Source organism: Maribacter sp. PR66 (assembly GCF_028464205.1).
GTDB lineage: Bacteria > Bacteroidota > Bacteroidia > Flavobacteriales > Flavobacteriaceae > Maribacter > Maribacter flavus.
In genome coordinates this window covers 519,043-980,415 of sequence record NZ_JAQPCH010000001.1, presented here as the reverse complement: position 1 = coordinate 980,415, position 461,373 = coordinate 519,043, and the positions used below count along the sequence as shown (strand labels likewise).

At 42.3% G+C, this 461,373-nt stretch carries 397 protein-coding genes, 4 tRNA genes and 1 pseudogene (1 of these 402 only partly in view); 209 read left to right on the top strand and 193 right to left on the bottom strand.

All coding sequences use genetic code 11. The features are described from left to right. A protein-coding gene (locus tag PP181_RS04275) for an ATP-binding response regulator (RefSeq protein WP_272636095.1) crosses the window boundary here: on the top strand, window positions 1-1,544 show its 3' portion. It extends 892 nt beyond the left edge of the window; 1,544 of the gene's 2,436 nt are visible here — the last part of the coding sequence; the start codon falls outside the window, past its left edge; it ends in the stop codon at window positions 1,542-1,544. Window positions 1,545-1,556: 12 nt separating this feature from the next. On the opposite strand, the gene PP181_RS04270 is transcribed toward PP181_RS04275, so the two are convergent. The 9 genes from PP181_RS04270 to PP181_RS04230 form a co-directional block, all read right to left on the bottom strand. Further along, on the bottom strand, window positions 1,557-2,918 hold the full coding sequence (locus tag PP181_RS04270; protein ID WP_272636094.1) for a sigma-54-dependent transcriptional regulator: 1,362 nt from the start codon (window positions 2,916-2,918) through the stop codon (window positions 1,557-1,559). 184 nt (window positions 2,919-3,102) lie between these two features. Then, window positions 3,103-3,405, bottom strand: coding sequence for a hypothetical protein (locus tag PP181_RS04265; RefSeq protein ID WP_272636093.1), 303 nt, complete (start codon window positions 3,403-3,405; stop codon window positions 3,103-3,105). 527 nt (window positions 3,406-3,932) lie between these two features. Beyond that, window positions 3,933-4,238 carry a hypothetical protein gene (locus PP181_RS04260; protein ID WP_272636092.1) on the bottom strand — a complete coding sequence of 102 codons (306 nt, stop codon included), beginning with the start codon at window positions 4,236-4,238 and terminating at the stop codon, window positions 3,933-3,935. A gap of 155 nt (window positions 4,239-4,393) precedes the next feature. Next, window positions 4,394-4,696 carry a hypothetical protein gene (locus tag PP181_RS04255; RefSeq protein ID WP_272636091.1) on the bottom strand — a complete coding sequence of 101 codons (303 nt, stop codon included), beginning with the start codon at window positions 4,694-4,696 and terminating at the stop codon, window positions 4,394-4,396. A 203-nt stretch (window positions 4,697-4,899) separates the two neighbouring features. Further along, a complete protein-coding gene (locus tag PP181_RS04250; protein WP_272636090.1) occupies window positions 4,900-6,438 on the bottom strand; it encodes a DUF4301 family protein in 1,539 nt (512 codons plus the stop codon). Further along, a complete protein-coding gene (locus tag PP181_RS04245; RefSeq protein WP_272636089.1) occupies window positions 6,435-6,998 on the bottom strand; it encodes an ATP-binding protein in 564 nt (187 codons plus the stop codon). Before PP181_RS04245 ends, PP181_RS04250 begins: the two co-directional genes overlap by 4 nt. Then, a complete protein-coding gene (gene pnuC, locus PP181_RS04240) occupies window positions 6,959-7,591 on the bottom strand; it encodes a nicotinamide riboside transporter PnuC (RefSeq protein ID WP_272636088.1) in 633 nt (210 codons plus the stop codon). The genes PP181_RS04245 and pnuC overlap by 40 nt, the downstream gene beginning before the upstream one ends. Then, window positions 7,575-7,835, bottom strand: a complete 261-nt coding sequence (locus PP181_RS04235) for a hypothetical protein (RefSeq protein ID WP_272636087.1) — start codon at window positions 7,833-7,835, stop codon at window positions 7,575-7,577. The genes pnuC and PP181_RS04235 overlap by 17 nt, the downstream gene beginning before the upstream one ends. Before the next feature lie 51 nt (window positions 7,836-7,886). Further along, window positions 7,887-8,519, bottom strand: a complete 633-nt coding sequence (locus PP181_RS04230) for a 4'-phosphopantetheinyl transferase family protein (protein ID WP_272636086.1) — start codon at window positions 8,517-8,519, stop codon at window positions 7,887-7,889. A gap of 80 nt (window positions 8,520-8,599) precedes the next feature. Here PP181_RS04230 and ahcY point away from each other — a divergent pair, with 80 nt between their 5' ends. The 3 genes from ahcY to PP181_RS04215 all read left to right on the top strand — a co-directional run bounded on the left by ahcY (window position 8,600) and on the right by PP181_RS04215 (window position 11,894). Further along, complete coding sequence (ahcY, locus tag PP181_RS04225; RefSeq protein WP_154917964.1) at window positions 8,600-9,916, top strand: adenosylhomocysteinase; 1,317 nt, start codon at window positions 8,600-8,602, stop codon at window positions 9,914-9,916. Window positions 9,917-10,061: 145 nt separating this feature from the next. Continuing rightward, window positions 10,062-11,357: a M20/M25/M40 family metallo-hydrolase gene (locus PP181_RS04220; RefSeq protein WP_272636085.1), complete on the top strand. Its 1,296-nt coding sequence runs from the start codon at window positions 10,062-10,064 to the stop codon at window positions 11,355-11,357. 15 nt (window positions 11,358-11,372) lie between these two features. Then, window positions 11,373-11,894 carry a 5' nucleotidase, NT5C type gene (locus tag PP181_RS04215; RefSeq protein ID WP_272636083.1) on the top strand — a complete coding sequence of 174 codons (522 nt, stop codon included), beginning with the start codon at window positions 11,373-11,375 and terminating at the stop codon, window positions 11,892-11,894. A gap of 54 nt (window positions 11,895-11,948) precedes the next feature. On the opposite strand, the gene rpmA is transcribed toward PP181_RS04215, so the two are convergent. From rpmA to PP181_RS04200, 3 genes are all read right to left on the bottom strand, one after another. Beyond that, on the bottom strand, window positions 11,949-12,209 hold the full coding sequence (gene rpmA / locus PP181_RS04210; RefSeq protein WP_099544685.1) for a 50S ribosomal protein L27: 261 nt from the start codon (window positions 12,207-12,209) through the stop codon (window positions 11,949-11,951). A 41-nt stretch (window positions 12,210-12,250) separates the two neighbouring features. Beyond that, on the bottom strand, window positions 12,251-12,922 hold the full coding sequence (gene rplU, locus PP181_RS04205; RefSeq protein ID WP_154917961.1) for a 50S ribosomal protein L21: 672 nt from the start codon (window positions 12,920-12,922) through the stop codon (window positions 12,251-12,253). 98 nt (window positions 12,923-13,020) lie between these two features. Continuing rightward, a complete protein-coding gene (locus tag PP181_RS04200) occupies window positions 13,021-13,476 on the bottom strand; it encodes a DUF4199 domain-containing protein (protein ID WP_272636082.1) in 456 nt (151 codons plus the stop codon). Between the two features lie 156 nt (window positions 13,477-13,632). Between PP181_RS04200 and PP181_RS04195 the strand changes: the two genes are divergently transcribed. From PP181_RS04195 to PP181_RS04185, 3 genes are all read left to right on the top strand, one after another. Further along, the gene (locus PP181_RS04195; RefSeq protein WP_272636081.1) at window positions 13,633-14,955 is read left to right on the top strand and encodes a M16 family metallopeptidase; all 1,323 of its coding nucleotides are present in this window, start codon (window positions 13,633-13,635) and stop codon (window positions 14,953-14,955) included. 4 nt (window positions 14,956-14,959) lie between these two features. Continuing rightward, a complete protein-coding gene (locus PP181_RS04190) occupies window positions 14,960-17,032 on the top strand; it encodes a M16 family metallopeptidase (protein ID WP_272636080.1) in 2,073 nt (690 codons plus the stop codon). A 249-nt stretch (window positions 17,033-17,281) separates the two neighbouring features. Further along, the gene (locus tag PP181_RS04185) at window positions 17,282-17,602 is read left to right on the top strand and encodes a hypothetical protein (protein WP_272636079.1); all 321 of its coding nucleotides are present in this window, start codon (window positions 17,282-17,284) and stop codon (window positions 17,600-17,602) included. Here PP181_RS04185 and PP181_RS04180 read toward each other — a convergent pair. The 6 genes from PP181_RS04180 to mutY form a co-directional block, all read right to left on the bottom strand. After that, on the bottom strand, window positions 17,599-18,738 hold the full coding sequence (locus PP181_RS04180; RefSeq protein ID WP_272636078.1) for an MBL fold metallo-hydrolase: 1,140 nt from the start codon (window positions 18,736-18,738) through the stop codon (window positions 17,599-17,601). The genes PP181_RS04185 and PP181_RS04180 overlap by 4 nt on opposite strands. Next, on the bottom strand, window positions 18,739-19,686 hold the full coding sequence (locus PP181_RS04175; RefSeq protein ID WP_272636077.1) for a pyridoxal-phosphate dependent enzyme: 948 nt from the start codon (window positions 19,684-19,686) through the stop codon (window positions 18,739-18,741). Window positions 19,687-19,698: 12 nt separating this feature from the next. Then, window positions 19,699-20,253 carry a gliding motility lipoprotein GldD gene (gldD, locus tag PP181_RS04170; RefSeq protein WP_154917955.1) on the bottom strand — a complete coding sequence of 185 codons (555 nt, stop codon included), beginning with the start codon at window positions 20,251-20,253 and terminating at the stop codon, window positions 19,699-19,701. Continuing rightward, on the bottom strand, window positions 20,243-21,571 hold the full coding sequence (locus PP181_RS04165) for a gliding motility-associated protein GldE (RefSeq protein ID WP_272636076.1): 1,329 nt from the start codon (window positions 21,569-21,571) through the stop codon (window positions 20,243-20,245). Before PP181_RS04165 ends, gldD begins: the two co-directional genes overlap by 11 nt. 22 nt (window positions 21,572-21,593) lie before the next feature. Continuing rightward, window positions 21,594-22,055 (bottom strand): single-stranded DNA-binding protein, encoded by a 462-nt coding sequence (locus PP181_RS04160; protein WP_154917953.1) that lies wholly within the window; start codon window positions 22,053-22,055, stop codon window positions 21,594-21,596. A 115-nt stretch (window positions 22,056-22,170) separates the two neighbouring features. Beyond that, window positions 22,171-23,220: an A/G-specific adenine glycosylase gene (mutY, locus tag PP181_RS04155; RefSeq protein WP_272636075.1), complete on the bottom strand. Its 1,050-nt coding sequence runs from the start codon at window positions 23,218-23,220 to the stop codon at window positions 22,171-22,173. A gap of 126 nt (window positions 23,221-23,346) precedes the next feature. Between mutY and PP181_RS04150 the strand changes: the two genes are divergently transcribed. The 4 genes from PP181_RS04150 to PP181_RS04135 all read left to right on the top strand — a co-directional run bounded on the left by PP181_RS04150 (window position 23,347) and on the right by PP181_RS04135 (window position 26,667). After that, window positions 23,347-23,637 (top strand): HU family DNA-binding protein, encoded by a 291-nt coding sequence (locus PP181_RS04150; RefSeq protein WP_038236075.1) that lies wholly within the window; start codon window positions 23,347-23,349, stop codon window positions 23,635-23,637. Between the two features lie 256 nt (window positions 23,638-23,893). Continuing rightward, complete coding sequence (locus PP181_RS04145) at window positions 23,894-25,441, top strand: Rne/Rng family ribonuclease (protein WP_138256901.1); 1,548 nt, start codon at window positions 23,894-23,896, stop codon at window positions 25,439-25,441. 177 nt (window positions 25,442-25,618) lie between these two features. Then, on the top strand, window positions 25,619-26,197 hold the full coding sequence (locus tag PP181_RS04140) for a PepSY domain-containing protein (protein ID WP_154917951.1): 579 nt from the start codon (window positions 25,619-25,621) through the stop codon (window positions 26,195-26,197). Then, on the top strand, window positions 26,197-26,667 hold the full coding sequence (locus tag PP181_RS04135; RefSeq protein WP_272636074.1) for a regulatory protein RecX: 471 nt from the start codon (window positions 26,197-26,199) through the stop codon (window positions 26,665-26,667). The genes PP181_RS04140 and PP181_RS04135 overlap by 1 nt, the downstream gene beginning before the upstream one ends. A 7-nt stretch (window positions 26,668-26,674) precedes the next feature. On the opposite strand, the gene PP181_RS04130 is transcribed toward PP181_RS04135, so the two are convergent. The 4 genes from PP181_RS04130 to bioA form a co-directional block, all read right to left on the bottom strand. After that, window positions 26,675-27,535 (bottom strand): cupin-like domain-containing protein, encoded by an 861-nt coding sequence (locus tag PP181_RS04130; RefSeq protein WP_419776357.1) that lies wholly within the window; start codon window positions 27,533-27,535, stop codon window positions 26,675-26,677. Between the two features lie 173 nt (window positions 27,536-27,708). After that, window positions 27,709-28,803: a biotin synthase BioB gene (bioB, locus tag PP181_RS04125; RefSeq protein WP_154917948.1), complete on the bottom strand. Its 1,095-nt coding sequence runs from the start codon at window positions 28,801-28,803 to the stop codon at window positions 27,709-27,711. 63 nt (window positions 28,804-28,866) lie between these two features. Beyond that, window positions 28,867-30,075 carry a beta-ketoacyl synthase N-terminal-like domain-containing protein gene (locus tag PP181_RS04120; protein WP_272636073.1) on the bottom strand — a complete coding sequence of 403 codons (1,209 nt, stop codon included), beginning with the start codon at window positions 30,073-30,075 and terminating at the stop codon, window positions 28,867-28,869. Between the two features lies 1 nt (window position 30,076). Beyond that, window positions 30,077-31,351, bottom strand: coding sequence for an adenosylmethionine--8-amino-7-oxononanoate transaminase (gene bioA, locus PP181_RS04115; RefSeq protein ID WP_272636072.1), 1,275 nt, complete (start codon window positions 31,349-31,351; stop codon window positions 30,077-30,079). Between the two features lie 156 nt (window positions 31,352-31,507). On the opposite strand from bioA, the gene PP181_RS04110 reads away from it, so the two are divergent. After that, the gene (locus tag PP181_RS04110; protein ID WP_154917945.1) at window positions 31,508-33,004 is read left to right on the top strand and encodes an ArnT family glycosyltransferase; all 1,497 of its coding nucleotides are present in this window, start codon (window positions 31,508-31,510) and stop codon (window positions 33,002-33,004) included. A gap of 219 nt (window positions 33,005-33,223) precedes the next feature. Here PP181_RS04110 and bioD read toward each other — a convergent pair whose 3' ends face one another. The 3 genes from bioD to PP181_RS04095 all read right to left on the bottom strand — a co-directional run bounded on the left by bioD (window position 33,224) and on the right by PP181_RS04095 (window position 35,450). Continuing rightward, on the bottom strand, window positions 33,224-33,841 hold the full coding sequence (gene bioD, locus PP181_RS04105; protein WP_154917944.1) for a dethiobiotin synthase: 618 nt from the start codon (window positions 33,839-33,841) through the stop codon (window positions 33,224-33,226). A gap of 100 nt (window positions 33,842-33,941) precedes the next feature. Further along, window positions 33,942-34,319 carry a putative signal transducing protein gene (locus PP181_RS04100; protein WP_154917943.1) on the bottom strand — a complete coding sequence of 126 codons (378 nt, stop codon included), beginning with the start codon at window positions 34,317-34,319 and terminating at the stop codon, window positions 33,942-33,944. A gap of 3 nt (window positions 34,320-34,322) precedes the next feature. Then, complete coding sequence (locus PP181_RS04095) at window positions 34,323-35,450, bottom strand: aminotransferase class I/II-fold pyridoxal phosphate-dependent enzyme (protein WP_246160837.1); 1,128 nt, start codon at window positions 35,448-35,450, stop codon at window positions 34,323-34,325. Between the two features lie 315 nt (window positions 35,451-35,765). Between PP181_RS04095 and PP181_RS04090 the strand changes: the two genes are divergently transcribed. The 3 genes from PP181_RS04090 to PP181_RS04080 all read left to right on the top strand — a co-directional run bounded on the left by PP181_RS04090 (window position 35,766) and on the right by PP181_RS04080 (window position 39,829). Next, window positions 35,766-37,250 carry a PAS domain S-box protein gene (locus tag PP181_RS04090; RefSeq protein ID WP_272636071.1) on the top strand — a complete coding sequence of 495 codons (1,485 nt, stop codon included), beginning with the start codon at window positions 35,766-35,768 and terminating at the stop codon, window positions 37,248-37,250. Between the two features lie 251 nt (window positions 37,251-37,501). Next, window positions 37,502-39,292, top strand: a complete 1,791-nt coding sequence (locus tag PP181_RS04085) for a M61 family metallopeptidase (protein ID WP_272636070.1) — start codon at window positions 37,502-37,504, stop codon at window positions 39,290-39,292. Continuing rightward, complete coding sequence (locus PP181_RS04080) at window positions 39,293-39,829, top strand: GNAT family N-acetyltransferase (protein ID WP_272636069.1); 537 nt, start codon at window positions 39,293-39,295, stop codon at window positions 39,827-39,829. Between the two features lie 55 nt (window positions 39,830-39,884). Here PP181_RS04080 and PP181_RS04075 read toward each other — a convergent pair whose 3' ends face one another. The 8 genes from PP181_RS04075 to PP181_RS04040 form a co-directional block, all read right to left on the bottom strand. Further along, a complete protein-coding gene (locus PP181_RS04075; protein WP_272636068.1) occupies window positions 39,885-40,505 on the bottom strand; it encodes a hypothetical protein in 621 nt (206 codons plus the stop codon). 30 nt (window positions 40,506-40,535) lie between these two features. Next, window positions 40,536-40,814 (bottom strand): F0F1 ATP synthase subunit epsilon, encoded by a 279-nt coding sequence (locus PP181_RS04070; RefSeq protein ID WP_272636067.1) that lies wholly within the window; start codon window positions 40,812-40,814, stop codon window positions 40,536-40,538. A gap of 71 nt (window positions 40,815-40,885) precedes the next feature. Beyond that, the gene (atpD, locus tag PP181_RS04065; protein WP_138256885.1) at window positions 40,886-42,394 is read right to left on the bottom strand and encodes a F0F1 ATP synthase subunit beta; all 1,509 of its coding nucleotides are present in this window, start codon (window positions 42,392-42,394) and stop codon (window positions 40,886-40,888) included. 157 nt (window positions 42,395-42,551) lie between these two features. Next, the gene (locus PP181_RS04060) at window positions 42,552-44,186 is read right to left on the bottom strand and encodes a G-D-S-L family lipolytic protein (protein WP_272636064.1); all 1,635 of its coding nucleotides are present in this window, start codon (window positions 44,184-44,186) and stop codon (window positions 42,552-42,554) included. 26 nt (window positions 44,187-44,212) lie between these two features. Continuing rightward, window positions 44,213-46,996 carry a TonB-dependent receptor gene (locus PP181_RS04055; protein ID WP_272636063.1) on the bottom strand — a complete coding sequence of 928 codons (2,784 nt, stop codon included), beginning with the start codon at window positions 46,994-46,996 and terminating at the stop codon, window positions 44,213-44,215. A 191-nt stretch (window positions 46,997-47,187) separates the two neighbouring features. After that, window positions 47,188-49,032, bottom strand: coding sequence for a glutamine--fructose-6-phosphate transaminase (isomerizing) (gene glmS, locus PP181_RS04050; protein ID WP_154917935.1), 1,845 nt, complete (start codon window positions 49,030-49,032; stop codon window positions 47,188-47,190). A gap of 140 nt (window positions 49,033-49,172) precedes the next feature. Next, a complete protein-coding gene (locus tag PP181_RS04045; protein ID WP_272636062.1) occupies window positions 49,173-51,065 on the bottom strand; it encodes a DUF4270 family protein in 1,893 nt (630 codons plus the stop codon). Window positions 51,066-51,070: 5 nt separating this feature from the next. Further along, window positions 51,071-51,880, bottom strand: coding sequence for a glycogen/starch synthase (locus tag PP181_RS04040; protein WP_154917933.1), 810 nt, complete (start codon window positions 51,878-51,880; stop codon window positions 51,071-51,073). A gap of 103 nt (window positions 51,881-51,983) precedes the next feature. On the opposite strand from PP181_RS04040, the gene panC reads away from it, so the two are divergent. The 6 genes from panC (at window position 51,984) to radA (ending at window position 57,235) form a co-directional block, all read left to right on the top strand. Continuing rightward, entirely contained in the window at window positions 51,984-52,829 is an 846-nt protein-coding gene (gene panC / locus PP181_RS04035; protein WP_138256879.1) for a pantoate--beta-alanine ligase, read from the top strand. A 13-nt stretch (window positions 52,830-52,842) separates the two neighbouring features. Beyond that, window positions 52,843-53,193 (top strand): aspartate 1-decarboxylase, encoded by a 351-nt coding sequence (gene panD / locus PP181_RS04030; protein WP_099545342.1) that lies wholly within the window; start codon window positions 52,843-52,845, stop codon window positions 53,191-53,193. An 89-nt stretch (window positions 53,194-53,282) separates the two neighbouring features. Then, a complete protein-coding gene (locus PP181_RS04025) occupies window positions 53,283-54,248 on the top strand; it encodes a lysylphosphatidylglycerol synthase transmembrane domain-containing protein (RefSeq protein WP_154917931.1) in 966 nt (321 codons plus the stop codon). A 26-nt stretch (window positions 54,249-54,274) separates the two neighbouring features. Beyond that, entirely contained in the window at window positions 54,275-55,417 is a 1,143-nt protein-coding gene (locus PP181_RS04020) for an alpha/beta hydrolase (protein WP_272636061.1), read from the top strand. Window positions 55,418-55,483: 66 nt separating this feature from the next. Next, entirely contained in the window at window positions 55,484-55,654 is a 171-nt protein-coding gene (locus tag PP181_RS04015; RefSeq protein ID WP_161598219.1) for a hypothetical protein, read from the top strand. 219 nt (window positions 55,655-55,873) lie between these two features. Continuing rightward, window positions 55,874-57,235: a DNA repair protein RadA gene (radA, locus tag PP181_RS04010; protein WP_272636060.1), complete on the top strand. Its 1,362-nt coding sequence runs from the start codon at window positions 55,874-55,876 to the stop codon at window positions 57,233-57,235. A gap of 563 nt (window positions 57,236-57,798) precedes the next feature. Here the strand turns inward: radA and PP181_RS04005 are convergent. Together PP181_RS04005 and PP181_RS04000 are read right to left on the bottom strand one after the other, a co-directional pair. After that, window positions 57,799-58,839: an aldo/keto reductase gene (locus PP181_RS04005; protein ID WP_272636059.1), complete on the bottom strand. Its 1,041-nt coding sequence runs from the start codon at window positions 58,837-58,839 to the stop codon at window positions 57,799-57,801. Window positions 58,840-58,916: 77 nt separating this feature from the next. Next, window positions 58,917-59,681 carry an exodeoxyribonuclease III gene (locus PP181_RS04000; protein WP_154918531.1) on the bottom strand — a complete coding sequence of 255 codons (765 nt, stop codon included), beginning with the start codon at window positions 59,679-59,681 and terminating at the stop codon, window positions 58,917-58,919. Window positions 59,682-59,810: 129 nt separating this feature from the next. Between PP181_RS04000 and PP181_RS03995 the strand changes: the two genes are divergently transcribed. Beyond that, entirely contained in the window at window positions 59,811-60,332 is a 522-nt protein-coding gene (locus PP181_RS03995; RefSeq protein WP_246160836.1) for a hypothetical protein, read from the top strand. A gap of 18 nt (window positions 60,333-60,350) precedes the next feature. Beyond that, the gene (locus PP181_RS03990) at window positions 60,351-62,441 is read left to right on the top strand and encodes a TonB-dependent receptor family protein (RefSeq protein ID WP_272636058.1); all 2,091 of its coding nucleotides are present in this window, start codon (window positions 60,351-60,353) and stop codon (window positions 62,439-62,441) included. Here the strand turns inward: PP181_RS03990 and PP181_RS03985 are convergent. Both PP181_RS03985 and PP181_RS03980 read right to left on the bottom strand, forming a co-directional pair. After that, entirely contained in the window at window positions 62,438-63,985 is a 1,548-nt protein-coding gene (locus tag PP181_RS03985) for a glycine--tRNA ligase (protein WP_154917926.1), read from the bottom strand. The genes PP181_RS03990 and PP181_RS03985 overlap by 4 nt on opposite strands. 37 nt (window positions 63,986-64,022) lie before the next feature. Continuing rightward, entirely contained in the window at window positions 64,023-64,934 is a 912-nt protein-coding gene (locus PP181_RS03980) for a hypothetical protein (RefSeq protein ID WP_317129161.1), read from the bottom strand. Between the two features lie 156 nt (window positions 64,935-65,090). On the opposite strand from PP181_RS03980, the gene PP181_RS03975 reads away from it, so the two are divergent. The 3 genes from PP181_RS03975 to PP181_RS03965 are packed head-to-tail and all read left to right on the top strand — an operon-like array spanning window position 65,091 to window position 68,012. After that, window positions 65,091-65,666 (top strand): ComF family protein, encoded by a 576-nt coding sequence (locus PP181_RS03975; protein WP_272636057.1) that lies wholly within the window; start codon window positions 65,091-65,093, stop codon window positions 65,664-65,666. 43 nt (window positions 65,667-65,709) lie between these two features. Then, a complete protein-coding gene (locus PP181_RS03970) occupies window positions 65,710-67,326 on the top strand; it encodes an Ig-like domain-containing protein (protein ID WP_272636056.1) in 1,617 nt (538 codons plus the stop codon). A gap of 11 nt (window positions 67,327-67,337) precedes the next feature. Next, window positions 67,338-68,012, top strand: a complete 675-nt coding sequence (locus tag PP181_RS03965; RefSeq protein ID WP_138256871.1) for a hypothetical protein — start codon at window positions 67,338-67,340, stop codon at window positions 68,010-68,012. On the opposite strand, the gene PP181_RS03960 is transcribed toward PP181_RS03965, so the two are convergent. After that, on the bottom strand, window positions 68,004-68,774 hold the full coding sequence (locus tag PP181_RS03960) for an amidohydrolase (protein WP_272636055.1): 771 nt from the start codon (window positions 68,772-68,774) through the stop codon (window positions 68,004-68,006). The two genes, PP181_RS03965 and PP181_RS03960, sit on opposite strands and share 9 nt — an antisense overlap. 47 nt (window positions 68,775-68,821) lie before the next feature. Continuing rightward, complete coding sequence (locus tag PP181_RS03955; protein WP_272636054.1) at window positions 68,822-69,289, bottom strand: ankyrin repeat domain-containing protein; 468 nt, start codon at window positions 69,287-69,289, stop codon at window positions 68,822-68,824. Window positions 69,290-69,590: 301 nt separating this feature from the next. On the opposite strand from PP181_RS03955, the gene PP181_RS03950 reads away from it, so the two are divergent. After that, window positions 69,591-69,980, top strand: coding sequence for a response regulator (locus tag PP181_RS03950; RefSeq protein WP_272636053.1), 390 nt, complete (start codon window positions 69,591-69,593; stop codon window positions 69,978-69,980). A 1-nt stretch (window position 69,981) separates the two neighbouring features. Here the strand turns inward: PP181_RS03950 and PP181_RS03945 are convergent, their stop codons facing one another. Both PP181_RS03945 and PP181_RS03940 read right to left on the bottom strand, forming a co-directional pair. Further along, window positions 69,982-71,364: a DUF5689 domain-containing protein gene (locus tag PP181_RS03945; RefSeq protein ID WP_272636208.1), complete on the bottom strand. Its 1,383-nt coding sequence runs from the start codon at window positions 71,362-71,364 to the stop codon at window positions 69,982-69,984. Continuing rightward, a complete protein-coding gene (locus PP181_RS03940; RefSeq protein ID WP_272636051.1) occupies window positions 71,364-74,066 on the bottom strand; it encodes a carboxypeptidase-like regulatory domain-containing protein in 2,703 nt (900 codons plus the stop codon). The genes PP181_RS03945 and PP181_RS03940 overlap by 1 nt, the downstream gene beginning before the upstream one ends. Window positions 74,067-74,281: 215 nt before the next feature. Between PP181_RS03940 and PP181_RS03935 the strand changes: the two genes are divergently transcribed. Then, window positions 74,282-75,319, top strand: a complete 1,038-nt coding sequence (locus tag PP181_RS03935) for an endonuclease/exonuclease/phosphatase family protein (RefSeq protein WP_154917919.1) — start codon at window positions 74,282-74,284, stop codon at window positions 75,317-75,319. Window positions 75,320-75,556: 237 nt separating this feature from the next. On the opposite strand, the gene PP181_RS03930 is transcribed toward PP181_RS03935, so the two are convergent. The 9 genes from PP181_RS03930 to uvrC all read right to left on the bottom strand — a co-directional run bounded on the left by PP181_RS03930 (window position 75,557) and on the right by uvrC (window position 89,185). Beyond that, a complete protein-coding gene (locus PP181_RS03930; RefSeq protein WP_154917918.1) occupies window positions 75,557-76,153 on the bottom strand; it encodes a 3-keto-disaccharide hydrolase in 597 nt (198 codons plus the stop codon). 11 nt (window positions 76,154-76,164) lie between these two features. Next, window positions 76,165-76,602, bottom strand: coding sequence for a hypothetical protein (locus tag PP181_RS03925; RefSeq protein ID WP_272636050.1), 438 nt, complete (start codon window positions 76,600-76,602; stop codon window positions 76,165-76,167). 88 nt (window positions 76,603-76,690) lie between these two features. Continuing rightward, window positions 76,691-79,945 carry a TonB-dependent receptor gene (locus PP181_RS03920; protein WP_272636049.1) on the bottom strand — a complete coding sequence of 1,085 codons (3,255 nt, stop codon included), beginning with the start codon at window positions 79,943-79,945 and terminating at the stop codon, window positions 76,691-76,693. 170 nt (window positions 79,946-80,115) lie between these two features. Beyond that, window positions 80,116-81,753: a glucose-6-phosphate isomerase gene (gene pgi / locus PP181_RS03915; protein ID WP_272636048.1), complete on the bottom strand. Its 1,638-nt coding sequence runs from the start codon at window positions 81,751-81,753 to the stop codon at window positions 80,116-80,118. Further along, on the bottom strand, window positions 81,740-83,026 hold the full coding sequence (locus PP181_RS03910) for a peptidoglycan DD-metalloendopeptidase family protein (protein ID WP_272636047.1): 1,287 nt from the start codon (window positions 83,024-83,026) through the stop codon (window positions 81,740-81,742). The genes pgi and PP181_RS03910 overlap by 14 nt, the downstream gene beginning before the upstream one ends. 4 nt (window positions 83,027-83,030) lie before the next feature. Then, complete coding sequence (locus tag PP181_RS03905; protein ID WP_138256860.1) at window positions 83,031-83,999, bottom strand: tryptophan 2,3-dioxygenase family protein; 969 nt, start codon at window positions 83,997-83,999, stop codon at window positions 83,031-83,033. Window positions 84,000-84,005: 6 nt separating this feature from the next. Next, window positions 84,006-84,785, bottom strand: a complete 780-nt coding sequence (locus PP181_RS03900; protein ID WP_272636046.1) for a DUF3108 domain-containing protein — start codon at window positions 84,783-84,785, stop codon at window positions 84,006-84,008. A 328-nt stretch (window positions 84,786-85,113) separates the two neighbouring features. Then, a complete protein-coding gene (locus tag PP181_RS03895; RefSeq protein WP_272636045.1) occupies window positions 85,114-87,414 on the bottom strand; it encodes a patatin-like phospholipase family protein in 2,301 nt (766 codons plus the stop codon). Then, a complete protein-coding gene (uvrC, locus tag PP181_RS03890) occupies window positions 87,398-89,185 on the bottom strand; it encodes an excinuclease ABC subunit UvrC (RefSeq protein WP_272636044.1) in 1,788 nt (595 codons plus the stop codon). The genes PP181_RS03895 and uvrC overlap by 17 nt, the downstream gene beginning before the upstream one ends. A gap of 503 nt (window positions 89,186-89,688) precedes the next feature. Between uvrC and PP181_RS03885 the strand changes: the two genes are divergently transcribed. Beyond that, window positions 89,689-90,255 carry a 5-formyltetrahydrofolate cyclo-ligase gene (locus PP181_RS03885; protein ID WP_272636043.1) on the top strand — a complete coding sequence of 189 codons (567 nt, stop codon included), beginning with the start codon at window positions 89,689-89,691 and terminating at the stop codon, window positions 90,253-90,255. Here the strand turns inward: PP181_RS03885 and PP181_RS03880 are convergent. From PP181_RS03880 to ileS, 4 genes are read right to left on the bottom strand one after another with little or no spacing between them, the layout of a single operon-like run. Beyond that, window positions 90,234-90,923, bottom strand: a complete 690-nt coding sequence (locus PP181_RS03880) for a lipoprotein signal peptidase (protein WP_272636042.1) — start codon at window positions 90,921-90,923, stop codon at window positions 90,234-90,236. The genes PP181_RS03885 and PP181_RS03880 overlap by 22 nt on opposite strands. A gap of 31 nt (window positions 90,924-90,954) precedes the next feature. Beyond that, window positions 90,955-91,572 (bottom strand): hypothetical protein, encoded by a 618-nt coding sequence (locus PP181_RS03875; protein WP_272636041.1) that lies wholly within the window; start codon window positions 91,570-91,572, stop codon window positions 90,955-90,957. Between the two features lie 37 nt (window positions 91,573-91,609). Then, on the bottom strand, window positions 91,610-91,993 hold the full coding sequence (locus PP181_RS03870; RefSeq protein WP_099544332.1) for a TraR/DksA family transcriptional regulator: 384 nt from the start codon (window positions 91,991-91,993) through the stop codon (window positions 91,610-91,612). A gap of 4 nt (window positions 91,994-91,997) precedes the next feature. Continuing rightward, window positions 91,998-95,435 (bottom strand): isoleucine--tRNA ligase, encoded by a 3,438-nt coding sequence (gene ileS, locus PP181_RS03865; protein ID WP_272636040.1) that lies wholly within the window; start codon window positions 95,433-95,435, stop codon window positions 91,998-92,000. Window positions 95,436-95,617: 182 nt separating this feature from the next. Between ileS and PP181_RS03860 the strand changes: the two genes are divergently transcribed. Then, a complete protein-coding gene (locus PP181_RS03860; RefSeq protein WP_272636039.1) occupies window positions 95,618-95,971 on the top strand; it encodes a hypothetical protein in 354 nt (117 codons plus the stop codon). A gap of 74 nt (window positions 95,972-96,045) precedes the next feature. On the opposite strand, the gene PP181_RS03855 is transcribed toward PP181_RS03860, so the two are convergent. The 7 genes from PP181_RS03855 to PP181_RS03830 all read right to left on the bottom strand — a co-directional run bounded on the left by PP181_RS03855 (window position 96,046) and on the right by PP181_RS03830 (window position 104,411). Further along, window positions 96,046-98,457 (bottom strand): TonB-dependent receptor, encoded by a 2,412-nt coding sequence (locus PP181_RS03855; RefSeq protein WP_272636038.1) that lies wholly within the window; start codon window positions 98,455-98,457, stop codon window positions 96,046-96,048. A gap of 1 nt (window position 98,458) precedes the next feature. Further along, complete coding sequence (gene recO, locus PP181_RS03850) at window positions 98,459-99,178, bottom strand: DNA repair protein RecO (protein WP_272636037.1); 720 nt, start codon at window positions 99,176-99,178, stop codon at window positions 98,459-98,461. 27 nt (window positions 99,179-99,205) lie between these two features. Next, entirely contained in the window at window positions 99,206-100,162 is a 957-nt protein-coding gene (locus tag PP181_RS03845; RefSeq protein ID WP_272636036.1) for a hypothetical protein, read from the bottom strand. Beyond that, window positions 100,163-100,993 carry an MBOAT family O-acyltransferase gene (locus tag PP181_RS17700; protein WP_330072455.1) on the bottom strand — a complete coding sequence of 277 codons (831 nt, stop codon included), beginning with the start codon at window positions 100,991-100,993 and terminating at the stop codon, window positions 100,163-100,165. Further along, a complete protein-coding gene (locus tag PP181_RS17695) occupies window positions 100,926-101,606 on the bottom strand; it encodes an MBOAT family O-acyltransferase (RefSeq protein WP_330072454.1) in 681 nt (226 codons plus the stop codon). The genes PP181_RS17700 and PP181_RS17695 overlap by 68 nt, the downstream gene beginning before the upstream one ends. A 124-nt stretch (window positions 101,607-101,730) precedes the next feature. Next, on the bottom strand, window positions 101,731-103,074 hold the full coding sequence (gene gdhA, locus PP181_RS03835; protein WP_138257328.1) for an NADP-specific glutamate dehydrogenase: 1,344 nt from the start codon (window positions 103,072-103,074) through the stop codon (window positions 101,731-101,733). A 170-nt stretch (window positions 103,075-103,244) separates the two neighbouring features. Continuing rightward, window positions 103,245-104,411: a cystathionine gamma-synthase gene (locus tag PP181_RS03830; protein ID WP_272636035.1), complete on the bottom strand. Its 1,167-nt coding sequence runs from the start codon at window positions 104,409-104,411 to the stop codon at window positions 103,245-103,247. A 177-nt stretch (window positions 104,412-104,588) separates the two neighbouring features. On the opposite strand from PP181_RS03830, the gene PP181_RS03825 reads away from it, so the two are divergent. After that, on the top strand, window positions 104,589-105,329 hold the full coding sequence (locus PP181_RS03825; protein WP_272636034.1) for a DUF3298 and DUF4163 domain-containing protein: 741 nt from the start codon (window positions 104,589-104,591) through the stop codon (window positions 105,327-105,329). Here PP181_RS03825 and PP181_RS03820 read toward each other — a convergent pair. Beyond that, the gene (locus PP181_RS03820) at window positions 105,326-105,793 is read right to left on the bottom strand and encodes a DinB family protein (protein ID WP_272636033.1); all 468 of its coding nucleotides are present in this window, start codon (window positions 105,791-105,793) and stop codon (window positions 105,326-105,328) included. The genes PP181_RS03825 and PP181_RS03820 overlap by 4 nt on opposite strands. A gap of 79 nt (window positions 105,794-105,872) precedes the next feature. Here PP181_RS03820 and PP181_RS03815 point away from each other — a divergent pair, with 79 nt between their 5' ends. Next, on the top strand, window positions 105,873-106,229 hold the full coding sequence (locus tag PP181_RS03815) for an arsenate reductase family protein (protein ID WP_272636032.1): 357 nt from the start codon (window positions 105,873-105,875) through the stop codon (window positions 106,227-106,229). Next, on the top strand, window positions 106,226-107,122 hold the full coding sequence (locus PP181_RS03810; protein WP_272636031.1) for a DMT family transporter: 897 nt from the start codon (window positions 106,226-106,228) through the stop codon (window positions 107,120-107,122). Before PP181_RS03815 ends, PP181_RS03810 begins: the two co-directional genes overlap by 4 nt. A gap of 17 nt (window positions 107,123-107,139) precedes the next feature. Here PP181_RS03810 and PP181_RS03805 read toward each other — a convergent pair whose 3' ends face one another. Together PP181_RS03805 and PP181_RS03800 are read right to left on the bottom strand one after the other, a co-directional pair. Further along, window positions 107,140-107,553 (bottom strand): GntR family transcriptional regulator, encoded by a 414-nt coding sequence (locus PP181_RS03805; RefSeq protein ID WP_161598218.1) that lies wholly within the window; start codon window positions 107,551-107,553, stop codon window positions 107,140-107,142. A gap of 286 nt (window positions 107,554-107,839) precedes the next feature. After that, entirely contained in the window at window positions 107,840-108,313 is a 474-nt protein-coding gene (locus PP181_RS03800) for an acyl-CoA thioesterase (protein ID WP_272636030.1), read from the bottom strand. Window positions 108,314-108,429: 116 nt separating this feature from the next. Here PP181_RS03800 and PP181_RS03795 point away from each other — a divergent pair, with 116 nt between their 5' ends. The 3 genes from PP181_RS03795 (at window position 108,430) to PP181_RS03785 (ending at window position 110,942) form a co-directional block, all read left to right on the top strand. After that, complete coding sequence (locus PP181_RS03795; protein ID WP_272636029.1) at window positions 108,430-109,404, top strand: NAD(P)H-dependent flavin oxidoreductase; 975 nt, start codon at window positions 108,430-108,432, stop codon at window positions 109,402-109,404. 5 nt (window positions 109,405-109,409) lie between these two features. After that, complete coding sequence (locus PP181_RS03790; protein ID WP_272636028.1) at window positions 109,410-110,372, top strand: YheT family hydrolase; 963 nt, start codon at window positions 109,410-109,412, stop codon at window positions 110,370-110,372. Window positions 110,373-110,459: 87 nt separating this feature from the next. Next, on the top strand, window positions 110,460-110,942 hold the full coding sequence (locus PP181_RS03785) for a c-type cytochrome (protein WP_138256839.1): 483 nt from the start codon (window positions 110,460-110,462) through the stop codon (window positions 110,940-110,942). A 152-nt stretch (window positions 110,943-111,094) separates the two neighbouring features. On the opposite strand, the gene PP181_RS03780 is transcribed toward PP181_RS03785, so the two are convergent. After that, on the bottom strand, window positions 111,095-111,679 hold the full coding sequence (locus PP181_RS03780; RefSeq protein ID WP_272636027.1) for a TlpA family protein disulfide reductase: 585 nt from the start codon (window positions 111,677-111,679) through the stop codon (window positions 111,095-111,097). A 159-nt stretch (window positions 111,680-111,838) separates the two neighbouring features. On the opposite strand from PP181_RS03780, the gene PP181_RS03775 reads away from it, so the two are divergent. After that, entirely contained in the window at window positions 111,839-112,066 is a 228-nt protein-coding gene (locus tag PP181_RS03775; RefSeq protein ID WP_272636026.1) for a hypothetical protein, read from the top strand. Window positions 112,067-112,073: 7 nt separating this feature from the next. On the opposite strand, the gene PP181_RS03770 is transcribed toward PP181_RS03775, so the two are convergent. Beyond that, on the bottom strand, window positions 112,074-113,651 hold the full coding sequence (locus PP181_RS03770) for a SulP family inorganic anion transporter (RefSeq protein ID WP_272636025.1): 1,578 nt from the start codon (window positions 113,649-113,651) through the stop codon (window positions 112,074-112,076). Between the two features lie 81 nt (window positions 113,652-113,732). Continuing rightward, window positions 113,733-114,707 carry a phytanoyl-CoA dioxygenase family protein gene (locus tag PP181_RS03765; RefSeq protein WP_138256835.1) on the bottom strand — a complete coding sequence of 325 codons (975 nt, stop codon included), beginning with the start codon at window positions 114,705-114,707 and terminating at the stop codon, window positions 113,733-113,735. A 166-nt stretch (window positions 114,708-114,873) separates the two neighbouring features. On the opposite strand from PP181_RS03765, the gene PP181_RS03760 reads away from it, so the two are divergent. The 4 genes from PP181_RS03760 (at window position 114,874) to PP181_RS03745 (ending at window position 117,415) form a co-directional block, all read left to right on the top strand. Further along, a complete protein-coding gene (locus PP181_RS03760; RefSeq protein ID WP_272636024.1) occupies window positions 114,874-115,725 on the top strand; it encodes an AraC family transcriptional regulator in 852 nt (283 codons plus the stop codon). Window positions 115,726-115,759: 34 nt separating this feature from the next. Next, entirely contained in the window at window positions 115,760-116,125 is a 366-nt protein-coding gene (locus PP181_RS03755; RefSeq protein WP_272636023.1) for a bleomycin resistance protein, read from the top strand. An 81-nt stretch (window positions 116,126-116,206) separates the two neighbouring features. Beyond that, window positions 116,207-116,809 carry a YkgJ family cysteine cluster protein gene (locus PP181_RS03750; protein ID WP_138256832.1) on the top strand — a complete coding sequence of 201 codons (603 nt, stop codon included), beginning with the start codon at window positions 116,207-116,209 and terminating at the stop codon, window positions 116,807-116,809. A gap of 141 nt (window positions 116,810-116,950) precedes the next feature. Continuing rightward, complete coding sequence (locus PP181_RS03745; RefSeq protein ID WP_138256831.1) at window positions 116,951-117,415, top strand: hemerythrin domain-containing protein; 465 nt, start codon at window positions 116,951-116,953, stop codon at window positions 117,413-117,415. Between the two features lie 250 nt (window positions 117,416-117,665). Here the strand turns inward: PP181_RS03745 and PP181_RS03740 are convergent, their stop codons facing one another. Next, window positions 117,666-118,580: a nicotinic acid mononucleotide adenyltransferase gene (locus PP181_RS03740; RefSeq protein WP_272636022.1), complete on the bottom strand. Its 915-nt coding sequence runs from the start codon at window positions 118,578-118,580 to the stop codon at window positions 117,666-117,668. Window positions 118,581-118,702: 122 nt separating this feature from the next. Between PP181_RS03740 and PP181_RS03735 the strand changes: the two genes are divergently transcribed. Further along, on the top strand, window positions 118,703-119,704 hold the full coding sequence (locus PP181_RS03735; RefSeq protein ID WP_272636021.1) for an NAD(P)H-dependent glycerol-3-phosphate dehydrogenase: 1,002 nt from the start codon (window positions 118,703-118,705) through the stop codon (window positions 119,702-119,704). On the opposite strand, the gene PP181_RS03730 is transcribed toward PP181_RS03735, so the two are convergent. From PP181_RS03730 to PP181_RS03715, 4 genes are all read right to left on the bottom strand, one after another. Beyond that, window positions 119,701-121,368: a glycerol-3-phosphate dehydrogenase/oxidase gene (locus PP181_RS03730; protein WP_272636020.1), complete on the bottom strand. Its 1,668-nt coding sequence runs from the start codon at window positions 121,366-121,368 to the stop codon at window positions 119,701-119,703. The genes PP181_RS03735 and PP181_RS03730 overlap by 4 nt on opposite strands. Before the next feature lie 83 nt (window positions 121,369-121,451). Further along, the gene (gene glpK / locus PP181_RS03725) at window positions 121,452-122,936 is read right to left on the bottom strand and encodes a glycerol kinase GlpK (protein ID WP_154917886.1); all 1,485 of its coding nucleotides are present in this window, start codon (window positions 122,934-122,936) and stop codon (window positions 121,452-121,454) included. Between the two features lie 100 nt (window positions 122,937-123,036). Further along, the gene (locus tag PP181_RS03720; RefSeq protein WP_154917885.1) at window positions 123,037-123,348 is read right to left on the bottom strand and encodes an antibiotic biosynthesis monooxygenase family protein; all 312 of its coding nucleotides are present in this window, start codon (window positions 123,346-123,348) and stop codon (window positions 123,037-123,039) included. Window positions 123,349-123,441: 93 nt separating this feature from the next. After that, window positions 123,442-123,798, bottom strand: a complete 357-nt coding sequence (locus PP181_RS03715) for a hypothetical protein (protein WP_138256824.1) — start codon at window positions 123,796-123,798, stop codon at window positions 123,442-123,444. 82 nt (window positions 123,799-123,880) lie between these two features. Between PP181_RS03715 and PP181_RS03710 the strand changes: the two genes are divergently transcribed. The 7 genes from PP181_RS03710 (at window position 123,881) to amaB (ending at window position 128,581) form a co-directional block, all read left to right on the top strand. Further along, window positions 123,881-124,375: a CvpA family protein gene (locus PP181_RS03710; protein WP_138256823.1), complete on the top strand. Its 495-nt coding sequence runs from the start codon at window positions 123,881-123,883 to the stop codon at window positions 124,373-124,375. A 223-nt stretch (window positions 124,376-124,598) separates the two neighbouring features. Continuing rightward, window positions 124,599-125,072 (top strand): CAP domain-containing protein, encoded by a 474-nt coding sequence (locus tag PP181_RS03705; RefSeq protein WP_272636019.1) that lies wholly within the window; start codon window positions 124,599-124,601, stop codon window positions 125,070-125,072. Window positions 125,073-125,275: 203 nt separating this feature from the next. Beyond that, on the top strand, window positions 125,276-125,770 hold the full coding sequence (locus tag PP181_RS03700) for a CAP domain-containing protein (RefSeq protein WP_154917883.1): 495 nt from the start codon (window positions 125,276-125,278) through the stop codon (window positions 125,768-125,770). Window positions 125,771-125,900: 130 nt separating this feature from the next. Further along, the gene (locus tag PP181_RS03695) at window positions 125,901-126,047 is read left to right on the top strand and encodes a hypothetical protein (protein WP_161598217.1); all 147 of its coding nucleotides are present in this window, start codon (window positions 125,901-125,903) and stop codon (window positions 126,045-126,047) included. Between the two features lie 2 nt (window positions 126,048-126,049). Next, the gene (locus PP181_RS03690) at window positions 126,050-126,592 is read left to right on the top strand and encodes a 3-hydroxyanthranilate 3,4-dioxygenase (protein WP_154917882.1); all 543 of its coding nucleotides are present in this window, start codon (window positions 126,050-126,052) and stop codon (window positions 126,590-126,592) included. Beyond that, complete coding sequence (locus tag PP181_RS03685) at window positions 126,592-126,966, top strand: DUF1304 domain-containing protein (protein WP_154917881.1); 375 nt, start codon at window positions 126,592-126,594, stop codon at window positions 126,964-126,966. Before PP181_RS03690 ends, PP181_RS03685 begins: the two co-directional genes overlap by 1 nt. A gap of 61 nt (window positions 126,967-127,027) precedes the next feature. Next, window positions 127,028-128,581 carry an L-piperidine-6-carboxylate dehydrogenase gene (gene amaB, locus PP181_RS03680; protein ID WP_272636018.1) on the top strand — a complete coding sequence of 518 codons (1,554 nt, stop codon included), beginning with the start codon at window positions 127,028-127,030 and terminating at the stop codon, window positions 128,579-128,581. Window positions 128,582-128,623: 42 nt separating this feature from the next. Here the strand turns inward: amaB and PP181_RS03675 are convergent, their stop codons facing one another. Continuing rightward, entirely contained in the window at window positions 128,624-128,749 is a 126-nt protein-coding gene (locus PP181_RS03675; RefSeq protein ID WP_272636017.1) for a hypothetical protein, read from the bottom strand. A 625-nt stretch (window positions 128,750-129,374) separates the two neighbouring features. Here PP181_RS03675 and PP181_RS03670 point away from each other — a divergent pair. Both PP181_RS03670 and PP181_RS03665 read left to right on the top strand, forming a co-directional pair. Next, complete coding sequence (locus tag PP181_RS03670; RefSeq protein ID WP_272636015.1) at window positions 129,375-130,283, top strand: OmpA family protein; 909 nt, start codon at window positions 129,375-129,377, stop codon at window positions 130,281-130,283. A gap of 28 nt (window positions 130,284-130,311) precedes the next feature. After that, complete coding sequence (locus PP181_RS03665; protein WP_272636014.1) at window positions 130,312-130,866, top strand: hypothetical protein; 555 nt, start codon at window positions 130,312-130,314, stop codon at window positions 130,864-130,866. Between the two features lie 163 nt (window positions 130,867-131,029). Here the strand turns inward: PP181_RS03665 and PP181_RS03660 are convergent, their stop codons facing one another. Genes PP181_RS03660 through PP181_RS03645 form a run of 4 tightly spaced genes read right to left on the bottom strand, consistent with a single transcriptional unit; the run spans window position 131,030 to window position 135,096 of the window. Continuing rightward, the gene (locus tag PP181_RS03660; protein WP_138256815.1) at window positions 131,030-132,028 is read right to left on the bottom strand and encodes an acyl-ACP desaturase; all 999 of its coding nucleotides are present in this window, start codon (window positions 132,026-132,028) and stop codon (window positions 131,030-131,032) included. A 57-nt stretch (window positions 132,029-132,085) separates the two neighbouring features. Continuing rightward, a complete protein-coding gene (locus tag PP181_RS03655; protein WP_272636012.1) occupies window positions 132,086-132,826 on the bottom strand; it encodes a metallophosphoesterase in 741 nt (246 codons plus the stop codon). Continuing rightward, the gene (locus PP181_RS03650) at window positions 132,823-133,905 is read right to left on the bottom strand and encodes a DNA helicase PriA (RefSeq protein ID WP_154917876.1); all 1,083 of its coding nucleotides are present in this window, start codon (window positions 133,903-133,905) and stop codon (window positions 132,823-132,825) included. The genes PP181_RS03655 and PP181_RS03650 overlap by 4 nt, the downstream gene beginning before the upstream one ends. A 54-nt stretch (window positions 133,906-133,959) precedes the next feature. Next, window positions 133,960-135,096: an SPFH domain-containing protein gene (locus PP181_RS03645; RefSeq protein ID WP_154917875.1), complete on the bottom strand. Its 1,137-nt coding sequence runs from the start codon at window positions 135,094-135,096 to the stop codon at window positions 133,960-133,962. A 317-nt stretch (window positions 135,097-135,413) separates the two neighbouring features. Here PP181_RS03645 and PP181_RS03640 point away from each other — a divergent pair, with 317 nt between their 5' ends. Both PP181_RS03640 and PP181_RS03635 read left to right on the top strand, forming a co-directional pair. Then, window positions 135,414-136,358, top strand: coding sequence for a carbohydrate kinase family protein (locus PP181_RS03640; protein ID WP_272636011.1), 945 nt, complete (start codon window positions 135,414-135,416; stop codon window positions 136,356-136,358). Window position 136,359: 1 nt separating this feature from the next. Beyond that, window positions 136,360-138,300, top strand: coding sequence for an alpha-amylase family protein (locus PP181_RS03635; protein WP_272636010.1), 1,941 nt, complete (start codon window positions 136,360-136,362; stop codon window positions 138,298-138,300). Here PP181_RS03635 and PP181_RS03630 read toward each other — a convergent pair whose 3' ends face one another. From PP181_RS03630 to PP181_RS03620, 3 genes are read right to left on the bottom strand one after another with little or no spacing between them, the layout of a single operon-like run. Further along, window positions 138,301-139,437, bottom strand: coding sequence for an ATP-binding protein (locus PP181_RS03630; protein ID WP_154917872.1), 1,137 nt, complete (start codon window positions 139,435-139,437; stop codon window positions 138,301-138,303). Then, a complete protein-coding gene (locus PP181_RS03625; RefSeq protein ID WP_272636009.1) occupies window positions 139,434-140,189 on the bottom strand; it encodes an SDR family NAD(P)-dependent oxidoreductase in 756 nt (251 codons plus the stop codon). Before PP181_RS03625 ends, PP181_RS03630 begins: the two co-directional genes overlap by 4 nt. A gap of 11 nt (window positions 140,190-140,200) precedes the next feature. After that, window positions 140,201-141,076 carry an aldo/keto reductase gene (locus tag PP181_RS03620; protein WP_272636008.1) on the bottom strand — a complete coding sequence of 292 codons (876 nt, stop codon included), beginning with the start codon at window positions 141,074-141,076 and terminating at the stop codon, window positions 140,201-140,203. Window positions 141,077-141,233: 157 nt separating this feature from the next. Here PP181_RS03620 and PP181_RS03615 point away from each other — a divergent pair, with 157 nt between their 5' ends. The 16 genes from PP181_RS03615 to PP181_RS03540 all read left to right on the top strand — a co-directional run bounded on the left by PP181_RS03615 (window position 141,234) and on the right by PP181_RS03540 (window position 157,774). Further along, window positions 141,234-142,235 (top strand): AAA family ATPase, encoded by a 1,002-nt coding sequence (locus tag PP181_RS03615; protein WP_138256806.1) that lies wholly within the window; start codon window positions 141,234-141,236, stop codon window positions 142,233-142,235. An 88-nt stretch (window positions 142,236-142,323) separates the two neighbouring features. Continuing rightward, window positions 142,324-143,190 (top strand): DUF58 domain-containing protein, encoded by an 867-nt coding sequence (locus tag PP181_RS03610; protein ID WP_272636007.1) that lies wholly within the window; start codon window positions 142,324-142,326, stop codon window positions 143,188-143,190. 3 nt (window positions 143,191-143,193) lie between these two features. Next, the gene (locus tag PP181_RS03605; RefSeq protein ID WP_272636006.1) at window positions 143,194-144,858 is read left to right on the top strand and encodes a hypothetical protein; all 1,665 of its coding nucleotides are present in this window, start codon (window positions 143,194-143,196) and stop codon (window positions 144,856-144,858) included. Beyond that, window positions 144,859-145,857, top strand: a complete 999-nt coding sequence (locus PP181_RS03600; RefSeq protein WP_154917869.1) for a vWA domain-containing protein — start codon at window positions 144,859-144,861, stop codon at window positions 145,855-145,857. Window positions 145,858-145,860: 3 nt separating this feature from the next. After that, window positions 145,861-146,907, top strand: coding sequence for a VWA domain-containing protein (locus PP181_RS03595; RefSeq protein WP_272636004.1), 1,047 nt, complete (start codon window positions 145,861-145,863; stop codon window positions 146,905-146,907). Between the two features lies 1 nt (window position 146,908). Beyond that, on the top strand, window positions 146,909-147,766 hold the full coding sequence (locus PP181_RS03590; protein WP_154917867.1) for a tetratricopeptide repeat protein: 858 nt from the start codon (window positions 146,909-146,911) through the stop codon (window positions 147,764-147,766). A gap of 10 nt (window positions 147,767-147,776) precedes the next feature. Beyond that, the gene (locus PP181_RS03585) at window positions 147,777-149,555 is read left to right on the top strand and encodes a BatD family protein (protein WP_272636003.1); all 1,779 of its coding nucleotides are present in this window, start codon (window positions 147,777-147,779) and stop codon (window positions 149,553-149,555) included. 2 nt (window positions 149,556-149,557) lie between these two features. Beyond that, window positions 149,558-150,316, top strand: a complete 759-nt coding sequence (locus PP181_RS03580; protein ID WP_272636002.1) for an SH3 domain-containing protein — start codon at window positions 149,558-149,560, stop codon at window positions 150,314-150,316. 73 nt (window positions 150,317-150,389) lie between these two features. Then, a complete protein-coding gene (locus PP181_RS03575; RefSeq protein WP_138256798.1) occupies window positions 150,390-150,686 on the top strand; it encodes a hypothetical protein in 297 nt (98 codons plus the stop codon). Window positions 150,687-150,763: 77 nt separating this feature from the next. Next, entirely contained in the window at window positions 150,764-152,356 is a 1,593-nt protein-coding gene (locus tag PP181_RS03570) for a SulP family inorganic anion transporter (protein ID WP_272636001.1), read from the top strand. 16 nt (window positions 152,357-152,372) lie between these two features. Continuing rightward, complete coding sequence (locus tag PP181_RS03565; protein WP_138256796.1) at window positions 152,373-152,999, top strand: carbonic anhydrase family protein; 627 nt, start codon at window positions 152,373-152,375, stop codon at window positions 152,997-152,999. Window positions 153,000-153,088: 89 nt separating this feature from the next. Then, entirely contained in the window at window positions 153,089-153,724 is a 636-nt protein-coding gene (locus tag PP181_RS03560; RefSeq protein WP_272636207.1) for a carbonic anhydrase, read from the top strand. A 94-nt stretch (window positions 153,725-153,818) separates the two neighbouring features. After that, entirely contained in the window at window positions 153,819-154,838 is a 1,020-nt protein-coding gene (gene pheS / locus PP181_RS03555; RefSeq protein WP_138256794.1) for a phenylalanine--tRNA ligase subunit alpha, read from the top strand. 40 nt (window positions 154,839-154,878) lie between these two features. Continuing rightward, window positions 154,879-155,274: a hypothetical protein gene (locus tag PP181_RS03550; protein ID WP_138256793.1), complete on the top strand. Its 396-nt coding sequence runs from the start codon at window positions 154,879-154,881 to the stop codon at window positions 155,272-155,274. 159 nt (window positions 155,275-155,433) lie between these two features. Beyond that, complete coding sequence (locus PP181_RS03545) at window positions 155,434-156,627, top strand: pyridoxal phosphate-dependent aminotransferase (protein ID WP_272635999.1); 1,194 nt, start codon at window positions 155,434-155,436, stop codon at window positions 156,625-156,627. 4 nt (window positions 156,628-156,631) lie between these two features. Next, window positions 156,632-157,774, top strand: coding sequence for a permease (locus PP181_RS03540; protein ID WP_272635998.1), 1,143 nt, complete (start codon window positions 156,632-156,634; stop codon window positions 157,772-157,774). Window positions 157,775-157,806: 32 nt separating this feature from the next. Here the strand turns inward: PP181_RS03540 and PP181_RS03535 are convergent, their stop codons facing one another. The 3 genes from PP181_RS03535 to PP181_RS03525 are packed head-to-tail and all read right to left on the bottom strand — an operon-like array spanning window position 157,807 to window position 159,428. Beyond that, the gene (locus tag PP181_RS03535) at window positions 157,807-158,295 is read right to left on the bottom strand and encodes a YciI family protein (protein WP_272635997.1); all 489 of its coding nucleotides are present in this window, start codon (window positions 158,293-158,295) and stop codon (window positions 157,807-157,809) included. 1 nt (window position 158,296) lies between these two features. Next, a complete protein-coding gene (locus PP181_RS03530) occupies window positions 158,297-158,764 on the bottom strand; it encodes a CYTH domain-containing protein (RefSeq protein ID WP_154917858.1) in 468 nt (155 codons plus the stop codon). After that, entirely contained in the window at window positions 158,757-159,428 is a 672-nt protein-coding gene (locus PP181_RS03525; protein WP_272635996.1) for an NAD-dependent epimerase/dehydratase family protein, read from the bottom strand. Before PP181_RS03525 ends, PP181_RS03530 begins: the two co-directional genes overlap by 8 nt. 28 nt (window positions 159,429-159,456) lie before the next feature. Here PP181_RS03525 and dinB point away from each other — a divergent pair, with 28 nt between their 5' ends. Next, complete coding sequence (dinB, locus tag PP181_RS03520) at window positions 159,457-160,560, top strand: DNA polymerase IV (RefSeq protein ID WP_272635995.1); 1,104 nt, start codon at window positions 159,457-159,459, stop codon at window positions 160,558-160,560. Window positions 160,561-160,595: 35 nt separating this feature from the next. On the opposite strand, the gene PP181_RS03515 is transcribed toward dinB, so the two are convergent. The 6 genes from PP181_RS03515 to PP181_RS03490 form a co-directional block, all read right to left on the bottom strand. After that, window positions 160,596-161,051, bottom strand: a complete 456-nt coding sequence (locus PP181_RS03515) for a COG2426 family protein (protein ID WP_154917855.1) — start codon at window positions 161,049-161,051, stop codon at window positions 160,596-160,598. A 220-nt stretch (window positions 161,052-161,271) separates the two neighbouring features. After that, a complete protein-coding gene (pyk, locus tag PP181_RS03510) occupies window positions 161,272-162,714 on the bottom strand; it encodes a pyruvate kinase (RefSeq protein ID WP_138256786.1) in 1,443 nt (480 codons plus the stop codon). Between the two features lie 2 nt (window positions 162,715-162,716). Beyond that, window positions 162,717-163,184: an IPExxxVDY family protein gene (locus tag PP181_RS03505; protein WP_272635994.1), complete on the bottom strand. Its 468-nt coding sequence runs from the start codon at window positions 163,182-163,184 to the stop codon at window positions 162,717-162,719. A 117-nt stretch (window positions 163,185-163,301) separates the two neighbouring features. Next, window positions 163,302-164,033, bottom strand: coding sequence for a ribonuclease III (gene rnc, locus PP181_RS03500; protein WP_138256784.1), 732 nt, complete (start codon window positions 164,031-164,033; stop codon window positions 163,302-163,304). Between the two features lie 7 nt (window positions 164,034-164,040). After that, on the bottom strand, window positions 164,041-165,291 hold the full coding sequence (gene fabF / locus PP181_RS03495) for a beta-ketoacyl-ACP synthase II (RefSeq protein ID WP_272635993.1): 1,251 nt from the start codon (window positions 165,289-165,291) through the stop codon (window positions 164,041-164,043). Between the two features lie 108 nt (window positions 165,292-165,399). Then, on the bottom strand, window positions 165,400-165,633 hold the full coding sequence (locus PP181_RS03490; protein WP_047247024.1) for an acyl carrier protein: 234 nt from the start codon (window positions 165,631-165,633) through the stop codon (window positions 165,400-165,402). A 260-nt stretch (window positions 165,634-165,893) separates the two neighbouring features. On the opposite strand from PP181_RS03490, the gene purN reads away from it, so the two are divergent. The 4 genes from purN (at window position 165,894) to PP181_RS03470 (ending at window position 170,106) form a co-directional block, all read left to right on the top strand. After that, window positions 165,894-166,472 carry a phosphoribosylglycinamide formyltransferase gene (purN, locus tag PP181_RS03485; protein WP_272635992.1) on the top strand — a complete coding sequence of 193 codons (579 nt, stop codon included), beginning with the start codon at window positions 165,894-165,896 and terminating at the stop codon, window positions 166,470-166,472. 42 nt (window positions 166,473-166,514) lie between these two features. Further along, window positions 166,515-167,150 (top strand): ribonuclease H family protein, encoded by a 636-nt coding sequence (locus PP181_RS03480; RefSeq protein WP_272635991.1) that lies wholly within the window; start codon window positions 166,515-166,517, stop codon window positions 167,148-167,150. Window positions 167,151-167,239: 89 nt separating this feature from the next. Then, window positions 167,240-168,166 carry a PfkB family carbohydrate kinase gene (locus PP181_RS03475; RefSeq protein WP_154917850.1) on the top strand — a complete coding sequence of 309 codons (927 nt, stop codon included), beginning with the start codon at window positions 167,240-167,242 and terminating at the stop codon, window positions 168,164-168,166. A gap of 41 nt (window positions 168,167-168,207) precedes the next feature. After that, window positions 168,208-170,106, top strand: coding sequence for an amidophosphoribosyltransferase (locus PP181_RS03470; protein WP_272635990.1), 1,899 nt, complete (start codon window positions 168,208-168,210; stop codon window positions 170,104-170,106). Window positions 170,107-170,753: 647 nt separating this feature from the next. Here PP181_RS03470 and PP181_RS03465 read toward each other — a convergent pair. Beyond that, entirely contained in the window at window positions 170,754-171,362 is a 609-nt protein-coding gene (locus PP181_RS03465) for a superoxide dismutase (RefSeq protein WP_138256778.1), read from the bottom strand. A gap of 120 nt (window positions 171,363-171,482) precedes the next feature. On the opposite strand from PP181_RS03465, the gene PP181_RS03460 reads away from it, so the two are divergent. The 4 genes from PP181_RS03460 to PP181_RS03445 all read left to right on the top strand — a co-directional run bounded on the left by PP181_RS03460 (window position 171,483) and on the right by PP181_RS03445 (window position 180,042). After that, window positions 171,483-174,578 carry a UvrD-helicase domain-containing protein gene (locus PP181_RS03460; RefSeq protein WP_272635988.1) on the top strand — a complete coding sequence of 1,032 codons (3,096 nt, stop codon included), beginning with the start codon at window positions 171,483-171,485 and terminating at the stop codon, window positions 174,576-174,578. Window position 174,579: 1 nt separating this feature from the next. Beyond that, window positions 174,580-175,773 carry a glycine C-acetyltransferase gene (gene kbl / locus PP181_RS03455; protein ID WP_154917847.1) on the top strand — a complete coding sequence of 398 codons (1,194 nt, stop codon included), beginning with the start codon at window positions 174,580-174,582 and terminating at the stop codon, window positions 175,771-175,773. Window positions 175,774-175,885: 112 nt separating this feature from the next. Continuing rightward, window positions 175,886-177,226, top strand: a complete 1,341-nt coding sequence (locus tag PP181_RS03450) for an OmpA family protein (protein ID WP_272635987.1) — start codon at window positions 175,886-175,888, stop codon at window positions 177,224-177,226. A gap of 50 nt (window positions 177,227-177,276) precedes the next feature. Then, on the top strand, window positions 177,277-180,042 hold the full coding sequence (locus tag PP181_RS03445; RefSeq protein WP_272635986.1) for a PD-(D/E)XK nuclease family protein: 2,766 nt from the start codon (window positions 177,277-177,279) through the stop codon (window positions 180,040-180,042). A 1-nt stretch (window position 180,043) separates the two neighbouring features. Here PP181_RS03445 and PP181_RS03440 read toward each other — a convergent pair whose 3' ends face one another. Then, the gene (locus PP181_RS03440) at window positions 180,044-180,751 is read right to left on the bottom strand and encodes an SDR family oxidoreductase (RefSeq protein WP_272635985.1); all 708 of its coding nucleotides are present in this window, start codon (window positions 180,749-180,751) and stop codon (window positions 180,044-180,046) included. A 110-nt stretch (window positions 180,752-180,861) separates the two neighbouring features. Here PP181_RS03440 and PP181_RS03435 point away from each other — a divergent pair, with 110 nt between their 5' ends. Further along, complete coding sequence (locus PP181_RS03435; RefSeq protein ID WP_272635984.1) at window positions 180,862-182,181, top strand: sugar porter family MFS transporter; 1,320 nt, start codon at window positions 180,862-180,864, stop codon at window positions 182,179-182,181. Between the two features lie 41 nt (window positions 182,182-182,222). Further along, window positions 182,223-183,158, top strand: coding sequence for an ion channel (locus PP181_RS03430; RefSeq protein ID WP_272635983.1), 936 nt, complete (start codon window positions 182,223-182,225; stop codon window positions 183,156-183,158). Window positions 183,159-183,200: 42 nt separating this feature from the next. Here the strand turns inward: PP181_RS03430 and PP181_RS03425 are convergent. Both PP181_RS03425 and PP181_RS03420 read right to left on the bottom strand, forming a co-directional pair. Then, window positions 183,201-183,277: transfer RNA gene (locus PP181_RS03425), tRNA-Ala, on the bottom strand. A gap of 49 nt (window positions 183,278-183,326) precedes the next feature. Next, window positions 183,327-184,124, bottom strand: coding sequence for a universal stress protein (locus PP181_RS03420; protein ID WP_138256771.1), 798 nt, complete (start codon window positions 184,122-184,124; stop codon window positions 183,327-183,329). A gap of 51 nt (window positions 184,125-184,175) precedes the next feature. Between PP181_RS03420 and PP181_RS03415 the strand changes: the two genes are divergently transcribed. From PP181_RS03415 to PP181_RS03405, 3 genes are read left to right on the top strand one after another with little or no spacing between them, the layout of a single operon-like run. Further along, the gene (locus PP181_RS03415) at window positions 184,176-184,676 is read left to right on the top strand and encodes a GNAT family N-acetyltransferase (RefSeq protein ID WP_272636206.1); all 501 of its coding nucleotides are present in this window, start codon (window positions 184,176-184,178) and stop codon (window positions 184,674-184,676) included. A gap of 7 nt (window positions 184,677-184,683) precedes the next feature. Next, entirely contained in the window at window positions 184,684-186,018 is a 1,335-nt protein-coding gene (locus tag PP181_RS03410; RefSeq protein ID WP_272635982.1) for an MATE family efflux transporter, read from the top strand. 22 nt (window positions 186,019-186,040) lie between these two features. Next, the gene (locus PP181_RS03405) at window positions 186,041-186,808 is read left to right on the top strand and encodes an enoyl-CoA hydratase/isomerase family protein (protein ID WP_272635980.1); all 768 of its coding nucleotides are present in this window, start codon (window positions 186,041-186,043) and stop codon (window positions 186,806-186,808) included. Window positions 186,809-187,152: 344 nt separating this feature from the next. Here PP181_RS03405 and PP181_RS03400 read toward each other — a convergent pair whose 3' ends face one another. Beyond that, window positions 187,153-187,800: a 2OG-Fe(II) oxygenase gene (locus PP181_RS03400; RefSeq protein ID WP_272635979.1), complete on the bottom strand. Its 648-nt coding sequence runs from the start codon at window positions 187,798-187,800 to the stop codon at window positions 187,153-187,155. Window positions 187,801-187,887: 87 nt separating this feature from the next. Between PP181_RS03400 and PP181_RS03395 the strand changes: the two genes are divergently transcribed. Then, complete coding sequence (locus PP181_RS03395; RefSeq protein ID WP_154917840.1) at window positions 187,888-188,337, top strand: 6-pyruvoyl trahydropterin synthase family protein; 450 nt, start codon at window positions 187,888-187,890, stop codon at window positions 188,335-188,337. 38 nt (window positions 188,338-188,375) lie between these two features. After that, on the top strand, window positions 188,376-189,131 hold the full coding sequence (locus PP181_RS03390) for a UDP-2,3-diacylglucosamine diphosphatase (RefSeq protein WP_154918522.1): 756 nt from the start codon (window positions 188,376-188,378) through the stop codon (window positions 189,129-189,131). A 20-nt stretch (window positions 189,132-189,151) separates the two neighbouring features. Here the strand turns inward: PP181_RS03390 and PP181_RS03385 are convergent, their stop codons facing one another. Genes PP181_RS03385 through PP181_RS03370 form a run of 4 tightly spaced genes read right to left on the bottom strand, consistent with a single transcriptional unit; the run spans window position 189,152 to window position 192,993 of the window. Continuing rightward, window positions 189,152-190,420, bottom strand: coding sequence for an MFS transporter (locus PP181_RS03385; RefSeq protein ID WP_154917839.1), 1,269 nt, complete (start codon window positions 190,418-190,420; stop codon window positions 189,152-189,154). 7 nt (window positions 190,421-190,427) lie between these two features. Further along, on the bottom strand, window positions 190,428-192,116 hold the full coding sequence (recJ, locus tag PP181_RS03380; protein WP_272635978.1) for a single-stranded-DNA-specific exonuclease RecJ: 1,689 nt from the start codon (window positions 192,114-192,116) through the stop codon (window positions 190,428-190,430). A 35-nt stretch (window positions 192,117-192,151) separates the two neighbouring features. Then, window positions 192,152-192,523, bottom strand: a complete 372-nt coding sequence (locus PP181_RS03375; RefSeq protein ID WP_272635977.1) for a four helix bundle protein — start codon at window positions 192,521-192,523, stop codon at window positions 192,152-192,154. A gap of 41 nt (window positions 192,524-192,564) precedes the next feature. Then, window positions 192,565-192,993 carry an OsmC family protein gene (locus tag PP181_RS03370; RefSeq protein WP_154917836.1) on the bottom strand — a complete coding sequence of 143 codons (429 nt, stop codon included), beginning with the start codon at window positions 192,991-192,993 and terminating at the stop codon, window positions 192,565-192,567. 58 nt (window positions 192,994-193,051) lie between these two features. Here PP181_RS03370 and PP181_RS03365 point away from each other — a divergent pair, with 58 nt between their 5' ends. Further along, window positions 193,052-193,654, top strand: a complete 603-nt coding sequence (locus PP181_RS03365; protein WP_272635976.1) for a carboxymuconolactone decarboxylase family protein — start codon at window positions 193,052-193,054, stop codon at window positions 193,652-193,654. Window positions 193,655-193,742: 88 nt separating this feature from the next. Here PP181_RS03365 and PP181_RS03360 read toward each other — a convergent pair whose 3' ends face one another. The 7 genes from PP181_RS03360 to PP181_RS03330 form a co-directional block, all read right to left on the bottom strand. Continuing rightward, complete coding sequence (locus tag PP181_RS03360) at window positions 193,743-194,870, bottom strand: DUF819 family protein (protein ID WP_154917834.1); 1,128 nt, start codon at window positions 194,868-194,870, stop codon at window positions 193,743-193,745. 26 nt (window positions 194,871-194,896) lie between these two features. Then, complete coding sequence (locus PP181_RS03355) at window positions 194,897-195,874, bottom strand: transporter (protein ID WP_154917833.1); 978 nt, start codon at window positions 195,872-195,874, stop codon at window positions 194,897-194,899. A gap of 2 nt (window positions 195,875-195,876) precedes the next feature. After that, the gene (locus PP181_RS03350; protein ID WP_272635975.1) at window positions 195,877-196,920 is read right to left on the bottom strand and encodes a cytochrome-c peroxidase; all 1,044 of its coding nucleotides are present in this window, start codon (window positions 196,918-196,920) and stop codon (window positions 195,877-195,879) included. A 52-nt stretch (window positions 196,921-196,972) separates the two neighbouring features. Next, a complete protein-coding gene (locus PP181_RS03345) occupies window positions 196,973-197,773 on the bottom strand; it encodes an MbnP family protein (protein ID WP_272635974.1) in 801 nt (266 codons plus the stop codon). 161 nt (window positions 197,774-197,934) lie between these two features. Beyond that, window positions 197,935-198,309, bottom strand: a complete 375-nt coding sequence (locus PP181_RS03340) for a hypothetical protein (protein ID WP_272635973.1) — start codon at window positions 198,307-198,309, stop codon at window positions 197,935-197,937. 111 nt (window positions 198,310-198,420) lie between these two features. After that, a complete protein-coding gene (rsmI, locus tag PP181_RS03335; RefSeq protein WP_154917829.1) occupies window positions 198,421-199,092 on the bottom strand; it encodes a 16S rRNA (cytidine(1402)-2'-O)-methyltransferase in 672 nt (223 codons plus the stop codon). A 63-nt stretch (window positions 199,093-199,155) separates the two neighbouring features. After that, complete coding sequence (locus PP181_RS03330) at window positions 199,156-199,839, bottom strand: hypothetical protein (RefSeq protein ID WP_154917828.1); 684 nt, start codon at window positions 199,837-199,839, stop codon at window positions 199,156-199,158. Between the two features lie 106 nt (window positions 199,840-199,945). On the opposite strand from PP181_RS03330, the gene PP181_RS03325 reads away from it, so the two are divergent. The 7 genes from PP181_RS03325 (at window position 199,946) to arfB (ending at window position 207,393) form a co-directional block, all read left to right on the top strand. Beyond that, window positions 199,946-200,590, top strand: a complete 645-nt coding sequence (locus tag PP181_RS03325) for a thymidine kinase (RefSeq protein ID WP_154917827.1) — start codon at window positions 199,946-199,948, stop codon at window positions 200,588-200,590. Next, window positions 200,583-201,689, top strand: a complete 1,107-nt coding sequence (alr, locus tag PP181_RS03320; RefSeq protein WP_272635972.1) for an alanine racemase — start codon at window positions 200,583-200,585, stop codon at window positions 201,687-201,689. The genes PP181_RS03325 and alr overlap by 8 nt, the downstream gene beginning before the upstream one ends. A gap of 78 nt (window positions 201,690-201,767) precedes the next feature. Then, on the top strand, window positions 201,768-202,175 hold the full coding sequence (mscL, locus tag PP181_RS03315) for a large conductance mechanosensitive channel protein MscL (protein WP_272635971.1): 408 nt from the start codon (window positions 201,768-201,770) through the stop codon (window positions 202,173-202,175). Window positions 202,176-202,461: 286 nt separating this feature from the next. Next, complete coding sequence (locus PP181_RS03310; protein ID WP_272635970.1) at window positions 202,462-203,451, top strand: aspartate-semialdehyde dehydrogenase; 990 nt, start codon at window positions 202,462-202,464, stop codon at window positions 203,449-203,451. A gap of 89 nt (window positions 203,452-203,540) precedes the next feature. Then, window positions 203,541-205,697, top strand: coding sequence for a prolyl oligopeptidase family serine peptidase (locus tag PP181_RS03305; protein ID WP_272635969.1), 2,157 nt, complete (start codon window positions 203,541-203,543; stop codon window positions 205,695-205,697). Window positions 205,698-205,780: 83 nt separating this feature from the next. Next, on the top strand, window positions 205,781-206,770 hold the full coding sequence (locus PP181_RS03300; RefSeq protein WP_272635968.1) for an ABC transporter ATP-binding protein: 990 nt from the start codon (window positions 205,781-205,783) through the stop codon (window positions 206,768-206,770). Between the two features lie 221 nt (window positions 206,771-206,991). Beyond that, complete coding sequence (arfB, locus tag PP181_RS03295; RefSeq protein WP_272635967.1) at window positions 206,992-207,393, top strand: alternative ribosome rescue aminoacyl-tRNA hydrolase ArfB; 402 nt, start codon at window positions 206,992-206,994, stop codon at window positions 207,391-207,393. 42 nt (window positions 207,394-207,435) lie between these two features. Here arfB and PP181_RS03290 read toward each other — a convergent pair whose 3' ends face one another. The 15 genes from PP181_RS03290 to pdxA form a co-directional block, all read right to left on the bottom strand. Then, window positions 207,436-208,764 (bottom strand): GntP family permease, encoded by a 1,329-nt coding sequence (locus PP181_RS03290; protein ID WP_272635966.1) that lies wholly within the window; start codon window positions 208,762-208,764, stop codon window positions 207,436-207,438. A 1-nt stretch (window position 208,765) separates the two neighbouring features. Then, window positions 208,766-210,487: an IlvD/Edd family dehydratase gene (locus PP181_RS03285; RefSeq protein ID WP_272635965.1), complete on the bottom strand. Its 1,722-nt coding sequence runs from the start codon at window positions 210,485-210,487 to the stop codon at window positions 208,766-208,768. Window positions 210,488-210,546: 59 nt separating this feature from the next. After that, window positions 210,547-210,942: a 3-oxoacyl-ACP synthase gene (locus PP181_RS03280; protein WP_154917820.1), complete on the bottom strand. Its 396-nt coding sequence runs from the start codon at window positions 210,940-210,942 to the stop codon at window positions 210,547-210,549. A 43-nt stretch (window positions 210,943-210,985) separates the two neighbouring features. Further along, window positions 210,986-211,582 (bottom strand): hypothetical protein, encoded by a 597-nt coding sequence (locus PP181_RS03275; protein ID WP_272635964.1) that lies wholly within the window; start codon window positions 211,580-211,582, stop codon window positions 210,986-210,988. 169 nt (window positions 211,583-211,751) lie between these two features. After that, entirely contained in the window at window positions 211,752-212,864 is a 1,113-nt protein-coding gene (locus tag PP181_RS03270) for an NAD(P)/FAD-dependent oxidoreductase (RefSeq protein WP_272636205.1), read from the bottom strand. Then, window positions 212,861-214,252 carry an alpha/beta hydrolase family protein gene (locus PP181_RS03265; protein ID WP_272635963.1) on the bottom strand — a complete coding sequence of 464 codons (1,392 nt, stop codon included), beginning with the start codon at window positions 214,250-214,252 and terminating at the stop codon, window positions 212,861-212,863. Before PP181_RS03265 ends, PP181_RS03270 begins: the two co-directional genes overlap by 4 nt. A 131-nt stretch (window positions 214,253-214,383) precedes the next feature. Continuing rightward, window positions 214,384-215,001, bottom strand: coding sequence for a hypothetical protein (locus PP181_RS03260; protein ID WP_154917817.1), 618 nt, complete (start codon window positions 214,999-215,001; stop codon window positions 214,384-214,386). Between the two features lie 116 nt (window positions 215,002-215,117). Continuing rightward, on the bottom strand, window positions 215,118-215,372 hold the full coding sequence (locus PP181_RS03255; protein WP_272635962.1) for a hypothetical protein: 255 nt from the start codon (window positions 215,370-215,372) through the stop codon (window positions 215,118-215,120). A 330-nt stretch (window positions 215,373-215,702) separates the two neighbouring features. Then, entirely contained in the window at window positions 215,703-217,370 is a 1,668-nt protein-coding gene (locus PP181_RS03250; RefSeq protein ID WP_154917815.1) for a hypothetical protein, read from the bottom strand. A 453-nt stretch (window positions 217,371-217,823) separates the two neighbouring features. After that, window positions 217,824-219,176 carry an acetyl-CoA carboxylase biotin carboxylase subunit gene (gene accC / locus PP181_RS03245; RefSeq protein ID WP_154917814.1) on the bottom strand — a complete coding sequence of 451 codons (1,353 nt, stop codon included), beginning with the start codon at window positions 219,174-219,176 and terminating at the stop codon, window positions 217,824-217,826. Between the two features lie 83 nt (window positions 219,177-219,259). Then, on the bottom strand, window positions 219,260-219,757 hold the full coding sequence (gene accB, locus PP181_RS03240; RefSeq protein WP_154917813.1) for an acetyl-CoA carboxylase biotin carboxyl carrier protein: 498 nt from the start codon (window positions 219,755-219,757) through the stop codon (window positions 219,260-219,262). 31 nt (window positions 219,758-219,788) lie between these two features. Continuing rightward, on the bottom strand, window positions 219,789-220,781 hold the full coding sequence (locus PP181_RS03235; protein WP_154917812.1) for a beta-ketoacyl-ACP synthase III: 993 nt from the start codon (window positions 220,779-220,781) through the stop codon (window positions 219,789-219,791). Between the two features lie 238 nt (window positions 220,782-221,019). Next, window positions 221,020-221,217 (bottom strand): 50S ribosomal protein L32, encoded by a 198-nt coding sequence (gene rpmF / locus PP181_RS03230; RefSeq protein ID WP_125221936.1) that lies wholly within the window; start codon window positions 221,215-221,217, stop codon window positions 221,020-221,022. 8 nt (window positions 221,218-221,225) lie between these two features. Continuing rightward, the gene (locus tag PP181_RS03225; RefSeq protein WP_154917811.1) at window positions 221,226-221,756 is read right to left on the bottom strand and encodes a YceD family protein; all 531 of its coding nucleotides are present in this window, start codon (window positions 221,754-221,756) and stop codon (window positions 221,226-221,228) included. Between the two features lie 119 nt (window positions 221,757-221,875). Then, the gene (gene pdxA / locus PP181_RS03220; protein WP_154918519.1) at window positions 221,876-222,928 is read right to left on the bottom strand and encodes a 4-hydroxythreonine-4-phosphate dehydrogenase PdxA; all 1,053 of its coding nucleotides are present in this window, start codon (window positions 222,926-222,928) and stop codon (window positions 221,876-221,878) included. Window positions 222,929-222,986: 58 nt separating this feature from the next. On the opposite strand from pdxA, the gene PP181_RS03215 reads away from it, so the two are divergent. Continuing rightward, entirely contained in the window at window positions 222,987-223,577 is a 591-nt protein-coding gene (locus PP181_RS03215; RefSeq protein WP_138256742.1) for a riboflavin synthase, read from the top strand. Between the two features lie 58 nt (window positions 223,578-223,635). On the opposite strand, the gene PP181_RS03210 is transcribed toward PP181_RS03215, so the two are convergent. Genes PP181_RS03210 through PP181_RS03195 form a run of 4 tightly spaced genes read right to left on the bottom strand, consistent with a single transcriptional unit; the run spans window position 223,636 to window position 227,465 of the window. Beyond that, window positions 223,636-224,010 (bottom strand): DUF2237 family protein, encoded by a 375-nt coding sequence (locus tag PP181_RS03210; protein ID WP_138256741.1) that lies wholly within the window; start codon window positions 224,008-224,010, stop codon window positions 223,636-223,638. Beyond that, complete coding sequence (locus PP181_RS03205; RefSeq protein ID WP_272635960.1) at window positions 223,995-224,564, bottom strand: hypothetical protein; 570 nt, start codon at window positions 224,562-224,564, stop codon at window positions 223,995-223,997. Before PP181_RS03205 ends, PP181_RS03210 begins: the two co-directional genes overlap by 16 nt. Next, complete coding sequence (locus PP181_RS03200; protein ID WP_154917809.1) at window positions 224,561-225,646, bottom strand: acyltransferase family protein; 1,086 nt, start codon at window positions 225,644-225,646, stop codon at window positions 224,561-224,563. Before PP181_RS03200 ends, PP181_RS03205 begins: the two co-directional genes overlap by 4 nt. Before the next feature lie 10 nt (window positions 225,647-225,656). Continuing rightward, window positions 225,657-227,465 carry a sodium:solute symporter family protein gene (locus PP181_RS03195; protein WP_154917808.1) on the bottom strand — a complete coding sequence of 603 codons (1,809 nt, stop codon included), beginning with the start codon at window positions 227,463-227,465 and terminating at the stop codon, window positions 225,657-225,659. 255 nt (window positions 227,466-227,720) lie between these two features. On the opposite strand from PP181_RS03195, the gene PP181_RS03190 reads away from it, so the two are divergent. Continuing rightward, the gene (locus PP181_RS03190; RefSeq protein WP_272635959.1) at window positions 227,721-228,458 is read left to right on the top strand and encodes a sulfite exporter TauE/SafE family protein; all 738 of its coding nucleotides are present in this window, start codon (window positions 227,721-227,723) and stop codon (window positions 228,456-228,458) included. A gap of 98 nt (window positions 228,459-228,556) precedes the next feature. On the opposite strand, the gene PP181_RS03185 is transcribed toward PP181_RS03190, so the two are convergent. The 4 genes from PP181_RS03185 to PP181_RS03170 form a co-directional block, all read right to left on the bottom strand. After that, window positions 228,557-231,172, bottom strand: a complete 2,616-nt coding sequence (locus PP181_RS03185) for a M14 family metallopeptidase (RefSeq protein WP_272635958.1) — start codon at window positions 231,170-231,172, stop codon at window positions 228,557-228,559. Between the two features lie 303 nt (window positions 231,173-231,475). After that, window positions 231,476-232,789, bottom strand: a complete 1,314-nt coding sequence (locus PP181_RS03180; RefSeq protein ID WP_272635957.1) for a Gfo/Idh/MocA family protein — start codon at window positions 232,787-232,789, stop codon at window positions 231,476-231,478. A gap of 68 nt (window positions 232,790-232,857) precedes the next feature. Then, window positions 232,858-233,157, bottom strand: coding sequence for a hypothetical protein (locus PP181_RS03175; RefSeq protein WP_272635956.1), 300 nt, complete (start codon window positions 233,155-233,157; stop codon window positions 232,858-232,860). A 47-nt stretch (window positions 233,158-233,204) separates the two neighbouring features. Next, the gene (locus PP181_RS03170) at window positions 233,205-233,780 is read right to left on the bottom strand and encodes a formylglycine-generating enzyme family protein (protein ID WP_272635955.1); all 576 of its coding nucleotides are present in this window, start codon (window positions 233,778-233,780) and stop codon (window positions 233,205-233,207) included. A gap of 189 nt (window positions 233,781-233,969) precedes the next feature. Here PP181_RS03170 and PP181_RS03165 point away from each other — a divergent pair, with 189 nt between their 5' ends. The 12 genes from PP181_RS03165 to PP181_RS03110 all read left to right on the top strand — a co-directional run bounded on the left by PP181_RS03165 (window position 233,970) and on the right by PP181_RS03110 (window position 249,457). Next, window positions 233,970-235,271 (top strand): TolC family protein, encoded by a 1,302-nt coding sequence (locus PP181_RS03165; protein WP_272635954.1) that lies wholly within the window; start codon window positions 233,970-233,972, stop codon window positions 235,269-235,271. A gap of 42 nt (window positions 235,272-235,313) precedes the next feature. Next, entirely contained in the window at window positions 235,314-236,396 is a 1,083-nt protein-coding gene (locus PP181_RS03160) for an efflux RND transporter periplasmic adaptor subunit (RefSeq protein WP_272635953.1), read from the top strand. A gap of 123 nt (window positions 236,397-236,519) precedes the next feature. After that, the gene (locus PP181_RS03155; protein ID WP_272635952.1) at window positions 236,520-239,768 is read left to right on the top strand and encodes an efflux RND transporter permease subunit; all 3,249 of its coding nucleotides are present in this window, start codon (window positions 236,520-236,522) and stop codon (window positions 239,766-239,768) included. Between the two features lie 245 nt (window positions 239,769-240,013). Further along, window positions 240,014-240,319 (top strand): hypothetical protein, encoded by a 306-nt coding sequence (locus tag PP181_RS03150; RefSeq protein WP_272635951.1) that lies wholly within the window; start codon window positions 240,014-240,016, stop codon window positions 240,317-240,319. Window positions 240,320-240,337: 18 nt separating this feature from the next. Further along, entirely contained in the window at window positions 240,338-240,544 is a 207-nt protein-coding gene (locus PP181_RS03145) for a YgaP family membrane protein (protein ID WP_154917800.1), read from the top strand. A gap of 164 nt (window positions 240,545-240,708) precedes the next feature. Further along, complete coding sequence (locus PP181_RS03140; RefSeq protein ID WP_272635950.1) at window positions 240,709-242,265, top strand: arylsulfatase; 1,557 nt, start codon at window positions 240,709-240,711, stop codon at window positions 242,263-242,265. 208 nt (window positions 242,266-242,473) lie between these two features. Next, window positions 242,474-243,277: an SH3 domain-containing protein gene (locus PP181_RS03135; RefSeq protein ID WP_272635949.1), complete on the top strand. Its 804-nt coding sequence runs from the start codon at window positions 242,474-242,476 to the stop codon at window positions 243,275-243,277. A 1,316-nt stretch (window positions 243,278-244,593) separates the two neighbouring features. Beyond that, the gene (locus PP181_RS03130; protein WP_272635948.1) at window positions 244,594-245,937 is read left to right on the top strand and encodes an AGE family epimerase/isomerase; all 1,344 of its coding nucleotides are present in this window, start codon (window positions 244,594-244,596) and stop codon (window positions 245,935-245,937) included. Between the two features lie 82 nt (window positions 245,938-246,019). Further along, the gene (locus PP181_RS03125) at window positions 246,020-246,493 is read left to right on the top strand and encodes a (2Fe-2S)-binding protein (RefSeq protein WP_272635947.1); all 474 of its coding nucleotides are present in this window, start codon (window positions 246,020-246,022) and stop codon (window positions 246,491-246,493) included. Window positions 246,494-246,497: 4 nt separating this feature from the next. After that, window positions 246,498-248,684, top strand: coding sequence for a xanthine dehydrogenase family protein molybdopterin-binding subunit (locus PP181_RS03120; RefSeq protein WP_272635946.1), 2,187 nt, complete (start codon window positions 246,498-246,500; stop codon window positions 248,682-248,684). Window positions 248,685-248,756: 72 nt separating this feature from the next. Then, the gene (locus tag PP181_RS03115) at window positions 248,757-249,068 is read left to right on the top strand and encodes a hypothetical protein (RefSeq protein WP_272635945.1); all 312 of its coding nucleotides are present in this window, start codon (window positions 248,757-248,759) and stop codon (window positions 249,066-249,068) included. 17 nt (window positions 249,069-249,085) lie between these two features. Next, window positions 249,086-249,457 carry a hypothetical protein gene (locus PP181_RS03110; RefSeq protein ID WP_154917794.1) on the top strand — a complete coding sequence of 124 codons (372 nt, stop codon included), beginning with the start codon at window positions 249,086-249,088 and terminating at the stop codon, window positions 249,455-249,457. A 368-nt stretch (window positions 249,458-249,825) separates the two neighbouring features. On the opposite strand, the gene PP181_RS03105 is transcribed toward PP181_RS03110, so the two are convergent. Then, entirely contained in the window at window positions 249,826-250,281 is a 456-nt protein-coding gene (locus tag PP181_RS03105; protein ID WP_154917793.1) for a nucleoside deaminase, read from the bottom strand. Between the two features lie 639 nt (window positions 250,282-250,920). On the opposite strand from PP181_RS03105, the gene PP181_RS03100 reads away from it, so the two are divergent. Next, the gene (locus PP181_RS03100) at window positions 250,921-252,216 is read left to right on the top strand and encodes an alpha/beta hydrolase family protein (protein WP_246160826.1); all 1,296 of its coding nucleotides are present in this window, start codon (window positions 250,921-250,923) and stop codon (window positions 252,214-252,216) included. A gap of 348 nt (window positions 252,217-252,564) precedes the next feature. On the opposite strand, the gene PP181_RS03095 is transcribed toward PP181_RS03100, so the two are convergent. Genes PP181_RS03095 through PP181_RS03085 form a run of 3 tightly spaced genes read right to left on the bottom strand, consistent with a single transcriptional unit; the run spans window position 252,565 to window position 257,807 of the window. Next, entirely contained in the window at window positions 252,565-254,004 is a 1,440-nt protein-coding gene (locus PP181_RS03095; RefSeq protein WP_154917792.1) for a c-type cytochrome domain-containing protein, read from the bottom strand. 4 nt (window positions 254,005-254,008) lie between these two features. Next, window positions 254,009-255,463 (bottom strand): DUF1501 domain-containing protein, encoded by a 1,455-nt coding sequence (locus PP181_RS03090; protein ID WP_154917791.1) that lies wholly within the window; start codon window positions 255,461-255,463, stop codon window positions 254,009-254,011. Between the two features lie 4 nt (window positions 255,464-255,467). Further along, window positions 255,468-257,807, bottom strand: coding sequence for a PSD1 and planctomycete cytochrome C domain-containing protein (locus PP181_RS03085; protein ID WP_272635944.1), 2,340 nt, complete (start codon window positions 257,805-257,807; stop codon window positions 255,468-255,470). A 137-nt stretch (window positions 257,808-257,944) separates the two neighbouring features. On the opposite strand from PP181_RS03085, the gene PP181_RS03080 reads away from it, so the two are divergent. Further along, window positions 257,945-259,192: a mechanosensitive ion channel family protein gene (locus PP181_RS03080; protein ID WP_272635943.1), complete on the top strand. Its 1,248-nt coding sequence runs from the start codon at window positions 257,945-257,947 to the stop codon at window positions 259,190-259,192. A gap of 98 nt (window positions 259,193-259,290) precedes the next feature. Here the strand turns inward: PP181_RS03080 and PP181_RS03075 are convergent. Continuing rightward, window positions 259,291-259,364, bottom strand: a tRNA-Ile gene (locus PP181_RS03075). 89 nt (window positions 259,365-259,453) lie between these two features. After that, window positions 259,454-259,855 carry a methylmalonyl-CoA epimerase gene (gene mce / locus PP181_RS03070; protein WP_154917779.1) on the bottom strand — a complete coding sequence of 134 codons (402 nt, stop codon included), beginning with the start codon at window positions 259,853-259,855 and terminating at the stop codon, window positions 259,454-259,456. 64 nt (window positions 259,856-259,919) lie between these two features. Here mce and rbfA point away from each other — a divergent pair, with 64 nt between their 5' ends. Then, the gene (rbfA, locus tag PP181_RS03065) at window positions 259,920-260,312 is read left to right on the top strand and encodes a 30S ribosome-binding factor RbfA (protein ID WP_154917778.1); all 393 of its coding nucleotides are present in this window, start codon (window positions 259,920-259,922) and stop codon (window positions 260,310-260,312) included. A gap of 3 nt (window positions 260,313-260,315) precedes the next feature. After that, entirely contained in the window at window positions 260,316-261,527 is a 1,212-nt protein-coding gene (locus PP181_RS03060) for an ABC transporter permease (RefSeq protein WP_272635942.1), read from the top strand. On the opposite strand, the gene dusB is transcribed toward PP181_RS03060, so the two are convergent. From dusB to PP181_RS03045, 3 genes are all read right to left on the bottom strand, one after another. Beyond that, window positions 261,524-262,522 carry a tRNA dihydrouridine synthase DusB gene (gene dusB, locus PP181_RS03055; RefSeq protein ID WP_272635941.1) on the bottom strand — a complete coding sequence of 333 codons (999 nt, stop codon included), beginning with the start codon at window positions 262,520-262,522 and terminating at the stop codon, window positions 261,524-261,526. The genes PP181_RS03060 and dusB overlap by 4 nt on opposite strands. A 132-nt stretch (window positions 262,523-262,654) precedes the next feature. Further along, window positions 262,655-262,954 carry a hypothetical protein gene (locus PP181_RS03050; protein ID WP_272635940.1) on the bottom strand — a complete coding sequence of 100 codons (300 nt, stop codon included), beginning with the start codon at window positions 262,952-262,954 and terminating at the stop codon, window positions 262,655-262,657. An 18-nt stretch (window positions 262,955-262,972) separates the two neighbouring features. Continuing rightward, entirely contained in the window at window positions 262,973-264,199 is a 1,227-nt protein-coding gene (locus PP181_RS03045) for a M28 family peptidase (protein WP_272635939.1), read from the bottom strand. A 32-nt stretch (window positions 264,200-264,231) separates the two neighbouring features. Between PP181_RS03045 and PP181_RS03040 the strand changes: the two genes are divergently transcribed. Genes PP181_RS03040 through PP181_RS03025 form a run of 4 tightly spaced genes read left to right on the top strand, consistent with a single transcriptional unit; the run spans window position 264,232 to window position 267,692 of the window. Beyond that, on the top strand, window positions 264,232-265,338 hold the full coding sequence (locus PP181_RS03040) for a TolB family protein (RefSeq protein WP_154917773.1): 1,107 nt from the start codon (window positions 264,232-264,234) through the stop codon (window positions 265,336-265,338). Window positions 265,339-265,355: 17 nt separating this feature from the next. Further along, window positions 265,356-266,117 carry a prolipoprotein diacylglyceryl transferase gene (locus PP181_RS03035; RefSeq protein ID WP_272635938.1) on the top strand — a complete coding sequence of 254 codons (762 nt, stop codon included), beginning with the start codon at window positions 265,356-265,358 and terminating at the stop codon, window positions 266,115-266,117. Beyond that, window positions 266,089-267,483, top strand: coding sequence for a radical SAM protein (locus PP181_RS03030; protein WP_272635937.1), 1,395 nt, complete (start codon window positions 266,089-266,091; stop codon window positions 267,481-267,483). The genes PP181_RS03035 and PP181_RS03030 overlap by 29 nt, the downstream gene beginning before the upstream one ends. Continuing rightward, window positions 267,480-267,692: a hypothetical protein gene (locus tag PP181_RS03025; RefSeq protein WP_272635936.1), complete on the top strand. Its 213-nt coding sequence runs from the start codon at window positions 267,480-267,482 to the stop codon at window positions 267,690-267,692. Before PP181_RS03030 ends, PP181_RS03025 begins: the two co-directional genes overlap by 4 nt. A gap of 1 nt (window position 267,693) precedes the next feature. Here the strand turns inward: PP181_RS03025 and PP181_RS03020 are convergent, their stop codons facing one another. Both PP181_RS03020 and PP181_RS03015 read right to left on the bottom strand, forming a co-directional pair. Continuing rightward, window positions 267,694-270,099 carry an outer membrane beta-barrel family protein gene (locus PP181_RS03020; RefSeq protein ID WP_272635935.1) on the bottom strand — a complete coding sequence of 802 codons (2,406 nt, stop codon included), beginning with the start codon at window positions 270,097-270,099 and terminating at the stop codon, window positions 267,694-267,696. Window positions 270,100-270,201: 102 nt separating this feature from the next. Continuing rightward, entirely contained in the window at window positions 270,202-272,610 is a 2,409-nt protein-coding gene (locus PP181_RS03015; RefSeq protein WP_272635934.1) for an outer membrane beta-barrel family protein, read from the bottom strand. Window positions 272,611-272,817: 207 nt separating this feature from the next. On the opposite strand from PP181_RS03015, the gene lepA reads away from it, so the two are divergent. Further along, window positions 272,818-274,614, top strand: coding sequence for a translation elongation factor 4 (gene lepA / locus PP181_RS03010; RefSeq protein ID WP_138256694.1), 1,797 nt, complete (start codon window positions 272,818-272,820; stop codon window positions 274,612-274,614). Here the strand turns inward: lepA and PP181_RS03005 are convergent. Continuing rightward, window positions 274,611-276,491: a cation:proton antiporter gene (locus PP181_RS03005; RefSeq protein ID WP_272635933.1), complete on the bottom strand. Its 1,881-nt coding sequence runs from the start codon at window positions 276,489-276,491 to the stop codon at window positions 274,611-274,613. The genes lepA and PP181_RS03005 overlap by 4 nt on opposite strands. A gap of 352 nt (window positions 276,492-276,843) precedes the next feature. Between PP181_RS03005 and PP181_RS03000 the strand changes: the two genes are divergently transcribed. The 7 genes from PP181_RS03000 to PP181_RS02970 all read left to right on the top strand — a co-directional run bounded on the left by PP181_RS03000 (window position 276,844) and on the right by PP181_RS02970 (window position 287,272). Further along, window positions 276,844-280,281 (top strand): PAS domain S-box protein, encoded by a 3,438-nt coding sequence (locus PP181_RS03000; protein WP_272635932.1) that lies wholly within the window; start codon window positions 276,844-276,846, stop codon window positions 280,279-280,281. A gap of 11 nt (window positions 280,282-280,292) precedes the next feature. Beyond that, window positions 280,293-280,673 carry a response regulator gene (locus PP181_RS02995; RefSeq protein ID WP_154917767.1) on the top strand — a complete coding sequence of 127 codons (381 nt, stop codon included), beginning with the start codon at window positions 280,293-280,295 and terminating at the stop codon, window positions 280,671-280,673. Between the two features lie 162 nt (window positions 280,674-280,835). Then, window positions 280,836-281,699 carry an MBL fold metallo-hydrolase gene (locus tag PP181_RS02990; protein WP_272635931.1) on the top strand — a complete coding sequence of 288 codons (864 nt, stop codon included), beginning with the start codon at window positions 280,836-280,838 and terminating at the stop codon, window positions 281,697-281,699. A 31-nt stretch (window positions 281,700-281,730) separates the two neighbouring features. After that, window positions 281,731-283,362, top strand: a complete 1,632-nt coding sequence (locus PP181_RS02985; protein WP_272635930.1) for a S8 family peptidase — start codon at window positions 281,731-281,733, stop codon at window positions 283,360-283,362. 17 nt (window positions 283,363-283,379) lie between these two features. Continuing rightward, window positions 283,380-285,236 carry a M1 family metallopeptidase gene (locus PP181_RS02980; protein WP_272636204.1) on the top strand — a complete coding sequence of 619 codons (1,857 nt, stop codon included), beginning with the start codon at window positions 283,380-283,382 and terminating at the stop codon, window positions 285,234-285,236. Between the two features lie 22 nt (window positions 285,237-285,258). Further along, window positions 285,259-285,657 (top strand): ribonuclease P protein component, encoded by a 399-nt coding sequence (gene rnpA, locus PP181_RS02975; protein WP_272635929.1) that lies wholly within the window; start codon window positions 285,259-285,261, stop codon window positions 285,655-285,657. Next, complete coding sequence (locus tag PP181_RS02970; RefSeq protein ID WP_272635928.1) at window positions 285,638-287,272, top strand: S41 family peptidase; 1,635 nt, start codon at window positions 285,638-285,640, stop codon at window positions 287,270-287,272. The genes rnpA and PP181_RS02970 overlap by 20 nt, the downstream gene beginning before the upstream one ends. Here the strand turns inward: PP181_RS02970 and PP181_RS02965 are convergent, their stop codons facing one another. The 3 genes from PP181_RS02965 to PP181_RS02955 are packed head-to-tail and all read right to left on the bottom strand — an operon-like array spanning window position 287,273 to window position 290,157. After that, window positions 287,273-288,175 (bottom strand): 3-keto-disaccharide hydrolase, encoded by a 903-nt coding sequence (locus PP181_RS02965; RefSeq protein WP_272635927.1) that lies wholly within the window; start codon window positions 288,173-288,175, stop codon window positions 287,273-287,275. It abuts the gene before it with no gap. 18 nt (window positions 288,176-288,193) lie between these two features. Next, window positions 288,194-289,021 (bottom strand): PIG-L deacetylase family protein, encoded by an 828-nt coding sequence (locus PP181_RS02960; RefSeq protein ID WP_272635926.1) that lies wholly within the window; start codon window positions 289,019-289,021, stop codon window positions 288,194-288,196. Between the two features lie 29 nt (window positions 289,022-289,050). Further along, window positions 289,051-290,157 (bottom strand): acyltransferase family protein, encoded by a 1,107-nt coding sequence (locus tag PP181_RS02955; RefSeq protein ID WP_272635925.1) that lies wholly within the window; start codon window positions 290,155-290,157, stop codon window positions 289,051-289,053. A 91-nt stretch (window positions 290,158-290,248) separates the two neighbouring features. On the opposite strand from PP181_RS02955, the gene PP181_RS02950 reads away from it, so the two are divergent. From PP181_RS02950 to PP181_RS02930, 5 genes are read left to right on the top strand one after another with little or no spacing between them, the layout of a single operon-like run. Further along, window positions 290,249-291,751, top strand: coding sequence for a S10 family peptidase (locus tag PP181_RS02950; RefSeq protein WP_272635924.1), 1,503 nt, complete (start codon window positions 290,249-290,251; stop codon window positions 291,749-291,751). A gap of 4 nt (window positions 291,752-291,755) precedes the next feature. After that, a complete protein-coding gene (locus PP181_RS02945) occupies window positions 291,756-292,412 on the top strand; it encodes an MBL fold metallo-hydrolase (RefSeq protein WP_272635923.1) in 657 nt (218 codons plus the stop codon). 39 nt (window positions 292,413-292,451) lie between these two features. Next, window positions 292,452-292,709, top strand: coding sequence for a hypothetical protein (locus PP181_RS02940; RefSeq protein WP_272635922.1), 258 nt, complete (start codon window positions 292,452-292,454; stop codon window positions 292,707-292,709). 6 nt (window positions 292,710-292,715) lie between these two features. Further along, complete coding sequence (locus tag PP181_RS02935) at window positions 292,716-293,579, top strand: fructosamine kinase family protein (RefSeq protein ID WP_272635921.1); 864 nt, start codon at window positions 292,716-292,718, stop codon at window positions 293,577-293,579. A 33-nt stretch (window positions 293,580-293,612) separates the two neighbouring features. Then, on the top strand, window positions 293,613-295,736 hold the full coding sequence (locus tag PP181_RS02930; protein ID WP_272635920.1) for an outer membrane protein assembly factor BamB family protein: 2,124 nt from the start codon (window positions 293,613-293,615) through the stop codon (window positions 295,734-295,736). A gap of 160 nt (window positions 295,737-295,896) precedes the next feature. On the opposite strand, the gene PP181_RS02925 is transcribed toward PP181_RS02930, so the two are convergent. Continuing rightward, complete coding sequence (locus tag PP181_RS02925; RefSeq protein ID WP_272635919.1) at window positions 295,897-297,120, bottom strand: tRNA modification GTPase; 1,224 nt, start codon at window positions 297,118-297,120, stop codon at window positions 295,897-295,899. A gap of 765 nt (window positions 297,121-297,885) precedes the next feature. Here PP181_RS02925 and PP181_RS02920 point away from each other — a divergent pair. Continuing rightward, the gene (locus tag PP181_RS02920) at window positions 297,886-299,373 is read left to right on the top strand and encodes an acyl-CoA synthetase (protein WP_272635917.1); all 1,488 of its coding nucleotides are present in this window, start codon (window positions 297,886-297,888) and stop codon (window positions 299,371-299,373) included. A gap of 126 nt (window positions 299,374-299,499) precedes the next feature. After that, a complete protein-coding gene (locus PP181_RS02915; RefSeq protein ID WP_272635916.1) occupies window positions 299,500-301,020 on the top strand; it encodes a sodium:solute symporter family protein in 1,521 nt (506 codons plus the stop codon). Window positions 301,021-301,182: 162 nt separating this feature from the next. Here PP181_RS02915 and PP181_RS02910 read toward each other — a convergent pair whose 3' ends face one another. Together PP181_RS02910 and PP181_RS02905 are read right to left on the bottom strand one after the other, a co-directional pair. Continuing rightward, on the bottom strand, window positions 301,183-302,724 hold the full coding sequence (locus PP181_RS02910) for a sulfatase family protein (RefSeq protein WP_272635915.1): 1,542 nt from the start codon (window positions 302,722-302,724) through the stop codon (window positions 301,183-301,185). Window positions 302,725-302,882: 158 nt separating this feature from the next. Next, the gene (locus tag PP181_RS02905; RefSeq protein WP_272635914.1) at window positions 302,883-304,067 is read right to left on the bottom strand and encodes an SH3 domain-containing C40 family peptidase; all 1,185 of its coding nucleotides are present in this window, start codon (window positions 304,065-304,067) and stop codon (window positions 302,883-302,885) included. Between the two features lie 143 nt (window positions 304,068-304,210). Here PP181_RS02905 and dcm point away from each other — a divergent pair, with 143 nt between their 5' ends. The 3 genes from dcm to PP181_RS02890 all read left to right on the top strand — a co-directional run bounded on the left by dcm (window position 304,211) and on the right by PP181_RS02890 (window position 306,499). Continuing rightward, on the top strand, window positions 304,211-305,437 hold the full coding sequence (dcm, locus tag PP181_RS02900; protein WP_272635913.1) for a DNA (cytosine-5-)-methyltransferase: 1,227 nt from the start codon (window positions 304,211-304,213) through the stop codon (window positions 305,435-305,437). Window positions 305,438-305,446: 9 nt separating this feature from the next. Beyond that, window positions 305,447-306,055, top strand: coding sequence for a hypothetical protein (locus tag PP181_RS02895; RefSeq protein WP_272635912.1), 609 nt, complete (start codon window positions 305,447-305,449; stop codon window positions 306,053-306,055). Between the two features lie 69 nt (window positions 306,056-306,124). Further along, entirely contained in the window at window positions 306,125-306,499 is a 375-nt protein-coding gene (locus PP181_RS02890) for a hypothetical protein (protein ID WP_154917749.1), read from the top strand. 211 nt (window positions 306,500-306,710) lie between these two features. Here the strand turns inward: PP181_RS02890 and PP181_RS02885 are convergent, their stop codons facing one another. From PP181_RS02885 to rpiB, 6 genes are all read right to left on the bottom strand, one after another. Continuing rightward, complete coding sequence (locus PP181_RS02885; protein ID WP_272635911.1) at window positions 306,711-307,589, bottom strand: GIY-YIG nuclease family protein; 879 nt, start codon at window positions 307,587-307,589, stop codon at window positions 306,711-306,713. Further along, complete coding sequence (locus tag PP181_RS02880) at window positions 307,589-308,290, bottom strand: endonuclease/exonuclease/phosphatase family protein (protein ID WP_272635910.1); 702 nt, start codon at window positions 308,288-308,290, stop codon at window positions 307,589-307,591. The genes PP181_RS02885 and PP181_RS02880 overlap by 1 nt, the downstream gene beginning before the upstream one ends. A gap of 94 nt (window positions 308,291-308,384) precedes the next feature. Continuing rightward, complete coding sequence (locus PP181_RS02875) at window positions 308,385-308,828, bottom strand: GNAT family N-acetyltransferase (RefSeq protein WP_154917746.1); 444 nt, start codon at window positions 308,826-308,828, stop codon at window positions 308,385-308,387. Further along, a complete protein-coding gene (locus tag PP181_RS02870) occupies window positions 308,825-309,250 on the bottom strand; it encodes a PH domain-containing protein (protein WP_272635909.1) in 426 nt (141 codons plus the stop codon). Before PP181_RS02870 ends, PP181_RS02875 begins: the two co-directional genes overlap by 4 nt. Before the next feature lie 140 nt (window positions 309,251-309,390). Further along, the gene (locus tag PP181_RS02865; RefSeq protein ID WP_272635908.1) at window positions 309,391-310,311 is read right to left on the bottom strand and encodes a cation diffusion facilitator family transporter; all 921 of its coding nucleotides are present in this window, start codon (window positions 310,309-310,311) and stop codon (window positions 309,391-309,393) included. A gap of 12 nt (window positions 310,312-310,323) precedes the next feature. After that, entirely contained in the window at window positions 310,324-310,755 is a 432-nt protein-coding gene (gene rpiB, locus PP181_RS02860) for a ribose 5-phosphate isomerase B (protein WP_154917744.1), read from the bottom strand. A 710-nt stretch (window positions 310,756-311,465) separates the two neighbouring features. On the opposite strand from rpiB, the gene rnr reads away from it, so the two are divergent. From rnr to PP181_RS02845, 3 genes are all read left to right on the top strand, one after another. Next, window positions 311,466-313,655: a ribonuclease R gene (rnr, locus tag PP181_RS02855; protein WP_272635907.1), complete on the top strand. Its 2,190-nt coding sequence runs from the start codon at window positions 311,466-311,468 to the stop codon at window positions 313,653-313,655. Between the two features lie 73 nt (window positions 313,656-313,728). Beyond that, on the top strand, window positions 313,729-314,406 hold the full coding sequence (locus PP181_RS02850) for a head GIN domain-containing protein (protein WP_272635906.1): 678 nt from the start codon (window positions 313,729-313,731) through the stop codon (window positions 314,404-314,406). Window positions 314,407-314,413: 7 nt separating this feature from the next. Beyond that, window positions 314,414-315,082 (top strand): LysE family translocator, encoded by a 669-nt coding sequence (locus tag PP181_RS02845; protein ID WP_272635905.1) that lies wholly within the window; start codon window positions 314,414-314,416, stop codon window positions 315,080-315,082. Between the two features lie 44 nt (window positions 315,083-315,126). On the opposite strand, the gene PP181_RS02840 is transcribed toward PP181_RS02845, so the two are convergent. The 5 genes from PP181_RS02840 to PP181_RS02820 all read right to left on the bottom strand — a co-directional run bounded on the left by PP181_RS02840 (window position 315,127) and on the right by PP181_RS02820 (window position 322,485). Then, window positions 315,127-315,633 carry an OmpH family outer membrane protein gene (locus PP181_RS02840; RefSeq protein ID WP_138256665.1) on the bottom strand — a complete coding sequence of 169 codons (507 nt, stop codon included), beginning with the start codon at window positions 315,631-315,633 and terminating at the stop codon, window positions 315,127-315,129. 201 nt (window positions 315,634-315,834) lie between these two features. Next, window positions 315,835-316,665 (bottom strand): class I SAM-dependent methyltransferase, encoded by an 831-nt coding sequence (locus PP181_RS02835; RefSeq protein WP_272635904.1) that lies wholly within the window; start codon window positions 316,663-316,665, stop codon window positions 315,835-315,837. 48 nt (window positions 316,666-316,713) lie between these two features. Next, window positions 316,714-318,582: a tRNA uridine-5-carboxymethylaminomethyl(34) synthesis enzyme MnmG gene (gene mnmG, locus PP181_RS02830; protein ID WP_272635903.1), complete on the bottom strand. Its 1,869-nt coding sequence runs from the start codon at window positions 318,580-318,582 to the stop codon at window positions 316,714-316,716. A 5-nt stretch (window positions 318,583-318,587) separates the two neighbouring features. After that, a complete protein-coding gene (ybeY, locus tag PP181_RS02825; RefSeq protein ID WP_154917737.1) occupies window positions 318,588-319,007 on the bottom strand; it encodes an rRNA maturation RNase YbeY in 420 nt (139 codons plus the stop codon). Further along, window positions 319,000-322,485, bottom strand: a complete 3,486-nt coding sequence (locus PP181_RS02820) for a DUF4175 family protein (RefSeq protein WP_272635902.1) — start codon at window positions 322,483-322,485, stop codon at window positions 319,000-319,002. The genes ybeY and PP181_RS02820 overlap by 8 nt, the downstream gene beginning before the upstream one ends. Before the next feature lie 182 nt (window positions 322,486-322,667). On the opposite strand from PP181_RS02820, the gene gltX reads away from it, so the two are divergent. Further along, complete coding sequence (gltX, locus tag PP181_RS02815) at window positions 322,668-324,191, top strand: glutamate--tRNA ligase (RefSeq protein WP_272635900.1); 1,524 nt, start codon at window positions 322,668-322,670, stop codon at window positions 324,189-324,191. 12 nt (window positions 324,192-324,203) lie between these two features. On the opposite strand, the gene PP181_RS02810 is transcribed toward gltX, so the two are convergent. The 4 genes from PP181_RS02810 to PP181_RS02795 all read right to left on the bottom strand — a co-directional run bounded on the left by PP181_RS02810 (window position 324,204) and on the right by PP181_RS02795 (window position 327,612). After that, window positions 324,204-325,481: an alkaline phosphatase family protein gene (locus PP181_RS02810; protein ID WP_272635899.1), complete on the bottom strand. Its 1,278-nt coding sequence runs from the start codon at window positions 325,479-325,481 to the stop codon at window positions 324,204-324,206. A gap of 83 nt (window positions 325,482-325,564) precedes the next feature. Continuing rightward, window positions 325,565-326,302, bottom strand: coding sequence for a sulfite exporter TauE/SafE family protein (locus PP181_RS02805; RefSeq protein WP_272635897.1), 738 nt, complete (start codon window positions 326,300-326,302; stop codon window positions 325,565-325,567). Between the two features lie 91 nt (window positions 326,303-326,393). Then, window positions 326,394-327,020, bottom strand: coding sequence for a DUF1801 domain-containing protein (locus PP181_RS02800; protein ID WP_272635896.1), 627 nt, complete (start codon window positions 327,018-327,020; stop codon window positions 326,394-326,396). A 76-nt stretch (window positions 327,021-327,096) separates the two neighbouring features. After that, window positions 327,097-327,612 carry a hypothetical protein gene (locus PP181_RS02795; RefSeq protein ID WP_272635895.1) on the bottom strand — a complete coding sequence of 172 codons (516 nt, stop codon included), beginning with the start codon at window positions 327,610-327,612 and terminating at the stop codon, window positions 327,097-327,099. A gap of 524 nt (window positions 327,613-328,136) precedes the next feature. Here PP181_RS02795 and PP181_RS02790 point away from each other — a divergent pair. After that, window positions 328,137-329,084 carry an SPFH domain-containing protein gene (locus PP181_RS02790; protein ID WP_154917731.1) on the top strand — a complete coding sequence of 316 codons (948 nt, stop codon included), beginning with the start codon at window positions 328,137-328,139 and terminating at the stop codon, window positions 329,082-329,084. A gap of 152 nt (window positions 329,085-329,236) precedes the next feature. Here the strand turns inward: PP181_RS02790 and PP181_RS02785 are convergent, their stop codons facing one another. Then, entirely contained in the window at window positions 329,237-330,925 is a 1,689-nt protein-coding gene (locus PP181_RS02785; protein ID WP_272635894.1) for a glutamine--tRNA ligase/YqeY domain fusion protein, read from the bottom strand. A gap of 222 nt (window positions 330,926-331,147) precedes the next feature. On the opposite strand from PP181_RS02785, the gene PP181_RS02780 reads away from it, so the two are divergent. From PP181_RS02780 to PP181_RS02750, 7 genes are all read left to right on the top strand, one after another. Then, window positions 331,148-333,394, top strand: a complete 2,247-nt coding sequence (locus PP181_RS02780; protein WP_272635893.1) for a gliding motility-associated C-terminal domain-containing protein — start codon at window positions 331,148-331,150, stop codon at window positions 333,392-333,394. Between the two features lie 8 nt (window positions 333,395-333,402). Continuing rightward, on the top strand, window positions 333,403-335,625 hold the full coding sequence (locus PP181_RS02775) for a PorP/SprF family type IX secretion system membrane protein (protein ID WP_272635892.1): 2,223 nt from the start codon (window positions 333,403-333,405) through the stop codon (window positions 335,623-335,625). A 403-nt stretch (window positions 335,626-336,028) separates the two neighbouring features. Beyond that, entirely contained in the window at window positions 336,029-350,584 is a 14,556-nt protein-coding gene (locus tag PP181_RS02770) for a T9SS type B sorting domain-containing protein (protein WP_272635891.1), read from the top strand. A 17-nt stretch (window positions 350,585-350,601) separates the two neighbouring features. After that, a complete protein-coding gene (locus PP181_RS02765) occupies window positions 350,602-351,558 on the top strand; it encodes a PorP/SprF family type IX secretion system membrane protein (protein ID WP_154917726.1) in 957 nt (318 codons plus the stop codon). Between the two features lie 47 nt (window positions 351,559-351,605). Beyond that, the gene (gene folB / locus PP181_RS02760; protein ID WP_272635890.1) at window positions 351,606-351,968 is read left to right on the top strand and encodes a dihydroneopterin aldolase; all 363 of its coding nucleotides are present in this window, start codon (window positions 351,606-351,608) and stop codon (window positions 351,966-351,968) included. 6 nt (window positions 351,969-351,974) lie between these two features. Further along, a tRNA-Cys gene (locus tag PP181_RS02755) sits at window positions 351,975-352,045 on the top strand. 125 nt (window positions 352,046-352,170) lie between these two features. Next, window positions 352,171-352,244 (top strand) — tRNA-Cys (locus PP181_RS02750). A 27-nt stretch (window positions 352,245-352,271) separates the two neighbouring features. Here PP181_RS02750 and PP181_RS02745 read toward each other — a convergent pair. Together PP181_RS02745 and PP181_RS02740 are read right to left on the bottom strand one after the other, a co-directional pair. Further along, window positions 352,272-352,670 (bottom strand): DoxX family protein, encoded by a 399-nt coding sequence (locus PP181_RS02745; RefSeq protein ID WP_272635889.1) that lies wholly within the window; start codon window positions 352,668-352,670, stop codon window positions 352,272-352,274. Further along, complete coding sequence (locus PP181_RS02740; protein ID WP_272635888.1) at window positions 352,670-353,833, bottom strand: DNA polymerase III subunit; 1,164 nt, start codon at window positions 353,831-353,833, stop codon at window positions 352,670-352,672. The genes PP181_RS02745 and PP181_RS02740 overlap by 1 nt, the downstream gene beginning before the upstream one ends. 114 nt (window positions 353,834-353,947) lie before the next feature. Between PP181_RS02740 and PP181_RS02735 the strand changes: the two genes are divergently transcribed. The 3 genes from PP181_RS02735 to PP181_RS02725 all read left to right on the top strand — a co-directional run bounded on the left by PP181_RS02735 (window position 353,948) and on the right by PP181_RS02725 (window position 357,889). Beyond that, the gene (locus PP181_RS02735; RefSeq protein WP_272635887.1) at window positions 353,948-355,138 is read left to right on the top strand and encodes a phosphoglycerate kinase; all 1,191 of its coding nucleotides are present in this window, start codon (window positions 353,948-353,950) and stop codon (window positions 355,136-355,138) included. Window positions 355,139-355,256: 118 nt separating this feature from the next. Then, window positions 355,257-356,888 (top strand): LysM peptidoglycan-binding domain-containing protein, encoded by a 1,632-nt coding sequence (locus PP181_RS02730; RefSeq protein ID WP_272635886.1) that lies wholly within the window; start codon window positions 355,257-355,259, stop codon window positions 356,886-356,888. Window positions 356,889-356,902: 14 nt separating this feature from the next. Further along, entirely contained in the window at window positions 356,903-357,889 is a 987-nt protein-coding gene (locus PP181_RS02725) for a DUF4837 family protein (RefSeq protein WP_138256645.1), read from the top strand. A 71-nt stretch (window positions 357,890-357,960) separates the two neighbouring features. Here the strand turns inward: PP181_RS02725 and PP181_RS02720 are convergent, their stop codons facing one another. The 3 genes from PP181_RS02720 to tatA all read right to left on the bottom strand — a co-directional run bounded on the left by PP181_RS02720 (window position 357,961) and on the right by tatA (window position 361,579). Continuing rightward, window positions 357,961-358,137 carry a DUF6747 family protein gene (locus PP181_RS02720; RefSeq protein WP_162850204.1) on the bottom strand — a complete coding sequence of 59 codons (177 nt, stop codon included), beginning with the start codon at window positions 358,135-358,137 and terminating at the stop codon, window positions 357,961-357,963. Between the two features lie 240 nt (window positions 358,138-358,377). Next, window positions 358,378-361,134 (bottom strand): OmpA family protein, encoded by a 2,757-nt coding sequence (locus tag PP181_RS02715; RefSeq protein WP_272635885.1) that lies wholly within the window; start codon window positions 361,132-361,134, stop codon window positions 358,378-358,380. 259 nt (window positions 361,135-361,393) lie between these two features. Then, window positions 361,394-361,579 carry a twin-arginine translocase TatA/TatE family subunit gene (tatA, locus tag PP181_RS02710; protein WP_138256644.1) on the bottom strand — a complete coding sequence of 62 codons (186 nt, stop codon included), beginning with the start codon at window positions 361,577-361,579 and terminating at the stop codon, window positions 361,394-361,396. A 188-nt stretch (window positions 361,580-361,767) separates the two neighbouring features. Between tatA and PP181_RS02705 the strand changes: the two genes are divergently transcribed. The 12 genes from PP181_RS02705 to PP181_RS02650 all read left to right on the top strand — a co-directional run bounded on the left by PP181_RS02705 (window position 361,768) and on the right by PP181_RS02650 (window position 373,521). Next, window positions 361,768-362,637: a M23 family metallopeptidase gene (locus tag PP181_RS02705; RefSeq protein ID WP_154917721.1), complete on the top strand. Its 870-nt coding sequence runs from the start codon at window positions 361,768-361,770 to the stop codon at window positions 362,635-362,637. A 5-nt stretch (window positions 362,638-362,642) separates the two neighbouring features. Next, window positions 362,643-364,139: a GH3 auxin-responsive promoter family protein gene (locus PP181_RS02700; protein WP_154917720.1), complete on the top strand. Its 1,497-nt coding sequence runs from the start codon at window positions 362,643-362,645 to the stop codon at window positions 364,137-364,139. A gap of 54 nt (window positions 364,140-364,193) precedes the next feature. Then, entirely contained in the window at window positions 364,194-365,873 is a 1,680-nt protein-coding gene (locus tag PP181_RS02695) for a DUF6909 family protein (protein WP_154917719.1), read from the top strand. Between the two features lie 19 nt (window positions 365,874-365,892). Then, window positions 365,893-366,873: a hypothetical protein gene (locus tag PP181_RS02690; protein ID WP_246160820.1), complete on the top strand. Its 981-nt coding sequence runs from the start codon at window positions 365,893-365,895 to the stop codon at window positions 366,871-366,873. Window position 366,874: 1 nt separating this feature from the next. After that, entirely contained in the window at window positions 366,875-367,945 is a 1,071-nt protein-coding gene (gene rfbB, locus PP181_RS02685) for a dTDP-glucose 4,6-dehydratase (protein WP_154917717.1), read from the top strand. A 9-nt stretch (window positions 367,946-367,954) separates the two neighbouring features. Further along, complete coding sequence (rfbA, locus tag PP181_RS02680) at window positions 367,955-368,815, top strand: glucose-1-phosphate thymidylyltransferase RfbA (RefSeq protein WP_272635884.1); 861 nt, start codon at window positions 367,955-367,957, stop codon at window positions 368,813-368,815. Window positions 368,816-369,139: 324 nt separating this feature from the next. Further along, window positions 369,140-369,808: an acylneuraminate cytidylyltransferase family protein gene (locus tag PP181_RS02675; RefSeq protein WP_272635882.1), complete on the top strand. Its 669-nt coding sequence runs from the start codon at window positions 369,140-369,142 to the stop codon at window positions 369,806-369,808. Continuing rightward, window positions 369,805-370,272 (top strand): YhcH/YjgK/YiaL family protein, encoded by a 468-nt coding sequence (locus tag PP181_RS02670; protein WP_272635881.1) that lies wholly within the window; start codon window positions 369,805-369,807, stop codon window positions 370,270-370,272. Before PP181_RS02675 ends, PP181_RS02670 begins: the two co-directional genes overlap by 4 nt. Continuing rightward, the gene (locus PP181_RS02665; protein ID WP_138256635.1) at window positions 370,250-371,035 is read left to right on the top strand and encodes an HpcH/HpaI aldolase family protein; all 786 of its coding nucleotides are present in this window, start codon (window positions 370,250-370,252) and stop codon (window positions 371,033-371,035) included. The genes PP181_RS02670 and PP181_RS02665 overlap by 23 nt, the downstream gene beginning before the upstream one ends. Before the next feature lies 1 nt (window position 371,036). Next, window positions 371,037-371,912, top strand: coding sequence for an NAD-dependent epimerase/dehydratase family protein (locus PP181_RS02660; RefSeq protein WP_272635880.1), 876 nt, complete (start codon window positions 371,037-371,039; stop codon window positions 371,910-371,912). A gap of 5 nt (window positions 371,913-371,917) precedes the next feature. Continuing rightward, window positions 371,918-372,574 (top strand): HAD family hydrolase, encoded by a 657-nt coding sequence (locus PP181_RS02655; RefSeq protein WP_272635878.1) that lies wholly within the window; start codon window positions 371,918-371,920, stop codon window positions 372,572-372,574. Window positions 372,575-372,576: 2 nt separating this feature from the next. Continuing rightward, window positions 372,577-373,521 carry a phosphoglycerate dehydrogenase gene (locus PP181_RS02650; protein ID WP_272635877.1) on the top strand — a complete coding sequence of 315 codons (945 nt, stop codon included), beginning with the start codon at window positions 372,577-372,579 and terminating at the stop codon, window positions 373,519-373,521. Here PP181_RS02650 and PP181_RS02645 read toward each other — a convergent pair. Together PP181_RS02645 and PP181_RS02640 are read right to left on the bottom strand one after the other, a co-directional pair. Next, window positions 373,518-374,090 (bottom strand): hypothetical protein, encoded by a 573-nt coding sequence (locus PP181_RS02645; protein ID WP_272635876.1) that lies wholly within the window; start codon window positions 374,088-374,090, stop codon window positions 373,518-373,520. The genes PP181_RS02650 and PP181_RS02645 overlap by 4 nt on opposite strands. Window positions 374,091-374,243: 153 nt before the next feature. Then, window positions 374,244-375,269 carry a glycosyl hydrolase family 28-related protein gene (locus tag PP181_RS02640; protein WP_272635875.1) on the bottom strand — a complete coding sequence of 342 codons (1,026 nt, stop codon included), beginning with the start codon at window positions 375,267-375,269 and terminating at the stop codon, window positions 374,244-374,246. A gap of 250 nt (window positions 375,270-375,519) precedes the next feature. Between PP181_RS02640 and PP181_RS02635 the strand changes: the two genes are divergently transcribed. From PP181_RS02635 to purD, 8 genes are all read left to right on the top strand, one after another. Continuing rightward, entirely contained in the window at window positions 375,520-376,842 is a 1,323-nt protein-coding gene (locus PP181_RS02635) for a hypothetical protein (protein WP_272635874.1), read from the top strand. Continuing rightward, window positions 376,839-377,978: a hypothetical protein gene (locus tag PP181_RS02630; RefSeq protein ID WP_272635873.1), complete on the top strand. Its 1,140-nt coding sequence runs from the start codon at window positions 376,839-376,841 to the stop codon at window positions 377,976-377,978. The genes PP181_RS02635 and PP181_RS02630 overlap by 4 nt, the downstream gene beginning before the upstream one ends. 5 nt (window positions 377,979-377,983) lie before the next feature. Continuing rightward, complete coding sequence (locus PP181_RS02625) at window positions 377,984-379,066, top strand: EpsG family protein (protein ID WP_272635872.1); 1,083 nt, start codon at window positions 377,984-377,986, stop codon at window positions 379,064-379,066. A 2-nt stretch (window positions 379,067-379,068) separates the two neighbouring features. Beyond that, a complete protein-coding gene (locus PP181_RS02620) occupies window positions 379,069-379,935 on the top strand; it encodes a hypothetical protein (protein WP_272635871.1) in 867 nt (288 codons plus the stop codon). A 28-nt stretch (window positions 379,936-379,963) separates the two neighbouring features. Next, window positions 379,964-381,265 (top strand): O-antigen ligase family protein, encoded by a 1,302-nt coding sequence (locus PP181_RS02615; protein WP_272635870.1) that lies wholly within the window; start codon window positions 379,964-379,966, stop codon window positions 381,263-381,265. A 129-nt stretch (window positions 381,266-381,394) separates the two neighbouring features. Next, a complete protein-coding gene (locus PP181_RS02610; protein WP_272635869.1) occupies window positions 381,395-382,762 on the top strand; it encodes a sugar transferase in 1,368 nt (455 codons plus the stop codon). Between the two features lie 9 nt (window positions 382,763-382,771). After that, window positions 382,772-383,749, top strand: coding sequence for a UDP-glucuronic acid decarboxylase family protein (locus PP181_RS02605; protein ID WP_154917704.1), 978 nt, complete (start codon window positions 382,772-382,774; stop codon window positions 383,747-383,749). Window positions 383,750-383,791: 42 nt separating this feature from the next. Then, on the top strand, window positions 383,792-385,063 hold the full coding sequence (gene purD, locus PP181_RS02600) for a phosphoribosylamine--glycine ligase (RefSeq protein WP_154917703.1): 1,272 nt from the start codon (window positions 383,792-383,794) through the stop codon (window positions 385,061-385,063). A 53-nt stretch (window positions 385,064-385,116) separates the two neighbouring features. On the opposite strand, the gene PP181_RS02595 is transcribed toward purD, so the two are convergent. Next, window positions 385,117-385,338 (bottom strand): DUF6341 family protein, encoded by a 222-nt coding sequence (locus tag PP181_RS02595; RefSeq protein ID WP_125221827.1) that lies wholly within the window; start codon window positions 385,336-385,338, stop codon window positions 385,117-385,119. Window positions 385,339-385,379: 41 nt separating this feature from the next. Between PP181_RS02595 and PP181_RS02590 the strand changes: the two genes are divergently transcribed. From PP181_RS02590 to PP181_RS02580, 3 genes are read left to right on the top strand one after another with little or no spacing between them, the layout of a single operon-like run. Next, the gene (locus tag PP181_RS02590; protein WP_154917701.1) at window positions 385,380-386,318 is read left to right on the top strand and encodes a DUF6427 family protein; all 939 of its coding nucleotides are present in this window, start codon (window positions 385,380-385,382) and stop codon (window positions 386,316-386,318) included. A gap of 29 nt (window positions 386,319-386,347) precedes the next feature. Beyond that, window positions 386,348-386,950 (top strand): DUF4254 domain-containing protein, encoded by a 603-nt coding sequence (locus PP181_RS02585; RefSeq protein WP_272635868.1) that lies wholly within the window; start codon window positions 386,348-386,350, stop codon window positions 386,948-386,950. Beyond that, window positions 386,937-387,986, top strand: a complete 1,050-nt coding sequence (locus PP181_RS02580) for a glycosyltransferase family 9 protein (RefSeq protein WP_272635867.1) — start codon at window positions 386,937-386,939, stop codon at window positions 387,984-387,986. The genes PP181_RS02585 and PP181_RS02580 overlap by 14 nt, the downstream gene beginning before the upstream one ends. On the opposite strand, the gene PP181_RS02575 is transcribed toward PP181_RS02580, so the two are convergent. The 8 genes and pseudogenes from PP181_RS02575 to PP181_RS02540 form a co-directional block, all read right to left on the bottom strand. Further along, window positions 387,983-388,600, bottom strand: coding sequence for a TetR/AcrR family transcriptional regulator (locus tag PP181_RS02575; protein ID WP_154917699.1), 618 nt, complete (start codon window positions 388,598-388,600; stop codon window positions 387,983-387,985). The two genes, PP181_RS02580 and PP181_RS02575, sit on opposite strands and share 4 nt — an antisense overlap. A gap of 273 nt (window positions 388,601-388,873) precedes the next feature. Next, on the bottom strand, window positions 388,874-389,929 hold the full coding sequence (gene arsS, locus PP181_RS02570) for an arsenosugar biosynthesis radical SAM (seleno)protein ArsS (protein ID WP_154917698.1): 1,056 nt from the start codon (window positions 389,927-389,929) through the stop codon (window positions 388,874-388,876). A gap of 122 nt (window positions 389,930-390,051) precedes the next feature. Continuing rightward, window positions 390,052-390,387, bottom strand: coding sequence for an arsenosugar biosynthesis-associated peroxidase-like protein (locus PP181_RS02565; RefSeq protein ID WP_094999161.1), 336 nt, complete (start codon window positions 390,385-390,387; stop codon window positions 390,052-390,054). Window positions 390,388-390,651: 264 nt separating this feature from the next. Beyond that, window positions 390,652-391,260 (bottom strand): annotated as a pseudogene (locus PP181_RS02560) (metallophosphoesterase family protein); the annotation flags it as partial. Further along, window positions 391,245-392,585, bottom strand: coding sequence for a sodium:solute symporter family transporter (locus PP181_RS02555; protein WP_272635866.1), 1,341 nt, complete (start codon window positions 392,583-392,585; stop codon window positions 391,245-391,247). The gene PP181_RS02555 and the pseudogene PP181_RS02560, both read right to left, overlap by 16 nt. A 6-nt stretch (window positions 392,586-392,591) precedes the next feature. Next, window positions 392,592-394,022 (bottom strand): SusD/RagB family nutrient-binding outer membrane lipoprotein, encoded by a 1,431-nt coding sequence (locus tag PP181_RS02550; protein WP_272635865.1) that lies wholly within the window; start codon window positions 394,020-394,022, stop codon window positions 392,592-392,594. A gap of 154 nt (window positions 394,023-394,176) precedes the next feature. After that, complete coding sequence (locus PP181_RS02545; protein ID WP_272635864.1) at window positions 394,177-397,380, bottom strand: SusC/RagA family TonB-linked outer membrane protein; 3,204 nt, start codon at window positions 397,378-397,380, stop codon at window positions 394,177-394,179. Between the two features lie 59 nt (window positions 397,381-397,439). After that, entirely contained in the window at window positions 397,440-398,141 is a 702-nt protein-coding gene (locus PP181_RS02540; protein WP_272635863.1) for a TIGR04282 family arsenosugar biosynthesis glycosyltransferase, read from the bottom strand. 353 nt (window positions 398,142-398,494) lie between these two features. Between PP181_RS02540 and PP181_RS02535 the strand changes: the two genes are divergently transcribed. Both PP181_RS02535 and PP181_RS02530 read left to right on the top strand, forming a co-directional pair. Beyond that, window positions 398,495-400,009: a Do family serine endopeptidase gene (locus PP181_RS02535; RefSeq protein ID WP_272635862.1), complete on the top strand. Its 1,515-nt coding sequence runs from the start codon at window positions 398,495-398,497 to the stop codon at window positions 400,007-400,009. Window positions 400,010-400,080: 71 nt separating this feature from the next. After that, window positions 400,081-400,854, top strand: coding sequence for a patatin-like phospholipase family protein (locus tag PP181_RS02530; protein ID WP_272635861.1), 774 nt, complete (start codon window positions 400,081-400,083; stop codon window positions 400,852-400,854). Window positions 400,855-400,859: 5 nt separating this feature from the next. On the opposite strand, the gene PP181_RS02525 is transcribed toward PP181_RS02530, so the two are convergent. Both PP181_RS02525 and PP181_RS02520 read right to left on the bottom strand, forming a co-directional pair. Beyond that, on the bottom strand, window positions 400,860-402,701 hold the full coding sequence (locus PP181_RS02525) for an SLC13 family permease (protein WP_272635860.1): 1,842 nt from the start codon (window positions 402,699-402,701) through the stop codon (window positions 400,860-400,862). Between the two features lie 299 nt (window positions 402,702-403,000). Next, on the bottom strand, window positions 403,001-404,050 hold the full coding sequence (locus PP181_RS02520) for a ferredoxin--NADP reductase (RefSeq protein WP_272635859.1): 1,050 nt from the start codon (window positions 404,048-404,050) through the stop codon (window positions 403,001-403,003). A gap of 629 nt (window positions 404,051-404,679) precedes the next feature. Between PP181_RS02520 and PP181_RS02515 the strand changes: the two genes are divergently transcribed. After that, entirely contained in the window at window positions 404,680-404,853 is a 174-nt protein-coding gene (locus PP181_RS02515; RefSeq protein ID WP_272635858.1) for a hypothetical protein, read from the top strand. Between the two features lie 51 nt (window positions 404,854-404,904). Here the strand turns inward: PP181_RS02515 and PP181_RS02510 are convergent, their stop codons facing one another. Continuing rightward, entirely contained in the window at window positions 404,905-405,366 is a 462-nt protein-coding gene (locus PP181_RS02510) for a CBS domain-containing protein (protein WP_272635857.1), read from the bottom strand. 252 nt (window positions 405,367-405,618) lie between these two features. Here PP181_RS02510 and PP181_RS02505 point away from each other — a divergent pair, with 252 nt between their 5' ends. The 21 genes from PP181_RS02505 (at window position 405,619) to PP181_RS02410 (ending at window position 425,903) form a co-directional block, all read left to right on the top strand. Continuing rightward, a complete protein-coding gene (locus PP181_RS02505; RefSeq protein WP_272635856.1) occupies window positions 405,619-407,088 on the top strand; it encodes a DUF5687 family protein in 1,470 nt (489 codons plus the stop codon). An 89-nt stretch (window positions 407,089-407,177) separates the two neighbouring features. Continuing rightward, complete coding sequence (locus PP181_RS02500) at window positions 407,178-407,873, top strand: ABC transporter ATP-binding protein (RefSeq protein ID WP_272635855.1); 696 nt, start codon at window positions 407,178-407,180, stop codon at window positions 407,871-407,873. 295 nt (window positions 407,874-408,168) lie between these two features. After that, on the top strand, window positions 408,169-410,724 hold the full coding sequence (porW, locus tag PP181_RS02495; RefSeq protein WP_442915268.1) for a type IX secretion system periplasmic lipoprotein PorW/SprE: 2,556 nt from the start codon (window positions 408,169-408,171) through the stop codon (window positions 410,722-410,724). A 3-nt stretch (window positions 410,725-410,727) separates the two neighbouring features. Continuing rightward, entirely contained in the window at window positions 410,728-411,162 is a 435-nt protein-coding gene (locus PP181_RS02490) for a bactofilin family protein (RefSeq protein WP_138256604.1), read from the top strand. Then, window positions 411,140-411,364 (top strand): AtpZ/AtpI family protein, encoded by a 225-nt coding sequence (locus tag PP181_RS02485; protein WP_138256603.1) that lies wholly within the window; start codon window positions 411,140-411,142, stop codon window positions 411,362-411,364. Before PP181_RS02490 ends, PP181_RS02485 begins: the two co-directional genes overlap by 23 nt. A gap of 4 nt (window positions 411,365-411,368) precedes the next feature. Next, window positions 411,369-411,752, top strand: coding sequence for a DUF6168 family protein (locus PP181_RS02480; protein ID WP_272635853.1), 384 nt, complete (start codon window positions 411,369-411,371; stop codon window positions 411,750-411,752). Window positions 411,753-411,846: 94 nt separating this feature from the next. Continuing rightward, window positions 411,847-413,025: a F0F1 ATP synthase subunit A gene (gene atpB, locus PP181_RS02475; RefSeq protein WP_272635852.1), complete on the top strand. Its 1,179-nt coding sequence runs from the start codon at window positions 411,847-411,849 to the stop codon at window positions 413,023-413,025. A gap of 35 nt (window positions 413,026-413,060) precedes the next feature. Then, window positions 413,061-413,249: an ATP synthase F0 subunit C gene (atpE, locus tag PP181_RS02470; RefSeq protein WP_013993139.1), complete on the top strand. Its 189-nt coding sequence runs from the start codon at window positions 413,061-413,063 to the stop codon at window positions 413,247-413,249. Between the two features lie 87 nt (window positions 413,250-413,336). Next, window positions 413,337-413,837, top strand: a complete 501-nt coding sequence (locus tag PP181_RS02465) for a F0F1 ATP synthase subunit B (RefSeq protein ID WP_154917682.1) — start codon at window positions 413,337-413,339, stop codon at window positions 413,835-413,837. A gap of 1 nt (window position 413,838) precedes the next feature. Continuing rightward, entirely contained in the window at window positions 413,839-414,378 is a 540-nt protein-coding gene (atpH, locus tag PP181_RS02460; protein WP_272635849.1) for an ATP synthase F1 subunit delta, read from the top strand. Between the two features lie 65 nt (window positions 414,379-414,443). Continuing rightward, complete coding sequence (gene atpA, locus PP181_RS02455; protein WP_138256598.1) at window positions 414,444-416,024, top strand: F0F1 ATP synthase subunit alpha; 1,581 nt, start codon at window positions 414,444-414,446, stop codon at window positions 416,022-416,024. 91 nt (window positions 416,025-416,115) lie between these two features. Continuing rightward, on the top strand, window positions 416,116-416,976 hold the full coding sequence (gene atpG, locus PP181_RS02450; protein ID WP_154917680.1) for an ATP synthase F1 subunit gamma: 861 nt from the start codon (window positions 416,116-416,118) through the stop codon (window positions 416,974-416,976). 94 nt (window positions 416,977-417,070) lie between these two features. Continuing rightward, window positions 417,071-418,315 carry a TCR/Tet family MFS transporter gene (locus PP181_RS02445; protein WP_272635848.1) on the top strand — a complete coding sequence of 415 codons (1,245 nt, stop codon included), beginning with the start codon at window positions 417,071-417,073 and terminating at the stop codon, window positions 418,313-418,315. An 80-nt stretch (window positions 418,316-418,395) separates the two neighbouring features. Further along, on the top strand, window positions 418,396-419,853 hold the full coding sequence (locus PP181_RS02440) for a lipopolysaccharide biosynthesis protein (protein ID WP_272635847.1): 1,458 nt from the start codon (window positions 418,396-418,398) through the stop codon (window positions 419,851-419,853). 18 nt (window positions 419,854-419,871) lie between these two features. Further along, on the top strand, window positions 419,872-420,306 hold the full coding sequence (dut, locus tag PP181_RS02435; protein ID WP_154917677.1) for a dUTP diphosphatase: 435 nt from the start codon (window positions 419,872-419,874) through the stop codon (window positions 420,304-420,306). Window positions 420,307-420,332: 26 nt separating this feature from the next. After that, window positions 420,333-421,253 (top strand): tetratricopeptide repeat protein, encoded by a 921-nt coding sequence (locus tag PP181_RS02430; RefSeq protein ID WP_272635846.1) that lies wholly within the window; start codon window positions 420,333-420,335, stop codon window positions 421,251-421,253. After that, window positions 421,253-422,041, top strand: coding sequence for a DUF4292 domain-containing protein (locus PP181_RS02425; protein WP_272635845.1), 789 nt, complete (start codon window positions 421,253-421,255; stop codon window positions 422,039-422,041). Before PP181_RS02430 ends, PP181_RS02425 begins: the two co-directional genes overlap by 1 nt. A gap of 4 nt (window positions 422,042-422,045) precedes the next feature. Next, on the top strand, window positions 422,046-422,741 hold the full coding sequence (locus PP181_RS17690) for a murein hydrolase activator EnvC family protein (RefSeq protein WP_330072450.1): 696 nt from the start codon (window positions 422,046-422,048) through the stop codon (window positions 422,739-422,741). Then, a complete protein-coding gene (locus PP181_RS17685; protein WP_330072449.1) occupies window positions 422,666-423,271 on the top strand; it encodes a murein hydrolase activator EnvC family protein in 606 nt (201 codons plus the stop codon). Before PP181_RS17690 ends, PP181_RS17685 begins: the two co-directional genes overlap by 76 nt. A gap of 276 nt (window positions 423,272-423,547) precedes the next feature. Next, on the top strand, window positions 423,548-424,381 hold the full coding sequence (locus PP181_RS02415) for an aldo/keto reductase (RefSeq protein WP_272635844.1): 834 nt from the start codon (window positions 423,548-423,550) through the stop codon (window positions 424,379-424,381). A gap of 241 nt (window positions 424,382-424,622) precedes the next feature. After that, window positions 424,623-425,903, top strand: a complete 1,281-nt coding sequence (locus PP181_RS02410; RefSeq protein ID WP_272635843.1) for a metal-dependent hydrolase family protein — start codon at window positions 424,623-424,625, stop codon at window positions 425,901-425,903. A gap of 37 nt (window positions 425,904-425,940) precedes the next feature. On the opposite strand, the gene PP181_RS02405 is transcribed toward PP181_RS02410, so the two are convergent. The 3 genes from PP181_RS02405 to PP181_RS02395 all read right to left on the bottom strand — a co-directional run bounded on the left by PP181_RS02405 (window position 425,941) and on the right by PP181_RS02395 (window position 428,299). After that, window positions 425,941-426,114, bottom strand: coding sequence for a hypothetical protein (locus PP181_RS02405; protein ID WP_272635842.1), 174 nt, complete (start codon window positions 426,112-426,114; stop codon window positions 425,941-425,943). 2 nt (window positions 426,115-426,116) lie between these two features. Then, window positions 426,117-426,887, bottom strand: coding sequence for an exodeoxyribonuclease III (locus PP181_RS02400; RefSeq protein WP_272635841.1), 771 nt, complete (start codon window positions 426,885-426,887; stop codon window positions 426,117-426,119). Between the two features lie 113 nt (window positions 426,888-427,000). Next, window positions 427,001-428,299, bottom strand: coding sequence for an aminopeptidase P family protein (locus PP181_RS02395; protein ID WP_272635840.1), 1,299 nt, complete (start codon window positions 428,297-428,299; stop codon window positions 427,001-427,003). Between the two features lie 150 nt (window positions 428,300-428,449). On the opposite strand from PP181_RS02395, the gene PP181_RS02390 reads away from it, so the two are divergent. The 8 genes from PP181_RS02390 to PP181_RS02355 all read left to right on the top strand — a co-directional run bounded on the left by PP181_RS02390 (window position 428,450) and on the right by PP181_RS02355 (window position 440,811). After that, a complete protein-coding gene (locus PP181_RS02390; RefSeq protein WP_272635839.1) occupies window positions 428,450-431,611 on the top strand; it encodes a WD40/YVTN/BNR-like repeat-containing protein in 3,162 nt (1,053 codons plus the stop codon). 22 nt (window positions 431,612-431,633) lie between these two features. Beyond that, complete coding sequence (locus PP181_RS02385) at window positions 431,634-433,085, top strand: M20/M25/M40 family metallo-hydrolase (protein WP_272635838.1); 1,452 nt, start codon at window positions 431,634-431,636, stop codon at window positions 433,083-433,085. A 95-nt stretch (window positions 433,086-433,180) separates the two neighbouring features. Further along, window positions 433,181-434,737: a sulfatase family protein gene (locus tag PP181_RS02380; protein WP_419776355.1), complete on the top strand. Its 1,557-nt coding sequence runs from the start codon at window positions 433,181-433,183 to the stop codon at window positions 434,735-434,737. Window positions 434,738-434,749: 12 nt separating this feature from the next. Next, a complete protein-coding gene (locus tag PP181_RS02375) occupies window positions 434,750-436,486 on the top strand; it encodes a M28 family peptidase (RefSeq protein WP_272635837.1) in 1,737 nt (578 codons plus the stop codon). 75 nt (window positions 436,487-436,561) lie between these two features. Continuing rightward, window positions 436,562-439,408: an exo-alpha-sialidase gene (locus PP181_RS02370; protein ID WP_272635836.1), complete on the top strand. Its 2,847-nt coding sequence runs from the start codon at window positions 436,562-436,564 to the stop codon at window positions 439,406-439,408. A 19-nt stretch (window positions 439,409-439,427) separates the two neighbouring features. Continuing rightward, window positions 439,428-439,766 (top strand): cupin domain-containing protein, encoded by a 339-nt coding sequence (locus PP181_RS02365; protein ID WP_272635835.1) that lies wholly within the window; start codon window positions 439,428-439,430, stop codon window positions 439,764-439,766. 13 nt (window positions 439,767-439,779) lie between these two features. Beyond that, window positions 439,780-440,169 (top strand): DUF2721 domain-containing protein, encoded by a 390-nt coding sequence (locus PP181_RS02360; protein ID WP_272635834.1) that lies wholly within the window; start codon window positions 439,780-439,782, stop codon window positions 440,167-440,169. A 213-nt stretch (window positions 440,170-440,382) separates the two neighbouring features. After that, window positions 440,383-440,811, top strand: a complete 429-nt coding sequence (locus PP181_RS02355; RefSeq protein WP_138256580.1) for a hypothetical protein — start codon at window positions 440,383-440,385, stop codon at window positions 440,809-440,811. A gap of 57 nt (window positions 440,812-440,868) precedes the next feature. On the opposite strand, the gene PP181_RS02350 is transcribed toward PP181_RS02355, so the two are convergent. After that, complete coding sequence (locus PP181_RS02350) at window positions 440,869-444,714, bottom strand: Ig-like domain-containing protein (RefSeq protein WP_272635833.1); 3,846 nt, start codon at window positions 444,712-444,714, stop codon at window positions 440,869-440,871. 442 nt (window positions 444,715-445,156) lie between these two features. On the opposite strand from PP181_RS02350, the gene PP181_RS02345 reads away from it, so the two are divergent. The 6 genes from PP181_RS02345 (at window position 445,157) to PP181_RS02320 (ending at window position 451,039) form a co-directional block, all read left to right on the top strand. Continuing rightward, window positions 445,157-445,834 carry a succinate dehydrogenase cytochrome b subunit gene (locus PP181_RS02345; RefSeq protein WP_272635832.1) on the top strand — a complete coding sequence of 226 codons (678 nt, stop codon included), beginning with the start codon at window positions 445,157-445,159 and terminating at the stop codon, window positions 445,832-445,834. 11 nt (window positions 445,835-445,845) lie between these two features. Then, window positions 445,846-447,843, top strand: a complete 1,998-nt coding sequence (locus PP181_RS02340; protein WP_154917662.1) for a fumarate reductase/succinate dehydrogenase flavoprotein subunit — start codon at window positions 445,846-445,848, stop codon at window positions 447,841-447,843. Between the two features lie 9 nt (window positions 447,844-447,852). Then, entirely contained in the window at window positions 447,853-448,599 is a 747-nt protein-coding gene (locus PP181_RS02335) for a succinate dehydrogenase/fumarate reductase iron-sulfur subunit (protein WP_154917661.1), read from the top strand. A 65-nt stretch (window positions 448,600-448,664) separates the two neighbouring features. After that, the gene (locus PP181_RS02330) at window positions 448,665-449,135 is read left to right on the top strand and encodes a very short patch repair endonuclease (RefSeq protein ID WP_154917660.1); all 471 of its coding nucleotides are present in this window, start codon (window positions 448,665-448,667) and stop codon (window positions 449,133-449,135) included. A gap of 135 nt (window positions 449,136-449,270) precedes the next feature. Beyond that, window positions 449,271-449,816 (top strand): type 1 glutamine amidotransferase domain-containing protein, encoded by a 546-nt coding sequence (locus tag PP181_RS02325; RefSeq protein WP_154917659.1) that lies wholly within the window; start codon window positions 449,271-449,273, stop codon window positions 449,814-449,816. A gap of 68 nt (window positions 449,817-449,884) precedes the next feature. Further along, window positions 449,885-451,039: a methionine aminotransferase gene (locus tag PP181_RS02320; RefSeq protein ID WP_272635830.1), complete on the top strand. Its 1,155-nt coding sequence runs from the start codon at window positions 449,885-449,887 to the stop codon at window positions 451,037-451,039. On the opposite strand, the gene PP181_RS02315 is transcribed toward PP181_RS02320, so the two are convergent. The 8 genes from PP181_RS02315 to PP181_RS02280 form a co-directional block, all read right to left on the bottom strand. Continuing rightward, window positions 451,036-452,187, bottom strand: coding sequence for a serine hydrolase domain-containing protein (locus PP181_RS02315; protein WP_272635829.1), 1,152 nt, complete (start codon window positions 452,185-452,187; stop codon window positions 451,036-451,038). The genes PP181_RS02320 and PP181_RS02315 overlap by 4 nt on opposite strands. Before the next feature lie 284 nt (window positions 452,188-452,471). Then, window positions 452,472-452,972: a GNAT family N-acetyltransferase gene (locus PP181_RS02310; RefSeq protein ID WP_246160815.1), complete on the bottom strand. Its 501-nt coding sequence runs from the start codon at window positions 452,970-452,972 to the stop codon at window positions 452,472-452,474. A gap of 29 nt (window positions 452,973-453,001) precedes the next feature. Beyond that, window positions 453,002-455,374, bottom strand: a complete 2,373-nt coding sequence (locus PP181_RS02305; protein ID WP_272635828.1) for a S9 family peptidase — start codon at window positions 455,372-455,374, stop codon at window positions 453,002-453,004. A 494-nt stretch (window positions 455,375-455,868) separates the two neighbouring features. Further along, entirely contained in the window at window positions 455,869-456,525 is a 657-nt protein-coding gene (locus PP181_RS02300; protein WP_272636202.1) for a CoA transferase subunit B, read from the bottom strand. Between the two features lies 1 nt (window position 456,526). Then, window positions 456,527-457,228, bottom strand: a complete 702-nt coding sequence (locus tag PP181_RS02295; RefSeq protein ID WP_272635827.1) for a CoA transferase subunit A — start codon at window positions 457,226-457,228, stop codon at window positions 456,527-456,529. A gap of 112 nt (window positions 457,229-457,340) precedes the next feature. Next, window positions 457,341-459,683: a penicillin-binding protein 1A gene (locus PP181_RS02290; RefSeq protein ID WP_272635826.1), complete on the bottom strand. Its 2,343-nt coding sequence runs from the start codon at window positions 459,681-459,683 to the stop codon at window positions 457,341-457,343. A gap of 4 nt (window positions 459,684-459,687) precedes the next feature. Continuing rightward, window positions 459,688-460,173, bottom strand: a complete 486-nt coding sequence (locus tag PP181_RS02285) for a gliding motility lipoprotein GldH (RefSeq protein WP_272635825.1) — start codon at window positions 460,171-460,173, stop codon at window positions 459,688-459,690. Further along, window positions 460,166-461,347, bottom strand: coding sequence for a PSP1 domain-containing protein (locus PP181_RS02280; protein ID WP_272635824.1), 1,182 nt, complete (start codon window positions 461,345-461,347; stop codon window positions 460,166-460,168). The genes PP181_RS02285 and PP181_RS02280 overlap by 8 nt, the downstream gene beginning before the upstream one ends. Between the last annotated feature and the right edge of the window lie 26 nt (window positions 461,348-461,373).

Below are 461,373 nucleotides of genomic sequence, written 5' to 3'. Positions count from 1 at the left end.
GGAAAGCAAGCCTGTACCGAAAGAAATTGGAACAGGAGAAAAAGTACTCAGAAGCCCTTTTGAAAAGTAGAGAGCAACTAATAGGAACCGTTAGTCATGACCTAAGAACACCCATCAATGCCATCATAGGATATACCCAATTATTGGAGGATTCAAAAGTGACAGAATCGCAGTTGCGATATCTACGTCAAATCAAATCGGCATCGGACTATGTCAACAACTTAGTAAACGACCTATTGGATTTTTCCCAACTGGAAGCCGGAAAAATGACGCCAGAGAAAACGGCCTTCTCGTTGTATGAATTATTACTGGAGATTGTAGATGATTTTAAATCGACCCAGAAAGAAAAAGGATTAAAGACGGAGGTCTATATCGATGCCGAATTGCATAAACCGATAATCAACGATCCATTGAGAATCAGGCAGATTGTTTCAAACCTATTGGGCAACGCTTACAAGTTTACTGACCAAGGAAAGATTGGTTTAAAAGCAGTACTTGACCAAAAGCGAAAGAACGTAAAAATTATCGTTTCCGATACGGGAATTGGAATTTCATTACATGAACAGCAGCAAATTTTTAACGAATTCACACAGATTAAAGACACAGACCTAAAAAAGTACGGGGGCTACGGTTTAGGACTCACCATCTCGAAAAAATTAACGGAGCTGCTGGAAGGAAACATAGGCCTGAAGAGCGATTTGGGCCAGGGCAGCACCTTTACCTTGGAATTACCGGTAAAATTCACCAAGGAAAAGAAACTAAAGGACTCTAAGGAAGTTCAAAAAATACCCCTTAAAGACGTTGAAATACTCATTATAGACGACGATGCATCCTTTCTACAAATGTTGGGCGAAATGTTGGAAAGCGAAGACATAAAAACGCATCGTTATGCCGGGTTACATCAAATAGATGAGGACGGTCCTTTGACCTATGATGTTGTATTAACGGATATTGAAATGCCACAAGCCACGGGTTTTGATGTAGTTCGAAGTTTTAAAACCGGGGCGTTCCGTCATTATTCAGGTCAACCAATAATAGCCATGACGGGCAGAAGGGATATGAAAAAAAGTCAATTTACGGAACATGGATTTAGCGATTTCCTTATAAAGCCCTTTACGAAAAACGAGCTTTTACGGACAATTAAAGTCCTAAAACCTGGAAGGGAGATGGAGGAAGACAGCTCTACGGAAACTGGCAAAGGCAACTTTAAAAATTTGTTCGATCTTACATATCTGAAAACATTTCTTGGCGATGACGAAGAATCCGTGCGGGATATACTAAGTACGTTTCAAAAGGACACCTCAGCCAATCTACAAGAACTGGAGCTGGCATTCAAGGACAAGGACCGTGAAACACTGGGAAAAACGGCCCATCGAATGCTTCCAATGTTCCGTCAGTTGAAAATTACGGCCTGTATCCCAGATCTTGAAAAGTTGGAGAAAAACGAAAGAGAGGAAGGTTTAGAAGAACTTGAAGCAGCCCTATACACTCTAAAAAACAATGTTTTGACACTACTTGAACAACTGGGCAAAGCATCTGTTTAGGGCATGCTACTACTAAACGTCCAAGTTGTAATGGTGAATTCTATTGTACAGTGTCTTTCTGGTGACATGTAACAATTTTGCCGCTTTTGATTTATTATAATTTGTACGTTTTAAGGCACTTAAAATCTGTTCCTTCTCAAAATCCTCCTTGGTCATATTTGTGGAATCGGCGGTAAGTTTCGCCGGGGCAAACATCTCGGAGGGGAGGACCTCTTCCATTATTTCATTACCTTCAGTAAGCAATACGGCCCTTTTTATAATGTTTTGGAGCTCCCGTATGTTCCCTGGCCAGTGGTACGCCCTAAAAATTTCCCACACCTCCTTCGAAAAATCCTGTATTTCCTTTCCGAGTTTTTTGTTGGACAGTTTTAGGAAATGATAGGCCAAAACTGACAGATCTTCCAATCTATCAACTAAGGAAGGAACTTGCAAGGAAAATTCGTTCAGTCTATGGTACAGGTCCTCCCTAAAATCCCCATCACTCACAGCCTGTTTTAAATCCTCATTGGTAGCGGAAATTATGCGTACATCCACATCTATCTCCTTGTTACTTCCAATGCGCTTTATTTTTCTTTCCTGTAGTGCCCTTAATAATTGAATTTGGTTCTGATAGGACAGGTTGCCTACCTCGTCAAGAAATAAGGTACCTCCGTTCGCCGCCTCAAAACTTCCTTCCTTGTCCGAAACCGCGCCCGTAAAACTTCCCTTCAGATGTCCAAAAAATTCACTGGCGGCAAGTTCCTTGGGTATTGCGCCACAATCCAGCGCTACAAAAGGTTTATCGCATCTTTTGCTAGAATTATGAATTGATTTGGCGGTGACCTCCTTGCCTGCTCCACTTTTCCCAATGATAAGGACGGACATATCTGTTGGGGAAACTAGGGAAATATATTGATTTAGTTTTTCCGATGCGGAACTAATAAATTCCAGCTCCATCCGATCATTGTCCAAATCTTTCTTCGAAGTCCCTACCTGTCTAAATTCATTAATATCCCTATCATTATCGGATTTGGGAGCTTGCCCTTTATAGGTTAGGGCTTTTTCAATGGTCGCCAAAATTTGATCCGGTGTAAAGGGCTTGGAAACATAATCAAAGGCGCCTTTCTTCATAGCTTCCACGGCCGTTTGGACCTCAGCGTACCCGGTCATGACAATTACAGGTATACTTTTATTCGTTGATGTAAGGAGTTGGATTCCATCCAAATCCGGAAGTCGCAAATCGGTCAATATCAAATCGATTTTATTTTCCTTGATTTGTTTTGATCCATCGGCCCCAGTTGAACTCAGTAAAACTTCATAACCATTTTTATCTAAAAACCGTTGTAACATTTTTGCGAACGAAGTATCGTCCTCTATGATAAGAATCCTTGGCATTTTGGTAATTCATTTTTTGGGGTTTTATAAATTTAATGGAAGCTGCCAAGTATATCATTTAAAATTATCATAAAGATTCATTGCAGTACGGATAGGGTCAAAAAAAAAGGAAAGACAGTATTTTACTGCCTTTCCTTAACCAAACCAACTTGATACAAACAAATTAAAGTTTTGTATTTGTCAATTACATATCCAACCAATTTCCTTGTTCGTCGGCATAAAGTATACCGGCCGTCCCATCTTCCAAAGAAACTTCAAGTTTATACTGCTTCTTATCGTTTACATACGCTTTGTTTATGGTAGCAGTTGGATAACTATTATTGACCGCATTCGTTACGGCATCCGGAAGTTCCGAAGTTGCGATTTCCGAAAAATCACCTACAGTAGTGACCATTTCGGCGGCATCTGCTTGTGCTATATCGGCTTCTTGAGCCATTATTGGTAAACTTCCTATTGCCAATGCTCCCATTAAAATTAACTTTTTCATGATTTCTGGATTTTTTAATTAATAATCATTTTCATTTACACTTAATAGTGTAACAAAATGGTGCCAGTATCGTACATTAAATTTACTATTCTGATTATCAGTATTTTAAAAAATTCATTACACATTTAAATTGGGTAATTATGTAGTATTGCACTGCTACAGTGTGTATTAATTACACAGTGATACAATTTGGCAATCAAGTTATACGTGTTCTGGTTTAGGAATGGGCCAAAATTTACGCCGTTGCTCTTTCTGTGCCAAAGGCGTGGAGATTGAAAATAGCATGGTCTCTTTGCAATTTCTTCAATGAAGGCAGAGGAAAAATGGGCAAGTAAATTGGCTCATTTTTAAATTGGAAATGGTATTGAACTGGTTACGATTTATCATCATAAAAAAAGACCGCTGAGCGGTCTTTTAAAATCCTTTTATGAAAACCTCATAGAGGGATTTCTTTTGTTAAATTAAATACTTTTAAAAAATTAAGTATTTATAAATCAAACTATTAAATCAATTTTAACTGCCTGAAATTATTTTTTATTGGTAATCCAATTTCCATAGGGATTAATGTATACCGTTCTTCTCGTTCCACTTTTTAGCACCATGACCAGCTTAAATATTCCCTTGGAATTTCTATAGGCCGCTCCCAATTTGGAGGTAGGATACTCCTTTAATATTTCCTCAACTACCGCAGGTGTCAATTCACTTGATGGTATTTTTTCGAAATCGTCAGAAATTGATACATTCTGAACGTCCATGTTATTTTGAATGGGCATGGCCTGTGTATTCCCTAACAACCCAACTGTGATAAAACATAGTATTAAGTACTTTTTCATTTTAAGAATCTTTACCTGTTAGTATTTTACTTTCATTCTTATGTACGGAGCAATTTGTTCGTTGGATGCCCTGCACTCCATATTTATAATTTTTTAACGCACAAAAAAGACTGCCTAAGCAGCCTTTCCTGAATAAACAAGCTATAGAGAACAATTTACATTTCAAGCCAGTTCCCATCGGAGTCGGCATAAAGTTCCATAGAACTACCATCTTGGGTAGTAACTTCTAATTTATAGGTACTTTCCTCATTTACATGTGCCTTGTTGATTGTGGCTCCCGGATAATCCGTCTCCAACGCCATTGTTACGGCCTCGGGAACTTCGGATACCGAAATTTCCTCAAAACCTTGAACAATTACCTCTTCCATGATACCATCGTGAAATATGATGGGGGTAGCTGCAGTACCCATGGTCAAACTTCCTATTGCAAGTGCTGTGGCAAATACTATCTTTTTCATCTTTATCTATTTTAGTTAAACATCTTTGATATTTCTGTTGAAAAAATGGTGCCAATAGAAAATCACCCCCCTTTTTTCATATTTAAGATTTTGTTAATCAGTTGTTTACTTCAAAAAATGAATTGAAGCTAGGTGTATAATAATGTGCAGAAACAAAAAAAGTGTGTAACGACTACACACTTTTTATACCATGAGGTAATTTTTTAAGCCTGATGCGAATCCTTTAAAAGATCCAAAACCGTCTTCACAGGATTAAAGGTTACCAATGGAACTTCTACGAAAATGGTATTCCAATGCGCCATGGCACCGTTCCACAACCCCGGAAGCTCTAGTGCCTTTAATTCCTTTCCGTTCATTGTTTTCTCGGTGATGAAGCCCTGCTTGGCGTCCACAAAATCCAAGAGATTGTATTTGTTCCCTTTATAGTCCCGAACACCACAGACCAAGTCCACCGGATTGAAGTGGGTCGAATTTTGTAGAATGTCCACTTGCTTTGGGTTATCCATATCGATTTGGGCAGATTCTATTATCTGTAATGAAACCTCACCATCGGCATTCTTAATCCAAAACGGACCGCCACCCGGTTCGCCTTCGTTTTTCACCATACCACAAATGCGGATGGGCCTGTTGATTTTGGATTTTAAAACATGCGTCTTTTCCGTATTGGATAGACTATCGAAATCCATCGAAAATTTTACATTCAGTTCTTCGGATAAAAAAGCACTTATCATATCCAGTTCTTTTTCGGAGACACTTCCCTCATCCAGCATTTTAGCATATTCAAAAGCTTTTTTCTGGACTTTCAGCAGGACACCTGCCAAGGTCTTTTTGCTGTCCGCGACCGCTTTTGCATCCTGCATTACCGCCACGTTATCGATATTCTTGATGAAAATTACGTCGGCATCCTGTTCATTTAAATTCTCTATCAAAGCACCGTGCCCCCCAGGTCTGAACAACACGGTACCATCTGGATTCCGAAAGGGTTCATTGTGCATGTCCACCGCAATGGTATCCGTGGATGGTTTTTGAAAGGAGTAACCCACAGAATACACTATACCTGTATCCTTGGAAACGCGTTCCCCAACCGCGTCCAATTCCGCCTGGAACATTTCCTCATGCTGCTCGGATATCGTAAAGTGCAGTTTACTGCCGTTGGAGGAACTTGCATACAGCGCACCTTCCTTTAGGTGTTCCTCAAAAGGTGTCGCCGTATTTTCTTCATATTTATGAAATGGCAATAATCCTTTGGGATAAAATCCATAATTCAACGCATCCTCGCCTAATAGTTCCTTTACGAACAAATAGACCTTTTCCCCTTCAGAATTAAAACTATTGGGAAGCCTGTCCATGACCTTTCTATAAAAGGGCATTTGTTCCAAACCTTCGGAAAGCTTTTTGATATCCCTATCACCCGTACGTTCCAAATAGGTCTCTAAGGATTCCTTGCCGGGATCATAAGCGTCCAAATAGGAAAAAAGTGCCTTGAACATTCTGGAGGCGGCACCGGAGGCCGGCACGAACTTAAGTATATCCAAGTCCCTAACATTGGATTCGTAATAATCGATCAACTCCCTTTCTTCCCCCTCCGTGAAACGAAGAATCCCGTTACCAACAACGGCGGCACTTTGCAAATCCACAAAGGGAATTCCTTCCTTAAATGTGTTGATTTGGTCCTCCACTTTTTCCTTGGCAATCCCCTTGTTTGCCATTTGTTTCATATCCTGTTCCGATAGTGCTATCATTTTCTGCGTAAATTATCTATGAGTTCAACTGCACGCTTTAGGCGCTCTTTTTTATTCCCTTTTAAGATACTAAAATTGCGTTTATACTTTTCCAAGGTAGCCTTAAAATATTCGAACATTTGTTCCCTCTCGTTGGGTTTGTCCCTAAGGTCGTCCGCTTCCCATGGTGTATCTATATAGGTGAGCAAATAAAGGTCGTAGGTGTTTTCCAAGGCAAACTTTTCCAATAAAGGGTCACAATCCCCAACGTAATAGGCCTCTGAATATACTTTGGTTTCCAAGAGATCCGTATCGCAAATAAGAATTTCCGTTGCTTTTTTGGTAAGCTCGTTTTCAAGTCGCATCTGACCTTCGGCGATAGGTAACAAATCTTCTGGTTCACAGGTCTTGCGTTCGTTGTTCCATTTGTTCTGCAGGTACTCCCGCGCATATTCCGGCACCCAAACCGTATTATAATGTTTGGCCAATTGTTGGGACAAAGTCGTCTTTCCCGTGGATTCAGGACCAAAAAGCACTACTTTTAGGATGCTTGAAGGTTGTTGTCTATACTTTTCTTCCATTCAAAATAGCCTTGGATAGCCAAGATGGTAAATATAAGATATTGCAAGGAAAGCATTCCCCAACCCCTGTAGGCATAAAGTGGAACGGTAATGACATCCGCCAAAATCCAGAGCGTCCAATTCTCCAGTTTTTTAAGTGCCATATACCACATTCCAGTGAAGAAAATGCCCGATGTGATAATATCGATATAGTTCGACGGACCCACCTCCACATCAAAAATTCGATATACGATATAGGTAACGACCATGGTGAGCAGAAAAAGTCCAAAACCGATGCTCTTTTCCCTGGCATTGGTCCTTGAAATCTGGACAATCTTTTTATCGTTCTTGGTCCTGGCCCAATTCCACCAACCGTAAACGCTCATGACCGAAAAATAGAAGTTCATCATCATATCGCCCAGCAATCGGTCCCTATATAAAAGATACACAGTGAGGACCGTAGCGACCAAACCCGTTGGGTACACCCAAATATTTTCCTTCTTCGCGTACCAAACACTTAAAATGCCGGTTACGAAGACAATGGCTTCAATGATAATTATGAAGGTCTCCTTATCCCGATAGGGCCCAAGGAAAAAATCAAAAATGGGGCTCATAGGCGCTTCTGTCGGACTTTACCAATTTCATGTACATCAAGCCCTTGTCCATGAGTTCAAAGGCAATTTTTACCTCGGTCTTCAGCACATCCATAACGGTATCATAGGGTCCGAAAACCTGCGTACTTAAGGGATTTTCCAAAACGACCAATCCGGAATTTCTAAGTTTTTTGATAAAATTGATGATATGTTCCTCAAAATCGTCCTGTAATGGGGAAAAGGTAAGTTCTACGGATATGTCCATATAAATGTTTTTGGTAAAGATATTTGATTATGGGTGCAAAAACTACTCCATTTACCTCTTAATGGCATATACGAGGGTAAAACCCTCAAACTCCAAAAAGTTTACGTCATAGTGGGACACATCCCCTTGGTATAGGATTTCGGCCGTAGTTTGGTTTTGGGCAAAAGAGAAATCGGCCACATTGATATGATGTAAAAAACTGATGCCCTGTTGGCCGTAAATTTTGTAAAGCGATTCCTTGGCCCCCCAAACAATGGTCAATTTCCGAATGATGGCTTCGGTATTCGCCAAGGTCCTGTACTCCTCAAAAGGGGTAAACTTATGCGCTATCCTGAGAATTTTTTCCCTGTTCTTTTCTATATCGATTCCTACTTCTTCTTTCTTACTGATAATGATGGCCGTAAAATGGTGGGAGTGGGTGATGGAAATATAGTTCCCGTCCTTCAAATGGGGTTTTCCAAACTCGTTGTAATATAAATCGGTGTCCTCATAACCGTAAAGTGCCAATAAGTGCCTGATGCTTAAAAAGGCCCTTCGGTGCAATTCAGATTTCATACCATTGAATCGAGATTGACAATGGTCCGTCAATTGGATTCCCGTTCCCAAAAAAACTTCCGTCTCCTCTACCTTCCAAATGGCTATGGAAGTACTCAAATTTACTGTTATAGTTTTGTAAAGAGGCATTGATTTTTCGGGTATTTTGTACCTTTGAGGCTACTAAAAAAGTAAGTTGCATTTTAACGAAAGTAAAAAGAAAAAAACATATGAGCACTACAACCATTCCCTACGTTCCTTTTAAGGTAAAAGATATGAGTCTTGCAGCGTGGGGAAGAAAAGAAATTGAATTGGCTGAGGCCGAAATGCCCGGTCTAATGTCCTTACGTGAAGAGTACAAAAATGAGCAACCTCTGAAAGGGGCGCGTATTGCAGGTTGTTTGCACATGACCATTCAAACGGCGGTATTGATAGAAACGCTCGTTGCTTTGGGAGCAGAGGTGACCTGGAGCTCCTGTAATATTTTTTCTACTCAGGATCAGGCGGCAGCAGCCATTGCAGAGGCCGGTATTCCCGTGTACGCTTGGAAAGGAATGAACGAAAAGGAGTTTGACTGGTGTATTGAACAGACCCTTTTCTTTGGGGAGGACAGAAAACCATTGAACATGATTTTGGACGATGGTGGGGACCTTACCAACATGGTATTGGACAGATATCCCGAATTGGCCAGTGGTATAAAAGGCTTGTCCGAAGAAACGACTACCGGGGTACATCGCTTGTACGAGCGAGTTAAAAAGGGAACCTTGCCCATGCCTGCTATCAACGTGAACGATTCCGTAACCAAATCCAAGTTCGATAACAAATACGGTTGCAGGGAAAGTGCCGTGGATGCCATAAGAAGGGCTACTGATACCATGCTCGCCGGAAAAAGGGTGGTCGTAGCTGGTTATGGTGATGTAGGTAAAGGTACCGCTGCTTCTTTCAAAGGAGCCGGCTCTATCGTTACCGTTACGGAAATAGACCCTATTTGTGCGCTTCAAGCGTGTATGGACGGTTTTGAAGTGAAGAAATTGGAAACGGTGATTGGTACTTCCGATATCGTTATAACGACTACCGGAAACAAGGATATCATTAGAGGCGAGCATTTTAAGGCTATGAAGGATAAAGCCATCGTTTGTAACATTGGCCACTTTGACAACGAAATCGATATGGCATGGTTGAACAAAAACTATGGCGATACCAAGGACGAAATCAAGCCACAGGTGGATAAATACACCATCAATGGCAAGGATGTGATCGTCCTTGCGGAAGGAAGATTGGTGAACTTAGGATGTGCCACCGGCCACCCAAGTTTTGTAATGAGCAATTCCTTTACAAACCAGACCTTGGCGCAAATAGAACTTTGGAACAACAGTGAGAATTATGAAAACCAAGTGTATATGCTGCCCAAGCATTTGGACGAAAAAGTGGCAAAACTACATTTGGAACGCCTTGGTGCCGAATTAACGGAACTTAATGAAGAACAAGCCGAATATATTGGGGTTACGGTAGAAGGACCGTTCAAACCTGATTATTACAGATACTAAACCGAATACTTTCAAAATAAAGCCCTTACCAAAAATAAGGGCTTTATTTTTTATCCTAATGGTTTTTCTTTATTGGATTATCCGTTAAATTCACATTCCATAATCTAAAAGCCGCATAGCGGTGCTACGCAAAAAAAAGAAGCTAATGAACAAAATTATTTTGGTTGCCTTGATAGTCTTTTGGTCCCTTCAAAATTCAAGGGCCCAGGAAGCAGTCTCCATCGATAAAAAATTTACAAAGGAAATTGAACGGCTTGCCAAGGATAAAAAGGTTGCATCGGCATTTAAATTCATAGAGCAACAAAGGGAACAGACCACTCAGGACCACATTGCACTCACTGAAATTCTCGCAGCACCTTTTAAGGAAGACAAAAGGGGTGACGCCTTTGCCAAGCTGCTCGAAGAAGCAGGCGTGGACAGTCTTTGGACGGACAAGGTGGGCAATGTCATCGGTCTTAGAAAAGGTACGAGCGGGGAATCTGGCTATGTGGGGATCGATGCCCACTTGGATGTTGTTTTTCCAGAAGGTACGGACGTTACCGTAAAAAAGGTTGGCGATACCTTGAAAGCCCCGGGAATTGGGGATGATACAAGGGCTTTGGCAAATCTTATTTCCATGCTTAAGGGAATGAACAAAGCTGGAGTCAAAACCGATAAGGATATTCTTATTGTTGGCTCTGTGGGTGAGGAAGGATTGGGCGATCTCCGAGGCATGAAGTACATATTCAACGAATCCGGCATGGACATTGATTCCTGGATTGCCATTGATGGGGGCAGTATGGGAAGGATCAGTAACGCAGGATTGGGCTCCAAACGATATAAACTACTTGTAAATGGAAAGGGCGGGCATTCATGGGGCGCTTTCGGACTTGCAAATCCACATCACGCCCTTGGCAAGGCCATCGATATTTTTTCAAAAGCGGCTTGGGAATATACTTCGGGAGATATCTCCAAGACGAGCTTCAATGTAGGTAGAATTGGTGGCGGGACTTCCGTCAACTCGATACCGTTTGAATCCTGGATGGAAGTGGACATGCGGGCCATCAGCCCTAAAAACTTGGATGAAATCGAAGAAATCTTTAAGCAATCAGTAGAAAGGGCGATAAACGAATACAATTCCAGCGGTATAGAGGGCGAAGTAACCTATAATCTCATCAAGATTGGTGACAGGCCTTCGGGTGAACTGTCCGCTGATATCCCCTTGGTTCAAAGGAGCATGGCCGCTACCGAATATTTTGGGGGTACGCCCTCATTGGGCAGGGGCTCCACCAATATCAACATTCCCATTTCCAAGGGCATACCGGCCGTATGTATCGGCAGGGGCGGATCTGGAGGTGGAGCGCATTCATTGCACGAATGGTATGTGAACGACGAGCCATCCGAAGAATCGATAAAACTGGCCCTCTTGATCACATTGGCGCAAGCAGGATTGGACAAATAATATAATTTTTATTTTATGACGATATATGTGGATATGGACGAAGTCATAGCAGATACATATGGCGCCCATATTGAGATTTATAATGAAGAATTCAATGCCATGCTCACCGAGGAGCATTGTATGGGTAGCGAAGTCTGGCATAAGGTTCCCGAAGCCCATCAGGACAGTGTACGGAACCATGCGCGACGCCGCGGTTTCTTCAGAAATTTAAAACCTATAGCCGACAGTAAGGAGGTCCTGAACGAACTGGCTAAAAAATATGAGGTATATATAGCCTCCGCGGCCATGCAATTTCCCAATTCACTGGAAGAGAAAAGCGATTGGTTGGATGAACATTTTCCTTTTATACCTTGGCAAAATAGAATCCTCTGTGGACATAAGCATATTTTAAAAGGCGATGTTCTGATCGATGACCGAAGTTATAACCTAACCCATTTTGCTGGTAGACCGTTACTTTTCACATCACCCCATAACATCCATACCACGGGAATAGAACGGGTGAATTCTTGGAAAGAGGTGGCAGACAAATTACTGTAGAACAGCATAAAAAAACCCTCACAATGTGAGGGTTTTTTTATAGAGAACTATTTCTTAAGCTTCAAACGGCTCAATGGAAACATAGGATTTCCCGCCTGCTTTTTTCTCGAATTTTACAAGTCCGTCAACACGGGCATGCAATGTATGATCTTTACCAGCATACACATTCTCACCTGGATTGTGTTTTGTACCTCGCTGTCTAACGATTATGTTACCGGCAATAGCAGCCTGGCCACCAAAAATCTTAACGCCCAAACGTTTCGATTCTGATTCCCTACCGTTTTTTGAACTACCTACACCTTTTTTATGTGCCATAATTTTAAGGTTTTATATTGTTATACTTAGAAAATAAAGAATTAGGATTCTTTACCTCCGTCTAATTCATCTTGCCACTTCTTCAACTCATCCCATTTACCCTCAGCGGCCAATTTGGCTTGCGCTGGCCAAGTATCGGTTACGTGGTTACCACGAACGTCTGCGATGATTTCAGAAATTTTCTCCGGAGTGGACTTTGCCAGTTCTGCGAAGGTTGTGATGCCAGCGGCATTCAAGGTCTCTGCAATCTTAGGTCCAATTCCTTCTACCTTTTTAAGGTCATCGGTTGCTGCTTTTGCTTTGGCGGCCTTTGGTTTTGATGCAACCGACTTGGCTACGGGAGTTTCCTGCTTAGCGGCTGGCTTCTCCTCTTTTTTGGCCGGTTCGGCTTTTTTAGCACCTTTGGCTACGATGGATTCGATTACAATCTCCGTAAGGGATTGTCTGTGTCCATTTTTCTTTTTGTAGCCTTTACGTCTTTTCTTGTGAAAAACGATTACTTTATCACCTCTAAGGTGCTTAATGACTTTGGCCTCAACAGCGGCTCCGTCTATAGCTGGGGCGCCAACGGTAACGTTCTTACCATCATCCAAAAGAAGTACATTATCAAAAGTTACCTTTTTACCTTCTTCTGTCTGTAAACGGTGAACGTACACTTTTTGGTCTTTCGCAACTTTAAATTGCTGCCCTGCCATCTCTACAATTGCGTACATATCGTTAAAAATGTATTGTTAAAACCTACTGGATTTTTTCCAAAGGCGGGTGCAAATATACTGCTTATTACGTAACCTACAAGGGTTTTTTAATGATTTTATCCCTTTCCTTGCTTTAGGTTATTGGAGGGTTTAAAAAGCTGCATAAAGGAAAGCGTAAGTACCAAGGAGGTAACAAAACCCATGGTGGCGACCACCAAAAAAACGATGGCCTCAAAATTTTCGTACTCCTTTGCCCATTTCGTGGAAAGCTCTTCCAAAAATCCAGGAGACAATTCTGTTGAATAAAAAGCAAAAAACAACGTAAAAATAAGTGTGGCGACCCCGCCCGTTACAAGCCCGGCAACAAAACCGGCACTATACCCAAAAGTCTCTGGACTCTTCACTTTCAGGTATTTAATGGTTTCGTAAACACCAAAGCCAGTTATTATCATATTAAACAGACTATAAAAAACATTGGTGTGTAGGCCCAAGAGCGCCAAAATCAAAAAATAGGCGATAAGACAGGCGCTAGTTACAATTCCGAATCTAATAGGGAGCGTATAATTTTTCATCTGTTTATTTTTCCACATAAGTTAATGAATCTTTATCTAAATCGTAACTCAAAACGATACTCTTTATGAAGATTAGCACAACATAAAACGTATTTTAGTGTAACAAACTCCAAAAATCCATACCAATGGTTTGGAAGAACACTAAACATTAAAAAAATGAAGAAAAAGCTATTTGCGGTTTGCACCCTTTTATTTTCATGCACATTATTGCTTGCCCAAGAAGTCCAATATGAGGAATATGACCTTGACAATGGCCTGCACGTCATCCTTCATCAGGACAATTCCGCGCCCGTGGTCACAACTTCGGTCATGTACCATGTTGGGGGAAAGGATCGTACCGAAGGTAGGACAGGTTTTGCCCACCTCTTTGAGCACCTGTTGTTTGAAGGTACCAAGAACATAGAAAAAGGAAAATGGTTTGAGATCGTATCCTCGAACGGAGGTACCAACAACGCGAACACTACGCAGGACAGAACCTATTATTACGAAGTTTTTCCATCCAACAATTTGGAACTGGGCCTTTGGTTGGAGTCGGAAAGAATGCTTCATCCCGTTATAAATCAGGATGGAGTGGATACGCAAATCGAAGTCGTAAAAGAGGAAAAGAGGCTACGGTATGATAACTCACCTTATGGTCAATTGCTTCCGGTCTTAGGGGAAAACCTTTTTGAAAAGCACCCCTATAAGGACCCCAACATAGGGTATATGAAGGATTTGGAGGCCGCTACCTTGGAGGATGTTAAGGCGTACAATGAAAAATACTACGTACCCAACAATGCAGTCCTGGTAGTAGCAGGAGACATCGATATAGAAAAAACGAAAGGTCTGGTACAGGATTACTTTGGGCCGATTCCAAAAGGTGCCGATGTTTCCCGGAACTATCCAAAAGAAACTCCGATCACCACGGAAAAAAGGGTGCAATTCTACGACCCTAATATACAGATACCCGCTGCCGGATTGGCCTACAGAACACCCGGATTTAAGGAACGGGATGCCTATGTTTTGGATATGATATCGACCTATTTAAGTGATGGCCCTACTTCCAAACTTTACAAAAAAATGGTGGACGATAAAAAACAGGCCTTGCAGGTGGGGGCTTTCAATATTCCACAGGAGGATTATAGCATGTATTTTGTCTTTGCCCTACCCGTTGGGGAGACTTCCTTGGATACCTTGATTTCCGAAATGGAAGAAGAAATTTCCAAGGTCCGTACAGAACCCATTTCAGAAAGGGATTACCAAAAACTTCAAAATAAGTTTGAAAATCAATATGTAAACTCAAACTCCAGTGTAGAGGGCATCGCCAATTCCTTGGCCAGAAACTACATGCTCTATGGTGATACGGAATTGATCAATAAGGAAATCGAGATATATCGTTCCGTAACCCGAGATGAAATCATGGAAGTGGCCTCTAAGTATTTAAAGCCTAATCAACGCGTGATCATCGACTATTTACCTGAAGAAAAACCTTCAAACTAAAAAAATGAAAAAGCTATATACCCTATTATTCAGCATAGTAGTGGCGACTGCCACACAGGCGCAGGTGGACAGAACCACGATGCCCAAACCCGGACCCGCTCCGGAGATAAACCTGGAAGAACCCCAAAGTTTTAGCCTAAACAATGGGTTAAAGGTTATGGTGGTTGAAAACCATAAGCTTCCAACGGTTTCCATTCAACTGACCATAGACAACCCGCCCATTTTGGAGGGCGATAAAGCCGGCGTTTCCAGTTTAACAGGATCGTTGATGGGGCAGGGCACAAAGAACATTCCCAAGGACGAATTCAATGAGGAGGTCGATTTTCTTGGGGCCCGACTTAGTTTTGGGGCACAAAGCGCCTTTGCCAGTTCACTTTCCAAGTATTTTCCAAGAATGATGGAGTTGATGGCCGATGCCGCCATAAACCCCAATTTCACTCAGGAGGAATTCGACAAGGAAAAGGACATTTTAATTACTGCATTAAAGGCCGAAGAAAAAGATGTTTCCGCAATCAGTGGAAGGGTTCAACGTGCACTTGCCTATGGAAAAGACCATCCTTACGGGGAATTTACGACCATTGAAACGGTCAACAATGTAAAATTGGAGGATGTGAAAACCTTCTACCGGGATTATTTCGTACCGGCGAACGCCTACTTGGTAGTAGTTGGCGACGTAAATTTTGATGAAGTGAAGGAATTGACCGAAAAGTATTTTACATCATGGACCAAAGCGGTTCCCCCATCGTTCACTTATAGCAAGCCTAAAGATGTCTACAATACACAGATCAGTTTTGTGGATATGCCAAACGCCGTACAATCTGAAATTACGGTTCAGAACATTGTAAACTTGAAGATGAAAGATCCCGATTATCTGCCGGCCTTACTAGCCAACCAAATATTGGGAGGCGGTGGTGAAGCCAGATTGTTCCTGAACCTACGTGAGGATAAAGGGTATACCTACGGATCTTATTCCGCCATAGGCGACGACAAATATGAACCATCCAGGTTTAGGGCCACGGCCAGTGTACGAAATGCCGTAACCGATAGCTCAGTTGTTGAGATTCTAAAGGAAATCGATAGGATCATCACCGAACCGGTATCGGAAAAAGAATTAAAAAACACCAAAGCCAAATATGCTGGTAGGTTCGTTATGGCGCTGGAGCAACCCCAGACCATTGCCAATTACGCCTTGAACATAGAAAAAGAAGGGCTGCCAAAGGATTTTTACAAGACCTATTTGGAAAGACTGGAAAAGATAACCGTTGAAGATGTCCAAAAAGCGGCACAAAAATATTTTAGCTCCTCGAATGCGCGCGTGGTTGTGACAGGGAAGGGAAGTGAGGTCTTGGAGAATCTTGAAAAAGTGGAGTTCAAAGGAAAAACTCTACCCGTCCTATTTTATTCAAAAACGGCGGAACGTACTGAAAAGCCAGATTACAATGCCGCATCTCCGGAAGGATTGACAGCGGAAACCGTGATTGAAAACTACCTAAAGGCCATAGGCGGTAAGGAAACTTTGGAAAGTGTATATTCCTATTCGATGACCGCAGAAGCGGAAATGCAGGGAATGAAACTGAATTTGGAACTAAAGAAAACATCCAAGGACCAGTTCATGCAGGATATCCAGATGATGGGGAACTCCCTGAGCAAGCAGGTTTTGGACGGTGATACCGGCTATATGGTGGCACAGGGACAGCGCAAGGATTTTTCCGAAGAAGAAATCACGAAAATCAAAGAAGAATCGGCACCCTTCCCGGAATTGAACTATTTGGCCGCCGGGGGTCTTACCTTGGAAGGAACCGATATGGTTGGTGATACAAAAGCTTACAAGGTAAAGGTTACGGACAACAAGACCGTTTTTTACGACACTGAAACCGGACTAAAATTGCAGGAAGTAAATGTCATCGACATGCAAGGACAGACCATGCAACAGACCATGATGCTGGAGGATTATAGGGAAGTATCGGGCATCCTATTTCCGTACAAGCTCATACAAAGTATGGGTCCACAGAATATTGAGTTCATTGTATCGGAAATTAAGGTCAATGAAGGGGTTACCCCAGCTGATTTTGAGTAACCTTTCCAAATAATTAAAAAGCCCGCTCCAAAAAGGAGCGGGCTTTTATTATTTTAAATCTTACAACTGGAGTTTTAGTATCTATAGATAATAACTCTATTTGGTATCTTTGCAACTTAAATGACTTTTCGCTTTAATACGAATATCTTCATGAAAAAATATTTTATCCGAATCTTAAGTTGCTTCTTGCTTTTTATCTCATGCAAAGAAGAAAAAAAGGAAACGTCACCCTCCCAAATGGAACAAGTTATGGCAATTCATGACGAGGTTATGCCCAAAATGGGCCAATTAGGTAAACTGGTGGGTCAGTTAAAACCCATGGCGGATTCCTTAGGAAAAGACTCTCCCCAGGCCAAAGCGATGCGCGATTTACAGGATGCCAACAAATCCATGATGGATTGGATGCAAGGTTTTGGAGACAGGTTCGAGCCCGAAGAAATCATGGATGGCAAGGAACTGAGCGAGGAAAAAAAGCAATGGTTGAAAGAGGAGGAAGAGAAGGTCAAGGAAGTGAAGGAAAAAATAAATTCCAGTATTGCCAATGCCGAAGCGCTTTTGGGCAACAATTAATCGACATTCTTCCACCAAACTCCACCATTGGAAGTAGGTTCCGCCAAATAAATGAATTCACCAATTTTAGGTGTAACAATCGGTAGATTTAATTCCTTTGCCTTATCGCTTACCCGTATGACAGGGTCGGTCCAAGGATGCATGGCCAATTTAAAGGCGCCCCAATGAATGGGCATGATTACCTTGGCCTTCACATCTACTCCTGCCTGGGCGGTTTCCTCAGGCATCATGTGGATTTCATGCCATAGTTTGTTATACTGTCCGCATTCCAACATGGCAAAGTCAAAAGGGCCATACTTCTCTCCAATTTCGGTAAAGTGGCCTCCATAACCGCTGTCGCCGCTAAAAAATACATTGGCACCATCGTTCTTGATTACCCACCCACTCCACAAGGTCTTGCCCCTATCCGAAAGGCCACGGCCAGAAAAGTGTTGCGCCGGAACGCATTTTATGGAAAAGCCTTCAAAGGAAGTTACGTCCCACCAATCCATTTCCTTGATCCTATCTTCGGCTACACCCCATTCCACCAAATGTGCCCCTACCCCCAAGGGTGTAAAGAACATCTGTACCTTATCCTTCAATTTTAAGATAGATCCGTAATCCAGGTGGTCATAATGGTCATGGGACAAAACCACAAAATCAATTTGCGGCAGTTGTTCAATGGCTATGGGAAGTTCTTCGCTAAATCTTTTGCCTCCTAAAAGAGGATGGGGGGCAGGAACCGGTCCCAACATGGGGTCTATCAAAATATTCCTTCCATAGGACTGATATAAAAAAGTGGAATGCCCAAACCACACCATCCTTGCAGGTCCTTTATAATTGGCCAGTTCCAAAGCGTCCAATCCGTTAACAGGAACGGCTCCCTTTGGCCTTGTATTCATTTGCGGACCAAAAAAGCCTTTCAATCCCTTTACATAATCGCCAAATCCCATGGACATGGTAACACCGCCCAAGTTCTCAAAAACACCGTCCTTGTAGTGTTCAGATTTTGAAAATTGTTCCTTTTGCGAATCCGAAATGGTACCACCAAACTCCGGACTCAAATTTATGAAAAGTGCCCCCCAGACAATAAGTACAATGATGATGGAAAGAATGGCAATGAACATTCGTTTTAGTATCCGCTTTAGTGTTTGCATTTAAAATGGCAGCTGATTCAGATCTACATTACCGCCGGAGATAATAATGCCTACTTTTTTGTTTTGATAGTCCGACGGAATTTCTTGGCAATCCCTAATTAGGGCCGCCAATGTAACGGCACTTGAAGGTTCAATGATGATTTTCATTCGCTCCCAGACCAGGCGCATGGCCACTATTATTTCCTCCTCCGTAACCCGAACGATTTTTGAGACATTTTTCTTGATTATCGGGAAGTTGATATCTCCCAAGGTGGTTCGTAAACCATCGGCGATGGTATTGACCGTCTCATTTCCCTCAATCTTTCCAGAAATCAAGGAACGGTAGGCATCATCGGCCTCAAAAGGCTCGCCACCTACAACCTTACAATCCTTTCCGAAATATTTGGCGGACAAGGAGGAACCGGCAATGAGGCCTCCCCCGCCTACTGGACAGAAAATAAAGTTCAAATCGGGTTGCTCAGCAAGCAATTCCAGAGCAGCGGTTCCCTGTCCGATGATCACGTTCAGATCATTGGAAGGATGTAAAAACACCGCACCTGTTTCGGCAGCGATTTTATCGGCCATGGCCTGCCTGGCCTCAACGGTAGGTTCACATTCGTAGATTTGTCCACCATAGGCAACAACTCCTTCCTTTTTAACTTTAGGTGCCGTAGTGGGCATCACAATATGTGCAGGAACCCCCAAACTCCTGGAGGCCAAGGAAACGGCCTGCGCAAAATTTCCTGAAGAATGGGTAACCACACCGTTTCTACGTTGAGCATCGCCCAGATTCAAAATGGCATTGGTGGCGCCCCTTATTTTGTAGGCCCCCGCCCTTTGAAAATTTTCACATTTGAAAAACACCTTACATCCCAAACGTTCATTGATCAAGGTCGATTTAAGCACAGGGGTATTATGTATGAAAGGAGCGATTCTTTTGTGGCAATCCGTTAGTATAGTCTTGTTCATCCCTTTATTGAATTACTTCCATTCCAAGGTTTCTATGATCCTTCGAATATCGTTCTGCAGATAAGCGGCCGCAGGCAATATGGAATCATAATTGGGCTTTACGTAAAAATAAACGGAACCCGTCAAAAAATGTTCCGTACTATCGGTCACAAAGAATTGTGATTGGGAGGCAGCGTTCCCCTGCACTTCAAACAAGGCCCCATAAACTTGTTTATCCGGGTTTACATAGGGCTGCTCAACAATATTGTCGGCCTTTACGGCATGCTCGTAACTAAGTCGCTTGGCGTCTACGATCAGTTTTTCCAGATTGCCATCTATCTTTTTATAACTTAAGAAAATAGCGCCCTTCATCTCTGGATATTCCAAGGAAAATGCGGTTTCCGAATCCAGATTGGGCGTTGCCAATTCGTTGTAATCGAACCTGAAATTTTCGGTTTCCAAGGGTGAAGAGGCTCCTTGCGGATATTCCAAGCGCATTTGGGCCTTTGGCTTGGGAATGGGTTGGTCATTACACGAGCCTAAAAGAACAATAAAGACAAAAAGGAGAACAGAAATCTTACATCTCATGGGGCAATGTCACTTTTATTTGTTTCAACCTCTTTTTATCAAAACTCTCCACGACAAATTTATAATCCTGAAAAACGACTTCCTCGCCTCTTTTTGGAAAACTTCCGGCCATTTCCAGTACAAAACCGGCGATGGTTTCGGACTCACCTTTGTTTTCTTCAAAAATATCCTCGTCAGACAATTTTATGACCCTGTAGAAATCCTTCAAGGTGGTTTTCCCCTCAAAGACATAATTGTAATCGTCCAATTTGGAGAAGACCAGGTCCTCATCATCAAACTCATCGCTAATATCCCCCACTATTTCCTCTATGATATCCTCCAAGGTCACAATGCCCGAAGTACCTCCATATTCGTCCACTACCACGGCCAGATGGTTCTTTTTCGCCTGAAAATCGGCCAAAAGGTCATCCAATTTTTTGTTCTCTGGTACAAAATAAGGTTCTCGTATCAAGGTCATCCAATTAAAGGACTTCCGGTCAAGATAGGGTAACAAATCCTTAACATACAATACCCCTAGGACATTATCTATATTTTCCGAAAAAACGGGAATCCTCGAATAGCCGTTCTTTTTGATTTCCTCCAAAACTTCGGGAAACTTCATTTGATCGTTCAAGGCAAAAATGTCTATCCTGGGTCTCATGACCTGTTTGGTATCGGTATTTCCAAAAGTTACGATACCTTGTAAAATCTTTTGCTCCTCCTTGGTGGTATCACCCTCTGAGGTAAGTTCCAATGCCTGGGATAGGTGATCTACACCAAAACTGGATTTCTCCTTTCCCAGCTTATTGTATAAAAAAATTGTTCCGGAGCGCATGGGAAGGCTTAACGGGGAAAAAATAAAATCCAAGACACGCAGGGGATAGGCCATGAAGTTGGAGAAGCTCAATCGATTTCTATTTGCATAAACTTTTGGCAGTATCTCCCCAAACATTAGAATCATAAATGTGGCTACCACCACCTCCAGCAGAAACCTCAGCGAGACGATATTGAAAAGCACCGCGTTTATTTCGGAAAAAAGGGTGTCGCCTATCAAATTGAAGATCAAGACCACCCCAATATTGATGGCGTTGTTGGCAATAAGGATCGTGGCCAATAATTTCTTGGGACGTTCCAATAACCGAATAAGAATAGTGCTTTTTTCCGTTTTCTGGTCCTTTATTTCGTTTATTTCGGTAACCGAAAGTCCGAACATGGCCACTTCTGCCCCAGATATAAGCGCGGAACAGATCAGCAGTATGACCAACATGGCAATATTAAGCGCAAAGGCACTATCCATCACCAGAAAATGCAAGGCCAGCGGTAAAGGGTCTGGGTCCACTTACTATAAATTAATTTCCAAATTAAAATGGTAAATCGTCTTCATCGTCCTGACTTAATGGTGCGGGAGATTTGGGCAGTGTCCTGTCGTCGTGCCCTTCCTGTTGCGGCTGGGAGGACTGTCCGGAACTATTCGCCATACTTTCCTGTTTTGTTGTCAAAAAGGTAAAGTCCTGCACATGGACTTCCGTCGTGTATCTGGTATTACCATCTTCCCCCTGCCATTGGCGGTTCTTTAAACGTCCTTCAACATAGACTTTATCCCCTTTGCTCAAGTACTTTTCGCAAACTTCGGCGGCCTTGTTCCGTACTACGATATTGTGCCAATCCGTATTGGTGACGCGCTCGCCCGTCTGCTTATTGGTATAGGTCTCGTTGGTGGCCAAAGGAAAACGCCCAATGCATCCTCCGCCCTCAAAATAGTGCATCTTCACTTCGTCTCCCAAATGCCCGATCAGCATTACCTTATTTAATGTACCACTCATATTTTTTTACCTTTATATGTATGCAAACTGCCTGAAATTAAAGGTCTCCCTTTGGAATAATCAGGTAGTTAGACTTGCTGATTCCCATACTACGGAAATCCATAGTTCAAAAGTACTAAAATTTAAATGTTTTCATGAATTCCGCTATCAATACGGGAACCGGATAATTTTCAAGATTGGATACGGGTATGGTATTGGTCCGATAAAAGGGTCCTTCCAATATCCAAAACCTGGTATGCAAATGCTGGTGTGAAAGCTTGTGGACGATGGAATCCGAATTAAAAAGGCTGATTTCAGGCGGTCTTTTGAACTTTAGTACCTCGGAATGCCGAATTTCAATGTCCTCCAAACCGATTTCCCGTTCCGTTTCCAATAAGGGAAATTCCCAGAGATTTTGCCAAATGCCCTTTCCTTTACGCTGTCTCAATTGAGTGAGGGTCTCATCGCTTTTCCTATGCTCCAAGGGTACCAAATAGTTAAAGAAGCGCTTTTTGATTTTCGTCTTTCCAAGTTTGACGGGCAAATCCTTTACGGTGCCCATTTCCAAGGCCACACAACCATCGGCCAGCGGACAGGAAGAACAATTGGGGCTTTGGGGCGTGCATTGGACCGCACCAAATTCCATGATGCCCTGGTTGTAATCCCTAATATTGGTGGGATGCAAGACCTCAAGGGCCAACTTTTTAAAGGATTTAATCCCTTCCGTGCTATTGATCGGTATATTCACACCAAAATATCTTGACAATACCCTATAAACGTTTCCATCGACGACCGCCTGCCGTTCGTTATAACAAATGGAGGAAATGGCGCTCGCCGTATAGTCCCCAACGCCCTTTAGCTTTAGCAAACCGGTATAGGTTTTGGGGAAGGTCCCATTGAATTCCCCAACGACCATTTTTGCGGCTGCGTGCAGATTTCGGGCCCTTGAATAATAGCCCAGTCCTTGCCAAAGTTTAAGGACCTTTTCCTCATTGGCTATGGCCAAATGTTCAACCTTGGGAAAGGCTTCGATAAACCTATGGTAATACGGTATGCCCTGGGCAACACGGGTCTGTTGCAAAATGATTTCCGACAACCAAATTTTATAAGGGTCCAAGGTGTCGCGCCAGGGCAAATCGCGCTTGTTTTCAAGGTACCATGTCAAAATTTTATCGGAAAAAGACATTCGCAAAAATACTAAGCGGCAAAAGTATCAGTTTAAATACTTAAAATTAGATTATTAGAAAGAAAGATTGAATTTAATTTATATATTTGCAACCCGAAAAAAATACAGAAAATCTAATATTGTAAGATGACGAAAGCGGAAATTGTATCGAAGATCTCAGATAAACTGGGAATTGAAAAAGGAGATGTACAAGCGACAGTTGAATCCTTTATGGAAGAAGTAAAATCTTCTTTGGAGAGTGGAGATAATGTGTACCTAAGAGGTTTTGGAAGTTTTATCATCAAGACCAGGGCAGAGAAGACCGGAAGGAACATCTCTAAGAATACAACCATCAAAATCCCCGCCCACAACATTCCTGCATTTAAGCCGGCAAAGGTTTTTGTAGAAGGTGTAAAAAGCAACGTACAAGTAAAATAATAATCTAAAAGAAGAACTTTATGCCGAGCGGTAAGAAAAGAAAAAGACATAAGGTAGCTACCCACAAGCGTAAGAAGCGCAGAAGAGCTAACCGACACAAGAAAAAGTAGTTTTAGAAACTACTTTTTCGCTTTAATACCTACGTTCCTTGACATAGAGATTCCAAAGCGAGTCTCGGCAGATTTTATAAATCTGTTTCCAGCATTGTTTAATCCATCTATCCTATTTTCTTTGGGATAGATACAAATACATTCAGGTGAATAGAGAATTAATCGTAAGATCTAGTTCCAATGCCGTTGATTTTGCCTTGCTAAAAGACGGAAAACTCACTGAGCTCCACAAGGAGGAAGACAATAACAATTTTTCGGTCGGGGATATATTCTTGGCCAAAATTCGTAAGCCCGTTACGGGCCTAAATGCCGCATTTGTTAATGTTGGCTACGAAAAAGACGCGTTCCTACATTACCATGATCTGGGACCACAACTGTCTTCCATGTTGAAGTTCGTTAAACAAGTGAGTACGGGAAAGCTAAAGGATTATTCCTTAAAAAACTTTCCCTTCGAAAAAGATATTGACAAAGATGGCGTCATTACCGATGCCATAAAGGCCAATCAATCCCTTTTAGTTCAAATTGTAAAAGAACCCATTTCCACCAAAGGACCCAGAATAAGTTCAGAGCTTTCCATAGCAGGACGTTATTTGGTCATGGTGCCCTTTTCAGATCGTGTCTCCGTATCGCAGAAAATTGCGAGCAAGGAGGAAAAAGACAGGTTGAAAAGGCTTGTAAAAAGTATAAAGCCAAAAGGCTTTGGGGTAATCATCAGAACGGTCGCAGAAGGCAAAAAAGTTGCGGAACTGGACAAAGACCTAGCAAATTTGTTGAACAAATGGTCAGCAATGTGCAAAAAATTATACAAGGCGCAGACGCCTTCAAAAGTATTAGTGGAGCTCAATAGGGCTTCCTCCATCCTTAGGGATGTCTTTAACGATAGCTTTACCGGAATTTATGTTGACGATTCCACATTATACGGAGAAATCAAGGACTATGTTGCCGAGATCGCCCCGGAAAAGGAATCCATAGTGAAACACTACAATACCAATGTCCCAATATTCGAAAAATTTGGAATAGACAGACAGATCAAGACTTCCTTTGGTCGTACCGCGACCATGAGCAAGGGTGCTTACCTTATCATTGAACATACCGAGGCGTTACATGTAATAGACGTCAATAGCGGGAACCGTTCCAACAAGGCTAAGAACCAAGAAGACACTGCGCTTGAGGTAAACCTGTTGGCCGCCTCAGAGATTGCAAGACAACTTCGCTTACGGGATATGGGCGGTATCATTGTAGTCGATTTTATCGATATGGTAAAATCCCAACATAGAAAGAAACTTTTTGACCATCTTAGGGATGAGATGAAGGACGACCGGGCAAAGCATAAGATTTTACCTCCCAGTAAATTTGGCCTCATACAGATTACAAGACAGCGTGTTAGGCCAGAAATGAACATTAAAACAACCGAAGAGAATCCAAACAAAAACGGACAGGAGATCGAAGCTCCCATCGTTTTGATAAACAAAATCAACGTGGATCTGGAGCGACTCTTAAAAGGACCTGCCAAGGACAATAACATAACCTTGAACATACATCCTTTCATTGCCGCTTACATCACAAAAGGATTCCCATCCATCCGTACCAAGTGGTTCTTGGAACACAAACGATGGATAAAAATTCAACCCAGGGATGCGTATACGTATCTCGAATACCGTTTTAAGAATAAGGACGGCAAAACAATATATTAAATAAGAAAAGCGACTTCCAAAAGGGGTCGCTTTTTTTGTTTGTACCAAGGATATTGGAATCTGATTGGAATACCTTGTCCGCCCCGGCAAAGACCCGTTTTTCTAAATAATTCTTAAAGTGTTTTAAGACATCCCAGCTTAACTTACCTTTAGGGCCTATTTTAAAGTAAACCCTTAATGACAAAAAACAATAGAAGACAACAACAGGCGAAAGTTATCCGTATTTTTAGAAAAATACATCGTACCACCGGAGCCCTTCTATTCTTTTTTTTTCTATTTATATCCATTACCGGCCTTCTTTTAGGCTGGAAAAAAAACAGCAACGGACTCATTCTGGCAAAAACGGAAAAAGGCACCTCAACGGAACTAATGGATTGGCTTCCTTTGGAAACTCTAAAACAAAATGCCCAGAAAATATTTAGGGATTCCATTTCCACCGAACTTTCTCCTGAAATTGATAGGATCGATGTACGCCCGGATAAGGGTATCCTAAAGTTTAAGTTTGTGGACAACTATTACGGAATCCAATTGGATGGTGCTACCGGAAACTTGTTAAAAATAGAAAGAAGGCGGTCAGACTTTATAGAACAAGTGCATGATGGTTCCATTTTGGACCGATACTTAGGAACATCGGACGGTCAAATCAAGCTTTTTTACACCACTGTAATGGGACTGGCACTGTTGGTATTTACCATAACGGGATTTTGGCTCTGGTACGGGCCCAAGAGAATGAAAAGAATAGCAAAGAATTCCTGATGCCCAAAGAATCATTCACCCTAGAGGAAGCTACCCGAAAATTGGAAGGATACTGCGCCTACCAAGAGCGATGCCATCAAGAGGTAGTCACGAAACTACAGGGCATGGGAATGATTCCTCTGGCCATTGATACCATTGTATCTCACTTAATCAAGGAAAACTATTTGAACGAAGAACGGTTCGCCAAGAGTTTTGCCAGGGGCAAGTTCAATATAAAAAAGTGGGGAAAAAAAAGAATCGTTGCGGAATTGAAGGTTCGGGACATTTCCAAATACAATATTCAATCTGCCCTAAATGAAATCGATGACAATCAGTATTTGAAAACTTTCGAAGCACTGGCCAAAAAAAGACTGGAACAAATCAAGGACAAGGACATACAGAAGAAAAAGAAAAAACTAGCCGATTACCTCCTTTATCGAGGTTGGGAACCCAATTTAGTTTATGATAAGGTCAATGAACTCATTTCCTGATACTTTTTTAACCTGCTTTTAAAAGATTGGTTCTGGAAATCGCTTTTTCGTTCTTTTGATCAATCCATTTCTGCCCTTTAATCTTCCGCATCAACACATCAAAATGTCGCATGACAAGGACATTGTAGAGCGCTTTCGCCAAATTTTTAGGATTTCGTGCGATGGCCCTTAAACTCATGGAAAAACCGGGGGTAATGTATTTCATGTAATGCCAATATCCTTCCGGCATATACAAAACCTCTCCATGCCTTAAGCTCGTCCTATAACCGTTTGCCTGTTTTAAGACCGGCCACCTGTCATAATCGGGGTTTGAAAAGTCGATACTCTCATGGGTTATCAAAGAGTGCGGAACTTTGTATAAATACTTGGTTTCTGATTGTGGAAAAAGGATACACTCCTTCTCCCCTTCAAAATGAAAGTGAAAAATATTGCCCAAGTCGATATCGTAATGCATGAAGGTATGTGAATCCGTACCTCCAAAAAACAGCATGGGCAGCCCTTTCATGAGTTTGATGCCAAAATCCGGAAAGGAGAAATCCTTCTGTAATTCAGGTACCTCCTTTAAAATGTTCCAAAGAAATATCCGGTATTTTGTAGGCTTGGCCTTGAGCAAATCAATATATTCTGATAACTGCATCCTGGCATGGGGCTCATTAAAACCGTCCTTATGCTGTACGGGCCGATCGTCGTACAGCGGCACGAACTTGTCTCCCGCAATACCCTTGATATAGTCCAAATTCCATTTTTCAAATGCAGGCCAATTCTCAATAAACCGCTCTATGACCACAGGTTTTTGCGGCTTGAAATAATGGGTTAGAAAGTCCTCCTTGGTAATGGTTTCTACCCTTGGAATTTCAGTTAACTTCAACGTAATTTGGGTTTTAGTAAACTACCTCAGGGCAAGCCCACGAGGCATTCTTAGAAAACGAACTTTTAATTTCAAGGCAAGCCTCCGAGTATTAAATCCTTTGGCGGTGCCAATAGACCGCAAATTTAGGCAACACAAGCAAAATACGATATTAAAATTTTGATAATGTAGGACTAGTCCGTCATTTTCGCCTTTTGTTTTGCAGCTTCGTTTCGCTCAATTTTATGTCCGGGTCGGGACCATTTGGGCTTTTCGTTCAAGGGTTTAAATTGCGAATCAGACGCTTCCACGGTAGTAGGCTGGGAAATCTTTGTGAACGGTTTTTGTGGGTTAAGTCCCAAAAGCCTGAACATGTCCATATCCTCGTTTACATCTGGGTTTGGTGTAGTTAACAGTTTGTCCCCTGCAAATATGGAATTGGCACCTGCAAAAAAACACATGGCCTGGCCCTCCCTACTCATCTGTGTGCGACCGGCGGAAAGTCTAACCTGGGTTTCGGGCATTACGATTCTCGTGGTAGCGACCATACGTATCATGTCCCAAATGGCAATAGGTTCTATATCTTCCATGGGGGTTCCTTCCACAGCGACCAAGGCATTGATGGGAACCGACTCTGGTTGAGGGTTCAAAGAGGCCAACGCGACCAACATTCCGGCCCTGTCCTCCAATTTTTCCCCCATCCCAATGATACCTCCGCTACAAACGGTCACATTACTCTTGCGAACATTTTCTATAGTGTCCAAGCGGTCCTGAAAAGTACGGGTTGAAATTACGTCCTTGTAATAATCCTCAGACGTGTCCAAGTTATGATTATAGGCATACAATCCCGCTTCCGCCAATCGCTTGGCCTGATTTTCCGTAAGCATGCCCAAGGTACAGCACACCTCCATATCCAGTTTATTGATGGTCCTGACCATTTCAAGGACTTGGTCAAATTCCGGTCCGTCCTTTACATTTCGCCATGCAGCGCCCATACAGACCCTGGAGCTTCCAGAAGCCTTGGCCCGCAACGCTTGGGCCTTTACCTGGGATACGGACATCAAATCGTTGCCTTCTATATTGGTATGGTAGCGCGCGGCCTGGGGGCAGTATCCGCAGTCCTCCGGGCAACCTCCCGTTTTTATGGAAAGTAAGGTGGAAACTTGGACCGTATTGGGGTCGTGGTGCATCCTATGTACCGTAGCCGCCTCATATAAAAGTTCCATTAGTGGTCTATTGTAAATGGCTAAAATTTCCTCCTTGGTCCAATCATGTCTTACTTCGCTCATAAAATCATAGTTATATGTAGAATTCAAAAATAGCGGAATAAGTTCAGAAAATATAATTGGATTCTAAACTTTGGAAAGTAATATGCTTACCGCATTCCCGCCGAACCCTACGGCATTGACCAAAACCTTTTTTATCGATTTAGGTTTGGATTCACTTTGGTGAAAAGGAACCGCAATAACCTTCTGATGCTGTAACATAAGCAGGGCCATTTCAATATTCAACATTCCGGATGCGCCAAAGGAGTGTCCTATTTTCCATTTATTGGTAGTCAAAAAAGGAAGATGGTTACAGAATACTTTTTGTATCGCGTTCATTTCCGATGCATCACCCTTTAGCGTGCCCGGTGCATGCATAACAATAACATCTACCTCTTCCTTGCGAGTATCCTTTAAGGCCATTTCCATGGATTTTTGGAAGCATTTGGCATTGGTAGAAATGGATACGTTGTGTTCCAAAAGCTCCGTCGCATAGCCAATTCCCTCGATTACCGCCAAAGCCCCATTTGAAATACCCTTTTCCAAACAGGCCACGGAAGCTCCTTCTCCCATTACCATGCTATTCCTTTTTTTGTCCAAATCCAGCGCCCTACAAGGATAGCTTCGACTACGCTCAGCTACCAAGGAATTTTCAGAATCGACCGAAGAAGCATATATTTTTAAAGCTTTCATCTGTGCAATGGTAAAAGGCGTCAAAGGCGCCTCACTCCCGCCTACCAAAAACCGATCGGCCATACCGCCTTGCAACCAGGCTACGCCATTCAACAGGGCATGCAGCGCTGTAGAACAGGTAATGGAGTGGGAAAATTCCGGGCCTCGGCTTCCCAGATCGTGGGCCACCCATGAGGAGATATTGCCCAAGGTAGTCGTAGGCGAAGCCAAGGAACTTAGTTTACCGTGCTTCAAAAAATCTTCATGGTAATGCTCAAAGAGATCTGTAGCGCCTCGGGAAGACCCGATATTGATTCCAAACTTTAAGGTTTCACCTATTTTGGACCATCCGGCAGATGCCACTGCCTTTCTTGATGCATAAAGGGCATACAAAACGCTTTTGTCCAAATGTTGGTACTTGGAATCCGAGTGTCGTAATTCCTCGATTTTTTGCGAAATAGTTTCGGGCAACCGACCTACCCAAGTGCCATTCCCTTCAAAATTGGCAAGAGTGAGCAAATGGACATTGTTTTGATAGTTTTGCCAAGCATCGTCCATGGTTTCGCCCAAGGGAGAAATAGAGGCTATTGCGGTTATAGATATTTTATCGGTCGTTAATCCCATGTTAAAAGCTATCCAACAGTTCATAAATCATCTCATAAATCCGTTGCAATTGGTCATTGGTAATTACATAGGGAGGCAACATATAGATGGTATTCCCCAACGGCCTTAAAAGGACCCCTCGGGCCATGAAAAAATTGTACAATCGGTCCCGTAGATTGCCATACCGTTCCGTTTCAAGATTTAAATCGATGGCAAAAATCACCCCTATGGAACGGGCATTACGTACGTTTGGATGGTTCTCAACCTTGGCAACGAAGGTTTTATTTGCCGATGCAATGTAGTTCCTGCGCTCCAAAATTTCTGAAGAATTCAGCAGTTGGAGTCCCGCAAGGGCAGCGGCACAACCCAGTGGATGGGCACTATACGTATGGGCATGGAAAAACCCTTTTGCAACCTCGTCGCTCAAAAAGGCATCGAACACTTTTTGGGTACAACTGGTAATGCTAAGGGGAAACATCCCGGCAGTGAGGGCCTTGCTTAGGCACAGGATATCGGGCTTATTTTGTAGGTTATCCGAAGCAAAGTTTTTCCCGGTTTTGCCAAAACCCGTCATGACCTCATCGGCTATACATAGAACATCGTGTTCCTGACATTTTTCAATGAGCCTGTCCAAGCCTTCGGCAGAATGAAACTTCATGCCCGCAGCACCTTGGACCAAGGGTTCGAATACGAAGGCAGCACATTTCTCATTAGCAAGTATGGTCTCCAATTGCGCCATCACCTCCTCCATATTTTCCTTTTGGGGTACCGGAACCCGCTTTACCTTCAATAAAAAATCCTCAAAAGGACCGTTATAGGACGATAGCCCGGAAGCACTCATCGCCCCAAAGGTGTCACCATGAAAACCGTCCTCGAAAGCGACCAGGGTGTCCCTTATGTCGTTCCGGTTGTGATGGTACTGCAAGGCCATTTTTATGGCCGCCTCCACGGCCGTGGAGCCGTTATCGTTAAAAAATATCTTGGCCTGATTGCTGGGTAAAATGGCCATAAGTTTTTCGGAGAGTTTTACGGCAGGCTCATGCGTAAAGCCACTGAACATGACAAAGTCCAATTGGCTCATTTGTTCCGATATGGCCTTTGTAATATGTTTATTACCATGACCATACATGGCCGTATACCAGGAGGCAATACCATCAATATAAGAATTGCCCCTCTCGTCCCAAAACAAGGCACCCTCGGCCTTCACAATACCAATTCGAGCTACCGCCGTTTGGTGCTGTGTCAACGGATGCCAAAGGTATTTTTTATCCCGTTCCGATAGATTTTCCCCGTTCATAGAATTTAAGAATCCACAATTTATCTATCTTGCAAAGATGGGATGTAAACTACTACGGGGCAAGCCCTCGAGGTAATTACATAAAACCAATGATAAATTTCGAGGTAAACCCAAGGGTATAATCCCCTGGGAGGAGCCAATAAAGTCAAATTTTTGATGAATCCAAGCATCCTAAAGGAATCCTTATTGGGCAATTCCCAGCTAAAAAGTAAAACCGTATTTCTTCTATTGACAGGGATTACATTTTTCATTCGGTTTCCTTTTTTCTTTAGGGATTATATAGATCGGGACGAGAGTACCTTTATTCTCTTGGGACAGTCCTGGGTAGACGGCTATTTACCCTACACACAACTTTGGGATTTAAAACCCCCTTTGACTTTTGCATTCTTTGCGTCTATTATCTTCCTATTTGGAAAAAGCTTTGTAGCCATAAGGCTTCTAGGCGCGTTACTGGTTGCCACAACCGCATTTTTTACTTATAAAATCACTTCGAAAATGACCACTACTCAGGTAGCTCTATGGTGTGGGATATTTTGTATTGTATTGCTTAGTCTTTTCGGAAGCTTACAAGGGGTAATGTCTGAACACCTATGTATGGCATTTTTTGTTCCTTCAATGTACCTAATTATATCGAAAAAAGGCCCCATATGGTTGCTACTGGCAGGTCTGCTTATGGGGATTGCGGTTATGGTGAAATTGAACATGGCCTACCCCGTACTTTTATTGGGCCTCTTTTTGGTCATAGAACTTTTCAATAAGCAAAAAAAAAGCACCCTTTGGAACGTCTTGGCTTTTGGCACAGGCGTTTTACTTGTAATCCTTTTGACGATTCTCCCTTACTACATGAGCGGTCAATTGGAGGTTTGGTGGAAGTCCGTTATCTTGGCCCCCTTGGAATACAGTGAAGCAAGAAGATTTTCACTCTTAAAATTGGCCCCGACCTTTATTGTAATCGGTGTTTTTCTCTTCTATTGTTGGAAGAATGCCATCATTTCGGTCAAGGACAGGACTTCACTAATCCTGTTCATGGCCATCTGCGGTGTACTTTTCTCCTTCTTTAAAGGAGGAAGAATCAATGGTCATTATCTGATTCAAATACACCCAATGCTGGTCATATTCCTCGGAATCTTCTTAAATCGTTTGTTCCTTCGAAACCGACTAAAAATATCCCGCAAACTCCTCTTCTTATTACTTTTGATACCGGCGGAAAGTTACATGGAATACGTAAATATCGTAAAGAACAAAATAGAGCGGGGCACATTTTTCAACGGTGAAGGGTTTACGGTTCCGAAATACATTTTGGAAAACAAACTGGAAACCGATACCATTTTTTTCCTAGGGTACCATATTGGGTATTGGAACCTTGGAGTTTTGCCCCCAACTTTGGCCGCCACACATCCCAGCAATATCTGTAGGGATGAACTTTATCCGTTCTTTGATAATCCGCGAAAAAATTCTTTGGAAGAACTCAAATATATCATGGAAGAAATCAAACCGAAAACCGTGGTGGTACGAAAGGGCCGACTTGTTTTTGACAGGGATGAATTTGAGGAGAATGAATATATAGACGCCTATTTGGCCAAACATTATACCGTAGCGGCTACCGTGGAAAAGGCAGAGATACTTCAGAGAAAGGAAATCAGTAAACAGTGATCAGTTGGCGGTTAACAGTTTTCAGATACCAGAAAACAGGGAGCAATTAGCGTTCAGCCTTTAGCCTTTAGCCTTTAGCCTTTAGCCTTTAGCCTTTAGCCAAATTAGAAACTGATAACAAAAATGAATCAGTTGACTGGTGAAAAAGTTAGTTAGTTGGATAGTGGGATAGTTGTTGAACTAGAACCATTAACGAACAACCAAAAACCATGAACAATCTTATAGGCTCTCCAAAATGTGCTTGAACGCTCCGGCATAGCGAGCTATAACAGTTTTGTCCAGTCTGGGCTCCTCATCGATTCTACCGATCAAAGGAACTCCTGTCTTATGAAGTATGATTCTTTCCGTTTGGGGATTCTCCTTTCCATTGAACAATACAGAAACATCATAGCCTTTGTTCTGTAACCAACCTATCGTTAATAGGGTATGGTTGATACTTCCCAAATAATGTTTGGAAACCACCACGACCTTATACTCTGGCATGATGATGTCGAACATGGTATCTTCATCGTTTAGCGGAACCAAAAGTCCGCCAGCACCTTCTATTACCAAATTGTTGTCCGTCTTAGGTTCGTTGATGTGGAAACGATCTATTTTCACCCCGTCTATTTCGGCAGCGGCATGCGGACTCATGGCGGCTGTAAGCTCATAGCTGCTTGGCAAAATACGTGTCTTGTCGTTCGATATTAGATTTTTTACCGTATCGCTATCCGTGTGGTCCAGATCACCGGACTGTATGGGCTTCCAATAATCGGCCATTAGGGCTTCGGTTATGATGGCCGAAGCCACCGTTTTACCTACTCCCGTAGAAATACCTGTAACAAAAATCTTTTGCATACCTTATAACTTTGTCTTGCTACCTTAATGAAGGTTCACTGTGTTTTTTAAAACGCTATGTCAGATAACCCGAAAGCTATTCGCAATGGAATAATTGTAATTATCGAGTAATCATGCCACAATTTAGGCACTTATATTTTCTTTTCTCAAAAAAAGGAAAAAGTTTATAAAAAATCCCCTTCCTGTTATAATATACTTCAGATTTTCTAGCCTTGCAATTGGGACAGGTTACCGGATTGCCAAAATCGTCCAAAGCGTATGCCCTAACTTCATTGTAAATTTCCAAGGCCTGCTCCTTATCTTGGGCATAGACTAGCAACTTTACCCCTCCAATGGCATTACTTATCAGAGGATCGGAATTCAAGGTGTTCTCATCCCTCAGAAAAACCGGAATATCTTCTGATTCCAATTTTCCTTTTAAAATTTGCACATCGGCCACATATTCAAAAGAAGCAACATGATAAAATTTGTCCGTCATGCATTAAATATAATTTGACAATAATTGCAGCACCAAACCAATCTCTTCTTTAGAGTTGAAACTATGTAGGCAAAACCGTAACCGCTCTTTCCCTTCGGGAACCGTAGGAGAAAGTATGGCCTTCACATCAAAACCGTCGTCGTTCAATTTTTTGGAAATCTTCCGGATTTTTTCATTGCCCGGAATTATAACGGATTGAATAGCCGTATCACTGCCGATTAGATTACTGGACCACTTCTGCTTCCTCGCTTGACTCTTGAAATAGGAAATATTTTCAATAAGCTGGTCGCGCTGCGTCCCTCCCTCAAAAGTAAGAAATTCATAGGAAGATAAAATACCGACGATATGATGTGGAGGCAATGCCGTAGTATATATAAAACTCCGTGAAAAATTTATGAGAAAGTCCCTAAGGGCATTGCTGCCAAGTATGGCCGCACCATGGGTGCCCAAGGCTTTTCCAAACGTAACGATCCTTGCGAAGAGGGCCTTTTCCAATCCCAACTCCTGTACCAACCCAAGACCTTTTTTACCCATAACGCCAACGGCATGCGCCTCGTCCACGATCAGATGATATCCTTCCGAGGTACAAAAACTGGCCAATTGTTTTAGATCTGGAGAATCACCATCCATGGAGAATACGGATTCCGTGACCACATAAACATCGGAATCACCATTGTCAGAAATAGTCTTTTTTATTTTTTCCTTTAAATCCGACAGATCGTTATGCCCATATTTATAGCTCTTGGCATGGCTCAGTTGTAATCCGTCCCGGATACTGGCGTGAATAAGTTCATCGTAAAAAACAAAGTCGCCCCGTTGTGGAACACATCCAAAAAAACCGATGTTGGCATCGTACCCCGAGTTAAACACCAGTGCATTTTCAACATTATGGGTCTGCGCCAATACGGATTCCAATTCCTGGAACAGGACATGGTTCCCGGTCAATAACCTGGAGCCTGTAGCTCCGTTCTCACTGATATTATGCTTTAACAATAACTGAAAAGTCTTGGAGAAAAGGCTTTCGCTCTTGGCAAAACCCAAATAATCGTTTGATGAGAGATCAATGGAACCATTTAAGGATGGTAGCGTCCTAAAGGTATGCTCCTTTTTTCTCTTTTCTAATAGACTCATAAGATTTGCAGGAAATTCAGTCATATGGTAAAAATAGCTTTATCCTATTATAGACGCATAATTACAGAATTTGTTATTGATTTTCACTAAAAAGTGCAAATCATTTAAGAAACGCTCACCAGACATACCCATTTTACACCAATTTAATGTAAAAAACTGATTTTTAATTACTTAATTAAATGTCAAAAATCATAAACTTAAATTAAAATTTAGCTTTAAATATACTTTTATAAAGAATAAACTTACTTTTGCCGCCTTTTTTATGAAGAATTTTCATAAGCTTAATTAAAGGTAATTCGATATTAAATTCATGGTATGAAGTCCAGCGAAAGAATTTATAATAGATTGGAGATTTTGGAGGCGCTAGAAATTATGGGTTCCGATCCAGAAAAAATATACGATGACATTACCGCCCTAGCGGCATCAATATGTAACTCAGAAATTAGCTTAATATCCTTATTAGACGATAAAAAACAATTTTTTAAATCACGTCATAGGGTAGATATTAAAGAAACACAATTAGAGGTTTCCTTTTGTAAATATTTAATTACTGAAGATGTTGATCAATTGATAGTTGAGGACGCAAAAAAGGACGCGAGGTTTTCAAACAATCCTCTCGTTGTAAATAGTCCCTATATTTCATTCTATGCAGGAATTTCCCTTAAATGGTCCAATGGTACGCGATTAGGTTCTTTATGCGTTTTGGACCCAGAACCCAAAAAACTGAGCGATCAACAAATAAAAGGATTGGAAACCTTGGCCCAGCAGGTTATCCATTTATTGGAATTGCGCCAAGCAAAGAAGGACGTTGACAAGAAAAAAGGAGAGCTTGAGAAAATTCTGAATTCGTCCTTGGATATTATATGCACCATCGACAGAAATGGCACTTTTTTAAGTGTTAACAATGCTTCTAAAAATATTTGGGGATATTGTCCTAGTGAACTAATTGGAAGAAATTACATGGATTTTGTTTATGAGAAGGATAGACAGAAAACAGAAATATCTTCTAAAGCAACCTTTTCCGGGAAGGAGACCTTAAATTTTGAAAACAGATATGTGCATAAGAATGGCTCATTGGTGTCCGTATTATGGTCTGCAAACTGGGACGAGCAGGACAAAACCATGTACTGCATCGCAAGGGATATAACGGAAAAGAAAAAGGTAAGTGAACATCTTGAACATAGTGAGCGTAGATTCAAGACCTTGGTTCAGGAAGGAAGCGACCTAATTGCAATCCTGGACAATGAAGCTAATTATAAATATGTAAGTCCAACTTCCACAAAAATCCTACAAATTACTCCTGAGGAATTTATCGGAAAAAATGCCTTTGATTTCATTCATCCAGATGACCAAGCCTCTGTTTACAATAGGTTCAAAGAAATTTTAGAAAAATCTCAAGTCACTATTGACCCCTTTCGTTTTAAAAATAAGAATAATGAGTGGCGATGGGTTGAGACTATAGCTACCAATCAAATGGACGAGCCCGCCTTAAATGGGATTGTGGCAAATTCAAGGGATGTAACGGAACGTGTCTTATATCTAAAGGCCATAGAGGAACAGAATAAGCGGTTAAAGGAAATTGCATGGACGCAATCACATATTTTTAGGGCCCCAGTGGCAAGAATAATGGGGTTGATAGAATTAATAAAAGACCATGATCTTACTTTAAAGGAGAAGGAGGAGATTCTGGATTTCATTGTTAAGTCTGCACAAGAAATTGATTCCATAATTAAGGATATAGTTGAGAATTCGTTCTATAATATCAAATCGAATAATTCCATAACAAAAGATGATTATTAAGTAAATTCCCACTAATTTTCTTTGGTCCTTGGCAAACCTCATACTAAAAATTGTCTTGGAAATTTTAGTTTCGGATAGATCAAAAGTCAATTCTTCCTCAGATTCATTTAAAGCCTAAGAAGGCCATTTAAATACAAAAACTATTTAAAGTATATATAGTGTTGTATTCTAATAAGGTCAGAATTTAAACATTTTATTATCGGGCAAAATAGATAAGGGTTAGCTTCAGTATATTAGCTGAAAAGATATCTATGCGCAATCCAATTTTACTTCTGCTTTCAATTTTTTGTCTGATTGAATTAAATTCCCAGACCAATCGCTATACCATTTCTTTTGAGAACGCCGTGCACCATGAAGCCTTCATAACGGCCACTTTTCCAAACATCACTACAGATACCCTCACGGTGCGTATGAGTAGAACTTCCCCGGGTAGATATGCCTTGCATGAGTTTGCCAAGAATATCTATGGGTTTAAGGCGTATGACGGTAAAGGAAATTTGCTCAAAGCACATAGACCGGATCCATATCAGTGGCAAGTTATGGGTCATAACGGTACCGTTAAAATCGAGTATTTATTATTCGCCAATCGTGGGGACGGCACGTATTCCCAAGTGGATGAAACCCATGCCCATTTGAATATTCCGGCCACATTCATGTATGCGCCAAGCTTGGAACTTCGGGACATTGAAGTAAGCTTTATTATAAGAAAAGACCTGAATTGGAAGGTGGCTACGCAATTGCCCTTGGTGTCCGGTACAACCTATGCCGCACCCAACGTACAGTATTTTATGGACAGCCCTGTGGAAATCAGCAATTTTGGTTTAAAGGAATTTCAGGTCGATGGGCAAACCATACAATTGGCACTACACCATAATGGCACCGAGGAAGAGCTCGAGACCTATTTTGAAAAAGTCAAGAAAGTAGTCCTTGCCGAGAAAGAAGTCTATGGGGAATTGCCTGATTTCGATTACGGCCGATATACCTTTCTTGCCTGTTACATTCCAAATGCTTCGGGCGATGGCATGGAGCATCGAAATTCGACCATTCTAACCAGCACAAGAGGATTGGCCAACGGTGGTATGGAAGGCAACATTGGAACCGTTTCCCACGAGTTTTTCCATGCTTGGAACGTGGAAAGGATTCGGCCCCGATCGCTGGAACCCTTTGATTTTGAAGAAGCGAATATGAGCGGGGCCCTTTGGTTTGCCGAAGGTTTTACCAGCTATTACACGAATCTTATATTGTGCCGGGCCGGATTGATTTCGCCAAAGGAATATATAGAAGGTTTAACGGGAACCTTTAACTACGTTTGGAAATCGCCCGCCACCCAATTCTTCAATCCCATTGAAATGAGCTATCAGGCTCCGTTTGTGGACGCTGCTACTTCAGTAGACCCCGTAAATAGGGAAAACACGTTTATTTCTTACTACTCGTACGGAAGCGTTCTTGGATTGGCTCTGGATCTATCGCTTCGGGAAAGAGGGCTGAACCTGGATGATTTTATGAAGCTTGTCTGGAATAAATATGGCAAGACACAAACACAGTATACAATTGAAGACTTACAGAATACATTAAACGAATATGCCGGAAAGGAGTTTGGGGAAGCCTTTTTTGGTTCCTATATCTATAAGAGTGAAATGCCGGATTACGAATCCCTTTTTGACAGGGTTGGGGTTGATCTTACCACTAATCCCAATATCCCATACCTGGGTATCTCGGCACGATTGAACGGAGATGGAAATGGCGAGATTACCACAAACCCCAAAATGGGAAGTCCCGCTTACGAAGCCGGTTTGGACAAAGGGGATGTCATTATGGCCATCAACGGGGAAAAATTCCCCGATGGCATGCAGTTCGATGCCTTTATATCACAGTTCAAGCCTGAAGACGTTCTAAAAGTTGATTTTGAAAGATTTGGCCTTCCAAAAAGTACAAATGTAACCTTGCGACCAAGTTCCATGTACACGATAGTTGCCAAGGAAGACGAAGCACTTACCAAAAAACAAAGCAATGCTAGAAAAGAATGGTTGAAACTGCCATAAATGGATATAAATTACTGTCGTGCCACTGCGGACGAGGAATTGTGGGGCATATTATTGCTTCAACAGAAAAATGCTTTGGATTCACTAACCGATGAGGAAAAGCAACAAGAGGGCTTTGTAACCGTCATCCATACGTTTGATTTGTTAAAGCGGATGAATACGGATTGTCCACATATCATTGCAAAAGTCAATGATAAAGTCATAGGTTACGCCTTATGCATGACACGGAACTTCGGTACCGATATTCTGCTACTGGCCCCGATGTTCGAAACGGCGGATACACTCTTACCCGGAAAAAAGTATTTGGCCATGGGACAAATCTGTGTTGCTAAGGAATATAGGGCACAAGGGGTTTTTAGGGGTATGTATACCTATTACCGCCAAGCACTTGAGAAAGACTACGATGGCCTCCTTACCGAGGTGGCCACGAACAACAAACGTTCCTTGAACGCCCATTTGAGTGTAGGCTTTGAAATTTTACAAACCCATGTATCCGAAGATATTTCCTGGGAATTGGTCTATTGGGATTGGAGGTGAATAAAGGGAATCCAGATGTTGCAAAAAAAACAATTAGCCAGGTATCTTTCTAATCTTAAAGGCCTTCCGTCAAGACCTTCCTCTTATCATGCGGGTCAGATGCATCCCAAAGATCCACTTTTAAAAATTTTGCGATTTCAACGCACATATTTAATGCAACCTCATCATCATAGCTAAAATAGACACGTTTTCGGCCTCCTCTTTGTAACCATAAATTCACTTCATATCTTACAGGAACCTTCCTGTCAAAGTTGATGGAACGTGTTTTATGCGCTTTAAAAACAGAAATATAGTCAACAGGGGGCAATTCCTCCCATTTTCCAAATCCAAACCGACCTATATGCCGACGCGTTTGAAGCCTTTTGTTTGCTTTATCCAAAACTATGCTGGTACTTTTACTTAAAAGTACACCCATTCCGGCCATAACTATAGCCATGTACAAATTCCCTACCTGAAATTTTTGATAAACAAATCCAGGTCGTAACAAATTATGTCCCTTTATAAAAATACTTAGGAAAAAAATTAAAAGGCTAAAGGCCAAAGCACCCATGATCAATTGTAATACAGGTGGCCTGCCTTCACTTATTTCCAGTTTGTCCTTGTTAGTCAGAATTAAACAATTTAATATCGCAATATAAAAAAACCAACTCTTTCGAGTTGGTTTTTTTATTTCCAATTCCCCTCCTTTGGAGGGGTTAGGGGAGGATTAATCCGCCAATACGATTACTTTATTGTCCTTAAGTTCTACGGTACCACTGGAAATTTCCAAAACCGTATTCCCGTCTTGGTCCTTTGCGAACTTGGAAGCATAGTCCTCCTCGATATGCATAGTGCCCTTTACCTTTACTTTTCCCTCTTGTAAAAGGGAAACAATGGGTGCGTGGTTCTGCAACATCTGAAATTCACCGTTTATTCCTGGAACGGTAACGGATATTACTTCTCCGGAAAATAAGGTTGCTTCGGGCGATACTATTTCTAAATACATTTTTTATAGTTGTTCGTTGTTTGTTGTTCGTTGTTGGTTACCTAGAACCACCAACAAAGAACAAATAACCATTAGGCTTCAGCTAACATTTTTTCTCCTGCTTCAATAGCATCCTCGATAGTTCCCTTCAAGTTAAATGCCGATTCTGGCAAGTGATCCAATTCACCATCCATTATCATATTAAAACCTTTGATAGCATCCTTTATATCTACCAAAACTCCTGGGATACCCGTAAACTGTTCCGCCACATGGAACGGCTGGGAAAGGAAACGCTGTACACGTCTGGCCCTACCTACGGCCAATTTATCCTCTTCGGACAATTCCTCCATACCCAAAATGGCGATGATATCCTGTAATTCCTTATAACGCTGTAACAACTCTTTAACACGTTGCGCACATGCATAATGATCCTTACCCAAAATTTCAGGTGTCAAAATCCTGGACGTAGAATCCAAGGGATCCACCGCAGGGTAGATACCCAACTCCGCAATTTTTCTGGAAAGTACAGTATTGGCGTCCAAGTGGGCAAAGGTTGTTGCTGGCGCGGGATCCGTTAAGTCATCCGCAGGTACGTATACCGCCTGAACGGAAGTAATGGAACCTCTTTTGGTTGAAGTAATACGCTCTTGCATAGCACCCATCTCGGTGGCCAAAGTTGGTTGGTAACCTACCGCTGAAGGCATACGGCCTAATAGTGCAGATACCTCAGAACCAGCTTGTGTAAATCGGAAGATATTATCTACAAAGAACAATACATCTTTCCCTTGTCCTTCCCCTGAACCATCTCGGAAATATTCGGCAATGGTCAAACCAGAAAGCGCCACACGTGCACGTGCTCCCGGTGGTTCGTTCATCTGACCGAAAACAAACGTTGCTTTGGAATCCTTCATGGCCTTCTTATCCACTTTGGACAAGTCCCATCCACCATCTTCCATGGAGTGCATGAAGTCCTCACCATATTTGATAATGCCTGATTCCAGCATCTCACGAAGCAAATCATTTCCTTCACGGGTTCTTTCACCAACTCCAGCGAACACGGAAAGCCCACCGTGTCCCTTTGCGATATTGTTTATCAATTCCTGGATCAAAACGGTTTTACCTACACCGGCACCTCCAAAAAGACCAATTTTACCACCTTTCGCATAAGGTTCGATCAAGTCGATTACCTTAATACCCGTGAACAAAACCTCTGTAGAGGTTGAAAGGTCTTCAAATTTTGGTGCTTCCCTGTGAATGGGAAGACCATTTTTTCCTTCTTTTGGCAAATTGCCCAAACCATCAATAGCATCTCCAATAACATTGAACAGACGTCCGTAAACATCGTCCCCAATGGGCATTTGAATCGCGGCTCCTGTTGCAACCACCTCAGTCCCCCTGCTAAGTCCATCGGTAGAATCCATGGAAATTGTCCTAACGGTGTTTTCCCCAACATGTGATTGAACTTCCAAAACCAATTTTGAATTGTCCTTATTGGTTATCTCCAAGGAATCGTAGATTTTAGGAAGATCTTCTCCCGACTGAAATTCTACATCCACCACGGGCCCAATGATTTGCGAAACTTTGCCTGTAACTTTTGACATTACTAATCTGTTTATATATTACTTAAAAAATGCTCTGATTTTCAGGCTGCAAAGATATGTCTTTCAATTTTAAACAAAAATTGTTTTTTTGGGTTTTTTACAAAACAAAAAAGATGCACTTAAATGCATCTTTTTGTTACTTTTTTAAACCCAATACTTATTGAAGCGTAGGCGAAAAATTGGTAGGATACTCCCCAACATTTACCAAGTTTCCTGAATCCTCAAAGTTGGAACCATAGGTAGCATCAATGGCCTTCATAAACTCATTGGCGATCAAGGCATATCCCCTGGCCGTTGGATGGATACCATCCAAGGAAAACGCGCCTCCAGTTACCAAACTTGCGGTCAAGGTATATTGCCCGCTCGTGATGCCTCCATTTGCCAGTTGGTTCAACAAAGCATTGGCATCCACGAATGCCAAGCCTGCCTGACTGGCCGCTGCCGATATAATCGCGTTAAAAGCGTCGGTCGCATTCGCAATTTCAGTCTGTTCCTCCGGAGTCAACACCCATTTATCCGCCAAAGGCAAACTTACTCCCTCAACGGAGAACTGGCCGGCCAAAGTAGCCGATAGACCCTGGGCCACCAAGGCACCTGCCGCCTCCATGTTGACCGTTCCAATAACCGTACTGCTGGGCAGCACAAAGAGATCATCCGCAGTGGCCTGCCTCGCCTGACCATAGGTAGTACCCAACAGACCTGCAACCAGAGGAGCCGCCTGTGCAGGCAAGCCAAACTGTTGTACGAAAATAGGGAAACCTGGGTTGGCATTTAAAGCCCCTGTTATCTGGGCCGAAAAATCGGTAAGGCTTTCATCCCGTATTACCACGGCATTTGCCTCTGTTGTAGAGAAGGCTATAATCCTTTCCGTAGCTCCCAAAGCTGTAAAAATCTGATTTAAGGCACCAAAAATGGTGTTCAATGTCGGGATTTGAGCGGCGAAATCAGGATTGGATGGATCTAATGCGTTGAACGGTACCGTAGTAAAATGAGGTATACTTGTAACATCTGGAATATTTGCAACCACACCTTGAGCGCCAGTAGCTGCCAATGTTTGGATCAGGGCGCCATAGGTATTTGCAAAACCAACCCCCGGTGGGCCATCGATCGGGGTTATTGGGTCAGTGCCATCACCTCCCGTAGTGGCATAGCCAAGAACGTCATTGTTCCCGATCCATAAGGAAAAGAATGTTGGGGACTGACTTGCCGCCATTTCCAAAACACTGATATTTGGATTTGAACCGGTCATCCTCACAAAGTAAGGATTGGCAAGTTCAAGGGATACATTGCCCAAATTCCCATATCCGGGAGCCAACAAATGAAAACTTTTTGCCCCAGGTACACCTAGATTATTGAAAGGCCCGGTTGGATTGTTCAATGCTATATCAGTCCCTACGGTAACAGGACCAATAACCGACTCCAGCGGTACAGGTCCGGCCCCACCAAACACCAATCTTGGTCCTTGAATTCGATTACCGCCTGCGGCCAACCCACCAAAGTTATCGCTGGTTAGTGGCTGTACAAAATCACCACCACCTACCATGGCAAACTTTTGGGATAGAATATTGGGCGTTGAGAAATTTTGGCCTGCTTGGAACAAGGCTCCATCCGTAAAACCGGCCGTTAGGGAATTTCCCAAAGAAACATAATTTGAAAAATCAGCTGAGCCTGCCGTAAGTTCCGGTTTGGCTTCAGGTTCAATAATTGGGTCCAGATCTACATCCTCCGGGTCGTTACAATTGGTAAAGACCAATAGAAGGGAGTATAAAAATATATAGGTTATTCTTTTCATTTCTAAACGGAATTTAAATTTCATTTTTAGTTGTTGATTGTCCATGACAGATAATACATAGACCCGATAAATCCGGTTCCGAAGGCCGTAAAGTATTCATCGCCCAACAAGTTGTTACCACCAATCTTAAAGGTAGATTTTATGCTAGGTATAGTGTAATTGATCTGTGCATCCACCACATGGAATTCCGGTACGACCCCATTACCAAAAGTTGCTTCCCAATAGTAATCATCGCTGAACCTGTAATTGATATTGAAACCAAAATTCTTGAACAGCTCTGCATTACCAAAAGAAGCCTTGAACTGATGTTCTGGCGTATTGAAGCCCACCTGAAAATCAGGATTGGCAACCCTGTCGAAATCCAACTTGGCATAAGTATAACTTCCGCTTAGGTCAAAATCACCCAATACTTTGGCGGTAAGTCCTAAAGACGCTCCATAGGAATTGATGTCCACATCTGAATTGGTATAGGCCTGATAGGTCTGAAAGTCACCATTAGAAATAGCGGCTACGGACAACGCGCCATCACCTACGGTACCGTAATAAGGTGCGATAACATTTTCTGGTGCCAAGAAGTTACTGTAGCTATTGTAATAAGCACTAAAATCTATAACCAATTTTTTTACCTTGCCTCGATATCCTATTTCTACCGAGGTAACTTGTTCGGGCTGTACCACATCAGGATTGGCTATTTCCAAAACCGCAGGATTTCCAGTTTCGGACAATCTTATAACCGATTCCGCTGAATATGAATTTTCATAAGCGGCCCTACCAGTTTGGACGATACTTGATGGCTGGCCCAACAATTGTCCACCTCCACTTACTTCAAAAGTTCTTTGATACCTGTCCAAATTATCAGGTGCGGCACCCACCAAAATGGCTCTACCAGCATCCAAGCCAATAAAAAGGTCTTGGGTCGTTGGGTTTCTGAAACCTGTTTGGATAGAAGCCCTAATGTTATGGTCTCTATTTAAGGAATAACCCGCAGAAAACCTAGGCGAGAAAAATCCATCAAAGAATTCGTTCTTATCATATCGGACGGAGGCAGTCAATTTTAGGCTTTTTTCATTGGCCATTTCAATTTTCTTTTGAACTTGGGTGTACAAACCAAATTCCGAATAATCGATGGGGCCATCAGCGTCCGTATAAATAGTTCCAAAAGAATTTAAACTGTATTGCCTGTATGAACCACCGATTTGAACTTCTGCCCAGTCCCATAAATGACCAAAGTTATAGTTCGCATCTGAGTGATAGTACTTTGAGGCGTCCCTAAACTGAGAACCTCTGGAAAGATCAGGATTTCTTATTACTCGATCAAAGGCCGCTTGAAATTCTGGGGTACCGGGTAAATATCTCCCGGATTCTGCCTGTGCCCTTGCGGCGGCATGGGCCTGTTCCTCGGTGGCACCGGCTAAGGTCGCTTGGACAAAAGTACCTGTATATTCGCCAAACCATGTGTTGTCATCCTTCCAAGATCGGTTTATGTTGATTCCTGTAAAAACCATATCATAGGAATCGCCAGCTTTATCCGAAACTAAATAACCTCTAAGGAAGAAATTATCGTTTCTAAGTTCCAACTTGTGCTGCTCCTGGAAAAAGTTCGCAATATTATATCGGTTGGTACCTTGGTATATGGTATTTCCCGTGCCAATTTTACCAACATAGGAAAGTTCCAGGTTGTTGCCCTCTATCGGCCTATAATAAAGTCCCCAATCGGATTTAATACTTCGGGCAGTATAGTTTGTCAAATCGCTTTCGTTATACCCTGTACGGCTTACCTCCACGGAAGGCACCAAGGCGTTCGCACCGTTAGGAAGAATTCCCAATCCCTCCAAGGTTACGGCCACGTCCTTTATATCCGTAGAAACCTCATCCCCATATACGTTGATACCGTCATAATTTAAGGCATCCCTTGTACGGCCCGGAACAAACTTGTCGACCGTACTGGTCGCTGCCCAGTCGGTACCGTCCAAATACCCAAAATTCCATTTAATGGCAAACTTATCGCTAAACTTATGGGCGGCACGTACCCCAACATCCGTGTAGGAGTTTGTTCCAGCGGCTTCCTGGGAAGTGACCCCTTGTTTTACCGATACGCTAATCCCTTGATAATCAAAGGGACTTTTACTTCTCATAAAGAGAATCCCATTGAAAGCATTGGCTCCATATAAAGCCGATGCAGCTCCTGGCAATAGTTCCACACTTAACACATCGGTCTCAATCATACCCACCAAGTTTCCAATAGGAAAGTTCAAGGCGGGCGTGGAATTGTCCATTCCATCCACCAACTGCATAAAACGGGTGTTGGCGAATGTTGCGAAACCTCTAGTGTTGACCGATTTAAATGTTAAACTATTGGTGTTCACGTCTACACCCTTTAGGTTTTCAAGCCCACTGTAAAAATCGGCCGAAGCCGTATTTTTTATGGTTTCGATACCCATTCTTTCTACGGTTACCGGAGATTCAAAAATCCGTTCCGGGGTTCGCGAAGCGGAAATTACCACCTCGTCCAAAAACGTCTGTGCTTCGGAAAGAACTACCCGAAGTGTTTGATTGTTGGAAGTAATGTTTTCGAGTCCATCAGTATAACCAATACTGGTAATACTTAACTGAAAGGGGGGCTCTTCTGATGTCTGCAATATAAAATTACCATCAAAATCGGTTGTGGTCCCAATTGCCTTGCCTACAATTACGATATTGGCACCTGGAATCGGTTCGCCGTTTTGGTCAACGACATTTCCATTGATCGTTGTTTGTGCATAGCCTGATGCCCCAAACAAAACCAATGCTAACAGTAGTATTGTTCTCATTCTTAATTTGAGTTAGAATTTTAGTGTGATGAAGATACAGATAATTTTATATGAAAAATAGGAATTTGAAAAAAATTATGCATGCATAGTATTATTTTGATAATTTACGATGCCGATTTTGATGGTTTTAGTATTCCACCAATAAAAAAAGGACGCAAAATTGCGTCCTTTAGATTTTATTAAATTCGATTTTACTCTACAGTAACCGACTTGGCCAAGTTTCTTGGTTGGTCTACATTACAACCTCGCATGACCGCTATATGGTATGAAAGTAATTGTAAGGGTATGGTAGTCAATAAGGGTGAAAGACTTTCCAAGGTTTCTGGAACCTCAATAACATGGTCCGCCAATTCCTTTACTTGCTCATCACCTTCGGTAACGATCGCTATGATTTTTCCCTTTCTGGATTTTATTTCCTGGATGTTACTGACCACTTTTTCATAATGTCCCTTTTTTGTTGCAATAACAAAAACGGGCATTTGTTCGTCTATCAAGGCAATAGGACCGTGCTTCATTTCTGCAGCAGGATAGCCTTCCGCGTGAATATAGCTGATTTCCTTAAGTTTCAAAGCACCTTCCAAGGCAACCGGAAAATTGTACCCCCTACCTAAATAAAGACAATTGGAAGAGTCCTTATATACATCTGAAATAACCTCGATCAAAGGATTCGCCTCCAGTGCTTTTTCAACCTTATTAGGGATGGTCTCGAGCTCGGTAAGGAATTCGTGGAACTTTGTTTCCGAAAAAGTTCCTTTCTCCTTGGCCAGTTTTAGGGCCAACAAAGTCAATACCGTAATCTGGGTAGTAAAGGCTTTTGTGGATGCCACCCCGATTTCTGGACCGGCATGCGTATAGGCTCCGGCATCTGATTCGCGCGCTATGGAGGAACCTACAACGTTACATACCCCAAAAACAAAGGCTCCTTTCTCCTTGGCCAACTTTATGGCTGCCAAGGTATCTGCAGTTTCACCGGATTGGGAAATGGCAATTAACACATCCTTTTCCGTAATAACAGGATTTCGGTATCTAAATTCCGAAGCGTACTCTACTTCAACGGGAATCCTGGCCAAATCCTCAAAAATATATTCTGCCACAAGACCGGCATGCCAAGAGGTACCGCAGGCTACAATAATGATTCTATTGGCATTCATGAACTTTTCCAAGTTCTGGTCGATTCCTGCCATGCGGATGATTCCTTGATCGGCCAAGAGTCTTCCCCTATAGGTATCCTTTATGGCCCTTGGCTGTTCATATATTTCCTTCAACATGAAATGATCGTAGCCTCCTTTTTCAATTTCCTCCAAATTCATTTGAAGTTCTAAAATCCGTGGATAGGCAACGGCATCATTTTTGATCTTTCTAAGTTTTATCTCCTTACCGAGTCGTACTATGGCCATCTCTTCATCTTCCAAATAGACGGCGTTATTTGTGAATTCGATAAAAGGGGACGCATCGGAAGCTATAAAGAATTCATTCTCCCCTATTCCGATAGCCAAAGGACTTCCCAATTTCGCAACTACGATTTCATCTGGCTTCCTTCTATCGAAAACTGCGATGGCATATGCCCCAACTACTTGGTTCAAAGCTATTTGGACGGCCTGGCCCAATTTGACATCCTCTGTTTTCTTCACTTCCTCAATAAGATTTACCAAAACCTCCGTATCCGTATCCGAGGCAAAAGTATATCCCCTTTTGGTCAACTCCTTTTTAATGGATTCATAGTTCTCGATAATTCCATTGTGTATGATGACCAAATCACCGGAATTGGAGTAGTGTGGATGGGAATTCACGTCGTTGGGTACCCCATGCGTTGCCCATCTTGTATGACCGATACCTATAGAACCTTCTTGGGAAATACTGTTAGCCTTCTGCTTTAAATCCTCGACCTTGCCCTTAGTCTTTACCAAATTGATTTGACTGCCATCAAATAAGGCAATCCCAGCACTATCATATCCCCGATACTCCAAGCGCTGTAATCCTTTTATGATTATTGGGAAGGCATCCCTATGTCCAATGTAGCCGACTATTCCGCACATATTATATTATTAAATTATAAAAGTAGTTCAAATTTAATCCAACGAACAAAAGTTCAATAAGTTATCAGTTTATTGAACGAATAAATCCTTTAAAGTGTATACATTAAATGAAAAAAATCTGATAGGCTCTTATAAAGTACCTACTCCGTTCTAGTATAACTTATTTCCAACCTTAATCTTTTATCATAATTTGGGTCGGATTCCGGGATATTACTCCCGAACAAAACAGTACCTAAGGGTGTTAGATTGGAGGTCACGGGAATATCCTCTTCAACACCATTGGCAAAAATGGCATTTGTGACATTTGATATTTGAATATTCGTAGTAAGCGTTAAACCCAATGTACTATTTACAGAATCCCTAACGATAAGGTTATTTATATGGTCCGTGATTCTAACCGTATATTTTACCCCAAGGCCATTTTCCTCCACAAGGACCCCATCATAATTTGGGTATGTTGCAAGTGGATTTAGGGAACTTGGTAGTGGTTCTGTGTTCACATTGTACAAAGGACTATTAGTTTCTGAATTATACAAATAGAGACGGGGTGGTTCTGCAGGTTCAGCACCCATACCTGGATAACTCCTATCCACATAAAATACAAGATTGGCTTCGTTAATTATCCAATTGTTGGCCCGTATTTGCTCCAATATATTTTCGGCGTTGTCTGGCTCAAAAAGTTCTATTTCAGACGTGATACCTGCACCCCCCTTCAAGAATATTCTGGATGCATTCATGTTGGTATCAAAGGAATCTAAAACATCTTGTGGATAATTTTCGTTCATAAAAGTATTCACGGCATTTCCTGAAAAACCAGCTGCAGCAGTGCCCGTCAATAGGTTTAAGGTAAATGTGCCCTCACGTTCTTCCGCCTCGCCCAGTTCAGAGTCGTAAGCTAGATAAGAGTAGTTGATGGTAATATTGGCTTGTGTCAAGTCCAACAGCAATAGTGTTGGATCGCCAATCGATTCCAATAATGATAAATGGATACCTCTAATAAATTCCGAAAAATTCGACTGACTCAAAAGCTCAGGCTTACCTTCCATATCCAAAATGTTATCCTGAAAAAATTCGGTATCCAAAGGCACGCGAATACCAGGGTCCAATTTCGTAAAGATTAAAGACTCATCCGTATCTTCCGTATCTTCATCATCCTCGCCAGGTATTAATATTTCCCTGTTATCTACAGTAATTTCTCCATCCATATCCGAGTCGTACAATACGTCTGAAACGAAGGTTGGTGCAAATTGTTGGCTAGAATAATATTGTTGCGCTTCTTGAAAATTGGTGTTAGGATCCAAATCCCTTAGAAAATATGTAGAACGCTGAACTTTTAAACCTATGGCTACAGGTTTGACCACATCATCATAATTCTTTGCATTCACATAAATGCTGTCCAAATCTACCGTAGTGGGAAAATTATTTGCAAATATTTGGGAATCATCAGTGTCGTTGAGTCCATCCAAATCCAAATCCACACTTTGGTCATCCAAGGGATCTGTATTGGCCGTTCTTTCTTCAGCATTTGTGGCTCCATCACCATCACTATCATTCGTTGGATCCTCAGGAAGATCATCAAACTCATCGGCTACACCATCATTATCAGTGTCCCTTGAAATCGCCTTGGTTAAATACGGGATATAAAGGTAGACTTCCTTCACGGTTTCCTGTTCATTAATGGTAGTCGCCGAGTCGTCATTTTCAGCATCATCCTCGATTCTTTGGGAAAGCACCCCAAATGTGGGGTTGGTAGTTGGTAAATTTAGCTGCGATGTAATAGTAGCTGTTGTCTTGCCATAAACGGGATCATTGTAGATTCCAAGTTGGTAAATCGGCAGTTTATTTGTTCTTACCGCTTCAATATTGCGGTTATATGCAAAGACATCGTACACCTCTTTTCCTGTTGAAAATGGGTTTTCACCTGTTACTCCTGCACCTATGGTAGTGAGGTCTTGTTCGCAGGAAAAAAATATCGTACATATTATGAAAACCCCAAATAATAGGGGTAAAGCCCGCTTATGAAAAATGTTCATTCAGATTATTTTAAAACTTCCGTGTTGTAAAAATTAGCATATGCTTCCTCAAATTCTTGGATTGGAACATATTCTAACACAGGTTTTTCTTGATTGGAAATATGTGTTGTTAGGTCTTCTGGAATTTCTTCCGAGGCTAAAATAATGGCATCGGAATAATCGACGGCAACTTTTAACAAATTATTATAGGAGGGGCTTTCCAAGGAGGCGATTTCTTCCTCTGGAATTCCATCAAAAGCAATTCTCTTGATCATGTCCTTATCCAGCTCACCTTCAAAAGTCTTACCATAAACGGAGAGTACGATTTTACTATCCGCGAAAAGAGGCTCATCCGCATAATACTTTTTAAGATAAAGCGGCAACAAACTAGCCATCCATCCATGCACGTGAATGATATCTGGAGACCAATTCAGTTTTTTAACAGTTTCCATCACTCCTTTTGCAAAAAATATGGCCCGCTGATCATTATCCGGAAACAACTCGCCCTTTTTATCGGCAAAGGTTGCCTTTCTTTTAAAATATTCCTCGTTATCTATGAAATACACCTGTATGCGCTCCCTAGGTATGGAAGCTACCTTAATTATCAATGGCATGTCCATATCGTTTATGACCAGGTTCATGCCGGACAATCTGATAACTTCGTGTAATTGATGCCTTCTTTCGTTAATGTTACCGTACCTGGGCATAAAAATCCTAATTTGGCCCCCGTTACTGTTTACCATTCTGGGTGCCTCATAGGACATATGTGAAACTTCATTTTCGGGGAGGTAAGGGACTAATTCAGAAGATACAAACAATACCTTTTTACCATTCATAAAAACTATATTTTATTTTTCACGGAAACGCAGGTGCAAAATTACAAAAAATATAGAGATTACCAGTATTTATAGTAAGTTTGCTCGCTAATCACGATTTCGCATGCGCCCTATCGAGACAAAAAAGGAACTTGATAAAATTTTAAATCGCACCCCTTCTTCAAACACATTGGGACTTGTTCCTACCATGGGTGCACTACATAAAGGTCATCTTGCCCTGGTCAAAAAGGCCGTACAGGAAAATGACCGGGTAGTAGTTAGTATTTTTGTCAACCCAACACAATTCAATAATAAGGAAGACCTTGTAAAATATCCCAAAGACCTCTCCAAGGACCTAGAACTTATAGAAAGTGTTGATCCGGATATTATCGTCTTTGCTCCATCGGTGGAAGAAATCTATGCGCAATCCGTTAGGCCTAAAAAATATGATTTCCAAGGATTGGACAACGTGATGGAAGGGGAATTTAGAGACGACCATTTTAATGGTGTGGGCACCATCGTGGAACAGTTGTTCAGTTTGATCCAACCAAACAATGCCTATTTTGGCGAGAAGGACTTTCAACAACTCCGCATCATTAAAAAACTCGTGGAAATACAGAAAATACCCGTGAATATTATCCCCTGTCCAATTGTAAGAGAAGACCACGGTTTGGCCATGAGTTCTAGAAATGAAAGGTTAAGCGAAAACATACGACTAAAGGCCGGGTTCATCTTTAAGACATTGCAAACTGCCAAGGAAAAATTTGGCACGAAAAGTGCTTTAAAAGTGAAGGAATGGGTAAAAAACCAGTTTCTTAAAGAGGAGGATTTTGAAATGGAATATTTTGAGATTGCCGATGTGGAAACACTGAGCCCGTTAAAAAGAAAAGTAAAGAATAAAAAATATAGGGCGTTTATTGCCGTTTATGCCGAAGATATAAGGCTAATTGACAATATAGCACTCAATTGACTAATTTTGTCCCATGCAAGTACAAGTAGTAAAGTCCAAGATTCATCGTGTAAAGGTAACCGGAGCCGACCTAAATTATATAGGGAGCATTACCATTGACGAAGACTTGATGGATGCTGCCAATATTATACAAGGAGAAAAAGTTCAGATCGTAAACAACGACAACGGGGAGCGTTTGGAAACCTACGTCATACCTGGACCCAGAAACAGTGGCGAAATTACTTTGAACGGAGCCGCGGCCAGAAAAGTAGCGGTTGGGGACGTCTTAATTCTGATTACCTATGCCTGGATGCCCTTAGAGGAAGCCAAAACCTTTAATCCTAGCCTTGTATTCCCGGATGAAAAGACCAACCTTTTAAAATAGGTTTGCCAGCACCATTTTCTACATTTTTAGTTCAAGTGTCATTTCAATGAAGAATACTTGCTTACTTTAGACGTCCATACCCAAACATTGTGAACCCATCCTTGAAAAAGACCCTTAAACTGATCGTGCCTATACTTATTGGGGTGTTTTTAGTACTGTATTGGTATTTAAAGACTTCACCGGAAAACAGGGAGCAGATTCTTTTTTACATCAAGGAAGCCGATGTTTTCTGGGTTTCCATTTCATTGCTTTTGGGTATCATAGGTCATGTTTCAAGGGCCATTCGATGGAACTATTTGTTGGAACCTTTGGGTTACAGACCAAAGTTGATCAACAATATTTTAATGATCTTTATGGCCTATCTGGCCAATTTAGGGGTGCCGCGCACGGGTGAAATTTTAAGGGCAACGGCCTTAACCACTTATGAAGGCGTTCCCTTTGAAAAAGGCTTTGGAACCATCGTTACGGAACGTGTTATCGATTTGATCATGCTATTGATCGTGGTCATAATCACGCTCTTTTTACAGACTGATATTATCATCACCTTTTTTGAACAACGCGGATTCAATGCCAGCGGACTGATAATCCTTGGAATTGCAGGATTCGCGGCAGTCCTGATTTTCTTTTTGTTCATCAAAAAATCAAAAAACGCAATCGCCAAAAAAATCAAGATGTTTATAAAAGGATTGTTGGATGGTGTCTTCAGCATTTTTAAAATGAGGAAAAAATGGGCTTTCGTTTTTCATACTATCCTCATTTGGGCGTGCTACATTGGTATGATGTGGGTCATAAAATTTACAGTGCCGGAAACCGCCCATCTGTCCCTTAATGAAATCATGGTCGCCTTTGTCTTTGGAGCTTTCGCCATGGCTACCACAAATGGCGGTGTGGGTCTTTTCCCCATATTGGTGAGCAAGGCTTTGGGGCTCTTTGGAATAAGCTCCGTATCCGGGGACGCCTTTGGGTGGATTATGTGGATCGCACAAACCCTCATGAACATCGTCTTTGGTGCAATATCTTTTATCCTATTACCGTTATTGAACAGAAATAAATAACCAAATCTTCTGTCCAATAACCTATTATGCGTCATTTTATTACTACTCTGACACTTCTATTGGTGTCTTTTGCCCAGGCCCAAACCACCCAAGAAATTTTTGAATCCTTCAAACTTCAGGAAAGAAGGGATGTTCAATACTACTTTCCTCCAAATATGGATGAAAACAAGAAATATCCTTTAATTGTCGTCTTGGATGCCAATTACCTGTTTGATCAGGTAGTGGCCACTTCAAAATATTACAGTCGGTTTCACGGCATGCCAGAAAGTATCGTTGTTGGCGTAAACCAAAGTGAAAACGGCATCCGTTTGGAGGATTGTGCCTTTGATCCAGAAAACGGACTTCCCAGCGAAAAAGGAAAAAAATTCTATGAGTTCATAGGAATGGAGCTGATTCCCTATTTGGATTTAAATTACAGCACCGCGCCTTTTAAAATGATATTCGGGTACGATATTTCAGCAAACTTTCAGAATTATTGGCTTTTCAAGGACAACTCGGTCTTTGATGCCTATGTAAGCATCTCCCCTACCTTGGCCCCAGAAATGGAAAGCAGGGTGCCATCGCGTTTAAACACCTTTGATAAACAAATGTTCTATCAATTGATCGTTGAAGGCGAGCAAACTGACGATACTCAAAAAATTATGGCATTGGATACCGGGATAAGGGCCTTGAACAAGGAAACCCTCCATTATTTCTTTGACAAATACGATAAAGCAGACCATATTTCCGTCGCTACCTACGGCATTGGAAAGGCCTTCGATAATGTATTTGGCATGTTCAAGCCGATAAGCCCAAAGGAATATAAAACCCAAATTTTGACTTCGGATGAACCCGTATACCAATATCTTGAAAACAAGTATCAGGGCATTGTGGATTTGTTCGGCTTTAGTAAGCCGGTGGAACTGAACGACATCATGGCCATCTATGCCGCCACCCGAAAGAAAGAAGATTTGGAATCCTTAAAATCGCTTTCGGAATTATGCAAAAAGGAATATCCAGATACCATGTTGGGCTTTTATTTTGAAGGAGAATATTACGAGCAATTGGGAGAGCCCAAAAAAGCATTGAAGACCTTTGAAAAGGCTTTTCAGATGGATGAAATCGATTTTTTAACTAAAGAAATGGCATTGGAAAAAATGGACGCATTAAAAGCGGATTTTGGTTTCTAACCTACACCAAAAACCGCAAACCCAAATATAAACTTAGATCCCAAATCTAACCTACAACCTACAATTATGTTTAAAGGCATCTTTAAATACTACGCCTGTGCTGGCGTGTATTTTACTTACTATGGCCTTAAAGGCGATAAACTATTGGTGTTGAGCATTCTTTCCCTATTCTTGGCATGGGCCTCCTTTTTTATGGCCATCTGGGAATTCAAGAAAAAACAATCCGAAGAGGAATAACGGATTCTCCTTTTTAAACTTCACATACCAATTGTTGTTGAGGAATGTGCCAAAATTTACGCGGTTGCTATTTTCATTGCCGAAGCCATGGATATTGCTAATAGCCAAGGTTCTTTGCAATTTTCACAATGAAGGCATAGGGAAAATGAAAAAGTAAATTGGCTCATTTTTAAATTGGAAATGGTATTGGTACCTTAGCGCGAATCAAGGAAGTTACCAATGGCCAAAACTAAAACCGCTTTCTTTTGTCAGAATTGCGGCACGCAATATGCAAAATGGGTGGGACAGTGTTCCGCTTGCAAGGAATGGAATACGGTCGTTGAGGAAGTGGTTCAAAAAGATGAGAAAACCAGTTGGAAACCTAGCAATTCCACAGCCAAAAGGGCCTCCAAACCCTTGTTGGTACATGAAATAAGTGTTGAAAAGGAACTCCGACTCAACACGTTCGACCAAGAATTCAACAGAGTGCTTGGGGGTGGTCTCGTACCAGGGGCCTTGGTACTTTTGGGCGGAGAACCGGGCGTGGGAAAAAGTACGCTCCTTTTACAGATTGCCCTGAAACTGCCGTACAGAACCCTGTATGTTTCCGGTGAGGAAAGCCAGAAACAGATCAAGATGCGGGCGGATCGCATCCATCCCAATAGCGAAACCTGTTATATCCTCAAGGAAACCAAGACCCAGAATATCTTTAAGCAAATTGAGGCTACGGAACCCGATATTGTGGTCGTCGATTCCATTCAGACCTTACATTCGGATTATATTGAATCGGCCGCGGGGAGTATTTCGCAGATCAGGGAATGTACAGCGGAGCTTATCAAGTTTGCCAAGGAAACCAATACACCGGTGATACTGATAGGTCATATCACAAAAGACGGTTCCATTGCGGGACCCAAGATTTTGGAACACATGGTAGATACCGTCCTGCAGTTTGAAGGCGACCGAAACTACGTCTACCGAATCCTTCGTTCCCTAAAAAACCGATTCGGATCTACGGCGGAATTGGGCATTTATGAAATGCAGGGCAGCGGACTAAGAGAAGTAAACAACCCCTCCGAAGTATTGGTCTCCAAGAACGATGAAGACCTGAGCGGAACCGCCATTGCCTCTACGGTGGAAGGTATGCGGCCTTTGTTGATAGAAATACAGGCATTGGTAAGTACGGCAGTGTATGGTACGCCCCAACGTTCCACCACCGGATACAATGCCAAACGCTTGAACATGCTTTTGGCCGTGTTGGAAAAAAGGGCCGGATTTAAATTGGGTGCCAAAGATGTTTTCCTGAACATTACCGGGGGAATTTCCGTAGACGACCCCGCCATTGACCTTGCGGTAATTGCCGCTATATTATCCAGCAACGAGGACATTCCCATTGAAAAGGGCATCTGTTTTGCCGCGGAAGTGGGACTGGCCGGGGAAATCCGACCCGTACAACGGGTGGAGCAGCGTATTCTGGAAGCCGAAAAACTGGGCTACACCACCATCTTCGTTTCCAAAAACAATAAAATTGGATTAAAAAACACCAAAATCAAGGTGCAGCTGGCCGCCAAGATTGAGGATGTGGTAAGTAGCTTGTTTGGATAATATTGGAACGATAGCGCTATAATTGGTGACCCCTATCAGGTCAATGCTTTTTGGTCATTGATTATAACGCGTGTTGGGCGTAGTTTTATAAGAGTATGAATCAATTAAAATTTTATCAATAGTAGAATCTGAATAGTCTTCTGTTTTGATACTGTAAATAATCAATACAACTCCAGTAATAATAAGTCACTAAATTTCAATATTGGTTTCCATTCTGTAACTATAGTCATGTTTGGTTTCCATTTCAGTTATATCTTTTTTGTTTTCCTTATTTAGTTTATGTAACAACCAAACAATGCCTATACCGAGTAATAATACGCCAGTAGCAAAAACCAGAAGGCTTTTAGGGATATAACTATTCCATTCTGTAGTCACGTTTTTTTAAGTCATTTTCAAAATTATTACCAACAAATGTATATAGTTTCAAGTTGTTATATTTCTATTTTAAATATACTACCTCCTATCCCTCATAATCCTAGATAAGGTCAAAATGATTATAATGACCACAATGATCAAGGCTACTTGCCAAAAGCCAACTCTTAGAAAAACCAATAGATCCATCATTACGGTGCAGGATTAGGATGTTCGTTATGAATTTTTTCGATGTCCTCCATGATTTCAGGAGTCAGGGTTATATCGATACTTCCAATATTTTCCTGTAGCTGTTTCATGGTGGTGGAGCCAATAATATTACTGGTCAGAAAGGGTCTAGTGTTCACGTAGGCCAGAGCCATTTGGGCCAAGGAAATATTATGTTCCTGTGCCAGTTCATAATATTTCTGGGTAGCTTTTACCGCAGTATCGGAGCTGTATCTTTTGTAGTTGGGAAATAAGGCGATACGGGAACCTTCCGGCAATCTATTACCCAAATACTTTCCGCTCAATACACCAAAGCCCAAGGGGGAATAGGCCAATAGGCCAATGTTCTCCCGCATGGAAATTTCGGCCATGCCAACTTCGAACAACCGGTTGAGCAAACTATAGGGGTTTTGAATGGTAATCATTCTAGGTAATGAGGCGTGAACCTTGCTTTCCTCCAAAAAACGCATGGTACCCCAAGGCGTTTCATTGGAAATACCTACGTGGCGTATTTTCCCCTCGCGCATCAAATCCTGTAGGGTTTCTAAAACTTGGTGAATATTGTCCTCCCAATAGTCGGTTACCTGGTGGGTATAGCCCCGTTGACCAAAATAGTTGGTATTGCGCTCCGGCCAATGCAATTGATATAGGTCTATATAATCGGTCTGTAACCGTTTTAAACTTCCCTCCAAAGCTTCTATGATGGATGCACGGGTAAATCCGGTGGTTCTGATAAACTTCGTAAAATCGGCCTTGCCGGCAATCTTACTCGCCAAAACGACCTTGTCCCTGTTGCCATTTTTCTTAAACCAAGTACCGATTATTTTTTCGGTCAGGGAGTGTCTATCCGGATGTGCCGGAATGGGGTACAGTTCCGCCGTATCAAAAAAATTGATGCCCTGGTCCAAGGCATAATCCATTTGTTCATGCCCTTCGGCTTCGGTATTTTGGTTGCCCCAGGTCATGGTTCCTAGGCATATTTTACTGACTTCAACATCGGTATGGGGAAGGTGGGTATATTTCATATTAAATGCGGCAGATTATCAATTTAAAATCTTAAAATTACGAAATAGGAACGGTACTCGCCTTGAAGTTGTTTAAATCAAACGTTAAGTTCCAGTAAAATGGGACAATGATCGCTGTGTTTGGCTTCGGATAAAATAACGGAACGTTCTAATTTTTCGGTTAGGGGTTCAGAAACCATTCCGTAGTCCAAACGCCATCCCTTGTTATTATTTCTGGCGTTCGCCCTGTAGCTCCACCAAGTATAATTTTCAGGTTCCTTATTGAAATGCCTAAAACTGTCTATAAAACCGCTCTTGATAAAATTTCCAATCCATTCCCTTTCCACCGGCAAAAAACCCGACACGTTCTGGAGACCCACAGGATTATGAATATCGATGGCCTTGTGGCAAATGTTGTAATCCCCCAAAACAATAAAATTTGGATGTTTTTTCCGAAACTCGTCCGCAAACTTTTGAAAGTCTGACATATAGGTCAGTTTGTGTTCCAGACGGGCTAAGTTGGTACCCGATGGCAGGTACATGCTCATTACGGCAACATCCCCAAAATGGGCGGTAATATTTCGGCCCTCAAAATCCATATAGTCTATACCCGTACCGTAGAGCACTTCATCCGGTTTTTGTTTGGACAGGATGGCAACCCCGCTATAGCCCTTTTTCTGTGCACTGAACCAATAATGGTACGGATATCCGGCCAATTCAAAAAGCGATAAATCCAACTGTTCCTTGTTCGCCTTTGTTTCCTGAAGACAGACCACATCTGGATCCACCGCTTTCAACCACGGTAAAAAATCCTTTCGCAATGCCGCCCTGATACCATTTACATTGTAGGAAACGATCTTCATCATAAGTGCCTTTGGGCCAAAAATAGAAAAGCCTACCCAAATATTCCCAAGTATGGCTACCTAAATCCTAACTTTGTCCTCTTTGGAACGACCTTTGATTACCACTCTAAGAATTAGAAAACATACGTCATGAGATATTTTTTATGCCTGATTATGAGTCTAGGTTTTACCAGCTCTATAATGGCACAGGCCTATCCCAGATTTGAAAAGAATCACGAAATAAAATTCAATATTGGTCAATTTTTGGCCACCTCCACGGTGGAAGGTTCGTATGAATATTTTTTTACCGAGGATACGAGTATTGGGGGAACCCTTTATTTTAATGGCGATGCGACCGATTACAACGGTAACTTTGGCATTGGACCTAACCTTCGCGCTTATTTTGGCTATATACCCCGAAGCGGTTTTTTTGCCGAAGTATTTGGACTGTATTACACCGGTAAAAATGATGTGGATAGTACAACCTTGGGAGCTAGAAACAACGACTATGGCACTACCGCCCTAGGTCTAGGAATAGGTAATAAGTGGGTCACCCGAAGCGACCGTTTTACCTTGGAAATCCATGGAGGTATGGGCCGAAATATAAACCCGGAAGATTTTCAAAATGCATTTATGTTTAGGGGCGGACTCTCTATTGGTTTTAGATTTTAAACCATAACTTCGCATTTTATGCGAAGATTGATGAAATACCTACCCTTCTTAGTTCTATTAACCACACTGTTTGCAAAGGCCCAAGATCCCATAAACAAGGACAGTATCACCCAACTGGAAGAAGTGATCCTTATTGATGCTTTGAAGAACAATAAGGTGATGGGTATTACGCCATCGGAAGTAATATCGGCCAAAACCTTTCAAAATTATAGTCCGGTAGACATTGTATCCTCCATGAACCAAATCCCCGGGGTCTATGTACTTTCCGGTGCCTTGAACACCAACAGGATTACCATTAGGGGCATAGGCGCCAGAACGTTGTTCGGCACGAATAAACTCAGGCTTTACTACAACGAGATTCCCGTGACCAACGGAACGGGTTCGTCCACCATTGAGGCTTATGACCTGGAGAATTTGGGCCAAATAGAAGTAGTGAAAGGACCTAAGGGAACGGAATTTGGGACCAATCTTGGGGGTGCCATTATCCTCACTCCAAAGGAAGCTTTGGGAAGGTCCACGAATTTTAGTAACAACTTTACCCTAGGTTCCTTTAACCTTTTAAAAAATAATCTGGCCTTTAACCATTTCGATGGGAAACTTCGTTTGAACCTGCAATACGGCCATTTGGAAACCGATGGATACCGCGAAAACAACAACTTTGAGCGCGACGGATTCCTCCTTAATACATCCTATCAACTGAATCCCAAAAACAAGCTCTCACTATTGGTGAACCATATCGACTACACGGCCCAAATACCTAGTTCCTTGGGAATTACGGCATTCAACGAAGACCCTACGCAGGCCACGTTTACCTGGAGGACCTCCCGCGGTTACGAAACGAACAACCAGACACTTTTGGGGGTATCCCTAAACCATGAATTTTCGGCCCGATTTAATAATACCACCAGTTTCTTTTACAGTTATTTGGATAAGACAGAAGCGCGACCTTTTGGCATCTTGGAGGAAATTACCAATGGATTTGGGTTTAGAACCCTGTTTTCAGGGGATTTAACCCTCTTTGAAAAAAATGCCGATTTTTCCTTTGGAGCGGAACTTTACAAGGATGAATATGATTGGGACGAGTTTGAAAATCTATATCAGGAAAACGATGGGAACGGCAGTTTAAAAGGCGCGCAGTTTGCCCGAAATAAGGAATTTAGGGGACAATGGAACGTTTTTACTTCATTACAATATCCATTTACAAATGCATTCTCGGCGCAATTGGGCCTCAACCTCAACAAAACGGCCTTCGATCTTCAGGACAGGTTCAATGTTGGGAACGCAAACAATAGTGGAAGCAGGGATTTTGACCCTATCCTGCTACCGAGTCTAACCCTAAACTATTCCTTAGGCACTAATCAGGAATTGTATGCCAACATTAGTAGGGGTTTTACGAATCCTAGCCTTGAACGTACCTTGACCCCGGAAGGCATCATCAATCCAGATATCAAACAGGAAACCGGCACAAACTACGAAATTGGAACCAATCTTCTTTTTGATCAAAACCGACTGCGTATCAACCTGACCCTCTATCAAATGGATATCAATAATTTATTGATCAGGGAACAGGTAGGGGACGACCAATTTATTGAAAAAAATGCCGGGTCGTCCAAGCACCAAGGCGTGGAGCTTGGAGTGGACTACTCGCTTTTTTCATCCACCTCTGTAGTTCAGATAAATCCGTTTGTCAACTACAATCTAAACCACCATAGGTTCACGGATTTTGTGGACGGCGGCATTGACTATTCCCGTAACGAGTTGACCGGTGTGCCAAAACATCGGTTGACCATGGGCCTCCAAAATCGCTTCTTTACCCATTTTTACCTCAACCTTATCTACCAACACGTAGGTAGTATTCCCTTAACGGATGCCAACGATGTTTATAGCGATGCCTTCAATTTGGTGAATTTCCGAGCCGGATATCGGAAAAAACTAACGCCAAAATTCACCTTGGGCGTGGACTTTGGCGTCAATAATGCATTCGATGTACTCTATGCACGTTCGGTGCTGATAAACACACAGGGATTTGGCGGTGCGGAACCTCGCTATTATTATCCGGGAGACGGCCGGAACTATTACGGCGCACTTAATGTGGCCTACGCCCTTTAGGCCTCCATTTTTTGAAGCCAGGTACGCATATCCACGGCCTCGTGAATGATCCCTTTCAATGCTGAAATGGCAACGCGTTCCTGATCCATGGAATCCCTATGACGAATGGTAACCGTTTGGTCTTCCAAAGTCTGATGGTCCACAGTGATACAAAATGGGGTGCCATTCGCATCCTGCCTTCTGTAGCGTCTGCCCACGGCATCTTTTTCATCGTACGTTACATTGAAGTCCCATTTAAGTTCATCCATAATCTGTTGCGCTACCTTCGGTAATCCATCCTTTTTTACCAACGGCAAAATAGCGGCTTTGGTAGGTGCCAGAACTGCCGGAAGTTTTAAAACGGTCCTAGAAGTACCGTTTTCCAATTCCTCCTCTTGAAGCGAATTGGAGAAGACCGCCAAGAACATTCGATCTAGACCAATGGACGTTTCCAGTACGTATGGAACATAGTTTCGATTGGTCTCATGGTCAAAGTACTGTAGTTTCTTTCCTGAGTATTTTTCATGGCTTCCCAAATCGAAATCGGTTCTGGAATGGATACCTTCCAATTCCTTGAACCCAAAAGGGAAACGGAATTCAATATCCGCAGCCGCATCCGCATAGTGGGCTAATTTTTCATGGTCATGGAACCTATAGTTGTCTTCTCCCATACCTAGGGAAAGGTGCCATTTCATTCGATGTTCCTTCCAATGTTCGTACCATTCCTGTTGGGTTCCGGGTTGTATAAAGAACTGCATTTCCATCTGCTCGAACTCCCGCATACGGAAGATAAACTGTCTTGCGACAATCTCGTTCCTAAAGGCCTTTCCTGTTTGGGCAATTCCAAACGGAATCTTCATTCTTCCCGCCTTTTGTACGTTCAAAAAGTTTACAAAAATTCCTTGGGCCGTTTCAGGTCGCAAGTATAGGTCCATGGCATTTTCCGCACTAGCGCCCAACTTGGTCCCGAACATGAGGTTGAACTGTTTTACGTCCGTCCAATTCTTGGATCCAGACATTGGGCATGCAATATCCAATTCCTCGATCAAGGCCTTAACATCGGCCAAATCTTCTTTCTCCAGGGACTTTGCCATTCGGCTTAAGATACTTTTCCCCTGTTCCAAATATTCGACTACCCTAGGGTTGGTCTCCAAAAATTTCTGTTTGTTGAAGTTTTCACCAAAACGTTTTTCGGCCTTGGCGACCTCCTTTTCTATTTTAGCATCGATTTTACCTACGTAATCCTCAATGAGGACATCTGCCCGGTATCGTTTTTTGGAGTCCTTATTGTCTATCAACGGGTCATTAAAGGCATCTACGTGCCCAGATGCCTTCCATGTAGTTGGGTGCATGAATATGGCTGCATCGATGCCCACAATATTCTCGTTCAATTGAACCATGGCCTTCCACCAATACTGACGTATATTGTTCTTAAGCTCTACACCGTTATGGCCATAGTCGTATACGGCGCTTAAACCATCATAAATTTCACTGGATTGGAATACATAACCATATTCCTTTGCATGGGAAATTACCTTCTTAAAAATATCTTCTTGATTTGCCATGCGGCAAAAATAGAATATTAGCCAAAAAGAAGGGAATTTATTTTAATTGAAATTCTGAGGAGGTAATTAGGCGTTCGTCCTCAAAAACGTTTAATGTGTAGGTTCCTTCCTTTAAGGAGCCTTCCGGAACGGTTACGTAATCACAGATGGAGGTTTCTTCTCCAAAATATTGAAATTCAACCCTTTTACTATAAACATTACCATTTACCGTAATCGTATTGGCATTGTCCTCTACAATCTGTTTGTTAGGATCCAAGAATTGGAGATAGATAACTTTCTCGGATCGGGCTACGTCCGGATCTGCCAACACGGTAACACAACCACGAAGTTTTTCAATGGTAGATGCCTTATTGGTACCAACGGGACGGGACCCCCTCAACCTGAAACCGCTACCTTCTGAATAGTCCATGTTTAGGTAGTTCTTGACCTTTAGCTGCTGATTGAGTTCCATGATTTTTCTTCGCTGTAGGGCCTCTGCCTCTGCCAGACTGTTGCTGTTCGCCTGCAAAAGCTCAATTTGCTTTCTGGCCTCGTCGTATTTGTCCGTCAACAGCAAATTGTTATACCTAAGAAAATTGTTCTTAAGCTTTAGACTATCGTTTTTGGCTTCCAGTCTTCGTAGTTCCGACTTAAATTCCCTAAGCCTGTCGATAGTAAAATTTAGCCTCCCTACTGAATCCTTAAGTTGTTGCACTTGGAACTTCGCATCTTGAAGCTCTATATCGTTCATTTCGTTCAACGCAGAAAGTCGGTCCAAGTCGGCCTTCATCAATGTAAGGTCCTTCACCAGAACATCCTTTTGTTGTTCCAGGAAACTTATTTCAGATTTGGATTGTGCATGACTGTAGTAAAAGGCAATTAGGATACCAATTATAACAGCGGCCATAGCGGCAAGTATTATTTTATAATTGAATTTAGTATCTTGATTGTCCATCCAATAAATGGGCATTTAGTAGGTTAAATAATGAAGCAAGAAATGTTTCTCGCCAAGCTGTCAAATATAGCAAATGATATAAACACCCTCCTATTCCCTCACCCATGTTTTGGATGTAATGACAGATTAATTAGAGGAGAGAAGCTATTGTGTACCGTTTGTCGACACCAATTGCCACTCACCGATTACACCTTTAACGAAGAAAATCCTGTAGATCGTATCTTTTATGGTAGAATTAACATAAAAAAAGCGAGTTCCTTCCTTCATTTTTCGGATTATGGCATCGTAAAAAACCTTATTCATAACCTAAAATATAAAAATCAAGAGCACATTGGGGCGTTTTTGGGCGATTGGTACGGACAACTCCTAAAGGAAAACGACTACCTTCCAAAAATAGATTTTGTAATCCCTGTTCCCTTACACAGGAAAAGACTTAAAAAAAGAAGCTATAACCAAACGGCCTTATTCGCAAAACGATTGGCAGCACATATTGGATCTGAATATTTAGACCAAGTTCTGACCAAAACTGCAAACACAAGGACACAGACCAAGAAAAACAGATTGGCCAGATGGTACGACAATAAATCCCTTTACACCGTAACCGATACCGAAATTTTAAAGAACAAGACCATTTTATTGGTCGATGATGTGATTACCACAGGAGCTACCATGGAACTATGTGGTGAAGCGCTATTAAAAATAGAAGGTACCACCCTATTTATAGCGAGCATTGCGGTCGTGGAGTAATATCTGGGGAATATATTGTTTCTTTGTCCTATAATTTTGTTCCATGTTCCGTAGAATCCTAGGCTACATATTCATTTTACTTTCAATTACGGCATTCTATCAATGTGCAAGAAAAGGAACGCCCACAGGTGGGCCAAAAGATGTTACTCCCCCTGTTCTATTACGTGCCGAACCTGAGAACATGAGTACCAACTTTGAAGGAAAAAAAATACGTCTCTATTTTGATGAGCTTGTAAAATTGGAGAAAGTACAGGAGCAATTGATTGTTTCACCTCCCTTAAAATATCAGCCATTGTTAAGCCCTCAGGGTGGTGCCAACAAATTTGTTGAAATTGTCATACAGGATACATTAAAGGAAAATACGACCTATACCATAAATTTTGGGCAAAGTATCGTAGACAATAACGAAGGAAATCCAAACCCATTCTTATCCTATGTTTTTTCCACGGGCGACTACATTGACTCCTTGGAACTACAAGGTGTTGTGAAGGACGCTTTCAACAAAGAGGCCGATGATTTTATCAGTGTAATGCTTTACAGTATCGATTCCAGTTATACAGATTCTACCGTTTACAAAAGACCTCCCAATTACATTACCAACACCTTGGACAGTACGATCATCTTTAATTTGAAAAACTTAAAGGAAGGAACCTATGCCCTTTTTGCGATAAAGGACCAGACCAAAAACAACGTTTTTGACCAGAATACGGATAAAATCGGCTTTATTAAGGATACCGTCCGGCTACCAACGGATTCCATTTACCTTCTAAATCTTTTTAGGGAAGTCCCGGACTACGGTATTGCCGTTCCCACTTATGCGGCAAAAAATAAAATCAGCTTTGGATATTACGGGGATGGGAAGGATATAGAACTGAATACCATTTCCCCTATTCCGGATACCGTGAAAACAAAAATCCTAAAAGAAAGGGATAAGGATACCCTGAACTTTTGGTTTACACCGTATGATATGGATTCCCTGTTGTTTACAGTGAAGAACGAGCACCTAAAACTTATAGATACGTTTAAGGTGAAAAGTAGGAAGGTAGGCATTGATTCCCTTAAATTGACTCCCAGCCGTACGGGTACATTGAACTTTGGGGAACGCTTTTCACTACTGGCGAACACGCCCATAGAATCCTTAGACACTACAAAAATTGAGGTGTTCAAGCAGGATACTTTACAAGTAATCCACACCGCGGTCCTGGACTCTTTGGAAAATCAGGTTAATATTGAGTTCAAGGTGGATGCGAATGAAAAATATAAAGTTCAGATGATTCCTGGTGCTATTGTGGACTTTTTCGGTACAACAAACGATTCCATCAATTTTAACCTGAACACCAAGAGTTATGCGGACTACGGAAACCTATCTGTTAATTTAACTGGTGAATCTATAGAATACCCAGTAATACTTGAACTGACCAACGAAAAAGGCGAGGTGCAAAGGACGCAGATTGCAACAGAACCTAAGGTTTTTGAATTTAATCATATAAGTCCCGGAAAATATTTGATCCGAGCCATTTTCGATACAAACAATAATGGACAATGGGATACGGGAAACTACCTCAAAAGAATTCAGCCAGAAAAGGTGTCCTATTACCCTACTACCATTGAGATGCGCGCCAACTGGATAGAGAACATTACTTTTACAATTCTTAATTAATTACTTATCAAATGAATAGAATTTTCTTTTTAATCCATTTTTTATTTACCATTGTCTCTACATGGTCGCAACCTAATTTAGTAAATGAAGAAGGAGGAACCTTTCAAACAGGAAATTTAGACGTTCCTTTTTTAAGAGTTTCTGAAATAAGCGGTAATAAGATTGTGGGTAGTATCTACATAAGTGAAGAATGGGAACAAGCTACCATTATAGATTTATCAAATAAAAAAAGAATAAAAATACTAGCGCGCTTTAATGTCTATCACGGTGAAATAGAAATTTTAAAGGATAAGGAAATTTCGGCGTTGTATCCCACAAAAGGAATAAAAGTTCAGTTAAATGGAAAGAATTTAGTCCCCCTTCACTTAGGAAAAAGAAATAAGCCAATTTTTGCTGAAATCCTTGCTCAAGGAAAATACAATCTTTATAAGGTTTTCGATATTAAGATTAACAAAGCGCCATCAGACGCCAAACTTTTAAATATTGAAAGTGTAGATAAAGTCGAAATAGTTCATCAATTCTATTTTAATAGAGAGGAAGGACAGGTGGCAGAACTACCCACAAACAAACGAACCATGAAATCAGAGTTGCCTTCCAGCATTATGGAAATTCTTAAAAAAGAAAAATTATCCGCTAGAAAAGAGGAAGACTTGATTAAGTTATTTTCAATACTTAACTCACAGTAGACGGAACATATCCCTGTCCTGAAGGAATTTTAAATTGTCCCTGGTTTTGGATATGTGTCTTTTATCAATTGTCACTTGAAGAATTTCTTCCTTCTCCGAAAAAACCAATTGTTGACCAAGTGCATCATAGGCCGCTGAATGTCCAACATACTCCAATCCCTTTTCATCGCTACCTATCCTATTCACCCCTATACAATAGCTCATATTCTCAATAGCTCTTGCCTTTAACAAGGTATCCCAGGCTTCAATCCGCGGTTTGGGCCAATTCGCTACATACAATAGAACATCGTAATCCAACGTATTTCTACTCCAAACAGGAAACCTTAGATCGTAACAGATCATAAAGTTCAATTTGAAACCTTTATAGTTAATAATCAAATGTTGCTTACCGGCCTGATATTTTTCATTTTCTCCTGCCAATGTAAAGGTGTGTCGTTTATCATACTGCCAAACCTCACCCTTTGGGGTAACAAAAAAAAGTCGGTTATAATGAAGTCCGTTTTCAGTATAAACGATGCTACCTACAATGGCGGCCTTTGTTTTTTTGGCCATTTCCTTCATCCAATTTACCGTGATTCCTCCTTCTTCAACATCCAAATTTTCGGGTGACATGGTAAATCCGGTAGTAAACATTTCTGGAAGAACGATTAGATCCACACCATTTATAGTATCGATCTTGGCGGCAAATGAATTCCTGTTCAAGGCAGGCTGCTCCCAAATAATGGGAGATTGTATTAGGGTAATCCTAAGTTCGTTTTTCATGTTGTATCAAGTCTTCACACTATACTTTAAGGAAGTTGCCCATTCAATTACCCTTGCAGTAAATCGATTAATTTAGGGTTGCCTTTTGTTTTCGCATGGTTCAATGCCGTATTACCTCTCTGATCCTTTGTACTTTGGTCGGCACCATTTATAACTAAAAGCTTGGCAATCTCATATTTATCGAACATGGCTGCATAAACAAGAGCCGTGGCCCCCATGGTGTTCTGTACATCCAATTTTGCCCCGTTATCGATCAGAAGTTTGGCAATTTCCAAATATCCTTTAAAACAGACCCCCATTAATGGGGTGTTTCCGGTAGCATCCTGCGCATTAATATCCGCCCCGTAATCAAGTAACAATTTGGTTATTTCTAAACGGTCGTAATAGGTAGCCAATAACAGCGGAGTGGAGCCCCTTTCATCTTTGGAGCTAACAAGCCCTGGATTATCGTTTAAAGCATCTTGTACACCTTCCAAATTTCCGTTCCTGATATAATTGTAAATATTGTGTTCCATTAGTATGGTAAAAAATAGGGTTTTGTCAAAAAATACTTTTTAATATATTAATTATAAACGCTGATTTAAAGCTCATATATTCAAATATCATATTAAAATTAACAAGTCGCCTACTTTATTCTATAATCTAGGCTTATGATTTTTGTCAATTTAACTAAAAGCATTCAAAACCTGATTTTTATCAGTGAAGGTGTGGTTATAATTCTTAGTTTTACGCCAATTTTTAGAACAAAACAAACCATACTTTAATAGGGATAATTTTTCCCTGATATGGTTCCTTGGATTTTGAGTTTCGTTTTTCATGAGTAGGATTGATAGCTGTTGTATAATTGATGATGATGAGTTTTTTGCCTTCAACACAAAAAAACTCATGAAGCAAATAGGGTTTTGTGAAAACGTTCTCTGGTATGCAGATGGACAGGAAGCCATAGATAGTCTCGTGGGGCTTTTGATCGAAAACATTCCCTTACCGGAAATTATCTTTTTAGACCTTAATATGCCCAACAAAGATGGATGGGCCTTTTTGGAAGAGTTTCAAAACATTCCCAAACACCAACGAGAAAATGTAAAGGTCTATATTGTAAGTTCCTTTGTAAGCCCTGAGAATATGGCAAAGGCACATAACTATGCTTCCGTAACTGCCTATTTGGTCAAACCCTTAACGGCCGAATCCTTAGAGAAGGTAGCGTAAGTTAGCGTATTCCTGGTGAAAAATCGTCTGGGGCCAGTTGAGGCAAATTGACCGTACCCGCCTCTCCAGAATCATTGTATATCTCCCATTCTGAAAACTCATACAAAGGACTCCCTTGGGTTACTTTCAATCTTCTTTGGGCTCGACCATCTTCAAACTCATGATCCGTTCCCGTACCATCCTCTCCTATTACGCCAAAAATATCTATTACCGTTCCAAAGGGATCCATCAAAACAAGGTTGTCGTCCCCATTGGAATCCGCGGGTGAGTTTGTCCCAGCATCCACATCGGGGAGGAATCCATAAACCTGTTCAAAAACCAATGGATTGGACGATATCAATAGGGTACTTTCCCCATTTATGGTATATCCTGATAAATCCGTTGAAGAACTTTCGGTTTCACTATCATTGGTATACCGAAGGATTTGCCAACCTTTTAAGGATAAAGGGACGGTATCCGAATTATATATTTCCACAAATCTGGCTTCCGGATTGTTATCCGGGTCCGCCAATTCCGAAAAGAAAATAGTGTTGGAAGTAAATTCGTCCACGAAATCCTCGCACCTTTCTTGGTCAAATTCAATATCGGTCAAATCCCTTATAACCAACTTAAAGTCACTTCCGTCCTTAACGAGGACCCCGGTGATACTTCCACGACCTTCGGGAAGCAAAATGGATTGAAAATCCGCAAAACCACTATTTAACAAAATCAACTCATTATCCTCACAATCTACAAGTAGACGTTCCGTTTCGGCCTCCGTTTCGGCAAATAAGTTGCCCAATTCCGCTGCTGAAAACTCCAAATTTTGAAATTGGACCAACGTGCCTGCATTGTTATCCTGCAAGTCCGGAATTGTGAGTACATCCGGTTGCAAAATGGCTCCTTCACCACAGGCTACAAAGATATGCTCAAAGATTTGGTTGTAAGGCAATCGCCCAACGGAAACATTCCCAAAGGAGGTAAATACTCCGCCAATTTTAAACTGATTTCTAGTACGTCCCAAGTACAATCCTTTCAGCTTGATCAAAATCTTGTTCCCAACCTCAAAAAATAGATGGGAATCCCGCATTTCTATTTCTATCTGAAGTCCATCGGTGGGGTTATTGGTGCTGTTCTGAAAATACAGTACGCTGAAAAAGTTGTTTTGGGCATCGGAAGAAATCACATATCCTTCGATGACCCAATCCTCCTGGATTTGAAGCGTTTCGTCCTGATAGTATTCCTTAAGTTCCTCGATACTGATGTTCGCGACCAGATTTGATTCACAGGCAGGCTCCAATTGCTCAAAATCCTTGTTCTTTACGCAGGCAAAAAGCATACCTACCATAAGTAAAAATATGGTCTTTACAATGAGCCGGTAGTATGTTTTAGAAAGATGTGTCATCAAAAACTTAGGGCTATGTTTAAAAAGAAGGTCCTTCCGTAGCCATACCAATATTTTGGGGCAAAAGAAGGGGTACCGCTCAAATTGTCCTGTCGTAACTGACCAAAGTTGCCATTGCGGCTTTGTTCATAGCCACCGGTTCTAAAAGTGGTATCGAACACATTGTTCAAACTGGCGAAAACACCTAGGTACTTCCCGTTTTTCAACCACGATTTTCCTCCCACAAGATTCAAAAGATAAAAGTTGTCCAAGGATTTCTGTTCCAAAAGCGCGTCCACATTTTCTTCTGTTGCATCGGGAAAACGTTGCCCCGTCTCAGGGTTCAAAACAAAGCTATCCGTTCTCGTTATTGTGGAAATATTGGCATAGTTATTCGCAAGGTAATTGGCGGTGACACCTACCCACCAGTACTTGGGATCTCTATATTCCATACCGAAGGCAAAGGCCTGTTGTGGTCCCTGACCCAATTTATAGCCCTTTAGCTTTGCAGGCCCCAAATCCTGGAATCCCTGGACATTGATCAGTTCTTCCTCCGCCGATGCCGTGTCAAAATTAATGGTCACCAAAGGATCACTGGCATACACATATTTTCCGATGGAGGAAACCAATGACAGTTTTACCGTTGAGGATACCTGGTATTCCAGCCCCAATTCCGTTCCAAGGTGCAATTTGTCCAAACCCGTCAAAACCTCTTGGACAAAATCCGATCCAACACCCGAGTCCACAAAGAAAAAGTTGATATCGGTAATGTTTTGAAATCGGGTGTAATAACCGGTTATCCGACCGGTAAGATTGGGCAAACGAAGGAAATAGTTGATATCCAAAGTGGAAACGGTTTCCGTCCGCATGTTGGGTACCAAGGCATTGGACTCCCTTGGGTTCACGAAAACATTTTGAAGCAACGGTGCCCTTTTGATGAAAGCCCCTTGCATGGAGACCCAATGTCTTCCGGTTATTGCGTGGGTAAGACCTCCTTTGATCCCTAAATTTGAAAAAGTTATGTTCCTGCTTGCGCCCAAAGAATTTTCCAGAAACCGTTCATTCTGAAATTTACCTGTTCTTTGATATGCTTTCCGATTGAATTGTCCGGCCAAAAAGAACTTCCACTTGTTCAAGTCGGCCGAAATCTGCGAATAGGCCCTAAGTTCATTAGCCTGAAATTCGTAATTATACCCAAAGAAATCCCCTTCCCTTTTTTCCAAATTGGAATCGATGTCATTTCTGGTATTGGAAAAAGGGTCGATATCCCTGTGAAATTCGGCCCCCAACAGATCATCCACTTCGGCGAAGTTTTTGGATTTTAAATATCGGTTCATGATACCAAAATCGACCTTTATGTTTGGGTCCCATTGGAAATTACCGTTCAAATTGGCCGTAAACTGGGCATCAGAAACCACATCGTCATAGAGTACATAAACAGCTTCGCCGCCCAGGGACGAGTTCGCATTGGCGCTGTATACGTTTTGCCAATCCAATTGCGGATCTTTTAGAAAACTATTCTTGGCCATTTCTGCACTAATGAAGTTCGCACCAATAGGACTGTTGACATAAAAGCTGGGCAGGTACCTGTAGTATGTTGGGTCTGGATTTGGGGCATTGTAATACCCCAGCCTGCTTCGTTTATGGGTTCCATTTTGGTAGACCAACCCAAGGGATAGGTCCAGTTTATCGGCATTATAAAAATAATTGAACAACACCATAGGTTCTGAAATGAAGCGTTCCCGAGAGTTCCTTATTTTACCATCCTGTAGCCCCCAATACGGATTGTATTTGTTACCCATCAAACTGAACACCTCTTCCGTAATGGCGGACGAACGGCCCCTTCTATTACTTGTAAATATGCCGGATAAGAGAAAACTGTGGTTGTCATCGAGCTCATATTCCAACTGACCGCTTAATGAATAAGCATCGTACAGGGTTCCGTCAATGAAGCCTTCTTTCGCCCATCTTCTGGAACCGGACAGTACATAGGCAAATCCATTTTCCTTCATTCCGGAATTATACGTCGCCATCAATCTTCCCGCGTAGGTTCTATTGGAGGCCGATGTTGAAATACGTGTTCCCGGTCGTAATCCGGAGGGTCTCAAATCGATATTGGTATTGCCCAAAATACCCCCAAAGGTATAGTCCGAAGCATCCAGCCCATTCGAGTATTCCTGGTTCCTGGTAATATCGTTCAGCCCGCCCCAATTATTCCACTGGGGGCGACCATCGAACAATTTGTTCATGGGGACACCGTTCAACAGCACCTCCCCTTCTTGGGCATCGTACCCTCGAACCCTAAAAAAAGCCTGACCAAAATCAAATGCGGCCCTACTTAGAAAAACATCCCGGGTTGCCTGCAATAGTCCTAAAGTGTTGGATGTGGATTCATCGTCCAGCAGTTCTGCATCGGTAAGGGTGATTAGATTGTCCTGTTGTTCAACAGAAATATCCCTTTTAAGGAGTATGCTGCCAAGATTAAGCAACTTTCCGTCAAGCACTATTGGGATTCGTTTGGATTCGTAATCCTGAAAGGTAATTCTTAGAATATAATCGCCCATAAGGTCCGTCTCAAGGGCGAACTGTCCATCCACATTGGTCCTAACTTCTATGGATTTCCCCTCAATACGGATGCTTGCGCCTTCAATTGCCACATTGTTATAAGAAGTAAGGACGGTTCCAGACACGGAATAATTGGTTTGTCCGAAAACAGTATTCATAAAGACAAAAATCGGTATAAGAAATATGCCCTTGTACATTATGGTTGGTTAGTGCAAACCCTAATATATTTAAAAACAATTGCTTAAGTCGATTTTTTGTATAAAAACCATATATTTCGGTACTAATGACACCTTATTGAGGCATTTATTATCGTAACCTAAATACCTTACTTTGAAATTTTTAAAACTTGATTGAATAAATTAGTAAGAAACTCATGAAGAAGGTCGGCTTACTTTTAACCCTCTTGTACACTTTGTTCAGCTTCGGACAAATGCAAAAGAATTATCAATTACGAACCATTGCCTTCTACAATCTAGAAAACCTGTTCGACACCATAAATGACAGTTTGGTGTATGACGATGATAGAACACCCACGGGAAAGGATAATTGGACCGAAGAGCGCTATTGGAAAAAGATTGAAAATCTTTCCAAGGTCATATTCGATATTGGTTCCGATAATAACCCATCGGGTCCCGATATACTTGGTGTCTGCGAGGCGGAAAATCGAAAGGTACTCGAGGATTTGATCAACCATCCAGCCCTTCAAAAAAAGCAATATGGAATAGTACATTTTGATTCCCCCGATGAACGCGGAATAGATGTAGGGCTTCTCTATACGAAGTCCTCTTTTATCCCTATATCCTTTGTAAGCAGAAGATTGCTTTTGACTAATGAAGAAGGCTTTAGGGACTATACCCGGGACCAATTGGTAGTAGAAGGGCTTTTGGACAATGAAAAAATCTATGTAATCGTAAACCATTGGCCCTCTAGAAGTGGCGGAGAACTTAGAAGCAGGCCTTATCGATTGAAGGCCGCTGAATTGAACAAGAGAATTATAGATTCTCTGCGATATTTGGATTCCAATGCAAAAATTGTAAGTATGGGAGATTTTAATGACGACCCTATAAGTCCCAGCTTTAAAAAAATATTGAAAGTAAAGGGAAAGGAGAAACAATTGGATTCAACGGGCCTCTTTGGGCCCATGGAAAATTTATTCAAAAAAGGCATCGGTTCGTTGGCCTATAGGGACAAATGGAACCTTTTTGATCAAATATACCTGACCGCCAACTTGCTCAACAACCCAAAAGGATACCGGTTTTGGAAGGCCGATGTTTTCAATCCACCTTACTTGATCGACCCAAAAGGAATCTACAAGGACTATCCTTTACGTACCTACGCTGGCGGAAGTTATATTGGGGGATATAGTGACCATTTTCCTGTATATGTGCATTTGATACGGAAAGTCAAATAAATATGAGTTCAAAACTATAATTCCTTTATTTGTAGGTGGATGTAAATAGGACATTTAATGCCTCTATAAATGTAATCGAGAAATTCTTATAAAAACCGTAAGGCTCAAGTAGGTCTCGCATCTCGTCTCCGCTCAATGTGACAGCAAGACCTGAAATTTACCCAAAAATCATGAATGTAGAATAGATGACGATTCCTATAGTAAACTCAAGTTAAATAAGCATCCTGATAAAATCTATTAATCCAAAGGCGTCAATTCAATATTTTTCCATTTCACCTTGATACCCCCTCCATCGTGAATTTGAAGAAGAACGGAACCTTCCCCTTTACCAATTATTCGGTCCTTAAAGGAAACCATTTCCGTACCGTTGAGCCACGAGGTTATTTGTTTGCCATCTACCTTGATAGTCATGTGGTTCCAGTCTCCAAATTTTAAGGCCACATCCTTTTCAGGCTTTGGTTTCTTCAACCATTGCCTTCCATAGGACTCGTAAACACCACCCGTAAATTTGCCCGGTGGTGCGACCTCCACTTGCCAACCACTGACAGTAGTTCCTTCAACACTGGATCTGATAAAGACACCGCTGTTGCCATCGGCTTCCTGTTTAAAGTCCAGATCGAGAATGAAGTTTTTATATTCCTTTTCAGTGCCCAAATATCCATAGCCTGCATCCGGACCGCTTTCGCAAATCAAAAGCCCGTCTTCCACATACCATTTTTCGGTTCCAAAAACTTCCCAGCCATCCAAATTTTCACCGTTGAACAAGGAAATACTTTGGGCTTTAAGGAGACTGCCACAAAAAATCAATAAAACGATAGCCACTAATTTCTTCATGCCCCTAATTCTTAAAACCATTGACTCCATGGAATCCTACTTAAAATCAATATCAGACCTATTCCATAAAAAATGGCTATACTCTTGAACTTTTTATCGCCCTCAACAAATTTCTTGTGCCTGGACCATCCTATGGTTATGGCGGCAATGGCCAGTATGTTTATAAAGGGATGTTCAACGGCCAATAATCTAGCCGCGGAGGTTAGTCCGCCCATACCAAACTCCTGGATGGCGTTCAATCCGCTAGGGGATATAAAGTACAGAATAAGGCCTACCAATAATTGAATGTGGCAGATTATCAAAGTGAAGAGACATAAGCGTAAATCTTTATTCATGGTGAAAACTCGTTTGCTAACTAATCCGCTTATGGCATTGACTACGGCAATTAATAAAATTGCCAACGCTACATAGGCCAGATAAGAATGCAGCATTTGAATGGTTTCGTACATACTGTTGGTTTAAATGAATTTTAAAAATAGTGATTTTTGGGCATAAAAAACCCCGCATAAAGCGGGGTTTTAATTAACTTATTAAAGACTAGTTGAAAAGGTAACGGATTCCAACCTGAAGTCTCCATGTATCTCCCAAACTGGTGGAAGGTCTAAAACTTTCCCTAGGTAATTCTGAAGTTCCAGAAACGGTATTCAATCTATAAATAGGCTCATTGGAAGCATTTCTACCACGGTAGTTCAAAATGTTGTTTTGTAAAGCGAACTGAGGAACGCCCCAATCGGAATTGAACATATTGCCAATATTCAAAAAGTCCATTGACAATTGAATCTTGTTTTTATTGTCTTTGGTCAGATTTATATCTTCCGTGATTCTTAAATCATAACGATTAACCCATGGTAATTTAGCACCATTTCTTACGGCAACAGTTCCACGGTTTTCGCTTAAATATTCATCCTGTGCAATATAATTGTTCAATGCGTTAATTTGAGCTTGTTCTGTAATCAAAACTCCACCAGCCGTATATTCTTCAAAGTTCAACTCAGAAGCATCATTAGGAATGTAGATTAGCCTATTAGAGTTATCCCCAAAGTTGCCGGAGTAAGTATAACTATACCTTCCATTTTCACCACCTTGCCAAAATAATGCTATGGTAGTGTTATCTGTTTGATAATTCAAATTGGCAATAAAACGGTTGGGTTGGTCAAAAGAGGCAAACCCTAATCTTGGATTATTTCTATCTTCCTGAACGGTAGCCGTCCATAATGAACCAGCCTGTGAACCTCCCGAAGCATCCAAATCCCTAGCTCTTGAAGCGGTATACGCTATCATAGCATAAAAACCATTATCGAATTGCTTTTGAAGTTGCGCAGTAAACGAATAATAATCTGCCTTTTCATCTGCATTTGTCAACAAGAAAACATTACGGAAGTCATCATCGTTAGAGTACCCTCCATCCCAATAAGGACGTTGGTCGGGACCGGCTAGATTTCCATCAGGCTCCCTTAGTACAGGATTGTATACAATAGGTGTAGAAACATCCCTTGAATAAATGAAATCCAAGGTACCTGTGATTCCCCAAGGCAATTGATGGTCTACCCCAATGTTGGTACGCCATACCTGTGGCAACTTAAATTCACGGTCTGTCAAATTTAACTCATTAGACAAAGTCTGTCCCGGGTTGGTAGGGTTTCCAAATGTTACATCTGGGTTGAAAACATAATTTGGTCCCAGAAAGTCGATCACTTCATCTCCTTCAAAACCTAATCCTCCACGAACAACACCGGATCCATTTACCTGATTGCTCAACCATACGAAAGGTATACGGCCAGAGAAAATACCCGTTCCTCCACGCACCTGTGTCTTACCTTCACCGTTTACGTCCCAGTTGAAGCCGACTCTAGGAGACCATAGGGGCCTAACTTTAGGAAACTGACTTACATCTGGGGTGAACGTATTTCCATCTCCGTCCGTAAAGGTTTTGTTCAAATCGTCCAGAAGGGTGTTTCTTGGAATATCGGTGGCATAGAATGGAAAATCAACACGTAAACCACCTGTTAACTTGAAGTTGTCGTTCACTTGAAATTCATCCTGGAAATAAATACCAAACTGGCCAAAATTGGTCTCATCTACCGGTGGTGTTGTTGAACCGTCCAACGCAAAACTTTTAGCAAAGGCATCTGGATAGGCACCTGGGGTTTGATTGATAACCGTTTCTACGAAACTATCGTATGTAGTAAACCTGTAGAATCCATTGAAAACAGGGTTAAAGGCATTTTTAAATGTCATATACTCAAAGTTTGCACCTATAGTATAAGTATGGTCTCCTGAGTAGATTGAGAAGTTATTCGTTACGTTGAAGACATTGTTCTCTAAAAGATTACCAACGGTAAACAGTTCATTACCCAAGGCAGTGTAATACAATAAGTTGCCAGAAGGGTCTGGTTCCAAAACTTCGATAAACGGAAACGCCTGTCCTCCAGGAATTCCTCTTTTGGGGTCGCTGATGGCCGTGTAACCAATATTCAACTGATTGGACATGTTATCAGAAACTTTGGAATTCCATTCACCTACCAAAGATTCAACCAAACGATCGTTGGTATAATTGGCATTGGCAAAAGTAATTGCTTCTATACCAAAACGATCAGTGTTTCTATATCGAGTTGGCAAAAAGCGATTGGAGTTACCATTAATAGAAACATCTTCTGCAGAATTATATCTATTATAACGAAGTGAGAATTTATTATTTTGGTTCAAGTTATAATCCAACCGTGCATTAAACCTTGTCTGCTCTGAGGCAAATGGATAGTTTTCATAAGGTCCTGTTTCGTAACCATATAGGTTCTGCATGCTCTCACGAATGAAGTCCAATTCTGAAGCGGGAACTCTGGAAATAGTTAAACCATCAGGAGTTAATCCTCCTCTTGCCGCTTGTCTTGTAAAGCCTGGTACTGCTTCTTGTTCTTCTTCATAGCTTGCAAAGAAAAAGAGTTTATCCTTTAAAATAGGACCTCCAAGACTGACCCCTTTTATATCATTTTGAGCGTCTCCTCTGTTAAGTTCTAGGTCTCGTAATTTATTACCCTGCATCTGATCATTTCTCAAATAATAATAAACCGAACCCTTAAATTCATTTGTACCTGATTTAGTAACAGCATTTACCGATGCGCCTGTAAAACCAGCTAATCGAACATCAAATGGAGCTAGATTTACCTGTACTTCCTCTATAGCGTCTAAAGAAATTGGGTTTGACCCAGCAAATTGACCTGAACCTAGCCCAAAGTTGTTGTTATAGATATTACCGTCGATCGTGTAATTATTGAAACGACTTGAGGTACCGGCAAAAGAAGTACCATTAGATTGTGGGGTAAGCCTTGTAAAATCATTGATACTTCTACTTATTGTTGGCAACGCATCAATCTTTTCCCTTGAAAGGTTTGTAGTTGGCCCTGTCCTATCCGGGTCAATAATCTCCCCTCTTTGAGAAGTTACGACAACCTCCTCTAGTTCAACACCTTCGGATAAGGTAACCTTTAAGTTATAACTTTGTCCCAAACCAAGGGTAATCCCTTCAAAAGTCTTATCCTGAAAACCAACATAGGTTACTTTTACTGTGTATGGCCCCCCTACACGTATGTTTGGCAGGTAAAACCTTCCCTCTTCATTTGATATGGCACCATATACGGTTCCAGAAGGAGTATGGGTCGCAACGATGTTCGCACCAAATAATGACTCACCTGACTCATCTGAGACAGTACCTTGCATACTCGAGGTAGTTACCCCTTGTGAAAACGCAGTCACGGTCAATAGAAATGCCGCAATTGCAAAGTAGATTTTTTTCATTTTTCTAGTATTTGTTAGTTTTATTAACCGGTGCAAAAGTCTTCCATTTTTAGACTTCCAACGTTAAGACAACGTTAAATCACCTCCATAAACTTACATCAAAAAAAATAAAAAAATAGCTGATTATGAAGAAGTTACAAAGTAATATCTTTAAATATGATTTATGTAGGTTAACTCTTAAAATATTGCAATAATCGCAATGTGGAGCTATCGTGGGAGGTGATTCCATCACCCTCTATATCCTTTAAAATAGTACCGGCCAGTTGTTTTCCCAATTCAACACCCCACTGGTCGTAACTAAAGATATTCCAGATGATTCCCTGTACAAAGATCTTATGCTCGTATAAGGCAATCAAAGCACCCAGACTTTTTGGGGTCAATTTGTTTATTAAAATGGTATTCGTGGGCTTATTGCCTTCAAACACCTTGAATGGCGCCAATTGTTCAATTTCTTTTTCAGGCACTCCTTTATCCTTCAGTTCCGATATTGCTTCTTGAAGGGTCTTCCCATTCATCAAGGCTTCCGTTTGGGCAAAAAAATTAGCCATCAATTTATTATGGTGATTGGTATCTCCATATAAAGAATGCTTGAAGCCGATAAAATCGGTTGGTATCAATTTGGTCCCCTGATGGATCAACTGAAAGAAAGCGTGCTGGGAATTGGTTCCCGGCTCCCCCCAGATAATGGTCCCCGTCCCATACCCGACACGCTTTCCATTTCTTCCCACACTCTTACCATTGCTTTCCATAATTCCCTGTTGCAGATAGGCGGAGAATCTGCTTAAATACTGCGTATATGGAATTATGGCTTCTGTTTCTGCTTGATGGAAATTATTGTACCAAACACTTAAAAGTGCCATTATAACCGGTAAGTTTTCCCTGAATTCCGCTTCCCTGAAATGAACATCCATTTCGTTGGCTCCAAGTAACATGGAATCAAAGTTTTCGTATCCAACCGCCAGGGCGATGGAAAGACCTACGGCGCTCCATAACGAGAATCTACCTCCAACCCAGTCCCACATAGGAAAAACATTCGCTTCTGAAATTCCAAATTCCGCAATTTTTTCGGTATTGGTAGAAACGGCGGCAAAATGTTTTGCAATATCCTCTTGGGTAGCGTGCTGCAAAAACCACTTCTTAATGGTAGTGGCGTTGCTTAATGTTTCCTGTGTGGTGAAGGTTTTGGAAACCACTACAAATAAGGTGGTTTCAGGATGTAAAGTTTTCAAAATTTCATGAACGTGATCTCCATCTACATTGCTAACAAAATGTACGTTCAAGTGATTTTTATAGAATTTCAAGGCTTCGGTCACCATCGCCGGTCCTAGATCCGAACCTCCTATACCAATATTTACCACATCGGTAAAATTCTTTCCCGTGTAACCTTTACTGGTACCGTTTATTATGGACTCCGTAAATTCCTTGATATGTTGCTTCACTTCGAATACTTCGGGAACCACATTGACACCATCCACGTAGACAGCATCGGTTTTCTTGGCTCTCAAAGCTGTATGCAATACGGCCCTTCCTTCGGTTTGATTGATTTCGTCTCCGTTGAAATACTTGGCCATGGCGTCTTTTAATTCTACCTCATCTGCCAAATCCAAAAGCAACTGTAACGTTTCTGTAGTTATTAGGTTCTTGGAAAAATCCAAGAGAAAATCGTTCCAGCGTACGCTTAATCGCTCGGCACGACTTTCATCCCCACCGAACAGTTCCTTCATATGAAGGTTATTCGAAGTTTTATAATGTTCTTTTAGTTTGTTCCAAGCATTGGTGGTAGTTGGGTCAATGTTATTTAGTGCCATTTAGTTCATTAAGTGTTAACAAATCATCTTCTTCAATCCTCTCTGGGTAGACTATACAGTCCAGTTGTTCCTTTATCGGTTCTATATGGGCGAAATAATCCGGTCGAAGGGAATCGGCCAACGGTTCCGCCAATGGAAGTTCTTCCTGCAAGGGGTCTACTTGCCTCTCGTTTTTCCAGAAGCGATAGCAAACATGGGGGCCTCCGGTATTACCGGTCATGCCCACCCAGCCAATTACATCGCCCTGACGTACAAACTGACCCTTTTTCACGTTCTGATTTTTCATGTGAAGATATTGGGTCGAATAGGTCTCGTTATGCCTGATTTTCACATATTTCCCGTTACCGCCCCTCCTGGTGGATTCCGTTACGGTACCGTCAGCGGTGGCAAGGATGGGAGTTCCAATAGGAGCGGCATAATCCGTTCCCTTATGTGGCCTTACCTTATAACCATAGTAGCGAATTCTTCGTTTAAGATTGTATCTGGATGATAATCTCCCAAATTCAACGGGCATTTTAAGAAATGCCCTTCTAAGGTTATTTGCCTCATGGTCATAATAATCCAACTGATTTTTCAAGGTGTCACCTTCATATGAAAAAGCATATAGAGGAATCCCATTGTGTTCAAAATAGGCAGCTACCAAGGGTTCTGAACCAGCGTATACGGTATCATTGATATATTTCTCCTTAAATATAATTTTGAACCTATCGTACTTTTGAAGCCTTGAAAAGTCAATCGTCCAGGCAAATACATTGGCAAGATTATGTGTAACGCTGTAATCGATACCTTGAGCCAAAATAGCCTCGGACAAATTTGTCTCTATGATGCCCGAAACTTCCCTTTCTACATACTTGACCCTCTTCTTCCCTTTATACACTTGCACACTGTCCCTAAAGTCCACTACCGTATAATCAATGGGGTTGTTTTGGTATATGAAGACCTGTGCCTGCTCTGAAGTGTCCTTAGCTTTCAGTATTAAATACGGTTTACCAACACGTATCTTACGAACATCGAAGGTATCCCGAAATTTTTCCGAGATCGTTGCTATTTTAGGATACTCCACCTTATTTTTTAGCATCAGCTCCCCAAAACTATCACCGTATTTAATGGTATCCAAATGCACGTTAAATTCCTCGAAATTAAATCCGAACCTGGTGACAATTGGGTCTTCAACAGGACTGATTTTTAATTCATCATGGCTTACGACCACTTTTTCTTCTTGACATGCCCCTAACAAAGCCAACGTAAATAGTATGCCCCAATATTTTCGCATGAATCTATGTATTTATTTTGTTGGGGTTGTAAATATGGTCGACCCATTGCTTGCCCCAGTCATTTAATTCCTCTTCTGTATAGATGTCCGGAAAGAATACGATTTTTTGAAAACTTGGCGGAAGGTAGTCCTTCCAATTGGTTCCACCTGTGGCACTTATATCCCCTGATTCCTTTCCTAAATATCGATGGGCGGAGCCCATGTGCATCAACGGCCAATTTACATTGGCGTTTAGGTCCATCGTCTTTAAAGCCTCCAAAAGCTCCTTATTTTTTTTAACTTCTGATGGCAAAGCTACGTATTTATGATATATGGTGTTGTTCAATAATTGCTTGGCCGTTCGCACCAATCTTGGTGTATATCTATATTCAAATTGTTTTAAGGTCAGTGTTTTTTCTCCTGTTGAAATGTCCGTTGCACCTTTCTTCCAATAAATATTTTCATAAAGCTCCTCAATGGAATTATTGGAGGAGAATTGGTCCCGTTGCGACTCGTGTACCAAATTTTCTAGAGGCGTGGCATAGATTTCTATCATCCTAAATTGGGCGGATTGAAAACCGCTTGCGGGCAAAAGGGCCATCCTGTACTGGAGGAACTGTTCCCGCTCCATACCTTTTATCATAATGCTGAAGGAGGATATGAGGGCGGTGTAATAACTATTGATGCGTCGAAGTCTTTCCACAAAAAAGTCAAGATTCTGCGATTTGTCGTCCACCAATTGCTTTTGCTCATGTAAAATGAGCTTAAAGTACAACTCGGTAATCTGATGGTACATGATGAAGATTTCCTCATCGGGGAAATGCGTTCGGGGCACTTGAAGACTTAGAAGGGTATCCAAGTGGATGTAGTCCCAATAGGTTAAATATCGCTGATATAATAAGCCGTCCAAATAAGAGCTTAAATCCTGACCAGAGTCCCTATACTTTTCCTCAAGTTTTGAAATCTGGGATTTGACCCGCTCCTTATCGTCCATTCTTAACTAATCCATTATTATCTTAAATTGATGCTTAAGACCATTATAGCCATCTAAATCCGCCTTAATGGCACCAACCGCTAAATCCGCTTTTATTCGTATTGGAATTCGATTATCGTCATTGGAAACCCAGAGCGATAAACTTTCCTGTTCTTTGAAGACCCTACCGGATTGCACCAAGGGCCTAAACTTGAGACATTCTACCTTTCCGTATTTGGTGTTGAGAATCTCCTTTCCCAGGTACTTCAACTTAAAATTGAAAATACCGTCATCATCGTACAACATTTTCAAGTCAATGGCCTCGCCTTGTACCAAGTCACTGGGATCATAATTATTCCTCAAATAATAAAATGCAGAAATTAAATCCTGTATGCTATCTTGGAGATCAAAATTAAACTTTTTATTGTTTTTTTTGTCATTGAGGACCGCTTTGTCATTCACATGGTCAAAGTTGATTTCAACATCCTTGGTATAGCCACCTTCATTTATCTTTCTAATGAATCTGTAGGGCTTCCCATCCTTTCTATCAAAATAGCTTTCGTAGGTATCGTCAACTTTAAAAAACAGGCTTGCAAAACCGGTGGTCTCCCCATGACCTACGACATGATACACCGGCACGGAATCGATAATTGCATTCTTTACATGTAGTGTGGCATAACTGGCATTTAGAAAGCCGTAATGCATCCTAAACTTAAGCCACTCACCAGATTTAAAGGCAGATTGCTGTCCTTGCGCGAACATCTTGCCCATGCCCATACATAGAAGTATGACCAAAACCTTTTTCATATGATTACTTTTATGTAAAAATACTATACCGTTCCTCATAATTAATGTTCTTACAATAACTTAAACAAAATTTATTCCAAAGTATTGCACAAAAAAAGCCCAGTCTTGAAACTGGGCTTTTCCTAAATAACCAACCAAACTTTAAATTATGAAAAACCAATACTTAAAGTTGTAAGGGAACCACCCCTTACTGATGTAAAATTAAAATATCCTTTGCTTCTGGTATACGATTTAACTTACTTTAACTTTCAACTTAACAGTAATTCACATTTGAAAGCCTGATTTGTGAATCCCTTAAGAAAATAGAAGTTTGTATTGAAGAAATAGATTAAAACCAGTAGCCTATACTGAAGAAAAAATTGGAGTTTTTACCTTCTGGGGACCATGAGTAAAGCACTTGAATTGGCCCAATAAACGACTCCCAACCATATCCAATTCCATAGCCAGAAAAATCCGGGGATGAAAACCATTCCCCTGTTCTAAATAAATCATCTTCCACATTGGCGTAATTAGCGGAAAACAGTAAATGATTTTTGGCATAGAACTCATAATCCAAACGTCCATAGGCCTTAACAAAACTATTGCCAGGGAGGCTTAAAAAATCATAGCCATAAAAAGGAACGAAATTGTTAATCAAATCCGTACCGAATCCTCCAAGAACAAAATCGAATGTGGTAACACCGGAAGTGCCCAATTTAAAACCTCCTTCTGTCTCAATGTTCATTGAAAGATTTTTAAAAATTGGGAAAGCTGCACCCATTCTTGCCTTGGAAATGGAAAAATCCTTGAAATTTTGATTAAAATCAGATGAAAGAATATAATAATGCATGTCCCCGTCAAAGTATAGACCCTTCGTTGGGAAATATCTGTCATCATAGGTGTCCAATTTTAAATTTCCAAAAACGCTAAAAAAGCTTCCGTTTTCAAAATAAAGACGATCATCAGATGCCGAACCTACAAGATTTTCCTCCACTCCTGAAAAAGGTTCAATGGTGCGAGTACTATATTTCAAATACTTATATTCCGCACCCAAGGTAAAGGCGAATTCCTCCCTAAGAACCGTTTGAATGTAGAGTTGATTGGTAAAGTCGGATACATCCAGGTTCAAGTTGTTTAGGTTGGTACCAAAGGGAACCTCAAAATTTTGACGGATCAGGTCAAAATTTATGTCCTGGGAGAAGGCACTGAACCTCGAGTTGAGCCCAAAACTCCAATACGTACCCTTATCTACATAATATTGAAAATTGTACCTCACATTGTCGCCAAGAATAAGGTCAAAGGAGGCTACGTCATCCTGTAAGACCAAATTTTTTTTTGTAAAATTAATAATAGCTGCACTTTTATATAAATCGTCATAATGTGCTCCCAACCGAATGAAAGAAGTATTGGGCGTTTCATCCAATCGTAATATCAAATCCTCGCCGGTACCGTTCGAAACCAATTTATACCTATTGGTAGTAAAATTGCCCGTAGCGGTCAAGTTGCTAATTCCTTGCTGTAATTTTTTAAACGTTATGGGTTCTGCCAAATTAAATCGGAGCTTTCCTTTTACATAACCTCTTGTGTGTTGATTGTTACCGTTAATGATCAATCTATTGATGGTTATGGAGTCTCTCAATGTTTTATACTTTATAAGATCTTTATCAATTTTTGAGTTACTCCCAATCTCACTTAGGGCATTGAGCTTTTCACGTGCTGCAATCATACCTTTTTCAATGATTTCGGCAGCCTTGTCAAATTGAATTACTGAAAAAGCTGCAATATCCGGTCTTATATAGATGTCCGTTTTTTTAGACTTTTGCACCATGTCCCTCACAGTTCTGTAATTGTTAATCTGAGAAAGTATTTCAGTTGCGGACATTAGTGCGTCCCTCTTGGATAGGTCATGTTGTACGTCAATACCAATTATGATATCGGCACCCATATTCCTAACCTTGTCGATGGGATAATTGTTGACTACTCCACCATCTATTAGAATACGGTTGTCAATACTTGAGGGCTCGAATAAGGATGGCAGCGTTCCACTTGCCATAATCGCTTGGGGCAGGTATCCTGAATCCAAAACAACTTCCTCCCCGGTCTCAATATCGGTAGCTATGCATACAAAAGGAATTGGGAGTTTGTAAAAATCGTTTACGTCCTTCACATGATACAACAATCTAACGAGCTCGTTATAAATGTTTTGCCCACCTGAAAATGCGGTAGGTACGGTAATCTTGAAATTATCAAAGGGAAGCGTTAATGCGTATCGTTCAGAATCTTCCTTCTCGTAAAAGGTTTTTGCATTTCTAGGGAGGTTATCTTGAATCAAATTTATGAAATCCGTCGCCCTGAAAATAGAATCCAATTGATCGGCCGTGTAGCCTGCTGCATACAAGGCTCCCACTATGGGCCCCATACTGGTTCCACCAACATAATCGATTTCTACGCCTGCTTCCTCAATTACCTTTAGTGCACCAATGTGTGCCATTCCCTTCGCACCTCCACCACTGAGTACCAGCCCCACCTTTGGTCTCTTATGGTTATCCTGTTGGGAGTAACTTTGTAGTGATACCTGAAATAACAGAGAAAGTAGTATAATTCTCAGCATCCAGCTTTGCGATATTTCCAAATCAATGAAACGACCCATATATTTTTTGTGCTTTGGAAGTACCTACAACTTCTGCCAAATGATCAAAAGATGCCTCCTTTATTCGCTTAACGGACTTAAATTTTTTCAACAAGTCCCTTGCTGTTTTCTCTCCCACACCTTCAATATTTTCCAGTTCAGAATTGATGGCGCTCTTGCTCCTTTTATTTCTATGAAAAGTTATGCCAAATCTATGGGCTTCGTTCCTTAAATGTTGGATAATCTTTAAACTTTCAGATTTTTTATCCAGATAGAGTGGTATGGAGTCCCCAGGGAAATAAATTTCCTCGAGCCGCTTTGCAATTCCTACAATAGCTATTTTACCTCTGAGACCCAAAATGTCCAGACTTTTTAAAGCAGAAGAAAGTTGTCCCTTACCTCCGTCTATGATAATTAATTGTGGCAATGGTTCCTCCTCTTCCAAAAGCCTTTTATATCTTCTAAACACCACTTCCTCCATGGAAGCAAAATCGTCCGGTCCCGAAACGGTCTTGATATTAAAATGCCTATAGTCCTTCTTGCTGGGTTTGCCATCCTTAAAAACGACACATGCCGCAACGGGATTGGTACCCTGTATATTACTGTTGTCAAAACATTCGATATGCCTTGGTTCTTCGGACAATCTCAAGTCCTTTTTCATTTGGGCCATAATGCGATTGGTATGGCGATCCGGATCAATGATCTTGATTTGGTTGAAACGTTCTTGTCTATAAAACTTCGCATTACGTTCCGATAGTTCCAAAAGACGTTTCTTGTCTCCAAGCTTTGGAACGGATATGATCAAGGATTCATCCAGTTCCACGGGAAAAGGAAGATAGAGTTCCTTGGATTGCGAATGAAATCGTTGCCTTATTTCCACAATAGCCAATTGTAGCAATTCTTCATCGGACTCATCCAATTTCTTTTTGATTTCCATGGTGTGCGACCTTATGATGGAACCATGTGACAATTGTAAAAAATTCACATAGGCCATGGCGTTGTCGGCCACAATCGTAAACACATCCACATTGCTGATCTTAGGATTTACGATGGTCGATTTTACCTGATAGTTTTCCAACACTTCGATTTTATCCTTTATGCGCTGGGCCTCCTCATATCGCATCTCCGCTGCAAAGGATTTCATTTGTCCTTTAAAATAATGAAGCGAAGATTTAAAATTTCCTTTGATTATTTCCTTTATGTCTGCAATTTGTCGGTCATATTCCTCAGAACTTTGAAGGCCTTCACAAGGGCCTTTACAATTGCCCAAATGGTATTCCAAACAGACCTTGTACTTACCGCCCTTGATTTTTTCTTCGGATAGATCGTAGTTGCAGGTCCGTAATGGATACACACTTTTAATCAAGTCCAAAAGCGTCCTAACCGTCTTCATACTGGTGTAGGGACCGTAATATTCAGAACCGTCCTTTATGACCCTTCTGGTAGGAAACAGTCTCGGAAAACGCTCATTTTTTAAACACAACCAAGGGTAGGACTTATCATCCTTGAGCATTACATTATATCTGGGCTTGTATTCCTTTATTAAATTGTTCTCCAGCAAAAGTGCATCTGATTCCGTAGGAACCACAATATGCTTGATCCTCTTTATTTTTTTAACAAGTACTCTGGTCTTTCCATATTCATGATTCTTGTTAAAATAAGAGGAGACCCGCTTTTTAAGATTTTTTGCCTTACCTACATACAGTATTTTATCGTCCTTGTCATAAAATTGATAAACGCCGGGGCCATTGGGCAGTGCACTTAATTGAACGTCAATGGGAATTTGGGACATAAAGCTTTGGTACGGGTTCTTATATCGTTGGATTTGAATTTACACGCTTTTCTTGAAACAACTTAAATTTTCTAATCATTTTAACGCATTTAAAGCAGAAAAATAGAACGGGTAAAGGCTAAACAGTTTTTAGAATGGTTCAATAAATTAATGTAGGATTCACACTAAAATGTGTTAAAGCACCAAATTTTTAATTTTCAACACAATTAATTGATTATCAGCATCTTAATCTCGTTATTGAATTATCTATATTCCCGTTTATGTTAATTTTCATATAAAAATGTGCTTTTTAACGATAAAATTGTGCTTTTCAAGGAGATTTAATGATTTTTTTACTTACATTTAAAACAATCAAAACCTCGAATACTTTTTGTTTAATATATGGAAAGCTACATAATAACACTTGGAACCTACCTCATACTAATGTTATTTTTCAAAGTTTTCTTTGCGGTCGCAGGAAAAGAATAATCATTGCCTAAGGTACATCAAATCATTTTTCAATCATGTTGAAGAAAGATTTGCGTCTAAAATATTCAGCTTTTAGAAAACAGCTTTCTCTAGAACAGATTGCGGCAAAAAGTCTTGATATATCAAATAAGGCTTTGGAACTTCCTATTTGGTCCAAAAAGTATTACCATATATTTCTTCCCATTACCTCAAAACAGGAAATTGATACGATTAATTTATTATCCATTCTTCAAGGCAAGGACAAGTATGTAATCGTACCAAAGGTTCAGCAGGATACCCTTGAGCATTATTTATTGACCGATTCTACCAAATTCAAGAACAATTCCTGGGGGGTACCGGAACCCGTCGACGGTATACAGATTGACCCAAATATGATCGATGTTGTTTTCATTCCACTATTGGCATTTGATACAATAGGTCATAGGGTTGGTTATGGCAAAGGATATTACGATACATTTTTAGCGAGCTGCAGACCTGATGTTTTAAAAGTTGGTCTCAGTTTTTTTGATGCGGAGGAATTGATTACAGACGTCTTTCCGGGGGACATTCCTTTGGATTACTGTGTTACCCCACAAAAAAACTATTCATTTGATGGTTCTTGAGATTGTTCAAAGGTTTCAGAAGTTTCCACGCCCACTTCATCGGTATTTTCCTCATCGTTCTTCCCAAAAGCCCTTTTGTTAAAAACCAATAAAATCCCTACACCTGTGCTTATGGCCGTATCGGCTATATTAAAAACGGGCTCAAAAAATCGAAAATTCTTACCTCCCACAAAGGGCATCCAATCCGGCCAAGTAGTATCCACCAATGGAAAATAGAGCATATCCACTACTTTACCATAAAATGCCTTCCCATAAGGCTCGTCCGAGAATAAAGTTGCAACGTGATTGTAACTGTCATCAAAGATAAGGCCATAAAAAACAGAGTCCAGGATATTCCCCAAGGCACCTGCGAATATCAAGGAAACGGCCACTATCAAGGTTTTGGATGATTTTTTCCTGACCACATCGTGCAACCAATAGCCAATGCCAAAAATGGCGAACAACCTAAAAATGGTCAATACCAATTTTCCTGTGGCATCAGAAATTGGGAGTACATCACTAAGCTTGGCACCCCATGCAGCACCCTCGTTTTCGATAAACAGAATCTTGAACCAATTGAAAACATCCACTGATTCGCCCAAAACGAAGTGCGTTTTGATATATATCTTGCTCCATTGATCAATTAGGAGAATCACTACAATTAATAAAATGGACTTCTTTAGGTTCATGATCTTGTTTGACCGGGCAAAAATAGAAATATTATTCGGTTTTGTTCAGTACGATATTCCCGGTTACGGAATTTAAATGGTACTGATTATCACCATTTGGGATAGGGTTTTTTGGATACAAGCCATATTTGGTTTCCGCCATTATATTTGCACTGTCCGCATAGACTATTATATTGCCACTTTGGGTCCTTACATTGACTTCCCCACCAATCTTATGGAGTTCACAGGTTCCATCAGAAAGGGTAACATCCAGACGGGAGTAATCCCCAAATGCCACGATCCTAGCGCTCTTTCCGTAAACCTCTACATTTTTGTAAGCGGGCACTTTAATTTTTAAGGCAATGGATACCACTTTGTGCGCGCTTAATTTGTCATTTGGATTTATAAAACTTGGTTGAAAACCGGCGCCAAACACCAATGTATTTCCCTCTTCCGAAACATTCATTTGCAGGTCCTCGCTATATTCCCCATCCATTTGTGCATCCACTTCTACCGCTTTGCCCTCAACAGTTTCCAAAATGACCTCATAACAATTTTCGGCATTGACCTGGATAAGGTTGACGGATTCGCCCAACAAGACCTTATGCACCTTCTTTTGTGCGAAACCCTGCGCTGCAATTACCAAAAAGACGAACGGGAACAATTTCACAACGGACCATTAAAAAACGCCCCGAGAGGCGTTTTGATTATTTTTGCATATTCTTGGCTTCGATACTCAAGGTAGCATGCGGTACCAATTTCAAACGCTCTTTATTGATGAGTTTCCCCGTTATCCGGCAAATGCCGTAGGTTTTATTCTCTATTCTAAGCAAGGCATTTTTTAAGTCCCTAATGAACTTTTCCTGCCGAATGGCCAATTGGGTATTCGCTTCCTTGCTCATGGTCTCGGAACCTTCCTCAAAGGCCTTGAAGGTTGGGGAAGTATCATCTGTACCATTATTCCCATCGTTCATATAAGAACTTTTAAGAAGTTCCAAATGACTTTTAGCTTTCTCTATTTTTTCCTCTATCAATTCCTTGAACTCCGCCAAATCCTTGTCCGAGTATCTTACTTTTAAATCTTCTGCCATCTCGTTAATGTTTTGCAATAAACAATTTAGTGTTCACTTCATCGAAGGCAATTTCAGTGCCATTCTCTAAATATTCCTCAAAATTCAACTCCGCTGTCAAAGTTTCCGCTTTAATATAATTAAGATTACTAGTCACCGCCTGTTCTACCAAACCGTCCTTTTGCATCCTAATGTCGATTCTATCGGTCACTTCAAAACCAGATTCCTTTCTTAAATTTTGGATTCTGTTGACAAGTTCCCTTGCGATACCCTCTTTCTTTAGATCCTCATTGATGGTGATATCCAATGCGACCGTTGTTTTGCCCGATGAGGCCACCAACCAACCTTCAATATCCTGGGAGCTTATCTCTACATCCTGAAACTGTAAAATAATACTTTTATTTTCTATTTGAAGTGATAATTCGCCTTCTTGCTCAATTTTTTGGATATCTTCCTGATTTAGAGTACTTATAGCGTTCGCAATTTGCTTCATTTCCTTGCCGAACTTTGGCCCCAAAGTCTTGAAATTGGGTTTTATTCGTTTGACCAGCACTCCAGATGCATCGTCCAAAAGTTCAATTTCCTTTACATTTACTTCCGATTTTATCAAATCCGATACGGCCAAAATATCGGTTCTGTCCTGCTCGTCCAAAATAGGAATCATGATTTTTTGGAGCGGTTGCCGCACCTTTATCTTTTCCTTTTGCCGTATCGATAAAACCAAGGACGATATCGTTTGGGCCTTTTGCATCTTTTGTTCCAAGGCCGAATCGATCATATTTTTATCCGACGTTGGGAAATCTGCCAAATGGACACTTTCAAAGGGTTCCAAATGGGTTGTTGCTATCAGGTCCTTGTAGAGTCTATCCATAAAAAATGGTGCTACCGGTGCTGAAAGTTTGGCTACTGTTACCAAACAGGTATAGAGTGTTTGATAGGCAGCGATCTTGTCCTTTTGGTAATCCCCTTTCCAAAACCTTCTTCTGCACAGGCGAACGTACCAATTGCTTAGGTTTTCCTGTACGAAATCTGAAATCGCCCTCGTAGCCTTGGTAGGTTCATAATCTGCATAGGCATCATCTACAAAAGCGATCAATGAATTGAGTTCGGATAAAATCCATCGGTCTATTTCCGGTCTTTCCTCCACGGGTATATTTTCCTCGGAAAAGCTAAAGGCATCGATATTTGCGTACAGCGCGAAAAAGGAATAGGTATTGTAAAGTGTCCCGAAGAATTTTCGCTTCACTTCAACAATGCCCTCCGGGTCAAATTTTAGGTTGTCCCATGGGTTCGCATTGCTGATCATATACCAGCGAGTCGCGTCCGCACCATGCTCCTTCATCGTATCAAAGGGGTCTACGGCGTTGCCCAGTCTTTTGGACATTTTTTTCCCTTCCTTGTCCAGCACAAGTCCGTTGGAAACCACGTTTTTATAAGCCACGGAATCGAACACCATGGTGCCTATGGCATGTAGCGTGTAAAACCATCCCCTCGTCTGGTCAACACCTTCCGCGATAAAATCAGCCGGAAAGGTCTTGCCCGTGTCGATAAGTTCCTTGTTTTCAAATGGATAATGCCACTGAGCGTAGGGCATGGAACCACTATCGAACCAAACATCTATGAGGTCGCTTTCCCGCTTCATGGGTTTACCGGACGGAGAAACCAAGGTTATCTGATCTACGATGTTCTTGTGCAGGTCTACCCTTTCATAGTTTGCTTCGGACATGTCACCAACCACAAAGTCCTCAAAAATATCCTTCTCCAACACGCCGGCTTCCAAGGCCTTTTGCATTTCGGACTTCAAATCGGCAACAGAACCAATGATCAATTCCTCCTTGCCGTCACTGGTCCTCCAAATAGGCAAGGGAATCCCCCAATACCGTGATCTGGACAAATTCCAATCGTTTGCGTTGGCCAACCAATTTCCAAAACGTCCCTCACCGGTTGCTTTGGGTTTCCAATTGATAGATTGGTTCAGCTCGAACATCCTGTCCTTAATATCGGTTACCTTGATGAACCAGGAATCGAGCGGATAATACAATATAGGCTTATCCGTACGCCAACAATTGGGGTAGCTGTGAACGTACTTTTCAACCTTGAAAGCCTTGTTTTCCTCTTTAAGTTTTATGGCAATTTCTACATCTACGGAACGCTCCGGGGCCTCCCCGTCCTCATAATATTCATTTTTCACGTACTTTCCGCCCAGCTCCTTCAATTCCGGTCTAAATTTCCCCTGTAAATCTACCAAAGGGACAGGATTGGCATTTTCGTCCAAGACCAACATAGGCGGTATTTCCGGTACGGCCTGCTTTGCCACGAAGGCATCATCCGCACCAAAAGTAGGGGCAGTGTGTACGATTCCCGTACCGTCTTCCGTGGTAACGAAATCCCCGGATATAACCCGAAATGCATTTTCCGCATTTTCGTAAGGAAGTACATAGGGCAACAATTGTTCGTACTTGATGCCGACCAAATTTTCACCTTTTGTTTCCGATAAAATCTGATAGGGTATCTTTTTGTCACCCGCGTTGTAAGCAATTAGATCTGATGCTTGGGATACTTCAACATATTTTCCCACAAATTGCTTTCCGACCAAATTCTTGGCCAAAACAACATACATGGGTTCAAAAGTATATTGATTGAAAGACCTTACCAATACATAATCGATCTTAGGGCCCACGGTCAAAGCCGTATTGGAAGGAAGTGTCCATGGCGTCGTCGTCCAAGCCAGGAAAAAAGCCTCTCCAGGTCCCTCCAAAGGTGGGGTGACTCCAAATGCCTTGAAGATATCCTTTTCCGTTCCCCCTTTAGGTGTTAGGGGGCTTTTAAATTGGGCCGTTACTGTGGTATCCGTAACATCTTGGTACGTTCCCGGTTGGTTCAATTCATGGGAACTCAATCCCGTTCCCGCCTTAGGCGAATAGGGCTGAATGGTATATCCCTTATAAATAAGGCCTTTATCATAAATCTGTTTCAATAACCACCAAACAGATTCCATGTATTTCGACTTGTAGGTAATGTAAGGGTCGTCCATATCCACCCAATACCCTACTTGTTCCGTCATGGCGTTCCAAACATCGGTATAGCGCATTACCGCCTTTTTACAAGCGGCGTTATAATCCTCCACCGATATTTTTAACCCAATATCTTCCTTGGTTATGCCAAGTTCCTTTTCCACACCCAATTCAATGGGTAGTCCGTGGGTATCCCAGCCAGCCTTTCGTTTCACCTGAAAGCCTTTCATGGTCTTGTACCTGGGAAAGATATCCTTGATGGTACGAGCCATGACATGGTGAATACCTGGCATTCCGTTGGCAGATGGCGGGCCTTCAAAAAAGACATAACTTTCCTTACCCTCCCTAGAAGAAATACTTTTGTCAAAAATATTGGCTGTCTTCCAGTAGTTTAAAACTTCTTCTGCAACTTTGGGCAAGTCCAATCCCTTATATTCTGCGAACTTCATACGAAATGCTTATGGTTCTGGGTTTTAAGCCTGCAAAATTAATTAATTTAGTTGGAACTGTTGTTCTACCAAACAATGAAATGGATTTAATAAGAAAATCCCTGAATAGCGAAAACATACACTTTAATCCAAAATGAGCTTCACTCCGTATATAGGTATACAAACACTAAAAATTTAACACCATGAAAAAATTAGTAGTAAGCACAATTTTAGTTTTGGCCTTAAGCATGTCTTTTGTGTCCTGCAGGGAAACGGCCGAAAAAGCAAAAGATGCCGCTGGCCAAGCGGAGGAAGCCCTTCAAGAAACCGGAAATGATCTAAAAGAAGCTGGTGAAGACGCTATGGACAAAGCCAAGGAAGCAGGTGAAAGTATGAAAGAAGCTGGGGAAAAAGCTATTGATTCCGCCAAGGAAGCCGGAGAGGATGCTCTTGACTCCGCAAAGGAAGCTGGAGAAGAAGCTATGGACAAAGCCAAAAAAATTGGTGAGGACGTAAAGGACGTAACCAAGGAAGCTGCAGATAAAATTTCACAATAATAAACCTGTACTTTCCTTAAATAGGAAACGTAGGAATTCTGAACAAAAAGGCCCGATTGAAGGGCTTTTTTATTTTAAAAGTGGTACCCAATTCCCAATATCAAATTACTTCCAGGTGCCACAATCCCGGAGGAATACGTTCTATATCGCTGATTTGTAATATTCTCCAAGCTTAGGGTCGCGTTCAAATTGTTCGCAATTGCATATTGGGAGCGAAAGTTCAAGGTATACCAGGATGGTGAAAATGGATCGCCGTTTTCGTCTGTAGCATACATATAATCCTTGGACTGTTCGGATATAGCCAGGTCATCATTGGATACCTCTCCATTATAGTTGAGGAAAAAGTCGGTCGAAATCCTTTCCCGCTTCCATTTTACATGAAAATCGCCAAAAGTGGGAGGCGCATGCCTTGCCGGAGAATCCGTTCCGTCCTCCTCTTCTTCGATTCCCTCGGTAATGGTAAAATTGGAAGCGAGGGACCAATGGTCCGTCAAATAGGCATCCAGACCAAACTCAAATCCATATACATAGGCTTTTGCGGCATTCTGGATGGCCTGTACATTGCTCAACTCTCCTCCATATTCAATTTGGGAAACACCATTAAAGGTAAAATCCCTTCGGACCAAGGCATCTACCAAGTACGTGTAAAAGGTGGCCCCTTTGAGTACAAGCTTATCCCCAAAGTTCTTTTGTATCCCCAACTCCAAATTATATGCGTATTCCGATTCCAAATCCGGATTTGGAACGACAACCGATCCAGGTTCCGAATCAAATATTTTTCCAATATCGTCTACATTGGGAGCCCTAAAACCTGTGGACCCATTAAACGTAATTTGTAGGTTCTGTCTTGGAAACCAACTGAAACCCAAACTCCCGGTTAATGCGCCCGTACTTACATCGGCATTCTCAAAAGGAAAGGCATAAAAGGTACGGTCAAACAATGCATCTATCCAAACATGGCTATACCGTAAACCGGACATGATAATAAAATTGGGCTTGGCCTTGTATTCTCCGTTTAAATATCCCGCCAGACTTTTCCAAGTGGCTCCGTCCGGATATCTGGAAGCTGCCGCTGTACTTTCCCCGGTAGCGATATTGGTGTCCAAACCTGTTGACCCAACATTGTTAAAAATAAATTCCCCGCCATAATACAGTTTGAAATTCCCGATTTTCTTGTTTTCAAAATCCAGATTCAGGTTCAGTGCATCCACTTTTTCCTTTGTGGTATTTAAAATGGAACCTCCAAAATCCCGATTGCTCCTACTTTCTTCAAAAAACTGGTAGGCTGCAGTCAATTTCAATCCATCGTACAGTTTTCCGTTGCCCTTCTTTTTTAATTGCATATTTCCCATGAACCATTTTTGGGGGCCGTAATACCACTCGGCCGACCTTAACCCCAAGCCATCCCTTGAAGGTCTAATGAGCCTGTCATATCTGGAATAGTCCGATGTTTCTGAATAATGGATTCCTAGATTCAAGTCCCAGTTAACATGGGGTCTGAATAGGAATTTCTGCAAAAAATTCCTTTGATCGTAACCCGTGGGAACTTGCTTTCTTGGATTATTGTTTGGCACAAGTACATCTTCCCCATTTCGGGACGTGACAAAGTTGTTTCTCAGGTAGGAATCGGGGCCATGGCTTCCCATGGTCAAATTCTGAAAACTGTTAAAGGAAAAACTGGATAAGGAAGCCCATTTCTCCTTTCCTATGTTTACATCGGCGTGAACCGTATTTTCCATATTTACCGAAGAAAATCGGTAGTTGGCATTCCCTGAAAATTCGGTCGTTTCCTTTTGGCTTAGCATGGGCTGCTTAGTGTAGAAGTTCATAACACCACCTATTGCATCGCTTCCATAAATAACGGAACCCGGGCCAAAGATAATTTCCGTATTTCGGATGTTGAAGGGGTCGATGGAGATGACATTCTGCAAATTGCCTCCCCTAAATATGGCATTGTTCATACGCACCCCATCCACTGAAAGCACCAATCTGTTAGTGGCAAAACCCCTGATCATAGGGCTCCCCCCGCCCAGCTGACTTTTTTGCACAAAAACCTTTCCGCTACTTTGTAGCAAATCCGCAGAGGTCTGTGGCGTATTCAAGGCTATGGTCTGGGCGTCTATGGATACAATTTTGTTGGGAACTTCCTTTTTTTGTTGTTCCCATTTGGAAACCGACATGACCACCTCATCCAAGCGTTCAGGTCTCATTTGTAAATAAATCTTGTATCCATTCTTGACTATCTGGAGTCGGGTAACTTTTTTGGTTTCATAACTAAGATGTCGCAGCGTTAACCTTTCCACATTCAAAAAAGGGGCGAAATCAAAATTTCCGTCAAAATCCGTTACACTGATTATGGTCTTATCCGGATTGAAAACTGCCACGTTTGGTATAGGTTCGCGCGTATCGCTATCCAAAACGGTCACCTGTTGTGACCATCCTACATAGTAGTATAGAAAAAAAATAAGGGGTAAAAATCGCTTCATATTAACCAAAGACCTCATTAAGAACCGCCAACGACTTGGGTTTTCTAAAACCTTGTAAGTGCAACTCGTAATACAACACCAAGGATTGGAGCAGTTCTTGCCTGTTATTCTTTCTCATTTTTATCGTGTTAATTGTATCAAAATTTATGCCTAAAAATGATTTGAAAAATAAAAGATTTTTTCCCGATAAAATAGGGTTTAAGGATGTAGTAGCTACAAATTCGCCCTCCAACAAGTCAAAATAGGAAGCATCCATATTGTTCACATCTGGGTAAAACCCTAAGTATTTGGTCAGTAGGATTAAAAAGTAGAGATGAAAATTGGAGGTTTCCGTATGGATATCCAACCATTGCAAGGCCGCTTCCAAAAAATGGAAAAGTTCTGGGTTTGCCTCTTCCTCATGGATGCTATTGGCCAGCATTTCCGCCAAAAATAGTGCCATGGCGTTTTTCACGATGTTGGTATGCAAATCTTGATAATGGTAATACAGCTTTGCCTCCTTAACACTTTCCAAAGACCCCTTATTTCTGTGTGTGGCAACAAGTTCCAATTGTGTCAGAGGCTGAAACAGGGCCTTTTTTACCTTTCCTTTTTTAGTGGCCAATATTCCGCGAAGTAGGTACGATTTTAGACCATCGGACTCCGTAAAAATCCGTACGATCAAACTGGTATCCCCATATTTAATGGAAGTTAGAACGATGCCTTTGGTGGTTACCTGCATTCAAAAAGGTTTTTACAAAGATATTCTTTACTGCCCTATGGAATCGTTGGCCCAATTTTTGGGATATTCCTGTAAAATAACGTTTCCAATATTTTGGGTATAGTGGTGCTTATCCAACCAATAACAGGGACTCATTAACATTAATTTGGCACCATAAGGCCTAAAAAGCTTAAAACCCTTGTTTTCCAATGTTTTCAAAAGGTATTCGAACTGCATCCTTCTTTCGGTGGAGCTTACATAATTTTCAAAGGAGCTGGGATGTACCAAAAATGTCAACTGGATACCCTTTTGCCAGCATAAGTATCTAATTTTTTCAAGGATTTCAATCTGTGAAGAAAAATCCAGCGGCTGTATGGGTGCTGCATGCGGGAAATCCACAAGTTCCAGGTTTTCATGGGAAATACAATCGGCTTCATTGGCATTGTGTGCGTAATAATTGCCATCGGTATATATATCATGCTCAATATACTTTTTACTCAGATCTGCCCCCAGAATTTTTTTGATGGAGATGGGCAAGAACAGAAACTCCCATTGGATTTTATCCTGTTGTAAGTTCACGAACTTACAAGAGGCGTCGTTCTCATGCGAGCTAGTCCTTTCATAAATAACCCCTTCGTCCATCCCTAAAATAATGTTATTTACTTGAACACCGTTTTCAAGCAGCAATAGCAGGCTATTGTAGAATTCCTCTGGAGTTCCCAAGGAATAGGTCATATTGTACCATGAATCTTCTGAATTATTTAATTGGTTCACATGAAGTACGCCTCCCTTGGAATTGGAAAATAAAAAGCTGTTGAACTTTTGAGGGTTTTGAAGGACAAAATTCGTTTTTAAACTATGCTCATTGGGCCTTATAGCCCTGAATTCCCTTCTATTTCCAAAAATTCCATAGGGGTCAATAGTGAAATTATAGATGCTCGTGGTCGAGAAATATGTTAGCACCGTCAAACCAAAAAAAGCCGCCTTTTTGAGAAATGCCTTCATCTAAAATTGAAAATAAATGAATTGACTGGAACTTGTATTCAAACTTATAAGATAGACCGATACTATTATGACCGATACCTCTATGGCCCACACCCATTTTTTATCCATACCCTTTAAAAAGGTGAAATTAAGGCGTTCATCCTTTCTAAAGATCCAATCCAAAAACAATAGGGAACCCACACTATACAGTCCGTTTTTGTAAATAAGCGGAAAATCGAAATTTGTAAACATAAAGCTTATATATTCCAAAGCCGATGTCAAGGATGCACTCCTGAAAAATACCCATGCCAGTATCACCAAGAAAAATGTACGTAAAATTTGACCCAGTTCCTTCAGTGTTGGAAACCAAGAATTTTCCGCGACGATATCCCTGGTATATGTTCTGTTTCGCCCCATGATATAGCTGGGCACGAACAGCAGGGCATGGACACAGCCCCACACCACAAAAGTCCAATTAGCACCGTGCCATAAACCACTGACTAAGAAGATGATACATACGTTCCTGAGCGATTTTAATTTACCTCTACGGGAACCGCCCAGGGGAATATAGAGGTAATCCCTAAACCAGGTGGATAGGGATATGTGCCATCTGCGCCAAAATTCCCCAACGTTTCGAGAAAAATAGGGGAACTTGAAATTGGACATCAATTCTATTCCGAACAATTTGGATACCCCTATCGCAATGTCTGAATATCCACTATAATCGCAATAAATCTGAATGGCAAAATAAACCGCTCCCAACCAGAGAACGCCGCCCCCAAAATCATGGTAATTTTGAAAAATGTCGTCTACCTTGAGGGCCAAAACATCCGCAATTACAACCTTTTTCACCAAACCCCACAAAATAAGCCGCAGTCCATTTTATACCATTTTCATAGGAAAAAGTCCTTTTCCCCAATATCTGTGGAAGCAAATTGGAGGCCCGTTCAATAGGTCCAGCAACCAACTTGGGAAAGAAGGAAACAAAGGCCGCGAAAGAAATGAAGTCCTTGGTATGCACTAGTTTGTTTCTGTACACATCAATGGTGTAGGACATGGTCTGGAAGGTATAGAAGGAAATCCCCACGGGAAGTATGATGTTGAGCGACCGTGAATTTTGTGTCTGATACCCCACACTGTTCAATAGTTCGATCCATGAATCCACAAAAAAATTGAAGTATTTAAAGAACGCCAATAGCCCAATATTAAAGGCCATACTAATCCCAAGTAAGACTTTTTTGCGGGAAGCCTTTGTTGTTCCATGAATTTGCAAGCCCACCAAATAATCAACGAGGGTAGATAAAATTATAAGGGACAGAAACCTGTAGTCCCACCATCCATAAAAGATGTAGGAAGCCAACAGCAACAATATATTCTGATGCCTGATCTTTTTGTTGAAAACGAACCAATACAGCAAGAAAACAACAATCAGAAAAACCAAAAATTCAAAAGAATTAAATAGCAAGCCCTTGTTTTAAGGGTCAAAAATAGGCTAAAATATGATGCTACTTATCCAAACTGATTCTAAGCCATAACAAAAAAGGCCTATCCAAAAAAAGGATAGGCCTTATGATAAAATATTATTTTTTTTAGATCACCCCTTGGGCCAACATGGCATCCGCAACTTTCACGAAACCGGCTATGTTGGCACCTTTTACATAATTACAATAGCCATTTTCCTCCATACCGTATTCGATACAAGAGTCGTGTATATCTGACATAATTCCCTTCAAACGCTCATCGACCTCTTCACGGGTCCAGCTAATACGCAGGGAGTTTTGGGACATTTCGAGGCCGGAAGTGGCAACACCACCTGCATTGGAAGCCTTTCCTGGGGCAAAAAGGATTTTTGCATCGTGGAAGGCATGTACGGCATCAGCAGTACAGGGCATATTGGCCCCTTCAGCAACGCAGATACAACCGTTTTCCAAGAGTTTTTTGGCATCCTCTTTATTCAACTCGTTCTGGGTGGCGCAGGGCAGGGCAATATCGCATTTAACGTCCCATGGGGTTTTACCATCATGATATTTGGCATTAGGGTATTTCTTTACATACTCAGAAATACGTCCCCTTTTGTTGTTCTTTAGATCCATTACGAACTTCAGTTTGTCCGTATCGATTCCATCGGAATCATAAATGTATCCACCTGAATCCGATAGGGTTACGACCTTACCGCCCAATTGGATTACCTTTTCGGCAGCAAACTGCGCTACGTTACCAGATCCGGAAATCACGACGGTTTTACCGTCAAGATTTTCGTTTTTGGTTTTCAACATGTTTTCGGCAAAATAAACGGTACCATAACCGGTAGCCTCAGGACGAATTTTGGAACCGCCCCATGAAAGTCCTTTCCCAGTCAATACCCCGGTAAACTCGTTCCTAATTTTCTTGTACATCCCAAACAAGTATCCAATTTCCCGGGCGCCAACGCCAATATCACCTGCCGGTACATCCGTATTGGGTCCAATATGCCTATTAAGTTCCAACATAAAGGCATGGCAGAAACGCATTACCTCATCGTCAGATTTTCCCTTGGGGTCAAAATCGGATCCCCCTTTACCGCCCCCCATGGGAAGGGTGGTCAAACTATTTTTAAATACCTGTTCAAAAGCCAAAAATTTAAGGATACTGGCATTTACCGTTGGGTGAAAACGCAGGCCTCCCTTGTACGGACCAATAGCGGAATTCATTTGAATCCTATATCCCCTATTTACATGGATTTCACCTTCATCGTCAACCCATGCCACCCTAAAGGAAACCAATCGTTCCGGTTCCACCATTCTCAAAAGAATGTTCTTTCCGTTGTAAATTTCCTGTTCGGCAATATAAGGTATAACGGTATCTGCTACTTCCTGAACGGCCTGGATGAATTCCGGTTCGTGCCCGTTTCGGGCCTTCACCTCATCCATGAATGCATCTATTTTTGCTTGTATTGAGCTCATTAATGTCGTTTTAAATTATTGAATTCAAAATATATCGGCAAAATTATGTTATTATTATAATTATAAACCTAAATATTTCATAATACGCTAAAAATTATGGTATTTACGACAAACATTTAATATCCCTGAAAAATAAATAGGGTTTCCCTACAAATACTACATTAAATGAGCGATTCATCCAAAGCTTGCGATAAATCCTCAATTAGGTCGTCAACATCCTCAATTCCAACACTCAGACGTATCAAAGCATCTGCTATACCAGCCTTATCGCGTTCCTGTTTGGACATACTTCCATGGCTCATGCTTGCGGGATGCCCTACCAAACTCTCCACGCCGCCCAAAGATTCCGCCAACGTGAATATTTTTAGCCTTTCCACAAATTGTAGGGTCACTTTATAATCACTTCCTTTTGGTACAAAGGATAGCATCCCACCAAAGTTCACCATCTGCTTTTTAGCGATGTCGTGATTGGGATGTTCCTCAAATCCGGGCCAATACACCGTATCTACCTTGGGATGCTTTCGCAGAAAATGTGCGATGGCCTCCGCATTCTCACAATGCCTTTGCATGCGGACATGTAAGGTCTTAATGCCCCGTAACACCAAAAAACTGTCCATGGGTCCGGATACGGCACCGCTGGCATTTTGGATAAAATACAATCTCTTGGCCAGTTCTTCGTCCTTTACCACCAAGGCCCCCAAAACCACATCACTATGGCCTCCCAAATATTTGGTGGCCGAGTGCATAACGATATCGGCACCAAGGTCCAAGGGCTTTTGCAGATAGGGCGTGGCAAAGGTGTTGTCAACCGCCAACAATAGTCCGTTTGCCGTTGCTAATTGGGAAACCGCTTCAATATCGATAATGTTCATTAAGGGATTTGTTGGTGTTTCCAACCAAATCATTTTTGTTCTCTCATTTATTTGATCCTGAACAAGGGAAACTTCTTCCATATCCATAAAATGAAAAACGATGCCATAATTTTCAAAAACTTTCTTGAACAAGCGATAGCTGCCCCCATAAAGGTCGGTGGTGGAAATGACCTCGTCACCCGGATTTAATAACTTTAATACGGCATCGATCGCTGCCAAGCCACTGGCAAAGGCCAGTCCGTAATTTCCATTTTCTATACTGGCCATTGCGTTCTCCAAGGCCATTCTGGTAGGGTTCGCACTTCTTGAATACTGAAATCCCCTGTGGTTACCTGGAGAAGTTTGGGCAAAGGTCGATGTTTGATAAATAGGCGGCATCACGGCACCATAGGCCTTATCGGGTTCTTGACCTCCATGAATCACCTTACTGTTGAATCTCATTTTATTGGCAGCCATTCTTATTATTATTCCTACAAATGTATCGTTATCTTTTTTGGATTACAATGAAGCTTTACATTTGTCGTAGTTAGAACTACAAGCATGAAATCCTCATAGAGGGAACTTTTATGTTAAACTACATACTTCTACCTAAGGAACTATTTAAAATCAAGCTATGAACCTACTATTAAACGCATGAAACGACTACTTTCCTTATTCCTATTTAGCCTGATATTCATGGGTTGTAAAAATGACAACAGCCTCGTTTTTGAACCTTCCAATTTTGGGAACGAGCCCTGCGCCAACTGTGCCTCGGTAAGCATTTCCATACCAAAGGCCATAGGCAACAAGAAATTAGACGAAACAATCAACACTGCCCTAAGGGAAGAAATTATTTTTATCCTAAAATATGACGATGCAGTGAATGCCAGTTCCATCGATATGGCGATAAAATCGTTCCAGAACGAGTTTGCCAAATTGAAGGAAAAGTTTCCCGAGGAGTCCACGCAATGGGAAGCGTCCATCAATGGGGAGGTAACCTTTGAAAATGAACGGATGTTGACCATCCGCTTAGATTACTACCTATTTACGGGTGGAGCCCATGGCTATGGCAGTATCCGCTTTTTGAACTTTGACAAAGCAAAGGCAACGGAACTTAACAATGAGGAGCTTTTTAAGGACATATTGGATTTTGAAGGTTATGCCGAAGCTAAATTCCGGGAGCAAGAAGGTATTTCATCCACAGCATCCATTAACAGCACGGGTTTCATGTTCGAAGAGGATATGTTTTACCTACCCGAGAACATGGGCTTTACCAACGAAGGCCTACAATTGTTTTACGAACAATATGAAGTGGCCTCCTATGCGGATGGCCCCATTATATTGACCTTTCCCTTTGAGGAAATCCAAAAGTTCCTTACGCTACAGACATTTTAGGAACTTTGTTTCAATAGTCTTCTTTGGGTCATGATGGTCGCCATGTGCAAACCTTCATGAAACAGGTTAAAATTGATGGCATCCTGGAGGGTATCCAACTGAAAGCCGGCACTTGTGGTATATGGTTTGTACTCTTTGAACAAACCTTCTTCCAAATCCTGTTTGGTCCAAGTAATGGTGGAGATCAGAAAATCGGCAACAATCTTAATTTCCTCATCGGTCGCGTTCCCGTCCGGGGCGGTACCCTTCATAAATTTTTCTACAAGAGCATCTGGGACCCGCATTTGGAGTCCGCTGAACTTATATACCAATATCTGTTGCGTAACGACAACATGGGCGATGTTCCACCAGATGTTGTTTCTAAAGCCGTTGGGAATCTTCAACAAATCCGCTTTTGGGGTCTGTGTTAGAACCTGGTGCAAATGTTTTCTATTTTGTAAGGTAATCGCTAATTGACTTTGCAAATCGATTGTATTTAAATGATGCCTAAAAATAGCACATTTAATCAGATTTGGGTTTCTTTGTGTTTCAATTCTATACAAGATGGGAAAAAAAATATACCACCTAAGCACCTGTAATACCTGCCAAAAAATTCTGAAGGAACTGGAACCCTTGGATGGATTTGAACTCCAGGATATAAAGTCGGCACCTATTACCGAAGCACAACTGGAAGAAATGCATTCCCTATCCCATAGTTACGAAGCGCTGTTCAGTAAGAGGGCCATGCTCTTTAGGCAAAGAGGCCTGCACGAACAGGAACTTGGGGAAACGGATTATAAAAACCTGATTTTGGACCATTACACCTTTTTAAAGAGACCTGTCATCGTTGTGGACAATGAAATTTTCATTGGCAACAGTAAAAAGACCGTAGAATCGGCCAAAGAAGCCATTCATTCGTGAGCCGAAGAACGCTGGCCCTACTGGCCGCATTGGGAGCCACCACCATTTACGCCCTCAACCACACCATTGCCAAAGGGGTAATGCCCAATTATGTGCAGCCCTTTGGGTTTATAATGCTTCGGGTGACCGGTGCGGCCGTATTGTTCTGGGTTTTCTCCGTACTGGGCCCTAAGGAAAAAATTGCGAAAAGGGATTGGGGCCGACTCGCAATCTGTTCCATTTTTGGAATGGTCATCAACATGTTGGCCTTTTTCAAGGGACTTCAGTTGTCCACGCCCATAAACAGTTCCGTTTTGGTGACCATCACCCCAATTATCGTTGTGATTCTGTCAGCTGTATGGATACAGGAAAAAATAACATGGCAAAAAGCGTGCGGTATCCTCATGGGTTTTGTAGGAGCTATTTTACTAATCTTAATGGGAGCTGAAAGTCGACAGGACGCCCCAAATATTCCGTTAGGAAACATCCTTTTAATCGTAAATGCCACTGCTTACGGTACGTATCTCATTCTAGTTAAAAAACTCATAGAAAAATACCATCCCTTAACTTTGATGAAATGGCTTTTTACCATTGCGGTCATTGTCAATTTCCCCATTACGTTTACCGAGGTGGCCGCCATAAAATGGTCTTCAATACCTCCGGAAATTTATGCATCAATTGCATTTGTTGTAATTGGCACCACTTTTTTAACTTATTTATTCAATGTTTTTGCGTTGACACAGTTAAAGGCATCATCTGTAAGTGCCTTTACCTACCTTCAACCTTTAATAGGTATTTTATTTGCCCTAGGAACGGGAAAGGACAGCTTGAGCGCGATAAAAATGGCGGCCGCACTTCTTGTTCTTGCAGGAGTCTATCTAGCCAGTAGAAAACCAATTAGTGCCAAAGCCTAATTAAAATCGGAAAATTATTAAAGAACGGATAATCTACAATGCTCAAAGTGTTCTTGCATGAGTTCCGCAGCTTTGTTGGCATCCCTGTTATGCACGGCAGAGACTAAGTCCAAATGTTCCTGTAATATTTCCATAAGTGGACGCGTAAATCCTATAAGCTCCAAGGTAGGCCAGAAGTTAGATTGATTGAAGAGTTTTATTAACAAATCGTTACCACAGTTGATTACGATAAGCTCATGGAATATTCGATAAATTTTATGGAAAACATAACCGTTCTGGGGTCCCTTTTCAAAAGGTACCATCAAGTTTCGTAAATCGTCTATCCTCGCCTGTGGCGCCCTCAATGTAAAGAGCTTAATTGCTTTTGTTTCCAACGCAATTCTACAATCCAAAATATCTATAATCTCTTTTGTACTAACTTCCCTGATCATAATATTCTTGCTTGAATTGAGGGTGACAAATGACTCTTTGCAAAGTTTATTAACAGCCTCATTTAAGCAATCGATATTTGTATTTAAGAGTTGTGAAAGTTTGATTTGACAAATAGGTTCACCGGGAAGTATCCCTTTTGTTACAATTAGTTTACGGAACTTTGTGTAAACTATTTCGGAACACTTGACTGCCTGTTCTATCATTAGATAAATTATTAAATTAAATCCTACTAAAACAAACTGCCATTCCGGGGGAAGAATGTAGCTAAATTCTTAAAAGATAAATCTATAAATTTTTGGGAGTTTTGGAAAATTTACGGGTATCTTCCTTGGACAAAATTCGAAAGCCCTCGCCCTTTTCCACATTCTTGAAAGTAACTAGAAAATCCTCCGAAAGTCCCGTTAGATTTCGAGTTTTTAAATCCATCCAGGCACCCATCATTTCACAATGAGCAAAGTTTTCCCCTTTATGGTTGTAAAAGTTGTGATGAAATTCAAAAAACTTGGCATCCTCGCTCATACCCATAATTTCCATAGACACTTTAATGGGCTTTCCAGGAAAGGCTTCCTTGAAGTAATAGATATGCTCGTAAAATACAACGGGTCCTATTTCATGTTTTGCCAAGGTGCTATGGTCAAAACCAATTTCCATCAAAAAGGCCATACGGGTGTGGCTCATATAATTTAGGTACGCCGAGTTTGCCAAATGTCGATTGGCATCCACATCGCTCCACCGTATCTCAAAATCTTTCAAGTACATTCCGAATCGTTTTTTGTTATGCATGCATAATACCTCATAAAAATACCATAGTTTTGGTTAAACAAACTAGATTCGTTCCGCTTTTTTACTTAAATTTTGAAATCAACAAAAATATTATGGCATCAAAAGCACCTTTTATCCAAAATCTGTCCTTACCCGTAATCGCCGCCCCCATGTTCCTCATTTCCGGGCCACAACTGGTCATAGAATGTTGTAAAAATGGGATCGTTGGCACTTTTCCGGCATTGAACCAGCGTACTAGTGAAGGATTCGAAGCATGGTTGATAGAAATAAAATCAGCCTTACAGGAATATGAGGAAGAAACCGGAAAAAAAGCGGCTCCCTTTGGCGTAAACCTCATTGTCCATCAAACCAATCCAAGGTTGGAGGCAGATCTAAAACTATGTATCAAACATAAGGTACCATTGATCATTACCTCCTTGGGTGCGGTATCCCAGGTTGTGGATGCCATACACAGTTATGGCGGATTGGTATTTCACGATGTCATTAAAAAAAGACATGCCGAAAAGGCCGCGGAAGCAGGGGTGGACGGACTTATTTTAGTGGCGGCCGGGGCAGGGGGCCATGCGGGCACCATCAATCCTATGACCCTGATATCGGAAATTAAAAAATTCTATACCAAAACCATTATCCTCTCCGGATGCATAAGTACCGGGAGGGATATTGCATCGGCCCTTCAAATGGGTGCGGATTTGGCCTACATGGGTACCCGATTTATCAATACCGAAGAAAGTAAGGCAACTCCAGAATATCGGGAAATGATCATAAATGCGGGCGCGAGCGATGTTATCTATACAGCGGCGATATCCGGTGTGCATGCCAATTTTTTAGGCGCAAGTCTAAAGGCAGCAGGGATTACCGAGGAAGATTTAAAAAAAGATACCAAAATAGACTTTGGGAAGGAATTGGATACAGAGGCCAAGGCCTGGAAAACCATTTGGTCCGCCGGTCAAGGGGTAGCCACGATCGAGGACACGCTACCCGTCTCCAAATTGGTGGCCAATTTAAAATCAGTATTCAAAAAGGCGATTGAGGAACAGATCAAAGTGTTGGAAATATTTCCGAAGTAATCAATATGCCCCTAATTTCTTCAAAGTATAATCCTCCATTACTGTTCAGGCACAGTCACTTTTCCACCATTTATAACGGACTTTTCAGGAAGGTAACGGGTTTAACCCAAGTCCGGGAACGGATCCTGCTTTCGGACGGTGATTTTTTGGATTTGGATTGGAGTTATGCCACCATCCCTTCAAAAAAGGTCTGTATCATTCTCCACGGTTTGGAAGGGGATGCCCAAAGGGCCTATGTGCAAGGTGCGGCCAAGATTTTAAGCGATAACACTTTTGATGTCTGCGCCATAAATCTCAGGGGGTGCAGCGGCGTACCCAATGAACGTTATCGCTCCTACCACTCCGGGGCCACGGAAGACCTCCAAGATGTTATTGACCATATTTTGAGGATGGACAGGTTTACACAAATATATCTTTACGGGTTTAGCCTGGGTGCTAACCTGCTTTTAAAATATTTGGGCGAAAATGACGATGTTCCAAAGGAAATTAAGGGCGCGGCGGCCATTTCGGTGCCTTGTCAATTGGCAGATTCGCTCGCACAATTGTTGCAGTTTAAAAATGTCTTGTATGCCAAGCGATTTAAAGGGAACCTCATCGAAAAATTAAAAATCAAGGAGGAATTATTTCCGGATAAAATTGCCAAAAGGGATATTAAGCGCGTAAAAACCCTGAAGGATTTTGACGATATTTATACCAGTAGAGCCCATGGATTTAAGGATGCCATGGATTATTACGCAAAATGTAGCTGTCTTCAATTTCTACCTTCCATTACCGTTAGCACTCTAATCGTGAATGCCGCCAACGACTCCTTTTTGGGCAAAGCCTGTTACCCAGTGAAAGAAGCGGAACATAATAAAAACATTCATTTTGAGATACCTAAATACGGGGGACATGTGGGTTTTTATGGGGACAGGAACATTACGTATACGGAACAGCGCTCCTTGGATTTTTTTAATACGTTAGTTTGATCGGGGCTTATTAAAAAACTCCCCTAACAAATAAAAATTCATATCTTAGTCCTTCCAACAATTATTAAGATTAAAATCATAAAAGAAATGCGAAAATTATTCACCTTATTGGCCCTTGGCGCCTTGGTAGTAAGCTGTGGCGAAAAGAAAGAAGAAAAGAAGGATGGTTTTGAAATGAACCGTACCAAGAAAGAGGAAATTAAGGCTACGGAAACCAGCGGTGGTGTCCCCGTGGATATGGACAACAAAGGTGTAGGGCCCATAACCAGTGTCGAGTTTGGCGATGAAATCGATGCCGACCTTGCCGCAGCGGGCGAGGAGAAATTCCAGGCCATTTGTACCGCTTGCCACATGGCGGAACAACGTATGATCGGTCCTGCCTTGAAAGGGGTGTATGAAAGAAGGAGTCCGGAGTGGGTAATGAACATGATCTTGAACCCAGATGGGATGCTCAAGGAAGATCCTATTGCCAAAGCATTATTGAAAGAGTACAACAACGCCATCATGCTGAACCAAAACCTTACGGAAGATGAGGCAAGGAGCGTAGCCGAATATCTTCGTACCTTATAATTAAGGCTGAACCTATAAACAGAAACCCTTTCTAATTTTTGGAAAGGGTTTTTTTTTTTTTGGCTCTGCCAAAGGGTTTAATACATAGGGCTAATCTCGAAATTGAAAACTTGATTATAACGAAATCCTCCTGGGCTTGCCCAGTGAGGTAGTTATTTTGCCGATGCTTCACGTTCCGCAATTAGCGCATCCAATAGGTTTCTGACTTTTTCGCTGTTCCAGTTGGATGCTCCTTTTTCCTTGACAACAATTTTTCCCGTGTGGTCGATGATATAATTGGTAGGTATGGTCTTTTTATAAAGGTCCTTTGGAGGATTCATTTTGGAAACCACGGCAGGTACCGAAAAATTCCTCTTCTCCAAAAACAGTTTTATTTTCTCAGGGTGTTCATCCGAAATCATCAGAAAATCGATCTTGTCCCCATAATCCCCATACAAGGCATCGATACTGGGAAGTTCTGCGATACAGGGCGGGCACCAGGTTGCCCAATAACTTATAAACGTTATGTTCCCATCACCCACTTTAGTATTGACCGATTCCCCTTCCAAATTTTCAACTTCATAAATAAAGTGCTCCAATTGTATTTGTCCCTTTTCCGATACTACACCTGGTGAAAACAGTTCTACCTTTAACCTGTTGACCATGACCATTATGGGAGTCCTTGTTTGGGGAATAATCAGCAATACAATGAACACGCCGAATAGTACATCACCAATTTTAATCGTTAGTTTTTTCAACTCTTCACTTTTTAAACGTACAGTCCCGATAATTAGACGAGGCCTTAAAAAGAAATTACACCTGTAACAAAAGTCGTGAAATCGTCACCAATAAAGAAAGTATTAATTATGGGTTCCGCAAGTCAACCAATGTTAGTGATAAAAGCCAACAGGGCACTCTTGAAAAAAAGACGAACCTTCAAGGATATCCGTGCGGAATATGAGGACCTGACAAGTAAGACCGAATTAAAATTCAAGGAGCTTACCCCATTTCAGCAGCAAGTGATAAAGGATAGGATACGAAATCAGGCTAAAAAAGATAATTTGTACAACCTTAGGGTAACAGTCATAAGTATTCTGATCATACTTTCAATTATCGCATTTCTCTATGTAAGATTTATGATATAATTGCTTGCTAGAATTTATCGGCCACTACCTTATATGTGGGATCTTCCATCACGTTAACATCAATGATCTCATCGGCATTTTTAAGCAGACGGATACAGTCCTTGCTCAAATGTCTTAAATGCACCTTCTTGCCTATCTTGGCATATCGCTCCGTAATCTTGTTCAGAGCCTCGATACCGGACATATCGGCAACCCGACTTTCCCTAAAATCGATAATGACCTCGTCCGGGTCATTGGGCACATCAAACTTTTCGGCAAATAGCGTCGTAGAACCAAAAAACAGGGGGCCATATATTTCATAATGCTTCACCCCGTTGTCATCTACATATTTCCGGGCACGGATACGTTTGGCGTTCTCCCAAGAATAGGCCAATGCCGAGATTATAACTCCTAAGAGAACGGCCACGGCCAAATTGTGGGTGATTGCGGTAATCAAGGTAACCAGGACCATCACCACGACATCGGATTTTGGCATTTTCCCAAACGTTTTAAAACTGGCCCACTCAAACGTTCCGATCGCCACCATGAACATCAAGCCCACCAAAGCGGCCATGGGCAAACGCTCTATCAAACTGGAACCGAACATAATAAAAACCAACAACATAACGGCAGCGGTAATTCCGGACAATCGGGCCCTGGCCCCAGCCGAGGTATTTATCAAACTCTGTCCGATCATGGCACATCCTCCCATACCTGAAAGGAAACCGGACATAATATTGGCCGTTCCCTGCGCCACGCATTCCCTGTTTCCGCTACCACGGGTTTCCGTTATCTCATCGATGATGTTCAAGGTCAAAAGAGTTTCGATCAGACCTACACCGGCAACAATGGCCGCATAGGGAACAATGATCTTGAATGTCTCCAGCGTAAAAGGTAACTGGGGAATGGAAAGCGGTGGAAAGCCTCCTTTGATACTCTCGCCTTCGGCCATGATATCCGCCACTTGCATGGTATCGATACCAAAACCTAAGACGATGGCTGAAACTACTAAAATGGCCACCAAGGAAGATGGAACGGCCTTGGTCAATTTGGGTAGGCCCCAAATGATGAGCATCGTTAAAAGCGTCAAACCCAACATAATGTACATAGGACTTCCGCTCAGCAAATTACCTGTAGTCTTATCATAAAAATTGGGGAACTGGGCCATGAAAATTATTATGGCCAAGCCGTTCACGAAACCGAACATCACCGGGTGTGGTACCAATCGGATAAACTTACCCAATCTTAAAAGGCCGGCACCAATCTGTAAAACCCCGGCTAGGATAACGGTTGCAAAGACATAATTCAAAATGGTCTCTGGCTCGATTCCCGGAAAGTTGCGTTTCAGCTCCAAAATCAGCCCCACAAAAACAACGGCTACGGCTCCGGTAGCCCCAGAAATCATGCCCGGTCTACCACCAAGAATTGAGGTGACCAAGGCCAATACAAAGGCGGCGTAAAGTCCGGTCAAGGGAGAAAACCCCGGAATCAGGGCAAAAGCAATGGCCTCTGGCACCAAGGCCAGGGCCACTGTGAGTCCGGAGAGGATTTCCGTTTTATAATCTACCTTCTGCTTAAAATCGAATAAATTCAAATACTTGCGCACGCCTTTTTATTTTAAGGGCGCAAAAATACCATTATTTGTGGGATACCCTAGAAACCGAATGATTATTAACGATTTGGCAATCTACCAAGCCTTCAGTCCCAATAATTTTTCCCCTAGCGGCGTTAATTTGGCGGTTTCGTATTTGGTCTGTTCCCAGTTTCTGGGATCCCCGGGAAAGGCATAGCCTTCGGGTGCCACCCTATTTTTCCAAGAGTTTATCCGCCAATTTTTCAAGGCTTCGTTATCCTCCTCGGCAGGCATCATGGAAATATACTGTGCAATACGCACTTTATCCCCTGAACGATTGGGCCTGATTCCATGCGGCTCCGTGCTATTGAATATCAAAAGGTCTCCCGCCTCCATTTTTACTTTTACAATTTTATCCTCGATCCCGGTTATGTCCGGTTGGAAACGGTCACGGTCCTCAGGTTGGGTCAGTTTCCAGGTGTCATAATTTCGGTATAACCAAGGAATGCATTGAAAACCGCCCATGTTTTCATCGGTTTGGTCAGCCAAAGCAAGGACGCCTTGCACATTTTGGGGCCTGGTCTCCGGGTCGTAATCCCAATGAATAAAACCTTTTTTGTGTTCCCCTTCGCGCTGCGGAAAATTAAGGTTGGCCCGATCTATGGTCACCCAAAGTTTTTCGGTACCCCAAACATCCACAAAGGCATCATAAACCCTTTGGGTCTGGCGGTTATCCCAAAGGTATTGGTGGTTATATACTTCAACCATGCCCGTTCCGGTAAGTTCCTTCATTTTCATTTCGGCCCGTGGAGGCGCATACCAGGTGCTTTTATCGTTGGGGTCCTTCTCATCGAACTCCCAGAGAAAAGCGGCCGTCCTCTGGGCCTGTTCCTTGGGAACGGCATTCTTAATGACTATATAGCCGTTGTGTATCCAGAACTTCCAATCTTCTTCAGATAAAACTCGTAAGGGTTTTCCGTTGGAGCGGTCGTTCAATTGTTGCTTGCTGCTGGTAGCGGTGGATGGATTCCCAGGGATATCCTGATGCGCCATGTTGCCCATGGCTACCTTTTCCTTAGACTGTTGCATATGATTTCTATTTAATTGATTGTTAATTACTGGGATAAAACTAGTGGGAATTAACTTTGGATACCACCGTAATATTGACGATGATTTGAACTATTTTAACTATAAAAAAGAATTAAAACTATTAGAATATCAATTTCGTTTATATTTAACCCCCAATTGATGTGAAATGAAAGTCCAACTAGAAAGTATAAATCCCAATTCCAAGAGTCCGTTCCGGTTGTTGCACGATCCCAAACTGAGTCATCTCTTTTATTGGCATTTTCACCCGGAACTGGAACTGGTTTATATTGAAGGAGCCGATGCCAAGCGACATGTAGGCAACCATATTTCCAACTTTACCGGTAGCGACCTAGTGCTTATTGGTTCCAATATTCCCCATTTGAATTTTGACCATGGTGTTACAACATCGTACCAAAAAGAGGTACTTCATATAAAACCCAGTTTTAAGGAAAACGTATTGAACGACTACCCGGAGCTCAAACAATTGGACCGACTATTAGATCTTTCCCGTTATGGTGTAGCTTTCTCAGGAAAGACCAAGGAGGAAGTGGGCGGGCTTATGAAAACCCTTCATGAACAGGAACCCTTTGACTTTTTTATGTCCGTGATGCACATCTTGAAACGTCTTTCGCAGAGTACCGAATTTCAACTATTACATAAAACACCCTATGTTAACCCCTTCAAAAACAAGGAACAAAAACGGATGCGAAAGATATATGCCCTTATTGACGAACGATATCAAGAAAAGATAACCTTGGAGGAGGTTGCCGATGTTTGCGGACTGACCAAACCTGCTTTTTGCCGTTATTTCAAAAAGACCACAGGAAGCACCTTTGTTTCCTTTTTGAACCAGTACCGCATCAGTCAGGCAAAACGATTGTTGTTGATGGGGAAAAATGTGGGCGAAGCCTGTTTTGAATGTGGCTTTGAAAGCCTCTCCTATTTTAACCGAAGCTTTAAGAAAATTACGGGCGAAAATCCATCGATGTTTAAAAAGGGGTATAATCTTGACAGCTGAATGACATATCTTAACTAATGGAAAAATAAATACTATGCTCAGCGACATCCATCCAAAGCTCCCCATGCGGGACAAGTCCATAACGGGTGAATATTATATCGAAAAATTGGGTTTTGAAAATTTAGGTACTTCCAATTACCCAGATTATTTGATGTTGGTCAAGGACAACATTCAAATCCATTTCTTTCTTTTCAAGAATCTGAATCCTTTGGAAAACTACGGTCAGGTCTATATAAGATGTAATAATATAGATGGATTTTACCAATCGTTATTGGACCAGAAAGTGGCCATCCATCCCAACGGAAAATTGCAGGCAAAACCATGGGGGCAAAAAGAGTTTTCCCTTTTGGATCCAGACAATAACCTGTTGATGTTTGGAGAGACCATTCGATTCTTTTAAACAACTGTTTTTCAGTAATTTAAAATTGAAACAAAAAATCGCAACGGATCAATTTTAAATCTACCTTCGCGCGAAAAATCGATGACCTTACCGCAAAAAGTGAGCTTGGTGGAAAATTTGTTCCACCAACTTGATCAGGAAACGGCTGCTTTTCAAAATACGACAGCAATCAGATGTCTTTCCGGTTGTGGCAGATGTTGCACATATCCTGATATTGAGGCCTCTCCCTTAGAGTTTCTACCATGGGCATTCCACCTGTTTTTGACCGGCGAGGCCGATAAAATGTTACAAACCCTTCGAGAACTTCAAACAACCATATGTGTAAATTATAAACCACTTTCAATTATAGACCAAGGGCATTGTAAGACCTACCGATATCGTGGACTTATTTGTCGTCTGTTTGGCTATGGCGCCAATACGGACAAATATGGCAAACTGCGCCTTGCCACGTGCAAGGTCATCAAAGAAGGACAGGCCGAAAACTTTGCTTCCGCCTCCGAAAAAATAACACAAGGTTTGTCAGTTCCCATCTTTACGGAATACTACATGCAACTCAACCAAATAGATTTCCGTCTGGGTAATATTATAGTGCCTGTCAATAAAGCACTACGCCTGGCCTTGGAAGAAGTAATGCAATACTTTGCCTATAGACCCTTGCCATTGTCCGACAAAGAATGCGTATAAACTCAATAGAATTAATCTTTGCTTTTATGGAGGTAAGCATAAGGATAAATTTAATTTACCTTGTCTCTATATTAATCCGGACACCAATTTTTTCCTCTTTTTATTTGTGAACAACGTTGGAGTCCCCAAAAAGATTTAGAAATGAACATTTATAAAGCCATCAAGGACGACCATGATATCCAACGAGAATTATGCTCCAAAATACTCAAGACTTCGGGAGATTCTGAGGAAAGAAGGGATATCTGGGAGGAATTGAAGAAGGAATTGGAAGTACATGAAGTCGCGGAAGAGCGATATTTTTATTCTCCATTGATAGATTCCGATAAGATGCAGGAAGATGCCAGGCACGGCATGGCAGAACACCATGAAATGGACGAGCTCATTGAAGAACTGGACGATACCGATATGAGTTCCCCTCATTGGCTGGCCACCATGCAAAAGTTAGCGGATAAGGTAGAGCACCATTTAAAGGATGAAGAAGAGGATTTCTTCAAGAAAGCAAAGGACATATACTCCACAGAAGAATCGGAGTCCCTCGCCAAAAGTTATGGGGATACTGTATCCCAATATAGAAAATCTTGGCCCGAAGCCATACCGGGAAAATAGAAGGTTAGTTGTTGTTTGTATAGAAAAAACCGCCAGAGATTTGAATCCTTCCGGCGGTTTTATACCATTTCTAGTTTAGGAATGAACCAAAATTTGCACTGTTAATTATTTCTGTGCCAAAGCCGTGGAAATTACAAATAGCCAGGGTTCTTTGCAATTTTCACAAAGAATGAAGGCATAGGGGAAATAAACAAGTAAATTGGCTCATTTTTAAATTGGAAATGGTATTTAACAACTAACCAACCTAAATCTATTTTGTTCGCTTCCTCACCACATCCATGGTAGGATTGGAGGTCTTTGTTCTTTTCTTGGCGACGGCACCTTTACCCGTCTTTAAATACTGCTGATAGCCCCTGCCCTTAAATTCATAAATGGTTCCGCTATCTGGATGGTATAATTCTATGGTGCCATCATTTATTACATAAAGCTCAAAATAATCGTTACCGATAAAATCATAATCCAGAGTCAGGGTCTTTAGGGAAGTATCGTTGGCAACGTCATATACCTGATAATTCCCTTCATAATCCCATTGCAGACTGCCCAAGGCCGTTCCCGGTGCATCGACCGATGAACGAAACATGTTAGGTAGAAATTGAAGAAAGTTCTCATCATCAAAATCGTTCAGTTCACCCTCCACACTTGTATAGGATTTTTCCCAAGCATCGTATTCCTGTATTAAGTAATCGATGTTGTCATAAAATAACTGGTCATAATCAAAATTACGAATTTGATAACCTCTAAGTATGTAAGATGTATCTGTTACTGGGCTATAAAACTCTAAGGTACTACTGTTTACGGCATACACCTCCATCAGCCAAAGTCCGTCTACATCATGGTCTATTTCAACCACGCCCCTATAGGTGTCATAAAAACCGATATCGATTCCAAATCCGTTTCCGGTCTTTCCAAGCCCTACGATATTGTTGTTGGCGTAAAAAGTACCGCGGTCAAAACTTACGGTAAAGGCACGCTGAAGAAAAGGTACTTCCCCGTTCCCTCGCGTTTGATTGATATCCACGTACCAAAGATCATAAGCCTGTAAAACCTGATCCGTATTAAAGGCCGATTCTTCAATATAGGCATCCTCTACAATGACATCCGCATAACAGGAAACCAACAGGGTGGCCATAAATGTATATCCAAAAAGTAGTTTTATCGTTCTCATAAGCTTGCCTTTTAATAATACCTTTAAGAAAACAAGCACCGTGCCAAATTGACAAACCCTTTGATATACAGGGTCAAAAGCCTATTTATAATTTGGTAAATTAGCGACGTTAAATTCAGGGTATGAAGAAAGATGTAAAATTTGCGGTATTGGGCGGGGGTAGTTGGGCAACGGCCATCGTAAAGATGCTGACCGCGAATCAGGAAATGGTGGGCTGGTATATGCGGAACTCCGATGCCATTGGCTACCTAAAAATCCAGAAACACAATCCCAACTATCTTACTTCCGTTGAGTTTAAGACGGAACAGTTGTTTTTGACCGATGACATCAATGAAATTGTTAGCTATGCCGATGTGCTCATTTTTGCCATTCCTTCCGCATTTTTGATGCAGGAATTGGAGAAAATTAGCAAGCCCTTAGTGGACAAAATCATTTTTTCCGCCATAAAAGGTATTGTTCCGGAAACCGGTAAAATCGTTGGGGAACACTTTCATGACTTCCATGACATCCCCTTTGAAAATATTGGGGTGATTACGGGACCCTGCCATGCCGAGGAGGTGGCCATGGAACGACTTTCGTATCTGACCATTGCCTGTGCCGATGCCAAAAAGGCCAAAATGGTGGCCAAAAACCTGTCCAGCAACTTCATAAAAACTAAAATAACCAAGGATATTATTGGTACGGAATACGCCGCCATGCTCAAAAACATTTATGCCATAGCAGCGGGTATTGCCCACGGTTTAGGTTATGGTGACAACTTTCAAAGTGTATTGATGAGCAATGCCATCCGGGAAATGAAACGGTATACCAAACGCATCCATAAAATTGACCGAAACATAAACCAATCTGCCTATTTGGGAGACCTCTTAGTTACTGGATATTCCACATTTAGTAGAAACCGAATGTTTGGGAACATGATCGGGAAAGGCTATACCGTAAAGAGCGCCCAAATGGAAATGAGTATGGTCGCCGAAGGGTATTACGCCACCAAAAGTGCCTACCAAATCAAGAACGATTTTAAGAAAAAGGTAAAGACTCCAATTATAGACGCAGTTTACGAGGTTCTCTACGAAAATAAAAATGCCAAAAAGGTTTTTGCCTCCTTGACTGATAAGTTGGATTAGGTTCTATTCAAAGAAAAATCTGAATGCTCCTTAATCTCGCTTTCCAAGATTTCCCTCCAGGTATTTAATTGGACATCGTCCGTTTTGAAAATCCTTTTGAATTCCTTAAGCACCGGGTCCATATATTGGGTTATACTCTCTATGTCAAAATAGAGCCTTCCCGTGCGTCTAATGAAGAAATCCATAGGGTTCAATATCATTTCGTTATGGATGCCAAACTCCAACTCGGCCAAAATAAGCTTAGTGGGGTTGTCTTTTTCCGAGCGTTTTTCATACCGTTCCAAAATGGATTCCGTTTGTTCCCCATAATTCGTTACCAAAAACCAGGCGTCGTGTTTTGAAAAACCATCGGGCTTGATACGTTCATATACAGAATCAATATACCTTTTTACGTGCTTGAATTTTTTGAAACTTTCATTTCCGCAGAGCGAAATCTTATCCGTATAGCATTTCTTGGTTTCGGTATTGTGTTCCTGTTTCAGTTTCTCCACAACCCTGTCAACGACGCGTTCCGCCATTTTACGGTAACCCGTCAATTTACCTCCGGCAATACTGATAAGTCCGGTATCGGATACAAATATTTCATCCTTTCTTGAAAGTTCGGAGGCCGATTTTCCTTCTTCATGAATCAAAGGACGGAGTCCGGCCCAAGAGGACACGATATCGTCCAATTCCAGATTGATGTCCGGGAACATATTGTTCACTGCGGAAATAAGGTAGATGGCATCGGCAATATCCGTATGCACTTTGTCCTTGTTGTCATTATAATTGGTATCCGTAGTACCTACATACGTAATTTTACCTCGGGGGATAGCAAACATCATTCGGCCATCGGGGATATCAAAATAAACGGATTGCTTCACGGGCAATTTCTCGTAGGGAAATACCAAATGGACCCCTTTGGTCAGATGCAATTGCTTTCCTTTTTTGGAATTGTTGAGCACCCTGAGGTCGTCTACCCATGGGCCCGCAGCGCTGATTACGTATTTGGACTTGATTTCGAAGTCGGTCGCGCTTATCTCATCCCGTACTTTTACACCGGCAACCTTTTCATTTTTATACAAAAAATCGGTCACCGAAGCGTAGTTAAGTGCCTGTGCCCCGAACATAAGGCTGGTCTTGATATTTTCGATGGTGAGCCTGGCATCGTCCGTTCTATATTCGGCATAATAACCAGCCCCATTCAATATCTTTTTAGGCAAAAGGGGCTCCAATTTTAGGGCCTCCTTTTTCTCCAACATTTGCCGTTTGTCGTCCCCGGTCACCTGGGCCAAAATATCGTAGACCTTTAGTCCTATGGACGTCAACCACTTACCATAAGAGCCATTCTCGATCAAGGGCAAAAGCATCTTTTCCGGTAATACCAAATGGGGTGCCAATTTATGGACGATGGCACGTTCAGATCCCACTTCCTTGACCAGCCAAAAATCGAACTGTTTTAAATAGCGTAAACCCCCATGAATCAGTTTGGTTGATTTGCTACTGGTACCTGATGCGAAATCGTTTTTCTCCAACAGGGCCACCTTCAAACCCCTGGAGGCGGCATCCAAGGCTATACCGGCCCCGGTAATCCCTCCTCCGATAATTACCAAATCAAAAGATTCCGTTTTTAACCGTTCAATATATTTCTCACGGTTTAAATTGGAAAACTGTATATGCTGCATAACTTTCTTTCTTCCTTAAAGATACTATGTAAGGCACCCGTATGTACGGCCTTACTTCTTAATTTAATGATAAATTAACAGGCCTATTCCTCTTCCCAAGCCTTGGATCGATCCACGGCCTTTTTCCATTGGGCATATAATCGTCTTCTTTTTGCCCGATCAAATTGAGGTTTGAAGATTCTGTTCATGGGCCTACTCTCATCGATATCGGACTGGGACCAAAGTCCCACCTGAATGCCCGCAAGAAAGGCGGCACCCATAGCAGTGGACTCTATCACTTCGGGGCGATGTACCTCGGTATCCAAAATATCGGCCTGAAACTGCATCAGATAGTTGTTGGCGCAGGCACCACCATCCACCCGTAAGTTCTTCAACTGTAGATCTGAGTCGTCCTCCATGGCCTTTAAAATATCCTTTGTCTGATAGGCAAGTGACTCCAAGGTCGCTTTGGCCAAGTGGGCCTTGCCCGTATCCCTCGTAAGTCCGAAAATCGCACCACGGGCATACATGTCCCAATGAGGTGCTCCAAGGCCGGCAAAGGCCGGTACCACGTACACCGAACTTTCCCCTTCAACAGATTTGGCAAGTGCCTCGGTTTCCTTGGCATCGGATATCAATTCCAAACCGTCACGCAGCCATTGTATGGCAGCCCCTGCAATGAAAATACTCCCCTCCAACGCGTAGTTCACCTTACCGTCCAAACCATAGGCAATGGTGGTCAACAATCCATTTTTGGAAAATTGGGGTTCCTCGCCAGTGTTCATCAGCATAAAACAGCCAGTCCCATAGGTGTTTTTTGCGGTTCCCTTTTTAAAACATCCCTGTCCGAACAAGGCTGCCTGTTGGTCCCCGGCAATCCCCGCTATGGGGATTTTAACTCCGTCGATTTCAAAATCCCCAAAATGGAATGCCGAGGGTTTTACTTCAGGCAACATGCTTTTTGGAATATTCATGGCACTTAATAGCCGATCGTCCCATTGTAGATTTACAATATCATACAAGAGGGTTCTTGATGCGTTGGTATAGTCCGTGAAATGGTTTTTGGTCGTGGTCATATTCCAGACCAGCCAGGAGTCGATTGTGCCGAACAACAAATCACCATTTTCCGCTTTCTTTTTGGCACCTTCCACATTGTCCAAAATCCATTTGACCTTAGTGCCCGAAAAATAAGAATCTATGACCAAGCCCGTAGTTTTTCTTACATGTTCGGTAAGTCCTTCTTTTTTTAGATGTTCGCAAATACCCGCCGTTCTTTTGTCCTGCCAAACTATGGCGTTGTAAACGGGTTTGCCCGTATTTTTGTCCCATACCACGGCAGTTTCACGTTGGTTGGTTATACCGATGGCCTTCACATCGCCCAAATCGACCTTATTATTGGAAATCAGCTCCTTTAAAACGCCCAACTGGGTTTCCAGAATTTCAATGGCATCGTGCTCCACCCAGCCCGATTTAGGAAAAATCTGTTTGAACTCTTTCTGAACCATCCCCTGGATCCTCCCTTGCTCATCTACCAACAAAGCACGAGAACTCGTCGTTCCCTGATCTAACGATATTATATAAGCTCCCATAAAATCAATTGAATTTAATTATGGCCTCTTCGGCATGTTTGGAGAAAGATACTAGGATTTGGCCAGTTTTCAAAGGAAGGTAAAAAAGCGGTTTCTTTCACTAGACGGATTTCTCCCAGGAATATTCGCGTTCCACCTTACAAATTCGAACCGTGTAGTTTTGGTACCAGTCTTTTATTCCTTTGGATTGAGCAAGTACGTGTTCAGAATTTTTTCTCCAATTGGCAATGGCTTCCAGACTTTCCCAGTAGCTAACGGTTATGCCAATTTCCTCCCTAGCACTCTCTATGCCCAAATATCCGGGTTGGGTCTTGGCCAGGTCTTCCATGGTTTTTGCCATTTCAGAATAACCATGATCCCCTTCAGTGCGGATGGAAGTAAAGATAACGGCGTAATAGCTGGGTTTTTTCACATGTCTTAAATGGGATTAAAAGATTAATTTTAACCATTTACTGTTGTACAGGTATTTAACATACAACAACAAATCCCTCGATGAGGGTTTCATTTAGTGGATAAATTCCTTCTCCAAAAAATAATCGACAATAGCTTCCTTCATCAAAACGGCCTGTTCCCCGGCTTTTAAGGGAGGAAGACTCTCCTTGATCTTGTAATGGGGCCATCCGTCGTCATCAAAAAAATCAAATTCGTAATATCCATAGGGCTCCAATAACCTGCAGATGGCGATATGCATCAAATCTAGTTTATCATCCTTCTTATACTTTCTGTGATATTGCCCCAGCTCCTGTACACCTACAAGGTAAATGATGGCATCCAGTTCCAATGGGTCTCCATCAGAAAATCTATTGGACAATTTCTGTACCAATAGTTCCCATCGTTCCTTCAACAAAGTGTCCCTGGCCATATTATTTTTTATAAGATTCCTCTTGTAAATCAAAGTCATAAAGGTACTAATCTAAAGTTTTATATTTGTTCAAATTGCTGAAATGAATTTTTTGGACATTGTATTGGGTCTATTGCTTTTATGGGGTCTTTGGAAAGGTCTCAGCAATGGACTTTTATTAGAGATTGCCGCTATTCTGGCCCTTATTGCCGGTATTTATGGAGCTATCCATTTTTCGTATATCGCAGGTGATTATTTATCCCAAAGGATGGACTGGGATGAAAAGTTCATCAATATCGCATCCTTGATCATCACCTTTATCATCATCGTGCTGGTCGTGCATGTGCTAGGAAAAATTCTGACTAAAATTGTCGATATAGCCATGTTGGGCATCTTGAATAAACTGGCAGGAGCCCTTTTTGGTATACTAAAAGTAGCCGTAATCTTAGGAGCGCTTCTGGTTTTCATAGAGCGACTTAACGGCAATTTTGAATTGCCTAGCCAAGAAATGAAGACCAATTCCGTTCTGTACGTCCCTTTAATAGAGATTGGTACCTTCCTTTTTGATAATGTACTGCAAAGTAACATGACTGAATAACTCCCCTTTATCGACCAAAAACAACATACTCCCGACCAAATACATTTTCTCCCAAATTCTAGGCATTTGGTCGAAAAACAGATAGATTTTAACATGACCGAAATCTATTTTAATTAATATTACATTGTTGATTTCCCCAATCAACACGAGAACAGAACCCCTATCTTACTTTCCTACAAAGCTATCCTGAACGGCCTGCTTGCAAAGAGAACACTATATGAAAATGCGATCGCTATTAGCTATCCCAGTGTTGTTTGTTTTGCTTTTTTCGTGTACGGCGGAGCCATTACAGGACGACACCATCATTGAGGAAGCTGAAAACAACGTAATCCTGGAACAGGAGGTTCTGGCCGTTGTCAACGAACATAGGGCCTCGTTGGGCCTTAACCAACTCGAGTTCAGCGAAATCGCCTACAAGTATGCAAACAAGCATACGGACTATATGATCTCAAAAGGTAGTTTAAGCCATGACAATTTTAGCGCCAGGGCATCCAGTATTAATTCTGAAATAACTGTAAAGATGGTCGCCGAAAATGTGGCCAAGGAATATGATACGGCCATGGAAGCCTTTGAGGGATGGTATCAAAGTAGCAGCCATAAAAAAACTATGGAGGGCGAATTTAGCCATACGGCGGTCAGTGTTAAAAGGAATGCCCAAGGTGAATACTACTACACACAGCTTTTCTACCAGGAATAGCTGCCTTCCAAAATCCTATAAACACGATACGTTGACCGGTAAAGGCTATGTATGATCGGCAAAAAAAATATGTAATTGGTCGATAATCGTCGATTCTGCAAACTTTGTCGTATAATCGAATTTGTTGTTCAGCATACAGATAAAATAAGGTTTTAAGATTCCTTTGAGGATACCTTTGTCCCATTGAATACAAAACCCCCGGAATGAGAACAATTACAATAATATGCTATACATTGGGCCTAGTGGTATTTCAATCCTGTTCAAAGGACGCATATGTAGGAAAGGAAGAACAAAGTAATTTGAGCATATCCGTTGCCTCCAATATACAAACGGCACAGGAAAACGAGCTTTTTGATTTGGTGAACGAACACAGATTATCTTTAGGTCTGAACGAACTTCAATTTGAAAGTGTTACCTACTATTATGCCAAAGAGCATACAAAGTACATGATCGATAAAGGACAGACAAGCCATGCGCACTTTGGACAAAGGGCCAAGAGCATATCCGATAAAACTGGGGCAAGCGATGTTTCTGAAAATGTAGCCAAGGATTATGACACGGTTATGGAAGCTTTTGAGGCTTGGTTGGACAGCCCAAACCATAGAAAAAATTTGGAAGGGGATTACACCCATTCCGCTTTGAGTATCCTCCCTGACGAAGAAGGGGAGCTATACTTCACACAAATTTTTGTTAGATAAGGTTATTATTGATTTGATTTTTCCATGGAACCCTTGCTCGTGCAAGGGTTTTTTATGCCGAACCGGATTAACCCGTAACATGCATTAGGTAAGCGTCGTGAAGGTGAAAAGCTCAATAAAATAAAGTGGTTTGAAAATTTTAGCATGGCACCGCTATGGTAAAATTGAAAACACAGCGCAGTGTTTTATTTTGAAGCGATTTTTAGCTGTAACAGCTTTTCTAATGCATATTCCGGGATTAAGTACGCCACTTTTTTTACCTTTAGAAAAACAATGATCATGGGTATAAAACCTCCTTTTAACCTTAATCAATGGATCGAGGAAAATAGACAAAACTTAAAACCCCCGGTGGGCAATAAAAATCTTTACAAGGATGCAGGTGATTACATTGTCATGGTAGTGGCGGGCCCAAATGCCAGAAAGGATTACCACTACAATGAAACCGAGGAGCTTTTTTATCAGTTAGAAGGACATATTGAAGTCCATATACAGGAGGATGGTCAGAAAAAGACCATGAAACTAGGTCCTGGCGACATGTATCTACATCCGGCCAAGATTCCACATTCGCCTGTTAGGCATGAGAATTCCATTGGACTCGTTATAGAACGAAAACGGGCGCATATGAACGTTGATGACGGTTTATTGTGGTTTTGTGATAATTGCAACCATAAACTCTATGAAGCCTATTTTACCTTGCATGACATAGAGAAAGACTTTTTGGCCCACTTTAAGCATTTCTATAGTTCCGAAGCGTTAAGAACTTGTGATAAGTGCGGTACCGTAATGCCCGTGGATGAACGATTTATGGCCAAGGAAGAGTAATGGTATTGGTTGCCCAAATAGTCACCTTTCTAGTGGCGCTTTTGCACTGTTACTTTCTTTGGCTGGAAATGTTCGCTTGGACGACCAAGGCCAGAAAGGTCTTCAGGAATTTTCCTTCGGATTTGTTCGAACCCACAAAAAGTATGGCGGCAAATCAGGGTTTGTACAATGGCTTCCTGGCCGCTGGCCTATTTTGGTCCTTGATCATAACCTCTCCAATTTGGTCCGTCAATGTCGCTCTCTTCTTTTTGGCCTGTGTGCTAATCGCCGGGCTATATGGGGCCCTCACCGTTTCCAAAAAAATATTTTATGTTCAGGGACTTCCGGCCTTGTTGGGAATTATCGTATGGTGCCTGGTGAAGTTTGATTTGTAAAGAGCAAACTATTCTTTGTACTTTTGCTTAAATATAACAATAGAGGTTAAAAAAGTTATAAATGTCAGAAATAGCGAAACAATTTGGTATAGACGATGCCCTATCTGCTTTAGGTATCAAAGAGATTAACGACGGCACATCCACGGGTTTGGAAAATTTTGCTTCGGGAAGTGAAATAGCATCTTATTCACCTGTTGACGGGTCATTGATAGCCAAGGTTACCTCAACATCCAAAGAGGACTATGAAAAGGTCATGGAAAAGGCAACGGAGGCGTTTAAATTTTGGAGAAAAATGCCCGCACCGCAGCGTGGGGAAATTGTACGTCAATTTGGCAACAAACTTCGGGAATTGAAGGAGCCCTTAGGAAAACTGGTTTCCTATGAAATGGGTAAGAGCTACCAAGAAGGTTTGGGCGAAGTTCAAGAGATGATAGACATCTGTGATTTTGCGGTAGGCCTCTCCAGACAGCTACACGGTCTTACAATGCATTCGGAGAGACCCGGTCATAGAATGTACGAACAGTATCACGCCCTTGGGGTAGTGGGTATAATTTCAGCCTTCAATTTTCCTGTAGCGGTTTGGTCTTGGAACACGGCACTGGCGTGGGTCTGTGGTGATGTGTGCGTATGGAAACCATCGGAAAAAACACCTTTATGCGGGATTGCCTGTCAGAATATAGCTGCTTCGGTCTTTAAGGAAAATAAGCTCCCTGAAGGTATTTCTTGCCTCATCAATGGGGATTATAAAGTGGGAGAGTATATGACCCATGATCAAAGAATACCTTTGGTATCTGCAACCGGTTCTATCCGAATGGGGAAAATAGTGGCCCAAGCAGTGGCCGCCAGATTGGGTAAATCCCTCTTGGAATTGGGTGGAAACAATGCTATTATCGTAACACCCGATGCCGATATCAAGATGACGGTAATAGGGGCTGTTTTTGGGGCCGTAGGTACCGCTGGTCAGCGCTGTACCTCCACACGAAGATTGATCATCCATGAATCCATATATGATACCGTAAAAGATGCCTTGGTCTCTGCGTACAAACAATTGCGCATAGGCAACCCCTTGGATGAAAACAACCATGTAGGTCCGCTTATCGATACGGATGCCGTGGCCCTTTATTCCAAAGCTTTGGACAAGGTGGTGCAAGAAGGTGGCAAGGTCATTGTGGAAGGTGGCGTTCTTGAAGGCAAGGGATATGAAAGTGGTTGTTATGTAAGGCCGGCCATCGCCGAAGCCAAAAACGATTTTGAAATCGTGCAACATGAAACGTTCGCGCCCGTACTGTATTTGCTGAAATATAACGGGGATGTTGAAAACGCGATAGCACTACAGAATGGTGTCGTCCAAGGCCTTTCGTCGGCCATAATGACCAATAATTTACGGGAAGCGGAGAAATTCCTGTCCGTTGCAGGTAGCGATTGCGGTATCGCCAACGTAAATATTGGAACCTCCGGTGCCGAAATTGGCGGCGCCTTTGGTGGGGAAAAAGAAACCGGGGGCGGCAGGGAAAGCGGTTCCGATGCCTGGAAAATCTACATGAGAAGACAGACCAATACTATTAATTATACCACGGAACTACCACTTGCCCAAGGCATAAAATTTGATTTGTAGTTCATTCCACTACAATAACAGCGGCCTACGATTTGAACAAATTTAGGCCGCTTTTTGGTTAGGGCCATTTGATGACCAACTGCCTTGAAGTATGGTCTGCATTCCCAACACCACGAACATACACAGGAATTTAAGAACTTCAATCATTCCCTTTTTTAACCTTTTCATGTGTTTAAAATAAAGTTAATAGCTTGATAATTAAATACTTTATGTAGTATGGGTATTTAACTTATCATTATCAATCCCTCGATGAGGGTTTCATTTTTTTGTTTTATAGTTTCTCATAGGTCAATATAATTCGCCCTACCGATGACTATCAGGACATCTTAGTCAGTATCAGGACTTGTTATGGCTCATTTCATACTATTCTATTTATTCATCTTAAAATAATGGATTTAGCCCTGGACAGGAAGGAGCATTGTATCATTGGAATTATATCGTGTATGATTCGAAAGTCAGACCATAATTCAGATAAAAAAAGCCCCAAAACTATTAAAAGAATGGGGCCTTTTACTTAAACCAACTAACTCAAATATTGAAACTGACTATTACAATGCCAAAACCTTGTTGGGAGTAATAGCGACCATATTATTTGTACTTGTAAGTTCTTGAAAAAAGATTTTTGGTGAAAACCGATTTATACCAATGTATACCCCAAGTGTACAAATGGGAAAAATACCTGTGTAAATGGAAATCCGCTTATTGTTGATTACTAGGCATTAAGGATTAAAAAACCCATAAAAATTAAGATTTTTTTAATACATTGGTACCAAACACTAAACTATCATGAACTATGAGTAAAACGACAACCAACCTATTGTTGATGTTGATTACCATTATTGCCGGCACCTATTTCTATATTAATTATTGTAGTGAATGTGGGACCACAGCAGTAGAGGAACCGCCTATTGAAACGGCTATTCCAAAAGAAGTGGCATCAACATCCTATCCTTTTGCCTTTAGCGACGGCAATTTTTCCTATGAAATCAACGACAATTACAATTTCAATGTTTCCTCACCAAGTATTTTGATGCCGTTGGCCAATGGGATTGGAACGGGAATTGGCCAGTTGCAGAATTATTTTTCTGAGAATACCGGTAAGGTCATCAATGTGATTGGCTATTATTCGAGTGAAGAGGAGAACAACACGGCATATCCTAATTTAGGCCTGGCCAGGGCGAATACAGTTAAAAACCATTTGGTGGACCAAGGTATTCCATCAGTACATATCAATACCCAAAGTGAATTGAGGGGTGAAATGGTTCCCAAAGACGGCATTTTTTATGGGCCTGTCGCCTATACTATAGACATGAAATCTGAGACGGCTGATGAAGAACTTTCGGCTTTATTCGATAAAATCAATGCCGATCCCTTGATCCTGTATTTCAATACAGCCGAAGCCTCCATCAGCCTGGATGCGGAACAGCGTCAAAAAGTAGCCGATATTTCCAGGTATATCGATAAAGTACCCGAAGCCACCGTAAGCATTACCGGACACACCGATAATACCGGATTGGCCGCGACCAACATGAAACTTGGACTGGACCGGGCTAATTTTGCCAAAGTCTATTTGATTGATAATGGCATATCGGCAGAAAAAATAAGGACCTCCTCCAAAGGACAAACGGAACCCATTACCGATAATTCCACCGAAGAAGGAAAGGCCAAAAACCGAAGAACGGTAGTAACCCTAAACAAATAAACTAACTAACTATTAATACTTTAAAAAAATGAATTTTGATACTATGAATATCTGGTGCTGGCTCATACCTTTGTTGGTAGGCGCAATCTGTGGAGTATTGGGATACCTAATTGGTAAATCCGGAAATACAACTATAGATAATTCCGCGGAGATAAAAATCCTTGAGGATAAAAATGCAATATTAAGAGCCGAACTCGAAGCTTGTAATAAAAAAGCTGCATCGGCCACCAATTTAGGGGCCTCTGCCTCCTCCTTCGCTGCAGGTGCCGCGGTAGCTTCCATACCTTTTGATGCCGATGCTGCCAGGGCGATTTTTAGGAAACCTATCAAACAGGACGACCTCAAAGTGGTGGAAGGAATAGGGCCCAAAATTGAGGGCATGTTCAAGGATGCGGGCATTAAAACATGGAAGGCCCTCTCCGAATCTTCCGTGGCCGATTGTCAAAAAGTGTTGGACGGTGGCGGAAAACGCTATCAGGTACATGACCCGGCTTCTTGGCCCATGCAAGCTAAGATGTGCTATGAAGGTAAGTGGAAGGAGCTTTTCAAGTGGCAGGAAGAGCACAAACATGGTAAATTGTAATAACCAAACCAACCTAGATAAAAACCCCAACCGAATCGGTTGGGGTTTTTTAATTCGCACCGCCAAAGGGCTTAATACTCAGAGGCTTTCCTCGAAATTTAAATGTCGTTTCCTACGAATGACTCGTGGGCTTGCCCCTAGGTAGTTTACTTTTTATTATCCATTATAAAGCTCCATTTGCCTCTACCCACTTAAAGTGGTATTGGTCCTGAGGAAATTTCATGCGTTCCGCAATACGCTCCAAACGGGCAGGTAGGCTTATAAGATAGTCCCTTGCCTTTTCGGCCTCTTCATTTAGGGAACGAACCGATTCTAATTCCCAAAATGCGTTTAATTTTCTGAGGATATCCACGTAATCCTGGGCCGTATAAACACCCAAACGCTGGGCACAATTGGAAAAATTCTCGAACGCCGTACCAATAGTTCCGCCAGATTCCCTCAAAAAATGGGCAGGCATTACTATTTTTTTCTTCATCATATCAGCAAAAGCCAACATCATTCCAGAGGGGTCCTCGCCAAAAATCGCCTTCACAAATTCCCTGTAGGCCAAATGGTGCCGCATCTCATCCCCTGCAATAATGGTACACATCTTTCCCAATAAGGCGTTTCCCTGCTTTTTAGCCATTTGCCCTACTCGCTTGTGGGAAATATTGGTGGCCAATTCCTGAAAGGATGTATACACAAAGTTCTTATACGGATCCCTATCCGTCCCAATGTCAAAGCCATCGGTCAATAGATGCTGCGTGGTGATTTCTATTTCCCGCATATTTACCCTTCCGGATAAATACAAGTATTTATTCAATACATCGCCATGTCTATTTTCCTCTCCCGTCCATGCGCGCACCCATTTGGCCCAGCCATTGGTCTTAAAATCCCCATGTTGGTCAATGCCCACTACGTCCATCAACCAAGATTCATAGGTAGGCAGCGCTTCCTCCGTAATCGTATCTGCCACCATGGTTACCCAAAAGTCATATCCCAATTCCTTCGATTCCTCCCTAATCTCCTTGACTTTCTCCAAAAATCCTTCTTCTTCGGAATCAGGCAAAAAATCACTGGGTTGCCATATCTTTTCAATAGGAACTAGAAAAGTGTCCATAAAACCAGCGACTTTAGGCTCCAATGCCTGCATTACTTCCAATCGTATATTTTTCTCCGCCATGTTTTATTTTTTATCAAATTTCGTCAATAATATAATGATTTACCGTTAAAATCAAATTCATTTTCCGTTTCGACCCTTTTCGCCCGGATAATAGGTATGGACAGGATCGCTCTGCCAAAATTCCTTTGTATGGATATCCAGCGCTGTCAACGGTCCTTTGAAGGCGGCGCCTGTATCTATATTCCAAACATTTGCTCCATTCTGAGGTGTGGTCTTGCCCATTCTGGTCACAGGCGTATGACCGATATAAATTTCCTCATAATGAACGAGCCTTTGCGGGTAACGCTCGTGATTTTTGTCCAAATCAGGATTCAGGGAAAGGGCTAATTCCCATAGGGTCCGGTCCCAATAAAAAGATTTGGTAAAGTATTCATGGTCGATACCCTTTAAGTGGGTAAAGCCTGCATGAAGAAAAAGTTTGTTGTCCTCGTTTAAATGATAGTTCTTCAAACTTTCGTAGAACGAAATATGTGTTTTTTTGGTCCGGTCATCCGCTTTGGCATAAGACTCCGCAGTAGCCCTACCCCCGTGCATGAACCAGGTTGGGTTATCCCTTCCCTCCGTAAGCCATTCATAACAGAGTTCGTCATGATTTCCTCGGAGAAAAATGCAGTTATGTGTTTTTCTTAATTCCAATAAAAAATCAACGGTAGCGACGGCATCGCTCCACGCATCTATATAATCGCCCAAAAAAATCAAGGTGTCTTCCCGAGTGACCTTTGCCCTGACCAATAAATCCTTTAACGCCCTTAATCCAGAATGGATATCCCCAATAACGAGGGTTCTTTGTAATGTCATTTTGCAAAAATCGCAAATACTGCAATCAACACAAGGATAAAGAGCACTAAAAAGAAAATTTTCCAAAAGGAATACGGCCTGCTTCCACTCACCGTGCCGGTTTGCCCATTGATATAAAAATTGTACTCGGTACCTGAATAACGATATGAACTGATGTAAATAGGTAATAATACATGTTTGAAAGTTTCTTTCGAAAGCTTGATATCCGCATGGGCAATGCGTTGTGTATCCCCTCCAATATCCCTTCTAATCCAATTATAGGCGATGTTTTTGGCTTCTTGAAAGGATTGATGGTGTCCTTCCTTGAGGGATACCGAATATTTTTCGGTTACAAATCCCGATAAATACTTGGTATTGAAAACGACCAGGTCCTTCAAGTTCCAAAAGGCTACTTTTTGGGGAATATCCTTTCTTTTCCGTTGGGATGCATTGATCAGAATATCGTCCACAAAACCATTCACCGTGCCCGAGGCATAGGTCCAGCGGGTCTTTCGTACCTGACGCGTCCGCTTTCCCTTATCGCTATTATAGGTTTGGGTCTCATAATAATAATCGCCCCGTTGCCCTTGGTAAGAGGCATACAGGTTGGCATCAAAGGTCCAGTAAGGAACATACAATCCATGTAAACCCTCCGGATCCAACGCTGCCTTTTTGAGTTTATTGGGCGCAAACCAAAGACTACCCACCCATGTCCTAAAGATACTTCGGGCCTTTTTTGCGTCCAGTTGAAAGGGAACCAAGGCTCCTGGAGTAATCCACCCCTCCACTTCAACATCCTCCCGGATCAAGGGTTCCCCGCAATAGACACAGTCAAGCGATTTATAATTTTCTTCCACATGCTGATTGGCCCCACAATTTTTGCAATGAAGCAGTTCAATGGTCTCTGTATAGGCATTTTCCCCAACAACTTTTAGGTAATGGGCCAATTCCAGTTCCTCAAAACTACTTTTGGATTGTTCTATGAACTCCTCGTAACCACAATATTCACAGGTCAGCTGGTGGGAACCTGGCTTAAATTTAAGTTCCGCACCACAGTTGGCGCATGCCTTTTTGAGTTCTGACCGTTGAATATCTTCCATAGCAATAGTGTCACTTATTTAACCAAGTGAAACCGTACGAATTTAATTGGGACTTTAAGCCGATGGTAGAGGCGGTGGTGTATTTCCTCCTAAAAAGGATTTGAGCTCTTCTATCTCCTTTAACGAAGCCCAATTGTCCATACCCTGTTTCCAAACAAGGGTGTCCCTATTGATGGTCCTGCCGGCAAAGAGTTCCTTTAATCTATCAAAGGTAACCGGCCCTGCCTGTTGCCCGTTCAATGCATAGAAATAATTAGTTTGGGCAGGGATCGGTGGTGGTCCGGAAGGTGCCTGTTGTACCTGACCTCCCATAGGTTGCCCCATGTTCTGACCCATCATGTTACCCATTTGTTGAGCCAAAACAAAGCCCATTCCCATACCCATTCCGGCACCGGCCGTTCCGCCTTCGTTCTTCGCTGCCGCTTCCATGGCCTTAGCGGCCTTGAACTGTGAGAGTTTGGCCATATCCAATTTATCCAATCGGCTGTATTCAAAGATTTCCTTTTTAAGCTCTTCCGGCATGGAAACATTCTCAATATAGAACCTTTCCAATTCAATTCCCACCCTATTGAATTCAGGCTGCATGACCTCTTGGCAAGTTTCGGATAGTTCGCTGGTATTAGCGGCATAGAGTTCTATGGGAAGATTGGCCTCGCCAACGGTATCCGTAAACCGCGTAACGATAAGGCTCTTTAGGTGTTCGTTCACCTCATAATTGGTGAAATTGCCATCGGTTCCTACAACATCCACCACGAACTTTCCGGGGTCGTTAATTCGGAAACTGTACGTTCCAAAAGCCCTGATTTCAACCAAACCAAAACGATCGTCACTGAGCATGAAAGGGTTTTTGGTGCCCCATTTTTCATCGGTGAACAATCGGGTATTTACAAAATATACCTCGGCCTTGAAAGGGCTATCAAAACCATATTTCCATCCTTTTAGGGTGGTCAAAATGGGAAGGTTTTTAGTATTCAGCGTATATGTGCCCGGGGTAAAGACGTCTGCCAACTGACCCTCGTTGACAAATACAGCGGTCTGGCCTTCCCTAACGATCAACTGGGCATTGTTCTTTATTTCATTCTGATAGCGTTCAAATCTATGGACAATGGTGTCGTTACCGGAATCCAGCCATTCCACAATATCTATGAACTCATGGCTCAGTTTCTTCTTTATCTCATCGAATAGTCCCATTTTCTTAGGTTTTTAATTGCCGTAAAAAGGTAGGGATTAAATGGAATCCCCGCAAAAAATAGTATCCTTCTAACCAGTGATTCCCCAGAAAAAATTGGTTTTATTTGGTGAACAAACCTTCCATATTCAATTATTCACAATAAAATATACTTGAAGCTATTTTTTCTGATTACCTTAGAAATCCAAATTTCCAAACCACGATGACGTTTTGTAATAGTAGCAGACCTGAATACTTGAAGAGTGAACTATGAAAAGGCCCTTGGTTAAAAAGGAATTTAATGCTTTGTGCAATGAACGTCCATCAATACAATGAATAAATGAAGAAAGTATTTTGCATCGGTGAACTACTCATAGATTTTGTGGCCGAAAACCAAGGCAAAAACTTATCGGTAGCTAAGGAATTTACAAAAAAGGCGGGCGGTGCCCCGGCCAATGTGGCCTGTGCCATTAGCAAATTGGAAGGCAAAAGTGTGTTCGTAGGCTGTGTGGGGGATGATCCCTTTGGGGATTTTTTGTTGAACATTCTCGAAGAGAACAAAGTGGATACCTCCATGGCCCAGAAATCCGAAGTCTTTACCACCTTGGCCTTTGTATCCATCGATGAGGATGGTGAACGCGATTTTGTTTTTAGCCGAGGTGCGGACAAGGAGTTGAAATACGACTCTTCCCTAAAAAAGGATTTCAAGAACAACATGGTCCATTTTGGGGCGGCTACGGCCATGCTGGGCGGAAATTTGGAAGAAGCCTATAGCCGCTATTTTTTTGATGCCCTTACCAAAGACTCCTTCATAAGTTTTGACCCCAATTACCGGGAAGATCTTTGGAAGAACAAAGAGGAGGCCTTTATAAAAAAATGCATGCCCTTTATACAAAAATCACATCTTGGCAAATTCAGTCTGGAAGAGGCACGGTTACTTACGGGGAAAAGGGAAATGGACGAAGCCTGCGCCTTTCTCCATGACACCGGAGTGGCCATCATAGTAGTGACCTTGGGCAAAGAAGGCACTTTGTTGAGCACCAAACACTTTCGAAAAACGATCCCAAGCATTGAGGTGACCCCTGTGGACACGACCGGAGCAGGGGATGCCTTTATAGGTTGTATGTTGAAACAGATTTCGGAACACGATAGTTTGGAGACCTTACTGGAAAGTGAGGAAGAACTTACCCAAATAGTGTCAAAGGCCAACAAGGCCGGTGCCATTACAACGACCAATTTTGGCGCGATCGAATCCCTACCAACCCAAAAACAATTAGATTTTTAGCATGAACCAGGCTGCCTTGCACCAATTATTGGCCTCCAAAAAGGTACTTGGAGAGGCCAAGAAAACACCCACCGAATTATTCCATCAAAGGTTCCATACCAATCTCACATATATTAAGGACTTATTTTTTTCGCTTTATCCAGCGTCTGATACCTCATATTTCTCGAAAAAGCTTCCCGAAAAATTGGAGCTGCTCTTTAAAGAACGCCCTGAAGCATTGAAAAAACAGGACTTGGAGCGATTGCAGGAGGGAAATTGGTACCAAAGCGAGAAACTCGTGGGCATGCAATTGTATGTGGATCGTTTTAGCAAGGACTTAAAGGGCTTACAGGACAGGTTGCCCTATTTCCAGGATTTGGGGGTGAACTTTCTCCATTTAATGCCCATTACAACGAGGCCCAATGGAGAGAACGATGGAGGCTATGCCGTAAATAGCTATCATGAAATAGACCCAAGATATGGCACCCGGGAAGACTTTATGGAACTTTCCCAAAAAGCCCGAGAAAAGAATATCTTCTTGATGTTGGACTTTGTGGTCAACCATACTTCGGATGAATTTGAATGGGCCAAGAAAGCCAAAAAGGGGCATAAAAAATACCAGGATTATTATTACACTTTTGACGACAGGTCTATTCCCGATGAATACGAAAAAAACTTACCGGAAATCTTTCCGGAATCGGCTCCCGGTAACTTTACCTATATCCCGGAGATGGAAAAATGGGTAATGACCGTTTTCAATAAGTATCAATGGGACCTCAACTATAGAAACCCGGAAGTTTTTTTGGAAATGCTGGGGAATCTCATGGCCCTTGCGAACATGGGAGTGGATGTCATACGATTTGATGCCCTGGCCTTTTTATGGAAAAAACTGGGTACCATTTCCCAGAACCTGCCCGAAGCACACACCCTGATCTCACTCTTTAGAATGTGCCTACAGGTAATCGCTCCCGGAGTCATTCTTTTGGCAGAAGCCATTGTTGCACCGCGCAATATCCTAAAATACTTCGGTGAGAACCAGTTTGAAGGAAACGAGTGTGAAATAGCTTACAATGCTTCCTTAATGGCACTTTTATGGAACTCCATCGCAACCAAGAAAAGTTCCTTGATGATCCGTAGCCTAAATGGAGTACCCAATAAGCCCATTGATTGTACTTGGATCAATTACATCCGTTGCCATGATGATATTGGATTGGGCTATGACGACGATTTTGTACGTGAAATGGGTTGGGAACCGTTTCCCCACAAACAGTTTATCCTCAATTACTATTGTGGCAGGTTGGAGTGGTCGCCCGCAAAAGGCCTTATGTTCATGTATAACCCAAAAAATGGGGACGGGCGTATCACGGGAAGTGCCGCATCACTCTTGGGTCTGGAATCCGCCCTTGAACAAAAAAACGAAATAAGCGTCTCCTATGCCGTGGATAAAATTATAATGATGCATGGCATCATTTTGTCGTTTGGCGGCATTCCGCTGATTTATGCCGGAGACGAAATCGCGACCTTGAACGACTATTCGTTCCTGGAGGATGAAGATTTCAAAAACGATAGCCGATGGGTCAATAGACCTAAACAGGATTGGGAGGTCGTCAAAAAACTTGATACGTCCAATGGACCTGCCAGTATTGTTTACAAAACATTACGAAAAATGATCGCTATACGTAAGGACCAAGAAGTCTTTGCGGACCATAATAATACCGTCATCCATGACACCCCCAATCCTCACATTTTTGTTTTTGAACGAAAAGATGCAGGAAAATCGATTTGGGTGATTTCAAACTTTGACGAAGTTTCACAGTCCCTAGATGTTTCTTGGCTGCTTTCAAATGGTATTCTTACCGGGGAGGCATCTGTAGACCTGCTTACAGGTAATCCAATGACCCTGAACGGGAACAAGGACTTTTATTTAAAGCCCTTTGGCCATTATTGGATAACGAACGTTTAATTAATTGTATTTCACCTTTCTCAGGATTCTCAAAGCCTCCTTTAAGGAAGTGTACGTTTTTGGGTACTTGTTTTTTACCAAGTTCTTGGCCAGGTCCATTTGATCACGGGCTTCCTCAAAACCGTTCAAATAACAAATTAGGAAAGTATCGGCCAAATAATTAAGGTCTTCGTTTTCCATAGAATTCAGGGGCGTGTCGTTCTTTATCTTTGAAATAAGGGACTTGCTGCTGTTATAGACATGGAACAAGGTTTTTTTATCATATTGAGGCGGTTCGAACAATAATTTCGACTCGATTTTATAGGTGCCGTTATCATTAAAACGAATCACCACCTTTTCCAAGGGATAATATTTTTGTTTGGAACCCAATCCTAAATGCACATACTCCATGGTGGAGAATGAATTGTCGTCATAATCGATGGTTACTTCATCCAAATCTGAATAAAACAACTTTACCTGCTCGTTAATCAATTCGATATCCACCCTGTAATAATAGGTTTGGCCTTTTACCACTTTTGTATTTCCTGCCCAACATACCACAAATTGTTCCTTAAAAACTTTATAGTCACTTTCCAGGTCCTTGTGCCGATTGTTCAAAAAATCGATGACCCCGTCCAAGGTGAGTTCTATGTTGTTTCTGGCATGTTGTTCTATGGTTGCAACGGTTTTGGAATTTATGTCCTTTAGTTCTACGCCATAGGCTTTGGGCAAACTTATGCTGCCCTCCCTAAAAAACACGGAACCCCCGTAATACTTCCATATATTCTTGCGCAGGGCACATACCTTCCCTATGGACCTGATGGTCACCAGACCAACAACCTTTCCCTCCTTTAAATGGGGAAAGGGAATGTTCTCATAGGAAATAATGGGCGGGTTTTCTAGGTAGGCGTTTACTAAGTTTTGAATCTTGCTATCATCGAAAAAATCCACCCCCACAATGGTGTTGTCCTCATCCTCGACACCCACAACAATGAAAGAATTATTTTTTGGATTGCTGTTTGCCAAGGCGCAAACATGCTTCAGGAATTTGGCCTTTCCCTCCTTTTCCCCAATGGCAATAAAACGCTTTTTGTCGTAAAAACTATTTTCATCGTTGTGGGCGAGCAAGTTTTTTACAAGTAGGCGTTTATTGATCATACCTGCTTATTGACTATGGTGGAAGATGCCTGGGCGGTAGGCATTACCACGAGATCTGCAATATTTACGTGATAAGGTCTTGTTACCACAAAGTGAATAATATCGGCGATGTCTTCAGGAGTTAAAGGCTGGAAACCTTTGTAGACATTGTGCGCACGTTCTTCGTCGCCCTTGAACCTAACATTGCTGAATTCGGTTTCTACTAGTCCGGGATTTACGGCTCCTACTCGAATACCGTATTGGTTCAAGTCGATGCGCATTCCCTGATTGATGGCATCTACCGCATGCTTGCTGGCACAATAGACATTTCCTTTGGGATACACTTCCTTACCGGCCGTAGAACCTATATTGATAATATGACCTTCTTTTCTCTCGATCATTTGCGGTAAAATGGCCTTGGAAACATAAAGGAGGCCCTTCACGTTGATATCCATCATGGCATCCCAATCGTCCAAAGAGCCTTCCTCAATGGGGTCCAGGCCATGGGCGTTCCCCGCGTTGTTGATTAGAATATCAATTTTTGAAAAAGCATCGGGCAGGGACGCTACCGCATTTTTCACGGATTCCTTATCCCTTACATCAAAACAGAGTGTGTGCACTTTCACCTTCATCGAAAGTTCTTCCTGAAGGCCTTTTAGCCGATTATCGCGCCTTCCACAAAGGATCAGATTTATACCGTTATTCGCAAAATGCATTGCCGTTGCCTTTCCAATGCCACTGGTCGCCCCAGTAATAAATGCTGTTTTTCCCATTATATTTAATTTTATGCTACTTCACTGCCATTGCTCGCTTCCAATAAAAGAAACCAATCCTCCAATTCCATTTGGATTTCCAAGGCCTTGATCGCCAGGGCAAGTCGGACTTCGTTGGCCGTTCCTACCACGGGGCGGATGCCGGCCGGATGTCGTAATACCCAGGCAAGCAACAATTGGTCTTCAGTGGCATTATATTTTGGCACCAATTGGTCGATTATCTTTTGGATGCGATTGGTACGGTCAGATGATTTTCTGAAATACGTGCCCAACGGACTCCATGCCATGACCATACGGCCTTTAATGATACAATCATCAAGGGTGCCGTTATCCATAACATCGTTGCTGGTAAGGGAGCATTCCACTTGATTCCCTTCAACCTTCACTTTGGTTTCCAATAATTTTATTTGTGATGGGCTAAAATTGGAAACCCCAAATTGCTTGATTTTTCCCTCCTGTTTTAGTTTGGATATAGCAAGTGAAATCTCCTCCGGATCCATAAGGGGACTCGGTCTATGCAATAATAGCAGGTCCAGATACTCCGTGTTCAGTTTCTGTAAGGATTGCTCCACGGACCAAATGATATATTCACTGTCGTAATCATAGTGCTTTACCTTATTGCTCCTGGATTCAACCTTGAACTGGATTCCGCATTTACTGATAAATTGAACGTTTTCCCTTTGTATGCCGCTTTTTGAAAAGGCCGCGCCAAAATCCGCCTCGGTGGTATAATCTCCATAGATATCCGCATGGTCAAATGTGGTTATACCAAGATCCATGCAATGGTTCATCAAGCGTACCATTTCATCGGTTGTAAGTCTTTTCCCCCATTTGCCCCAGGTCATGGTACCGGCAATAATTTTGGAATATTCCGTAGTGCTGTTCATTAAGAAGTTAAATTAAAAAGAAATACCATAAATACTTCACAAAAATAGGGCCTTCTACCATTTTTTAACCAATCGTTAACAGCTACTCAACCAATTAATTTTCAATTTGCACAACTGTTAAATTTTTAGCTAAATTTCGCGAAATAGTATCTGATACATGGAAGAAAATACAACTGTAGACATAAGTGCGGTCAATGAGAAAATAGCACAGGAAAGCGCATTTATTGATTTACTTGTTCTTGAAATGAACAAAGTCATCGTTGGTCAGAAACACATGGTTGAGCGCCTGCTGATTGGCCTGTTGGGGCAGGGGCATATCCTTTTGGAAGGTGTTCCCGGTCTGGCAAAGACTTTGGCGATCAACACCTTGGCCAAGGCAGTAAAGGGAAGTTTCAGTAGGATCCAGTTTACCCCAGATCTACTTCCCGCAGACGTTGTGGGTACACTCATCTACAATATAAAAGAGAACGATTTCTCCATAAAAAAAGGTCCCATTTTTGCCAATTTTGTCTTGGCCGATGAAATCAACAGGGCTCCCGCAAAGGTACAATCCGCCCTATTGGAGGCCATGCAGGAAAAACAGGTGACCATAGGTGACGAAACCTTTATTCTGGACAAACCTTTTCTAGTTATGGCCACGCAAAACCCGGTTGAACAGGAAGGAACCTATCCCTTGCCCGAAGCACAGGTTGACCGTTTTATGCTGAAAACAGTTATCGACTACCCCAAAATGAACGAGGAACAGTTGATTATGCGCCAGAATCTTTTAGGTGGATTTGAAAGCGTAAAACCCGTGGTTTCCTTAAATCAGATCTTGAGTGCCCAAAAGGCCGTTAGGGAAGTATACATGGACGAAAAAATTGAAAAATACATTCTCGACATTATTTTCGCTACCCGTTACCCTGAAAAATATAACCTTGAAAAATTGAAGCCCCTTATCAGTTTTGGTGCCTCGCCCAGGGGAAGTATCAACTTAGGCGTAGCGGCAAAATGTTATGCCTTTATTAAACGCAGGGGCTATGTTGTTCCGGAAGATGTTAGGGCCGTAGTCCACGATGTTCTAAGGCATAGAATAGGCATTACCTATGAGGCAGAGGCCGAAAACATTACTTCTGAGGAAATCATCAACAAAATCGTAAACGAGATAGAAGTACCTTAAAAGTGGGCGGTTGGCAGATGCGGTTGGCAGTACACAATATTGTGTTCCCTACTGAATACTGCTTGCTGAAAACTGTTTACTAGACCAAATGGATACCAAGGAATTACTCAAAAAAGTACGTAAGATTGAAATCAAGACACGCCGTCTGTCCGACCATATTTTTGGTGGGGAATACCATTCTACGTTCAAGGGAAGGGGTATGACTTTTAGCGAGGTACGGCAGTATCAATTTGGGGACGATGTTAGAAGTATCGATTGGAACGTGACCGCGCGGTATAATGAGCCTTTTGTAAAGGTATTTGAGGAAGAACGGGAACTTACCATGATGCTCATGGTGGATGTGAGCGGTTCGGAATTTTTTGGCACCAAAAATCAGTTCAAAAACGAAATAGTTACGGAAATATCGGCCACATTGGCCTTTAGTGCCTTACAGAATAACGATAAAGTGGGGGTACTTTTATTTTCGGACCAAGTGGAACTTTTCATCCCACCAAAAAAGGGGAAGACCCATGTATTGCGAATCATACGGGAGCTATTAGAATTTACCCCTAAAAGCAACAGAACGGATATCGGCGAAGCCCTAAAATACCTTACCAATGTAATGAAGAAAAAGGCGATCGTTTTTGTATTGTCGGATTTTATTGCGGACGACTATGAGAAGACCTTAAAAATTACGGGCAACAAACATGACGTGACGGGAATACGGGTATATGACGAACGCGAGGAAGAAATTCCAAACCTAGGATTGGTCCAAATGATGGATGCGGAGACCGGTGCATTGCAATTGATCAATACCCAATCCAAGAAAGTGCGCAATTCCTATGCGGAATACTACAGGGATCGGGTCAATTATTTCAAGGAAACCTTTACAAAATCGGGTTGCGGGGTTTTGGATTGCAGGGTAGACGAAAGCTATGTAAAAAAGCTATTGGGCTATTTTAAAAGAAGAGGATAAAAAATGCGGATTATTTCAACCACACATTTTCCAGTAATGCGAATGGCAAGGTTCCTGGCGTTTGTGTGCCTTATTTTGTCCCTTTCAACCGTAAAGGCCCAAGAAAATCGGAATATCAGGACATCCGTAGACACTACGTATATTAAAATTGGGGAACAGGTCCAATGGAAGGTTACTGTGGAAGTGGATACTACAGACCAGGTCATCTTTCCGGAAGGTCAGACCTTTTCCCCGCTGGAAACAGTAGAGGCGTTCGCAACGGATACCACACGAAAAAACGACAGGCTTACCCTCCAAAAAATATATGCACTTACACAATTCGATTCCGGTTCCTATAAACTGCCCACCCAACGCATTGAAATCAATGGCATAGGCTATTTTACGGATAGCACAATGATCCATGTAGAAACGGTTCCGGTGGATACCATTGCCCAGAAGATGTACGACATTAAACCCCTCATCAATGTAGAGAAAAGTTATATGGGATGGTGGAAGTACGTGGTTATTGGGCTATTGGTACTATTGGTACTATTGGTACTTGGCGGACTTTTTTATTGGTTCGTACTACGGAAAAAGCCTTTGACCCAAGAAGAAAAAGAAGCCTTGTTACCTCCCTACGACAGGGCGCTTTTGGAGTTGAAGCGACTTGAAAATTCCAAATACTTAATCCAGGATGAGTTCAAGGAATACTATTCGGAATTAACGACGATCGTTCGTGCCTATTTGGAAGAAGAGGCACATGTAGCCGCTCTGGAAAGTACTACGGGCCAGTTAATAGAACGCTTGGAACTCTTGAGCGATTCCGGGGAATTGCAGTTGGACAAGGATACCATCCAACAGTTTAGGAACATACTTCAGACGGCGGATCTGGTAAAGTTCGCCAGGACCAAACCTTCCACCTCCGTAGCGGAGCAGGACCGAAAATTGGTGGAGCAGATCGTGGTCAAAACCCACGAAGCCCTGCCTGAACCAACGGAAGAAGAATTGATGCAACAAGCGGAATATTTGGAGGAACTGGGCCGAAGAAAACAGAAAAGAAAGCTCATTATTGGACTTTCTACCTTGGCAGGAGTCATCGTTCTGGGAGTGTTGATTGCTGGGTTCAAATTCGGGTTTACCTATTTAAAGGATACGGTCCTTGGCCACCCCACCAAGGAATTATTGGAAGGGGAATGGATTTCCAGCTCCTATGGTTTTCCCCCTATTATTTTGGAAACCCCAAAAGTCTTGGTGCGGCAAGAAGTGAAACTGCCTCCGGAGGCAAAGGCCAACATTCAGGATATTCAGGCATTTTCATACCATAGCCCCATCGGACTTTTTACCGTGGGGACGACTTCCGTGACCATGAACCCAGAAATGGAAGCTCCCTTTGAGCAGACCATTGAACAGATCATTCAGGGTTTTGAAAGTCAAGGTACCAAGAACATTATTACAAAGCAGGAGGAGTTCACTACCATTAGCGGTGTAAAAGGTATCAAAGTATTTGGTAGCGGCGATTTTCCCGTCCCAAATTCCAAAGAATTGGTAAAGGGCGAGTACACCGTACTACTCTTTGGGGGCAAGGGATTCCAACAGAACGTAATCCTTACCTGGTTGGAAGATGACACCTACGCACAGGATATTGTGGATAGGATTCTTTCCACTGTAGAAGTAAAAACAGATGTTTAAATGTTAGATAATATATCATTTGCAAATCCGGAATTCTTTTGGCTTTTTTTAGCACTGCCATTGGCGTTGGTATGGTATATATTCAAACGTAAGGAAGAAACCGCAGCCCTCAAAATAGCCACGATCAAGAGTTTTCAGTACAAAAGTATTCTCCCAAAGTTAAAACCGGGGCTTTTTGTCCTAAGGCTTTTGGCCCTAAGTGCGATTATTATTGCCATGGCCAGGCCTCAAACGGAAGATATATCCACACGTACCAAAACTACAAGGGGTATCGACATTGTTATGGCCATAGACGTCTCTTCCAGTATGTTGGCACGGGACCTTAAACCAAATCGCCTATCCGCCCTTAAGGAAGTCGCTGCGGATTTTATCAAAAAAAGGCCCAATGACCGTATTGGTTTGGTGGCCTATGCGGGTGAAGGGTATACGAAAACACCCATTACCACGGACAAAAACATCGTGCTCAATGCACTGAACGAAATAACCTATGGGCAACTGGAGGATGGCACGGCCATTGGAATGGGTCTGGCCACATCCGTAAACAGGTTGAAGGAAAGCAAGGCAAAAAGTAAGATCATTATTCTACTGACCGACGGGGTGAACAATTCCGGGTTTATCGAACCTCAGACCGCGGCAGATCTTGCCATAGAGTTCGATATTAAAACCTACACTATTGGTCTGGGAACCAATGGGAATGCCCTATCCCCCATAGCATATAATGCCGATGGTTCCTTTAGGTATGGGATGCGACAAGTAGAAATCGATGAGGAGCTTTTGAAAAACATTGCCGAGGTTACGGGCGGAAAATATTTTAGGGCAACGGACAATGAGACCTTGGAAGAAATCTATGAGGAGATTAATAAACTGGAAAAAACGGATATTGAAGAATTCAAATATTACCGATACGAGGAGAAATTTAGACCTTTGGTATTGCTTGCAGGTGCCCTGTTACTTTTGGAATGGGTTTTGAGAAATACGGTATTTAGAAGCTTTATTTAAAAAATGATTCAGTTAGACGAAAAAATATATTTTTATCTATTGTTCATCATACCGGTGATCATAGTCATCTTTCTATTGCTTTTGATTTGGAAAAAAAGGACCCAAAAAAAGTTTGCGGATTCCAAATTATTAAAGCGATTGACGCCTAGCAGATCCTATTACAAAGGCACCTTAAAGCTTATATTCTTTCTTTTGGGGCTTTCGGCCCTGATAATGGGTCTTGTAAATCCAAAAATTGGCACCAAGCTGGAGACTGTTAAAAGAGAAGGTGTGGACATCGTTTTTGCCGTGGACGTCTCAAAAAGTATGTTGGCGGAAGACATCGCACCAAACAGGTTGGAAAAAGCAAAACGACTGGTGTCGGAAATTATAAACCAATTGGCCAGTGACAGGATCGGGATAATAGCGTATGCAGGTCAGGCCTTTCCGCAATTGCCTATTACAACGGATTATGGGGCCGCCAAAATGTTTCTACAAAGCATGAACACAGACATGCTCACGTCGCAAGGAACGGCCATCAACGAGGCGATAGAATTGGCCACTACGTTTTACGATGACGAGGAACAGACCAACAGGGTCCTTTTCATAATTTCGGATGGGGAAGACCATTCGGAAGATTCCACCATGAGTGCCGTTGAGGAGGCCGTAGATGAGGGAATCACCATCTATACCATAGGTGTGGGGTCTGAAAAGGGTTCTGTCATCCCCATAAAAAGAAATGGCGTTATGGAATCCCTCAAGAAGGATGCGCAAGGCTTAGTGGTAATTACCAAACTGAACGAGGAAGTGTTGACCGAAATATCCAATGAGGGCAATGGCGCCTACATTGACGGTTCCAATACGGATGCCGCTGTAGAGTTCATCAAGGAAGAATTGCTGCAAATGGATAAAAAAGAGTTTGAGGCCAAACAATTTGCGGAATACAAGGACCAATTTCAATGGTTTCTGGCGGCTGGATTATTGTTCCTGTTTTTGGAAATTTTTATCTTGGACCGCAAGACAAAATGGTTGAAGAAACTCAATTTGTTTAACGAAAAACATCCGGAATAAAATGGGAAAATTGATCTATACATTTTTGCTCCTTTTCATTTCCGTTTCCGTTTTTTCACAGGAAGAGGATGCAAAGGAAAAGGAGAGGGCCTTAAGGACCTCTACCAACCTAACATGGGATGGGAACAAGAACCTTTCCGAAAATAATTTTGTGCAGGCCGAAGTAGATTACAGACAGGCCATTGCCAAAAGCCCCGAAAATGTGGCCGCTCCTTATAATTTAGGAACTGCCTATTACAATAACGAAACCTATAGCGAAGCCTTTGGAAGGTTTAAGGAAGCAGGGGAGGTCGCCACATCAAAAAAGGATAAACACAAGGCCTATCACAACATGGGCAACGTGTTCATGAAACGTAAGGATTACTCCAAAGCCGTGGAAGCCTATAAGGAAGCCCTTAGAAACGACCCTACGGACGATGAAACCCGATACAATCTTGCCCTGGCCAAGGAAATGCAAAAAAAGGAGGAAGAGGAAAACAAGGACAAGAACGACGAGAACAAGGACCAGCAGGACCAAGAGGACAAAAAGGACCAGGATCAAAATAAGGACGGGGACAATAAGGAGGACCAAAACCAGGACAACAAAGATCAGGGAGAAAATGGCAATGAGGGAGATAAGGGCGACGAAAAGAAGGATGAGAACAAAGAAGGTGATGGTGACCAAAAAGAGGAGCAGAACAAGAAACCAGAGCAAGGCGACCAACCCCAGGACCAACCGCAACGAAAACCTAACCAGCTCTCAAAGCAACAGGTAGAGAACCTTTTAAGGGCGATGCAAAACGCTGAAAAGCAGGTTCAGGAGAAAATAGATGCCAAAAAGGTAAAAGGTGCAAAAGTGAAGAACGAAAAAGACTGGTAGGCAAGAGTCCATGATCAAGAAGCTAATTATACTAATTCCTTTTTTCTTTCTCTCCTTTTTAGTGAAGGCGCAGGATGCCGACGCCGTTACCTTTGAAATACAGCTGAGCAAACCAAAATTGGGATTGAACGAGCGACTTCGTGTAGATTTTACCATGAACAAGGACGGGGACAATTTCAATCCCCCGGATTTTAATGGGTTCCGGGTCTTAATGGGCCCTTCCCAATCCATAAGTTCATCCTGGATCAATGGTGTAAGAAGCTATTCCAAAACCTATTCCTATACCTTGGCTCCCATCGCCAAAGGAAAGTTTACTATTGAACAGGCGACCATCGTTATTGCCGGTAAAACCTATAAATCTCTCCCAAAGGAAATAGAAGTGACGGCCGCTGTGGACAAGCCCAGTGATCAGATGACGGCAGAGGATGTAGCCGATGAAAACCTGCATCTCGTGGCCGAGGTTTCCAAAACAAATCCATACCTCAACGAAGCCATAAGTGTGGTATATAAACTCTATGTGAGCCCAAATATCAGTGTTTCCAATTATCAGCCTCTGGATAATCCTACTTATAATAACTTTTGGAGTCAGGATATCAAAGTTTCTAGGCTAACGGCACAAAATGGTACCTATCAAGGCAAACCTTACAGGTATGTTGTTCTAAAAAGAGTGGTGCTCTATCCGCAAAAAACTGGGAAATTGGAAATTGAACCCTTGTCCTTGGACGTCACCGTGGACGTTCCAACCAGTAGAAGGGACTTTTTTGGGGGCAGGATCTATTCCCAAACCAATAAAACCGTTTCGGCCGGCAACAGGGTAATAAACGTAAAAAGCCTTCCTACCGCCAATCAACCGGCAAATTTCACCGGAGCTGTGGGTGAATTCGATTTTTCGGTCAATACAACAAAAACGGAACTAAATGCGACGGAATCCCTACAGGCTACCGTTGAAGTTAGCGGTAAAGGAAATTTAAAGCTTTTCAAACTTCCAGAACCGGAACTTCCAAGCTCATTGGAAGTATATGAACCGGAGTTTACCGAAGATGTACGCACGAACCTCAGCGGCATGCAGGGAAAAGTGAGCAATAGTTATACGATCGTACCTTCTTTTAGGGGCAAGTATCCCATCCCTTCTATATCCTTTAGCTTTTTTAATCCGAAGACGGAACGATACGAGACCTTAAATTCGGACGAAATCATCATCAATGTACTTGAGGGGCCCAATAATAGTGGAAGCCTCTCCAACTCGGCCATTGGTCAAACGAACAAACAGCAGGTGGTGACTACGGGGAGCCAATTCAATTTTATAAAGCTTTCCCCCAATCTTACGAATATGGGAACCTCTTATTTCTTTGGGTCCACACGGTATTATTTATGGCTCCTTCTACCCTTACTGTTAATTCCCTTAGCGATAATCCTACGGAAGAAAAGGGATGCCATCGCGGAAGATGTAGTGGGAAATAAGATAAAGCGCGCCAATAAATTGGCCAGAAAATATCTTTCCGCAGCCCGAAAGGAACTTGGCAACAAAGATGCGTTCTATATAGCTTTGGAACGTGCCCTGCACAATTACCTGAAAGCCAAGCTAAAAATAGAAACCTCTGAATTCAGTAAGGATAAAATTTCCCAACTTTTGAACAAAAAGGGTATAGAGGAAACAACTATATACGAATTCATTGGACTGCTACAGAATTGTGAGGCGGCCAGATATAGCCCATTCTCCAATGTAGAAATGCAAAGGGACTACGACAAGGCAAGTGAGGTAATTTCTTTAATGGATAAACAATTGTAGGTATGATCAAAAAATTATCCATATTAATGCTACTAATGGGATTCCTTGGGAACTCACAAGGTACCAACTTGTTTGATCAGGCTACCGAAGCCTATAACAACGGTGAGTATGAAAAAGCTATTGAGGCGTACGATAAAATTTTGGAAAACAATCAGCACTCCGCAGCTTTGTATTATAACCTTGGGAACGCCTACTACAAGTTAAACCAAATACCGGAGAGTATTTATTATTACGAGAAATCACTTTTGTTGAATCCGGACGACCAAGAAGTACGAACCAATCTGACCTATGCCCAGAATATGACCTTGGATGCCATAGAAACGCTGCCCCAGACCGGACTTTCGCGCATTTATAAGACTATAACCTCCCGGTTAACCTTTGACCAATGGGCCTACGCAAGCATTTTTTGCATGATTTTGTTCGTGCTCCTTTATATTGCCTTTTATTACAATCAATATTCCACTAGAAAAAGGTTCGCCTTTATTGGAAGTTTAATCGCATTGTTCCTTTGTATCGTATTCATAGTATTTGCTTCCGTGGAGTTCAGTTCCTATCAGGCGGATAATCCCGCCATTATTTTTGCCGATGAGGTGAACGTACGTTCGGAGCCCAATACTTCTAGTGAGGATATATTTACCTTGCACTCCGGAACCAAGGTAAACGTTTTGGACAGTCTCAACGACTACCGAAAAATTAGGCTGGCCGACGGCAAAACGGGTTGGATACCTGCCAGTGATCTTAAGGTCTTAAAGGATTTTTAAAATCAATTAAACCTGACATACAGATATACCTTCAGTAGATATTCAGTATATTCGTCAAAACAGACCAATAAATTTGAAATCACTCGTAGTTTACTTTTTGTCATTTTCTTTATTGATTGCCATATTAGCTCCGTCCATTGGCACATTGATGGAGCTATTTGATGGTGAACAGATTGTAATGGATTTTAATGAAGAAGAGGAAAATTATGAAACCACGATAGAGTTTGCCGAAAAGCATTTTGTAAACAACAACCTTCAAAATGATATGTCCTTTTTAGCATTTGGGAAATTACATTCTTTCTCCAAAGATGATACATGTTTAATCCTTTCCAATTTTAAAGAAGTATTCTTACCTCCTCCAAAAGTGTAAATTTTCTTTCCGTTAAATAACGATTTAAAAATTCACTTGACCACCTATTTGGTCTACTTTAAAAGATTTCAAAAAACATGTTCAAACATTTAAAAAGCGATATACCCGCGAGTATCGTGGTATTCTTTGTAGCACTTCCCCTTTGTTTGGGAATTGCCCTGGCAAGTGGCGCACCCTTATTCTCGGGCCTGATTGCGGGAATTATTGGCGGGATTGTAGTAGGCGCCCTAAGCGGTTCCAATATTGGTGTTAGCGGACCGGCGGCGGGTCTGGCGGCCATTGTATTAACGGCGATAGGAGCGCTCGGCGGATATCAGAACTTTTTGGTAGCCGTTGTCATTGGCGGTGTCATTCAATTGATTTTTGGCCTCTTGAAGGCCGGTATCATCGGATATTATTTTCCTTCCTCCGTAATCAAGGGAATGTTGACGGGTATCGGTATCATCATCATCTTGAAACAAATACCGCATTTTTTTGGATATGATCCAGACCCAATGGGGGATATGGCATTTATTCAAGCCGATGGCAATAATACCTTTACCGAAATTATCGATACTATCGACCACATAAGTCCTGGAGCTACCCTGATTGCGATTATAGGATTGGCCATATTAATCTTATGGGACAAAGTTCTTTCTAAAAAGGGGAAAATATTCGCTCTGATACAAGGTCCTCTGGTGGCCGTTGCCCTTGGTATTATATTTTATCTACTTACAAAAAATGACGAATTTCTATCCATTTCCCAGAAACATTTGGTGACTGTTCCAGTTCCCGAGGATGCTGCATCCTTTTTCGCTCAATTTAGTTTTCCAAATTTTTCCGCAATTACAAATCCCCAAATTTGGGTGACAGGTTTTACCATTGCATTAGTAGCTAGTTTGGAAACCTTACTTTGCGTGGAAGCTACCGATAAACTAGATCCCTATAAAAATGTAACCCCAACGAACAGGGAGCTTTTGGCCCAAGGAATGGGTAATATTTTTTCAGGATTAATTGGGGGCTTACCTATTACCCAAGTGATCGTAAGGAGTTCCGCCAATATACAATCAGGAGGTCGAACAAAACTTTCTGCCATCATTCACGGTTTCTTCCTCTTGTTCTCGGTAATTCTTATTCCGAAACTCCTAAACATGATACCCCTTTCTGTGTTAGCGGCCATCCTAATCATAGTAGGTTATAAATTGGCCAAACCGGCCCTGTTTAAAAAAATGTATAGTTTGGGTTGGAAACAGTCAGTACCTTTTTTTATTACAATCCTAGGAATCATTTTTACTGATTTGTTAATCGGAATTGCTCTAGGTTTATGTGTAGGTATTTTTGTAATTCTTCTGAAAAGCTACCAAAATTCCCATTTTTTGCAAAAAGAGAAAAATAAGGATGGGAAAAATATAATCAAACTGACACTTGCTGAAGAGGTCACCTTTTTCAACAAAGGAGCCATTTTAAAGGAATTGGAAAGTATCCCGGAAAACACTTTCTTGGAAATAGATAAATTAAAGACCCGCTATCTGGATTATGATATTATTGAAATATTGGAAGACTTTAGATTGAAAGCCAAGGAACGGAATATTGACATAAAGCTTTATTCTAAAAGGGGTACTATTGAAAATCCGCCAAGTTTTATCGAATTTTTTAAAAGTGATCCAAAGTCGGGTTACAATGTTACCTAATAAAAATTAAAAAGATATGAAAGCCCATACCAAAGAAACACAAGCAACAATGACCCCACAAAAGTCATTGCAATTTTTAAAGGAAGGCAATCAGCGTTTTCAGAATAACCTAAAAGCGAACCGCAATCTTTTGGAGCAGGTCAACGATACCAGCGAAGGACAATTTCCCTTTGCTACGATTTTAAGCTGTATCGACTCCAGGGTGTCCGCAGAACTGGTCTTTGATCAAGGATTGGGAGATATTTTCAGTGTGAGGATCGCCGGAAATTTTGTAAACGAGGATATTCTGGGGAGTATGGAGTTCGCCTGCAAATTGGCTGGGACAAAACTAATTGTCGTTTTAGGGCATACAAGTTGCGGTGCCATAAAAGGGGCTTGCGATCATGCCAGATTGGGGAACCTAACGGCTTTGATCAATAAGATAGAACCTGCAGTGGCTGCCGTTAAGGAACCGGTGGACGAAAGCAAAAGAAATTCCAAAAATTTGGAATTTGTGGATGCTGTAGCCGCAAAAAACGTTGAAATTACGATAGAAAATATCAGACAGCGTAGCAGGGTCCTCGCGGAAATGGAGGAACATGGCGAAATAATGATCGTAGGGGCCATGTACGATATATCTTCCGGATCCGTAGAATTTTACTGAAAAATAGCGCTTTTAAAGAAGGCCAAGACTAAGATTTGAGGCCGATACATGTAAGAATAGGTTATCTTTCCAAAGAACAATTGATTTCTATGGCCTCCAACTATTTAGACAGGATATTCGAGAACAATAGAAAGTGGATTCAGGACAAACTGTCCTTGCAGCCCAATTACTTCAATGAACTGGGCAAAGGCCAGAATCCTGAGTTTTTATATATAGGTTGTGCCGATAGCCGGGTTACCGCAGAGGAACTTATGGGGCTCAATCCCGGTGAAGTTTTCGTTCATAGGAATATTGCCAATATGGTCATTAACATAGACCTGAATACCATGTCCGTGGTGGAATACGCCGTAGAGCATCTCAAGGTAAGCCACCTTGTAGTCTGTGGTCATTACGCGTGTGGCGGCGTAAAAGCCGCTATGCAATCAGCCGATCTGGGCATACTAAATCCATGGTTGCGATGCATTCGAGATGTGTATAGAATCCATAAGGATGAACTGAACACCATAGAGGATGAAGAAAAAAAATACGACCGACTTGTAGAGCTGAATGTTCAGGAACAGTGTGTGAACCTTATAAAAACGGCGGTGGTACAAAAAGCATATAGGCAAAGGGAACTTACGGTGCACGGCTGGGTATTTAATGTACACTCCGGGGAACTCATTGACCTGAATATCGATTTTGAGGGGATTCTAAAGGAAATTATGGAAATATATCATTTGGATTGACCCCTTTCAATTTACCTTGGTTGCATATCTTAATCCCCAAAAACACATTCCACCTTTTTTAAAAGTTTTAAATTTGCGGCTTTAATCAAGCATTATGATTGATAAAATCAAGGAACAAATTGCAGAAGTATCCTCTTTCACCACTGACAATCTGGATGCCGTAGAGGCATTTAGAATAAAATATTTGGGCAAGAAAGGGGTCTTGAACGATTTTTTTGCAGAGTTCAAGAATGTTCCTAACGAGCAAAAAAAGGAATTTGGCCAAACCATCAACCAATTAAAACAGGCCGCTACGGAAAAGGTGGAGCTCTTGAAACAGGCCTTGGAGCAAAACGCATCCGAAGAAAAACTTTTTGGCGATCTTACGCGACCCGGTAACCCCACCGAATTGGGCGCAAGACATCCCATTTCCATTGTCAAGAACAAGATTATAGATATTTTTTCAAGAATAGGGTTCAATGTTTCGGAAGGACCTGAAATTGAGGATGATTGGCACAATTTTACGGCCCTGAACCTACCGGAGTATCATCCTGCACGCGATATGCAGGACACCTTTTTCGTACAAACTAATCCGGATATTCTACTCAGGACTCATACCTCCTCGGTTCAAGTGCGGTATATGGAAAACAACAAACCGCCCATTAGAACGATTTCCCCTGGAAGGGTTTATAGGAACGAGGCAATATCGGCGAGGTCCCATTGTTTTTTTCATCAGGTGGAAGGGCTATATATTGATAAGGATGTCTCGTTTGCCGATTTAAAACAGACGCTACAGTACTTCACCACGGAACTTTTTGGAAAGTCCAAGATTCGGTTACGCCCCTCCTATTTTCCATTTACCGAACCCAGTGCGGAAGTTGACGTTTATTGGGGGCTGGAAACCGAAACCGATTATAAAATGACCAAAGGTACCGGATGGTTGGAGATTATGGGCTGTGGGATGGTAGACCCAAACGTCCTTAAAAACTGCAATATTGACCCGGAAATCTATTCCGGCTTCGCCTTTGGTATGGGTATAGATAGGATTGCCCTTTTGCTGCATCAAATCAGTGACATACGTTTGTTGAGTGAAAACGATATTCGGTTTTTGGAACAATTCAAAAGTTCCCTATAAGCATTGGATGTAAAATTCTTCGGATAAATAACGGATATTTTTGAAAAAAGACATCGAAATACCTATTGCCAAAGACGTGTATATTGCCCTTGTTTACGAGTGGAACGATGAATTCCTGTCCAAGGATTGGAACGCTTACATTATTAATAATAGGAAAACGCCCATTGAAATGGCCCTGATCGTTTCAAAGGGATATGACGAAAAGGTAAAAACCTCCACCATGCGGCATGCCATTGGGGTCGTAGCTGCCAAATCCTTTGAAAAAGTGGAGCTTGTACAGGAAGAAGTGCTGCGCCTTAACAATGAGTTTTTTGTTACCTATTATGCGGATAACAAGCTTTATGAAAAGAAGTTCCTCTTTGAAAAGGGTTCCGTCAACGAACAGAACCTTACCCATGTTCCTTTGATTGAAAAGGATGGGATATTCGCAAAATAGCCCTGTTTTTTGACCCATTAATTGTCATATTGATAGTTTTATGAGTCTATTATTATTCATGTAAAATTTTAACTGCCTGATTTTTACATTATTAAGATAGGATTTGGACCTGCCTAGTTTTAAATTAGTCTCTATAGCTAATTAAACCCTATAGAACTAATGGAAACAGGAAAATTAAATCGTAGAAACTGGCTAAAGACAGGATTGCTCACAGCGGGAGGCATTACGCTATTTCCCCACTTAGGTATTTCTGAAGTGCCTAAAACTTATATTCCTTTGGATGCCAAAGGCAACGCCCTATATAGTCCCTTTTTTAAGGAATTCATCCCCAAGGAATTTCCTGAAGAAACCAAACTTTTGGCAAAGCTGAACGCCAACGAAAATCCTTATGGGCCATCGCCAAAAGCGGTGGAAGCGCTCAAAAATGTAGCTACCAAAGGAAACCGATACGCCTGGCGGGAACTGTTCGACTTAATCGATAAAATCGCCGCGGAAGAAGGGGTAAGTCCAAAAAATATCATGATGGGACCTGGATCTTCAGATCTTCTGGAAAAAACGGGTATGGTGCTGTTCTTGAACGGAGGCAATGTCGTATCCGCGGACCCGTCCTATATGTCCTTGATGCAAGTAGCCCAAGCCACGGGTGCAAGTTGGAAGCCCGTTCCATTGAAAGATGACTGGTCGCACGATTTAAAGACCATGGAAGAAGCCATCGACTCTGAAACGAAGCTTGTGTACATCTGCAACCCAAACAATCCTACCGGTAGTATTACGGATAGTACAGAATTGTTGGATTTCTGTTCCAGGGTTTCTGAAAAAGTACCTGTTTTCGTCGATGAGGCCTACTTGGCATTCCTGGAGGACGGCGCCAAACAAAGTATGGTCAGCCTCATAAACGAAGGAAAGGATGTAATCATCGCGAGGACCTTCTCAAAAATCCATGGCATGGCAGGGCTTCGGGTTGGTTATATCGTGGCACAGGAATCCACCTTGGAAAAAATTCAGAAAATCACCAGAGGCGGCATGGGAATATCCTATACATCCATCTTTGCCGCTTTAGCGAGTATGGACGACAAAGAGTTCCAAAATATGTCCCGAGAAAAAAATGCGGCGGCTAGGGAGTATGTATACAAAAGCCTAACAAAATTGGGCTATGACTACGTGCCTTCCCATACAAGTTTTATCATTTTCCCCATAGAGATGAACGGAAAACTATTCCTCGATAAGATGCTTGAAAAACAGGTAGGGGTCAGGGCCTTTGAATTTATGGGTAAAAATTGGTGCCGTGTGAGCATGGGCACCATGGACGAAATGAAAATATTTACGGCGGCGCTTACGGACGTATTAGCATAAAAACATGGATTATACTTTACAAAAGACGTTTACCTTTTTGTTATTTATTGGCATTGGTCTGCTCCTAAAGCTCAAATTTGGTTCCAAGGAGGAATTGACCGGTATCAAGAAAATAATTTTAAACCTTGCCTTGCCCGCTACTATTTTTATTGCCCTATTGGGCGTTCAAATTGACGCGGCGCTTCTTTCTTTGCCATTTTTGGCACTTGCCTTAAACATCCTATTGTTTTTGTTGTTCCCCTACCTTATGCTCCTTACCGGGATAAAGAGGGACACCCCGGAATACCGTACGGCAAGGTTGTTGGTTCCTTCCTTGGCACCTGGACTTTCCTGCTTTCCATTTGTTTTGGAATTTTTGGGCGAGGCCTATTTGGCAAAGGCGGCAATGGCAGACCTGGGCAATAAAGTCTTTGTACTGATAATCCTCTACTTGGTGGCCATGAATTGGTATTATAGCAAACGAGCGATTACAGACCAATCACGAGCTGCAAAATTGAAGTCTTTGACAATGGCAATGATCTCCGAACCCGTAAATATCTTTATAGTCATTGCCTTGATTTTGGTATTTTTTGGTTTTAAAATGGAGTCGTTGCCATTTTTCATTAGCGATACGTTGACCCGGCTTAGCGTAATCATGACACCGTTGGTACTATTGTTCATAGGCTTGGCGGTGAAAATAAAAAAAGAGCAGATTTATAAGATTTTTTCGCTTCTGTTTTTAAGGGCCGGCTTTGTTGGCATCCTTTCCGGAGTATTTATTTTGATAGCCAAGGTAGAGGTTCAACAGGATATTTTGGTCCTGCTTTCATTTGGACTAAGTGCCTGTAGCTTTTGGCCCTTTTCGCACATTGCCGTAGTGGGTTCCCAAGAAATGGACATAAAAAAGAAGCACAAAACTTTTAATGCCACTTTTGGCGTTAACATCCTGGCGTTATCCTTTCCTTTGTCCACGGTTTTAATCCTGGGGATTTTATCCAGTGGAAACCTTTTCTCAAATGGATATTCCGTGTTGGTTTTAGGCTTGATTTTTTCCTTTGTAGGCGCTGTCCCCTATTTGGTAAAACAGCTATTCAAAACCAGAAAAAAGGTAGGTCAAAAAAAGGCCGATTGGGTTATATACAAAACCACCCGTACGGAAACGACTTAATTTTTTATGCAAAGAATACTTTAAACAACGTCCTATCGTAAGGGAAATCCCTTGGCCGCCCACCAAGGGTGCATTTCAATAATCAGCCTGCCTGCCTTTACCATAGGGTCCATATTGGCCAGACTATCGGCCATTTCAAAGGTGGGTGTATTGTAAATGGTAATGCCCCTAATGTCCCCATCATCCCCAAATGGCCCGGAGATATCGGCATAACCCAGTTCGTACATTCGGCCTAAATGTGCCAAATGTAAGGACTGAAGACTATCCGCTTCTTCCTTTGTTTGGCTCCTGTTAGGTCCTGATTTTAAGAACGCTATAAAATATTGCTGCATCAACACGGTATCTTTGGTATCCTCATCTACATAATCGAAGATTTCATAGCCTTTATCCGTCAATTCCTTTTTTATTTCTGCGCTGGTTTTGGTTGGTTCTTCCAAGGCGCTATTCATTTCCAGCTGCTGTCTTGGATTTCCACAGGAACAGATGAACGTCAGTACCAATAATTTAAGAACATTCCTCATATTACCAGGTATTAAAAGGTTGTTTGCTTAATTGCGAATTGTAATATTTAATATCTCCGGTGACTTCCTCCCCCAACCAATGGGGCTTTTGGAATAGTTCACTTTCAGTGGTGAGTTCGATTTCTGCCAAAATAAGACCCTTGTTCTCCCCATCGAATACGTCGACTTCAAAATTGTGACCCTCAAAAGGCACTAAATACCTTGTCTTCTCCAAAACGCCCTTCTCACATAGTTGGAGCAACTTTTGGGCATCGATATGCGCTATTTCAGTCTCCCATTCAAAACGGGTGGTCCCGGTTTCGTTCGATTTTCCCTTAACCGTCAAAAAACCCTTCTCCTCTTTTATGCGTATCCTCACGGTCCTTTCAGGGTGTGTGTTCAAAAATCCCTGAATGATTTTGGTACTTGAAACCGCATTGTCCACAAAATGCATGGACTTGACCAAGAATTTACGTTCAATCTCAATCATGATTTGCGATTATTTTTATTTCATCCGAAGTAATTCTTCCGCTTGCTTCTTCCCCATTGGCCAATTTCAGCATACATATCGCTATTTCCTTGGGATGAATGGACCGATATTTTCTCAATGGCCCCACCATAAATACATTTAAAACCTTAAATAATTGCTTTGCCAGCCACTCGCCAGGACGTCGTTCTTCCCGTGGTCCGGAAATTAAGGAAGGCTGTAAAATATAGGTCTTCGATATCCCTATTTTTAATACCGCTTCTTCCATTTCTCCCTTTACCCTGTTGTAGAAAATGGAACTATTCGGATCGGCACCCAAAGCGGAAATGACCAAAAGTTTTTCGATACCCTGTTTGCTGCATATTTGTGCGGCGGAAACAGGAATTCCATAATCTATTTTATGGTACAGTTCCTTGTCCGGGGTTTTGGAATTTGTCGTGCCTATGCAACAAAATACCTCGTCTGCCTTAAATTTAGGATTAAAACCTTCCAAGTTTAGGACATCCTCAATATGTTCCTCGATCTTATCCGATACAATATTTACACGATTTCTGGAGAACAGTTTTATTCTATCGTATCGGTCATCCTCCAGCAAAAGCTGTAAAAGTATACCGCCGGTAAGACCGGTAGCCCCAAGAATAATTGCAGTTTTTTTGTTTTGGTACATCAAATTAAATATACCTTAATTTTACAGGATGTCCAATGATTTTCCTTTACGAAAGATTATCCACGTGGATATGGACGCATTTTATGCCTCCGTAGAACAGTTGGACAATCCTGATCTTAGGCAAAAGCCCGTAGCCGTGGGTGGCAATGAGCTGCGCGGCGTTGTTTCGGCGGCAAGCTATGAGGCTAGAAGATTTGGGGTACGCAGTGCCATGAGCGGTATATTGGCCAAGAAAAAATGTCCGGACCTCATCTTCGTAAAACCTCGCTTTGACCGTTACAAGGAAATTTCCAAACAGATTAGGTCCATATTTTATGATTATACGGATTTGGTAGAGCCCTTATCGTTGGACGAAGCGTATCTGGATGTTACTGTGAACAAAAAAGGGAATCCTTCAGCCACGCTGATCGCCAAGGAAATTAGGGATAGAATCCTGAAGGAAACAGGGCTAAATGCATCGGCAGGTATTTCCATAAATAAGTTCATTGCCAAGGTGGCCAGTGATGTAAACAAGCCAAACGGACAAAAAACGGTAAACCCGGAGGAGGTACAAAGGTTCTTGGAAGAATTGGAAATACGGAAGTTTTATGGTGTTGGAAAGGTTACGGCCGACAAGATGTACGGCCTTGGTATTTTTACCGGTAAGGACCTAAAGGGAAAATCGCTTGCCTTTTTGGAGGAACATTTTGGTAAAAGCGGAAGCTATTATTTCCAAGTGGTACGAGGCATTCACAACAGCCCCGTGAAACCCCATAGAATACCAAAATCCGTAGGTGCGGAACGTACCTTTAACGAAAATTTGAGCAGTGAAATATTTATGTTGGAACGCTTGGAACACATTGCCAGTGAACTGGAAAAACGACTTCAAAAATCCAAAATAGCGGGAAAAACGGTAACGTTGAAAATAAAATACAGCGATTTTACCTTAAACTCCCGTAGTAAAACCTTACCTTATTTTATATCGGACAAAAAACTGATACTTGAGACGGCAAAAGAGTTGTTGTACCAAGAAAGGTTACAGAACTCTGTAAGGCTTTTAGGGATTTCACTATCCAATTTAAATACGGAAAAAAAGGAGCAGCCCAAAAAAGAGAATGAGACCGTTTCCTATCAGCTTAAGTTTGATTTTTAGTTTTCTTTTAAAGACCCTTTATTTAAAGGATCTAACTAAATTACCTGCATGGAGGCAAGGGTAGCCAACCATACAATGACCGAGGACAAAAAGATACCAATAGCATTGGCCCAAAAAGCCTTTTGCCTCTCAATTTTGAATAGATAAGTAGCTATGCTACCTGCATAAACACCAGTACCTGGGAGTGGTATCATTACGAAGAAAATCAACCCAAAAAAGCCAAATTTTTTGATTTTATCGCCAGAACCCATTTTTGCCCTTCTTGCAACGAATAAAGCCGATTTTTTATAGAAGTGCCAACGTGTAAAATAAACATTGATTTTATCTAAAAAGAACATCATCATGGGAAAGACAAGGACATTTGCCAAAAAGCAAAAAATAAATACAGCGTAGATGTCCAACCCTTTAAGCACACCGTATGGTATCCCTACCTTGGCCTCTCCAAAAGGGGAAAAACTCCACAATATTGCCAAAAGAAAATCAAATATCACAAACAGGTTAATTTAGGTCTACGAAGCTAGTCATCCTTCTGATTAAGGCACCTGTTCCAATTCATAAAAAAGAACTAAAGTTAAGGGTCGATACAAATTCAACGATTCTCCGAAGATTGTGTCAAAAGGATAATTATTCTATTAGAACATGAAATACCTATAATAAAAAAAAGACCTGATGAATTCATCAGGTCTATAAAACGGTATTATTTTTTGCTCTTTAAAAATTACAGGTCTCTATTTCCGTGACCCTTAGTGTATTTACCATTCCTTTTGCCTTTATGGGCATGGCCGCCAAACTTACCAGCATATCGCCAACTTCCAAATAGCCTTTTTTACAGGCAATTCCGTTAACATCCTCAATGGTCTGGTCCGTAGATACAAACTTATCATAATAGAACGCCTTTACGCCCCACAAAAGATTCAACTGCGTAAGGATTCTTTTATTGGAAGTGAATACCAGTATGTGTGCACTTGGTCTCCACGCCGATATCTGAAATGCCGTATAGCCACTATTGGTCAATGTGGAAATGGCCTTGGCCTTAATTTCATTGGCCATGAGAGCTGCGTGAAAACATATCGATTTTGTGATATATCTATTAGTCCTAACGTGTGGTGGCTCATGAGGGACCTTAATTAATTCCGATGATTCCACACTCCTAAGGATACTGGCCATTTTTTCGATTACCTGCACCGGATAGTTTCCAACGGAAGTTTCACCGGATAGCATTACGGCATCCGCACCATCCATGACCGAGTTGGCAACGTCGTTCACCTCTGCTCTGGTAGGGGTCAAACTGGTAATCATCGTCTCCATCATCTGGGTGGCAATAATTACGGGAATTCGTGCCTTTTTGGCCCTAAGCACCAATTTCTTTTGAATCAAAGGTACCTCTTGTGCCGGTACTTCAACACCTAAATCTCCCCTGGCAACCATTAAACCATCACAATACGCGACAATCTTATCAATATTCTCAACAGCCTCCGGCTTTTCTATTTTTGCAATTATTGGGATTTTATGAGCGGAGTGTTGCTTAATTATGTTCTGAAGGTCAATCAAATCCTGGCTGAATCTTACAAAGGATAATGCAATCCAATCCACTTCCAGAGAAATCGCAAATTCCGCATCCTTGATATCCTTTTTGGTAAGGGCCGGTAGGGAAATGTTCGTGTTTGGAAGGTTCACCCCTTTCTTAGACTTTAGTGGCCCTCCTTGAATCACTTTTGCCCTAACTTCAGATTCCCCGTTCGTTGATACGACCTCGAATATCAGCTTTCCGTCGTCCAAAAGGATACGTTCACCGGGTTTTACGTCCCTAGGGAATTCCTTATAGTTCATGTATACCCTTTCTGCCGTACCTTCAAAGGGTTCGCCTGTTACGAAGGTAAGTTCGTCGCCAGGGCTCACAACAACTTCACCAGACATTACACCAACTCTAAGTTTAGGTCCTTGCAAATCGGCCAAAATAGCCGTATTGGTTTCCAACTCTTCATTGAGCTCACGTATAAGGTCTACCCGTTCCTTAACATCTTTATAGTCGGCATGGGAAAAATTTATCCTAAAGACATCTACTCCTGCCAGCATCATGCTTCTAAGCACATCTTTCTTACTTGTAGCAGGGCCTAGGGTTGCTACGATCTTTGTCTTCTTGTTGCTTGACATTATTAAAAAATTAAATTATTTCTAGATTTTAGTTTGTTTATATCTACCTCGTAGGCGGCCATTATCTTAGGAATGCCCAAAAGGGTTTTTATTATTTTACTGCTATCCACTGTATCCTCATCTCCCTCTATTTTCAGGAAATAATCCACCTCTTTAAGCTCCGGGATCAAACGGGGAGTGGAATAGGTTGTTTCGTACTGAAACAGGTCATTGTTGGTTACCAACTCTTTTTTCGCGCTTTGATTGGAAACGAGCACCCAATACCTGTAATTTAACTCATCTTCCCAATCATAATACGGGAAGGACCTATTTTCCGATAAATCAAAATCCGCCTTGCCCCTAATAAAATTCGATTTTAGTATACTGTTTAATCCGTAGGCAATGGCATAATCCTCCAAAGTGCTATGCAAAGCGACTAAAAGAAAGGATTCATCAAAAAAATCATCTTTTATTTTATACACTGCCGACATACACACTCAAAAACGGTAAATATAGAACTATTAAAGAATAAAGCCTAACGGCTAAATAAGTTTAAGATGTGGTTTTGATTACGAAAACGTTAGCGTTTTGTTGTAATTCTAACGATTCTATTTCATTCTATCCTGTAGTGCAAAAAATGCCCTTTTGGATGCTCTTTCCTCAGCTTTCTTTTTAGAGGTAGCCCTAGCCTTGGCCACTACGTTATCATTTATGGAAAGCTTTACGGCAAAATGCTTTAACGAATCGTTCCCTGTGTCCTCGTAAACATTAAAATTAAATGATTTTTTTTGCTTTTGGCACCACTCTATAATCAGACTTTTATAACTTATAACCTTTCCTTCCAACTGTTCGATATCCACATACGGCTCTATGACCCTAGTATTTATGAACTTTTCACAGTATTTATAGCCCCTATCCAAATAAATAGCGCCAATCAATGCCTCGAATACGTTTCCATGTATATTTTCCCCAAAATGCGATTTTGGAATCCTACTTTCTACATACTTGATCAGGTCCAAATCCTTACCCAATTCGTTCAGGTGTTCCCTACTGACGATTTTGGATCGCATTTTGGTCAAATACCCTTCATCACCTTCCGGGACTTCATTGTATAAATGTTTGGAGATAATGGTTCCAAGCATGGAATCCCCCAAAAACTCCAATCGTTCATAGTTCATTGGATTTCCATTTTCATCCTTTTGGTTCATTGATCGGTGCAAAAAGGCCTTTTTATAATAAACCAAATGCTTTGGTTTAAATCCCAAAATCCTTTTTAGTCCTAAAAAAAAATCCCCATCCTGTTTAGAATGGGAATTGAATATATTTTTAGGAAAGGTCATAAAGGTTTTAGTCTATTTTTTTAAAGACAACACAGGCATTATGCCCCCCAAATCCAAAGGTGTTACTCATGGCAACCCTAACATCTCTTTTTTGGGCCTTGTTGAGCGTTAGGTTTAGACTAGGATCTATGTTTTCGTCTACTGTTGTATGATTGATAGTCGGCGGAACCATGCCATGTTCCATAGCCAGAATGGAGGCAATGGCCTCTATGGCACCCGCGGCACCCAACAAATGCCCAGTCATGGACTTTGTAGAATTGATATTTATATTTTTGGCATGTTTCCCAAATACTTCCGATATGGCCTTCAACTCGGCGACATCCCCTAAGGGTGTAGAAGTACCATGGGTATTAATGGCATCCACTTCCTCGATGCCAATACCAGCATCGCGAAGGCAGTTTTCCATTACCTTAACCACACCGATACCATCTGGATGTGGAGCGGTCATATGATAGGCATCACTGGATAGTCCCCCTCCTACAACTTCGGCATATATTTTTGCCCCTCTTGCCTTGGCATGCTCATACTCCTCAAGTATCAATGCTCCTGCGCCTTCTCCTAAGACAAAACCGTCCCTAGTAGCATCGAAGGGTCTTGAGGCCGTTTCCGGACTATCGTTTCGTGTAGAAAGTGCGTGCATGGCACCAAAACCGCCCATACCTGCAATGGTTACGGCAGCCTCGCTACCTCCAGATACGATGACATCACAATGGCCCAGACGTATGTAGTTGAGAGCGTCTATCAAAGCATTTGCAGAGGATGCACATGCTGAAACCGTTGTATAATTTGGTCCCATAAAACCATGCTTTATGGAAATATGTCCGGGAGCAATATCCGCGATCATTTTGGGTATAAAGAAAGGGTTAAACCTTGGTGTTCCGTCCCCTTGGGCAAAATTCATCACCTCATTTTGAAAGGTCTCCAAACCACCTATGCCGGCACCCCAAATGACCCCGGTGCGGAATTTGTCCAGTTTGTCCAGATCCAATCCGGAATCCTTTATGGCCTCATCCGAAGAAATAAGCGCATACTGTGCAAATCTGTCCAGTTTACGTCCTTCCTTACGATCAAAATAATCCTCTGTATTGTAGTTTTTTAGTTCGCAGGCGAATTTTACCTTAAATTTTTCAGTGTCATAATATGTTATGGGTGCGGACCCACTTTTACCATTTACAAGACCGTTCCAATACTCCTCAATATTGTTACCAATTGGGGTAAGAGCACCCAATCCAGTAACGACAACTCGCTTTAATTGCATTGAACTTTTTTTTAGTTTAGAAATAAACTGAAGGTAAATTAAAAAAAATTATCCATGCGGAGCATTTACCACATGGATAATTTAAATTCTGTTTAAGAAATCATCAAATTACTTTGCTTCTTCTATATAGCTAATGGCTTGGCCAACTGTTGCGATGTTCTCAGCTTGATCATCAGGGATTTGAATATCGAATTCCTTTTCGAACTCCATAATCAACTCAACAGTATCCAATGAATCTGCCCCTAAATCGTTCGTAAAGCTAGCTTCTGATACCACCTCGTTTTCGTCAACTCCTAATTTATCAACAATGATAGCCTTAACTCTTGATGCAATGTCTGACATAATAATATTGGTTTTAAAAATTTAAATTGAAGGCAAAAATATAAAACTTTGGATTAATTACACTAATTGTCGTTAAAATGTAAGGTAATTTAAGAAAATAAAAATCATACTTCCCTACATGAAACCATAAATTTTTCTTCCGAAAACGATGTGCCCTCTAACGTCATTTATGAACAAAACCTTGGTGCTTACTTTATTTCTGTTTTCTTTTGCCCTTAAATTCTCAGAATTCTTCCATCCTAACCTTAAAACAAGAACCATTGGACGTTAAAAAAATAGTACTATTTGCATCGGGTTCCGGCTCCAATGTGGAAAATATTGTCCGTTATTTTGATAAGAATGACAACGTACAGATTGAGGCGGTATTTACGAATAAACGGAATGCCCAAGTATTGGACAGGTGTAACAGGCTGAACGTTAACGCTATATACTTTAATAGACATTCTTTCCTTGGGGGTGATTTTGTATTGAACATCCTAAAGGGAATACAACCGGACCTAATCGTTCTTGCTGGTTTTCTTTGGAAGATTCCTGAGGACATGGTTGATGCCTTTCCCAATAAAATCATAAACATCCACCCCGCCCTATTGCCCAAATACGGGGGTAAGGGAATGTATGGCATGAACGTACATACTGCGGTAAAGGAAAATAAGGAAACAGAAACCGGCATAACGATTCATTATGTAAATGCCCAATACGATGAAGGTGCGGTCATAAAACAAGTAAAAACCGTAATTTTTGCGAATGATAGCCCAGCGAATATAGCGGAAAAAGTGCACCATTTGGAGTATGAACATTTTCCAAAGGTGATTGAAGATATCTTAAAAACACAGAACTGATTCAGATTTCCGCCTTCGCGGAAATGAAAAAACAGGTTTCCTATGGGTAAAAAACAAAAGTTCTACGTGGTTTGGAAGGGCAAACGACCCGGAATCTATGAGACTTGGGAAGATTGCAAGGCTGCCATCAACGGGGCAAAAGGGGCGGAATACAAATCATTTGAAACGTTTGATTTGGCAAAAAAAGCCTTCAACGGAAATTTTGCTGATTTTAAAGGGAATAAAAAAGGTGCAACTGAGCTGTCCCCGGCCGAACTTCTTAAAATAGGCCAGCCCAATTATCATTCCATTTCCGTAGATGCCGCATCCAGTGGAAATCCCGGAATCATGGAGTATCAGGGTGTGGATACCAAGTCCAAAAAAAAGTTATTTAAGCAAGGACCTTTTGAAGAAGGCACTAATAATATCGGCGAGTTTTTGGCCATTGTTCATGGCCTGGCCTTTCTAAAGGAACGGAATAGTGACAGAATAATCTATACCGATTCCCGTACAGCGATGAGTTGGGTACGAAAGAAAAAATGCAATACAAATTTGTCCCAAAACCCTAAAAACAAAGCCTTGTTCGACCTGATACGAAGGGCGGAAAATTGGTTGAAGACAAACTCGTACAAAACGCCGATTGTAAAATGGGAAACCAAGGCATGGGGCGAAATTCCTGCAGATTTTGGACGAAAGTAACTTTTGATAACTATTCAAAATTGTGCTTGCCTTTAAACCACAATTCAGTTGGCAAATCCGTATATTTGCACTTCATTTTTAACTACGGTATGGGCAAGCTTTTAATAGTAGGTACGGTCGCATTCGATGCCATTGAAACACCTTTTGGCAAAACGGACAAAATTTTGGGAGGAGCCGCTACTTTTATTGGTCTTGCAGCTTCACAATTCGATGTGGATGCTGCCATCGTTTCTGTAGTTGGGGAAGACTTTCCCAAGGAGTATCTGGACCTATTGGAAGAAAGGAACATAGACATTTCGGCTCTTGAGGTAGTCAAGGGAGGTAAAACTTTTTTTTGGAAAGGCAAGTACCACAACGACCTTAATTCTAGGGATACTTTGGTAACGGAACTCAATGTTTTGGCCGATTTCAATCCTATTGTCCCAGATGGTTTCAAAGACTCCGATGTGGTTATGCTGGGAAATCTACACCCAAATATCCAAATGGGTGTAATTAATCAGATGGAAAAACGACCAAAGCTCATCATTTTGGATACCATGAATTTTTGGATGGACCATACTTTGCCAGAATTGACCGAAGTAATCAAAAAAATAGATGTGCTGACCATCAACGATGAGGAAGCAAGACAGCTAACCGGTGAATATTCTTTGGTTAAGGCCGCACAGAAAATCTTTGAAATGGGTCCAGATTATGTTGTCATTAAAAAGGGTGAACACGGAGCTTTGCTTTTTCACGAGGAACAAGTGTTCTTTGCCCCGGCTTTACCGCTCGAAGATGTTTTTGACCCCACGGGTGCCGGTGACACCTTTGCCGGAGGATTTTCGGGTTACTTAGCGGCATCGGAAGATTTTACCTTTGAAAATTTGAAAAAAGCCGTAATCCATGGTTCTAACTTAGCCTCCTTTTCTGTTGAAAAATTTGGTACGGAACGGATGTTGGACCTAGAAAGGGATGAAGTAATTATAAGGTTACATCAATTTAAGGCACTAACACAGTTTGAAATTGAATTGCACTAACCCCACGCCCCTCTCTTGGGGTTTTTTTAATACTAAAACCAATGAGTGACGCTATTAAGCACGAGTGTGGCATCTCGGTCATAAGACTACTCAAGCCGCTTGAATATTATAAGGAAAAATATGGGTCCGCCTTTTATGGGGTAAACAAGATGTACCTCATGATGGAAAAGCAGCATAACCGTGGCCAGGACGGTGCGGGTTTTGCCAGCATAAAGTTGGATGTGGAAGCGGGTCAACGATATATGAGTAGGGTGCGTTCCTGTCAACAACAACCTATCCAGGATATTTTTGCCCAAATAAACGAACGAATCAATAAGGAACTTAAGGAAAATCCAGAATATGAAAATGATGTTGCACTACAAAAAAAGAACATTCCATATATAGGAGAACTATTATTGGGGCATGTTCGCTATGGCACTTTTGGAAAGAACAGTATAGAAAGTGTACATCCTTTTTTGAGGCAAAACAACTGGATGCATCGAAACCTCATCGTTGCCGGAAACTTTAACCTCACCAACGTACACGAGCTGTTCAACAATTTGGTACAATTGGGCCAACACCCAAAGGAAATGGCGGACACGGTTACCGTCATGGAAAAGATAGGCCACTTTTTGGACGATGCCGTTGCCAAACTTTACAAACAAATAAAAAAGGAAGGTTACAGCAAGCAGGAAGCGTCCCCTATCATAGCAGAAAGGCTAAAGGTTTCGAAAATATTAAAAAGGGCCGCCAAGAATTTTGACGGTGGTTTTGCCATGGCAGGTCTTCTGGGCCATGGAGATGCTTTTGTTCTAAGAGATCCCGCCGGAATTAGGCCAGCCTATTATTATAAGGACGATGAGATTGTGGTGGTTGCTTCGGAGAGACCGGCCATACAAACGGTCTTTAACGTTCCATTTGAAGAGGTTAAGGAATTGGAGCCGGGCAATGCCATTATCGTAAAAAAGAACGGCACCACAAGAATCAAACAAATCTTGGAACCAAGGGAAAGAAAGGCATGCTCCTTTGAACGGATTTACTTTTCCAGGGGAAGTGACAAGGAAATCTATCAGGAGCGAAAAATGTTGGGCAAACTGGTATTCCCCCAAATCCTCAAGGCCATAGACCACGACCTCAAGAATACCGTTTTTTCCTATATCCCAAATACGGCGGAAACTTCGTTCTTTGGAATGGTAAAAGAGGCCCAAAACTATCTAAATAAGAAAAAGGAAGAGCAAATTCTTGCCATCGGTGCAAAAATCACCAGTGAGGAGCTACATGAAATTCTTGAGGTAAGGCCCAGAATTGAGAAGGTTGCCATCAAGGATGCCAAACTTAGGACGTTTATAACCCAGGATGACAGTAGGGATGACTTGGTTGCCCATGTCTATGACATTTCCTATGGCTCCGTAAAAGAAGGGGACAACCTAGTGATTATAGACGACAGTATTGTGAGAGGTACTACTTTGAAGAAAAGTATCTTAAAGATTTTGGATAGGCTGTCTCCAAAGAAAATCATTGTTGTTTCTTCAGCCCCCCAAATTAGGTATCCCGACTGTTACGGAATCGATATGGCGAAACTTGAGGATTTTATAGCCTTTAGGGCGGCACTTGCTTTGCATGAGGAGAATAACACCATGCATGTGATTAAGGAGGTCTATCAAAAATGTATTGACCAAGTGAAGTCAAAAGACAGTGATATCATAAATTATGTGAAGGAGATTTATGCCCCTTTTAGTGCCGAACAAATATCCCATAAGATTGGACAGCTATTAAGCCCGATTGATATAAAGGCCGAAGTTCAAATAATCTATCAAGGAATATCCGGTCTCCATGAAGCGTGTCCTAAAAATCTGGGAGATTGGTACTTTACTGGAAAATATCCTACACCTGGGGGAAACAGAGTCGTAAACAGGGCTTTCATCAATTTTTATGAGGGTAGAAACGAAAGAGCCTATTAAAAAACAAAACCGTTTAACCTGAAACCTATGCGTTACATCGACAAAATGTGCATTTCGTCGATGTAATAGTTTTTCGGGTAGGACTAAACTTAATTTTAAACTTGCCATAGCATAAGTAGGTTAAGTTCATGGTAAGATTTGGGGCAAAAAAGGTGGAGACTCTCCACCTTTTTTATTTTCTTTCATTTACATACGTACATCTTTCCCTTACTGTAGGATAATAACACAGCTGAGGTATTTCAACTAAGGTTTACGCCGTTCAACCAATTCCTTTTATTTCCGCGTTTCTTGCTTATATCTTTGGAGAACCATAGCATAAGTAGGTTAAGTTCATGGTAAGATTTGGGGAAAAAAGGTGGAGCTTTGCTCCGCCTTTTTTATTTCATAAAATTGGAAGATGCATACCCCACAAGAAATCAGGCTCCTATAAAAAGAAAATAAATTTTTTTAACAATTCTTTTTTTATTTCCCACAATACCAGTAATTTAGTTTTGCCATAGCATAAGTAGGTTAAGTTTATGGTAAGATTTGGGACGAAAAGGGTGGAGGCTTCTCCGCCCTTTTCTATTATTGAAAGCATAAAAAAACCGCTTTGGAACTATTTCCATAGCGGTTTTTAAAGTTTTAATAAATTGAAAGGTACCTAGTTATTTATTCTTGGAATACAATTTTGAAACCTCGTCCCAATTTATGATGTTAAAAAACGCGTCAATGTACTCAGGGCGTTTGTTCTGATAGTTTAAATAATAGGCGTGTTCCCAAACATCCAAACCTAAGATTGGATATCCTCCACAACCTACACCCGGCATTATTGGGTTGTCCTGATTGGGGGTCGAGCAGATTTCGAGCTTTCCACCTTTATGCACACAGAGCCAAGCCCAACCGGACCCAAACCTAGTTCCTGCGGCATCGCTGAATTTTTCCTTAAAGGTATCGAAGGAGCCAAAGGCATCGTCTATGGCCTTGGCCAAATCCCCGGATGGGGTTCCTCCACCCTTTGGGGACAGAATGGTCCAAAACAAAGCATGGTTGTAAAAACCTCCCCCATTATTTCGAACCGCCATGTTGTTCATATCCAAATTGGTCAAAATATCCTCAATAGATTTGCTGCTCAAATCGGTACCCTCAATGGCCGCATTAAGCTTGGAGGTATATCCGTTATGATGTTTTGTATGATGTATTTCCATTGTCCTAGCATCTATATGTGGTTCTAAAGCCTCATAAGCATAGGGCAAGTTCGGTAATTGAAAAGCCATAATTTTTTGTTTTTAGATTAATAATTGTAGTTCTTCAAAATTAAGGATTTTAACATTTATATTAACCCAATTATTTGTTAAGAACTGTGCCATAATCCTTATTTTGCAAGTAAAAATTAGGTGCAGGAAAGTACGTTCAAGATATATAACGCTTCGGCAGGTTCAGGCAAGACCTATGCTCTTTCAAAAGCCTACCTAAAAATAGTTCTTTCAAGTCCGTATAGTTTCAAAAGAATTCTGGCCATTACCTTCACCAACAAGGCGGTGAATGAAATGAAGTTCAGAATTCTGGATAGCCTCTATTCTTTTTCAAAAATCCATTCTTTGAAGGATTCGCCCCCGCTCTTTCTTGAACTTATGGATGCCCTACAATTGAGCGTTGAAGGTTTAAGGGATTTATGTAGACTCCGTTTAAAGGAAATTTTACATAACTACGCCTTTTTTGATATTTCAACCATAGACAAATTTACACACAGGGTCATAAGAACCTTTGCACGAGACCTAAAACTACCGCAAAACTTTGAAGTGGTTTTGGATATGGACTTGCTATTATCTGAGGCCGTGGCAAGGGTCTTGGCAAAAGCAGGCGAAGACCAAGAGCTTACCAAAATCCTGATGGACTTTGCCATGGAAAAAATTGATGATGACAAAAGTTGGGATATAGGCTACGACCTACTAAAAATTGGCAAACTACTACAGGACGAAACGAATACATTCCATATACAAGGTTTTGGGAATAAGAGCCTATCTGATTTTTTAAGTTTACAAAAACATTTAAAATCACTCATAAGGCTAACGGAAATGGATATCAATGATTTGGCCGAAGAAACACTTGCCTATATAGGCTCAAGTGGGGTTGAAGAATCAGATTTTCCCAGACAAACGCTTCCAAACCACTTCAGGAAGATTTTGGACGGTACCCTAAGTCCTTTCCTACTCTATAACAACAATCTTGAGGGTAATCTCGTGGAAGGCAAAATCCTAAAGGTAGGTGTTGAGAATCCATCGGAGGATTTTGCCCAAACTATCTTACGGAATTATTTGACCATCAAGGAGAAAATTTACCAGCGAGGGTTTTTATTCAATTTATACGGCAACCTGGTTCCCCTAACACTTTTGAATTCCATAGAAAACGAAATAAAGAATATACAAAGGGAAAAGGAACAGCTTTCCATTTCAGAATTCAACCGGATAATCTCCGAGGAAATAAAGAATCAGCCCGCTCCGTTCATTTATGAACGGTTGGGCGAAAAGTACCGCCATTATTTTATAGACGAGTTTCAGGATACCTCAGAAATGCAATGGAACAACCTGGTTCCATTGATTGCCAACGCCTTGGAAGGAAAGGATGATCAGGGAAGGTCCGGGTCACTTTTCTTGGTAGGGGATGCTAAACAGGCGATTTACCGATGGCGTGGTGGTCACGCCGAGCAATTCTTGGATTTGGCTACCAAGAAAAACAATCCGTTCTCCATTACAGGAGAAACCCACCAACTACCAAGAAATTATAGGAGCCAGGACGAAATCGTTAAATTCAACAATACATTTTTCCAGCATGTTGGTACGCTATTGGAAAATGATGTATACCGGGATTTTTTTATAGCTGGAAATAAGCAGGAATCCAACGATAATCCGGGAGGATATGTCAAAATAAGTTTCTTGCAGGAAGAGGATGACACTGCCTATGCGGATAAGGTTATGGAAGCTATTGACCAATCCCTTCAAGCGGGATTCAACTATGGTGATATTTGTGTCTTGGTCCGAAAAAAGAAGCACGGGGTAATACTAACCGACTTCCTAATGTCCAAATCCGTTCCCGTAATTTCTTCGGATTCCCTTTTGGTGTCAAGCAGTCCAAAAGTTCAGTTCCTGGTTTCATTGGTCAAGTTCATGTTGATGACCGATGACCTTGAAAACAATTATTCGATTCTTGAATATTTGTCCGATTCAAAAGAAGACACCCATGATTTCATCCATCTGCATTTGAACGACCTTTCGTTCTATCTAACTACAGAACATAATTTTGATGTCGATATCCTTAGGGGCAGGTCGCTTATGGATTCCATGGAGCATGCCATAAAGGTTTTTGACCTGGTGCCAACTTCTGACGCACACCTGCTGGCATTTATGGATTTTGTCTTTGAGATGGAACAGAAACATGGCACGGATGCCCAAGCTTTCTTGAACAATTGGGAGGTCAAATCCAATTCGCTGAGCATCAGCACGCCAGAGGATTCCATGGCCGTGCAGGTTATGACCATCCACAAATCCAAGGGACTGGAGTTTCCTGTGGTCATTTTTCCGTATGCGAACACCAATATATTTGAGGAAATAGACCCAAAACTTTGGATTCCCGTAGATCGGGATGTTTTTATGGGTTTTGAAGAGCTGCTCATCAGCAAAAAACAGGAAATTAAAAATTATGGGAAACTAGGTGCCAAGCTTTTTGATGAAGAACATCAAAGAATACAATTGGATGCTTTTAACCTATTGTATGTGGTCCTTACAAGAGCGGTTAATTCCTTGTATGTCATAAGCTGTAAGGATTTGAGAAAGGATGGCAGTTATAAAACCGAGTATTTTTCAGGACTGTTCCTAAAGTATCTATCCGATTTGGGTATTTGGAAGGAGGACTTATTGGAATATGAATTCGGGGAGCTCTGGAAGACTAAAAAATTAAAAATTGGGCAAGGAAATAAATGGACGGTTCCCTACCTTTACACGTACAAAAATCGCGAAGCCTTTAAAATACATACCAAAGCAGGCATGCTTTGGGACACCGATAGGGAGATTGCATTGGAACAAGGAAACGTATACCATCACATTCTTGAAAATGTAATAACTACGGAAGATTTGGAACCTGCCTTGAAAAGTGCCTTGAACAAAGGAGTTCTTAGTGATTCCACATTTGAAAAGGTACGTGAAACCCTGATAAAATTGATACATCATCCCGTACTAGGCAAGTTTTACTCGGAAGGCTCTACCATTTATAATGAAAAGGAGCTACTCATTTCCAACGGTACCATATTAATTCCGGATCGGGTTGTACTGAAAGGGAACTCGGTAGATATTATTGATTATAAAACAGGAAGAAAAAACAATAAATACAAGGAGCAATTGGAATCCTATTCCAAGGCTTACCAAGAGATGGGATATACCGTTCAAAATAAAATCATTGCTTATATTAACGAGGAGATAATTGTAGACTATATATAATATGTACGGAAAAATAAGAGAACATTTACAGGCAGAATTAAACCAGATAAGGGAAGATGGCCTTTTCAAAAAGGAACGGATCATCGTTTCCCCGCAGGACGCGGTTATCAAAATTTCGACCGGGGAAGAGGTAATAAATTTTTGCGCCAATAATTATTTGGGGCTGTCCTCGCATCCAGACGTCATAAAGGCGGCCAAGGATACGTTGGACACACATGGTTTTGGAATGTCATCCGTGAGATTCATTTGCGGAACCCAGGACATTCATAAGGAATTGGAGCGTAAAATCGCTGAATTCTATGGTACAGAAGATACAATTTTATATGCCGCGGCTTTCGACGCCAATGGCGGGGTATTTGAACCGCTCCTAGGACCCGAAGATGCCATAATATCGGATTCCCTTAACCATGCCTCCATTATTGATGGGGTGCGATTGTGCAAAGCACAGCGGTACAGGTATGCCAATAGCGATATGGAAGATCTTGAAGAACAGCTCAAAAAGGCCAATGAAAATGGCGCCCGATTTAAAATCATTGTTACCGATGGTGTTTTTTCCATGGACGGCCTAGTAGCACCATTGTATAAAATTTGCGATCTGGCCGATGCCTATGATGCCATGGTCATGATAGACGAATGCCACGCCGCAGGTTTCATCGGTCCCAAGGGTATTGGAACCTTGGAAGAAAAAAATGTAATGGGTAGAATCGATATTATCACCGGAACCTTGGGCAAGGCTTTGGGTGGAGCCATGGGCGGATACACCACCGGGAAAAAAGAGATCATAGAGATTTTAAGACAGCGTTCAAGGCCTTATCTTTTTTCAAATTCCTTGGCACCAGCCATTGTAGGCGCTTCCATTAAAGTCTTCGACATGTTGGCCAAGGATACCTCCTTGAGGGATAAACTCCAATCCAATACCGATTATTTCAAGAGCGGAATGAAAAAAGCGGGCTTTGACATTATTGACGGGGATTCCGCCATTGTTCCTGTCATGTTATATGATGCCAAGCTTTCACAGCAAATGGCCGAAAAACTTCTGGAAGAAGGTATTTACGTTATTGGCTTCTTTTATCCAGTGGTCCCTAGAGGAAAGGCACGAATAAGGGTGCAATTATCCGCAGCTCATGAAAAGGAACATCTGGATAAGGCAATCAATGCCTTTATCAAGGTAGGCAAGGCGCTGAATGTCGTTTAAATGCGCATTTTATACTATTAAATGAGTTAAAAAAACAAGAAATTGATTTTGTTAATAATATTTAACAACTTACATTTGCAGCTAATAAACACTTAAACTTAAAAATTTGAACATGAAACATCTTAGCAAATTATTAGTTGTTGTCCTACTTGTTGTAGGTTTTAACAACATACAAGCGCAAGACGAGAATAATCCTTGGCAAGTGCAATTCGGGGCAAACGCCATCGATGTATATCCAACTGGTGACGTTAGCTCTTTTGGTAATGAATTCTTTAATGTAAACGACCATTGGAACATTCTTCCTTCTATTTCTTACATAGGGGTGTCTAAAAGTATTGGTGATGGTTTTTCTATTGGAGCTAGAGGTTCCTTAAACAAAATCAGCAAATTAGGTGATGTAAGCGTTGATGATCTTTCTCACTATGCTATAGATGGTACAATAAAATATAATTTTACCAAAGAAACTGTTATCCAACCTTTTATTGAAGTTGGTGGTGGTTACACTTGGGTTGATGAGATTGGTGCCGGTACTGTGAATGGTGGTTTGGGACTTAATTTCTGGTTTACTGAAAACCTAGGCCTTACCTTGCAGTCTACTTACAAGCATGCCTTCGAGGATTATGGCGTTAAACATTTTCAACACTTAGCTGGTATCTCCGTTAAATTTGGTGGAACTGATACCGATGGCGATGGTGTGTACGACAAAGATGATGCCTGTCCAGAAGTTGCTGGTTTAGAAGCTTTCAACGGTTGTCCGGATTCTGACGGTGACGGAATCGAGGATAGCAAAGATAGCTGCCCTAACGAGGCTGGTTCTAAAGAAATGAATGGATGTCCTGATGCTGACGGAGATGGTGTAGCCGATAAAGATGATGCTTGTCCTAACGAAGCCGGTTTAGCGTCTTTGGCTGGTTGTCCTGATGCTGACGGAGATGGTGTAGCCGATAAAGATGACGAGTGTCCTAACGAAGCTGGTCCATCTGAGAACAATGGATGTCCATGGCCAGATACAGACGGTGATAGTGTTCTTGACAAAGACGATCAGTGTCCAGAAGTGGCAGGTACTGTAGCAAACGCTGGATGTCCAGAAGTTACTGAAGAAGTACAAAAACAATTGAACGACTACGCTAGAACTGTTTTGTTCGATACTGGTAAGTCTTCCATCAAAGCTGAGTCTACTTCTGTAATGGTTGATATCATTCAAATTTTGAACGAATACCCAACTGCTAAATTTACAGTTGAAGGTCACACTGACAGTGTTGGTAGTGCTAAATTGAACCAAAGTCTTTCTGAGTCCAGAGCTCTTTCCGTAAAAGAATTCTTGGTTGACAAAGGAATTGAAGAGTTCAGATTATCGGCTGTTGGATATGGTGAGGACAAGCCAATCGCTACTAATAATACTGCTGCTGGTAGAGCTCAAAACAGAAGGGTTGAAATTAACTTAGTAAAATAAGTTATCCCATATAAACATTAAGTGTTTTAATACATGAAAAGCTCCGCATAATGCGGAGCTTTTTTATTTTTACATCTATGGTAAGCTTTTTGGAAGAAGTAATTGAAGAACTATGCAATGATCAGGTTGCAATAGAAAAATGCATCTATATACTTCCAAGCAAAAGAGCGGGTACCTTTCTAAAAAAAATAATATCTAGGAAGGTAGGCAAAACCATAATTTCGCCGGACATATTCAGTATAGAAGGATTCATTGAAAAAATAGCTAGTCTGTCCTATGCTTCTCAGACAGAACAACTTTTCGAATTATATAAGGCCTACTTAGAAGTTGGATCGTATGAAAAGGAAAGCTTCGAGTCCTATTTAAATTGGGCACAAACGTTATTACAAGATATTAATGAAATCGATAGGTATCTTATTGATACTTCGTCTCTCTTTTCTGGATTGGCGGCAATACTAGAGGTGAATCACTGGTCCCTTGATAAAGAGCAGACTTCCCTAATGAAAAGTTACCTGCATTTTTGGAATCAGCTTCATGGCATTTACAAAGCATTTAATTCGAACTTACTGGCCAAACAAATAGGGCATCAAGGGCTTGTATACCGAAAAGCTTCGGAGATGACTTCCCAATATGCCCTAAATGAAAAAAGACCACACATTTTTCTTGGCTTTAATGCCTTAAACACGGCCGAAAGTAGCATCATTCAGGAAATTCTAAATGACCCTAATTCCAAAATCTTCTGGGACCTTGACGAGTACTTTCTTAAGGACAAATTGCATGACGCCGGACATTTCATAAGAAAACATGTAACGGACTGGAAATATTTAAGTGCAAACCACCTCAGGGGCATTAGCAATCACTATCTGAAAAATAAAAAAATATCTGTAGTGGGAACGCCTAAGAACATAGCACAGACAAAACTTGTAGGGGAATTAGTAAATCAAATAGCAAGTGAAAATCCAGATCAATTAAAGAAGTCTGCAGTTGTTCTGGGTGATGAATCCCTCTTAAATCCACTACTGAATAGTATACCGGAATCCATCAGTGCCGTGAATATTACAATGGGACAAAAATTGGAGTTATCTGGGTTAGCCTCCTTTTTCCTGAACCTTATAGATTTTCACCTCTTAAGATCAAAAAAAGGTTGGTTCTACAAGGATTTCACTTCATTCCTAAACAACCCCTTTACCGCAATAGTTTTAGAAAAGTACAATATTAAAATAGGGGAATTGACCACTCATATCCATAAAAAAAATTGGATATACATTACTGAAAATGATTTCGCGAAATTCCCGAAAGTAGATGAACAAAAACTCTCAAAACTATTTTTCCAGTATGAATCCCCCACTCAATTTGTTCATCAATGCAACTTACTCATTCACGATTTCAAGTGGGTTTTTGACAACAAGAACGACTATTTGGGATTGGAACAATTGTACAAATTACACACGCTGTTCAATCAAATAATGGAACTGATACAGGAGTATGCCTACCTGAATTCATTAAAAAGTATAAAAAGTCTATTCAGGCAATTACTTGCCTCAGAAACCTTGGATTTTCAGGGTGACCCTTTAGATGGCCTTCAAATTATGGGGATGCTGGAGAGTAGAAATTTGGATTTTGAAACGGTAATCCTGACCTCCGTAAATGAAGGCATTCTTCCTTCGGGCAAATCCAATAATTCATTCATTCCCTTTGATCTGAAAATTGAATTCGGTCTGCCAACCTATAAGGAAAAGGATGCGGTATACACCTATCACTTTTATCGGTTATTGCAACGGGCTAAAAACGTTTATTTGTTATACAACACGGAGCCCGATGTACTGGAAGGAGGTGAAAAAAGTAGGTTGATAACGCAAATACTAACGGATGGAAATAGACAGGATGTAATAGAAAAAATAGCATCTCCCAATATTGGGGAAATTACCGTACCACCAAAAATGGTCCGTAAGACACCTAGCCTTATGGATTTATTGCAAAGTTATGCCCAAAAGGGATTTTCTCCCAGTTCATTAAGTAATTATATTAGAAATCCAATAGATTTTTATAAACAGAATCTATTAGGCATTCAGGATAATGAAGAGGTAGAAGAGAATATAGCTGCGAACACCATGGGTACCATCATCCACGACACGCTTGAAGAACTCTATACACCTTTCCTAGACAAAGAAATAGACCGCGAACAACTTATCAAGTCAAAGGATTCCATAGAATCCATCGTGCATAAAAACTTTCAGAAATCCTATATGGATGGCGCCTATGACAGTGGAAAAAATCTAATTGCCTATAATGTAGTGGTCCGGTATATAGAGAATTTCCTGGACCATGAAATTGAAGCGCTTGCATCGCACAGGATTAAAATTATAGGGTTGGAACGAAAACTATATCTGGAAATTATCCTTCCCAACTCCAACCAGAAAGTAGTACTCAAGGGAAAACTTGACAGAATAGATTTATGCGACGGCGTGACCCGTATTATCGACTACAAAACAGGAAAGGTAGAAAAGCGCCATATTGAGATAATCGATTGGCAAAATCTCACCGAATCCTATGACTGCGCCAAGGCATTTCAACTACTCTGTTATTCGTATATGTTTCTGGCCGAAAACCCCCTGGAGAATATACATGCGGGCATATACAGCATCAAAAATCTAAAGGACGGCCTGATGCTCTTTTACAAAAAATCATCTACCCGAGATTCAAAAAAGAATCCTAATATAGGCAAAGAGGTCATCCTTGAATTTGAAAAATTGTTGTTTCAATTGATAGAAGAAATCCTGAACCCTGATATCCCGTTTTTGGAAAAAGTAGTGTAATTTACCTTTTATCGGGCCTTGTAGGTCTTACCTCTATTTTGCTAGGCAATGTTCTTGGATGCATTTTCAAAAGGTCCAGAACCAATTGGCCTATATCCTCCGGTTGAATTTTCCAGGCATCGGAATCATCGGGAACATTATTATTAAAATGAGTTGCCACGGAGCCCGGCATAATAGTAGTTACTTTTATTTCGTATTTTCGTAAATCCAGCATGGCAGCCTGGGTAAACCCGACTACACCAAATTTGGAAGCATTGTACCCAGCACCATTGGCAAAAAAATTGGTTCCCGCCAAACTGGCCAAGGTCATGTAGTATCCCTTTGACCTTTTCAATGCGTCAACGGAAGCTTTTAATGTATGAAAGACCCCATTCAAATTAGTGTCGATCATTTGGTGCCATTGTTCATCTGTCATTTCATCGATTGCGGCAAAATTTCCCACACCGGCATTTGCAAGTACAATATCTAGCTGTCCCCATTTTTCAAGGATGCCGTTAACGGCTTTTTGTTCATCAGCTATTTTGCAAACATCGGAAACAATACCTAAAACCCTATCACTCTTTAAGATTTTGAGACCTTGCTCTACACTTTCATCCGATCGGCCGCTAATGGCTACCCGCATTCCTGCATTCAGCAGCGTTTTGGCAACGCCCAAACCTATTCCTTTTGTACCTCCTGTAATGTACGCTACTTTGTCCTTCAAATCCATAATAAAAATTTTTTACAAAGCTATCAATCAATTTGGGTTAAAGTAGCGGATATGGGTAAACATTTAACGATTTCGATTTATTATATTTAACGGATTCAAAAAATAAATAGATGGGCAAAATTGTACGTTGGTCAATTACCGCTGCGTTAGCGGGCTTTTTATTCGGGTTTGATACCGTAGTTATTTCAGGGGCCGATAAAAAATTACAGGCACTTTGGGATAGTTCCGATTCATTTCATGGATGGGTAGTAATTTCCAGTGCTCTTTGGGGTACTGTATTGGGTGCCATCTTCGCAGGTATTCCTACGGATAAATGGGGTAGAAAAAATACCCTTATTGCCATTGGATTATTGTACAGTATTTCTGCCATTGGATCGGCCTTGGCCAATGACCCGATAACCTTTGCCTTCTTTAGGTTCATTGGTGGCGTGGGTGTGGGTGTATCCACGATTGCCGCTCCCGCCTATATTTCGGAAATCTCTCCTGCGGATAAAAGGGGAAAACTGGTAGGCTTTTATCAGTTCAGTCTAGTATTTGGAATTCTGATCGCGTTTTTGTCGAACTTCCTTTTAAGTGGAATTGGAGATAATGATTGGCGATGGATGGTGGGCGTAGAGGCATTTCCAGCCATCATATATACATTATTTATCTTATCTGTGCCCAAAAGCCCACGGTGGTTATTGATCAACGGAAAACCCGAAGAGGCGGGCAAAATACTTCAGTTAATCAATCCAAATAGAAACGTGGACGAAATGATCCAAGAAATTCAAAAAAATAATGCAATGCCAGAAAGTCATGAACACATATTCATGAAAAAGTATCGGTTCCCCTTGATCCTAGCTTTCCTAATCGCTTTTTTTAATCAGACTTCGGGAATCAACGCGTTCCTATATTACGCACCCAGGATTTTTGAAGAGGCCGGACTTGGGGAGAGCACGGCACTTTTGAGTAGTGTGGGCATTGGGGTGACCAATATGATTTTCACGTTGATAGGCATCAACTTGATCGACCGTTTGGGAAGAAGGCAATTAATGTATATAGGTTCTATTGGTTATATAATATCCCTCTCGTTAGTAGCCTGTGCTTTCTTCCTAGGGTGGGATGGAATGGCGGTTCCTATCTTCCTGTTCATTTTTATTGCAGCGCATGCCATTGGTCAAGGAACCATTATTTGGGTATTTATTTCTGAGATATTCCCCAACCACCTTAGAGGAAGTGGTCAATCTTTTGGCTCATCAGTTCATTGGGTCTTGGCAGCGGCTATCCCCGCCGCAGTGCCGTTTCTTTTTTCCAGTATCGGAGCGGGAATGGTATTTGCTTTCTTTGCTTTTATGATGGTTTTACAGCTTTTATTCGTAAAATTCATGATGCCCGAAACAAAAGGGATAACCTTGGAAGAATTGAGCAATATTCTTATAGGTAAAAAATAAGAAGCGCTAAAAAAATACCAAGAAGGAAAAATCAAGGAAGTTTGAAACTATATAATAAGGAAAAATACAACGATCTTGGTCTGGATACCAAAGCTCCTTCAAGTGGTTACAGAGCCCTTAATAAGGATGGTACGTTTAACGTTCATAAAGAAAATGTTTCCTTTTTTGAGGGAATGAATATTTTTTATTCCCTGGTTTCCATGTCATGGCTTCAATTTTTATTGGTTCTTGCCCTAGGATATTTTACGATTAATCTGGTTTTTGCATCCCTTTATTTATTAATTGGAACGGAGCACTTGACCGGGATATATGGCACGACCAAATTGGATCAATTCATTGAAGCTTTCTTTTTTAGTGCCCAGACCATTACCACCTTGGGATATGGCCAAATAGCACCTTTAAACCTAGCCGCTAACATTGTCGCCGCTTCAGAATCGCTTTTGGGCCTGTTGCTGTTTGCCTTGGCCACCGGACTTATGTATGGAAGGTTTTCAAAACCCGTAGCCAGCATTAAATACAGTTCCATTGCCGTAATTGCTCCATATAAAGAGATAAATGGCTTTATGTTCCGGGTAGTGAATCCCAAAAAGAACCAATTATTGGAGGTAGAAGTGAACGTAAACCTTTCCTTAAAAAGAGCGAATTCAGATTTACGCGATTTCTACTCCTTGGAACTGGAGCGTTCCAAGGTAGTCTTCTTTCCCACCATGTGGACCATTGTGCACCCTGTTTCCAGTGAAAGTCCAATTTATGGATTTAATCAACAAATTCTTATTGAAAAGGAAGCCGAGTTCATTGTTGTCATAAAAGCATTTGACGAGTCATTTTCACAATCCGTCTATTCTCGATCATCCTACAAGGCCAATGAAATAAAATGGGGAGCCAAGTTCACATATCTTGCCAAGAGGGATGATACAGGCCTATCCATTGATGTGGGAAGAATTGATGACACCTTTGAAATAGACCTGAACCAATAATCAGACTCCTAAAAACAAAAAAGCCACACTTTCGTGTGGCTCTGGTGGAGAATACCGGATTCGAACCGGTGGCCTCTTGCCTGCCAGGCAAGCGCTCTAGCCAACTGAGCTAATCCCCCATTTTGCGTGGCAAAGGAAATACTTTTTCAGAACGTATCAAAATCCATCCTAATCTTTCTTTGTACTCAATATCAATACAGGGATGGGGACTGAGAACTCAGATTTTAAAATAGTACTCTTCTCCCAAAGCTTTTTAAAGAAGCCCCGCTTTCTTCTAAAGACACACAATAGTTCCGGGTGTTTGGATTGAAAATGCTCCAATACGCCCAAATAGGTAGTCGCATTTTCAGTGATTGTCAACTGGGAGCTTATGTCCATCAAGGCCGTATTTATCTTTAAATCTTCATCTGAATATCCCGGGGTCTTCACCAATAATAAATTAACCTTGGATCGATGCTTTTCAGAAATGGTAATCAAGGGATTTAAGATTCTTTTCCTTTTTAGGATACCAGATCTAAAGGCGACCAATATATTATGAAATGGCTTGTACTGGGTTCCTTTGGGTACGACTAAGGTTGGGATATTTGTCTGTTTTACGATTTTACCAGATGTTGGACCCAAATAGACTTCCTCCCGTATGTCATTGCTTCTAGGAGCTAGAATGATCAAATCTATACCAAGTTCCTTATCGATTTCCACAAGTCCATCTACCAATTCCCCATTATAAGAAGCAATTTTTATATCGATTTGTTTTGCATCGATCTGTGCGATTACTCCCTTTAAACGCTCCTTTCCACTTTCGGCAACTTTTTCCGAAACATTGGCCAAGGTTCCTGTTTTGGAAGTAACGTTAAAGACTTCCATTACATAAACCTGGGCACCAAAATCGGTTGCAAAGTCTACGGCATATTGTAAGGTTTCGCTGGCATCGGGAGATGTGCCAATGGGAACAAGGATATTCTTCATGGTGGTTTTGTTGTTAATTCCTCTAAATTTACAATTTTAATACATCGGATGGTGATTCAGCCTGCAAAGATATCGGAAATTCCAGAAATTCTATCCATGACAAGGGCCTGTAGAGTGCACATGGAATCCAAGAATATTTTTCAATGGACGACAGAATATCCATCCGAGGAAAAATTCCTTTCAGATATAGAAAGGCAGGAATTATATGTCCTGAAGAAAGAGGAACATATTATTGGGTGTATTGTCATCTCTACGCTCATGGACGAAGAATATAAGGAGGTCGCCTGGTTATCGCCCAATTCCAAAAACCTGTACGTTCATAGATTGGCGGTACATCCAGAGAATCAGGGAAAGGGTTATGCCCAACAACTGATGGACTTTGCAGAGAACTATGCCCGGGAAAACGATTTTAAATCTATCCGGTTGGACACTTTTAGTCGGAACAAAAGGAATCAGCGATTTTATGAGGCAAGGGGTTATAAAAAATTGAAGGATATTTACTTTCCAGAACAGAGTACCTACCCCTTTCATTGTTATGAACTTGTAGTGTAAAGCCATTTTGAAATCCACTGTCACCTTAAAAAGAATTAATAGCCTGGCCATACCGGCCACGGTTGCTGGAATTGCAGAACCCCTGCTTTCCATTACCGATACGGCGATTGTTGGTAATATTCCCGTAGACGGGCTGGAATCACTTGCGGCGGCCGGAATCGTAGGATCCTTTTTATCTATGCTTATTTGGGTGTTGGGTCAGACCCGAAGTGCCATTTCGGCCATCATCTCCCAATACCTGGGAGCGGGAAAACTCGAAGAGGTAAAGACCTTGCCCGCACAGGCCATTTACTTAAATATAGCCCTGAGTGTGCTCATTTTGTTGTCCACCGTATTTGTAATCCGTGAGATTTTTGAGCTATTGAACGCCTCCGGTAAAATTCTGGAATATTGCATCAGTTACTACTCCATTCGGGTTTGGGGCTTTCCCCTTACCCTTTTCGTATTTGCCGTCATGGGTATTTTTAGAGGGCTGCAAAATACCTATTGGCCCATGGTCATCGCGATTACGGGAGCGGTACTCAACGTGATACTGGATTTTCTTTTGGTCTATGGGGTAGATGGAATTATTGCCCCCATGTATTTGGACGGAGCGGCATGGGCGAGCCTTATCGCACAATCCGTTATGGCCATTATGGCACTATGGCTCCTATGGAAAAAGACCGAAATAAGTCTCGTACTGAAATTTCCGATACATCCAGAATTGGGACGCTTGGTGATAATGAGCCTAAACCTTTTTGTAAGGGCCCTGGCATTGAACACCGCCCTTATTCTGGCGGTACGGGAGGCGACCGCCTTGGGCGATAAATTCATAGGTGCACATACCATTGCCATCAATCTTTGGCTTTTTTCGGCATTTTTTATCGATGGCTATGGAGCCGCTGGAAACATTATGGGGGGAAGGCTTTTGGGAGAAAAGAACTATGCCGATTTATGGCTTTTGGCAAAGAAAATTGTGAAATATGGAATCTATGTAAGCTTGGTCCTTATGGCGGTATCCTTTCTGTTTTATAAACCAATAGGCCGACTCTTCTCTAACGAGGAGCTGGTTTTGAACGCTTTTTATGGTGTATTTTACATTATCATAATAGGCTTACCGATAAATACCATCGCCTTTGTTCTTGACGGAGTCTTTAAGGGTCTTGGCGAAATGAAATACCTGCGAAACACATTGCTCATCGCTACGTTTTTAGGATTTATACCCGTGCTTTTCTTAGGGAGGTATTTAGGTTGGGGGCTTGCGGGCATTTGGGTAGCGTTTACGCTGTGGATGTTGATACGGGGCGGTGCCTTGGTTCTTAAATTCCGAAGAAAGTTTCGACCCCTGTTACAAAACCATTAATTTTGGTGAAAACCTTTTGATTATGGGTACCGATAGGGAAAACGGCAGTCTTTACACCAGTATGAACGGCAATGTGGCGACCATAGAGTTTGGGCATCACGCCAGTAATTCCTTCGTGGCGGTTCTGTTGGACCGGCTGGCCAAGGAATTTGACAAACTATCAGAAAACAAGGATATACATGTAATCATTTTAAAATCCGAAGGGGAAAAGGCCTTCTGTGCCGGGGCCTCCTTTAACGAATTGATGGCCGTATCCAACTTGGAAGAAGGCAAGGAGTTTTTCAGTGGGTTTGCCCATGTCATCAACGCCATGCGAACCTGTAAAAAAATGATCGTGGGCCGCGTACAGGGAAAAACCGTTGGCGGTGGTGTTGGATTGGCAGCCGCGTGTGATTATGTATTTGCACATGAAAATGCCGCCATAAAACTATCGGAATTGAGTATTGGAATCGCGCCCTTGGTCATTGAACCGGCCGTGGAACGTAAAATAGGAACTGGCGGGTTGTCAGAGTTGTCACTGGCACCAACCGAGTGGAAATCGGCCTATTGGGCCCAGGAAAAGGGACTGTTTTCCAGGGTATTCGATTCCTTTTCAGAGATGGACAAGGAACTCGACTTTTTCACCCAAAAATTGGCCTCCTACAATCCAGATGGACTAACGGAATGGAAAAAGGTCTTGTGGAAGGGGACCGATCATTGGGGCCAATTATTGATTGAGCGAGCTGCCATTACCGGCACCTTGGTACTTTCAGATTCTACCCGAAATGCGCTTTCAAAATTCAAACAATAGGCAATATGACAAAGTTTATACCGTTGTTGTACGTAACAATTTAACTCCATGGAAATTCTGCAGTTTTTGAACGGGGATCTCATTTTTCCCTTGCTCGCCCTCTTTGTCGTAGTTGTATATTTTGTGAACAGAATACGTACAAGGCGTAAGTTCAAACGCTAGCCTTAGCCATTCCTCAACTTCCAAAATTCAGAGGAAATTCCAAATTAACAGGGATTAGGTCCGCGGTTTTAACCAGACACTGGACATAATCAAGTTTGAACTTGTGCTTGATATTTGTGCTTGAACTTGTATTTGTACTTGATATTTGAGTTTGTATTTGAATTTGAAACTTGAACTTGATCTTATGAACGTGTCTTCAACCAGCCCGTGATACTCAATCGTTGGCGGTTGGCCGGTTTTACCTCGTGTTCAATTTTTTGGCTTTCAAATATGACCGTCCTACCGGGCATTGGAAAAACCCGCTTGGCATATTCCTTTCCATTTTCATCGTTTAGGTAAAGTAACAACTCTCCCCCGTGTTCGGGTAACCAATCGTTCTCGTTCAAATAACACACGACGGAAAGTCTGCGCCCGTCATCATTTTGAAAGGTATCCAAATGCCGTTTGTAAAACTTGCCTTCTGGATATACCGCATAATGAAATTCCTTTTTTAGGATTCCCAAAAAACAGGTCTTGTTGAGATAATCGGAAAGTTCGTTAATCCGATTAAAAAATACGGATTGTACGGAGTTAAGCTTGGCCTCGTCCATCCATAGAATGAAATCGCCCCGTATTTCGGTTTTAATGATTTCATTGGTCCGGTTCCCAATAGCCGCTTTTTTAAAATAGTCCTCTTCATATTTGTGGAGCAGGTCGGCACGTAAACCGTTAATGGTTTCCTCGGGAAAAAACGTATCCAGGATACTGTAACCGTCCCTAAGGATATCCTCGATCAATCGCTCAAAAAGCGGATTCACCTCAAAGTCAAGTTGTTCTACCAATCCGGCCATTACGATTTTTTTAAAAAGCCGACAAATGTAATTCTAAAACAGATTGGTTTTACAAATTGAATACCTTTGTACAATCAATGAATTCTTATGGGAACTATTAGGATCACCAAACAGTTCAATTTTGAGACCGGCCATGCGCTGTATGGCTACGACGGCAAATGCCGAAACGTACATGGGCATAGCTATAAACTTTCGGTTACCGTAATTGGAAAACCCATTACGGATACCTCCCATGTAAAACTGGGAATGGTCATTGATTTTGGCGACTTAAAAAAAATTGTCAAAGAGGAAATCGTGGACAAATTTGACCACGCCACGGTATTCAACAAAAATACGCCCCATGTGGATCTTGCCAAAGAGCTTACGGAAAGAGGACATAACGTAATTTTGGCGGACTATCAGCCTACGAGCGAAAATATGGTCATAGACTTTGCCAAAAAAATCAAGGCGAGACTTCCTAAAAATATTGAATTGTTTTCCCTAAAACTACAGGAAACGGAAACCTCCTTTGCGGAATGGTATGCCAGTGATAATTAAGGCACAAACATTTCCTATCTTTATCCATCATGACCACTATACATCTTCCCGAGGGCAAAAAGGTATACTTTGCAAGCGATAATCATTTGGGTGCGCCCAATGCGGGTTCGAGTTTCCCCAGGGAACAAAAATTCGTAAGGTGGTTGGATGAAATCAAAGCCGATGCGGGATCCATTTTTCTTTTGGGCGACCTCTTCGATTTTTGGTTCGAATATAAAACCGTAGTGCCCAGGGGGTTTACCAGAACCTTGGGAAAACTGGCCGAGCTATCGGATGCTGGAATTCCCATTTATTATTTTGTAGGCAATCATGACCTATGGATGAACGGCTATTTTGAGGAAGAACTGAATATTCCAGTGTATCATGCACCCAAACAATACCAGATAAACGAGGTTTCATTTTTTATAGGACATGGTGATGGCCTAGGCCCTCATGACAAAGGGTACAAACGCATGAAAAAGGTGTTTACCAATCCAGTGGCCAAATGGTTCTTTAGATGGCTCCATCCCGATTTGGGCGTGAAGGTCGCGCAGTACTTTTCCGTCAAGAACAAATTGATATCGGGAGATGATGATGCCAAATTTTTAGGGGAGGATACGGAATGGCTGGTACAGTATGCCAAACGTAAACTAGAGAATCAGCACTACGACCATTTTATATTCGGACATCGGCATTTACCTTTGGAAATCGACCTCAACGAAAAATCAAAATATACCAATATTGGGGATTGGGTTACCTATTTTACCTATGCCGTTTTTGATGGGAAGAAACTAGAATTAAAAAAATACTCTTAACCTTTTTAAAAGGATCAACTTCATTCCTTTTCATGATCTTCGATATCCTTGGAAAGGTCCAATCTTCTAAAGGATGGCCATGCCAGAGCTGTTAGCCCAACGGTTAGGATAGTCATACTTCCACCAAAAATAACGGCCGTAACCGTTCCCATAAGTTTTGCCGTAACACCACTTTCAAAAGCGCCCAATTCGTTGGAAGAGCCCACGAACATAGAGTTTACCGATGCAACCCTACCCCGCATATTGTCCGGTGTCTTTAATTGTAGGATGGTCTGGCGAATGATCATGGACACTCCGTCAACGGCACCGCTCACAAATAGTGCTAGGACCGATAGCCAAAAATACGTGGACATACCAAAAACGATGATACAGACCCCAAACCCAAAAACGGCCCAAAGCAGTTTTTTTCCTGCATTTTTATGCAAAGGAAAGCGGGTAGACCCCAACATGGTAATGGACGCGCCAACGGCTGGGGCGGCCCTGAGAATCCCAAAACCTTCAGAACCTACGTGTAAAATATCCTGGGCAAAAACAGGTAAAAGGGCAACGGCCCCTCCAAAGAGTACCGCGATCATATCCAAGGTAAGGGCGCCCAAAATAGCCTTGGTATCGAACACGAACTTTAAACCCTCCTTTAAGCTTTGAAAGACCGGTTCCCCAATTTTGGGGTTCATGATCGGTTTTCGTGGTATTTGGAACAAGGTAATCAATGCCAATACCGAAAATCCAAAAATGACGCACATGGACCAATGTACCCCAATAAAACTAATGGAAAATCCTGCCAGTGCCGGACCTAAAACCGAAGCCAATTGCCAGGTAGAGCTGCTCCACGTGGCCGCATTCGGATAAATTTTCTTGGGCACGATAAGCGCGATTAAGGAAAAAATCGTAGGTCCCAAAAAAGCCCGTACCAGACCTCCCAAAAAAACAAGGGCGTAGATTCCATACAAAATGGTCTTTGTTTCCCAAGTGTCTTCCAAACCGGGCCAACTCAACAAAAATAGACCGAAACTAATCACCGAAAAGCCCAAAATACATCTCACCAAAAGGTTCCGTTTTTCTTTCTGGTCCACGATATGTCCCGCAAAAAGGGCCATCCCCACGGCCGGGATGACCTCCATCAAACCAATGATTCCCAAGGACAATGGGTCCTTTGTTAAGGTATACACTTGCCATTCGATTACGATGAACTGCATGGACCAAGCAAAGACCATGGCAAAGCGCACCAATAAAAAAATATTGAATTCCCTAAATCGCAGGGCCGCGTACGGATCAATCTTTTTGGTCATGCATTCGCTATTTTATATCCCTGATTTTTAGCTGAAGACTGATGTTTCCCTGCCACTCATTTTCATCGATTGAGAATACGGCATCAAAGGGATTCCTACTGGTAACCCTGCCAAGTTTATTCCCAAGATTGAACCCAATGCCGTCAATCCTGTGGCTATCCTCCTGGGTAACTGATACCTTTAAATGGGCATCTTCCTGCCCTACGGTTCTGGCATAGCCCGTATCCACTAGATTTTGGGCCATAAAAACCGGAGCCATATTACCCGGTCCAAAAGGTGCGAATTGGCGGATAATCCGTAATAATTTTGGGGTAATGTCCTTAAGTTCGATTATGCAGTCGACCAGGATTTCAGGAGTTAAGAGGGCAGGATCTATGGTTTCTTTGACCACCTTTTCAAACTGCTCCTTGAATGCCTGATACTGTTCCTCCAATAAGGTGAGTCCGGCGGCATATTTATGGCCACCGAATTGCTCGATACAATCCGAACAACGTTCCAAGGCATTATACACATCAAAACCCTTTACCGATCGGGCGGAAGCAGCCAATTTATCCCCGCTTTTGGTAAAGACAAGCGTTGGTCTATAATAGGTTTCCGTCAATCTGGAGGCCACGATACCAATAACACCCTTATGCCAGTGCTCTTGAAACACAACCGATGTGAATCGGTCCTCCTCCTTGTTGTCCTGAATCTGAAGAAGGGCTTCCTGGGTAATTTCCTGGTCCAATCCTTTTCTATCGGAATTATATTTCTCTATTTCCGAAGCAAACCTCATAGCTTTGGAAATATCCGTTTCGGTGAGTAGGTTTACGGCATGTTGGCCGTGTTCCATTCTACCGGCGGCATTGATGCGGGGCGCGATGATAAACACAACATCGGTGATGGTCAGGGTCGATTTTTTAAGTTGTTGTATGATGGCCCTGAACCCGGCCCTAGGATTCTGGTTGATAACCTGTAGGCCAAAAAATGCCAAGATTCGATTCTCTCCGGTTATCGGAACGATATCGGCCGCAATGGCAGTTGCCACTAAATCAAGGTAGTACAACAAATCATCTATAGTTTCACCTCGTCGAGAACCTAAAGCATGAACCAGCTTAAACCCCACACCACAACCGCAGAGTTCATCATAGGGATAGTTACAATCCTCCCGCTTGGGGTCCAGAACGGCAACGGCAGCGGGCAAAACCGAATCCGGACGGTGGTGGTCACAGATAATAAAATCGATTCCCTTATCCTTGGCGTACCCAACTTTCTCCACTGCCTTGATACCACAGTCCAAGGCGATGATAAGGCTAAACCCATTGTCCTCGGCAAAGTCGATTCCCTTGTAGGACACCCCATAACCCTCATCATATCTATCTGGGATATAGGTGGCCACATTGGGATAATACGAAAGTAAATAGGAAGATACTAGGGCTACGGCCGTGGTTCCATCCACATCGTAATCGCCATAAACCAGGATATTTTCATTTTCGGCTATGGCCATTTCGATTCGGGCTACCGCCAAATCCATGTCCTTCATCAAAAAAGGATTGTGCAATTCCTCCAATTGTGGCCGAAAGAATTTTTTGGCCTCCTCAAAGGTCGAAATATCCCGCTGAAGCAGTAAATGGGCCACGATTTTTTCCACACCCAAGGCATTGGCCAATCGCTCAATCTCAACTTGTTCCGGTCTAGGTTTTATCGTCCAGCGCATTTTCTAAAGCTCAAGTTCAAACTCAAATATCAAGTTCAAAGGGTATCTTGTCCTTGTTTTTTGTTCTTGATAATAGTAGCAATAATTCTTACAAGTTGTTCTACTTCGTTCAACAATTTATTTGGCATAGAGCTGTCCACATAGTTCACCCGGTCCAAGATTTTTAAATTTACCCTGGATTCTTTTAATTCTTTTAGAGTAATCGAGACCTTGTTGATATAATCTTTATCTGAGTTTGCGCCCTGTGCTTCGCCAAAATTCAATGCAGAACTACCACCAGATCTCAACAGTTGGTTACCATAATAATGACCTGTCATATCTGAGGGCATATCTCTGCAGAAGAAAACGATATCCGCTGCAAAATTTACAAGTCTTTCTTCTAAATCAAATTTCCTCTCGGGATTCATCGCTATTCCTTTGAACTTGAACTTGACGCTTGAATTTGAATTTAACTATTGTGAAATATAGTTTTAATATCCAATACAGCAAATCTTCTAAACATCTCCATTACCCCGCAATATTTCTCTACCGATAGATCTACGGCGCGTTGTAGCTTTTTTTCATCAAGATTGGGGCCGTGAAAATGGTATTCAATAACGACCTTGTCATAGTATTTGGGATGTTCGTCCGTAAGGTTGGCGATGGTTTCGATATGAAAATCGGTTACCTCCAGTTTCATTTTTTTGATAAGCGCGGCAACATCCAAGCCCGAACATCCCGCCAATCCGGATAGCATCAACGCTTTGGGTCTTACACCGCTGCCGTCGCCACCGTCTTCCTTGGCGATGTCAATCCGTATCGTTTGCCCTGAAGGATTATTGCTCTCAAAGGCCATGTTACCCAACCATTTGGTGGTAATGTGATTTGTTGTACCCATAATTTTTTGTTTCTTGTGGACTACAAAAATACCATAATTAACCTCCAAAAAATAGCCTATGGCACTTGTAAATCCTTTGGACCCCAGCCACGACCCCGAAACAAAAAAATTGGCCGAATTCTTCAACGAGACTTTGGGCTTTTGCCCTAATTCCGTATTGACCATGCAGCACCGGCCTGCCATATCCAAAGCCTTTATCAATCTCAACAAAGCTGTCATGGCCAATGAGGGAAGGGTCACTTCGGCATTAAAAAGAATGATTGCCTGGGTAAGTAGTAACGCTACGGGATGCCGCTATTGCCAGGCCCATGCCATTCGGGCCGCCGAACGTTATGGCGCAGAACAGGAGCAACTGGACAATATTTGGGAATACCGTACCCATCCAGCTTTCTCCGATGCGGAAAGGGCCGCATTGGATTTTTCACTGCAAGCCTCCCAAGTACCCAATGCCGTGGATGCCGAAATAAAAGCACGACTGTACAACTATTGGGACGAAGGCGAAATTGTGGAAATGCTAGGGGTAATTTCCCTATTCGGTTACCTAAACCGATGGAACGACTCCATGGGAACTTCCATTGAGGATGGAGCGGTACAAAGTGCCGACCAATATTTAGGCAAACATGGTTGGGAGAAAGGGAAGCATGATGGCTCTCTGTATTAGTTAAAAGTTTATGGTTGTTGGTAAAAAAGTGATTTTTCTGTCACTTCGAGCGCAGTCGAGAAGTAATTTGTTTTTAAAACCTGCTCATTTACACCACAAAAGCCCTAAACAACCAAATCGTCAACATTCCCCAAAAGGTACCGGTTGCCATACTTAAAATGGCCAACACTATGGCATGGGGCATCCACTTGAGGTTATAGGCCGCCGTAACCGCCGGAGCCGTGGCAATTCCGCCTACATTGGCCATACTGGCGATAGGCACCCAGGCCATGTTTACGTTCAGCAATTTGGCCACCAAGACCATAAAAATAAAATGTCCCAAAAGCCACACGCATAAAAACCCGAAAAAAGGTAGGTTGAAGCCCAACGTGGCAATCTGCAATTTCAATCCCAAAACCGCCATCACCACAATAATTAAGATTCCCCCTGCCTTTAGGGCGAATCCAAAGTTCCATTTCGGTATAAAATTGCTCAATCCCAACCCTACAAACGAAAGTAGCACCACTTTTACAATGAAGCTGTCAATAAGGTAATTGCTAAAAACCACAATGATCAAAAGCACCAAGGCACATAACCATGGATTCCATTTGCTTCCCTTTTCCAAACGGATATCCTCTGGAATGGCAACATCCGATACCCTAAACCACTTATTTAATATTTCACTCTTTTTGATGGTCTGGAACATCAAAATCGTCCAGACATTCACCAAAATATTGTCCATCACCAAAACCGTCAAAAAGATATTCTCCGGGCATTCCACCAACTCCTTTAATACGAGCTGACTCGTACTTCCCCCGATCCAACTGCCCACAATGGGCGGAATGCCCATCCAATAGTTTTCCGTTACCAAGGTCTTTGAAATCAACTCGGATTCTGAAAAAAGTAGCATAAGGACTATCGGGAAAACCGCTATAAAAAAAGAGCCCGCCAGAAAAACCAATATCGGCTTATACCCTATGGACTTCAACTGACCCAAGGACAAACTACTCATCACGGCGATAATGGCCAAGGGAATAAAGTAATCCCGGCTGAAATTATGGATTTCGGCCTGGGAATAGTCTACGTTGAAAACATACGAAATAAGGGCAGGGATAATATAGGCCAACAAAATGGCCGGTACCCAATCGAACAAAGATTTTATATGCCTATTTTCCCATCGGTCCAAAAAATAAACCGCAATCACGGTAAAACCGGAAATAACCCATGGTACCCACATGGGTTCAATTTAAGCTAAATTTTATTTCAAATGTTAAAATTGAGATATAGCATTACCCGATTTTTCACTTCTACCTTCCCATTGTTCAAATTTTGGGCTATGGGCAGCATACTTGAAATTCCCAAGGCAAACCTATTGTAATTGGCCTCGAGCCCCAATCGGCCAAAGTAAACGTCCCCGCCCGTATCGTTAACCAAAAGTCCAAATTCCTTGTTTTTTTCAAAAAATTCAGCCCCAAGACCCAATTGTGGTGTAAACGACCAACTATCCGATAGGTAATAGGTCTTAAAAGTATTAACGGCCAGGTTCCATTGATTCCCAAATAGGTATGAGACACTATTTTCCGTTTTTATGGTATAGTTTACAAGCGCGGAAATTCCCCAATTTCTGTGGGTAAGCCCATAGTTGGCCGCTAAAATATAGTCCCAGCTACCTGTTCCCAACTGAAAACTAGGATTAACACTGCCCTCCAAATTTTCTTCCTTAAAACTTCCCGTGGGTGCTTTGACCCCTCCTCCCAATTGCAATATATGCTTGGGCTTAATGGAAATTATACTATCAGGAAGGGGGGCGATCAATTGGTAGTAGGCAAGTACGGTTGCATCGCCGATACCGCTGATTGTTTGTTCCGAGTTATCCGAAAACCTTCGGTTGTGCGAATGAAAGGGAATCAACGTATTGACCAAAACCCTCTTTCCTATGGGGAAATTCCCCCAGACCTGCACGGTGTTGAAATTTTCGTTTATCCAAGGTGAATTGGCAAAAATACCATCGCGCGACCGATATTTCTGACCAATGTACCGTAACCCTATAAAGTTATTGTTCAACCCGGTCCCAAACCCCATACTACCACCATTACCGCCACATCCACAGGTGTCACAAAAATCCTCGAACATGGTACCTGCCCAGATACATGGATCGGTATTGGTACCGTTTATTGATTCGTTGGCCCGCAAAAAGGAAGCAACGACCAAGAACAAAAGAAAGCTTATGTATTTTTTCATTATCAATATTCAGAAAATCGTTTATCGTTGATAAAAGTGTCGTCCGTTAAAGTTTGTAAGAAGGCCAAGAGTCCTTCCTTTTCCTCATCATCCAATGGAATACCCAGTTCTTCCCCATTTCTCAAAGTCTCGTCCAAGGTTGGGGAATCTACCATGCCCCGGGTATAAAAATTAAGAACGGATTCCAAGCTGCCAAACCTACCATCGTGCATATAGGGCGCCGTTAGGGCAACATTCCTGAGGCTAGGAACCTTAAACTTGTAATTGTCACTTGCCTTGCCACTGACCTCCGCCCTTCCCAAATCGTTCAAGGAAGGATTTGGGGGCAGACCGTTGTTCCTAAAACTACTATCGGTGAATAAATCCGTGGCGTGGCACGATGCACATTTTTCATTAAATACATCCAAACCATACGCCTCTTTTTCAGTGAACTGTACACCATCTTCCCCTCTTATGTATTTATCATATTTGGAATTGGAAGAAATCATCATGACCATAAATTGGGACAGCGCCTTTAATAAATTCTCGGTACTAACGCCACCCTCCTCAAAGGCGGCCTCAAAGGCCCTTTGATATTCACGGTCGGCTTGAATCTTTGTCATGACCCCAGTCATGGTCTCGCCCATTTCAACTTCATTGGTAATAGGGATAATGGGAAAGAGGTCCAAGTGGGACGTGGCACCGTCCCAAGAAAACTCATTCAAAAAGGCCATGTTCGCTACTGAAGGTGTATTCCTTGTGCCCGATAAATCGTTCACCCCGTGACTAAACTGATGCCCGTGATGGGTAAAGGCAAAACGTTGTTCATGGCAAAATCCGCAGGAAATAAATCCGTTGGAGGAAAGTTTGCCATCATAAAACAATTTTTTACCCAGTTCAAAACCGAATTTTGTTGGCGGGTTGCTTTCAATGTCGTAGACCATTTCCGGAAAGTTTTTGGGAACAGTGAACGCCAATAGTTCGTTTTCTGCAAAGCTGGCATATTCGTCATCATTGGAGCAGGACATAAAAACGCCCAGCATCAAAATGCTATATAAAAATTTCATCCTTACTTTTTTAGTGAAGAAAGTTGGGCTGCCGAAACAGCCCAATTCCATATTAGTGTGTGTCACCAGTACCATTATGCACATGGTCCACCGTAAACATGCCCGACACATTCGCCGCCACTTTTGGGGATTTTTCCTCACTTACCATGATAACGGCCTGTTCGGAGAGGGAAAGTTTATTGGCCCCGTCCAAAATGGCATTCGCATCTGCCACCAAATGGATTATTGGGGTCATTTCATCACTTACCAAAGCTTCCGTTCCCAAATTCAAGGTAACTTCCTTGTAGTTGTCCAAACTTGAGCCATGACTGCCCATATGCACCTTGAAATTAGTTGGCTCAGTTACGGATTGGGAAGTAAAGGTTCCTTCAAAGTTCAAGAATTTATATCCTGCCTGCCACGCCCACATCATATTGGTCTCCTCGGCTTTGGCCAGGAATGTCCCTTGACCATCGGCACCTTGAAGGTATTTCTCTTGGTCCACACCTATCCCAAACGTTACGGAGACATATCTGCCGGCGGGTACATTGGTCAAAGAGATTTCGGTCTCACCCGTTTCCTCGCTAGTAATAAAATAACTGTCGTCCTTGGGGTATGTAAATGTTTCCCCCATATCATTGGTCAATGTAAAATTGCTTACAATGTAATTGAGTCTTGAAATAGTCAAAACTTCATTTTGTGAATTCGTATAGGAGGAAGTCCCTAACAACAGATCATCAGAACCAACGCTGTTGTCGAATGTTAGTTTAACGGTTCCTTCTCCGCTCAGTTCTTCCATATTATCGTCATCGTTACAAGCCATGAATAGGCACAATGAAAAAACCGCGGGTAAAAGTTTATATATAGATTTCATACTAGTTTAAATAATGGGTATACACTATCCCTGCAGTGTTCATACCCTTGTGAATTGAATATATTTATTGATTTCCCAAATCGTATAATCGATAGGGATAGACGTACATAACATTACACTTTCACTATTAAATGAAAATGTACGTTGTAGTTAATTCTTATTTAAACTATAGTATTTGGTGGGTGGAAAATGGAAGCGTTGTGTTTACCTTGATAAAGGTTCTTCCAGGAAATAATAGTTTTTTTGGAATTTATATTTGTAACGAAGCCGTACTCAAGAATATCAACGAAACCGATTGGATACTCCCTTAAGTCTACCGAAGGAACATCTTGGTGTTGCTTTTCCTTCTGCTGTTCCTTGATCATTTTGGCCAAGTAACATTTACCATCACAATTAAGCATGGGCTTGTCCTTGTTGATACAAAGAACCTCGGCAATATAATCTTGGTTATATAGATACTCCAATACGGGCATTACCGGCTTTACCATGGCCATAAAGTATAGTAAGGTAAAAAGTAATGACAGATTTTTTCTCATTTCTGAATTTCGCCGCCAAGATACACAGTCCTACTGGAAAATTATAGCTTATGGCAAGAATTAACAATCACGAAATGATATCGCTTCATTCAAATGTTAAGAAGGAAATACTTACTTTTTCCCCCCAACCACAATCACTATCTCTCCTTTTGGAGGCTTTTCGGTGTAATGCTTTAGTACTTCCTCGGCGGTGCCACGGATGGTTTCCTCGTACATTTTGGTAAGTTCCCTAGAAACGGAAACGGGCCTGTCCACACCAAAATATTCCACAAAATTGGCCAAGGTCTTTAGCAGTTTATGCGGGGATTCGTAAAAAATCATCGTTCTGGTTTCTTCGGACAAAAAAGTCAGTCGGGTCTGTCTTCCTTTTTTAACTGGCAAAAAACCTTCAAAAACAAATTTATCATTGGGCAGGCCACTGTTAACCAAGGCGGGTACAAAGGCCGTGGCCCCGGGCAGGCATTCCACTTCCACACCCGCTTCCACACAGGCGCGGGTCAATAAAAACCCAGGATCGGAAATGGCGGGCGTCCCCGCATCTGAAATCAAGGCAATTGTAGTACCTGCCTGGATGCGATCCACAAGTCCGGATACGGTTTTATGTTCATTATGCATATGATGGCTCTGCATGGGCGTAGATACCTCCAAATGTTGTAAAAGCTTTCCACTGGTACGGGTATCTTCGGCCAAAATCAAATCGGCCTCCTTTAAGACCCGAATGGCCCTTAAGGTGATATCCTCCAAATTGCCAATGGGCGTAGGCACAATATATAGTTTTCCCATGGTTACAAAAGTAAAGACCCAACACCAAGTGCTGGGCCTTATTGCTATAAAAATACCGTCGCTTTATAAAAATCTACGTTCTATGAGTTCCATAAACCGCATCTCATACTCTTCCTTTCCTTCCCAATTATCATAATCCGGTTTTACCATATTCTTAATGAATGATACGGAACGCTCATGGCTGTCGATGGTACTCAATTGGGACAATACCCTATTGTAATCCTCTGCACTGCCGTTAAAAAGATGTTTTATAAAACCGAGCCTGTTGTTAAGATCTACTTGAAGTTCCCTTGTTGCCAATCGCTCGTTCAAGGATTTAGGGGTCTCCTGTTTTTTGGAAGTTGGCGGGGGCATGAACAACTCCTTGTCGTTCTTCATCAAATCCGGTTTGGACATGAACTCCGTCAAGACTTCTTCCAAATTTTCAGAATTGGGCATTTCTGAAACCATATCCTTTATGGTTTCCATACCCGGTGTCATGATATCCTCCTCATGTGGATTGCTTTCGGGAACAGAGGTATTGGCGCGCATCACGGCATTCGCCATTTTCTCGAACTTTTCGGCAATGATGTTTTTGGAAACGTCCACCTGAATGTCGTTCAGTTCCTCTTCTATAAACTTGAGTACCGCAATCTTCTCGTAAAGTTTCTTGGCAGCTTCGTACAAGTCCGTAATATCATTTATCTCCCTGGAAGTAATGATGTCCGTGGACATTTTAATCAAATCTGCCCTTAATTTTTCCTTCATAACTACAAATTAGTTTATTCCGCGCGAAAGCCGCTCCTTTTTTTAATAACTTTAAGATTCTATAAATAGAACGGAAAAACCCCATATTTTCGTTTAAAAATACAAAATGTTTCTCGAAAATACCGTTAATCACCAGGAACAATTCGGCTGGATAGAAGTCATTGCCGGGTCCATGTTTTCGGGCAAGACCGAGGAATTGATACGCAGGCTAAAACGGGCACAGTTCGCCAAACTCAAAGTGGAGATCTTTAAGCCCATGGTGGATACCCGATACGATGACGATATGGTGGTTTCCCATGATGCTAACGAAATACGCTCCACGCCGGTACCGGCAGCCGCGAACATTCGTATTTTGGCCGACACTTGCGATGTTATTGGCATAGACGAGGCACAGTTTTTTGATGATGAAATCGTTACCGTTTGCAACGACCTTGCCAATAAAGGGGTTCGGGTAATCGTTGCTGGGTTGGACATGGACTTCAAGGGCAACCCATTTGGACCAATGCCGGCGCTTATGGCCACGGCAGAATATGTGACCAAAGTACATGCCATCTGTACGAGAACCGGGAATTTGGCCAATTACAGCTTTCGAAAATCCAACAACGACAAGCTTGTCCTGTTAGGTGAAACGAACGAATATGAACCCCTAAGCCGTGGTGCCTTTTACAAGGCCATGTTAAAGGAAAAAGTGAAGCATATGAAGGTAGATTCTGTGGAAATCGAAAATCCCAATAGAAAACCAAATGCCTAAGGCCCTGGAGACCGTTCTGGAAATAGACTTGAAGTCCCTGGAACATAATTATCGTTTTCTTCGGTCCAAATTAAATCCGGGCACCAAATTTCTTTCGGTCGTCAAGGCCTTTGCCTATGGTAGCGATGCGGACCAAATTGCCTTGAAACTACAGGAACTGGGAACCGACTATTTTGCCGTGGCCTATGTAAAAGAAGGCGTTGCCCTGCGTAAAGCTGGGATTACGAAACCCATTTTGGTACTCCATCCCCAACCCGTTAATTTAGAAACCCTCATCGAGTTCCAGTTGGAACCCAGTATGTATTCCTTTGGGATCCTGAACCAATTCACTGCGTTATTGAATCGGAAAAAAATCAATCGATATCCGGTACATATCAAGTTCAATACCGGATTGAACCGATTGGGATTTGCGGAAAAAGACGTTGAATCCCTTTTGGAGCTATTGGGAAATAAGGATACTTTGAAAATTGTTTCCCTATTTTCCCATTTAGCCGCCACCGAAGACCCTAAGGAAGAAGCGTTCACCAGAAAGCAGATTGCCAAATTTGAAAAAATAAGTGTTGAAGTAACCAATCGGTTAAAAATTCAACCCATAAGGCATATTCTCAACACTTCTGGAATCCTGAATTATCAGGAAGCACAATACGATATGGTACGAAGCGGAATAGGCTTGTACGGTTATGGAAATGAAGCTAAATATGACGCGGAACTGAAACCCATCGCAACCCTAAAAACCATCATTTCCCAAATCCATCACCTAAATCCCAATGATACCGTAGGCTACAATAGGGCCTATGTTTCAGGGTCGTCCAGGGTCTCTGCCACTCTGCCCATTGGCCATGCAGATGGTATTGGAAGACAATATGGCAAGGGCAAAACCTTTGTGTTGGTCAACGGTCAAATGGCGCCAATTATTGGAAACGTCTGTATGGATATGATCATGATCGATATTACGGATATCCCCAGTAAGGAAGGGGATGAGGTGATTCTATATGGCCCTGAGCTATCCGCCCATGAAGTGGCAAAAACCGCGAACACCATTTCCTATGAGTTGATTACAGGGATTTCACAACGGGTAAGAAGAATATATTCCAGTTAAAATTTGATTTATTTCACATTTTATTAAGAATTATTTTTTCTTACATTGCATCCCTATAAACCAATAAAACACTAAATCATGCTAAAAGAATTTAAGAATTTTATTATGACCGGAAATGTCATTGACCTGGCAGTTGCGGTAATTCTGGCCGGGGCCGTTGGTCTGGTAGTTAATGGATTTGTTTCCGATATAATGATGCCGATTGTAGGACACTTTGCCGGTGGTCTGGACTTTGCCGATATGAAAATCGTATTGGACGAAGCCGTTGTAGGTACCGATGGAGAGGTTACAAAACCAGAAAATGCCATTATGTACGGAAAATGGGTCAACGCCATCATCAACTTGATTACCGTAGGCTTTGTACTGTTCATGATTGTTAAGGCTTATAACAAGACCAAAAAGAAAGAGGAGCCCGCTCCAGAAGCACCAAAAGGCCCAACAGCCGAGGAGTTGCTTATGGAAATTAGGGACGCCTTGAAAAAGTAAATTATCCCTTTACAGGATAAACCGCTGCACCGCAGTCTAACTTTAAAAACCGCCAACATTGCTTCGCTAGCAGTTTGGCGGTATTTTTTTATCCGATAGTCAGATTTAAAAACACTCTAAAAGCTAGGGAGACAATCAAATTAGGATTTTACAAGGTTGGATTATAGGTTTTGCACAAAATGTTGTTTTTATAACTTTTTGTTATATTTTAATTATTAATTCCGAATTCCCTTGTCCAAGTTAGGGTAATACCTATTTTTGCGCGAGAATTTTAAAATTTAGAATTATGAAGGTAGCTGTAGTTGGCGCCACGGGCATGGTAGGTGAGGTGATGTTGAAGGTATTGGCCGAACGCAATTTTCCCATTAGTGAACTTTTGTTGGTCGCCTCGGAACGATCTGTAGGCAAAAAAATGCCCTATAAAGGTGAGGAATACTCCATTGTTGGATTGGCTGATGCCGTGGCGGCCAAGCCGCACATCGCCATTTTCTCCGCAGGTGGGGATACCTCATTGGAATGGGCACCAAAATTCGCGGAAGCTGGAACGACCGTTGTTGACAACTCATCCGCTTGGCGTATGGACCCGGATAAAAAATTAGTGGTTCCGGAAATCAATGCCAATGTTTTAACTAGCAATGACAAAATAATTGCCAACCCCAACTGTTCTACCATACAATTGGTCATGGCACTGGCACCGCTTCACAAAAAATATAAAATGAGACGGGTCATCGTTTCTACCTATCAATCGGTTTCCGGTACGGGGGTGAAAGCCGTCCGACAATTGGAGAACGAAATCGCAGGGGTTACCGGCGAAATGGCGTACCCGTATCCCATTGGAAGAAATGCCCTTCCCCATTGTGATGTATTCCTAGAAAACGGGTATACCAAAGAGGAAATGAAGTTGGCCAGAGAGCCGCAGAAAATATTGGATGACAGAACCTTTTCGGTTACTGCGACCGCCGTACGGATTCCAACTTCCGGAGGACATTCAGAATCCGTCAATGTGGAGTTCCACAATGATTTCGATTTGAACGAAGTCCGACAAATCCTAAACGACACGCCAGGCGTTACGGTCCAGGACAACCCGGACACCAACACCTACCCCATGCCCATCTACGCACATGATAAGGACGAGGTTTTCGTGGGAAGGATTCGTAGGGACGAAACAAATCCCAACACTTTAAACATGTGGATCGTTGCGGACAACCTTAGAAAGGGAGCGGCCACGAATGCGGTCCAAATTGCGGAATATTTGGTGGAGAAAGGTTTGGTTTAAACCCACCCTAAAGAATGTTAAAACCTTCAAAACACGCCTGTTTTGGAGGTTTTTTTGTGGTATTTTTAATCCGACTAATTTTAAAAACCATGCGAAAGATCCTTTTCTTTTCCTGCGCTGCCCTAGCTTTGCAAGCCTGCAGGACAGAAACAAAAAAAGAACCGATTGTTGTGAACTATCCTGAAACTGCCAAAGTCGACACCGTAGACACCTATTTTGGAACCGAGGTTAAAGACCCGTTCCGTTGGTTGGAGGATGACCGAAGTCCGGAAACCGAAGCTTGGGTCAAAAAACAGAACGAGACCACCTTTGGGTATTTGGAAAACATCCCTTACAGAAACGACCTAAAAAAACGGTTGGAAAAACTTTGGAACTATGAAAAAGTAAGTGCCCCATTTAGGGAAGGCGACTATACGTACTTCTATAAAAATAATGGGCTACAGAACCAATATGTGGTCTATAGGAAAAAAGGGGATGCCGAAGCCGAGGTGTTCCTGGATCCCAATACCTTTTCGGAGGACGGTACCACCTCCTTGGCCGGACTGGAGTTTACCAAGGACGGATCCCTGGCAGCCTACCTTATCTCGGAAGGGGGAAGTGATTGGCGCAAGGCCATCGTGCTGCGTACGGAAACCAAGGAGGTTGTTGAGGATACTTTGGTCGATATCAAGTTCAGCGGAATTTCATGGAAAGGAAATGATGGATTTTATTATTCCAGTTACGATAAGCCCGAAGGCAGTGAGCTTTCCGCCAAAACGGACCAACACAAGGTCTACTACCATAAATTGGGAACCCCACAATCGCAGGACGAACTGATTTATGGCGGTATCCCTACGGAAAAACACCGCTATGTTGGGGCCAGTGTTACCGAAGACGAAAAATACCTGGTCATTTCAGCATCTATTTCCACCTCCGGAAACAAATTGTTCATTCGCGATTTACAGGACCCCAACGGACTCCTGATCCCCATTGTGGATGATACGGATTCTGACAATTACATCATTGAGAATGTAGGTTCCAAACTCTACATCGTAACCAATAGAAATGCACCCAATCAAAAAATCGTTACCGTGGATGCCAAAAATCCTTCCCCGGAGAATTGGGAGGATTTTATTCCCGAAACGGAAAATGTATTGAGTCCCAATACGGGAGGCGGCTACTTCTTTGCCGAGTATATGGTAGATGCCATATCCAAAGTATTTCAGTACGATTACGAGGGAAATTTGGTGCGAGAGGTACAGCTTCCGGGTGTGGGAAGCGCCAGTGGTTTTGGCGGGAAAAAAGACGAAAAGGAATTCTATTTTTCCTTTACCAATTATAACACTCCCGGTTCGTCCTATAAATACAATGTAGACACCGGGGAGTACGAGCAATATTGGAAACCGGAAATCGATTTCGATCCAGATGATTATGAATCCAAACAAGTTTTCTACGCTTCCAAGGACGGGACCAAAATCCCTATGATCATCACCCATAAAAAAGGCATCGAATTGAACGGAAAAAACCCCGCCATTCTTTACGGCTATGGCGGTTTTAATGTAAGTCTTACCCCATCGTTCAGTATCGTAAATGCCGTTTGGATGGAACAGGGCGGTGTGTATGCCGTTCCCAACTTACGAGGTGGTGGGGAATATGGCAAGAAATGGCACAATGCGGGTATCAAGACCAAAAAACAAAATGTGTTTGACGACTTCATCGCCGCTGCGGAATACCTCATCGAAAACCAATATACCTCCAAGGAATATCTGGCCATCCGCGGGGGTTCCAATGGCGGACTTTTAGTAGGTGCCACCATGACCCAGCGTCCTGATTTGATGCAAGTGGCCCTGCCTGCCGTAGGTGTCATGGATATGCTTCGCTATCACACGTTTACCGCCGGAGCCGGTTGGGCCTATGACTATGGTACTTCGGAGGAAAGTGAGGAAATGTTCAACTATCTCAAGGGCTACTCCCCCGTTCATAATGTAAAGGAAGGAACGGCGTATCCTGCAACCTTGGTCACTACGGGCGACCATGATGACCGCGTGGTGCCTGCCCACAGCTTTAAGTTTGCCGCGGAGCTACAGGAAAAACAGGCCGGGGACAATCCAACCTTGATTAGAATCGAGACCAATGCCGGCCACGGTGCGGGAACTCCTGTGAGTAAGACCATAGAACAATATGCCGATATTTTTGGGTTTACCCTTTTCAATATGGGCTTTGAGGAACTGCCCAACCAATCCGTATTGAAGGAATTCAAGGAATAAGGGTTTAAATCAATAATTAAATGGAAAATCCGTTCTTATTTTAGGAACGGATTTTTTGTGCCCAACAGAACAGCACACTGGTTATGCTACGAATAGAAAATGTTTCTTTTGGTTATAATGCCGATACCGTACTGGAAAACATAGACCTTAGGGTCCAGCGCAGGGAACATGTGGCCCTCATAGGCGAAAGTGGCTGTGGAAAAAGTACGCTATTAAAAATCATCTATGGCCTGATGGATTTGGAACAGGGCCAGATCTTTTGGGAGGACGAACCTGTTCTGGGGCCGGCCTACAATTTGGTGCCGGGTGCCCCGTATATGAAATACTTGTCCCAGGATTTTGACCTGATGCCCTTTACGAACGTATCGGAAAATATCAGTCAATATCTTTCCGTTTTCTATCCGAAGGAATTAAAGGAGCGTACCCAGGAACTTTTGGAAATGATCGAGCTTACCGATTTTGCCGATACCAAAGTGAAAAACCTTAGCGGGGGGCAGCAACAGAGGGTAGCACTGGCGCGTGTATTGGCCCAAAAACCGGAAATTCTTCTCTTGGACGAACCTTTTAGCCATATAGACAACTTCTTGAAAAACAGCTTACGAAGAAACATTTTTAAATATTTAAGGGACCATGGTATTACCTGTATTGTGGCTACGCATGATTATCAGGATGTGCTCCCTTTTACGGACAGGGTAGTGGTACTAAAGGACAAGACCGTTTTGGCCAAAGGAAAACCCATGGACCTGTATACAAACCCTAAAAGCCTATATATTGCCTCCCTGTTTGGCGAGGCCAACAGTATTTCTATCGATGTGCTAAAATCCTACGCCAACACCAAGCGAAAAATCATCGTCTATGCCCATGAGTTCAGGATTTCTGAAAATTCCGGCATCACTGTTTTCGCCAAAGAATCGTATCCTATGGGCCCTTATTATTTGATCGAAGGAGCATCCGAAGAAGGGGATACCCTATTCTTTCACTCCCCCTATCCCTTGGAACCGGAACAGAAAGTGTATCTCAACGTTTCCATCGAAACCATAAATCAACGATTGCAAGGAGGAACGACAGTTTAACGATAAAATAGGGAAATGGGCCAATTCTCAGCAAAATTTTGCCCTTCCATAAACTAATCCGCACTTTGGACCGTTATTGGGTTCATTTACAATTAATACGAATTATGAAAAGAGTACATCTTATCCTGACCCTAGTCGTTTTTACCTTACTACTAGCGCCCCTTTTTATCAACTAAGAACGCACTCCCAGGTAGTTTCTTACCTTTGTTCAAAACAACTGATTGGACAAGGAAGGAATTTTAAAGGAACTACAATTCAAGGCCATCCGCAGTAGCGGGCCAGGCGGACAACATGCCAATAAGGTGTCCTCCAAGGTGGAGCTGACCTTTGATGTAGTAAATTCATCGGTTCTTTCCGAAACCGAGAAAACACGTATTTCCAAAAAATTGGCTTCCAAATTGACGAATGAAGGGGCCTTGTTATTGCAATGTGACGAATCCCGCAGTCAGCATAAGAACAAGGATCTGGCCGTTGAGCGGTTTTTTGCACTTTTGGAAGCCGCACTTAAAGTTCCCAAAAAACGAAAAGCCAGTAAGCCCTCCAAATCGGCCATAGAAAAGCGGTTGAAGTCCAAGAAAGCCAATGCCGAAAAAAAAGCGAATCGGTCCAAACCGGAATTATAGAAGAACAGCTCTCTTCCTTTGAAGGAGCGGTCTTATTGGATGTTACGCAAACAGCGTATACAAAACAAAAACGGCCAACGCCCCGGTTAAGCCAAGTATACCGCTTCCCAAGCTAAACAATCGATAGCCATTTTTTACGTTCATCCCGCTCATTTGGGTAACCACCCAGAAAAAACTGTCGTTGGCATGGGAGACCACGGCCGACCCGGCACCAATAACGATCACCACCAGAGCCTTCTGTATTTCCGTTTCAAAACCTAGGGACGACATCATGGGAAAAATAATCGAGGCCGAGGTCACCAATGCCACGGTTGAGGAGCCCTGCGCCGATTTTATGGCAGCGGCAATGACAAAGGGCAGAAAAATACCCAGATTATATCCGCTGAGCAAATCGCCCAAGGTTTCGGCAATACCGGAATTTTGAAGAATCTTTCCAAAAATACCGCCCGCTCCTGTTATCAAGATGATAGATGCCGCATCCATAATGGCCTTACCGATCCATCCCGAGGAGGAGACCATATCGTACTCCAGTTTTTTCGGCAATAGTAAACACAGAAAAACACCTATAAGCAAAGCAATAACCGGCTCCCCGACAAAATTCAGGAAGTCGACAAAACCATTATCGATTCCTGTTCGTTCCGGGTTCAATATCGATCGTAAAACGATCAGTAAAATGGGTATAATGATGGGAATGGACGATTTCAAGGCACTTGGCTGTTCCTTGTATATCCTTTCAGAATCCGCACCCCCGATCAAGTCGGGTTCAATATAGGTTTTGGAGGCATACTTCGATGCAAATACGAGCCCTGCAATCAAAGCAATGATACTCACCGGAAAGCCAAAGGCAATGACCAAGCCCAAATCGGCCCCCAAAATACCTGCCGCCGCTATGGGACCCGGTGTTGGTGGCACCATGGTATGCGATGCCATAAGTCCCAATCCCAAGGCAATGGCCGGACCTGCAATGGAAATTTTTGCTTTTTTGGAAAGACTTTTGGATAATGGGTGCAACAATAGAAATCCACTATCCGCGAAAACGGGAATGGAAACAATATAGCCCAAGACACCCATGGCCGTGATGATTCTTTTTTTGCCGATGAACTTTAAGACCTTTTCGGCAATGGCAAAGGCCCCTCCAGTATTTTCCAAAAAAGCTCCGATGATCACGCCTAGGACAATGATCAGTCCAATTTTCCCCAGCGTGCCCCCAAAACCATCGTTTATGGACATAATGATATCTGAATAGGACATGCCAGAAAATAGACCGTAGGCCAAGGAAACTATTAAGAGGGCCATAAAGGCATGGACCTTCAATCGGGTCGTTAGGAAAATGATGGCCACAATGGCCAAAAGCAAATAAATCAGTACCATATCAGTGTAAATCCCGTTCTACCTTGGATCCTGAGCCACCTACCAAAAAGTCCAAATCGGCACCCAAATCGGCCTGCTCAACATGGTCAATATATAGTTTCACGTACCCCCTATCTGCCACAGGTTTTGGTGGAATCCATGCTTTCTTCCGTTTCGCTAATTCGGCATCGTCAATATCCAAATGCAAGGTTCTTTTGTGTACATCCAGTTCTATCCAATCCCCGTTCTGTACCACGGCCAACGTTCCTCCCACCGTTGATTCCGGTGAAACATGAAGTACGACGGTTCCGGCTGCAGTACCGCTCATGCGTCCATCGGAAATACGGACCATGTCCGTAATGCCCTTGGCTAACAATTTTTTAGGAAGGTCCACATTCCCTACTTCGGGCATGCCGGGATAGCCTTTGGGGCCCACTCCTTTCAAAACAATGACGCTGTTCTCGTCGATATCCAAATTAGGGTCATCGATACGTTCGTGGTAATCTTCCATCGTTTCAAAGACCACGGCCTTCCCCCTATGCTTCATCAGTTTGGGCGAAGCAGCCGAAGGTTTGATCACCGCGCCATTCTCACAAAGATTTCCTTTGAGTACGGCAATGCCCGATTTCTCCTGAAAAGGTTTTTCAAGCTTCGCAATAACATCGGTATCATAACAAATGGCGTCTTCATAATTTTTCGTCAGTGTTTTTCCGTTGACCGTAACCGTCTCCGGATGTAACAATGGCGTCAATTCCTTCATTACCACGGGGAGACCTCCGGCATAATAGAAATCCTCCATCAAGTATTTCCCGGAAGGTTTCATATTCACCAATAGTGGAATCTTGCTTCCAATGGAATCAAAATCCTCCAATTTTAAATCGACACCGATCCTGCGGGCTATGGCGGTAAGGTGAATTATCAAGTTAGTGGATCCTCCAACCGCTGCGTTCACAATGATGGCGTTTTCAAAGGCATTGCGCGTCAAGACTTTGGATAGGGTCAAATCCTCTTTTACCATCTCCACGATCCTGCGGCCAGAAAGTTGTGCATACGTTTTCTTTCTGGAATCCGCTGCGGGAATAGAGGAATACCCCGGAAGGGTCAATCCCAAGGCTTCGGTCATAGTGGCCATCGTTGATGCGGTACCCATCGTGTTACAGTGACCGATGCTTCGGGCCACACAGACTTCGGCTTCGCGAATATCGGCAGCTGAATATCCTTGGTTTTCCTGCCGTTCCTTAATCATCCAGTTCATTGATCCGGAACCTACCTTTTCTCCTCTAAAACGACCGCTTAACATGGGGCCGCCGGGTACTACAAGCGTGGGAAGATCCACACTGCAGGCTCCCATTATGGTGGACGGGGTGGTCTTGTCACAACCCGTCAACAGCACGATGCCATCCAAGGGATTGGCCCGGATGGATTCCTCTGTATCCATACTTGCCAAGTTGCGAAAGAGCATGGTTGTAGGTTTCATAATCGTTTCCCCTAGGGACATCACGGGAAACTCCATAGGCACGCCCCCAGCTTCCAAAATTCCCTTTTTGACCACTTCGGCGAAATCACGAAGGTGTCCATTACAAGGAGTTAATTCCGACCAGGTATTGCAAATACCAATGACGGGCCTACCCTCAAAATAATCATCGGGATATCCTTGGTTTCGCAACCAAGAACGGTGTACAAAACCCATTTTACCGTCATCCCCGAACCATTCAGAACTTCGAAGCTTTTTCTTTTTATCCATAGGAAAGTCGCAACAAATATTAATTTGTTGTCAAGATAGGCAAAAAATCCACGGATTATTTAGGATATCGATAAAACGGAAAAAGCGTTCCCGTTAAATAAAAAACTCTCCCCGGTAGTTTTTCCCAATAACAATTTGCCGATGGGTGTCGCCGGGGAAATACAGTAAATAGGAAGGCCTTCGGTAGTAATCGCCCCTGCGGAAATTGCAATAAAGTAATACCGATCTTCCGTTTCTACCAAGGCCCCTAAGCCTCCCATGGAGTTCAGGGAATCTGGCTGTACCCTATGGAGCAGTTCCTGCATTTTTTCACATTCGGCCAGTTGATTGCCCAGTTTTTCCCGTTCCAACTGCAACATGGCCCTTCCGGTTTCATGCTTGTCCCCGGCACTACTTTTGGTCTCAGAAGTCAAGGATTCCTGAACTTCCTGAATTTGCTTGGATATTCTGGACATACGATTGGATACAAATTCCTTGCAGTGTTCGTAGGCCCGTTTTTTAATTTCCCGATGCTTCTTCAACGTGATATAAATCGGCTAATTTATAAATCAGGAAGTTAATCATTTGGTCCGAACCTTTGCCCTCCTGCATCATTTCTTGGATGGCTTCCCTGTTTTCCCTTTTAAAATAATCCAAATCCCCGGATCGGTCGTCACTGAAGATATTCCAGGACCGTAAACCACTCAGCATGGCCCTGTGTGCCTGAAACTTGCGCTCAACCTCCTCCCTTTCCTTCTTTGAAAAATTTTCGGGGTTGTTCTGTATCTGTTTATATTCGGCAGTAATACGGGTGTCCAATTTCTCTGCTTCGGTAATGATTTTAAAGTAGGCCCTTGAAACAAGGGATTGATATTGGCTCTCGAAAGCCATTTCGTAATTTGTAGTAGATTCGTCCAAGACTTCCTCGTCATCCAAACTCGCGTAAAGTCCCACTGCAGGATCAACATCCTTGCCCTTTAGCGATTCCATCCAGGCCTGGGATTGTATCATCTCCCGCCAAACCTCATTATATCTGCGCTGATATTTGGTCTGGTTCACCGCACAGGACGAAAGCAGACAAACAAAAATTAATGCAATAAGGAAACTTCTTCCCATATAACGGAGTTCTCTTTTAAACATAAAAAAGCAAAAAGGTAGGAAGACATTATAAAGGCTTGGGGCACTTTATTCCCAGAAACGGGAACATGCAATATAGGAAGAAAATAGCATCTGCAATAGGGTGAGGGATAAGATGGATTAAAAATAGGTGTACGGTATATTTTTCTTAAAACAGGTCGCCCAATTGCCTTCCTACAGAGGTTCCAATGGCGATGCCCATACCTCCTAGGCGTACGCCACAGGCCACGTTTTCAGAAAGTGGTTTGATGATAGGCCGTTTTTGGGAACCTACGCCCATGATGCCGCTCCAACCATAATCGATCTCAACCTCTTGATGAGGCAAAATCACCGTTTGTAAGAGGTCTTTCAATTTATCCTGAACGACTTGTGTGGAACCGAATTCCGTTGTTTCCTCCATATTGAAATCGAGGTTTCTTCCGCCACCAAAGAGGATTCGGTTATCGATGTTACGGAAGTAATAATAGCCCTCATCAAAATGGAAGGTACCCTTGATGGCCAGACCTGGAATAGGCTTGGTGATGATTACTTGGGCTCGGGCGGGTTGTACTTCTTCGCGCAACAATTGTTGGGCAAAGCCGTTCGTGGCAGTCAAAAGTTTATTTGTTTTAAAGTCAAAATGTGCACAAGAAACCAAAACCGATCTTCCCAAATCTTCGATTTTTTTAACCTCGGTAGCATTCAAAATCTGTATTCCCGTTGTTTGTACTTTCTGAAGCAGGGACCGCATCATATTCCCCGTATTTATTTGCCCTTCCAGCCGATGGGTGATATAGTTCTCCTGGACACCTTTGAAACGAAACCTATTGTCCGAAACCTCAAAAGGAGCTTGTTTAAAAATAGGCCTCAGCAAGGCATTGATATACTCCAATTTATCCAAGCATTGTTCGTATAAGTCGGCATCCTTTTCCAAAAAAACTTCATGCCCCCCATACTTGAAATACCCGATGTTATCATCGCCCAAAAGTTCCCGAAGGGATTGGATACCCCAATAGCGCTGTTCCACCAAGGACAATAGTTCCTCCTCGGAATGGGATTTTAGGTCGGACAGGATTTCCGAAATACTTCCAAAACAAGCAAAACCGGCATTTTTGGTGCTGGCGCCCTGGGGCAAAACGCCCCGTTCCAAAACCAAAATGTTCGCTTTAGGATGTTTTTCGCGAAGTCGTAACGCGCAGGTCAGCCCTACGATTCCACTACCGATGATGGTGAAATCTACCTCGGACAGCCACGATTTTCGTTCCCAATAGCTCAGGTTCATGGCCGTACCTGTTTTTGGATCCATAACAGCATCGTATCAAGTGCTTCCGGGGCCAGGGTCTGGGAAATCTGCCCATATTCGGTTGGAGAACCCGTAGTACTTTCCTGGAACAAATGGTTCAGCGTTGGGAGTTCCTTGATGGTCACCTGCGTATTTCCTCCACCTTCCAAGGCTTCTTGGATAGCGGTCAGATTTTCCCGTGGGGGCACCTGTACGTCCATTTCCCCGTTAATGGCCAGTACAGGACATGCCACTTCCCCTAACGTACCCGCCGGGTCATAACGGATAAAATGCAGCCACCATGGATTCAGCAACTGATCTACCCGTAATTGGGCATACGTATCTACATCAACCCCTGGGGGTTTGCTTGGTCCCGGATGTTCTTTAAAGTATTTGGTAAGGTCCGCACTTAATTGCGTCAGGTCCGAGGATTCCTTGATCATGGAAAAGACGGTTCTATTGCCAGTTTCAATATCCATCAATAGGGTCTCGCTGAGGCCCGAAACCTTTCCCACAGCCCGCTGCTGTAACAACAGCAATTCGTCCCCGGGAATCCCTACGCCCGCCATGAGCACGATAAAGGCGATGTCCTTATCCCGACTCGCCACCATGGGCGCGATCATACCCCCTTCACTGTGGCCAATAAGTCCGATGTTATTTTTATCGATTTCCGTTCGGGTTCGTAAATAGGCCACGGCGGCTTCCACGTCTTCTGAAAAATCCTCACTGGTGGCCGATTCAAAATTCCCGGTGGAGAGGGCCGTACCACGGTCGTCATAGCGGAGGACGGCAATGCCGTTGCGGGTGAGGTAATCTGCCAAGACCAAAAAAGGCCGGTGCCCAAACAATTCCTCGTCCCTGTTTTGGGGTCCGCTCCCACTGATCAAGACCACCACGGGAAAAACACCTTCTTGTTTTGGCAGGCTCAAGGTCCCGGCCAGCTCTATATCCGCCTTTTCGTTTCTAAAGGTGACTTCTTCCGTGTAATAGGGATAAGGCTTTACAGGTTCTTGGGGGCGCAAAACCGTTTCTTTTTTTGCAGCTTCCCTGCTCAGTTCCAAGGGTAGGATTTGCCCAAATTGGTTAAAATCTCCCGTTATAGTGCCGGCCTCGTTTAAAGTACCTTCGTAGACAATCCCCAGATTGGGCATGTTTATTTTTAATACTTGATTTTCAAAAGACGTGGAAGTCACCGGAATATCCTTGGCTCCCTGATCCGGACTGTCCATAGTAGCGGTATAGCCCTCGCCTTCCTCCTGAATATGAAACACCACCCGTAATTGGATACCCTGAACTTGTAACCCCCCATGCCAATCTCCGGTGATGTCCTGCGCAGTTACCGTGAAGGCCGAAAGGAATAAAATAAGGACTGTGGGGAGGGTTTTCATATAGGAATGGACTTCTTGTTTAAAGATAATTAATTGCAAGGACTTCAAAATGGAAATTCTAAAGACAATAAATATTAAACGATACTAGCAATAGTTATTTAATTCTTCCAGTATTCTCCACTAACATTGTTTCATTCTACTACAACCTCCTCGATTTTAGTTATTTGCTTGGCTTCTATTTTTTTGATTATGTTCGGATATTCAGATAAGAATCTTTTAAGGCTTTTATTTTTATGGAGTGGTTTAGAATTTAATTTCTCAACAATATCCTTAAAGGGTGTCTCTCCCGCTCTTCTTGTAAAAGACAAGGTAATAACATTATTATTCTTGTCTTTTAGGTATTTATAGCGATATTCATTATTCAAGACTTTTGGTAATACACCGTCCATATCTAATAGTCCAGGAAAAACTTCAGTGGCCTCATTTCTATAATAAAGAGTCATATTCGGGCCTAGGATAATTCGTTTGGCCAAGACAAAAAGTTTAGAGTTTATAATTAATGTTTCAAAGAATTCTTTACCCCTTTCATAGCTCTTAATACTATCCACTGCAACTTTTTTTTCATTTCCTTCATTATCTAGGTAAATAATTTTATTAAAACTCCTAAACCTATTTTGTACTTTAATCTGCCCCTTCAACGTGTCTCCTTTTCTTGTGATAATTTTTCCGTCTAAAAATTCGGATTCTTGACTTGCGAGATTAATACAGAAGAATACGACTAAATAGGTAGAAGTGATGAACTCTCTCATAATTATTATTCAACGTTGTATGTATGATTAGTGCGAGTTTTTAGAACGGAAATATTCATTTGATATTTCCGAAAATCCACCTGGAATTGATTTTACATTTTTTTAGCAAACGTTTTCTAACTGCTCATTTTATGCATTCCAACTACGGCCATTCCTAAACCAAGAGCCGGACCATAGGCTAATATAAATTGGTCACCAAGATCTAGAATTCCGAGATAGGTGGTTGTAGTCCCCAGTATACCGCAGGCCATAATAGCCAATCCACCGTAGAACATTTGTTTTCCCTTGCTTCTTGTAATATCGGCAGCAGCCATGTGACTCAAATCACGGTCCACTCGCTTCATAATAATTTCTATGTCCTCAGAATCCATTATTCTCAATTGCAATTCCTTCCGAAAATTGGAATATTCCAAGTGCCCGGACCTAATTTTATCACAATATTCAGTAACATATTCTTTCCTAGATTTTCCCGTTCAATGTCTAGTCCTGAAATATGGCTACAGGTTAAAAATAGATTTACGCTGTTAATTTATATACCATATTAGGTGTTTTGTATTCTAAAGATAATTGATTGCAGGAATTTCCAGTTGGAAATTCCGGCCACAATTAATTATACACCGCTTAAGTTTGCTTCTGAATTTTATTATTGTATAATTAAATGAAGAGAAAAATCTATCAATAAATTCTTCAAACAAAAGAAATCAGTAAAAGAACTTATCACTTTCTATTACCCATTGATTTCCCCTCCTGTTTATAAATTTGGCTTCAACCTTAGGAGTAACTTTTAAAATATTTTCATTCGTTTTTATGACCTTATCCAAATAATCAGGATAACTTGAGATACCATCATAGCTATTAAGTAGTACCCTTTCTATTAAAAGGCTGTTAGAGCTATGTAAACTCCCAAACTCTGAATTCTTTAGATCATCTGGTAATTCTGGTAAGATTATCTTTTCAGTATTCTGGCTATCAAAGAGGTAACTCCAATTGTAAATGGTTCTTTTTCCATTTATAATGGCTTCATCATTTAAATTATTTAAAAAAATCTTGCCAGAAGTATGGCCATCTCCGTTTTTAATAATATCTATTTCTTTTCCATTTTGAATATATTCAAATGACCATACCGGGATATTATAAGATTCTAATGGCACCCCTATTCTATTTGTATAATAGTCTTCCCATTGGTAAATATGACTATATGTTTCAAAAGTTGTGTTTAAAAAATACGGTATAGTATTGACTGTGGGGAATGAGGCATCTATTGCATGGTTTCTTTGCCATAGATAATGAAAAATACCATCCTGAAAATCTTGGGAATTATTATAGCCCAATATGGTCAAATAGCCAAATCTACCATCTCCTTTGCCATCATTGTAAGAAGCATCGAAAATTCTTGACTCTATACCGTCCCTAAGTAAATTATTGAAGTCCAATACAAAATCTGATGATAGTTCTTGTTTATTAAGCCAGATATAAGCGTAATCGTTTTGAGATAAGTTATGATAGGGAACATAGTAATTTGTTATATCTCTATCTTCAAAATTCATTTCAATATTGTCCACAACGAAGGTTTTCGTGTTAGAATAATACCCTACATCATATCCGTAACTTGGAAAAACTGTACCGATATTGATTACATCATCATCTGGGAATCCATTAGTGCTATATTCACTTCTTGACGAAGCACCGTAATATAATATCCCTTTGGGTGAAAATAAAGGTAAATTATTCCTGGTGAGGTCTTTAATTGTAAATAGATTGGTTAATGTATACGTATTATTTATATCTCTAGCTATAGCCGCATAGGTAAGCGAATAAGGCGTCTCTGGAGAAATATCGATTGGTGTTGTTAATTTGAAATTTTGGGATATGGGGTCAATTTTTATTGATGCCAATAATGATCCATCTATAGCTGATGCGAAAAAATAAAAATCGACAAATTGGGGTGGTAAGAAAAAGTTTTCTTTTAAATCCAATTCCAATAGAACTCTATGAAAGCTTATAGGATAATTGTGTTGGGTAATATTACCGTTTGCATCTGTGATTATTAAGGTTAAGATAGTGTCTCCTGCGGGAAAATTATCAGGGTTCAAGTTTATCCCCAATTCTTTGCCATCTTCTACTTGAGCAACAATTTCATCAGCAATTTGAGCTTCTATTTTCGATATTCCAAGCTCATTGTTTTTAATAGATAAGGTGAAATTCACGCTCTCATATATAATGGGATTTTCCAATATATAAGAAATGTCAATGTCTTCATTTTCTAAAACTTCATCTATTATATCTATTTGCTTTTCCGTAGAGGTTTGTTCTTTTTCACAACCTATTATTAGTATGATTAGTGTTAAAAGGTAATATTGTCGCCTCATAATTTTTTATGCTAAAACGGAAATATATATTTAAAATGATTATTAATGTATAATCTTTCTTGTGTTTCAATATTACTGGCAACAATTACATATAATCATTTGATCATATACCCACTGTGCGCCTAAGATAATTAAATCCTTGTTAGGAAAAGTATTACAGGTTTGTGGTTGGTCCGTTTTTGATGATGGTTTGACACAAATCTATTATTGATAATTCTTTAGGAGGTTGGCATTTCGTCTCCCTTCGACTATCCTTCGCTTCCGTTCGACTCTCCCTCGACTCCCTTCGACTCCGCTCAGGGTATACGCTCAGGACAGGCTACTCTGGGAATACGCTTGGGGACAAGCAATCTTCTCAATGCCCGAATGGACTTATTTGGGTCACTGAGCGGAGTCGAAGTGACCAGTTCGCAACAAAAAAAAACTCCAACATTGCTGTTGGAGTTTTACATTTTAATTTTCCTTTGGGGGGTCCATCTTAAAATCATTCATAAAGGCGGTGGTATAGTTCCCCGCCAAATAATCCGGATGGTCCATCAATTGCCTATGGAAGGGTATCGTGGTCTTTATGCCCTCGATCACAAACTCGTCCAAGGCCCTTTTCATCTTATTGATCGCTTCTTCCCGTGTCTGTGCGGTGGTAATCAACTTGGCGATCATGGAATCGTAGTTGGGCGGTATGCTATAGCCACTGTATACGTGCGTATCCATACGAACGCCATGGCCTCCGGGTATGTGCAAGGTAGTAATCTTGCCCGGCGATGGCCTAAAGTTGTTGTAAGGATCCTCCGCATTGATTCTACATTCTATGGAGTGCAGTTTTGGAAAATAGTTCTTTCCGGAAATAGGTACCCCGGCAGCAACCAAAATCTGTTCACGGATCAAATCGTAATCGATGACCTGCTCCGTAATGGGATGCTCTACCTGGATACGGGTGTTCATCTCCATAAAGTAGAATTTACGGTGTTTGTCCACCAAAAACTCTACCGTACCGGCCCCTTCGTATTTGATATATTCCGCTGCCTTTACGGCGGCTTTTCCCATTTCGTCCCGGAGTTTGTCCGTCATAAAAGGGGATGGGGTTTCCTCCGTTAATTTTTGATGGCGACGCTGTACTGAACAGTCACGTTCGGACAGGTGACAGGCCTTGCCATATTGGTCGCCCACCACTTGGATTTCAATATGCCTAGGCTCCTCGATCAGCTTTTCCATATACATCCCTCCGTTCCCAAAGGCCGCCTTGGCCTCTTTTACGGCACTTTCAAAGTGGGCCTCCATTTCGTCCTCGCTCCAAACGGCCCGCATTCCCTTACCACCACCTCCGGCAGTGGCCTTGATCATAACGGGATAGCCCATTTTCTTGGCGGTCTTCTTGGCATCGGCCAGATCCTTCAAGAGTCCGTCCGATCCAGGTACACAGGGTACGCCGGCCGCCTTCATGGTCGCCTTGGCCGTGGCCTTATCGCCCATACGGTCTATTTGTTCCGCAGAGGCCCCAATGAACTTGATATCGTGCTCCGCACATATCTTGGAGAACTTGGAGTTTTCCGAAAGGAAACCATAACCGGGATGAATCGCGTCCGCATTAGTGATTTCTGCCGCCGCAATGATATTCGGTATTTTCAAATAGGATTCGCTACTGGGTGCAGGTCCTATACAAACGGCCTCATCCGCAAAACGCACATGAAGGCTTTCCTCATCGGCCTTGCTGTACACCGCTACCGTTTTTATACCCATTTCCTTACAGGTACGGATAACGCGCAGCGCAATTTCTCCCCTATTTGCAATCAGTATTTTTTTAAACATAACAGTTTCGAATTCCAAACTTCAAATTCCAAATTCCAAAATAGCATTTTTGGTATTTGGCACTCGATGCTTGCGGTTTAACCTTATGATGGATCTACTAAGAACAATGGTTGATCAAACTCCACTGGTGAGGAGTCATCTACCAATACCTTAACAATGGTACCTGCCACTTCAGACTCGATATCGTTGAACAACTTCATGGCCTCGATAACGCAAAGAACGTCACCGGCAGCAATCTTGTCCCCAACTTCCACAAAGGCGGGTTTGTCCGGAGATGGTTTTCTGTAAAAAGTTCCAATAATAGGCGATTTGATCGTAATGTATTTGGAATCGTCCTCTTTCTTTTCCGTTTCCTTGGCAGGGGCCGCAGGAGTAGCAGGTGCTTCTGGCTGCGTTTGTGGGGCAGCGGTAGGTGCTACGGGCGCTTGGGCCATAGGAATGGATTGTACAAATGTAGTTTCGCCACTGCCTGGGCTTCCGGTACGGATGGTGATCTTGATGTCATCCGTCTCCAATTTCACTTCACTAGCTCCCGATTTAGCTACGAATTTAATAAGGCTTTGAATTTCTTTAATATCCATAGTTGTAATTAAATGTTAGTTGGTCTCCCAATTAATAGGCCCACTTTAAATAAATGGATCCCCATGTAAATCCACCACCAAAGGCGGCAAAAACTAAATTATCTCCTTTTTTTAATTTATCCTCGTAATCACTTAACAGCAAAGGAAGGGTTGCCGATGTGGTATTGCCGTACCGTTGTATGTTCATCAATACCTTGGATTGGTCCAGCCCCATTCTATTGGCCGTGGCATCGATGATGCGTTTATTCGCCTGATGCGGTACCAACCAGGATACATCGGTATCCGTAAGGTTGTTACGTTTCATGATGCGCTCCGCTACATCTGCCATATTGGAGACCGCAAACTTGAATACGGTCTTCCCGTCCTGAAATATAAAATGTTTTTTGTCCTTTACGGTCTGTTCCGTTGCGGGCATTAAGGAGCCTCCCCCTTCCATGCCCAAAAACTGACGACCAGAGCCATCGGCCCTAAGATATTCGTCCTTTAGTCCCAATCCCTCCTCATTGGGTTCGAACAGTACGGCACCCGCACCATCCCCAAAGATGATACAAGTCGTACGATCGGTGTAATCTATGATGGAGGACATTTTATCGGCCCCGATCAACAATACTTTTTTATATCGGCCAGATTCTATATACCTGGCGGCAGTGGACATCCCGAACAAAAAGCTGGAACATGCCGCCAAAAGATCATAGGCAAAAGCGTTCTTCGCACCAATTTCCGATGCTACAAAGGCCGCAGTAGAGGCGACCATACTATCCGGTGTGGCGGTGGCCACGATGACCAAATCTATTTCCGCCGGGTCCAGGTTTTTCTTTTGAAGGATCTGTTTAGCCGCCTGGATGGCCAAATAGGAAGAACCTTCCCCTTCCTCTTTTTTTAATATGCGTCGTTCCTTGATTCCCGTTCTGGTAGTAATCCACTCATCATTGGTTTCTACCATTTCTTCCAACATTTTATTGGTGAGGATAAATTGGGGAACATAGCCTCCCACAGCGGTTATGGCTGCTGTAATTTTGGTCATATTTTAATTGCTTTCGTGTGAAAAACTTTCAAAAACACGTCAAAAGTTGTGAAAATTAGTGATTTTCGCCGACTTTTTGTGGCAAAACAACCTGTTTTTGAAAAAATTAATGTGTTTAATACCGATGCACTCTTAAAAAGCCTAAAGCGGATTATTTCGGTAAACATTTGGATTATGGCTAAAAAAAACTCCCGCTTCATATGAAGTGGGAGTCGATAGTCCGTTTATAAAAGGCGCATTATGCCTCTACTTCCTCTGCTTTGTCAATCAAAACCTGGCCTCTGTAGTACAATTTACCCTCGTGCCAGTGGGCCCTATGGTACAAATGCATTTCTCCAGTGGTAGAATCTGTAGCCAATGTAGGTGCAACCGCTTTGTAATGTGTTCTTCTTTTGTCTCTCCTGGTTTTGGATGTCTTTCTTTTAGGATGTGCCATTTGTAACCTTATTTATCCGTTAATAGTTTTTTTAATTCGTCCCAACGGGGATCACTTGCCTCGTTTTCGTTTTTCTTGTCTTTTGGCTGAAGTTCCTGGAGTCGCTCCAAGGCTTCGGATTTCAGCGTACCGTCCTCAATACCTGGATGCACCCTTTTTTGGGGTACGGCCAAGATAATCATCTCATAGATATACTGTGCAACGTTCACCTGATGCTCTCCGTGCGGTAAAATGAGGATTTCGTCGTCTTCATCGTCGTATTCCTCACCAAATTTTACCACGAGCTCCAAGCTCCCTTCTATAGGCTGATCGTAGGGTTCGCTGGTCATATCACAGTCAACGTTCACCGTTCCCGTCGCTTCAAAATCAAGTTCCAACATGGTACTTGTTTTGTTCAGAACAATCGTGAGGTCAACAGCTACTTCATTAAATTCGTCGTAACCAAAAGATTCAAAGAACTTGTTGTCGATTTCATACTTAAAGTCGTGTTTTCCCTGTTTCAACCCTGAAAAAGGAATAGTATACTCCTTTTGCTTCATCACGTACAACTCTTAATATTAAATCCTTACCTTAAAAGGCGGGTGCAAAGATACTATTATTTTGATAACGGGCAATAGTTATCAACTATTTATCTTCATAACTTTTTGGGTGCCAAAAACTAACGTTCACGCTTGAGGCGCTGCTTTTTCAAAACGTTTTCCGTAAGCTTCAAATACTCTGTTCTGTTCCTAAAAATCTTGATGGCCATAAATACGGCTTCCTTGAAGGAACTATGGTCTGCCTGTCCTTTGCCGGCAATTTCATACGCTGTACCGTGATCCGGAGAAGTGCGCACCTTATTGAGTCCAGCCGTAAAATTAACGCCCCTTCCAAAGGAAAGGGTCTTAAAGGGAATCAGTCCCTGGTCGTGATAGGCCGCCAATACGGCATCAAAATTCTTGTAATTATCCGAACCGAAAAAGCTGTCCGCGGAGTAGGGCCCAAAGACCAAATGTCCGTTATTGGCCATTTCTTTTATAACGGGTTTCAATACCTCCTCGTCTTCATTGCCTATCACCCCGTTGTCCCCACTATGCGGATTGATGCCCAAAAGCGCGATTTTGGGTTTCTGGATACCAAAATCCATTTTCAGGGATTTCTCGATCGTATTTACCTTATCCCGAATCAATCTGGGTATAATGGCCGATGCCACATCCTTAACAGCTACATGGTCCGTCAACAGCCCTATCTTGAGGTCGTCCGTAACCATGAACATCAAACTTTCCCCTTCCAGCTCCTGCGCGAGATAATCAGTATGACCGGGAAACTTAAAATCCTCCGCCTGAATGTTGTTCTTGTTGATGGGCGCCGTAACCAGGACATCGATATCGCCATTTTTTAAGGCGGCCACAGCGGCCTTTAGGGACTGGAGGGCGAAATCACCCCCTTCCTTGGTAGCCTGGCCAAATTGTATCTCAGGAACTTGTTTCCATACATTGACAATGTTCAGTTTTCCGTCCACGGCCTTGGAAGCCTCATGAACCCCGTTAAAGGGAATGGAAATGTTCAAAGCCTTTTGCTGGCCCGAAATGGTTTTGTTGGATGCAAAAATGATGGGAGTACAAAAATCGAGCATACGGCTGTCCTCAAAAGTCTTTAGGACCACCTCGCAGCCAATTCCGTTTAAATCCCCAATGGATATCCCCAACTTAATGTTCCCGTTTTCCTCCATTATATCTGTATCTTTGTGAGCTGATTTAGACTTCAAAATTACTTAAATTAAACGACACATGTTTACCGGAATCATTGAAACATTGGGAACAGTAACACATTTGGAATCCAAGGGTGGAAACCTTGATATCACGGTATCTTCCGGCATTACCTCTGAATTAAAAATAGACCAAAGTGTGGCGCATAATGGCGTTTGTTTGACCGTTGTGGAAATATCAGGCAATGCATATAGGGTAACCGCCATTGCAGAGACCTTGAAAAAGACCAATTTAGGCGATTTAAAGGTAGGCGACAGAGTGAATATGGAACGTGCCATGATCATGGGTTCCAGATTGGACGGGCATATCGTCCAGGGACATGTGGACCAAACTGGCGTTTGCACAAACATCCAAGAAGAAAACGGAAGTTGGATATTCTCCTTTGAATATGACCCGGCCACCGGAAACCCTACCATAGAAAAAGGATCCATTACTATTGATGGCACAAGTCTGACAGTAGTGAATTCAGGAACAAACACTTTTAATGTGGCGATAATTCCCTACACCTACGAGCATACGAGATTCAATACCTATAAAGTGGGCACGGTAGTTAATCTTGAATTTGATGTTATAGGGAAGTACGTGGCCAAGTTGATGGGGCAATCGAAGTAACAGGAATCAATTTAGGCAAATTGAAGGAAAACCTATTCAATTGGAAAACTTCATTTCGTTATTGACTTTCTACGGCGTATGCACTAAGAATTTCAAGCGAGGTAAATTTTAGTGCCTTAATATGTGTGGCTTCCAATAGTACCTTGGGTGCCTTTCCTACTTTCTCCGCCTGTAGCCAACGAGAAATGCACAGGCACCATTTATCACCTTCTTGAAGTCCGGGAAAATTCCATTGGGGAATTGGTGTAGATAGATCATTGCCCATGGACTTCGTATATTCCAAAAATTCCTTGGACATTATGGCACAAACCACATGGGTACCCACGTCCTCAACACCTGTTTTACAGAATCCGTCCCTGTAAAAACCGGTCTTGGGTTTATGGCAACAGGCAATCAGTGTTGTACCCAAAACATTTTTTAGCGAGCTTTCCATTCGTTATAAAAATTTACTACCTGATAGGGGAATTTAAATTCCTTGCTTCGGATTTTGTCGGCCAAAGGTGGACAATCGCTAAAAAATTGAATCAACAGGTTCCGTTTTAATCCTAAGAGTCCTTGGTCTGCCCTTACCAATGTAGGGTTATCCCGCTTTTTTAGATACGCGATATCCATTACCATCCCTTCACCTTGTTCCTGCAATTCAAACTTATACAGAGAAACTACTCCCTCTACTTCCAAACGAAGAAACCTGTCCTCTCCGTCCAAATTAAACGATCTGTAAATGGAATCGCCTTTTCTATAGGATTGGATGTTATCTGCTGAATATCGCTTCTTACGCCCGTTGCCCTTAAATTTGATTTTAGCATGAATACCTCCAAACGGACCCATTTTTCGGTCACTAACATTGCCGATTAAAGTGTCTCCTTTCAAGGTGACAACATAACCAGGGAGATACACTTCCTGCGCCTGGATTTCATTTATATTAACTGAAAAAATGAACAGAAACGATAAAAAGTAAGTTTGTCGAACCGGAAGCCGTGAAATCATACTTTGAAAAAAATCTTCCGTTGGTACAACACATATCCCAAAAAGGCGTAAAAGGCCAGAACGGTAAGTCCATATAACAAGGAAGACATTTCCATCGAAATAGCATCATGCACATAGATTTTCTGGAACAACCAACCATGTAGGGACGTGTCGCCCACCTGAATTTGACCCATCACTTTCGCAATGAAGCTGGACAGAAAATAGATGATAATGGCATTGGCCCCGGCATATCTAAAAATACTCCCAAACTTGATTTGTTTAACATCGGTCAAATAATAAATCAAGGCCAAAATCAAATTGGCCCAACCTGCGGTAACCAACACAAAACTACTGGTCCATAAGGCCTTGTTGATAGGAAATACTAAATCCCATAAGTGCCCGATGATCAAAAGACTGCCTCCAATACCCATTAAGAGCGTTGCTTTCTTCTCCTGCTTGGAAACCAGTATCAATCCGGTAAAAATCCCCAGTAGGGAACTGACTATGGAAGGGATGGTGCTCAAAAGTCCTTCGGGGTCATAATCCGGCTTGTAATTATGCGACCCGAATACTTTAACATCCAACCAATTGGCAAAATTGTTAGGAGCCCTTTCCAAGGTTGAGGCAACGCCGTCCACAGACACCAAGGTCATTAACAACCAATATCCTACCAAAAGTCCAATAGCGATACCAACCAAAGTTTTCCATTTAAAATTGATGAAAAGAATAGACGCGAAAAAGAAAACCACACCGATCCGTTGCAATACCCCTGGAAAACGAATATTCTCCCAAGCTTTAAAAAAAGGAAACTCGATGATAAAGGCTCCCAGAAATAGCCCCAAACCTATAAGTTTAAGGGTCCGAACGATAATTTTTTTATAGGTGTTGGAATTCACCTCTTTGTTCCGATATGAAAACACAATGCTTGTTCCCACAATAAACAAAAAGAAGGGAAATACCAGATCGGTTGGGGTATACCCGTGCCACTCGGCATGTCTAAAGGGGGCATATACGTTCGTCCAAGTACCTGGTGTGTTTACTAGAACCATTAACAAGATGGTCGCACCCCTAAAAATATCAACGGAAAGAATTCTGTTTTGCATAAGACTAAAATTAAAGGATGTTATCTTTCATTCTATTCCAAGCCTTTACCAACAGAAAGCCCGTAACCAAGGCAATACCCGTTAAGATGAGGGCACTTGTACTCCTCCCATAAATCCAATAGCCCGTTGCGAACATGATGGAATAGATAAGGACGCAACCTAAAAGCATTGCCGTAATTCCTTGGGGTACGCTCCATTTTTCGTCCTTCGCGATTTGGACTCCGTCCGTTTCTGCTTCCTGGACAATTTTTGCCCAGCCCGGACCCCCAGGCTGAATTTTCTTATAAAAAGAGCGTAGCGTTTCCTTGGATTCCGGTTTGGTCATAAATGTAGTGGCAAGCCAAATGGCCGTGGTAAGCAGTACTACAAATACATACTCGCTCCAACTTGGAAAAACTCCCGTTTCTTCGGCAAAAAGAAATGGTCCGATAGCGGTTGTCTTTAAAAGAATGGAAATAATTCCAGAGGCGAACATGGCGGCGATTTCGCTCCATGCATTGATACGCCACCAAAACCATCGTAATATGAATATGAGCCCGGTCCCGGCACCAAATGTCAAAAGGATGTCAAAAATCTGAAGGGCGTTTTCAAGAGCAAGTGCCAAGGCGGCGCTCAATACCATTAAGATGACCGTTGAAATTCGGCCCACGGCCACCATTTGTTTTTCGGTGGCGTTGGGATTCAATTGTTGTTTGTAAAAATCAAAAACGATGTAGGAAGAACCCCAGTTCAATTGGGTGGAAATGGTACTCATGTACGCGGCGATCAAGGAGGCCAAAACGACCCCCAAAAGACCACTTGGCAACTTCGTCAACATGGCCGAATAGGCCAAATCCTGTCCCAATTTACCTTCATCGATATTGGGAAAGGCCTCTTGGATGCTTGCAATGTCCGGGAAAACGACTAAAGAAGCCAAGGCGACCAAAATCCAAGGCCAAGGTCGTAAGGCATAGTGCATAATGTTAAAGAAGAACGTAGCTCCTATCGCATGATTCTCGTTCTTGGAAGCCAACATTCGTTGTGCGATATACCCGCCTCCACCAGGTTCGGCCCCGGGATACCAGGCGCTCCACCATTGCACCGCCAAGGGTATGATGAGCAACATTATGAGCGCTTTTTTATCGCTAAAATTCGGGAGAATATCAAGTTTCGTTTTTACCAAGTCGTTTGCCATTAAGGCCTCCACACCACCTACTTCGGGGATGTTTACCAAATAATACGCCGCTCCAATGGCACCGGACATGGCAACGAAAAACAAAAGGAAATCGGTATACACTACACCCTTAAAACCCCCAAGTGCACTAAAGGTCACGGTAATCAAGCCCGCTCCCACAACGGTTTCCCATGGTTCAAGTCCCAACATTATACCTCCAATTTTAATGGCGGCCAAGGTAACGGAGGCCATAGTAATAATGTTGAACAAGGCCCCTAAATATACCGCCCTGAATTTGCGCAGGAAGCTTGCCGGTTTACCTCCATACCGCATTTCATAGAACTCCAAGTCCGTATTTACATTGGAACGTCTCCATAATTTGGCATACACAAAGACCGTAAGCAAACCGGTTAATAAGAAGGCCCACCATACCCAGTTTCCTGAAACACCATTGGTACGTACGATATCGGTCACGAGGTTCGGCGTATCGGTTGAAAACGTCGTGGCTACCATGGAAAGCCCAAGTAACCACCAAGGCATGGTACGCCCTGAAAGGAAAAATTCCGAAGAGTCCTTCCCTGATTTTTTGGAGACATAAATCCCTATACCTAGGACAATCGAGAAAAAGACCACTATAAAACTGTAGTCGAGGGTGCTTAATTCCATAGTTTGGTTTTTATACCATTTCAAATTTAAAAATGCACCAATTTACTTGTTCATTTTTCCTATGCCTTCATTTTGGAAATTGCAAAGAACCCGGGCTATTTACAATCTCCAAGGCTTCGGCACAGAAAAAAGCAACGGCGTAAATTTTGGTACATTCCTAAACCAGAAATGGTATTAGTTAGCTACTAAAGATAAAATAATTTAAGATACTTTTGTGATTTGCCCCATAAACCGTTCGGTAATTACTTTCGTACCATGGAAATTTCTTTAACGTCCTGGATTTTGGCCACGCTGGCTGCCTTTGTAATTGGGATGTCCAAAGCCGGAATTAAGGGTATTGCGGTCATTAATGTCACCTTTATGGCCTTGGCCTTTGGTGCCAAGGAATCGACCGGTATGGTGGTTCCCTTACTGATTTTGGCCGATATTTTCGCGGTCATTTATTACAACAGGCATACGCAATGGAGCTACGTATTCAAGGTACTTCCTTGGATGGTATTCGGGTTGATTTTAGGCGTATTCATTGGGAAAGACCTGCCGGAAAGTCTTTTTAGGATCGGGATGGCCGTAATCATCATCATTACCGTATTTATGATGTATTGGTGGGATCGAAAAAAGGTGAAGACCGTTCCCACGCATTGGACGTTTTCGGGTGCCATTGGTACCTTGGCGGGTATCACTACGATGGTTGGAAATTTGGCAGGTGCCTTTTCCAATATTTATTTTTTGGCCATGCGTTTGCCCAAAAATCATTTCATAGGCACGGCAGCTTGGCTGTTTTTGATCGTCAATGTATTAAAGTTGCCATTTCATTTCTTTGTCTGGAAGACCATCACTTGGGAATCCTTGATGCTCAACGTAAAGCTGCTACCAGGAATTTTCTTGGGTTTCTTTGTGGGCATCCGCATCATTAAATTGATAAACGAGGAATTCTTTCGGAAAATGATCTTGGTGCTTACCGCTTTGGGTGCCCTTTTGATTATGGTGGGATAACTACAAAACACCAAATTTCAAGTACAAAATTTAGTGCCCTGATATAAAAAAAGCCTATCATTACATTGACAGGCCTTTACCGTTCTCGTTTGTTTTAACTATTCCGATGCTCCCTCGTACAGCGCATTGAAAATCAGTTTATAAGTGCCCCTGGGCTGTGCCCTGAATTGGGGCCTGAACGCAAACAGGATAACGTCGCCCTCGCCATAGGCCACTTTGACCATGGCGGGTTTTTTAGCGATGTATTTTTCCTCGCCCATGGCCCAGCCACTCATCAACAAGTTTTTTGCGGCATAATTAGCGATTACCTCAACGTCCGGCGCAGGGGCATCGGCAATTTTCTCCTCTCCACCTTCGCCTTTCTTACTTTGTTTGTCGATTGTGAATGCCCGACTCCTATTGAAGGAAACCGCAACGGTATCCTGCATGCCAAATGCCAATGGGTGTTTGGTGTCGATTCCCGTTTTAATCAACGATCCAGGAATGAAGAAATCCTTACTGTCCGCACCTTCTGTGGCATCCTTAAGCGGTAGCCCAAATTGTTCGATGACATAGTTACTGGCTTCGTCAAAAGCCAACAAGGTGCCTCCGTTCTTTACGTATTTACTAAGGGCGACCGTACCTTCCAAACCGATACCTCCCGTAAAATTTTCGGGCATTTCCAAATTGGAATGGCCGTGTAAAATAGAACCGGGTCTTTGCGAAGGAATGATCAGCGCGTCGTATTGAGATAGGTCGACCGTTTGGATATCCCTATCGTGTAAGGTATCCATTGCGAATTCATATTCATCCATGACAAAGCGGGTCCAGCCCTCATCCATATTGGACACCCATGATTTGTAAAGTCCCACTTTGGGCAAGTGGATCTTTGTCAGCCTGATTTCCGGTCTATCCGCAATTCCGATAACTTCCAAACCGTACTGGCCTGCCAATTCGGCAACGGATGCACTGCCCCCAGTAACGATATAGGAACCTGCGGGCAAGGTCGCTTTACCAATCTTCATTTCTTCCTTTGTCCTATAGGCCGTTCCGCCGGCTTTTAAAATTTTGTTGGTGACCAAAACTGACGCATTTGTATTGGCACTCAGGGCAAAACCAAAAGAACCCTTGCCATCCACATCGCCCTCCTTGTAAGTTGCCGCATCCGTGACCTTCTCGGTGCTGGCGTCAAAAGAATCCTTTATTTTATCCACGGTCACGCCCATCTGCATGGGAAGGGTCCAACCGGCCAAATCGTAGGGAGTATCCGGCGGACCCCCTGGGTATTGGAAACGGGTAGGATAGTTCTGTTTTTCCATCAGGTCCAATAAATAAGGCCTAAAGGCCTGTCCGCCATAAATGACATAGGATCCCTTCTCGTATTTCTTATCGCCAACGGTAAAACTCTTGGTCGCCTTTTCAATTTCGATACCGCCTTTAAGGAGCACGTTCACCAAGTTGACCGCTTCAAAATGGTCCCATTGGTCGGTCCCGATGACATAGGCAAATGGTCCTTCGGTTTTGGCCTTTTCAATAGCCGAAGCGCCCATTTTGTAGATGTTGTATAGGTAATTGCTTTTTCTATCGGCAGCAAGGTCCAAAGTCGCCCAGGTAGCCGTTAACATATAATCTACGGCATCCCTAAAATGGGATTCCCCACCTTTCCATGGATCGGGATACATGATATCAGTTCCATCGGTCGGAGTTGTTCCTGCTACGGTTTTGGGCAGTTTTTCAGGATCATAGAAACGTGGGGTGGGGGTGGTGTGACCCGTTTCGGTCAGGATACCGATCATATTGTGGTAGTAGGGTACGGTTCTTCCACCGCCGTTCCAGAACATGGTATAGAAGTTATCCGCAATGGCTCCGGGCATGTTTTCCAAGGAAAAGCGCTTGGACATGGCGGAGCCGACCTCGCTCACCGCGGCGGTAACCGCTGGGTGTATTTTTGGGTTAACCGGATCTGCATAGGGAGGAATGGAGATCTTTGTCCATGAGGGAGAGGATTGGTGGTGATTGTACACAATCTGTGGGTACCATTCATTGTATAAAATTTTGGTCACGTTATAGGTTTCCGGCATGGTGTTCATGAACCAATCCCTGTTATTGTCGTGTCCCATGTAATAGTGGTATAAAATAGGGGGTCGCGAAGTTTCATAGGGTGTTCCCAAATTCTTCTTGTACCAATCCACAACAATGTCCAGCCCATCCGGATTCATTACGGGCATTAAAATGGTGATGACGTTCTCCCTGATCTTTTTCATTTCCGTGGTTTCGGAAGTGGCAAGGGTATAGGCAAGTTCAGAAGTCATTTGTCCATGGGCCAACTCCGTGGAGTGCATGCCTCCATCAACCCATACAATAGCTTTACCTTCTTCGGATAACTGTAAGGCTTCTTCATCAGAAACGCTTACTCGGGCCAGTTTCGCACTGATATCCTTCCACTTGTCCAGGGAAGCCAGGTTCTCTTCGCTCGAAATAAAAAGGATGTACATTTTTCTGCCCAATACGGTGGTGCCGATCTCCTGCATTTTCACCCTATTGGAGGTAGCCGCCAATTTCCCCAGATAATCCTCTATTTGGGCATAATCTGCCAATTTATAATCGTCGCCGACCCTAAAACCGTAAACATCCTTGGGGGAGGGAACATTTTGTGCCATGGTCTGGAAAAAACATGACAGTAACACTACTGCGGTCATAATCATGACCTTGTATCCTGTTGCTTTTGAACTCATTTTTTGAATTAGTTTGATTTTGAGTCAGGAATTTAAGCATTCCTCTGGAAGTATTAAAACCGAAACGCTTGGTTTGCCCTTGTTCTTCCTACTTTTTCCAAATTGGCAATTAATCATTGCGGTTTTTATCGATTTATATATAAAGAAAAGAGGCTGACTAAAAAGTCATTTCTGCTGTCAATTCGAGCGGAGTCGAGAATTATAACTTTCTGGTTTTTAACGCATCTCGACTGCGCTCGATGTGACATATGAATGGAATTGTGACTTTTTGGACAGCCTCTTTGCAAAAAGCTTTTTAATTGATTATAAAACCTTTGTCTTGCCTGGTGTCGGGATTTCGTAGAATCCGTCCGCCTTGGGCATTACCGGTGGTGGGGTATCCCAGGTCATATCATCCGGCACCAATTGGAGCGTGGATTGCATGGCATCCTCCCACTTTATGACTTCCCCACTGTAGGTGGCCATACGGCCCATAATGGCCGTTAAGGTACTTTTGGCACCGTATTCTGCATTATTAAGATCGGTATTTTCGCGAATCGCCTTGAACAACCGGTTATGCTCTTCCTGGTAGGGATTATGCCCGGCAGAATTTTCAAACTTCCCTATTTCGTTCCCTTCCAGATCATATAAGAAGGCCGCAGCGGCATCATTGGTACTAACAAATCCTTTGGTTCCCTGAAATTGTTCCGCTACCCTATTGTACGTACCTGGCTGATGCCTGCACTGACTGGATATGACAGCACCGCTAGGATAGGTGAACTCTACGAAGTGATGGTCAAAAATCTCCCCATGGTCCTTGCCAGTGCGTACCTGTCTTCCTCCCATACCCTGTGCCGAAACGGGAAATTCATCCAAAAACCAGTTGGCCACATCGATATTGTGAATGTGCTGCTCCAAAATATGATCCCCACAGAGCCAATTAAAGTAGTACCAGTTGCGCATTTGATATTCCAGCTCCGTATATTCCGGTAATCTTGGCCGTACCCAAACCCCGGCACTGTTCCAATACACCTGTCCGCCTACCAATTTGCCAACCGCGCCTTTTTTAATTTCCTCCAACGCGGCCAAATAGTTTTCCTGATACCTGCGCTGCAGCCCTACTACCACTTTTAGGTTTTTGTCCTTGGCTTCCCGGGCATACTTTAGTACCTTTTGAATGCCGGGAACATCAGTGGCCACCGGTTTTTCCATAAATACATGCTTTCCATTTTCTACGGAATAAGCGAAATGGGCGGGCCTAAATCCCGGAGGTGTTGCCAAAATGACGACATCCGCAAGGTCAATGGCTCTTTTATAGCCATCAAATCCTACAAATTTGTTTTTCTCCTTTACGCTGAACTTACCGGTATCCTTGTACTTCTCATACAAGTTGTTGTAACTTTCGGTGAGTCTGTCCTCAAAAGCATCGGCCATGGCCACCAGCTCAATATTATCATCTGCCTGAAGTGCTTGGTTCGCTGCACCGGAACCCCTGCCGCCACAACCTACCAGGGCTACTTTCAGTTTCTTTTCGTTAAAAATGTTGAACATTCCTCGTGTTTCCAGTGAAGGTGTCAATACCAATCCCGCGGAGGCCATGGTACTCCTTTTTACAAAATCTCTTCGTGTGTTTTGCATTTTGTTTTGTTGTTTTTATTGATGGTTCTGTTGTTACTTTATCGTGTTATACTTTGGATATGTAAAAATCAGTTGGCTTTTATCCAAAACGTATTGTCCTCTTCTATTTCGGGAACATTCATTGGTCTTACAATTCTAAACCCGACAAAGGCGGCATCCGTATTCCACCATTTGCTTTGGGGAAACTGGGGGTCGCGTACCTTCCATACCAAATCAGACCCCATACGGACCGTTGAACCTACTTCTTCGGCCGTATCCTTAAATGACCCTCCTCGAACCACAGTAGGATACGGTTTTGTAATAGGATGAAATACCTGGTCCTTCGTATAGGCATCCTCAACATATTGGTCCAAGGTCCACTCGGCCACATTGCCATACATGTCATAGAGGCCCCATGGGTTGGGTTTCTTTTGTCCTACTTCGTGATAGCTCTCTCCACTATTTCATCGAACCATGCGTACTCCTCTAGATTTCCGTCATCCTCAAAAAAATAGGGTCCAGCACTTCCGGCCCTTGCAGCATATTCCCATTCGGCCTCTGTAGGCAATCGGTAATATACCCCGGTCAAAGCGGTAAGCCATTTACAGAACTGTGATGCGCCTAGCACGGTTACATTTGCCACTGGCAAGGAACCTTCGGAACCCATGCCCAACCCCATATCCACATAGGGGATGGTTGCTCCGGTAACGGCATCGATTTCAATAGTTTCGTTCTTCATGGCAGCGCCATCCAATTCCCGTTTTAAGAACTCGCGGTAAAGCTCCCAGGTAACCTCCTTGGAGGACATCCAAAAACCATCTACAGAAATCTTCCTTTGTGGATACGCATTTTTGTCTTCCGGATCGGTACTTCCCATTTGGAACGAACCGGAGGGAATCGCAACCATTTCAATTTCCAAATCGCTTCCAGGCAGCTTCTGCGTATAGGCTTTTGGTTCCTGATGTACGTATACCAGCAGCATCATGGTGATTATAAGGGTAGTGATTTTCATATTTGAAATTCCATATGACGTTGGTGCCTAGTAAATATATGAAATCATACTAATTCTTGATTACCAAAGAAATGTCCCATTTAGAAAACGAACAATCAACATCCATTTTCCTGCCATAGGGGTTCGGTAACAAATGTTACTGCACAGCTTGTTTCCCCAATCTAATTTTGTCCAAAATATATTACAACAATGAAATACCTACTAGGATATATTATTCTTTTCTCCTGCTATTTTGGGATAGGTCAAAATACCACGCCCATTACGAAGGAAGAAGTGATGACAAGAGTAAAAGAGGGCAATAACACCCTTAAAATTACCGCGCAAGATGCCCTTGCCGCCAAAGGGGATTACCTACAGACGAATGCGGTTTTATTGCCAAACATAAGTGTTTCCCATACGGGAATCGCCACTACAAATCCCCTGATGGCCTTTGGTTCCAAATTGAACCAGCAGATCCTTACGGCGGCCGACTTCGACCCAACCTTATTGAACGATCCCAGGCAAATAGAGGATTATGCCACTAGGGTAGAAGTACAACAGCCCTTGATTAACTTGGACGGTATGTTTCAACGAAAGGCTGCCAAGGCGAAGTGGACGGCAACCGAACTACAATCGGAACGCACCGGCGACTACATGGCCCTTGAAGTTGAAAAAGCCTATATGCAATTACAACTTGCCTATAAAACGGTGGACGTACTGGAAAAAGCGAAGGAAACGGCTTTGGAAAACCAGCGTATTGCGGAAAACAGCTTTGCCCAAGGATTTTTGCAAAAGTCGGATCTATTGGCCGTTCAGGTACGGGTCACGGAAATAGACAACCAATTGCACTATGCCCAAAGCAATATCCTCAATGCCAGCAACTATTTGTCGGTTCTCATGAACGAGACCGGTACTGCGGTGCTGAAACCGACGGACTCCCTCTCCGTGTCCTATTCGGACATCGATGCAGTATCGCTTTCCGAAAACCGTAAGGATATTTTGGCTATGGATTCCGCTACCGAGGCCTACAAACAAATGCACAAGGCGGATCAAATGTCCTTTCTCCCCAGATTGAATGCCTTTGGCACCTATGAAATGCATGACGATGAAGTCTTTCAGGGCGATGCTGATGGATATTTGTTCGGGGCAGAACTCAAATGGAACCTTTTTGAAGGAAGCAAGCGGTTTGGTAAATCACAGAAAAGCAAGGCCGAATACGACAAGGCCAAACTACAATTGGAGCAATACAAATCTGAAAGTGCGCTGGAACTGAACAGGGCAAAACGAAACTTGGAGAACGCCCAGAATAAGTTAAGGCTTACCCAATTGGCCTTGGAACAGTCCCAAGAATCCCTACGGATCCGTACGAACCGATTTGAGCAGGGCCTGGAAAAAACGACCGACCTGTTATTGGCCGAAACCCAATATTCCCAAAAAACTCTGGAATACTATAGGACCATTTTTGAACACAACTATGCCTTGGCATATGTACAGTTCCTGACAAAAATTTAATAATCAATACAGGTTAATGTAAGACCGAATACAAGAAGAAACATGAAAAATAATCTTTATATATCAGTAATGGCTTTGGCGGCACTCACCATATTTGCCAGTTGTGGAAACGACCAAAAAACAGCTGTGGCAACCAAAGGTGCTGCCATTTCGGTTACCACAAGTACCGTTACACAAAACAGCAATGACCCGTTCCTTACCGTAAGCGGCAAGGTGGAAGCGGCCAGAAGTGCGAACATCAGTACGCGTATGATGGGGTATGTGGATAAAATATACGTACAGGTTGGTGAAAAAGTGACCAACGGGCAGCTCTTGTTGAGCGTGAACAATGCGGATGTATCCGCCAAGTTGGCCCAAGTGAATGCCGGTATTGCCGAGGCAACCGCCGCTTATACCAATGCCGAAAAGGATTATAACCGGTTTACCGCCCTTTTTAAGGAGAACAGTGCTTCCCAAAAGGAACTGGATGACGTTACGGCGCATTATACTATGGCCAAGGCCCGATTGGAGTCGGCCAAACAAATGAAGAACGAGGTCAATGCGCAAATGGGCTATGCCAACATTCGCGCTCCCTTTAGCGGCGTGGTGACCAATAAATTTATCAATACCGGGGATATGGCAAACCCTGGGATGCCCTTATTGGAAGTAGAAGCACCAGGCACCTATCAGGTATTGGCCATGGTACCGGAATCCGAGATTTCCGAAGTAAAGAATGATACCCACGTAACCGTCCTGATTAAGTCCTTGGAGAAAATTGTTAAAGGGACCGTAACCGAGGTAAGTACCTCCTCTAAAAACACGGGAGGCCAGTATATGGTAAAGGTGGTTTTGGAAAAAACGGACATCCCGATGCTATCCGGAATGTATGCCACGGTACAGTTCCCCGTATCCAAAAAGGCATCAAAGGCGGCAGTTATGGTTCCTATCGATGTACTGGTGAAGAACGGTAGCCTCACTGGCATCTATACCGTAAGCGAAAGCAATACCGCCTTGTTGCGATGGTTACGATTGGGAAGGACTTTGGGTGACAAGGTAGAGGTTCTCTCCGGCCTTGCGCACGATGAGGAGTATATTGTTTCTTCCGAAGGAAAACTGTACAACGGAGCAAAATTGGCCATACAATAAAAGGAAACGCGTTAGGGATTGCAGTGGTTACCCCGCACCTGCCTTGGCAGGGAGGAGTAAAAACGGAAAGCCCGCCCGCCTGCCCCATTGGCAGGTGAAAACGCCCAACTAATAAAAAATGAAATGAAGGAAGGTTTAGCTGGCAAGATTGCCAAACTATTTATAGGCAGTAAGTTAACGGTGCTACTGATGATCGTATTTATGGTCATTGGGGTCTATAGCTCCTTTTTGATTCCACGGGAGGAAGAACCGCAGATCGATGTGCCCATGGCCGATATTTTTGTGGGATACCCTGGGGCAAGCCCAACCGAAGTAGAGTCCAGGGTTATAAAACCCTTGGAACAACTCATCAGTAACATTAAGGGGGTGGAATATGTGTATTCCACGTCCATGAAGGAACAAGGGATGGTCATCGTACAATTCTATGTGGGCGAGGATATTGAGCGCTCTTTCGTAAAACTATACAACGAGATCAACAAGCACATGGACCAGATGCCACAGGGGGTGACTTTTCCCTTGGTAAAGACCCGTGCCATTGATGACGTGCCCATGTTGGGGTTGACCCTTTGGAGCGAAAACTATAGCGGCTATCAATTGGGGCAAATGGCCCAGGAGCTGGAAGCGGAAATCAAAAAAGTCAACGATGTGGCGGTGACCCATAAAATTGGGGGGCAAAACCGACAATTACGCGTGGTTCTGGACAAGGATAAATTGGCCGCCAGTGGGCTGGATTTCCTAAGTGTTTCCGAAATGATAAAAGGCAACAACGCCCAACTGAATTCGGGTAGTTTTGACCGAAACGATACCGAATTTTTAGTGAGTACCGGAAAGTTTTTGGAATCGGTAACCGATGTGGAAAATTTGGTCGTGGGCGTACAACAGAATAGACCGGTCTACCTCAAACAGGTGGCAGAAATCATCGATGGTCCGGAGATACCCCAAAATTACGTGAGCCTGGGCTTTGGCCAGGCCAGTGAAAAAGCTTCGGAATATCCATCTGAATATCCTGCCGTGACCCTATCCGTAGCCAAAAGGAAAGGAGCGGATGCCATGAAAATTGCGGAAGTGATCGTGGATAAGGTGGACCACCTGAGGACCACCCTAATTCCCGATGATGTGCATGTGGAAATCACCCGAAACTACGGGGAAACGGCTTCCCATAAGGTGTCTGAACTTCTCTTGCACCTTATCGGATCCATCATTGCCGTGACCTTTGTGGTCATGCTGGCCATGGGATGGCGCGGTGGCTTGGTGGTTTTTCTATCGGTGCCCATTACTTTCGCCTTGACCTTATTGAGCTACTACATGCTGGATTATACATTGAACCGAATCACCCTTTTCGCCTTGGTGTTCGTAACAGGTATCGTGGTGGACGACTCCATCATCATAGCGGAGAATATGCACCGCCACTTCAAGATGAAACGGCTGCCTTTTAAACAGGCCGCGCTCTATGCCATAAACGAAGTGGGCAACCCTACCATTTTGGCTACGTTCACCGTAATCGCATCCGTATTGCCCATGGCATTTGTGTCTGGATTGATGGGCCCTTATATGGCCCCAATGCCCATTGGTGCATCCATTGCCATGATCTTGTCGCTCTTTGTGGCCTTGACCATCACCCCATATTTGGGATATATTTTCTTGCGGGAAAAGGAGAAAAAGGAAACCGTGGAGAAAAAGGAAAAACCGTTGGAGGACACGTTGATCTATAAGTTCTATGACAAGTTTGAGCGTCCGTTGATAGAGAACAAGGGGAAACGTTGGATGTTCCTTGGTTTCACCTTCTTCTTGCTTATCGGGACCATGTTGCTGTTCTTTACAAAATCGGTAGCGGTTAAAATGTTGCCTTTTGATAACAAGAATGAATTTCAGGTTGTCATCGATATGCCAGAAGGTACCACATTGGAACGTACCGGAGTCGTAGCCCAGGAAATTTCCCAATACCTGGCCACCAGGCCAGAAGTGGTAAACTATCAAAATTATGTAGGTACTTCCGCCCCCATTACCTTCAACGGTTTGGTACGGCACTACGATCTTCGTGGCGGTAGCAATATGGCAGACATTCAGGTAAACCTCATCGACAAGGGCGAACGAAGTGCCCAAAGCCATGATATTGCCAAATTGCTTCGACCTGAAATACAACGCATCGCCTCAAAATACAATGCCAATGTAAAGGTGGTAGAGGTACCACCAGGACCCCCTGTACTTTCAACCATCGTGGCGGAAGTATACGGTCCGGACTACGATACCCAAATGCAAATTGCGGATAATGTTCAGGATATCTTGAAAAACACTCAAGATGTGGTAGATATCGATTGGATGGTAGAATCGGATCAAACAGAGTATCAGTTTGTCATAGATCGGGAAAAAGCCATGTTGTATGGGGTGGCCCCACAACAGATAGCCTATACCATGAATATGGCATTGAGCAATAGACCTATTGCGAATCTATATGATGAGAACGCCGTTCAGCAGGTGGGATTGGTATTGGCCTTGGATGAAAAGGAGAAATCTACCATAACGGACATTGCCCAGTTGAAGTTAAAGTCCCAACAAGGGAATATGGTCCCCATTGGCGATCTGGTCGATATACAGCCCGTCACCAGCGCAAAGAGTATCTACCGAAAGAACCAGAAACGCGTGGTGTATGTAATGGCGGATATGGCCGGCGAGTTAGAGAGTCCAGCCTACGCTATTTTGGGTATGGAAGAGAAGTTGAAAGAAATACCGCTACCACAAGGCTATGAAATGAACGAGATGTACTTGGGACAGCCTGAATATGAAGATGATTTTACCGTGAAATGGGACGGTGAGTGGCAGATTACTTTGGAAGTATTTCGCGATTTGGGCATTGCCTTTATGGGGGCCATTATTCTCATCTATATTTTGATCGTGGGATGGTTCCAGAACTTTAAAGCGCCCGTGGTCATGATGGTAGCGATACCCTTATCCTTGATCGGGATTATCCTAGGGCATTGGTTAATGGGTGCCTTCTTTACCGCGACTTCTTTTATTGGGATGATTGCCTTGGCAGGTATCATGGTACGGAACTCGGTCTTGTTAATCGATTTTATCAACCTGCGTTTGGCTGAGGGAGTGTCCTTAAAACAGGCGGCCATTGAAGCTGGGGCCGTACGTACTACGCCCATCCTATTGACAGCAGGAACGGTGGTTATCGGGGCATTTGTCATCCTTTTTGACCCTATTTTCCAAGGCCTGGCCATCTCCCTCATGGGAGGAACCATTGTCTCTACCGTATTGACATTACTGGTAGTCCCCTTGGTATATTACATGATCGAAAAGAAGAATTATCCGGAAAGCTCCCTTACCCCCGAAGGAGGAACAACGGATGATGAGATTGACAGTATTTGATTTTCAGGGATTGGATGGTGCTTCAACTTCCAGAACGAGTGAAACCATGTAGCTGATATTAATTGGTTATAGGAAGCTGAAATGAAAACAATTGGACTTGAACTTGACATTTGAGCTTGAACTTGAAATTTGAATTTGAACTTGAATTTTAACCGTATGAAATGAGCCATAACAAGTCTTGATACCAACCTTGATGGTTATTGGCGAATTGCATCTGACCTTTTATTAATATTAAATATAAACAGATGAAACTATTGATCGTCACCGTAGTGGAGGAGTTCGATACCGAAATCCTTCAAATGTTTAAAAAAGCACATATCGATAGCTATAGCGGCTCCGATATTGACGGCTATAAAAATGTTGCGCCCATGGTACGAACCGCCAGTTGGTTCCCCAGCAAAAAAGGCGGTGTGGAGTCCAGCCTTTTCTTCTCCTTTACGGAGGATGAAAATATCGACCAGCTTTTCGGCCTCATTAAGGAATTCAACAGTAAGATGGAAACCAATAACCCAATTAAAGCTGTTGTGGTCCCCATTGAAAAATCAATTTAAAAACTAAATCCAAAAACTATGATCAACAGATATATTCGTGCAATTGCCGGTACTTTTATCATCATTAGCGTACTATTGGCTCTCTATGTTAACATTAATTGGTTATGGTTCACCGTATTCGTTGGAGCCAACTTGTTGCAATCCTCTTTTACCAAATGGTGCTTGATGGAAGATATCCTTAGAAAAATTGGTGTCAAGGATACCGATAAAGGATGTGAGGCCTAAACTAAATAGTTGCCAACTAACTTCTTCTACACAAAAAAAGCTCCCCACCCGGTTCTGGGAGGGGCGTTCCGGAAGAGAGGAACGGGGAGGGTCGTACGGCATTAATCTCCATCCAAAACAAATACGCCAATTTTTAGTAGCTTGTAGGAAGAAAATCGAACACCATGAAACCGACCTTTTCCCTGCTTTTATGCTCCCTTTTGATACTTGGCTGTAAAGAGGAACAAATAACCGAAGCTCCCAAACTACAAAAACCAAACATAATTTACATTCTTGCCGATGACCTAGGGTACGGTGAACTAGGCGTCTATGGACAGGAAAAAATAGAAACTCCCAACATTGTTGCCCTCGCCAAAAGTGGGATGTTGTTTACCCAACACTACACCAGTGCGCCGGTCTGTGCCCCGGCCCGATATATGTTATTGACCGGCAAACATTCCGGGCATGCCTATATAAGAGGCAATGATGAGTGGGGCGTACGGGGCGATGTTTGGGACTATCGGGCTATGGCCAAAGATTCTACGCTAGAAGGGCAGCGGCCCATACCTTCCAATACCGTGTTATTGCCCCAAAAACTAAAGGAACAAGGCTATGCCACGGGCATGGTAGGGAAATGGGGCTTGGGAGCCCCACATACGGAGTCCATTCCCACGAAAATGGGGTTCGACTTTTTCTTTGGCTATAATTGCCAACGGCAGGCGCACACCTACTATCCATTACACCTCTATCACAATGAAAATAGGGTACATCTGCAGAACGATACCATTGCACCGTCCACCAGATTTCCAGAAGGAACGGACCCCAATGACCCCTCAAGCTATACAGATTATACCCTAAAGGACTACGCCCCTGATTTGATGTTCGACCAAATGATCAATTTTATTTCTAATCAGAAAAAGGACCCAATTTTTTTCTATTGGGCCACGCCCATACCCCATAATGCAATTCAAGCACCGCAACGTTGGGTGGACTATTACAAGAAAAAGTTTGGTCCGGAAGAACCCTATTTGGGCGACAAGGGGTATTTTCCCCACCAAAATCCACGGGCAGGCTATGCCGCCATGATTTCATACTTGGACGAGAATGTGGGCAAACTAATCGCCCACCTTAAGAAAGAAGGTCTTTATGAGAATACGCTGATTATTTTTAGTTCCGATAATGGAGTCACCTTCACCGGAGGAACCGATGGGGAATTTTTCAATAGCTCCGGACCTTTTGGGGAGGAACGCGGTAAAGGCAAGGGGTTTGTTTATGAAGGCGGTATCCGGGTTCCCATGATTGCGAGTTGGCCGGGCCATATTCAAGCAGGTTCCAAGACGGACCATATTTCGGTACAGTATGATGTCATGGCTACGCTGTCCGATTTAATCGGCTATGAAAAACCTTCGGACACGGATGGTATCAGTTTTTTACCCACGTTGTTACAGCATGAAGGACAGGAGGAGCATGAATTCCTTTTTTGGGAATTCCCGGAATACGGGGGTCAGGTCGCCATACGTATGGGCGATTGGAAAGTGGTCCGTCAACATTTAAAGGATGAAGAAAGTCCCACTTTGGAACTTTATAATCTACAAACGGACCCCGCCGAAACCGAAAATGTCGCCACCCAGCACCCCGAAATTTTGGAAAAGGCCGCTGCCATTTTTGCTAGGGAACATACCAATGCGGAAACGGAACGGTTTCGGATTCCATTGATAGAATCGGGATTATTGGGTTCTTGATCTTGAGGGATGTGTTCATTATTTGGCCATTATCTACCCTAAAATCACTGTTAAGGGTTTAATAAATCCCGTAGTTCATCCACAAAACAACACTTTTCATCGATATTGTCGGCTCCTATCATTTAGCAAAACGTAAGTATAAGGAACCGGGTTCATACAGACCATTAGCTAGGTCAACGTTCTTTATTTACTATTAAATTTCTTTACGATGAAAGCAAAACAGATATTGTCCGTCCTTACCATACTAACCATCTGTTTGTCTACCAAGGCCCAAGAAAAAGTGCACTGTATCTATGAAGATTGTAGCTTTGAACCTGGGCAGACCGTGTACCTATTTGGCGACCAGGTACAACTACGGGAAGCGCCTACCACAAATTCCAAAGTGCTGAAAACCCTTTCCATAGGTTCGCCTTTGGTTATCCAAGAAAAGCACGAAAACTCTTGGCCCTACAAAGGCGTTGACCACCCATTTTACAGGGTAACCTATAAGGGCATAGCGGGCTATGTGCTTGGCGGATTGATTGCCTTGGAAAAAAAGGTGATCAATGATGTAGTACATTTTTTCGGGCGGAGCAAAACGGGCGATGAGGATTATCTCTTGATCCGTTCCTTAAAGAACGATGGCAGTTTTACCGAAAAATCGACCCGGTTGGCCAATGGCCAGTTCTATTTAAGTGCTTTGGGAAATAAGGGTCTCCCGAATATTGAGGGAATCCTATTTATAGATTATCTGGCTGAAGCCTGTGGGGTCGAAGGCGGTGGCATTTACCTTTTTCAACAGGAAGGCGCCCTGCACCAAGTGGCCCGACTTTCCCAAATTTCCGATGCAGGGGTCTATTATTACTGGGAGGAATTCATTTTCCCCGAAGACCAATATGGCGTACCTGGAAAAATCCGCTATAAAAAGGAAATAGGGGAAAACTATAATGAAGCGGCCGAGTGGGAAAAGATGAGCAAAGAGACCAAAATACTGGTCTGGAACAATCTTAATCTGGAGCTGGCACAGCGATAATAGCAATGATTTCGATCTAAACCTGTCATCAAGAGTGACAGGTTTTTGTTTTGTAATACCACGGTCTGTTCGTCACTTCGAGTGAATTTTTGAGGTACGAGAAAATTCGTATCGAGAAGCATTTGGGTATAGAAGGAGCCTGCCCAGAGCGAAGCCGAAGGGTTCTCGATACAACGTCTCTTTCAGGACGCCACTCGAACTGACATTTGATTTTTTAACGGCAGATTTACTCCTATTAATTTGTACCTCCTTTCCGTCACTTCGAGTGAATTTTTGAGGTACGAGAAAATTCGTATCGAGAAGCTCTCGGACCCAAAAAGAGCCTATGCTGAGCAAAGGCAATGGGTTCTCGATACAACGTCTCTTTCAGGAAGCCACTCGAACCGAAAATCGTAGAAACACCCTTCAATAATAAGAGAAGAAGGCTCTTGTGGATTTATCATCGTCCCGATGGGCATCGGGGACTCTGTCGAAATGACTCAAATGAACCAAATGTCATTTTAAACCGACTGATAAGGAGCGTGAGAAATCTAAAATTCCAACCAACATTTTTGAAACCTTTTTTCGGCGATGGAAAAAGTGTCGAATTCCAACCCTCCCCATTTCACTAAAGCGAAAGACCCCTCCCTACTCAGGGAGGGGAGCTTTTTCTGGGTAAAAAATATGGGCATTTCCAACTTGGGAAAAGCAGTTTGGAAAAATGACGGACAATGACCAAATACCGAATTTTTGATTCCCTTTCCAGAAGAATACATAGAGAAAGCTCGGAAAGGTACCTGTTCCGTGCAACGGAACGGCCGAGTTTCGAGATGGGTTTTACGAAGTAAAAATTCCTACTGGAAAGTGCACTTTCTTTTGCTTCGTTTTCTTTAGGCAAGTAAAGAAAATGAAAAATAATTGTGTTCATTTTTTGGCTTCCCGAGGGGAATAGGGATTCCGTCGAAATGACTAAACAAACACAGAATGTCATTTCGAACCGAAACAGAGTGGAACGTGAGAAATCTAAGCTTATGAAATGAGATTTCTCAGTCGCAAGCTTCTTCGAAATGACCAAACAGAAACAGAAAGTCATTTCGAACCTGTCAGACTGAGCGGCTCGCCCTGAGCGCAGCCGAAGGGAGTCTAAGTAGACTGAATGGAGTAAATGTGAGAAATCAATCGAAAAAAACCATTCATTGTCCTCTTAAAAGCTACGCCCTAATTCTTTGAAAATTAATCAGTAGCTTTAGCTAGTATCATTCTTCGCCCGACATATGGTTTTAAAAAACACTTTATTTCTACGTAGTTCCTATGGATTTCTGATTATATTCTTTTCATTGCTTTGCCTTTCCTGTAAAGAACTACCAAGTGAGAACAATGACACTAAAAAACAACTCCTCAGGGCATTAGAAGCTTCATTGGATACCCTTTCCAACGTTTGGTACCCAAGGACCATTGATAGTATCCACGGTGGTTTCTGGTCGGACTTTGATTATAAATGGGATAAGGTTGGAAAGCAAAACAAAATGTTGGTGAGTCAAGCACGGCATGTTTGGACCGCCTCCACCTTGGCCTTGTTTTACAATGACCCTAAATATCAGCAAATTGCCAAACACGGATATCATTTCTTAAGAGATCATATGTGGGATTCCCAGCACGGTGGTTTCCATACCCTGTTAGGTGTAGAAGGGGATTCCCTGAAGCTATTATCCACTGGGAAAAGCGCCTATGGAAATTCCTTTTCTATTTACGGACTGGCCACATATTACAAGGTCTCAAAGGATACAACAGCCTTGAATTTGGCCAAAAAAACCTTCTATTGGTTGGAGGAACATGCCCATGATCCAGAATATGGAGGCTATTTTGATGTGTTGCAAATGGATGGTTCCTGGATATTGGATGTTACCGAAAATGACCGTAATTATGACAATTATATCCGGAAGGACTGGAAGGATCAAAACTCGTCCATACATCTGTTGGAGAGTTTTACAGCTTTATATGAGGTATGGCCCGATGCCTTGGTAAAAGAACGATTGGAGGAGCTTTTGGTCTTGATTAGGGATACCATCACCACGAAAAAAGGCTATCTCACCCTGCACTTGCAACGGGATTGGACTCCCGTTTCCTATAAAGATTCTACGGAAAGTGTCCGTAAAGAATACTTCTTCTTGGACCATGTTTCCTTCGGTCATGATGTGGAAACCGCCTTTTTACTCTTGGAGGCCTCCCATGTGCTGGGCAAGAAAAACGATACGCTTACCATGAGGAGGGCAAAAACCATGGTAGACCATGCCTTGGATTGGGGCTGGGACACCTCAAAAGGTGGGTTTTACGAAGGGGGTTACTATTGGGAAGAAACCAATACAAGAACTATTGAAGACACCCGAAAGGTATGGTGGACGCAAGCAGAATGTCTGAACACACTGTTGCTCATGTCCAAACTATATCCGGAAGAACCGCGTTATTACGAGTTGTTTGAGAAACAATGGCACTATATTAACACCTATCTGATAGACCATACCTATAACGGTTGGTTTGACGCTGGTTTAGATAAAAGTCCAGAAGCGGAAAAAAAGGCCAAGGCCCAGATTTGGAAGGTAAACTATCACAATGTCAGGTCGTTGATGAACGTCATAAAAATGATGAAGGGCGAATTTGAATTGATCGATTCCCACCAATAAATGCTTTTGGAATCCTTAAAGTTTCCAGCTACCGGCCAAACGGCTTTTCTTTTTTTGCTAACTTAACGGAAACTAAATGATTATGGCTACCTATTCACTGAATATTAATGGAACCTCATATGAGGTCGATGTAGCCCAAGGCACTTCTTTACTTTGGGTATTGCGGGAACACTTGGGACTTACGGGTACTAAATATAGTTGCGGTATCGCGCAATGTGGTAGTTGCACCATCCATTTGGATGGGAATCCGGTCAGGGCCTGTGTCCTTCAAGTGGACAATGTGGCCAATGGACAGAAAATCAAGACTATAGAAGGTCTGTCTGAAAATGGTGACCATCCCTTGCAAAAGGCGTGGGTAAAAGCGCAGGCACCTCAATGTGGCTACTGCCAATCGGGGCAAATCATGCAGGCGGCCACACTCTTGGAAAAAAATCCGAATCCGTCACGAGAAGAAATCAAAAGCCATATGAACGGGGTGCTTTGCCGTTGTGGCACCTATTTACGCATCCTAGAGGCCATAGAAATGGCCAAGGAACAAACCACTACAACTTCCTAAGGCCATGAAAAATATCAGCAAAAAAACAATAGCACCGGTAGGCCGCAGGCAGTTCCTAAAATCCTCTGGAGGAGCGGCCCTTTTTATTGGAGTTTCGGGACTATTGCCCAATTTAATCTCCTGTTCGGACGCCAAAGGCATGCAGGGCCAATTCGCAAAACACGACGTCACGGCTTGGGTACGAATCACCGAAGATGGCCAGATAACCATATACAATCCCGCCGCAGAAATGGGCCAGGGATCTATGACGTCACTTCCGGTCATTTTTGCCGAAGAAATGGATGCGGATTGGTCCAAAGTGGATGTAGAATTTTCTCCCCAGGAATCGGACATTTACGGTTCCCAGGGATGGCAACCCGGCACCAAGCTTATGTTCACTGTGGGCAGCCGCACCACGAATAGCTATTATACCGTAATGCGCAAAGCGGGGGCTCAGGCCCGTTATGTGTTGCTACATTCCGCGGCAACTCATTGGAAGGTGCCCATCGAAGAATTGACTACGGGTTCCAGTACGATCATTCACGAAAAAAGCGGGCAAAAAATATCCTATGGTGACTTGGTATCCTATTTGACCATGCCCGAAACCTTGCCCGATTTTAATGATGGGGGATTAAAGAATCCTAAAGATTTTAAATTAATCGGAAGTCTAATTCCCCGTACGGAAATCCCACAGAAAGTGGACGGGAGTGCCCAATTTGCCATCGACCTTCGTTTGCCCGATATGGTCTATGGTGTTTTAGAACGGGGTGCCTTACATGGGGCCAAACCCACCCTGAACAACGAATCGGAAATCCTGGCCATGGATGGTGTTTTAAAAGTTGTGCCTTTTAACTATGCTATTGGTATTGTAGCAAGTACTTTGGAGGCTGCCTTGGCAGCTAAAAAAGTTCTTGACATCACATGGAGCGATGCGCAGGCCTCCGGATTCAACTCACAGGAAATTTACGATGTGTATGCCCAAATGGCCAGTGCCCCAAAAAAAGGAAATACCGTTAATGAAGTGGGGGATGTGGACCAAGCGTTTCGGACCGCGGCCAAAACCTATGAAGCCGACTTCAAGAACGACTATGTCTACCATGCCCAAATGGAACCTCTGAATGCGGTGGTTCAAGTAGCCGCTGATGGCCAAAGTGCCGAAGTCTGGGTAGGTAGCCAGCAAGGTCCGGATACCAAATTGGGGATTCCCGATCTCTTGGGCATTTCCCACGAAGCCGTCAATGTACACCTGCAGTATTTAGGCGGTGGCTTTGGACGGCGCAGTATGAACGATTTTGTTCTGGAATGTGGCCGCCTGGCACAGGAAATGGCACCCAGGCCCGTAAAGTTGCTATGGACCCGGGAGGATGATGTCCGCTATGGTGCTTATAGGCCACTCACACTACAAAGACTCAAAGTAAGTACCGATGACCAGGGCAACCTCAGCGGTTTCTCGCACTGTGTGGTGGGCGATGGTGGCAATCTGGTGGCCGGTGGGACCCGAAACGATTATTATGCCATCCCTAACCAGTGGGTGGAGTGGCGGGAAGCCGCGCATGGGGTACGTCTAAAACATTGGCGTTCCGTAGGGCACGGGCCCAATAAATTTGCCATCGAGGCGATGTTGGACGAAGTGGCCCAGGACCAAGGTATAGATCCCGTTGCTTTTCGAAGAAAACTGATGGCCGATTCCCCACGTGCCTTGGCTACCTTGGAAAAAGTGGCCGAAATTTCAGCTTGGGAAGCTCCTTCCCCTGAAGGTCGGGCCAAAGGCGTTGCCTTTGTAGAACATGGTTCCTTGGGAACCGGCGTATGTGAAATTTCGGTGGACCGCAACACGGGAAAAATCAACGTGCACCATTTTTGGATCGCCCTGGATGCCGGTGTGGTGGTACAACCGGACAATGTAAAAGCCCAGATGGAAGGGGGCATTATTATGGGCATCAGCTCCGTGCTCAAAGAACAGATTACCTTGGTGGATGGCCAAGTACAACAAAGCAACTACGACAATTATCCACTCTTGCGCATGCAGGAAGTACCCGATAGTATTGAAACGGTGATTATACCCTCAGCGGAACATCCGGAAGGAGTGGGTGAAACGGCAACGCCTATGGTGGCTGGGGCCATTGCCAATGCCTTTTTAAAATTGACGGGCAAACGCTTGCGGCACCTACCTTTTACCCCAGACCGGGTTTTGGAGGTCTTGATTGGTTAGAACGATGGTTGAGAATATCAATAAAAGAATCCCGAAGTCAATACATATAAACTCGAAAACAATTAATAATAAATGTCCGTAGACACCTATAGAACCTGTCAAAATTGTGGAACCGAAAATTTAAATCGGGATTATTGTAAAAACTGTGGGGAAATAATCAATATTAATTTAAAAAGAAAGCTTGAACGCCAGCAAAAGGCAAAGGAAAAGAGAGCAATCCAAAAGGTAAAGAAAAAAAATAAAATAACCCTCTTTTTTGAAGACGCAAAGCAACATGAGAATATAGTCATCCGGTATACCGCCCGATTTTTTTACTCGATTTGGATTGTGGTACTGGCCATAGGTTCTTTTTTAGCGTTGGTTTTTGGATATATTGCGGCTTAGGATTTGAAACCATTCCGATGAAGCAGGTCTTTCTAACATTTCAAAAACACTATTTTCAGGTATTTTCACTCTTTGCGGTGTTGATCTATTTGGCGCAACGCTTGGAGATATCCCTTCCAGCGCTAGCAAATAATTATCTGAACGATTTCTTGTGTATGCCCATTGTGCTGAAAATTTGTTTGGAAGTGGCGCGATTTATAAAATCGGACAATAGATTGCAATTGCCCCCTATGTTGTGCTTCACAGTCACCTTGCTATTCGCTGGCTACTTCGAAGGATATCTGCCCATTATAAATGCGCGCTATACACAAGACCCTTGGGACTTACTTTGCTACGCCGCAGGAATGTGCTTGTTTTTTTGGTTAGAGCGAAGAATACGTACAGAATGATCATCATTTTGTAGACCATAGCTTGCAGGTGTCGAACGGTTACCTGATTCACAAATTGACCAATATGTCATTTCGAATCGAGTATAGAAATCCAAAAAATATCGAATAAACATTCTGTCACTTCGAGTGTTTTCAAACGAACGGTAGTGAAGTCGAAAATGTATCGAGAAGCTTTCTAGTCAAAAAAACTGCCTTGAGCGGCCAGTCCACAGCTTGTTCACTGAGCTGAGTCAAAATGACCCAATCACTCCCGATGTCATTTCGAACTGAATATAATGAACGTGAGAAATCTAAAATTCCATCCTATCGTTTTTGAAACCTTTATCGGCGATGGAAAAAGTATCGAATTCTGACCCTTCCCATTTCACTTAACGAGAAACACCCTTTTCCTCCCAAACCGATATGGCCTCCTTAGCCAATAGCTGCGTCATTCTAAATTCCTTGTGCCGCTGGTCGCTATCCATTTCGTAGTAACAATTGGAATACACATATCCATAATCCTTGGCATCCTGCGCAGAGGCCCCAAAATAAACGGCTTTAAACTGCGCCCAATAACAGGCTCCCAAGCACATCATACAAGGTTCGCAACTGGTATATAGCACACAATCCTTTAATCGATGCTTGCCCAGTTTTTTAGCAGCAATTTGAATGGCGTGTAGCTCCGCATGTTGGGTAATGTCCTGTTCCTTTTTTACTTGATTGTGCACGGCGCACACTACTTCATCGTTTAAAACGATAACTGCCCCAAAAGCACCTCCGGTAGAAGCGCTTTTCCCCTCTTTGGCCTTTGTGATGGCCATTTGCATATAGGTCTCGTGTGTCATGGTGTTTTGTTGTTAAAGATAAGTCGATTGATTGCGACTACCGTGCTCGTTCACCCAAACATGGGATATAATCTTTATTTGGAACTATCTTTCTCAGTTGATGACCAATACCTTTTTTAAGGTTTATAGAAAATATCATTTCGAATGGAAGCTGAGCCAAAAACAGGAAAGTGTGAAAAATATTAAAATATGCCGTGGGATTTCTGATTTGTCAATATTTTCAATTCTTAAGCATTTGCCTATAATGTTAAACTTTACTTCTTATATCCAACGAAAATATCCCCATAATTGGGTATTTTTTAGTTTGATTCCGCATCCTTTCTTTGTTCCCGTAAAAATAGGCCCATTTCTGGATAGCAGCAATAACATATTTCGGGGGAACATTGAAATTGCGAACAGGGTGGGCCTTTACAAGATACGTGATTATCCTATAATATACCAAAGTACTTTCCTGAAGGCATCGAACCTACTAGGCCCAACATTCAAAAGCGCATCCTAAAAGCGTGCGGCTATACCGGCCATTTTAACGAAATAGCCTTATGGAATATCGTAATGTCCCAAATGCCTTGTAAATTTTGACTTGGCTGTTAGGAAACAATCAAAATTAAGTATCTTGATTACCTAACGTAAAACGCGATCATGAAAGGTAAAAAAATCTGCTCCATGCCATTTTTGGCCATATTCTTTCTTGCACTGTGTGCTGGAAAAACGCTTAACGCCCAACAAGAATTTCTATACGGTGATCTCTTACCGGATGCACCGAAACTTGCCGCACGGGGCAAACACACCGTAGGGGTCCAAACCATGGAGCTCTTCCATAAAGATCAAATTGACATCCTAAATTCTAAAGGAGGAAAGGACGTGCTTTACGATCGACCTCTGACCGTTGAAGTTTGGTATCCTGCAGCAGTAGCATCAGCCAACAACGTATTGACGACATACGAAGAAGTAATGGGCACGCGTGGGGATAGCCTGCGCCCATTGATTCCCTTTACTTTTAAAGGCAGGGCCGTTCGAGACGCAGCACCAAAAACAACGGAAGGTGCTTTTCCCTTGGTAATAGTTTCGCATGGCTATGTAGGTTCGCGCTATTTGATGACCTATCTCACAGAAAATTTAGCATCCAAAGGGTATGTAGTTGTTGCCATTGACCATACCGATTCTACTTTTAGGGACGCCAATGCGTTTTACAGTACCTTGCTGAACAGGGCCAAGGACATCACATTTGTTTTAAATGAAATGGCTGCTTTGACCAATACCCCCTTTGGGAAAATTACGGATATAGACCGTACGGGCATAATTGGTTATTCCATGGGCGGCTATGGTGTTTTAAATGTGGGTGGTGCGGGTTATAGTGATGGTGCTGCTGGTTTCTTCAGACAAATGACAGGGGGCAGCACGGCTATCCAATCCCTTGTAGCTAGCAATCCCGATTATCAAGAATCCATTGATCCACGCATAAAGGCGATCGTAGCCTTTGCCCCTTGGGGTATGGCGCGGGGGGTTTGGGATGCTGAAGGGTTAAAAGGGTTAAAAAAACCCACTTTTTTCATTGCCGGCAGTCAGGATGATATATCCGGCTATGAAAATGGTATCAAGGCCCTATATGAAGGAGCTATCAATGCAGACCGATACCTGCTTACCTATATGAATGCAAGGCATAATGTGGCCCCAAATCCACCACCGACCGAATCCTTGGCGCCCGGACTCCACATGGATGAATATTATCGCTATGCAGATTCCTCATGGGACCAGCGTAAAATAAATAATGTTAATCAACACTTTGTCACCGCATTTCTGGGTATCCATCTAAAGGGAGAGGACCATTCCCTACTCTTGGACATTCCTAAAAACTCCAATGAGAAGGATTGGCCCGGTTTTAAACCACGCTCATCCACCGGCATGGAATTGTTACATGCACAGGGAATGGAATAGAAAAAATAGATAGTTCAATCTGATGCAATTTATAAGGTCTTGGTTTGGCTTTTTGGTCCAAGACCATTCAAGACAGTGTTCTTTACAGGTCCATTTATTGACCTAAAGTTTTGCTTAAGGGCATTTATCGCTAAAGTCGTTGATGTACCTTGACAAATAATACTCATTTTGATAAACAAAAAGAGGCTAGTTAAAGATAGGTAGACCACCTCACTTGGTGCAACAACAAAAACCTACCCTTGGTTAGCATTTTTGTTTGGTGGACTCTTCTCTTGACCAATGGCATTTGTGATGGAACATTAAAACGGGAAAGCATTTTGGTAAACAGTTTCTTATTAAAGGGCAAACTTATTGGAGACTGCTGGTATCCGTGGAATCGGTCGTTACAAAAAAGTCCTTGGTCTTGGGGTCTATGCCCTTGTATACCTGAAGTGCGGGACGCTCTTTTTGAAGGGCTTCCAGAGCCGCATCGGAGATATTCGTATCCCAAACATAGAGTTTGGAGAGCTTCGGCAACTGTTTGAAAACTTCTACGCTCCGATCCGTTATTCCCGTTTGGTATACCTTGAGGAGGGTCAGGTTCTGCAAATTCGTAAGCGATTGTAACTCTTTGTCCGTCAATGGGGTTCCATCAATTTCCAACCATTCCAGATTCGTACAGGAGGCGATTGTGGCCATCTCCTCAGTGCCAACCGGCAGGCCGCTCACATCCAATTCCACGAGGTTGTCCGCTACCCGTTTTAAATCCGTTATCGGTTTGGGGTCATAGTTTGGTGGCGCATAGACGTCCACACTAAGGGCGTTGGAGTTGGCCACCATTCTTTCAATGGTGAGATAGTCCGAGGACAGGTTCTGCAAGGTACTATCCGCAACCGTGGCAAAACTCCTCCATTTTTCTTCGTGGTCCGGCGTCCTCATTTCCTGTATGAGCCCTACCAGCGGTTCCGAGGGTTCTAGCTGGTCGAGTCGTACCGTATCGGGAGCGCCCAGGGCAATCCAACGTTCCAAGATATTGATTTCGAGTTCGCTCAAAGGGGTCTTTCCCTCCGGTGGCATATGGTCCTCGTCCTCTTTGGGCAGCCGTACACGCCGTACCAACAAACTCTTTTCCAAATCCCCGGGTACCACGGCCGGGCCGTGTTCTCCCCCTTTAAAAAGTTGGTCAAGGTTTGTCATCAAGAGTTCGCCTTTTTGTTTGTTGGGGTTGTGGCAGGATAGGCAGGTATTGTCCAAAATACGCATCACGACATCCGAATAAATATTCGGGTTTTCGGGTATTTTATCTAGTCTTTTGCTTTGTGGAAAGGCCAAAAAATCCGGTCCATGGGTGACCATTCCCCCATAGTGGCCCGTAAACCCAATAAGTCCTATGAGTACGACCTGGATTACTTGTTGGTAGCGTATTTGGGATGGAAACATATTTACGAAGGCATACCATACTGCCGATAGCAAGGCCAGGGCCCCGCCCAACCATTGGTGCCAAACGAGCAGGTCTCCTTTTACCAAGGTGTCCTTCCCTAGAAAAAATCCTGATATGGCCGTAACCAAGGCCGATACAACCGCAACTATTAGCAACCTTTTCGGCACATTTTTACCCGTTAGGCTCAAGAAAATTGCTATAAGCAGCAGCACAATGGGGAAATGCAGCACCAAGGGATGCCACCGTCCCAACCAGGACACCCACGCCGGTAATTCCATGTAGGATTCAAACAGCAGGCAAAAGACCAAAAAGACGGAAAGCCCCAAAATGAGGTAGTCCACCCAGCGTTTTTGCGTAGACTTTGTCATCGGGTTATGCTAAAAGATCTTTGATAACGTTCCCGGCCACGTCCGTCAATCGAAAACGACGCCCCTGATACTTATATGTGAGCTGTTCATGGTCCAGTCCCAAGGCATACATCAAGGTTGCATGAAAATCGTTGATATGCACCGGATTTTCAATGACGTTGTACCCAAATTCATCGGTCTGACCGTAATTCAAGCCTTGCTTTATGCCCCCACCGGCCATCCAGATACTAAAGGCCCTGGGGTGGTGGTCCCTGCCGTAATTGGCCGGGTCGAACTTTCCTTGGCAGTAATTGCCCCTTCCGAATTCTCCTCCCCAGATTACCAAGGTATCCTCCAACATGCCCCGTTGTTTCAGATCCAAAACCAAAGCGGCCGAGGCTTGGTCAACATCCTTCGCCTGACCCGCCATTTCGTTGGGCAGATTGCCGTGCTGGTCCCAGCCCTGATGGTATAATTGTATGAACCTCACCCCGTTCTCCGCCAATCTTCTTGCTTGAAGCGCATTGGCCGCATAGGTTCCGGGTACCTGGCAATCCTCGCCATATAGGTCGATAATGGATTTGGGTTCCTTGGAAATGTCCATGACATCGGGAACCGACATCTGCATGCGATACGCCATTTCATATTGGGCAATACGCGATTCTATCTCGTCATCGCCCGTCTCCACATGGTGTAACTTGTTCAATACGGATACCTCGTTCAAGAGGTCTCGTTTTTCCGATCGGGAAATACCCTCCGGGTCATTGAGATAGAGTACGGGGTCCTTTCCGGAACGCAACAGCACCCCTTGGTGCTTGGAATCCAAAAACCCGCTGGACCAAAGTTTTGAATAGAGCCCTTGGCTATTGCCATCTCCCCTAGAGGTCAGAACCACAAAAGAAGGCAGGTTCTTATTTTCGCTGCCCAGGCCATAACTCATCCAAGAACCCATACTGGGCCTACCGGATATCTGGCTCCCGGTCTGAAAAAAGGTGATGGCGGGATCGTGGTTGATTGCTTCGGTATGCATACTGCGGATGACCGTGATCTCATCGGCAATTTTAGCCGTATACGGAAAAAAATCACTGATCCAGGTACCACTTTGTCCATGTTGCCTGAAATTGACGGCCGGCGGCATCAACGGAAACTTTTCCTGATTCGCCGTCATGCCCGTTAACCGTTGCCCGTTTCGGATGGATTCCGGCAAATCTTCACCCATGCGCTTGCGCAACATCGGTTTATAATCAAAGGTTTCCAATTGCGAGGGCGCCCCGGCCTGAAACAGATAGATGACCCGTTTTGCCTTGGGGGCAAAATGGGGGATGCCCAAAGGTTGTTGGGCCAACTCTTTGGAGCCGTTCTTGAACAGATCGGGAATTAAAAGGGATCCTAAGGCCAAGGAACCTATGCCCACGCTCAACTGTGAAAAAAAGTGGCGCCTATTGACCTTTAAAGGGTTTTCGTTTTTATGTTCTTCCATACGCTTACTCTTTGGTGATGGTTTCGTCCAAATTATAGATTACCTGTGAGGTGAGCATGAGTGCGGCCGTCTTTGCGGCATCGGTTTCCAGCCTGGGATATTCCCCTGCCGCAATCAATTTTTCCGCCTCTGCCTGTCGCTCCCTATATCCTTTTAAGGCATCCTGGTAATAATTGGTGAGTGCCGCCAATTCCTGCGCTTTGGGAGACCGGACTAGGATGCGCCTGAAGACATCGGTCACATATTCTTTTCCATTTGGGTCTTCATAGACCAAGTTTTGGGCCAATACCCGGGCCGCTTCCAAGATCTGCACATCGTTCTGGAGCACCAAGGCCTGTAAAGGGGTATTGGTCTTTTGCCGTCGAACTTCCGAAAAATCGCGGGTGGGCGCATCAAAAATGGTCATGTTGGGCGGTGGCAGGGTCCTTTTCCAAAAGGTGTACAGGGAGCGTCTGTAGAGGTCGGCACCCTCGTCCTGAATATAATTTGTTAGGACACCCCTGTTTCCGCCGGCGTTCGTTTCCTCCCAAAGACCGGGAGGTTGGTAGGGCTTTACGCTGGGTCCCCCAATTTCCTGATTTAATAGTCCACTGGTGGCAAGGATGTAATCGCGAATCATTTCCCCGCTCATTCGAAACCTAGGGGCTCGTGCCCACCATATATTTTCGGGGTCCGAAAGTTTCAAGTCGGGCCTTAACTCCGATTTTTGTTGGTAGGTAGCCGAAAGCATTATTTTTTTGAGCAGGTACTTGATGTCCCAACCGTTTTCCATGAAATCCACTGCCAGCCAGTCCAATAGTTCCGGATGCGTAGGTAGGCTCCCCTGAACCCCAAAATCCTCTACGGTTTCCACAAGGCCCTTTCCAAAAAGCATGGCCCAGATGCGGTTCACGAATACCCTGGCCGTTAATGGATGTTTTTGGTCCGTGAGCCATTGTGCGAGTCCCAGGCGGTTTTTGGGAAGATTATCGGGAAAAGCGAATATTGATTTTGGCGTGTTTGGAAGGACGGAATCTGTAGGTTGGTCGTATTCCCCACGATTCAAAATATAGGTGGTCTTGGGTGCGGAATCGTTCATGACCATTACGTTTATCTTGGGGGTATCCTTCATGTTGATAAAGGAAAGTACGCCATTGGTCTCCGCTGCCGAAATCTGGATAAACGGGGGGTCGGCAAAAAAAGCTTGGTTCTTGGCCTGCACGGCATCCATCTGAAGCCCCTTCTCATCCACCTGGTTGAAAAAGGCGAACATTTCAAAATAGTCCTTTTGGGAAATGGCATCGTATTTATGGTCATGGCAACGTGCACATTCCAGGGTAAGCCCTAAAATCCCTTTCCCCAAGGTGTTGGTACGGTCCAGCACGTAATTGACCCTATATTCCTCCTGTATTACCCCTCCCTCTTGGGTTATGGGATGATTTCTGTTGAATCCCGTGGCCAAGATCTGTTCCTTGGTGGGATTGGGCAGGAGGTCGCCCGCCAACTGCCAGGTTAAAAAGATGTCGTACGGTAGGTTCTCGTTGAATGCATGTATGACCCAATCGCGCCACGGCCACATGGTACGGTAACTATCGTCCTGATAGCCGTGGGAATCCGCATAACGCGCCACGTCCAACCAGGATTGGGTCATACGCTCGCCATAGGCCGGGGAGGCCAAAAAAGTATCGATGATATGCGCTATGGTATCCTGGGAAGCCGGGGCCAAAAGCTGGGCAACGGATTCTGGATCAGGGGGAAGTCCCGTGAGGTCCAAACTGATTCTTCGTATCAAGGTCTCATTGGATGCTTTGTCAGAGGGAACCAAGTTGTGCTCTTCCAATTTTTTGAGAACAAAGGCATCGATTTCATTATTGCCCCAAGTGCTTTTGGTTTGGGGAAGGGACGTTTTTTCAGGCGGGATGTACGCCCAATGTTTTTCAAATGGAGCCCCTTGCTCGATCCATTTTTTGATGAGTTTTTTCTCATAGGCCGATAGGGACAATTTGGAATCGGCCGGAGGCATTTGAGTCGTGGGGTCCTCCGATAGTATAGCCTGATAGACCTTGCTCTCCCGAAGGTTTTTTGGTACAATGGCGAAGTGACCAGGAGATTCCGGTAGTTCCGATAATGTGGATTCCTGAACGTCCAAGCGCAGTCCGGCCTTACGCTTATTGGCATCGGGACCGTGACAGGTATAGCAATTATCGGAGAGAATCGGTTTTATATGAAAATTATAATCTACCGTTTCCGGTAACGACAGGCTGGTGTATTCTTCGTTTTCGAATTCAAAAAGACCCGCTTTATAGGCATACAATCCGCCAATAATAGCTGCCAAAACCAGTGCCGTTGTGATTTTGTAATTCATTTGGAATGGGTTGAAATCCGGTCGCCCTCTAAATGTAATCAATTTACCCTTAATTTCAATTACTTAGCAACCCTCCAACAAAGGTATCGATAGTTGATGCCAAAAAAAATAATAGGAATAATTGATACTTTTGCAGCATGGAAAAAGAAACATCCAGGCTACTTTACGACTACTTGATAAAGACCGGAATCAGCGAAACGCTTGCCGCATATTTAAACCTGACCATCCTGATGGCCGCGGTACTCGTTTTGGCATGGATTCTGGACTGGGTCATTTGGAAGTTTTTAAGGGCCTTTTCCATAAGGATTGCCAGGCAATCAAAGACCAATTTCGATAATTTTTTGGTTGCCAATAGGGTGCCTAGGTACTTTGCCCATCTGGCACCTATGTTTCTCCTGTTCAAAACGATGCCCGTCGCTTTTATCGATTTTGACTTCGCCCGCGGCATTGCCATGAAAACCCTGCAAGTAATGTTGGTACTCTTGGCCTTGTCAATCATCAAACGTGTATTCAGGAGTATCAATGATTACCTAAAAACCAAACCAAGGTTTAGGGACAAGCCCCTGGATAGCTACATACAGGTATTTATGATTTTTGGCTGGTCCGTAGGTATTTTGGCCATTCTGGCCATAGTGACCAACGTACAGGTCTGGAAATTCTTTACGGCCTTGGGTGCTGGGTCGGCCATAATTCTTTTGATATTCAAGGATTCCATTTTGGGTCTTGTGGCAAGTATCCAAGTAAGCGCCAATGATATGGTACGCATAGGCGACTGGATCACCTTTGATAAATATGGGGCGGACGGGGATGTAATTGAGATCAATCTCGCCACGGTCAAGGTGCAAAATTTTGATAAGACCATTACCACCATTCCCACCTATGCCTTGATATCCGACTCCTTCAAAAACTGGAGGGGCATGCAGGAATCGGGAGGGAGACGGATCAAAAGGGCCTTGAACATCAGTCAAAAAAGTATTCGTTTTCTCTCCGATAAGGATGTGGAAGCGCTCAAAAAAATCCAATTGATACAACCGTATTTATCCGACAGAAACGAAAAAATAAAGGCCTTCAATATAGAAAATGGACGGAACAAGGAACTGGCGATCAACGGTAGAAACCTCACCAACATAGGCGTCTTTCGCAAGTATATTACGGACTATTTGGAAAACCACTCTGCCGTGAATAAGGGCATGACCCTGATGGTTAGACAACTGGCTCCTACCCCGCAAGGTATTCCTTTGGAAATCTATGCCTTTAGTGCGGACAAACGCTGGGAAAACTATGAATATGTGATGGCGGACATCTTCGATCACCTAATGGCGGCCCTTCCCTTTTTCGATTTAAAGGTTTTTGAGCTCCCGGTGGATTTTGGACAAAACGTTTAAGAATCTTAACGAATTGAAGTCCCAATAATACCATTCTCGCCCAAAGTTCATTCCACAAAAAAAGTCCTAGCTTACGCTAAGACTTTTTGACCACTCCGTGGTCCCACCTGGGCTCGAACCAGGGACCCCCTGATTATGAGTCAGGTGCTCTAACCAGCTGAGCTATAGGACCCGCAAATTGCGGATGCAATATTACCACTTATTTTTATATGCCACAACATTTTAGGTTGCCAATTCAACCGGTCCGCAATGACCAATTGCCTATTTGATTTCTTGGCATAATTCTATCAATATACCGTTCGTGGACTTAGGATGCACAAAGACCACCCATTTATTATCGGCGCCTCTTTTTGGTTCATCACCCAAGACTTCAAAACCCTCTTGTTTTAAACGCGCTATTTCGGAACGAATATCGGCTACTTCAAAAGCAACATGGTGAATACCCTCGCCCTTTTTTGCCAAAAACGTGGCAATGGGGCCGTTATCGTTCAAGGACTCCAAAAGCTCTATTTTGTTGGGGCCATTTTTAAAAAAAGAAGTTCTAACACCTTCAGAGGCAACCACCTCTTCCTTATAAGGTGCCTCTCCCAACAATTTTTCGAACAGCGCATTTGAATCTTCCAAATTTTTTACGGCAACTCCCAAATGTTCAATTTTTTTCATCACTTACAGTATCTGTGCCCTATAGAATAATAACAAGATACATTATTCTATGTATTTTTGCCGTATGGAAACACAAAGACAACGAAAAATCGCCGGGGTCATTCAAAAGGATATTGTAGCTATCCTTCAAAAAGCCGCCATAGAAGGTGGACTTAGGGGTACCTTGATTTCCGTTTCCAAGGTTTCCGTCACGACCGACCTTTCCATAGCCAAGGTCTACATCAGTATATTTCCAACAGAACAGGCCAAGGAATTGTTGGAAGGCATTAAATCCAACCAGCCCTTGATCAAGCACGAACTGGCCCAACGTACCCGAAACCAATTGCGCAGGGTTCCGGAATTGTTGTTCTATTTGGACGACTCGCTCGATTATATAGAAAAAATAGAAAAGTCCTTGAAAGGGGAGGAAAACCCTATTGAGAACAGGGACTTGTTGCCAAGAAGAAAAAAGTCCTGATTCTTGAACTTTCCGCTCTATATCGCCAAAAGATATGTGCGCTCCAAGAGCTCACAAAATGCGGTAAACATCATTAATTTTATCACTTTTCTTGTCATCGTCATTGGTTCAGCGGCGCTTTTCATAGTACTTTCCGGCTTCGCGGGACTTAAAACTTTCAGCCTTTCCTTCACCAATTCCTTTGACCCGGAGCTGAAGGCACAACCCACATTCGGAAAATTCTTTTCCATTACCCCAGAACAAGAACAACGCTTGGCCGGTATCAGTGGCCTGGCCTACTATTCCAAGGAAATTGAGGAAAAGGTATACCTGGAACATAAGGGAAAAAATCACATTGCCTACATCAAGGGCATCGATTCCAACTATACCAAGGTGGTAAATACAGATAGCATATTGTATTTAGGAAACTGGACCATCAACGACCAACAGGTGGTTTCGGGGATAGGTATTGCGAATATCCTTAGCGTTACCATCAATCAATTTCGAAGCCCTATGCAGATCTATGCCTTTAAGCCAGGCAAGGGATCCCTTTCCCAAGGAGGCGTTGGTGTGAGTGCTTTGTATAACCGACTTCCCGTCATCATTGGAGGTGTATATGCCGTAGAGGCCGATTTGGACAATAAATACGTTTTTGCCGACCTTTCCCTGACCCAAGCCTTATTGGAAAAAACCGAAAACGATATTTCCGGTATCAATTTTAAATTGAAGGATGGTACGGATGAGCAAACCGTCCGTTCCGAAATCGAGGAGGTTTTAGGGGATTCTGTCATGGTAAGGAATCGGCAGGAATTGAATAGCACCCTCTATAAAATGCTGAATACCGAAAATATGGCCACCTACCTCATCTTTACGCTGGTGTTGATCATTGCACTGTTCAATGTGGTGGGGGCAATTATCATGATGATCTTGGACAAACAACAGAATTCCAAAACCTTGTACAGTTTGGGAACTACCATAAAGGAATTGCGCAACATTTATTTTGTTCAAGGAATCTTGGTTACAGGATTTGGGGGATTGATAGGGGTATTGCTGGGGTCGCTATTGGTATGGTCCCAGATTTTCTTTGGGTGGCTTAAGATTACACCCTCTTTGGCCTATCCGGTTGAATTTCAATTGATCAATGTTTTGACCGTGTTAGCGACTATTCTGGTATTAGGCTTTATCGCTTCCAAAATTGCCAGCAGCCGAATCAATAAAAAGTTGATTGCAGCTTAAACTTGCTCGAACTGATAGTCTCCAAATTTTTCAAGCACCTCATCAAAGGCATCAAAAACATCCACGGCATCATCGCTGGTGACCATTTTCATACGGTATTCCTTAAAATTGGGAATCCCTTTGAAATAATTGGTATAATGTCTTCTGGTTTCAAAAACGCCTAGTTTCTCCCCCTTCCAGTCTATGGACATCTGTAAATGCCTTCTTGCGGCGTGCACGCGTTCTTGCATGGTTGGAAGGGCAAGATGTTCACCGGTCTTAAAATAGTGTTTTACTTCCCTAAAAAACCAAGGATATCCAATACTGGCCCTTCCGATCATGGCACCGTCAAGTCCGTATTCATCGCGCATTTTCATAGCGGCCTCGGGAGTGTCCACATCCCCATTTCCAAAAACGGGTATATGCATCCGGGGATTGTTCTTTACTTCCGCAATAGGTTCCCATTTTGCGTAGCCCTTATACATTTGGGCACGGGTACGCCCATGAATGGAAATGGCCTTGCAGCCAACATCCTGTAAACGTTCCGCAACCTCAACGATTTTTATGGAATCCTCGTCCCAGCCCAAACGGGTCTTCACCGTAATGGGGAGTTTGGTATGTTTTACCATGGCATCCGTAAGGGAAACCATCAAGTCGATATCCTTCAAAATACCAGCGCCTGCACCCTTGGATACTACTTTTTTGACCGGGCAACCAAAATTGATATCTATGATGTCCGGGTTTGATTTTTCCACAATCTCCACGGATTGCAACATACTATCCAAGTTGGCCCCAAAAATCTGAATGCCCACAGGACGTTCCTTTTCGTAAATGTCCAACTTCATAACACTTTTGGCAGCGTCTCGAATTAGGCCCTCTGAAGAAATGAACTCGGTAAAGACCACATCGGCTCCCTGCTCCTTGCATAAAGCACGAAAGGGTGGATCACTCACATCCTCCATAGGAGCCAGTAGCAACGGAAAATCAGGTAGTTCTATATCACCGATTTTGGGCATAACCAAATCATTTGAGGTGCAAAAATAGTAAAAAACGGTCTTTACAAAGGATGCTAATTCAACCCTCCCCATTCCTTTTTCATGGAAGCACCCCTCCATAATTAGGGAGGGGAGCTTTTTTGGGTTTTAAATTCAGCAGGTAACATAAATGAATTTTAGGGAGTAAACCGGCCTATTTTGGGATACGTAGTAAATCCGGGAGTCCTTGGAATTGGCCAAAGGAAATCGCCCACAGAGTATTCCGATGCAATCGGAAACGGCCTGGGCGATGCGGGCCAAAGACTTCTTGGATTTCAAGTATCCCAGAATCAGCCTAGCCTTTTTGGATACTTTTTCGGCGATGGAAAAAGTATCAGAAGAAAAACCCGGACCCTCCGCGTTCCATTTTCGCGAAACACCCATCCCTAATAAGGAAAAGAAACTTTGAAGCAAAGACCTTTTTATTTCAACCTAAAACGAAATAGTTGCTTTGATTTTCTCGCCATTGCGATTAACGATAACTTCCGTGGCATCGCCCTCCTCAAAAATGGAAAGTGCGCGCATGTAGCTCATCATATCCGTTACGGTACTGTCGCCCAATTGAATGACCACGTCCCCCTTTTGGAGTCCGGCCGCGGCTGCAGGCCTACCGTCGGTAACGCCGTCTATGCGCATCCCATTTCCATCAAATAAATAATCGGGCATTACACCCAGGGCTACTTTAAATCGTGGGGTTTCCTCACTTTCGTTTTTCGTTTTTCTAAAGGCCAGCTTTGCGTCGTCGTCCAAATCATAGATGACGGAAAGGATGTAATCCGTGATCATTTCCATCCCTTCATAATTCAGTTTGTCGAAATCGTCCGAAGGCTTATGGTAATCCTCGTGTTGCCCCGTGAAAAAATGCAGTACGGGAATATCCTGTAAATAAAAAGAGGTATGGTCGCTGGGTCCCACACCAGATTCGCTCAACACCAATTTGAATCCGGGGTTGTTACTGTTCAATACCTGACTCCAAATGGGAGCCGTTCCGGTGCCGCTAATGGAAAGGGTCTTATCCTCGCGCATGCGCCCTACCATATCCATGTTGAGCATGTAATTCGCCTTTGACAAATCGATCGTGGGGTTTTTTGAGAAATAATTACTCCCCAAAAGGCCCATTTCCTCTCCGGAAAAGGCCATGATAAGGTAGTTGTGCCGTGTTATCGTATCCATGAGTTTAGCCGCCAATTGCAACAATACGGCCACACCGCTGGCATTATCGTCCGCCCCATTGTGAATGGCCTCGCCATCGGCATACAAAGAGCCTTCTCCCCCCATCCCCAAATGGTCGTAATGGGCGCCAATGATAACGGTCTTATCGGCCTTATTGTCAATATACCCTATGACATTGGTTCCGGTAATGGTGCTATCGCCATCCACAAATTGTACTTCGGCATGCGGGTCATTTTTCGGCTTGAAACTAAAGGTCTGGAAATAGGTGCCTGAGTTCCCTTTGGGCAACAATCCAATACTCCGCATACGTTCTTCCAAATACCGGGCCGCCTCTTTTTCGTACGGAGTACCTGTTTCACGCCCTCGTAGGCTGTCGTTCGCCAAAAAGGCTACATCTTCCCGTAGGGTGACCTTCTTTTGTACTTCTTGTTTGCAGGAGGTCAATACAATAAAAAATACGGACAAAAGTATTAGATTGCGCGGCATAGCTTTTATTTTTGACAAAAATACGCATCTCCATGAGAATTTTATTCCTTTTAGGGCTTATCTGCCTTGTTTTCAGCTGTAAAAACGAAACCAAAAAGACCGAAACAACTCCCGAGCCAACCACCTCCTTAATGGCGGGAGAGGACACCTTAATCTATCCGGAAGAAAAGTATTTTAAAAGCATCCGGCAGATCACTTTTGGCGGGGACAATGCGGAAGCTTATTGGAGTTGGGACGACAAACAGATGATCTTTCAATCCAACAATACGAACTGGGGCCTTAATTGCGATCAAATGTTCTTGATGAACGTGGCCGATGGTATTACGGATTCCATTCCTCCCATGGTCAGCACTGGGTACGGACGTACCACCTGTGCCTATTTTTTACCGGACAACAAACATTTTGTATACGGTTCCACCCATTTGGCGGATAAGGAATGTCCTGAAGTACCGCTTCGCAAAAATGGGAACTACGTCTGGCCCGTCTATGATTCCTTTGATATTTTTGTGGCGGACCTGGAGGGAAATATCACGGCGCAATTGACGGATGAGCCCGGATATGATGCCGAGGCGACCGTTTCCCCAAAAGGCGATAAAATCGTATTTACTTCCACCCGAAGCGGCGATTTGGAACTATACACCATGAACCTGGACGGAACGGACGTAAAACAGATTACCAACGAACTGGGCTATGACGGTGGGGCTTTTTTCTCCCCGGACGGTACCAAGCTTATTTTTAGGGCATCCAGACCCAAAACCCCCGAGGCCATAAAAAAGTATAAGGATTTATTGGCCGAAGGCTTGGTAGAACCAACGGAAATGGAGCTCTTTATATGTAATGCCGATGGAAGCGATTTGAAACAATTGACCTTTTTGGGAAATGCCAACTGGAGCCCGTTCTTTCATCCTTCGGGGAAAAAGGTATTGTTCTCCAGTAACTTTGAGGCCGAAAAGGGATTTCCTTTTAACCTCTATTTCATCGATATAGACGGTAAGAATTTGGAACGAGTAACCCATGGGGAAACGTTTGATGCCTTCCCTGTTTTTTCCAACGACGGTAAATACTTGGCCTTTTCCAGCAACCGAAATAATGGTGGCACCAGGGATACGAATCTCTTTATTGCGGAGTGGCAAGAGTAGCATTTTATTGCTTTTAAATGACCATCCCCTTTGAGCCCGTCATTTTTGGTATACATCTGAACATGCACCTCATATTGGAGTATGTTGCCTTCTTTGTAGGATTTCGTTATTATCTTTTCCTAAGGAAAAATTCCACGGACAATATATCCTCCAACAACCGACTTTCCATTATTATCGGAGCCATTTTTGGCGCCCTTTTTTTCTCACGAGTGGTCGCCTTTTTGGAAAACCCCTTTCTACATTGGGAACAAGGGTGGGTTGCTATTTTGAACAATAAAACCATTATGGGCGGACTTTTTGGGGGGTTGATTGGGGTGGAACTGTCCAAAAAAATAATCGGGGAAAAACAGTCATCCGGAAATCTATTTACCCTCCCCATTATTTTAGGAATCATTATTGGTAGGATAGGCTGTTTTGTATCGGGTATCAAGGAGTTTACCTATGGGAAGGAAACCTCATTTTTTCTAGGAATGGATTTGGGCGATGGTGTCTATAGACATCCCATAGCCCTGTATGAAATCGTATTCCTAACAGTCCTTTTTATACTCATAAAAAAGTTCCGGAAACGACGGGAGCAATTTGAAAGTGGCATGCATTTCAAGATTTTTATGATTTGTTATTTTTCTTTTCGCTTCGGCATCGAATTTTTTAAACCGAACACCTTTTTGGTTTTGGGGTTGAGCAGCATCCAAATTTTATGTCTAATTTGCCTGTTATATTACTGGAAGACTATCCGCCAATTCTTCACTCATGCCCGAAGCAAAATACACCTATTATGACTATACGATAAGCCTTTGTCCAGACTGTCTACGCAGGATCGATGCTAAAATCGTCTTTGAGGATGAAAAGGTGTATATGTTGAAAAACTGTCCGGAGCATGGGCGTTCCAAGGTGTTGATTGCCGATGACATTCCCTATTATAAGAATATAAGGAACTACAATAAAGCTTCGGAGTATCCTAAGACTTTCAATACAAAGACCCTTTACGGATGCCCCTATGATTGTGGGCTTTGTCCTGATCACGAACAACACTCCTGCTTAACGGTCATTGAGGTAACGGACCGATGCAACCTAACTTGCCCCACCTGTTACGCGGGCTCTTCCCCTACCTATGGCAGGCACAGGACCTTGGACGAGGTTAAAGCTATGTTGGACGCGATTGTAAAAAACGAAGGGGAACCGGATGTGGTTCAGCTTAGTGGCGGCGAACCTACCTTACATCCTCAGTTTTTTGAGATTTTGGACTATGCAAAGTCCTTGCCCATTCGGCATTTAATGGTCAACACAAACGGCATACGCATCGCCAAGGAATTTGATTTTGCGGAGCGACTTGCCACCTACATGCCGGATTTTGAAATCTACCTACAGTTCGATTCCCTGGACAATCACGTTTTACGAACTTTGAGAGGGGCAGACCTGGCGGATATCCGCCTTAAGGTATTGGAACATTTGAACCAAATCAACCTATCGACCACTTTGGTTGTTACCCTTCAAAAGGGGTTGAACGACCACGAAATGGGAAAGACCATAGATTTTGCCCTACAACAAAAATGTGTGCGCGGGATAACCTTTCAACCCACACAGATAGCTGGGCGGTTGGAAAATTTTGAGGTGGACGAAAACAGGATTACGCTTACGGAGGTTCGTAGAAAGATTTTGGAACAATCCCCTATTTTTGAGCCGGACGATCTTATCCCGGTTCCCTGCAACCCAGATGCTTTGGTCATGGCCTATGCCTTAAAAATTGACGGGGAAGTGAGTCCCTTGACCCGCTATGTAAATCCGGACGATTTATTGAACGAAGGAAAAAACACCATCATTTATGAACAGGACGAACAGCTCCATGGAAAGATGATCGAACTTTTCAGTACCGGAAATTCTGTGGAAAAGGCATCGGAGAACCTAAAAAGCATCATGTGCTGCCTCCCGGAAATCGATGCGCCGGAACTTGGTTATGACAACCTTTTCAGGATAATCATCATGCAATTCATAGATGCCCATAACTTTGACGTAAGGGCCATAAAAAAATCCTGTGTGCATATTGTGAACAAGGACAATAAAATAATCCCCTTTGAAACGATGAATCTTTTCTATAGGGATGATAAAATAAATCGGTTACAAGAATTACAAAAAGAAATAGTATGAGTTTAATTCCAATGGAGGTAGGGAATTTGGATGGTTTGTTCGTGCTGATACTTCTCATCATGTTTGGTCCGGCCGTACTTTTGGGAATCATTGGCGTTGTTTTGATTGGTAAAAACAAAAAGAAGGGAGGCAAGATCTTTATGATTCTGGCAGGTGTCTACATGCTGATTAGCCTTGGAGTGTGTGGGTCGATGATTATAGGGCTGTAATTTAAATCCTATCCCCCTCGTCCGTACTTTTTCGTTTTTGGTTGTCCCGTATTTTGTTGTTCCCAAACCTATATCTGAACCCAATATAAAACAATCGCGTTTCCCTTCTGGAAAAAGTGCTGTTGTCCTGATTGAGATAGTTACGGGTATAGAAGAAGTTGCCATCGTTGAAGACATCATCAAAGGAAAAGGACAATGCCGCCCTTCGCTGCCAAAACGTCTTGCTAAGTGAAAGTATAAGTTGGCTTGTGGATTCCCTTCTGGAATTACCAAGTACCATTGGCGAGGAGTACCTGAAAAGAACATCCGCATATAGGGAACGATTCTTTAAGAGCGTAAAATAATTGTTGAACCTAACGTTTCCCGTCCATAAACCATTGCTTAAGATCGCTCCGCTATCGATATCCCTAAAACTAGTCTGTTTATTGTAATAGGTAAGTAACAGGTAGGTATCCCAAAAACCCGTCCAACGCTTATTCATTCTAAACTCGGCACCATAAGTGACATTGGATTCCAAATTGACGCTCAAAAAACGGAGCAAATTGCTTTCATTGTCTTGGACCACTTGCTCAAAGAAATCATTGTTATCATTAAAATAATAGACTTCCAATGAATAATCCCTTTTGATGCCGTACTCCAAGGAAACATAGTTCCTAATGGCGGGCCTTAGATTTGGGTTGCCCTCTACCACCGTATTGTTGCTCTGAAAAAATTGGAATGGGTTTAAATCACTATATCTAGGCCTCGTAATCCTTCTGTAGTACCGCAAGGCCAAATTGTGCTTGTTTTTGAAATCATGTTGGGCTGAAACAGAGGGAAAAAGCTCCAAATAGGAATTTTTAATAGGCTCACTTGCCGTGTCCAGGTCTCCTGTAGTCTCCGTGTATTCAGACCTAAGCCCCATGTTCAATTGCCAAGTGTCCCAATTGTTGTTGAGACTTGCATAGCCCGCCATAATCTTCTCGTCATAGTCAAAAACACCCGCCTCTGTTGGGTCAATACCCGGTTGGGTCCTATCAAAACCTGTTTGGCCAATGGTCGATTGGGAGTTAATACCGGAATACCGCATACCTGTTTCCAAGGTGGTGGTTTTTTTTATGGGGTTGTTGTAATCTACTTGGGCACTGTAGATGGCCGTCTTTTGGTTGGATTGTGTGGTGAAATCATTATCCCCGGTAAGAATCCCGTCGCTGTCAAAAAAATCAGTATCCAAATCCTGTCCCCTGTTATATTGATAATAGGTATAATTGGAGGCCAGGGAAATTTGTTCGCCTTTCTTATTGAACTTATGGGTCCAGTCCAGATAATATGCCGAGTTAAGGGCGTCATAATCGGAATCGTTTACTGTTAGAAAACTGGATAGTAAATCACCTGAAGTATCTTCAATGAGGGTGCTGGAATCGATAAACCTATTGGCGGGAGCCGTAAACGAATTGATCGTAGAAAAACTAAGGCTGTTTTTGTCATTGACCTGATAATCGAAAAACCCATTAATGTTATGTTCATTGCTCCTGGTAACGGTCCTTTGTTCGGTCGTCCATACGTCCGTAATAGCTCCGGAGTCGAAAAAATTGGTAATGTCCGTAAACCTTCTTAAATCCTTGCTTTTTCTAAAACTGTAGGAAAGTGAAAAATCGGTTTTCTTGCCCTTAAAAAAGTGATCGGTACCGATTATATGTTTTGGGAATACCGCCTGTGTGTATCTATTGTAGACGGACCCATTATATCCGGCAATGAGGTTTTTCTTCATTTTTATGTCTAACAAAAGTCCGCCCTCAGCACTGTATTTGGCCGGAGGATTCAAGATTACCTCCACGGATTCCACATTGTCGCCGGAACTACCCGAAAGCAGATTGACTATATCGGCTTGCGGGATGTTCACCAACCTGCCATTGATCATGACCCCAATATTGGAACTCCCTTTGATGTTGATCTTATCGTTCACGATGATAACACCCGGGGTCTGTTTTAAAATGTCCCAGATATTCCCTTGGGACAAGGAAGTATTTTCAACGTTAAAAATGAGTCGGTCCGCCAATTGCTCTATAGTAGGTTTTTTATACACGACCTCAACCTCATCCAATTGGGTCTCGGTCTGTAGAATGATCAAATCCTCTGTTCTCAAATCCGTGGAAACCTGTATGGAACGGGTTTCACTTGTATTGTCTAAATAACTCGCAGATATTAGATAGATTCCTTTCTCAACGTTGTTCAGGATAAATAGGCCCGACTCGTCCGTAGCGGCACCTTGAATCAATATCGAATCCTGATTCTTCAATAAAACGTTTGCAAAGACTAGGGGGTCTCCGTTTTGGTCTTTTACACTACCCGAAATTTCAAACTCTTGGCCCTTTATTGATATGGAAATAAGTAAAATGAAGAAAAGGAGTGGAAGGGCTGGCTTCATTGGCTAATGGTAGTCGCAAGCGAATATAAAAAAGTTATTCGGAAATATCTTACAGCAAATGTTTCTATGTAAGAATATTGTATGAACAGTTGATTTTGGCACTTATTCGGAGCCAATTCGGTCCCTTTCCGCTTTTTCTATTTGGCGCTGATTATCCTCTAGACGGAAGTTTCCAAAATTATAGATGAAAGATAGACGTACGTTTTGGGTTTCCTCTACCGCGATGTATGAATTGTCCTGATTTAAATATTTTGAGGAAAACCATGGGTTTGCCTTGCCCAGGATATCGTTGAAGTTGAGACTAAGTTCCGCCCTTCTGTTCCATAGGGATTTTTGGAGGCCCATGGTAAGGTTTGTTGTTTCGGACATGGTATAGGAACCTGCTAAAAATCCAGATAAATAGGCCAGTCCCAATTCACCCTTAAAAGTACCGTCCTTGGAAAGGGTCAAATAATTGGTTACATCTATATAATAACCGTTTATTTCATTGGTGGCAGAGAAAGCATCGCTCTCCAAGGCCAAGAAGGTTTCATCCTCATGAAAGATTGATAGATAGCTGTACACGTACCAGTTGTTGGTAATGGATTTGCCGTAATTAAAATCCAACCCGTAGGAAGTGCTTTCCAATACGTTCTGTGTGATATCCCTAAGTACTTGGTTTTCATTGTCTTGAAAGGAAAGTGTGGAGATATAATTGCCATTGTCCCGGTAATAAAGATCAAAGAAAAACTCCTGGTTCAAGGTATAGTTCAGGTTAAAGTTATTGCTGAAGTTGGGAACAAGAGTGGGGTTTCCTTCGTAAAAAATATTTTCATTGATGAAGGTTCGAAAGGGGTTCAAATCCTCATACCTGGGCCTTTGCAGTTTTCGGGAATAATCAAGGGCCACGCTATGGTTTTCGTTAATGGTATGAAGCATATAGACCGACGGAAAAAGTTCAAAATACTCTAATTCGTTTACCGTGGAAAGTGCCAGGGAGTTTCCGGAACTTTGGGTATGTTCCGCCCTAAGTCCTGCCTTGAGGCTCCACTTTTCCCAATCCTTGGAAGCGCTTACGTATGCGGCATATACATTCTCATCGTACAGAAAATTGTCAGAAAGGTTTGGAACAAAAACCCGGCCGTTATTTTCCGTGAAGAACTGTAAGCGACTTTCAGAATTGATCATGGAAAGCTTCGCCCCGGTTTCAAAACTCACCGTACCCAAAAGAGTACTGTAATCCAATTGGGCCGTTATGATTTCGATATCCTGATCGGCATCGGTAAAGAAGCTATAGTTTCTTATAAAATCGCCAGTGGGCAGAAAATAGTCGGAACTAGCACGTTGTGTTCGGCTTAAATCAAAAGTAGTGTAATGTGCGTTCACCTGTAAACTTCCGTTTTCCTTAAAAGTATGCTTGTAGGTTACATCCCCGGAAATATTGTTCTTGGTCTCGTCCAAAAAACTGGCCGTGGTAAAGGTCGAATCCAAAATACCAATTCCATTGGTTATAACGGTGCTCTGAAAATTGTCGTATTCCCTTTTGGGGGAAAGTTGCATATTGGAGGTTAGGTTGATTTCGTTGCGGTCGTCGATCGTATAATCCAACGTTAGCCCTCCTATGTGGGTTTCAAATCTATTGGTCTTGTCAAAATCCGTATCCCAGCGGGAAAATACACCCGTATCGTTGATAAAATTGGTCCTGTTTTGCACATCCTTAAAATCCTTCCGTGGGGCATAGGCGTAGGAAGCATTTATATTTAGCTTGTTGGTCTTGTAAAAATGAGAGGTGCCAAAATTGTATTTGGGAAAGATTCCTTGGGTGTAATTTGAACTAAAATTGCCTTTATAGCCCAAAGAAATATTTTTATTGGTAATAATGTTCAAAACCGCACCTCCCTCCGCATCGTACCGGGCCGGGGGATTATTGATGACCTCTACGGATTTAATGTGCTGCCCTTGATAATTTTCGAGCAGGCTTCTTACTTCAGATGGTGATAATTGGACTTTCCGGTCGTTGATGTAAACCACGGCGGGCTGGTTTCGAATCTGTAGCTCGTCCTGCATGAGTATTACGCCTGGGGTCTGTTTTAGGATGTCCCAGGAATTGCTTTGGGACAATACGGTATTTTCCACATTAAAAACCAACCGGTCCACTTTTCGCTCTACCCGGGGCCGTGCCGATACAACGACAACCTCATCCAATTGCTCTGCTTGTTGTGGAATAATCAAAGCGCCAATTTTGATGTCGGACCGAATGTCCAGGGGAAGCCCTTCCGAACTTTTTCCAATATAGGAACACTGCACGATATAAAGTCCCGGGGTGATATCAGAAATCAAGAAAATGCCCGTCTCATCTGCCGATGTTCCTTTGACCATCGTAGAGTCAGAAGCCTGTAACAAAAAAACTGAAGCAAAAGGGATGGTTTCGCCCAGCTCGTCCTTTACCGTTCCGGTGAGTTGGTGGGTCTGGCTTTGCGCCGCTTGGGAACCTCCTAGTAGCGCCAGGAAAAATAGCAGTAGCGGTCTCAATATTAGTTTGGGTTGAACATCAAATCTAACAAAATAATACTGTATATTTTTACGATTGGCTCTTTCCGCTTTGTTTTTAGCACAATATTGCCTATTTATTTAGTCGAAGCTTCCTAAAATCTAGATGCTATTTAGACTATATTTGCAATTGCTTTTTAAACGGGTAGATTCCAAAGTTTAAAAGGAGCTATTTTTTCAATTGACGCTATGAAAAACATTCGAAATTTCTGCATCATTGCCCATATTGACCACGGTAAAAGTACCTTGGCGGACCGTCTTTTGGATTTCACAGGTTCCGTCACCGAAAGGGAAAAAAAGGAACAGCTGTTGGACAACATGGATTTGGAGCGTGAGCGTGGAATTACCATAAAAAGCCATGCCATTCAAATGGACTATGTATACAATGGTGAAAAATATGTTTTGAACCTCATAGACACCCCTGGGCATGTAGATTTCTCCTATGAAGTTTCAAGATCCATTGCGGCCTGTGAAGGCGCGCTTTTGGTGGTAGATGCCGCACAGAGCATTCAGGCCCAGACCATATCGAACCTGTATCTGGCCCTGGAAAACGATTTGGAAATCATACCGGTTTTAAACAAGGTGGACCTTCCCAGCGCAAATCCAGAAGAGGTTACGGACGATATTGTGGACCTCTTGGGCTGCGATGCGGAGGACGTAATCCCTGCCAGTGCCAAAACGGGAATTGGTATCGAGGAAATTCTAAAGGCCATCATAGAACGTATTCCGGCGCCAAAAGGAAATCCGGACGAGCCCCTTCAGGCCTTGGTTTTTGATTCTGTCTACAATCCGTTTAGGGGGGTGGAAACCTATTTTAGGATTATCAACGGGACTATCCGAAAAAATCAGAAGATAAAATTCGTGGCAACCGGTAAAAGTTATGATGCCGATGAAATTGGCACCTTAAAACTGACCCAGCATCCAAAACCCATGATAAGCGCCGGTGACGTGGGATATTTGATTACAGGTATAAAAGATGCCAGAGAGGTAAAGGTAGGCGATACGATTACCGATGCCGCTACACCCACTAAAAATGCAATTGCCGGTTTTGAGGATGTAAAGCCTATGGTTTTTGCCGGAATTTATCCGGTAGATACGGAGGATTTTGAAGAACTGCGTTCCTCCATGGAAAAGCTGCAGCTGAACGATGCATCCCTAGTTTTTACGCCGGAAAGTAGTGCGGCCCTGGGTTTTGGTTTTAGATGTGGTTTCTTGGGGATGCTTCATATGGAGATCATTCAGGAGCGACTTGAACGGGAATTTGACATGACCGTCATTACCACCGTGCCAAACGTTAGTTACCATGCCTATACCCGTAAGGACCCGGAAACCGCCATCATCGTTAACAATCCCAGTGACCTTCCCGATCCCTCTACCATAGACCGTGTGGAGGAACCTTATATTAAGGCAACCATCATTACAAAGGCGGATTTCGTAGGCAACGTAATGTCCCTCTGCATTGAAAAACGAGGCCAGATTACCAACCAGACCTATTTGACGACGGAACGGGTGGAACTGAACTTCGATATGCCCTTGGCGGAAATTGTTTTCGACTTCTATGATCGTCTAAAAACGGTTTCCAAGGGATATGCCTCCTTTGATTATGCCCCCATTGGAATGCGTGCATCAAAACTGGTCCGCGTAGATATCTTATTAAACGCCCAACCGGTAGATGCCTTGTCCGCTTTGATTCATTTTGACAATGCCGCCAACATTGGTAAAAAAATGTGCGAAAAGTTGAAGGAACTTATTCCTAGACAACAATTTGACATTCCTATTCAAGCGGCCATAGGTTCCAAGATTATTTCCAGGGAAACGATCAAGGCCCTTCGTAAGGACGTAACTGCAAAATGTTATGGTGGGGATATTTCCAGAAAACGAAAGCTGTTGGAAAAACAGAAAAAGGGCAAAAAACGGATGCGCCAAGTTGGAAACGTAGAAATACCGCAGCAAGCATTTATGGCCGTACTGAAACTGAACGATTAAGTTTTTATTTGTTTGTTAGGTGAATTCATTTCTTCCTCTTTTTGAAGCTCCTCTTCAACAGGAAGGGCTTTTCCAAGATATACCAGTTTTGAGCCTTCCTCGATATCCGTAAAATCTTTACTGAACGAGGAGATTATTTTGATATCGTCATCCGGAGTTTTTAGGAATAAAGGAATTATGTCAGGATCGGCCTTGGTAATTTCAATAAGTCCTTCATAATGCTCCGTGTCCTTTAATTCTATTTCGCGAATGGTTGGGTTTTTTCGAGCGGTTTCGGTCAGTTTGATGAAATCGTCCGTATGGGAAAAGAGGCCTTCCTTAGGGTTGTTTTCAGGGTCGTTCATTTCTTCCGAATCGACCAAGCGGAAGGAGCCATTTTCGCCAAATTCTCCCTTAAACTTGTCTATGGCATATTTATTAATGTCCGAGTTTCCCGTTAGGGCCATTAGGTAACCAACGTCATTAAGTTCAATGTAATCTCCCAAGGAGTCTGAATAAATATTGGCACTAAAAGCCTCTAATCCCGCCTTACGCGCCTTGGCAACGTTCGTATCGTTATTGTCCACCAAAACCACATGCCTGTTGTTCTTCTGTAGATACTCCGCTATAAGCCTGGAAACCCGTGAGGCGCCAATGACCAAAATGCCTTCTGATTTGTATAGGAATACACCTACCAACTTGGCAAATAATCTGGCGGTAGTCGCATTCAATAAGACCGTTCCCAAAACGATCATGAACACCAATGGCGTAATATATTCTGAGCCAGGTTCCCCTTTGGCGAGAAGCTTTGATCCAAATAAAGACGCGATACCTGCAGCCACGATACCCCTAGGACCTACCCAACTAACAAAGAGTTTTTCGTTGAACTTAAGGTTGGAACCCATGGCACTTAGGAACACCCCTAAGGGCCTGATTATAAAGACTATGGTCGCAAACAAAATCACGGTATTCCAGTTATAAATCAATTCCATATCTGAAATATTAATATTGGCAGCCAAAAGAATAAAAAGGATGGAAATTAGAAGTACACTGAGCGATTCCTTAAAATATAATAGTTCTTTTATGTTGGGCAGATTCATGTTTCCCATGACCATCCCCATGACCACTACTGCCAATAGACCGGATTCATGTGCGAACAGATCGGACTCCACAAAGACCAGCAGAACTACGGAAAGCGACACCACGTTCAATAGGTAATGTGGTATGAAATTCTTTTTTATGGCAAATGCCAAACCATGGGCAAAGGTAAACCCAAAGGTAAAGCCAAAGAGCAAAATCTTACCGAATTCCACGAGTGCGGTCAATGTATAGGCCTGACCCTCGCCTACACTAATAAACTCAAACACCAAAACGGCCGCAAGCGCACCAATGGGGTCGATCAATATCCCCTCCCATTTTAAAACAGCGCTAACATCCTTTTTTAACGGTATATTTCTTAAAATAGGGGTGATTACCGTAGGGCCAGTAACAATGATCAAAGCCGCAAAGAGAAAAGAAATCTGCCAGCTAAGGTCAAAGATAAAATGGGCCGCCAAAGCACCCACGAAAAAGGTTACCAAACTTCCCAAGGTGATTAGCTTTGTAATAACTGGAGCCGTATTTCGTATTTCTGACCGCCTTAGCGTTAACCCTCCTTCAAATAAGATGATACTTATTGCCAAGGACACAAAGTAATAAAGCCCCTCCCCTGGGAACAACCCCTTCTGCCCATTCCAAATAGGTTCTATAAGCTTGGACCCATCTTCCGTATATAAAGTTGATAACGGGCCCACTATCAAACCGATCAAAATTAGGGGAAGAATAGCCGGTAATTTGAAGCGCCATGCTACCCACTGCGCTATAATGCCTAAGATGATAATACCTGCAAGTTCTAGCATGGAATACTTTTTTGTTAAAAATAAGAATTAAACGGCAGTTGTAACAAAATGAAAATCCAATACCACAATTAAAAAAACTCAAATTTTGTTACATGAAGATATTTTTCCAAAACAAGGTAATGTATCCTTTTCGCGCAAGGAAAAAATCTTTTTGTAACATTTTACTTACGTTTTTTGATTGAAAATACAAGAATTGGAAAATGCTTTTCTATTTTTGTCCCATTGCCCCTCCCCAAAAATGATGAAAGTTCGTAAAGACCATCCCTAAATCTTACCCTTGGCCGCCTTACCTTCGCAAAGTGAATCTGTGTAAAGTTATAATTAGTTGATGATACGTAAGTAATAGGTGCAAATGAAGTTGATATTAAAACCCTTAAAAAATATTAAACTAGGGATGTCCCAGTTTTCTGGGATTTTGGTATTTGTTTTTGTTTTTGGACTCAGCACTTATTTGAGCTATCAAAGGTATCTTATTCTAAAAAGCTCCGAAGAGAATGAATTGAGAAGACAGGCTTCCCAAGTTGAAAATGAAATAAAAAGGGTATTGGAACAAGGTTTTTCAAGCACTCAAAATTTGGCATTTTTAACTGAAAACTATGGAGTTCCAGAAGATTTTCCAAAAGTTGCAAAATTAATTCTTGGTACAAATAGTAACATAGATGCGCTTGAGCTGGTTGACAGTACCGGTCTTATTACCAATGTTTATCCTTTTGAAGGAAACGAAGTTTTGGGATTTAATATTTTAAAGGACTCCATAGGTAAAGAAGGCGCTTTAAAAACAATGGAAAAAGGGGGGTACTATGTTACCGGGCCCATTAATTTAAAGCAGGGAGGTTCAGGTTTTGTTTGCCGTACCCCTATTTATGTCGAAAACCAATTTGCCGGTTTTGCCGCAGCCGTAATTAAACTTGAGTCTTTGTTGTCGGAAATTTCCTTGAAATCTTTAGAAAATAATCCGTTTTCATATCAACTTTATAAAACTAATACGGACGGTTCCGAACAAATATTTTATGCCACAAAAGAAGTGTTTTCAAATAACGCAATGAAACACTTCATAAGTGATTACAATGGTGAATGGAAGCTATATGTGATTTCTGAAAAAAAACTGGCACTATATGGTTTTTATGTTTTAGGGGGACTTGGCCTTATTCTTTCTATTATTGCCGGCGTTTTTACCACATTTCTACTGGAGCAGCCTAGAACTTTACGAAAAATGGTTAATGAAAAAACCCACTTGCTTAAAGAAAATGAACAGAAACTTAGGGCTTTTATAGCGCAAGCTTCAGATGGTATATTTTTGGCTGATTTCCATGGAAATCTTTTGGAAGCCAACATTAAGGGCGTGGAATTATTTGGTTATCCAAAAGAGGAGCTACTTACTAAAAACCTTGTTGAATTAGCAACAAAATCCGACTTAAAAAAGACTCCCTTGAGATTCAAAGAAATAAACAAAGGACATTCCGTTCTTACCGAAAGAAAGCTTCTTAGAAAGGACGGATCCAGTTTCTATGGAGAAGTAAGTGCAAAAAAATTGAATGATGGCACCATATTGGGCATCGTTAGGGACGTTACGGCCAGAAAAAAATTAGAGTATGCCGCAAATGAAAACCTCAAAAAATTTCAAAAAGCATTTAATAGTCAAACCATAGGCATGGCCATCTTTGATAATGAATTAAAATTTGCCGATGCCAATCAGTACTTTTTGGAATTGCTAGATTTTCAGTTGAAAGAAGTAATTGGTAAAAAATTCGAAGAACTAGGAATCATAATCGATGAGGAATCAAAGCGAAAGGAAGCCCTAGAGTCACTAAATAGTAGTGGAAAAGTATTATCAATGGAACTCATAGCCCGGCCAAAGGGAAAGGAGAAAATTTTTATTACAGCTTCAGCGGAAACGTACGAAGTAAATAAAAAAAAGTACATTCTAGCAACCTATGTGGACAGGACTGATGAAAGGAAGGCACAGAAAAAAATTGTTGCAAGTGAAAAAAAATATCGAGAGTTGACCGAGCGAATTTCTGATGCGTTCATTTCCATTGATAATCATTGGAACCTAACCTATGTTAATGCTAAGGCACAAGAGTTAATTCAAAAAAAGAAAGAGGAGCTTATAGGCAAAAATATATGGGATGTTTTTAAAAACACTATAAGTTCAAGTACGAGGGGCAAAATTGAGGGCGCTTTAAAAAAGCAGGAATATGTTCATTTGGAGCAGTTCCATCCCAGAAACAATATTTGGATTGAAAGCCATGTATATCCTTCTCCAGAGGGTCTTACTGTCTATTTTAGAGACATTACGCAACGAAAGGTTAGTGAAGAGGAAAATCAAAAACTATTGGCAGTAATTGAAAAAAGCCCTGGTTTTATAGGGTTGTCCGGTATGGATGGTGGTGGTATCTATCTTAATGAATCCGGAAGGGAACTTGTGGGCCTATCCAATGAAGACGCAATTTCCAATTATTCCATTTTGGATTTTTTTCCTGAGGACTCAAGACAGGTAATCAAAGAGGAGTACATGCCTATAATTTTCAAAAATGGTTCTTGGAGCGGGGAAGGTTACCTTAAAAGCTTTAAGGAAAACAGGAATATTCCAGCAGCACTTTCTGCCTTTCTCATTAACGACAAAAATAATAACAAGCCAATAGGCATAGGTTCCGTGGCCTTTGATCTTACAGATCAAAAGAAAACGGAACGGGAAATTCTTGAGCTCCAAAATAAAATGAACGCTGCCATTCGCATTGGAAAGATTGGGTATTGGGACTGGAATTTTGAAAAGGATATTATCGATTGGTCTGAGAGGATGTACGAAATATATGATGTTGAACCCGGAAGAAAAATAGATGTTGCCTTTACTAAAACATTAATACATCCAGATGACCTTGTCATGCATGATACAATTATTGACACCAAAATTTCGCAAAGGGACAATAGTTCTTTCTCCTACAGAATAATACATAGGGATAAATCCATAAAATATGTAAAAGTCCAAATGGAAGTGACAACGGACGCTAGTGGCAAAGTTATAGCTTCTCAAGGAACCGCGGTGGACATTACTGAGGCCAAGGAATTCGAAAAAAGGCTTGAAAACCAAAATGCAGAACTGAAAAAGACCAACTCTGAGTTGGATAGTTTTGTCTATAGTGCCTCACATGAACTTCGTGCTCCTCTCGCTTCCTTAATGGGCCTACTGGACATAATGAAAAAAGAAAAGGGGGAACCGGAAACAATTAATAGATTGGAGATGATGGAGAACTCCGTAATGCGTCTAGACGCGTTTATTGAAGATATAATTTCCTATTCCAGAAATAAACATATGTCATTGAAATGTGAAAAAGTGAATTTTAAGGAAATTATTGACAAAGCTTTGCAAGATTTATGGTATCTTAAAAACACTAAAAAAATTCACATATCTACCAATTTAAAGACTGATTGTGAGTTTTTTTCAGACCGTAGAAGTATAGCCGTATTGATCAGTAATTTCTTGTCGAATGCCATAAAGTACAATGACAAAACAAAAACCACACCGTCTATTTGGATTGACGTGAATACTAACGAAGAAAAGGCGGTAATTGAAATTAAGGATAACGGGATAGGTATAAAGAAAAAGAGCCAAGAAAAAATATATGATATGTTTTACAGGGACTCAACCGATGAAATGGGCTCGGGAATAGGGCTATTCATTGTAAAGGAAATTATAAACAAGTTGGATGGAACCATTGAACTGGATTCCAAACCTAAGATTGGAACGACTTTCACCCTTACCTTGCCAAATACATATCCTAATAACTAAATTCTACCGCCATGAAGGTATTATTGATAGATGATTCTGAAATAGACAACTACATAAACAAGGCCATTATTTCAAAATCCAAGTTTATAAACGAAGTTATAGTCAAAACCTCTGGGTTAAAGGCATTAAATTATTTAAGAGAATTGGAAGAAAGTCCGGAGGACTTTCCGGATGTAATTTTTCTAGACATTAGAATGCCGGAAATGGATGGTTTTGAATTCATCGAACAATATAAAAACCTACCCGTGGAAACCAAGGGTAAATGCCGTGTATTCATGTTAAGTTCGTCCATAAATCCCAAGGATTTGGAAAAATCGGAGAGTTATAAAGAGATTGAAAAGCACTTGGCCAAACCTTTGGCGCACCATTCCCTAGAGGAATTGTTGCTTTGATTTGCCTTCCAATAAGTTAAATGATAATCACATTTAGTATCCGATAATTACTTTCCCAAAACCCAAATCCAAAGTGGGCTTGCGTTAAAAACTCTTAAACAGCCTGTTTTTCCTATCCTTTTTAATTAATTTTCCGGATTTATACTGTTACCCGGTAGGTTCATGAATCTATACCCCGTTGAAACTGGAAATTTTAAATTGGATGGTGGCGCCATGTTTGGAGTAGTTCCCAAGTCCCTTTGGCAGAGAACGAACCCTGCTGATGGCAACAATCTCATCGATATGGCCGCAAGAAGCCTCCTGATTCAAAATGAGGACCGACTCATTCTTATCGATTCCGGGCTTGGCAACAAACAATCCGAGAAATTTTTTGGCCACTACCACCTTTGGGGCGATTTTACCTTGGATAAATCGCTACATACTATTGGTCTTTCCAAAGAGGATATTACCGATGTTTTCCTAACCCATTTGCATTTTGACCATTGTGGCGGTTGTATTCAATGGAACAAGGACAGGACAGGGTATGAACCGGCATTTAAGCACGCCAAGTTTTGGACCAATAAGGAACATTGGGAGTGGGCCGTAAAGCCAAATTCCCGGGAAAAGGCATCTTTTTTAGCCGAAAACCTGTTGCCCATGGAAGAAAGCGGGCAATTGAACTACGTAGAAACCTCAAGGGATTCGGTCTTTCGAGAGAATTCAGAATTAGGTTTTGGCATCTATTTTGTAGATGGGCACACGGAAAAACAAATGTTGCCAAAAATCGACTATAAAGAAAAGACAATCGTGTTTGTGGCCGATTTACTGCCTACCATAGGCCATATCCCTTTGCCCTATGTTATGGGTTATGATACAAGACCTTTGCTTACACTCACCGAAAAAGAAAAATTCCTCAACGAGGCGGCGGAAAAAAACTATTTTCTTTTCTTTGAACACGATGCGCATAACCAGCTTTGTACGGTCAAAAAGACCGAAAAAGGCGTTAGGCTGGATCAAACCTTTACTTTCAATGAAATTTTCAATTAAAGAACCAAAATTTAATTAACTACTATTTTATATGATACGTACAATCACTAAATCGCTCTTGGTATTTTCTTTTGTCGCACTATTGGGTTGCGGTGGTACGGGAGGCCTTATTTTAACTCCCGTGGAGAACATTGATGCGGTTCCCTTAAAGATTTCGGAACTGACGGAAACGGAGAAGAAAAACTGGGGCCATTTGGACCTTGCAAGTGATACCATTCCCGGGATGAGCGTAGACAAGGCGTATACTGAAATCATCAAGAACAAAAAAGGGAAAAAAATCATAGTGGCCGTTCTGGACTCTGGAATCGATTTGGATCATGAAGACCTGGATGGGGTGCTATGGACAAATTCCGATGAAAAACCCGGCAACAACAAGGACGATGACAACAATGGATATGTGGACGATATCCACGGTTATAATTTCTTGGGTGAATCCTACAATGAGCAATTGGAATATGTACGGATGTTGCGCCTGAACATTGGCGACCAAGCAACATTGGCCAAGGCAAAAGCCAAATTGGACGAGGAGTACACCTCCGCACAACAGAACAAGGAACGATACGAACAAATCCTTCAAGCCGTTAAAAATGCGGACACGGAGGTTAAGGCCTTTTTAGGCAAGGAAACCTATACAAAAGAGGATGTTATGGGTATGGAAGCATCCACGGAGGCCATGCAACGTAATAAATCCATTTTGTTGCAAATGTACTCCTTCAAGGATTCCATTCCAGAAGTCATTGAAGAGCTGGGAGATGGCATCACCTATTTTACGGAGCAATTGAACTATAACCTCAACAAGGATTTTAACGGAAGGGAAGTTGTAGGTGACGACCCCTATGATTACAATGACACGGATTATGGAAATGGAAATCCCAACAATCGTGTAGACGATGAAAGCCATGGCACCCATGTAGCTGGAATAATAGCCGCGGAAAGAAACAATGGCCTTGGTGCGAACGGAGTGGCCAATAACGTGGAAATAATGAGTATTAGGGCCGTTCCCAATGGGGATGAGTATGACAAGGATATTGCAAGGGGCATACGTTATGCCGTGGATAACGGGGCCAAGATTATCAATGGAAGTTTTGGAAAATCCTTCTCACCAAATGCACAATGGGTCTATGACGCCATTAAATATGCTGCGGACAACGATGTGCTTTTCGTACACGCCGCAGGAAACGATGGGGCCAACTTGGACGATCCCGCCAATCCAAACTATCCCAACGATCAGATAAACAATGGGGCGGAATTTGCCGATAACGTGATTACGGTAGGCGCCTTGGACCCTGAATATGGGTCGGAATTGGTAGCTTCCTACTCCAACTATGGTAAAATCAACGTGGATGTCTTTGCCCCAGGTACGGATGTCTATTCTACCTATCCTAACAACGAATACGAGTATTCACCAGGCACCTCCATGGCGGCACCAGCGGTTTCGGGAGTAGCGGCCTTGGTCTGGTCACAATATCCCGATCTAAGCGCAAAACAGGTGAAGAAAATTATTTTAAATTCCGGGCTTCCTGTAAAGACCAAAGTTGTTCTAGGGGGAGACAACACCAAAAGTGCCAGTTTGGCGGAGATATCCACTTCGGGTAAAATGGTGAACGCCTATAATGCGCTGATTATGGCAAGTAAGGTGAGTAATGGTCAACTACAATTATAATATTGAATCTTAAAATGATGAAGAAAATACTTCTAGCTACTTTATTGTTTGGTTTTGTAAGCATCGCCTTAGCCCAAAACCAGAACGGGTATTGGCAGCAACATGTGGACTATACCATGGACGTGAACATGGATGTTGAGAACTATCAATATACGGGAACACAAAAACTCGTGTATACGAACAATTCCCCGGATGTATTGAGCCGTGTCTATTACCATTTGTATTTCAATGCGTTCCAGCCTGGAAGCGAAATGGATTTACGACTTCAAAACATCCAAGACCCGGATAGAAGAATGATTACGGAGGACAAGAAAAGTCGGATTGCGGGTCTTTCCGAAAGTGAAATTGGGTACCTACATGTAGAATCCTTGACCCAAGATGGGGCGAACGCAAGCTTCCAGGAAGAAGGTACCGTACTGGTCGTGGACTTGGCAAAGCCGATTCCCTCTGGAGGTAAAACGACGTTCGAAATGACATTTAAAGGTCAGGTTCCCGTTCAGATTAGAAGGTCTGGCCGCAATAATGCCGATGGAGTAGCCCTTTCCATGAGCCAATGGTATCCCAAATTAGCGGAATACGATTTTGAAGGATGGCACGCGGATCCATATATCGCTAGGGAGTTCCACGGTGTTTGGGGCGATTTTGATGTAAAGCTCACTTTGGACAAGGACTATGTAGTAGGGGGAACCGGATATTTGCAAAATCCGCAAGAAATAGGACATGGCTATGAAGCTCCGGGAACAACTGTAAAAAAACAAAAGGGAAAGACCCTTACTTGGCACTTTAAGGCGCCCATGGTCCATGATTTTATGTGGGCGGCAGATCCGGAGTATGTGCATGACACATTACAAATGGAGGATGGCCCAACCCTTCACTTTTTCTATAAAAACGATCCTAAGTATTTGGAGACATGGAAAGCGGTACAGCCTATGACCGAAAAGGCGATGAACTTCTTCAGCCGTAATATCGGAGCATATCCTTACAAACAATATTCTGTCATCCAAGGTGGGGATGGAGGCATGGAATATGCCATGGCCACTTTGATTACGGGTGGCGATAAACCCGGAAGTGTCATTGGCACCATGATCCACGAATTGGCCCATTCCTGGTTTCAGCATGTGTTGGCCACCAACGAGGCAAAGCATGAATGGATGGATGAAGGGTTTACTTCATTTATATCGGCATTATGCAGCAACGAGATCAGGGAGCAAAACAAGGAAAACCCTTTTGAAAACTCCTATAAAAGCTATTATAATTTGGCCCTTTCCGGAAAGGAACAGCCCATGAGCACGCATGCCGATAGGTATGATCTTAATTTCGCCTATGGGATATCGGCATATAGCAAAGGTGCCGTTTTTCTTGCCCAGTTGGGGTACGTTATGGGTCAGGATAAGTTAATGGAAACACTCCGGAAATATTATGAGGATTTCAAATTCAAGCACCCAGTGCCCAATGACATCAAAAGAACCGCGGAGAAGGTGTCCGGAATGGAGTTGGATTGGTATTTGACTGATTGGACACAGACCACCAACACGATAGATTACGGTATAAAATCGGTAGAACCAGAAGGTGAAGGCACTAAAATAACCATGGAAAGAATTGGTTTGATGCCAATGCCCATCGACATATTGTTGGTATATCAAGACGGCAGCCGGGAAACATTCTATGCGCCCTTGCGGATGATGCGCGGCGAAAAGGAAAATCCGTATCCGCAAATTGAAAGAACCGTGTTGCCAGATTGGCCTTGGGCATATTCAAACTATGACTTTACTATCAACAGGCCTATTTCGGACATTCAGGCGGTGGTAATCGATCCCTCCCAACTCATGGCGGATATCAACGAGGAAAACAATGTATGGCAAGCCGAAGAATAAGGCTTGGTGTTAAAAAATGGACGTGCCCGAACAAAAAAAAGACGTTTCCTTCGGTAAGAAAGAGAAGCTAAAAAGCCAAAAAAGTATTGGCCAACTCTTTACCGAAGGAAAAAGTCTTTCCATTTTTCCCCTCAAACTTATCTATTTGGAAACCGCTCAGCAAGAGGTTCGCATAAAAGCCGCGGTGACCGTTCCAAAAAAAAACTTCAAACGTGCCGTTCATCGAAATAGAATCAAAAGACTGTTACGCGAGTCCTACCGATTGAACAAAGGCCTTGTTTTTAACAATACACAAGGAAACTTTGCGTTTTTATTTTTATACCTTGGAAAGGAAATGCCTGCTTTTGTGGATATAGAGTCCAAAATGAAGCTGCTTTTAGAGAAATTTAATGCCCGGATTCATGAAAAAACTAGTGCATAAAAGAGTTGTTGTTCCCGTTCTAGCCCTTACTTTTCTCATTGTTGGAAGTAGTTTTAAAAGCGATTTTTTTGAAATAGCGAAGCAAATAGAAATTTTTACGACGCTTTTCAAGGAACTTAATATGAACTATGTGGACGAGACCAATCCTGCGGAACTTATGGATACAGCCATTAAGAACATGCTGGAGGATTTGGACCCCTATACCAAATTTTTAAACGAACAGGACGTAGAATCGTACCGAATAAACAATGCGGGTGAATATTCCGGTATTGGAGCGTTGGTACGCACCTACAAGGATAGGCTGTTGATTGTTGAACCGCATCAGGGATATCCTGCGGATAAGGCCGGTCTAAAGGCGGGCGATCAGATTATCCAAATTGGGGATATCAAGGTGGCGGATTTTGAGGACAACGCCAGCGAGCTTCTTAAAGGTTCCGAAGGTTCCACCGTAGATATCATTTACAAGCGACAAGGGAGGATAAACAGTACTACCATTGAACGGGGAGGAATTGAAGTGGATGCCGTGCCCTTCTACAAAATGATAGACGAGAAAACCGGGTATATTGTTTTGTCAAAATTTAATGCCAAGGCCACGGAGCAAACAAAAAGTGCCTTGCTCGACCTCAAAGGAAAAGGGGCCGAAAAAATAGTACTGGACTTGCGCGACAATCCGGGAGGGTTGCTGTCAGAAGCCATAAACGTCACAAACTTATTTGTTCCCAAAGGCGAATTGGTGGTGACCACAAAATCCAAAGTAAAGAAATTCAATAGGGAATACCGCACAAGCAACCAACCCGTGGATACGGAAATTCCTTTGGTGGTCTTGGTAAATGGGAGCAGTGCCTCTGCCAGTGAGATCGTCTCGGGCAGTTTACAGGACTTGGATCGGGCAGTCATTATGGGGGCCCGTAGTTTTGGAAAGGGCTTGGTGCAAAGACCCTTAAAATTGACCTATGGTACGCAGTTAAAGGTGACCATTTCCAGGTATTACACGGCATCCGGACGTTGTATCCAGGCCTTGGATTACTGGAACCGGGATGAAAATGGCAATGCCATCAGAAATACCCAATTCAATGATTTTACCACCAGGAACGGAAGAAAGGTTCAGGATGGCGGGGGCGTCTTGCCCGATATTGAAATCGCCGCGGTCAAAACGAACGATCTAACCATGGCCCTACTGCAAAACAATGTCATCTTCGACTATGCTACGGATTACTACTTTAGCAATAAAGTAGCCGATGTAGACGATTTTCAGTTTTCAAATTCTGATTTTAACGACTTTAAGGCCTTTGTAAGGGAAAGCGATTTTTCCTTTGAGACCAAAGCGGAAAAGGCAATTACCGAAGCACTTTCCGGTCCAGAAAACGATTTCTTGGGTCAAGAAGTAAAGGATAGTTATAAGACCTTGTTGGCCAATATTCAAAAAGGCAAGATCAATGCCTTGGACAAGTATCAAAAAGAAATCCAGAAAAATTTAGAGGACGAAATTATCAAGCGCTATTTTTATCGTGATGGGCTTTATCAATACTACCTATCCCATGACGATGCTATTTTAGCGGCATCGGAACTATTGGAAAATTCCTCAAAATACAACAGTATCCTAGGCAATAGATAATTATCGGAATTCACAACTATTCGGGTCCGGCTCAATATAGTACGGCTTATAGTTGACGGCCTGAGGGTCCATACAGCCCTTTAAGTTCCTTATTTTTATGTTGCGGAAATCTATCGGCTGACCCTCACTTTGTAAGGCTATAAAACCTTCCTTCAAGGGTGTACCCGGTGTAAAGATGTTTGGATCGTACCCATTGACGACGCCACCACCCATTTGCGGTTTTGTATATTCCAATACCGTTTTACCGTTGATGATATGCTGTACCAAGGAATCCCCGTACACGATAAGCTCCGCTTTTACCCATTGGTCGCCAAAATAGGTGTCGGAAATCGAATTGACACAATGGTTTGGATCAAGTTTTCCCATGTAAAAAATATCCGTTCCGGGGGAGCACATATTCCCTGTGGGCCGTTCTTTTCCTTCCTCCACACCCGCCAAGAATTGCATCTCGACGGAAATGGGCCAATCCTGTTCCTTAAGAATCGTTCTAGGGTCTTGGGAGTGGAACATGACCCCACTGTTCAAAAGGGTATAGTCCGGAGCACCCGGAAATAGGTCGCCTACAAAACGATATTCCATGGATAGGTGAAAATAGGAATACGGTTGGTCGTAATATAGATGTCCAAAGCGATCATTGAACAAGCCCTCATATTGGTCATATCTGACCTTTATGATGCTATCCTCCACCCTAAAAGTATCCCCATAGTTGTCAAAAACATCATAATGGTGGATTTTGGCGGTCCATCCGGTCAAGTCTTTTCCATTAAAAAGAGAGGTCCAACCGGTGTCGGTAGTTTCTTGTGAAATAACACCGGTATTAACTGTCATAAAAATGACCAAAACCAGTTTCCTTTTCCGGTCTATAAAATAAGTAAACAACCGTTCTATCTTGGAAAGATGCATTTCATGGTTTTTGGTATGTTATTCAAAAACCGAATCGGAATCGGATTTTGGGGCTTCAAACTTTCGTAGGTAAACGAACTTCCCATTTTTTGACTTACGGTCCATAAAATCGGCTTCCGTTAGCATGGGGTCGATTTGGCTGTAGTGGCATCGGTAGGATTTAGCGGCCATTTCCAGGTCTTCATCGGTATAGGGAACTTTCGTTCTTAAATATTTGCTTGCCTGCCCTCTCAAGACTTTTCCATCGGCATCATCGATGTTGTCCAACGGTGTTCCATAAAAGTATAGGGACATGGGCTTTTGCCAATCCTTACTTAAATAAACCTGTGTAATAGAAGCGCCTACAAGCCTGTGGTCCATGTGTGTGGAACCGCCATCAGGGCCCCATGTGATGATGGCGTCGGGCTTGGTTTTTTCTACAATATCGTTTAATTGTTTCACCATTTCCCTGGCGTGGGGAACATGGCCGTCATAGCCCTCTGCTGCCCTAAGTTGATCATGAAAATTCAAGTGCGTCAGTTCAACGCCCAACAATTCTGCTGCGCACCTCATCTCTTCCCTTCGTGTAACCACCAGTTCGTCCCCCGCCTTATGGTCATGGAAATCGTTGGTACCATACCTGCCGTCCGTTACGACCACCAAGTGCACCTTGGCGCCTTCCCTGGCATATTTCGCCAATATGGGGGATATGGTACTTTCATCGTCAGGGTGGGCAAAAACCGCCAAAAGGGTCTTTCCTTCATAAGGTTTTTGGGCCCAAGAACTGGACCCTGCCAGAAAAATGACAAGCAACGCAAATAGCCCTTGTCTTAGCATTTGATTTATGGATCGTTGATGTTTTTGCATGATAGATGTTTTTTGGTTCCAGCCCGTTTCTAGACTTTGAAATAAATCCTTCGCTTGTCCAAATAATACGTTATATACCATAAAAATAGGAGAATTAACAATGATTCCAAAACCAATATCCAATCCTTATACGCCTCTAGGGCATGAAAAAGACCTGTGTTCCAAAGAATGTCAAACTCCCTGAATATCAAATGACCAAAAGTCTCGGCGAACAGATAGATGAAAATGGAGTTGGTGCCAACGACCGCAAAAAATTGAAGCCATTTTTTCTTATGCCTTTTCACGTCGATTATCCAATAAAAAAAGGCAAGCGCTAAAATTGAAATTCCGCCAGATGCCAAGGTAAACGATGAGGTCGCAATACGTTTGATGATCGGTGTAATTTCAAAAAAGTCGAGTCCAAAACCTAGAACGGTGGCCAACATTCCCCAAAGAAGAAAGTTCCTGACTTTCTTGGTTTCGGCAGTAGGGTTCAGTAATAATTGACCACATACAACGCCCCAGATGGTATGGGCGGCAGTTGGAAGAAAATTTATGAATACCCAATATCCGCCGTTTACCTTCCCCATCACCAATAGGTCGACCCAAGAGCCAAAGGTTTCATGCCCTTGGGCAAAGGGAGCATTTGGGTTATAAGATCTGTATAAAATTTCCGTCAGCACCAATAGAAAAATTGAAAACCCTATTTGAAAGGTGGCGCTTTTACGCATAATGGCGTAGGCAATCAGGATTGTGAATGCCAACTGTACCAATACATTCCATAGTTCCCATACCGGGCCATGGCTGTAGACACAGTGCAACAAAACCCCAAAGAGGAACAACTTTAGGCATCGCATGGCGATGTGCCTATTTAATTCGGAACGGTTTCCGGATGCCAATCGCTTTTTAAAGGAAAATGGCATGGCCACCCCAACGATGAACATAAAAAAAGGCTGTATAAGGTCCCAAAAACGAAGCCCGTTCCAAGGATGATGCTGTAATTGAAGGGCTAAAGGATACAAGGAGGACCCCTCAGTTAAACCAGCAAAACTTTCATGAAAACCCGCAGCTTCGGCAATCAAAAGAAACATAATAAGCCCCCTGAAAACATCCAAGGAGTACAGGCGCTGAGACAAAGGTTTGGCGAATTGCGACATACAATTCAGTGGTTAGGTTTAGCCTGGAAATGTACAACAATTTTTAAATGAAATGATTACCTTTCAAATACCATTTAATAGTCCGACATTTATGCATAAAATAGTACTTTTTTTCTTGTTTTTTATACCAGGTCTAACCCTTCATTCCCAATCCGATGCCCAGGAACAAGACCAAAAACCCATTCCCTGTGCCAAGAGTTTTGAAACCCTCCATCAAGGGGTGTTTGGAGGAAAGACCATCAATTATACCGCAACGGCCAAAGAAACCTTTTTGACCAACAAAGCAGGCGACTCCATAGCCACATTTTGGTCGGTAGCCTACACCAAAAACCCAATTGGTGATGTAACAAAGAGGCCGGTTACCTTTATCTTCAATGGCGGGCCGGGTTCCGCTTCCTTATGGCTACACATGGGGCTTTTTGGGCCCAAAATCATAAAAGTGGATTCAGAAGCCAAGAAAGACGACGGCGCCGCGCCCTACAATCTTGTGGCCAATGAACATGGCCTTTTAGACCTTACCGATCTTGTATTTATAGATCCAGTAGGGACGGGGTATAGCAGGTTGGTAGGCAATGGCAAGGGTAAGGACTTTTACGGACTTAACGAGGATGTTGCCTCATTTGCACAATTTATACGAAAATGGGTCACAGATAACGGGCGCTGGTTCTCTCCCAAATATTTGGCAGGTGAAAGTTACGGTACCACAAGGGCCGCCTATTTGGGAAAGGCCTTGGAGGGCTCGGGTCAAAATATGGCGCTCAACGGTATGATCCTTATTTCCCAGGCTTTGGATTATGCCGGTTCTACTTCTATCCATTATAACATTACTTCCTACATCACTTATCTGCCGAGTATGGCCGCCACGGCTTGGTACCATAAAAAAGCAGGGGAAGGAAAAACACTGGAAGTCTTTGTAAAAGAGTGCAGGGAGTTTACCTATGGTGATTATACCAAGGCCCTGTATAAGGGTAACCTTTTGAACAATGCCGAAAAGGATGAAATTGCCGAGAAGCTCAGTTATTTTATTGGTTTGGACAAAGACTACATCCTTAGGTCCAACCTGCGCGTTCTTGTGGAACGATTTCAGAAAAAACTTTTGGAGGGTCAAGGTTTGGCGATTGGACGTTTGGACGGAAGATTCATGGGCGACGAGGCAGATGATGTAGCCGAAAGTCCCCACTTGGGAGATCCGGCAAGCTATCAAATTGGTGCGGCCTATACCGCTGGGATGAACCATTATTTTGCGACCGATTTAAAAGTTATCATGGACCGGCCCTACATCACCTCCGGAGGTGGCGAGGGATGGCGATGGCGCACCACGCCCGATGATGCCTATTGGGAGCCAATGCCCGTGAACACGGCCCCCTTTCTTGGAGAAACCATGAGGCGAAACCCAGAAATGAAGGTGATGGTGGCCAACGGCTATTACGATCTTATAACGCCTTTTTTTGATGCCGAATATACCTTTGCCAGAAATGGCATTGTCACCGAAAGGGTAACCATGAACTATTATGAGGCCGGCCACATGATGTACACCCATGAACCGGATCTAAAAAAACTGTCGGAGGATATTCGGGCATTTTTAACTCAATAATAGATTGAGATTTAGTTGCTTAAATATTGCTCTTCTTTTCCTTCTGCCCCACCTGGACGTTGCGCAGGCTTCACTTGTCACCAATGACAAGGAAGGCGTGAAAGTGTTCGTTTTGGGAACGGTCCAGGACGGGGGAAGTCCGCACATAGGCTGTGAAAAAGAATGTTGTGCGCACCTTTTTGAAAAAGGTGACCATTCAAGAAAGGTCGTTTCCCTGGGTATCGTCGATTTTAAAAACAACAAAACGATTCTTGTCGAGGCCACTCCAGACCTGCCGACCCAAATGAGGGCATTGCGCGAAATGGTGCCATTTAAGCAAAATGATTACCCAGACGGTATCTTTCTGACCCATGCCCATATTGGGCATTACGGCGGTCTTATGTATTTGGGCAAGGAAGCTGCAAACACCAAAAATGTTCCGGTATATACCATGCCCAGAATGCATCGGTTTTTGACGGAAAATGGGCCTTGGGGACAGTTGGTGGCAACTAAAAATATCAGGCTTGTTCCATCAGAAAACGAAAAATCGGTTCAAATATCGGAGCAATTGGCCATCGTTCCTTTTGTCGTTCCGCATCGGGACGAGTATTCAGAGACCGTGGGATATAAGGTTATCGGTCCCAACAAAACCTTGTTGTTTATTCCGGATATAGACAAATGAGAAAAGTGGGAAAAGGACATTCGGGAAGAAATCAAAACTGTGGACTATGCCTTTGTGGACGCCACATTTTTTGATGCCGAAGAAATCGATTACAGGGACATCTCAGAAATTCCCCATCCCTTTGTCATTGAAAGCATGGAAACGTTCAAGGATTTTTCCCGGTCCGAGAGAAACAAGGTCTATTTCATACATTTCAACCATACGAACCCTTTGTTGAGTCCCGATGCTCCCCAAACAAAAAAAGTGTTGCAGGCAGGATTTCAAATAGCAAGAAAGGGCATGGCCATTAAATTATAAACGGTTTTGGACAAAGAATTGATTGCATATCTAAATTACTTGCTTTGCACAAAAATAGAGCGTGTTTCCCCGATTTCCGGAGGGGACATCTCTAGGGCCTACCTTTTGGAATCCACAACCGAAAAATTCTTCTGCAAAATCAACGGGCAAAACAAGGCCCTTGCAATGTTCCATGCCGAGAAAAAAGGGCTCCAGGAGCTCTTGAAAACCAATACGATCGCAGCCCCACGTTCCTTTCAGGTAGCCGCCTATGAAGCAGGTGCTTTTTTCTTAATGGAATATGTGGAAACTAAAAGACCTTGTTTGGAGGATATGTCCGTTTTTGGCCGCCAACTGGCCCAATTACATCAATTATCCAATAGCCAGACATTTGGGTGGGAGGAAGACAATTTCATAGGTAGTTTGAATCAATCCAATAGAAGACATGTGGATTGGACTTCGTTTTACGTGCAGGAAAGACTCCTTCCTCAGCTATATTTGGCATTTGAGAAGGGACTCTTGGCGAAAACCGATATCCCTCCAGGAGAAAAAATGGATACAGTGTGCAACAACTTGTTTCCCAAAGTAAAACCCTCTTTGTTACATGGCGATTTGTGGAGTGGTAATTTTTTGATTTCAAAAGATGGTGTTTCCTTTTTGATAGATCCGGCTATCTATTATGGCCATCATGAGGTGGATATAGCCATGACCCGTCTTTTTGGCGGTTTTGGGGATTCCTTTTATAAAGCATACCGAGAAATCATTCCTCCCGAACCAGGTGAAGAAGAACGAAAGGATATTTATCAGCTGTACTATCTCCTTGTCCACCTCAACCTTTTTGGGGCTTCCTATAAGCCTCCTGTTAAAAGAATTTTGTCCGCCTATTTTTAGGATTTGGCTACCTTTAAAGCAAACATTTGTTTTATGAAGTCGCTCAAAATAATCGGTCTATTGCTTCTGATATTAGGAATAGGTTCCTGTGAAGAAAATAAAAAGGAAGCACCTGCTCAAAAAGAGTATACTACTTGGTCCTCCTATTTGGGAGATCCAGGAAGGACCCATTTTTCTACTTTGTCCCAGATTACCAAAGAAAATGTTGCGTCCCTCAAAGTGGCTTGGACCTATGAATCTGAAGATTGGGGGCAAATGCAGATGAATCCTATCGTTGTGGATTCCATGTTCTATGGGGTTACGGCCGCACTTCGGGTAGTGGCGCTCCATGCCGGGACGGGAGAAGAAATCTGGCAGTTTGGGGATTCCGTTAAAGTTTGGCATTCTACGAGTCGTGGCGTTTCTTATTGGTCCAAAGGAGAAGACAAAAGGATTCTTTGTACCCGTGGTGCCTATCTCTATGCCCTGGATGCCTTAAGCGGTAAGCCCCTAGCATCCTTTGGCGAGAATGGTAGAATAGATTTGCGTTCAGGCATGGATGAAAGTGCCCAAAACAAGTTTGTCATCTCCAATACCCCGGGCACTGTTTTTAAGGACTTGATCGTAATGCCGCTTCGGGTGTCGGAAGGAGTGGGAGCGGCTCCAGGGGATATAATGGCTTTCAACATCATTACCGGCAAGTTGGAATGGTCCTTTCACACTATACCCCGTCCCGGTGAATTTGGCTATGAGACCTGGGAAGATTCCACTGCCTATAAAAGCCCCCTTGTGGGAGCTGCCAATAATTGGGCCGGCATGGCCGTAGATGAGGACGCTGAAATCATTTATGTGCCCACTGGCTCCGCTGCGCCCGACTTTTACGGAGGTGTCCGGCTTGGAAAGAACTTGTTTTCCAACTCGCTCTTGGCCTTAAATGCAAATACGGGAGAACGGCTTTGGCATTTTCAGTTTACCCATCATGATATTTGGGACCGTGACCCGCCCGCTCCGCCCAACCTGTTGGTGGTGGAAAGGGAGGGTAAAAAAATACCCGCAGTGGCCCAAGTAACCAAGCAGGGATATGTATTTGTGTTCAATCGATTGACCGGAGAACCCTTGTTCGATATTGAGGAAGTACCAATGCCAAAATCAGTGTTGGAAGGGGAAGAGACCTGGCCCACCCAACCCATACCGGCACGTCCAAAACCCTTTGCACGGCAATCCCAAGACCTAACGGATACGGACATCAGTCCTTTTGCCGAAAACAAGGAGGAGTTGGCATCAAAATTTAAATCTGCAAACAAAAGTCTGTATGCCCCTCCAAATACAGAACCCGTTTTATTATTGCCCGGTTACGATGGGGCGGCGGAATGGGGCGGGGCCTCCGTGGATCCCGAAGAGGGAATTCTTTATGTAAATTCCAATGAAATGGCTTGGATGCTAGGTGTTATTGAAAACAATGAAGAAGCTCATGACGGTCCCTTGGGCGAAAGTACCTATCAAAAATACTGTGTTACCTGTCACCAACCCGACAGAAAAGGATATGCCGCAAGTGGTTTTCCCAGTTTGCTCGACCTGCAGCTCCGAAAAAACAAAAACGAAGTGGCCGAGATAATTACCAACGGAAAGGGCATGATGACAGGTTTTCCCCAGCTTTCAAAACAGGAAATGGAGGCCCTGCTAACCTTTTTATTCGATGAGGAAATAAAACATTCCGTTGCTTCGGAAAATGTACCCCAAGACACCGTTCAGGAACGTTACAAACATGCCGGATACACCAAGTTTTTGGACAGCAAGGGGCTGCCTGGCATATCTCCTCCTTGGGGTACGATGCATGCCATCGATTTGAATACCGGAAACTTTAAATGGTCCATTCCCTTTGGCAATACCCCGGAGTTGGGAGATAAGGGAATCGGTACGGGAACGGAAAATTATGGCGGTGCCGTGGTGACCGAAAACGGATTGCTGTTCATTGCGGCCACTCGGGATGGTTATTTTAGGGTATTTGACAAGGAAAATGGTAGCCTTATTTGGGAATATGAGCTGCCTGCTCCCGCTTTCGCTACTCCCGCCATGTATGAGTTTAATGGAAAACAGTATATTGCCATCGCCTGTGGCGGGGAAAAACTAGGTGCCAAAAAAGGGAATAAAATCATTGCTTTTGCCTTGAACCCGTAGCTAGTCTGTTATATAAATATAAGATTGGCCATTCATCCCTTGTTTTTACCATAACAAGTCTTGGTTCAATAAAAAAGAATAGTTTGGCGCTGGCTGTTTCGGATAGCTAAGATGAAACCTATTGTTTTGATTTAAATTCTCTGGAATTAATAAACATCTATTAAAAGACAGTATACCCTAAAATCATAGAAAAGGCATTATACTGAGAGTCCCAGGCAAAAAAGTCACTTATAATGTCTCTATTGGTAAAATACCGAGCCTCTAAACTGAATCTGTCTACTTTAAGGCCTATGCCAAATGCCCAATTGGTTGAACTTTTGCCTGTCAATGTGGTTATCGTAGGGTTATCTGTTCTTTGAATAATTAAAGTAGTTTCAGAATTAATGTCGTATACATAGGAAGCATTTATAAACAATTTGGATTTTTCTTTAAGAAAAAAATAATGCCGAAGCCCCACTGGTAGTTCAATAGAACTATATGATAAACTAGCTATTGAATTAGCCCCCGAACCATCATTTATACCGGTTGTTTTTGTTTCTTTAAAGCCCATATGGTAAGTTGGCTCAATTATTAGTCCCCATTTGTTCTTTTGAAAAGGCAAAACAAACTCTGTTTCAATACCAAAACCTAATCCAGTTTTACTCCCAAAATCTGCATATTTTGACCCTCCAAAAAAATTCGAAACAACCAATGATGATCTATTTATGCGAGGCCTAACTGTAAAATTGAAGAAGTCATATTTAGATTTCGTGCCGAAAACCTTAAATTGTTGGCCACTACACTCGTTGAATTTTATAAAATAATTGGTAAGACTGTTTTTTGTATAGGTCAATTTCTCTAACTGTTCCTTTTTTATTCCTGCACAACTTAATTCATTCCATAATTGTTGTTTAAATCGGTTATTTGTTCCCTTTTTGTCTTTATCAATCAAGTAATACTTGAAAACTAATGGCTCAATCTGGTTTGCGTCTATCGAATAAAAGTATCGTTTTAAGCCTCCGTTGCGATATTGGTATAAACTCGCATATCCTTTTGTCAATACTTCCAGGAAAACATTTTCCTTTTCAAAAATAGGGTTTCTATCCTTTCCCATTCTATTGAGGTCCTCACTAGACTTGTCAATATTTACTGTTGCTCGAACAAACTTAACAGAAGTTCCTATCCCAAACTCTTTAATGTAAATAAGAGAAGTTCTTTTGGGTTTGCCTTCTTTTGAAAGTTTATACTCAAAATCAACTGGGTTGTCTTTCCAATCCACATTCCTAATAAAGCAATCAAAAATTTGTCCGGAATTATCTATGAAATACCCCTTCTCAAAAGATATTTGTGCAAAACCTTTAAAACTAATAATTAGAAAGGAGGATAGTAATAGGCATTTTTTCATATTTGTCATTAGTTTGTCTAGAAATAAAATTATCAAAACAATTGAGAGGGAAACTATATTAATTTGATTTCAAAGTGTTTTTGAAATATTTCGATGGGTAACAAGCGTCTTCTGATTTTTGATTAAGAGCAACCTATTTTTTGGTTTTCAATTATCCATAATTGACATTCTTTAGGGGTGATATATCCTATCAAAAGCCATTCCGTGTTTTCTTTCCTTGGAATAAACTGTTTCAACCCAATACGTAACGTGAATAATGCTCTTTTATTTGACAATTTTTGATTAAGATTTCAAAGCCAGATGGGCCTGTTTAATTTTTTGCTACGATTATATATTTTTGTTAAGTCTGGTCTTTTCATATAAGAAATCTAAAATGTTTTACTTTTTTGTGCAACTTCAGTAATATTGTCTAAAACCTGAATTCTGTTTTGTCTCCTTTCTAAATGGTCATATTGATTTTATAAAAACCCTTTTTCAAGTCCATAAATGTTGTTTCAAAATAAGTGTCGAGCTAAATTGATGGCTTCAATCGAGGTCAAAAAAGAGAGGTCTTTAATAATGCTTATTGGTTGTATTTAGCAACCAATTAATTCATCTGAGGAGAAATACTAATTAAAATGGGTGGTATTTCAATATTTTTTCGAATTTAATGGAAAGCAGTATATTGCCATCGCCTGTGGCGGAGAGAAACTGGGCACCAAAATAGGGAATAAAATAATTGCCTTTGACTTGAACCCGTAGCGACAGCAACCTAACCGACCCATAATGTTAAAACTATTTGACCGCGCCAAGGTTTTTAGCACCAGAAAAGCCCTTGTTTCAAACAAAACGGAATATACCTATAACGAACTTATAGCATCGGCAGAAGCCGTAGCCGCCAATTTATTGTCCGGTTCTAAAGACCTTGAAGAGGCACGGATCACGTTTTTGGTGCCTCCTTCTTTTGAATATACCGCCATTCAATGGGGAATCTGGAAAGCGGGCGGCATCGCGGTACCCCTATGCGTATTACATCCTTTGCCCTCCATTCAATATGTGCTGGAGGATACCCAGGCGGAAATAGTCATTGCCCACAAGGATTATGTGGACTTTTTAAGGCCCTTGGAGGCAATTTTGGGTGTTTCCGTGGTTCCCATGGAAGATGTTTTGGTGGCTGGAAAAGCAACCCTTCCAAATTTTTCCCCAGACAGAAGGGCCATGATCTTATACACCAGCGGCACTACCAGTAAGCCCAAGGGCGTAGTAACTACTCACACCAATATTGAAGCACAGATTACGGCTTTAGTAAATGCCTGGGAATGGGAAAAAGACGATTATATTTTGAACATTCTACCCTTACATCACGTCCATGGGATTATCAATGTGATGAGCTGTGCGTTATGGAGTGGCGCCTGTTGTGAATTTTTGCCGAAGTTCAACGATGAAAAAGTCTGGGAAATCATTACTTCGGGTAGGCTTACACTCTTTATGGCGGTGCCGACGATTTATTACAAACTGATTGCCTTTTGGGATAATGAAAGCGAAGAAGAAAAGAAAAAAATGTCCGAAGCGGCCTCCAAACTACGACTGATGGTCTCTGGATCTGCCGCCTTACCGGTGCCCGTACTTGAAAAATGGCGCACCATTTCGGGGCAAACCCTTTTGGAACGTTATGGTATGACGGAAATTGGCATGGGCCTATCCAATTCCTACCGAGGAGAACGCAGGCCTGGCCATGTTGGTTTGCCCCTGCCAACGGTAGAAATGCGCCTGGTAGACCAAGAGAACAATCCTGTTGGGGCCAACGAACCGGGAGAATTCCAGATTAAGGGGCCCAGTGTGTTCAAGGAATATTGGCAAAAACCCGATGCAACGGCAAAAGCCTTTACCAAAGACGGTTGGTTCATTACGGGCGATATTGGTATGCTGAACCACGGACTTTACAAGATTTTGGGCAGGGACAGTGTGGACATTGTCAAGTCCGGTGGATATAAAATATCGGCCTTGGAAATTGAGGATGTCCTTAGAAAACATGAACATATTGCCGATTGTGCCGTAGTTGGCCTGCCCGATGAAGAGTGGGGCGAGGTCATTGCCGCATGCCTGGTTCCGTCCGGCGAAGCCTTAAAAACGGAAGCATTGAATACTTGGCTAAAGACCCAAATGCCCGGATATAAAATTCCCAGGAAATACATAATACAACGGGAGCTGCCAAGAAACGTCCTGGGCAAGGTTACCAAAAACGAGGTAAAAAAACTATTCCAAACCAAATAACCAAACTATGGATTTTTTAACCTGGATTCCCTATGTGGGAATCTTGATTCTAGTCATCATCAACGCAGCGTTGGTCCTTAAAAGGGATATTCACGTGGAGGAAAACGACCATAATCCGGAGCACTGATGGACTACTTCTACGAGCACTACGTAACCCTTATTTTAACGGCCCTTTATGTAGGCGGTTGTCTTTACATCGGGTGGTTTTTTAAAAAGAAAGCATCGGAAGGTGTTGAAGGTTTTTATGTGGCCAAAAGGGAAATCCCGGGATGGGTGATTTCCTTGGCCTTTTTTTCCACATCGGCCAGTACGAACACCTATATTGGCCAGGCTGGAAAATCCTTTGAACTGGGGCTTTCCTGGGCTTGGATGGGTTTTATTTGGACCTTTTTTTGTGTCGTCTCCTGGCAATTACTGGGGCCCAAAATGCGGTTCCAGACCGCACGGTTAAAGTCGTTCACCATCCCAGATTATTTTCATCTGCGATATAAGAGTTCCTTGGCACAGACGATCAGGGTGCTTTCCGCCGTTATCATTCTCTTTGCAACGCTTTGGTACATGGTAGGCATCGCCAAAGGATGCGCCCACGTGCTTACGTCCGTGTTGGATATTCCCTATGAATATGGATCTTTTGCCATTATTGCCGTAACCTGCGCCTATACCATTTGGGGCGGCATGTACAGCGTGCTTTGGACCGATGCCATACAAGGTATCATCATGTTCGGGGTGGCCATTTTGATGTTGGCCATTCCTTTTATGTACGTGGGTGGCGTGGACAATCTTTTCGAAGTGGTATCGAACACGGACCATTTGTCCAAAGCGGGCACCCCTATAAATTCTGGATTGGTGACTTTTGGGGAGTTGGTTTCGTTTCTGTACATCTTGGGAATTGGGCTCTCCGTAGGTATGAAACAGATTTCGGAACCCAAGAACCTCATCCGTTTTTACTCGGTCAACAACACCAAAAGCATGCGGTTCGCCATGATATGGACGCCTGTTTTCTTAGGAATTTCCTTGGTGTGTGTCATGGGTCTGGGCGCATTGGTACACGGTATGGCAACCCCGGAAGAGGCCAATTATCTCATAAACCATACGGATGAAGTTATTGGATTTATGTTGGATAAGTTCGATAATAAACTGGTAAGCGGTATTTGTGTGGCAGGTCTTTTTGCCGCAGGAATGTCCTCCTTGGCTTCCGTCATCATCATCATAGGAACCGCTTTCGTCAAGGACATTTGGCATGTGGCCAAGCCGATGCAAGAATCCAAGATAATTCCCAGGACCAAATGGTTCATGGCCATTTACTGTTTGTTCGTTTTCTTGTTGACGCTTTACCCGATAGCAGGTATTGTGGAGCTAACCGCCTTTGCTGGCGCCGTATTTGCGGCAAGCTTTTTTCCGGCCATTTTTGGGGGACTCTATTTAAAATGGGGCACGGATATGGGCGCTTTAAGCTCTATGGTCGTGGGAATGTTAACGAATATTGTTTGGCGTTTTGTCTTTAGGTTCAATTATGAGTCCTTAAAGGACGTACACGAAATAATACCTGCTTTTCTGTTGTCGATGCTTACCTATGTGGTTGTAAGTCTTATGACCAAAAATCGCAAACCGGATAAGGCCCATTTAGACCATGTTTTTGGTCGCTGATACGGGTGGTTATGGAAAATAGGTGAAAGAACCTCGCACAAGAGAATGTTCAAAATAGCAAACAATCTCAAGAAGTTGGCTGGGCAACGTTAATTCAGCGTCATTTCATGAAATACGCTGTGTAGCCTCCAATATATCCTTGTGTTGCTGGCGCCTCCTTTTTTATGGGTCAAGGCATTGGACCTCCTTAAAACCACCACCGTCTCGAACGAGTTGTTTGTACGCTTGGATTTCTACGGATATGTCCTTGTTTTCCATTTGATAGGTTGGGGTATAGAGGACCTCGTCCCAATAATTGGTCCTTAGTTCCTTGGCGCGTAGGTCTCCCGTGTTTTCCATCCATCCTGTCAAATGTTTTCGCAGGAGGTTCAGTACCGAGGCATACTTTGGGTTATTGGCTTCGTTCCTTAGATTGTAAGGGTCGTTTTCAAGAATGTAGAGCTCTTCTTCGGGTCGTTTCCCAAAAGCCAATTCATAATAAGCTTCCTTTTCTGAGTTCCCTTTGCCTTGCATGATCAGATATTTGGTGATGGAATTGTCCACGTCGCCATACTGCCCTACGGATTGATGCACCGTTGGGTCCCCGGCCGGCCATCGGTCCGGTTCAAAATTCCGAATATATAGATATTCATGGGTGCGCACGGCTCTCGACGGATAACTTAGATTGCCTTTGCGCACATTGGCATGGCGCTCCCGTTCCAAGAAAACCATGTCTCGGCCAGCCTTCGCAGCTTCCGTATCAAATAGCGGCAACAGTGAATTCCCGCTAAATTCGGCTTGCCGTGGCAACCCTGCGGCCTCTACAAAGGTAGGCGCAAAATCTACGAAGTTGACAAACTCCGTAATGCGCAACCCGCCCTCTATGTGCCCTTTCCAGTACATGGCCAAGGGCATACGGGAGCCAAAATCGTACAGGTTGGCCTTGGCCCTGGGAAACGGCATGCCGTTATCGCTGGTCATGACAATAAGAGTGTTTTCCAGAAGCCCCTCTCGTTGGAGTTTGGCGAGTATATTGCCACACTCCCTATCAAAGCGCTCCACTTCGTAGTAATAGTCCAATATGTCGTTCCGTACGCAGGAAACATCCGGTAAAAATTCGGGGACGGGCACCCTGTTTACATCCATCCCTGTTTTTACCCCCGCATTGGTTTCATAGTCCCGGTGCGGGTCTTGGCTCCCGAACCAATAGGCAAAGGGCCGATCCTTACCTCTAGCTTCCAAAAACACATCAAAATCTTCATAATCCTTGCCCGCAGGGTTATGGGTATAGCCTCCTGCTTCAAAATCACCCGGGCCCCACCCTTTTCTGCTTTTCCCAGTATGATACCCATAATCTTCCAACAAACGCATCCAGTTGGTGAACTTGGACGGTATCACCGACCAGAGATTTCCGGCACTTTCCAGTTGGTGCGGATATTTTCCCAACAAAATGCTTGCCCGCGATGGGGAGCAGGAAGGTGCGGCGCAATAGGCATTTTCAAAAACGGCCCCGTTTTTTGCCAAACCATCAAAGGTGGGGGTACGCACCAAGGCATCCCCATAAGCCCCAGCATGGGGATAGGACCAATCATCGGCAATCATAAAGACAATATTGGGCGGTTTGGCCTCTTGAGGTTTTTGGGAATATCCCCAAAAAAGCGTAAAAAACAAGATTGCGGTCAGAAAGGGAAAATACCTTTTGGGTGTTATATGTAAATGGTTCATCGGCGGAAGGTTTTCAATGGTTATCGGTTTACCAAACAATCTGGAATAAGACCTAGGAAATTATGCTCTTTGGCGATACCAATAAATATACAAAAACCAAGGGCCTATTTGAAAATCATGTCTTTTGGGTCAAAAAATCAAATCGATACTTTTAAATTTCAATCCTTGAACACGGGCGTTTGGGCCAAATCTATCAATAGGGCGTCCTGTTCCTTAAAAACACGTTTCGTTCGTAGATACCTGTTTAAATTGTATTCGTCATAGTTTTCGGCGTCCCTGTCCATACTGCTGATCCGTATTCTGTCCGAAGCATGGATAAATTCATTATTGCCGATCCACATGCCTACATGTACCACTTTTTCGGCGGTGGAATCCGTGGCTTTTCGTCCAAAGAACAACAAATCCCCTTTTTGAAGCTTGTCAAAGCTCTTGGTCGAATCAACGGGGATTCCGGCATCAACCTGCTGAGAGGCATCCCGCGGGATAATCACCCCGTTCAAAAAATAGATGGTTTTGGTAAAGCCGCTGCAATCCATGCCCTTGGTGGAGGTGCCTCCCCAAAGATAAGGTACGCCCATGAGGGTTTTGGAAGTGGCCAAAAGGGATTCCTGGCTCCTGTCCAAACCTTCCAACCAAGTATCATACAATGATGCCTCTTCCTTCTTTACAAAACCTTCCCGGCCATCGGGGAAACGAACCGTATAAAAATCCACACCTTCCCCGGTGGTTTCCAAAATGCTGCCTGCGACCAGATCAGAAACGCGTGTTTGGGCGTCGATTCCAGAAAATGCATGTCCATAGGTGTTCGTGTAGATGATTTTTTTGAGGTTCATCCAGCTGGCCAATTCCGTATCGGTCATTACCGTAATCTCGCCGGCATTTACCCAGGAAAGGTACTTGTCCGGTGTCTGGATATAATACCATCCTCCCTCCTTTTTCCAAACTTTCAAAGGTGTTCCCAAGGTTGCCTGTGTGGCAAGCTCTGCCGAGTGTTTGGGCTCGCTTCGTAAGTTGGCGACGGAATTCGTAACCAAGGCAACGTGTTTGCCCTCCAAACTAGGGTCCGGTAGGATTTTAATGCTATCGGTATATACCACATCAGCTTCGTTCAATATCTTCTTTAGGGCAAGGACCGCATCGGGAAGGGTGCTTTCGCCAAGAAGGGTCCAGCCGTTCGCAGAATGCTTGCCTTCTATATTGAAAAGGGCAACCCTTTTATCGGGTGCATGTTCCTTTTTTATCGCTTCAATGTAAGCGTCCAAATTTTCGTTTACGACTTCTTTGGTGTTGCACCCAAGGACCAAAAGAAAAAGAAGTATCAAGATCTTGGTGAAATATTGCATGTGGTTTTTTTGTAAAAGTAAAGAATCCACTTCTTTTTACTTGAATTGGTATTTGGATCTCATTGTATAATTTGGTTACATTAGCCCCAAAGAAACCCTGAAAGAGGGTTTTTAAATTTAAACGTTGGGTTAAAAGTAACGGTGTGAACAAATTACGTGTAATAGAACTTTTTGCCGGGGTAGGCGGATTTCGTCTGGGGTTGGAGCAAACCGGGAATTTTGAAGTGGTTTGGAGCAATCAATGGGAACCTAGCACCAAGACCCAGCATGCCTCCTTGGTATATGAGGCACGTTTTGGACCTGAAAACCACGTGAATTCGGATATTTCCGAAGTGCCAACGGATTCCATTCCAGATGCCGATGTATTGGTGGGCGGATTCCCTTGCCAAGACTATTCGGTGGCCACCACCCTACAAAATTCGAGGGGATTGATCGGAAAAAAAGGGGTGTTGTGGTGGAGCATCCACAGGATTTTATCCGAAAAAAAACGCCCGCCCAAATACCTTTTTTTAGAAAATGTGGACCGCTTGCTGAAATCTCCTTCCAACCAACGGGGACGTGATTTTGCCATCATGCTCAAGAGTTTGGAGGAACTTGGCTATGCCGTGGAATGGCGCGTTATCAATGCGGCGGATTATGGGATGCCCCAGCGGCGAAGGCGCATTTTTTTTCTGGGCTATCACAAAAGCACGGAGATATATAAAAAACTGAAAAAATCGGGTGCCGAAACATGGATGCTTCAGGAAGGTATTTTGGCCGGTGCCTTTCCAGTTGATGGAAACACTTCGGCTATTCGAGAGTTTGCTATAGAGGGAGATTTGGTCTCCCTCTCGGACAACTTCAACAAAGGCCAAAAACTGTCGCCTTTTGAAAATACAGGGGTCTTTGTGGAAGGGAAAGTCACCACCTTAAAGACCAAGGCGGATTACGATGGTGTAAAAATGGTCCTTGGGGATGTGCTTCAAAAAGACGCTGTTCCAAGGGAATATTACATTGATGAACAAGATGTGGCAAAATGGGAGTATTTAAAAGGGGCAAAAAAAGAGGTGCGAACCGCAAAAAATGGTTTTAGTTATAATTACAGCGAGGGCGCCATGGTTTTCCCCGATGCCTTGGACAATGCCTCCAGAACCATCATTACCGGAGAGGGAGGAAAAAGTCCGTCCCGATTTAAACATGTAGTACAGACCCCAAAAGGTCTTCGCCGCTTGACCCCTATAGAATTGGAACGTTTGAACATGTTCCCGGACAATCATACCCAATTGAAGGGCATTAGCGATACAAAACGTGCCTTTTTTATGGGAAATGCCTTGGTGGTTGGGATTGTCTCCAAAATAGGAGCGGCCCTTTTTGAAAAAATCAATCCGTAAATCCTTGTTTTGAAGAGTACTTTTACATCGGACCTTGGAAAGGAAAAAAGACTCTCAGAATTGTTGGACACCTATTATTCAAAATGGTTGAAACATTACGATTTTGAAAGGGTCCAAAGCCTACAGGACCAATTGCGGGGTGTTGATGTAATCTTTAAGCATAGAAAAACCCAAGAAACCTTTCTGGTAGATGAAAAGGCCCAGTTGGATTATATCAACGAGGACCTGCCCACCTTTGCCTTTGAACTCCATTATCTGAAAAACGGTGTGCTTAAGGAGGGGTGGCTTTTTGATTCGGCCAAAAAAACCGATTTCTATGCTTTGGTAACCGCCATCTACGAAGACGAACCCGCCAAGTATACCTCATGCAAGGTCACTTTTGTAAACCGGAGCAAATTGGTGTCCTTTTTAGAAGCTAAAGGTGTAAGCAAAAATTCGTTGATGAATTATTATCAAAATGGTTCGGTTCCACATGGAAAGCTGGAGGTACAGGAATTAGACCCAAGAACGGCCGGTTATTTGTACCATTCCAAAAACAACAAGGCGGAGCAACCCTTCAATCTGGTCTTAAAATTGGACTTCCTAGTAACCAATAGAATTGCCAAAGTATTGGTGTGATTAAGTTAAAAACCTGTTAATCAGGGTTTAATTCTTGGATTTCTCCTGTTTTTTGTTATTTTATAGGGTATGATAAAATTAGACAAGTCAGAAAACACGGAATTTTTAGAAAAATCGATACATCATTTGGAAGCTACGGGCTTCGAGAATATCAAGGCAGATCTGGAAGGCTACGAAAAGCCTAAATCCTACAGTAGAAAGGGAGCCGACGAAAAAATTACCCCGGACATCGTTGCCGTTAAAAACGGGCGAAAGTACTTTTTCGATATCAGCCTAAAATCCGAAAAGCCCCGTCTGTTAAAAACCAAATGGTTGTTCCTGGATACCTTGAGCAGGATGAAGTCCAACCGATTTAGAATCATTACTACCCGTGGACATTATAAGTTTACGGACACCATGTTGGAGGATATCAACCTAAGTAATAAAGAACCGATCAAGATTTAATTATCAAAATACGGTACTTAGAAAATATTGGCATGCGTTTGCGTGCCTTTTTGTTTTCCGTTCTATTCCAATCTTTTAGTTTAAAAGCCTGTTTTATCAAAAGAAAGGAATTCCTAGGACTGCCTTTGTGTTTTGTCATACTGAGCGAAGCGAAGTATCTATTTTACCACAAGAAATGATTCTTGCGACGGCTACCATAGCAAGGTTGATATTAGCTGTTTATTTTTTCTTGCACTTCCTTAAATGTCAATCCATCTTTATTTACCCATTCTGAAAAACCATTTGAGTTGCGGCCTAAAATCATATTAGATGCCGCACTTGGACTGTTAAATACTGCGTCTTCGGCGAAGATTAATTTATCCCCATCTTCAACCATGATTTTTGTCTCAAGTAGCTTCCTTCGCATATTTCGATAAGTCTCAGTACAAGAGTTTGATAGCGATTTCTTCGCTTCACTTCCTTTAGTAACAATATATCCTTGGTCTGTTTCCATCATTTTCGCACTAAAAGTCCTTGTCTTAATAAAGTATGTCTCGTGGATTTCTGACTTATGTCGATTAAGTTGCAAGTCTTTTGGGGTTACAGTTGACGAAATCAAAAAATTGAAGCCCATTACAGGTAGGATGAGCTTTATTTGTTCCAAGAAATACTCCATATCTGAAATATCCGCTTCGTGTAGAGTTGGCAAACTTGGCGAATTTCCGTTGTCTATCTGGGCGGTCCTCGCTTCTATAGCAAGTTGAACTAATCTTGACTCTAAATATCTAATTTGCGTTTTTGTTAATAATTCGTCCTTACTGACAAAAAATATAAACTCCTTAAAGTCTTTGTTTGGATCGCTTAAGTGTTGCTTTAGTCTTACTTTGATGTTTTCTGCTTCTCCAATGTAAATTTTCTCGTCAAAGGCCTCGTGTGTCGGGTCTCCCTTTAGACAGTAAACCCCCGGGTTTTCAAACTCTGTTCTGTCCATAATTTTATTTACAGATGATCGCGGACTATAAATAGCTTTTCCAACCCAATTCCCAATTTCGCTCAATCTAGGTCCATAGGCAGTGCCATCAATCATGTATACAGTTAACTTTTTACCCATTATAATTCAAGTATTAGTGGAACATGATCGCTGAATTCAATCCAGTTAGATCGTTCCCCAATTTTAAATGATTTTGGTTTTTGAAATTCCTTACTTAAAAAGACATAGTCAATATGATATGGCTTTGCTGCATTTTTTTGAAGCCAAAATGTTGGTGTAGTTTCACATCCTTGTTCTTCACCCGAAATAATATGATATATACTTTCAATTTGCTTCTGCTTTAGTATTTGAACTACATCTGAATGATTCCACCATCTATCCCATTGATCCCAAATAGCATTGCTATTAAAATCTCCAGCTATTATTGGGTTCTCGAAATATTTCAAATTTGTTTCCAGATATTTCCAAAACTGACCCATATAGCCAAAATTTGGTGAGTTATTACGATGTGTCCAGACACCCAATAGTTGGAATTTATTATCCACTAAACAAGGTAAAAAATACTTTACAGAATGGTCTCTAAAATTATTAGACCAAACAAGATGTTCTAGTTTAATATCTGATTTAGCGAAAATGCCAAGACCTTTGTTTTTAGAATCCCCTATCCATAAGTGGTTATTACTCCAATCTATATATCTTCTGTCACGTGTTCTACTAGGATCTTCACATTCTTGGATAACATAAATATCCGCATCTAAACTTGAAATAATATCAAATTTCTTTCTAAATGCGCCATTACAATTCCATGAAATGATTTTCACTTTTTTTTAAATGCCAACGAATGAATATAAATAAAACAGTCTATGTTCCAATTGCGTACAAAATTAAAATTAACAAACCCCTTATTGAAGCTTTTTATTTTCCCCGCACCATAGAAACATGCGGAATGCCATCTTCCAAATACTCGGGTCCTTCCGCTTTAAAGCCCAATGAATTGTAAAATTTCAACAAGTAGGTCTGTGCAGAAATTCGAATGGTTTTTGTGCCCAATTCTTCCTCAACCGCCTTTATGGATGCTTCCATTATCACCTTGCCATACCCATATTTCCGTTGACTTTGTTTGACCACTACCCTACCAATACTGGCCTCGGCAAAGTAATCGCCCGGTGCGAACACACGGGTGTAGGCAACGATTTCTCCAGCCTTTTTTCCAATAACGTGTAGGGCCTTTGCATCCTTACCGTCCAAATCCTGGTATACACAGCTTTGTTCAACCACAAATACCTCACTGCGCAGCTGTAATATTGCATAGAGTTCAGACGTATCCAATTCGTTGAATCTTTTTATGGATGTGTTCATGGGTTTACGTAGTCTTTTATAGTGGGATTTATTACTACCAAATCTTTTACGAAATTTTCCTTTTCCTTGGGAGATAGCACTAAAACTCCAAATTTATCATAGGTAAGTTGTATTCTATCCAAAGATGCCGCAGGGGCGGAAAAAATGTTTTTTGTCTTTTTTACAGATGTTATTCTTGAAATATCCAGGTGCTTTCTATACACGAAAACGCTTTTTACATACAATATATCGGCATCAATGGCATATTCCGTATGCAGCAGCAGATACGAAATAAACAGGCATACAGCGAGAAAGATACCGGAAGTCGTCAGTATGCCGGACGTATCTTCGCCCTTCACGATCATGGATACTATAATACCTAGAAAAAGGAGCATCGGAACAGCTAAAAGCCCCCAGCTAATTTTGGATTTATAGATTTTCATTAAAAAGAAAGTTTATAGTAAACCATTGTACAAACCTATAAAAATCAGAAAATTACTCTTTAAATTCTTAAAAATAGCTGATTTAAGTAAGTCAAGGATAATTAAACACATTGACAATGCCAATATCCCAAATTATCGAGTCAATCCTGAACAATCACATGTTTGGAATCGCACTTACCAAATTCCGGTTGAATGTTGATATGGTTGATGCCGTGGGTATGGTAGAGCTCCTCCTCTATCTCCTCTAAAATCGCGTCGAATTCCGATAATTTTATATCTTCCAAAAAATCGATATGTGCTTCCAGATGTACTTCATCTTCGTTCAACTGCCATATATGCACGTGGTGCACGTTTTTTACGGGCTTAATTTTCAATATGGTATCCACAATATGTTGCACCTGTATGGTATTGGGTGTGAACAACATCAATACCCGGGTAGAATCCTTTAAAAGGTCAAAGCCCATAAATATGAGATAAACGGCGATGATAAACGTCAAGAAGGGGTCCACCCAATAGATTTCGTAGAACTTCATCAACAGACCACCGATCAACACGGCTACGGAAGCCAACATATCCGTAAGCAAATGCAAATAGGCAGATTTCATGTTCATATTTTTATCCGAATCCTTTTTTATGAGCAGCACACTGAAACCATTGGCGGCGATACCCAACAAAGACAGCCAAATGACCAGACTGGATTCCACTTCTTCCGGATGTATAAATCGCTCGATAGCTTCCTTTATCAACAGAACCGCAACAACGATCAATGTGGCGGAGTTAACAAAAGCGGCAATGATTTCGGCCCTTTTATAACCAAATGTCTTCGTGGTCGATGCCTTTCTTTTGGAAAGAACGTTCGCTATATAACTAACGATGAGCGATAAGACATCACTAAAGTTGTGCAGCGCATCGGATAATAAAGCAAGACTTCCAGATATGATCCCCCCTACCACTTGTGAAGCGGTAATGAGAATATTCAGTAAAATTGAAATTATGAGGTTCCTGCCTTCCACCTTTGGATGGGAATGTCCGTGTGCGTGATGATGGTGACCGTGGCCCATACAAGTAAGCTACTAAATACAAGGAATCTTTTCGATTCTCCTTTCGTGACGACCACCGGCGAAAGGCGTTTTTAGAAAAACTTCCACCATTTCCAAGGCTTGTTGTAAGGCTATATACCGTGCCGGTAGGCTTAAGATGTTCGCATTATTATGTTCCCTGGCCAATTCCACAATTTCCTTGTTCCAGCACAACGCGGCCCTGACCTTTTGATGTTTGTTCGCGGTCATGGAAGCCCCGTTGCCACTACCGCAGATAATAATTCCATAATCCACGTTGCCATCTTCCACCTCCTGGGCGACCGGATGTACGAAATCTGGATAATCTACGCTATCGGAACCATCGGTTCCAAAATTGACGACTTCAATATCCATTGAACGCAGTAGACCTATGACGGCAAGTTTATAATCGGTACCTGCATGGTCGTTTCCTATAGCTATTTTCATGTGTTTATAATTAGGTTAATAGCTTGATTTTTAAAAATTTACCTTGGAAGAGGTATTTAACTTACCATAAAAAATCCCTAGATGAGGGTTTCGCGTGTAAGTCTTATATGTTTTTAAGCGTTGGGGGAACGTTAAAACGCTTCTAAAGGTACAACTTCCACATGGTGACCACAAAAAATGATCCGTTTACAACATAGATTTTCAAAAATTGTCAGAAGGGTGTTCATTCGTGTGTATATTTCACAATTTAGACACTCATAAGTTGTTGAAAAAAAAGCAAATTAAAATTTGTATGGAATTTTAATAATGCACAATACAATCATTCCTAAGAAAACGCGAAAAAAACTATTAGAAAGTATTCCCCGTTTTTCAAAACTATCCGTCTTGTAATTAACATTAAATTTACATTAACTTATTAAAAAATGAATGTTGAAATGGGTTATAAACTCATTTTAATAACTTTTTTAATAGCCTGATTTTTAGATTTCTTGAGTACTCATTATATGTCAATAACTATTCGTATCTAATAAAGTCAAGTATTTTTAAAAATAGTTTTACCCCTTATTAACACCCTATCATAATCATCATTTTATTTTTAAAAGATTAAAGAAAAAGATAATTATATACTTAATGTTGATAACAACTATGATTGTGATATAACACGTGCTAGTGGATTATAATTCGTAATTTTCCAACAAACAGAAACTTTAATGTCGAAAAAAAATAAGAAGAGTAGAAATCACAGGAAGAACGAAATTACCAAAGGGATTTTTACTGTTTTGGAGAAGGAACCAAGCAAAAGTTTCAACTACAAACAAATTGCCGCAAAAATAGGAATTACCGATGCCCATGATAGGAATACATTGATTCAGAGATTAGCCCAATTAAAGGAAAAAAAACGCATTCGGGAAGTTGCTAGGGGTAGTTATCAAGTATTGGAAGATGTTAAGACCTATCATACAGGTACCGTGGATGTAACCGGACGAGGGAACGCCTATATTGTTGTGGAAGGGATGGACGACGATGTTTTTGTCCCTTTTAATAAGTTGAACAAGGCTTTTCATAAAGATGTGGTGGAAGTGTATATCTATCCAAGGAAGAAAAGCAAAAAACTGGAAGGTGAGATCGTTCGTGTTTTGGAGCGTCATAAAAGCACCTTTGTAGGTGTGGTGGACATGCAAAAAACCTTTGCCTTTGTGCGTCCCTCCGATTTTAGAATGTATACGGATATCTTCATTACCAAAGAAAATCTTAATGGATCCAAGGATGGGGAGAAGGTAATTGTGGAACTTTTGGATTGGCCTGATGGTGTGGATTCTCCCTATGGTAAGATTACCGAAATTTTGGGGATTCCCGGTGAGCACAATACGGAAATACATTCCATCTTGGCGGAATACGGGCTACCCTATGAATTTCCTATAGAGGTACAACGTTTTGCCGATGGACTGGATACTACCATCAAAAAAGAGGAGATTACCAAACGAAGGGATATGCGAGACGTATTGACCTTTACGATAGACCCTAAGGATGCCAAAGATTTTGATGACGCACTTTCTTTTACCGTTTTGGAAAACGGGAACTATGAAATTGGGATTCATATAGCCGATGTTTCTCATTACCTGGAGGTGGATACTATTCTTGATGATGAGGCATATGATAGGGCCACTTCGGTCTACTTGGTGGATCGAGTGGTGCCTATGTTGCCTGAGGTGCTCTCCAATAATGCCTGTTCGTTGCGTCCCAATGAGGAAAAATATACGTTTTCTGCAATTTTTGAATTGGATAATACTGCTGTTATCAAAAATCAATGGTTTGGCCGTACCGTAATCAATTCGAACGAACGTTTTGCGTACGAGGAAGCCCAACATATTATTGAAAGCGGTTCAGGACACATTCCAGAACATGTGTCAATTCGTGGTAAGGCCTATCAGGTTGGTGAGGATGTGGTTGAGGCTACGTTGACCATGGACAAACTGGCAAAGATCATGCGAAAGAAGCGCATGAAACAAGGGGCCATTTCTTTTGATAAGGTAGAGGTTCGCTTTAATTTGAATGAAAATAATGAACCTATTGGGGTATATTTTAAGGAAGCCAAGGATGCCAATAAACTCATTGAGGAATTTATGTTATTGGCAAATAGAAAGGTAGCGGAGTTCATTGGAAAACAGAAACCCAAGAAAACATTTGTGTATAGGGTACATGATGACCCGGATGAGGACAAGCTGATCGCGTTGAACGGTATTATCTCCAGGTTTGGTCATAAGCTAAATTTTAAGGATAAGAAATCCATTAGTGCTTCGTTGAACCAATTATTGGAAGATGTAAAAGGTCAAAAGGAGCAGAATTTAGTCGATACACTTGCTATTCGTAGCATGAGTAAAGCGGTTTATACGGTTGATAATATAGGACATTACGGATTGGCCTTTGATTATTATACCCATTTTACCTCACCTATCAGAAGATATCCGGATGTTATGGTGCACCGCTTATTGCAGCATTATTTGGATGGAGGGAATACGGTTAAGGCTGATATATATGAGCAGAAGTGTAAACATTCTTCCGATATGGAGGCACTGGCGGCCAATGCAGAAAGGGATTCCATAAAGTACATGCAGATCAAGTTCATGGAAGACCATAAGGACCAAGAATTTTTAGGTGTCATCAGTGGTGTGACGGAGTGGGGAATTTATGTGGAGATTATCGAGAACAAATGTGAAGGTATGGTGCGCATCAGGGACATAAAAGGAGATTATTATATCTTTGATGAGAAGCAATATGCCATAATTGGAGAACGGACCAAGAAAATGTATCAATTGGGAGACGAGGTCGTGGTTATGGTAAAGAGTACCGATTTGATTAAGAGACACTTGGATTTTTCTTTATTAGGGAAGAATGGATAGCTTTTTGGAATGAATTTTGTTTCATGGAATTGCTTAAAATCAATTTCCGTTTATCGGATATGAAACCTTAAAAATGAAGCAGTTAGTTTTAATCTTAAGTATTTTTCTGGGTAACGCCTTAGGGGCACAGGATAGCAAGGTATCTGTTGGCCTGGGTAAGTTCGCCGAGGTGAAGGGTTTTGACGGGATTTCTATTAAGCTTATTCGGTCTTCTGAAAACAAGGCCGTTATTTCAGGTGAGAATACGGATAAAGTAGCTATTGTAAATAATGATGGTATTCTGAAGATTCGCATGCAGATTACCAAGTTCTTTAGTGGTTATAAGACTTTTGTCGATTTGTATTACACAGAAGATATTATGGTCATCGATGTCAACGAGGATGCTAGGATTATTTCAGAGGGTACGATTGTTCAGGATGTTTTGGAATTGAAGTCCCAAGAAGGAGGAGAGGTGAATGTTTCAACAGAGGTGGAGCAACTTTTGATAAAATCGGTTTCAGGAGGTATTGTCAAAGCAACAGGTGTTGCAAATTTGCAGGATGTTCAAATTAACACAGGAGGCGTTTACGAAGGTAAAGCTCTTAAGACCAAATTCTCTACTGTCAATGTGAATGCAGGTTCTAGAGCAGAAATTTATGCGAGCGATTATGTTAAGGCTGCTGTGAAGGCTGGCGGCGAAGTACTCGTATATGGGAATCCACCTAAATTGGAAGAGAAAACTGTTTTTGGTGGAAGTATAAAAAGGATGTAATATTTATATGTGGGAAGATATACAGGCAGCTATTCCATTGGGCTTTATTTTAAGCTTTATGATTGGACCTGTATTCTTTGTACTGCTTGAGACAAGTGCCATCAAGGGCTTCCGTGCTGCTCTGGTATTCGATTTGGGAGTAATAATAGCGGACATTCTTTTCATCACCATAGCCTATTTCAGTAGTTACCAATTGCTTGAGAATCTAAGCAATCAACCAGGTCTTTACGTTTTTGGCGGTGTTATCCTTTTGGTATATGGGATAACTATTTTTTTTAAACACGGTTCAAGGAATAGTTCGAAAATTCCGATTAAATCTAAGCGAAGTGACTATCTAGGTCTCATTGTGAAAGGCTTTCTTTTAAATTTTATAAATATTGGTGTACTTGTATTTTGGTTGGGAGTTATAATAATTGTGGGACCAAGCTTGGATAATGAACCTTCCCGAATTAGAGTATTTTTTACCACAATGATACTTTCCTATTTCATTACGGATTTGTTTAAAATTTTGTTGGCCAAGCAGTTAAAGAAGAAATTAACGGGTACACGTATTCGCTTGATAAAGAAGGGTATTGGAATTATACTTATCGTTTGCGGAATCGTATTGATAATAAAGGGTTTCCTTCCAAACGATAGATTTAATATTGAATCAAGGATAGAGAATATTAGCTATTAAAAAGGCCACATATTAGTGGCCTTTTTAATTGGTTTTCTAATAAATTATTTTTTGTACTTGTTATTTAGGATGGTTATGATTTCAGTTGTGATGTCATGGGTTTCTTTTCCATAGAGAACACTACCCCCTTCTCCGCCTCCTAGTATATAGCTGTAACCATTTGCTTTACCATAAGCCTGTATTTCCTTTTTTACTTTGGAAACAATGCTATCCATTTCTGTTTGTCCCTGAATTTGTAATTGTTGGTCTTCCATTTGGAGTTGTTGTCCCATTTGTTGACCTCTTTGTTGAAATTGGGCATATTCTTGTTGTGCAGCGTTTTGTGTCATGCTTTGGGCTCTTGTTTGAAATTCCGTAGCTTCTGCTTGAAATTTTTGGGATATACTATCACGCTTTTTACCAAGAGCTTCTGCTTTTTCTTTGTATTTTGTTTCTATATCAATTTTTTCTTGATATTCATTCATAAGTTTTACGTTGTCTACAAACGCAATTTTTTCTTGTGTACATGAAAGGATGGTAAGTAGTGTTATTCCAAGGATTAATTTTTTCATTTTTGTTTTTATTAATTTGTGGCAAAAGTAAGAAAGCTTTGTTAATATATAGAGTATAGTTATTTCTTATGAAAATCTTATTTTTTATTGGTTTATATTATTGTATACACCACATTTTAAGCCATTTTAAGACCTTTTTTAATATAGGGTATGGTATATCCTTATTTACTTTTATTTCTTCTTGTGCGAATCGCTATTTAGTTATTTAGCTTTTTTAAGAATATATATATGGGAAGAATATTCTTTACTTAGTAAACCTTTGATGTTTGATATCAATCCTATTAAAAAAGCCATTAAATAATTATTATTACCGCTTTTGTACTTTTCGGAAAGTAGGGATACATAAAAGGAATCGAAAAGCATTGGTTTCGTTTGAACTAGTTTCAGTTTGTATGGTTTAAAAAGTCTTTTTATTGATTCCTTGGAGAAGTGCCATAAATGTCGTGGGGTGTCGTAAGCAGCCCAGAATTGTTTGTAGTGTTTTGCGTCATAGGATTTGTAATTTGGTACCGCTATAACTAAGTATCCGTTCAGTTTTAGTTTATTTTGAATATTTTTTATTTCGCTTTCCAAATCTGGAATGTGTTCAAGTACATGCCATAATGTGATAACATCAAATTTGTCCTCTGGTATATCCGCTAGTGATTCCTTTAGGGTTATTTCTTTTGTGAGTGCTTTTATTCTTGCTTGATGGTTTGGTTCTACCCCGTGGATTTGCCAACCATCTTTTTGGGCGTATTTTAAAAAGTCGCCTGTACCTGCTCCAATATCTAGAATTGTTTTTTCAGTAGTTCTTAGTTTTTTGATTAGTCGAACTTTCTTATTTAAATTATAAGTTTTTATAAATTGATAGATTTTATCTATATATTTTTTATTTTGGTCTGTATGTGAAATATAGTCTGGGTGATCGTAATATGTTTCTAGATTTTTGGGTACTGGATACGTTTTCAGCATATCTAGTTCGGTTATGTATTCTAGATGAAATTCCTCCTGGGTATTAAAGTAATCCTTTGTAGTGAGATATCTTGACATATATTTATTAAGGATTTGTTGGATCGTTCCACGTGGAACAATGTGACTTTACCTACCAAGGTATACTAGTAGAACACTAATATCACTCGGTGTAACACCACTGATTCTGGATGCTTGAGATATAGTGACTGGCTTTATTGCTGACAGTTTTTCGCGCGCTTCAAAGGATAAGGATTTCAATTTCTTATAATCAAAATTATCAGGAATTTTTAAAGATTCAAGTCGGTTTAGTTTATCGGCATTTACTTTTTCCTTTTCAATATAACCCGAGTATTTAACTTGAATTTCTGCCTGCTCGAGTACTTCATTATCCAAGCTATTGAAACTAACAAATTCGGATACAGATTCAAGTGTAAGCATATGTTCCATGGTAACTTTTGGTCTTGAGAACAATTTGAACATTTTATCTGATTGTTTTATTGGGGCCGATTGCACCTCCTCAAGAATTGGATTCATTTGCTCTGGCAGTACACTTGTATTTTTAAAAAATCTAACAAAGGCTGCCGATTTCTCTAGTTTTTCTTCCATTCTTTTTAACCTACCTTCTTTTGCCAATCCTAATTTATATCCTTTAGGGGTCAGTCTTAAATCGGCATTATCTTGTCTCAATAGGGTCCTATATTCGGCTCGGGAAGTGAACATTCTATAAGGCTCTTCCGTTCCCTTGGTGATAAGATCGTCTATCAATACCCCTATGTACGCTTCATCGCGTTGTAGTGTAAAAGCTTCTTTTTCATTTATTTTTAAATGTGCATTGATGCCTGCCATTAGCCCTTGGGAGGCAGCTTCTTCATAACCTGTAGTTCCATTGATTTGACCAGCAAAATATAGGTTCTTTATCAATTTTGTTTCCAAGGTGTGCTTTAATTGGGTTGGTGGAAAATAATCATATTCTATGGCATAACCTGGACGGAAGAATTTGACATTTTCAAAACCTTTGACGGACCGTAATGCTTTAAATTGTACATCTTCCGGTAATGAGGTTGAAAATCCATTTACATATATTTCAACAGTGTCCCATCCTTCAGGCTCTATAAACATTTGATGTGAATCCTTATCGGCAAATCTATTTATCTTATCCTCTATGGACGGACAGTATCTCGGGCCAATACTCTTTATCCTACCATTGAACATGGGAGATCTATCAAAACCTTCACGTAGCAAGTCGTGAACTAGGGCACTGGTATGGGTCATGTGACAGTCTCTTTGTTTTTTTAATACAGGTGTGTTTAAATAGGAGAACTTTTCGGGTTTGTCGTCACCGGGTTGGGGAATCATTTTTGAATAGTCCAAGGACCTTCCATCTACTCTTGGAGGGGTACCGGTCTTCATGCGCCCGCTGTCAAATCCCAAATCGACCAATTGTTCGGTAATTCCTGTTGCAGCCTTTTCTCCGGCCCTTCCACCTCCAAATTGTTTTTCTCCAATATGGATTAAACCGTTTAAAAAAGTACCATTTGTAAGTATGACGGATTTTCCCCATATTTCAATACCAAGGGATGTTTTAACTCCCATAACTTTGTTTTTTTCCAAAAGAAGCCCCGTCACCATTTCTTGATAAAAATCTACATTGGGTGTTCTTTCAAGTGCTAGGCGCCACTCTTCTGCAAATCGCATCCGGTCACTTTGGGCCCGAGGACTCCACATGGCCGGTCCTTTGGATTTGTTCAACATTTTAAACTGAATAGCAGATTTATCCGTTATAATTCCGGAATAACCTCCCAAGGCATCTATTTCACGAACGATTTGTCCTTTGGCAATTCCGCCCATGGCAGGGTTGCAGGACATTTGTCCAATTGTTTGTAGGTTCATCGTAACCAAGAGTGTTTTTGATCCCATATTGGCCGCAGCGGCTGTTGCCTCCGCCCCTGCATGGCCTCCTCCTACTACAATAACATCATAAATTTCTCCAAACATAATTTCTACTGTTCCACGTGGAACATTTTTATTTTTTCATCTTCTTTTATGCGCATTTCTTTTTTGTGCTCCTCTTCCTTGTCCTTGTACCCAGCTAAATGAAGTATACCATGGGACATTACCCGTAAAAGTTCGTTTTCAAAAGTTGCTTGGTAGCTTACAGCATTTTCCCGGACACGTTCTGTGGATATGTATATGTCTGCCGACATTGTTTTCCCTGTGGTATAATCAAAGGTTATAATATCGGTAAGGGTGTCGTGCCGTAAATATTTTTGATTGATTTCCAACAAATAGCTATCGTCGCAAAAAATGTAATTCAGTTCGCCTATAGTATACCCTTCAGTCGTAACAATCTTTGAAACCCAGCTCCTGTATTTTTCTGTATTGGAAATTTTAACCTCCGTCTCAAAATAAAATTCAATCATTGCCTTTGAAGTACTCTTTTACCTTGTTTTGAAAATTTTGGCGCAAAGGTAAGGCTTGTCTATTTAAAATTTCTATCTCGTTACGATAATTATCTAGTAATGAGGGTTTGGTGGTTATGGGATTGATGAAGTCCTTTTTGTTGCTGTTACTTTCCCGCTCTGTTTTTTTTCCTTGTTTTAAAGAAGCGTTTTCTAGTTTCAACAATTCGTATTGTATGGTGTTGGCCTTGCTTAATGTCCGTTGCGTAATACCATTTTCAAGGAGGTCGTTCTGAAAATCTTCCATTTGGCGAATAAGCTTTTCCCCCAATTTGCGATCACCTTCATTAATGAGGTTTTCCAACTGCCTTTCCAACTCTTGTTTGATGCGTTGCTGCTCCTGATAAATTTCATAGATTTCTTGCAGCTCGCTTTCGCTCAAACCATCGCTACCTTGAGAATTTCCGGATCCTTGGTTTTGCCTATTAGTACCGTTTTCACCCTCCCCGGATTGACCACCTTCTCCTTGCCCACTTCCCTCGTTTCCATTATTCCCTTGTTCTCCTTGCTCTCCATTTTGTCCCTGAATGCCCTGTTCTCCTCCTTGGTTTCCTTCCTTACCTTGATTACCCTGTTGATTCCCTTCCTGTCCTGATTGACCCTGGCTACCAGACTCCCCCATTTTTTCCCCAAGGGACTGTTGTTGTTTAATGATGTCCGGAAGCTGAAATCCTCCCTGGCTTTGACCGCTTCCCTGGCCCATTTGCATGCTTTGCTGCATGTTTTCAAGCACATGTGCCAAAAAATCAGCGAGACTGTTCGATGCTGTAAGCACGTATTTCTGATAGGATACTCCTTGGTATATTTGTCCTTCCGCGACGCTTTCCAAGGACTTGTCAATGTTGTAATAGACCTCTGTAATTTGCTCGTTCACAAATTCCGAAAGCTCTGCTTGGCGCAACGAAAGCGCAAACAAACTATCATCCACATGTTCAAAAAGACTGCGTAGCTCGTTTTGGCTACGAACAGTTTCGGAATAATGGGAAATATCTTCCCTGTCCTGTTCGCTCAGTTTATCATAGAGACTTTCCTGTTTGAACGAGAAAATGATGAGGTTGTCCAAAATCTGACGCAGCATTTCAGCATCCTCTGCCACGGAATCACTGCCGGAAGACCCACTCATGGATAACTGTCCGAGCTCTTCACTCATTTCCTTCATTTTTTGTGCGGCCGATTTTTGATTTTGCTTGGTTTTATTGGCACTTTGTTCCATGCCTTCGTTATCCGACTTTTCTTTCGACTCTTCGTGGTTTTGAATTTCCTCCAACGCGTTATCTTGGTTTTCTTGGATTCCCGCCTGCTTCGCCTTGTCGATACTTAAGTCCATAGGTTTTTTTAGATCCGCATTGTCTTTTTTCAGTTCATCCAAATCTTTTGCGATTCTATCAAATTCCCCGTTCAATTTTTCCTGTTCTTGTTTTGAGGATTCCGTGGCAATTTCTTCTGCGGCAAGCGCTTGCTGTTTTTCTGAAAGTTTTTCCAGATCGCTTGCCAACTGTGCGGCCTTTTCGGTAACGTAATACCGTTTGGTCAGCTCCACCAATTGTTCAAGGCTACGCTCGGAGTTTTGCTGTTTTTTGCCCAGTTCCTCCAAACGTTGTGTCAGTTCCTCTTTGTTGATTTTATCGGCAATCTTATTGAGTTCTTCCAGAAGTTTTTGGTTCTTCTTGGCCTCCATTTCCTGCCGCTCCAAACGCTCTTGCAATAACTGGTTCAATTTGTCGTCCTTCACCCCTTTTTCCAGATTTTCCTTTAGTTCCCGGCTGAATTTCTCCATCAATTGCTCCTGTCGCTCCTGTTTTTCTAAAAAATCGGATACCTGACGTTGGTCATTAAAATCCAATCGGTTTTTTTCTTTCTGTAAAGTGTTGATTTCCTTAAGGTTATCACGTTGCTCGGCAGCCTTTTCCAAGGATTTGTCCAAGTTGTTAATCAGCAACTGTTGAGACTCCAACTCTTTGTTTTTCAATTGGTTATTGTCTAAAATTTGTTGGGAGAACACGGTGCTTTTAACCGATTTTCCACCATGGATGGCATCATTGTCCGTAACCTTAAAATAGAAGGCATATTTTTTGCCTTCTTCCAATTTCAGCCCAGAGGGAAACGTATAGTAGAATGGATGAAAATTGGATTTTGGTCGGCTCAGCTCAATAATGTTCTCATCTTGCTCGCTTCCTTGTTCAAAATAGACCAGTTCAATCTTTTTAAGTCCATAATCATCCGTGGCCTCCCCTGAGTAATAGGAAATATTCGGTTCAAGGGAGTCCAAGACTTGCTCCACCTTCACCGTTGGATACGCATCCTTGATTACCTGAAACGAATAATTTAGGGTCTCATATTCCCGTATGTTGGCATTGGATGTGGCCAGTTGATAGTCCCAATTCGCATAGATTCTTTTGGAAAGGCTGAAATCGTCCCCGTTATTGTTAAACAGCAAAGACGTATCCTTTGCAACTAGTTTAATTTCCTCGGTGTCCTGGCCTTTTATCTCCCAGGTTATTTTGGTTCCTTCGGGTATTAAGGCGTTTCCGGTACTTTTTATGACCTCTGGAAGTTTATTGATATATGCAGGATACTCCAATCGCATGTTAAAATCCGATATGGCGGGCGCCTTCAAGGCAACCAGCCCATATTCCCTGGACTCTATCCCACTACCTTTGAACATGAATCGCCCCGATGTGATGGGCGGTGACAAGGTATACTGAAATACTCCATTTTCCTCTTGTAGCAAGATTTCCTTATCCTGAAAAACAACGTACACATTATCCGGTTTTAGCGAACCTTCCGTTGCCACTTGGAAGGTGAAGGGCTTACTTTCTATTACCTGTAATTGTGTATTCAACAATTCGAACCTAAAAGGCGCGGGAGGTTCATAGGCCATATTGTAATTGACTACACGGGAATAACTTCCAAAAAAGGAACTCCAATTGCCGGAAATCCACAACAGCCCAATAATCATCAAGGGCAACAAGGCAAACTTCACATATTTTAAAGGTTCCTTGGTGTTAATTGCCCTTTTAAAAGGAATCGTTTTCAGATGTTCAGAGCGCTGTTCGATACTTGCCAGCAACAGTTCTGATTTTTCCGTATTATCGGCCAAATCCAAAAGGTTGTACAATTTGTCGCCAACTTCCGGGAAATGTTTTCCGATCATGAGGGAGGCGTCCTTTGGCGTGATGCCCTTTTTTAGTTTGAAAAGATAGAACAGAGGAATTCCAATATATCGGTATAAAAGGAAAAGCTCTACGGCCAAAAAGATAAGAAACAATGTGAGCCGCCAGGTTGAATTCAACCACAGGGCAAACTCAACACCTACTACCGCTAAAAAAAACAGCAGCCCAAGAGCAAAAAAGAGGATAACCCCCTTGATCAATTTTTGGGTGTAATGGGCTTTAATGAAGTCGTTTAATTTTCCTAATATGAGATTGTAAAACTGCAATGGCAAAGGATTTTTATACCAAGATATACCCTTTTGGTTTTTAAGGACAGAAAAAATTTGTTAAAAGGCACTTAATCCGAGACTTAACGATACTAAATCGAGAACCGGAAGCCTCCATAAAATTATTTCCACCATCAAAATGAGCCCTTTCCCTTCAGCATCGCTTTTTATACCTTTGTCAAATGACACAGAAAGTTAGAGTACGATTTGCGCCAAGTCCCACGGGACCTTTGCATATAGGCGGTGTTAGGACCGCTTTGTTCAATTACCTATTCGCCAAAAAACACAAGGGTGATTTTATCCTCCGTATTGAGGACACGGACCAGAACAGGTTCGTAGAAGGTGCGGAGCAATATATTGTAGATTCGCTGAACTGGTGCGGCATTCCCTTTGACGAGGGACCGTCCTCCCCAACCGCTAAGGGCAATACCTTAGGGAAATATGGTCCATACAGGCAGAGCGAACGGAAACATTTATACAAAAAATTCGCTCTGGACCTCATTGAAAAGGGCAAGGCATATTATGCCTTTGACACGGCCAAAAAGTTGGATTTTCACCGAAATGACCACGAAAAAAAAGGCAAGACCTTTATCTACAATTGGCATAACCGACTCAAACTGGACAACTCCCTCTCCATGACCCCCGAAGAGGTACAACGAAGAATAGATGCCGGGGAAGAGTACGTCATACGCTTTTTAACCCCGCCCGATGAGAAACTACATTTGAAGGATATCATACGTGGTGATATTGAAATCGACACAAACACCCTTGACGATAAGGTGCTTTTTAAAAGCGATGGGATGCCTACCTACCATTTGGCCAATATTGTAGACGACCATCTCATGGAGATCAGCCATGTGATACGGGGCGAGGAATGGCTGCCCTCTTTGGCGCTGCACCAACAATTGTACGATGCTTTTGGCTGGCAGGCGCCTCAATTTGCGCATTTGCCTCTGATCATGAAACCTGTTGGAAAGGGCAAATTGAGCAAGCGGGATGGTGAAAAGGGAGGTTTTCCTGTTTTTCCATTATCTTGGAACGAATCCGTGGGATACAGGGAGGCGGGCTATTTTCCGGAAGCCGTGGTGAACTTTTTGGCCTTACTGGGCTGGAACCCGGGAACGGAACAGGAGTTGTTTACTTTGGAAGAATTGGTGGATTCCTTCTCCTTGGAAAGGGTAAACAAATCGGGAGCACGGTTCGACCCGGATAAAACCAGGTGGTATAATCAGCAGTATATGCATCAAAAAGACGATGCAACATTGGCCGAAGCCTTTCAGTTACATTTAAAAGAAAAGGGAATCACATCAACATCCAATGATTATGTCCAGAAAGTAGTTTCCCTGATCAAGGATCGCGCCACGTTTGTTTCGGATTTTTGGGAATTGGGCGATTACTTTTTCGTAGCACCTACCAAGTACCAGGAAAAAGCGGTTAAAAAGCAATGGAAGGACGATACCCAAGAAATCATGCAAAACTTGGCAAGTTTTATAGACGGCATAGCCGACTTTTCTTCAGAGAATGTGGAATTGGAGGTGAAAAAATGGATTTCTGAAAAGGAACTGTCTTTTGGTAAGGTCATGCCCCCATTACGTCTGGTTTTGGTCGGTGACATGAAAGGCCCGCATATTTTCGATATCATGGCGTTGATCGGCAAAGAAGAAAGTTTAGAGCGGATAAACAAGGCGATTTCGGCACTCGCCTAGCCTATTTTTAAGCTATTTAAGAACCTCCTGAACTGCAGTTAGGTTTCCGTCTATATCTTTAGGAACGGGCAAACCAAGGATTTTACATACCAAGGGGTATATATGAATGTTCTTAAAAGAAGCGATTTCCAAACCGCTTTTAAAACTAGGGCCTTGGGCATAGAATATCCCGTGCATTTCCTTATGTGCAGGGTCGTAGCCATGTACTCCAAAGGACGTTTTGGGTTTGGAAATGACGTTGTCTATTTTTTCCCGTTTCGCAAAATAATAGCCAAAATTGGGCACAACCTGAATTTCTCCCCAATCGGGATTTTTGGGAACATATTCAAACCCCGGGGTTTCCGTTGTTTTGTACACCTTAAAATGGTTTTCTTTCTGGCGCAGATTCGCTAGTGTATTTTCAAGATTGTTGGGGTCTTTCAGATGAAGATTGACAATGGCCCCGTTATCCACCACCGTGTATAGGGAATCGTTTATAATTGGGTCTATTGGAATGTATCGCTCTTTGGGCACTTCCGCCATACCATGGTCGGACACGATGATTAGGTCCACGGGCAGACCCGTTGCTTTAATGCCTTCATAAAGCTTGCGTAGGTTTAAATCCAAGGCCATCAAGACAGGTTCCAGTTCAGCATCGGCATTGGGTCCAAACGAATGGCCCACATCGTCCATATCGGAAAAATACATCGTGATCATGTGGGGCCGTTGGGCATCGGGCAAGGAGAGCCAATCAAGCACTTGGGATACTCGCTCCTCGTTTTTTATGGAGGCGTCGTACTTTTTGTAGTACGTAGGCCAGATACCTTGTATATTGGCTTCCGAACCCACAAAAAAATAGCTGGCGGAAACTATTCCTGATTTTGCCGCCTGTACCCAAAGTGGTGTGCCATTATAAAACGACCCGTCTTCCACAAATTCCCGTTTGCCAATGCGGTAGGTTTTGTCCTTTTTATGGCTATAGAAGGAATTTCCCAGCAGCCCGTGCTTATCGGGGTACATCCCTGTGGCTATCGTATAATGGTTTGGGAAAGTCTTCGTAGGAAATGAGGGAATCAACGAAGAGGCCTTGACACCATTTTCTATGAATTTATGTAAGAACGGAGGGCGAAATCGTTCCACATAGTCCCACCGAAAACCATCCAGGGAAGCCAGGACCACATAGGGCCGTTCCCCGGATGAACCGGAATTTTCCGTTGGTGCCGATATAGTTTTTGAACCGCTTTTACAAGCGGACAACAATAAAAGACCAAGGCAAAGCAGGAGGCTCAGAATCCGTTTTATTTGGGACATACGCGCAAGATTAAAGATATGCTTGCCCTAAAATAGTCCATCCGCAAAGCGGGACAAAAGAAAAACGTTTTTGTTTTTAACGATTAGGTCGTTTTAATCAAAACGTTCCCCAAGGTAACCACACCTATCAACAAGATAAGGAGCAAGGAAATGGTCTTGAACTTATCCTGTTCTATAAAATGAAGGATGCGTTTTCCCACATACGTGCCCAATATCCCAACGACCAACAAGAAAGGCAGGTAAATGAGATGTTCCTTGTGAATGTAGCCATTGTTGAAGTAGACAAAGGTTCTTGTAAAATCGATAAAAAAATCAATGAATGCAGAGGTCGCTATAAAGACACTTTTTTCCAGATTGAAAGTCGCCATGGTAAGCCCCCTGATGGCGCCCCCGGTTCCCAATAGCCCGGCCGAAAATCCGGATAGAACACCGCCGGTAATGGCATTTTTCCTGTTCGGATTGATTACCAAATCCTTTTTGACCAGAAACAAAAGGCTCAAACCAACCAGGAAAAGGGCGAGTACAATTTCCAAGATGAAACTATCCACTATTTTGGTCATGTAGCCACCAATAATGACAAAGATTACCGATGGAACCCCTATGTTTATCAGCAGTTTTTTGTCAAGACCCTTTTTGAACAGCACGATTTTACTAACGTTACTGAACAAATGGAACAGGGCCGTGAGCCCCAGCACAAAATGAAAATCGAAAAAGAAATTGCCCATGGGCACAAAAAAGACGGAAGACCCAAAGCCACCAATGGTGCCCACAATTTCGGCGACTAGGGCCAGGAGCAAAAAGAGATAGTCTAATTTATTCACGACTAAGACTGCGGGTTCCTACAAAACCCTACAATTTAATGGATTATGTAGAATATCTAATAAGAAGCGAAACAACTTTTTCTCAAAGATACTAATGTGACCCATCACAGGAAGGCATTTTTTTGGAATGGCCGCAAATACAATCGTGCAGGCCCTTACCATCAAAGATGCGCGAACGGTATTTTTCGATTCTCGACGCCCTGGTGGCCGATTGCTTTGCGCCTGAAAAGAACAACAAATATCCCTTTTGCCTGCCGGGAGTGAGGCTTTGAAAGGCATTTTGGAATTCTGCATCCTGTTGAAAGGCGACTTCCAATTCGTCGGGAAGCTCCAGTTCGTCGGGGGTGTTGAATTCGACCTTTTGTCCCGACTTTTCAACTTCGATCGCCTCAAAAACATAGGCTTTTAGAACGGGTTTTAACCGATGGATTTTGGCCGTATCGGTAAACGGAACTATTCTCCCGGATTGCGTGTTTTCGCCTTGTTGTTTCAAAATACCCTCGGAATCTTTGAGGAGAACGCCCTTGAAAAAACTCAAACAACAAAAGTCCTTTAACGCACCCAGAATAACTACATTTTTGCCCTCAAAGGTATAGCAGGGTGAACGCCACTTAAAGGTTTCTTCAAGACCACAGGAAAGCACGATTTCCCGTAATAATTGAAGTTCATGGGACCATTTTTCTTGTTTTGAAATAAATTCAGAAACGTTGTTATCCAAAATATTAAAAGCTTAAAGGCATGTACAAATAGTTCTGGTTACGGTTGCAAACCTTATTGAAAGTACAAAATTTAGATTACTCTACCTGCGAAGACGCCAATTCCCGGTACAATTTCCATTCTCCGTTAACCTTTTTCAGAAGTACCAGAAAGGTATCGCCCATTTCATGAACGGTACCGGTTTCATCCGTGTAAAAAGTTCGGCTAACCCCAAAATCATAGGCCATGGTATCGGATAGGATGACGGTTTCCTTTGGGCTCATGATGATACTGTCATAACGGAACTTGTTACCGTGTTGTTCCCTGAGTTTTCTATAGGCGTTCCAATCTTCACTCCCCGGCCCTATGGAAATAAGGTCCTTGGTTACGAAACTTCCTAGATCGCCATAGCGTTTTTCTCGTACGGTCTTTTGAAAGGAATCCCGCATTTCCTCTATCTTATCAAGTTCGGCTTGTACATCGATTTTAGTAACGGCTTGATCCGTTTCCGCGGTAGTTGAAGTACCGTCCTTACAAGACGCTAAGAGAATAAAAACGGTGGTTAACAGAAGAAGGAACACAGCGAGTGGGGCGTGAAACGGGTAATTTTTCATTTTGGCGGTTTTTAGATACTTAATAAGATAAGAAAACAAGAATAATATGAATAGAATACTTTACAAACCGCCGGGATTTTTGTGTAAACGGCTTGGAAACATGACACACCGCAAGGGGTTTTTTGGCGTAGTAGTGATAATCACAATCAACTTTAGAGAAGTCAATTTGAAAACATAAAGTTGAATGTATGGTTTCCTTTCCAGAAGAATACATCGAGAAAGCTCGGGATGGAACCTGTTCCGTGAAGCGGAACGGCCGAGTTTCGAGATGGGTTTTACGAAGTAAAAATTCCTGCTGGAAAGTCTCCTTTCTTTTGCTTCCTTTTCTATGGAGAGGCAAAGAAAAGGAAGGGAAATAGTATCGGAATTACAATTTTACACAGCTTTTTGGCTATTGATGCGGTTAATGCCAGCCCACCAAAAAAGTACTACCTTATGAAATTTGTAACAAAACGAACACAAAGCGTACTAATAAAAAGGTACGATTTCGTACATTCATCCAAATTAACTTTAAACAAGGAATCATGGGAAACTTTATTTTAATACCGATTGTAATTATTTTAGGGCTGGTACTTATGTCCTTTGTTTTTATCGTAAAACAGCAAACGGCCGCGGTTATTGAAACCTTTGGAAGGTTTAGCAGCATTAGGCATTCTGGGTTACAATTTAAAATACCCTTCGTGCAGCGCATTGCCGGAAGATTAAGCTTAAAAATCCAGCAATTGGACGTTATCATTGAAACAAAAACCTTAGACGACGTTTTTGTACGGCTAAAGGTTTCCGTGCAATACATGGTCATTAAGGACAAGGTGTATGACGCATTTTACAAATTGGATTACCCGCACGAACAGATAACTTCCTATGTTTTTGATGTGGTACGTGCCGAAGTGCCCAAAATGAAACTGGACGATGTCTTTGTAAAAAAGGACGATATAGCACTTGCGGTAAAGGCAGAACTTAACGACGCCATGCTTGAATATGGATTTGACATCATAAAGACTTTGGTAACGGATATTGACCCAGACCCACAGGTGAAAGCGGCCATGAACCGAATCAACGCTTCCGAAAGGGAAAAAATCGCAGCCCAATTTGAGGGTGATGCCGCCCGAATCCTTATCGTTGAAAAGGCCAAGGCAGAAGCGGAAAGCAAGCGATTACAAGGGCAGGGTATTGCAGACCAGCGACGTGAAATTGCACGGGGTCTAGAGGAATCCGTAGAGGTGTTGAACAAGGTGGGCATCAACTCCCAAGAAGCCTCCGCTTTGATCGTTGTCACCCAACACTACGATACATTACAAAGCATCGGTGAAGAAACGAATACCAATTTGATCTTATTGCCAAATTCGCCTCAAGCTGGTAGCGATATGCTGAACAATATGGTCGCTTCCTTTACGGCCAGTAATATGATCGGGGAGCAAATGAAAAAAAGTAAGGACGCCAAGTCAATTGATAAGGGGAGAGCAAAAGAATAAATCAAAAAGGCGCGGAAGTTTAATCACCGCGCCTTTTAATTTAAATATACCACTTGGTTTAACCTTATTCATATACGCTTTGGACCAGTATTGGAATTATGGGTGCACTGGATTTGGAATTTTTAATTCTTACGTGTTTGTGTTTGGTTGATTTACTCCGCTTTCTGCTGGATCTTGGCCCAAGAATCCCGAAGCCCAACGGTCTTGTTAAACACAAGTTCTTCTTCAGTAGAATCTTTATCCACACAGAAGTAGCCCATGCGCTGAAACTGAATGCGGTCACCAATCTTCGTCTCTTTCAAACTTGGCTCTACATACCCGGTGATGACCTCCAGGGAGTTTGGATTTATAAATTCCATAAAATCCTTGTCCTTTTGGGTATCCGGACTTTCATGTGTAAACAAGCGGTCATACAATCGTATTTCAGAAGGAACGGCATGCTGTATGGACACCCAATGCAAGGTTCCCTTGACCTTTCTTAGGCTTTCGGGGTTACCGCTTCCGCTTTTGCTTTTGGGGTCATACGTACATTGTACCTCAATAATATTCCCATCGGTATCTTTGGTGCAACTTTCGGCCTTGACAATATAGGCGTTTTTTAGACGAACCTCTCCGCCCAACTTCAAGCGGAAAAACTTTTTGTTGGCCTCCTCCTTAAAGTCGTCCTTCTCAATATATAATTCCCTTGAAAAAGGAACTTGCCTAAAGCCTAACGATTCGTCCTCGGGACTGTTTTCTGCCTCCAGCCATTCTTCGTGGCCCTCTGGATAATTGGTGATGACCACCTTTAAGGGGTCTAGTACACCCATGACCCTGGGGGTCGTTCTGTTAAGGTCTTCTCGCACATGGAATTCCAAGAGGGAAACATCGATTAGGTTGTCCCTTTTTGCGATTCCTATGGTATCGGCAAAATTACGGATGGACTCCGGCGTATACCCCCTTCTTCGCATTCCTGAGATGGTGGGCATTCTGGGGTCGTCCCATCCGGTGACTACTTTTTCGGCCACCAACTGTGCCAGTTTTCGTTTGCTTACAACGGTATGGCTCAAATTTCTTCGGGCGAATTCACGCTGTTTTGGTCGTAACATTTTGGGATCGTACACTTGGTCCAAAAACCAATCATATAGCTCTCTATGGGGCAAAAATTCCAAGGTGCAAAGGGAATGGGAAACTTGCTCAATGTAGTCGCTTTCACCATGCGTCCAGTCATACATGGGATAAATACACCAATCGGTATTCGTTCTGTGGTGCGCTCTGTGCAGGATTCTGTACATGATTGGATCTCGCATAAGCATATTGGTATGGGCCATATCGATTTTCGCCCTCAGCACATGCGAACCCTCCTTGTGTGCCCCGCTTTTCATCTCTTCAAACAGGGATAGGTTTTCGGCAACGCTTCTGTTTCGAAAGGGACTATTTGTTCCGGGTTGTGTTGGGGTGCCCTTTTGCACGGCCATTTCTTCAGAAGTCTGACTGTCCACATAGGCCTTGCCATCCTTGATGAGCTGAACCGCCCAATCATACAACTGCTGGAAATAATCGGAAGCATACCGCTCGGTATCCCACTTGAAACCAAGCCAGGAAACATCTTTTTTGATGGCGTCCACGAACTCCTGCTCCTCCTTGGCCGGATTGGTATCGTCAAACCTAAGATTTACAGGGGATTGATACCGAAGGCCTAAACCAAAATTTAGACAAATGGAACTCGCGTGGCCTATGTGTAGGTAGCCATTGGGTTCGGGAGGAAACCGAAAGCGTAAATCGCTCTTGGAATAACCATTTTCCAGATCTTCCTCTATGATCTGTTCAATAAAATTCAAAGACTTGGATGTCTCGCTCATGTTGTATTTTTTCAAGCTACAAAAGTAGCAAAATTGCCGCAAAACCTAAGATTAAAAAAGGTTCACCTTGTACAAAATGCGTTTCACAACAAAAATGAATCGGCCTACAACAATAAATACCCTACGCGCGTTATTTGTGTCATATTTGTTTTGAGTACCAAAGGTTTAAAGTGTTTGACCTACAACATCACTATCATTTGGGGCACAAAACCACACATCACTATGAAACAAAATTACAAATCTTACTACTTGACCACCCTCCTTGTGTTCTTGGGTTTCCTACAGCTTTCTGCCCAGGCCATTATCATCAATGCACCTGAACCTGCGGATAATCCCAATCTTGCCGGTAACTCCGTTTGGGGGTATATCTGCGCGGGTAATGGGGGCTTTAACGAATACTTTGTGAACGTTACTTGGGCCGGTACGGTCAATGCCGGTAACGAATTTATTTTGGAACTATCCGATGCCAACGGTAGCTTTTCGGCGCCTACTGAATTGGTTACGGTAACAGATAAAAATACCGTGAACGACTTTGATGTAAGTTTTTCCATTCCAACGGACACTCGAGGTCTTAACTACAAAATGCGGGTACGAAGTACTGACCCGGTAAAGATTGGAACGGAATCCCCCACGTACAACATGTACTACATGGACATCACCAATAACCTGAACATTAGCGAACTAGGGGACGGTGTACCCCCGGGAAGTGTTTGTGCTACAGGGCCAATTACTCTTCTGGTGGATAACATTCCCAATCCTGAAACCTATCAGTATATTTGGTATAGAAGCGGAACCCTGCTTACAGGCCAGACTGGGCACACATTGAACGTCACCCAAAGTGGTATGTACAATGCCTACGTGGATTATGGCCCCAATTGTACGGGTTCCGGAAATACGGATTCCAACATTGTGGATGTTACCATTGGCGGTACAGGTTCTGGTATTGCAATTAATCCACCAAGCAAAACGGTACTCTGTCCAACGGATTCCGAAATATTGTCCATTGACCAAACCGATGCGACTTGGAGCTATCAGTGGTATAAGAACGATGTTGCCATTATGGGCGCCATCGGAACTACCTATACCGTTAATGGAGGTGTTGCGGGATTTGAAGGGGATTATGCGGTTGAGATTTCAGGGACAGGTATCTGTACCGAGCGTTCCGCTCCTGTTACTATGAGCAATCCGGGCTCATATTCCGTTACTAGGGTCAACCCGGAAAACGTGGTCTTGCTTCCAACGATACCTCAGACCTTATCCGTCGCTACCGATGCAAATTCCCCAACCTACAAATGGTTTAAAAACGGTGGAGAAATCGCGGGTGAAACTACCAGCACATTGAACGTTACCGAGGCAGGCAACTACTATGCCCAGGTTACCGAAACAGGGGGAAGTTGTGGCAGCACTAGCAAAAACTCGGAAACTACGGTGGTGGTTACACCGGCGTCTTTTGAATTGGTATTGGATTATGCAGGAAATTATACTTCCTGTGTTTCTACAAGTATAGTGCTGGAGGTCGCGACGATTAATGCGGTTGCTTCGGATGGAACCAAAACCAACGTCACGGAAGATCTTAAGAATGCCTTTGCCTATCAGTGGCAAAAGGATGGGTCTATCATATCCGGTCAAACAGGAAACTCCATCAGCATTGCCTCCAACTTGGAAAATGGAAGTTATACAGTGAACGCAACTATCGATACATACAACGAAACATCAAATGCCTTAGCCGTGCAATTATTGACCGGTGATACAGTTACTATTAGTAGTACAGGCACGGTCTATTGTAGCGCTAGTGATTTGATAACCTTAAGTGCTTCCTTGGATTTGGCCACTGAATCGTTTGAATGGCAATTGGACGGGAGTATGATAAGCACTACGGATACGGACCTAAATATTAGCGCAACGGGAACATACCGTTTGATTTTGAATCGTGACGGATGTGAATTGATTTCTAATGAAGTTACGATATCTCCTTTGGACGAAAACCTAATCAGTTTGGAGCCGGCCGGTAACATGGTCATTCCAGAGGGAACTACCAGGACGATTACTGCTTCCGGCGGAACAGCCTATAGATGGATGGATCCCAACAACACGGAAATTAGTACTTCGGACAGCGCTGCCATTACCGAACCGGGAACGTATACGCTGATTGCAAGTATTGGGAATTGTGATATTGTTAGGCAGTTTGAAGTGTCCATATTGGATACGTTCAAAGTACCCAATGTCATTACCGTAAACGGTGACGGAATCAATGACCAATGGGTAATACCCAATTCCTACTCCAACAGGCCCGATGTAAACGTAATCATTTACAATGGCAAAGGAGAAGAGGTGTTAAATGAGTTTGACTATAAAAATAATTGGCCCCAGACCTCAACGGCATTTACCAAGCAGAACATGGTGTTTTATTATAAGATTCGAAATGCCAACGAGGTGCTGAAACAGGGCACAATCACTGTAATACGCTAAAACCAAACATGCTACCTAAAACACGTATACTACTATTATTTGTACTTCTTGCCCTTGGGTTTTCTAAGGCCCAAGCGCAGGAAGACAATCCTTATTTTGGGTACGAGGTACCTTCCCAAAACCTGTTGAAATACAATCGGTTTTTGATAAACCCAACATTTTCTACGGTACGGGAAGACAAATCGTACATCAATTTATTGCACAGGAACCAATCGGTACAATTTGACGATAACAACCAAAACTATTTCTTGAGTTATAGTGGTAGAATCAGCGACCGTACCGGTTTGGGATTGAGTTTGTATACCCAGCGTTTGGGGGCTTTAAGTAATTATGGTGTTTTGGCAAACTACGCTTACGGAGTAAAACTGAGCGATAAAAGCAATTTTACCTTTGGGGCCAATCTTTCCTATTACAATAGTGGTTTTGACGAAGGCCGTGCAACAACGGTAGAGGAAGATCCATTTTTGGCGGGATTCCAGGACCAGAACCTTTTATCCTTTCAACCGGGATTTAACCTATCCTACGGAAATTTTGATATTGGTGCCTTTGCAGAAAACCTATTCGATTATAATTTAAAAACAAGTGAATCCCTTACGGATTTTAGTGAGAAAACCTATTCCGGACACCTGCAATATACCCATCAGTTTAAAAATAGTTCCGGAATTCTGGAAGCGGGGCGTTTGATGCCGTTGGCAAGGGTTCGAATGGATGGAGAAGAGGATAAGATCACCTTAGGGGGAAGCTTAATTTTTGACCTTCCAAAAATAGGTTGGATCCAAGGTGGTTATGATAGTTTTTATGGAGCTGCCGCCGGGGTAGGGTTTAATCTAAACCAACGGATTTCCTTGGGGTATACCATGGAAAAAGGCTTGTCAAACAACTTTGACAATTTTGGACTTACCCACGAAATTTCCTTTGCCTATTCTTTCACACCGAATCTGACCGAGGACAGGGTGATGTTGGAAGATGATTTTGAAGACGAATTGGTGAAAAATGATTTAGAACCGGAGAACATTGCTACGAATGATGAGATTGAGGAGCTGAAAAGGAAATTGGCTGAAAACGACGCAATTATAGAAGAGCTGATGTTTCGGCAGGATTCCTTGGAGGCCAATAGACAGGCAGACCTGGAACGAAGGTTCAATATGGTCATGAAAATGGTTAGGAACGAAACCAATGGCGAACGTCCCGATTTGGAACGCAGGGCCGAAGAAATCTTCAGGGGTGACGAATCCGATGTAAAATTGGCATCGGCACAAAATACTCGGGAGCGAGAAATAAAACCAGCAGAAAATACCAATCGGAATACATCGGCCCAAGACGCCTTGGCCACCAATGTAAATGCCGCTTCAAAAGCCATGGATGATGTGACACAAAGCAACAATTCGTTCGAAGAGAAAGGTACATCCAATGCCATAGTGAATACCGAGGTGTCCAGAACGAACCGACCAAAGCAGGAAATCAGTCGGGAAGAAACCAAAAAAGACGTGCTGGCATATACCCCTCCACAAAGAAATAGGGTAAACCAGGAACAGGAAAAAACAGTGGTTCAGGAACGGGTGAAAAGTAGAAAGTTCAATGACCTGCCCAATGTAACCGATGGCTACTATGTGGTGGCAAATGTCTACAAAGGCGGCCAGTATCTGGACAAATTCTTAAATAGTTTGGATGCCAAAGGAATTCAAGCCGATTATATTGACAACCCCAACAATGGATTGAAATACGTGTATTTGCAGCGATACGACACTTTCGAGGAAGCTGTTGCTGCCCACGATTCAAATTTCAACGGAGCCTATGATGGCAAGACTTGGATCATGAACGTTGAGAACCGGTATACCAACGAAGCCTATGTGAACAATGTAAACAAGTTAAAGGAAAAATCTTCCAAATACGATACGGACGTTCTCCGTAAAAATGTAGTACAACAGGATAGATTGGCCGCCAACGGTACGGAACCTGAAAACTACGAAATTGATGGTATCGGGTCCGGTTACTATATCATCGCCAATGTTTTTGCAAACCCAAAAAACGCCAATAGATTTGTGGCGCTCTTAAATTCCTACGGACTCAGCGCCAGCTATTTTATCAATCCCAAAAATAATTGGAGGTATGTTTACTTAAAAAAACATGACTCCTGGACAAATGCCCTAATATCCTATTATTCTAAATTGAACGATGCCTATGATGAAAAAATGTGGATTATGAGGGTTACCCCCGGGCAAGTGGCATAGTTAAAAGAAAAACACAATTAAATGGACCAAGAAATTTTTCTTGGTCTTTTTTTTGGAACAAAATTTAGCGGCGAAAGCCATCTGTTTTCAGTTAAGGAGAATTCTTAATCGGAAGGATTTAAACCATTCCTAAACTAAGAATAGTTTTTTTTCTATACCCACCAAAGAGACCTCGTTTAAACCTGATTTTTCTTAAAATTTCTAGATGTTCCATGGGTCATAAATACCATAAAACAGGGAGATCTCATTTCACATACCCTCTGCAAACCACTTTTCACAACATATAGCTTTCAGACCACAACAATAAATTTCAAACCTTCCTAGTATGGACAATCTTTGTTATTGGCATATTCTGTAGTGATTTGTAATCGAATCCCTCGAAGTGCTTTTAGAACATAGTGCTATGACCAAACAAACTACCTTTTTGGAGTTTACCGTTCCAAATATTAATATTAGAATTTCTTTATTGAGGGTTTCATTGTTTCTGATTTTTTTGGTAATCGGAACTTTTTCAACTTTTGCACAGGTAAAGAACAATTTTGAGGTAAGGTATTCTGCTGATATAAGGGGGGAACTAACTTTTGCTGGCAACAATATTGTCAATAGACAAACCCAAGAGGAAACAAGACAGGAGTGGCAATTCATTAATGGAAGATGGAGAAGGGTAACGGTTACGATACCCGCTACTTCCCCAAACGACCCGTATAATTTGACTGGTAGTTCGTCTGAGTACAATGATAACTTAGACATGCAATACATTGACGTGGATAGCGACCCTAGTACCTTCAGTTCTAGTAGTGCTATTTTAACCGTTCCAGACCCAACTTGTTCTTTGATACGATATGCAGGTTTATATTGGTCCGCTGTATATGTAAATCCAGATCGTAGTAATATAGACCAAATAAGGTTTAGGGTACCGGGCGGTGCTTACCAAGACATTACCGCCGATGAAATTTTATTCGACGGGAACGGTGATGCAGACTTTGGATATTATAGCCCATATGCTGCATATACGGACGTAACGAGTATTCTTACGGCATTACCGGACCCAAACGGAGAATATACGGTGGCAAACATTAGGGCAAGTTCTGGAAGTAATATTTCCGGTGGTATTTCCGGTGGTTGGAAGTTGGTAGTCGTGTATGAAAATCCTAATCTTCCCGGTAGTAGATATATCACAACCTTTGATGGATATGCAGGAATTGCATCGGGTCAGACCGTGGATATCCCTATTAGCGGTTTTACCAGTTTGCCTGCTCCTTTTCCGGTTAACGCCCGAATTGGAGTAGCAGCTCTGGAAGGGGACAATAGAATAACAGGAGATGGGTTGGCCATCGATGCTTTTGGTGGAGGTGTGTTTACCCCATTATCGAACACATTGAACCCAGCCAATAACTTTTTCAATTCGAATATCACCAGGTATGATGTATTGGTAACGGATAGAACGCCTAATAGTGCAAATACCTTGGGTTGGGACGTTGATCTTTTTGAGATTAACAACCAATTCAACAATGTCATTCCAAATGACGCAACAAGTGCGGTACTCAGGGCAAGTTCCTCTCAGGACAAATATGATATCTTTTTTACTTCTTTTGATATAGAAATTATAGCTCCCAATATAGTCTTGGAAAAACGAGTAAACACCCCAGGCGGTGTGGACATTACCGGTCAGGGAGTTAACTTGGGCCAGGTTTTGGATTATGTGCTGTCCTTTCAAAACATTGGAAATGATGATGCGGACAATTATACCATTCGAGATGTCCTACCAATCAATGTTTCTCCGCCTGACGGCAGAACAGACTTTATACCATCTGATTTTGCGTTACCTCCAGGGGTAACTTACGTATATACACCTGCTTCAAGAGAAGTTATTTTTTCGATTCCAAATAATCTGGTAGAAGAGGATGGACCTGAATATTCTATTAGAATGCGGGTTCAGGTTGCAGAAAACTGTTTCGATTTTATTGATGCATGTTCGGATTTGATTCAGAATTTGGCCTACTCCTCATATCAAGGAGTTGAAAATACCGCTATGGTTACAGATGACCCCAGTGTAACGGACTTCAATGCTTGTGGTTTTGTGGTTCCTGGGGCCACAAACTTCCTATTGGATGACCTTTCGGACTGTAATTTTCAACGTACAGTAGAACTATGTGGAAGTTCGGCCATATTGAATGCCGGAGATGGCTTTGACGAATATATATGGGTAAGGGACGATAACGGAAACAATCAATTTGACGCGACCGATACGGTCATTACCGATGGTGACCCGGATAATGACCCAAGCACCATCGTTGTTACGCAGGTGGGTACTTATATTGTCGATAAGATTGTCGCAGACCCCTGTAAGGGATTTAAGGAAATCATAACGGTCACTCCTTATGGAGCCGGTTTGATACCCAACCCTATCATTGAGTTGATGAACGCCGTCAATAATGATACGGATCCTTACAACGATATCGCCGGTGAAATTGTTCAATGCAGTGTGGACAATGCCATGTTGCCCAAGTTGTTTCTGTGTGGAGCTGCCGATACAAAGGAGCTACAAATAAACATTATAGATGCGCAGTCCATTGTTTGGGAACAGTTGGATGAAGGCAGCTGTAGCCCATCTGGGGACGATTGTGCCAACAGGGCATTGACCTGTACCTGGAACCAAGTGGCAACCGGCAATGCCTATACGGCAAATACGGAAGGGCAGTTCCGTTTATCCGTTACATACCAAAATGGCTGTACCAGTCGCTTCTACTTCAACGTATTTAGAAACAACTTGGATATCCAGTATACCAAGGAAGACATCATTTGTGCCAATCCCGGAAATATTACCATCACCAATTTAGGAAATGGCTATGGATATCAATTGGTAGATGACGACACGGATACCGTCGTAATTCCATTTAGTGCGAACAATGGCCCTAGTTTTGATTTTAACGCGGGCGAAAATGGCAGTTATGTGGTAGAGGTTACCCAGTTGGATCTTAATGGCGACCCTATTGATAACGCCTGTATTTTTAGGACTCCGGTCATTGGGGTTTTGGACAGGGACGTAACTTTTGATGTAACCCATACGGACCCCAATTGTATCTCACTGGGAAGCATAAATATTCAAATTAACAATGCCGAACCCAATTACGAATATGAACTCCGTTTGGACGATGGTTCCAACGGTGGTCAAGGGACCTTGATTGATGACGAAACCGCACAGACAGACAATGATTTTACGTTCTCTGGCCTGAATGCAGGAAACTATATTGTAATAGCCCGTACCCAAGATGGTTGTACCCATTCAGAGCAGGTAACTTTGGTTGATGGTAACGATTTGGAAATAGAGGCGCGGGTCTCACAACACATCACCTGTAGGGAGGGAAATATCCTTATGAGCTCCTCTGGGGGTCAAACGCCCCATAGATATGCTATTTGGTCCTTTGAGGACGAAACGGGTACTATGGTAACATCCTACCCAACACCCCAGGATATTCCTGCAACTGAATTCCAGTCCAGCCAAATCTTTGATATCTACAATCCGGGCAATTATACTTTTGTGGTTGTGGACCGTAATAATTGCTTTGCATTTTCCAATACGGTGCCCATAGAGTTTAGACCTGCGGCCGAGTTTTCAGGTGCGACCATAGAAGACCAAGCCTGTTTTGGCGACGCTTCGGGATCCATACAGATGAACCTTTTGGACGATAACGGGTATCAGTTAACGTATTATCTATTCGATATTGACATTCCACAAATTGATGTAATTAACGATAACTTTGATATAAACGATGCAATAGCTGCAAATGCTTCGGGCTATTTTGGAAACCTGATACCTGGCGACTATACCATTGTGGTCAATATGCGTAGAGGAAGTGCCGACTGTAACTATCCATACTACCATACTATAGATGGCCCTGCGAACGCCTTATTTGCGGAATCAGCACTAGTTCAGGATTATTCCTGTTTGCAGGATGGTATTATTGAGGCCCAAAATGTATCAGGAGGCACCGCCCCGTACAGTTATAGTATTGATGGCATAAACTTTATTCCTGATACTACACCAAATGCCCACAGGTTCGAAAACCTATCTGCAGGTACTTTTACGTTATCGGTTAGGGATGCCGCGGGATGTGTATTTGCCACGACACCTATAGTCCTCGACCCAACGGATCCTCCCACAGATTTAACGGTTGTGGAATCACAAATTACCTGTCCTGACGGTACCGTGGATCTACAGGTTACCTCGGTAGGGGGAACGGCTCCATTGACCTTCCAGATAATTGCTCCTTCTATTATAGCACCGAATACTACTTCCGGGAATACCGCGGATTTTAACGATTTGGCACCGGACACCTATACCATTAGGGTAACGGATGCCGATGGCTGTTTTTATGAAGAAAACCATACCATAGCACCTATTGTACCTATTACGATGAGCGGTATCACGATAACTCCTGTTTCGTGTTTTGGCGCTACCGATGGCACGGTACAGTTCAACGTCAATTATCAAACTGGACAAAATTTCACCTATACCGTAACCGGACCTTCAGGAACTGTTGCTACGGGAGGGGTTCAGGCCACAATAAGCCTTCCTAACCTAGGCGCGGGAAATTACACCTTGGACATTGTGGATACAGATACCAATTGTACCTATACCACAACCTATAATTTAGAAGGCCCCCCATCGGCCTTAACGGTCACGGCACCCAATGTAACACAACCGACTTGTTTGGATGACGGAAGTGTTATCATATCTGCCACTGGAGGATGGGGAAGCTATGAATATACCCTTTTAAATCCTGACACTTCGGTATTTGGCACCAATACCAATGGCTCATTTAACAATCTAACACTGGGAGGTACATATACAGGAACCGTTACGGATGCCAACAATTGTGTGGTACCCTTTACTTTTGATATAAACCCGGCAACCGCTCCGGTATTGGTATTAACGCCCAATGATTTCTGTTATGACGATGTGGTTGGATTGACGATAACGGCCAATGTTACATCAGGAGGCGATGGTAATTTTGAATATAATATCAATGGAGGTGCGTATACTTCCTCAAATACCTTTACTGGTCTTGCCCCCGGAACCTACACTATAAATGTTAGGGACGGAAATAGCTGTACGGATACCCAAACGATAACAATCGATCCAGAACTAAGTGTGATCGCAAGCGCAGGGAATATTGCTGCTTGTGCTACGGACACAGAAATTGATATTACGGCCGCCGGGGGCGACGGAAATTATGTATATGCCGTTGTTGTTGATGGGGTAACCCCAACTGACGGAGATTTCGCAGCTACAAATCCTGTAACAGTAAATGCACCAGGGGATTATGATGTGTATGTTCGAGATAACAACGGAAACAGTGGATACTGCGAGGCTAGGTATGACATTAACATTGTTCAGGATGCACCTTTGGCCATTTCAGTGTCCAATACACCAATTCTTTGTAGTGGGGAAAACCAAGCAACCATAACCATTTTGGCAAGTGGCGGGGAATCTCCATATAGATATAGTATAAATAACGGAGCAACCTATCAAACATCCAACACCTTTAATAACCTTGGTACAGGCAATTACAATATCAGGGTAAGGGATGCAAGCAATTGTGAAGTAAGCCAACTACACTCCATAACAGAACCGTTCACATTGTCGGCATCCGCTGCGGTTACCCAGCTGATCGAATGTAACCCAAGTACCGGTGCTGAGGTAAGGATTACCAATGTACTAGGAGGAACGGCACCATATTCCTACAGTTTTGACGGAGGATTGTCCTATGGGGCGAATGCCATTGATTATTTATTGGCAGGTACACATACGCTATACTTGCAAGATGCCAACGGTTGTACTTACCCAATGTCCGTAACAATTGATCCGGCACCAACACCTCCCAATGTTACCTTGACCCCAACGGTCGATTACTCCTGTGATGGAACGGGTATCGTAACCATAGGAACGGACGATTCTAGCTTGGATTACACGTATAGCTTGAATGGGACGCCAAACACACCTGCAGATTCGAATATTTTCACCAATGTTCCTGTAGGCACCCATACGATTTCGGTAGATTATATCAGTAATGTGGCTCCTTCTCCGAGTGTTTTATTACGTGAGGATTTTGGTGTTGGTGCGCCAACCAGCATTACGGAAATAGACCCATTATTCTGTTTTGAACCTCAAGACGGAAGCCCAAGTAGTTGTCCTAGCTTTGGTACGGACACCCATATACAGGACGGGGAGTATTCTGTGGCAAATACCATTGTGAACCCTTATACATGGTTGGTACCCAACGAACAATCCGGAAACCCAAATGGTAGATACCTTGCTATAAATATTGGTGGGGTCGCCGGTGTAAATGGTATTGTTTATGCCAAAAGGGGAATCGAAGTGGTTCCAAATAGGGACATTACCATTTCCATTGATGTTTTTAATCTCAAATTTGTTGGTTCTACAGGGGCTGATGCCAATCTGGATGTTCAACTGGTAAACTCATCGGGCACGGTCATAGCAAGCATACCCACAGGTAATATTCCAAAGAGTACGGATCCTGATATCTGGGAAAATTACAACATCACATTAAATCCAGGTGCGGAGACAAATTTGGATATAGTAATAAGGACCATTGGAACTGCAACTGCAGGAAACGATGTTGTTATCGATAATATCGTCGCGACACAACTTCCGGAACAATGCCCACAAACGGTAACCATAGATGTAACTGTTGAACCGGGCAACGCATTTGAGGCCTCCATTGTTTCTGCCATGGATGTTACCTGTAATGGAGATACGGATGGCTCCATTTCTTTTGACGTAGATAATTTTGGTGCTGGTGGTTTTGAATATAGTTTGGATAACTTCACTACGATATTGGGAAGCTCCACAACCTCTCCACAGACCATTTCTGGTCTTTCCGCGGGGAATTATACAATTTCTATCAGGGATGTGGACAACCCCATTGCAGGTTGTACGGTTATTTTAAATCAGACTATCAACGAACCAACCCCAGTGATAGCTTCGGCAACGATCAATAGTCAGGCTACTTGTACGGATGGTGGCGTGATTATCGCATCGGCTACGGGTGGCACTCCAAACTATAGGTATCAACTGGAAGATGGAGTCGGAGGCATTATTGCAGGTTTTGATTTTGCCACCAATGGCAGCAATACCACTTTCAGCGGACTTATCCCGGGCGATTATTTGGTGCGTGTGCGTGAAATAAACAATTGCGAGGATGTAATCGATGCCCCACTCACCATAAACCCAACAGACCCAATTGTGTTTACGGCAGTACCCACAACCTGTTATAGCGGAAACAACGATGGTGAAATAGTTGTGAACGTCACCAGTGGAAATGGCGGATATCAGTTTAGGATAAACGGCGGCCCCTGGTTGGCTCCAACACCAACGACAGCCACTACATATACTTTTGGCAATCTTTCCGCAGGTTCTTATGATATTGAAGTAAGGGATGCCCTAGGATGTCCTTTGGCACCCAATACCCAAACGATAACGATAAACCCCCAATTAACCGCGAATGCGGTCCTAACGAACGATTTAACATGTTTGGTGGATGCATCCGTTACAATCAATGCCAACGGAGGTTCCGGAACATACACGTATGAATGGTCCAATGATGGGGGAACTACTTTTTCAAATACGAACTTTACAGGGAACGTATTCACGACGAACCTATTTGGGAACTTTGTGTTTAGGGTTACGGATACCTCTACACCCGTAAATTGCGTGGTGGTAACCAATCCTATTACGATTACGGAAGCCCAAACTCCCGTAATTGCCAATGTAGTTCCTACGGATATTCTTTGTAATGGAGAAAGTACGGGTTCCTTGGATGTTCAAATAGATACTTCCGTAGGCGTACCTCCTTATGTAGTCAATGTAGTGGAAACTTCCGGACCTACCAATTATGGAACCCAGACCGCTGGGTTACCTGCAGGCAATTATGAGGTGACCATTACCGATAGTAAAGGTTGCGTTTCCGCCCCTTTTCCGGTAACCATTTCGGGACCTAGCCCTATTGTTTATACTACCTCAGACGTGCCAATAACCTGTGATGCTGGATTGGGAACCACAAATCCCGGTGAAATTTCCATTTCTGGGGTTTCAGGCGGAACGGCCGAGTATACCTATATTTTAACGGGTAACAACGGGATTCCAACCCAAACCCATACCACCACACCGTCTACGCGTGACCATACGTTTACGGTATTGGAATTCGGTATTTATCAAATTGATATAGTGGATGCCAACGGTTGTGCTTCCTACACGACCGAAATCATAGCCTCACCACCCAATGACCTGGATATTGATGTATCTACGGCCACGGTTGATTGTGTGGTAGGGGGAACGGCCGTTGTATCTGTTGGCGCTGCGGTAGGAAGTGGAAATTATGAGTTTGCTATTTTGGAAACGTATTCGGCTCCTTATTCCAGTAGCTATCAGGCACCGGATGTCCTTGGAGGCTTTACCTCAACGTTTACGGGACTTACACCAGGAATTACGTATACTTTTGTGGTGTTCGATTTGACCACCAATTGTTATTATTTTGAGGAGGCCGCTGCACCCATCAACACGCCATCATCCATGGTGGCTACGCTCGATGCCGTGAACAATGTAAGTTGTACAGGATCTGCGGACGGTAATATCTCCTTTACTTTTTCTGGGTTTGATGTTGCTGCTACCGATGTTCAATATGAGATTTTCAATAGGCAATCCAACGTTACTACCGGGTATATGGGTACCTCCAGTGTAAACCCACCCAGTTCCGTTACGGTAAACAATTTTGCGACCTTGCCTCCGGGAGAATACTATTTATTGTTAACCGAAGTGGGCGGACCCAACAACGGTTGTTCCGTAGATGGAGGTACTTTTACGATACGTGAATCCGCATTTGCACTGGATTTGGATGTGGCTTCACCACAAAACGACAATTGTAATCCAAATGCAGGTGTTATTACAGCTGCAGGTAGAAATGGAACGGCTCCTTACGAATATCAATATTTACCGGATACCGCCCCTGCTCCTTTAGCAACTGATGTGGGATGGATAAATAACACCACAGCAAATGTAGAAGCTGGTGATTATATCGTGTATGTTAAGGATGCTTATGGTTGTATTTTCCAAAGGCCTATCACGGTATTGGAAGATCCAAGTCCAATAATCAGTTTGAGTATTGTTGATGAATGTGCCGATGAGGGAATGTTCCAAGTAAGTGTAACCTTGGATAACCCATTGGTCGCTTTGGCACCGTTCCAAATTAGGGTAAACGGAAATGCGTTCCAAAACTTTACCTTTGATGGCAGCAACCAATACTTGGTAACAGGCCTTAGCTCTGGTTTGGCACAAACTATGGAGGTTAGGGATGTAAACGGATGTTCAGTTACTGAAACATTTGATATTCAACCACCTTTGCAGTTCAATGCTACGTTGACAACCTTATTGGATTGTGAGGTAGCTCCTGCCAACAATGCCGAAATCACGATCAATGTGACCGCGGGATCAGGCTCCTACGATTATGAAATTGATGGCCCTGGAGCAGTGGACCAAGCAAGAACAGCAATGGGCGGTTCAACTATCACATGGACAGGTGCCAGTATTGACGGCAACTATACTGTAACGGTATATGACACCAGTACGGCGATACCCAATTGTTTGGGCAGCATCGTGGTCAATGTTCCGCCAGCGGTACTACCAAACATTAGTGTTTCCAGTTTTACGGATGTTACTTGTAACGGGGCCGATGACGGATCCATCACCGTAACGAGTACGGATGTGGGTACTGGACCTTATTCCTATGAGATAATTTCTGGCCCTGGAAGCAGTGCCACATTCCCTATTGCACCAACGACCAGTACGGCCACAAGGGCCACGTTCCAAGGGTTGGAAGGTTTGATTGCTCCAGGAATCACCTACACCATTAGGGTTACTGCAGCCAATGGTTGTTCCATGGACATCACTCAGGCAATTACAGAGCCTGAAATCATCACCAATGTGAATGCATCGGTGGTTGAATTTGCCTGTACGGTTGGAAACAACGAAAACAACGCAACGATTACCATAGACACTTCGGCAATTACAGGTGGTTCAGGAACTTATGTGAGATATGAATTTATAGAAGAGGACGACCCGAACACGGCACCCGTGGAGGCTCCGGTGGTCGTTCAATCTGGAACGAATCCCGTGTACACTGAAACCGATTTTGCCGGTGGAAGCTATACCATCAATGTGTACGATAGCAACGGCTGTTTAGGCTCCACGACTGCTATCATAGATCCGTTTGACGAATTGATATCCGCTTCGGCGGCAATTACCCAAACAGTTACCTGTAACCCGGGCAACGATGGGGAATTGACCATGAGCGTGGTATCTACTTTGGGCGACCCATCTAGATTTGAATATAGTATTGACAATGGTTCCAATTATCAAGTATCCAATGTATTCCCAGGGCTGGCGGCTGGACCATATACCATTTTGGCAAGGCACATCGATACAGGCTGTATCATCTCGGCCTCCGAAACCTTGTTGGAACCGAACACCTTCACCATCAATGTGACCAATGTAAGCGATGTGGAATGTTATGGAACATCAACAGGTGCGGTCAATTTCGAATTGGTAGATGCTATTTATCCCGGAGGATTTACATGGACGATTTATGACACCAATGGCACATTGGCAAATACCGCTGATGATACTATTGTCACTTCAAACACGGAGGCTACCAATGGTCCAACTGCAGACATTAATCTACCAGCAGGTAGTTATTATGTCTCTATTTCACAGGATAACAATCCATTCTGTGTAAACACTGAAGCGTTCACCATTGCCGGGCCAAGTATGGGAACATCAGGAGGTATCGATACAACGGATATAACCTGCGTCCCTGGAAATGATGGGATTATAGAAATCATCAATGTTGCCGGTGGATGGGGAGGTTACGAGTATTATATTGGAGTTGCTTTACCAACGGCCTTGGATTATACTTCATCACCCACACGGGGAGGTCTTTCTGCAGGAACGTATCAAGCATGGGTAAGGGATGCCCAAGGTTGTGAGCAATTGATAGACAATAATATCGTGTTGGCGGACCCAACCCCAATAACCGCTACCTTACAGGTAAATCAGGAGAACTGTACCAATTTGGAAGGTGAAATTGAAGTTTTGGCATCAGGAGGTCAAAATTTAAACTTTACCTATCAGTTGGTATTGAACGGTTCTAATTTCCGTGCTCCTCAGAATACGCCTATATTCTCTGGATTGGGCGCTGGACAATATGAGGTGGTAGTTACCGACCAATGGGGATGTAGCGCAACAACCCCGGCTGTTTTGTTGGAAGAAGAAATGAACTTGACCACCACAGTGGACAAGGTAATCGATTGTACGGTAATTCCGGGAGGTCAAATTACGGTGAATGTTTCTGGAGGTTCTACAAACCTTGAATTCACGATCACTTATCCAGATGGTACAACAACGGTAACGAACACAACGGGGGTATTTGCGAACCTTGTTCAGGTAGGTATTTACAATTTCCTAGTTCGTGACTTGGACACAAGCAACCCAATTTGTGAAAAGACCATTTCACAAGCATTGGAGGCTCCAATTTTACCTGTGTTGTTGGATGCCACAATTGTGGATGTAAGTTGTGCGGGGGGAAGTGATGGCAGTATTACGGCAAATTTAGATCCGGCTACGGATGGAAACCCAGATTACCTTTATGAGTTATACGATATTTCCGACTTGGTAAATCCGATTGTTGGTCCACAGACCAGCCCAATATTCGATAATTTGGCCGCTGGGGATTATCAGATAAGGGTGATTTCCGGTCTAGGTTGTGACGACAGAAAGAACGAAAGTATTTCGGAACCCGATGCCTTGATAGTTAGCGCGACGGCTACAACTTTCGATTGTGCCCCTGACAATAGTATCAATACGGCCGTTGTAACGGTAACTGTTGACAATGGGGTGACGCCACCAATAGGTCCATCGGGAACGGCACCTTATCTATATAGCTTGGATAATGTAACCTACCAATCTGCCAATACGTTCAATATCGCTGACAACGGGGCTGTACAAAATATCACGGTCTATGTTAGGGATGCCAATGGATGTATCGCAACGGATACCGTCATCATTCAGCCGATCAATAGGTTTACGGCATCGGTCGCAACGGATGTGGATATCACGTGTACAAATGATGAAACGGTTACCATCACGGTATCGGACAACGGTCTGCCCCACAATTACACCTACGAGCTGTTGCCAATCGGCAATACAAATGCGGTACAAACTGGGTCTACGGCCACGACCGCAACTTTTGATCTATTGACTACTGGCTCCTACACGTTCAGGGTAACAGATGTGGATACAGGATGTTATTTTGATACGCCTGCCTATAATGTAGAACCGTATGATTTCATTGGAGCTACCGCGACAGCCATAACCCCAGTTACGTGTTTTGGGGACACAAATGGAGAGTTAGAAATCAACATTACGGGGTATTCAGGCAATTATGATTATCAAATATTCGATGCCGCCGGTAATCCCGTAGGAGGAGTGGTAAGCACGGATACCTCCGTAAACCCAAGAGTTGTTGGAGGACTTTCAGGTGGTAATTACTTTGTTACCATAACTGAAACGGACATTCCTTTCTGTTCCGAAGACACCAACATGGTTACCATCGCTTCTCCAGATATGGCCCTTACGGCTACGGTGGACATTCTAGCACAGCCAACATGTACCAACGATAGGGGCGAAATTCGTGTAGTTCCCCAAGGTGGATTTGCACCATATACCATTTCCATCACCAATGGAACCGATACGTTTACCGAAAATAATGTGTATGCCAATGTTTTTAGTGGACTTTCCGCAGGCACCTATGACATCACCGTTACGGACCAGGCAGGTTGTCCTTACACGGACACTGTGGTACTTGACCCAGCGACACCCATAGTTGCAAACGCAACTCCTTTAGTGACCAACTTGGCATGTTATGGCGATATGGGCGCTACGATAACCGCAAACATAACGGTTGCCGGAGGAAGCGGTTCTTATGAGTATATCTTGAACTATATAGATGCGGACGGTACAACGATTCTTTTCACTACGGCATCGCAACTAAGCCCAAATTTCAATGACTTGGGAGCTGGAATATATAGCATTACGGTCACGGACGGATGGGATTGTGACGTGACTACCAACACTGTCGAGATTATTGAACCCACTCCGGTCAGTGCGCAATTGATTCGAACCGATCCCTTGACCTGTGCAACCGGTGTTGAGTTTGAGCTTACGGCAACAGGGGGCAGTGGCACCTATGAATATAGTATCGATGGTATCAACTTTTTGCCAATGACCAGCAATCCAATGGGATTACCTGCAACTGGAACACTGGGTGCAGGAACTTATCAATACTTTGTAAGGGACGCTATCAACGGTTGTGATGCGGTTCAGTCAAATGCGATTACGGAAGACATGATCGACCCCTTGGTGTTATTTGTGGACCAATCGGCAGCATACATCAATTGTACGGGTGAAAGTACCGCCATTATCTATGCCGATGCATTTGGAGGACTTGGTAATTATCAGTTCGAATTGTTTACCGATGCTTCCTTAAGCGTTGCCGCAAGAATTGCCGGTCCAACATCCATTGGCGAATTTAGAAACCTGCCTGCCGGAACATATTATGTATCGGTAACAAGTGAGGATTGTACCACATTGCCAGAGGAGGTTATCATTTCGGAACCTGCACCATTGACCTATGTTGATGAGGTAATCAATGTAACCTGTGAAGGGGAAGGAAATGGTAGTATTACCGTTACACTTTCTGGTGGTTCTGGAGGATATCAATATGCCATTTCCCCCAACCTGAACCAGTTCGATACCGTAAACACGTTTACGGATCTGGAACCGGGAGATTACATCATCATCGCCCAAGATCAGAATGGATGCTTCGAATATTTGGAGTATACCATTACCGAACCTGAGATGCTAATGGTTGATGCCACTACTACCCCAGAAATTTGCGTGGATAGTCAGGACGGAACGATTTCATTGAACATCACGGGAGGTACGGCTCCGTATAGTACGGCGTTGAATTCCAATGATGATGCTGACTTTGTGCAGGACAGGACCTCTTTTGTTGATATGGCCGCCGGCAACTATTTGATTTTCGTTAGGGATGCCAATGGCTGTGAGACCAATGTGGTCGTGGATATAGAACCAGGTGTAAATCTTAACGCCACGGTTGAACCTGTTTATGTGTGTACGGGAGACCTTCCGGACAATTACGTGAACATCACCTTGGAGGATGAAAGCCTCATTGGGGATGTGATGTACGCATTGGATAGTACGGATGCTTCTGCGCTGCAACTCAATCCAGACTTTAGGAACATTGCTCCAGGAAATCACTATATCACCATCGCGCATTCAAATGGCTGTTTGGTTACGGTAGACTTCACCATTGAAAGTTTCGACCCGTTGATCCTGCTTCCTGAACAGCGAAGCTTAAACGAGATAACGGCCATTGCCGAGGGAGGTAGTCCAGAATACACCTATTATTTTGATGGTGTTGACAATGGAAACGACAATACGTTCTACATTATGAGGACGGGCACCTATGAGGTTAGGGTAGTGGACCAAAACGGATGTGAGATGATTGCCAGCATCTTTATGGAATTCATTGATGTGGATATTCCTAACTTCTTTACCCCGGATGGTGATGGCGAAAACGACTTCTGGATACCAAAAAATATTCAGCAATTCCCAGATATACTAATAAAGATTTATGACCGTTATGGTAGAGTGGTTTCAAGACAGGCCCATGATGCCAAGGGATGGGATGGAAGATACGAAGGCAAGGAATTGCCAACCGGAGATTACTGGTACGTTATTCAATTGAACGGGGAGGAAGATAGTAGGGAATTTGTTGGCCATTTCACTTTATATAGATAAAACTTAACCTAAATACTATGTTTAAGAGATTATTGACCTTAGCACTTATCACAAGCGCCTTCTTCGTAAGAGGTCAAGAACTTAATTCCCCACAGCTCTCCCAGTATCTGGCGGATAACCCGTTTGTATTGGCCCCCACCTATGCAGGGATTGGAGACCATGTTAAGATACGGCTCAATGGTTTGGCACAATGGGTAGGCATAAAGGATGCTCCCAGGACACAATCCTTGGCCGCTGATATGCGGATTGGGGAAAAATCCGGGGTGGGCGTGTTTCTATATAACGATTCAAACGGATATACCAAACAAAGGGGCGCCAGGGTTTCTTTTGCCCATCACCTAACTTTGGACAGGTATGAGGACGAGTTTTTATCCTTTGGCCTTTCCTATAATTTTAACCAGTTCAATATCGACATTGATCAGTTCAATCTTATCGACTTTCCCGATAATGGAATCGTAAACAACAGGCAAACGACTAACCACAATTTTGATGTGGGCGTTTTGTATCGATATGACAAGTTTTACTTTGCGGCGAATGCCTCCAACCTATTGGACAAGGATCCAAGAGACCTTACCTTTGATATAGACGAGCCCAATGAATTGAGAAACTATTATGTGTATACAGGCTACAGATATACCAAAAGTAGGACAAGTAATTTGGAAATTGAGCCCTCTATGTTGTTCAAGATTTTTGAAAGTGATGGCAGGTCCGAAACGGATTTGAACGTAAAGTTCAGATGGTACGATTTTGAGGATTACTACTACGCAGGGGTTACATACAGGTTCTTGAACGACCAGATAGGAAACCCGCTCTATATAGCCCCGATACTAGGGTTAAAGAAAAGCAACTTTTATTTTGGATACTCCTATCAGATAATCTTGAACGAGATTTTGGGCTATAGTACAGGTACCCATGTCGTTACCATAGGTGTGGATCTATTCCAAGGTATCAGCAATTGCAGGTGTACCTATTGATTTACCCATCTTTGTTTTAAGTTTGTGATCTAATCAATAATTGGATCATGGGGATTATTAGGGTAGATAACATTAGAGTGTATTCATACCATGGATGTCTTTCGGAAGAAACAAAAATCGGAAGTGATTATTTGGTAAATGTTGAGGTCAAGGCAGACCTTTCCAAAGCCATCGTATCCGATGCACTGAAGGACACCGTGGATTACGTTCATATAAACCGTATAGTGGTGGAGGAAATGGGCATTCCCTCCAAACTTCTGGAACATGTGGCCAAAAGAATAGGGGACCGTATTTTTAAGGAACTCCCAATGGTCAAAAAATCGAGAATTTCAGTTGCCAAGGTAAACCCGCCCATAAACGGCGATGTGCAAAAGGTGCTGGTAGAATTATCGCTCAAGAGAGGAAAATAGGATAATGGCATTGTGGCCGAACGGGAAGGCGAAACTCCTGCAAGGGTTTTATAGTGGTTCGAATCCATTCGATGCCTCAAAAGCTGAATAAATTCTGATAGATCCATGATAGAGCGGCCATGGATCTATTATTTCAAACAAACTTCGTTTCCTTTAAAACAAAAGGATTATTTTTTACTAAATTTGCAATCATTTTAAAAAGGGCATCGTGGCCGAGTGGCTAGGCAGAGCTCTGCAAAAGCTTGTACAGCGGTTCGAATCCGCTCGATGCCTCCAAAACCTCCTATTCTTGGGAGGTTTTTTTTAGTTCTGGAGCAGAAACAACAGAAAAACGGTGGGCATGAGATATATCACTATCGTCCTGGCACCGTCATAGTCCTTTGCTACCCTTTGCCCTAACAGCAGCATCAAAAGGGTGATACAGCCCAAAAGAGCCCCCCAAAAAGCCATGGATGTATTTTGGGAACTTAGGATTCCATAAATGCCCATTAATGAGGCAATCCCCGTAATTAGTTCCAGCGCTAGGATAATCCCCACTAGTAAAGGAACGGAATTCCTGAACGGCGTTTTTAAAAAGTGACCTTTTAACCATCCTATATTGCCCTTCCAATCGAATATTTTATCGGACCCGCTTTGTAAAAAGGTCAAGGCCAAAAAAATAAGCAAAATGAGCTCAGAAGCGTATTCCTGTATCGTTTCCATCAAGAAGGTATTTTAGTCGGTTTTTTATGAAGTAGCCTTGTAAGGCGAATGGATAGGTCCGTAAATATAATCTTCGCATTGCCATTTCTTTCCACGTGAAATATGGCATCTTCCAGTTCTTTGGTTATTTCCAGGATATTGTTTTCATGCACAAAGGGCGCGAATTTTTCCAACTGGAAGCCATCTGCATGAATCTTCATATAGGCCAGTTCGTGCACCCCGTAATTCAAGAGCATCGCCTGGCGCATTACCATAATGCAATAGTGTAGGAACTTTTTTTGGGTCTCCCTTCCGGTTTTTGCCAATTCATCGCTCCATAACAGTAGTTCGTGTATGGCAGCTTTGTTCCCTTTGGCCTTAAAGGCACTTCGGACCCATTGCACGAACCACTTTTCGAACACCAGATCTTCCGAGTCCTTGTTCAAAAGGTCAAGTGCCTTGTTGAAGTTTCCATTGGCTTCGTGGGCGATTTGCATCGCCTCTTGTTGGGATGCCCCTTTTTTGAGAAGCGCATCGGCGATAACGTCCTCTGCCAAAGGCGGAAAATGCAAAATCTGGCACCTGGAACGTATGGTCTGTAGAATTTGCTCCTCATCCTGGCAAAGCAACAGAAAGACCGTTTTTTCCGGTGGTTCCTCTATCAACTTCAAAAGTTTGTTCGATGCGGCGGTGTTCAATTTTTCGGCCATCCAAACGATCATGACCTTAAAACCGCCTTCATAGGATTTGAGGGATAGCTTTTTTACGATTTCCTTGGCCTCGTCCACCCCGATCTGGCCCTGCTTTTTTTCAATATCTATCAATCGGTACCAATCAAATAGGTTTCCATAGGGTTGCTCGGCCAAAAACTCCCGCCACTCCTTGCTAAAACTGTCACTTACGGCATGTTTTTTGGCCTGTTCCGTATTGGCAACCGGATAGGCGAAATGTACATCTGGGTGGGCAAAGGATTTGAACTTTAGATTGCAGGCGGCGTTGCCGCCCTCATTTTCGCCATTTTGGTTGCCACATATCAAATATTGGGCATAGGCCAAAGCCATGGGCAAGGTGCCGGACCCCTCGGGGCCTACGAACAATTGCGCATGGGGAATCCTTCCGGCATCAGCACTAGATGTGAGATGGTTCTTTATATGGGGGAGCCCTAAAACGTCCTTGAATAGCATGGCTCCAAATATAGTTGTTTTTGGAGCAGGAAAGAATAGCCATAATTTCTTGGGGAAGGTTTTAACAAGACCTATTAATGGTTACATTTGCCTTTTATTTTAAAGTACCATTCCATGAAAGTATTAGACGACCACAATTTTGAGAATAAAAAGGCCTTGATCAGGGTTGACTTTAATGTACCCTTGAACGAAAAGTTTGAAGTAACGGATGCCAACAGGATCGAAGCGGCCAAGCCAACCATCATTAAGGTATTGGAAGATGGAGGCAGCGCGATTCTTATGAGCCATCTTGGTCGGCCCGATGGCAAAAGAAATCCGGATCTGTCCTTGAAGCATATTTGTGCCAAGGTTTCCGAAGTAATTGGTGTTTCGGTCAAGTTTGTGGAAGACTGTATTGGGGAAAAAGCGGAAAGGGCCGCCCAAGATCTAAAAAGCGGAGAGGTGCTGTTGTTGGAGAACCTCAGGTATTACAGTGAAGAGGAGAAGGGTGACGAGGCTTTTGCGGAAAAACTTTCTAAATTGGGGGATGTCTACATAAACGATGCCTTTGGTACTGCCCACAGGGCACACGCCTCAACAACGATTGTTGCCAAGTTCTTTCCAGGGGCAAAATGTTTTGGGTACTTATTGGCCAAGGAAATCGACGCTATCGAAAAAGTAATGCAGACGGGTGAAAAGCCTGTATTGGCGATTTTGGGAGGGGCCAAGGTTTCGTCCAAAATTACGATCATTGAGAATATATTGGATAAGGTGGATGACCTTATCATAGGTGGGGGTATGACCTATACCTTTGTTAAGGCACAAGGGGGCAGCGTTGGCGATTCCATTTGCGAGGACGATAAAATGGACCTGGCCATGGATATCCTAAAGCAGGCGAAGGAAAAGGGCGTAAACGTGCATTTGCCTGTAGACGTAATCGCTGCGGATGATTTCAGTCCAAACGCGAAAACCAAGGTTCTGGATGTAGACAACATACCCAATGGTTGGCAAGGTTTGGATGCCGGTCCCAAAACGCTGGAAAACTTCAAAAAAGTGATTTTGGGCGCTAAAACGATTCTATGGAACGGTCCCGTAGGTGTTTTTGAAATGGATGCCTTTGCCAAGGGAACCATAGCTGTTGGAAATTTCATTGATGAGGCTACCCAAAATGGTGCATTTTCACTTGTGGGAGGGGGCGATTCCGTTGCCGCAGTCAAGCAATTTGGCTTTGAGGAAAAGGTAAGCTATGTTTCCACGGGAGGAGGGGCCATGTTGGAAAGCCTGGAAGGAAGGACATTGCCAGGAATCGCTGCAATAAACGAGTAGACAGGGCGTTATCGATTAACGGAGTTTAACGGGTTAATCTACATTTTAAGAAAGAAAATTTTATTCTAAAGGAAAAATGTACGATTTTCGTTAGTCCCGCTAAGAAAATTTTCGCTCTATGAACAAGTCGCACATCCGTAGTTTTTTTCTAGTTGGTTTTTTTGCGTTTCCGATGTTTTTATCGGCACAGCAAAAAGATTCCGTAAACCTTCAAAACAAGAAGGCAATTGTCACAAACGAGATTGAAAATGATTCCGCCACGTTACAGGCGGAACAGGTTATAGACCTTTCGGCCGTGGATTCCATCCCGGATAATGACTTTATCTTGGTGAAGTCAGACCAAACCCAGAAGTATGACCTCAAGGACCACTCCCAGGCAGCAAAGTACGACAGTCTTTGGATGAAGGAACTTATTGCCAATGCTCCGCTGTTTGAGGCTATCTATGAGGACGTAACGACTTTGGAGCCGGATTCGACCTATGTGCTGGATTTGAATACGGATACATTAAAACTCAGGTTGGAAAAATTAAACCAAAAAACCCCTTTTAATGTTGCTTACAATCCCTCCCTTGAAAATGTAATCAAATCATTTTTGACAAGAAGAAGAGGGCTTATGCAGCGAATGTTGACCGCGAGCCAGTTTTACTTTCCCTTATTCGAGCAAGAAATGGACAATCACAATATTCCTTTGGAAATGAAGTATTTGTCCATTGTTGAATCTGCCTTGAACCCAAAAGCAAGGTCCAGGGTGGGTGCCACGGGTTTATGGCAATTTATGTACGGAACGGGAAAAATGTACAATTTGGACGTAACAAGTTATGTAGATGAACGCAGTGACCCTATTAAATCTACTAAGGCAGCTTGTCAATATTTGTCCAAACTCTATGAAATTTTTCAGGATTGGGATTTGGCGCTCGCCGCCTATAATTCGGGACCAGGGAATGTCAACAAGGCCATAAGAAGATCTGGCGGATATAAGAATTATTGGAACATTCGAAGCTATTTGCCCAGGGAGACAGCGGGCTATGTGCCGGCATTCTTGGCCACCATGTATATTTTTGAATATGCGGAAGAGCATGGTCTAAAGGGGCAAAAGGTGGACAGGCCGTATTTTGAGACCGACACAGTACACGTAAAAAGCCTCATTACGTTCGACCAGATAGCTGAGTTGGTAGGTATTGACAAAGAAGAACTAAAGATTTTAAATCCGTCCTATAAATTGAATGCCATTCCTTATGTGGAAGGAAAGAACTACACCCTTCGTTTGCCCAGAAGCCATATGGGCAAGTTTGTGGCCAATGAGGAGGCTATTTATGCCCATGTGGAAAAGGAGCTTAACAGCAAGGAAAGTCCATTGCAGGAGCTTGTAAAGCAGGCCGAGGAGGGAGAAGTGGTCTATAGGGTACGGAGTGGTGATTATCTTGGTAAGATCGCGGAGCGTTATGGCGTTGGTGTGAGCCAAATAAAAAGATGGAACGGCTTAAGGAGCAATAATCTTAGGATTGGCCAGCGATTGACCATTTTTCCCAAAAAACAGCCCGTTGCCGCTGTAAAACCAAAGAACACCCCTTCAAAAGGTTCAATATCGAGCAACATAAAAGTACACGAAGTTCGCAGTGGGGATTCCCTATGGACGATTTCCAAAAAATATCCTGGAGTTAGTATCGAAAATTTACGAGAATGGAACGGTATTAGTGGTAATAATCTAAAACCGGGCACAAAATTGAAACTGTGCGATTGTTCATCGTAAATTAGATATGTAAAATGAAGAAAATCAGAACACTATTTTTATTGACCATCTTGATCTTTGCTTCCTGCAAGGAGAATAAGCAACAAGATTATTTACCGGAATCCATTGGTGCCTATAATACCCTTACGGTCGTAATCAATAACGATCTTTGGAAAAGTGAGGTAGGGGACAATATCAGAAGACATTTTGCCGCTCCAGCATTGGGCTTATCTTGGGACGAAGCCCAATTCAGCATCACACAAATACCCCATCAGATATTCTCGGGTTCTGTACGGAACACAAGGTCCGTTTTATATGTCATGGAAGACTCCCTGGACCTTGCCCACATGAAGAGTAACATGTATGCCAAACCGCAGTTGATTGGTGTGGTCAAAGGAAGAAACCACCAAGAGATCATTGATAATTTAAATGAAAAGGCCCCCGAATTTATAACCGATTATAAAGCGTTGGAAATAGCGGAAGCACAAAAGAAATTTTTGAAGTCCTTAAGCAAGGAAAAGGCCTTGCAGGAAAAGTTGGGCATCAACTTGAATGTACCCTCCGTTTATAAAGTTGGAAGGGAAGAGGAGAATTTTGTATGGATCGATAGGCAAATTCAAAAAGGGAACATGAACATTATTGCCTACAGTGTTCCCTGGGATACATTTTCAAACGACTCGACCTTTGTCCAGGACATTGTACGCATGCGCGATTCCATTGGAAACCTGTTTATTCCAGGTGAGGATATCCCCGGAAAAAACAATCATATGATTACGGAAAAGGCGTTTTCACCCTATGTTTTTCCCGCGGAAGTCGCCGGAAGGAAAGCCGCAGAGGTTAGGGGGAGGTGGGAAATGTCCGCATATCCTATGGCAGGCCCGTTCCTGACCTATATCATAAACGACAAGCCAAACAACAGAAAACTGGTATTGGAAGGCTTTACCTTTGCCCCGGCGACCGAAAAACGGGATTATATGTTCGAGCTGGAGGCGATTTTAAAGACCGTAAAATTCAATGAGTAGAATACTTTCTTGATGCATAAAAAAGGGCCCACATTTTGTGGGCCCTTTTTTGCTTAAATATTTATTCTCACTTAAAGATTACTAAAAGAAAAACCTGTAGATATTCTAAATATCAATGCATACAACGCCAATGCAATTAGGATAAAACATGCCCAAGAAAACACCTTAAAATAGTGTTCCAGAATATAACTTTTCCAGTTTCTAAAGGCTTCAATATAAATTTCCTTGATAAGTAAAAGATTCCCCATAATCATGGTTTTTTAAGTTACAGAGCTAAAGTTCTAAAACCGTAGGCATATTTCTAAAAAGATCAGACTAAGGGATAAAAAAGTCTGCAAACAAAAAGGGATATTTTAAAAAACCTATGAATTACCTGTATTATCGTTCAATTGAAATGTATTCGTTTGAGGTAGCAATACGCTTCGGCACATTAAAAAAGGCAGAAACCCTCAGGTTTCTGCCTTTTTTATTCTTTATATAAATGGATTTTACAAATCTACAATGATGAATTCAGATCTACGGTTCAAGTAGTGCCTTTCTTCCGTACAACGGACACTGCCGTTACATTCGTTCAACAGTCTTTCCTCGCCGTACCCTATGGCACTTTGGATTCTTTCCGGAGCAATACCTTTGGATATGATATATTCCCGCGTGGATTTGGCCCTCCTATCCGATAGGTACTTGTTGTAGACATCGCTACCCCTTGAGTCGGTATGTGATTCTATCTTGATGATCATTTGGGGATACTCGTTCATCACGCTAACAAGCTTGTCCAGTTCTTTGGCGGCATCGGGGCGTATGTAAGATTTGTCAAAATCAAAATGGATCATTTCCGTCTTAAGTTTTCGAATACCGTCCTCAACGGCAATCATTTCCTTAAGTTTTCTCATTTGGATATCGACATTTATGGTGTCGTTATCCGCCGTGGCAACTTCCCTTTCATCATAAAAATAGGAATTGCGCGTGGTCTTGAGGGTGTATTTGGTGTTGGCATCCAAATCCTCGAACATAAAACTCCCATCCTCGCCGGCCTCAACCTCCTTCAGTTTCATATTGTTCTCGTCCAGTAATTCTACCAACGCCCTAGGCATAACATCGCCGGTTACGAGTTCTGTCACTACTCCGGCGATGGCATTTTTCACCACGGGAACCTCCTCTATTTTTAGAGTCTTAAAGGAATAGATGTCGTCAAATCCTTTGCCTCCGTCCCTATTGGATGCAAAATAACCCATTTGTTTTTCCTCATTTACGATAAACGAGAAGTCGTCCTTATTACTGTTGATGGGTTTGCCCAAGTTCTTGACTTCCTCAAATCCACCATCCTCGTTAAAAGCCGCCTCATATACATCCAAACCGCCCATTCCTACATAGCCATCTGAAGAAAAATATAGTTTTTCCCCGTTCACGAAGGGGAACATCTCCTTTTTTGCCGTATTAATGCCAGGACCTAAGTTTCTAGGTTCCGAGAAGGAACCGTCCTCCAAGAGGTCCGCTACGAATATATCCGTTTCACCAATGCTTCCGGGCATATCGGAAACGAAGTACATTTTCCTGCCATCCGGACTAAGCACGGGGTGTCCTGTTGAATAGGAGTCGCTGTTGAAAGGTACTTCGGTAGCTTCGGCCCATTGACCATCGACCTTAACCGATTTATAGATTTTTAAGTGGTTGATTCCCTTACTGTCTCTACGCAGCTTTTTGCCATAATTGTTCCTCGTAAAGAACATGGTGTTGTTATCTGGGGTAAAGGTAACTGCCGCCTCATGGTATTTGGTGTTGATTTTCTTGTTGAACTTTATGGCATCACGAAGTTCTTGCGTTTCCTCGTTCAATTTGGCGGTATAGAGGTCCAAATAGGGTTGGTTGTCCCATTTATACCGTCTGGTCGTAAATACGGACGAATCCTTTGCAGAGGCGAATACAACCTTGTCCTGCTCTAAAAATGCAGGGGAGAAGTCGCTATACTCAGAATTGATGCCAAGGTTCTTTATATCAAATTTTGGTTCAGCATTTATTAGTCGGTCCAAAATTTGCTCCCTTTGGTTAGCTGAAACGGTGGCTTTGCCAAGTTGGGCCTCATATTTTTTATTGTAAAGTCGCATCAATCTTTTGGACCTGGCATAGTTTCCGGTACCTTTTAGGGAGTGTGCATACCTAAAAATATTATCGGCGGACATTTGATCCCCATAAGTCTCATACATGGTATTGTACCATTTGTAGGCCTGCTCCATATTTGTGTTGAAATAATGGGCATCTGCAATCTTCTGAAGTACCTCGTAAGATTGCTCGGCTTTATTGTTTTCGAGAGCCGTTTCGTAGAGTTTGGCAGCTTCGGCATACCACATTTTATCGAAATAGGCATCGGCCCTTTTTATGATCATGCTTTTATTAGGGTCCGATTCAATGGATTTGGAGCCGGGGTTGTCCTGGAATTCCTCTTCCATGACGGCCAAATCGGATTTCGTAGCCTGTTCCTGTATCATATCATAGGTCACGTCTTCCGGTTCAAGGGGTCTCACCAAAATCTCCTTCTTAGATTCCCTTAATTGAGAAGTGTTCGTTTTGGATTGGTTGGTATTGGTCTCGGCACTTGCAACACTGCTTTCCTGCAATCCAGAAACGGCTTCTTTATACTCGTCAATTTTATCCTGATTGGTATAATACACGGTAGCTGTTTTAGTCGCTGCTCTGTTGGAGCTAAAAGCATCGGAGTAAATGATGTTACCGCCCTCTGGCAACCTATTTTCCAAAAGTTCTTTTTCACTCGCAATGACGCTATTGTCAAAGGAGTTATCGATTACCATGTTAAGTATCCAAACATCATCGTCGTATTTTCCGTCAAAATCCGACTTACAATCGGCAATCGCTTTTTGCCAGGAGCTATAATGATTTAGGTATAAATAGTAAAGCTTGTTTTTGGGATTTTTGATATAGCCGGCAGTGAATCCCTGTTTATTAAGTTTCTTTACCTGTTTGTCCAATTTGTTATCCTTGCTGAAAACACCTGAAATCACATAATAGCCATTCGAGAATCCATCGATATCCGTCAGGGTTCTTTGAGGAATATTGTTTGCCCTTGCGGCATTGAAAAACCTCTCATCGTCAGTTCTGTCTATCGTATAGAATTTTTGATCTGTAGTATTGTTTGAAGCCCCGGTATTGGATGATGCCAGTCCTGTCTGAAAGTCCTGTGCTCCCATAGATAGGGAAAATAGAAATACACAAATGGATAAAATATATTTCATGCTTTAAAAATCATTTTCGAAAATCGTTCACAAACTAGTTGTCTAATAACAAGTTTTGGACGGATTTATTTTCGAAAATACCTTTAAAGGCAATAATGGATTATTTTTTGTTGTGAAAGGGGTGTTTTTTGTCGTGTAGCCTAAATAAATGCGTGGGTCCAAAGAAGTTTCAACAACATATTTAATGATTAAAGATCCAACAAAAAAAGGGCGTTAACCGCAATTGGATAACGCCCTTTCAGTGTATTCGAATGTATGTTTATTCCTTTTTTTCTTTTTCAGGGGACTCGTCCTCTTTGGAAGCATCCTTAAATTCCTTGATTCCGCTGCCAAGGCCACGCATGAGCTCGGGAATTTTTTTACCACCGAAAAGCAAAAGAACTACCAAAACAACTATTGCTATCTGCCATGGGCCTATTGCCAAGAATATATTCGCTACTGTCATAATACAAAGTCTTTAATGGATAACAAATGTAGTAAAAACTAGTTTACCTAACTAGAATATTAACGTTAAGCAATGAAAGGTTGAAATCAGTATCAAATAATCTTACGGAAATTGCATAGCGACTTTAGGCGTTGCTTATTTTTAGGTTTAACGTACTAGTTTACATTTCTAAGTTTATCTTTGTTCAGATGGCCAAAAAAGTAAAAAGAAGAAAGGAAATAAAGCGCAAGCTGCTCCACAAGTACCGTTTGGTAATACTGAACGAAAGTACTTTTGAGGAAAAAATATCTTTCAAGTTGAGCCGATTGAACGTTTTTGTAACGGCATCACTCTTCATGATTGCCCTTATTGGCCTTACCATCCTCCTCATTGCATTTACCCCTTTAAGGGAATATATACCAGGATACTCCTCCACCGCCCTAAAAAGACAGGCCACAGAGCTTACCTATAAGACTGACTCCCTTGTAAGAACCCTTAATTATACCAATAGGTATTTAGATAATATCCGTATGGTTTTGAAGGGCGATATTGAGAACAATGAAATCAACAGGGATTCCTTGTTCGAACAATTTAAGCTGGACCCCGCATCCGTTGACCTATCGCCCATTAAGGAGGATTCCCTTTTAAGGGCTGAAGTTGCCCTTGAAGACAAATACAATCTATTTGAACGGGACACCAATAGGAAAAATCTAGTCCTTTTTCCTCCTGTTACAGGAACCGTCTCCATGGGATATGATTTGGAAAGTAAGCATTACGCCGTGGATATTGTCGCACCCATTGATACCCCTGTAAAGGCCGTGGCCAATGGCACCGTTATATTTTCGGAATGGACGGCGGATACGGGTTATGTTATAATCCTGGAACACCAGGATGGTCTTTTGAGCGTTTATAAGCACAATGGATCGCTGGCTAAATTCCAAGGAACGGTAGTGCGCGGAGGTGAGGTAATCGCATCTGTTGGGAATACGGGTGAATTGACCACGGGTCCACATTTGCATTTTGAGCTTTGGGATGACGGAAATCCTGTTGACCCACAGAATTTTTTAGACTTCAATTAGTTATCATGTCCTTAAAAGCCTTTGCCGCCAAGATTTTCGCCAAAAGAATTGTGGCCAAGACCCAAAAATGGGTTCAAAATCCGCACAAAACCCAGCAAAGGGTCTTTAAGGAGTTGGTGGCCAAAGGGTCCGGTACAAAATTTGGGGAGGACCATGATTTTAATGGTATCCAGACGCATCAGGACTTTGTTGAAAGGGTGCCCGTTAGGGACTATGAAGAACTAAAATCCTATGTGCATAGGGTGGTGGATGGAGAGCCGGACATTTTATGGCCAGGGAAACCCATTTATTTCGCGAAGACTTCGGGAACCACTTCTGGCGCTAAATACATCCCCATCACCAAAGAATCCATAAAGCACCAAGTAGAAGCATCCAGAAATGCCATTCTCAGTTATATCCATGAAACGGGCAGGGCCGATTTTGTAGACGGAAAAATGATTTTCTTACAGGGAAGTCCGGAGCTTACCGAAAAGAACGGCATCAAATTGGGCAGGCTTTCCGGGATTTCCGCACATTATGTCCCCAATTATCTTCAGAAAAACCGATTACCAAGCTGGGAGACTAACTGCATCGAGGATTGGGAGACCAAAGTAAATACCATAGTTGAAGAAACAAAGGACGAGGATATGACCGTAATTGCGGGTATTCCTTCCTGGGTACAAATGTATTTTGAGAAGTTGAAGGAAAAAACCAATCGGAATATTGGAGATCTGTTTCCCAATTTTGAGCTTTTCATTTATGGCGGGGTCAATTACGAACCCTACAGAAAAAAGTTTGAGGAGCTCATTGGCAGGAAGGTGGCCAGTATAGAATTGTTTCCTGCCAGTGAAGGTTTTTTTGCCTATCAGGACTCCCAAATGGAAAAGGGCATGTTGTTGCTCCTGAATTCCGGGATATTATATGAGTTCATCAGGATTGATGATTTTCATAAAGAGGAGGGCCAACGATTGACCATAGAACAAGTTGAAAAAGATGTGGATTATGTAATGATTATATCCACCAATGCAGGGCTTTGGGCATACAACCTTGGAGATACCGTTCGGTTTGTTTCATTGGAGCCCTATAAGGTCGTTGTTTCCGGAAGGGTCAAGCATTTTATTTCGGCCTTTGGGGAACATGTTATCGCAAAGGAGGTTGAGGAAGCGATGCAAACGGCAATGAATGCTACGGATGCCAAAATGAACGAGTTCACGGTTGCTCCCCAAATTACTCCGGAGAACGAAGAGCTGCCCTATCATGAATGGTTCGTGGAATTCGAAAAGGAACCTTCGGACATGAATACCTTCAAGAGAATTCTGGACGAATCCTTACAGCAACAGAACAGCTATTACTTTGATTTGATAGAAGGTAAGGTCTTACAACCCCTTAAAATTACTCGTATACGACATAACGGATTCAAGGAATACATGAAATCCATGGGGAAACTAGGAGGTCAGAACAAGGTACAACGTTTGGCGAACGACCGAAGCGTAGCCGATAAATTGAAAGAATTCATGGCCTAAAAATACGGCGATATCAATACCAAATAATAATTGTAGTTTTGCGGGAAATCTCTTATGAGCAGAACAGTCACAACAACCAGGGCGCAGGAATCCACCAATGCCATAGAGCGCATGTACATCACTATGCGCCATCTTTTTAACAGGGGCTTTTATAAACCAACGGGTATTTCGGGCGAAGCCTTAAAAAATGCTCTTCTGCTCCTACGACCAGAAATTTATGGCTCCTTAGGGGAGGAAAAGGCGGAACTCAACGGACTTCTGTACGTTCTGGAAAGACTTCCCGAAGGAATTGAACAATGTAGGTTCATAAATCTCACCTCGGACGAAGGTTATGGTATATCCCACATAGACCCAATAATCCCCCCAAAAAGAAGGCGAAACTGCTACCGAATAGACGATGAGCAGATGAATATTGAGATTACCCGGGGCAGATCGGATATCTACGACATTCTTACCCATTTAACTTTTTTGTTCATTGAGTCCGAAAAAATATGCAAGAAGGTCCTGATACCGGAATCCAATAAGACCATCAGGGATTGGTCAAAACTGGAAGCTTTTCTTAAAAAGGAAACGTTGGAACAATCTGAAAAGGAGATTGCCCTGATACATACCGCCAATATTTTGGGAAGGTCCTTTGGAGAAGTATTGCATGTTTACAATAAACTGACAACAGAAACCGACCCAGAACGATTTTTGCGCATTGTATATTGGTTGGGAAAATTGGCCATAGAGGAGGAAATTACGGGAGAGAAGCGTTCCATAACCTTTAGCGCCCTACTGAGGGAGCGATTGGGACACCACATCCACGGTGAACGATGGGCCAACCACATTAAAGGGATCCTGGAAGAACATGGTCTCTTGGAAAGGCCGATACATATTATTTCCGCCAACATGCATAGTGTCATGAACTCCTTCTTCGCGACCAACGCCCTTAAAGAGGAGTTTCCCAATACTAGCAAACTGGAAATTTTTGAAGCCTTGAGCGCTTCGGGCAACGAGGTCCTACGCTTGAAGGTACGTGAATTTGCAGAGGCCAATGGCATGATATCCATTGCGGATTCCTCTGGTACCAATATTGACGTCCAAATATTTGATACGGGAATGTTCAATAAGAACGTCTGCTGCTATAATTTTCCAAGTACAGGTGAAGAAGAAAAACCTGTTATATTTGTGATGGACTATGCCTTTGGAGAACAGGCTTTTGAAACCATAGATGAGTTTCTTAAACCTTATGAAATGGATGAGAAGGAAGTTTTTTTGAATGTGGTTTCCGTCTCCATCATGGGTAAGGCCGGGATTTTGGAAGGGGGCAAGGGCGATATCATGATACCTTCTGCACATATTTTTGAAGGAACGGCTGACAATTATCCTTTTAATAATGAATTGTGTAGCGAGGATTTTAAAGGAAACGGTCTGAAGGTATATGAAGGGGCCATGGTAACCGTTTTAGGGACTTCGCTCCAGAACAAGGACATCCTGAAGTTTTTTCATGAGTCCACTTGGAACGTTATAGGATTGGAAATGGAAGGAGTACATTATCAAAAAGCAATACAATCGGCCTCGAAAATTAGAAAGAGCATACGGGAAGATGTAAAGGTGCGCTATGCCTATTATGCTTCGGACAATCCTTTGGAGACAGGAAGTACCTTGGCTTCGGGCGGATTGGGAACGACCGGTGTAAAGCCTACCTATTTGATTACAGATCGTATTTTAAAGCAAATATTCAACACATAACATGGCGGAAAATCAATCAATGAAAAATCAGAACAGTTCCGATGAAATCGACTTGGGACAGTTATTCCAGCTTATAGGAAAAGGGTTTGATTCTTTATTTAAATTTATTCTACGGGTATTTGTCTATTTAAAAAGAAATATTTTTATACTGATTGGTTTAGCTGCTATAGGTTTTGCGGTTGGATATGGACTGAACCAAATAGTAACCAAAAGGCAGAAAACCGATGTTATCGTAAAACCACAGTTGGAAAGTAAAAATTATCTATATGATGTCATTGATGAAATACAAGCAAATATAGATGCAAAGGATAGCAGTTTTTTTGAGTCAATAGGAATCGAAGAAGTTGATTTTGCAGGATTGGAGATTACCGTGAATAGGGTTATTGAAGAGGGCACTTCTGATAGGGACATGCAATATCTTGAACTATTGCAAAGTTTTGAAAATACCGACGCCATTGCCGATATCGTTAGGGCAGAACTGGAAAATAAAAGTTCATTTAACCATCGAATAACCTTTTATTACAAAAACAAAGAGTTAGGGATTCAATTTGCAAAAAAAGTGATGGAATATATTAATTCCAGCACATATTTTGATGAGGTTCTTATGATATCCAGAAATAATGCTAGAGGAAGGATAGAACAGAATGAACTTTTGTTGGACCAGGTTGATAAAATCATTACAAATTATACCAATAACTTGGCGTCAAGGAACAATGCTGTTTCCAGTGAACGCATAATTTTGGACAATCAGGAACAAGTAAATATTGCTGATCTTTTTGAATACAAGAATCTTTTAATAAGGGATATTGAAATCAAAAAGTTGGAATTAGCAGAACAGACGGAACCTATAAGTATTATCAATTTTGGAAAATCCCATGAGGTTCAAAAATCCTTTTTCGGAAAAAATCTTGTCCTCATTCCTTCAATTCTGATCGTTGTCTTCCTTTTTGTTTCATTCTTAGTTTACCTGAACCAGAAATCAAAAACCTTAATTTTATGAAATGCCTATAAGCCATGGACAAAATCACACTGTTTTAATTACGGGGGGGGCAGGTTTTATTGGTTCCCACGTTGTAAGAAAAATGGTTATGGCTTATCCTGGCTACCTGATTGTCAATTTGGATAAGTTAACGTATGCAGGCAATCTTGAAAACCTAAAGGATGTTGAAAACTATCCCAATTATAGATTTATCAAGGGAGATATAGCTGATGGGTACTTTATTAATGACCTTTTCTCAAATTGGAATTTTGACGGGGTTATTCACCTTGCGGCAGAATCTCATGTGGATAGGTCTATAGAAGAACCATTGGAATTTGTAAAAACAAATGTTCTTGGGACCGTAAATCTTTTGAATGCGTCCAAACAGAATTGGAAAAAAAATTATGAAAGAAAACGATTTTATCATATCAGCACTGATGAAGTATACGGATCATTAGGTGATACTGGATTTTTCTCTGAAAAAACCTCATATAAACCTAATTCTCCCTACTCGGCTTCTAAAGCAAGTTCTGATCATTTTGTAAGATCATATGGGGAAACCTATGGGCTGCCATATGTAATTTCAAATTGTTCCAATAATTACGGACCTTATCAATTTCCCGAAAAACTGATACCACTTTTTATTAATAACATTATCCAAAACAAACCTTTGCCAGTCTACGGAAATGGAAAAAACACAAGGGATTGGCTTTTCGTAGAAGACCATGCAAACGCTATTGACCTGGTATACCACAAGGGAATAAATAAAGAATCTTACAACATTGGAGGTTTTAATGAACGGCAAAATATAGATTTGGTAAAATTGCTTTGCAGTTTGATGGACAAAAGACTTTTTAGAAATGAAGGGGAGTCTGAAAAATTAATAACTTTTGTAAAGGATAGGCCGGGGCATGATTTGAGATATGCAATTGATGCAACAAAAATCAATAAAAAATTGGGCTGGAAATCCTCCGTAACATTGGAAGAAGGACTAGAAATGACTATAGATTGGTATTTGGCAAATGATGATTGGCTTAATCATGTAAACTCTGGAGAATACCAAGATTACTACAAAATGCGCTATAAGCAATAGAAAGTTGCAATGAAAGGAATTATTTTAGCAGGTGGTTCAGGTACAAGACTTTATCCTTTGACTTTGTCCGTTAGCAAGCAATTGATGCCTGTGTACAACAAACCCATGATTTATTATCCTCTTTCAACCTTGATTAGTTCTGGTATTAGGGAAATACTGATTATTACGACCCATAAAGATTTACATCTGTTCCAAAACTTGTTGGGTAACGGTTCTAATCTTGGTTGTTCTTTTAAATATGCAGTTCAAGAGAAACCCAATGGAATAGCCGAGGCATTCATATTAGGGGCTGATTTTATAGGGAATGAAAAGGTAGCGCTTATTTTGGGGGACAATATTTTTTATGGCACAGGATTATCAACTCTTCTCAAAGCAAATAACAATCCCGAAGGAGGTATTATTTTCGCGTATCAGGTGGGCGATCCAGAACGATACGGGGTAATCGAATTCGACATAGAAGGAAAAGCTATAAGTATTGAGGAAAAGCCAAACAAACCTAAATCAAATTATGCGGTTCCTGGAATTTATTTTTATGATAATGAGGTTGTTAAAATTGCTAAAAGTGTTACACCAAGCAATAGGGGGGAGTTGGAGATTACAGATATAAATAAGGAATATCTAAAAAAAGGGAGGTTACATGTGATTGTCATGGACCGAGGCACGGCATGGTTGGACACCGGGACCTTTACATCTTTAATGCAGGCTTCACAGTTTGTTCAGGTGATTGAAAATAGACAGGGTTTAAAAATAGGGTGTATCGAGGAGGAAGCTTATAAACAAGGTTTTATTAGTGCGGAACAATTGAAAAAATTAGCAATACCTCTGCTTAAAAGCGGATACGGTCAATATTTAATGAGTTTGATACCATAATGTATTAAAAAAATACTACAAAGTGTATTTTCAATGTTTTCGCAAGATTTTCATGGAATTTGGTATTAAAGCATAGGAATTTAAGTCACCATAGTATCAAAAATAAGTCGTTTAAGTGTTTATAATAGGCAATCCTTGTAATTGATATTTCATTTCTGAAACCCTCAACTATTTTAATTTTCATCATACATAAAACAATATGATTAAGAACTTTATGAATCCCCAAATTTTAATATGGATATTAAAAGGGCCAAGATGTTGATAAGATAAGCCTATGAAATAAAGAATAATAGTATTTTTGAACAAAGCTAATACTAATAAGAAATGAAAGTAGTCGCATTATTGCCAATGAAAGGAAACTCTGAAAGGGTTCCCAACAAAAACCTCAAAAATTTTAGCGGAGCTCCATTATACCACAAAATACTTAATAGCTTATTAGCTTCCAATTATATTGAGCGAGTTGTGATAAATACGGACAGTGAGGATATCAAAAAGGATATTGAATACAATTATTCGAACAAAGTATTGGTGCTGGATAGGCCAAAAGAGCTTATTGGAGATATGGTTTCGATGAACAAGATAATTGAGTATGATATTAATAAGGTAGATGCTGATTATTACCTACAGACTCACAGTACCAACCCATTATTAAAGACTGAGACAATTGATGATGCCATCGAGACTATGATGAGAAGGAAAGATGGATTCGATTCTATTTTTTCCGTCACAAGGATACAAACAAGGCTTTATGGTTCTGATGGAACACCATTGAACCACGACCCAGTGGAATTAATTAGAACACAAGATTTGCCGCCTATATATGAAGAAAATTCCAATATGTATATTTTTTCAAAGGAATCTTTTGAAAATGCAGGAGGGAAGCGTATTGGTAAATCCCCTATTATGTTCGAAATTGATAAGATAGAGGCAATTGATATTGATGAACTACATGATTTTATCATGGCAGAAACCTTATATAAAACACTTAGATGATTTTTGGAAACATTGAGGACTGGAGGTATTATTTTGGAAAATCCGAAGTTTTTAATGAGATTTTCCAAGAATTACCAAAAATATCAACAAGTACGGGTAATGGGGAATATAGACTAAATAACCAAATCTATTACAAAGTCATGAGTTATGACACGCATGTGAGCCCATCCGTTATAGAATCGCATAAGAGGGAAGTGGATGTTCAGATAATACTAAAGGGCAAGGAGCGTATCAAAGTCTTTGATGAAGATGCCGTTAAAGTAACGGTACCCTATAAGGAGGAAAACGACTGTCAGTTTTACTCCATTGAAAAACAGTCTTTTACTGAGTTTGACTTAGTGCCTGGAAAAATGGCTGTCTTTTTCCCGAAAGACATCCATGCATGCCAATTTGCGGTGGAAGATAAGGTTGAAACTATAAAGAAAATCGTATTCAAAGTAGATGAAGAACTTTTTACACACTAAGAGTAATTTAAAGGAAAAACTTAAAAAAAGGCAGGTTTCATTTGGTTCATGGCTTACCATACCACACCCTTCCATAGTGGAAATCATGTCATCTGCGGGTTTTGAATGGCTTACTATAGACATTGAACATTCTGCTATTGACATCTCCACATTGCAAAATTTAGTCGCCCATGTCCAGGCTAATAAAATGGAAGCTTTGGTTAGGGTCAGCAAGAATGAGGAGGTTATTATTAAACGGGTTATGGATGCGGGTGCAAATGGGGTAATTGTGCCTATGGTAAAAAATGCTGAAGAGGCAAGACAAGCAGTTTCTTGGGTAAAATACCCACCCTTGGGGTCTCGTGGAGTAGGACTTTCAAGGGCACAGCATTATGGACTTGCTTTTAATGAATACAATAAGTGGGTACAGGAGGAAGCTGTAGTAATAGCTCAAATAGAACATATTGAGGGTGTTAATAATCTTTCAGAAATTCTAGATGTGGAAGGAATAGATGGGATAATTGTTGGGCCATATGATTTGTCTGCGTCTATGGGTAAACCTGGAATGTTCTACGATGATGACGTCAAAGAGGTCCTTGCCAGAATAGACAAGATAACCTTGGAAAAATCGCGGAGTCTTGGTTTCCATGTTATCGAATCCGATTATAAAAAGGTAATGGATAAAATAAAGATGCAATATAACTTTCTTGCCTTTAGTCTTGATTTCTTTTTTCTTGGCGACAAGGCTAGGGAACAAATGGATTTATTAAGGGATAAATTATAGAATGAAAGAAATTCTTGTTTTTGGCGGGTTTGGGTTTCTTGGTCACTACTTGGTCAAAGAACTTTTAAGGAGACAGTATAGTGTTACGGTCGCGGATATTGCTGAAAATGAAGAATTAATTGATCAGGTTACGCATCATTACTGTGATATTTCAGACCGGAACCAAGTTTCCAGTATTTTTAAAGGGCAGCAATTCGATATTGTTTACAACTTGGCCGGTTTTGCCAATCTAGACAATGCTATAAAGCACCCAATCAAAACAATGAATCTTAATGTACTTGGAAATATGTACATATTGGAGGAGTGTGTTAAACAGAAAGTAGACAGATTTATTTACGCAAGTAGTGCGTATGCCATGAGCAATAAGGGGTCATTCTATGGAGTTAGTAAATTGGCATCGGAAAAAATAATAGAGGAATACCATAAGAAATACAATTTGCCTTTTGTCATATTACGTTACGGTTCCGTGTATTCGGAGCGGCCGTATGATAATAATTATATATACAATTTGGTCAAAAAGGCAGTTAAGGAAAAACGCATAGACCACCATGGAGACGGTAATGAAATAAGGGAATACATTCATGCAGCTGATGCCGCTAAACTATCAGTGGACGTTATTGAATCCGATTCCTTTTCAAACCTACATGTAATTCTTACTGGAACGGAACGCATGAAGCGTTTGGAACTTTTTCAAATGATCAATGAAATTCTAAATAACCAAGTAGAGGTGAATTGTAGCGACTCCGGTTATCAAAATCACTACAAATTTACTCCGTACTCCTTTGAACCCAGTGTTAGTAAAAAGCTTACTGCCAATCCTCACATTGACATGGGCCAGGGCCTATTGGAATGTATAAGGGCGGTTCACAATGAATAGGGAAAATGGCGCTTAAGAATATTTTTTTTGATTTTGATGGAGTACTTGCAGAGTCAGTTGGTGCCAAAACAGAAGCTTTTAAGGAAATGTATTTGCCGTACGGTGAGGATATTGCCAACATGGTAGTCGATTATCACATACATCATGGTGGTATTTCCAGGTTTGAAAAGTTCAAGTACTGGGAAAAGACTTTTTTCGGAAAAGAACTTAGTGAAGAAGATGTCCATAAAATGGCCCAAAAATTCTCAAGTTTGGTTTTGGAAAAGGTGGTCATGTCCAAACCGGTTCAGGATTCTATTTGGTTTTTGGAGAAATACTACCAAAAATTAAGCTTTTGGGTAATTACAGGCACTCCTTCAAATGAAATCGAAATTATCGCATCAAGAAGGAATATGTTACATTTTTTTGAAGGATTGCATGGGTCTCCAGAAAACAAAAGACATTGGACGGAATATTTAATTAAAGAACACGGGCTAAACAGAGAAGAGACCCTTTTCTTGGGCGATGCAACTACGGATTTGGATGCGGCCCAATATTCCAAGCTTCACTTTGCTCTGAGGGACAATGAAGAAAACGAAGGCATGTTCAAGGATTATAACGGGCCTCGTTTTAGTAACTTTAGGGAATTGGAACAACTTTTGGTAGATAAAAATTTGTTGTAAGAATGAAAGTACTGCTTACCTCCACATCATTTCAGGATACTCCTGGAAAGCATCAGGAACTATTGAAAGAACAAGGTTATGATTTGGATATCCTGCGAGGACCTATTTCAGAAGGGCAATTGTTGCCCATCATAGGTAATTACGATGCCGTGATATGTGGGGACGATGAGTATACCGAGGCTGTCATTAAAAAAGGGGTGGAGGGAAACCTAAAATATATTTCAAAGTATGGGGTTGGACTTGACCGAATAGATTTGGAAGCGGCAAAGAAATATGGTATTCCGGTTACCAATTGTCCCGGTGTGAATCAAGTTTCCGTGTCGGAGCATGTATTGGCACTCCTTTTTACATTCGAGAAAAATGTGCATTTACAATATAATTCTACCAATACAGGTAGCTGGAAGCGTTGGGTTGGTCATGAAATCCAGGGCAAGACCATAGGGGTCGTAGGTCTGGGCGCCATTGGCAAGGAACTCTCGAAAAAGGCGAATGCCTTGGGAATAAAAGTCATGGCATGTGATCTTTATAGAAATCAGGAGTTTTTAGATCAAAATCCGTACATCTCCTTTGAAAAGGATATCAACGAAATTTATAAAAATGCGGATATCATCAGTCTTCATTTGCCGCATACCCCACAATCGGAACACCTTATTAGCGAAGAAGTCGTTCAGAACAAATTTAAAAGAAAACCGATATTGATTAATACCTCTAGAGGAATGTTGGTAGATTCAAAGGCGATTCTAAAGGGCTTAAAAGAAGGCAAATTGAGAGGATACCTCACTGATGTATTGGCACACGAACCTATGTTGGAAAACGAGATTTTAAAAGGGGCCGAAAATGTAATAATAACTCCTCACGTAGGGTCCAGAACCTTTCAAAGCGTGGAAAGGCAGGGAACGATGGCCGTTGAAAACCTGAAGAAATTAATCAATTTAGGTAAGGATTAGTTTCCTGTTGGAGTATATTTTGATATGATTTGCCATTGCGCCCCGTCATAAAGAAGGGTAACCGTTTCTCCATCCTTCAAATTCAGGACTTTTTTATTTTCAATGTTAGAGGTGCTGGAACTTACTTCCAATAAATTATTAGCGGTACCGGAATTTTTGATTAGCAGTTCTCTCCTAATTTCTTCCTCGGAAGGGCTTATTGTAACCAAACGTTTACCATCATTAGTATTTATAATAATATTCCTGGATTTTTTGTCAGTTTTTACATTCGAGGAGGTTATAGTTGTACCAAATTTTATTCCTGAGATTTCCGTAATACCATTAGGAGCTGAAATATGGTCTCCAATTTTTGGATTTGTTGTCATACTGTAGGAACTCCCGTTACCAAAACCTTGAATACTGGGCTTTCCGTTAAATGTTCCAATACCAATTTTCCCCTCTTTAAGGTTGCCAAATATGCCTTGGTAACTTTCCATGTAATGCCTATTGTTGGTTTTTCCACTTTCTGACCCCAATCCTAAAAATTGCCTGCCATAACCTCTACCTTCCCTTAACTTAGGGTCCAGCACCAAGTTGGTGGCCGGATCTTCAACAATGAAATTTTGTTTGACCCCGCTATATTTGGAATTTAAAATCTCCGCATTGATAACATTTTTTCCAACTTTTATACCGGTAAGTATTCTGTCGTTCGCACGAATAAAGCTTTCGTTGAAAATGAAGGTTTAGGTGTTTTCAACTTCTACAGCATTTTGATCTTTATGTGCACTATGCCCTCCCGTGATAAAGGGACTGTAGAAGGCGATAATATCATTGTCGAACTTTTCATTTAAGTCACTTGTTATTTTTATTTGTGGCTTGTCCTCATTTCTTCCATTTCCCTCTAGAAAAGTGGAAAAGGAGGTAAAATTGGTCAAGTCTTCCAAGATAAGCCCTTCGTCATAGCACCCCTGGATGACTCCACCAAAAAATTTCAACCCCGTAGATGAATTTATATCGCTATTGGTAAACTTGGCGCCCACCTTACAGTTCTCGACCTTAAAATTTCTGAAGTCCGTGTTTGTGGCATTCCTGCCCAAGATTCCAAATTTAGAGGCATTGTAAATAAAAAAGGAGTCAAAACTTGGGGTATAGCAATTAAGAAGACTCAACCCTATTCCGCCTCCTTCAATAATGATGTTTGAAATACCGCTATTTCGATTTACCTGATTTAAATGGATAGCAGTAGCCTCTGAATGAAATTGATTGATGAAAAGATCTTTGATCTTTAGGTCAAATTTTTCATTTTCAGACCCAAAATCCATGAATGTCCCACTTCCTATAAAGTCTAAATAGGTTTTTCCTACGCCGTCCCCAATAATTTCCACGCCTATATCGGAGGATATACCCCGCTCAAATCTCCAATGTCCCGCAGGAATATAGACCTTGCCAACATAGATATCCCATTTATCATCAGTCCTTAATTCCGTACTGGTGACAATGGCGGCATCTATAGCAGCCTGGAGCGCATTTGAGTTATCATCAGACTCCAAAGAAGCCCCAAAGTCTTCAATATTAAATATGGCGGGCCTAATAAGGTCTTTGTGCTCCTGTGACGTGCTGTTTATCTTTTCATAAGGGATGCTGCTTAGACCTAGGGCTCTTTTTATACTTTCGTACCGAAAAACAAAAAACGCCAATAAAAAACCTACGATTACCGAAAACAGGATTAGAGCACCATATTTACCAAACTTACCAGACATTATTGCCATATAAAATTCATTTTAAAAACGGGGAAAGTACGAAAATTAGGATTAATTAATCGTCTGAACCTTAGTTTGAGGATTGGGTTTTTCTATATCTTTGAAATCAATTTAAAACAAAAAACTTATATCGATTTCAAAGAAGTTTTATAACAGACTTTGAAATCGATATTGATTTTAAGTTGGTAATAATTCTTATCCAAATTACAATAATTATCACCCAACAGAAGGTAAAAATTCTTTTCTAACAGTATATCCAATGTCCAATGTTGCCTATTCCTCAAAAAAAGTCTTCAAAAAGGCACTCTTTAACATTGGTTTTCAAGTAGTTCCAATTGCGGCTGCACTAATATTGACCCCCTATTTGATTGAAAACATGGGTAAGGACTTTTGGGCGAAGTATTCAACTGGAATTAGTCTTGTCTTCTTGTCCAATTATTTTTCTTTTGGTATAGGCCCTACATTGAATAGACGGGTTTCCCAGATTATTGGGTTGAAACAAAACCATAGAATTCAGGCAGAACTAAGGGAATGCGTGTCCTTTTCATACCTTCTTGGACTAGCCTTTTTCATACTGCTTCAAGCTGTTTTGTATGCCTCCTATATTTCTGAAAGCTTTAGCATTTTAAGATCTCACCAGGATTACGTTTTTTATAGTATCGTACTTTGTGTATTTTTTCTTTCCTTTCTTATTATACCCTATAAATCCTTGTTGGAGTCGTTCAGTGATTTTTATTTTTTGGCGATAGCAAGGGCCATCACTGCTGCGATGTTGTTCCTAGTACCTTTCTTCTACATTTCTTTGTTTGATGTTTCTCTTACAGGTATTTCTACCACCCTGCTTTTCATTTATGTCATTCTGTATCTACTCTATTTTGTAAGGGCCAAAAGTTATGAAGGCAAACTCTCGTTTAAAATGATATCCCCGGTAAACTGGGAAATAGCCAAAGGTTTATTTAGGTTTGAGCTAGGCTTTCTTAAAGAGACCATCTGGTTCAGTATTTTTTTTGCAACCTCAGCCATAGTCCTTTTTTTTGACAGGTTTTATTACCCCTTATTTTTTGATACCCGTACGATTTCTGACCATGTTACCTTACTGGACCTTTTCAATAGGGTTGCGATAGTAACGGGGACCATTTCACTGGTTTATTTTTCGGCAATTTCGGTCTGGTATCAAGAAAATAATTTGCGTAGGGTCACAGCGAACTTAAAGTTACAGTTAATAGGGGTAGGGCTGCTATTTTTTGGAATTGCCTTGGTTTCTTATTTCTTTTTGGATACAATTCTGCTTTGGTGGCTGAAATCTAGTTATTCAAATTTCATTGAATCCAATGGTTTCCATTTACTTATTGGGACATTACTTGTAAACTATACCATATTGCTGATAAGGCCTTTGCAGGCAATAGGTGAAATAAAGCTGGTTAGTGTCTGGCTAATGCGCTCAACCCTTTTGTATTTAATAATAGTTTTGTATTTGGGCGCTTTTTATTTGATAGATTATCATTTCGTGGCATTCATTACCAAGGCTTTGATAGATGTAATTATTCTTGTAACATTGTTGAGGAGAAAAAAGATATTATGAAGGACAAGGCATTTATCTATGAAGTCCATTATTCCAATTTCAACAGATATGTTATTCCATTAGCGGAATACCTGGTTAATAATTCCATAGCCAAGGAAGTCATATTGGTATATGATACGTTTACCAAAAGCGAAAAGATTCAAATATCACAGGATACAAGAATCAGCCTTTCACCAGTTAAAAATGTTTACAGGGAGAATAAGGGTAAGGATAACACCAACACCTTTTTTTTCAACTATAGTTATAGGATAACCGACCTTTATTGGACTTATAAATTCAAGAAAATAGGAGTTTGTACGTATCAGTTGCAACATGGTATGTATGCTGAATTTCTGGAGCGAAGCTTTCTGGGGTACTTCTCGGCAATCAACAGAAAAATGACCTATTTGCGATATCTTTTTAGTTTTTTGGTCAAAGGAAGATTTTCCATTTTTCTGTATTTGTTCAATAAGGACTTCACAAAGTCTTTTAAAATCAATGATTATATTGAAAACAAAAAGAGAAACAAGATAAGCCCCTTGTTATCAGACCATGTTTTTGTGTGGGGCGATTATTGGAAGGAGTGGTTTATTAAGAATCACTATTATGTGGCCCTTGACAGTTTTACCACTGTTGGAAACCCTGATTTCCATACCTTTATAAAAGGAAAAAATCAAACAAATCAACCGGAAAGAATCTGCTATATCGCCCAAACTTTTGTGGAGGACGGGCGTATGGAAAAATCTGTCTATAAGGGAATTATAGACAAACTTTCCAATGCGGTGAAAGATAGATTGATAATAAAGTTGCACCCAAGGTCCGATAGGACTATTTTCGAAACGGTGGTGCGCAATAAAGGTGTTTTAACCTATGATTTTCCTATTACTGGATTTTATGTAGGACACTATTCCTCCCTATTGGCCTTGGCCATCAATGAGGACAGCAAAGTATACCTGTTGGAGGTTAATGGAGAAGAAATACCCCATTATTTTAGGAATACCGTGGATCGTGTTTTTACCTCCATGGAGGACTTGTCCCGTGCAATTCTTGAAAATAATAAAAGCGAAAGGACTTCAAACATCTCATATTACTTTAAGAATATGGAAGAGCATCCATTTTCCATAATTGGGAACAAGCTGACCGAAAGAGTTAAATAGTTTCTATGGAAATATATAAACCTATAGTATTACAATCTATTTCGTTATTGTGCCTATTGGTTTTTTTGCTTTTTTCTAAGCTTAAGCGCTCAACCTCTTTAAAAGCCATTTCGCTTCTTTTAATTTTACTCTGTGTTTTGGCGATCTTTATAAATAGGGATTACGGAGCAAATATAGATTTGCCTCTATACATGGATTTTTATAAATATAATGTCGTTTTTGCGGACATTTTTATTTCTAAAACAGCATGGAAGGGAGATTTCCTCTTTTTTGCATTGATGCCCATATCACATTTGATGGGGTTTTCCAAGGAAGATTACATTACATTTCAGCTCCTATTGAGCATAGGACTTACGTTTTTGGCCTATTTTTATTTTTTTAAGGATACCAGGGCTATGATGTTTTTGGCACTTTTCTTTATGCTCAATAGTTCCTCCTTTTATTTGATTCAGGGAAATGTAATTAGACAGGGCCTATCTTCTTCCCTACTTCTTTTAAGTCTTTGCGCGCTACCCGGTATTCGAACAAACCTTTTTAAGGTTATGGCATTTTTTAGCCATAAAGGAAGCGTGTTTTCCTTTCTGACAGGTTTTTTGAATTTTAAAACTAATATTAGGGCAGTTATTTTGATTATTGGGGTGTTGGCTGGCTATTTTTCCATTTTTGTTCATCTCTTGAAGTTGTTTCCCTTGCCACAATTTGTAATTACAAAACTGGAGTTTTATTCCACATTTGAAAGGGCCTCTTCAAATTCTATGATTAAACTCGGTTTACTATTACTATTTAATATTTTGTTTTTATTCTTTAGGAATAGGAAAGGGAATTATGAAAAAGCATATACACTTTTTTTTTCCTTTTCATTGGCTGCATTATTGCTCTTTCGGTTTGACGGTATGTTCTCAAGGTTAATACTTTATACTGACATTTTTGTGCCGATCTTAACGGTTGGGGTAATCCAAAGATTCAGTACCAAAAAAAACAGAGCCATGGCAACAGTAATTTGTATTATATTAAGTCTGGCGTACTCCGTTTATGTATTCAACCACGAATCCATTCTTTTTAACATAGGTAAATACTTTTCGGTGTAAATATGATGAGAAAAAAAATTTCACAAATAGTGTTCCTAGTAATGGTATTTGGATTCTTCATTGGTTGCCAACGGAGGATGGATTCAAAAAATAAATTCATAAACGATTTCTTAATAGAAAACGGGAAACAACTATATAAGAGCGAAATGAAGAGAACCAAGTTGGACTATTTGCCATCATCTCAACAACTCGTTTATAGTTTTTGGAAAAAAGAGGTTTTTGAGGATAATGGCGAGTTATTTCTTCATCTATACCCAGAGGACTCGCTATCTCTGCCAGAGAGCAGAAATAAATATGGTTTTTTGAATATCGGAATAGGGGAAGGGGATATTCAAAATGTGGATTCGGCTTATTTCTATATTTTAAAGGACCTTTCCGTATATGGCAAAATTAATAGGGTGGTAACGGGCCAATATATTGGAAATAAAAGAACGTGGGAGGCAGATGAAATAATCAATTTAAATAGTTCGAACAATAGTTTAGAACTGAATGGAATAAAAAGCCCAAAGGTTGAAAATTCAGGTTCTGGATTCATGGAAAGATTATTAATCGAAAACTCCTTTATTCGGCATGTGGACAGCGAGACAAAAGTAAATTGTTACATAAGCTCCAACAAAAACATACTCTATTTGAGTAACTTGAATCCTAGTTTTTTAGAAGGTAATTTTGAATTTAGGTTCTATAGGTTCGATAGGGCTGTTGAAAACATAGTGGACAAGAAAAGTGTAAGCAAAATCAGAACATATTGTCCTGAAAAAATGCCATGCTTTGCTTCCTTAACACTTCCAAAAAACATAGACAGAATAAGTTTTGTCAGTTTGGAAAATATTGAAAGCAAGGCACTATTCAGTATGGTTTTAGAACAATAAAACATTTAAATCACCACAAAGTTTTTAAATGGTCAACGATCTGGGTCATATCAAGAAAATAGATATACATAGTTTTGCTATAGGACTTTGTATAGGCATACTGCCTTGGAGCGAAAAATGGAATACTGTATCCATTATTCTCTTAGCCTTACTGTTGTTTTTCAATCATTTTTGGTCAAAGAAAAAAGTCAACTTTAATATCAGGAAATTTTTAGCGGCAAGTGCACTTTTCTGGATTTCTTTGATCTGGCTACTTAATACCGATGATAATATTACCGGATGGAAGTATATGGAACGGATATCCTCATCCTTGGTTTTTCCAGTGGTTTTTTCATTGACCCTAGCGGGATTAAAAATTGGACTTCGTAGAGTATTGTTCATCTTTATGGGGTCATGTATGTTACGATACTTATTTTTCTTGGCCCAATTTATAGATTGGGAATTGGTTTATATATTGGATTATTGGAAAGAAGTCCTTATTCAGTTCAACCAAATTGCTTTGACCGAAGCACTTCATCCTTCATATTTCACCTTGTATTTGGGTTTTTGCGTGCTTGCCTCCTTTTATTTCCTAAGCAAGGCACCAAGTTTCAAAAGGCGCACAGGGTGGTTCATTCTTCTATTGATTTATTTTTTGATGGTTGTGTCATTAGGGGCCAAAATGCCTTTAGTGGCCTGTGTTTTCGCAATTTTGACCGGAGTATTGTACAATTTGTATCGAATTAAAAGCGGGCGGATCAAGTATGTGGCACTGGTGTTCTCAAGCTTATTGATAGTGGCTCTCTTTCTGCTAAAAGTGCCCAATGGCATCCTACAGGATGTGGACAACTATTACAGGTTCTACAAAGGAGAAGAAATGGACAGGACATTGGATTATGAACAATATGGCACAAGCTACTCCTTTGAGACTTGGTCCAAGACCAATAGAATATATATTTGGAAGTCTTCAGCAGAGTTATTCAAAAACAATTTTTTGTTTGGGGTGGGGACCGGGGATATTCAGAATGAACTGAACAATCAATATTTGATGGACGGACAGGAGTATTTGGCAAAACGAAATACCAATACACATAATCAGTTTTTAGATTTTTTGATCAAGTTTGGAATTTTGGGTTTTTTGGGGGTTATAATTTTCTTATGGTATTTTATAAAATATGCTTTGTCAGGTACGGACGGTTTTTACCTTATGTTTCTCGTTTTTGTTTTATTGTGTATGCTCACGGAAAACATTCTTAATAGGCAACTTGGAATCGTTTTTTTCTTTTTCTTCAACAGTCTTTTTTTGTTCAGGAAGGAAAATCCTGTATGCATTTCCAATCCAAAAAACTGAAGTGGCTTTTTGGGATTTTAATATACTTGGATTACCTGTTTGGAAACCATTTAAAAGTTCTAAAAATAGGCTTAACTTTGAGCAGGTTACCAAATAGGGGGGACAAAGACTAGAAAGTAAGGTACAACCATGCCAAAGCCACTTATATTTAATACCAAGGAAAGGAAAACTATCCTTGTTTTAGGGGATTTTTTTATCATTGGTTCGGCATTGAACGTTTTCATAAACGATGCCCTTGATATCAAGGTGGAAAATATTTTTTTCAGGATAATTTTTTATGTTTCGGGCACTCTGTTTTTCTTTTTGTTGTCCTATGTGTTAAACTTCTATAATCTTGAACGGCCCTTCAAGACAAGATTGATTCTATCCCAATCTTTTTTCATAGTAGGCTCTTTTGTCTTAACAATATTTATAGGGACCGTTCTTTTTTTTGATGCGAGCTTTTGGAGGATTCCCTTGATAATATTTCTATTCCTCACCCCTTTGGAAATATTTTTGTGGAGGTATTTCTTCGGGAATTTATTCAAGGTAATTCCCGCTATTAGGAATGTCATGTACGTATTTGATAAAGAAATCGATGATGACCATCAGAAATACATTGATCAGATAGATGGTGACGGAATGGAAAGCTATTATAAAACCAGGCTTACCTATTCCATAGACAACGTAACTATTTTAGAAAGAAAGAAGTTTATGGATGCCATGGACAAGATAGACTCTTTTATTCTTAATATTCCTAGCTATGATCAGCTATCACCGAGGTTTGAAAAAATGTTGATTGAGGCTATATTAAAAGGCAAGGAAGTGCTATCATTTACAACCTTTTATGAGAATATTTACGAAGCGCTACCCTTAAAATCTCATAATGATAGCTTTTATGAGTTACTTCAATTGAAAAACGGTAAGATAAGATACCTTGAAGCCCTGTTCACCTTTATAGTGAATTGGCTATTTATACTCGTAGTAGGAGCAATTTTCATATTCTTTCTTCCTATTGTATTTGTACTTAATCTCTTTTTTAATCGGGGACCTTTATTCTACACACAAAAGAGAGTAGGCCAATACGGAAAGGAATTCAGTATATTCAAGTTTCGGTCTATGGTGGTAGATGCCGAATCTACCGGTGCTAAGATGGCTGCCAAAAATGATGCAAGAATTACTCCTTTCGGAAAGATTTTAAGAATGTTCAGGATAGACGAATTACCACAACTAATTTCTATTATAAAGGGTGACATGCAATTAATAGGCCCTAGGCCTGAGCGTAAAATTTTTGTTGATAAACTCAATGAGATTAAGCCATTTTATAGTGCTAGGCACCTCATAAAGCCTGGTATTACTGGTTGGGCCCAAGTAAAATACAAGTATGGAGAAAATTTGGAAGATTCAATAAGAAAACTAGAATACGACATGTATTATATTAAAAACAAGTCAATAACTCTGGACATCAGGATAATTTTTAAAACGATCACTACAGTATTGTTTTCAAGAGGTATTTAATAGCTTTCAATGAATAAAATCCTAATAACGGGCGCGGCCGGATTTCTTGGTTCACATTTATGTGACAGATTTATTAATGAAGGTTTTCATGTAATTGGCATGGATAACCTCATTACGGGAGATCTGGATAATATAAAGCACTTATTCCCATTGGAGAATTTTGAGTTTCATCATCATGATGTGACCAAGTTTGTGCATGTTTCGGGCAAATTGGATTATATTTTGCATTTTGCCTCTCCTGCCAGTCCTATCGACTATCTTAAAATCCCAATCAAAACCTTAAAGGTAGGTTCCTTGGGTACGCTGAACCTATTGGGCCTTGCCAAGGAGAAAGGGGCAAGGATATTGGTGGCTTCCACTTCTGAGGTGTACGGAGATCCACTGGTACATCCTCAAACCGAGGAATACAACGGCAATGTGAGTCCGGTAGGCCCTAGGGGAGTTTACGATGAGGCCAAGCGCTTCATGGAGTCCATTACCATGGCTTACCACAGACACCACGGATTGGAAACAAGGATTGTCCGTATTTTTAATACCTACGGTTCCAGAATGCGGTTGAATGATGGTAGGGTGGTACCGGCATTTATGGGTCAGGCCTTGCGAGGGGAAGATTTGACCGTATTTGGTGATGGTTCGCAAACTCGGTCCTTCTGTTATATCGATGATCAGGTTGAAGGAATATACCGATTGTTATTCAGCGATTATCCGGATCCTGTCAATATTGGAAATCCGCATGAAACTACGATTAAAGAGTTTGCAGAGGAGATAATTGCCCTGACCGGGACAAATCAGAAAATTGTTTATAAACCGCTTCCCAAGGACGATCCCACCCAACGCCAACCTGATATCACAAAAGCAAAAGAGATTTTGGGTTGGGAGCCTAAGGTAAGTCGGTCTGAAGGCCTAAAAATCGTATACGATTATTTCAAATCTCTTTCTCCTGAGGAGTTGCAGAAAAAGGAACATCGGGATTTTTCTTCCAAATAGTTTATTTACGTATCAAAGCTTACTTTTGCCAAAAGCATACTCATGAACATTTTAATTCTTGGATCTGGGGGCCGCGAACATGCATTCGCTTGGAAGTTGTCCCAAAGCGATCATTTATCAAAGCTCTACATTGCCCCTGGAAATGCGGGTACCTCCAATTTAGGTGTAAACATACCAATTGGTGTAAACAATTTTGAAAAAATCAAGGAAGTCGTGCTGGAGAAGGAAATCGACTTGGTGGTTGTTGGACCGGAAGACCCTTTGGTAAATGGGGTCCATGATTACTTTTTGGAGGATTACCAATTGAGAGATATTCCCGTTATCGGGCCACAAAAAATGGCAGCCCAACTTGAGGGTAGTAAAGAGTTTGCCAAGGAGTTTATGATGCGTCATAACATTCCAACGGCCAAATACCAAAGTTTTACTACAGAGACCTTGAACGAGGGCTATGAATTTTTGGAGCGACTAGCCCCTCCGTATGTTTTAAAGGCCGATGGTCTCGCTGCGGGAAAGGGAGTGGTCATTCTTAAGGATTTGAGAGAAGCAAAATTGGAATTGAAATCCATGTTGGTCGATGCCAAATTTGGAAGCGCCAGCACCACCGTTGTCATAGAGGAGTTCTTGGACGGTATAGAATTAAGTGTTTTTGTGCTTACAGATGGTACTAACTACAAGGTGCTGCCCACGGCCAAGGATTATAAAAGAATCGGTGAGGGCGATACCGGACTCAATACGGGCGGCATGGGTGCAATTTCCCCCGTTCCTTTCGCCGATGATTCTTTTATGGATAAAATACACGACCAAATTGTTAAACCTACCGTAGAAGGCCTTAAAATGGACAAGCTTCCTTACAAGGGTTTTATTTTTATCGGTTTGATAAAAGTTGGCGATGATCCCAAGGTAATCGAATACAACGTTCGTATGGGTGATCCGGAAACCGAAGTTGTATTGCCTCGAATCCAAAATGATTTTGTGGAGTTGATGGATGCCGTGGCAAAAGGAAAATTAAACGATGTAGCGCTTAAAATCGATGCACGTGCCGCCACTACGGTGATGACGGTTTCGGGCGGATATCCTGGTGCTTACGAAAAAGGAAAAGAGATAAGCGGGATTGACGCGATTGAGGAATCCATTGTTTTCCATGCGGGCACCACCCTTAAAGAGGGTAAAATACTAACAAATGGCGGAAGGGTCTTGGCGGTAACTTCCTATGGAGAGTCGTTTAAGGAGGCTTTGGCGATTTCCTACAAAAACGTTCAAAAGATACAATTTGAGGGAATGAATTACCGGCGGGATATAGGGTTTGACCTATAAAAAAATCGGCGTTTTCCAAATTGGAAAACGCCGATTTTTTTTAGTGTTGATCTTTATAGGTACGAGTGGGAAGAAATCGATTTATCCTCTTCACCGTTATCGTTGAACTTTTTCAGCTCCAACATCCAATACACAAATGCTACAAAACCTATTAACATAAATATCCAGTTCAAAATATTGGATAGTGTCCAGCTTTCCATAAATCGCAAAGCATCCAATGGTGCAAAAAGTACATTGACGAACAAATCCTCGATACCGTAAAAAAATGACTTCATCTTATTCCTATATTTACAAGGCAAAAGTATAAAAATCATCCATGATTTCAAGCATTTTTGGTAAAACAAAACCGGTAAACTTTGTCATTCTGTTCAGTTTTATCTTTTTGTTGTATCCTATTACGCTATTTTTTATACTAAATCGGGATATAGCCACCTTACAACCGATTAAGGAAATTATCGTATTGGCCGTCTTGATATTCAGCGTTTTCATTATAGATTTCATAGTAAAACGCAACAAGCTAACGAAGAACAATTCGTATGCCATCCTGTTTTTTACCTTATTGCTAATGCTCTTCCCCAATACCCTAGGGGATTCAAACGCCATATTTTGCAACTTTTTTTTGCTTTTGGCCATGCGTCGAATCCTTAGCATAAAATCCCTTAAGAACATTAAACTGAAGATTTTTGATGCAAGTTTATGGATATTGATCGGTAGTCTTTTTTATGAATGGGCTATAGTCTATTTGGCCCTGGTGCTTTCGGCCATATTTATCTATGAGCCTAAAAACCTAAGAAACTGGCTCGTAATTCTTTCCTCGGTAGTTTGTTTCGTTTTAATACTGGGTGGTTTTTTATCGGTTTTTGAACGCTTGGATTGGCTTCAGGAACATTATAGATTTCATATAGACTTTAAGAACATGTTTGCTTTTGATTTAGGGTCAAGCGTAAAAATCGGTTTGTACATTTTAACGAATTTGGTACTCGTTATTTGGGCCTTCTTAAAATTGGGAAAGGCGGGAGTTGGACGGATCATCATGATCAGGTTGGTAGTACAATCCTTCGTGTTGGGTTTGTTGGTAAATCTTTTGGTCCTTTCAAAGGACAACTATGCTTTGTTAATTACGTTCTTCCCATCGGTTATTTTGATTACAAATTATGTGCAATCCATTAAGCGCGAAAAATTCAGGGAGATCTTTCTTATAGCCAGCTTCTTAATTCCTATTTCATTTTTTTTGGGTAGGCTTCTGATTTCCTGATATAAGGTATCTTTGTCAAAAATTCAATTATGTTCAGTGACTTTGCCATAAAGGTATTCGAGGAAAGTATTGAGAAGTATCATGAAAAGGACGATGTGTATCAGGTCTTTGAAAATCCCTATCCAAAAAACGATATAGCACATTTGCTGTACCGAAAGAATTGGATCGATACCGTACAATGGCATTATGAGGATATCATCCGTAACCCACAAATAGAACCGCCCCAAGCTTTGGATCTAAAGCGAAAAATCGATGCCAGCAATCAGGACAGAACGGACCTTGTTGAATACATTGACAGTTATTTCCTAGATAAATACCGCTCAGTAGAAATTAAGCAAAACGCCACGATCAATACAGAAAGTCCTGCTTGGGCCGTGGACAGGCTCTCCATTCTCGCCTTGAAAATTTACCACATGCAGGAGGAGGTGAACAGGAAGGATGCATCCCAGGAACATCTAAAAAAGTGTCAGGAGAAATTGGACATTCTTTTGGAGCAGCGCAGAGATCTTTCCACGGCCATAGACCAGTTATTGAAAGATATAGAGGAAGGCAACAAATACATGAAAGTGTACAAGCAGATGAAGATGTACAATGATGAGGAACTAAATCCCATCCTACGTGGCCAAAAGTAAGATACGTCATATGCAGGTGATCAGGCTATCAGCCATGGGTGATGTAGCCATGACGGTTCCTGTACTTCTTGCTTTGACCGAAAAATACCCCGATGTAAAAATCACCTTCCTTACCAAACCATTTTTTGCGCCCATTGTTTCTGAAATTCCCAATATAAAAGTTTTCATTGCCGATGTGAAAGGAGCACACAAAGGAGTTTTAGGACTCTGGAAACTTTTTAAACAATTAAAAAGTTTGGATGTGGATGCCGTGGCCGATATACACAATGTCCTGCGGAGTAATGTACTAAAAGTTTTTTTTAGGTTTTCTGGAATACCATTTGAGCAGCTGGATAAGGGTAGAAAGGAGAAAAGGGAATTGACATCGGGAAAAAACAAGGAATTAAAGCCCCTAAAACCGATGTATCAACGCTATCAATCGGTTTTTGAGAGGCTCGGCTTTCACTTCCCCATAAACAATGACCATGTTCTAAAGAGCCGAAACATTACCACTGAATTTGCCTGTGATGTTTTTTCCGATGCAAAAAAGGTAATCGGTATCGCACCCTTTGCCGCATTCCCGGGTAAAATCTATCCGCTCGATTTTATGGAGACCTTAATAGCCGATTTAAGTGCCATTGAGGATGTAAAAATTGTCCTTTTTGGAGGCGGTCAAAACGAACGGACAATTTTGGAGGGTTGGGAAGGAAAATTTGCCAATTGTATTTCCGCCGCAGGAAAAATATCATTTAAAGAAGAGCTGGAACTCATCAGTAACTTGGATGTAATGATTTCCATGGACAGCGGTAACGGGCATCTGGCTGCCATGTATGGGGTTCCCGTTATTACACTCTGGGGGGTAACACACCCTGTCGCAGGTTTTGTGCCCTTTGGCCAACCGGAAGAAAATCAAATCACTTCAGATAGAAAAAAATATCCGTTGATACCTACCTCCGTGTATGGAAATAAAATCCCGCCAGGCTACGAACTGGTAATGGAAACACTAGTACCTGAACAAATAGTTACGAGAGCCCTACAAATACTTGAAAAGGTCTAAACCGCTACCTTCTTAGGCTCCAATGTTTTTAAGTACATTTTCAATTGACTCATAAAACGGTATTTTCTGGCACTAGGTGCTGCGCCTACCATTAATGTTCTTATACCAAAATAAGAACTCATCAAATACGTAGCTGCGGCTTCACAATCCACATGCCGGTCAATATGACCGTTGAACTTTCCTTTTTGAAGGGTAGAGACCAAATTTACCTCCCATATGGATAGGATTTCGTTTAAATGCTTCATAATTACCTCGTTCCTACCGCGAAATTCCGTAAGGAAGTTATTGAGGACGCAGCCAAAGTCCATCTCATTGTGAACGGCCGTTTCAAGAGCTTCTTCAAAACATGAATTGATGGATTGCAGTGGGTTGCTAAAACCTTCTATGGGCTCTATAAGGCAACTATATACTTTTCTAGAAAGTAAATTCTGTATGATTTGAACAAAAAAGTCCTCTTTGGATTCAAAATGATAATAAAAGGCCCCTTTGGAAAGCGAGAGTTTATTTAAGATGTCGTCAACACTGGTAGCATAATATCCATTTGCATAAAAAAGTTCTAATCCAGCAGTTTGCATTCGGTGCATGGTAGCCATGCGTTTTAATGTTTTGTCCATGATTTCAAGATTTGGGTTCATCCGACCGTTTGGTCTGTACAAAGAACCGATCGATACTTGGAGAAATTCGATTCTTTGGATATGATGAAGAAAAAAATCGGCGAAAGTTCAAAATCCCGATGAATTACTACTTTTCTGAAAATGAAAACCGACCACTTGGTCGGTTTATGTGAACACTTTTAAGGATTAACAACGTGTGCCATGACATAGTTCATGTCTGATACCACCAAAGTAGAATAAAAATTCCCCTCCTTTGGAGGGGTTAGGGGAGGCTTAAGCCACAGTTCCCTGACAGCTACTACCGGCACCGGCCGTACAGCCATAACAGTGTTGGGAAATGATGATGTTTCTATCGTTAAGAATATCTTCATTATAGTCCTTAATGTGTTTGATTTTACTGGCTACCTTTAAATCCAACATTTGGTTAAAATCGCAGTCATACAACCAACCGTCCCAACTTACGGATATGGTGTTCCTACACATAACATTGGTCACCGCAACGGGATTGTAAGCCTCCACAAGGGCGTACATATAATCCTCATAGTTTTCCGAAGCAATCAAATAATCCAAAAATCGGGCGATAGGAAGATTGGTGATAGCAAATAGATTATGGAACTGAATACCAAAGTCCTCTTTCAGCGCCTTCTTAAAATCTTTTTCCATGGCGGCCTGGTCCCCTGGCAGGTAGGCTCCGGATGGATTATAGACCAAGTCCAAGCGCAAGTCACTATCTGGCATCCCATAACCGCGTTCGTTCAACTCCTGAAGGGCTTTTATCGATTTATCAAAAACACCGTCCCCGCGTTGTTTATCCGTTTTTCCGCGGGTCCAGTGCGGCATGGAGGAAATGACGTGTACATTGTGCTTTTTAAAGAAATCGGGCAGGTCATGATATTTTTTGTTGGCCCTAATAATCGTCAAATTGGAACGTACAATAAAATCCTTGATTCCTGCTTTTGCGGCCTCCTCTACAAACCACCTGAAATCAGGATTCATTTCAGGCGCGCCACCTGTTAAATCCAACGTATGTGCCCCCGTATTTTTAATCACTTCCAAACATTGTTGCATGGTCTCGCGTGTCATGATTTCCTTGCGGTCCGGACCTGCATCCACATGGCAGTGCTCACAGACCTGGTTACACATATATCCAACATTGATCTGCAGTATTTCCAATTTCTTGGGGCGTAGAGGAAACTGACCAATTTGATCGATTTTATCCTTAAAATAGGGGAGTTCCCCATCGGCAAAAATACCTCCGTTAAGGATTTCCAGTTGGCGATTGTTCTGCGCCAGTTCGTTTCCTGTAGCTTTTAATGATTTTGTAGCCATTTCTTTAGAAATTAGTATTTAGTATCAAGTATTCAGGATTGTCCACATAATAATGCTCAATCCCAAATAAGTATTTTTTAGTAGGTTTTGTATCAATACTTCCCCCTTTGGTGGACAGGGGATTACATCGACAACTTGTTGTATTTGTTCATCATTTGCACTCCATGCACCAAGGTAGCACCACTTTCTATAGCTGCTCCAACATGTACGGCTTCCATCATCTCTTCTTTGGTAATTCCTTTTTGAAGGCCATCCTTGGTATAGGCATCTATACAATAGGGACATTTTACGACATGGGAAACGGCCAAGGCAATCAGGGATTTTTCCCTGGCGCTCAAGGCCCCTTCTTCAAATACCTTTCCATAGTAATCAAAGAACTTGGTTCCTAGTTCTTCGCTCCATTCGGTTATTTTACCAAACTTTCTTAAATCTTTCGGGTCATAATACGAGTCTGCCATTTTATGCTTTGTTTTGGATTGAATGTTTTGTTTATTTAAATCGATAGTAAATGAAATGGGAATTCCTTGTCCCATTTTCTCTATTTCCGGAAGAATTTCCATATTATCCCATATTCCGGATGCTAAGGTGTCCGCATATTCCTCTGGCAAATGGTTTTGATACATAAGCCGTTGAGCGGTCTGGAAATCATATTCAAAGGATTCATGGGAGAAAGACATAGTACCATCAATATCCTCCATAAGAACATACCAAACCCTTGGGGTGCCATCATTCGCGGGCATCCCTATAACCCCGGGATTAATCCATAATTTTCCTTTTATGCTTTGATAAAAAGGAAGCCCACAATGTCCTGCAATTATCACTTGACTGTTGGTGGCTTCAAAACACCTTTCCTTACTTTCCTGTGCGTTGGATTTAAATATGAATTCTGAAACATCGCCATAATTGCCGTGGACTACCGTTACTTTTTTACCCGCATATTCAAAGCTAATATTTTCGGGTATCGTGCCGATCCATTTCAGGGATTCTTCGGACAACTTCATTTTTGTATATGGAAACCACATTTTGGAAAAACTGTCACAGCGTCCACCTGCCTTAAAATCGCAACCGCAGTCCTCACTGTCGTTGGCCAGTTGTAGTTCTACATTACCGGCAATACTCAAAGCCCCCCAATTTTTGAAGGCTTGTACCGTTTCTTCGGGTTGGGCACAGTATCCCGTAATGTCACCCGTACATATACAGTTCTGTGGGGGTATACCTTCTTTTTTGGCTATTGAAATTAGCTTTTCCAAGGCTTGTAGGTTGCTATAAACGCCGCCAAACAGCAGTAGTTTACCTTCCTTATTTCCTATGTCCCTTATTTTTTGATCCATGAGGGTATAAAATATAAAAATGTACAACAAAGAATGCCCCAGACGTTGATCCAAAGCAAATCGGCATAGTTCCCTTCCGTTAAAATTAATTGCTCAGGAAAGCGTTGAAAAACAAGCAATAAACCAAAAAGCAATCCGCAGATAACGCTCAGGTGAAAACTAATTTTAGGGGCCTTTCCTTTCCAAAAGATAAATACGGGCGTCAATCCTATGACCATGGTGCCGCTTATGGTGGTAGCCGATAAAATTTCGGCATCCAAAAAAACGGGTATCGTACCCAAAAAGGCGATAAAAACCATTGACCACCTTCCTATACTAAGCGTTTTTCCGAGTTTTAGGTCTACGGCAATCAGTTTTGAGAAGGAAGAAAAGGTAGAATCCAAGGTGGAGGCAGCTGAGGTAATCATAATGAAATTGATGATTAATAGTGTTACAATACCAAAGGCCTTTCCAACCTCAACGGCAGCTTGCCCTACAATTCCTTGGGACTGGGCATAAACACCAATAACGCTAAACAGCACAATGCATATAGCACCGGTTACACTGGCCCCTAAAAAGCTTTTCAAGGTAGTTTTAGGGCTACTTATAAACCCCCTGTCCGTGAGCACGGGATCGTGAAAGGGATAACTAAAGGATTGAATTATAGCGGCGAACAATAGGTTTAGTCCCGTTTCAAAGGACCATATACCTGAACTGACAGTGTCCTTTACCGTAAAATCGGTCTTAGGTCCGTATACGGTAAGAAGTATTATCCCTAGTAATAGGGTGAACAAGGCCATTTGTACGACATCGGTAAAAATGGAACTGCTCATGCCACCCTTAATTACATAAGCCAATGTTAGCAAGGTAAAAATCAGGATACTCCAGTAATACGGACTCGACCCAGCTTCCCCAAAATAAGACCCAATGACCATGGTATTGCTCCAAACTTCATTGAACAATCGAATAGCGATCAACATAGAAAACAGGGACACCGCCCTTTTTCCAAATTTGGAGGTCAAGAAATGATGGATACTGGTATAATTTGCTTTTACCCTCATTTGGTATATTACGAAACCTGCAACGGCAAAGGACACATAGTAACCCGCATAGGCAATCCCACCAACGATACCAAATTCCAAACCTAGGTTAGCGGCATTGGTTATGCTTTTGGCAAAAATCCATGAGATAATCAAACTGCCCATAAGGACAAAGGTATTGGGCGTGCCCCTTTTTTGAACCGCATTAAAAAACTGATTGGTATCTTTTGCGTATGGGGAAAGAAGAAACAGTACCAAACTAGATACTAGAATCAATCCCCACTGCCAAAATACTAGGTCGCTCATTTTAGATTATTCTTGGTCCCACCACACATTTACATTGATACTATTGCCATCCGTGTTGTTGGCGGCCGTGGTATAATTTTGGTTATTCAACGCCTCTTCCTCTGCCGGGTAGGGCATTCTTACGGGAATTAGGTCATCGTTTAAACTGGCCGATATCGTTTTGAGTTGGGGAAAACCGGTTCTTCTATATTCGATCCAACCCTCATAGCCGTTGACCATATTGGCGATCCATTTTTGGGTGATGATATTCTCCAAGGGGTCGCCATTTTCCATTGCCCCGGTTCCTGAAAGATAATCGCTTGGCAACTCCACCTGCCAATAGTCGAATGCTTGGGACACACCAATTTCATACAGGTTCTGGGCATCGGCAGAAATTAAACCCTTTTGTGCCGCTTCCGCCAAAAGGAAATACGTTTCCATACTGGTCATAAAATTGGCATCCAATAAGCCTGTATTTTCCCGGAATATGGTACCCGCCAAAGAGTAATCGGCCAAGGTAACCGTAGTGGAGGACGCATCAATACCATTCAATAGACCATTATATTCATTACCCGTTTCACTACTGGTAAAGGGTCTGAACAGCCTTGATATACGAGCATCTTCCAAATCGATAAGGATTTCCTCCATGGTTTCGGACATGACAAAATTGTTGAAGTCGCCAATTCGCAACCTTGCCAACCTAAAATTGTTGGGTTCCCCATCGGTAAAACTAAAAATGGCATTTAGGCTATTTTCGCTGATGAAATTTCCTTCGGAAAACAGGGTTTGTAATTCGTTTGAAACATCCATTTTTGAGGAGACGCGCATGAGATATTTAATCTTTAGTGAATTGGCAAAACGCACCCAGCTATCCAAGTCTCCGCTGAACAGGATATCACCCTCCAGAGCGATATTTCCATCATACGCCTGGATAGCCGCTATTCCCTTGGTTAGATTATCGAAAATTCCATTTTCCGCCATATAAATATCCTGCTGTGCATCGTAGACGGGCGTGACGGTACCTTGATTTCCCTTAAAAGCTTCAGAATAAGGAACATCCCCAAAAAAATCTGTCAAGGCAGCGGCCATGTAGGCCTTCATGATACGTGCCGGCCCTTCGTAAACCCTAAAGGAAGGATTTTCAAGGGAGTGGTTTAAAATCAGTTCATTATCCCTTAGGTTTTGATAGAATATGGGCCAGGGATTACCCCCTAGTTGGGGCGATTTTAAGTTATGCCTATCAAAAAGGTTAAAATCCAAGGCCGTGGTATATTGCCCTAAAAGATTGCCCGCCGTAAAGCCTTCATAGGACATTTGCTCCCCGTAATCATAAATAACCTGTCTTAGCAAAAGACTTGGTTGTACGCTTACCGGAGCATTGGGATTGGTGTTGATATCCTCAAAATCTTGGGTACAGGAGGTGGTTCCCAAAAGCACAAGTACAAATACACCTATCAAGTTTAAGAAAAAACCCCGACTGTTCCTTTTTTTGTCAACTTTGCTTGAATTAAAAGGAAGGGAAATAGCCTTATTTTTTGTCAAAACGTCGAAAAGTATGACATGAAGGCTAAGTACAGTGTTTACTAGTATGTTAAATATAATTTTCATTTTTTTAAAAATTGAATCCTGCTTTTATTCCAATACTTCTTGAAGTGGCATAGGACATATCCTCTACACCGCTGATAAATCCCTGTCCCTGTACGGCAAATTGCTCTGGGTCGAAGTGCGGATTCTCCGTTAGGGCAAAAAGGTTACGGCCAATTAAGGAAAGGTTTAAGGTCGCGTTTTGGTTAAAAAGGGAAAGATCGGTAAATGTATAGCCTAAGGAAAACTGCCTTAGTTTTAGAAAAGAGGCATCATAGGTATTGTTTTCCTCGTGGTTTCGGTCGTAAAATTGGCGATAGTAACTCTCCGCCGAAACCGCTACCGTATTGGGTTCATAGACAGGGTTTTCAGACGTTCCAATATTTACGACCCCCAGGGGCACGATTCCTTCCTCTGGCCGAAAGGCGGTCTCTGCCAATTGACCTCCCACATTTCCCAGGGCCCTGGTTCTCGATACGATAATACCACCCTGGCGCCAGTCGAATAGAAAGCCAAGGTTCCAATTTTTGTATTGGAACTGGTTATTAAACCCTAGCATGAAATCCGGATTATAGTTTCCCAGTTTTTGAAGTTCATTATCAGGGATGTAACGTCCTTCATCCGTAAGAATAAAATCTCCGTTTTCATTTTTTAAATAACCGGTACCATAAAGGTCCCCAATGCGTCCCCCTTCTTCAACCTGTAAAAATACCGTTTGGTTTTGACTGTCATAGATTCTTGAGTAGGCCAATGTCAAACGCCCTTCATCTTGGGGCAAGTCCTCTACAATGGCGCGGTTGGTGCTGAAATTCAAAGTGCTGTTCCACTTGAAATTATTGGATAGGACGGGTGAAATCCCCACGATAATTTCCACCCCAGTGGACCGAACACTTCCCGCATTTACAACCTGTTGTGTATATCCAGAGGATATGCCAATAGGCAAGGAAAGAATTTGGTCTTCGGTTAAGGCATTGTAGTAAGATATATCCATACTTAGCCGATCACCAAAAAATCGAATATCGGCACCAACCTCCCAAGAAGAGGTACGTTCCGGTTGTAGATTGGGATTGGCAATTGTATTTTGATCGCTAAAGGTAGGTTGACCATTGAAAGGCGTCTGGGCAACGAAGGCCCCAGTCGTTTGATAGGGGTTTGTGTCATTACCTACTTGGGCCCAACTGGCCCTCAATTTTGCAAAGGATACTAAATTGGGCAGTTGCACTACTTCAGAAATAATAAAACTGGAAGATACGGAAGGATAGAAAAACGAGGTGTTGTCTACCGAAAATGGAGTGGCCAAGGCACTGGACCAGTCGTTTCTTCCGGTGAAGTCAAAAAAGAGGAAATCCCTATACCCCAACTTCATCAAGCCATAAAAACTGTTAATTCGCTTGTTCGATTCAAACTCAAAGACTTCTACTGGGGAGGCCGCGTTCGATAGCCTAAAAATTCCCGGTTGCGCCAAACTAGTGGTCTGTGATTGAGAAGTAAAGGCCTTTTGGTCCAACCGGTTTCCACCTACACTAACATCAAGGATTACATCTTTAAAACGATTGGTATAATTTAAAAGAAAATCAGTGTTTATCTCCCTAAACAACACATCGTGTTCTGCATACCCACCATTTTGAAATCGGTTAGAGCTAAAGGCACGTCGTAACTGTCTTAGTTCGCTTGAATAATCCATGCCCGAACGAATTGAAGCGGTCAAATGCTCCGTGATATCATAACTTGCCGAAATATTCCCGAACACTCGGTCTCTATTGAAAGAGTTTCTATTTTCGAACATGGTAAAAAATGGATTATCAAAATAGGTATAGTTGAAAGAGTATTGCTGAATGTCTTCTAATCCGGGTTGCCAATAATTTCGTAAGCTATCCATGTTCAGGGATCTTGGCCCCCAACCTACCAAGGAATAATTTACGTTTTCGGAACCGTAACCATTTGATGGTCGGTTATCACTTTTAGAATTCACATAATTGATGGTCGAGTTAACCCTTATTTTATCCGTAGGTCTAAATGTCAAACGCGTATTTATTGTCTGCCTATCCAAGTTTACCCCAGGAATAATCGATTCACTACGTAAATCGGTAAAGGAAAGTCGGTAGCTACCTTTTTGAAAGGTTGAACCAACCGCTATGTTATTGATAAAGGTAGTTCCCGTTCTGTAAAAATCCTTAAGGTTATCTGGATGTGAAACAAATGGGGTAGGCGTAATAGGCAGACCACTATAAAGTGCAGTGTCGCCACCTCGCACCACGGTTCCATCAGGCAAAGTAACTGGGCTATCAAATTGGGGAATAAGGTTGCCTACGTCCAAACGAGGCCCCCAACTATAGGATATTAAATCATTGGTGCCACCTCCAAGTCCATCTACAAAGGCAAATTGCCCCGCATTGCCCTGTCCATACTCATTTTGAAAATCGGGCAATTGAAAGGCTGTATCCACGAAAAAGCTGGTATTATAGCTAATACCAAGACCTGTACTGATTCTACCTCTTTTGGTTTCTATGACAATGACCCCATTGGAAGCCCGGGTGCCATATAATGCAGCTGCACTCGGACCCTTCAGCACGGATACTTCTGCAATATCGTCTGGATTGACTTCCATGGCACCATTTCCAAAATCGATTTCCTGAAAGCCCGCAGCCGCTTCGTTGGTAAAGTTAAAAACCGAGTTATTGTTAATGGGTACTCCGTCTACGATGAAAAGTGGGTTGTTATTGGAGAAGGAAGCTTCTCCCCGTATGGTAATTTTTGAGGTGGAACCTACTCCTGTAGGTCCTTGGCTAATGGTAACTCCTGCCAATTTACCTGTAAGGTTATCAAAAAAATTGACCGATTTAACTTCGGTAACGCCCTGAGCGTCCAAACTTTGGACCACATAACCCAATTCCTTGGTCTCTCTTTTTAATCCAAGTGCCGTTAGGACCACTTCGTCCAATTGTTCGGAGGATTCCAATAAGGCAATATCAATGACCAAGGCACCATCTATGGGAACTATTTGCGTTTCATATCCAATAGCTGAAAATTCCAGGATGGCATTTTCGTTCAATTTGGAAAGTTCGTAGAAACCTTTTTCATTTGTCGTAGTTCCTTTGTTGGTACCAGATATCAGGACATTCACATAAGGAATGGGTACTCCTGACACATCAGATACAGTGCCCGATACGCTCTCCTGGGCAAAATTTATGGTGGTCATGAAAAATAGCGCGACCCACAATACATACTTCATGTTTTTTTGGTGGTGTTAGTTTAACTTTTCACAAAGGTTTTAGACCTTTCGTGTACATATTATTGGATATGCACTAACACTGGGGACCCCTTGTTATATGGGTTTTGGAGTAAGACCGAGACATAACAATTTTCCGCTAGAAGTAAAAATTGTTGTTTGACCGAAAGACAAAGGGCAAAAAGTTTTTGTATCGAAACGGAGATGGACCTGATGTAGTTGACCAAGGAAAGAACATCCTTAGCGGTATCGATGTCCCTAAAGGTCGGTAATTGAAGTATGGGACAATAGCTTTCCTGTAGGGTGTCCAAAAGCGACTTTAGTAGGTTGCATTTTTGCCAGGGCAAATTCTGGAACTTCTCCTTGTTAAAATCCGCCTTATGGATACCCATTAGATAGAAACCGCCGTCCAAGGAAGGACCAATTACGGTCTTGCCATCGGCCAAGGCCTTGGCCGTGGTCGTAATGTGTGCCGTTTGTAGATGGGGAGTATCGTTTCCTACCGTAATTACCTTGTCAAACCCTTTGTCAAAGATATTTTGAACCGCGGTGGAAAATCGTTCCCCAAATGAAAAGCCCTTTTGATGTTTTTCCGATATATGGAAGTAGGTCAATTTTGATTGCTTCACTTTCTTGATAACCGAATTGGTCAAGGAGTCGAACAGTACCTCGCCCCTTTGAAGGGGTTTGTATCGCATTTCTTCCTGGGAAGAGTTGGTAAAAATAAGAACGGCGGTACTGCGCATTAAGGATTCGGTTATCATTCTTTTTTAAACATACGACAAAAAAATCCAAGGGTTTTGTTTTGTCTAACATTTTACTGCAAATTAAATCAAGTCAAAATGTCAGATACCGACCCTTTAGTCGGTAATAACCAATTTACAACTCAATTTGGAATAGATGGCAGCCTTCAAACTTTAATAAAGAGTCGACGAAAAGTACGTTCCTTTCAATTTTTTTGATGCTTTTTCCTAAAATCAGACTAAACAGTCTAAAAAAGAACTTAAAAGGCATTCAAATTTTAAAAATTTTTTAGCAATCACAGGGTTTTAAATGGCACGGGAATTGAACATATAGGGACGTACTAAAAAATAATATAATTATAATCAGAAATAATATGGATACAAACAAATCAAACAAAGGCAGTTTAAAAGTATACCTCTTTTCTGCCGCTATCGCCTTGGCAGTGAGCCTAGGTGTTATAGGAATCAACAAGTTAAATGACAAAGAGGAAATTAAGGGTGTGACTACGGTAGAAACGGTACAAGGAAAGCATGTGCTTTATACCGCTGACGACGAAGGCAACATTAAACCGTTGGATTTTACGGATACTTCCAAAAAAGTATTGGATGCGGTAGTGCACATCAAATCCACCCAATCCTCTCCTAGTTATGGAAATCAAGGCAGGGAACTTCCAGATCCCTTTAAGGAATTTTTCGGCGATATGTTCAAAGGACAAAGTCCCGAAGGGATGCGCTCCCAACCTAGAATCGGTACCGGATCTGGAGTTATCATAAACGATCAAGGCTATATCATTACAAATAACCATGTAATCGATAATGCCGATGAGGTTGAGGTTACCCTTTATAATAATGAATCCTATAAGGCAACGGTTATTGGCACTGATCCAACTACAGATTTGGCCTTGTTACAGATCGATGCCGATAATTTAAGCACCATGTCTTTGGTAAATTCCGATGATGTTGAGGTAGGTGAATGGGTTTTGGCCGTTGGTAACCCAATGGGTCTTAATTCTACCGTAACTGCCGGTATCGTTAGTGCCAAGGCAAGAAGTATCAATATCAATCAAGACAAGTTTGCCGTAGAAAGTTTTATCCAGACCGATGCTGCCATCAACCCTGGAAACAGTGGTGGGGCCTTGGTAAATCTAGATGGTAATCTTGTTGGGATAAATACGGCAATCGCCAGTAGAACCGGAACCTATACCGGATATGGTTTTGCAGTACCTAGTAATATTGTCACAAAAGTAGTGGAGGACCTTTTGAAATATGGAGCGGTGCAACGAGGTATGTTGGGCGTGACCATACGGACTATGGATAGCAACCTGGCCAAGGAAAAGAAGGTGGACTTCACTAAAGGGATATGGATTGAGCAGGTTGGTGAGAACAGTGCCGCGGATAAGGCCGGAATCGAGTCAGGTGACATTATTCTTGAAGTGAACGGGGAGGAAACTACTACATCCCCCAGATTGCAGGAAATCATTGCCAGTAAAAGACCAGGAGATGAAGTAAATCTACTTGTCAATAGAGATGGTACCGAAAAGGAATTCAAAGTAATCCTTGAAAATGTCAACGGAACAACCAAGCTTGTGAAAAAGGAGAAAAAGGAAATATTGAACCTCCTTGGAGCCGATTTTGAAAACTTGGATAAGGATTTGGCCGAGAAACTCGACTTGGAGGGTGGTGTTCAGGTAAATAAGTTATATCCAGGAAAAATCAAGAAGGAAACCCAAATGCGGGAAGGTTTTATAATAACCCATATAGATGGCAAACGTGTTCGCAATGTTGAAGATGTTGCCGAAATTTTGGAAAACAAAAAAGGCGGGGTAATGATTGAAGGCGTCTATGAAGATGGAAGTAAATATTATTATGCCTTTGGATTGGATTCGTAAACTAGTGGTATTTGGTTAACTTTAATGCCGTATGATACAATTTGCTTCATACGGCATTTTTTTGAAATAATATGAAATCCCTTTCAACGAAGAAAATTGGTTTGGTGCTCTCTGGCGGTGGGGTACGGGGAATGGCCCATATTGGTGTCATTAAGGCCATGCAGGAGTTTGGTCTGGAGGCCCAATTGGTAGCGGGAAGTAGTGTAGGGGCCCTAGTAGGCGCCCTATATGCCAATGGAACCCCTATTATGGACATGTTGCGTTTCTTTAAGGAAACTCCGCTGTTCAAATATAACTTTATTTCTATAGGTAAACCGGGCCTATTGGATACCGATAGGTATGAATCCGTTTTTAAGACCTATTTTCCGCACAATACCTTTGAAGGGCTGAAAAAGGAGTTGCACGTAGTGGCCACCAACCTGGAAAAAGGAGAGGAACTTTTTATTAGTCACGGGGAACTGATCAAGCCTTTGTTGGCTTCGGCGGCTTTGCCACCCGTTTTTAGTCCGGTGTCCTATAATGGAAGTTTGTATGCAGATGGAGGCATTATGAACAATTTTCCCTTGGAACCGGTTCGGGATAAGGTAGATTTTGTCATAGGTAGCAATGTATCCATCGTAGCGGAGCTGAATAAGAAGAATCTCACCAATTCCTTGCAATTGACGGGTAGGGTCACCGGATTGATGATCTATGCCATCAATCGGGAGAAAATAAAAAAATGCGACCTGGTAATCGAACCGAAATCCTTGGAACATATAGGTATTCTGGACCGTAAAGGAATCGAAAAGGCCTATGCCATAGGATATGAAAGTGCTTGTAAACAATTGGAAACCCTTGGTTCTTAAACCACTTACAGCATAGCACTTAAGAGCAAGGTGCCCAGGACAAGTAGCACCAAGGAAATGATCCCTCCCAGAATTAGAAAGTGCTTAAACTTATAAATTCCCATGCTATAGATCAAGGCGTTGGTTTGATACCCTAAAGGCGTAAAAAAGCTAAAATTAGCTGCAAACATCACACAAAGAATAAAGGGTTTTACATCCAGTTCCAGTCCCTTGGCCAAGGAAATGGCAATGGGGGCCATTATAATGGCCGTGGCATTGTTGGAGACTACGCCGCTCAACAACATGGTTGTCAAAAACAACATTCCTATAATTATCATTGGCCTTTGTCCTTCCATTAACCCCAGGAGGCCTTCGGTCAACCATGCATCCGCCCCGGAGTTGGTCATTGCAATTCCTAAGGGAATCATACCTGCCAATAGAAAGATTATCTGCCAATTTATTTTTTCATAAATTTTATTCAATTCAATGCATTTGAATAGAAGCATTGCGATGGTGCCGGCTATAACACTGGTCATGATCTCGAATGCGCCTGTTGCAGCCAGGATTATAGTAATAATTAATATAAAGAGCGAGAGATTCCGTTTAAGGGGCGTGGAAGGGATACCTCCATCAAACTGATTTAAGACTGCAAGATTATTGCTGTTTTCAAAATTTTGGATGTAGGATGCATCGGTTTGAATCAATAATCGGTCACCAACCTTGAGCTTTGTAATCGTTTTGTTACTAAGATGCAGCTTATTTTTAAGATTCGTAAGGGATTTTCTTTTGTTCACGGCGATGGGGATGGCTCTTGGAAAGATCATTTTTTTAAGTGATTCAAGAGTATTGCCCAAAAATCGTGAGCCCGGTAGCAGCAGCAATTCCAGCAAGACGGTATTGGAGACTTTCTCTTCAGGATCTTGTTTTTGATCATCGACCTTTTCTATGGACGTCCCTTTTGAGAAGCTACTCGTTAGGTTTTCATCGACTTCCAGGTCAAAATAGCCTTCGCCCCGCATCTTTTGGAGATTCTCCAAACTGCAATGCAACAAAATCACATCCCCTTGCTGAATCTCAAATTTGGGATTGGAAAGGTTCATTTCATAATTGTTCCTGGATACCCGAAGCACCGTAATTTCTGGCTCCTTGTACATAAAGGATTCTTTTAATGGAGTGCCTATAAGCGGTGAATCCGTATCCACTTTTAGGGTGAGCAGGTATTTGTTGAGATTAAATTTTTGGGAAAGTCCATCTTTTTCCCCTTCGGGTAGAAAGGAATAAAAAAGGACGATAATGCCGATCGATGTGCCCAAAAAAATGAGGCCAATCTTGGAAAACTCAAAAAAACCCAAGGTTTCGCCCGTATAGCGCATAAAGATGTTGTTGACGATTAGGTTTGTGGAAGTCCCCATGAGCGTACAGCTTCCACCAAGAATACTTGCGAAGGAAATAGGCAAAAGCAATTTGCCCGGCATTAACCCGTACTTGTCCTTTAGTTCGGCGACTATTTTAATGAAAACGATGACCACGGCCGTTGAGCTTATAAAGGCCGATACGCCGCCAGATAATATCATGATGACTATCAACACGAGCAAGGCCGGCCAGTTTTTTAAAACTTTTAGTCCTTTGGCAAACCAAGAAATGACCGCATTCTCCTCTAGACCTATGGCCAATATCATAAGACAAAGAATGGTGATTACCGCTTTGTTAGAAAATCCGCTGACCGCCTCCTCCGGACTCACCAAACCTGATAACAAAAGCGCCCCAATGATAAAAAAGGAGATTTTATCCATGGGGAAAACCTCAAGGGCAAAGAGAATGATCAATGCACCTATAATTACAAATACCGTAATGATTTCCCAAGTCATATTTAAAGGTAGAAATTGATTAAAGGTAACGCAAGGGTACGTGCAAATTAGCTCGAACCATAGTATTACGAATTCAATTGAAAAAAAATAGAAAGAGAAACTGGATTATAGAAAACAAATTTTGGGCTACCTAGGTATTTTGCATCGAAAGGAATTCATTATACATAGGGTATTCATTGCGATTTGGAAACTGCTCAACTACTGCCTAAAGGCAGATCTAGATACTATTGAAATAGATAATTGACCTAAACGGGGAGTACTGTTTTTATTCTCTTACTTTGTGTAGCTAGTTAAGGCTCCTACACATCATCATAATCTACCTTAAGAGTAGGTGTGGTAGGATGTGCCTGACAGGTAAGTATAAACCCTTCGGCAATTTCACTGTCCGTTAAAATTTGGTTCATGGCCATTTCTGCTTTACCCTCTTTGATTTTGGCGATGCAACTGCTGCAGACGCCCCCTTGACAGGAATAGGGAGCATCGATGTTTTCCTTTAGGACCGCATCTAAAACGGTCATTTTTTTGTCCATTGTAAGTTGAAATTCCTCATCATCCAAGGTAACTGTCAACGCGGTTTGCCCATCGGGAAGACTGGGCAGTTCCTCCTTTATTTCCGTTGCCGTAAATAGCTCAAAGTGGATTTTCTCATTTGGGATATCATTGTCCAACAAGGTATCCTTTACGTTCTCGATCATTTCATGCGGTCCACATAGATAGTAGCCGTCGAAATCCAAATTGGCGTGTTTGTTTTTAAGGGCATAATTGACCGTGGAGGTATCGATTCGTCCAAAAAGCGCCCTATCCTCGCGGGTCTGACTGTTGATAAAATATACAAAAAACCGATTGGAATAATCCAATTGGAGCTTTACCAAATCCGTGTAAAACATGGTTTCCTCGTAGGATTTATTACCATATACCAATACAAAATTGTTTTTTGGGTTTCCGTCCAAAACCATTTTTGCAATGCTCATGATAGGGGTAATACCACTACCCGCGGCAAAGGCCGCCACATTTTGAGGATTTCCGGAAGGTTTATAGGAAAACCTACCTTCGGGCGGCATGACTTCCAAGGTGTCGCCTACCTTTAATTTCGTATTGGCATAATGTGAAAAACCGCCATTATCCACCTTTTTTATACCGATGGTAATATGGTCCTTCTTTGGGGAGGAACTTATGGAATAGGCCCTGCGCAGCTCCTTGCCCTTAATTTCTTTTTTTATGGTGATGTACTGCCCGGCCGTAAACAAAAAGGTCTGCACCAAATCCTTTGGGATCTCAAATGTGACCGCCACGGAATTAGGGGTTAGTTTTTTAATGTTTTTAACGGTCAATGCGTAAAAATCTGCCATAATTATCCAATCTAGAAATAGAATGCAAAATTAAGGAAAGAGGAGGCGATATAAAATGGGAAAGGGAAAAAATCAATATGATTTGTAAGAAGCATGTTCAAAGCAATATTCTAGTTTGAAGGAATCATCCTCTCCAGACCCTCCCCGTTTAGCTGTCGCAAAACACCTCTCCCTGACTAGGTAGGGGAGCTTTTTTAGGTAATTGAATTAATCATTCCCAACTTTGCAACAGGCAAATTGAATACCCAAAGTTGAATGTGTGGTCCCCTTTCCAGAAGAATACATCGAGAAAGCTCGGGATGGAACCTGTTCCGCGAAGCGGAACGGCCGAGTTTCTAGATGGGTTTTACGAAGTAAAAATTCCTGCTGGAAAGTGCACTTTCTTTTGCTTCGTTTTCTTTAGGCACGTAAAGAAAATGAAGGGAGAAATCATTTCCCTTTCCCCGACCCACCCCGTTCCGCTGTTGCGAAACACTCCTCCCTACTCAGGGAGGGTAGCTTTTTTTATGGTTAAAAAAGGTGAGGTAACATAAGTTTTGTTTAGGGATATAGCGGCCTATTTTGGGATGCGTAGTAAATCCAGGAGTCCTTGGAATTGGCCAAAGGGAAATCGCCCAAAAAGTATTCCGATGCAATCGGAAACGGCCTTGGCGATGCGGGCCAAGGACTGCTTGGATTTCAAGTATCCCACAATCAGCCTAGCCTTTTTGGATACTTTTTCGGCGATGGAAAAAGTATCGGAAACAATACCTACACGGATATATTTCCAACAAGAAATGACCCAAGCCGGAAATTTGGCTTAAATCAAACAAAATAGGGACTAAAACCCAAAAAGACCCTGGTTGGGTTGGAATCTATTTCCAGTTCTGGGATTTTAATTGCACGGTCGCTTTTAAAATATCCTTCTGTGATATTTGACCAACCAATTTGCCCTTATCAATAATTGGAAAGCGTCGCCTTTTTGCTTCAAGGAATTTTTTGGCCGCATCAAATATGTTCATGTTACCATCTATGGTTTCCACATTTTTCACCATGCAATGTGATACACTGTTGGAATCAGCAGGCATATTATAATACCTACTGTCGCAAATGTACTTTATACAATCGCCCTCTGAAATAATGCCAATCAATTCGTTTCCTTCATTAACCACTGGTCCACCTGATATCTTATTCTTGATCAGTATTTCAATGACTTCCTCCACAGCTTGGTCAGGGTCAAAAGTTATTAGCTCACGCGTCATATAATCACTTACCCTAAGCGGTACTTCGTCCGGTTTCGGTTCTGCCCTTGGCCCTTCATAACTCTTAATCCCCATAACTATTTACTTTAATCCGTGTTGTAGTACTATAAAATATACTGAATTTCAACAACTTAACCATAATAAATAGACAATAAATACCGATTAAACCCGATATTTCCCCAAATACTACAAGAGTGCCGGCTTATCAATTCTTCAAAAGCCATTGGGTTTTTGGCCAAAACCTATCCGCAGTATAAAATTTTCTGGATTTTGTAACATTTTCCATTTTTGGTTTACTTATGGACCAAACAACAACATCCAACCCTTATGTTTAAACGATTTGCTTCCCTGCAATGGAAATCCTTTTTTAGGTCGGCCAACTTTGGCAAAAGCCTTGCCGTAAAAATAATCATGGGTTTCTTTGGGGTGTATATGCTCGTAGTGCTAGCCGCCATGGGTGCCGGTATCTATTTCATCTTACGAAAGTCAGTTCCCGATCAAAGTCCTATGTGGACCTTGAGTCAGTATCTGATTTACTGGGTCTTGATCGAGCTGTTTTTGCGGTATTTTATGCAGAAGTTACCGGTAATGGACATTAAACCCTTCCTGATTACCCCGGTTAGGAAGAGTTCCATAGCCCACTATATTTTGGGTAGGTCCGCGGCATCCGTATATAACCTATTGGCACTTTTTTTCTTTGTGCCTTTGTGTATTGTGCTCTTGGTCCAGGGTTATGCGGCACTCAATGTGTTCTTATGGTTGGTTTCCATGATGGCCATTGTCCTGGCCATTAATTACCTGAACCTGCTGATCAATAAAAGCAATGTGGCTTTGAGTATCCTTGCCGCTATCCTAGTTATTTCCTATGCCTTGGATTATTTCGGGATTTTCTCTGTGAAGGAGGTGTTTGGCCCTGTTTTCCACGCCTTGTATGCCTATCCAATAACCGTTCTGGTACCGTTGGTCCTAATGGTCGTCATGTACTATATCAACTTCAACTATTTGAAAGACAAATTGTATCTGGACGCTAAACTCAGGGCCAAAAAGGCGCAAGCCAATACCAGTGATTTGGCCTGGACAAAACGCTTTGGCGACTTGGGTACTTTTTTGCAATTGGATCTTAAAATGATTTGGCGGAACAAACGAACAAAATCCCAGGTTTGGATATCCCTTTTGTTTGTGTTTTATGGCCTCATATTCTATACCCAGGAAATTTATGCCAACATGATGCCAATGAAAGCCTTTTTGGGCGTTTTTATGACCGGTATTTTCCTAAGTAACTTCGGACAGTTTATACCTGCATGGGACAGTAGTTATTATAGCATGATGATGTCCCAAAATATTCCGCTGCGAAAGTACTTGGAATCGAAGGCATTGTTGATTTCGGTCAGTGTGATTTTTATGTTCCTGCTTACCATACCTTATGTCTATTTTGGGTGGGAGACCTTGGCCATCAATTTTGGCTGTGCTTTGTATAATTTGGGAGTAAATATCCCTGTCATTTTATTTTTTGGATCGTTCAATAAAAAAAGAATCGAACTGGATCAGAGTCCGTTTGGGAACATGCAAGGGACGAGTGCCAACCAATTTTTGATCATGGTTCCCGTGCTTATCGTTCCTATACTCATATTCAGTCTTTTCTATTACCTCTTTTCGGTGACGGTAGGGGTAATCGTCCTGTGCGTTTTAGGGCTTATTGGATTGGTCTTAAAGAATACTTTGATGAACACGGTCACGGAGCAGTATCGGAAAAAGAAATATGGCATGATTGCCGGATTTAAGGAGAAAAATAGTTAGTCTTTTAGACGCTAGACGCTAGACGCTAGACGCTAGACGCTAGACGCTAGACGTTGGATGTGAAACCTGAAACTTGAAACAAAAAACCCATGATAACAGTACAAAATTTAAGCAAGAAATACGGCATTCAGACCGTTTTGAACATAGAAAATCTCGAAATCCCAACAGGACAAAGCTTTGGTTTGGTGGGAAACAACGGAGCCGGTAAAACCACCTTTTTTAGTTTGTTGTTGGATTTGATCCAACCGAGTTCCGGGCATATTGAAAACAATGGGATTCAGGTGAATACAAGCGAAGCATGGAAGCCCATCACTTCTTCTTTTATCGATGAAACATTTTTAATAGGTTATTTGACACCGGAGGAATACTTTTATTTCATTGGTGATTTACGCGGACAGAACAAGGCCGATGTGGATGCATTGTTGGCACAGTTTTCCGACTTTTTCCATGGGGAGATTTTGGGACAAAAGAAATACTTACGAGATCTTTCAAAGGGAAACCAAAAAAAGGCGGGCATTGTCGCCTCCTTTATTGGAAATCCAAAGGTGGTGATATTGGACGAGCCTTTTGCCAATCTCGATCCAACCACGCAGATCCGTTTAAAAGGCATCATCAAGGACTTGGCGGCCAAGGAGGATGTTACGGTCTTGGTATCTAGCCATGATTTGATTCATGTGACCGAAGTCTGCGAGCGTATTGTGGTATTGAACAAGGGCCAAGTGGTCAAGGACATCAAAACCTCTACAGAAACCTTAAGGGAATTGGAGGCGTTTTTTGCGGGATAATCTAAACCTGACAGGTCTAAAGAGTAAAACCGACGCTTCAGTCGGTTTTTTGTTTTTATCGAGTCCCTATTCTTGAAACGGATTCCGATATTGTTCCAAATAGCATCGGCAAAAGACCTTTTTTCCTTTTAAAATCGGTATAAAACTCTAAGAAACAAACTGGATAGTCGGTAAATCATCGGCCCCTGAAATAAATATCGGCCCATAATCTCCAAAACAAAGTGGCCATTTGTCGATGAAGCGTATAATAATATGGATGTTTTTCAGTTATGCATACATACGTAGACCGTCTATTTTGAACTACAGAAACAAACTTTTTTTATCGCTTATTCTAGGAACCGTACTCTTCAATGCCTGTTCCACGAAAAAGGACGCCTTTATAAATCGCAATTGGCACGCCTTGAATACCAAGTACAATACTCTGTACAACGGCAATATCGCTTTTGAAGAGGGTAGGGCCACGTTGAACGATTCCTACAAGGACGATTATTGGGAAATACTGCCCATAGAGCGTTTGGAGGTATCGGGAGAGGTTAAATTGGATTCGGAGGATAACAACCCAAACTTTATTATTGCCGAGGAAAAGGCGACCAAGGCCATCCAGAAGCATAGCATGGACATCAAGGACGAGGAACGCAATCCGCAGACCGATGAGGCCTTTTTGTTGTTGGGCAAGGCCCGCTATTTTGATGAACGTTACATCCCGGCATTGGAATCCTTTAATTATATCCTCAACAAATACACGGAAAGCAATAAGCTGAACGAAGCCAGTATTTGGCGGGAAAAGGTAAATATCAGGCTCGAAAATGAGGAGCTGGCCATCAAGAACCTAAAGCGGTTGATGAAGTTTGAGACCCTAAAGGACCAGGAATATGCGGATGCCCGGGCCATGCTCGCACAGGCCTACATCAACCTGAACGCGCCGGATACGGCCATTCAACAATTAAAGGTGGCCTCCTATTACACCAAAAAGAATCCGGAGAAAGGCCGATATTATTATATCATTGGGCAATTGTACAATCAGTTGGGCTATAAGGACAGTGCCAATTATGCCTTTGATAAGGTGATCGACCTCAATAGAAAATCGCCCAGGGTGTATATGATCAATGCCGAAATCCAAAAAATAAGGAATACGGCCATCACTTCCGAAAATCAGGAGGAAATGCTGGAGTACCTGACGGAGTTGGAGGAGAACAGGGAAAATAGGCCCTTCTTGGACAAAATTTATAGGCAAATAGCCGAATTCCATTTGGGACAAGGCTCCGATAGTCTGGCGTTGGCCTATTTCAATAAATCGCTACGGGCCACGCAGAACGAGCCAAAACTGAACGCCCTCAATTATGAAAATCTGGCTGAATACAATTTCGACGAAAATCAGTACAAAAATGCCGGAGCCTACTATGATAGTGTGCTTGTGAATTTGGATGAAAACACCAAAAAGTACCGTACCATCAAAAAGAAATTGGACAATCTTGAGGACGTGATAAAATATGAGGATATTGTTCAGTATACCGATAGTGTCATAACCATCTACGAAATGCCCATAGACGACCGGATTGCCTATTTTGAAAAGCATATAGCCGATTTGCAAGCGGCCAAGGAAGCGGCACAGAAAAAGGAACGGGACAAGTTGACCGATGGTTTTGCGGCCTTCGCCAAATCCAAGGGAGGCAAGGAGAACCAAGGTAAATTCTACTTTTACAATATTACCAGCCTGGGATACGGACAGAACGATTTTAAGAACCGATGGGGCAATAGGGAACTGGCCGATGACTGGCGTTGGTCCAACAAAGCGGTTTCCAATATATCCGAAGCTACGGGAGAGGCCATAGCGGCAAATAACAATCCGGATGCTGCGGTTACAGAGGATGAAAAGTTCTCTTTGGACTTTTATATGGATAGGGTTCCTAAGGAGGAAACCGTAATAGATAGCCTTAAAACGGAACGAAATTTTGCCAATTATCAGTTGGGCCTTATTTATAAGGAAAAGTTCAATGAAAACTTGTTGGCTGCAGAAAAGCTTGAAAATGTGCTGGCGTCCAATCCGGAAGAGCGTTTGATCCTTCCCTCCAAATACAATCTGTATAAAATTTACGAGGCGGAAAACAGTCCGTTGATGGCTTCCATGAAGGCGGATATCATTGCAAACCATGCCGGTTCCCGTTATGCGGAGATTTTATTGAACCCACAGGCAGAGCTTGCCGATGATAGTGACAGTCCGGAAAACAGGTACCAACTTTTGTTCAAGAAATTTCAGGACCAGCAGTTTTTACAGGTTATCACGGGTTCGGAGGAAAATATAAATCGGTTTACTGGAGACCCCATCGTGCCAAAGTTCGAAATGTTGAAGGCCAATGCCATTGGTAGGTTGCAGGGATTTGAAGAATTTAAGGAAGCCCTCAACTATGTGGCGCTTACCTATCCAAACAGCCCCGAAGGCAAAAAGGCGGAACAGATGGTGGCGGAGCAACTTCCCAAACTGGAACCCACGGAATTTTCGCCTGAAACGGGCTCCACGGGAACATCGAACTGGAAAGTGGTCTTTCCGTTCAAGAGGAGCAATAATGACAAGGCGTTGAAATTGATGGAGCTCTTGGAAAAGTCCATTGTAGATTTAAAATACAAGAACATCGTATCCAAGGACATATACAATCTGGAAGACCAATTTGTGGTGGTCCACGGTTTCAAATCCAAGGACTTTGCATTGGGCTATTCGGAACTTTTAAAAAACAATAAGGATTACCGGGTGGCTGATGAGAATTTCGTAATTTTATCGGACAACTATAAAATAATCCAAGTACATAAGAATTTAGAGGCATACAGAAATACACTTTTAACCCCAAAACCTTGAACAATGTTTTCAGATAAACAAAAACCTAGAACTATGAGCGAAATAGGAGGACAACCAAACAGAATCGAAAAGAATACGAAAATAAAAGGGGATATCATCTCCGAAGCGGATTTCCGGATTGACGGCAAGCTGGATGGCAATGTGAAGACTTCCGGCAAGGTGGTCATTGGAAAGGATGGGTATATCCATGGTAAGGTGGAATGTGTAAATGCCGATATAGAAGGCAGTTTCAATGGGGAGCTTTTGGTGTCCGACCTACTTTCCCTAAAATCTTCCGCAGTAATTGAAGGAACGGTATCCGTTTCCAAATTGGCCGTAGAGCCCGGGGCTACTTTCAACGCTTCCTGTACCATGGGCGGAGGAAAGGCCGGAGCTAGCAATTCTGGAAGTTTTAAACCTTCCATGAACACAAAAAATGAGCCAGCAAAAGCCTCGTAACGATTCCAATTTATTGCGCACCGCGGCAAGTCTTTCCGGGATTGCCATACAAATGGGCGCAACCATATATTTGGGGAATTTATTGGGCGCCTGGCTGGATGAAAAATTTCAAAAAACCTTTTTAGAGGATACCATTACCTTACTTGCCGTATTTTTGTCCATATATCTGGTCATTAAAAAGGTGATGTCCTTAAATAAATAGGCAATTGTTCAGAAAGATTCTTTTATATACGATCGTGTTCACAATGGTGGGCACGATTTCTTTTTTGGGCCAAACGTTTTTGATGGACCTGGAAACTGACTTTTTACACTTGTTGGAACAGTCCTATATATTCCATTTTTTCTTCTCTTTACTGTTGGTAATTGCCTTTCAAATCCTTTCAAAAAATCAAAAAGTCTTTGAACAATTGGGTTTTTTGTATATCGGGATGTTAGTTTTCAAGATTGTGGTTTTTACCGCTATGTTCTTTCCGCAACTCATGGGAGATCAACCACTTCCCCATTTTTACAGGGCTATGATGCTACTTCCTACTATTATATTCTTGACTTTGGAAGTGATTTTTGTTTCAAAAATCATGCGTGAAAAATAAGGTCGAATTTTAAGCCTTTAAAATTCTTTGTATTACATCTAGATTGACTACTTTTGCGCAAATTTTCAGGAGCATAATTTTTGATAAAGAAATAATGAAGGAAGTTTCCAAAGTGATAAGAAATCTAGTATTGTTTACGGCAATAGTAAGTTCACTCCAAAGTTTTGCGTTCTCCGAAGGTCAAGATGAAGGTGCTGTTGACACGAAAGAGGAAGTATCGGAATATATAAATCACCACATCAAGGACTCCCACGACTTCCATTTGTTCTCCTATACAAACGATGAAGGCGAAAGAAAACACGTAGGTTTTCCGTTACCCGTAATCGTTTGGTCCAGTAATGGCTTGGCTACTTTTATGTCCTCTGAATTTCATCACGATGACAATGGCGAGGTAATCGTGGAAAAAAACGGTTCCAAATTTGTAAAACTGCACAGTAAAATTTACGAGTTGGAAGCTGGTGCCACATCGGTAAACCTGGATGAGAGCCATCACGCGACCAATGCACACAAGGTGTTGGATTTTTCCATTACTAAAAGTGTTGTTGGAATTCTATTGGTTGGGTTGTTCATGTTGTGGGCCTTCTCCTCTTTGGCTAGACAGTATAAAAACAAAAGCGTACCCACAGGTTTTGGCCGTGTATTGGAACCTTTGGTCATTTATGTTAGGGACGAGATCGCCAAGCCAAACATCGGTGAAAAAAAATACAGACAGTTTACGGGGTATCTACTTACCGTATTCTTTTTTATATGGATATTGAACCTATTGGGGCTTACGCCTTTTGGGTTTAATGTTACGGGACAGTTGGCAGTTACTGCAGCTTTGGCTATTCTCACGTTAATAATATATACATTTAGTGGAAACAAGGACTACTGGATGCACATGTTATGGATGCCCGGGGTACCCGTTTTGATCAGACCGGTCTTGGCCATCATCGAATTGGCGGGTGCCTTTTTGATCAAACCTTTTTCGTTATTGGTCCGATTGTTTGCGAATATATCTGCGGGGCACATTGTGGTAATGAGCTTGATCGCCATTATGTTCACCCTTAAGGATAGTTTGGGAGTGGCAGGAGCTACCGGACTTTCATTGATATTGTCGTTTTTCATAACCCTTATCGAGGTATTGGTCGCCTTTTTACAGGCCTATATTTTTACGATGCTTTCAGCATTGTTCATTGGGATGGCGGTGGCCGAACATGATCATGAACACCATCACGATTCCGAAGGCCATGAAATTCCGGACGAGGAAGATGTAAGGGCGGATTTTATTTAAGAGTGTTTTTAATTTAATATATAAATCAGTTTACTATGTACAATTTAATTGGAGCAGGTTTGATCGTAATTGGAGCAGGTATTGGACTTGGTCAGATTGGTGGTAAGGCAATGGAAGGTATTGCCCGTCAACCAGAAGCGACCGGTAAAATCCAAACTGCGATGATCATCATCGCTGCACTTTTGGAAGGTTTGGCATTCGGTGCCTTGTTCTTAGGAAAATAAGAACGTTAAGCCAAAAAGCATTTTCCTGCAACGGTTGGTTGCAGGAAGTGTTTTTTAATCATTGATTCGTATAAAAATTCAAAATAAATGGAAACATTAATAAACGATTTTTCACCAGGTCTATTTGTTGTACAGATCATTTTATTGTTAGGACTGATTTTCCTATTGGTGAAATTTGCTTGGAAACCTATTCTAAACTCACTTGACGAAAGGGAGACTGGTATCCAAGAAGCATTGGCTGCTGCAGAAAGAGCAAAGGCGGAGATGCAAAACCTTCAGGCTGATAACGATAGAATGCTACAGGAGGCCCGTGCTGAGCGTGAGGCGATGTTGAAGGAGGCCCGTGAGATAAAGGAAAAAATGATCGCGGATTCCAAGGAGCAGGCGAAGATAGAGGGCGATAAAATGATCAAGCAGGCGCAGGAGACCATTGAAAGTGAAAAGAAGGCGGCAGTGGCGGAGTTAAAAAGTCAGGTGGCTGAACTTTCGGTTTCCATAGCGGAAAAAGTAATCAAGGAGGAGCTGTCCGGTAAGGATAAGCAATTGCAGTTGGTGGAGAAGATGTTGGGTGACATCAAATTGAATTAAAATGAGTGATTCTAGAGCGGCGGTACGATACGCCAAGGCCATATTGGATTTAGCGGTTGAGAACAAGGCTACGGATGCCGTGGAAAAGGACATGCGTTCCGTGGTAAGCACTGTTTCCGATAGTAAAGAGCTTCGGGATATGCTTTCCAATCCGGTGATTTCCGGTTCGGCCAAAAAGGACGTTCTCAAGGAAGTTTTCAAAGGTTCCCATGCCATTTCCGAAGGGCTGATGAACATGTTGGTGGAGAACAAAAGGGTTTCCTTGTTGAACGAAGTCGCATTAAAGTATATCATTCTAAACGAATCGCTGAAAGGAAAGGACGTGGCCTATGTAACCACGGCGGTTCCCATGACGGCAGATTTGGAAAAGCAGTTGTTGAAACAGGTGGCGTCCATTACAGGAAAGGAAGTGACCTTAGAAAATAAAATCGATGAGAGTATCATTGGTGGTTTTATTTTAAGGGTAGGGGATTTGCAATACGACGCAAGCGTTTCCAACAAACTGAACAATCTAAAAAGAGAATTTACAAACAGTCTATAATTATATTCCAGCAATGGAATTTACCCGGAGTCTAGTCGACGGGATTATCTTAAACAGGAACAAAAATGGCAGGAGTAAAAGCCGCTGAAGTATCGGCAATTTTAAAGAAACAATTATCAGGATTTGATGCAACCGCTACTTTGGACGAAGTAGGAACCGTATTGCAAGTTGGTGATGGTATCGCTAGGGTCTATGGTTTGGCAAACGCCCAATATGGTGAGTTGGTGGAGTTTGAAGGCGGTTTGGAAGGAATCGTTCTGAACTTGGAAGAGGATAATGTGGGTGTTGTATTGCTAGGACCTTCCAAAGCCGTAGGTGAAGGAGCGACCGTAAAGAGAACACAACGTATCGCCTCCATCAATGTAGGTGAAGGTATTGTAGGCCGTGTGGTGGATACCTTAGGTAACCCGATCGATGGTAAGGGACCGATTTCAGGAGAAACCTATGAAATGCCATTGGAGCGTAAGGCACCCGGGGTTATCTATAGGGAGCCCGTAACGGAACCGATGCAATCCGGTATCAAGGCCATCGACGCGATGATTCCAGTGGGTAGAGGTCAGCGTGAGTTGGTAATCGGTGACCGTCAGACCGGTAAGACTACGGTTTGTATCGATACCATTTTGAACCAGAAAGAGTTTTACGACGCTGGTGAGCCTGTTTATTGTATCTACGTAGCTGTGGGCCAAAAAGCTTCTACTGTAGCTGGAATTGCCCAGACATTGGAGGATAGAGGTGCCATGGCGTATACTACGATTGTTGCCGCGAATGCATCAGATCCTGCACCTATGCAGGTATATGCTCCCTTTGCAGGTGCATCCATCGGGGAATATTTTAGGGATACAGGTCGTCCTGCTTTGATTATTTATGATGATTTGTCCAAGCAAGCTGTCGCCTATCGTGAAGTTTCCTTGTTGTTGAGAAGACCACCGGGACGTGAGGCCTATCCAGGGGACGTTTTCTACCTGCACTCAAGGTTGCTGGAGCGTGCCGCTAAGATTATAAATGACGATAGCATTGCCAAGAATATGAACGATTTACCGGAGGTATTAAAGCCGATGGTAAAGGGAGGTGGTTCTTTAACGGCCTTACCGATTATCGAAACACAGGCGGGTGACGTATCGGCCTATATTCCAACCAACGTAATTTCCATTACGGACGGACAGATATTCTTGGAGCAGGATTTGTTCAACCAAGGGGTTAGACCAGCGATCAACGTGGGTATTTCCGTATCGCGTGTGGGTGGTAACGCACAGATTAAATCCATGAAAAAAGTGGCCGGTACCTTGAAATTGGACCAGGCACAGTTCCGTGAATTGGAAGCGTTTGCCAAGTTTGGTTCCGATTTGGATGCGGCTACGTTGAACGTAATCGAAAAAGGACGTAGGAACGTTGAGATATTGAAGCAAGCCCAGAACGATCCTTTTACCGTTGAAGATCAAATTGCGATTATTTACGCCGGTTCCAAGAACTTGCTACGCGATGTTCCCGTTGATAAGGTAAAGGAGTTTGAGCGTGACTATTTGGAGTTCTTGAACGCCAAGCATAGGGACGTATTGGATACCTTAAAAGCAGGTAAACTGACCGATGAGGTTACGGATACGCTTGCAACGGTTTGTAAAGAGCTTTCAGCGAAATATAAGAAGTAAATTAAGAATGCTGAATGGTGAGTAAATACGAATTTTGGTTGCAATAGTCAAAAACTCATAACTCTGAATTCAGAATTTAGAACTTTAAGGAATGGCCAATTTAAAGGAAATACGTAACAGGATTACATCGGTGTCATCGACCATGCAGATAACCAGTGCCATGAAAATGGTATCTGCCGCAAAGTTGAAAAAGGCACAGGATGCAATTACCGCCATGAGACCCTATGCGGATAAACTAACGGAGCTGCTTCAGAATCTTAGTGCTAGCTTGGAAGGTGACTCTGGTAGTGTATATGCGAGCAATAGGGCGGTCAATAAGGTCTTGGTGGTTTCCATTACATCCAACCGTGGTCTTTGTGGTGCCTTTAACTCGAATATCTTAAAACAGAGCGTTAATCTTGTAGAAAACGTTTATACTGGTAAGCAAGTCGACTTTGTTGCAATCGGAAAAAAGGCGAATGATTATCTAAAAAAGCGTTACAATGTGATTTCAAATCACAATGGGATATTTGACGATTTGACCTTTGATAATGTTTCGGAAATCGCCGAGGATTTAATGGAAAAGTTTGCCAAAGGGGAGTATGACCGCATCGATATCGTGTACAACAAATTCAAGAATGCGGCTACCCAGTTGGTCATGACGGAACAATTCTTACCGATTATTCCTGCGGAAGGTGAGGAAGGAAGTAATTCAGACTATATGTTTGAACCTTCCAAAGCTGAAATCGTGGAGCAATTGATTCCTAAATCCCTGAAAACACAGTTGTACAAAGCTATTAGGGATTCCTTTGCCAGTGAGCATGGAGCACGAATGACGGCCATGCACAAGGCGACCGACAATGCCAAGGAATTGCGGGATCAGTTGAAACTGACCTATAACAAGGCAAGACAAGCGGCTATTACCAATGAAATCCTCGAAATTGTAGGAGGCGCCGAGGCTTTGAATAATTAATCAATTTAAAAAGTTTGAATAAAGACCCCCTTCGGAAACGTAGGGGTTTTTATTTGCACATGAGAAGACTTTTTTTCCGACTTTTGTCCCTTCCATGAAATCAAGAAAATCGGCCCTACTCTTTATTTTCGTCACCATTTTGGTCGATGTTATTGGAATTGGCATCATTCTCCCCATTATCCCAGATTTGATCATGGAACTAACCGGCGAGGGTACGGCCATGGCCGTAATCTATGGGATGTGGTTGACCACGGCATTCGCGGGAATGCAATTTTTGTTCTCGCCCGTTTTAGGGGAGATTTCGGACAAGTTTGGAAGGCGTCCCATTCTTTTGCTGGCATTGCTGGGTTTAAGTATCGATTACCTGATCCATGCCTGGGCACCAAGTATTACCTGGTTGTTCTTGGGAAGGTTTTTGGCCGGTATTACCGGTGCTAGTTTTACGGTGGCATCGGCCTATATTGCCGATGTCAGTACCAAGGAGAACAAGGCAAAGAACTTTGGATTGATCGGTGCCGCTTTTGGTCTGGGTTTTATCATTGGTCCGGGCGTGGGCGGGTTTTTCGGGGAGATCGACATCCGCCTACCCTTTTACATCGCCGCGGGACTGACCTTTGCGAATTTCCTATTCGGATTGTTTTTTGTGCCCGAATCCCTAACACCGGAAAATAGAAGGGCTATCAATCTTACAAAGATGATTCCCGGGGTCTCCTTATTTGCCCTCCGGAAGTATAAAGGAGTACTTCTGCTAATTTTTGCTTTCTTTCTGGCGAATTTGGCCGGTCAGGCCTTGCCCTCCACATGGTCTTACTACGGAATTGAACGCTATAATTGGAGTCCCAAGGAAATAGGGGTATCCTTGATGGTAGTAGGGCTTTTGGTAGCCATCGTTCAAGGTGTATTGGTAGGTGTCCTGGTCAAAAAGTTTGGAAAGCGAATTGTGGTCACGGTCGGTTTTTTACTGTGGACCGTAGGCATGTTCTTCTTTTCCCTGGCCTCGGAACCATGGATGTTATATGCCTTTTTAATCCCGTATGCCTTGGGCGGGGTTGCCGGTCCAACGGTACAAGGAATCATTTCCAACCAAGTTTCCGAAAAGGAACAGGGAAACCTCCAGGGTTCCATCACAGGTCTTGTGAGCATTACCGCCATCCTTGGTCAGTTGGTTTTCTCGCCGGTATTCTACTTTTTTATACGTCCCGGCGGAGGAATCTACTATCCTGGTGCGCCCTATACATTGGCCGCCTTTTTCTTGTTGGTGGCGTTTTTAATGGCATTTATTGCCATGAAACGATTGGAACTCTCGGATGAGCAGGCCCCGGTTCAAGTTGAAGATTGAACAAATGTGTTGATTGGGGGGAAATCCAACTTTGTATAACGAAGGTAAATAGGTACATTTAACACTTCAATCTAAGTTGCTTGAATCCGCTTAAAAAACTTTTTAAACAAACGGCGATTTATGGCTTGGCAACCGTGCTCCCGCGGATGTTGTCCTTCCTTTTGGTTCCCATTTATACCTCGGTCATGCCACCGGGAACGTATGGAGAAGTGACCCTTATTTTTACTTGGTTTGCCATCTTCAATATTTTCTTGGCCTATGGTATGGAAACCGCTTTTTTTAGGTTTTACAAGGATTCGGAGAACAAAAAGAAGGTAGTCTCCACGTCCTTACTATCGTTGGGGGGTTCCTCGTTCTTATTTCTTTTTATCGGTCTGTTATTTAAAAAGACAATTACCGCTGCCATCAATATAGAGGCCCAGTACATGAACTATGTGCTATGTATCCTAGTATTGGATGCCCTGGTAATTATTCCCTTTGCTTGGTTGAGGGCGAATGAAAAACCCATGAGATATGCCATGGTAAAGACGCTTAACGTAGCGCTGAACTTGGGTTTAAATCTGTTTTTTCTTTTAGTTCTCCCATCGTTGGCAGTTGAGGATGGGGCCGGTTTCTTTAACAAATTGTACGTGCCGGATTATGAGATATCCTACATACTGATTTCCAATCTACTTGCCAGCGCCGTTACACTGTTGCTTATGATACGGGTATACCTTAGAAGGCCGTATATTTTTGATGTGGATTTATGGAAACGGATGTTGACCTATGCGATGCCGGTAATGGTCGCAGGTATTGCCTTTACAATAAATGAAGTTTTTGATAAGTATTTGTTATCGGAATTATTACCGCCCGATATTGCCAAAATTGAAATGGGAAAATATGCGGCCTGCTATAAATTGGCCTTGTTCATGACGCTTTTTGCTACCGCATTTCGATTAGGAATCGAGCCTTTTTTCTTTAGCCATTCGGACACTAAAAATCCGCAGAAGGCCTATGCACAGATTACCAACTACTTTGTGGTATTGGGGAGTATAATTCTGTTGACCGTAGTTGTATTTGCCGATGTTTTAAAGCAACTCTTTATCCAGGACACTTCGTATTGGGATGCCATGTCCGTAGTGCCGATTATAATCCTGGCCAGTTTTTTCTTGGGTATTTACCACAACCTCTCTGTCTGGTACAAAGTAACGGATCGAACCAAGTTTGGGGCCTATATTTCAATGATCGGAGCCGTCCTCACCATCATCATTAATGTCGCCTTGATACAATACTTTAGCTATGTGGCCTCGGCCGTGGCTACTTTGGTTGCCTATGGCTCAATGATGTTAATGTCCTTCTATTTTGGGCGTATGTACTATCCCATACCCTATAATTTCAGAAAAATTATATTTTACTTAGGAGTTTCCATACTGTTTTCAATAATATCCTTCTATATCTTTGATAGAAATTTATTTGTAGGGATTCCTTTATTGTTGATTTTCTTGGGATTGGTGTACAAAATGGAAATCGAGAATTTGAAAAAGGTATTTGTCAAATAAGACTAGCGAACAATAAAAATGAAGATTAGGATAATCAACAAATCGGAACATGAGCTGCCCCATTACGAAACCGATGCTTCGGCCGGAATGGATTTGCGAGCGAACATTGAAGAACCAATTACCCTAAAACCGTTGGAGAGGGCCATTATTAAAACGGGCCTCTATATGGAGTTGCCTATAGGATTTGAGGCCCAAGTACGTCCTAGAAGCGGTTTGGCGGCCAAAAAGGGAATTACGGTGTTGAATGCACCTGGCACGATAGATGCGGATTATAGGGGGGAAGTCGGTGTTATTTTGGTGAATTTATCAAATTCCGATTTTACCATTGAAAATGGGGAGCGTATTGCCCAGATGGTGATCGCCAAACATGAGCGCGCCGAATGGGAGGTAGTAGAAGAACTATCCGAAACCCTTAGGGGAGCCGGTGGCTTTGGCAGTACCGGAGTAAAATAGATCTACGAATGACAAAAACAGTCCCAATGCTACTACTTATTTTAGGAGCAACGCTTGCCCCGGGGATTGTTTTGTCCCAAGAGGAAGGTCCCATCACCGAGGATGAGAGTGCGGAAGTATCTTTTGAGGAGTATTCAGATGAATTTCAGCAATATTTTTTTGAAGGTCTAAAACAAAAGGGTATTCAAAATTACGATAAGGCCATAAACGCATTTTTAAAGTGCAAGAATTTGGAACCTGAAAAGGAAGTGGTTTCCTTTGAACTCGCCAAATCCTATTTGTTGGACAAGCAGTATATCAATGCCCAGGAATATGCGCAGGAAGCCGTTTTGGAGGATCCGGAAAATTATTGGTATGCAAACACCTTGGCAGAGAGTTTGCAGGCCCAAAACACTACCGTGAGCACCATAAAAGGACAGATTCCTTGGAATAATCGGGAATTAAAATCGAACCTGGCCACTATTTATTATGAACTGGGAAACTATCAAGAAGCCAAGAGCATATTGATGGAATTGGAGAAAACGGTAAAAACCGAGTACCTTCAATCCAAAATAAACGATTCCATTGCAAAGCAGCGGACTATAACGAACAAGATTGACATATCTGAAAACAAGAGCGGGGATGCCGGTGATTTGGGTGCGTTTGAAAAGCGGATACAGGACTTGATAAACGCATCCAGGGATGCAAAAACACTGCTAGAGCTTACTGAGGAGGCTCTTGAAAAGTATCCCCTACAGCCCTTTTTATACTATGCGAATGGAGTCGCCCTTAAAATGGGCAACACCCTCAACGAGGCAAAGGAGGCCTTGGAGACAGCCTTGGATTATCTAATAGACGACCCGGTATTGGAGAATAAAATCTACAAGGAGCTTTCAGAGGTGTACGGTGCCATGGGGAATACGGAAAAGGCAAACGAATATTTGAACAAGGTGAAACCCGGATTTTAATGATGCAATTGAGTTTACGAACATATTTAAGAATAGCTACGGTATGTAGTTTCGCGCTTTTTGTCTTTTCCTGTAAAAGTGCCAAGGTAATTTCCGATGGTTCCATGGATGATCGGCTATCGGCAAAGTCCGTCGTAAAGGCCCACTACCAAAATAAGTTGGAATTCAAGACACTTACGGGAAGGGTCAAAATCGATTATTCCGATGGGGAGGATGAACAAAGCGTATCCGTAAGTCTACGGATGGAAAAGGATAAGGGCATATGGATCAGCGCTCCTTTAGGAATCGTAAAGGCATATATCACTCCGGATAGGGTATCCTTTTACAACAAAATGGACAATGAATATTTTGATGGTGATTTCTCCTATTTGAGCAAGCTTTTGGGAACCGAGGTGGATTACTCCATCCTTCAAAACATGTTGTTGGGACAGGCCCTTTTTGACTTAAGAAATGACAAGTTTGACCTTTCAATAGGTAAGGATAACTATCGATTGACCCCAAAAACTGCCGGTGCGCTTTACAAGACCCTGTTCCAAATCGAGCCCAAGAACTTTAAGATGGACCTACAGCAATTGTCACAGCCCCTGAAAAAGCGCTTGTTGGAAATCAAATATGAAAATTACCAACTTGTGGGGAAGGAAGCCATACCCAATGAGGTATCCATTTTGGCGATAGAAGAAAACAACGAGAACCGGATTCTTTTGGAATATAGAAACATAGAATTGAATCGTGACGTCAATTTTCCTTATAATATACCGAAAGGTTTTAAAGAAATCGTCTTGGAGTAGCGTAATGGTAGCAAAACAACATTGCAGTATCTTTTTTCTTCTTTTGCTATGGGGAGCACCTCTTTTATGGTCGCAAACCAGCGAGCAAAAGGCCTTGGAGGAAAAGCGGGAACAACTACAGAACGAAATCCGGGAAATCAATAGATTATTGTTATCCGAAAAAAGGGAAAGGGGCACGGTCCTGGACCAGATGGAGGCCCTCGATAAAAAAATTACCGTCCGTCAACAATTGATTCGGGTTACGAACCAACAGGCCAATTTACTGAATAGACAGATCAACACCAACATACGGAACATCAGTAAGCTCAAGGGAGAACTACAGGAAATAAAGGAGGAATATGCCAGGATGATCCAAAAATCCTATCAGAACAAATCCAAGCAGAACAGATTGATGTTCCTATTGTCCTCAGAAAGCTTTTATCAGGCATTTAAAAGGCTTCAATACATGAAGCAGTACACGGACTATAGAAAGGAGCAGGGAGCACAGATTTTGGCCAAAACGGAGGAGTTAACGCGTTTGAACATAGATCTAAACGAGGAGCGCAAGGTTAAGGAAGTACTGTTGGCCCAGAACACCAAGGCCAAAGATCAGTTGTTCGCGGAGATACAGGAGCAGAAGAACTATTGGGAACCATCCGACAGAACGAAAGCAAATATGCCAAGGCGATTGATGAGAAAAAAAGGGAGGCCCGCAAAATAGACCAACAGATAGAAAACCTGATACGGTCGGCCATCGCCGCCTCCAACAAAGAAGCTGGTAAAACCACTACCAGTGCCAGTAAATTCTTGTTGACACCGGAGGCGACCCTAGTGGCCAACAATTTTTCGGCGAATAAAGGAAAATTAATTTGGCCCGTTGAGAAGGGCATTAAAAGTCAGGGTTTTGGTATATACAACGATGCCGTATACCCTGGAATAAAACACCAAAGCAACGGGGTCGTCATTGCCACAGATCCTGGATCTAAGGCAAGGGCCATATTTGAAGGCGAGGTTATCGCCATTTTGGCGGTACCAGGTGGTAACAAAGGGGTTCAGGTAAAGCACGGTAATTTTATAAGTACCTACTATAATTTAGCCGAACTCTATGTAAAAAAAGGAGATAAAGTGAATATAAAAGATGAATTGGGAACCATATATACCAATCGGTCAAATGGCCAGACCCGACTTAAATTCTACCTGTACCAAGACACGGATAGGTTGAATCCAGAGGAATGGGTATACCGGTTGTAATTGGTTGGTAGTTAGTGAAAAGTGAATAATTTAAAGTGAAATGTATTTTTCTTTAACCAATAACCACAACCAAAAAACGAAACATATGAAATGAGCCATAACAAGTCTTGATACCCACTGAAACCAAAGGTTCACGAACACCCTTTTTGAAAATAGACAAACTTCGTGAGTAAATGGTTATTGGCGAAATCGAAGATTCATGAACACCGATGGTAGACAAACTTAAATGATGTGAATAATTACATCTGACCTATGAAAAACAATAAAAATAAACATATGAAAATTACGGACATTTCAGGGGGGGTTGATTTACGCAATGGGGTTTTTATGCCTTATTTAGGTTTGGGAACTTACCAAGCCGATAACGACCAAGAGGTCATAGATTCCGTAAAGGATGCCTTGGATTTGGGGTACAGACATATCGATACGGCTTCGGTGTATAAGAATGAAGAAGGTGTGGGCAGGGGAATTAAGGAAAGTTCCGTAGCCAGGGAGGATATTTTTCTGGTGACGAAGGTTTGGAACAGTGAGCAAGGGTATAATACTACGCTACAGTCGTTTGAAGATAGCATCAACCGATTGCAGGTGGATTATCTCGACCTATTTCTGGTGCACTGGCCCGTTAAGGGGAAATACAAGGATACTTGGAGGGCTTTGGAATATTTATACGAAACTAAAAAGGTTAGGGCAATCGGGGTCAGTAACTTTTTGCGGCATCACTTGGATGACTTATTAAGTGACTGCAATATCGTACCTATGGTGAATCAAATGGAATTTCACCCATATTTGGTGCAGCAGGACCTTTTGGATTTTTGCAATAAAAATACCATTCAGTATGAAGCGTGGTCTCCCTTCATGCAAGGGAAACTATTCCAATTGGATTTTTATAAGGAATTGACCGAAAAGTACAACAAATCGGCTGCCCAAATCATACTGCGATGGAACCTACAGAAAGGGGTGGTCACCATACCAAAATCAGTACATAAAAAGCGTATTGCCTCCAATGCGGATATTTTCGACTTTGAGCTTTCCAATGAGGACATGGCCTTTTTGGATAGCCTGGACAAGGATGAACGCAGTGGGCCACATCCTGACCATTTTGATTTTTAAGCCTTAAAAGAGTAGGCTTTTTGCACTTTGTTTCGTTTTCATTTATTAGACCGATTCGTGCAAATCAGAAGCTTTTGTATTCTAGGCAATATGGAAGTGTATTTGCTGAGCTTTCTATTTTTCATAGCTACCCACCTAAACTTCGAAATATGTCCTTAAGGTAGCATTACGGGTACTGAATTTTAAACATAGGGATGATGAAAATTGTATCTTTCCTACATATACTAACACTACGAGAATAATGAATAGTATCCGTCTATCTTTCGTTTTTATCTTTTCATGTTTCAGCATTGCCTTTGCACAGGAAACAACGGCCTTAATTTGCGGAAATCTTATCACGGCAAAAGATACCCATGTTCAGGCCGATGCCGTAATACTTGTAGAGGGGGATCGGATTGTTGAAGTGGGTACCATGGACCTGCTAAAACCGGGATATACCGTTATCGATTTAAGTGAATATACCGTATTACCAGGAATGATAGATGCCCACACCCACCCTTTAATTTACGGCAGTGAATACCAAACCAATCACTTAAAGGGTTCCTCGGCTTTTAACGCATTAAGGGGATTAAAGACGGTACAGGAATGGCTGGAAGCTGGTTGGACCACGATAAGGATTGCCGGTGATGCCGATACCAAATATGCACATTTTGAGATTCGCAATGCTATAAATGCCGGCCTGTTCAAAGGACCACGGATTTTTGGTGCCGGGCACTATATTTCAGTAACCGGAGGGGGAGGGGATATAAATTATATTTCCAACGAACAATCCGTTATCCCTGATGGTCTCATTGTGGATGGCAAGGATGAAATGCGGAAGGCCATTAGACAAGAAATCAAGAATGGGAGCGACTGGATCAAACTTTTGGTCACGGGAGCTTTTATGTCTACAGGAGACAACCCAAGGAACGTACATTTTAGCGATGAGGAACTTAAAACGGCGGTAGAGGAAGCCAACCAAAGGGATATTCCGGTCATGATGCACGCACATGCCAAAGAGGGGATTGTTAAAGCTATAAAATTTGGGGCAAGATCCATAGAGCATGGGACCTTTTTGGATGCTGAAACGATAGACTTGTTATTGGAGTACGACACCTATCTAGTACCAACTTTGACGGTTGGCACCTATTTTCGCTTAAAGGACCCTGGGAATGTGGCACTGACAAAAACGCAACGTTCCCAAAAGGAATTTAGGGAAGCCAGAATGAAGGTACTTGGGGAGGCTCATAAGAGAGGGGTAAAGCTGGGAATTGGTTCTGACAATGTGGGATTTCCCGGTAGCTTTGCTGCCAACGAGTTTCACGAATTTGTAAAGTTTGGCATGACTCCTATGGAAGCCATTATTGCCGGGACCAAAGTAAATGCGGAGCTTTTGAAAATGGATGATAGTATAGGAACTATTGAGGTAGGTAAATACGCCGATATTATTGCTGCCAAAAAGAATCCGCTGGAAGATATTACAGAACTACAGCGTGTAAAATTTGTAATGAAAGGCGGCGAGATAATAAAGTCTACCGAGTAAATAAGTCGCACTATTTTTAAATCATCCTGTACATATATCAAGAATCCCTTCGCTTTTTGGAGTAGTAATAGAACAAATAGGCCACCAAAATCAAAACCACAAAGGGAAGGTAGGTACCAATGGCCACACCAATCTCATAGGAACGATCAGGTGCCTCTTGGATTTTCTTTTCGATTTCCGAAACGTCCTGTAAAAACAATAGCAATCTCATAACTATAGTGCTATTTCCAAACTGATAGGGCAATGATCGCTACCCATGACCTGGTCATGGATTTCGGCCGAGGTTACCTTGGACCATAAAGATTCGCTGACCAAAAAATAATCGATACGCCAACCCACGTTTCTACTTCTGGCTCCGCCGCGCATGCTCCAGAATGTATATTTATCAAACGTATCCGGGTGCAAAGCCCTAAAACTATCAACTAGGTTCAAGGTTTTGAGCATGTGGTCGAACCCATCAATTTCCACTTGGGTAAAACCTGCCGTTTTGTTGTAATTGGATTTGGGATTGGCCAAATCATTTTCAGTGTGGGCCACGTTAAAATCGCCCGTAATGATCAAAGGTTTCTTTTTTGACAGGTTTTGAAGGTATTCCGTGAAATCAGTATCCCAGCCTGACCGATAATCCAGCCGTTTGAGTCCATTACCACTGTTTGGCACATAGACATTGACCAAATAGAAGTCTGGGTACTCCGCATGGGAAATCCTGCCTTCCATATCATGGTCCGCAATACCCATATTGCTGCCAAAAGAAATAGGATCTTGTTTTGATAGTATCCCTGTACCTGAATATCCTTTCTTGTCGGCACTATTGGTATATAAATGATAGTCTTCTATCCCAGATAAGGCCTCTGCCACTTGGTCATCCTGGGCCTTGGTTTCCTGGATACAAAAAACATCGGCATTAAAACTCGACACAACATCCTCAAAGCCCTTTTTTACGGAAGCCCTTATACCGTTGACGTTCCACGATACTAATTTCATATTCTTTACTTATTAATTTCTTTCTAGTTTTTGAGAAATTCAAAACCTCTTATTTTATCTCACTTTGAAACAAACCATCCTACATCCAAATGGGTACTACCATTTTTGGAAGGTTAGAGAGGGCTATTCATCAACTCCTCAATTTCCTCAATTTCAATAGGAATATTGCGCATTAAATTAAAGGGTCCCCCATTTTCTTGGATGACCACATCATCTTCCAAACGGATTCCCATATTTTCCGCAGGAATGTAAATCCCTGGCTCTACAGTAAATACCATATTGGCTTTCATGGGAGTCTTTAGTTCGCCATAGTCATGCGTATTCAATCCAATATGGTGACTGGTGCCGTGCATAAAATATTTTTTATAGGCGGGCCAATCCGGATTTTCATTTTGAACATCGGCCTTGTCCAAAAGACCCAAGCCCAAAAGTTCAGAAGTCATCAATTTACCGCATTCTTTGTGGTAATCCGCCCAAAGGGTTCCGGGAACCAACATTTTGGTCGCATCGTTCTTCACCCTTAGTACGGCGTTGTAGACCTCCTTTTGCCGTTTCGTGAAACGGCCGTTAACGGGGATGGTCCGGGTAAGGTCGCTGGAGTAGTTGGCATATTCCGCTGCTACGTCCATCAACAACATATCGCCATCCTTACAGGGTTTGTTGTTCTCCAAATAGTGAAGTACGTTGGCATTGTTGCCCGAGGCTATGATTGGTGGATAGGCAAATCCTTTGGAACGGTTCCGTATAAATTCGTGCAATAGCTCCGCCTCCACTTCATACTCCATAACGCCAGGCTTTACAAAACCCAATAACCTGCGGAAGCCTTTTTCGGTGATGTTGCAGGCCATTTGCATCAGTTCCAATTCCTCAGGTTCCTTGACACCCCTAATTTCTTGAAGTATCGGGTTGCTCTTTGCCACTTTGTGCGCAGGGAATTTTTGCTGGCAGGCGAGTATAAATCGGTCTTCACGTGTCTGGGTCTCAACCGCTTGCCTGTAGTGCTCGTTGGTATTGAAGTAGATAGTATCAGCTTCGGTCATCAGATCAAAAAAAACTTTGTCAAATTCCTTTAGCCAGTAAATGGTTTGTATCCCCGATACGCCGGTTGCCTTTTCCTTGGTCAACTTTGCACCTTCCCAAATGGCGATGTGCTCATTGGTTTCCCTTACGAATAGAATTTCCCGGTGTTTTTTGTCCATGGCATCCGGAAATAATAACAAAATAGTTTCCTCTTGATCGGCCCCGCTCAGATAAAAAATATCCCGATGTTGCTCAAAGGGCATGACACTATCGGCACTTATAGGGTAAATGTCGTTGGAATTAAAGACCGCAATGCTCTTGGGACGCATGCGGGCCATAAATTTCTCTCGGTTTTTTATAAATAGGGCGTTGGGAATTTGTTCGTATTTCATGAAGTCTATGATTTTGCCATAAAATTAAGCAATAGCCACTGTTTTCTTAAGAAATGAACCACATATTTACCACAATTACACCCTTTTTAAAGGGCTATTTTAGACAACAATTGGCTAACTTGTACACCATACCATAACAAACCAATTGTCATGAAAATCCGGTATTTTTTGCTTGTATTACTTCTTTTAAACTTTGTTTCGATTTTTCCCCAAACAGACCCCGCTGTTTTTGGGAACCTACGGTTTCGTTTTATAGGACCGGAAGGCAACCGTACCATTGCCATGGCGGGGGTGGCGGGAGACCCTATGACCACCTATATCGGTGCGGCCTCCGGCGGATTATGGAAAACCTCCGATGGCGGTATTAGCTGGAACCCCATTTTTGATGCTCAGGACGTTTCATCCATTGGCTCGGTGGCCATTACTCCAACAAATCCCGATATCATTTGGGTGGGCACGGGTGAAACCTTTGTGATTCGGCCCGCCCATGCAATGGGTGATGGCATCTATAAATCCGAGGATGGTGGAAAGACCTGGATAAACATGGGCCTTGAGAAAACGGGGCGCATTGGGCGTATTCTTGTGCATCCTACCAATCCAAACGTTGTTTACGCCGCTGCTCTGGGACATACCTACGGACGACAGCAGGAACGAGGGGTATTTAAAACCACGGATGGCGGTAAGAATTGGGAACGCATCTTTTTTGTGGATGAAAACACAGGTGCAGCCGAACTTGCCATGGATCCGAAAAATCCAGACCGACTCCTAGTAGGCATGTGGTCCATACATATTAATACTTGGGGCTTGAACAGCGGTGGGCCCGGAGGAGGTGTTTACAGAACCTTGGATGGTGGGGATACTTGGGAGCCCTTGTCCAAAAAAGGCCTGCCAGGTGGTAAAGAAAATCCAGTGGGAAAAACGGCGGTGGCCATTTCACATTCCAGTCCGAATATTGTGTATGCCCTTTTTGAAATCGAGAGTCCGGCCCTTTATCGCTCCGAAGATTTTGGTGACTCTTGGACCCTACAGACTCGAAACCACGATATTGCAGAACGTGCACCCTACTACACCCGCATGGCCGTTTCAACTTCTAACCCTAATGAACTCTACTTTGCCAGTGTTAAATTCAGTATTTCCAAGGATGGCGGCAAAACCATTGAAAGTGGTTACAGTGCCGGAGGCGATAACCATGATATCTGGGTGGACCCCACTAATGCGGACCGACTCATGGTGGCCCATGATGGGGGTGCCAGTATCAGTATTAACCATGGAAAAACCTTTCAACGGATCGTGCTTCCAATAGCCCAAATGTACCATGTAGCCGTTGATGATAAGATTCCTTACAATGTTTATGGAAACCGTCAGGATGGCTATTCCTATATGGGCCCCAGTAACAGCAAACAGGGCTATATACCTCTGGGCCTTTGGAAGGGTGTGGGCGGTTGTGAAAGCGGCTTTGCACAGCCTGATCCCTTTGACAATGACATTGTTTGGTCTGGATGTTATGATGGGGGACTGCAACGTTATAATGTTAAAACGGGGCACGCCCGCGACGTTCGGGTCTGGCCGGAAGCAGGCTATGGTTGGGAACCGGGCAAGTTAAAATACCGGTGGCATTGGAATTTTCCATTGGCCTTTTCCCCTCATACAAAACATAGGGTCTATGTGGGCAGCCAATATGTGCATAAAAGCGATGACGGCGGACAAAGCTGGCAAGTGATCAGTCCGGACCTTACCTTGAACGATAAGACCCATCAACAAAATTCTGGGGGCATCGCGGTAGACAACCTCATGACCTTTGATGGGTCGGTTTTGTTCAGCATTGTGGAGTCAACATTGGAACCGGGCCTTATTTGGACCGGCAGCAACGACGGGCAAGTTCAGCTAACCAAAAATGGCGGAACCACCTGGACCAATGTAACCTCCAACATCCCTGACCTTCCCAAATGGGGCACCATAGCCAACATAGAAGCATCCCGATATAAAAAGGGAAGTGCTTATATCACGGTAGACTTGCATCAAATGGGGGACTTTTACCCGTATGTTTACAAAACAGAAGATTATGGGCAAACCTGGAAGTTAATAAGCGATACAGTGCCGAAATCTGTCCATAGCTTTGCCCATGTTATCAAGGAAGACCCTAAAAGAGAGGGCATGCTCTACTTGGGAGTAGATAACGGACTTTATATAAGCCATGATGATGGTGAACATTGGATGCGCCTGCGTAACAATCTACCCCCTGCCCCGGTCTATTGGCTGGAAATCCAGGAACGGTTTGATGATCTTGTTGTGGGCACGTATGGAAGAGGCTATTATATCATGGACAATATTTCGCCTTTACGGGAATACGATATGGATGCCAAGGATAAAGAGGCCCATCTTTTCAGCCTAAGACCGGTGTATCGTTTCCAAGATGTTCAAAGCATCAAAACCGATGGTCCTAGTTTAAATTCCGGAACAAACCCTGCCTATGGTGCAGAAATCAATTACTTCTTAAAGGATAGTACGGATCAAAAAATCGAAATACAGATTTTGACTATGGAAGATGAAGTTGTCCGGACCTTGGAAGGAAAAAACAAACCAGGCGTCAATAGGGTCATGTGGAACCTACGATATGAACCCACCTATAAACCAAAACTTCAGACCACCCCTCCCGGAAGGCCATGGGTCCAGCTCAATGGTGAAGGATGGCGCCCTTTGGTCACTTGGGACCTTGATTTAATGCGTGGACAATACGGCCCCAAGGTAGTACCCGATAGCTACAAGGTAAAACTGGTCATTGGCAACAAAGAATACATTAGGGAACTAGAGGTGTTAAAAGACCCGAGTACGGAAGGTAGTCTCGAAGACATCCAAAAACAAGTAGCCTTTTCCTTGGAACTTCGCGATGCGATGAACTTGGCCGTAACCATGATCAATGATATTGAAGCGATACGGGCAGAGCTCAATGCTATCATCCCAAAGTTAAGCCGCTCAGCCGACCGAAAAAAAGCCGAGGAACTACGCGCCTTGGCCATTGCTATAGCAGGTAGTCTTTATGACATTCATCTGACCGGGGCCCGTGAAGACGCCTTTAGATCCCCCATAAAGCTTTATGGTAGGCTGAGTGCCTTGGCCAGTGACATCGGTGGGTTTGGTGCCGATTTTAAACCCACGGACCAACAACAGGAAGTATATACCATTTTTAATGAACGTCTTAAAGAGGTAGATGCCAAGTTTAAGAAATTCATAACCGTGGAAGTGGAGAAATTGAATTCCCGATTGAAACAAAGCGAACTACAAATACAACATACCCAAAAAATAAAATCATAATATAAAAATAACTAGCAGACCTATGAAAAAACAACTATTTATTGTTTTAACAGCCATTTTAGCCGTCTCTTGCGGCGAAACGAAAAAAGTAGAATCCCAAGCGGAACTCTTTGCCAGAATTGATGCCGAAATCAAGCAAAACGCAAAAGGCTACAGTACGTTAAAGGAAGCTACCGAAACTATTGGTCACCGCTTAACTGGTTCCGAAAATGGGGCAAAGGCAGAGGAATACACCTATACTAAGTTCAAGGAATATGGTTTTGAGGACGTGGAATATCAAACCTTTGAGGTAGAGGCCTGGTCCAGGGGCACGGTGTCCGTATCCATTAACGATGAACCCGTGAAAGCAGTGACGCTGGGGCATTCTCCTGTGGAAGCAAATGTAACCGGGGAAATTGTGGACATGGGCAACGGGCTGGAGGTAGATTATGCGGCAAATCCAGATGCCGTAAAGGACAAAATCGCCTTGGTCTATATCAGTATTTTAGAAGGAAGTCCGGAAGGATTGAGCAATCTGCACCGAAGTGAAAAAACGGCCTTGGCCATCAAGTACGGCGCCAAGGGTATCATCATAATCAATCAAGTGGATAATGGAGTGCTTCTTACGGGAACCGCCTCCGTAACCGGGGAACTGATTCCCATTCCGGCCGTTTGTATCGGCAAGGAAGATGGTATGGCCTTAAAAGAAACGCTTAAAGAAGGAACCGCGTCCGCCACCATAGAAATGACCAATAACAGCGATATGATCAGTGCCAGAAATGTGGTTGCCACCTTGCCCGGAAGTGAGTTGCCCGAGGAAATCATTGTCATCGGCGGACATTTGGATTCCTGGGATTTGGCTACAGGTGCTATAGACAACGGAATCGGGTCTTTCGCCGTATTGGATATTGCCCGTGCTTTTAAGGCCAATAACCTTCAGCCAAAAAGAACGGTCAAATTTGTGATGTTCATGGGCGAGGAGCAAGGACTCTTCGGTTCCAGACATATGGTTGCCGAAGCCCTAAAAGCAGGTTCCATGGACAAGGTCAAATACATGATGAACTTAGATATGGCGGGAAATCCCATTGGCATGAATGCTGGCGGAAAGTTGGATAACGAGGCTTTTTTCACCGATTTAGGCGACGCAATCCAACAACAGGACAGCATCTATAAAAATGAATTTTCAAACCGTTCCGGATTGCATAGCGACCACCAGCCCTTTATGTTGGAAGGGGTGCCAATTTTATCGGTTCACAGCAACTTGGACCGTTCCATTTACGGTTGTTATCATTCGGATTGTGACGATTTTAACTTGGTGAACGAGGAACATATGACCAATACTTCCCGGTTTGGCACCATGATGTTGTACGGCTTGGCAAATGCCGAAACCCTTCCCGCGACCAAAATGGATAGTGAGACTACAAAGGAGTTCATGATAAAAAACGACCTTAAGGAAAAACTGATTATTGGAGGCGATTGGAAATGGGAGGAGTAGCATAGATTAAGTCCAAGGTTAATTTTCAAATTCAAATTCAATTCATCTGACCGCAGGGCATGAATTAAAAAGGAGAAAAAACAAATCATCTAAGAATGGAAAGTCGACAACTTCTTATTGTTTCAATTTTGGTATTGAGCCTTTTCTCGTGCAAAGACAATACTGCCACAACCAGTGAAATGACGAGTGCTGATACCAAACCCAATATCGTTATTATTTATATGGACGATTTGGGCTTTGGTGAGCTTAGTGCCTATGGGGCTACGGAATTGAAAACTCCAAATATGGATGCATTGGGCAATGGCGGACTACGATTTACGAATGGTTATGCCACCTCGGCTACCTGTACGCCTAGTAGATATGCCTTGTTGACCGGGGTGTATCCTTGGCGGAATAAAAATGCAAAAATTCTTCCGGGTTCCGCTTCCTTGATTATTGATACGGCCCAAACCACACTACCAAAGCTTTTGAGAAACGAGGGCTATGCTACTGGGATTGTTGGTAAGTGGCACCTTGGCCTAGGTGCCGGGGAAATCAACTGGAACGAGACCATACGTCCGGGGCCTAATGAGGTAGGTTTTGACTACAGTAATATTTTGGCCGCCACCCAAGATAGGGTACCTACGGTCTATATCAAAAACGGGAATGTCGTGAATCTGGACCCCAATGACCCCATTCAAGTCAGTTATGAAAAGAATTTTGAGGGTGAACCTACTGGGTTGGACAATCCCGAAATGCTAAAAATGAAATGGCACCATGGGCATAATAACAGCATTGTTAATGACATTCCGCGAATAGGCTTTATGAAGGGTGGGGAAGCCGCCAAATGGGTCGATGAGGATATGGCCGATTATTTTCTGGCGGATGCCCAAACCTATGTCAAAAAAAATAAGGACCGACCCTTTTTTCTGTACTATGCCCTACAACAGCCCCATGTTCCCAGAACGCCACATCCAAGGTTCGTTGGAAAATCAGGAATGGGACCTAGAGGCGATGTGATTTTGGAAGCGGATTGGGTCATAGGGGAGTTCATAAAAACCTTGGAAAAGGAAGGTTTGTTGGAAAGCACCCTGATTGTTTTTTCCAGTGATAACGGCCCTGTGGTAAACGACGGTTATTATGATGATGCCGTGGAAAAATTGGGGCATCATAAACCTGCCGGTCCCCTACGTGGCGGAAAATATAGTTTGTTCGAAGCGGGAACCCGAGTACCGTTCATTACCTATTGGAAGGGAACCATAGCTCCGGGTGTTTCCAATGCGATGGTATCCCAATTGGATCTTTTTGCTTCGTTGGCCTCTTTAGTAAATAGTGATGCCACAACGGAGGATAGCAAAAACCTGATGGCCGTATTGTTGGGAAAGAGCGAATCTGGCCGGGACGAGTTGGTACTGGAGGCTACTTCCAGAACGGCTTTTCGAAAAGGGGATTGGGCGATGATTCCCCCATACAATGGTCCAGCAAGAAATGATTTGGTGGATATTGAATTGGGAAATGACAGTGTATATCAGTTGTATAATTTACAGGACGATATAGGGCAACAAAACAATTTGGCAGAAAGCCATCCAGAGAAACTACAGGAACTTATCGATTCCTATCGGGCCATCCTTAAAAATAGCGATACAGATACAGAAAAACTTCAGTTGGATTAAAGGTCTCCTCATATGTCACAGTTCCTAGAAAAAACATGCACCCTCCGTTTCTTTTATGCACTATTGCTGGTGATACCCTTACATCTACACTCACAGAACAAGGAGGGTGAAAAATATGAATATTTTGATTTGGTCCGACCAAAGTTCGATGGGAAATTGGCCTATGAAACTACGGACTATGTAGCGCAATATTGGAGGGTCCCTGGAAATACCGGGTTCAACAATAGTGTGAAATGGATAGTCAAGGAACTTGAAAAAGCCGGATATGTACTGGAATCCAAAGCCGATGCCAATGACCGATTGACCTACAGGATCGAATCCCGCCCCATGAAAGACCCAACTTGGGAACCTGTTTCCGCACGTTTGGAAATTTTGGGCCAAACCGATCCAATTTTGGTCTCCACTTCAAACAGGAACATGACCTATCTCAACTCCGTTTCTACACCAACGGAAGGCATAACGGCGGAAGTGGTCCCAATTGGAGCCAAGGAGGATATACCCAACCTCAACTTGAAAAGCAAGGTTGTTTTTATGGAATTCGGACTCAATGGTATCTACCAGGAGTTATTGGACAAAGGGGTTTTGGGCGTTTTGACCTATAACAATCCAACGTACCTACAACCGGAAAAGAATATCACCTCCATACAGTTTAGAAGCCTACCTCCGCAAGCCGATACCAAATTCTGGGGAATCGCCCTGTCCTTTGAAGCCAAGGAAAGACTAAAGTCAGCGTTTAAAAGAGGGGAAACGATGGTCAACGTAAACATTCAAACGAAAATATATGTAGCTGAGGAGCTTACAGTGATCGCCAATATCAAAGGAAGTAAAAAACCTTCCGAACGACTGGTTTTCAGTGCCCATATCCAAGAACCGGGTGCCAATGACAACGCCAGCGGTGTTGGGGCGCAGCTAGAAATGGCTTCCGTTGGGGCGAACCTTATCGATTCTGGTCCAATCGACTGCGAGCGTACCATGACCTTTCTTTGGGGCGATGAAATATCGTCCACCCACCGATACATTCAAGAGGATAAAACAAGGGCGCAAGGAATCAAATGGGGCATAAGTCTGGACATGGTAGGCGAAAATACGGATATCACAGGAGGCTCTTTTTTAATCGAAAAAATGCCGGACCCAAGTGCCATATGGACGCGCGGAAATGACAAGCACACAGAATGGGGTGGCGAAGTTCTTTCTCTAAAGGACATGAAACCCCATTATCTCAATGATTTTATTATCCATAATTTTCGACAGCAAGGAGAATTCGCAAACTGGGAAGTGAATACGAACCCTTTTGAAGGAGGGAGTGACCATACTCCCTTTTTAAAAGCCAACATTCCAGGACTATTATTATGGCATTTTACGGATCAGTTTTATCATACCGATAATGACAGAATAGACAAAGTATCCCAAAAGACCTTACAAAATGTGGGCACGGCGGCACTGGCCAGCGGTCTACAATTGGTCAATGCCAATGAAAAAACCGCACTGTGGATTTTAAGCATATTGGAAAAAGAATCCTTTGAGCGATTGGAAAACGAGTTTGAACAAAGTCAAGTGGCGATTGAAAAAGTTTCCAATTTCAAGTTTGAGAAACAGATTTTATCGGCATGGGAGGAGTGGTATAACAAAGCCTATGGTTCCGTAATCGATATAGATGATTCCCCAAAAACAAAATCGGCAATAGCCCTAAAACAGTCGGATTTGAAATCATATTACAACAAACTGATTGGAAGGCTTAAGAATCAATAAATACTTCTGTTGGTCCAACGGAACTTTGAACAAAGTTTTAGTAACTTTCCAAAACCCTATAATTTATAATCTACCATGAAAATAGTACCCTTCTTTCTTCTATTGGGATTCAGCATGCTAACGGCCCAGATTTCCCCCACCGATCAAACCGAGGTTTTGAAATCCTTGGAAAAAAAGGCCCAAATGGGTCAAGCTTCCTTGGTAAAAAACATCCCTTTGAAGAATATTGGACCTTCCATTATGAGTGGGCGTGTGGTGGACGTGGCCGTAAATCCAAAATCGCCTATTGAATTTTATGTGGCCTATGCTTCGGGGGGACTTTGGTATACCAAAAACAACGGGACGACCTTTACCCCAATTATGGACAATACCCCAACACAGAACATTGGGGACATTGCCGTGCATTGGGAATCGGGGACAATCTATGTCGGTACCGGCGAGAACAACGCCTCTCGCTCGACCTATGCCGGCATCGGTATTTTAAAATCAACGGACCAAGGAAAAACTTGGTCCAATATGGGATTGCCAGATTCGCACCATATCGGTCGCATCCTAATTAATCCCAATGATCCAAATGATGTAGTGGTTGGCGTGGTAGGACATTTATATTCCACCAATGTTGAAAGGGGGCTTTATAAATCTACCGATGGTGGCAAAACATGGAAAAAAACCTTATTTGTGGGCGATGACACAGGCATCATAGATGTGGCCCATGCCCCCAAAAACTTTAATATCATGTATGCGGCCACGTGGCAAAAGGATCGAAAGGCATGGGATTTTTTGGGGAACGGCAATTCATCGGGCATTTATAAAAGTACCGATGCCGGAACGAGTTGGAAAAGAATCACCACGCCCCAAAGTGGATTTCCTACCGGTGAGGGAGTGGGTAGAATCGGCCTTGCCGTATACGATGACAACACCGTTTATGCCGTGCATGACAATCAGTTCAGGAGAGCAAAACAGGATAACGATGTAAAGAAAATGGAAGGACTTCAAAAGGAAGATTTCAAGGACATGGGTACGGAGGCGTTTTTGAAATTATCGGACAAACAACTCAACGATTTTCTAAAAACGAATAATTTTCAGGAAAAGTACCGTGCCGAAAACGTAAAACAAATGGTGCGCAGTGGTGCCGTAAAACCGGTAGACCTTGCTTCCTACTTGGAAGATGCCAATGCATCGCTCTTTGATACGCCCGTCATTGGAGCGGAGGTATATAAGAGCACGGACGGTGGTGTCAATTGGAAAAAACAGAACCAGGATTACATTGACGGACTATACTACAGTTACGGGTATTACTTTGCCCAAATCAATGTGGACCCATCCAATGTGGATAAAATCTATTTGGCGGGTGTTCCCCTTTTAAAATCGAACGACGGCGGAAAAACCTACATGGCGGTCAATGAGGATAATGTACATTCAGACCATCACGCTTTGTGGATAAACCCAAATAGGTCCGGGCATCTGATCAATGGGAATGATGGCGGCCTCAACATTTCTTACGACGATGGGGAGAGCTGGATAAAGAACAACTCTCCGATCGTGGGTCAGTTCTATGCCATAAATGTCGATAATAAGGAACCGTACAATGTATTTGGCGGTCTTCAGGACAACGGCGTTTGGATGGGGCCCCATAATGCGGAGGAGAATAGGGAATGGCACCAGTCCGGGCAATATCCTTGGAAATCCATTTTGGGCGGTGACGGTATGCAGGTGCAAATAGACAATAGGAACCCAAATATCGTGTATACGGGGTTTCAATTTGGTAATTACTTCCGATTGGATTTGGAGACCGGAAAAAGGAAGTACATCCAACCAAAGCACGAATTGGGAGAATCGCCCTACCGATTTAATTGGCAAACGCCAATACTACTTTCTTCGCACAACCAGGATATTCTGTATTTGGGCGGAAACAAGTTGCACCGGTCTTTAGATCAAGGCGATACTTGGGAAACCATTTCACCGGACCTGACAATGGGAGGTAAAAAGGGAAACGTGGCCTATGGTACCTTGACCACTATTTCTGAATCGCCATTTAAGTTTGGACTGATATATACCGGCAGCGATGATGGATTGGTGCAGGTAAGTACGGACGGAGGCGGTAGCTGGGATCTGATTTCAGGGTCTTTTCCCAAGGATTTGTGGGTAAGTCGGGTAGCGGCATCAAAACATAAAAAGGAACGCGTTTATGTTACATTGAACGGATATCGTTGGGATGATTTTACACCCTATATCTATTTGAGCGAGAACTACGGGAAAACATGGAAATCCATCGCCAATACTATTCCAACTTCTTCGGTTAACGTCATTTTGGAAGATCCGGAAAATGAAAATCTGCTTTTTGTTGGAACGGATAATGGCCTGTATGTTTCGTTTGACAGGGGCGGTTCCTGGGAGGTTTTCGATAACGGACTTCCCTACGTGGCGGTGCATGATCTGGTCATACAGGAAAAGGCAAAACACCTATTGGTGGGTACGCACGGGCGAAGTATTTATAGGGCCAATATTTCAACCTTACAGCAAATGACACCCCGGGCCTTGGAGAGTAAATTGAAACTTTTTGAACTTACCGATATCAAACATTCCAGCAGATGGGGCAACCCTAGAAGCTCCTGGTCAAGAGCGCAAACCCCAGGCTTGGACATCACCTTTTATACCACAAAGAAAGGCCCTTTTAAGGCCATCGTCCTGAGCGAGGACGATATTGTGGTAAGCGAGACCGAGATAAACGGGGATAAGGGTTTCAATATTCTGTCCTTTGATCTGGCCTTCTCTAAAATAGGAAAAGACAATTACTTAAAACAACATAAAACAAAGTTATCGGAAGCAGAAGATGGAAAAACATATCTGCCCAAAGGAACTTACGTGGTTAAGATTTCCGGCAATGGCATTACAGAATCAACCATATTTAAGATAGACTAACTTTTATTCAATTAAACCTGTGAAAATAGTAGATTGGAATACACTGCCAGAACGAGGGGTGAGCCATAATCAACATATCAAGAAAAAGACCTTGGTTTCAAAAGGGGAAATACCTCACCTCATGATGTTTGGTACTGCAGTTTTTAAACCAGGAGACAAAGTGGATTTTCATCTACACGAAACCATGTTCGAGGTGTTCTTCATTCAAAGTGGTAAAGTCATTTTTGAGGTAAATGGCGAAAAACATATTTTAACAAAAGGAAAGTGTATCACCATTGAGCCCGGTGAACTTCATGCACAATCAAACCCCTTTGATGTTGATGTTTGTTGGTCATATTTTGGAATATCGATTGATTAAAACAAAATACTAAATGGAACTAACTTTAGGAATTCCCGCATTACTTTTTCCGGCCATATCTTTGACCATGTTGGCCTATAACGCCCGTTATTTGGCCATCGCGGCGCTGATACGTCAATTGCACCAAAAGTTCGAGGAGACGGGGTCAAAATCCGTAGGCTTACAGGTTAAAAAGCTACAAAAACGACTGACAATTATCAAGAACATGCAGGCTACGGCCATCCTTAGCTTTTTGCTGGCCGTCATTACCATGTCTTTGATCTACGTCCAGCTCACGTTTTGGGCCAATCTTGTCTTCGGCATCAGTCTGCTTGCACTCATGATTTCCTTGATACTTTCCTTTATTGAGGTGCAACTTTCTACCAAGGCTTTGGAGATTCAGCTCAAGAACATGGAAAACTGAATATCGCCCTATTTGCAGGGCATTTCTGACCTTTTATTTCGATTATAAACCGTACATTTAGAGGTGTTTGTCCAAAAGACGCACTGATTAAAATAAGTCAAAGTTACGATGGATGGCTGCCGAGATTTCCCGATAACTATCAGGTTGGCTAATTTTCTACCCATGCACTGCGAGAAGTCCAGACTTGACCTATAAAACAAAAAACTTGAAAGTATGAAACGTGTTAAGGATCTTCCATACTTCAAAAAAATACGGGAGGTAAGGGAGTTTGAATTCGGGGTTTTCTATTATTTCGATGGTCTGGTCATTTCGGAAATAAAGGAAGGAGTTGTTTTTGACTGGAATATGGCCAAGAGGGCAGTAGCGGCCGCCAAGGAAATTTTCGGGGAGGAGACCCCTATTGCCTACATCTCCAATCGTATAAACAGTTATACGGTGGTTCCTACGGAATGGTTAAAATTTTACAAGAACAGACATCAGTTGTCCTATTACAGTGTGGTGGGTTCCACACAAGGTAGTTTTGCGAGCATCGTTTTGGAGAAAATGTTCTTTAAGGAATCACTACGGCAATTCAATGATTTGGAAGCCGCAGTTGCGTGGAGTTTGGACCGAATTAAAGAGAAAAAGGAGACTTTGTCCTAAAACCCAATAAAAAAGGCCTTTAACATGTAAAGGCCTTATGAGTTCACTTTGTTGTTTTTAATTGATAATCAGTGTTTTACCCTCATAACCGTCCGCGGATTCGAACAAGAGGTAATATACCCCTGATGGATATTCCGATACGGAAAACTGATTTACAGCAGGATGGTTCGCAGGGTAGCTTACCGTTTTCAATAACTGGTTACCGGGCCCATAAAGACTGACTACCACAGCTTTGCCCATATATCCGGATAGGTCTATGTTGAATGTATCCGTCACTGGCATAGGGTACAGCTTTATAGAACTGGTATTTGGAGCTATTACCTTGACAAGCATCGTGGCGTGATAGCCACCGTCCTCGGTAACAACGGATACATCCATCTCACCTACGGCATTGGCCGTCACCAATCCTGAATCGGGATCAACAGAAACAATGGATGGGTCATTCGAGAACCAACGTACATTTTTGTTCGTTGCATTATCCGGTTCAACGATGGCGCTCAGCAAGAACGTCTCCCCTTCATTTAAGGTCAATGTCTTTGGCGACACCAACACATTGTAAACTGCAATGTTGGGAGCGGTACCTCCGGTAACCTTTATCAAGGCACTGGCTTTGAAACCACCATCGTTCGTAGTAACGGTGACATCGATCTCACCCGCCCCATTGGCGATTACCAGACCTGTTGTGGCATCAATTGAGGCAATGCTAGGGTCGTTGGAAATCCAACTAACGCTTTGGTTCGTCGCATTGGCAGGTTCTGTAATCGCATTCAACTGAAAGGTCTCCCCAACCTTTAGGCTGACTTGACTGGGTGATGTCAATACGTTATAAACGGAAATTGGGTTTTGGGGAGTGCCGGCCACCTTAACCAAGGCACTGGCCTTGTACCCGCCATCATTGGTCGTCACGGTTACATCTATTTCACCGGGACCCACTGCGGTTACCATACCTGTTGTGGCATCAATGGATGCAATACTAGGGTCGTTTGAAATCCAACTAACGCCTTGGTCCGTTGCATTGGCCGGTTCCGTAATGGCGTTCAATTGGAAGGTTTCACCAACCTGTAGGTTGACAACGTTTGGTGATGTCAGTACATTGTACACTGGAATGTTGATTGTCACCTCTCCAAAGACTTCTACCTCCGCTAAGGAAAGAATTTTATTGTTTCCCGGTAAATATACCATTAGATATCTACCACTGGTGTTGACATTGGTAAAGAATTGCGAGGGTTCAGCATTGGCCGTTCCCACTTCGGTATAGTCGGCTGGATTGTTGCTCGGCGTGTTTCCAACCAAGAGTTTGGCACCGCTCAGACGCTCGTAACAGCAATCGGTTCGATTGTACATATTGATTTTGTTGATGGTATATTCCCTACCTAAGTCTACCCTCCACCATGGATTGTTGGAAGTGGCCGTATGCGCTACGGAACCATTGGAATAGAGGCCGCTTCTGTTTCCGTCAACGGCCTTTGCAGCATCCCCTCCAAAATCGTTACTTGACTGTACTGCCACTTTGTTCAAGGCCAAATTCACCTCATTGGGTCCGGTGTTCGAACCCAATTGCCGTATCCATGCTTCCAAAAGGGCCACACCCTGCGCATCGATACTGTTCTTTGCAATGGGGGGCATGGCTATTCCATCCTGTAGACTGTTGGCTCGCAGGTATACAATGGATTTCTCCGGAGAACCTTGTTGCAAAATAGCTTCATCGGGGATGCCCAAGGAATTAAAAATTCCCGCATCCAAAAGCCCCGTTTGTTCCAGGTTCAGCACCATCCTCATATCAAAATCCGCCCGAACATCGGAACCGGCCTGGTGGCAATAGGCGCAATTAAGGTCTAGGTAGGAACGTGCCTTTTCATCCAAGGAGGCGTTTGCATCGGTCAAAGCTTTATATGTTAAAAGGGAGTTTGTATTGGCATCCGTGATCGTTTGGTCCAATATGCCCAAATGACTCAAGGTGACCAATTGATTGGCGGTTCTACCCGTTCTTGGATATCTTAAATCCTTGTTGAGGTATCTTGTACGTGTGCCAATGGTACCACCGGTGCTTGGATTATGGCAGGTAGCGCAGTCGCTTCTGCTGGGGTAGGTCCAGACTTGGGCTTCGCTCGTTCCATCGGCCCTTTTCATGTTCAAGGTTTCATCCAAACCGGATGTCAATAGCACCGCATCGGTCTGGGCCTCGTTCCATTTATAGGTAACATAATAAAACTGACCGTTGGCCGCCTTGACCGAAAAACGGGTCTCCAAACGTTTAGTAACCGATGGGTTATTTTCATCCAAGGGCATTTCAAAATGCTTTATCAGCACAGATCCAATGGGGAAATCCCAATTTCCGTTTTCGGAATAATTGATCTGTTCCTCTTGTGTATCGTGCGTGCCGTCATTAGGGATACCCAACCATCTTTTTTTGAGGGCACCATCGGACCAAAAAGACTCGATCAATTCATAGGGGAAGATTCCTTGTGAGGGTGACAGCGTGGATAGATCGCTGAAGGCTCCCGTTGCGCTCAAAGTCTGGGGCAAGGTCTCTTCGAATGATTTTTTGGTGGAAAGTTTAAAAAGCGTGGACACGCCCTGTTTCAGGATATACAGTTCTCCCTGTTTGTCCTCCCCAAAGGATATGATGTTGGTGGAACTAAAATTACCCAACTGTTCATAGGTTCCGTTGGAAGTATTCACGGCCCAGATTTCCTCGCCAACACCATAATCGGCACAAATATACTTACCCTTTAGTTCCGGAATCTCCTCGCCCCTATATACGAATCCGCCAATAACGGCATTCGCCCGGGATCTGGGGAAAGCTACCAAGGGTTCTTCATGCGGCATGTTCTCGTAAAGACCCGATACGCAAAAAGTGCTCCTGAAAAGACCCTCGTAAAGCGGCCAGCCATAATTTTTTCCTTTTTTGACCACATTGATTTCCTCGTGGCGGCCTCCGCCTATTTCGCCAATATACAGATTCCCGGTAGCCCTGTCCTTTGTCATTCTATGTGGGTTTCTATGACCCATGGAGTAATATTCCTCAAAGCGTGCACCGTTGGGGCTTAGAAAGGGATTGTCATTGGGTATCCAATATCCTACCCCGGTAATCTCATCTGAAAATCCATGGTCTTGGGGCATGGTCTTAATGGGCGCATGGCTGCGGGCAGGGTTCCTATCCACATCCAAGCGAAGTACGCCCCCGTCCAAGTTGTTTACAATGTCCTGCGACTTTTTAAAGGCAGTTTGATCCCCGGTGGTGAGATATAAATAGCCATCGTCCCCAAAGAGAAGTCCGCCCCCTCTGTGTGTGGTTCCGTACATTCTAAGCTTCAACATAACCTGTTCCGAACTTTCATTCACAGTCATGGTCGTAGGATTCATGGTATATCTGGAAAGAATCAAAAAATTGCCCCAATACTCCTCGCTATTGCAGCTTTGGGTGGTATACATATTTGGAAAATTATTCCCATTACGGTCCTTAGTGGTGTAATATGTATAGAAGTAATTGTTCCCTGCGGTACCAAATTGCGGGTGAAAGGTGAAGCCCAGAAAGCCTCCGTCCCAAACTACACCTACCTTATTGCTCAAATCCAACAACATGTTTTTTTGGGACACTTCAGGATCTTTGTCAAACCAAAATATCTTTCCGTCCCTTTGCCCGACTACAATTTTAGCCGATGTTGGCAGTTCATTAAAAGTCAAGGGCGAGTCAAAGGTCAGATTGGTGTACACTGGTGCGTACGGCAAACCGTTCGAGTTTGGTACGGCTGCTGGAAAATTGAAGTTTAGGTAACGTCCAAGAGGTTCGGGAGCATCTAGCCCTGATCCGATAAAAAAGGGAGCCGCGCTTAATAGTAAAAGTGCTAAGGCGGCAAGTATGGTAATTTTTCTTTTGGTAGATCGTAAAGCTATTTTCATATAGTGATTGGTCTGGATGAACTGTCGAAATAAAAGAAAGCAGCTAAAAACACTACTTGTTTTTCGACTAAGCGATGGTATTTTAGACCAATTCAAAGTGTTGTTGGTAATTCTTACACGAAGGGATAGGGTTTACATATAGTTCTGATTATCAATATTTTTAAAGACTTTATCGATTGGTTCTTCTTCAAGCCTTCTAAAATCGATGATTATTCAAATTCAGTATCTGGTAGTTTGATTATACTAGATTTTTAGGTGAACCGTTATAAAAAACCATTGATCTGTTTAAGTAATAAAGCTATTTAAACCCTGTTTTTTAGGCCGTACTTAAACAGTCTTTAAAACATTCTTAAAATGGGTCTAAATAAGCACACTTAGGCTCTTGAAAACTTGTTAATAACTGCCCTGTGCAGTAAATTTGTGCAAATAAAAAAAGCAACCAATGAGCGGATTTTTTAAATCTTCAATCGGTAGAAAATATGCGATGGCGCTTTCGGCCCTTTTCCTTATGGTTTTTCTACTACAGCATTTTGCCATCAATATTTTATCGGTTTTTAGTCCGGATGCCTTTAACGAAGCTTCCCATTTCATGGGTACTTTTTGGGCGGTTCAATTCATTCTTCAGCCTATACTCATTTTTGGCGTAATCTTCCATTTCGTAATGGGATTCATCTTGGAAATCAAAAACAACAAGGCACGGCAAAAGAGCTACGTCAAGAATAACGGCAATGCCAACTCCACTTGGATGAGCAGAAACATGTTGTTGAGCGGCGCGGTCGTTTTGGCATTTTTGGTGTTGCACTTCATTGATTTTTGGATTCCCGAAATAAACGTAAAATACGTTCAAGGAGACATGTCCGGTCTTTTACCAAGCGGGGAAGGTTTTAGATATTACGAGGAATTAGTCCATAAATTTGAAAATCCATTGCGCGTTGGAGCCTATGTCTTGGCCTTTGTGCTATTGAGCCTGCATCTGCTTCACGGGTTTAGTTCGGCATTCCAATCCATTGGTGCCAATTCCATTTACAAGAAAAGTATGAAAGGTTTGGCTCAGGTGTATGCTATAGGTCTACCTGTAGGATTTATTTTCATTGCACTTTACCATCATTTCACCCATTAAAAACAGCTAATATGGCATTAGATTCAAAAATACCTGAAGGCCCATTGGCCGATAAATGGACCAACCATAAAAACAAAATCAACCTTGTCAACCCTGCGAACAAACGTAATATTGACGTTATCGTAGTGGGTACAGGCTTGGCGGGAGGATCCGCCGCGGCAACTTTGGCGGAATTGGGATACAACGTAAAGGCATTCTGCTTTCAAGATTCACCACGTAGGGCACATTCCATTGCCGCACAGGGTGGGATAAACGCCGCGAAAAACTATCAGGGCGACGGCGATTCTACTTACCGACTTTTTTACGACACCGTTAAAGGCGGGGATTACCGCTCGCGCGAGGCAAACGTTTATCGTCTGGCCGAAGTATCCGCAAATATCATTGATCAATGTGTGGCCCAAGGGGTGCCATTTGCCAGGGAGTATGGGGGTTTATTGGACAACCGTTCTTTTGGGGGCGTTTTGGTATCGCGAACGTTTTATGCAGCGGGCCAAACCGGACAGCAATTGTTGTTAGGGGCGTATTCCGCTATGAACCGACAAATTGGTAGGGGGAAGATAAAGATGTACAACCGGCATGAAATGTTGGATGTGGTCATTGTCGATGGAAAGGCTAGGGGTATTATTGCCCGTGATTTGGTATCCGGTAAGATAGAAAGGCATTCCGCCCATGCGGTGGTTTTGGGTACTGGCGGTTACGGGAACGTATTTTATTTATCCACCAATGCCATGGGCAGTAATGTGACAGCTGCTTGGAAAGCTCATAAGCGAGGGGCCTTTTTTGCAAACCCATGTTATACCCAAATACACCCAACTTGTATCCCTGTTTCAGGGGACCATCAATCCAAGCTTACCTTGATGTCAGAATCCTTACGAAATGACGGTAGAATCTGGGTGCCCAAGAAATTGGAGGATGCCGAAGCGATACGAGCTGGGAAACTTAAACCAACGAAGATTGCTGAAGAAGACCGAGACTACTATCTGGAAAGGCGTTACCCGGCTTTCGGTAATTTGGTGCCTAGAGATGTAGCATCTAGGGCGGCCAAAGAACGTTGCGATGCCGGATACGGTGTAAATGCCACCGGTGAGGCCGTGTATTTGGATTTTGCCGATGCGTTCATGCGCTATGGTAGGGAACAGGCCTTGGTGAAAGGATTGGACGTAAATGATGATGTCCTCGTTAAAAAATTGGGTCAGGAAGTCGTGAAGACAAAATATGGAAACCTGTTCCAGATGTACGAAAAAATCGTGGATGAAAATCCATATGAGACCCCAATGATGATCTATCCCGCGGTGCATTATACCATGGGCGGTATTTGGGTGGACTATAACCTGATGACGACCATTCCAGGTTGTTATGCGATAGGGGAGGCGAACTTCTCCGATCACGGTGCCAATAGATTGGGAGCGTCCGCATTGATGCAGGGTCTGGCAGACGGTTATTTTGTACTACCATATACCATTGGCGATTATTTGGCAAACGATATTCGTACTGGACCTATCCCAACGGATACCAAGGAATTTGATGAAGCTGAAAAATCGGTTCGGGATAATATCGATCACTTGATCAACAACAAGGGCAAACACCCTGTTGACTATTTCCATAAGCGTCTTGGTAAAATCATGTGGAATAAATGTGGGATGTCCAGAAATGAAGCCGATTTAAAATCGGCCATCAATGAAATTGCGGAACTACGTGCCGAATTCTGGAAAGATGTTTTGGTACCCGGTTCTGCGGACGAATACAACGAGGAACTTGCTAAGGCGGGACGCGTTGCCGATTTCCTGGAGTTGGGAGAATTGTTCGCCAAGGACGCCCTGCAAAGGGAAGAGTCCGCAGGTGGTCATTTTAGGGAGGAATATCAGACTCCGGAAGGTGAGGCCAAAAGGAGAAAGGAGTTCCAGTATGTTTCTGCTTGGGAATATAAGGGAGAACCGAAAGACGCCGTTTTACACAAGGAAGATTTGGTGTACGAGAATATAGAAGTTAAGGAACGAAGTTATAAATAAAGAAAAGCTATGAATTTAACATTGAAAATTTGGCGTCAAAAAAACGCTAATGATAAAGGAAAGATGGTTGATTATAAAATCAGCGATGTTTCCCCCGATATGTCATTTTTGGAAATGCTGGATGTGTTAAATAGTCAGCTGATATCAAAAGGAGAGGAGCCCGTAGCTTTTGACCATGATTGCAGGGAAGGTATCTGTGGGTCTTGTTCCTTATATATTAATGGCGAAGCTCATGGACCTGATAGGGGAGTTACTACGTGCCAATTGCATATGCGAAAATTCAAGGACGGTGACACAATCTATATTGAACCTTTTAGGGCGACGGCCTTTCCGGTAATCAAGGATTTGATTGTAGACAGAAGTGCCTTTGACCGTATCCAGAATGCGGGCGGTTTTATATCGGTAAATACCTCTGGTAATACCATCGACGCCAACGCGATTCCAGTAAACAAGCACGATGCGGACGACGCCTTTAGTGCCGCCACATGTATTGGCTGTGGTGCCTGCGTGGCCAGTTGCAAAAATTCTTCGGCCATGTTGTTTGTAGGTGCCAAAGTTTCCCAATACGCGCTGTTGCCGCAAGGAAGGGTAGAGGCCGTTGACCGGGTAAAGAATATGGTCGCGCAAATGGATTTGGAAGGTTTTGGAAACTGTACCAATACCGGTGCATGTGAAGTCGAGTGTCCAAAAGGAATATCCTTAGAGAATATTGCCCGTATGAACCGGGAGTATCTATTCGCAAACGTTAAGGGTTAATTCCTAGATCATAAAGTTTTTATAAATCCCATTTCATTCGAAATGGGATTTTTTATTTTTAGCGGATGTCCAAAAAGTATTCCGAAGAACGAATTATAGTCCCCAGATTTAACGAAGAATCCGGATTCTACACCACACCCCAACGCTCGAAGATTATGAGTAAGATCCGGGGAAAGGACACAAAACCAGAAATGGCCTTTAGAAGGGCCTTGTATGCGGCCGGATATCGATATAGGGTAGACTACAAAAAACTCATTGGAAAGCCGGATATCGCTCTAAAAAAATATAAAACGGTCATTTTCATAGATGGGGAATATTGGCATGGCGAAAACTGGGAGGAACGCAAACCCAAGATCAAGACCAACCGCGATTTTTGGATAGCTAAAATAGAACGCAATATGCAGCGTGACCAAGAGGTAAATCAGGAATTGGACCGCTTGGGCTATACCGTATTTAGGTTTTGGGAACGCGAGGTCAAAAAGGAGCTGGACCGATGCCTTCAAGAAGTCCTTCAACATCTTGCATCAGTTCACTAAAAATCCTAGCCTTTGTCCGTTTAAGAGAGCTTTAACCTTCAGCAGTCCTAATTTAATAAGGCATTAACGGAGATTTTCCTTTCCTATTATTATATTCTTCTAGTGATAGATTATTAACTTAAAAAAATGAATATAATGAAGAGGATAGCAATTTTAGCAACACATGGATTTGAAGAAAGTGAATTGAAATCACCTAAGGAAGCCATGGAAAAAGAAGGCTTTCAAGTGGACATCATAAGTCCGGAAAACGGAAAAATAAAAAGCTGGGCCAATGGCAACTGGTCAAACAGTTACGATGTGGACAGAAATCTTTCCGAGGTAAAAGCATCGGATTATAATGCTTTGGTATTGCCCGGAGGTGTAATGAATCCAGATACCCTAAGAAGAAACGAAGATGCCTTGGTTTTGGTTAGGGATTTCTTTAGCATGAAAAAGCCGGTGGCGGCAATATGCCATGCCCCCCAGATTTTGATCAGTGCCGATGTCGTAAAAGGAAGAACCTTGACTTCTTTCAGTTCCATAAAGGATGATCTCATCAACGCTGGAGCCAAATGGGAAGATAAAGAAGCTGTTGTGGATGAAGGTTTTGTAACCAGTAGAAATCCACAGGATTTACCTGCCTTTAACTCAAAAGTAATTGAGGAAATAAAGGAAGGTAAACATGAAGCGCAACATGCTTAATTTTTTAGTTTAGTTGTTTGGAAAGGCCCGGGTTTCTTCTCGGGCTTTTTTGGTTTATTTTTATGATTATGAATATCGATACGAAAAACAGTTCCAAACTGCCCAATGTAAAAACTACCATATTTACGACCGTAGGGAATTTGGCTCGAAAACATAAGGCCCTTGACCTGTCCCAAGGGTTTCCAAATTTTGAGGCGGACCCGAATCTTATTTCCTTGGTGAACAATGCCATGATGGAGGGACACAACCAATATGCCTCCATGCAAGGGTATTTTGGTCTTAGGGAGGTTATTTCTGAAAAAATTCAAACACTTCATGGTCATCAATACCATCCAGAAAATGAGTTGACCATTACGGTGGGCGCTACCCAGTCCATTTATACGGCCATATCGGCATTTGTGCATGTAGGAGATGAGGTAATCGTACTAAAACCTGCCTATGACTGCTATGAACCGGCCATTCTCGTCAATGGGGGCAAACCGGTCTTCCTCCAATTGGATGCCCCGGATTATAGCATAGACTGGGAAGCCTTCAAAGCCAAAATCACCAAAAAAACTAAAATGTTGATAATCAATACACCGCATAATCCCAGTGGAAAAATACTTTCCCAAAACGATATGCTATGGTTACAGGAAATTCTCAAGGATACGAATATTTTGGTATTGAGCGATGAGGTGTACGAACATATTGTATTTGACGGACAACAGCACCAGAGCGTATCCAGATTTCCGGATTTGGCGCAGCGTAGCTTTGTCTGCGCCTCTTTTGGCAAGACCTTTCATGTTACCGGCTGGAAAATGGGTTATTGTGCCGCTCCAAAAGCCCTGATGGAAGAATTTAGAAAAGTGCACCAATTTGCCGTCTTCTGTGTTGACCATCCCGTACAGCGGGCTTTGGCAGAATACTTAAAAACCCCCGAACACTATCTTGGGCTCAATGATTTTTATCAAAGGAAGCGAGATCTATTCCTAAAGGGCCTTGCCTATAGCAATTTTAAGTTCATCCCCTCGCAAGGCACCTATTTCCAACTGTTGGACTATACCCAAATTACCCAAGAATCTGACGAGGACTTTGCCAAAAAACTGATTCTTGAGCATAAATTGGCTAGTATCCCCATATCCTCGTTTAATGTAAACGACAGGGATGATAAGGTACTCCGATTTTGCTTCGCGAAAAAGGAGGAAACGTTGGAAAGGGCTGTGGAAATTTTGTCCTCACTTTAGTCCAGCGCCTCATTCAATTTGGACATAAATTCCCCGATTTTATTGGGTTCCAACCATCTAGTAACAACGACCATATCATTTTTCGGATCTATGACGATAAAATTTCCGCCAAAACCAGCGGCGTAGTATATGTTTTGCGACAATCCATCCCAATACCTGTCCCCTTTTTTATTCAACCACCACATATAGCCGTAATTGCTATTTGGAACGGAGGGTGTTATGGCTTTCTCGATCCACTCCTTACTAATCAATTGTTCGTTTTTCCATTTGCCATTGTTCAGGAACAACAAGCCAAAACGGGCCATATCTTCCGTATTGATGAACATTCCTCCTCCTGAATGGCCACCACCTGTCACGGATTTCATTTGTATTCCATCTATTTCCGTCCACGCATGGCCGTATCCATGCCATCTCCAGGTTGTGCTCGCCCCGATCGCATCCATGATATTTTCTTTTAAAACTTGGGGAAGCGGTTTTCGCCATACATGGGTAAGGGCGTAGGCAAGTACATTGACACGTACATCGTTGTATTCCATGAACGTACCGGGCTCCTTGGGTTTTTCAAACTTCCAGTCATCGATATCACCTTCTCGCGGTGGCCGGTCCGCCCAATCCTTTCCACCCCATAATTCACCGGACCAAGCCGAATTCTGTTGTAATAGATGTTCCCAGGTGATTTTGGAATTGTGTTCCCCTTCAAAGGTACCGTCCCAAATATAATCACCGGCCTTATCTTGTGTTGTGGAAATCAATCCTTGGTCCCATGCAAGTCCGGCCATTGTACTTAAAAAGCTTTTGGTGACGCTAAAGGTCATATCCACCCTTTTTACATCGCCCCACTGTGCTATTACATAGCCATTCTTAAGAATCATTCCCGCAGGACCGCCCCGTTTTTTGGTAGGACCCAATATCTCATGGAAAGGCTCCCTTTCAAAACCCTTTAATATAGCGATCCTTAAATCTCGGGAACCGGTATATTCGTTCGCTTCGGCAAAGTCTACGACCGCTTTTAGTCTTTCGGTATTGACTTTATATTCCGTTGGATTTTTTTGTTCCCAAAGGGCATTTCGCTCCGGAAAGTAATATTCCTGGGCGTTTAACATACCGCAAATCACTAGAGCTAACAAGGTGAACTGTAAACTTTTCATCTGTGTATTTTTATTGTTTTTAATGGGTCATGCTTCGACTACGCTCAGCACAGGGTTGCAATTATTCACATCATTTAAGTTTGTCTACCATAGGTGTTCATGAATCTTCGATTTAGTTCATTATTTACTATTTGCTTTTAAGCGGTATTCATGAAACTTCGTTTTCGCCAATAACCATTTACTCACGAAGCTTGTCTATTTTCAAAAAGGGTGTTCGTGAACCTTTGGTTTCAGTGGGTATCAAGAATTGTTATGGCTCATTTCATATTTAGTATTCTTATTTTTTAAAAGTCGAAACGCATGAGCCAATCCGTTTGCTCGTCCTGTCCAATAAAGTAGGGATGTGTCCCAAATTTATAGAATCCATGACGTTCATAAAAAGCGATGGCACGGGGGTTTTTCTCCCAAACGCCCAACCACAAAAATGATTTTTCGTTTCCTTTGACCCAATCCTTTATCCAATCCAAAATCCGCTTCCCCAATTGTTTTCCCTGGAAGGCTTTAAGGACATAGATACGTTCCAATTCCATTGAACCCTCTTGTTTTATATCCGTTTGGGCATCGCCTTCGTTCAATTTAAAATAGGCCGCCAAAACACCCTCAAAATACACAAAATAAAAATTCATTTTAGGGTTGTCAAGTTCCTTCCCTAGCTGTGTTCTTGAAAAGGCCTTGTCCAAATATACATTGAAATCCTCGGGATTGTTCTGAGCTCGAAAAGCATCGGAAAAAGTAGTTCTGGAAATGGTCATTAATTCCTTTAATTCCGAAGGTCGACACGGCATAAATTCTATTTTGGGAATATTCGGCATTTCTAATCCGTCAAAGTTTCCTCGAGCAATTTGAATATGCGTTTATACTCATCGGTCCAGCTACTAGGTTCCACAAAACCGTGGCGTTCCACGGGATATACGGCCATTTCCCAGTTTTCCTTGCCCAGTTCTATGAGCCGTTGGGATAATCGGACCATATCTTGAAAATGCACGTTGTCATCCACCATTCCGTGTAAAATAAGCAATTTACCTTCTAGACCTTCCGCAAAATAGATAGGGGAACTCCGTTTATAGGCCAGACTGTCCGCTACCGGCGTATTCAGAATATGCGCGGTATACGGGTGGTTATAGGCCGCCCAATCGCCCACAGAGCGTATGGCCGCTCCGGCACTAAAGGTTTCCGGTGTGTTGAACATGCCCATTAAGGTTATAAATCCGCCGTAGGAGCCACCATAGATACCGATTTTATCTGGATCAACCCCGTAATTCTTTACCAAGTAGTTGGCGCCATCCACTTGGTCTGACAGGTCCTTGCCACCCATGTGACGGTATATGCCCGTCCGCCAATCCCTACCGTAACCGGCACTGCCGCGGTAATCGATGTCCAAGACGGTATAACCATTGTCCACCAATAGATTGTGGAACATATATTCACGGTAATAGGAGCTCCACCATTTATGGGCATTCTGTAAATAGCCTGCACCGTGCACGAAAATTACGGCCGCGTTATTCTTGACTTCCAACTTGGGGGTGTACAACCTTGCGTGAACCATGGCGCCGTCAGAGGCCGAAAACGTAATAACCTCTGGATCCTTCCAATCATAGGAATTGAATGCTGTCGTATTGGAACTTGTGATGGCTGTAGGTTCGCTTGTATCTCCAAACAGCGGATTGCCTTGGAGGTATAGCTCTGTGGGCTTGTTGGAGTAGGAATGTAGAATGGCCATCTGTGTTTCATCTGGTGAAAGCGTTACGTCGTTTCGGCCTTCCCATTGGGTCAATTGTTCCATTTTGCCGCCTTTTAGGGGCATGGTATAAAACTGGCGGTCGCCCGGATGGTTCTTATTTGCCGTAAAATACCAGCGTTTTTTATCCTTGGAGATAAAGGGGTCATAAACTTCAAAATTGCCCGAGGTCAAGGCCTTTTTGTTCTTGCCGTTCATATCCATGGTATACAGGTGGGAATAGCCTGTTTTTTCGGATTTATACCAAATACTTTTTCCGTCGGGCATCCAACCCAGGTCGCCCCCATCAAACCACCCAGTAATGCCGGGGCCCGCAATCCAAGCCTCGTCATGTTGCCGGTCAAGGAGTTCTATTTTTCCCGTTTTGGCATCCAAAAGCACCAACCATCGGTTTTTATAATTGCTGGCCTGAATGTCCAAAATGGCCTTTTCACCCTCAGGATGCCATGTAGGACTGGGTATCCTTCCAATTGGATTTTCGTTTTGATAGGTCTTGTCCGGGTAATCCTGCATGAATTCCGGAACATCGTGCAAGCCTTCCAGGCTATCTAAAACAACGCTATATTGGGTACGTTCCTTAGTGTCGTACACGAACATTGCATAGGTTGGAAGCTCGTCGCCTACCTTGGTCCGGGTGGTTTGTTCTTCCGTATACCCGGACTCTGTCACAAAATGGGGTACCATGGTGCTTTTGTTTTTGGGGGAATCCATCAGCACAAAGCTAATATAGCGCCCGTTAGGGGAAATGGTTTGGTTGATGACCTGTTTCTTTCCGGTTGCAATGGGCAGGGGTTCAAGGGCTTCCAATTTTTTGGCGATTTGCTCGCCCAACTCCTTTTTTTCCTTCCGTTGGCGTAAAACACCAAAAAGTTCCAATTGATCTTGGTACAGCCATTCATCCTTCTCGCTCCGTTTAGGGTCTTCCACCACTTGTTCCACAAAATCCGTAAGCTGTTCCAAAACCCCGTTTTCCATATCCCAAGAAAAAATATTGGATCCGTTAACAAAAGCCACTTTTTTTCCATGGTCCGTAAAGTGTGGATTGGATTCTCTTTCCTTGGTGTTGGTGATGGCCAATGATTTGCCCGTGGCATTATCCAATAGGAAAATGTCCCCGTTTTTAGCATAGACCGATTTATTTAGCGAAGGATGGTCCACCTTACGCATTGCGGGAAGCATTTCAGCTTTAAGGAAACCGACTTTTTCAATGTTTTTGGAATTTAAATTATAGCTATAAAGCGAATCGCTATAGGCCATTTCTGGATTCCAATCGAAATAGATGGCGGATTGGTCGGTCGCCCATAAGACATTGGAAGGCCGGTGCCCGATAAAGTCATCGCCTTTCATGATATCCTCAATTTTTAATCTGGAGGTATTCGAAGCTTGCGCGGCTACGTCCACTAAGTGCCCTAGAAATAGGTTGCAAAAGACAAAAAAGTACTTTGTCATAGAAACTGGATTTAATTCTCAAAGAAGAGTAAGATGATAAGGCAATAAAAATAGGAATAATTAGCAGGGTAGGGCTGGCAATTTATAATTAAGATTTGGATGTAAATTGTCCAATACTATTTCCAATTCAAAAGTGAGCTAATTTAATGGTTCATTTTTCAATTAGAAACTAAAAAAGAGCAACCTGGGGGAGTTGCTCTTTACAGTTAATTTCATTTGCTTTTGACCTAAAGCATGAAAAGCTTTTTCGTCAAACGTACAAAACCACTAAAAAAATCATTATGGTATACTTGCACTTTTTCTTCTCTCGGAATGTAATTCTGGGTATCCATCTTCGGTTAAGTTTTGCTTTTACTTTGGGTTAAAAAATATCAGTGACGTAAATATAGGTACAAAGAGAAGCTGTTTGTGAATTATTGTTGTGAAGTTATCCCAAAATGTTGTGAATAAATCAAGGTATTTGATTTATCCGATGAAATGCAATCGTTGTAGTGTTAGTCCAATTTCATTTCAGGAATGTCCCCGGACACGATAAGTGTACCTTCCGTAGCCTGTTTTATTTCTTCCACGGATACTCCTGGCGCACGTTCCAACAGGATAAAACCTTCTGGGCCTATTTCCAGTACCGCAAGGTTCGTCACAATTTTTTTTACACACTTTACGCCCGTGAGCGGTAGGGTGCATCTTTTTAATAATTTGGATTCCCCGGCCCTATTGGTATGCATCATCGCCACGATAATATCTTCTGCGGATGATACCAAATCCATCGCTCCTCCCATTCCTTTGACCATTTTTCCCGGTATTTTCCAATTGGCAATATCCCCGTTTTCAGCAACTTCCATAGCCCCTAAAATGGTAAGGTCTACATGTTTGCCCCGTATCATGGAAAAACTGGTGGCCGAATCGAAAAAGGAGGCACCGGGCAGGGTTGTAATGGTTTGTTTACCTGCATTTATAATATCTGCATCCTCTTCACCTTCAAAAGGAAACGGACCCATGCCCAATACGCCATTTTCACTTTGAAACTCCACACTAATATCGTCACGTACAAAGTTTGCTACCAGGGTAGGAATACCAATACCGAGGTTCACGTAATAACCGTCCTTTACTTCTTGGGCGATTCGTTTTGCAATTCCGTTTTTATCTAACATTTTAAGCTCTTTTTCGTACGGTTCGTTGTTCGATTCTTTTCTCATAACCATCACCTTTGAAGATTCTTTGGACAAAAATCCCCGGAACATGTATTTGATTGGGGTCCAAAGACCCGGCGGGTACCAATTCCTCTACTTCGGCTACTGTAATCTTTGCCGCACCACACATAACCGGATTAAAATTTCGGGCCGTTCCCTTAAAAATGAGGTTGCCGGCCTCATCGCCCTTCCATGCCTTAACAAAAGAAAAATCGGCTTTGAAAGCTTCCTCAAGCACATACATTTTTCCATTGAACTCTCGTGTTTCCTTACCTTCCGCGACTTCGGTGCCGTAGCCTGCCGGAGTGAAAAAAGCTGGAAATCCACCTTGTGCGGCCCTACATTTTTCTGCCAAGGTCCCTTGGGGGGTCAGTTCCACCTCCAATTCCCCACTAAGCATTTGCCGTTCAAATTCGTCGTTTTCGCCCACGTAGGATGAAATCATTTTTTTTATCTGACGCTTTTGAAGTAAAAGCCCTAAACCAAAGTCATCTACACCTGCGTTGTTGGAAATGCAGGTGATGTCCTTTATGCCCAATCGCACCAATTCTTCTATGGCCTTCTCCGGAATTCCGCATAATCCGAATCCGCCGAGCATAAATGTCATGCCATTTTGAACCCCGGCAAGCGCGTCCGATACATTTGAAACCGTTTTTCTAATCATATCCGTACGTTAAATGTCATATTACTAAAATAGCGCTTTTAGATTGAACAAAATAAAAAAGCCTCGGTGTATACCGAAGCTTTTTTAAAAATTTTGCAATATTTGACGTATATCAAAAATCCAAATCTTCAAGATCGTCCTCAATCTCAATATCCTTCTGTTGGTCTTCAATAAATTGGGTACAATCTGTGACAATGGTCATATCTTCCGGTTTTTCAAAATCTTCCTTCGATACGCCCAATTCCTCGTTCGCATAATTCTTTTTCATATACAATCCCCAAATGGGCAATGCCATGGAGGCTCCTTGGCCATAAAGTATATTTTTAAAATGGATGGAACGCTCTTCACCACCTACCCAAACACCGGTAACCAAATTAGGCACCATACCCATAAACCACCCGTCACTGTTGTTTTGGGTGGTACCCGTTTTCCCGGCAATGGGGTTGGTGAGCTCATATGGGTATCCCGTAATAATCTCTTTATACACCGTATTATTCTTGTTGTAAGCATGTCTCAGGCGCGTACCTGAACCACCTTGGGTTACCCCTTTCATCAAATCGATCATGGCATAGGAAACTTCCTTGCTCAGCACATCTTTCGTCTCTGGAACATACTCATACAATACGGTCCCGTTTTTATCCTCGATTCGGGTTACCATAACTGGTTTTACATAGACCCCTTGATTGGCGAAGGCTCCATACGCCCCAACCATATCATAAATATTGGCATCCAAGGTACCCAGGGCGATGGAAGGAACTTCCGGAACTTCCCCAGACATTCCTAGGTTCTTCGCAATGGACACGACCGATTTTGGCCCCACCTTATCGATTAATTGTGCGGTTACGGTATTAACGGAATTGGCCAAGGCGTGCTTTAAGGTCATTTCCTTACCCGTGTACTTAAAATCGGAATTTCTTGGGCACCAAGCCTCCATGTTTCCATGTTTGCCCGCCTCTATGCAATATTGTGTATCCGGTAGTTTTTCACAGGGCGAAAGTCGGAGTTGATCTATGGCGGCGGCATATACAAATGGCTTGAACGTAGAACCTACCTGCCGGGCCCCTTGTATAACGTTATCGTATTGAAAGTGCTTGTAATTGATACCCCCAACCCAAGCCTTTACATGGCCTGTTTGAGGCTCCATGGACATCATCGCCGCCCTTAAAAAGGTTTTGTAGTACCTGATGGAATCCAAAGGGGTCATGACGGTATCCTTTTCACGGGTATCGCTTTTCCAATCGAATACGGTCATTTCGGTTTTTTTGGTGAAGGAACTCCTGATTTCCTCTTCTGATTTGCCCGCTGCCTTCATCTCCCTCCAGCGATCGGAGTTTTTCATGGCACGCTCCATGATTGCTTCCGTTTCCTCTGGGGTAATATCAGAGAAAGGTGTAGTTGCATTTCGTTCCTTGGTGTTTTGATTGAAAAACTCGGCCTGTAGGTTTGCCATATGGGCGTATACCGCCTCTTCGGCGTTGGCCTGCATCTTGGAATCGATCGTGGTGTATATTTTCAATCCATCCAGATAGATGTTCCATTTATCACGTTCACCGGCCAAGGCGGGTTTGGGATTTTCGTCGATCCAATCCTTCATAAAACGTTGCAAGTACATCCTAAAATAAGTGGCCAAACCTTCCCTATGGTTCTCCGGATTGTAGTTGATGTCCATTTTTAGGGCCTGCAAGGAATCCTTTTCCTGCTCGGTGATATAATCGTATTTGGCCATCTGGGCCAGCACAACGTTTCTTCGGGTTTTGACCATTTCCTCTCTTCGAAGTGGATTGAAAAGCGAAGAATTTTTGAACATACCAACCAACATGGCAGATTCCTCTATTTTCAAATCCTTGGGCTCCTTTCCAAAATAGATACGTGCTGCGGAACGAATACCATCCGCATTGTTTCCAAAATCATAAATGTTAAAGTACATGCTTATGATTTCCTCCTTGGTATAGCTTCGCTCCAAGCGTGTGGCCAATACCCATTCCTTTATTTTTTGTTTGATTGCGTCCAGTTTACTTCTGGAGCGGACCCCCACAAAAAGCTGCCGCGCCAATTGTTGGCTAATGGTACTTGCCCCACCTTTGGTTCCCAAAAAGAAGAAGGCACGTACCGTTCCCCTAAAATCGATTCCGGAATGGTCCTGAAACCTGGCATCCTCCGTGGCTACCAAGGCGTTGACCAAATTCTCCGGCAGATCCTTATATTTTACATCGGTACGGTTATCGTCCAAATAAAATTTCCCTAATAACTCGCCATCCGAAGAAATTATCTGGGATGCTAGATTGGTTTGCGGGTTTTCCAAATATTCGTAGGGCGGTAGTTCACCAAAAAAACCCCATGCGGCGGAAAGAAAAATAAGTGCGACAAATGCCACACCCGAAGCAAATAGTATCCAGAACCATTTGATATATTTTGAAAAACCGGAGTTGCCTTTCTTTTCTGTCGCTTTTGCCATGAGCTTAGAGATTACTTTTTGTTATTTCAAAACCTACATCCGTAATGCCTTCCAGGGAAATCACCCCTTGAACATTTCCGTTTTTTCGCATCGCGTGCGAAACTTCTAAAGTATATACGCCAGAATTGGGAAAAACGATGTTTTCCTTATACCATAATTTGTTCTCCTTCAAACTCCCGGAACCTTTGCCGAGCCAAGTACCGTCCGGCATTGCCATGGTATATTCAAGGGTGTCCTGTAGCACCTCTCCTTCCGGGGTATTCAATGCCGTAATTAAAAAAAGATTGCTATAGGGAAATGTATCGTCGTTACGAATATTGATGAAGATATCATATTGCTGTAGGGTATCCAATTCGGAAAACGTGAACTCCAAAACATCGTCTTTGTTCCAAACGGCCCCATTGAGACTTTTATACTCGGTTGCGACCACAATGGTATTACAGGAATGGAGAAGGATTATGGCAAACACTAAAAAAAGACAGTTACGCATTTTTTTTGCTCCTATTTCGTTTTCTATTTTTATTCGTGTTCTTTTTTCTGTTCCTGTTTCTGTTGCCTTTTGAATTTTTCTTCGGCCTATCAAAACGGGTAAGGCTATCTTGACCCACTACATTTTCAAAAACTACCTTATCCTCAACAATATTGTCCGCTGCATAAATTTCAAGGCTTGGAACTTTTTCTTTTTTCTTGTTTTTTTCGATGATCTCGTTCACCTGGTCCTTGGAGAGGACATGCCAATTGGCCGGTTCATCCTTGTATGAAAACCAAAGCAGTTCCTTGAAAATATCCGTTTTTTGACAGAAGGCCAATCCCTTTTCCGTAAACAGTTTGGTGTCCTGTGGTGGAAAGTCCTTTAAGGCATCCAGGTAAACGTCCAGCTCATAATTAAGGCAGCATTTCAGTTTACCGCATTGTCCCGCCAATTTTTGGGGATTTAACGAGAGTTGTTGATAACGTGCGGCAGAGGTGCTTACGGACCTGAAATCCGTTAACCAGGTGGAACAGCACAACTCTCTTCCGCAAGACCCGATACCGCCCAAACGTTGGGCTTCTTGCCTATATCCTATTTGCCGCATTTCGATACGGATACCAAAGGCCTTGGCCATATCCTTGATCAATTGACGGAAATCAACCCGGTCCTCCGCGGTATAATAAAAAGTCGCTTTAGATCCATCACCTTGAAATTCCACATCTGAAATCTTCATCTGCAGTTTTAGGATAATTGCGATTTCCCTGGACCGTTTTTTTATTTCCTCTTCCCGGTTACGGCACTTCTGCCAGATATCGATGTCCTTTTGCGTGGCCTTTCTGTATACTTTGGGAATTTCCTCTTTGGAAGGGTCTATTTTTTTACGTTTCATTTGTACACGGACCAGTTCGCCCGTGAGGGTCACCATGCCAACGTCATGACCCGACTGTGCCTGAGTGGCAACCACATCCCCAATGGATAAGGATAGGTTTTCCGTATTTCTAAAGAATTCCTTTCTACTGTTTTTAAATCGTACCTCCACATACTCAAATGGACGCTCTCCGTTGGGAAGCGACATGTTTGAAAGCCAATCAAAAACAGTTAATTTATTGCAACCATCTGTACCGCAAGTACCGTTATTCTTGCATCCCTTTGGTTGTCCATCCTTGCCGGTAGAACAACTACTACAACCCATATTTTATATATTGATTTGGCCCAATC

What these genes read in the sequence shown, in the direction of transcription:
- PP181_RS04270 (WP_272636094.1), bottom strand. Translation starts at nt 2,918, where the DNA reads ATGCCAAGGATTCTTATCATAGAGGACGATACTTCGTTCGCAAAAATG.
- PP181_RS04265 (WP_272636093.1), bottom strand. Translation starts at nt 3,405, where the DNA reads ATGAAAAAGTTAATTTTAATGGGAGCATTGGCAATAGGAAGTTTACCA.
- PP181_RS04260 (WP_272636092.1), bottom strand. Translation starts at nt 4,238, where the DNA reads ATGAAAAAGTACTTAATACTATGTTTTATCACAGTTGGGTTGTTAGGG.
- PP181_RS04255 (WP_272636091.1), bottom strand. Translation starts at nt 4,696, where the DNA reads ATGAAAAAGATAGTATTTGCCACAGCACTTGCAATAGGAAGTTTGACC.
- PP181_RS04250 (WP_272636090.1), bottom strand. Translation starts at nt 6,438, where the DNA reads ATGATAGCACTATCGGAACAGGATATGAAACAAATGGCAAACAAGGGG.
- PP181_RS04245 (WP_272636089.1), bottom strand. Translation starts at nt 6,998, where the DNA reads ATGGAAGAAAAGTATAGACAACAACCTTCAAGCATCCTAAAAGTAGTG.
- pnuC (WP_272636088.1), bottom strand. Translation starts at nt 7,591, where the DNA reads ATGAGCCCCATTTTTGATTTTTTCCTTGGGCCCTATCGGGATAAGGAG.
- PP181_RS04235 (WP_272636087.1), bottom strand. Translation starts at nt 7,835, where the DNA reads ATGGACATATCCGTAGAACTTACCTTTTCCCCATTACAGGACGATTTT.
- PP181_RS04230 (WP_272636086.1), bottom strand. Translation starts at nt 8,519, where the DNA reads ATGCCTCTTTACAAAACTATAACAGTAAATTTGAGTACTTCCATAGCC.
- ahcY (WP_154917964.1), top strand. Translation starts at nt 8,600, where the DNA reads ATGAGCACTACAACCATTCCCTACGTTCCTTTTAAGGTAAAAGATATG.
- PP181_RS04220 (WP_272636085.1), top strand. Translation starts at nt 10,062, where the DNA reads ATGAACAAAATTATTTTGGTTGCCTTGATAGTCTTTTGGTCCCTTCAA.
- PP181_RS04215 (WP_272636083.1), top strand. Translation starts at nt 11,373, where the DNA reads ATGACGATATATGTGGATATGGACGAAGTCATAGCAGATACATATGGC.
- rpmA (WP_099544685.1), bottom strand. Translation starts at nt 12,209, where the DNA reads ATGGCACATAAAAAAGGTGTAGGTAGTTCAAAAAACGGTAGGGAATCA.
- rplU (WP_154917961.1), bottom strand. Translation starts at nt 12,922, where the DNA reads ATGTACGCAATTGTAGAGATGGCAGGGCAGCAATTTAAAGTTGCGAAA.
- PP181_RS04200 (WP_272636082.1), bottom strand. Translation starts at nt 13,476, where the DNA reads ATGAAAAATTATACGCTCCCTATTAGATTCGGAATTGTAACTAGCGCC.
- PP181_RS04195 (WP_272636081.1), top strand. Translation starts at nt 13,633, where the DNA reads ATGAAGAAAAAGCTATTTGCGGTTTGCACCCTTTTATTTTCATGCACA.
- PP181_RS04190 (WP_272636080.1), top strand. Translation starts at nt 14,960, where the DNA reads ATGAAAAAGCTATATACCCTATTATTCAGCATAGTAGTGGCGACTGCC.
- PP181_RS04185 (WP_272636079.1), top strand. Translation starts at nt 17,282, where the DNA reads ATGGCAATTCATGACGAGGTTATGCCCAAAATGGGCCAATTAGGTAAA.
- PP181_RS04180 (WP_272636078.1), bottom strand. Translation starts at nt 18,738, where the DNA reads ATGCAAACACTAAAGCGGATACTAAAACGAATGTTCATTGCCATTCTT.
- PP181_RS04175 (WP_272636077.1), bottom strand. Translation starts at nt 19,686, where the DNA reads ATGAACAAGACTATACTAACGGATTGCCACAAAAGAATCGCTCCTTTC.
- gldD (WP_154917955.1), bottom strand. Translation starts at nt 20,253, where the DNA reads ATGAGATGTAAGATTTCTGTTCTCCTTTTTGTCTTTATTGTTCTTTTA.
- PP181_RS04160 (WP_154917953.1), bottom strand. Translation starts at nt 22,055, where the DNA reads ATGAGTGGTACATTAAATAAGGTAATGCTGATCGGGCATTTGGGAGAC.
- mutY (WP_272636075.1), bottom strand. Translation starts at nt 23,220, where the DNA reads ATGTCTTTTTCCGATAAAATTTTGACATGGTACCTTGAAAACAAGCGC.
- PP181_RS04150 (WP_038236075.1), top strand. Translation starts at nt 23,347, where the DNA reads ATGACGAAAGCGGAAATTGTATCGAAGATCTCAGATAAACTGGGAATT.
- PP181_RS04140 (WP_154917951.1), top strand. Translation starts at nt 25,619, where the DNA reads ATGACAAAAAACAATAGAAGACAACAACAGGCGAAAGTTATCCGTATT.
- PP181_RS04135 (WP_272636074.1), top strand. Translation starts at nt 26,197, where the DNA reads ATGCCCAAAGAATCATTCACCCTAGAGGAAGCTACCCGAAAATTGGAA.
- bioB (WP_154917948.1), bottom strand. Translation starts at nt 28,803, where the DNA reads ATGAGCGAAGTAAGACATGATTGGACCAAGGAGGAAATTTTAGCCATT.
- PP181_RS04120 (WP_272636073.1), bottom strand. Translation starts at nt 30,075, where the DNA reads ATGGGATTAACGACCGATAAAATATCTATAACCGCAATAGCCTCTATT.
- bioA (WP_272636072.1), bottom strand. Translation starts at nt 31,351, where the DNA reads ATGAACGGGGAAAATCTATCGGAACGGGATAAAAAATACCTTTGGCAT.
- PP181_RS04110 (WP_154917945.1), top strand. Translation starts at nt 31,508, where the DNA reads ATGAATCCAAGCATCCTAAAGGAATCCTTATTGGGCAATTCCCAGCTA.
- bioD (WP_154917944.1), bottom strand. Translation starts at nt 33,841, where the DNA reads ATGCAAAAGATTTTTGTTACAGGTATTTCTACGGGAGTAGGTAAAACG.
- PP181_RS04100 (WP_154917943.1), bottom strand. Translation starts at nt 34,319, where the DNA reads ATGACGGACAAATTTTATCATGTTGCTTCTTTTGAATATGTGGCCGAT.
- PP181_RS04095 (WP_246160837.1), bottom strand. Translation starts at nt 35,450, where the DNA reads ATGAGTCTATTAGAAAAGAGAAAAAAGGAGCATACCTTTAGGACGCTA.
- PP181_RS04090 (WP_272636071.1), top strand. Translation starts at nt 35,766, where the DNA reads ATGAAGTCCAGCGAAAGAATTTATAATAGATTGGAGATTTTGGAGGCG.
- PP181_RS04085 (WP_272636070.1), top strand. Translation starts at nt 37,502, where the DNA reads ATGCGCAATCCAATTTTACTTCTGCTTTCAATTTTTTGTCTGATTGAA.
- PP181_RS04080 (WP_272636069.1), top strand. Translation starts at nt 39,293, where the DNA reads ATGGATATAAATTACTGTCGTGCCACTGCGGACGAGGAATTGTGGGGC.
- PP181_RS04070 (WP_272636067.1), bottom strand. Translation starts at nt 40,814, where the DNA reads ATGTATTTAGAAATAGTATCGCCCGAAGCAACCTTATTTTCCGGAGAA.
- atpD (WP_138256885.1), bottom strand. Translation starts at nt 42,394, where the DNA reads ATGTCAAAAGTTACAGGCAAAGTTTCGCAAATCATTGGGCCCGTGGTG.
- PP181_RS04060 (WP_272636064.1), bottom strand. Translation starts at nt 44,186, where the DNA reads ATGAAAAGAATAACCTATATATTTTTATACTCCCTTCTATTGGTCTTT.
- PP181_RS04055 (WP_272636063.1), bottom strand. Translation starts at nt 46,996, where the DNA reads ATGAGAACAATACTACTGTTAGCATTGGTTTTGTTTGGGGCATCAGGC.
- glmS (WP_154917935.1), bottom strand. Translation starts at nt 49,032, where the DNA reads ATGTGCGGAATAGTCGGCTACATTGGACATAGGGATGCCTTCCCAATA.
- PP181_RS04045 (WP_272636062.1), bottom strand. Translation starts at nt 51,065, where the DNA reads ATGAACATTTTTCATAAGCGGGCTTTACCCCTATTATTTGGGGTTTTC.
- PP181_RS04040 (WP_154917933.1), bottom strand. Translation starts at nt 51,880, where the DNA reads ATGAATGGTAAAAAGGTATTGTTTGTATCTTCTGAATTAGTCCCTTAC.
- panC (WP_138256879.1), top strand. Translation starts at nt 51,984, where the DNA reads ATGCGCCCTATCGAGACAAAAAAGGAACTTGATAAAATTTTAAATCGC.
- panD (WP_099545342.1), top strand. Translation starts at nt 52,843, where the DNA reads ATGCAAGTACAAGTAGTAAAGTCCAAGATTCATCGTGTAAAGGTAACC.
- PP181_RS04020 (WP_272636061.1), top strand. Translation starts at nt 54,275, where the DNA reads ATGCGTCATTTTATTACTACTCTGACACTTCTATTGGTGTCTTTTGCC.
- PP181_RS04015 (WP_161598219.1), top strand. Translation starts at nt 55,484, where the DNA reads ATGTTTAAAGGCATCTTTAAATACTACGCCTGTGCTGGCGTGTATTTT.
- radA (WP_272636060.1), top strand. Translation starts at nt 55,874, where the DNA reads ATGGCCAAAACTAAAACCGCTTTCTTTTGTCAGAATTGCGGCACGCAA.
- PP181_RS04005 (WP_272636059.1), bottom strand. Translation starts at nt 58,839, where the DNA reads ATGAAATATACCCACCTTCCCCATACCGATGTTGAAGTCAGTAAAATA.
- PP181_RS04000 (WP_154918531.1), bottom strand. Translation starts at nt 59,681, where the DNA reads ATGAAGATCGTTTCCTACAATGTAAATGGTATCAGGGCGGCATTGCGA.
- PP181_RS03995 (WP_246160836.1), top strand. Translation starts at nt 59,811, where the DNA reads ATGAGATATTTTTTATGCCTGATTATGAGTCTAGGTTTTACCAGCTCT.
- PP181_RS03990 (WP_272636058.1), top strand. Translation starts at nt 60,351, where the DNA reads ATGCGAAGATTGATGAAATACCTACCCTTCTTAGTTCTATTAACCACA.
- PP181_RS03985 (WP_154917926.1), bottom strand. Translation starts at nt 63,985, where the DNA reads ATGGCAAATCAAGAAGATATTTTTAAGAAGGTAATTTCCCATGCAAAG.
- PP181_RS03980 (WP_317129161.1), bottom strand. Translation starts at nt 64,934, where the DNA reads ATGCCCATTTATTGGATGGACAATCAAGATACTAAATTCAATTATAAA.
- PP181_RS03970 (WP_272636056.1), top strand. Translation starts at nt 65,710, where the DNA reads ATGTTCCGTAGAATCCTAGGCTACATATTCATTTTACTTTCAATTACG.
- PP181_RS03965 (WP_138256871.1), top strand. Translation starts at nt 67,338, where the DNA reads ATGAATAGAATTTTCTTTTTAATCCATTTTTTATTTACCATTGTCTCT.
- PP181_RS03960 (WP_272636055.1), bottom strand. Translation starts at nt 68,774, where the DNA reads ATGAAAAACGAACTTAGGATTACCCTAATACAATCTCCCATTATTTGG.
- PP181_RS03955 (WP_272636054.1), bottom strand. Translation starts at nt 69,289, where the DNA reads ATGGAACACAATATTTACAATTATATCAGGAACGGAAATTTGGAAGGT.
- PP181_RS03950 (WP_272636053.1), top strand. Translation starts at nt 69,591, where the DNA reads ATGAGTAGGATTGATAGCTGTTGTATAATTGATGATGATGAGTTTTTT.
- PP181_RS03945 (WP_272636208.1), bottom strand. Translation starts at nt 71,364, where the DNA reads ATGACACATCTTTCTAAAACATACTACCGGCTCATTGTAAAGACCATA.
- PP181_RS03940 (WP_272636051.1), bottom strand. Translation starts at nt 74,066, where the DNA reads ATGAATACTGTTTTCGGACAAACCAATTATTCCGTGTCTGGAACCGTC.
- PP181_RS03935 (WP_154917919.1), top strand. Translation starts at nt 74,282, where the DNA reads ATGAAGAAGGTCGGCTTACTTTTAACCCTCTTGTACACTTTGTTCAGC.
- PP181_RS03930 (WP_154917918.1), bottom strand. Translation starts at nt 76,153, where the DNA reads ATGAAGAAATTAGTGGCTATCGTTTTATTGATTTTTTGTGGCAGTCTC.
- PP181_RS03925 (WP_272636050.1), bottom strand. Translation starts at nt 76,602, where the DNA reads ATGTACGAAACCATTCAAATGCTGCATTCTTATCTGGCCTATGTAGCG.
- PP181_RS03920 (WP_272636049.1), bottom strand. Translation starts at nt 79,945, where the DNA reads ATGAAAAAAATCTACTTTGCAATTGCGGCATTTCTATTGACCGTGACT.
- pgi (WP_272636048.1), bottom strand. Translation starts at nt 81,753, where the DNA reads ATGGCACTAAATAACATTGACCCAACTACCACCAATGCTTGGAACAAA.
- PP181_RS03910 (WP_272636047.1), bottom strand. Translation starts at nt 83,026, where the DNA reads ATGCGAAAATATTGGGGCATACTATTTACGTTGGCTTTGTTAGGGGCA.
- PP181_RS03905 (WP_138256860.1), bottom strand. Translation starts at nt 83,999, where the DNA reads ATGGACGATAAGGAGCGGGTCAAATCCCAGATTTCAAAACTTGAGGAA.
- PP181_RS03900 (WP_272636046.1), bottom strand. Translation starts at nt 84,785, where the DNA reads ATGAAAAAGGTTTTGGTCATACTTCTATGTATGGGCATGGGCAAGATG.
- PP181_RS03895 (WP_272636045.1), bottom strand. Translation starts at nt 87,414, where the DNA reads ATGGGTCGTTTCATTGATTTGGAAATATCGCAAAGCTGGATGCTGAGA.
- uvrC (WP_272636044.1), bottom strand. Translation starts at nt 89,185, where the DNA reads ATGTCCCAAATTCCCATTGACGTTCAATTAAGTGCACTGCCCAATGGC.
- PP181_RS03885 (WP_272636043.1), top strand. Translation starts at nt 89,689, where the DNA reads ATGTTGAAGAAAGATTTGCGTCTAAAATATTCAGCTTTTAGAAAACAG.
- PP181_RS03880 (WP_272636042.1), bottom strand. Translation starts at nt 90,923, where the DNA reads ATGAACCTAAAGAAGTCCATTTTATTAATTGTAGTGATTCTCCTAATT.
- PP181_RS03870 (WP_099544332.1), bottom strand. Translation starts at nt 91,993, where the DNA reads ATGGCAGAAGATTTAAAAGTAAGATACTCGGACAAGGATTTGGCGGAG.
- ileS (WP_272636040.1), bottom strand. Translation starts at nt 95,435, where the DNA reads ATGAAGTTCGCAGAATATAAGGGATTGGACTTGCCCAAAGTTGCAGAA.
- PP181_RS03860 (WP_272636039.1), top strand. Translation starts at nt 95,618, where the DNA reads ATGAAAAAATTAGTAGTAAGCACAATTTTAGTTTTGGCCTTAAGCATG.
- PP181_RS03855 (WP_272636038.1), bottom strand. Translation starts at nt 98,457, where the DNA reads ATGAAGCGATTTTTACCCCTTATTTTTTTTCTATACTACTATGTAGGA.
- recO (WP_272636037.1), bottom strand. Translation starts at nt 99,178, where the DNA reads ATGCAGGTAACCACCAAAGGCATCGTTCTAACTTCCATTAAATATGGG.
- PP181_RS03845 (WP_272636036.1), bottom strand. Translation starts at nt 100,162, where the DNA reads ATGAAGGCATTTCTCAAAAAGGCGGCTTTTTTTGGTTTGACGGTGCTA.
- PP181_RS03830 (WP_272636035.1), bottom strand. Translation starts at nt 104,411, where the DNA reads ATGGCTGCCAATAAAATGAGATTCAACAGTAAGGTGATTCATGGAGGT.
- PP181_RS03825 (WP_272636034.1), top strand. Translation starts at nt 104,589, where the DNA reads ATGAAACGACTACTTTCCTTATTCCTATTTAGCCTGATATTCATGGGT.
- PP181_RS03815 (WP_272636032.1), top strand. Translation starts at nt 105,873, where the DNA reads ATGGGAAAAAAAATATACCACCTAAGCACCTGTAATACCTGCCAAAAA.
- PP181_RS03805 (WP_161598218.1), bottom strand. Translation starts at nt 107,553, where the DNA reads ATGATCAGGGAAGTTAGTACAAAAGAGATTATAGATATTTTGGATTGT.
- PP181_RS03800 (WP_272636030.1), bottom strand. Translation starts at nt 108,313, where the DNA reads ATGTACTTGAAAGATTTTGAGATACGGTGGAGCGATGTGGATGCCAAT.
- PP181_RS03795 (WP_272636029.1), top strand. Translation starts at nt 108,430, where the DNA reads ATGGCATCAAAAGCACCTTTTATCCAAAATCTGTCCTTACCCGTAATC.
- PP181_RS03790 (WP_272636028.1), top strand. Translation starts at nt 109,410, where the DNA reads ATGCCCCTAATTTCTTCAAAGTATAATCCTCCATTACTGTTCAGGCAC.
- PP181_RS03785 (WP_138256839.1), top strand. Translation starts at nt 110,460, where the DNA reads ATGCGAAAATTATTCACCTTATTGGCCCTTGGCGCCTTGGTAGTAAGC.
- PP181_RS03765 (WP_138256835.1), bottom strand. Translation starts at nt 114,707, where the DNA reads ATGCAACAGTCTAAGGAAAAGGTAGCCATGGGCAACATGGCGCATCAG.
- PP181_RS03760 (WP_272636024.1), top strand. Translation starts at nt 114,874, where the DNA reads ATGAAAGTCCAACTAGAAAGTATAAATCCCAATTCCAAGAGTCCGTTC.
- PP181_RS03755 (WP_272636023.1), top strand. Translation starts at nt 115,760, where the DNA reads ATGCTCAGCGACATCCATCCAAAGCTCCCCATGCGGGACAAGTCCATA.
- PP181_RS03750 (WP_138256832.1), top strand. Translation starts at nt 116,207, where the DNA reads ATGACCTTACCGCAAAAAGTGAGCTTGGTGGAAAATTTGTTCCACCAA.
- PP181_RS03745 (WP_138256831.1), top strand. Translation starts at nt 116,951, where the DNA reads ATGAACATTTATAAAGCCATCAAGGACGACCATGATATCCAACGAGAA.
- PP181_RS03740 (WP_272636022.1), bottom strand. Translation starts at nt 118,580, where the DNA reads ATGAGAACGATAAAACTACTTTTTGGATATACATTTATGGCCACCCTG.
- PP181_RS03735 (WP_272636021.1), top strand. Translation starts at nt 118,703, where the DNA reads ATGAAGAAAGATGTAAAATTTGCGGTATTGGGCGGGGGTAGTTGGGCA.
- PP181_RS03730 (WP_272636020.1), bottom strand. Translation starts at nt 121,368, where the DNA reads ATGCAGCATATACAGTTTTCCAATTTAAACCGTGAGAAATATATTGAA.
- glpK (WP_154917886.1), bottom strand. Translation starts at nt 122,936, where the DNA reads ATGGGAGCTTATATAATATCGTTAGATCAGGGAACGACGAGTTCTCGT.
- PP181_RS03715 (WP_138256824.1), bottom strand. Translation starts at nt 123,798, where the DNA reads ATGGCCAGGGACACTTTGTTGAAGGAACGATGGGAACTATTGGTACAG.
- PP181_RS03710 (WP_138256823.1), top strand. Translation starts at nt 123,881, where the DNA reads ATGAATTTTTTGGACATTGTATTGGGTCTATTGCTTTTATGGGGTCTT.
- PP181_RS03705 (WP_272636019.1), top strand. Translation starts at nt 124,599, where the DNA reads ATGCGATCGCTATTAGCTATCCCAGTGTTGTTTGTTTTGCTTTTTTCG.
- PP181_RS03700 (WP_154917883.1), top strand. Translation starts at nt 125,276, where the DNA reads ATGAGAACAATTACAATAATATGCTATACATTGGGCCTAGTGGTATTT.
- PP181_RS03690 (WP_154917882.1), top strand. Translation starts at nt 126,050, where the DNA reads ATGGGTATAAAACCTCCTTTTAACCTTAATCAATGGATCGAGGAAAAT.
- PP181_RS03685 (WP_154917881.1), top strand. Translation starts at nt 126,592, where the DNA reads ATGGTATTGGTTGCCCAAATAGTCACCTTTCTAGTGGCGCTTTTGCAC.
- amaB (WP_272636018.1), top strand. Translation starts at nt 127,028, where the DNA reads ATGTCAGAAATAGCGAAACAATTTGGTATAGACGATGCCCTATCTGCT.
- PP181_RS03675 (WP_272636017.1), bottom strand. Translation starts at nt 128,749, where the DNA reads ATGAAAAGGTTAAAAAAGGGAATGATTGAAGTTCTTAAATTCCTGTGT.
- PP181_RS03670 (WP_272636015.1), top strand. Translation starts at nt 129,375, where the DNA reads ATGAGTAAAACGACAACCAACCTATTGTTGATGTTGATTACCATTATT.
- PP181_RS03665 (WP_272636014.1), top strand. Translation starts at nt 130,312, where the DNA reads ATGAATTTTGATACTATGAATATCTGGTGCTGGCTCATACCTTTGTTG.
- PP181_RS03660 (WP_138256815.1), bottom strand. Translation starts at nt 132,028, where the DNA reads ATGGCGGAGAAAAATATACGATTGGAAGTAATGCAGGCATTGGAGCCT.
- PP181_RS03655 (WP_272636012.1), bottom strand. Translation starts at nt 132,826, where the DNA reads ATGACATTACAAAGAACCCTCGTTATTGGGGATATCCATTCTGGATTA.
- PP181_RS03650 (WP_154917876.1), bottom strand. Translation starts at nt 133,905, where the DNA reads ATGGAAGATATTCAACGGTCAGAACTCAAAAAGGCATGCGCCAACTGT.
- PP181_RS03645 (WP_154917875.1), bottom strand. Translation starts at nt 135,096, where the DNA reads ATGGGACTATTCGATGAGATAAAGAAGAAACTGAGCCATGAGTTCATA.
- PP181_RS03640 (WP_272636011.1), top strand. Translation starts at nt 135,414, where the DNA reads ATGAAGAAAGTATTTTGCATCGGTGAACTACTCATAGATTTTGTGGCC.
- PP181_RS03635 (WP_272636010.1), top strand. Translation starts at nt 136,360, where the DNA reads ATGAACCAGGCTGCCTTGCACCAATTATTGGCCTCCAAAAAGGTACTT.
- PP181_RS03630 (WP_154917872.1), bottom strand. Translation starts at nt 139,437, where the DNA reads ATGATCAATAAACGCCTACTTGTAAAAAACTTGCTCGCCCACAACGAT.
- PP181_RS03625 (WP_272636009.1), bottom strand. Translation starts at nt 140,189, where the DNA reads ATGGGAAAAACAGCATTTATTACTGGGGCGACCAGTGGCATTGGAAAG.
- PP181_RS03620 (WP_272636008.1), bottom strand. Translation starts at nt 141,076, where the DNA reads ATGAACAGCACTACGGAATATTCCAAAATTATTGCCGGTACCATGACC.
- PP181_RS03615 (WP_138256806.1), top strand. Translation starts at nt 141,234, where the DNA reads ATGGAAGAAAATACAACTGTAGACATAAGTGCGGTCAATGAGAAAATA.
- PP181_RS03610 (WP_272636007.1), top strand. Translation starts at nt 142,324, where the DNA reads ATGGATACCAAGGAATTACTCAAAAAAGTACGTAAGATTGAAATCAAG.
- PP181_RS03605 (WP_272636006.1), top strand. Translation starts at nt 143,194, where the DNA reads ATGCGGATTATTTCAACCACACATTTTCCAGTAATGCGAATGGCAAGG.
- PP181_RS03600 (WP_154917869.1), top strand. Translation starts at nt 144,859, where the DNA reads ATGTTAGATAATATATCATTTGCAAATCCGGAATTCTTTTGGCTTTTT.
- PP181_RS03595 (WP_272636004.1), top strand. Translation starts at nt 145,861, where the DNA reads ATGATTCAGTTAGACGAAAAAATATATTTTTATCTATTGTTCATCATA.
- PP181_RS03590 (WP_154917867.1), top strand. Translation starts at nt 146,909, where the DNA reads ATGGGAAAATTGATCTATACATTTTTGCTCCTTTTCATTTCCGTTTCC.
- PP181_RS03585 (WP_272636003.1), top strand. Translation starts at nt 147,777, where the DNA reads ATGATCAAGAAGCTAATTATACTAATTCCTTTTTTCTTTCTCTCCTTT.
- PP181_RS03580 (WP_272636002.1), top strand. Translation starts at nt 149,558, where the DNA reads ATGATCAAAAAATTATCCATATTAATGCTACTAATGGGATTCCTTGGG.
- PP181_RS03570 (WP_272636001.1), top strand. Translation starts at nt 150,764, where the DNA reads ATGTTCAAACATTTAAAAAGCGATATACCCGCGAGTATCGTGGTATTC.
- PP181_RS03565 (WP_138256796.1), top strand. Translation starts at nt 152,373, where the DNA reads ATGAAAGCCCATACCAAAGAAACACAAGCAACAATGACCCCACAAAAG.
- PP181_RS03560 (WP_272636207.1), top strand. Translation starts at nt 153,089, where the DNA reads ATGGCCTCCAACTATTTAGACAGGATATTCGAGAACAATAGAAAGTGG.
- pheS (WP_138256794.1), top strand. Translation starts at nt 153,819, where the DNA reads ATGATTGATAAAATCAAGGAACAAATTGCAGAAGTATCCTCTTTCACC.
- PP181_RS03545 (WP_272635999.1), top strand. Translation starts at nt 155,434, where the DNA reads ATGGAAACAGGAAAATTAAATCGTAGAAACTGGCTAAAGACAGGATTG.
- PP181_RS03540 (WP_272635998.1), top strand. Translation starts at nt 156,632, where the DNA reads ATGGATTATACTTTACAAAAGACGTTTACCTTTTTGTTATTTATTGGC.
- PP181_RS03535 (WP_272635997.1), bottom strand. Translation starts at nt 158,295, where the DNA reads ATGAGGAATGTTCTTAAATTATTGGTACTGACGTTCATCTGTTCCTGT.
- PP181_RS03530 (WP_154917858.1), bottom strand. Translation starts at nt 158,764, where the DNA reads ATGATTGAGATTGAACGTAAATTCTTGGTCAAGTCCATGCATTTTGTG.
- PP181_RS03525 (WP_272635996.1), bottom strand. Translation starts at nt 159,428, where the DNA reads ATGTACCAAAACAAAAAAACTGCAATTATTCTTGGGGCTACCGGTCTT.
- dinB (WP_272635995.1), top strand. Translation starts at nt 159,457, where the DNA reads ATGTCCAATGATTTTCCTTTACGAAAGATTATCCACGTGGATATGGAC.
- pyk (WP_138256786.1), bottom strand. Translation starts at nt 162,714, where the DNA reads ATGTCAAGCAACAAGAAGACAAAGATCGTAGCAACCCTAGGCCCTGCT.
- PP181_RS03505 (WP_272635994.1), bottom strand. Translation starts at nt 163,184, where the DNA reads ATGTCGGCAGTGTATAAAATAAAAGATGATTTTTTTGATGAATCCTTT.
- rnc (WP_138256784.1), bottom strand. Translation starts at nt 164,033, where the DNA reads ATGACCTTTCCTAAAAATATATTCAATTCCCATTCTAAACAGGATGGG.
- fabF (WP_272635993.1), bottom strand. Translation starts at nt 165,291, where the DNA reads ATGCAATTAAAGCGAGTTGTCGTTACTGGATTGGGTGCTCTTACCCCA.
- PP181_RS03490 (WP_047247024.1), bottom strand. Translation starts at nt 165,633, where the DNA reads ATGTCAGACATTGCATCAAGAGTTAAGGCTATCATTGTTGATAAATTA.
- PP181_RS03480 (WP_272635991.1), top strand. Translation starts at nt 166,515, where the DNA reads ATGGGTAAAAAACAAAAGTTCTACGTGGTTTGGAAGGGCAAACGACCC.
- PP181_RS03475 (WP_154917850.1), top strand. Translation starts at nt 167,240, where the DNA reads ATGGGCAAGCTTTTAATAGTAGGTACGGTCGCATTCGATGCCATTGAA.
- PP181_RS03470 (WP_272635990.1), top strand. Translation starts at nt 168,208, where the DNA reads ATGAGTGACGCTATTAAGCACGAGTGTGGCATCTCGGTCATAAGACTA.
- PP181_RS03465 (WP_138256778.1), bottom strand. Translation starts at nt 171,362, where the DNA reads ATGGCTTTTCAATTACCGAACTTGCCCTATGCTTATGAGGCTTTAGAA.
- kbl (WP_154917847.1), top strand. Translation starts at nt 174,580, where the DNA reads ATGTACGGAAAAATAAGAGAACATTTACAGGCAGAATTAAACCAGATA.
- PP181_RS03450 (WP_272635987.1), top strand. Translation starts at nt 175,886, where the DNA reads ATGAAACATCTTAGCAAATTATTAGTTGTTGTCCTACTTGTTGTAGGT.
- PP181_RS03445 (WP_272635986.1), top strand. Translation starts at nt 177,277, where the DNA reads ATGCGGAGCTTTTTTATTTTTACATCTATGGTAAGCTTTTTGGAAGAA.
- PP181_RS03440 (WP_272635985.1), bottom strand. Translation starts at nt 180,751, where the DNA reads ATGGATTTGAAGGACAAAGTAGCGTACATTACAGGAGGTACAAAAGGA.
- PP181_RS03435 (WP_272635984.1), top strand. Translation starts at nt 180,862, where the DNA reads ATGGGCAAAATTGTACGTTGGTCAATTACCGCTGCGTTAGCGGGCTTT.
- PP181_RS03420 (WP_138256771.1), bottom strand. Translation starts at nt 184,124, where the DNA reads ATGAAGAATATCCTTGTTCCCATTGGCACATCTCCCGATGCCAGCGAA.
- PP181_RS03405 (WP_272635980.1), top strand. Translation starts at nt 186,041, where the DNA reads ATGGGTACCGATAGGGAAAACGGCAGTCTTTACACCAGTATGAACGGC.
- PP181_RS03400 (WP_272635979.1), bottom strand. Translation starts at nt 187,800, where the DNA reads ATGGCCGGATTGGTAGAACAACTTGACTTTGAGGTGAATCCGCTTTTT.
- PP181_RS03395 (WP_154917840.1), top strand. Translation starts at nt 187,888, where the DNA reads ATGGGAACTATTAGGATCACCAAACAGTTCAATTTTGAGACCGGCCAT.
- PP181_RS03385 (WP_154917839.1), bottom strand. Translation starts at nt 190,420, where the DNA reads ATGACCAAAAAGATTGATCCGTACGCGGCCCTGCGATTTAGGGAATTC.
- recJ (WP_272635978.1), bottom strand. Translation starts at nt 192,116, where the DNA reads ATGCGCTGGACGATAAAACCTAGACCGGAACAAGTTGAGATTGAGCGA.
- PP181_RS03375 (WP_272635977.1), bottom strand. Translation starts at nt 192,523, where the DNA reads ATGAATCCCGAGAGGAAATTTGATTTAGAAGAAAGACTTGTAAATTTT.
- PP181_RS03370 (WP_154917836.1), bottom strand. Translation starts at nt 192,993, where the DNA reads ATGGGTACAACAAATCACATTACCACCAAATGGTTGGGTAACATGGCC.
- PP181_RS03365 (WP_272635976.1), top strand. Translation starts at nt 193,052, where the DNA reads ATGGCACTTGTAAATCCTTTGGACCCCAGCCACGACCCCGAAACAAAA.
- PP181_RS03360 (WP_154917834.1), bottom strand. Translation starts at nt 194,870, where the DNA reads ATGTGGGTACCATGGGTTATTTCCGGTTTTACCGTGATTGCGGTTTAT.
- PP181_RS03355 (WP_154917833.1), bottom strand. Translation starts at nt 195,874, where the DNA reads ATGAAAAAATACATAAGCTTTCTTTTGTTCTTGGTCGTTGCTTCCTTT.
- PP181_RS03350 (WP_272635975.1), bottom strand. Translation starts at nt 196,920, where the DNA reads ATGAAATTTTTATATAGCATTTTGATGCTGGGCGTTTTTATGTCCTGC.
- PP181_RS03345 (WP_272635974.1), bottom strand. Translation starts at nt 197,773, where the DNA reads ATGAAATCTATATATAAACTTTTACCCGCGGTTTTTTCATTGTGCCTA.
- PP181_RS03340 (WP_272635973.1), bottom strand. Translation starts at nt 198,309, where the DNA reads ATGAGAAAAAATCTGTCATTACTTTTTACCTTACTATACTTTATGGCC.
- rsmI (WP_154917829.1), bottom strand. Translation starts at nt 199,092, where the DNA reads ATGGGAAAACTATATATTGTGCCTACGCCCATTGGCAATTTGGAGGAT.
- PP181_RS03330 (WP_154917828.1), bottom strand. Translation starts at nt 199,839, where the DNA reads ATGAAGGAAAAATTAAGGGCAGATTTGATTAAAATGTCCACGGACATC.
- PP181_RS03325 (WP_154917827.1), top strand. Translation starts at nt 199,946, where the DNA reads ATGTTTCTCGAAAATACCGTTAATCACCAGGAACAATTCGGCTGGATA.
- alr (WP_272635972.1), top strand. Translation starts at nt 200,583, where the DNA reads ATGCCTAAGGCCCTGGAGACCGTTCTGGAAATAGACTTGAAGTCCCTG.
- mscL (WP_272635971.1), top strand. Translation starts at nt 201,768, where the DNA reads ATGCTAAAAGAATTTAAGAATTTTATTATGACCGGAAATGTCATTGAC.
- PP181_RS03310 (WP_272635970.1), top strand. Translation starts at nt 202,462, where the DNA reads ATGAAGGTAGCTGTAGTTGGCGCCACGGGCATGGTAGGTGAGGTGATG.
- PP181_RS03305 (WP_272635969.1), top strand. Translation starts at nt 203,541, where the DNA reads ATGCGAAAGATCCTTTTCTTTTCCTGCGCTGCCCTAGCTTTGCAAGCC.
- PP181_RS03300 (WP_272635968.1), top strand. Translation starts at nt 205,781, where the DNA reads ATGCTACGAATAGAAAATGTTTCTTTTGGTTATAATGCCGATACCGTA.
- PP181_RS03290 (WP_272635966.1), bottom strand. Translation starts at nt 208,764, where the DNA reads ATGGTACTGATTTATTTGCTTTTGGCCATTGTGGCCATCATTTTCCTA.
- PP181_RS03285 (WP_272635965.1), bottom strand. Translation starts at nt 210,487, where the DNA reads ATGGATAAAAAGAAAAAGCTTCGAAGTTCTGAATGGTTCGGGGATGAC.
- PP181_RS03280 (WP_154917820.1), bottom strand. Translation starts at nt 210,942, where the DNA reads ATGTCCAGAATATCCAAGCAAATTCAGGAAGTTCAGGAATCCTTGACT.
- PP181_RS03275 (WP_272635964.1), bottom strand. Translation starts at nt 211,582, where the DNA reads ATGGGAAGAAGTTTCCTTATTGCATTAATTTTTGTTTGTCTGCTTTCG.
- PP181_RS03270 (WP_272636205.1), bottom strand. Translation starts at nt 212,864, where the DNA reads ATGAACCTGAGCTATTGGGAACGAAAATCGTGGCTGTCCGAGGTAGAT.
- PP181_RS03265 (WP_272635963.1), bottom strand. Translation starts at nt 214,252, where the DNA reads ATGAAAACCCTCCCCACAGTCCTTATTTTATTCCTTTCGGCCTTCACG.
- PP181_RS03260 (WP_154917817.1), bottom strand. Translation starts at nt 215,001, where the DNA reads ATGAGAGAGTTCATCACTTCTACCTATTTAGTCGTATTCTTCTGTATT.
- PP181_RS03255 (WP_272635962.1), bottom strand. Translation starts at nt 215,372, where the DNA reads ATGGATTCTGAGGACATAGAAATTATTATGAAGCGAGTGGACCGTGAT.
- PP181_RS03250 (WP_154917815.1), bottom strand. Translation starts at nt 217,370, where the DNA reads ATGAGGCGACAATATTACCTTTTAACACTAATCATACTAATAATAGGT.
- accC (WP_154917814.1), bottom strand. Translation starts at nt 219,176, where the DNA reads ATGTTTAAAAAAATACTGATTGCAAATAGGGGAGAAATTGCGCTGCGC.
- accB (WP_154917813.1), bottom strand. Translation starts at nt 219,757, where the DNA reads ATGGATATTAAAGAAATTCAAAGCCTTATTAAATTCGTAGCTAAATCG.
- PP181_RS03235 (WP_154917812.1), bottom strand. Translation starts at nt 220,781, where the DNA reads ATGACCAAAATTACAGCAGCCATAACCGCTGTGGGAGGCTATGTTCCC.
- rpmF (WP_125221936.1), bottom strand. Translation starts at nt 221,217, where the DNA reads ATGGCACATCCTAAAAGAAAGACATCCAAAACCAGGAGAGACAAAAGA.
- PP181_RS03225 (WP_154917811.1), bottom strand. Translation starts at nt 221,756, where the DNA reads ATGAAGCAAAAGGAGTATACTATTCCTTTTTCAGGGTTGAAACAGGGA.
- pdxA (WP_154918519.1), bottom strand. Translation starts at nt 222,928, where the DNA reads ATGGAGGAAAACGGGAACATTAAGTTGGGGATATCCATTGGGGATTTA.
- PP181_RS03215 (WP_138256742.1), top strand. Translation starts at nt 222,987, where the DNA reads ATGTTTACCGGAATCATTGAAACATTGGGAACAGTAACACATTTGGAA.
- PP181_RS03210 (WP_138256741.1), bottom strand. Translation starts at nt 224,010, where the DNA reads ATGGAAAGCTCGCTAAAAAATGTTTTGGGTACAACACTGATTGCCTGT.
- PP181_RS03205 (WP_272635960.1), bottom strand. Translation starts at nt 224,564, where the DNA reads ATGATTTCACGGCTTCCGGTTCGACAAACTTACTTTTTATCGTTTCTG.
- PP181_RS03200 (WP_154917809.1), bottom strand. Translation starts at nt 225,646, where the DNA reads ATGCAAAACAGAATTCTTTCCGTTGATATTTTTAGGGGTGCGACCATC.
- PP181_RS03195 (WP_154917808.1), bottom strand. Translation starts at nt 227,465, where the DNA reads ATGGAATTAAGCACCCTCGACTACAGTTTTATAGTGGTCTTTTTCTCG.
- PP181_RS03190 (WP_272635959.1), top strand. Translation starts at nt 227,721, where the DNA reads ATGGAAATTTCTTTAACGTCCTGGATTTTGGCCACGCTGGCTGCCTTT.
- PP181_RS03185 (WP_272635958.1), bottom strand. Translation starts at nt 231,172, where the DNA reads ATGAGTTCAAAAGCAACAGGATACAAGGTCATGATTATGACCGCAGTA.
- PP181_RS03180 (WP_272635957.1), bottom strand. Translation starts at nt 232,789, where the DNA reads ATGCAAAACACACGAAGAGATTTTGTAAAAAGGAGTACCATGGCCTCC.
- PP181_RS03170 (WP_272635955.1), bottom strand. Translation starts at nt 233,780, where the DNA reads ATGAAAATCACTACCCTTATAATCACCATGATGCTGCTGGTATACGTA.
- PP181_RS03165 (WP_272635954.1), top strand. Translation starts at nt 233,970, where the DNA reads ATGAAATACCTACTAGGATATATTATTCTTTTCTCCTGCTATTTTGGG.
- PP181_RS03160 (WP_272635953.1), top strand. Translation starts at nt 235,314, where the DNA reads ATGAAAAATAATCTTTATATATCAGTAATGGCTTTGGCGGCACTCACC.
- PP181_RS03155 (WP_272635952.1), top strand. Translation starts at nt 236,520, where the DNA reads ATGAAGGAAGGTTTAGCTGGCAAGATTGCCAAACTATTTATAGGCAGT.
- PP181_RS03150 (WP_272635951.1), top strand. Translation starts at nt 240,014, where the DNA reads ATGAAACTATTGATCGTCACCGTAGTGGAGGAGTTCGATACCGAAATC.
- PP181_RS03145 (WP_154917800.1), top strand. Translation starts at nt 240,338, where the DNA reads ATGATCAACAGATATATTCGTGCAATTGCCGGTACTTTTATCATCATT.
- PP181_RS03140 (WP_272635950.1), top strand. Translation starts at nt 240,709, where the DNA reads ATGAAACCGACCTTTTCCCTGCTTTTATGCTCCCTTTTGATACTTGGC.
- PP181_RS03135 (WP_272635949.1), top strand. Translation starts at nt 242,474, where the DNA reads ATGAAAGCAAAACAGATATTGTCCGTCCTTACCATACTAACCATCTGT.
- PP181_RS03125 (WP_272635947.1), top strand. Translation starts at nt 246,020, where the DNA reads ATGGCTACCTATTCACTGAATATTAATGGAACCTCATATGAGGTCGAT.
- PP181_RS03120 (WP_272635946.1), top strand. Translation starts at nt 246,498, where the DNA reads ATGAAAAATATCAGCAAAAAAACAATAGCACCGGTAGGCCGCAGGCAG.
- PP181_RS03115 (WP_272635945.1), top strand. Translation starts at nt 248,757, where the DNA reads ATGTCCGTAGACACCTATAGAACCTGTCAAAATTGTGGAACCGAAAAT.
- PP181_RS03110 (WP_154917794.1), top strand. Translation starts at nt 249,086, where the DNA reads ATGAAGCAGGTCTTTCTAACATTTCAAAAACACTATTTTCAGGTATTT.
- PP181_RS03105 (WP_154917793.1), bottom strand. Translation starts at nt 250,281, where the DNA reads ATGACACACGAGACCTATATGCAAATGGCCATCACAAAGGCCAAAGAG.
- PP181_RS03100 (WP_246160826.1), top strand. Translation starts at nt 250,921, where the DNA reads ATGAAAGGTAAAAAAATCTGCTCCATGCCATTTTTGGCCATATTCTTT.
- PP181_RS03095 (WP_154917792.1), bottom strand. Translation starts at nt 254,004, where the DNA reads ATGACAAAGTCTACGCAAAAACGCTGGGTGGACTACCTCATTTTGGGG.
- PP181_RS03090 (WP_154917791.1), bottom strand. Translation starts at nt 255,463, where the DNA reads ATGGAAGAACATAAAAACGAAAACCCTTTAAAGGTCAATAGGCGCCAC.
- PP181_RS03085 (WP_272635944.1), bottom strand. Translation starts at nt 257,807, where the DNA reads ATGAATTACAAAATCACAACGGCACTGGTTTTGGCAGCTATTATTGGC.
- PP181_RS03080 (WP_272635943.1), top strand. Translation starts at nt 257,945, where the DNA reads ATGGAAAAAGAAACATCCAGGCTACTTTACGACTACTTGATAAAGACC.
- mce (WP_154917779.1), bottom strand. Translation starts at nt 259,855, where the DNA reads ATGAAAAAAATTGAACATTTGGGAGTTGCCGTAAAAAATTTGGAAGAT.
- rbfA (WP_154917778.1), top strand. Translation starts at nt 259,920, where the DNA reads ATGGAAACACAAAGACAACGAAAAATCGCCGGGGTCATTCAAAAGGAT.
- dusB (WP_272635941.1), bottom strand. Translation starts at nt 262,522, where the DNA reads ATGCCCAAAATCGGTGATATAGAACTACCTGATTTTCCGTTGCTACTG.
- PP181_RS03045 (WP_272635939.1), bottom strand. Translation starts at nt 264,199, where the DNA reads ATGCCGCGCAATCTAATACTTTTGTCCGTATTTTTTATTGTATTGACC.
- PP181_RS03040 (WP_154917773.1), top strand. Translation starts at nt 264,232, where the DNA reads ATGAGAATTTTATTCCTTTTAGGGCTTATCTGCCTTGTTTTCAGCTGT.
- PP181_RS03035 (WP_272635938.1), top strand. Translation starts at nt 265,356, where the DNA reads ATGACCATCCCCTTTGAGCCCGTCATTTTTGGTATACATCTGAACATG.
- PP181_RS03030 (WP_272635937.1), top strand. Translation starts at nt 266,089, where the DNA reads ATGCCCGAAGCAAAATACACCTATTATGACTATACGATAAGCCTTTGT.
- PP181_RS03025 (WP_272635936.1), top strand. Translation starts at nt 267,480, where the DNA reads ATGAGTTTAATTCCAATGGAGGTAGGGAATTTGGATGGTTTGTTCGTG.
- PP181_RS03020 (WP_272635935.1), bottom strand. Translation starts at nt 270,099, where the DNA reads ATGAAGCCAGCCCTTCCACTCCTTTTCTTCATTTTACTTATTTCCATA.
- lepA (WP_138256694.1), top strand. Translation starts at nt 272,818, where the DNA reads ATGAAAAACATTCGAAATTTCTGCATCATTGCCCATATTGACCACGGT.
- PP181_RS03005 (WP_272635933.1), bottom strand. Translation starts at nt 276,491, where the DNA reads ATGCTAGAACTTGCAGGTATTATCATCTTAGGCATTATAGCGCAGTGG.
- PP181_RS03000 (WP_272635932.1), top strand. Translation starts at nt 276,844, where the DNA reads ATGAAGTTGATATTAAAACCCTTAAAAAATATTAAACTAGGGATGTCC.
- PP181_RS02995 (WP_154917767.1), top strand. Translation starts at nt 280,293, where the DNA reads ATGAAGGTATTATTGATAGATGATTCTGAAATAGACAACTACATAAAC.
- PP181_RS02990 (WP_272635931.1), top strand. Translation starts at nt 280,836, where the DNA reads ATGAATCTATACCCCGTTGAAACTGGAAATTTTAAATTGGATGGTGGC.
- PP181_RS02985 (WP_272635930.1), top strand. Translation starts at nt 281,731, where the DNA reads ATGATACGTACAATCACTAAATCGCTCTTGGTATTTTCTTTTGTCGCA.
- PP181_RS02980 (WP_272636204.1), top strand. Translation starts at nt 283,380, where the DNA reads ATGAAGAAAATACTTCTAGCTACTTTATTGTTTGGTTTTGTAAGCATC.
- PP181_RS02970 (WP_272635928.1), top strand. Translation starts at nt 285,638, where the DNA reads ATGAAAAAACTAGTGCATAAAAGAGTTGTTGTTCCCGTTCTAGCCCTT.
- PP181_RS02965 (WP_272635927.1), bottom strand. Translation starts at nt 288,175, where the DNA reads ATGCATCTTTCCAAGATAGAACGGTTGTTTACTTATTTTATAGACCGG.
- PP181_RS02960 (WP_272635926.1), bottom strand. Translation starts at nt 289,021, where the DNA reads ATGCAAAAACATCAACGATCCATAAATCAAATGCTAAGACAAGGGCTA.
- PP181_RS02955 (WP_272635925.1), bottom strand. Translation starts at nt 290,157, where the DNA reads ATGTCGCAATTCGCCAAACCTTTGTCTCAGCGCCTGTACTCCTTGGAT.
- PP181_RS02950 (WP_272635924.1), top strand. Translation starts at nt 290,249, where the DNA reads ATGCATAAAATAGTACTTTTTTTCTTGTTTTTTATACCAGGTCTAACC.
- PP181_RS02930 (WP_272635920.1), top strand. Translation starts at nt 293,613, where the DNA reads ATGAAGTCGCTCAAAATAATCGGTCTATTGCTTCTGATATTAGGAATA.
- PP181_RS02925 (WP_272635919.1), bottom strand. Translation starts at nt 297,120, where the DNA reads ATGAAAAAATGCCTATTACTATCCTCCTTTCTAATTATTAGTTTTAAA.
- PP181_RS02920 (WP_272635917.1), top strand. Translation starts at nt 297,886, where the DNA reads ATGTTAAAACTATTTGACCGCGCCAAGGTTTTTAGCACCAGAAAAGCC.
- PP181_RS02915 (WP_272635916.1), top strand. Translation starts at nt 299,500, where the DNA reads ATGGACTACTTCTACGAGCACTACGTAACCCTTATTTTAACGGCCCTT.
- PP181_RS02910 (WP_272635915.1), bottom strand. Translation starts at nt 302,724, where the DNA reads ATGAACCATTTACATATAACACCCAAAAGGTATTTTCCCTTTCTGACC.
- PP181_RS02905 (WP_272635914.1), bottom strand. Translation starts at nt 304,067, where the DNA reads ATGCAATATTTCACCAAGATCTTGATACTTCTTTTTCTTTTGGTCCTT.
- PP181_RS02890 (WP_154917749.1), top strand. Translation starts at nt 306,125, where the DNA reads ATGATAAAATTAGACAAGTCAGAAAACACGGAATTTTTAGAAAAATCG.
- PP181_RS02885 (WP_272635911.1), bottom strand. Translation starts at nt 307,589, where the DNA reads ATGGGTAAAAAGTTAACTGTATACATGATTGATGGCACTGCCTATGGA.
- PP181_RS02875 (WP_154917746.1), bottom strand. Translation starts at nt 308,828, where the DNA reads ATGAACACATCCATAAAAAGATTCAACGAATTGGATACGTCTGAACTC.
- PP181_RS02870 (WP_272635909.1), bottom strand. Translation starts at nt 309,250, where the DNA reads ATGAAAATCTATAAATCCAAAATTAGCTGGGGGCTTTTAGCTGTTCCG.
- PP181_RS02865 (WP_272635908.1), bottom strand. Translation starts at nt 310,311, where the DNA reads ATGGGCCACGGTCACCATCATCACGCACACGGACATTCCCATCCAAAG.
- rpiB (WP_154917744.1), bottom strand. Translation starts at nt 310,755, where the DNA reads ATGAAAATAGCTATAGGAAACGACCATGCAGGTACCGATTATAAACTT.
- rnr (WP_272635907.1), top strand. Translation starts at nt 311,466, where the DNA reads ATGTCGAAAAAAAATAAGAAGAGTAGAAATCACAGGAAGAACGAAATT.
- PP181_RS02850 (WP_272635906.1), top strand. Translation starts at nt 313,729, where the DNA reads ATGAAGCAGTTAGTTTTAATCTTAAGTATTTTTCTGGGTAACGCCTTA.
- PP181_RS02845 (WP_272635905.1), top strand. Translation starts at nt 314,414, where the DNA reads ATGTGGGAAGATATACAGGCAGCTATTCCATTGGGCTTTATTTTAAGC.
- PP181_RS02840 (WP_138256665.1), bottom strand. Translation starts at nt 315,633, where the DNA reads ATGAAAAAATTAATCCTTGGAATAACACTACTTACCATCCTTTCATGT.
- PP181_RS02835 (WP_272635904.1), bottom strand. Translation starts at nt 316,665, where the DNA reads ATGTCAAGATATCTCACTACAAAGGATTACTTTAATACCCAGGAGGAA.
- mnmG (WP_272635903.1), bottom strand. Translation starts at nt 318,582, where the DNA reads ATGTTTGGAGAAATTTATGATGTTATTGTAGTAGGAGGAGGCCATGCA.
- ybeY (WP_154917737.1), bottom strand. Translation starts at nt 319,007, where the DNA reads ATGATTGAATTTTATTTTGAGACGGAGGTTAAAATTTCCAATACAGAA.
- gltX (WP_272635900.1), top strand. Translation starts at nt 322,668, where the DNA reads ATGACACAGAAAGTTAGAGTACGATTTGCGCCAAGTCCCACGGGACCT.
- PP181_RS02810 (WP_272635899.1), bottom strand. Translation starts at nt 325,481, where the DNA reads ATGTCCCAAATAAAACGGATTCTGAGCCTCCTGCTTTGCCTTGGTCTT.
- PP181_RS02795 (WP_272635895.1), bottom strand. Translation starts at nt 327,612, where the DNA reads ATGAAAAATTACCCGTTTCACGCCCCACTCGCTGTGTTCCTTCTTCTG.
- PP181_RS02790 (WP_154917731.1), top strand. Translation starts at nt 328,137, where the DNA reads ATGGGAAACTTTATTTTAATACCGATTGTAATTATTTTAGGGCTGGTA.
- PP181_RS02785 (WP_272635894.1), bottom strand. Translation starts at nt 330,925, where the DNA reads ATGAGCGAGACATCCAAGTCTTTGAATTTTATTGAACAGATCATAGAG.
- PP181_RS02780 (WP_272635893.1), top strand. Translation starts at nt 331,148, where the DNA reads ATGAAACAAAATTACAAATCTTACTACTTGACCACCCTCCTTGTGTTC.
- PP181_RS02775 (WP_272635892.1), top strand. Translation starts at nt 333,403, where the DNA reads ATGCTACCTAAAACACGTATACTACTATTATTTGTACTTCTTGCCCTT.
- PP181_RS02770 (WP_272635891.1), top strand. Translation starts at nt 336,029, where the DNA reads ATGACCAAACAAACTACCTTTTTGGAGTTTACCGTTCCAAATATTAAT.
- PP181_RS02765 (WP_154917726.1), top strand. Translation starts at nt 350,602, where the DNA reads ATGTTTAAGAGATTATTGACCTTAGCACTTATCACAAGCGCCTTCTTC.
- folB (WP_272635890.1), top strand. Translation starts at nt 351,606, where the DNA reads ATGGGGATTATTAGGGTAGATAACATTAGAGTGTATTCATACCATGGA.
- PP181_RS02745 (WP_272635889.1), bottom strand. Translation starts at nt 352,670, where the DNA reads ATGGAAACGATACAGGAATACGCTTCTGAGCTCATTTTGCTTATTTTT.
- PP181_RS02740 (WP_272635888.1), bottom strand. Translation starts at nt 353,833, where the DNA reads ATGCTATTCAAGGACGTTTTAGGGCTCCCCCATATAAAGAACCATCTC.
- PP181_RS02735 (WP_272635887.1), top strand. Translation starts at nt 353,948, where the DNA reads ATGAAAGTATTAGACGACCACAATTTTGAGAATAAAAAGGCCTTGATC.
- PP181_RS02730 (WP_272635886.1), top strand. Translation starts at nt 355,257, where the DNA reads ATGAACAAGTCGCACATCCGTAGTTTTTTTCTAGTTGGTTTTTTTGCG.
- PP181_RS02725 (WP_138256645.1), top strand. Translation starts at nt 356,903, where the DNA reads ATGAAGAAAATCAGAACACTATTTTTATTGACCATCTTGATCTTTGCT.
- PP181_RS02720 (WP_162850204.1), bottom strand. Translation starts at nt 358,137, where the DNA reads ATGGGGAATCTTTTACTTATCAAGGAAATTTATATTGAAGCCTTTAGA.
- PP181_RS02715 (WP_272635885.1), bottom strand. Translation starts at nt 361,134, where the DNA reads ATGAAATATATTTTATCCATTTGTGTATTTCTATTTTCCCTATCTATG.
- tatA (WP_138256644.1), bottom strand. Translation starts at nt 361,579, where the DNA reads ATGACAGTAGCGAATATATTCTTGGCAATAGGCCCATGGCAGATAGCA.
- PP181_RS02705 (WP_154917721.1), top strand. Translation starts at nt 361,768, where the DNA reads ATGGCCAAAAAAGTAAAAAGAAGAAAGGAAATAAAGCGCAAGCTGCTC.
- PP181_RS02700 (WP_154917720.1), top strand. Translation starts at nt 362,643, where the DNA reads ATGTCCTTAAAAGCCTTTGCCGCCAAGATTTTCGCCAAAAGAATTGTG.
- PP181_RS02695 (WP_154917719.1), top strand. Translation starts at nt 364,194, where the DNA reads ATGAGCAGAACAGTCACAACAACCAGGGCGCAGGAATCCACCAATGCC.
- PP181_RS02690 (WP_246160820.1), top strand. Translation starts at nt 365,893, where the DNA reads ATGAAAAATCAGAACAGTTCCGATGAAATCGACTTGGGACAGTTATTC.
- rfbB (WP_154917717.1), top strand. Translation starts at nt 366,875, where the DNA reads ATGCCTATAAGCCATGGACAAAATCACACTGTTTTAATTACGGGGGGG.
- rfbA (WP_272635884.1), top strand. Translation starts at nt 367,955, where the DNA reads ATGAAAGGAATTATTTTAGCAGGTGGTTCAGGTACAAGACTTTATCCT.
- PP181_RS02675 (WP_272635882.1), top strand. Translation starts at nt 369,140, where the DNA reads ATGAAAGTAGTCGCATTATTGCCAATGAAAGGAAACTCTGAAAGGGTT.
- PP181_RS02670 (WP_272635881.1), top strand. Translation starts at nt 369,805, where the DNA reads ATGATTTTTGGAAACATTGAGGACTGGAGGTATTATTTTGGAAAATCC.
- PP181_RS02665 (WP_138256635.1), top strand. Translation starts at nt 370,250, where the DNA reads ATGAAGAACTTTTTACACACTAAGAGTAATTTAAAGGAAAAACTTAAA.
- PP181_RS02660 (WP_272635880.1), top strand. Translation starts at nt 371,037, where the DNA reads ATGAAAGAAATTCTTGTTTTTGGCGGGTTTGGGTTTCTTGGTCACTAC.
- PP181_RS02655 (WP_272635878.1), top strand. Translation starts at nt 371,918, where the DNA reads ATGGCGCTTAAGAATATTTTTTTTGATTTTGATGGAGTACTTGCAGAG.
- PP181_RS02650 (WP_272635877.1), top strand. Translation starts at nt 372,577, where the DNA reads ATGAAAGTACTGCTTACCTCCACATCATTTCAGGATACTCCTGGAAAG.
- PP181_RS02640 (WP_272635875.1), bottom strand. Translation starts at nt 375,269, where the DNA reads ATGGCAATAATGTCTGGTAAGTTTGGTAAATATGGTGCTCTAATCCTG.
- PP181_RS02635 (WP_272635874.1), top strand. Translation starts at nt 375,520, where the DNA reads ATGTCCAATGTTGCCTATTCCTCAAAAAAAGTCTTCAAAAAGGCACTC.
- PP181_RS02630 (WP_272635873.1), top strand. Translation starts at nt 376,839, where the DNA reads ATGAAGGACAAGGCATTTATCTATGAAGTCCATTATTCCAATTTCAAC.
- PP181_RS02625 (WP_272635872.1), top strand. Translation starts at nt 377,984, where the DNA reads ATGGAAATATATAAACCTATAGTATTACAATCTATTTCGTTATTGTGC.
- PP181_RS02620 (WP_272635871.1), top strand. Translation starts at nt 379,069, where the DNA reads ATGATGAGAAAAAAAATTTCACAAATAGTGTTCCTAGTAATGGTATTT.
- PP181_RS02615 (WP_272635870.1), top strand. Translation starts at nt 379,964, where the DNA reads ATGGTCAACGATCTGGGTCATATCAAGAAAATAGATATACATAGTTTT.
- PP181_RS02610 (WP_272635869.1), top strand. Translation starts at nt 381,395, where the DNA reads ATGCCAAAGCCACTTATATTTAATACCAAGGAAAGGAAAACTATCCTT.
- PP181_RS02605 (WP_154917704.1), top strand. Translation starts at nt 382,772, where the DNA reads ATGAATAAAATCCTAATAACGGGCGCGGCCGGATTTCTTGGTTCACAT.
- purD (WP_154917703.1), top strand. Translation starts at nt 383,792, where the DNA reads ATGAACATTTTAATTCTTGGATCTGGGGGCCGCGAACATGCATTCGCT.
- PP181_RS02595 (WP_125221827.1), bottom strand. Translation starts at nt 385,338, where the DNA reads ATGAAGTCATTTTTTTACGGTATCGAGGATTTGTTCGTCAATGTACTT.
- PP181_RS02590 (WP_154917701.1), top strand. Translation starts at nt 385,380, where the DNA reads ATGATTTCAAGCATTTTTGGTAAAACAAAACCGGTAAACTTTGTCATT.
- PP181_RS02585 (WP_272635868.1), top strand. Translation starts at nt 386,348, where the DNA reads ATGTTCAGTGACTTTGCCATAAAGGTATTCGAGGAAAGTATTGAGAAG.
- PP181_RS02575 (WP_154917699.1), bottom strand. Translation starts at nt 388,600, where the DNA reads ATGGACAAAACATTAAAACGCATGGCTACCATGCACCGAATGCAAACT.
- arsS (WP_154917698.1), bottom strand. Translation starts at nt 389,929, where the DNA reads ATGGCTACAAAATCATTAAAAGCTACAGGAAACGAACTGGCGCAGAAC.
- PP181_RS02565 (WP_094999161.1), bottom strand. Translation starts at nt 390,387, where the DNA reads ATGGCAGACTCGTATTATGACCCGAAAGATTTAAGAAAGTTTGGTAAA.
- PP181_RS02555 (WP_272635866.1), bottom strand. Translation starts at nt 392,585, where the DNA reads ATGAGCGACCTAGTATTTTGGCAGTGGGGATTGATTCTAGTATCTAGT.
- PP181_RS02545 (WP_272635864.1), bottom strand. Translation starts at nt 397,380, where the DNA reads ATGAAGTATGTATTGTGGGTCGCGCTATTTTTCATGACCACCATAAAT.
- PP181_RS02540 (WP_272635863.1), bottom strand. Translation starts at nt 398,141, where the DNA reads ATGATAACCGAATCCTTAATGCGCAGTACCGCCGTTCTTATTTTTACC.
- PP181_RS02535 (WP_272635862.1), top strand. Translation starts at nt 398,495, where the DNA reads ATGGATACAAACAAATCAAACAAAGGCAGTTTAAAAGTATACCTCTTT.
- PP181_RS02530 (WP_272635861.1), top strand. Translation starts at nt 400,081, where the DNA reads ATGAAATCCCTTTCAACGAAGAAAATTGGTTTGGTGCTCTCTGGCGGT.
- PP181_RS02525 (WP_272635860.1), bottom strand. Translation starts at nt 402,701, where the DNA reads ATGACTTGGGAAATCATTACGGTATTTGTAATTATAGGTGCATTGATC.
- PP181_RS02520 (WP_272635859.1), bottom strand. Translation starts at nt 404,050, where the DNA reads ATGGCAGATTTTTACGCATTGACCGTTAAAAACATTAAAAAACTAACC.
- PP181_RS02515 (WP_272635858.1), top strand. Translation starts at nt 404,680, where the DNA reads ATGCAATCGGAAACGGCCTTGGCGATGCGGGCCAAGGACTGCTTGGAT.
- PP181_RS02510 (WP_272635857.1), bottom strand. Translation starts at nt 405,366, where the DNA reads ATGGGGATTAAGAGTTATGAAGGGCCAAGGGCAGAACCGAAACCGGAC.
- PP181_RS02505 (WP_272635856.1), top strand. Translation starts at nt 405,619, where the DNA reads ATGTTTAAACGATTTGCTTCCCTGCAATGGAAATCCTTTTTTAGGTCG.
- PP181_RS02500 (WP_272635855.1), top strand. Translation starts at nt 407,178, where the DNA reads ATGATAACAGTACAAAATTTAAGCAAGAAATACGGCATTCAGACCGTT.
- PP181_RS02490 (WP_138256604.1), top strand. Translation starts at nt 410,728, where the DNA reads ATGTTTTCAGATAAACAAAAACCTAGAACTATGAGCGAAATAGGAGGA.
- PP181_RS02485 (WP_138256603.1), top strand. Translation starts at nt 411,140, where the DNA reads ATGAGCCAGCAAAAGCCTCGTAACGATTCCAATTTATTGCGCACCGCG.
- atpB (WP_272635852.1), top strand. Translation starts at nt 411,847, where the DNA reads ATGAAGGAAGTTTCCAAAGTGATAAGAAATCTAGTATTGTTTACGGCA.
- atpE (WP_013993139.1), top strand. Translation starts at nt 413,061, where the DNA reads ATGTACAATTTAATTGGAGCAGGTTTGATCGTAATTGGAGCAGGTATT.
- PP181_RS02465 (WP_154917682.1), top strand. Translation starts at nt 413,337, where the DNA reads ATGGAAACATTAATAAACGATTTTTCACCAGGTCTATTTGTTGTACAG.
- atpH (WP_272635849.1), top strand. Translation starts at nt 413,839, where the DNA reads ATGAGTGATTCTAGAGCGGCGGTACGATACGCCAAGGCCATATTGGAT.
- atpA (WP_138256598.1), top strand. Translation starts at nt 414,444, where the DNA reads ATGGCAGGAGTAAAAGCCGCTGAAGTATCGGCAATTTTAAAGAAACAA.
- atpG (WP_154917680.1), top strand. Translation starts at nt 416,116, where the DNA reads ATGGCCAATTTAAAGGAAATACGTAACAGGATTACATCGGTGTCATCG.
- PP181_RS02445 (WP_272635848.1), top strand. Translation starts at nt 417,071, where the DNA reads ATGAAATCAAGAAAATCGGCCCTACTCTTTATTTTCGTCACCATTTTG.
- dut (WP_154917677.1), top strand. Translation starts at nt 419,872, where the DNA reads ATGAAGATTAGGATAATCAACAAATCGGAACATGAGCTGCCCCATTAC.
- PP181_RS02430 (WP_272635846.1), top strand. Translation starts at nt 420,333, where the DNA reads ATGCTACTACTTATTTTAGGAGCAACGCTTGCCCCGGGGATTGTTTTG.
- PP181_RS02425 (WP_272635845.1), top strand. Translation starts at nt 421,253, where the DNA reads ATGATGCAATTGAGTTTACGAACATATTTAAGAATAGCTACGGTATGT.
- PP181_RS17690 (WP_330072450.1), top strand. Translation starts at nt 422,046, where the DNA reads ATGGTAGCAAAACAACATTGCAGTATCTTTTTTCTTCTTTTGCTATGG.
- PP181_RS02415 (WP_272635844.1), top strand. Translation starts at nt 423,548, where the DNA reads ATGAAAATTACGGACATTTCAGGGGGGGTTGATTTACGCAATGGGGTT.
- PP181_RS02410 (WP_272635843.1), top strand. Translation starts at nt 424,623, where the DNA reads ATGAATAGTATCCGTCTATCTTTCGTTTTTATCTTTTCATGTTTCAGC.
- PP181_RS02405 (WP_272635842.1), bottom strand. Translation starts at nt 426,114, where the DNA reads ATGAGATTGCTATTGTTTTTACAGGACGTTTCGGAAATCGAAAAGAAA.
- PP181_RS02400 (WP_272635841.1), bottom strand. Translation starts at nt 426,887, where the DNA reads ATGAAATTAGTATCGTGGAACGTCAACGGTATAAGGGCTTCCGTAAAA.
- PP181_RS02395 (WP_272635840.1), bottom strand. Translation starts at nt 428,299, where the DNA reads ATGAAATACGAACAAATTCCCAACGCCCTATTTATAAAAAACCGAGAG.
- PP181_RS02390 (WP_272635839.1), top strand. Translation starts at nt 428,450, where the DNA reads ATGAAAATCCGGTATTTTTTGCTTGTATTACTTCTTTTAAACTTTGTT.
- PP181_RS02385 (WP_272635838.1), top strand. Translation starts at nt 431,634, where the DNA reads ATGAAAAAACAACTATTTATTGTTTTAACAGCCATTTTAGCCGTCTCT.
- PP181_RS02380 (WP_419776355.1), top strand. Translation starts at nt 433,181, where the DNA reads ATGGAAAGTCGACAACTTCTTATTGTTTCAATTTTGGTATTGAGCCTT.
- PP181_RS02375 (WP_272635837.1), top strand. Translation starts at nt 434,750, where the DNA reads ATGTCACAGTTCCTAGAAAAAACATGCACCCTCCGTTTCTTTTATGCA.
- PP181_RS02370 (WP_272635836.1), top strand. Translation starts at nt 436,562, where the DNA reads ATGAAAATAGTACCCTTCTTTCTTCTATTGGGATTCAGCATGCTAACG.
- PP181_RS02360 (WP_272635834.1), top strand. Translation starts at nt 439,780, where the DNA reads ATGGAACTAACTTTAGGAATTCCCGCATTACTTTTTCCGGCCATATCT.
- PP181_RS02355 (WP_138256580.1), top strand. Translation starts at nt 440,383, where the DNA reads ATGAAACGTGTTAAGGATCTTCCATACTTCAAAAAAATACGGGAGGTA.
- PP181_RS02350 (WP_272635833.1), bottom strand. Translation starts at nt 444,714, where the DNA reads ATGAAAATAGCTTTACGATCTACCAAAAGAAAAATTACCATACTTGCC.
- PP181_RS02345 (WP_272635832.1), top strand. Translation starts at nt 445,157, where the DNA reads ATGAGCGGATTTTTTAAATCTTCAATCGGTAGAAAATATGCGATGGCG.
- PP181_RS02340 (WP_154917662.1), top strand. Translation starts at nt 445,846, where the DNA reads ATGGCATTAGATTCAAAAATACCTGAAGGCCCATTGGCCGATAAATGG.
- PP181_RS02335 (WP_154917661.1), top strand. Translation starts at nt 447,853, where the DNA reads ATGAATTTAACATTGAAAATTTGGCGTCAAAAAAACGCTAATGATAAA.
- PP181_RS02330 (WP_154917660.1), top strand. Translation starts at nt 448,665, where the DNA reads ATGTCCAAAAAGTATTCCGAAGAACGAATTATAGTCCCCAGATTTAAC.
- PP181_RS02325 (WP_154917659.1), top strand. Translation starts at nt 449,271, where the DNA reads ATGAAGAGGATAGCAATTTTAGCAACACATGGATTTGAAGAAAGTGAA.
- PP181_RS02320 (WP_272635830.1), top strand. Translation starts at nt 449,885, where the DNA reads ATGAATATCGATACGAAAAACAGTTCCAAACTGCCCAATGTAAAAACT.
- PP181_RS02315 (WP_272635829.1), bottom strand. Translation starts at nt 452,187, where the DNA reads ATGAAAAGTTTACAGTTCACCTTGTTAGCTCTAGTGATTTGCGGTATG.
- PP181_RS02310 (WP_246160815.1), bottom strand. Translation starts at nt 452,972, where the DNA reads ATGCCGTGTCGACCTTCGGAATTAAAGGAATTAATGACCATTTCCAGA.
- PP181_RS02305 (WP_272635828.1), bottom strand. Translation starts at nt 455,374, where the DNA reads ATGACAAAGTACTTTTTTGTCTTTTGCAACCTATTTCTAGGGCACTTA.
- PP181_RS02300 (WP_272636202.1), bottom strand. Translation starts at nt 456,525, where the DNA reads ATGTTAGATAAAAACGGAATTGCAAAACGAATCGCCCAAGAAGTAAAG.
- PP181_RS02295 (WP_272635827.1), bottom strand. Translation starts at nt 457,228, where the DNA reads ATGATTAGAAAAACGGTTTCAAATGTATCGGACGCGCTTGCCGGGGTT.
- PP181_RS02290 (WP_272635826.1), bottom strand. Translation starts at nt 459,683, where the DNA reads ATGGCAAAAGCGACAGAAAAGAAAGGCAACTCCGGTTTTTCAAAATAT.
- PP181_RS02285 (WP_272635825.1), bottom strand. Translation starts at nt 460,173, where the DNA reads ATGCGTAACTGTCTTTTTTTAGTGTTTGCCATAATCCTTCTCCATTCC.
- PP181_RS02280 (WP_272635824.1), bottom strand. Translation starts at nt 461,347, where the DNA reads ATGGGTTGTAGTAGTTGTTCTACCGGCAAGGATGGACAACCAAAGGGA.